Origin of the sequence: Pantoea deleyi, from assembly GCF_022647325.1 — a bacterium.
Classification (GTDB): domain Bacteria; phylum Pseudomonadota; class Gammaproteobacteria; order Enterobacterales; family Enterobacteriaceae; genus Pantoea; species Pantoea deleyi.
This window is the reverse complement of record NZ_CP071405.1, coordinates 1,027,740-1,489,112: the sequence shown is the minus strand read 5'-3', so window position 1 is coordinate 1,489,112 and position 461,373 is coordinate 1,027,740. Positions and strand designations below refer to the sequence as shown.

The following is a 461,373-nucleotide window of genomic DNA, read 5'->3' as shown; positions in this document are numbered from 1 at the left end:
GTGGCGAATCTGCTGATGGAGGCGAGTCAGTGCCGGGTGATCCATACGGGCGGAACCGTATGTCGCGAGAACCGCTCCTGCGTCGGGGAGTCGGCGGCGCGCAGCCTGCGGCATCTGGCCATCGATATTGCGTTTATCTCCGCCTCCTGCTGGGGGCCGCGCGGCCTGTTTACGCCGGATGAAGATAAAGTGATGGTCAAGCAGGCCGTCAGCGACGTCAGCAGTAAGCGGGTGCTGCTGAGTGACAGTTCGAAGTACAACAGGATTGCGACGTTTCTGGCGCTGCCGATGGAGACGTTTGATCAGGTGGTGACCGATAAAAAACTGGGCGAGGCGGCGCTGGCGCAGTTGAGTGCGGGAAGCTGGGAGCTGGTGCTGGCGGGTTAGATTTGCTGCCGGCGTGGCACGCGGCAGAAAGCCGGTGCGGCGGTGAGACTGTCGCCGCCCTCCCGGCATCAGGAAGGCGGCAACGTTAACGCAATCAGACTTCTTCGCTGAACTGCGGCACCGGATTACGGAAGCTGCGGGTGACGAAGGCCAGATAGATCACGCCGATGGCGGCCCAGATCAGGCCCAGTTCCATGGAGCTCTCTTCCAGATTCACCCACAGTGCACCCACCGTCAGCGCGCCCAGCAGAGGCAGCAGCAGATACTGAACGTGATCTTTCAGCGTGCGGTTACGCTTCTCACGGATCCAGAACTGCGCAATGACGGACAGGTTAACAAAGGTAAACGCGACCAGTGCACCAAAGTTAATCAGCGCCGTGGCGGTTACCAGGTCGAAATTGATCGCCATCAGGGCAATCGCGCCGACCAGCAGGACATTGAGCGACGGGGTCCGCCATTTCGGATGAACATAACCGAAGAAACGCTCCGGGAATACACCATCGCGGCCCATCACATACATCAGACGCGATACGCCCGCGTGCGCCGCCATACCGGATGCCAGTACCGTGACCACCGAGAAGATCAGGATACCGACCTGCAGCGCTTTACCGGCCACAAACAGCATGATTTCAGGCTGTGAGGAGTCCGGATGCTGGAAGCGGGTGATGTCCGGGAAATAGAGCTGCAGGAAATAGGATGCCGCGATAAAGATCACACCGCCAATCAGCGCCGTCAGGAAAATGGCGCGTGGAATGGTGCGTTCTGCATCTTTCGTCTCTTCCGACAGCGAGCTGATGCCATCAAAGCCGAGGAACGAGAAGCAGAGTATTGTCGCACCGGTAATCATCGGCACCACATGGGCATTCTCAGACCAGAACGGACGGCTGCTCACCAGCGTGCCGGAACCTACGCCGCTTGCCACACCGTAGATCACCATGCCGGTGATCCCGACCATGACGACGACCTGCAGCACCACAATCACACTGTTAAAGTTGGCGACGGTTTTGATGCCCCTGAGGTTAGAGAGCGTCATGAAGCCCACCAGCAGCACCACAAAAATCCACGACGGAATACCCGGCACCAGCGATTCGAAATAGTTTTTCGCCAGCAGGATGTTGATCATCGGCATGAACAGGTAGTCCAGCAGGGATGACCAGCCAACCATAAAGCCGACGTGCGGACTGATCGCCTTCTGGGCATAGGTATAAGCGGAGCCCGCAGAGGGGAAGCGGCGTACCAGCTTACCGTAACTCACAGCAGTGAACAGAATCGCAATCAGCGCGAAAGCATAGGCGGTGGCGACGTGACCATCGGTCAGCCCGGACACGATACCAAAGGTATCGAACAGGGTCATAGGCTGCATGTAGGCTAAGCCCATCATGACGACCGGAAGTAACGTAAGGGTTTTTTTGAGTTGCGCACGCTGTGGTGCGGCGGAGGTATTAAGCGACATGCTTCAGTCCCCCATGTGCGACAACCTGGCTGGGCTGGGTCACAGGGCAACTGCGCATTAAGCGACAGGGAGTCAGGCTGGTGGTTGACACGGCGCCGTAGTCATCACGAAAACGCGTGCCAGCATTGGCTGGCAGAGTGTAAAACATCCCCATCTTTGTAATCCTCAATCTCACGCGTATGCGTGTTTTCAGTGTTTATCTATCCGGGTGCGTGCCCGGCCTCGGTTAAGTCAGCAAAAACGCTCTGTTAAAACTGGATGCAAAAAAAATAACCGGCGCTGAGAGCGACGGTTATCATCTGATTTTGCAGGCCGCGTATTCTGCCCTAACCCGAGGCAGGAATTCAAGCCGTCGGGGCATCTTATGCAAAAAAATTACGCCAGTTTGCACATAAAAGGTGCATCAGGCGTTTTTCAGCATCCAGTCGATTTCTGTCGCCGTTACCAGCCGCTCAAACTGCATCAGTTCATAGTTCTTGCAGCTGTGCCAGACGCTGGCAAAACGTTCGCCCAGCAGCTTCTGTAAAGGATAGCTGCTGTCGAACTCATACAGGGCATCGCTCTGACGAATCGGCAGCGCCAGCCCTTCGGCCTGGTGACCGTTGCCGGTGACCGGATGCGGCAACGGCAGCTGGGTATCCAGCCCGTGCAGCATCCCGGCAAGAATGGCCGAGACCACCAGATAGGGATTCGCATCCGCTCCCGCCACCCGGTACTCAATACGATGATTGTCGATGTCGCCACAGGGCACCCGCAGCGCAACGGTCCGGTTGTTGTGCCCCCACGATGCCTGTAACGGTACATAGGCATCGGGTACAAAGCGCCGGTAGGCGTTGACGTTGGGTGCCAGCAGCGCCATCGAGGCGGGCATCAGATCGATCATCCCGGCCAGCGCACGCTTCATCAGCGGGGAATCACTGCCGTCGTCGCAGGCGAAGGCGTTATGGTCGGCCGCATCCAGCATACTGATATGCACATGCATCCCGCTGCCCGCATACTCCTCATAAGGCTTCGCCATGAAGGTGGCGGTCATGCCGTGATTCTCCGCCACCTGACGAATCAGGCGCTTGAGCTGCACCGCATGGTCGCAGGCGCGCAGCACGTCGCGGGTGTGATGCAGGTTGATCTCAAACTGACCGGGCGACGCTTCCGCCAGCGCGCCATCGGCCGGAATTCCCTGCAGACGCGCCAGGTCGTCGATATCGCGCAGGACATCGGCAAAGTGGTCGAGGTTATCAACCGAGTAGACCTGGCTCTGCATATTGCGTTCATCACTGCCCGGCGAGCACGGCGGCTGAATAAAGCCTTCCGCATCGCGCTTTTTGTCCACCAGATAGAACTCCAGCTCTACCGCTACCACCGGAAACAGTCCGCGGTTACGCAGCTGTAGCCACAGCCGGTTCAGGACATTTCGGGGTTCAACGTCAAAGGGAGTGCCATCTTGGTTACACATGGTCAGCAGTAGTTGAGCAATGTGCTGAGGGTCTGATGCGGAGGGAACTAAGGTACCGGAAACGGGCAGGCAGAGGTTATCAGGTTCGCCCAGAGACTGGCCGAGGCCCGCTTCTTCCACCGTGTTGCCGAGGATATCCATCGCAAACACCGAAGCAGGGAAATAACACCCTTTTTCCAGTTTGGGCAGCGCAGAGACCGGAATGCGCTTGCCGCGGAACACACCATTCAAATCATTTAACAGGATATCGACATACTGCGTGTCAGGATGGCGCTCCAGCCAGGTTTTCACCTCAAGCTGGAACGCGCTGGTTCGTTTCTCTTCACTGTGAAGCGTGAAGTCTTCCACTTCTACCAGGTTAGTCATGATCTCACCCGCCCCTATAAGGTTTGCGTAATGCTCAAAATAACGGCCACAACACTAACATAGCGCCAACATAAAAAGTGTGCAAATGTAACAAATCTGTTTGAAGAACAAACAGCAGATTGCTAGATTGAAAAAATATTGCACACTTAACCGCCAGACGTGCCCTTTCGGTAGATATTTCGAACAGCGATGCGAGGACGTGAGATGGGCATTATTTTTGACAAGCCGTTGATTGGCGTAGTGATGTGTCAGAAAGATCTGGGCGGCCACGCCACTCAGACGGTTCATAACAAATATATCGATGCGCTCGTCCAGGCGGGCGGCGTCCCCCTCGCTTTGCCTCACAGCCTGCTCGCAGCGCCTCATCTATCAGAAAACGCTATGGCTGTACTGGATGGTCTGCTGCTGACCGGCAGTCCCAGCAATATCGAACCCTGGCAGTATGGCGAGGCCGGCGAGGAGCCGCACGCCGATCCCGGCCGCGACCGTCTCGCCTTTCAGCTGATTACCTGGGCCACCAGCCACAAAATGCCGATGTTTGGGATCTGCCGCGGGATGCAGGAGCTGGTGGTGGCAAACGGCGGCGCGCTCTGGCGGGATCTCACTGAACAGCCGGGCCTGCAGGGGCATCACGAAGATGAGACGCAGCCGCTCGATCGGCAGTACGCGCCTGCGCATCCGGTCGTCATCGAGCCGGATGGCCTGCTGGCGACGCTGCTCGGCAGTCACCCGCCGCTGCAGGTTAACTCACTCCATCATCAGGGTATCCGCGAGCCGGGTCCGCAGCTGCGCGTTGAAGCGCGCGCACCGGACGGGCTGATTGAGGCGGTGAGCCTGCGCCATCATCCCTTTGCCCTGGCGGTGCAGTGGCATCCTGAATGGCAGCCGGAACAGACGGCAGGATCTCAGGCGCTGTTCAGCGGCTTTATACAGGCCGCCCTTCACTATCACAGAGGAAAAGAGGATGAGTGACGCCACGCTGGCGCCGGGACGCCGACTGGCACAGATCCGGCAGACGCTGGGCCTGTCGCAGCGGCGTGTGGCGGAACTGGCCGGACTGACCCACAGCGCCATCAGCACCATCGAACAGGATAAGGTCAGCCCGGCCGTCAGTACCCTGCAGAAGCTGCTGAAAGTATACGGGCTGTCGCTGTCAGAGTTCTTTTCGGAACCGAAACCGGACGCTGCGCCCAGGGTGATTGTCCGCGCCAGCGAGCTGCTGGAGATTGGCAGCCAGGGCGTTTCGCTTAAGCTGATCGACAACGGCAAGACACAGCGCACGCTGGGGATGCTGCTGGAGACCTATCAGCCCGGCGCCAGCACGGGCGAGAAGCTGCGGCATCCGGGTGAAGAGACCGGGACGCTGCTGGAAGGCGAAATCACACTGGTTATTAACGGTCAGCAGTTTCATCTCACGGCCGGAGAGAGTTACGTCATCGATACCGGCCTGCCACACAGCTTTACGAATCGGGCTGAAATTCCCTGCCGCATTGTCAGTGCCCACACGCCAGCCAATTTTTAGGCGCTTCCTGGAGGTTGTTATGAATTACGTGGAGAGTTATTACGCAGCGACCGCCAATCCCCATGCGCCGTGGCCGACATTACAGGAGAGCATTCAGTGTGACGTCTGCATTATCGGCGGCGGTTTTACCGGCCTGTCGGCGGCGCTTCATCTGACCGAGGTGGGTTACGATGTGGTGGTGCTGGAGGCGGCGCGGGTCGGCTTCGGAGCCAGCGGACGAAACGGCGGTCAGGTAGTGAACTCCTACAGTCGCGATGTGGATGTGATTGAGCAGCGTTACGGGAAAGAGAGCGCCCGAATGCTGGGCAATATGATGTTCGAAGGGGCGGCGATCATCCGCGATCGCATCGATCGTTACGCCATTAACTGTGATTACCGGCCTGGCGGCATCTTTGCGGCCCTGAATGCGCGCCAGATGGCGCATCTGGAGAAGCAGAAAGCGCTGTGGCAGCAGTATGGCAACCAGGATCTGGAGCTGCTGGATGAGCGCGCCATTCGCCGCGAAGTCGCGACCGAACGTTATGCCGGGGGTCTGCTGGACCGGCGCGGCGGCCATCTGCATCCGCTGAACCTGGCGCTGGGCGAAGCCGAGGCGATTCGGCGGCATGGCGGGCGCATCTATGAACAGTCGGCCGCCACAAAGGTGGTTTATGGCTCTCCCAATCGGGTGAAAACAGCCCAGGGTGAGGTCAGCGCGACCTTTGTGATCTTCGCCGGTAACGCCTATCTGGCTCCCCAGCTGGAACCGCGACTGAGCCGGAAAAGTATGCCGTGCGGATCGCAGATTGTCGCGACCGAGCCGCTGTCGCCGGATCAGGCCCTGTCGCTGCTGCCGAACAACTACTGCGTCGAAGATTGTAACTACCTGCTGGACTATTTCCGTCTGACCGCCGACAACCGCCTGCTCTATGGCGGCGGCGTCGTCTATGGCGCACGCGAACCCGCAGATATCGAAGCCCTGATCCGGCCTAAGCTGCGGCGCACTTTTCCCCAGTTGCAGAACGTGAAGCTGGACTTTGGCTGGAGTGGTAATTTCCTGCTGACGCTGTCGCGCATGCCACAGTTTGGCCAGCTGGAGAACAACGTCTATTTTATGCAGGGCGACAGCGGTCACGGCGTGACCAGCACCCATCTCTCCGGCAGGCTGATCAGCGAACTGCTGCGCGGCAACGCCGAGCGGTTCAATGCCTTTGCCCGCCTGCCCCACCTGCCCTTTCCCGGCGGCCGGCGCTTCAGCGTGCCGCTGACCGCGATGGGCGCGGTGTGGTATGCGTTGCGGGATCGGCTGGGGGTGTGAGATTAAACTCTGTTAGTAGCCATAACTAAATTTGTTATGGCTACTATGGATTCGCAGAAAATATTTTTTAGACCATTCTCAACATCGTTTTTTGTAAAGAAAATATCGACTCGAAATATAATTCGCCATCATCCCAGCTATGCTACCTAAAGCAACTGCTATCACAGGCCATTCTCTGATCTGATCCACATAACTAACCAGTAGGTAAAAAGAACCAAGATTAATGGCGCCTCCTACGACCATCAATGATAGATAATGCAGAAATTCAGAAATCAGACTTTTATCAATACTTTTATCTTTAAAGGTGATATTTCGATTAAACAGCCATGTAACAATCACAGCTAATAAAAAAGAAATTAGCCGACCAAAATATATCCCAACATAGGGCTTAAGAAAATACAAAGCCCCTGAATCGATCAAAAAACCGCACACTCCAGCAACACCAAAAAAGAACAAATCTCTGATCGCTTTCATATTATTCTTTAGGAGTAGTCTGTGGTATTGAAAGATATACAAGTCGCTTTGTCTCATTCCTGCCTAATGTTACTGTACTTAATACCAAACCACTAAAGAAAGATATTATTGCTGATAACATCAATCCGACAGAAAGAATTGCAGTTGGGAGACGAGGTACTAATCCAGTGTCAATATAATCCACAAGAATGCCGCTAAAAAAAGTTAGCGAGAGAGCAGCTAAAAATAGTGCAACTAAGCTAAAGAAAATAAATGGTCTTTCACTTACATATAAATTTATGATTGTGCGAAGGATCTTAATTCCATCTTTATAGGTTGATAGCTTGCTGGTTGAGCCCTCTGGCCGTGAACCATAAGGTGTAGAAACTTCACCGTATGGCATGCGCAGTTCAAGCGCATGAACCGTCAACTCGGTTTCTGTTTCAAACCCTTTTGCCAGTGCTGGAAAAGATTTAGCGTATCGACGAGAAAACACTCTGTAGCCCGATAACATATCAGTAAATTTTCCACCGAAAATGCTCATTACTGCCCCAGTAAGCATTCGATTTCCCCACCTATGTCCCTGACGATATGTGGCAGCCGTTTTCTCTCCGACTTCTTCTCGCTTGCCAACGACCATGTCTAGCTTATCGTCCAGCAACTTATCGATTAATTTTCTAGCTGAAGGTGCGTGGTAGGTATCGTCACCATCTGCCATAACATAAATATCGGCCTCAACATCAGCAAACATACGCCTTACAACATTACCTTTGCCTTTGTTTTTTACAGAGTGAACAATTGCGCCAGCTTGTTCAGCCAGTGTAATCGTATTATCGGTAGAATTATTATCAAAAACATGAACCACTGCTTCTGGCAAGGCCTCTTCAAAATGCTTTACCACCTTTTCAACAGCAAGCGCTTCGTTGTAGCAAGGAAGAATAACAGCAATTGTGTTACCGCGATAAGTCCGTTTAACCATATTATAATTAATCATTTATTCATCACCTGCATAATTAACTTTAATTTTCGCACCTAAATTTTTCAGCTGACCCATATCATTCACTGAAATACTAACCTCATCACTGCCATGATTGGAATATATAGCAACAGGTCTGGTTGCATTTAGCAATGAATAGCTATATTCAATTGTATCTCCTTTATTAACTAATATCGGAGTGGTCAACTGAACCTCTGCATATTGATTATCGAGGCTATCCTCAACAAAGATACTGCCTGTTTCACAAACATTTTTAACACATACCTTTAAATTCAAAACTCCATCTGAAAGACCATTGTATGTGCCAATCAATACAGAGAATGAATTAACTTTACCTGAAATACGTGAGTTAATTTTCCCTTCTAATTTTTCATTATTATTTAATCTTAAGACTTTCAAGTCAGCATTTGAGTCGTCAGGATAAAACTCTACTTTTTTAAATAAAGAAATAGGTACTAAAACAACATCTGGTTGCGGTGAATAGGGCTCACTAATATTAGCCAATCTAATGTGAGAATAGCGATTAAAGATCTTTTCAAATTGATCATGCGGCATTTCTGGGAACTTGCCTCTCCACATATTTAGATCTGGTACTGCTGTTACATGACTAACAGATCTATAACCTAAGCCATTTAATGTAGATCCATGATACCCTTCGATTGCCAATACACCTGTTTTTCTATCGACTGAAGAATCCAATATTTTCTTAGCTTTTGAATGCGCTGAAAAAATGGCATCCGTTGACTGTATTGGATTGAAGTTAAAAAATGCAAAAAAAGATGCTGACAATGATGTAAGTAAAAATATTTCAATTGGTTTGCATTTGAAAAAATTTATTAAGAAATAGGATATAATGATAGCTACAATTAAATAAAAATCGGCGTAATTATGAGCAAAACCACCAAACCCTTTCATATCCTGAGTCAATGGACGGTATTTCATAAAATACCACACGATAATAACAAGTGTTATATATGCAATAAATCTTAATGGGCTAATTTTAAATTTAAGATTTTGAAAAAACAGCATTGATGTAATCGCCGTCAAAATACCGGCTGCATATACCATTCGATTAGGACTAACATTATTCCAGAGAAAAATTTTACCAGCCCAGCTAGGTATTGGTGCAATGAGCCATAGATTGCTTAGAATAACGCCCACTGCAAGAATCAATGTTTTATTGTAGTGAGTGTTTTTGAAGAAATTTGTTTTTACTGAATTGTAGTCAAGGTGAATAAGTAACAGCAATATGAAAGAGAATCCAGTCACTCCAACTTCGCATATGTTGCTATTATATATTGTCTCAAAATGTGTATTAAAAGTTGAAAAAGGGAAAAATTGTGATAACCACTCTCCCCATCCAACACTGCCTCCGCTAAAAGAGCGATGACCGGGATATACCGTATTAGAGGTTTTTATTAAATAGTCTTTAAGATAAAAGAGAGCAGTTATGATTATAGCTAAGGAAGAAAAAACCAATAAAATAACAGATTTAACATTCCTCCAACTTTTTAAGTCCGAAACAAATAGCATTGCACCAATGAATGCAAGTGATATAACTAGTGGTGGATAAAAGTTTGTAATTAACCACGAAGCCCCCACCCAATAAAATAACATCATTCTAAGATAGATGTTATTTTTAGATATTAAGAAATAAACTACCCATGGAAAAAACGCATAAACAGGTCCCTTTTCATCCCACCAAAACTGAGTACCCCCAGTAAAAAAAAGAGAGAAACTTAATAAAATCGATATTTTTTTATTTAAACCTATCTCTTTGAATAATTTAAAATACCCAATAATAAAAATGCAAAATGTAAGGTACCACTGCAATGAATAGGCTTTAGCAGGGGACAAAAACAAATATCCCCACATAGTAGGCTTGAACAGTAATCCCCAGTCAAATATAGGAAGCCCATAATTTATTCTTAAGTCTTCTCCGTAAAAAGATGTTTTATTATAGCGTTTAAACCCATTATTTATGGTGGCTTGAGTTAGCGGTGTAACTACTGCCCATTCATCGGAGCGTATAGCTCTTGGTTCCCCCCATAAAACGCCTGAATTTTGAGGGTCAATTTTCTTTAAAAAGAAGCCGTATGATGATGGGCTCCAGGAGTTGAAAATGTATAACGCACCTAAGAGAAAAAGGATTACATATAGAATTTTTTCAAACGACTTCGAAAAATTTGGTAACATTTAAAAAACATTGCCTAGCAAATAAGTTTTGCCGATAGTATCAGGATTGCAAATTTTTGTAAAGCTATTGAAAAACTGGAAATGTGAAGTTCATCATCATTAAAGACGATGTCAACTATTACTTTTTTTCACTTGCCAATAGCCAAAAACCTGTAGCTAAATGAAAAAACGCAACATCTACAATATAGTCACGTTTTCCTAACCCTGATTTGAGCTTTCTACTACCTTAAATAAAAATATAAAACAAACTGTAATATTAATATTATCACTGACAAGATTTATAATTTACTCCAGCGGCATTTTCACCGGATCGTCATAGCGATATTCAAAGCCAAGTTCGCTGCAAATGCGGGATCCATCTATCAGCTTGCCGCTGTCTTTAACGGCCTCTGGCGCAAACTGCGGCGGCTGCAACCCCAGTTGTCGCGTAACTGAGGGATAGAAAGTATCGCGCGACGGATGCGCTGGTGCGCAGAGGTTGTAAACCCGACCCCCTTTCGGCGATTGCAGCAGCAGCGTGATCGCTTCCACCACATCATCCAGATGCACCAGATTCACGCCCTGGGAACCGTTCGCCACATCCTGCTTACCTGCCAGGAACCGTCCGGGATGACGCTTAGGCCCGACCAGACCGGCCAGACGCACAATATCCACGCTGGTGCCCGGCAGATCGTGCAGCCAGTTTTCCAGCCTGACCAGGGTTTTCCCGGCGACCGTTTCGGCGTCCAGCGGACTGTTCTCCCGCTTAGGCCCCGACCGGCTGCCATAGACGGAGGTTGAGCTGGTAAAGATGATGCGCGGCACTTTATAGACCAGCGCAGTGTCGACCACGTTCTGCACCGCCTGCAGATAGGCTTCGCCCCCTTCGGCGGTCCGGCTCGCTGGCAGCGTGACGATAAGCGCATCCACGTTGAACAGCGGCTCGATATCCGCAGCATCACACAGCAGTTCCGGCGTCAGCTCCAGCTGAAACGCCTCAATGCCGCAGCGGCGCGCCGCATCCACCCCGTCCGGCGTTGTTTTGCTGCCGGTGACCTGCCAGCCCCTGGCTGTTAACGCGGTGGCCAGCGGCATGCCTAACCAGCCCAGCCCCACAATCGCGACCTTTTTCATGTTCACTCCTGACGTAAAACATCCACCCTGACTTCACCGTAGTTTGCGCCCGGATTGCAAACCGGAACAACCTGTTTCAGCGCTTTCCGAACGTCATGTTTAAAAAAGTGTTGCCAAGCGCAGCCATCTTCGCTAGGTTAAACCCCACAAATGAATACTCATTCATCGACGAGATTAATATGACACGCGTTCAGTTCAACCATCATCACCACCATCATCCTGACTAGTCTTTCAGGCGATTGGTGCTGGGAGACTTTCAAGATCTTCCAGTGGTGTGAACGCAAGAGAACCCCCGGAAGATCGTCTTCCGGGGGTTTTTTTATGGGCTGACGTAACCATCGATTCAGGACAGGATTAAGAGGACAGGAACCATGTTAGATAACACCCGTTTACGCATAGCTATGCAGAAATCCGGCCGTTTAAGTGATGATTCACGCGAACTGCTGGCGCGCTGCGGCGTTAAAATCAACCTTCAGCAACAGCGCCTGATTGCGTTTGCGGAGAATATGCCCATCGACATCCTGCGCGTGCGCGATGACGATATTCCTGGCCTGGTAATGGATGGTGTGGTCGATTTAGGCATCATCGGCGAGAACGTGCTGGAAGAAGAGTTACTCTCGCGCCGTGCTCAGGGTGAAGACCCCCGCTACTTTACGCTGCGTCGCCTGGACTTCGGCGGTTGCCGCCTGTCACTGGCGATGGCAACCGACGCCGAGTACACCGGCCCGGAGTGCCTGGATAAATCCCGCATCGCCACCTCCTACCCGCACCTGCTGAAACAGTACCTCGATAAGAAGGGCGTCAGCTTCAAAACCTGTATGCTGAATGGTTCTGTGGAAGTCGCGACCCGCGCCGGGCTGGCTGACGCCATCTGCGACCTGGTCTCTACCGGTGCGACGCTGGAAGCCAACGGCCTGCGTGAAGTGGAAGTGATCTACCGCTCGAAAGCGGTCCTGATCCAGCGTGACGGCGAGATGCCTGCCGCCAAGCAGGAGCTGATCGACAAGATGATGACCCGTATTCAGGGCGTGATTAAAGCGCGTGAATCGAAGTACATCATGCTGCACGCGCCGAGTGAGCGTCTGGAAGAGGTGATCAGCCTGCTGCCTGGCGCAGAGCGTCCGACCGTGCTGCCGCTGGCAGGCGATGTCAGCCGCGTGGCGATGCACATGGTCAGCAGCGAAACCCTGTTCTGGGAAACCATGGAAAAACTGAAAGCGCTGGGTGCCAGTTCGATTCTGGTGCTGCCTATTGAGAAGATGATGGAGTAAGCCATGGCCTTTTCTACCCCTATCGAGTGGCAGGCGTGCACTGCCGAACAGCAGCAGGCGCTGCTGTTACGTCCGGCCATCGCTGCGTCGGAGAACGTCACGCTGACGGTGCGTAACGTGCTGGAACAGGTCAGGCTGAACGGTGACGAGGCCCTGCGCGAATTCAGCGCCCGTTTTGATAAAGCCCAGGTGGAGACGCTGCGCGTGACCCCGCAGCAGATTGCGGAAGCCAGCGCGCGTCTGAGCGAGGAGCTGAAGCAGGCGATGGCCGTAGCCGTGGGAAATATTGAGACGTTCCACAACGCGCAGATCCTGCCGCCGGTGGATGTAGAAACCCAGCCCGGCGTACGCTGCCAGCAAATTACCCGCCCGGTGAAGTCCGTTGGTCTCTATATTCCGGGTGGCTCCGCCCCCCTCTTCTCAACGGTGCTGATGCTGGCCACCCCGGCGCGTATCGCGGGCTGCAGCCGCGTCGTGCTCTGTTCGCCACCGCCGATTGCGGATGAGATCCTCTATGCCGCCCAGCTCTGCGGCGTCGAAGAGGTGTTCCAGGTGGGCGGCGCACAGGCCATCGCCGCGCTGGCGTTTGGTACGGAAACCGTGCCGCGCGTGGACAAAATTTTCGGCCCGGGCAACGCCTGGGTGACCGAGGCGAAACGTCAGGTCAGCCAGCGTCTGGATGGGGCGGCCATCGACATGCCGGCCGGCCCCTCCGAAGTGCTGGTGATTGCAGATGAAGGCGCGACGCCCGCGTTTGTCGCCTCCGATTTACTCTCGCAGGCCGAGCACGGCCCGGATTCACAGGTGATTCTGCTGACCCCCTCACTGTCGCTGGCAGAGGCCGTGGCGGATGCGGTGGCGCAGCAGCTGGCGCAGCTGTCACGCGCCAGCACTGCACGTCAGGCGCTGGAGAGCAGCCGCCTGATCGTGGCGCGGGATCTGGAGCAGTGTGTTGAGATCTCAAACCTCTACGGTCCGGAGCACCTGATCCTGCAGACCCGTCAGCCACGCGATCTGGTGGATGCGATCACCAGCGCCGGTTCGGTGTTCCTGGGCGACTGGTCACCGGAATCGGCAGGCGACTACGCATCCGGCACCAACCACGTTTTACCGACCTACGGTTATACCTCGACATGTTCCAGCCTGGGACTGGCCGATTTTCAGAAGCGCATGACCGTTCAGGAACTGACCCCGCAGGGCTTCCTGAACCTGGCCGCGACTATCGAAACCCTGGCCGCCGCCGAGCAGCTGGATGCCCATAAAAATGCCGTTACCCTGCGCGTTGCCGCACTCAAGGAGCAAGCATGAGTCAGGATATTGAGCAGCTGGCACGCGCCAATGTGCGCGCCCTGACCCCCTATATGTCGGCACGCCGCCTGGGCGGCAACGGCGACGTGTGGCTGAATGCCAACGAGTTTCCACTGCCGGTACCCTTTGAGCTGTCGCAGCAGACGCTGAACCGCTATCCGGAGTGCCAGCCTAAGGTGGTGATTGAGCGCTACGCTGCTTACGCAGGCTTAACACCGGAGCAGGTGCTGGTCAGCCGCGGCGCGGATGAGGCGATCGAACTGATCATGCGCGCCTTTTGTGAGCCGGGTCAGGACGCAATCCTGTTCTGTCCGCCGACCTACGGCATGTACAGCGTCAGCGCCGAAACCATCGGCATCGACTATCGCACCGTTCCGGCGCTCAGCGACTGGCAGCTGAACCTGCCGGCTATTGCGGAACAGCTGGATGGCGTTAAGGTCGTTTACCTCTGCAGCCCGAACAATCCGACCGGCAACCTGATTAATCAGGACGACATCCGTCAGTTGCTGGCGATGACCGCCGGTAAAGCCCTGGTCGTGGCAGATGAGGCTTATATCGAGTTCTGCCCGCAGGCGACGCTGACCGGCTGGCTGAAGGCGTATCCGCACCTGGTGATCCTGCGCACGCTCTCCAAAGCCTTTGCGCTGGCAGGGCTGCGCTGCGGCTTTGCGCTGGCGAACAAACCGGTGATCGATCTGCTGATGAAGGTGATCGCGCCCTATCCGCTGGCGACGCCGGTGGCGGATGTGGCGGGTCAGGCCCTGAGCGAACAGGGCATCGCCCTGATGCGTGAGCATGTGGCCCAGCTGAATGACAATCGCGGCTGGCTGCTGGCTGAACTGGCGAAGCTGGCCTGCGTCGTGCAGGTTTTCCCCAGTGAAACCAACTATGTGCTGGCACGCTTTACCGATTCACCAAAAGTCTTCAAAACCTTATGGGATCAGGGCATTATCCTGCGTGATCAGAACAAAAATCCGGGCCTGTCGGGATGCCTGCGCATCTCCATCGGCACGCGTGAAGAGTGCGGGCGAGTGATCGCCGCGCTGCAAGCCTTTTCTGTGGAGCAAGCATGAGCCAGAAGACCCTTTTTATCGACCGCGACGGTACGTTAATCTCTGAGCCACCTGAAGATTTTCAGGTGGACCGTATGGATAAGCTGGCGTTTGAGCCAGACGTTATCCCGGCGCTGCTGGCGCTGCAGGCCGCCGGTTATCGCCTGGTGATGATCACCAACCAGGATGGGCTTGGCACCTCCCGATTCCCGCAGGCCGATTTCGATGGCCCGCACAATCTGATGATGCAGATTCTGACGTCGCAGGGCATCGCCTTTGACGATGTGCTGATCTGTCCGCATATGCCGGACGATCACTGCGACTGCCGCAAGCCGAAGACGAAGATGGTGGAGGCCTGGCTGGCCGAGGGCGCACTGGACACCCGCAACAGCTACGTTATCGGCGATCGCCTGACCGACGTCCAGCTGGCGGAGAACATGGGTATCCCGTCCATTCGCTACGGCGCAGAGGGCCAGACCTGGCAGACCATTCAGCAGCGCCTGACCCAGCGTGACCGCCATGCGCTGGTGCAGCGCAACACCAAAGAGACGCAGGTCCGTGTCGAACTCTGGCTGGACCGCGAAGGTGGCAGCAAAATTAATACCGGCGTCGGTTTCTTCGATCACATGCTGGATCAGATCGCCGTTCACGGCGGATTCCGCATGCACATCGACGTCAAAGGCGATCTCTACATCGACGATCACCACACGGTGGAAGATACCGGTCTGGCCCTCGGCGAAGCGCTGCTGAAGGCGCTCGGTGACAAACGCGGTATCGGCCGCTTTGGCTTTGTGCTGCCGATGGACGAATGTCTGGCCCGCTGCGCGCTGGATATCTCCGGTCGCCCGCACATCGAATTTAAGGCCGAGTTCAACTATCAGCGCGTCGGCGATCTCAGCACCGAGATGGTCGAGCACTTCTTCAGCTCGCTCTCCTACGCCATGATGAGCACCCTGCACCTGAAAACCAAAGGCAAAAACGACCATCACCGTGTCGAGAGCCTGTTTAAAGCCTTTGGCCGTACGCTGCGTCAGGCGATCCGCGTTGAGGGGAATACCCTGCCGAGCTCGAAAGGAGTGCTGTGATGAACGTGGTGATCATGGATACCGGTTGCGCCAACCTCTCGTCGGTGAAATGGGCGATTGAACGTCTGGGCTACACCCCGGAAGTGAGCCGCGATTCCGATGTGGTGCTGCGCGCCGATAAGCTCTTCCTGCCCGGTGTGGGCACCGCGCAGGCGGCAATGAATCAGCTGCAGGAGCGCGACCTGATCGATCTGGTCAAAGCCTGTACTCAGCCGGTGCTGGGGATCTGTCTGGGGATGCAGCTGCTGGGACGCGGCAGTGATGAGAATGGCGGCGTTCCGACGCTGGGCATCATTGATGAGCCGGTCTCGCTGATGGAGACGCACGGCCTGCCCCTGCCGCATATGGGCTGGAACCAGATCACCGCCCAGGCGGGCAATCATCTGTTCCGTGGCATCGATGAAGGCAGCTATTTCTACTTTGTTCACAGCTACGCGATGCCGGTCAACGCCAGCACCATCGCGCAGTGCCATTACGGTGAAGCCTTCACCGCCGCGGTACAGAAAGATAACTTCTTTGGCGTCCAGTTCCATCCGGAACGTTCGGGTAAAGCCGGTGCGCAGCTGCTGAAAAACTTCCTGGAGATGTAATGATTATCCCCGCGTTAGATTTAATTGATGGCAAAGTGGTGCGTCTGCATCAGGGCGACTATGGCCAGCAGCGCGACTACGGCAGCGATCCGCTGCCCCGTCTGCAGGATTATGTGAGCCAGGGCGCGACCCTGCTTCATCTGGTGGATTTGACCGGTGCGAAAGATCCGGCGAAACGACAGATTGCGCTGCTGAAAACGCTGCTGGACGGCGTTGATGTGACGGTGCAGGTCGGCGGCGGCATCCGCAGCCGTGACGATGTTCAGGCGCTGTTGGCGGCCGGTGCGAGCCGGGTGGTGGTGGGTTCTACCGCCGTAAAACAGCCTGACGAGGTTAAGCGCTGGTTTGCCGAGTTTGGGGCAGAGGCGATTGTGCTGGCGCTGGATGTGCGTATTGACGCCAGCAACCGCAAAGAGGTGGCGATCAGTGGCTGGCAGGAAGCGGCGGGCGTTACGCTGGAAGAGGTGATCACCGATTTCCAGCAGGTGGGCTTAAGGCATGTGCTCTGCACCGATATTTCCCGCGATGGCACCCTCAGCGGTTCCAACGTGGCGCTCTATCAGGAAGTGACGGCGCGCTTCCCGGCCATTGCGTTCCAGTCCTCGGGCGGCATTGGCGACCTCAACGATATTGCTGCCCTTCGCGGCTGCGGCGTACAGGGCGTGATTGTCGGACGCGCGCTGCTGGAAGATAAATTTACGGTTTCGGAGGCGATCGCATGCTGGCAAAACGGATAATCCCCTGTCTCGACGTTCGTGACGGTCAGGTGGTCAAAGGCGTACAGTTCCGCAATCACGAGATCATCGGTGACATTGTTCCCCTGGCGCAGCGCTATGCGGCCGAAGGCGCCGACGAGCTGGTCTTTTATGACATCACCGCCTCCTCTGATGGCCGGGTCGTCGATAAGAGCTGGGTGTCGCGGGTCGCAGAAGTCATCGATATCCCCTTCTGCGTAGCGGGCGGCATTAAAACACCGGAAGACGCGGCGCGTATCCTTGAGTTTGGCGCAGATAAGATTTCGATTAACTCACCGGCGCTGGCGGATCCCTCGCTGATTACCCGGCTCGCCGACCGCTTTGGCGTGCAGTGTATCGTGGTCGGGATCGATACCTGGTTCGATGAAGCCAGCGGCAAATATCAGGTCAATCAGTACACCGGTGACGAAGCGCGTACCCGCGTAACCCAGTGGGAAACGCTGGATTGGGTGCAGGAAGTGCAGAAGCTGGGCGCAGGCGAAATCGTGCTGAACATGATGAATCAGGATGGCGTGCGTAACGGCTATGACCTGGTGCAGCTGAAAAAGATGCGCGACGTCTGCAAGGTGCCGCTGATCGCCTCGGGCGGCGCAGGCACGATGCAGCACTTCCTCGACGCCTTTACCGAGGCAAACGTGGATGGCGCGTTAGCCGCGTCAGTGTTCCATAAACAGATTATTAATATTGGTGAGCTGAAGAGCTTTCTGATCGACAACGGAGTGGAGATTCGCGCGTGCTAACCGAACAACAACTGGCCCTTCTCGACTGGGATAAAACCGGGGGCATGATGCCGGTCATCGTGCAGCACAACGTCTCCGGCGAAGTGCTGATGCATGGCTACATGAACCCGGCGGCGCTGGAGAAAACCCTGGCTGAAGGCAATGTCACCTTTTTCTCCCGCACCAAAAACCGTTTATGGACCAAGGGCGAAACCTCAGGCCACTTTCTGCAGGTCGTGAGCATCACGCCTGACTGTGATAACGACACTCTGCTGGTGCTGGCGAATCCGATTGGCCCGACCTGCCATCTCGGCACCACCAGCTGCTTCTCGCCCGCTGCACCGGAGTGGACCTTCCTCTATCAGCTGGAGCAGCTGCTGGCATCGCGTAAAACGGCCGATCCAGAGAGCTCCTATACCGCGCGGTTGTACGCCAGCGGCACCAAGCGTATCGCCCAGAAAGTGGGGGAAGAAGGCGTCGAAACCGCACTGGCGGCGACGGTCAACGATCGTCACGAGCTGACGAACGAAGCCTCTGATCTGGTCTATCACCTGATGGTGCTGTTGCAGGATCAGGATCTCGACTTCAGTGCCGTCATCAATAACCTGCGCGCCCGTCATAACTGATTGTGTAATAAGCTGCTCAGAATGTCGTGTGTCTGCAGGTTCTGAGCAGAATCCTTCTCCAGAATTAAACGCTGTTGTTGAGCATAATATTGCTCAACAGGTGTTGCCACGCTCACACCTCAGCCTTTTATTAAAGGCCGCGGGTATGATGCCACCCGACTCAGGATTCAGCCTCCCCTCCGGGAGCGTGAACGCGCCGCCTTACCTGCCTGCGACTTTGACTACGCTGTCGATTATCCTGAGCGTAATGAAGCCAGCTGCAGTCTCAATTATCCGGTCATGCTTATTGGCAGTTATGCCGCACTGGCAGGCATCAGCCGCCGGACAGGTTCAGACTTCGGGCAGGACAGGGAGACTACCCCGCAGGCTCCCCTCAGCCAGGCGCTTAACCCCCAGGGGCTGAACACCGGCATAGTGCCGCACCAATCGCCTACGCTGGAGAGACTGATGCTGCAACTGACACCAGGAGAGAACCGTGACGACTCATGAGAAACTCATCGCCCTGCTCGACCAGCATCAGGCCCGCTATCGCCTGATGGAGCATGAGGCCACCGGAAAATGTGAAGCGGTCGCGGCGATACGCGGCACCGAAATCGGCCAGGGCGCGAAAGCACTGGTCTGCCATGTAAAGGGCAACGGCGTGAAACAGCATGTGCTGGCGGTGTTACCGGCCGACCGGCAGGCCGATCCTGGCAAAGTTGCTGCCGCCGTGGGCGGAAGCCGGGTTTCACTCGCCAGCCCGGCAGAGACCGCCCGGCTGACCGGCTGCGTCTTCGGTGCGATCCCGCCCTTTAGTTTTCATCCCGACCTCAGAGTGATCGTTGACCCGGCGCTGTTTGAACGTTATCCGGAAATCGCCTTTAACGCCGGTCTGCTGGAACGCTCGGTGATCCTGAACACCGAAGATTACCGGGCGCTGTGCGCGGCGGAAGTGGTGCCGATCACACAGTAATTGCCATCCCGCCAGCCCGGCGATACTCTGCACAGACACTCATCACGACAGAATAAGAGCAAAATCATGAACATTTTCACTCAACGCCTGCGCCAGACGCTGGCTGTAGCGGTTTTGGCAGGCTGCGCGTTCGGCGCCCAGGCGAAAATCGACCAGGTTCGTTTCGCAGTCGATCCGACCTATCCGCCGTTTGAATCGAAGACGCCGCAGGGCAAGCTGGTCGGCTTTGATATCGACCTGGGCAACGCGCTCTGTACCCAGATGCAGGCGAAGTGTGTGTGGGTTGAAAGCCAGTTTGACGGCATGATCCCGGCCCTGAAAGCGCGTAAGTTTGATGCCATCCTCTCCGATATGGGCATTACTGAAGAGCGCCTGAAGCAGATCGATTTCACCGTCCCGCTGTACGACACCCATACCCAGCTTATCGCCCGTAAAGGCGCCAATATCCTCCCTACGGCAGACTCTCTGAAAGGCAAAACTGTCGGCGTGGAACAGGGAACGGTGCAGGAGCGCTATGCACTGGCGAAGTGGCAGCCTTATGGCGTGACCGTGGTGCCCTATGGCGATCAGGCGCAGGTGGAAAGCGATCTGGTCTCGGGCAGGCTGGATGCCGTCTTTACCGATGCGGCGCAGGCGGCTATTGGCTTCCTGAAGCATCCGCAGGGCAAAGATTTTGAGCTGGCCGGTCCGATTATTCAGGATCCGATTATCGGCCCCGGCACCGCTATTGGCCTGCGTAAAGGGGACAGTGAACTGAAAAGTGCGCTGGATAACGCCTTTGCTGAGATCAAAAAGAACGGCACCTTTGATCAGATTCAGAAACGCTACTTTGCCACGGATATCTCCATCCAGCAGTAAGGTCCGGTCGCCCCCGTTCGTCCTCACCGCGATCCGACACTATACTGTTACTTTTTCGGGACGGCGCGCTGTCGTCCTTTGCCGATTAAAGGACATTAACACGGTATGCATCAACAACATCATCCACTGTTAAGCGCCTCTTTAGGCACCCAGCGTGAAATCATCAGTTTCCACTTTGCCGGGGATCACGAACGTCAGGTTTATATTCAGGCTGCGCTGCATGGCGATGAACTGCCCGGGATGGCGGTGGCCTGGTTTTTAAAGCAGCGTCTGCAGGCGCTGGAGTCCGCCGGACAGCTTAAAGCCGGCTTTACCCTCGTACCGGTTGCCAATCCTCTGGCGCTGGGACAGCACTGGCACGGCACCCATCTCGGCCGATACCATACGCTCTCTGGTCAGGACTTTAACCGCCGCTTTCCCTCTCTGGGCGCGACCCTGGCGACCACTCTGGCTGACAGCCTGACACAGAGCGAGTCACAGAACCGAAGCCTGATCCGCGAGGCGATCGATCGCCACTATCGCGACACCGTGCCAAAAACCGAACTGGATGCGCAGCGCTATACGCTGATGCGGATGGCCAGCCAGGCGGATCTGATGATTGATCTGCACTGCGACTGGGAAGCCGTGCCACATCTCTACACCACGCCGCATGCCTGGCCGGAGATTGAGCCGCTGGCGCGCTGGCTGGGCAGCGAGGTGCAGCTGCTGGCGCAGATCTCCGGCGGTGAGCCGTTCGATGAAGCCTGCTGTGAGCCCTGGCTGACGCTGGCGGAACGTTTTGGCGCGGCCTATCCGATGCCGCGCGGTTTACTGCCGGTGACGCTGGAGCTGCGTGGCGTGCGGGATGTTTCGCCTGAGCAGGCGGAGAAAGATGCCGATGCAATTATTTCGGCACTGCAGGAAGGCGGCTATATCGCCTATAGCGAACCGGCCATTTCCGTGGAGGTAGCTGCGCCGGTGATTGGCGGGGATGAGCTGGTGCCGGCGAATGCGGCGGGCGATGATGTGGTGGCGATCAATGATGGCCCCATCGGTCTGACCGTGCCTGAGGCAGCGGAAGCGCCGGGCGAGACGGGCGTGATTAAGGAGCGTCACAGCGAAGGCACGTCGGCCTCCTCCCCTGCCCTGAAAAATCCGCCGACGCCGTTAGCGGGCTGTGAATATATTCACTCGCCGGTGTCGGGGCTGATCCTGCATCGTAAGCCGCTGGGCGCGCTGATCCGGCCTGGTGAAGTGGTTGCTGAGATTGTCGATCCCGTGACCGATCACATTACGCCGCTGGTCGCCGAGTATGGCGGTATTCTCTATGCGAGACACTGGGTACGCTTTGCAACGGCGGGCATGCTGGTGGTGAGGCTGGCGGGTGAGCGGGAGATTCGGAGCGGGGATTTGCTGGTAGGATAATGTTAAAGCGCCTGAACATCATTTATTCAGGCGCTTTAGAGCAGTGACAACTTAGTGATTAACCCTATTAATCACTGTGCAGATCGTAGAGTTTTTGTGCCAGCGTTCGGGCTGTTTCTAGCTTAGGGTGATTTTGCATAGTTGAAACAGAGCGCTGAATCCTGTGAACAGAATATTTACGAACGAGAGCTTTCATACCTTCATCCATCAAACGCACACGTTCATCACTGGCATAGCTTTTTGATTTGGCATGATAAATATAAGTATTTGTCAGTACGGCTAAATCGAAGCCTGCATCCGCAACACGGAAACAAAAGTCGTTTTCTTCCCCATAACCGTGCGGGAAGCTTTGTTCATCGAATAAACCCACCTGCTCGAATATAGCTCGCTTAACCATAAAACAGAAACCGTGCACCAACGGAACTCTGACAAGCTCATGATCCCAATTTTTTTCAAAGTAGGAATCTAACTCGGCGGGAGATAATTTCTCAGGTAACGCATTAATTGCAGTTTGTCCTGCAGTCCCTTTTATTGATGGAACTGATTGAGTACTTGCTGCATTAGATAATGGTCCAACTACGCCTAAGTTGGGTTGATTATTTAGTGCTGTACAAAGCTTACTCAATGAATCTGGCGGAACAATAGTGTCACTGTTAAGCAGAAGAACATTTTCACTGTATCCAGCGCGAATCCCATTGTTTGACGTTTTAGTATAGCCAAGACGCTCATTCTGACGCAATAACGTTACAGGGTTATGCTCTGCATACTTTTCCAAAAATATTTTGGTTTCATCATCAGAAGCGTCGTCCACCAAAATAATATTTGCTGTTGATAAAACGCCATCAAGCGAATCAAGGCAGGCACGAACGTCCTCTAAAGCGTTATGAATACAAATTACAATATCAAGATTAAGCTGCATTGCAGCTGAGTCATCAGATATCACGGGATTGATATCATGCGTCTGTTTTGTGCAAGGTTTGTACCATGAAGAATAGATGTGTGGCTTAGGCCCCCAGTCATTGATTCCATGACGAAATAATGCAAATTCATGCGAATCTCGTGTTGACTGCTGTTCCTCTAAAAGAGGTTGCCACGTTACACCCGCTTCTTTCAAAGCGTAGCCGATGCTGAGCTGATCCCGCCGGCTATAATTATTTATCTCATTCCACCAGATACGCATGAAATTATGGATTCTTTCATCACGCGCATCCATAACCAAGACATTACTCTCAATTAATGGTTCAGAGCGAAGATTATGTATGTACTCATATCGGGCTATTTGCTCTTTTACAACACTTACGTCATCAAGATCCCATGCGAGAATTTCCTCGGCCTCTTGGAATAAATTATCTCTGACTGGATGCTGAATGGCTCCCAGAGAATGGGATGAATCTGACACTCTCAGAACAAGCTCAGAGACTTTGACATTTATTTCAACATTTGCATCGATCCAGACAACATAATCGTAGTCATGAAAATATTTCATGAGATTAGTTTTTATATAACGTGCTGTTCGACGCGGATCGGCATCAATATATGGAGGCTTAAAAATATCAAAGACACCATAGCCATCTGATAATGTATCAGAGAAACAGTAATAGTCGACATCACCTTCAAGATGTTTTGGTATAAAAAGCGCATCGAAATTACCGATAATAGCGGTAACGAGAGCAATGCTAGCCTTTTTATGTACTCTCTCACTTTTTTCTTTTTGGTAAGCCGCAATATCAGCCGTACGATCTTGTTCGAAATGAGCTAAGGTTTTCTTTTCAGAAGTAGCAAACCTTTCTTTATCAAAGTAGTTTAAAAGTCGATAATCTCGATCAACAAAACTTATCTTCGTTTTATATTCTTGCACCAGAGGCAAGACACCGAATAATCGCTCAAATCCATGAGCCAGGGTGCCATCAAACTGACCTTTTTCTTCGTCAAAATCACTAAGTTGATATTTTCCGTCTAATACGGGCCTGTAAACCTCAGGTCTTGCCCAAAAGAATGAGCCGGCTGGATAATCCGGGCAATGAGTCATGTTATATTCAAAACCCAGTTTTTCCAGTTCCCTTTCAACTATAGCGCTGTTCCCACCCCATAACGGTTGGCGGGTAGTTGCATGGAAATAAGCTGGGAAATAAGCACCCAGGCGTTTTTCTTCATCAAACGCGTTCAGAATCTGCGTAACGATAGCTTTGCTACCAAGAGTATAGTGAAGGAGGAATCTACGCCATCCTCTTGTTTTAGATTGCGGTGATTTTTTTGAATGTATATGAAGAACTAAATCGTAAGCAAGCAGATCGCGCCCAAACACAACAATAAATGGATAAATGTCTCTGCCAACATTTTTGGTTTCTTTAACAGTTATCGCATTCAGGTTTCGCAATGAAGAAGCGAAAATCTTTTCGCAATCTTCAATTTGATATTTTCCTTCAGGTATTGAAATAAACAGATCAAATTTAGCAGGTATGTTATTAAGATAACTGACAAACTCTTCAGCCAGATCGATATAATAAAGATGTAAATGAACAGCAACCTTTTGCTTAAAATTATTATTTAAACTTACATCAGCGTCTATCATCAGTGGCGCATCTTTAGCACCATATTCTGAAGGTCCGTATCGAAAATAGGGCGCTTCCAGCATACGTGGCATCGCGCAAGGCTTGCGACCTTCGGCATAGCCGTATAAAAGGAAATGTTCTAATGGCTCAATACCAGCAGCTGCTACATCAGGATACTCTTCAACATACCATTTCTCATCAAAGTCCTGAGCGAATAGCTTAGCCAATGAAGAGAATCGTCCCTCTACACGGCCATAGTTTATATAATGATGTAGTGCGCTAAGACCTGCGCTTCTGACATCAGAATAGGTTGTAAGATACCATTCTTCATCTAAATCGGGAGCTACGGCATTTTTCAGCGCATCTTTAGATGGATAGCGTCCTTCATGACGACCGTGTTCCAGATAATGTTCGTAAGGATCAACCCCAGAATCGGCAATATCAGAATAGGTCGTGAGATACCATTGGCTGTCAAAATGGATAACCTGTTCATCTACTGGCAACGGATGTCCACTGACTTTTTCCGGGTTCTCTGAAGATTTGAAACGCGCTTTTCTGATTAGAAAATTTACGACACGTTTGAAAAATCTGAGCGGCTTAGTTACATGCCATGATGTGGAATTCAAAATTGCATGTATCTCTTCATCTCTAATGGTAAGTTGACCATTAACTAATAAATTATTTTCCTGAAGTTTTACCAATTCCTGTTTCAAAGTGTCCATTTCATCCAGTCTGACGTCAAGACTCTGACGAAGTTCTGAGAGAACGGCTTCTAGATCAGTATTTTGATCTTTTAGATCGTTTAATTTTTCCAATCCATCTTTTATCTTAGCTGAAGCATCTTTAAGCTCTGCTTTTTGACGTTCATGATCGATGCTATTTATTTTTACTTTGTATTCATCGGCACAAGCTTTGCCTAGCCTTGAGAAAATTGTCTGGATATGCCTGACTTTGACTGCATCACTATCGGCAGCAAAAAGTTGAAGCATCGCGGCATCTTGATCTGTACCTACTCCGACAATCGTCAAACCATGACCATGTGAGAATTCGAAACAGGGATATTTCTCTCGCAGTTCAGCCACAAACTTGTAAACACCAAAATCAGCTTTGCGTACATTGCTATCGTGGATTATTACAACACCGCGGTTGGATAATTTAGGAAGCCATACGTTGAAATCGTTTTTCACTGCTTCGTAAGTGTGATAGCCATCAATATGCAGCAGATCTATTTCGCCGTCAGTAAAGTGCTCTGAAGCTTCATCAAAAGATGTGCGCATAAGTGTAGAAAATCGAGAATACAAATGATTATTGTGCGACAGCACTGAATTATAAACATTCTCTCCATAAAAACCTGCGTGCTCGTCCCCTTTCCACATATCGACAGCATAGGTTTTTGTGGATAGATTCAACTGATTTATAGCCTGACAGAAAGCAAAATATGAAGAGCCATAGTGTGTACCAAGTTCAACTAACACACGAGGTTTATGAGCATTAATCAACCAAAATGCAAAAGGAATATGCTCCAGCCATGCAGAGAGAGTGAGTTCAATGGGACTCATGAATGATATTGTATTCATTGAGTAATTAGGATAATGATTTGTATTTTCAGAGGTTATTTGCAGATCATTAAATACATCAAACGATGGAGAAATACTTTTTTTTGGTGAGTTCATTTCTATCCTTAAAATCCAAAACTTAGCATACAAATAATTGAGACTTAGGTAGCCTATATTATTTATTGCTTAAATTGCTCATACTTAAAAAAGTCGAAGGTTGGGAGTTAAAGTAGCGAAAATGTTACTTAAATGAAAATAGTTGAAAAATATTTTAGTTCAACAAAAAATAAGGCTTCATAACGAAGCCTTATAAAGTAGAAATTTAGTCTAACCACTCGGTGTGGAACACACCTTCTTTATCAATGCGCTTATAGGTATGCGCACCAAAGTAGTCACGCTGGGCCTGAATCAGGTTGGCCGGCAGAACTTCTGAACGATAGCTGTCATAGTAAGCGATCGCTGCAGAGAAGGTTGGCGTCGGGATACCGTTCTGGATAGCGTAGGAGACCACATCACGCAGCGCCTGCTGATACTGGTCTGCGATATCCTTGAAGTACGGTGCCAGCAGCAGGTTAGCAATGCCAGCATCCGCTTCATACGCATCGGTGATCTTCTGCAGGAACTGGGCGCGGATGATGCAGCCAGCACGGAAAATCTTTGCGATTTCGCCGTAGTGCAGATCCCAGTTGTTCTCTTCTGACGCCGCGCGCAGCTGTGAGAAGCCCTGCGCATAAGAGACGATTTTACCCAGATAGAGCGCACGACGAACTTTCTCGATAAACTCCGCTTTGTCGCCGGTAAAGGCCTGTGCCTGAGGGCCGCTCAGTACTTTAGAGGCGGCAACACGCTGGGTTTTCAGCGAAGAGAGGTAACGGGCGAAAACGGATTCGGTAATCAGGGAGAGGGGCTCGCCGAGGTCCAGAGAACTCTGGCTGGTCCATTTACCGGTACCTTTGTTTGCCGCTTCATCCAGGATCACATCAACCAGGTATTTACCTTCTTCATCTTTCTTGGTGAAGATATCTTTGGTGATGTCGATCAGGTAGCTGCTCAGCTCGCCGTTGTTCCAGTCGGTGAAGGTTTCAGCCAGCTCTTCGTTGTTCAGACCCAGCGCGCCTTTCAGCAGAGCATAAGCTTCTGCAATCAGCTGCATGTCGCCATACTCGATGCCGTTGTGCACCATCTTCACGTAGTGACCCGCACCGTTCGGGCCGATGTAAGCGACACAGGCTTCGCCATCTTCCGCACGTGCAGCAATCTTGTCCAGAATCGGCGCAACCAGCTCGTAAGCTTCTTTCTGACCGCCAGGCATGATAGATGGGCCTTTCAGTGCGCCCTCTTCGCCGCCAGAGACGCCGGTGCCGATGAAGTTGAAGCCCTGATCAGACAGCTCTTTGTTACGACGGATGGTGTCTTTATAGAAGGTGTTACCGCCATCGATCAGGATGTCGCCTTTATCCAGATGAGGGGTCAGTGAGGCGATAGTCTTATCGGTCGCTTCACCCGCCTGAACCATCAGCAGGATACGACGAGGTTTTTCCAGCGAGTCGACAAACTCTTCAACGGTGTAAAAAGGAGCAAGTTTCTTGCCCTGGTTTTCGGCGATGACTTCGTCAGTCTTTTCGCGTGAACGGTTGAAGATAGAAACAGTGTAACCGCGGCTCTCAATGTTAAGAGCCAGATTGCGGCCCATCACTGCCATACCTACAACGCCGATCTGTTGCTTGGACATCATCTACTCCTGTCTGAAGTTACCATCACAAACTAAGATTTGTGACTGAAGTGGCAAATATGTTAACCCATCTATCTGCATTTTAGGTAGTGAATGGTGCGATGATCAAATACCAAAATGCGCAAGACTAGGCATTGGCTAATAAATCGCCTCTTTTTATATTTGATTTAAAATAGAGTGGCAGCACTTCATCAGGTGTACCATCCATTTTAACAGTACCATGTTCCAGCCATAAAATTCTGGTGCAGGTCTTTCTCAATAACTCGTTACTGTGACTGGCTAAAATCAAAATTTTAGTTGAGTTTATAATGTTTGTTAAACGCGTCTCTGCTTTCTCTTTAAAACCTTCATCTCCAACAGATAACCATTCATCCATCAGCAAAATTTCTGGAGTAAAAATTGTACTAACACTGAAGCCGAGTCGCATTTGCATACCTGATGAGTATGTTCTGACCGGCATGTCTATAAAATCGCCTAAATCAGTAAAATCAATGATTTCATCAATTCGTGCATCAATTTCTTTCTTTTTCAGGCCCAAGAGTGCACCACGAATGTATATATTTTCTCTACCAGTAAACTCCTGATTGATGCCTAATGAAATTGAAATTAATGAACCAATATCACCTTTAATAGTAGCCTGACCACTTGTTGGATGATATACCTTGCTAAACATACGCAACAACGTGGTTTTACCCGCACCATTATGACCAATTAAACCAACCCGCTCCCCATCTTTAATCTCAAAATTAAGATTATTCAGAGCAGAAACAACTACTTTACCATCATGCTGGCCAACCTTTCCGCCTGTAGCAAAATTAATAAAGTTCTTTTTGATAGATCTTGCCCTTGCATCGAATATAGGAAAATCGATACCTACATTTTCAAATTTGATAGTTGCCATCGAATTACACCCAATAAGGAACGCGATATTTAAATTTACTGGTCATTGCAATCGAAAAAGCCAAACCCAATATTGCCATTACAACTGCTGTGATATAACTGCTCGTCATCGGCACTTGGCCTAATAATGGGCTGCGCACTAAATCGATAAGATGGTAAAGTGGATTGAAATTTAACAAGATAGCAGCCGAACTATGCGACAGCAACTTAGGCATCCAGATTACTGGAGTCAGATAAAATATGACCTGCATAATACTCATTACGATTTGTGTCATGTCACGAAAGCGCGCACAAATCATAGAAAGTACCATTAGTATCCAAGTGAGATTTAATACAAGCAGAAAGAACCCAGGTATTGCTAACAATACAGTCCAGCTCACGCTTTTTTGCACTGCAAGCAGCACCAGAGGAAAAATAACAATATTATGGAGGAATATTAATAAATTTTTCCACACTACTCGCATTACGTGAACATGCAAAGGCACAGGCAGTTGCTTGATAATACCCTCAGACGAAATGAGAGCATCACAGCCTTCAGATATGCAGCTTTGAATAAATGTCCATGTAATCAAGCCTAAAGTCAGATAGGGTAGAAATTCCTTAACATTGGTTTTAAACAAGTTGCCGAATACTAACCCCATGGTGGTGATCATCACCGCCATACTGATGGTAATCCAAAACGGCCCCATTTTAGAGCGTTTATACCGCATGCGGATGTCCTGCCCACCCATGACTTTCACGACATGAAAATTCTTTAATGCGGAGGTGAAATCATCCCACCCAACCGACTTTTGTTTATTTGACATCACAAAATCCCAAACTGATATGCAAGACGATTTAAACCGACAAGGAATCTATCACCACACAGGCGAGCAAGCATCAACGTCATAAATTCCTCCTGTTGAGATTCATCAAGTTGATCTCGAAGCTTAATAATATCGTTCATGCTACACACGCAACGGAACATCAAATCCAATTTTATAATCGGCAGGCCCACATGATGCAGTGCGAGACAGTTGATATGGATTTGAGAACCCATCGTAAATTCATCAAGGTAGAGGGCGACTACACGTTGTTTGAATTGACTATCCAGGAAAGTTTCGTCATTACTATAAGTCCTGAAAAAATTCACAACATTAAGGTAATCAACATTTTCATCTTTCGATGTCTCTGCATCATTAACCAGAATCTTCGAAGAGGGATGAATTTCACCGGGGACGAGCAATTTCGAATAATTTCTGTTTTGTATTAAATATTGATTGTAATATGAAGACAATACCTCGTCATTAACAAGCATACCGGTTATTGAACGGTTAGCCCATCCCCTGACACCTTCGCGGCGGTAGTAGTAATAGTTTTTATAAAACTCAAGATCTTCTCTAAGTTTACGCTCCATAAAAGAAATATTAAAGAGTGACTTAAATTCCTGTTCAGAGCTGACAAGGGATTTGAGAAGTTTACTTAAACCAAACTCACCGCGCTTGATGACTAATGGTCTGACATTTGATGCTTTATATTCGTACCAGAAATTTTTAAACTTGCCATTCCTGATTATTTTTTCACCAACAGAAATGCAAAAAGAGCCTAAATGATGTGAGTGCTGACTATTCTCTGTTGCACCCAACACTTCAACTTTAGTCTCAAACAGATTTTTGACAAATTCAGACAGCCCCAACTTTGAAAAGAATACACTGTCGTTAATAATTAGAAGCCTTCCACATTTCGTCTGAAAGTTATTTTCGAAGAAGTATGTCATCCCAGCTTTATAACTACCGAAATCCCGGCCATAGTTATCGCGTTCAATGTAAACATCAGTTAAATCATTTGGAAAATTGACTTCCTCAAGCTTTAATGTGTTGACCGCAATAACAAAGACATTGTTTCGTTTAGCTTCTTTCAACAATTCAAGGGTATCAGTCCTTAACGAGGATTTTTCATAAAGAGCAAGGAGCATAACCTTGCCACCGTTAAAGTCAGTCTTGATCTTTACATCTGTATATTTTTTTGTTTTGATGTCATCACGAATCGATAAAACACCATAATAACAGTATATAGCAATTTTCAGAAAAAACCTGACAATCATATAAATAATTCGTTTCATATTTACACCATCAATGGTTAAATCAATTTTTTAAATACATTCATGACAAAAAAAGCACATGTCTCAACGAAGCTTTGCCGATAGAACTTACCTTTTAAGAAACTAATAGTTCTTTTTGACAAGCCATCTCGCAGTGAACAAAACCTTTGATATGTGATTTGATTATCATAGGGCATTTTATCTTTGATGCTATCTATTGCCTCGCAATTCATTTCGCTCCAGGCTTTAAATTCTCCAGAAAAGAGCCTGTTAAATCTGGTGAACTTTGATAATAGACCTGTATTGCTCCCAACCAGGTTTTTTTCATGTTGCCTGTAGAGGATTTTTGGTTCCCGATCATAAATGACATTACCATTCATGGCGCTACATATAACGTAAAGAATCCAATCATGAGAAACGATCTTTAAATCTGCAGGCAGCTTTTCAAATAGCTCCTTCAACCCTCGACTGAATACCATTGTATTTCCACCAGCATAGCTCTGCAAAAGCGCATTATTAAAATTAAAAGCTTTTGTAAAGCATGGCGAATGGCCAATGAATTCTCCATTTGAGTCAATCAGCTGGGTACGCGATCCATATAATCTATATTCACTTTGAGATATTGAATTTAACTTAAAAACAGCGACTTCAAGTTTATCTTCCAGCCAGATATCATCCTGATCGCAGAAAGCGTAAAATTCAGAATCTATGTCTTTGCGTTGAAGCATGCAGAGAAAATTGGCTGCAAACCCCTTCCCTGGACCTTTTTGAATTACGACTTTGTCCGGATATTTTAACGAAAACTCTTCAATGATCTCACAGGTTCTATCTGTCGATCCGTCATCGGAAATAATCAGATTCCAGTTAGTGTATGTTTGTGAAGCAATTGACTGAAGTTGCTCGGTTAAGTATCTTTCTCCATTATAAGTACCCATCAGAATACTTACTTTACCATTATTGCTCATCATCATTAGCTATATAAAAAAGGATGAGTAAAAAACTCATCCTTAGTTTTAGGAATCAATCAAATGTTACTGCATGTGATAGTGTTGTTCCGTCCATGTCTTTTGCGGACAGAACAGGACTATCACCTTCAGAAATCGGCCAATTGATATTCAGTTCTGAATCATTCCAAAGCAAAGAATGCTCATGTTGTGGATTGTAGTAATCAGTGCATTTATAGACAAACTCGGCACTTTCAGATGTCACATAAAAACCATGAGCAAACCCTTCTGGTACCCATAGCTGTCGCTTATTTTCAGCAGAAAGATACACGCCTACCCACTGCCCAAAAGTCGGTGACGACCTCCTCATATCAACTGCCACATCGTAGACTTCCCCTGCAACAACACGTACTAGCTTGCCTTGGGTGTTCATAGTCTGATAGTGCAAACCACGTAAAATACCTTTTGAAGATTTCGAGTGGTTATCCTGAACAAAAGTCCTTGGTGAAACTTGTTCTTCAAATTTCTGCTGATTCCACGTTTCCAGAAAAAAACCGCGCTCGTCGCCAAACACTTTAGGCTCAATAATTTTTACATCAGCAATCTTAGTATCAATAATCTTCATTATAAACGCCCTTCCACCAGCGCCATTAAGTATTTGCCATACTCATTTTTCAAATAAGGCTTGGCCAGTTCCTGTAATTGCTCTTTATTAATGAAACCCATTCTGAAGGCAATTTCTTCCGGGCAGGCCACTTTTAAACCCTGGCGTGATTCGATAGTCTGAATAAAGTTGTTGGCTTCCATCAGGCTCTGATGCGTACCGGTATCCAGCCAGGCATGACCACGTCCCATAATAGAAACAGAAAGTTTGCCCTGCTCCATATAGATCCGATTAATGTCCGTAATCTCCAGCTCACCGCGCGGTGATGGCTTGAGATTTTTTGCCATCTCAACGACGCGATTGTCGTAGAAATAGAGTCCGGTTACTGCATAGTTGCTGCGTGGATGCTCAGGTTTTTCAACCAGTGAGATCGCTTTGCCTTCGCTGTCAAACTCCACCACGCCATAGCGCTCGGGGTCAGTGACATGGTAGGCGAAAACCGTTGCGCCATCATCTTTTACGGATGCCGTCTCCAGCTGCTTATAGAGATCGTGCCCATAGAAAATATTATCGCCCAGAATAAGTGCGACTGAATCGTCACCAATAAACTCTTCACCAATGATGAACGCCTGCGCCAGGCCATCCGGGCTCGGCTGCACTTTATACTGAATGGAGATACCCCACTGTGAGCCATCACCTAACAGACTTTCGAAGCGTGGCGTATCCTGCGGCGTACTGATAATCAGAATATCGTTAATGCCCGCCAGCATCAGAGTGCTTAACGGATAGTAGATCATGGGTTTATCGTAAACCGGGAGTAACTGCTTGCTCACTGCCATTGTTACAGGGTAGAGGCGGGTTCCGGAGCCACCCGCCAGAATAATACCTTTATTCTTTTTCACAATTTAGCCTTACGTGGTCAGGTCACTATCGCAGCCTGTTTAATTATATAAGAGTCTCAATCAACATGCGTTCAACACCCAATTGCCAGTCAGGCAAGGTCAAACCAAAGGTGCGCTGAAACTTAGCAGTATTGAGCCGGGAGTTACCAGGCCGTCTGGCTGGCGTAGGAAATGCACTGGTCGGTACAGGATTGATTGCCTGAACATTAAGTTCAACGCCTTGCTGTTTAGCGAACGCAATAACCTTAGAAGCGTAAGCATGCCAGGTCGTTTCGCCAGCGGCAATGAGATGATAAATGCCTGCAACGCCACTATTGTTAATGGCCACTCTGATGGCGTGCGCCGTACTGTCTGCGATCAACTCAGCGCCCGTGGGCGCACCAAACTGATCGTCAATGACTGACAGCGTCTCCCGGTCTTTCGCCAGTTTCAGCATGGTTTTAGCAAAGTTATTACCTTTTGCGGCATACACCCAGCTGGTCCGAAAAATGAGGTATTTCGTCATACTGCGGACGATGGCCTGCTCACCTTCCAGCTTTGTCTGGCCGTAGATATTCAAAGGAGCCGTCGGATCCTCTTCAGACCAGGGCTCTGCGCCTGAACCATCAAATACGTAATCAGTTGAGTAATGGATCAACCATGCGCCGGTTTCTTCAGCGGCCTCAGCCAGCGCTTTGATGGACGTTGCATTGATCAGACGTGCTTTGTCCTCTTCGGATTCGGCTTTATCGACAGCGGTATAAGCTGTCGCATTTACAATCACTGCAGGCTTAATTCTGCGAACCGTCTCAGCCACACCCTGTGGATTTTCAAAATCACCACAGTATTCAATGGAATGGCGATCAACAACAGTCAGATTGCCTAAGGGTGCCAGTGCACGCTGAAGTTCCCAGCCCACCTGTCCATTTTTACCAAAAAGCAGAATATTCATTAGCTACGCTTCTCGTAGTTTTGTTCGATCCAGTTCTGGTAAGCCCCACTCTTCACATGCTCAACCCACTGTGAGTTGTTCAGGTACCATTCAACGGTTTTCTTCAGGCCAGTTTCAAAGGTCTCTTCCGGTTTCCAGCCCAACTCTTTTTCAATCTTAGCGGCATCGATTGCGTAACGGCGGTCGTGGCCCGGGCGATCCTGAACGTAGGTAATCTGGTCGCGGTAGGAGGTCGCTTTAGGGCGCAGCTGGTCCAGCAGTTCACATACTTTCATTACGACATCGATGTTTTTCTTTTCATTATGTCCACCGATGTTGTAAGTGGTGCCGGTTTTAGCATGCTTAACAACGGTATAAAGCGCACGCGCATGATCTTCGACATAGAGCCAGTCTCGAATCTGATCGCCTTTGCCATAGATAGGCAATGGCTTACCTTCCAGGGCATTGCTGATAATCAGAGGAATCAGTTTTTCCGGGAAGTGATAAGGACCGTAGTTATTCGAGCAGTTCGTCACGATAACTGGCAGTTTATAGGTGCGGCCCCATGCGCGGACCAGATGGTCACTGGCAGCTTTGGTTGACGAGTATGGGCTGCTCGGGGCATACGGCGTCTCTTCGGTAAACAGTGGCAACTCGCCGTCCATTTCGTCCGGATGTGGCAGGTCGCCGTAGACTTCGTCCGTGGAAATATGATGAAAACGGAATGCAGCTTTACGCGCTTCTGGCAGTGCGCTCCAGTACTGGCGACTGGCTTCCAGTAAAGCGTATGTACCTACCACGTTGGTCTGCACGAATTCCGCCGGACCGGTGATGGAACGGTCTACATGGCTTTCTGCTGCCAGATGCATGATGGCGTCTGGCTGGAACTCGTTGAGTGCAGCAGAGATAGCCTGACCGTCGCAGATATCGATTTGCCTGAAGGTGTAACGTGGGTTGCTGCTCACCTCTTTCAGAGACTCAAGATTGCCAGCATAGGTGAGTTTATCAACGTTTATCACTTCATCGTTGGTATTGTTGATAACGTGACGCACAACCGCTGAACCGATAAAACCTGCACCACCAGTGATAAGTATTTTCATAACGTGTTATTCCTGACAAGCTATCTGAGGCATAGGCGCCTGAATAAAAAGCAGACAATCATAAGCGTTTTCAGAGCACGCTACCGCCCCTGGGTTACAGCTCCCACGATGCTGATTATCTTTGGCCGAATGAATATGCTGATGACGGGAATCCGTTACATAACCAGCATTTCGTTGATTGATATCACTTTATTGATGAAATTGTTTAAGTGGGTTTATCATTCAACAATCGCAAATTCTATCACTCAGATATAGCTATTACGAATAAAATGCGATTGTAATGCGGGTGTTAGTTCAACTAATGAGCGCTTTCATGGCGTAGAAGATGGTTGCTGATGCGCCAAGTCGACGCAATCAGAATATTGATAAATCGCGATTAAGAAAAATTAAATCAAATATAAAAAAGGCGAACCGCAGTTCGCCTTTTTTTCAATTACTTAAACCCGTCCGGGTTCTTGCTCTGCCAGTTCCAGGTATCGCGCATCATCTCATCGATGCCGCGCGTCACCCGCCAGTCGAGCTTCGTGTTCGCGAGCGAGGCATCGGCCCAGAACGCCGGCAGGTCGCCGTCACGACGTGGCTTGATCTCGAAAGGAATCGCTTTGCCGGATGCGTTCTCAAACGCCTTGATCATCTCCAGCACGGAGAAGCCTTTGCCGCCGCCCAGGTTAAAGGCAGTGTAACCTTCAACCTGACTCAGATGATCCAGCGCTTTCAGATGCCCTTCTGCCAGGTCGACCACATGAATGTAGTCGCGCAGACAGGTCCCGTCTGGCGTATCGTAATCGCCACCAAAGACACCGAGCTTCTCCAGGCGACCAATTGCCACCTGAGCAATATAGGGCAGCAGATTGTTCGGGATACCGGTTGGGTCTTCACCGATTTCACCTGACTCATGCGCGCCGACCGGGTTGAAGTAACGCAGCGCAATCGCCCTGAACTTCGGTTCCGATTTTGCGAAGTCACGCATAACGAATTCGATCATGAGCTTGGAGGTGCCATAAGGGCTGGTCGTACCGCCAATCGGGGTTGTTTCCACATACGGAACCGGCGCATCGGCGCCGTAGACCGTGGCTGATGAACTGAAGATAAAGTTCCAGACACCGGCATTACGCATCTCTTCCAGCAGAACTACAGTACCTGCAACGTTGTTCTCGTAATACTCCAGCGGCATACGGGTCGATTCACCTACCGCTTTGAGTGCTGCAAAATGGATGACCGCAGAAATGCTGTTGGCTGCAAACAGGTCACGCAGACAGGCACGGTCGCGGATATCGCCTTCGACGAAGGTCGCTTTCTTACCCGCCAGCTTCTCCACGCGATTGATCGCTTCGCGCGAAGCGTTGCAGAGGTTATCCAGCACCACAACATCATCACCGCGCTGCAGCAGCGCCAGTACCGTATGGGAGCCGATATACCCTGCTCCACCCGTGACTAAAATGGCCATGTGAACTCCTTTCAATCGGCCGCGCCATGCGCGGCAAATTCATTACTTTTGTTTGGCGAGAATGGTCTGAATCGCTTCGCGGAAATCGCGACCCTGCGCGTTGTTGCGCAGTCCATAAGAGACAAACGCCTGCATGTAACCGAGCTTGCGACCGCAGTCGAAACTGTGCCCGGTCAGCAGTGAAACATCAACGGTTTTATGTTTGCTCAGGCTGGCAATCGCATCGGTCAGCTGAATACGGCCCCATGCACCTGGCTCGGTGCGCTCGAGTTCGGCCCAGATATCGGCAGAGAGCACGTAACGCCCTACAGCGGCCAGATCGGAGTTCAGTTCAGCCGGATGCTCTGGCTTCTCAACGAAGCCGGTGATGGTGCTGATATCGCCCGGGTGATCGATCGGCTCTTCTGTGGTAATCACGGAGTATTCGGAGAGGTCAGACGCGGGCATATGCTGCGCCAGAACCTGGCTGTGGCCGGTTTCTTCGAAACGGGCCACCATCGCTGCGAGGTTATAGCGCATATGGTCTGCGGTCGAGTCATCCAGCAGGACATCCGGCAGCACCACCACGAACGGATTATCACCGATCATCGGACGGGCGCAGAGAATGGAGTGGCCCAGACCCAGGGGCTGTGCCTGACGCACGTTCATGATGGTCACGCCCGGCGGGCAGATTGACTGCACTTCGCTCAGCAGCTGACGCTTCACGCGCGCTTCCAGCAGCGCTTCCAGCTCATAGGTGGTGTCGAAGTGGTTTTCGACCGCATTTTTTGAGGCATGCGTGACCAGCACAATTTCTTTAATACCCGCGGCAACACATTCGTCAACGATGTACTGGATCATCGGTTTGTCGACGACGGGCAGCATCTCTTTCGGAATGGCTTTAGTCGCAGGGAGCATATGCATACCGAGGCCCGCAACCGGGATTACTGCTTTAAGCTTGGTCATATTTATTCCGTTTAATAAAATGAAGATGTGGGTCGATTATGCAGGATCGGCCGGAAGTCCAAGTATAATCTTTATCTGAAAAGCGGACAGTAACTCTCTGTCATAACTTAGAAATTCGGCATTTTGCCCATTGCCAGCGGCAGCATAAACTGAATAAAGACAATCAGTAATCGACGATGACCTCTGCGCTTTTTGCAGGGGTGCGCTGCCCGGCTGAGGCCACTCATAAATGAAAACGGGCGACCCTGAGGCCGCCCGTGTATATTACGCACTGGTCATTAAAGCCAGCCTTCAAACCACTCTGGCATCACAAACAGATTGAAGTGATTTACCAGCAGCATCACGCCGACAAACACCACCGATACCGCGACCCACTGGCGGGCATAGGGGATAAACCGAATGCCAATCACCGGCCTGATAAAGAACGGATGCGCCAGGGCAGAAATCAGGATCTGCGAGATGGAGAGCGTGAGTGCGACATAGAGCACGTTCGGCCAGATGAAGGTGGTTGCCAGAACGGCCAGCACCACGATACTCGCCACGATGTTCCAGTAGAACTCTACGTTGGTACGCCCGTTGGCCTGCGAAATCGCCCCGGTAAGCCCGCCCATTGGCCGCAGCATCCCGAACAGCAGCATCAGCGGAATCAGGTGATAGACCTGTTCATGTGCTGGGCCGTAAAGCAGACGCACGATGACCGGTGAGAGGATACCAATCGCCAGATACATGGCGCTGCTGAAGAGCATGATCCCCAGCGTCCCCTTCAGGAACAGCTGCTTAAGCTGCTCCGGATCGTGCTGCTTTTCCGCAAAGCGCGGCAGCGCCAGACGGTTGATCACCGGCGTCACCAGCTTCAGCGGTTGCAGTACCAGCTCTTTCGCCAGCGAGTAGACGCCCAGCATCTCGGCTCCCATCACCTTGCCCACCACCAGCGCATCCGCCTGGGTGCGCAGCTGATTAATGGTCTGCGAGCCAAGCTGGTAGCTGCCGTAGCGAATCGCGCCGAAGAAGGTCGCCTTGTCGAACTCCCAGGTCGGGCGCCACGACTTCTCACCCAGCGCAATCATGCAGAGGATACGGGTAAAGGCGTTGATAAACAGACCGAGAATCGCCGCGGCCACCGTCAGCGAGGTGAACTCCAGCATCGCCACCACACAGAGGAAGGCAAAGAGCTTGGTGCCCATCTCGATCTTCGCCAGCGAGACCATCCGCTTGGTTTTGATGTAGTGCGCCTGATACTGCGACAGATGCCCCAGCACCAGGAAGTTCAGGCTGGTCAGCATGATCAGCCCTGTCAGCTCCGGCAGATGATAGAACCAGGAGACCGGGAAGGCGATCAGCAGCATGATCAGGCCGGTACACAAGCTGAGCGAGACGTTCACCCAGTAGATAGTGCTCTGCTCGCGACGGGTAATGTTCTGGCGATGAACCAGATAACTGCTCATCCCCATATCCTGCAGCACCCCCGCCACCGCCAGGATGGCGTTGATGATGGCCAGCAGCCCCAGCTCGTGGGTTTCCAGTTTGCGGGCGAGAAAGCTCAGCTGCGCCACCTGCAGCACCGCCGAGAAGCAGGTGCTGCCAAACAGCCAAATCGCCTGTGACTTAAATCCACTCACACCAGTCGCTCCAGAATCTGCGCCAGTTCGCCGTAGGCGATATGCTGATTAAATTCAGTCTCAACTTTGTGGCGTGCCGCCGCAACCACCGGCGCCACATCCACTTCACCCTGAGAGAGCCTGAGCAGCGTCTCCGCAAGCGCCTCGGGATCGTCCTCATCCACCAGCCAGCCGGAGACGTTGTTCTCGATCAGCTCGGGGATACCGCTGTGGAAGGTTGAAACGACCGGCAGACCGACCGCCATCGCCTCCATCAGCGCGACCGGAATACCCTCCATATCGCCATCTGCGGCGGTTTTGGAGGGCAGCAGGAAGATGTCCGCCTCGCTCAGCGCACGACGGATCTCCTCCTGTGGCTTAAAGCCCGGCATGCTGACGCAATCTTCCATTCCCTCGCGGGCGATGAAGTCACGCATCATCTCATCCTGGTCGCCGTTGCCGATAATCGTGTAGTGAAACTGACCACCACGCTGCTTGAGGATGGCGCTGGCTTTAACGGCCACATCCAGCCCTTTTTTCTCGGTCAGACGCGCCACCGAAACGATGCGCAGCGGTTTCTGAAACGCCTGGCGGGGCTGGAAATTAAACTTCTCCGGCTCGATGCCCATGCGCGTTACGTGAATTTTTTCCGGCGGGCAGCCCATCCCGATGAGCTTGTTCTCCCACAGGTGGCTGATCGGCAGCATCAGTTCGCTCTGGCGGAACAGATTCACGTAGTCGAGCTTGTGCTCTTCCAGAATGTGACGGCGGGAGATGTCGGCACCGTGAAACACGGTAGCCTGTTTGCCCCGGAGTACGCCCAGCTCACGCAGTTTGTTCGCCAGCGCACCGGCATAGCCGAAATGCACCAGGAACACATCCGCGGTAAAGGTCTGCTTCGCATTAGCCACAATCGACGGCAGCAGCAGTTTGCTGGACTGCGCACCGTAGCGGCGCACGTTCAGTGAACGCAGCAGCGAGGGCCGGGTCACTTTCGGCAGCACCAGCTTGATGCGCTGATTCAGCTTATCGACAAGCGAGATTTTCTCTTCCGGCAGCAGATAGTGCGTTTTGGCCGCCAGGCCATACTCATCAAACGCGGCATGCCGGTTCACTAAATCGCCGGGAAAGACTGAAATGATCTCCACCTCGTAACCGGCATCAATAAAGTGGGTTACCTGATTTAAAACGAATGTCTCAGAGGCAACCGGGAAACGCATGGTGAAAAAAGTCAGTTTCATCACATTACCCTAATACTTTAAGAATCTCTTCAGTGATCCGGTTGCCAATTTCCCTTTCATTCGCAACGGCCGTGTCGACCTTCGCCTTGATGTTGTCGTAGTCGGCAAGGACAGTTTTGACCTTGTCGATCAGCGAGCCATCCATCAGGCTTTTTACATCGGTTGCCATCTGTGGCAGACCAAGCTGGTTCATGACGCCCATCGACTTGTGCTCGTAGTTGATCGCCACGGCCGGGGTGCCAAAGTTCATGGAGATAATCGCCGAGTGCAGGCGCGTGCCAATGGTCAGATGGCAGTGGCTCAGCAGGATGCCCAGCTCAAGGTCATTAAACTCATCCATGATGACATGATAATGTTCAGGCTGTGTCACGTGGTCGCGCAGCGTCAGGGCGACCATGCGGTCATCCTTGGCGTAGCTGTCGATACCGGTGCAGGTCGAGAACGCCACGACCTGATAGCCTTCGGCGATCATCGCGTTGATCACCCGACCAAATGCCGCCTCATACTCTTTCTGCGTCACGCCCAGACGTTTATCAAACGGTGCCAGCTCACGCACGGTGATGGCGATGGTTTTACGTCCGTCGATAATGCCCTGCCAGTGCAGCAGGTTATGGCTCGGATTTTCAACCTCGCGCGCCCGCACCAGGAAGGCCGTATCAACGCCAGGCGCCACTTTCGAGCTGGTCACGCCATCGCGCTTCATCAGATCGAGGCTGACGGATTCACGCAGCACCAGGCTGTCAACGCGGTCAAACACAAAGTTTGCCAGCGCATTGACGCGCGGGTTCTGGAAAGGTCCGACCGAGTGCCCGATCAGGTAGATCGGTTTTTTCGCCATCAGTGCACAGAGCGCGTGGTCAAACTGGGTCACGCCATAGAGATCGACGAAGAACGAACCGCCCACCTGAATGATCGCATCATATTTTTCCAGGCTTTCGGTAAAGGCTTTCAGGTGCGGTGGCACGGCAAACGACTTAAAGACGCCGCCTTTGCCCAGATGCGCCATCATGATGTCGGGCATCAGACGGTTGGCAACCTTACGCTTAAATGAACCGACCAGGCCTTTGCCTGACTTACTGTTGTGCAGGTAGAGCGCATCCTGCTGAATATCCTGCTGGAGCAGATAACCGGAGCTGGTTGGATAACGGCTGATCACATCAATGTCTAAATCACTGCGTGCGGACCGCATCGAATCGATCAGTCCACGCAGAATCGCGCCATCCCCGCGATTCCCACACGTATGGTTACCCACCAATAAAATTTTCATAACAACTCCGAATGAATTTTTTTAATTCTCTAAACCGCCCGGATCCGAAATGGGCAAAATGGACTCTGATTAAAGTAATGCTTTACGGGATAACGCACCCAAAGGTAGTGCTCCTGTCTGACCCGGCCGCCTCCGTTGTGGCGGCCGTCCTGCAAAGTGTTAAGACTTAATGGCGAAATAAGGCAGTGCGACCTGTCTGCCGTTGATCACGACCGAAACAAAGCCTTCCGGTTTACTGGTATCGACCTGATCGGCGGAGAGTGGCCGGGATGCCATCAGCAGATCGCCCTGCTCGTTCGCGCCCACGCCTGCTTTGCCGTTGTGCAGGCTGAAGCGCTGCGGCGCGCGTTTAGTGGCGTCGCCCGCAGGCGGATTAGCCTTTTCCATGCGGGCGTTAATCCGCGCGCAGCGGCCGGTGACGAAGCGATCTTTACCGTTGGTTTTCACCAGCACGCCGGCCGAAGGTGTCCAGCCCGCCAGTTTGACGAAGATCCGCACATCGGTGTCATGCTCAGCCACATAGCGGACATCGATCACCGGCGAGCTGCCCTCTGCTGACCAGCTCGCTTCCGAGCGATCTTTCTTGCGCTGTACATGGATAACCGCGCGACCGCCGGTGGTCTTGTCCCCGATCAGATTCATCAGTGGCTTGTCGCCGCTGCCGTTGCTGAACTGCGACTGACCGAAGATTTCGATCTCCCATGAATCCCCCACCGTCGGAGAATAGAGCGAGCCGAGATCGAACCAGGTCTCCTGATTGGTGTTGTTCTCCAGCCGCCAGCGCGACGTGAGGTAGTTATATTTCAGGCTGCCATCCAGCGCGACGCCCCAGGATTCCACGCGGGTCGAGCCCATCTCCCAGATGCTGAGCAGACGGTCGCCCTGCATGGAGTTGTCGATCCAGCTGCCTGACTGCAGGCTGGTCTGACGCATATTCAGCCGGGTGTTGTGGGCGATAAGCGGATTCTTACAATCCTCCAGGCTCAGGGCATCGACGATCCACTGTCCGTTGGAGAGATCGCCCGGATTATCACAGTGCTCGATCCAGCCGTTGTGAATGATTGACTGGCCGCAGCGCGGCAGGTTCAGGACCATGCCGCCACGGCAGTACTGCGCATTGAAGTTCGACAGCTCGATCGCGGTACTGTGGTCCCATTTGCCCTGCTTCTGACCTGACCAGCCCGATTTGATGACATCGCCGCTGCAGCGAGAGGCGTACCACTGGTCGATCTTACAGTCGAGGGTATCCTGCAGGCTGATGGCGGTGCCGCCGACGGCGTTGAAGCGCAGGCAGGCCCCACGGAAATATTGTCCGCCCGGGCAGATGTTATGGAAAAAGCCCTGCTGGTTCGGATGCTTATCGCTGTTGCCGTTAAAAATCAGGTTGGACAGCTCGACACGACGGGCATTCATCTGGAAGACGAAATCGGACTTGCCATCGGAGACGATGGCGGTCGCCGGGAAGTAGCCGAAGTTAACCATCGCACCGGACATGCGGAAGAAGTTGAGATACTTGTCGCCCAGGTGACAGGCGGAGACCATAAAGGTACCGGCCGGGAACTGGACACAGATCTGCTGGTTAGCCTGCTGTGACCACTGGAACATCGCCATGATCGCGGGTGCGCAGTCGGTTTTGCCGTCGGCAATCGCACCGAAATCGAACAGCGTCAGGCGGTTGAAATCGTCGACCACGCGACGCCAGTAGAAGCCTTCACCGGCAAAGTTCACGCCGCCATCGTTCTGCGCGGTCTGGAAACTGCCAACGAACTCGCCGCCGCCGACTTCCCGCCCTTCATGCCAGCTTTTCAGCTTCACCTTGGCGCCTTCAAACAGCGGACGGGTCTTGCGCAGCTCCGCCACGGAGGGGATCTCGCCAATCAGCTGGTAGCCCGCAGGCTGTGCCAGGCGCTGGCTGAAATCGGCCGCGCCCGGACGGCTGACGTCGGTGATATTGAACAGCGTCTGGCCGGTGCTGTCCTCGACCGCCATGGAGTGCGCGGGGTCGGCAATCAGCGCAGCGTTGTCCTGGATAAACTGGTCGAAATTGCCTTTATTCAGCGCGATAGGCTGGGCGATCTGCGACACTTTGCCGCTGGCGTCCCGCAGGTAAACCGGGATCTGATTGCCTGGCTTGCTGGCATCCGCACCGGCTTTGCCGATCCAGAGTTTTCCTTCAAAGCTCTGCCAGAACTGGGGCGGCATGGCGTAGACGTTTTCCGGCGTCAGGATCGGGACGTCGCCTTTAGGCACATCCGTGGCGTCAACCGGCTTCAGGGCAATACCGTTACTTTTAGCAGCATAGCTGGAAAAGGTGCTCACGGAGAGAGCCCCCACCAGGGCGGAGGCGGCGGTCTGTAAAACTTCTCTTCTTTTCATGCATCAATTCCCGTAGTCAATAAGGCCAGTGGCCATGGCGGTGTCCCTGAGGCACGTCGCAAGTGAGCTTTTCCAGCTCCGGTTAAACCAGTGACAGCCAGCTTTGCCTGATCTGATTACCGTCGAATTTCAGCGCGGTTTGTTTGGTTTTTTCGCTCATGGCATAGAACAGCGCGTCATCGCTGGCGAGCTGCTCCATTCGGGCCAGGAAGGTCGCTTTGTCATTCATCGGCACCAGGAAGCCATCTTCACCGTGGTTGATGATCTCCTGCGGGCCGGTCGGGCAGTCATACGCCACAACCGGCAGTGACCAGGATTTGGCCTCCAGCAGCACCAGCGGCAGGCCTTCATAGCGCGAGGTCATCAGCGCCATGTCGCTGTCACGGTAGTAGTCATTGATGTTGCTGACCTTGCCGACAAACTTCACGCTGTCGGTGATGCCCAGCACGGCCGCCTGGTCGTGCAGCTGCTGACGCAGTTCGCCGTCACCGGCGATGACCAGCGTCCAGTCCGGATGGTTGCGGGCGAAGTCGCGCCAGATATCCAGCAGCAGATCAAAGCCCTTCTGGTTATCCAGACGGCCTACCGCCAGCGCCTGGCGATGACGGGTCTGACGCGGATAGTTTTTGTAAACCACCGGGTTGGGGATTGGCATGCTCGGAATGCGCCAGCGGCTGAACACCTGATGATCTTTTTCGGTCAGCACGATCACGCGGTCGTAGTAGCGCAGCAGCAGAAACTTAAGAAACCTGATCGGTTTGCTGAAGGAGTTAATGGCGATGTGTTCGCAGGCGTAGGCTTTGCCCCGCTTCTTTTTCATCGCCAGCAGGTTCCAGAAGGCGAACATCACGCTCAGGCGACCCATGCTGATCAGAAAGACGGTATCAAACCCCTCTTCGTTGATCCGGGTGACCGCGCTCTTAATCGGGTTGCTCTGCCCTTCGAAGCTCACAATCTCTCTGACATGTTCAAACGGATAGAAGGTTTTTCCGCTGCCTTCCAGCGAGTAGATGGTGACATCGTGCGTTTCGCCGAGACACTCTGACATGAAGTTACAGATGTTCTCGGTGCCCGCATACGAATAAGCATCTTTGATCACCAGGACAATTTTTTTCATGAAACGCTATCCACCTCAAATTTTAAAGACAATCCTGCCGACGGGCTTAACGATGCTTAAGGGTAAACAGCACACCATTCACCATATACCAGGCGTAATAGTAATAGATTTTTAAAGGATTGTTTTTATAGATAATTCTTAATAATTCAAGGTGCCACTGGGCCGCTTTATTCTTATTGCGCGAAAGGGAATCGCCTAATTCGTAATAGTTGACCAGAATCGTCTGAATTACGCGCGCCTGCTTATAGCGGGTGAATAATTCATACAGAAACAGGAAATCTTCGTGGCCTTTGCGCTGGAAGAACAGCCCCTGCGGCGGACGGCGGAAACAGACCGAAGAGAAACAGACGCGATACTGTTTCTTCACAAAGTTTTCCTGCTGCAGATAGGGTTTGCCGTAGGTAATGTCGTGCTCGGCCTTGCGGGTTTTGTAGTGATACTCGGTGATCACGAAATCGTCGCCGGCAGCGATGGCGGCAACCTGCTGCGTCAGCTTGTCCGCATGCCACTCATCGTCGCTGTCCAGAAAGGCGATAATCTCTTCTGTGGCGGCACGCAGCCCGACGTTGCGGGTCTCGGCGGCGCCCATATTGACCGCGTTATCGAGGATAGTAATGCGCGGGTCCTGACAGTGTTCACGCACAAACTCCAGCGAATCATCGGTCGATTTATCGTTCACCAGATAGAGGTGCCAGTCGGTATAGTGCTGATTTATCACCGACTGCACAGCGCGTAACACCGTCTGACGGGCATTATACATCGGCATGACAATGCCAACGGTTCCAACAGAAGTATTCATCTTCAACCCTGAATGTAATGAAAGAGAGAGGGGCTCCTGGCTTCAGGAGCGAGGCGAGGCGCGCTGCGCGTCAGGAGATCGCTTTCTCACCGCCAAAACGCGCTTTGACCTTGTCTTTGACCCGGTTCATGAAATATGCGCGGTTGTCTTTGTTGGTGAGGAAGAAGTAGCGAGCAAAGCTCAGGCTCGCCATCAGCGACTGGCCATCCATTTTGTAGCGCAGCGGCAGCTTAAAGGCTTTATAGGTGTGGATATCACGCGGGGTAAGATGCGGCTTCATGGTGTCGAGCCAGAACATCGAATACTTCACCGATTCGCCTTTGTGTTTCGAGCCAAATTTAGTGATGAGATGGTAGTTCGCCAGCGGCGCGGCGATCATCACAAAGTCGTAGCCCATGCGGTCGGCACGAATGCAGAAGTCATAATCCTGATGGCGGATATAACGGGTATCGAACTGAATCTTCGCCGCGTCTTCCCGCTTCAGCACAATGGTGCTGGTCTGGATAAAGCCGTAGCAGCCAAACAGATACTCGGCGACGGTCTCATTTTTGCCCGGTGGCTGCATCGGCATCACCTTCAGGAAGGCGCCATCCTGATAGATATTGACCTGGCTGAAAATGATGAAGTTCTGTTTGCCCTGCGCCTCCAGCTGGGCAATTTTTTCACTGACCTGCTGCAGTTTATCGGCAGCCCACTCATCGTCGGCGTCAAGGAAGCTGACATAATCCCCGGTGGCCAGCTCAATGCCTTTGTTACGCGCGCCTGCGCCGTTGAGTTTAACCTCAGAGAGCACCAGGTTGATGTCGAGATCCTGATAGCGTTCGCTGCGAACCACCTCTGCCAGCGCCGCAGCATCCGCCGATTTGTCATCCACGATGATGACGTCGAAATTGCGATACGTCTGTGCTTTAACGCAATCCAGCGTCGTGACAATCGATTCTGACGCGTTATAAGCCGGAATTACGATGGAGAAACGAATGTCCTTCATGGCCAGCACCTCATTAAAATAGTTCAAAAATAAAACCGTTCATCCGACAAGGGTCGATGAAAAACCGGTGTTCTGACCGGCCACCGGCCCGGCGTGACGCTTTCACACCGGGCCGGTAGCCGGATTAACTAATGGATCAACCAAAACTCACGCGCCACTTCATAACCGGTTACCGCCTGCTTAGTCGAAATGGTGTTGTAGTAGAGGTAATAGAGCAGGAAGAAGACCAGCATGCCAAACAGCACGGGCTTCCAGGATCGTCTGGCCTGATAGATCAGCGAGGTCAGGATGATCGGCTCCACCTGCTGCAGGTAGTTAGACAGACGCGAACCTGACGGGAAGTTGTAGAGGAAGATCCTGATCGCGCCGCCGATAGCAAAACTCAGAATCAGCAGGTAGTTAAGGCGATACTGCGCGTAGTTTTCCCGCTTCAGCTCATCGGTCAGCATGAAGTAGAAGAAGACAAACACCAGCATGATGTTTTTCAGGTTCGACACGGCCAGGATGCTGCCACCCATGGCGTAGGAGGGGTCGTTGTTATAGCCCGACGCCCTCTCCCCCAGCGAACCCAGATGCCCGGCGATCAGGGCAATAAAGCTGGAGCCCCCCACGACAGACAGCGGCAGACTGGCAACGATGATAATCACCGGCCACCAGCGCCAGTCACGAATAAACAGGAACGGGATCAGCGTGACGACCATGACACCGGTGTTGTGGCTGGTGAACGACAGAATAAAGAAGACAAAGGCCCACCAGTAGTGCCTGAGATAGATCGACCAGAGCACGCCGAGGAACAGCGCAGAGCTCAGGCCAAAGCGAATCTGGTTAATGTCTTTGTTGATGAAGATGTGCGCCGAATAGAGCACCAGTGCCAGCACCGGATAGGGTGACATCTTCCTGAAAAAGTAAGTATTGATGAAAACCGCGATAGCGCAGAAGACAAACAGGAAGATGCTGGCGTTATGCGAAATCAGGCTGGTCAGCCAGGCGGTCACAAAAATCAGGGGTTCGTAGCGGAAAAACGCCACGGTCTTGAAAAAGCCATTGATCTCGATACGACGGACAAAGTCTTCGAAGAAACTGCGGTACTGGAAGTCATCCATGCCGGTGCCAAGACCGCGGATGCCCCCGAAAATAATCAAAACAACGGCGGCAAAACAGAGCAGCCAGGTCAGAACATGATTTGTGCGTTCGTCTTTTTTAAGTGCGAGTTCAAACAGTGAAAGCAGCAGTAAAAAACCTGATACATACCAATATGGAGCCATGGTGTGATTCCTTAATTCCACAAGTGCTCATGCCAGCAATCATCCCGCTTCGCCTTCCCGGCTGGCTTCTCAGCAAGCCTGTCAGCACGGTGACAACCAGTGTGCAGGCGATGCCATGCTGGTAATGAATTCTGTTGAGTGACGTTCGCCATGCGATGTATAGATTCATCGCTTATCTGGGTTGGACAGAATAACCTGTGTAAATTGTTGCGTGTCGTCATTCAGAGAGACGATAAAAAGGGGCGGTCAGACCGCCCCCTGTTTATTGCTCAGTAATCAGCTTTTATCTGTCTTACCGTAGTCGTAGGCGTAGTAGTCGTAACCGTAGCCATACGCATTCGCGGCTTTACGCACCACGGCGTTGAGGATCACACCTTTAATCTCAATACCGTTCTGGGCGAAGCGTTTGAAGCTGACATCCACTTCTTTGGTGGTGTTGGCTTCGAAGCGCGCCACCATCAGCGAGGTGCCCGCCAGTTTACCGATGATAGAGGCGTCGGTGACGGCCAGAATCGGTGGCGTATCGATTAACACCAGATCGTAGTTCTTGCTCGCCCAGTCCAGCAGCTCGCCCATGCGACGGTGCATCAGCAGCTCAGACGGGTTCGGTGGCACCTGACCGCGTGGCAGGAAATCAAAGCCGTAGACACCCTGCTGAATCAGCGCCGGGCTGAACTCGGTTTTGCCGGACAGGACGTTCGACAGACCCGCTTTGTTCTCTGCGCCCAGCAGTTCGTGGGTGTAACCACGACGCATGTCGCCATCGATGAACAGGACGCGCTGACCGGCTTTCGCAATCAGGGTCGCCAGGTTGGCACAGATAAAGGTTTTACCAATACCCGGGCTGGCACCGGTGATCATCAGGATATTGTTTTTAGCTTCCATCATCGCGAAGTGCAGGCTGGTACGCAGGCTACGAATCGCTTCGATGGAGAGGTCGGTCGGGTTACCCAGCGCCAGCAGTGTTTCATGCGGGTCGGTTTTGACCTTCGACTTGCTGGCACGACGCGCCAGAGCCTCAGTATCTTTCTTACGCTGCCAGTCCGAGAGCGGCACGCTGGCATAGACGTTCATGCCCAGCTCTTCCAGCTGATCCGGGTTTTCGATACCGTGATGCAGCAGCGCTTTCAGCAGCACCAGGCCCACTGACACGAACAGACCTGCAATCAGGCTTGCTGCGATGATCAGCAGTTTCTTCGGTGCAACCGGCGCATTCGCAGTCTGCGCGCTGTCGATGATGCGGACATCACCCACGGTGCTCGCCTTGCTGATGCCCAGCTCCTGCTGACGGTTCAGCAGCTGCATGTAGATCTCCTGACCGGACTGAACGTCACGGGTCAGACGCAGAATTTCCTGCTGAGTCTGTGGCATTGCGGAAATTTTCTTGTTCAGCTGTGCCTGCTCACCTTCCAGCGTTTTGCGTTTTTCCAGCAGCGCGCGGTACGTCGGGTGATCTTTGGTAAACAGCTGAGAAACTTCGGCTTCACGGAAGGTCAGCTCGTTCAGCTGGCTCTGGACGCTGACAGACGAGTCCAGTGCAGATTTCGCTTCCAGTGACAGGTCAACCGATTCGTTCTGACGACGGAAGGTGTTCAGCTTATCTTCCGCTTCATCCAGCTTGCTGCGCACGGCAGGCAGCTGAGTGCGTAAGAACTGCAGACTCTTCTCTGCCTGCTCAGATTTACGCTCAACGTTCTGCAGCAGGTAGTTGTTGACGATCTGGTTCAGGACTTTGCTGATCTGATCCGGATCTTCACCCAGATATTCCAGACCCAGAACGCCGGTATCTTTACCTTTGTCTGCGACGGTCAGGTTAGAGAGCACGGAGCGGATAGCCTGCAGGTCGTTCAGCTTGGTCACAGTGAAGCTGGTGCCTTCGTCGGCCTTGATGTCGCTGACCAGCATGCTGACGTCGCCATGCGACTCCAGCTGGCCCACTTTACCTTTGAACAGCTCATCACCATCTTTAGAGACGGTGTAGCTGTCCGGGCCGGTCACTTCCAGTTCAACGTTACGTTTGTCGATAGTGCGTGGGATTTCCAGGCGCGAAATCGCAATCGTGGCGGGCTTGTTACCCATCAGGCGGGAGAGACCCTTACCGATCACCGGGAAGTAGTTCTGCTCCACCACGGTATCCAGACCCAGATCGTCAACGGTTTTACCGATGACCATACGGGATTCCAGAATCTCGATCTCCGTATCTGACGCAGGCGTCGGTGGCAGAATGCTGTCAATTTCGTTCAGAACGGTACTGGCATTTTTCTGCTCAACCTGAACCAGCGCATCGGCGCTATAAATCGGTGTTGCAAACAGTGTGTAGAGTGTTCCCGCCAGCATGAAAAATGCGGTAACGGCAACAATGATCCAGCGATGATCAATTAGCTGTCCCACAAGATGCGCCAGATCCCATCCATTCGAATCCTCTCCCGGCGCGGTACTGACCTTATTTTTTATATTCATGGATAATCCCAACTATCGGCTTAATACGTTGACCCATTTCTGGGTAGCGTTTTCCAGTAACCCGTAAATCTCTTCAAAGGCCTCACGGCTTTTTCTGTACGGATCCGCAATTTCTTTTTGATTCAGCCAGTGTCCAAGCAGCATGGTTTTGCCCCGTGCTGCCGGGTCGATGCGGTTCACCTGATCGATGTGCCGCTTCTCCATCACCAGAATCAGGTCAACGTTGCGGCACATTTCTGCCGTCAACTGTTGCGCCTGATGCCCTTCCAGCGACAGACCCTGCGCCGCAGCGACCTCAGACGCCATTTTGTCGGCCGGATGGCCAACCAGCGCCCCCAGGCCGGCAGAGCGGACATCTAAATCAGGCAACGCGCGTTTAAACAACCGCTCTCCGGTAGGAGAGCGACAGATGTTGCCGACGCAAACGACGAGCACGGACGTAATCATGGACGGACCTTATCTTCCCCAGGTACGGATACGCGATGCGGCCTGCGTCGCATCGTTGATACCGGCGATGGTTGGTATCAGCTGCGAAATCACACGGTTCCAGCGCGTCAGCGGCGTTGAGGTGACATAGACGATGTCATAAGGCTGAAGCTGGAAATCGGTTCCCATCACCATGGATGCCGCATCTTTGGTGTTCAACTGATAGATGTTGGCAATCTTGTTGCGATCGGTACCGTGCAGTGGACGAATCACGAAGACACCGGTCGCGTCAGAGGTGGTCTGATCCATCCCCGCCGCATTGCCCAGCGCTTCCGCCAGCGTCATACCGCTGCGGTCCATTTTCAGGGTGGTCTGCTGCTTCACTTCACCCATCACGAAGATTTTCAGGTCATCGTTACGCGGAACGTAGAGGATATCGCCCGGGTAGAGGAGGTGGTTCTGGCTCAGGTCGCCGTTCTGCATCAGGGCCTGCAGCGAGATACGCTGTTCGCGACCGTTGTGCGTCAGTACGACGTTACGCCAGTCCGCATCGGCCGCCAGGCCGCCCGCGGCGTTGATCGCATCCAGCACCGTCAACGGCACGTTGGTGATCGGCTGCTGACCTGAGGTCGTGACCGAACCGGTGACGTAGGTTTTCTGCGATTTAAAGGAGGCGATGCTCACATCGACCTGTGGGCTCTCAATGTACTGCGCCAGGCGACGCGCGACTTCGTTACGCACTTCGCTGACGGTACGGCCCGCTACACGCACACGGCCAATGTAGGGATAGAAGATGGTGCCATCAGAGTGCACCCAGTTACCGGTGTCGCTGGCGCTACGGTACTGACCCGCCGGGGTCGTCAGTTCCGGGTGATCCCAGACGGTTACGGTCAGGACGTCGCCCACACCGATACGGTATTCGTAGTTCTGGATTTCGTTCTGCAGAGAAGGGTTGGTCTGGGCCACCAGCGGCTTCGGACGCATCTTCTCAACCAGCGAAGGGGTTAACGGAAAGACGTTGACATATTTATCGATGTCAAAGTTGCTATCCTGCTGTTCAACAACATTTTTTCCCGATGTAGAAAGATGCTGACCGGGTTCGATCGTACACCCGCTGAGGATTGTGGCGGATACCAGCAAGGGTATCAATTTCATTTTGATTGTAATCATTTAGATCTTCGCTATCAGTTATTTATTGATAGAGGCGAAACCGCCGCTGTGTAAGCGTCCAACAAAAAGTAAATCCTGGCTGACTTAAGCTCTGAACCTGTCGTTCATTATCCTTGCTCCACTTGTTATAGGTCATGACCATCTGTCAGGGTCTACCCGAAACGCTACGCATCATAGCGGATGCAGGATGCGAGACGATATCCCTGATGATGGCCACAAACAACGACACGCCTGACAACGGCATAACCCCTCTGAGCGTGCGTTAACACGCTCCCGACTCACGATTAATAAGCACCGTCGCGTTTCAGTACCACGCCCACTGTTTTGAACAGAATGGCGATGTCATTCCACAGCGACCAGTTTTTAACGTACCACGAGTCGAAATAGACGCGGGTTTCATAGTCAACGTCATTACGACCGCTGACCTGCCACAATCCCGTCATGCCTGGCTTTGCCATCAGGTAATAATCAACATCGCCTGCATAACGACAGAGTTCATCTTCAATGACCGGACGAGGACCGACCAGACTCATATCACCGCGCACCACGTTCCAGAGCTGAGGTAACTCATCGAGACTGGTTTTACGGATGAAGTGGCCCACTTTAGTAATACGTGGATCATTTTTGAGTTTAAAATCTTTATCCCATTCTGCCCGGGCAACCGGGTCGGTGCGCAGCACCTCTTCCAGTACCTCTTTGGAATTAATAACCATCGAGCGGAATTTCAGACATTTAAATTTACGGCCATTCATACCAACACGTTCGTGACCATAAATCGGCGGTCCGCCATCACGGCCCACCAGGAAGCCCAGTACCAGCAGCGCCGGCATCAGCATCAGGATAATTGACAGTGCGCCCACGATATCGAACGTCCGCTTCAGGAAGCGCGAAGTACGTTTCGCCAGGTTGTTCTGAACCCGCAGGATCATCACTTCGTGGCTGAAGATATAGGCCATGTCGGTGCCGTAGAGCGGCACGCCGCGCAGGGTCGGGATCACAGAAACAGAACGGCAGTTGTGCATCGCCAGCGACTTAAGCCACATGTCGCGATACTGGCTCTGCTCATACTCAACGGCCACGATAAACTGGGTTTCGCTGCTGGTCAGGCTCCAGAGCTCCTGCTCATCGCGCAGCACCGGCACGCCGTTCATGATCTCCTGCGGACAGGTTCCGTCGACATCGTAGAAGGCGATAACGTCGAAACCCATCACCTCTTCGCTCTGCAGCGCCTGCCAGGCTTCGTGCGCGTTTTTGCTGCTGCCGATAATGATGGTCTGCTTTTTCCACAGGCCATTTTTATTCAGCAGGCGTTTGGCCAGCGCGCGGCAGGTCGGAATTAAAATCAGTGCCAGTACCCAGGTCAGCAACCAGACGAAGCGCGACATCTGCCACTGGGACAGCGCGGTAATCGACAGGTCGATGACGGAAAATATCAGAATGGTACGAAAAACTTCTTTTAATTCGAACCAGAAAGGTTTGCGGTAAGTATAGTGACGAAGCCTTACCCAGAACCAGCCAATACAAATTACTGACAGACAAATGTGTGTAGCAATTTTTAAATGCAGTTCTTTTTCAGAAATATCTGCCAGAGGCGAATCTGACTGAACATTAATTAGCATCATCGCTATAAATAACGCTGCGTTGAAACAAATTAAATCTGAACAGGCCAGCATTAATTTGGTAATAAGACTTTTAAACGTAAATTCTGTATCGCGCATATTTAACTCTTTATTTTATTTCCTTTAACCCGCAACGGCTATCGCCTGTTTAATCGTTGAGCGATGTAACCTCTCAAGACTGAGCCGTTTCTGAGGGGAGCTCCTGCGGCGTTTACGCCAATGATCTTAACCATAAAACCAATAATATTGTGATGAATACCAACAGATTACTCTGACTTTAATCATCGCCAGCGCTGCTCATTTTATCAACGAAAAACGCGATTCAGGCACGCTACCGCCCTTGGCTGTCGCTGCCAATATCGCTGTCATCATTCATATTGCTCCCCAAAATGCGTCAGCGTTTCGGTAACGCATCATACAGACGTTCAATGATGAATTACGTATTCGTGACATTACGGATAATGTCGAATCGGTACGCAAATTACGACTCTGGGGCAGAGTTTGCTAACTTGTTGCTATACTAGTTATTACTGGCTTGTTTACAAGCAGGTCCCGCCATCCCTGGACTATTTTAGGAAAAAGACTACCAGCAATTAGTATTGATGCCGGACAGGCAGTGCAATCCTTTCCGCACAATTCGGATTAATGCCATACCCGCGATAAGATAAATCGCATAAGCCCGGCAGGTGAATATCCTCTTTCTGCTACACATCGGGTCAGAATTATCTCTGTCCGCCTCTGCGGAATTAATCAAACCGTCACACGCCTGTGTTCACATTTCGCACAATCGCGTGGTCCGGCCCGGCCCCCTCTCCCCTGCCCTGCCATTTGTGCCTGGCCTGGCACTCCACTATCATCAGAGAAAACGCAATTTAAGACATTCAGGTGAATAAGAGATGCTGGAGGTAATTGCCGATCCCTCGCTATGGGCGGGATTAGTAACGCTAATCGTTCTGGAACTGGTTTTAGGCATCGACAATCTGATTTTCATTGCCATCCTGGTGGAGAAGCTGCCGGGGCCGCTTCGCGACCGCGCGCGCGTTATCGGCCTGCTGCTGGCGCTGGCGTGCCGGATTCTGCTTCTCGCTTCGCTTTCGTGGCTGGTGACGCTCAAGGAACCCTGGATAACGCTGGCGGATCACCCCTTCAGTGCACGCGATCTTCTGCTGCTGTCAGGCGGGATTTTCCTGCTGTTTAAAGCCACGACAGAGTTAAATGCGCGCCTTGAGGGCCATGATGAGGCGTCCGGTCAACAAAAAGGCGGCGCTAAATTCTGGCCGGTGGTGGCGCAAATTGTGGTGCTGGATGCCATCTTCTCGCTGGATGCGGTCATCACCGCCGTGGGAATGGTGAACGATTTACCGGTCATGATGCTGGCGGTGACGATCGCGATCCTGCTGATGCTGCTCGCCAGCAAACCCCTGACCCGCTTTGTGAACAGCCATCCTACGATTGTGATCCTCTGCCTGAGCTTCCTGCTGATGATTGGTTTCAGCCTGGTGGCGGAAGGGTTTGGCTTCGTGATCCCCAAAGGGTATCTCTACGCCGCGATCGGTTTCTCGGTGATCATTGAGGCGCTGAACCAGCTGGCGCACTTTAATCGCCGCCGGGTCCTGTCGGCGGGTCGCCCGCTCCGGCAGCGGACGGCGGAAGCGGTGCTGCGGATGCTGCGGGGCGCGGCGGAACCGGCCGAGCTGGATGCGAAAACCTCGTCACTGATTGCGGACAGCGATGCCAGCATGCTGTTTAACCGCCAGGAGCGGGTGATGATTGCCCGGGTGCTGGGCATGGCTCAGCGCCACGTCAACAGCATCATGACCTCCCGTCACGACGTAGAGCATATCGACCTCAGTGACGATCCGGCTGAAATCATGGCCCGGCTGGACCGCAACCAGCATACGCGCATCCTGATCACCGATAACTCCAGCGAACCGCTGGGCGTGGTCCACGTTATCGATCTGCTGCATCAGTCACTGCATCACCATTCGCTCGACCTGCGCGCCCTTATCCGCCAGCCGCTGGTCTTTCCTGAGCGGCTGACGCTGCTGCAGGCGCTGGAACAGTTTCGCCAGGCGCATACGCACTTTGCGTTTGTGGTCGATGAGTTTGGTTCTGTGGAAGGCGTCGTGACCCTGAGCGATGTGATGGAGACCATCGCCGGCAATCTGCCAAATGAGGCGGGTGAAATTGATGCCCGTTACGATATTCAGATTCAGGGGGAAGGCCACTGGATTGCCAACGGCCATATGCCGCTGGAGGATCTGGCGCTCTATGTGAAGTTACCGCTGGATGAACAGCGCGACTATCACACGCTGGCCGGGTTACTGATGGACAGGCTGCAGCATATTCCACAGGAAGGCGAAGTGCTGCAGCTGGAGGGCTATCAGCTGCGCACCCTGCAGGTCGAGAACCACCGGGTGCAGAAGGTTGAGATCCTTCTGCAGCCCGATATGGAGTACGAGGTCTAGCGCGCGCGTCCGTTTCGGGCGCCGCTATTTCTTCCTGTCCGGCTTGTTGCTCTCTTCTTTCTGACGATCGATCCACTGGTTCAGCCGTGTTCTGGCCTCGCTCTGCAGACGTTCGCGCAGCACGTCATCCACAGGCAGCGAATACTGCAGGCTGTTCCAGTCGCCGTAGATGCGCAGCGGAACCGGCTGATCGGCGAGTGCTTTCACCAGCGTCTCCGCGCCACGCCAGCCGCTGAGTTTCAGCCCCAGCGTCACATCCAGCTGCTGCTGCGCCATGTCCACTTTGCCGGCACCCTGCAGACCGAGATTGCGACCGTTGCCGTTGATATCGCTGAAGCTGAGTACGCCTTTGTTCAGCGTCACCTGGCCGCTGATCGACTCAATGCCCTCATCGGCCGCATCATCAGCTTCTTCGCGGCTGACCTTATCGCTGACCCGCGCCACGGCACGCTGCACCATCTGCTGCAGATTAAGCTGCGCCAGTTTCAGGTTGCTGGCACTCAGGGTCGCCCTGCCCTGCCAGCGCCGCTTCGCCGCCTCGACGCTCAGCGTGTCGCCCGCCAGCTCGCCGTCGAGACTCAGGTTGCCCTGCAGACTCTCCGGCAGGTTAAAGGCTTTCAGCAGGGGCTGGATCGCAATCAGCCGGAGCTGCGGCTTCAGCGACACCTGCGTCTCAGGCTGACGGATATCGATGCGGCCGGGAACCGAGAAGCTGCCATTGCCCAGCTTACCGCTGAGGGTGTTAAGCGTCATCAGACCCTGCTGATTGCTGGCATCGAGCGTCAGGCCGGTCAGCGAGAGGCCGCGCCACACCACGCTGTCCGCCTGAAGCTTCAGCGCCAGATCCAGGTCGTTCAGCGGAGAGTCGGCGTTGGTGCGTTCGCGCGGCGCCGCGATCACCGGTGAACGGGCCACGGTGGCGTGCTGAGCGCCAGGCGTTTCAGAGGCGGGCGCACTGGTCAGTAAATTATCGAGATTGAGCGAGCTGGCTTTCAGATCCAGCGCCAGCTGCTGCGGTGGCATAAGGTGGCCGCTGCCCTGCCCGGTCAGCGTGCTGTCGTTGGCGGTGAGCTGCAGATTGCTGAACGCGAAGCGCTGGCGGTCGCCATTCCACTCGCCCTGCAGGCTCAGCGAACCTTTGATGCCCTGCGCCGGAATATCCGCGCCGGACAGGGTGTAATCCAGCTGCTGCAGCTGGCCGCTGAGACGATGAGGATACTGTGAGGCGTCGAGCTGCCCCTTGAGCGACAGCGTGGCGTTGCGCTGGTTACGCATCAGGCTGGTGCTCAGCGCCAGCGTCGCCAGGTTGCTGGCGTCCTGATCCATGCTGATGTTGAGGTCACGGAAATTGTATTCATCGCCGCCCGGCTGCTGCCAGATGAGCAGGCTGTCGGCGACCCGCAGTTTCGCGATGTCAAAAGACCAGCCGCTGGCGGGTGATGCAGGCTCCGCATCACGCGGTCCCTGCGGCGCGTTTTTCGCGGGCTGCGGGCTGCTGTCGGGGGTGACGCGCACCACGGCGTTTTTCAGCATCACCTGACTGACGCTGAGCTGATGGGAGAGCAGCGGCCAGAGGTTGACATCCAGCCGCATATTTTCGGCCGACACCAGCGGCTGACTGGCCCCCGGCGCGGTCAGGCTCATCCGGCCCGCGAGGATGCTGAGCTGAGGCCAGACGTGCCAGCGCAGATCGCTGCTGACCGCCAGCCGATAACCACTGCGTTGTTCAACCTGTTGTACCATATAGGCACGAAAGTCGTTGGGATTGACCAGCAGCACCAGCGCGCTCATTCCCGATACGACCACCACTAACAGGATGGCCAGCGTGGTTATCACTCTTTTCATTACATCCTCAGATTAATCTTTGTCGATACGGCTGGCATCAGCACCCTGCTGACCGCGATATTTTGCATCTTCACGGCGGTTGTAGGGACGCGCAGCCGGGCCGGAAAGCGGTTCAAAACTCAGCGCACCGATTAACATGCCAGGACGCAGTGCCAGCGGCAGTTTACCGGAATTATAGAACTCCAGCACGATACGGCCCTGCCAGCCCGGATCGATGCGGTGAGCCGTGACGTGCACCATCAGGCCCAGACGCGCCAGCGACGAGCGGCCATCCAGCCAGCCGACCAAATCATCGGGCAGCGTGACCGACTCCAGCGTCACCGCCAGCGCCAGTTCGCCCGGATGCAGGAAGAAGGCTTCGCCATCGGCCAGCACGATCTCATCGCTCATCACCCGATCCAGGGCGGCACTCACTTCCTGCTTCGGGCCGCTCAGATCGATAAAGGCGGCGGTATGCCCGCTGAAGGTACGAAACTGATTCCCCAGCCGCACATCGACCGTGGCACCATTAATGCGTTCGACCGGCGGGCGCGGCTCGATGGCCAGTTTGCCACTATCCAGCCAGGCTTCAATATCGCGATCGCATAATCTCATTGCGGAAACTCCATGACATAAGTGTAGCGAACCGACTTCAGCCTGCCTGTCGTCGGTCTGCTCCACGTCCGGCCGGACGTGGATTATTCAAAAAACTGGTTAATTTTCGCCTTGAGGATATCGATGGCGATACGGTTTTTTCCGCCGCGCGGCACGATGATATCGGCGTACTGCTTGGAGGGCTCGATGAACTGCAGGAACATCGGACGGACCGTCTTCTGATACTGACTCATCACCGAATCCATCGAACGTCCGCGCTCATTGACGTCGCGTTTCATACGGCGCATCAGACAGATATCGAGCGGCGTGTCCACGAAGATAGAGAAGTTGAGTTCCTGACGCAGCCGGGCGTCGGTGAGCAGCAGAATGCCCTCCAGGATAATTACCTTTTTGGCTTTCAGATGCTGGGTCTGCTGCGTGCGGGTGTGTTCAACGTAGCTGTAGACCGGCAGTTCGATATCCTGACCGGCTTTCACCGCCTGCAGGTGCTGCAGCAGTAAATCATGATCCATCGCGCTGGGATGGTCATAATTGGTTTTAACCCTCTCTTCCATGGTGAGGTGACTTTGATCTTTGTAATAAGCATCTTCCGGGATGACCCCGATGTGCTCGTCACCTACCTGATCACGGATTTCACGATAGAGCGTGCTGGCAATTAAACTTTTACCGGATGCGGAAGCGCCGGCAATGCCTACAATCACGCACTGATGAGACTTGTCAGTCATACTTTTTTAAGACCTGATAACTGGAGCCTGCCACTGGACACACATTACGCGGGCAGCGGACGGGCCGAAATGGAGAGGGTGTGTTCGCGCTAAGTATAGGGATTTCGGTCTTTTGATGCCAGAGAAATGGCGTCGGCGACTTTTCAGACTTTCCCCTTTGGACGCCACTCATTTCACCGATAAACTGTTGTCACAGCCAATTATAACTAAAATGGCCCCTTCAGCGTGCCGGCTAGCCCGTGCGCGAAGCTCTCATCACGCCCCGAGAAGGCATCAGGAGTTGTATGCACTGGAAGACTTTGACCTATTTTGGCGACAGCATGCTGTTGATTCCGACAGCCGTGATTATTGCCCTGATTTTACCGTGGAAGAGTGACAACCGTCTTACCGTCTTCTACTGGATTGTGGCGTTTGGCCTGGCCGGCCTGACGGTGAGCATTTCGAAGATTCTGTTTCTGGGATTCGGCATCGGCAGCGCGCGCTTTAATTTTACCGGTTTCAGCGGTCACAGCGCGATGTCCGCTACGCTGTGGCCGGTGATGCTCTGGCTGATCTCGGGGCGCTGGTCGCTGCCGGGTCGCGTCGTGGCGATCGCCGTCGGCTATCTGATCCCGTTGATGGTGGGCTTCTCCCGCCTGGTGATCCATGCGCACTCCAGGAGCGAGGTCGCCACCGGTCTGCTGCTGGGCTTCACGCTGAGCACCGCGTTTCTGATCTCGCAGCGGCGCACCACGCTTAAAGGCTTTAGCTGGCCGCAGGTCGGTGCTGCGCTGGTCGTACCATTTATTCTGATGAGTCACGGGCGCGTCGCCACCACGCAGCAGTTTCTGGAGCGCTTCTCTGCCAGCCTCGCGGGGATGGAAAAACCCTATACCCGCGCCGATCTTTTTCGTCAGTAATCAATAAGCTGGACCGCCACCACCGCCTGCCCGTCAATTCGCCGAATAACGGGCAATTTTGATTTCCCCCCTTTTTTCTTTGCCGAATGTGCTAGCATGCAGTCAGAGAATGACTGGTGCCTGATTCGCCGTTGCGGAGCCCTGCACCCTGCCGGAAGCCCGCATGACTGAGATTTTATCCCCGCAAAATAACATCCCCAATCGCTGGCTCCAGGCGCTGGTTCTGGGCGGGGTCCTCTTTTTCCTGACGCTGTTCTGTCTTGAACTGATCGTGGTCAGCGGGAAAATCTCCCCGCTCTGGTTTCCGACCACGCTGATGACCGTGGTGGTCTTCCGCTGTCCGACGCGCCAGCTGCCGCTGCTGCTGGCGGCCTGCGTACTGGGCACCGCCAGCGCGAACGCCCTGGTCATCGGGCCCGCCTTTTCCAACCTTAAATTTACGCTGCTCAACCTGATTCAGGCCGGGGTCGGCGGTATGCTGCTGCGCGCCCTGCTGAACCGGCGCGCACCGCTGGATTCGCTGAGTGACTGGGCACGCCTGGTGCTGTCGGTCGGCATTATGACGCCGCTCCTCGGCGGCCTGCTGGCGATCTGGACGCTTCAGGTCAGCGGCGAGGCGTTGTTTCCCTTCTTTTATACCTGGGTGATCTCCGAGATCATCGGCATGCTGGTGCTCGGCCCGATGCTGCTGCTGCTGCCCTGGCCGCTGCGGCGTGCGCAGTTCAGCGATCTGCGCCTGGCCGAACTCGCCCTGACGCTGCTGCTCACCCTCGGCGCCAGTTACCTGTCACTGCGCTTTCTGCCGTGGCCCTTTACCTTTATCGTGGTGATTCTGTTCTGGTGCGCCGTTCGCCTGCCCAAGCTGCAGGCGTTTATTCTGTTCTTCCTGAACGCCAGTTTTATCTCGATGCTGCTGGCATTAGATCTGGTCAGCGTCGTCAACAACAACAGTTCGCTGGGCCCGGTTTCCAGCTGGCTGCCGTTTCTGCTGGTGCTGATCCCCAGCCATATCATGTCGCTGGTGATGGACGCCTCCCGGCGCGAAAAACTGCATATCTCCGACAGTGAAACCCGCTTCCGTCACGCCATGGAGTATTCGGCGATCGGAATGGCGCTGGTCGCCCCGCAGGGCAACTGGCTGCAGGTGAACCGCTCACTCTGCCAGATCCTCGGCTATCCGGCCGACGAGCTGAAGCGGCTGACCTTCCAGCAGATCACCCATCCCGACGATCTCTCCCTGAACATGCAGCATGTCAGGCGACTGCTGGAAGGCGACATCGACACCTATACCCTGGAAAAGCGCTATTTCCGCAAAGATGGCGAAATCGTCTGGGCGCGTCTGACCGTGTCGCTGGTGCGCGACAGCAGCCATGCCCCGCTCTACTTCATTGCGCAGATCATCGATATCTCGGAGCTGAAACAGAGCGAACAGGTGAACCGGCGGCTGATGGAACGCATCACGCTGGCCAACGAAGCGGGCGGCATCGGCGTCTGGGAGTGGAACCTGCTGACCGGTGAGATGCTGTGGGATAAGCGCATGTACGACCTGTTTGGCCTGGCTCCGCATGAGTCGCCCAGCTATGACCTCTGGATCCATCTGCTGCACGCCACCGACCGCGAGTATGCGGCGCTGACGGTGCAGCAGGCCATTGAGACGCGCAGCGCCTTCCATATGGAGTATCGCGTGGTCGACAGGCAGGGCCAGCGCTGGGTGCGCACCCAGGCTAACCGGCTGCTGAGCAAAGAGGGACGCATCGAGCGGATGCTGGGTATCTGTCAGGACATCACGCCGCTGCGCAATCTGAATGAGGCGCTGTTTCAGGAGAAAGAGCGCATGGCGATCACCCTGGATTCGATCGGCGAAGCGGTGATCAGCACCGATAAAGAGATGTGCGTGGCCTTTATGAATCCGGTGGCCGAGAAGATGAGCGGCTGGTCGCAGGCGCAGGCCACCGGTCAGCCCCTGAGCAAGGTGCTGCACATCACCCAGGGCCGCAACGGGCCCGAAGTGGAAAATCTGCTGCTGTGCCAGCTGCCGCCGGAGAAGGTTGCGCCAGATTTCGCGGAAGATCTGGTGCTGCATGCGCCGGATGGGGGTCATATCGACATTCACTACAGCATCACCCCGCTGCGTTCGGAAGCCGGGCTGGAACAGGGTGCCGTGATGATTATTCAGGATGTCAGTGAGTCTCGTAAGCTGATGAAGCGTCTGAGCTACAGCGCGCTGCATGACACCCTGACCAGCCTGCCCAACCGCGCCAGCTTTGAACTGCAGCTTAAGCGCCTGCTGTTTGATGCCGCGGAACATCGTCATCACCATGTGCTGGTCTTTATCGATCTGGACAAGTTTAAGGCCGTGAACGACAGCGCCGGACACGCCGCCGGGGATGCGCTGCTGCGCGAACTCTCCGCGCTGATGCAGCACCATCTGCGCAGCAGCGATTTCCTGGCCCGTCTGGGTGGCGATGAGTTCGCCCTGCTGATGCCCGACTGCGAAGTCGCGCAGGCGCATGACGTGGTGCAGCGTATCGTCGCCGCGGTCAATGACTACCGCTTCCAGTGGCTGGGTCGTCTCTATCAGGTCGGCGCCAGCGCCGGGGTAACGCAGATCTCCGCCGAAAACTGCCAGAGCAGTGACGTCCTGTCCCAGGCGGATATCGCCTGTTACAACGCCAAACGCAGCGGACGCGGACGGCTGATGATCTATGAACAGCATCGCCTGCCGTTGCCGGGAAATCATCAGGGGCTGGATGCCGGGATGATCGATGCCCTGCAGATCGAACTGCCCGCCTGGGCCGTTGCGCCGCCGAAAACGCCGCAGGCGGCCTTTGTCTGGCTGCTGGATGTCCAGCTGCTAACCGCTGACGGGCTGCTGATGGATGAGACGCTGCTGCGCAGTAATCTTGCCGATGAGACGCTGCGCCGCCGGCTGGATAACAACATTCTTGACGCGTTTTTCCGCCACACTGTGCAGGTACTGAATCAGAAAGGCATACCGGTGATCCTGCCGCTGAATGCGCAGGTCCTGAACGATGCTGCCTTTATGCAGCAGCTCTGTCAGCGCGTTGTCGCCGCAGGGATGGCCGACAGCCGCGGCGGTTTTGCTTTCCCGGCGGCGAGCGTCATCGGTAAAGGCGACCAGGTGTATGCAGCGCTGCGGCAGCTGCGGCAGTGTGGCTGCCGTATCGTCCTGCAGCAGTTTGGCCGTAATCTGGATGCCTTTCATCTGCTGAGCGATGACGTGGTCGATTATCTGGTGCTGGCGCCCGATCTGGTGGCGAACGTCCATACCAACCTGATGGATGAGATGCTGCTGACCATTATTCAGGGCCAGGCATCGCAGCGTCATATTTCGGTGCTGGCCGGTCCGGTGTCCGTGCCGGCCATGCTCAACACCCTGGCGACGCTGGACGTGGATGGCGTCTGGGGCAGTGCTGTCGCCGAGCGTCAGCCGCTGCGTTCGCTGGCCGAGGATCGCATCTTCGCTATCCGTTAATTCCCGCGCGGGCCGCTTGCCACCCCGCTGAAGCTGCGCTAAAGTCGCCCCCTTTTTTCCGGCATGGGGGCGAAAATGTTCATAGGATTCGATTACGGTACGGCTAACTGCTCCATTGCAGTCAGCGAAAATGGCGCGCCACGCCTGTTAACGCTGGAGAACGATCAGCGCCTGCTGCCGTCAATGATCTGTGCGCCTACCCGCGAGTCGGTCAGCGAATGGCTCTATCGTCATCATCAGGTGGCGACGCCGGACAGCGAAACCACGGCGCTGCTGCAGCGAGCGCTGCGCTTCAACCGCGAAGAAGATATTGAGGTACAGCCCAATAGCGTGCAGTTTGGCCTGACCGCGCTGCAGCACTACATGGTTGATCCGGAAGATGTCTGGTTCGTTAAATCCCCTAAATCGTTCCTCGGTGCCAGCGGCCTGAAGCCTCAGCAGATTGCCCTGTTTGAAGATCTGGTCTGCGCCATGATGCTGCACATCCGTCAGCAGGGCGAAAGCCAGATCGGGCAGACCATTGAGCAGGCGGTTATCGGGCGACCGGTCAACTTCCAGGGGCTGGGCAGCGAAGAGTCTAACCAGCAGGCCGAAGGTATTCTGCTGCGCGCCGCGCACCGTGCCGGTTTCCGCGACGTCGAGTTTCAGTTCGAGCCGGTGGCGGCCGGACTGGATTTCGAGGCGACGCTGCAGCAGGAGACGCGCGTGCTGGTCGTCGATATCGGCGGCGGAACCACCGACTGCTCGATGTTGCTGATGGGGCCAACGTGGCGCGACAAAGCGGACCGCCGTGAAAGCCTGCTGGGCCACAGCGGCTGCCGCGTCGGCGGCAACGACCTGGACATCATGCTGGCGTTTAAGACCCTGATGCCCCTGCTGGGCCTCGGCGGCAATACCCAGAAAGGCACCGCCCTGCCCGCCCTGCCGTGGTGGAACGCAATCGCCATCAATGACGTTCCGGCCCAGAGCGACTTTTACAGTGCCGCCTGCGGAAAATGGCTGCGGGATCTGGTGCGCGATGCCGAACAGGGTGACGTCGTGGCGCGCCTGCTGAAGGTGTGGCAGCAGAAACTGAGCTATCGTCTGGTGCGGGCGGCCGAAGAGAGCAAGATCGCCCTGTCAGCCAGCCCGGCGCATACCGCTTCGCTCGACTTTGTCGCCGCGGCGTTAGAGACGGAGATTGCGGTGAACCAGCTGCAGGAGGCGATCAGCCAGCCGCTGGAGAAGATTCTGGAGCAGGTGCAGCTGGCGCTGGCCACCAGCCAGATCAAACCTGATGTGATCTACCTGACCGGCGGCAGCGCGCGTTCGCCGCTGCTGCGCGCGGCGCTGCAGCAGACGCTGCCGGATACGCCGATTGCGGGCGGCGACGACTTCGCCTCGGTTACCGCCGGACTGGCCCGCTGGGCAGAAGTAATGTTCCGCTAATCCTGCGCGGCAACAATAAAAACGGCACCCGAGGGTGCCGTTTTTATTTGCGGACAACGCCAGGCTGAAGCTGGCGGCCTGTGCCTTTCACACATCCCGCCCTCCCTGCGCGTTGTACTTTGCAACCGGCGCAGGCAGCGGTCGCTCAGTACTGCTGCGCCGCCTGCCCGGTTCCCTGACCGTCTGGCCGTTATCAGAAAGCGATATTGGCGCTGATGCCGCCGATAAACGCATCTTTCACTTCGCTGACCGCACCCGGTGCCACGACATACTGCAGGTTAGGTCGCAGCGACATCCAGTTAGTCACTTTGGCGTTGTAGTAGATTTCATAGTCATATTCCGACCCGTCCTGAACCGGCAGCCAGGTCGGGCTGTCGAAGCGGCTCTCACCGTTCGCCTGATTCTGCTGACGCAGCGAGCGGGTATAGTCGCTGTTCACATGAATACGTGACGCGCCCACGCCAATCTCATCCTGCGGACGGGCGTCGAACGGCCCGGTCCAGGTGAAAGCGAGCGACTGATAGTTGTCGGTCTTCGACGTTTTGTGATCGTTCATCACCGCCTGCACGCGAACGCCCAGACCACGGTATGCATCACCACCCTGCGCAGTCAGCTGCTGCTGCAGTAACAGATAGCCGCCGTAGGCACGCGCCTGATCCTGATAGCCGCCGTTGCGCCAGCTGCTGTAGACATCGCCATCCACCGACGAGGTGTAGTAACCGATGCGGTAGTTACCCGGCAGTTTTTCCGGCCCGAAGGTGGGTTTCCAGCCCAGCTCGATCGGCACCAGATTGCCTTCAGAATGGCGGGTGTCCAGACGGAAGCCGTCGCCGCGATCGTAGTTGGCGCGGTTCTGATTATAGAAACCGACCTGGAAGAAAAGCTCAGGAGTAAGATTGAACTTAATGCGGCCGCCCCACTGCGACACCGGCCAGTTGAACCAGCGATCGCCGCGCCAGTTCCCCGCCTGGCCGCTGCCCAGCGCCAGGTTCTGGAACAGATTGCCATCGAAATTATCGAAGTCTTCACCTACCGTTACCCGACCGGCTTTCACATCGACCACATCGTCAAACAGCCCTTTGCGCAGCCAGAACTGCGTCAGGCGCCAGGTCTGGCCGCGACCGTAGACCTCCTGAACCGAAGAGAGCATCCCGGCGCGTCGGTCCCCTACCTGATCCGACAGGTTCTGACCGTCGCGATTGGTCACGGTCATCTGGAACTCGGCATCCTGCCAGTTCAGCAGTTTTTCCAGGTCAAAATTGGTGCCAAACGTCCACTGGTCGCTGTAGCGCATGGTGGTGTTGCTGTCCGCACCGCCGCCCAGGTTGGCCGCACTTTCCATGGTGTAGTTGACGTCAAACTTAATGCCGTCATCCTGTAACTGCGTCCGGTAGCCGCCCCAGTCACCGAACATCCATTCAGAGTCGGGACTCAACGCATCTGCGGCCAGAGCGGGCGTGGAGAGCATCGCCATAAGCAGGGTACCGGTTGCCACACCGGCAGAGGGAAAGCGGGCTTTTCTGTTTTTCATCGGGCGGATTCTTATGTAAGTGACTGAAAGTGACGCGCAGAGGATAGTGCCGGGCAGGGGGCGGTTTTTGTAAATACGTGCGCATCATTTCCGGAAGCGGCAGGTTATGCGCGTAACTGTGATCGGGATCGCTTAGCGGTGAAGATTCCGCCAGAAATCACCTTTTCTGCCAGATCAGCGATAAGCGGGGGCACGCTGGCCCCCTGCGATTACCGGCTCGCCTCATCCAGCTGCGTAATCTGCTCTGGCGAGAGCGTGAGCTGCAGCGCGCCAGTCAGATCGTCGAGCTGTTTCAGCGAGGTGGCGCTGACGATCGGCGCGGTGATGCCGGGACGGGCAATCTGCCACGCCAGCGCCACCTGCGTCGGCGTCACCTGCTGCGCCTCGCTGATGGCATCCAGCGCGTCCAGGATCCGCAGCCCGCGCGGATTGAGGTATTTTTCGACCACGCTCTGGCCGCGCGCGCTTTTCGCCGCATCCGCCGCTTCCCGGTATTTGCCGCTGAGGAAACCGCTGGCCAGGGAGTAGTAGTTAATCACGCCCAGACCGTGCGCGCGGACCACCGGCTCCAGCGCCGATTCATAGGGCTGGCGGTCATACAGGTTATATTCCGGCTGCAGGGTTTCGTAGCGTGCCAGCCCCTGTGCCTCACTGATCTCCAGCGCCTCCTGCAGCCGGTCGGCACTGTAGTTTGAGGCGCCGATAGCCCGCACTTTGCCTTCGCGGATCAGGCCGTCGAAGGCGCTCAGGGTCTCCGCCAGAGGCGTGTCCGCATCGTCACGGTGTGCCTGATAGAGGTCGATATAGTCGGTCTGTAAACGGCGCAGCGACGCATCAACCGCCTGACGGATATACTGCGGTTTCAGCCCGGTTTTCTCCGGCGTCAGCGCCATCCCCACTTTGGTTGCCAGAACGATCTGGTCGCGTTTGCCGCTTTTTTGCAGCCACTCGCCGATAATCGTTTCCGATTCTCCGCCTTTGTTGCCCGGCACCCAGCGCGAATAGACGTCCGCCGTATCAATAAACCAGAGCCCCCGCTCCACCAGCGCATCCAGCAAGGAAAATGCGGTGGCGCGATCCACCGTCCAGCCAAATACGTTGCCGCCAAACGTCAGTCGCGGAACGGCGATACCACTGTCACCTAACTGTCGGGTCTGATTCTGATGCATCTCTGGCTCCTTATTGACCTGAAAAACTGCCTGTTTCTCAGCATAGCAAAGGGATTTCACCCCTTTATGACGATTGTGCTGCGATTAATGAAAGAACAGGCATAATGAGGCCGCCCTGACAGAGATTCCTTATTTCCTTCAACTTTTGCCCGTCAGAGGCGACTACACTCTGTCGTTTGCAGGCTAACCTTTTGATGCCTGCGCCTGGGACTACGTCACTGCTGGAGAGCATCAAAACCATGAGCACCCGACACCCTGTTATGAAGAAAACCCTGATTGTGCTGGCCCTGATCGCCGTCGCGGCGGGTGGCTACTCTGTCTGGCAGCACCGCGCGGCGCCGCAAAGCAGCAGCCAGCCTGATGCGTCTGCACCAGGCGGCAAAGGCAGCGGTGAGGGCGCGCGTCGTCCACTGGCGCCGGTTCAGGCCGCCACCGCCACCCGCGAGAGTGTGCCGCAATACCTCAGCGGACTGGGTACGGTCACCGCCGCCAATACGGCCACCGTGCGCAGCCGGGTCAATGGCGATCTGCTGGCCATCCACTTTACCGAAGGCGATCAGGTCAACGCAGGCGATCTGCTGGCGGAGGTCGATCCGCGCCCTTATCAGGTTGCGCTGGCGCAGGCGCAGGGTCAGGTGGTCAAAGATCAGGCGACGCTGGCCAATGCCCGTCGCGACCTGGCGCGCTACGAGAAGCTGGCGAAAACGTCGCTGGTGTCACAGCAGGATCTCGATACCCAGCGTTCGCTGGTGGCCGAAACGCTCGGCACGCTGAAAGCGGATGAGGGCAGTGTCGCCAGCGCCCAGCTCAACCTGACCTACAGCCGGATTACCGCGCCGATCGCCGGCCGGGTCGGCCTGAAGCAGGTGGACGTGGGTAACTACGTCACCAGCGGCGACAGCACCGGCATCGTGGTCATCACCCAGACCCACCCAATCGATGTGATCTTCACCCTGGCGGAAAACAGCATCAGCCCTATTCTCAAAGCGCAGAAAAGCGGCCAGCCGCTGCTGGTGGAGGCCTGGGATCGCAGTAACAAAAACCTGATCGCCAGCGGCAAACTGCTGAGCCTCGACAACCAGATCGATGTCACCACCGGCACCATCAAAATCAAGGCGCGGTTCGATAATCAGGATGACGCACTGTTTCCTAATCAGTTCGTCAATGTGCGCCTGAAGGTCAACACCCTGCAGGATGCGATTGTGATCCCGCCTGCGGGACTGCAGATGGGCAACGAGGGGAACTTTGTCTGGGTGGTTAACAGCGACAACAAAGTGAGTAAGAAAAGCGTCGTGGCCGGTCTGCAGGATAGCCAGAAGGTGGTGATCACGGCCGGTCTGGAGGCGGGTGAGCGCGTGGTCACGGATGGTCTGGACCGCCTGACGGAGGGGGCAAAAGTTGAGGTCGTGGCGCCGCAGAGCAGCGCGCCGCGCAGCAGCCGCGCAACGCTGCCGTCAAAAGGAGAGCGTGAGTAATGCAGGTCATGCCTCCCGATCAGCATGGCGGACCGTCTCGCCAGTTTATTCTGCGCCCGGTCGCCACCACGCTGCTGATGATTGCGATTCTGCTGGCTGGCGTGCTGGGCTACCGCTTTCTGCCGGTTTCGGCGCTGCCGGAAGTGGATTATCCCACCATTCAGGTCGTAACCCTCTATCCGGGTGCCAGCCCGGATGTGGTCACCTCCTCCATCACCGCCCCGCTGGAGCATCAGTTTGGTCAGATGTCCGGCCTGAAACAGATGTCGTCGCAAAGCTCCGGCGGCGCCTCGGTGGTGACGCTGCAGTTTCAGCTGACGCTGCCGCTGGATGTGGCAGAGCAGGAAGTGCAGGCGGCGATCAACTCCGCCACTAACCTGCTGCCCAACGACCTGCCTAATCCGCCGGTCTATAACAAAGTGAATCCCGCCGATCCGCCCATCATGACGCTGGCCGTGACCACCCGCAGCATGCCGCTGACGCAGGTGCAGGATATGGTCGAAACCCGGATAGCGCAGAAAATTTCACAGGTCAGTGGCGTCGGCATGGTGACCCTGTCGGGCGGTCAGCGTCCGGCCGTGCGGGTTAAGCTCAACGTGCAGGCGCTGTCGGCGCTCGGCCTGACCAGTGAAACGGTGCGGACCGCCATCAGCAACGCCAACGTCAACTCCGCCAAAGGCAGCCTGGATGGCCCGACCCGCTCTGTCACGCTGTCGGCCAATGACCAGATGAAGTCCGCGGAAGATTACCGCCAGCTGATTATCAGCTATAAAAACAACGCCCCGGTACGGCTCGGCGACGTGGCGACGATCGAACAGGGCGCAGAAAACAGCTGGCTCGGCGCCTGGGCCAACCGCGACGCGGCAATCGTGCTCAACGTCCAGCGTCAGCCCGGCGCCAATATCATCGCCACGGCAGATAATATCCGCGCCATGCTGCCTGCCCTGACCGCGACCCTGCCGAAGTCCGTGGACGTGACCCTGCTCACCGACCGCACCACCAACATCCGCGCGTCGGTCAGCGACACCCAGTTTGAGCTGGTGCTGGCGATGGCGCTGGTGGTGATGATTATCTATCTCTTTCTGCGTAACGTGCCTGCCACGCTGATCCCGGCGGTGGCGGTTCCCCTGTCGCTGATCGGCACCTTCGCCGCCATGTATTTCCTGGGCTTTTCGATCAACAACCTGACGCTGATGGCGCTGACCATCGCCACCGGGTTCGTGGTCGATGATGCCATCGTGGTGATCGAGAACATCTCACGCTATATCGAAAAGGGTGAGAAACCGCTGACCGCGGCGCTGAAAGGGGCCGGTGAGATCGGCTTTACCATTATCTCGCTGACCTTCTCGCTGATTGCGGTGCTGATCCCGCTGCTGTTCATGGGGGATGTGATTGGCCGCCTGTTCCGCGAGTTTGCCGTGACGCTGGCGGTCGCCATCCTGATCTCGGCGGTGGTCTCGCTGACCCTGACGCCGATGATGTGCGCCCGGATGCTGAGCGCGGAGTCATTGCGTAAACAGAACCGTTTTTCGCGCGCCTGCGAAGCCCTGTTTGACCGCATCGTGGCCTTCTATGGCCGCTGCCTGCGCCGGGTGCTCAATCACCCCTGGCTGACGCTGTCAGTGGCGCTCGGCACCCTGATGCTGACGCTGATGCTGTGGGTGATGATCCCGAAAGGCTTCTTCCCCCAGCAGGACAACAGCATTATTCAGGGCACGCTGCAGGCACCGCAGTCGGTCTCCTACGCCAGCATGGCGCAGCGCACCCGCGATGTCGCCTCTATCATCATGAAAGATCCGGCGGTGCAGAGCCTGACCTCCTTTGTCGGAGTGGATGGCACCAATGCCGCGCTCAACAGCGCCCGGCTGCAGATCAATCTCAAACCGCTGGACGAGCGCGACGACCGCATTCCGGCGATTCAGCAGCGTCTGCAGACGGCGGTGAGTCAGGTACCGGGAGTGCAGCTCTGGCTGCAGGCCGTGCAGGATCTCACCATCGATACCCAGGCGAGCCGCACCCCTTATCAGTTTACGCTGCAGTCCGGTTCGCTCACCTCGCTCAGCACCTGGGTTCCGGCCCTGCTGACCCGGCTGAATACGCTGCCACAACTGCGCGATGTCAGCAGCGACTGGCAGGATCAGGGGCTGGAGGCGTTTGTTAACGTCGATCGCGACAGCGCCAGCCGTCTGGGCATCAGCATGGCGGACGTGGACAATGCGCTCTACAACGCCTTTGGTCAGCGGCTTATCTCCACCATCTATACCCAGGCTAATCAGTATCGCGTGGTGCTGGAGCAGGACAATCACGCCACGCCGGGGCTGGAGAGCCTTGAGGCGATCCGCCTCAACAGCAGCGACGGCGGCAGCGTGCCGCTCAGCGCCATCGCCCGCATAGAACAGCGTTTCGCGCCGCTGACGATTAACCATCTCGACCAGTTCCCGTCGGCGACCTTCTCGTTCAACGTGGCGGAGGGTTACTCTCTGGAAGATGCGGTGAAAGCGGTGTCGCAGGCGGAAGCTGCGCTGGGCATGCCTGCGGAGATGATGACCCAGTTCCAGGGCAGCACGCTGGCGTTCGAAGCGGCCCTGAGCAGCACCGTCTGGCTGATCGTGGCGGCCATCGTCGCGATGTACATCGTGCTGGGCGTGCTCTATGAGAGCTTTATTCATCCGATTACCATTCTCTCCACGCTGCCGACCGCCGGGGTCGGCGCGCTGCTGGCGCTGATGCTCAGCGGCAATGAGCTGGATATCGTCGCCATCATCGGCATCATCCTGCTGATCGGCATCGTGAAAAAGAACGCCATCATGATGATCGACTTTGCGCTGGCGGCCGAGCGGGAACAGGGGATGACCCCCTATGACGCTATCTATCAGGCCTGCCTGCTGCGTTTCCGTCCGATTCTGATGACCACGCTGGCGGCCCTGCTCGGCGCGCTGCCGCTGATGCTCAGCACGGGCGTCGGGGCCGAGCTGCGTCATCCGCTGGGGATTGCGATGGTTGGCGGACTGATCCTGAGCCAGGTGTTAACCCTCTTCACGACGCCGGTCATCTACCTGCTGTTCGATCGGCTGGCGCACGCGACGCGCCGCCGCTTCCGCCGCACGGAGGCCGCAGAGTGAAGTTCTTTGCCCTGTTTATCCATCGGCCCGTAGCGACCACCCTGCTGACGCTGGCCATCGCGCTGGCCGGGGTGCTGGGTTTCCGCCTGCTGCCGGTGGCCCCGCTGCCCCAGGTCGATTTTCCGGTGATCGTGATCTCCGCCTCGCTGCCGGGTGCCGCGCCGGAGATCATGGCGTCGTCGGTGGCCACGCCGCTGGAGCGATCGCTGGGCCGGATCTCGGGCGTCAGCGAAATGACCTCCACCAGCTCGCTGGGTAACACCCGCATCATCCTGGTGTTCGATTTCGATCGTGACATCAACGGGGCCGCGCGCGACGTACAGGCCGCGATTAACGCGGCGCAGAGCCTGCTGCCGACCGGGATGCCGTCGCGGCCGACCTGGCGCAAGGTTAACCCTTCCGACGCGCCGATCATGATCATGACGCTGACGTCCGATACCTATAATCCGGGTCAGCTCTACGACTACGCCTCAACCCAGCTGGCGCAGAAACTGTCGCAGATCGAGGGCGTGGGTGATGTGACCGTGGGCGGCAGTTCGCTGCCTGCGGTTCGCGTCGCGCTGAACCCTCAGGCGCTGTTTAATCAGGGCGTCTCGCTGGATGATGTGCGCACCGCCATCTCCAGTGCCAACCAGCGCCGCCCGCAGGGCGCACTGGATGATGCCCAGCAGCGCTGGCAGCTCCGGACTAACGATGCGCTGCAGACCGCCCGCGAATATCAGCCGCTGATCGTTCACTATCACAACGGCGCGGCCGTCAGGCTGTCGGATGTGGCGACGGTGGAGGATTCAGTTCAGGATGTGCGCAACGCCGGGATGTCGCGCGGAAAGCCGGCGGTGCTGCTGCTGATCCGCAAAACGCCGGATGCGAACGTGATCGATACCGTGGACCGGATCCGGGCCGAAATGCCCCGGCTGCATGAGGTGATCCCGGCCGCTATCGACCTGCAGATTGCGCAGGATCGCTCACCGACGATTCGCGCGTCGCTGCATGAGGTCGAGCAGTCGCTGGTGATCGCCGTGGTGCTGGTGATCATGGTGGTGTTTCTCTTCCTGCGTTCGGGCCGGGCCACGCTGATCCCCGCCGTCGCCGTGCCGGTTTCGCTGATCGGCACCTTCGCCGCCATGTACCTCTGCGGCTTCAGCCTGAATAACCTGTCGCTGATGGCGCTGACCATCGCCACCGGCTTTGTGGTGGATGATGCGATCGTGGTGCTGGAGAACATCGCCCGCCACGTCGAAGCGGGCATGAAACCGCTGGCGGCCGCGCTGAAAGGGGTGCAGGAAGTCGGATTCACGGTACTGTCGATGAGCCTGTCGCTGGTAGCGGTATTCCTGCCGCTGCTGATGATCGGCGGGCTGATTGGCCGCTTCTTCTCGGAATTTGCCATTACCCTGTCGGTTTCTATCGTCATCTCCCTGTTCATCTCGATCACCCTGACGCCGATGATGTGCGCCTATCTGCTGAAGCCGCACGCACCGCGCAGCCAGCCACGCCGTCGCGGGGCGGGCCGTCTGCTGATGGCGATCCAGCAGGGCTATGGCCGTTCGCTCAGGGTGGTGCTGAACCATGCGCGCTGGGTCATGCTGCTGTTTGTCGCCACCATCATCCTGACCGGCTGGCTGTTCGTGCATGTGCCGAAAACCTTTATGCCGGAGCAGGATACCGGACGGCTCTCCGGCTTTATCTCCGCCGACCAGAGCATTTCGTTTCAGGCGATGCGCAGCAAGCTGCAGGATTTTATGGAGATTGTGGGGGCCGACCCGGCGGTGGATAGCGTGGTGGGCTTTACCGGCGGTATGCGCACCAACAGCGGCTCGATGTTCATCTCGCTGAAACCGCTGTCAGAACGTAAAGAGAGCGCGCAGGCGATTATCGCCCGGCTGCGCGGCAAGCTGGCGAAAGAGCCGGGTGCCAGTCTCTATCTGAATGCGGTGCAGGATCTGCGTGCCGGTGGACGGGAGTCGAACGCCAGCTATCAGTATTCGCTGCTGTCGGACGATCTGGGCGCACTGCGGACGTGGGAGCCGAAAATCCGTGAGGCGTTCTCTGCCCTGCCGCAGCTGGCAGATGTGAACTCCGATCAGCAGGATAAGGGCAGTGAGATGGCGCTGACTTATGACCGTGAGAGCATGGCGCGGCTGGGTATCGACGTCTCCCAGGCCAACGATCTGCTGAACAACGCCTTTGGCCAGCGGCTTATCTCCACCATCTACCAGCCGCTGAACCAGTACAAGGTGGTAATGGAGGTCGATCCACGCTACACCCAGGATATCAGCGCCCTGTCGCAGATGTTCGTGATCAACGACGCGGGCAAAGCGATTCCGCTGTCATGGTTCGCGCACTGGCAGCCGGCCAACGCGCCGCTGTCGGTGAACCACGAAGGCCTGTCGGCCGCCTCGACCATCTCGTTCAACCTGCCGGAAGGGGTGTCGCTGTCGCAGGCGTCGGAGGCGATCGATCGCACCATGACCGCGATTGGCGTGCCCTCCAGCGTGCGCGGCAGCTTTGCCGGAACCGCACAGGTGTTTGAGCAGTCGCAAAGCAGCCAGCTCTGGCTGATGCTGGCGGCGATCGGGGCGGTCTATATCGTGCTGGGGATCCTCTACGAGAGCTATGTGCATCCGCTGACCATTCTCTCTACCCTGCCCTCGGCGGGCGTGGGGGCGCTGCTGGCGCTGGAACTCTTCGATACGCCTTTCAGCCTGATTGCGCTGATTGGCATTCTGCTGCTTATCGGCATCGTGAAAAAGAACGCTATCATGATGGTCGATTTTGCACTGGAGGCGGAGCGCAACGGCCAGCTCAGCGCGCGCGAGGCGATCTACCAGGCCTGCCTGTTGCGCTTCCGGCCGATTATGATGACCACGCTGGCCGCCCTGTTCGGTGCGCTGCCGCTGGTGCTGAGCAGCGGCGACGGCGCGGAGCTGCGCCAGCCGCTGGGGATTACCATCGCGGGCGGCCTGGTGATGAGCCAGCTGCTGACGCTCTACACGACGCCGGTGGTCTATCTGATGATGGATAAACTGCGGCGCAAAAAACGTCCGCTGGTCGCCACGCCGCAGCCGTGACAGAGGCGATGGCTGCCGCGATCGGGGAACAGGCCGTTATCGGGGGATCGATGAGTACGCAAAGCACTAACGTCCGCTGGCAGTTATGGATTGTTGCCATCGGCTTCTTTATGCAGACGCTGGACACCACCATCGTGAATACCGCGATCCCCTCTATGGCGCACGATCTGGGTGTCAGCCCGCTGCACATGCACGCGGTGATCGTCTATTACGTGCTGACGGTGGCGGTGATGCTGCCGGTCAGCGGCTGGCTGGCGGACCGCTTTGGCGTGCGTAACATCTTTTTCAGCGCGATTGTGCTGTTCAGCCTGGGATCGCTGCTGTGCGCCCTCTCCGCCACGCTGGATCAGCTGGTACTCTCGCGGGTGGTGCAGGGGATTGGCGGCGCGATGATGGTGCCGGTAGGGCGTCTGACGGTGATGAAGATCGTGCCGCGTGAGCAGTACATGTCCGCGATGACCTTTGTCACCCTGCCCGGCCAGATTGGCCCGCTGCTCGGCCCGGCGCTGGGCGGCGTGCTGGTAGAGTACGCCAGCTGGCACTGGATCTTCCTGATTAATATACCGGTCGGCATCGCGGGCGCTATCGCGACCCTGATGCTGATGCCTAACTACCGTATGCAGACGCGGCGCTTTGACTTTGCCGGTTTTATGCTGCTGGCCGCCGGGATGGCGACCCTCACCCTGGCGCTGGATGGCCAGCGCAGCAGCGGCGGCTCTCCGCTGTTGCTGGGTGGCATGATTCTGGCAGGCACCTTCTCGCTGCTCTTCTATCTGCTGCATGCGCGCGGCAATGAAAACGCGCTGTTCAGCCTGAAGCTGTTCGATAACCGGATTTACGCGATTGGCCTGCTCGGCAGCTTCACCGGCCGCATCGGCAGTGGCATGCTGCCCTTTATGACGCCGATTTTCCTCCAGCTCGGCATGGGCTACAGCCCGTTCCACGCCGGTCTGATGATGATTCCGATGGTGCTGGGCAATATGGGGATGAAGCGCATCGTGGTGCGCATCGTTAATCTTTTTGGCTATCGCCGGGTGCTGGTGATGTCGACCGTGGCACTGGCGCTGGTGGTGCTGCTCTTCCCGCTGGTGGCGATGCTGGGCTGGGTCTGGCTGCTGCCGCTGGTGCTGTTTCTGCAGGGGATGGTTAACGCCATTCGCTTCTCATCGATGAATACCCTGACGCTGAAGGAGCTGCCCGATGAACTGGCCTCCAGCGGCAACAGCCTGCTGTCGATGATCATGCAGCTGTCGATGAGTATTGGCGTCACCGTGGCCGGGCTGCTGCTGGGGGCGTTTGCGCAGGAGAGCGTGGCGGGCAGCGCCGCAGAGCACCAGATGTTTATTTATACCTACCTGTGTATGTCGCTGATTATCATCCTGCCCGCGCTGGTGTTCTGGCGCGTTCCTTCCCAGGTGAGTACCAACGTCGATCTGCGACGCCGGAGAAAAAAATGAGAGTTAACCTGCGCCTGGGTATCGGGGCGAAACTGTTTATGGCGATCTTCGCCACCTGCATGCTGGTGCTGATCACCATGCACTGGGGCGTACGGCTCAGCTTCGAGCATGGCTTCGTCGATTACATCAAGCGCGGCAATCAGCAGCGCCTGAACCTGCTCAGCGATGCGCTGGCCGACCAGTATGAGCAGCACGGCAACTGGGATTTTTTGCGTCACAACGATCGGCTGATCTTCACTATGCTGCGTTCGCTGGAGCAGAACCCGGACAGCAGCAGTCAGCTGCCGCCCCACGGCTGGCGTACACAGTTCTGGGTGCTTGATCAGCAGTATAAGGTAATGGTCGGCCCGCCGGGGCCGGTGCCGCCGGAAGGCACGCGGCGCAATATCACCACCAGCACGGGCAAGATTGTTGGCTGGGTGATCGGCTCTCCCCCGGAGCGACTGACGCGCAGTACCGACATCAACTTTGATCTTCAGCAGCGGCGTACCAGCTGGATTATCGTCGGCCTCTCGACCCTGCTGGCAGCGCTGGCGACCTGGCTGATGGCGCGCGGTCTGCTGGCCCCGGTTAAGCGGCTGGTCGACGGCACTCATCATCTGGCGGCCGGTAACTTCGCCACCCGCGTCGAGGTCAGCAGCCGGGATGAACTGGGCCAGCTGGCGGGCGACTTCAACCTGCTTGCCCGCTCGCTGGAGAAAAACGAGAGCATGCGTCGCGCCTTTATGGCCGATATCTCCCACGAGCTGCGCACCCCGCTGGCGATTCTGCGGGGTGAGCTGGAAGCGATGCAGGATGGGGTACGCAAACTGACGCCGGAAGCGATCGCCTCGCTGCAGAGTGAAGTGGTGGTGCTGACCAAGCTGGTTGACGACCTGCACCAGCTGTCGCTGTCCGACGTGGGAGCCCTCGCCTACCGCAAACAGGCGACCGACCTGGTGCAGCTGCTGGAGGTAACGGCGGGCAGCTTTGCCGAACGCTATCGCGCGCACCAGCTGACGCTGAAACTGAATCTGCCCGATCAGGCGCCCTTCTTTGGCGATCCCGACCGCCTGATGCAACTCTTCACCAACCTGCTGGAGAACAGCCTGCGCTACACCGACAGCGGAGGCCGGGTGGAGGTGACGCTCCGCTATGAGGCTCCCGACTGGCATATCGAATTTGATGACAGTGCACCCGGCGTGGACAAGGCGTATCAGGCGCAGATTTTTGAGCGTTTCTTCCGCACCGAGGGGTCGCGCAACCGTGCCAGCGGCGGCTCAGGCCTCGGCCTCGCCATCTGTAAAAACATTGCGGCAGCGCATGGCGGCGACCTTCATGCGGCGCACTCTGATTTAGGTGGACTGAAAATCGCGCTACACTTGCGCTATGTTCCCCCTGTGTAGACGCTTATGAACCCGGAAACCCCCGATCCGCTGATTCTGGTGGTCGAAGATGAGCCGAAACTGGCGCAGCTGATGATCGACTATCTGCTTGCCTCAAATTACCGCACCCATCACATCGCCGACGGCAGTGCGGTGCTGGAATATGTTCGCCAGACGCCACCCGACCTGATGCTGCTGGATTTGATGCTGCCCGGCACAGACGGCCTGACGCTGTGCCGCGAAATCCGCCGCCATTCTGACCTGCCGATTATTATGGTGACGGCGCGCACCGAAGAGATCGACCGGCTGCTGGGGCTGGAGCTGGGCGCAGATGACTACATCTGCAAACCCTTCAGCCCGCGCGAAGTGGTGGCGCGGGTCAAAACCATTCTGCGCCGCGTCAGACGTTCGGCGGAAGAGCCGCAGAGCGCCTCGCTGCTGCGGGTCGATGAGAGCCGCTTCTACGCCAGCTGGCGCGACAAACCGCTCGACCTCACGCCCGCCGAGTTCCGCCTGCTGAAAACGCTGTCGCTGGAGCCGGGCAAGGTCTTTTCACGCGAACAGCTGCTCAACCATCTCTATGATGACTACCGGGTGGTGACGGATCGCACAATCGACAGCCACATCAAGAATCTGCGCCGTAAGCTGGAGACGCTCGACAGCGAGCAGCCCTTTATCCGCGCCGTCTACGGCATGGGCTATCGCTGGGAGGCCGATGCCTGTCATTTGATCTAGTTTGATCCCGATCAATTTACTTCCCTTTTCTCACTGCCTACAATTCCGCACCTTTTGCAGGGCTTAAGGCCCTGCACCTGCCGCCTTCGGCGGCATGCTGACCTGACATCAGTGAGACAAACATGAAACCCGAGCTTCTCTCCCCCGCCGGCACGCTGAAGAATATGCGTTACGCCTTTGCCTACGGCGCCGATGCCGTCTATGCCGGCCAGCCGCGCTACAGCCTGCGGGTGCGCAACAACGAATTTACCCACGAGAATCTTGCGCTGGGCATCAGCGAGGCCCACGCGCTGGGCAAAAAGTTCTATGTGGTCGTCAACATTGCGCCGCACAACGCCAAGCTGAAAACCTTTATCCGCGACCTGACGCCGGTGGTGGCCATGCAGCCCGACGCGCTGATCATGTCCGATCCCGGCCTGATTATGCTGGTGCGGGAGGCCTTTCCGTCGATGCCGATTCACCTGTCGGTGCAGGCCAACGCGGTCAACTGGGCGACGGTGAAATTCTGGCAGCAGAGGGGGCTGAGCCGGGTGATCCTGTCTCGCGAGCTGTCGCTGGAGGAGATCGCCGAGATCCGCCAGCAGGTGCCGGAGATGGAGCTGGAAGTCTTTGTTCACGGCGCGCTCTGCATGGCCTATTCCGGTCGCTGCCTGCTGTCGGGCTACATGAACAAGCGTGACCCGAATCAGGGCACCTGCACGAACGCCTGCCGCTGGGAGTACAAAGTGGCCGAAGGTCAGCAGGATGAGGTGGGCAATATCGTGGGTATCCATGAACCCATCGCGGTGCAGGATGTGACCCCCACGCTGGGCGTGGGCCAGCCGACCGACAAGGTGTTTCTGCTGGAAGAGAAGATGAAACCGGGCGAGGTCATGAGCGCATTCGAAGATGAGCACGGCACCTACATCATGAATTCGCGCGATCTGCGCGCCGTCGCCCATGTGGAGCGGCTCAGCGGGATGGGCGTGCATTCGCTGAAAATCGAGGGCCGCACCAAATCCTACTACTACTGCGCCCGCACCGCGCAGGTCTATCGCCGGGCGATTGATGATGCCGCCGAGGGTAAACCCTTTGATCCTTCACTGCTGCAGACCCTGGAAGGCCTGGCCCATCGCGGCTACACCGAAGGCTTCCTGCGCCGCCACACGCATGACAGCTACCAGAACTATCAGCAGGGCTTTTCGGTTTCCGATCGCCAGCAGTTTGTCGGCGAATTTACCGGCGAGCGTCGCGGTGAATGGGCGGAAGTGGCGGTGAAGAACAAGTTTATGCTGCACGACAGCGTGGAGATCATGACGCCTGCGGGAAACCTGCAGTGCCGGATCGATGCCCTGCAGAATGCCCGCGGTGAGTCCACAGAGATTGCGCCGGGCGATGGTCATCGCGTCTGGCTGCAGGTGCCTGAAGAGGTGGACCTGCAGTTTGCCCTGCTGCTGCGTAACTTCGATCACGGTGAAGATACCCGCGATCCGCATAACCGTTTACCAACGGAAACAATTTGTTGAAATCAGAACAGGATCACAGACCCTCAGGCCGGGCTGCTTTATAGTCCCGCCTGCTGCTAACGAGTAACAACAAACGGCAGATTTATCAGGAACCACCTCATTTACCCGCCCGGCTCCCCCGTGCGGGTTTTCTTTTTTCTCTCTTTCTCCAATAATTTGCTGCTGGCAGCTATGTTATAAACTCCTTTCTTACTCTGTAGATCCTCAAGGAACGCAAAATGGATAATAAACCGCTGACGCTGCTCATCCTGAACGGGAAAGGCGCGGGTAATGAAGATCTGCGCGACGCGATTACTGCCCTGCGTGAACAAGGTTTCGACATTGCGGTGCGTGTCACGTTTGAAAAAGGCGACGGCGACCGTTACGTCAAAGAGGCGATCGCGCTGCAGGCGGAAACCGTAGTGGCAGGCGGTGGCGATGGCACCATCAATGAAATCGCGACGGCGCTGGCCGCGTCCGATGCGGCGCATCGCCCGGTGCTGGGCATTCTGCCGCTGGGCACCGCCAATGACTTCGCCACCAGCGTCGGGATTCCGGAAGAGATGGAGCCCGCTTTGCGGCTGGCTATTCAGGGTAAAGCACACGCTATCGATCTGGCCCGGGTCAATCAGAGCCACTACTTCATCAACATGGCGACTGGCGGATTCGGCACCCGCATCACCACCGAAACGCCGGAAAAGCTGAAGTCAGCGCTGGGCGGCGTCTCTTACTTTATTCACGGCCTGATGCGCATGGATACGCTGAAACCTGACACCTGTGAAATCAGCGGCCCCGATTTCGCCTGGCAGGGCGACGCGCTGGTGATCGGTATCGGCAATGGGCGTCAGGCGGGCGGCGGTCAGCGGTTATGCCCGTCTGCCCTGATCAACGATGGCCGGCTGGATGTGAGTATCGTCACTGCTCAGGAGTTGCTGCCGACGCTGCTGCACTCCCTGACCGGCGACGACGACAATCCGGGTATCGTCACCACGCAGCTGGAATCCCTGACCATCCGTTCTCCGCATGAGATGACCTTCAATCTGGACGGTGAGCCACTTTCCGGCCGCGAGTTTGTCATCGAGGTGATGGCAGGCGCGCTGAGCTGCCGCCTGCCGCCGCAGTGCGCCCTGCTTTCCTGACACCTTAACGGGGGTAATCGCCCCCGTTCACTGCCCGTCCTCCCGCTGTTCTGAGCCCGCATACGCTACTACGCCCACCCCTTTCTGCCCTGTGATTTTCCCGGCTCTATACTCTGTGATTCCCTTCACAACTCTGCCAGCCTTACTTGTATGGTAGTATTAATGCGCGTATTTTTTCGTCATTCAACACTGACGTAAGGTACCCGGAATGAAAATTGTTAAGGCGGAAGTCTTTGTCACCTGTGCAGGCAGGAACTTTGTCACGCTGAAGATCACCACGGATCAGGGCCTGACCGGCGTGGGTGATGCCACCCTCAACGGTCGCGAGCTGCCGGTCGCTTCCTATCTGAAAGATCATGTCTGTCCGCAGCTGATCGGCCGCGATGCCCATCAGATCGAGGACATCTGGCAATACTTCTACAAGGGCGCTTACTGGCGTCGCGGTCCGGTCACGATGTCCGCCATCTCTGCCGTGGATATGGCGCTGTGGGATATCAAAGGCAAAGCCGCAAATATGCCGGTTTACCAGCTGCTGGGCGGCGCTTCCCGCTCCGGCGTGATGGTCTATTGCCACACCACCGGCCACTCCATTGATGAAGTCATGGATGATTACGCAAAGCACAAAGCGCTGGGCTTTAAAGCGATTCGCGTGCAGTGCGGCGTGCCGGGAATGAAAACCACCTATGGCATGGCGAAAGGCAAAGGGCTGGCGTATGAGCCTGCGACTAAAGGCAACTGGCCGGAAGAGCAGCTCTGGTCAACCGAGAAGTATCTCGATTTCACCCCAAAACTGTTCGCCGCGATCCGCGATAAATTCGGTTTCGATGAGCATCTGCTGCATGACATGCACCATCGCCTGACGCCGATTGAAGCGGCCCGCTTCGGCAAGAGCGTGGAAGCGTATCGCCTGTTCTGGATGGAGGATCCGACGCCTGCCGAGAATCAGGCGTGCTTCCGCCTGATCCGCCAGCACACCGTAACGCCGATTGCGGTGGGAGAAGTGTTCAACAGCATCTGGGATTGTAAGCAGCTGATTGAAGAGCAGCTGATCGACTATATCCGCACCACCATCACCCACGCGGGTGGCATTACCGGCATGCGGCGCATCGCGGATTTTGCCTCGCTTTATCAGGTGCGCACCGGCTCGCACGGCCCTTCCGATCTCTCGCCCGTCTGCATGGCGGCGGCGCTGCACTTTGACCTCTGGGTGCCGAATTTCGGCGTGCAGGAGTACATGGGCTTCTCCGAACAGATGATGGAGCTGTTTGATGCCAGCTGGCGCTTTGATCAGGGCTATATGCATCCCGGCGACAAGCCCGGCCTCGGCATCGATTTCAACGAAAAACTGGCGGCGAAATATCCCTACGAGCCTGCTTATCTGCCGGTCGCCCGTCTTGAAGATGGCACCCTCTGGAACTGGTAAGGAGAGCTGGATGAAAAGCGTCGTAATTGAACAGCCGGGAAAACTGACGATCGCCGAGCGCCCCCTGCCCCAGCCGGCGGCAGGCGAGGTGCGGGTAAAAGTGACCGGTGCCAGCATCTGCGGCTCGGATGTCCATATCTGGCACGGCCACAACCCGTTCGCCCGCTATCCGCGCGTCATCGGCCATGAGTTTTTTGGCGTGATCGATGCGGTGGGCGACGGCGTTGACGCGGCCCGCCTGGGTCAGCGCGTTGCGGTCGATCCGGTCATCAGCTGCGGCAGCTGCTATCCCTGCTCCGTCGGCCGGCCCAACGTCTGCGCCACACTGCAGGTGATCGGCGTGCACCGCGACGGCGGCTTCAGCGACTATGCGCTGGCACCCGCCCGCAATGCCTGGCCGCTGCCGGACACGATCCCCGATCGGCTCGCCAGCCTGATCGAGCCTTTTACTATCGCCGCCAACATCACGGCGTTTCTTCAGCCGCGTCCCGACGATATCGCCCTGATCTACGGTGCTGGCCCGATGGGGCTCACTGCCGTGCAGGTGCTGAAAGGGGTCTATGGCGTGAAGAGCGTAATGGTGGTGGATCGGCTGCCGGAACGGCTGGCACTGGCCGCGCAGAGCGGTGCGGACCAGTGCTTCGATAACGGTGAGATCCCGCTGGCGGAGCAGCTCAGCGGCGTGCAGCCGACCTTGATCATTGATGCCGCCTGCCATCCCGCCATTCTGACTGAGGCGGCGGCGCTCGCCTCACCGGCTGGCCGCATCGGCCTGCTGGGCTTCTCCGGCGAACCCTGCACCATCACGCAGCAAAGCCTGACCAGTAAAGAGCTGTCGCTGTTTACCTCCCGCCTGAACAGCAACCGTTTTCCGCAGGTCATTGACTGGCTGGAACAGGGTTTACTCCAGCCCGAAAAACTGGTCACACACGCCTTTCCGCTCAGGGACGTGGAACGCGCGATGACCCTGTTTGAAAAAGATCCTCGCACCTGCTGCAAAGTGATCCTGCAAATGGATTAACACCTGCTCTGCCCAGACGGTGCCAGTGCATGTTCGCGGGCACCCTTAAAACGATAAAACAGACCCTGGAGTTTGTATGTTCAAGAACCTGCGCTGGACCCTCGTTTTACTGCTGTTCCTGGTTTACATGATTAACTATCTGGACCGCGTCGCCCTGTCGCTGACGGTGCCGCTGGTTGAAAAAGATCTGGCGATTAATGCGGAACAGTTCGGCATCATCTTCGGCAGCTTCTTCTTTGGTTATGCCCTCTTTAACTTTGTCGGCGGTCTGGCCACCGATCGCTTCGGCCCCAAAATCGTTCTGGCCGTGGCGGTAGGCGCCTGGTCCATTTTCTGCGGTATGACCGCCCTGGCCACCGGCTTCTGGTCGTTGCTGATCCTGCGCATATTGTTCGGCATGGCGGAGGGGCCGATCTGCTCGTCGGCGAACAAAGCGATCAACGGCTGGTTTCCCCGCAAACAGGCCGCGACGGCCATGGGCCTGCTGAGTGCCGGTTCACCGCTGGGAGGCGCAGTTGCAGGCCCGATCATTGGCTATCTGGCGCTGGCCTTCGGCTGGCGGCCGGCATTCGTCATCGTCTGCTGCATCGGTCTGGTCTGGATGGCGTTCTGGCTCTTTTTTGCCGCAGACAATCCGGCCAAAAGCCCGCGGGTGACGGATGAGGAGCGTCAGCTCATCGCACGCCTCAAAAGTACCAGCCCGAACGATGAGGTCGATCTCGCCGAGACACCGCACCCTTTTGGCTACTACCTGCGTCAGCCGATTATCCTGGTCACCGCCTTTGCCTTCTTTTGCTACAACTACATCCTGTTCTTCTTTCTGAGCTGGTTCCCGGCCTACCTGGTGCAGGCGCACGGGCTGGATATCAAATCGATGAGCATCACCACGATGATTCCGTGGATCGTGGGCTTCGTCGGTCTGGCGCTGGGCGGCTGGATCTCCGATAAAATCTTTAACCTCACCAGCAAGCTGTTGTTGTCGCGTAAAATTGTGCTGGTGGTCTCACTGCTGGCAGCCGCAATTTGTGTGGCACTGGCGGGTACGATAAAAGAGGTGGTTCCCGCCGTAATGATGATGTCGGTGTCGATCTTCTTTCTCTATATCACCGGCGCGATCTACTGGGCCATTATTCAGGATGTGGTCCACAAGAGCCGCATCGGCAGCATCAGCGGTTTTATCCATCTGACAGGGAGTCTCTCCGGCATTATCGGGCCTGTTGTCACGGGCTTTATTGTTCAGCACACCGGCAAATTTGACAGCGCCTTTGTCCTGGCCGGGTGTGTTGCTGCGCTGGGTGCTTTCCTGGTGCTGTTTGTCATTCGCAGTCCGAAAACCCGCGATAAACCGGTTTCGGTCTGAGTGTTGTTTCTGACAGAACCATGATTTGGGGCGCTTTTCGCCCCGTTAGCCAAAAGGACGGATTATGTTACAGATCGATCGCCTGCCCGCAGAAATCAGGCGCCCCGCTTATGACCGCAGTCAGTTAAAAACCCGCATGGTGCACATCGGTTTCGGTGCCTTTCATCGTGCTCATCAGGCTCTGTGCAGCGATAAACTGGCTGAACAGGGCAGCGACTGGGGATACTGTGAAGTTAACCTCAATAGCGGTGCCCTGATTCAGGCGCTGCGCGAGCAGCATCTGCTCTATACCCTGACGGAGAGGGCCGATGACGCACAGCAGACCCGCGTGATTGGCGTCATTACCCAGGCGCTGCACGGTAAAAGTGACGGGATTGAGGCGGTCATTGAGGCGATGTCTCAACCCGATGTGGCGATCGTCTCCATGACCGTGACCGAGAAAGGCTACTGCCACCAGCCAGCCAGTGGACACATAAACCCGGACCATCCCGATATCGTGCATGACCTGCAGCATCCGGACGCACCGCGATCGCTGCCGGGGCTGATTCTGGCTGCGATTCGCCGCCGCCGGGATCGGAATCTGCCGCCCTTCAGCGTGATGTCCTGCGACAACATGCCGGAGAATGGCCATGTCACCCGCAACGTCATCGTGCAGCTGGCCCGGCTGCAGGATCCGGCGCTGGCCGATTATATTCAGCAGCAGATCACCTTCCCGTCCACGATGGTGGATCGCATCGTGCCAGCCATGACCGACGATGCGTTCAGCGCGCTCAGCGCGCGCCTGGGCTCCCGCGACCCGGTAGCGGTCGAAGCGGAACCTTTCTTTCAGTGGGTCATTGAAGATAACTTCGTCAATGGCCGTCCGGCGTGGGAGAAGGCGGGCGCAGAGCTGGTCAGCGATGTCCTGCCTTATGAAGAGATGAAACTGCGCATGCTGAATGGCAGCCACTCTTTCCTGGCCTATCTCGGCTTCCTGGCGGGCTATGAACACATCAGCGACTGCATGGCCGACCCCCACTTCCGTGCCGCCGCCCGTTCACTGATGGTAGATGAGCAGGCACCGACCCTGCGCACCCAGGGTGTCGACCTTAACGCCTATGCTGATTCGCTGATCGCCCGTTATGAGAACCGCGCCATTAAACACCGCACCGGGCAAATCGCCACCGATGGCAGCCAGAAACTGCCTCAGCGCCTGCTCGACAGCCTGCGCTGGCATCTGCAGCACGGCAGTGACTGCGACCTGCTGCTGCTGGGGGTGGCGGGCTGGATGCGCTACGTCGGCGGCGTCGACGAACAGGGCCAGCCGATTACCCTCCGCGATCCGATGCAGAAACAGCTGGCGGAATGTGTGGCCGCCAGCGAAGAGGGCGAGGCGCGCGTACGGGCCCTTCTCTCGCTGCGCGAAGTGTTTGGCGAGGATCTGCTGCAGAACGCCGATGTGGTCGCCCGGCTGACCGGCTGGTATCAGCAACTTTCAGAAAAGGGGGCGCGCGCGACGGTGCATCACTGCCTCGAACGCCGCCAGCAGCAGGCCAATAAAGGGCTGGCGCAGACGCAGCGTGCTGATTAGACTGACACTTTCCCATCGCGCTGGCTCCGGCCAGCCGTAATATGGATATTGCTGCATGTCGATCGCCTATACCATTACAACCAGCGAACCGGTGAATCAGCAGATTTACCGGTATCTCCGCAAAGATATCGTCACCTGCGCGATTCAGCCGGGTTCGCTGCTGTCGGAAAAAGAGGTCTCTGCGCGCTTTAACGTCTCGCGCCAGCCGGTGCGGGAAGCGTTTATCAAGCTGGCCGAAGCGGGACTGGTACAGGTATTGCCGCAGCGCGGCACCTTCGTGCGCAAAATTTCCGCCAAACGGGTGGCGGATGGCCGCTTTATCCGTGAGGCGGTGGAAATCTCGGTCGTGCGTCGTGCGGCGCAGGAGATCACAGCGCCAGCGCTGATGGCGCTGGAGCATAACCTGCAGCTGCAACGCATGGCCGCAGCGCGCCATGACAGCCAGGCGTTTCTCAGCCTGGACGATGAGTTTCATCGTCTGATTGCAGAAAGCATTGACTGCAGGCTCGCCTGGGAAACGGTGGAGAACATCAAAGCCGCCATGGACCGGGTCCGGTTCCTGACGCTGAGTGAAGTCTCCCCGCCGGAAAAGCTGATTGAGCAGCATGAAGAGATTTTTGCCGCGCTGACGTCTCACGATGCGGAGGCGGCCGAAACGGCCATGCGTCTGCACCTGCAGGAGATGATCTTCTCTATCACTCCGATTGCCGAGCGCAACAGCGCCTGGTTCGAAACGCCCTGAGTCACGCCCTCATCGCCTGCCAGGACGATGAGGGGCTGCATCACTACCACCATTGATGAAAATGGTGAACCGGCCCGATGCCCTTGCCGACCTCCAGTGAATCCGCCTGCAGCAGCGCCTGCTGCAGCCAGCTTTTCGCCTCTGCAAGGGTGTCTGCCCAGTCAGCATGGCGCGGACGCAGAGCCGCTAACGCCGCCGACAGGGTACACCCCGTGCCGTGCGTATGCCGGGTGTTGACGCGCGGGGTGCTGAATCGCTGCTCTGCGCCGGGGGCGATCAGCCAGTCCGGGCTTTCGCCCGTCGCCAGATGACCGCCCTTCATCAGCACGGCCTGACAGCCCAGCGCGAGCAGTGCCCGCCCCTGCTCGCGCATCTCCGCTTCGTCGGTGGCGAGAGCACAATCCAGCAAGGCCGCCGCTTCCGGCAGATTAGGGGTGATCAGCGAGACCTGTGGCAATAACAGCTCACGGACACTGGCCACGGCGTCCGGGGAAAGCAGCGCATCCCCGCTTTTCGCCACCATCACCGTATCCAGCACCACAAAGGGGATCGCCGCCTGCTTCAGGCGGGCGGCCACCTGTTCCACGATAGCCGTTTCCGACAGCATGCCAATTTTCGCACTGTCGATGCGGATATCACTCAGCACCGAGTCGAGCTGAGCGGTGACGAAGTCCGGATCGATACGGCAGACCGACTGCACGCCGCAGGTATTCTGTGCCACCAGCGCGGTAATAACACTGGTGCCATAGGCACCCAGCGCGGAGAACGTTTTGAGATCGGCCTGGATCCCGGCGCCACCGCTGGGATCGGTCCCGGCAATCGTCAGGGCATTAATGCGTTTCATGCTGTGCCTCCAGCGTCCAGAGTGCATCAACAAACGCCGTGGCAAAACTGCCCGGCGCGGCGGCCTGTGACGCCGCCCTCTCCCCCGCTGACGACATGACCTGACAGGCGGCGGCCACGTTTAACAGCCGGTCGCCGGGCAGGCTGCTGAACCCCGCCACGACCGCTGAGAGCGCGCAGCCGGTGCCGACTACCCGCGTCATCAGGGGCGAGCCGCCGCGAAGCGCAACGATCCGCGTACCGTCGGTAGCGTAATCCACCTCCCCACTGACGATGACCAGCGTGCGCCAGGTGGTGGCGAGCTGCCGGGCGGCATCGAGCGCCGCATCCGCCTGATGCAGCGTATCCACGCCGCGTCCGCCACTGGCCTGCTTTGCCAGCGCCAGAATCTCTGAGGCGTTACCGCGGATCACGGCCGGTTCCTGACTCAATAACTGCTGGCAGAAGTCACTGCGCAGCGTCAGTGCGCCGACCGCCACCGGGTCGAGCGTCCAGGGGGTGCCTGCCTCCCGGGCGGCAGTGACGGCGGCCTGCATCGCCTGCTGACGCTCGCGGGTCAGAGTGCCGACATTGATGAGGAGCGCATCGGCAAAGCGGCTGAACTCAGCGGCTTCGCCAGCATCGATAACCATCGCCGGAGAGGCGTTCAGAGCCAGCAGCACGTTGGCGGTAAAGTTCTGTACCACCTCATTGGTCATACAGTGCACCAGCGGTGAGTGACGGCGAAAAGCGTGCAGAAAAGGCGCGAAGTGCGCGGCGGAAAGGTGTTGAGATGGCTGTGACATCATAGCTCCCAACCGGCGAACAAGAAGGCGAATGCGGTCAGGCATCAGACTTCCCTACGCTGGCATTATCCAGATCAGGTAATACGGGTATTTCTCAGCCTTCACAAAGAAGGGCACCCCGAGTCGTTTAACTAAATTCAGTCAGTCAGGATAGTAATGTCAGCAGGCGGTCCTGTAAACGCATACCGCACGATTACGGCATCACTCCCGGACTCCGTTGGCGTCCTCACTCACCGGCAGAAACCGCTCGGGCAGTCTGCGCTGCCCCGCTTCTGCCACATCCGGATTCGCGAAGAAACCCGTAACACTTTACCAGGCGATCCCGTTTATTTCGCGCAACTTTCACCTGTCGCGTTCCAGATTACCTATACAGGTTAACTGTCTGATCAATCTGGGCATTTATCTTTTTCACACACTGCACGTGTTGCCGCACTGGACTTTTTTCACGCAACGCAGAAAAAGAGTGCGCCAGCTTACAGGACAAACACAAAACGGTTAAAGAAAGCACCGACCTGTGCTATTCACAGTGCAGGATAAACCTGCCAGGGAGGCTGACGGAATGGAGAAGACCTTTCATATCGCGCTCTTATTTAATGCGAATAAGGCGTATGACCGCCAGATAATCGAGGGCGTGGGTAAATACCTGCAGCGTTCCCGTGCCCTGTGGGATGTTTACATCGCAGACGATTTCCGCAGTAACATTGACAGCATCAATGGCTGGAACGTGGATGGTGTCATTGCTGACTGCGATGTGCTGGCGGTTGAACAGGAACTCAATAAGCTGACCATGCCTGTTGTCGGTATTGGTGGCTCCTACTCCTCCGGAAAGGCTTTTCCGAATCTGCACTATGTGGCTACTGATAACTACAGCCTGGTCGCGACTGCGCTGGAGCATCTGATTAACAAGGGTATGGAACATTTTGCCCTGTACAGCTTCCCTGCCTGTCCGGATAAACGCTGGGCAACCGAACGTGAGAACGCATTTGCTGCGATCCTGCAGCAAAAGGACCGGACCGGATTAATTTATCGCGGCCATGATATCACTATCGATAACTGGCAGACGGCGCAGAACCAGTTGGCTGACTGGGTAACGTCTCTGCCAGAGGGCACCGGCATCGTCGCGGTGACAGATTCCCGCGCCAGACATTTACTGCAGATTTGTGAAAATATAGGGATCCCGGTGCCGGAAAAGTTAGCCATTATTGGCATCGACAATGAAGAGTTAACGCAACATCTGTCGGGCATCAGTCTCTCCTCCGTGGTTCATGGCGCAATAAAAATGGGTTCCTGCGCGGCTGAAATTCTTCATAAACTCTTAAAGGGAGAGTCCTTGCCGTTGCAGCGCGTGGTGGTTCCCCCGCTGAAACTGGTGGAACGCCGTTCGAGCAATTATCGTTCTATTGTCGATCCCTATGTTATCCGGGCAATGAACTTTATCCGCGATAATGCCTGTAAGGGTATCAAGGCTGAACAGGTCATCAGTTTTACCGGTATTTCACGAACCAGTCTGGAAATCCGTTTTAAAGCGCATCTGGGTGCGACCATTCACACCGTCATTCATAATGAAAAAATCGAACATGCCCGCAACTTACTCATCACCACAGATCTCCCGATGAAAGAGATCTCACTGATTGCGGGTTATCCCTCTGTTCAGTATTTCTATCTGGTCTTCAGGAAAACTTATAATCTGACCCCGAAAGCCTACCGCAGCCGTTATCAGGAGCAGAATCGTGCCAGTTAACTGGCTGAATCTATCCGTCAGCGAAACCGTATTTTCTGGCGGGAAGGCACGTTTAAAATCTACGCCGACCCGCCAGAGAGAATGCTTCAGAACAGATATTTCAGGCCGATACGCATCCGGTACTCTTTATCACCGTTTCCTGCCCGACCCAGATCGGAAATATCACCAAAAGGTTTCCAGTGTGAGTCATACTGGTAGCTAAGATAGAGCGTATGCTGCCACATATCTTTTTTGTTATTTCCGAAGTGAAAATCGTTCTGCTTCTGCAGATAGACCGGGTTATAGTTAACAAATAACTTATCCGTGACCTGCCAGTTCAGCCATAGATCATATTCGTGCGAGCTGTTTCGTTGCAGACTGTCATCCAGGCAGGGTGTTTTATAGTTGTAGTGATAGTAGCGATACCCGGCCATCACGCCGAACTGAGGGCTGAGTTGATAATTAAACTTCAGGTAGGGATCGATGTGACTGCCCTTGTGCCCCCAGCTGAAGACCATGTCGGGAATAAACGAAAACCGGTCTGTCAGCGGAATCGCGTAGGTGACTTCTACCTCTGAGTAGTTGTTCTTAAATTCAGTGTAATTACTGCCGTTGTTGATCGTGTTCTGATATGAGAAAGAAACACTGTCATTAATCACGGTTGAAATCTGCAGTCGGGTCTGGAACATTTTACTGCCGGTGGTATAGGCTTCACGAATATCCACGCCCGTGGATGAGAAATCTAACGCAAAGGCAGAAAGTGGCATAGCAGAAATCATTACTGCACTGGCTAACGCCTGTTTTTTCATCATCGCTTTCATCGTCTTTTCCCTTTATGGTAGTAATCCTTTTTATGGTCATAGAATAACCGAAAGCGCATGAATATAATTTTATCATTTTTTACTGGCTAATTATTAAATATAGCAACTGTGACTGTGTGCAAAATATAAAAAACAAAAGAGCCATTAACGTTAAAGGTTTAATTAAAAAACCGCTCCGGAGAGCGGTGAATAGAAAACAGAAGCAGGATAAATCTGGCTGGAATAATTAAATTGTGGGCGGTAAGCGATAACTGATGGTGGCATGACTCTCCATTGACCAGCGCTCATCCAGAATGCGCAGCGGCCCTGCCAGCGTAATCGTCTGCTGAAGCACAATATTGTCTGAGGCTTCACCAATCATTAAAATAAAGTCTCCCGGCTCTACCCTGCGCCGGCCCTGATTATCCGTAAAGTTAAGCATATCTGCCGGAAGCGTGAAGCTGATGTCCGCCGACTGCGCCGGAGCTAACCGGATGCGCTGAAATGCTTTTAACTCCTGAACCGGGCGCACCAGCGAAGCCTGAATATCGCGGACATAAACCTGAACTACGGTGTCGGCCTCCCGCTCTCCGCTGTTTTCCACCGTCAGGGTGAAGGTCACCGCCTCATCCATAGCGAAAACCCGCTTTGGTAAAGAGAGAGCAGAGAGTCTGAACGTCGAGTAGCTCAGGCCATAACCAAAGGCGTAGCGTGGCGGAAAGTGAAAGGCGACCGGTGTGCCGCTGCTCTTCATTTTATGGTTATAGAAATAGGGCATCGCACCCACGTCTTGCGGCACAGAGACGACCAGCCTGCCACCCGGACTCTGCCTGCCCGTCAGAACGTCTGCAATGGCGTAGCCCCCCTCCTGCCCGGCCTGCCACGCCATCAGGAAACCCGCCAGCCGATCCTCCAGCCCCTGCAGGCTATAGGGGCGACCGCTGGTCATGACCACAATCGTCGGAACGCCCGTCTCGACCACCGCTGCCAGCAGCTGCTGCTGTACGCCGGGCAGGTTCAGAGTATCGGTGTCCGACCCCTCGCCGACCGTGCCGCTCTGGAACAGCCCGGCCAGATCGCCGACAAAGCAGATCGCCAGCTCCGACTCACGTGCGGCCTGAACCGCGTCGGCGATCAGAGAGACATCGCACGACACCGGTGAAGCGGCCAGCGCCCTGCCGACATCACCCGGAAATACCGGCGTCCCTGCGGCGCGCTGCGTCAGAATATGGCACCCTTTCCGGTAGGTGATCCGGCATTCCGGCAGCGCCTCCTGCAGAGCGGCTAATGGCGTGGTGACCTGGCTGGTGTTCGCCTCGGTATCACTCAGAATCAGGTGTACGGGAAAACTGTACCCCGATAGCAGCGCCAGTGGATCGTCCGCCGTCGGGCCGATGACCGCCACCGATTTTAGCGCTGACGCCCGTAGCGGTAAGGTGCCGTCATTCTCCAGCAGGGTCATGGATTCCCGTGCCACCTGCAGGGCAACCTCACGCGCCCGCGCCGACTGAAAATCGGGCCGGGCTTCCGGGATAAAGGGATTATCGAAGAGTCCGGTTCTGAATTTCTCCGTCAGGACTCTGACGACGATCTGATCGATTTTCGCCTCTGCGATCAGCCCTCGTGCCAGCGCCTCTTTCAGGGCCGCCGCGCAGTCATCTTTCGGCAGTTCCACATCCAGCCCGGCATTGAAGGCGCTGGCCGCCGATTCAGCGCGATCGGCGGTAACGCCATGATGCTGATGCAGCAGGCTGACGCCGCCATAATCGGCCACGATCAGCCCGTCGAATCCCCAGCGGTCGCGTAATATTTCGGTCAGCAGGAAAGCATCGTTATGGCAGGGCTGATTATCGATATCATGGTAAGCGGGCATCACCGATCCCGCATCCGCCAGCTTGACCGCCATCTCAAAAGGCAGCAGAAAGATATCGTTCAGTTCTTTGAAGCCCAGATGAACCGGCGCGTGATTACGCGCGCCCTCGCTGAACGAGTGCGCGACGTAGTGTTTCAGCGTCGCCAGCAGATCGCGCTTCTCTCCCTGCAGGCCCCTCACATATTCTGTCGCCATGATCCCGACCAGATAGGGATCTTCGCCAAAGGTCTCTTCTGTCCGGCCCCAGCGCAGATCGCGCGAGACATCCAGAACCGGAGCCAGCGCCTGACGACAGCCGATGCTACGCGCCTCACGGCCGATGCAGTCCGCCATAGCCTTTATCAGCCCCGGATGCCAGGTGGAGGCCATATTCAGGGAGGAGGGAAACAGGGTCGCCCCCATGCACATCAGCCCTGCCAGACACTCCTCATGAAACAGCGCCGGAATACCGAAACGACTCGCCGAGATAATGCGCTTCTGCAGTGCATTAAATAGCGCGATGCCGGTTTCCCCCTCCAGCATCCCGGAACCAAAAGGCCGCGTAATCTGCCCCACCCCCAGCGCGATCTTCTGCTCAAACGATGCCTGTGCGTCCCGGTGGCTGAACTGGTCACTGGCATCCTGCCGTTCGGTGACCACGCCCTCATCTGAAACAATCAGCCAGTAGCCATGCATCTGCGCGATCTTCTCGTCCAGTGTCATCTGGCTGAGCAGCGCGCGGGCGCGCGCCTCTGCAGGCAATGAGGGGTCCTGATAATGACGATCCATGAATAACCTCTGTGTGATAGAAACTTTTCGATCTGACGTGGCTGGCTCTGCGCCGTCTGATTAGCCCTTCCCGGCCGGCTGGGGGGTGACGTGGGCATGTTCGCGGGTTTCGCCCTGCCAGATTTTTTCATATTTAATTCCGGTCAGGCTCTCAATCACCACGCGCGTTTCCGGCGTGCTGCCTGTCAGGTCGCCATCGGTCTCTTTCAGGCGCGCCACCTCATCGAGCAGAATCTGATGCGTGCGGCGATCTAATTTAAAGCGGGTGGAGACAATAAAGGCGAAGAAGAGTAATGCCAGGGTGCCCAGGCAGACGATGCCCACCACCGTATCCGTTGCTAACCGGGTCTGTGTGGTGGCGCCTGAGACGAAGCCATTCATCTCAAGAAGTGCGCCCACCACCAGTGCCGAGATCCCCAGCGTACTTTTCCGCACAAAGGTCATCATGCCGGCAAAGATGCCTTCACGGCGTTTTCGGGTCATGACCTCATCCACATCGGGAATAAAGGGGTAGATGTTCCAGGTCAGGTAGACATAGCCGCCCTTGAACAACTGATAGATGAAGGCGATGCCATAGAGCGCCATTACCATCCATGAGGGCTGATAAAAATAGAATGCGGTAAACGCCAGCATGCAAAGCATCACCACCAGATAACAGAGCTGCAGTAATCTGGCCGGTTTACAGCGTATAAAAGCCCAGGCAAACACCGCCGTTCCCCAGCCAAAACAGAAAATCCCCACCGACATCAGATTCGCGGCCAGGGTCGCATCCTGATTCAGGGCAAAGATGATGAAGAAGGCGAAGACGGAGCTCAGCAGATCCAGCGCGGTAAAAGAGAGGATATACATCAGCAGAAGCTGTCTGAACGCTTTCACCTTCAGGCTGGTCAGCATCTCATGGATGATGGAGGAAAAGAGTGTATTCCAGGGCTTGCGGGGCGCTGACTGAGGTTCAGGGGTGGCGGTTTCGCGCTCCCAGGTGCTGAAATAGGTAATAATTAGCGCCATCATGGTGAGCACCGTAAAGATGATAGCGTTAATCAGAAATGCCTGCGGCGATTGATTACCAAATATTTTAAACAGCTGGCCCGGAATAAAGGTGGCCAGAGACGCGGCCAGGCCGGCGAAAATAATTCTGGCGGCTGAGAGACGGGTTCTCTCTTTATAGTCACTGGTCATCTCCGACGCGATCGCCTCATAAGGGATGATGACCATGGCCGCGATGATTTCCATTAACAGATAGGTGGTGAGGTAATAAAAATAGTGCATACCCTCCACCCACATCAGGCTGAAAATAACCAGCAGCGGGCAGCAGAAGAGCAGGAAGGAGCGTCGGCGGCCAAAGCGACGGCCGATACGGGTATTACCGATATTATCCGTGGCGTAGCCCACCAGCGGACTGATAATCGTATCCAGGATCCTGGCAATAAAGAGGATAGAACCGGCTTGCATCGGGCTCAGGCCGCAATAGGTGACATAGAAAAACATCAGCCAGGCGCCCATTACGGCAAAAGCGCCACTGCCCAGTATATCGGTGACGCCATAACCCATATAATTTTTTAAGGTTATCTTACGAGGTTCTTTCATAATCAGCTCCATGCAGTAGGGTGGGCACGATTGCCCACCGTCCTCAAACGTTATTTATATATTTTTCGTCCCTTGTTATCGTCGATACCTGACTTGCGGTAAAAATAGGTATTAATCCTGTCACGCCATTCGCTGGCATTCTTTTTCTGTTTCTCAAGACGCTCGGCGACGTTTCTGTGAATATCCGAGGGAATTAACGTCGCCAGTTTTTGCCAGCGCTGAATAAAGCCTTCTACCGCCTCAACGCCGGAAAAATGGGTGTCGTAAATATGCTGAATGACGCTCTTACCATTTTTCAGGCGGTGGTCGTACCGCAAAAAATGGAAAAAGAGGAGTAACTCATCAGGGCAACGCTGCAGATCGTTATAAAGCTGGCAATTTTCCGGCGCATATAATGCGACGTAGCCCGTGCCGCTTTCGAGGGTGCGATCCACGCCCAGACCATTGCGATCGGCATAGTGATAGGTTCCCCATACGTCATATTCATAGCCATCGATATTTGGCCCGTAGTGATGATGGGGATTGACCATCCAGCCCACGCCCAGCGGCGCAGTGTAATCTTCGTAGACCTGCCCGCTGGAGAGCAGCATCTCACTGACCGTCCGGGTAACCTCCGCGTCTGTCCCGAAGGTTAACTGGCTCCACTCCCTGGCGAGCACTCCGGCTTCGATGGCAGGATTCCAGAGGAGTCGGCCATAGCCATAGAGATTGGCCTGCGCCAGCACATGTCCGGTCCAGAAGCGGTCGTCGCCGGTGTTGACGACCGCGGTTACCCCCGCATGCGGCATCGCGTTCGCCCGGCCACAGACCAGATCTTCGATGGTGGAGGGGCCTGATGAGAGTCGGGTATCGAACGCCAGAATCGTTTTCCACTGCGGCACCAGCCAGAACAGGTCGATCTGCTGCCCGGTATACTCCTGGGTGATTTGCAGTTCGAGCACCTGATTGGTGGCAGGCATCGCCCCCAGCAGCGGCGAAACCGGTTCACGCACCTGAAAATCCATCGGGCCGTTTTTGATCTGCAGAATCACGTTTTCGCGGAACTGCCCATCCAGCGGCGCGAAATGTTCATAGGCGGCGCGCGCCCGGTCGGTCTGACGATCGCGCCAGTCCTGCTGGCAGTTGTAGACAAAGCAGCGCCAGAAAACCAGTCCGCCGTGGGGAGCCAGCGCCTCGCCGAGCATGTTGGCCCCGTCCGCATGGGTGCGGTGATAGGTAAAGGGGCCGGGACGATGCTCTGAGTCCGCTTTCACCACCACGCCACCGAAATCGGGAATGTCACGATAAAGCGCATCAAAGCAGTGACGCCACCAGGCTTTGACCTGCGCATCGAGTGGATCGGCTGTCGTTAAATCCCCCAGCTCTATCGGACTGGCGTAATTCACGGATAAAAAGAGCTGAATCCCCCATCCGCGAAAGAGGTCACACAGCTCAATCAGCGCCTGCCGGTATTCCTGCGTAATCAGCCGTGTCTCGACCTGATGAACGTTAACGTTATTGATGGTCAGCGCATTGATGCCCGCGCTGGCCAGCAGGCGGGCATAGCGGCCTGTTTTCTCGTGATCGCCAATGAATCTGTTCTCTGTAAAGAACAGCGACCGGCCGGCATAGCCGCGCTCGATGGTGCCATCCATGTTATCCCAGTGATTCAGCATCCGGATGGTGATGGCGGGAGAGTCAGAGAGGTATGTGCCGCAGGAGAAATCTTTCAGCTGCAGACGTTTCATCAGTTCAAACCAGCCATAGAGCAAGCCGGTCATTTCACTGGCCGAGACTTCAATAACGTCTTCATCATGACGCAGAGTAAAACTTCCGGCCCTGCGTCCGTCGCTGTCTAAACTGAACAGTAAACTCTTACCCTTTTCTGCCGTCGTCGGCGAAAAAGCGGAAAACTCTTTTTTCAGATTATCCAGCACCGGCGACGCCGTTTCCGGGAAAAGGATGGCGTTAATATGCAGCGCGTTGTCACTGAATAAAGCTGAAATATTATTTCGATCGACCAACCAGCAGGATGACGCTTTTTCTTTTACCTGTTCCATTAATTTCACCTCAGACGTTCCATGCCTGATTTATGCGGTATCGCCGCTGACTCCCGCAATTACTTTTTTTAAAACCCCTGTTCTGTTTCTTAGCAACTGTGAATCAGATCACCCGGATTAACGTTATTCCGGCCGTGAGACAGCCCGGACGGCGAATAAAACCCTGTATTGTCGGACGACGAAAACGAAAAACGCGGCAGGCATTACTCCTCACCGTTGCGGGTAGGTTGCGGAAGTTTATCAGGGCCGCAGGCAGAGAAAACCGGGGCTGCATCCCCCTCTTCCTATGATCCGGATCAACACTGTGCGGTGCAAAAAGAGGCTTAATGCTGCGGGTCAGCGAAATACCTCTTAAGTGTTACAGGCTATATAAACGAGGCTCAGGCCGATATTTCCCGGCACTTGTCGTCGATAAAAGCCGGCTCAATTTTACCTGTTTTCTCATCTGACCCGATTAATTCAGAAACCGGACTTCATACTATTTGGGATGTATGATGCGATTATCAGCGCTTATTCCACACTATCACCGATGGCAGAACATTATTATCGAACGGCACGGTGCTATCGCCCCCAGCGGCAGATATTACCTCTCCACCTCGCTTACCGCCTGTTGTTCAGGCTGTGGTAAAACCATTCATCGTATTTATTACCGGGATATCAGCGATCGGCAGGCGCGACGCTGGCTGGGATGAAATGAGATTAGCACCGGCTGTGGGTGTGCCCTGCAGGCCAGCGCGTTCAGGCCGGGTCAATCGGGGCTGATTTCGGGTGCGGTGATGCGGTGCAACGTGGCGGTCTGATAATGGGATGCTGGCGGGCAAAAAAAAACCTCCCGGACGCGAGGCCGGGAGGTTTTCAGTCTGCGGCAGATTACTCTGCCGACTGAGTACGGATCAGATAGTCAAACGCACTCAGCGAGGCTTTGGCACCTTCACCGCTGGCGATAATAATCTGCTTGTACGGCACGGTGGTACAGTCACCCGCAGCAAACACGCCTTTCAGGCTGGTTTCGCATTTCGCATCGATGATGATCTCGCCCATCTTATTGCGCTCAACCGCCCCTTCCAGCCACGGGGTGTTCGGCAGCAGACCAATCTGGACGAAGATACCGGAGAGCGCCAGCTCACGGGTCGTCTGCGTGGTACGGTCGATGTAGTGCAGACCGGTGACTTTGCTGCCGTCGCCTTTCACTTCGGTCGTCTGAGCATTGAGGATCACGTCGACGTTTTTCAGGCTGCGCAGTTTATCCTGCAGCACCTTGTCGGCGCGCATCTCACCGGCAAACTCCAGCAGCGTAACGTGTTCAACGATACCCGCCAGGTCGATAGCCGCTTCCACACCCGAGTTACCGCCACCGATAACCGCCGTGCGCTTGCCTTTGAACAGCGGGCCGTCGCAGTGCGGGCAATACGTCACGCCCTTCGTGCGGTACGCTTCTTCACCCGGCACGCCCATGTTACGCCAGCGTGCGCCTGTCGCCAGGATGATGCTGCGCGACTTCAGTACAGCACCGGAGGCCGTTTCGATAGCGTGCATGCCACCCTCTTTTACGGCCGGGATCAGCTTAATCGCGCTCTGGCTCTCAATCACATCCACGTTGTAATCATCAACGTGGGCGCGCAGTGAACCTGCCAGTTTTGCCCCTTCAGTTTTCGGCACGGAGATATAGTTTTCGATATCAACCGTGTCCAGCACCTGGCCGCCGAAACGTTCGCCCAGCAGACCGGTCCGGATCCCTTTACGTGCTGAATAGATGGCGGCGGCGGCGCCCGCCGGGCCGCTGCCGACGATCAGCACGTCATAAGCGTCACGCTTGTTCAGCTCTTCAGCCGCGCGTTTATCGGCATTCGTATCAATTTTGCTGACGATCTCCGCCAGGCTCATGCGGCCCTGGCCGAAGGCTTTGCCGTTAAGGTAAACGGCCGGCACGCCCATCACATTGCGTTCCTGAATCTCGTTCTGGAACAGGCCGCCGTCAATAGCGGTGTGGCTGATGCGCGGGTTAATCACCGCCATCAGGTTCAGCGCCTGTACCACGTCAGGGCAGTTGTGGCAGGAGAGTGAATAGTAGGTTTCGAAATGGAAGTCGCTGTCCAGGGCCGCGATCTGATCCAGCAGGCTCTGTGCTTCCTTCGAAGGATGCCCACCGGTCTGCAGCAAGGCCAGCACCAGTGAGGTAAATTCGTGACCCAGTGGCGAACCGGCAAAACGCGGGCCGCTGTTCGAACCTGGGTTCGTGATCAGGAAAGAGGGCTTGCGCACCTGACGATCGTTCTCTTCGCGGAAACTGACTTTCTCAGACAGCTCAGCGATATCAACCAACAGTTCACGGATCTCGGTTGATTTTGCGCCCTCATCCAGGGTGGCAATCAACTCAACAGGTTTTGTTAATTTCTCAAGGTAAGCCCTGAGCTGCGTTTTCAGATTAGTGTCGAGCATAGTGATATCCTGGTCAAAAAATCGGGTGCCGCAGCACCCGATTGGAGAATGGTCGAAAGGCCGAAGCGGAATTAGATTTTACCAACCAGGTCCAGAGATGGCGCCAGGGTAGCATCACCTTCTTTCCATTTTGCCGGGCACACTTCACCTGGGTGAGAAGCCACGTACTGAGCAGCTTTCACTTTGCGCAGCAGGTCAGAAGCGTCACGGCCAATGCCTTCAGCGGTGATTTCGATCGCCTGGATTACGCCTTCCGGGTCAACGATGAACGTACCACGGTCAGCCAGACCTTCGTCTTCACGCATGATTTCGAAGTTACGGGTCAGCGCGCCAGTCGGGTCACCGATCATCGCATATTTGATTTTTGCGATGGTGTCAGAAGAACCGTGCCAGGCTTTGTGGGTAAAGTGGGTGTCGGTCGAAACGGAGTAGATATCTACGCCCAGTTTCTGGAACTCTTCGTAGTGATCAGCCACGTCGCCCAGTTCGGTCGGGCAGACGAAGGTGAAGTCAGCAGGATAGAAGAAGAACACACTCCATTTACCTTCAACGTCTTTCTCGGTTACGTCGATGAATTCGCCGTTTTTAAATGCTGCGTTTTTGAACGGCTTGATTTTGGTATTGATAATAGACATCTGGTGGCCTCCGTTAAAATATGTGATGCAGGTTACATAATTTTCGGGCCAACATCTAATATGCAGACGTTATCAATCTGATTAACGAAAGCTATCAAATGCTGAAAGCCTTATGCTTTCTGGCCCGGCAGGCAGTGTACAGCGATTTTCCTAACATGAAACCCGCTTTATCCTCCTCAGCCATTTCCGCGAATCGCTGCTAATTTTGTAAGACCCGATGATAAAGGAGCTGACTTGTGGAGATTCGCCCGTTTACTGAAGCCGATCGTCCCTTTTTGCGTACCCTCTTTCTGGCGGCTCGCCGGCATAACTGGGACTGGCTGGACGGCAGCGAGTGGCAGCTGGAGGATTTTGATGAGGTGATTTTGGGGGAAACCGTGCTGGTCGCCGAAGCGGACGGACGACGAGCAGGTTTTGCCGGTCTGCTGGAGAACGATAACTTCCTGCACAGCCTCTATGTGGATCCGGACTGGCAGGGGCACGGCATCGGCAGCGCCCTGCTCAGGGCGGTCGAGGCGCGTTTTACCTCCACCGGCGCGCTGAAGTGCCTGCTGAAGAACACCGCAGCGCAGGCTTTCTACCTGAAACATGGCTGGAAGAAGATTTCGCAGGGGGAAGGCGAGCATGGCGGCTACGTCTTAATGCACTACCCGCTGGCCTCGCACTATGCCAGCGGGTCGGGTCGGGCTTAGAGCGCGCGGAACGCGATATCGCCAGGGATGACCTCGCCCTGCCAGTAGAGCTGGGCGGCGACCCGCCCGGCCAGCTGGCGATAGAGCGTGGTGAATTCGCTCTCCGGTCGGCGGATCACCGTCGGCTGCCCCTCATCGAGATCTTCACGCAGATCGATGTGCAGCGGCAGCTGCGCCAGAAGCTGCGTCTGATAATCCCTGACCAGTTTTTCAGCGCCGCCGGTGCCGAAAATCGGCTCGTGGAAACCGCACTGGCTGCAGATATGCATGCTCATATTTTCCACCACGCCCAGCACCGGCACGTTGACCTTTTCAAACATCACCAGCCCTTTGCGGGCATCGATCAGCGCGATGTCCTGCGGCGTCGTCACCACCAGCGCGCCGGTGACCGGGACATTCTGCGCCAGCGTCAGCTGAATATCGCCGGTGCCCGGCGGCATATCCAGGACCAGATAATCCAGCTCCGGCCACAGGGTTTCATTCAGCAGCTGCATCAGGGCTTTGCTGGCCATCGGCCCGCGCCACACCATCGCATTGTCATCCGTGACCAGATAGCCGATCGAGTTGGTCGCCAGCCCATGCGCCATAATCGGGGCCATATGGGTGCCGTCCGGCGAGGTAGGACGCTGGTCCTGAGTGCCAAGCATGTCCGGCACCGACGGGCCATAGATATCGGCATCAAGAATCCCGACCCGCGCGCCTTCTGCAGCCAGCGCCAGCGCCATGTTGACGGCGGTGCTGGATTTGCCGACGCCGCCTTTGCCGGAGCTGACCGCGATGATGTTTTTGACGCCGTTCACGCCAGGCTGATTTTTGACCCGCTTCAGGGTCGCAATCTCGTGGCTGAGCCGCCAGTCGATGGCGCGTGCGCCCGTCTGACGCAGCAGCTCGGCGCTGACCTGCTCTTTCAGCGCGTCAAAGCCGCTGGCCCAGGCAAACGGCATCAGCAGTTCCACATGCAGCGTTCCGTCGAGCTGCGCCACATGGTGCAGCGCCTTCAGGGCGGTAAGATTCTGTTTAAGGGTCGGATGCTCAAAGCTTCTTAATACGCCCGCTACGATGGCGCGCAGCCCTTCTGGCGTATGCGTTTCCCGGGATTGTGCTGTCATCCCCTGCTCCTTATTTCTGCTGTGCTTACGCTGTGTCTCAGCGATGTAATCTCAATGATATCAGATGCTCGTCGGTTCGCGGCGACGGGCAGGGGTGAATCCCTTGTGTTTACGCAGGAGAAGCCTTCAGTTACCATCTAAGCCCGTTTTTTCAATCAACAGAAAGCTACGCAAACTATGACTCAAGTCGCTAAAAAAATTCTGGTAACGTGCGCACTGCCTTACGCGAACGGATCAATCCATCTCGGCCACATGCTCGAGCATATCCAGGCAGACATTTGGGTGCGTTATCAGCGAATGCGTGGCAATCAGGTCTTTTTCATCTGCGCCGATGATGCGCACGGTACGCCTATCATGCTGAAAGCCCAGCAGATGGGAATTGCGCCGGAGCAGATGATCGCCGAAATGAAAAGCGAGCATGAAGCGGACTTTGCCGGTTTCGACATCAGCTACGATAACTATCACTCGACCCACGGCGACGAGAACCGTGAGCTGGCCGGGCTGATTTACGGTCGTCTGAAAGAGAACGGCTTCATTAAAAACCGCACCATTTCCCAGCTCTACGATCCGGAAAAAGGGATGTTCCTGCCGGACCGTTTCGTAAAAGGCACCTGCCCGAAATGTAAAGCGGCCGATCAGTATGGCGACAACTGCGAAGTGTGCGGCGCAACCTACAGCCCGACCGAACTGATCGAGCCGAAATCGGTGGTGTCCGGCGCGACGCCGGAGCTGCGCGATTCCGAGCACTTCTTCTTTGACCTGCCGTCGTTCAGCGCGATGCTGCAGGCCTGGACCCGTTCCGGCGCACTGCAGGATCAGGTGGCGAACAAGATGCAGGAGTGGTTCGAATCGGGTCTGCAGCAGTGGGATATCTCCCGCGATGCGCCTTATTTCGGCTTTGAAATCCCGGACGCGCCAGGCAAATATTTCTACGTCTGGCTGGATGCGCCTATCGGTTACATGGGCTCGTTCAAGAACCTGTGCGACAAGCGCGGCGACATCGACTTCGACGAATTCTGGCGTAAAGACTCCACTACCGAGCTTTATCACTTTATCGGTAAAGATATCGTCTATTTCCACAGCCTGTTCTGGCCTGCGATGCTGGAAGGCAGCAACTTCCGCAAGCCGAACAACCTGTTTGTCCACGGCTATGTCACCGTTAACGGTGCCAAAATGTCTAAGTCGCGCGGCACCTTCATCAAAGCCAGCACCTGGCTGCAGCATCTGGATGCCGACAGCCTGCGTTACTACTACGCGGCGAAGCTCTCATCCCGTATCGACGACATCGACCTTAACCTGGAAGATTTCGTGCAGCGCGTGAATGCCGACATCGTCAATAAAGTGGTTAACCTGGCGTCACGTAACGCCGGTTTCATCACCAAACGCTTCGACGGCAAACTGGCGGCTGAGCTGGCCGACCCGGCGCTCTACCAGATCTTTGTTGAGGCCTCGGAGAAGATTGGCGAAGCCTGGGCAAGCCGTGAGTACAGCCGCGCCATCCGCGAGATTATGACGCTGGCCGATCTGGCAAACCGTTATGTTGATGAGCAGGCTCCGTGGGTGGTAGCGAAGCAGGAAGGCCGCGATGCCGATCTGCAGGCGATCTGCTCAATGGGCATCAACCTGTTCCGCATTCTGATGACCTGGCTGAAGCCGGTGCTGCCTTCGCTGAGCGCCCGCGCTGAGGGCTTCCTGAACACCGAACTGCGCTGGGATGCGATTGCACAGCCACTGCTGAATCATCAGGTTGCGCCGTTTAAAGCGCTCTACAGCCGCATTGAGATGGCGAAGGTAGAAGGGCTGATCGAGGCCTCGAAAGAGGATGCCGCGGCCGCGTCGGCACCAGCCGTGACCGGCCCGCTCGCAGACGCCCCGATTGGTGACACCATCACCATCGATGACTTTGCCAAAGTGGATATGCGCGTTGCCCTGATTGAGCAGGCGGAAACGGTTGAAGGGTCGGACAAGCTACTGCGTCTGCAGCTCGACCTGGGCGGTGAAAAGCGTCAGATTTTCTCCGGCATCCGCGCGGCCTACCCGGACCCGTCCGTGCTGGTCGGTAAGATGACCATCATCGTGGCTAACCTTGCGCCGCGTAAAATGCGCTTCGGTGTCTCTGAAGGCATGGTGCTTTCTGCCGGACCCGGTGGCAAAGATCTGTTTGTGCTCTCCGTAGACAGCGGGGCCGTGCCGGGCATGCCCGTTAAGTAAGGCTCTGCACGCCGTCGCGTAAACCGCAGTGATGTGCTGTCCTGACCCTTTGCGTCTGCCTGCAGGCGTAAAGGGTCCTTCTCTTTTGCTGAACACGCCCCGTCCTTCTGCCCTTCCCGCCCTGTAAATGTGATCGCTAGCACGCTAAGCGGTTAATGCGTATGATGATACGCAGTAAAAACAGGAGCCTGCCATGCGCACCCTACTCTCTGTCTGCGGCCGTTATCTTCGCGCCTTTATCATTATCTATCTCTGCCTGTATGCCGGCATCGGCCTCGCCGCGCTGCTGCCGATTAAACTGCCCGGCAGTATTCTGGGCATGCTGATCCTGTTCGCGCTGCTGGCCTCACAGATCCTGCCGGTAAACTGGGTTAAGCCGGGCTGCCATCTGCTGATTCGCTATATGGCGCTGCTGTTTGTGCCGATCAGCGTCGGGGTGATGAGCTACACCGATATTCTGACCGCGCAGTTCGGGCCTATCGTCATCTCCTGCGTCGTCAGCACGTTTCTGGTGCTGTCGATTGTCGGTGTCAGCGCCCAGCATCTGCACAGCCGCCGTCCGGCAGGAGACACCGATGATGAGTGAAATATGGTGGTCGCTGCCGCTGACGCTGGCCGCCTTTTTCCTGGCGCGCAGGCTGGCAATACGGCTGAAAATATCGCTGCTTAACCCGCTGCTGGTCGCGATGGCGATCATTATCCCGATCCTGCTGCTGCTGCATCTGCCCTATTCGCGCTATTTCGCGGGCAGCCAGATTCTCAATACACTCCTTCAGCCCGCTGTGGTGGCGCTGGCGCTGCCGCTGTATGAGCAGATGCATCAGATTCGCGCCCGCTGGAAATCGATTATCGGCGTCTGCTTTATCGGCAGCCTGACCGCCATGACCTCCGGCACCGCCATTGCCCTGTGGCTCGGCGCGACGCCCGAAATTGCCGCCACCATCGTCCCCAAATCGGTGACCACGCCTATCGCGATGGCCGTTTCCGGATCGCTGCACGGCATTCCCGCCATCAGTGCGATCTGCGTGCTGATTGCCGGAGTGCTGGGCGCAGTTTTTGGTCATATGGTGCTGAATCTGCTCGGCGTGAAATCGAAAGCAGCGCGAGGACTGGCGATCGGCAACGCCTCGCATGCACTGGGTACGGCACGGGCCGCCGAACTGGACTTTCAGGAGGGGGCCTTCAGCTCTCTGGCGCTGGTGATCTGCGGCATTATCACCTCGCTGCTTGCGCCGTTTATTTTTCCGCTGCTGCTGCACGGCTTAAGCTGAAAGTTTGCGAGAGATCTCGCAAAGTTGAAACATGCAACACAGGTTACATTGTCAGAGCGATGTAGATCACATATAAACCGTTGACTGGCACATCGCCCTGCTGACTTTAATGAGGCTCACATGCAATCCCGTTTCCTCTCTGCGTTTGAGGCATTGCCGTCAACGCTGCAGACCGCACTCGCTCCCCTGCTGAACGATCCCGATTTTCAGGCGGTGCTCAGCGCCGACCAGGTCGCGCTGCTGCAGCAACAGACCCGGATGGAAGCCGATGCCCTGGCGCTGGCGCTGCTGCCGCTGGCGGCGGCCTGTGCGGTTGCCACCGTCTCCCATTTCAACGTCGGCGCGATCGCCCGTGGCGTGAGCGGCAACTGGTACTTCGGCGCCAATATGGAGTTTGTCGGCACCCCCATGCAGCAGACGGTGCACGCCGAGCAGAGCGCCATTACGCACGCATGGCTGCGTGGTGAACGCCAGATAGAGACCATCACGGTGAATTACACGCCATGTGGCCACTGCCGTCAGTTTATGAATGAGCTGAACAGCGGCACCGCCATTCGGATCAGCCTGCCGCAACGCGCGGTCAGCACGCTGGCCGACTATCTGCCGGATGCGTTTGGCCCGCGCGATCTCGATATCACCACCTTCCTGATGGATGAGGTGGATCATGGGTATAACGCCGCAGGCGACGAGCTGGTGCAGGCGGCGGTGGCGGCGGCCAATGCCAGCCATGCGCCCTACAGTCAGTCCCATGCGGGCGTGGCGCTGCTCACTGAAAACGGCACGATCGTCGCCGGTCGCTATGCCGAAAACGCGGCGTTTAACCCGAGCTTCCCCCCGCTTCAGGCGGCGCTGGTGCTGCTGAATATGCAGGGTGGCGATGTGCATCAGATAAAAAAAGCGGTACTCGCAGAAGCAGAAAATGCCACGTTAAGCCAGTTCGCCGCCACGCAGGCGACGCTTCAGACATTTGGCTGCCGTGAGCTGCTACAGGTAACGCTGAACAAAGCATAACCCGCTGTCTGCGCGGCCACACTTTTGTGAGCTTTTATGAAAAAACGCTGTATTTCTGTGGGAAATTTCATAGGATCTGGCGCCAGAATTCACGTCATTACTCATTACTCTGAATAATTCAGGTTGCAGGATGGCAGCACGGTCGTGAATTTTTCGGCAGCAGTACGCTGCCGTTGCCAGGCCTGTAGTCTGAGCTATGAGGGGTAAAAAAACTGGCGCTACCTGTCCGGCGTGACGCCAGAAAACATTGCAACCGGAGCATCACTGCATGGAACTCGAATACGAAAGTAAACGCCCGCTGTATATCCCTTATGCTGGCCCGATTTTGCTGGAATTTCCCCTGCTGAACAAAGGCAGCGCCTTTACCCTCGAAGAACGTAACGAATTCAACCTCAACGGTCTGCTGCCAGAAGCGGTGGAATCGATCGAAGAGCAGGCGAAGCGCGCCTGGCGTCAGTTCCAGGACTTCAAAAACAATAACGATAAGCACGTCTACCTGCGAAACATTCAGGACACCAACGAAACGCTGTTCTACCGCCTGCTGGATAACCATCTCGAAGAGATGATGCCGATTATCTACACCCCGACCGTCGGCGCTGCCTGCGAACACTTCTCTGAAATCTACCGTCGTGCGCGTGGGGTCTTCATCTCCTACCCTAACCGCGACCGCATCGAAGACATGCTGCAGAACGCCACCAAACAGAACGTGAAGGTGATTGTGGTCACCGACGGTGAGCGTATCCTGGGCCTGGGCGACCAGGGCATCGGTGGTATGGGTATTCCGATCGGTAAGCTCTCGCTCTATACCGCCTGTGGCGGTATCAGCCCGGCGTACACCCTGCCGGTGGTGCTGGATGTCGGCACCAATAACCAGCAGCTGCTGAACGATCCACTCTATATGGGATGGCGTCATCCGCGCATCACCGGCGAAGAGTATGATGCGTTCGTGAACGAGTTTATCCAGGCCGTTAAACGCCGCTGGCCGAAAGTGCTGCTGCAGTTTGAAGATTTCGCCCAGAAGAACGCCATGCCGCTGCTGAACCGCTATCGCGATGAAGTCTGCTGCTTTAACGATGACATTCAGGGCACCGCCGCCGTGACCGTGGGCACGCTGATCGCCGCCAGTCGCGCCGCCGGAAGCCGCCTGTGTGAGCAGAAAGTGGTGTTCCTGGGTGCCGGTTCCGCCGGTTGCGGCATCGCGGAGCAGATCATCGCGCAGATGAAGTCAGAAGGTCTGAGTGATGATGAAGCGCGCAGCCGCGTTCTGATGGTGGACCGCTTCGGTCTGCTCACGGACAAGCTGCCGAACCTGCTCGATTTCCAGAGCAAGCTGGTGCAGAAAAGCGAAAGCCTGCAGGGCTGGGATGTCACTAATGACGCTATCTCACTGCTGGATGTGGTACGCAACGCCAGACCGGATATCCTGATTGGTGTTTCCGGCCAGCCTGGCCTGTTCACCGAAGAGATCATCCGCGAGATGCGCAAGCACTGTAGCCGCCCTATCGTGATGCCGTTGTCGAACCCGACCTCGCGCGTGGAAGCAACGCCCGCCGATATCATCGCCTGGACCGATGGTGCTGCACTGGTGGCGACCGGCAGCCCGTTCTCACCGGTGAGCTGGAATGGTAAAACCTATCCGATTGCCCAGTGCAACAACTCCTACATCTTCCCGGGCATCGGTCTGGGCGTGATTGCCTCGGGCGCCAGCCGTGTGACCGATACCATGCTGATGACCGCCAGCCGTGCGCTCGCCGACTGCTCTCCGCTGGTTAACGAAGGTGAAGGCCCGGTTCTGCCGGAGATCAAAGATATTCAGGGCGTATCGAAGATAATCGCGATGGAAGTGGGTAAAGCCGCCCAGCTGGCCGGTGTTGCCGTGGTGACCTCTGAAGATGTGTTGTCGCAGGCTATCGCCAACAACTTCTGGCTGCCGCAGTATCGTCATTATCGCCGTACCTCGATTTAATCCGCTGACTGCCGGATCGGTTTTCGATCCGGCAGTGTTCAAAAAGAGCACAGCCAGCCGGCTCTAACTTGCTTCGCTGCGACACCTCAAGTAGCCTTGTCCCATCTCAAAATTCTGACATCGAGTCTCCAGGCGCATGCTGAAACGCGTTCTCATTGGTCTGCTTTTCATCATCTTATTGATGATGGCGACGGCGCTCGGCCTTGATCGCTGGATCAGCTGGAAAACTGCGCCCTTTATCTACGAGAATGTCGCCTCTTTACCTCATCGTCAGGTGGGCGTGGTGCTGGGAACGGCGAAATATTACCGGACCGGCGTTATCAATCAGTACTACCTCTATCGCATACAGGGCGCCCTGAATGCCTATAACAGCGGCAGGGTAAACTATCTGCTGCTGAGTGGTGATAACGCGCAGCAGAGCTACAACGAGCCGATGACCATGCGCCGCGATTTAATCAAGGCAGGCGTTGATCCGGCCGATATCGTGCTCGATTACGCTGGTTTCCGCACGCTCGATTCGATAGTGCGTACCCGTAAAGTATTCGATACTAACGACTTCATTATTATCACGCAGCGCTTCCACTGTGAGCGGGCTCTGTTTATCGCCCTGCAACTCGGTATTCAGGCGCAGTGCTATGCCGTGCCATCGCCCAAAAACATGCTTAGCGTACGCTTCCGCGAGGTGGGTGCCCGGCTGGGTGCGCTGGCGGATCTTTTCCTGCTGAAACGCGAACCCCGCTTCCTGGGTCCGCTGGTGCCGATTCCTGCCGTCCGCGATCTGCCCGAGGATACGCAGAGTTACCCGGCAGTGACGCCGGAGCAACTGCTGGAATTAGAGCAGAAGCTGCGCAAATAGCGGCTAAAAGCCGATGCGGCCCTGATGTGCAGGGCCCGGTAAATCTCCCCACAATGCGTAAGCTCGCGCGAACGGCCCGGCAATACTCACCGCAATGAGTAAGCTCGCGCGAAAGGCGCGGTAATTCTCACCGCGATGAGTAATCTCATCTCGACCAGTCCGGTAATACTCACCGCAATGAGTAAGCTGAACGCGCAGGGAACAGGGTCAGAAGAGGAAAGCGTCCCGCGTCAGGGACGACGCGGGCCGAGCGTGTCATGGATGACAGGTTTTGCGTCTTTCCGATCTGACCCTGTTCCCTGCGCCTGCTCCGTCTGACAGCCTCTCCACCAGGCGCGCCCTCTGAAACGATAAGACCCGCCATCTCATGGACAGGATTAACACCGTCCGATCTGTCCCGATTCCCTGCGCCTGCTCCGTCTGACGGCATCCTCCCCACCAGGCGCGCCCTCTGTAACGATAAGACCCGCCATCTCATGAACGGGATTAACACCGTCCGATCTGCCCCGGTTCCCTCCCCCTGCTCCGTCTGACAGCCTCTCCCGTATCTGACCCATAAAAAAAGCGACCCGAAGGTCGCTTTTCTGCTGCTGAATCAGGCTTACTTCTTGCGCGAATACTTCAGTGAATCCAGCGCCACGGCGAAGATAATAATGCCGCCTTTGATAATGTACTGCCAGTATGGGTTGACGCCGATATAGGTCAGACCGTAGTTGATCACGGTGAAAATCAACACACCGGTAACCACACCTGCCACGCTTCCCACACCACCCGCGAAGGAGACGCCGCCGACCACACAGGCAGCAATCGCATCCAGCTCATACATAAAGCCCAGGTTATTGGTCGCCGAACCGATACGCCCCGCTTCCAGCATCCCGCCAAAGGCATAGAACACACCTGACAGCGCATAGATCATGATCAGGTTCAACGGCACGTTCACACCTGACACTTTCGCCGCTTCCGGGTTACCGCCGATAGCAAAAATGTTTTTGCCGAAGCGGGTTTTGTTCCACAGCACCCAGACGAAAACAATCGCGATCACGGCGTAGAAGGTGATGAACGACAGTTTAAAATCACCGAAGCGCAGGAAGCCCTGCGTGAATTTAGAGAACCCTGCATCAAAACCGGCAATCGGTGATGCACCCACAAAGTCGTAATAGAGGGAGTTGATACCGTAAACGATGATCATGGTGCCCAGGGTGGTGATGAATGGCGTCACCTTCAGGTACGCAATGATCACACCGTTGACCAGACCAATCACCCCGCCGATGATGCACACGGTCAGGATAACCAGTGGGATCGGCACCGTATCCAGCGTCGGGAACACCTTGTTGGCGTTATCCATCGCCTGCAACAGCGTTGCGGCAACCACTGCCGCCAGGCCCACCTGACGACCGGCTGACAGGTCAGTACCCTGGGTCACAATCAGACCCGCCACACCCAGTGCAATAATAATACGCACTGACGACTGGGTCAGGATGTTACTCAGGTTCATTAAACTTAAGAACGAGGGATCCTGGAAAATAATAATAGCCAGCAATACCAGCAGAACGACATAAATGCCGCCCTCTTTTAACCAGGTTAGCGCATTCTTTTTTGTAGTCGCTTTCATGTTAACAGCCCTTGCTTCATTAAAGGTGTAATGACGCTAAACGCAATATTTCGTTCTGCGTGGTCGTTTTGGTATCAACTATGCCTGCTACCAGACCGTTACTCATTACCAGAATACGATCGGTAATGCCCAACAGCTCCGGCATTTCGGATGAGATAATAATGATGCCCTTCTCTTTTTTCGCCAGCTCCGCAATCAGCTGGTAAATTTCGAATTTTGCCCCTACGTCAATACCGCGCGTAGGTTCATCAAGCATCAGGATTTCAGGCTGGGTCAATAACCAGCGTCCAATAATTACTTTTTGCTGGTTACCGCCCGAAAGCGAACCAATCTGCGTATGGTGGCCAGGCGTTTTTACCCGCATTGAATCGATTACCCACTGGGTATCACTCTTCATGCGTTTATTATCCAGCAGCCCCATACTGTTTTTATATTTTTTGATATTGGAAATAAGCGAGTTAAATCCAATGTCGAGGTAAGCATAAATACCGGTCGAACGACGCTCTTCCGTCACCAGCGCAAAGCCGTGGTTAATGGCTTCATTGGCGCTGTGGTTATTAATCGGTTTGCCATGCAGTTTTATGGTGCCGCCCGATTTTTCGCGAATGCCAAACAGCGTTTCGACGATATCGGTACGTTTGGCGCCCACCAGCCCGGCAATGCCGAGGATCTCCCCTTTACGCAGATCAAACGAGATGTCGCGAATCGAAGGCTGACGCAGAGAGGTCAGATTGCGCACCTCAAGAATCGTTTCGCCCGGTACGTTGGTCCGATCGGGAAAACGCTGATTCAGTGAACGGCCGACCATCATGGCGATGATCTTATCCATATCCAGCCCTTCCAGCGGCTGAGAGGTAATCCACTGACCATCACGCAGAATCGTGATCTCATCACACAGCTGGAAAATCTCTTCCATCTTGTGCGAAATATAAACAATGCCGCAGCCGCGATCTTTCAGCTTACGGATAATGGTGAACAGATGATTTACCTCTTTCTCGGTTAACGAGGAGGTCGGCTCATCCATAATCACAATTTTCGCGTCATAGGAGAACGCTTTGGCGATTTCAATCATCTGCATCTGCGAGACAGAAAGATTGGCCACTTTGTCGCGCGGATCGATATCGATATCCAGCTCGTCAAAAATCGCTTTGGTGTCCTGGTACATTTTATCCTGATCGACAAAGAAGCCTTTGCGCGGATAACGTCCCAGCCACATGTTATCCATGACCGTACGCTGCAGAACCAGGTTTAATTCCTGATGCACCATCGACACGCCATTTTCCAGCGCCTCTTTGGAACTCTTATAATCGATCTCATTACCCTGGAACAGGATACTGCCGGTATCTTTTTTATAAATACCAAACAGGCATTTTAATAAGGTGGATTTCCCGGCACCGTTCTCGCCCATTAATGCATGAACAGAGTGAGGCCGCACTTTTAAATTCACATTATCTAACGCTTTAACACCGGGAAATGATTTAGAGACATTCGTCATTTCCAGCAGATATTCTCGCTGCGCGGTCGTGTTATCACTGGCCATAATTTACCTGGCTAAAAAACGGTGGTGACATAAAAAAGGCGCGACAGCGGTCGCGCCCGTAATCGATCTTATTTCTGGAACTGAGACAGGTTTTCTTTATCAACCGGTACGTAAGGAACGCGGACGATCTTATCAACCATCTTGAAGTTGGTTCCGTCGGTTGCCCCTTTGCCGTTCGCCAGGTTGTTGGCGATGTCCAGCGTTGCTTTCGCCTGGTTCTCAGCATCGTTCAGCACGGTACCGGCCAGCGCACCGGATTTCACCAGCGCCAGCGCTTCTGGCAGGGCATCGACGCCGAAGACCGGAATAGAGGTCATGTTGTGCGCTTTCAGCGCTTCAACCGCACCCATTGCCATGGCGTCGTTGTTCGCAATCACCACTTCGATTTTCTTCGCGTTCGGGCCAGACAGCCACGCATCCATCTTATCTTTAGCCTGAGCGGTGTCCCACATCGCCGTGTCCATCGCTAACTGCTGGGTTTTCAGGCCATCTTTGTTCAGGGTATCGATCACATATTTGGTACGGGCTTCCGCATCCGGATGGCCTGGCTCGCCTTTCAGCAGCACAAACTGGATGGTACCATCTTTGTTCAGATCCCAGGCCGGCGTCGCTTTCCAGTGCTTCTCAATCAGCTTGCCCTGAATGATGCCGGACTCTTTAGAGTCGGTTCCCACGTAATAGGCTTTGTCGTAACCGGCCAGCACTTTGGCATTCGGCTCTTTGTTGAAGAAGACTACCGGCACGTCGTTGGCACGCGCTTTATCCACCACAACCGCTGCAGCGGCCGGGTCAACCAGGTTAATCGCCAGCGCTTTCACGCCTTTTGCCATCAGCACGTCAATCTGATCGTTCTGTTTGGACTGGTCGTTCTGCGAGTCGTTCATCAGCAACTGCACGCCACCGATGGCTTTCGCTTCTTTCTCGATATCTTTGCGCACCATCGACATGAAGTTGTCATCATATTTGTAAATGGTCACGCCGATGCGGGTATCAGCTGCGTGAGCGGTTGCGCCAAACATCATGCTGGCAACCAGTGCGGTAAGCGTGAAAACCTTCTTATTCATGGTATCTCCGGTTTTATTATGCAGGGTCTTTTTAGCGCTGCCGCGCAACCAGGCGGCAGGACAATCGGTAAAACAGACTGGCGCGTCGGCTAACGTAATAAGGGTGTTAAGCCATTGAACGCCATCTCAAACCTGACTTCCCTGTGCCAGAACGCTTCCTTGAGGCGGGTGTAAACCCGATAACCGGCTACTGAGACCACAACTGATGCCGTTACACTGGCGTTACATAATGTTTCAGTCCGGTAAGACGCTGCCATCATAGTGAGGGCAATGTTAATTAACTGTGAATGTAATCACAGATTGAAAACGGTTACATGCCTGAATCGCCTGAATTAGTGACGGACTCCACAGTTTGCCGCAGCGCCACCGAATGACGCCGCACCAGCGTCGGCATAAAGATGTGGGTTGCGGTGTCATCCAGCAGTCCGGCCGCGCCCTGTAACGCCAGCTCAGTGGCGATTTTTGCCATAGAAATAATGGGATAGCGGACGGTGGTTAACTGTGGATCGGTGTAACGTGAGATAGGAATGTCATCGAAACCAATGACAGAAAAATGCTGTGGCACCTGAATGCCGTTGTCTTTCAGCGCAGTGAGCGCACCCGCCGCCATGCCGTCGTTGTAGGCAAACACCGCAGTGAGATTCAGATTCCGTCCCAGCAGCTCTACCATCGCGGCTTCGCCCCCCTGCATATCGGGCTCGGCGCTGGCGATCCAGCTCTCCTGAGGCCGGATACCCTGCTCGGCCATCGCCTGCATCCAGCCTTCGCGGCGCTGTGCCACATCTTCGATAGGATGGCTGGAGCAGAGATAACCGATGCGGCTGTGCCCCTGCTGTAACAGCGTGCGTGATGCCATCAATGCCCCGGTAACGTTATCCAGGCTGACGCTGCGATGCTCAAAGCCGGGAACGATGCGATTAATGACCACCATGCCTGGCACATGCTGCATAAACTCCGCCAGCTCTGCGTCCGGCAGGGTCTTGGCATGCACCACCAGGGCGCTGCAGCGCTGCCGGATCAGCACTTCGATCGCATGACGCTCCTTCTCTTCCTGATGCCAGGAGTTGCTGATTAACACATGCTTATGGACGCGCTGCGCCACGGTATCGACCGCTTTCACCAGCGCCCCGAAGAAGGGGTCGGAAACATCCATCACCACCACCCCGATCGTGTCGCTGACCTGCGTCGCCAGCGCCTGAGCGTTGGCATTAGGGCGATAGCCCAGCGCTTCGACTGCCTGTAACACGGCGTCGCGGGTGTCAGAGGTCACGGCGTTGCTCTGATTGAGGACGCGCGACACGGTCGCTACGGATACGCCAGCCTGACGGGCAACATCACGGATTGTTATCATGCAGCAGTTCCAGAAAGGAAAAATAGGCATCACGCCGGGTTGTACACCGGCGCTATTTTGTCAGGGGCAGGCAACGTGCAGCGTGAATTGCGTCACATCAATGAAAACGGTTACATACAATTCTGTAACCTTTGTGATGGCGGTCATTATCCTGCGCGATCGGTGAGATGTGATTGACCGGCGGAAAGCAGCGTCAGCCGTCGCCACAGCCACTCCAGCGGCCCCTGCGCGAAGAAATGTAACCAGATGAGTGAAAACAGGATATTGATGAGCCAGATCAGCGGCACCATCAGCACCAGTTCCAGCCGGGTGAAGTGCATATAGAGGTCAAGGCGATAAAAGAGCGTGGTGCAGATCAGAGACTGCAGCAGATAGTTGGTCAGCGCCATACGGCCAACGCAGCGGATGGCATGAGTGATACGCCAGCGTGCAATCTGCGGCCAGTAAGCCAGACAGAGCGCGGCATAGCCCAGGCTGATCAGCGGGCTGGCGAGGTCGCGCGGCGTCTGCAGATAGAAGCCGCTCCAGCGGAATTCCCAGTGCAACAGCCACTGCGCGGCCACTCCGGCCACCGCAATCGTGAAGCCAATGGACAGCAGCACGACCGCCGCCTGCCGATAGTGCTGCGCGGAAAACTGGCCGGTCAGCCAGCCGCTGCGCAGCAGTGCGCCGCCAATCATCATCAGGCCCGCCAGCTGCCAGCCATACTGCGCCGCCAGCGCCATCAGCCCGGAAGCCAGGTGATCCAGCCGGTTCTGTACGGCTTCCCAGCCGCCAGTGAGCTTCCAGTACTGTTCATATTGCAGATCGGCTGCGCCTGGCAGCCAGGAGCGGGTTGGTTCGGGATCGGAGATCGACCCAAACACCAGCAGCACGCCGCAGCCGACCAGATAGAGCAGAATGCCAGTATGCATCAGGCTGCGGGTAGAGGGAACGTCGCGCAACACCCGCCAGACCACCAGCCCGATCACCCCGTAATCCAGCAGGATGTCCCCTTCCCACAAAAACACCGCATGCAGAAAACCGATTACCACCAGCAGGGAGAGCCTGGCCGTCAGCCAGCGGCTGCCGCGCGGCAGCTGCATCTGCAGACCGGCGCCGAACAGCAGTGCAAACAGGGTGAGGAATTTGAGCTGGGCGAAGGTGTCAGAGATAGCCCAGGTCCAGGCGTCGGCTGAACTGACGCTGCCCTGCCAGGCGGGATTGAGATAGGCGGCCGAAGGCAGGCCAAAGCCGACGATATTGAGCAGCAGAATGCCGAGAATGGCACAGCCACGAATGAAATCCAGCGCGTGATAGCGTTGCATGCGGCACCCTGCCCCAATGAGGCGGGCAGCGTTATGCGCCCGCCGTAAACTCAACTATGGCGCACCGCGCGCAAAAATTCCTGGCGGGTATTCTGGCTGGACTTGAACAGGCCGCCCAGCGAGGTCGTGGTAGTGGCGCTGGTGGCATCTTTCACGCCACGCGCTTTCACACAGTAGTGCACCGCATCAATGGACACCGCGACATTATTGGTGCCCAGCAGCGTCTGCAGCGCGACCAGAACCTGCTGCGTCAGTCGCTCCTGCACCTGCGGACGCTGGGCAAAGAACTGAACGATGCGGTTGATTTTCGACAGGCCAATCACCTTGTCTTTCGGAATGTAGGCAACGGTAGCCTTTCCGTCGATGATCACGAAGTGGTGCTCACAGGTGCTGGTCAGCGTGATGTCACGCACGGTCACCATCTCATCGACCTTCATCTTGTTTTCGATGACGGTGATTTTCGGGAAGTTGGCGTAGTCGAGACCGGAAAAGACCTCATCCACATACATTTTGGCGATGCGATGTGGCGTTTCCATCAGGCTGTCATCTTCCAGATCCAGATTCAGCAGCTGCATGATCTCCGTCATGTGCCCGGCAATCAGGCTCTTACGCGTTTCGTCATCAATGTCGCGCGTCGGTGCACGTAACGGCGTTTCCAGTCCTCGCGCCAGCAGCGCTTCATGAACCAGGGCAGCTTCCTGACTTAGGGTGCTCATCGTACTCTTCTCCGGCTGGTGTTGCGCCCGTCGGCATATGCCAGCGGGCCCTGTAATCAGGCGCGTATTGTGAAACTTTCTTTGCGGGGAATCCAGCAATCAATCAGATTGGTGAAGAAAGCTTTTTATGTGGTTCGCCGCCAGACCAGCAGCCCCGCCCAGACCAGGCTGGCCCCGGCGACCCACAATGCAGGCTCCAGACGGTGCCACAGCATGGCCGACATAAATGAGAGCAGCGGCCCCGCCAGCTGGCCGATCGCATAGCCGGTGGTCAGCAGACCCGCCATGTAGCGCAGATGGTGGGGTGCCAGCTCACGGGCGCAGAGCATCGAGAGCTGCACCACGCTGAGAAAGCCGCCGCCCACCAGCAGCGCTCCGGCCAGCAGGCCGCTGAAGCCCGGCAGCAGCGCCGCGGCAAAGACGCCCAGCGCCTGTGCCCAGAGCACCAGCGCCAGCCGGACGTGGCTGTGCCCCCGGCGGCGCGTCAGGATCCCCAGGCCGATGCCGATCACCGCTGCGCCCCCGAAAACGGGCCAGACAAACTGAGCGAAGATGCCGTCAGGAAAGCGCGTGGCCGCCATCTGCGACAAAAAGGTGGCGGGCAGAATGTAGCCGAAGCCTGCCAGACTGTAACTCGCGACCAGACGTTTGAGGTTGCGATCCAGCACCAGCGGCGCAGGCGCCTGGTCGGGGCGATGCAGTTCACCCTGACGCGGCAGATGCCGGGTGATGAGCGCAATCAGCAGCAGCGCCAGCGCACCGTAGGCGGCCCAGGCGACCCCGGCTGAAACCTGCAGCGTATGCAGCAGCACGCCCAGCAGCCCGCTGACCAGGATGCCGCAGCCCGGCCCCGCAAACACGGCCGCCGAGAGGCCCGCCCGCCCGTGACGATGCAGCTGTTCATTGCTCCAGGCCGCGACCAGCACCATCGCCCAGCCGCTGGCCCAGCCAATCAGAAAGCGGATCGCGCCGTGCAGCCACGGCCCGCTGGCGAAGGCGGAAAGCAGGGTCAGGATCACCGCACCCCACACGCCCGCCTGCAGCCGCAGCTCGACCCGTTTGTGCGCCCGCATCGCATCAAACGAGCCACACAGATAGCCCAGATAGTTGAACGCGGCGACCAGGCTGGCGCTGGTGAGCGTCAGCTGGTGCGCCTGAATCATCAGCGGCACCTGGGGCGTAAAGGCAAAGCGGCCAATCCCCATTGCCACAAATAAGGTTAAAAACGCGCTGAGCGCGACGCGTAATGCCATTGCTGAACTCCTGCTGTTCTGCCCTGCGATCTCATCTGACTTGCTAACAGCATGCAGGATGACTAAACTCACGGAAAGTGAATATTATTAACCAACTTGTTTACAGGAAGAGAAGATATGGATCTGGTTCAGCTGCGTATGTTCTGTTCCGTCGCCGAAACGGGTTCACTGGCTCGTGCGGCAGAGCAGTTGCATCGCGTTCCCTCTAATCTCACCACGCGGCTGCGCCAGCTGGAAGAAGAATTAGGGGTGGATCTCTTTATTCGTGAGAAGCAGCGCATTCGCCTGTCGCCGATGGGCCATAATTTTCTCAACTATGCGCAGCGCATCCTGACACTGAGCGAAGAAGCGATGAGCATGACCCGCACCGGCAAACCGGCGGGCAACTTCGCGCTTGGTTCCATGGAGAGCACGGCAGCGACCCGTCTGCCCGGCCTGCTCGCCGCCTATCACCAGCGTTTTCCGGCGGTGGCGCTGTCGCTGATCACCGGCACCTCGGGCGAAATCATCGATCGGGTGCGGGAAGGCACTCTGGCCGCCGCGCTGGTGGATGGCCCGGTCGCCCACGACGACCTGAATGGCTGCATCGCATTTCGTGAGGAGATGGTGCTGATCACCGGTCTCGATCACGCCCCGATTACCACGGCGCGCGACGTCCAGGGCGATACCCTGTTCGCCTTCCGCAACAGCTGCTCTTACCGGGTCAAGCTGGAGAGCTGGTATCGCGACAGTCAGACCGCGCCCGACAATGTGATGGAGATTCAGTCCTATCACGCCATGCTGGCCTGCGTGGCAGGCGGTGCCGGTGTCGCGATGATCCCGGCGTCGGTGCTGAAGCAGATGGCGGATCGGTCGCGCGTGCAGGCGCACACGCTGCCTCCCGCTTACCGCGACACGGCCACCTGGCTGATGTGGCGACGCGACGCCTTTACGCCGAATGTTGAGGCGCTGAAGTACCTGATTATCGAACAATTTGACGATCGTCCGCTCAATGATGAGCTGATGCATCCATTACAGGCGGCGGAATAAGCGTTCCGCGCTATGTTTAAGAGTCTGGCCCATCCGGCCCTGAATCATCACGACCACCCGGCGCGCCTGCGCGCCACAATCTGACTGGAAGAGGGATTGCATGAACATGATCAAAACCCGTGCCGCTGTTGCCTGGGCTGCTGGCGAACCGCTGAAAATCGAAGAAGTGGATTTGATGCCGCCGCAGAAAGGCGAAGTGCTGGTGCGCATTGTCGCGACCGGCGTCTGCCATACCGATGCCTACACCCTCTCCGGCACCGATCCGGAAGGCGTTTTCCCGGCGATCCTGGGCCATGAAGGTGGCGGCATCGTGGAAGCCGTAGGCGAAGGCGTGACCAGCGTGGAAGTGGGCGACCATGTGATCCCGCTCTACACGCCGGAGTGCGGCAAATGTAAGTTCTGCCTGTCCGGCAAAACCAACCTCTGCCAGGCAATCCGCGCCACCCAGGGCAAAGGGCTGATGCCGGATGGCACCACCCGCTTCTTCAAAGATGGCAAGCCGATTTTCCACTACATGGGCACCTCAACCTTCTCTGAATACACCGTCATCCCGGAGATCGCGCTGGCCAAAATCAGCAAAGAAGCACCGCTGGAAGAGGTCTGTCTGTTGGGCTGCGGCGTCACCACCGGCATGGGCGCGGTAATGAACACGGCTAAGGTCAAAGAGGGTGACACCGTGGCGATCTTCGGTCTCGGCGGCATCGGTCTTTCCGCCGTGATCGGGGCGAAGATGGCGAAGGCGGGCCGCATCATCGCCATCGACCTCAACACCAGCAAATTCGATCTGGCGCGCAAGCTGGGTGCCACCGATCTGATCAACCCGAAAGATTACGATAAGCCGATTCAGGATGTGATTGTCGAATTGACCGACGGCGGCGTGGACTTCTCGTTTGAATGTATCGGAAACGTCAACGTAATGCGTTCCGCGCTGGAGTGCTGCCATAAGGGCTGGGGCGAGTCGGTGATTATCGGCGTCGCCGGTGCCGGTGAAGAGATCTCCACCCGTCCTTTCCAGCTGGTGACCGGTCGCGTCTGGCGCGGATCCGCGTTTGGCGGCGTCAAGGGCCGTTCGCAGCTGCCGGGCATCGTGCAGGATTATCTCGACGGCAAGTTTGCGCTGAACGACTTCATCACCCACACCATGCCGCTGGAAGAGATCAATGACGCCTTTGATTTGATGCATGAAGGAAAATCGATTCGCTCGGTCGTGCATTTTAATAAGTAATCAGGAGGCGTTATGGCATCCACTCTGGAGCTACTGGAAGAACACCGTATCTTTGGCGGCTGGCAGCAGCGCTGGCGGCATCCGTCAGCGGTGCTGAACTGCCCGATGACCTTCAGCATCTATCTGCCCGATCCGCACGGTGACGCGCCGCCGCCGGTGGTCTGGTTTCTGGCCGGGCTGACCTGCAACGATGAGAACTTCACCACCAAAGCGGGCGCGCAGCGGGTGGCGGCGGAACTGGGTCTGGTGCTGATTATGCCGGACACCAGCCCGCGCGGCGAAGGGGTCGCAAATGACGAGGCTTACGATCTGGGTCAGGGCGCGGGATTCTATCTCAACGCCACTCAGCAGCCCTGGGCCAGCCATTTCCGCATGTTCGACTATCTGAGCAGCGAGTTGCCCGCCCTGATTGCGGACAACTTCAAGGTCAGCGAACGTCAGTCGATCATGGGTCACTCCATGGGCGGCCACGGCGCGCTGATGCTGGCGCTGCGTCTGGGCAACCGTTTTGCCTCGGCTTCCGCCTTTGCACCGATCGTCAATCCGATGCAGGTGCCCTGGGGGCAGAAAGCGTTTACGGCCTATCTGGGTGAGGATCGTGCGGCGTGGCGGGAGTATGACAGTTGCCAGCTGATGGCGGAGGTGGCGCACCGGCTGCCGATGCTGATTGATCAGGGCGACAGCGATCAGTTCCTGGCCGACCAGCTGCAACCGGAGCGGTTAGACGCGGTCGCCCGCGACGTGGGCTTCCCGCTGACCCTGCGCATTCAGCCGGGTTATGACCATAGCTACTTCTTTATTGCCAGCTTCGTGGAAGATCACCTGCGCTTCCATGCCCAGCATCTGCTGGTGTAGCTGACACTCAGGGCCGCATATGCGGCCCTGAATTTTTATTGCGGAGGCGAATCAGCGCGACTGTCGCTCGCCTTCTCTTCCCGGCATTCAGCCCTGTCAGACCAGCGCCGGGCCGGTCAGCCCATCGATCATCACCTGCGGAATCCCGCGGGAGCAGTGTTCGATCCGCCCATCAACCCCGTAGACCTTCGCCAGCGTGTCGGGCGTGATCACCTTGTCCGGCTGCCCTTCCGCCACCAGCGCGCCCTGCTTCAGCATCAGGGCATGCTGCGCATGCCGCAGCGCGATATTGATATCGTGTACCACCACTACCGTGACGATGTTGCGCATGGCCGTTTCGCGCCGGACCAGATCCATGACGTGGAACTGATAGTTAAGGTCCAGCGCGCTCAGCGGCTCATCCAGCAGCAGCAGCGCCGGACGACGGATCAGCGACTGCGCCAGCCCGACCAGCTGCTTCTGGCCGCCGGAGAGCTGATCGAGGTAGCGCATCGCCAGATGCGCGATGCCAAGCTGCTCCAGCAGATGCATGATTTCCGCTTCGCTGCCCGCGCTGTGCAGTCCGCCCGAGGCGCGCTGCGCCACGATGATGGACTCCAGTACATGCAGATGCACACCCGCAGGCAGCGACTGCGGCAGATAGACCACATTCTTTGCACGGCGGGCAAACGGCTGAGTCATCAGATCCTCGCCGTTCAGCCACATCTCGCCCTGCCCTTTGTTCAGCCCCGCCAGCGCACGCAGCAGCGTCGATTTACCGCAGCCATTCGGCCCCAGCAGCACCGTGATCTCGCCGCGCGGCAGCGGCGCGACATTCAGATTCTCAATCACTTTATGTTTGGGATACCCGGCGCTGAAGCCGCGTAAAGTCAGACCCTGTTCCATCATACGGTCCCCCGATGACGCAGAATAATACTCAGGAAGAACGGCACGCCGATCAGGGAGGTCACGATGCCGACCGGGATGATTACGCCAGGGATCAGGTTTTTCGAGGCGACCGACGCCAGCGACAGCACCAGCGCGCCGACCAGCGCACTGGCGGGCAGATAGAAGCGGTGATCTTCACCAAACATCATGCGGGCAATGTGCGGCGCGACCAGGCCGATAAAGCCGATCGGCCCGACAAAAGCTACGGCCAGCGCGGAGAGCACGCTGATGCGCAGCAGCGTGGTCAGGCGCAGACGACGCACGTCGATGCCAAAGCTCACCGCACGATCTTCGCCCAGACGCAGCGCCGTAAGTTTCCAGCTGCTCATCATCGAAAACGGCACCAGGATCACCAGCGCCAGACTCAGCACGCCCAGCTTCTCCCAGGAGGCGCGCGCCAGGCTGCCCATGGTCCAGAAGACTAGGCCCTGCAGGGTATCTTCGCTGGCGATGAACTGCATCATGGAGACCAGCGCGTTGAAGGTGAAGACCAGCGCAATGCCGAACAGCACCACACCCGCCGAGGAGACCTGCGTCCAGCGGGTGACGGCATCGAGCATCAGCGCGGCCAGCAGCGCAAATACAAAGGCGTTGGCCGAGATTAACCACTGATCGGGAATGCCGGGGATCCCGATGCCAAGGATGATGGCCAGCGCCGCACCAAAGGCCGCCGCCGAGGAAACCCCCAGGGTAAACGGACTCGCCAGCGGGTTATTGAGGATGGTCTGCATTTCCGCGCCCGCCAGGCCCAGCGACAGCCCCACCACCAGCGCCATCAGCGCATACGGCAGGCGAATGTCCCAGACGATAACGCGGGTGCCGGCATCGACATTGTCAGGATTGAGCAGCGTATTCCACAGCGTTTCCAGCGAGAGCCCGGCCGGGCCCAGCGTGAAATCGAGGATCAGTGAGGCGACGATCGCCAGCAGCAGCACGCCAATCCAGACAAGGCGGCGGCGCAGCACCTGATGATAGTTTTGCATGGTGTGGTGAAGCGTTTCTTCCCCCGCCAGCAGCGAAGTTTCGGTAGTCATGTTTTAACCCTGTGTGGCTATCACGTCAGAAAACGCAGCCACAATAGTCCAGGTGATAATAATTATCAATTCGTTAGCACAAGCGAGACGCGAAAAAACAGTAAAAAAGGGTGTTATTTCGGACGGGAGAGAGGCAGAGAGAGCGTACTGAGGGAGCAGATTGGGCAGTTGCTCAGGGTGGGTATCTCTTTTGCAAAGAGGTCATCCCCGGGATGTTTACGGCGGGCGATGATGCACCTCATCCCTGAGGTGCATCCGTTGCCGGATCAACGCGTTCGGCCTGCCATCGCGCTAAAGCCGGTCAGCCTTAGCGCGCGGTATCAGGCATCTGGCCGGATTACTCTTTGTGAACCGGGAACTCCATCTCGCTGTACTTCACCAGTCGGCTGCCGCGCGCCAGCTTGTAGCCGAACCAGATAATCAGGAACAGCGGAATGCCGATGTAGGTTGCCGCCACGCCGTACCAGTCGATGCTCTCGTTAAGAAACGCCTGATAGTTCTGACCCAGCGTGATGATCAGGCAGAGCACGAAGGCGAAAATCGGCCCCAGCGGGAAGAAGCCGGAACGGTATGGCAGATCGTTCAGGTCATATCCCTGGGCGATGTAGCCCCGGCGAAAACGATAGTGGCTGATGGCAATGCCCAGCCAGGCGATGAAACCGGTCATGCCGGACGTGTTCAGCAGCCACAGGTAGACCTCCTGATTCCCGAACTTCGAGGTCAGGAAACAGAGCCCTGCCACGACGGTGGTCGCCCAGAGTGCATTGCGCGGCACGCCGCCTTTTGAGAGCGTCGCGAAAATGCGTGGCGCTTTGCCTTCACAGGCCAGGTTGTAGAGCATGCGCGTGGAGGCGTACATGCCGGAGTTACCCGCCGACAGCACCGCCGTCAGGATCACCGCGTTCATCACCGCCGCCGCGGAGAGCAGACCGGCATTGCGGAAGACCAGCGTGAACGGGCTGACGCTGATATCGTCGATATCGTTGTGCAGCAGTTGCGGATCGGTATAAGGCAGAATCAGGCTGATAATCAGGATAGCGAAGACATAGAACAGCAGGATTCGCCAGAACACCTGCCGGACCGCACGCGGAATGTTTTTCGCCGGATCTTCAGATTCGCCCGCCGCGATACCGATCAGTTCGGTGCCCTGGAAGGAGAATCCGACAATCATCGCCACGCCAATCATCGCGGCAAAGCCTCCCGCAAACGGCGCATCGCCGACCTGCCAGTTATGCCAGCCTGCGTGCTCCGCGCCGCGCATAATGCCGGTGATCATCAGTACGCCGACCACGATAAAGATAATCACGGTGGCCACTTTGATCAGCGAGAACCAGTATTCCGCCTCGCCAAAGCCTTTTACCGAGATGTAGTTGAGCAGGAACATCAGCCCCAGGAACAGGGCGCTCCAGATCCAGCCGGGCGTATCGGGGAACCAGTAGTTCATCACCAGCTGAGAGGCCACCAGATCAACCGCGATGGTCACCGCCCAGTTGTACCAGTAGTTCCAGCCGAGCGCGAAACCAAAGCCCTCTTCGACATATTTTGCGCCATAGGTGGCGAAGGAGCCTGATACGGGCATAAAGGCGGCCAGTTCGCCCAGGCTGGTCATCAGGAAGTAGACCATCAGGCCGATGAGGATATAGGAGAGGAGTGCCCCGCCGGGGCCGGCCTGGGCAATGGTGGCACCGGAGGCCACAAAGAGGCCGGTACCGATGGAGCCGCCGATGGCAATCATCGTCAGATGACGGGCTTTTAACGCACGTCGTAATGCAGGTTGTTGTGTTGTTTTTGAGTCATTATGCATGTGTTAACGCTACGCTGGGTAAAAATGAGGCGCGATTGTAGCAGCCAGACCGCCTCTGTATAGCGATGCCATGCTGTTATTAGTTAAGTTCATGATCGCGCCCGGATTATTAGCAGTCACTCACGGCAGTAGGAGAGAAAGCGCGTCAGGGCTTTGGAAATATGCTTCTGCCGGTGATGAATACGGTAGAGCGTGCGGGTCAGCCGCGGCAGCGGGATCGCCAGCTCAGTCAGCGTGCCCGCCTCCAGCAGATCGGCTATCACCCGGCGAGACAGGCAGCTGATCCCCATGCCGTGCCGCACCGCATGTTTAATGGCTTCGGAATTGCCCAGCTCCATTCCCAGCTGAAAGCTCGGCAGATGTGACAACAGCAGATAATCGACGATCTCCCGGGTGCCGGAGCCGCGTTCGCGCAGGATCCACGGCGCCTCCGCCAGGGTTTTCAGCGTCACCGGCTGCTGCAGAATCGGCGCATCGGGCGCGGCAAACACCACCAGTTCATCCTCCAGCCAGGGTTCGCTGACCAGTTCGGTCATGTGGCACGGCCCTTCAATCAGCCCCACATCCACGCGGAAATCGGACACCGCCTGAATCACATCCTGGCTGTTGCCGACGCTCAGCTCCAGCGGCAGGCCGGGAAAGTCGCGACGGTAGGCTGCCATCATGCCGGGCAGCAGATAGTTACCGATGGTGCTGCTGGCGAAGATGCGGATCGCGCCGTTGTCCTCTTTAAACAGCTGTTCGATCTCGCCTGCCTGCTCCAGCAGCCCCACCGCGCGCGGATAGAGCAGCCGTCCATGCTCATTCAGCACCAGCCGTTTGCCGACCCGGTCAAACAGCTGCACCCCGAGCTGACTCTCCAGATCGGCCAGCGCCGCACTGACCGCCGACTGCGACAGGGCCAGCAGCTGAGAGGCCTGCGTGGTGGAGCCACTCTTGAGCACTTCGGTAAACACTTCAATCTGTCGCAGCGTAATGTGCATCGTTGCCTCTTAACTCAGTGAGTGCCTGACGAGCCAGACGATCAGCGCCAGCCAGATCAGTCCAATCGCCACCAGCCAGCCGGCGATCTTTTTGCCGCGGCTGCGCTGCGCCTCTGCCCGTACGAGGCTGCGGATGCGCACCTCTTTCGGCAGTAACCGCAACAGCAGCATGACGCCCGTCGGGATAATGACCGCGTCATCCAGCAGCCCCACAAAGGGGATGACATCCGGAATAAGATCGATCGGGCTGATGCCGTACGCAACCAGCCCCAGCATCCCCAGCTTGTTCCACCAGGGCGTGCGCGGATCGCGGAAGGCGAACGCCAGCACAAATACATCTCGTTTGATCAGCGTCGCCCATCGGCGCAGACGTGACACTATCATGAAGGCAGCCTTATCGTAAATTCTGGTCAATTATAAATATATTATCAATTTCACTTTTAAGCCAGTCGCCGTCATGATCGTGACTCAACCACGAGGAGTGACCACCATGACCGAACTGAGCCTTGCTAAAACGCACTCTCCCCTTTCGCTCTGGTTCCCCGGCCTGCTGCTGACCGCCGCCATTGCCGCAGCGGCCAGCTGGCTGGCGCAGCAGCCCCTGATCGCCTCGCTGGGGCTGGGCTCGCTGACCCTGGCGATTATGCTGGGCATCGTGGTCGGCAACAGCCTCTATCACCCGCTGGCTTCCCGTTGCGACAGCGGCGTGGTGCTGGCGAAACAGAAGCTGCTGCGGCTGGGCATTATCCTGTTTGGCTTTCGTATCACCCTACAACAGATCGCGGATGTCGGTTTCAGCGGCATCCTGATCGATGCGCTGACGCTGAGCAGCACGTTCTTTGTGACCTGCCTGCTGGGCATCCGGCTGCTGAAGCTGGACCGCGATACCGTCTGGCTGATTGGCGCGGGCAGCAGTATCTGCGGGGCTGCGGCCGTGCTGGCGACCGAACCGGTGGTCAAAGCCGCGCCGTCGAAAGTCGCGGTGGCGATCGCGACCGTGGTGCTGTTCGGCACCCTGGCGATCTTCGTCTATCCGCTGCTGTGGCCGCTGGCTCATCATCTCTTTCCGGGGCTGGGTGCGGCCCGGTTCGGGGTCTTCACCGGTTCCACTATCCATGAAGTCGCGCAGGTGGTGGCCGCCGGGCACAGCATCAGCCCGGAGGCGGAAAGCAGCGCGGTGATCGCGAAAATGCTGCGGGTGATGATGCTGGCCCCGTTCCTGCTCTGCCTGAGTGCAGTCATCCGCGGCAAACGCCACACGGGTAGCGCCCGTCAGCCGGTAACCTTCCCCTGGTTCGCGCTGCTGTTTATTGCCGTTGCCCTGTTTAACTCACTCCAGCTGCTGCCTGCGGCGCTGGTGGCCGCGCTGAATGCGCTGGCGGGGCTGCTGCTGGCGATGGCGATGGCCGCGCTGGGACTGACCACCCGTTTTGGCGCGCTGCGCGAGGCGGGCATCAGGCCGCTGCTGCTGGGTGCGCTGGTCTTTGGCTGGCTGATCGCCGGCGGCGGCACCATCAATCTGCTGGTGCAACATTTCATGGGCTGACGCCATCAGGTATCATGCCGTTTCATCCGTGCATAGCCCCAGGAGAAAGGCATGAAATATATCGGCGCACATGTGAGTGCGGCAGGGGGCGTGGATCAGGCAGTGATTCGCGCCCATGAACTGGAAGCCACCGCCTTCGCGCTCTTTACCAAGAATCAGCGTCAGTGGAAGGCCGCCCCGCTCTCCACAGAGATGATTGATGCTTTTCGCGCCGCCTGCGAGACCTATAAATACAGCCCGCAGCAAATCCTGCCGCACGACAGCTTCCTGATTAATCTCGGCCATCCGGTGGAGGAGGCGCTGGAGAAATCCCGTGCGGCCTTTATCGACGAACTGCGCCGGGCCGATCAGCTGGGCCTGACGCTGCTGAATTTCCATCCCGGCAGCCATCTGCATCAGATTGAGGAAGAAGCCTGCCTGAAGCGGATCGCTGAGTCGATCAACGTCGCGCTCGACCAGACCCAGAACGTCACCGCCGTGATTGAAAACACCGCAGGCCAGGGCAGTAACCTGGGCTTCCGCTTCGAACACCTCGCGACCATCATTGAGCACGTCGAAGATAAGTCGCGCGTCGGCGTCTGCATTGACACCTGCCATGCGTTTGCCGGCGGTTATGACCTTCGCACCGAAGCCGACTGCGAAGCGACGTTCAGAGAGTTTGAGCGCGTCGTCGGTTTCAATTATCTGCGCGGTATGCACCTCAACGATGCCAAAAGCGCCTTTGACAGCCGCGTTGACCGCCACCACAGCCTGGGGGAAGGCAACATCGGCCGGACGGTGTTCAGCTGGCTGATGAAAGATCCCCGGTTTGACGGGATCCCGCTGATTCTGGAGACCATCAATCCTGATATCTGGAAAGATGAGATCGCCTGGCTGAAAGCCGAGCAGCAGGGATAAACAAAGGGAGCCATCCGGCTCCCTTTTCGCTGGCATCAATTGCTGCGTCAGCGAGCCAGCGACTTACCTTTCCCTGCCCCGCCATGCTTCTGCCTGCGCCCGCTGCAAAAACAAACAGGGAGCCTTTCCGGCTCCCTGTTATATTCACTTCCGCACTGTTAATCAGGCTTTCGCCAGCTGCTCTTCCGGACGTTTCAGAACTGCATAGCTCAGACCGGCAATCGCGGTGCCGATGACAATCGCCATCAGATAACCGATCACCGGTGTAATTGCGCCAGGGATCAGCAGCACAAAGAGTCCGCCGTGCGGGGCCATCAGTTTGGCACCAATCGCCATTGAGATCGCACCGGTCACGGCGCCACCAATAATACAGCATGGCAGAACGCGCATCGGGTCACGGGCAGCAAACGGAATCGCACCTTCAGAGATGAAGCAGAGACCCAGTACCAGTGCCGCTTTACCGCCTTCCTGCTGACCTTTGTTGAATTTACGACGGGCAACCAGGGTGGCCAGACCCATCGCCAGCGGCGGCACCATACCGGCTGCCATGATGGCGGCCATCGGTGCATAGGTCTGCGAACTCAGTAAGCCGACACCAAACGCGTAGGCCACTTTGTTTACCGGGCCACCCATATCGGTACACATCATGCCACCCAGAATCGCGCCCAGCAGGACCGCATTCGCCGTCCCCATGTTTGCCAGCCAGTGCGTCAGGCCGCTCATGATACCCGCCACCGGTTTACCGACCACATAGATCATCAGCAGGCCGGTGATCAGGCTGGCGAACAGCGGAATAATCAGTATCGGTTTCAGCGCTTCCATACTCTGCGGCAGTTTCACTTTGCCGCTGATCAGCTTCGCCGCATAACCGGCAATGAAGCCCGCGATAATCCCGCCTAAGAAGCCTGCGTTAATGCTGGTGGCGATCATGCCGCCAATCAGACCTGGCGTCAGACCCGGACGATCCGCGATGGAGAAGGCGATAAAGCCTGCCAGCACCGGTACCATCAGGGCAAAGGCGCTACCGCCACCGATCTGCATCAGCGCGGCAGCCAGCGTGCCCGGCTCTTTAAAGGCGGTGATACCAAAAGCGAACGACAGAGCGATACTCAGACCACCCGCCACCACCATCGGCAGCATGTAGGACACCCCGGTCAGCAGGTGACGATAGGCGCCCGCGCCGCCCTGCTTCTTCTCTTCTTCGCTGTTTGCCGTGCTCTGGCCGCTGGCCGCCACTTTATAAGGCTTCGCTTCTGCGACCGCTTTATCCAGCTCCTGCGCGGTTTTCTTCAGCGCCAGGCCGGTGGAGGTGCGGTACATCGGCTTACCGGCAAATTTCGCCAGATCCACTTCGATATCCGCCGCCACGATCACCAGATCGGCCGCCGCCACTTCTTCCGGTGTAATCGCATTACCGGCACCCACGGAACCGCGGGTTTCAACCTTGACCCACCAGCCGCGACGGGTCGCTTCGGCCTGGATCGCCTCGGCCGCCATAAAGGTGTGCGCGACACCGGTCGGACAGGCTGTCACGGCGACCACACGTTTCGGTGCACCGGCCTGCGCCGGGGTCGCGGCTGACGCCGCCGCCGGGGTTGCCGCCGCCGGAGCCTGCCAGGTTCTGGCTTCTGCTTTCGCCCGGTTCAGGAAGTTTTCCGGCTCGCGAACCGCCAGCTGGAGGTCGCCCAGCCAGACCGGCTTGCCGTTCAGGGCCGCATCGTCCGGCACCTTTTTGCCCAGCACAATCGCCAGTTCCGCGTCGGCAGGGTTTTCAGTTAGAGTCAGGCCTGCCGCCGCCGCAGCGGCAGCCAGACGTTGTTGCGCCATATAGGCGGAGGCCAGTCCCAGTGTAGGGTCTTTAATCAGCAGCGTTTTCATTATCGCTCTCCTGCTGTCAGTTAACGGGTTGTAAGTCGACGCGCGCCATCATTGCGGCCAACTGAGTACGATCAGACACACCAACGTTGCTCTGGCTGACGGCCATGGCCGCCACCGCCGTCGCAAGACGCAGCGTGTGCTCGCTGGATTCACGCATCAGCAGGCCATAGATCAGCCCGCCAACCATTGAGTCACCGGCACCGACGGTGCTGACGACTTCACACACCGGCGGTTTCGCAATCCATTCGCCAGACGCGTTGACCCACAGCGCGCCTTCTGCGCCCAGCGAGATCACCACATGGGCGATGCCCTGCTCACGCAGCTCGTGCGCCGCGCCAATCACATCCTGCAACGTTGGCAGCTTACGACCGGCCCAGATCTCCAGCTCACGGCGGTTTGGTTTTACCAGCCACGGCGCAGCTTTGAGTCCTGCTACCAGCGCCTCGCGGCTGCTGTCGAAGATGATGCAGGGGCAATGGGTACGCAGTTCGGTCATCCAGCGGGTGAAGGCTTCGTGATCCACGCCTTCTGGCAGGCTGCCGCTGACGCAGACCATATCGAACTGGCCCAGCCAGGTCAGCGAATCGCTGGTAAAACGATCCCAGTCCTGCGCCGTGACCTGGAAACCGGAGAAGTTCAGATCGGTGACATCACCGGTCTGTTCGGTCAGTTTGACGTTGATACGGGTCCGGCCCGGCACCACCTGGAAACGGTTGGCAATGCCCAGCTCGCTGAAGAGCTGCTGAAAGCCATCCTGATTCTCTTTGCCCAGGAAGCCACCGACGGTGACATCAATACCCAGATCCTTCAGGACTCTGGCGACGTTGATCCCCTTGCCCGCCGCGTGCAGTCCGGTGGTTTTCACCAGATTGACTTCGCCGCGTTCAATTTCAGGGGTATATCCCACCAGGTCATACGCCGGATTCAGCGTAATGGTGGCGACACGTCTGCTCATGCTGCCCCCTCACCCAGACCGCTGGTGATCGCTTCTTCAATCGCGTTCAGCGCCTGCTGTGCATCTTCACCGCTGGCGGTAAAGCGCAGGCGGTGGCCTTTCTTCACGCCCAGCGCCACGACTTTCATCAGGCTGCGACCGTTAGCCGGTTTACCGCTGCCGTCGAGGTTGGTCACGGTGATGTCGCTGTTGAACTGCTTGATCACACTGACCAGCGCCGTGCCCGGACGGGCATGCAGGCCATGTTCGTTGCGGATGGTAAATTCGGCGGTCAGCACGTCGGCCTGCTCATCGACTTCGCTGGTCAGCAGGGCGTAAACACCCGCCGCATCGGCTTTCAGCAGACGATCAGCTTTGCCCTGCTGCAGCAGCGCGCTGAGGTAACCCAGTACTTCCAGCGGACGTTCATCGGTGGCTGACACGCTGATGAGCATCGACGCCGGTTCGCCCTGATGTTCAAAGGCGTGTTCGGTACGGCTGACGGCCACGCCGCTGCGCAGATTGCCCAGGCTGCTGTCGCTGAGCCAGATGCCCTGCCCCAGGCTCAGCGGCGGGGTTGAGACGACATCGGCGACGTAGCTGGCATCAACCACGCCCGCGGCTTGCAGCCGGCCGGCGTTCATCGCCTGCAGGGTAATCAGATCGCTGGCCGCGACGTTAAGCGTCACCAGTGAGGTGTCGAAGCTGAATTCGGCGGCTTGTTTCTCGCCCATCAGCAGCGCACGAAGATCTTCAGCAGAGGCGGTTTTGAGCTGTTCGGCAATGGAGTCATCGCTGAGCACATGCGTCAGCTGACGCAGCAGCGCCAGATGTTCATCTGACTTCGCGGCAATCCCGATCGCGACATAGGCGGTCTGATCGTCACCCCAGGCAATACCCTGCGGAAACTGAAACACCTGGACGCCGGTTTTCAGCACCAGGTCGCGGGTGTCGGTGGTGCCGTGCGGGATTGCGATGCCGTTGCCAAGAAAGGTGGAGGTCTGCTGTTCGCGCGCCAGCATACCGTTGATATAGCCTTCAGCCACATTGCCCGCCGCGGTTAACGCGGCAGCAACCTGACGAATGGCCTCTTCTTTATTCTGGGCGCTGGCTCCGGTATGGATGGCCTGCAATTCGAGCTGGAACATAATTCTCCTCGCTTGCTGAGATTGAATCGTTTCAGCTTGTGGGCAGGTTTTCACGCCAGGCTGTCTAAACCAGCTGGCCCCGTCACCGCTGAAACGTTTCAGGAATTGTGATTCAGGCGCTTTCTTCAGGCAAGAAAATACGCAAACGGCGTAGCAGTTTTATGACGTTACGCACATTTCGGGGGCAGGAAGAGGGCCAGCGGAGAGTCAGGCTGACGCGGTTGCTGTCACACCCGGCCAGGCGGACAAAAAGCGTCAGCTGCGTCAGCTTTTCAGGGGGCGGTGTCGGCTTCGAGTTTCAGCAGATAGGTCATCGCCTGCTGGCGCGACTGGCCGCACATGCTGAATGCGGGTTGCAGACCGGCGCAGACGGCAGGCCGCAGCGGCGAACCAAACAGTTTGCAGCGCAGATCGTCGTCCAGCTGAACGCAGGGCGTGTTGGCGGGCTTGCCGTCAGGCATACCGGGGATAGGCGATGAGATAGAGGGTGCTGTGCAGCAGGCACCGCATTGGCTACGGCATTGCATGCTGTGCTCCGGCAGAAAAAGAGGCGGTGACAATAGCAGTCCGGGGCGGCAATTACCATGAAAGCCGCGGGCTGACACAAAATTTCGCACCCGCGATATTGCCAGTTTTCACTGGCGCGAGTAACGTTGCGCGCACTTCACTCTCATGATAGCGAGAACAGCAATGCCAAAAGCCAATGAAATCAAAAAAGGGATGGCCGTCACGCACAACGGCAAACTGCTGCTGGTTAAAGATATTGATGTCCAGAGCCCCAGCGCACGCGGTGCGGCGACCCTGTACAAAATGCGTTTTACCGATGTCCGCACCGGTTTAAAAGTGGAAGAGCGCTTCAAGGGCGACGAGATTATCGATGCGATTTCGCTCAGCCGTCGCAGCGTCACCTTCTCCTATATAGATGGCGACGAATATATCTTCATGGATGATGAGGATTACACCCCCTACTCCTTTAAGCAGGATCAGATCGAAGAAGAGCTGCTGTTTATCCCTGAAGGCGGCATTCCTGGCATTCACGTACTGACGATGGATGGCCAGGTGCTGGCGCTGGAGCTGCCACAGACGGTGGATATGGAGATCGTCGATACCTCGCCTGGCATTAAAGGCGCTTCCGCCAGCGCCCGCACCAAACCCGCCGGAATGAGTACCGGTCTCTCCATTCAGGTTCCGGAATACCTCAGCAACGGTGACCGCATCCGTATTCATATCGCTGAACGCCGCTATATGGGTCGTGCTGATTAACTGGCGCAGGCTGGAGCCTGGTAGTGTTATAATATAACATTATCAGCATTCCAGGCAGGAGCCCGCACCATGACACGCGTTAATCTGATCACCGGTTTTCTGGGCAGCGGAAAAACCACGCTGCTCTGCCATCTTCTGGCCGCCCGGCCGCAGAACGAAAAGTGGGCGGTGCTGGTCAACGAATTTGGCGAGATCGGAATCGATGGTGCGCTGCTGGCCGATCGCGGCGCAACCGTTAAAGAGATCCCCGGCGGCTGCCTGTGCTGCGTGAATGGTCTGCCGCTGCAGGTCGGGCTGAATCTGCTGCTGAAAGATAAGCCCGACCGGCTGCTGATCGAGCCTACCGGCCTTGGTCATCCGCGCCGGGTGCTGGAAATACTGAAGTCGCCGGTCTATCAGACCTGGCTGCAGCTCAATGCCACCCTGACGCTGCTCGATCCCCGTCAGCTCGCCGATCCGCGTATCGCAGCCAATGAAAACTTTCGCGATCAGCTGGCGGCCGCCGATATCATCATCGCCAGCAAGCGCGATAGCTGGGACACGCAGGATCGCCAGCGGCTGACTGAGTGGCTGCAGCAGAGCCAGCCGCCACGTCCCGTGAGAGAAACAGAATTTGGCCGCATCCCCCTTCATCTGCTGGATGCGCCCCATCAGCCTCGCGCGCTTCCCCTTCCGCACCATCATCATCCGGACGTGCCCGCCAGCGGCGTAGCGGCGCTGCGGCTGACGGGTGGCGCGCGCTGGCGCCGGTCGCTGAATCAGGGCCAGGGCTACAGCGCCTGCGGCTGGCTGTTCGATGGCGAGACCCGGTTCGACAGCGCCGCCCTGCTGGCGTGGGCGCAGCAGGCGCAGGTTGATCGGATAAAAGGGGTGATGCGCACGGCCGAAGGCACAATGCGTATTAACGGCGAGGCAAAAGCGCTGCACAGTGAAACCTCTGCTGTGTCGCCACCCGATAGCCGTATTGAAGTCATTCATTCTCAGCAGGCTGACTGGAATCGACTACAATCGGCGTTGTTGAAGTGCCGTTTACGCTAGTAAAGGTATTGTCGGCGGTTATTTTTTTGAAATGAGTTTACTTATGCGCGCAACCCGCCTCGTTACCATCCTGCTGCTGAATGCACTGGGTGTAGTACTGTTTCTGTCCTGGTATCTGCCACCACAACATGGTTTCTGGTTCGGCATCGATAAAGCGATCTTTTATGGCTTCAATAACCAGATGGTGACTCATCCCCTGTTTGCCCTGATCGTCGCGATCACCAACTTCCGGGGTTTTGATGTGGTATCACTGCTGGCGATGGGCCTGCTCTATCTGTCGATCTGGCGTCAGGAGACACCGCCCGCGCGGCGCCGGATGCTGGCGATCGGCATCACCATGCTGCTGACGGCCGTTATCCTCAATCAGCTGGGCCACCTGCTGCCGGTGAAGCATTCCAGCCCGACGCTGTTCTTTGAGAATGTGCATCGTGTCAGCGAACTCACCGGTATCCCGGCGAAGGATGCGTCGAAAGATAGCTTCCCTGGCGACCACGGTATGATGCTGATTATTTTTGCCTGCTTTATATGGCGGTATTTTGGCTTCAGCCGTTTTTTAATTGCCGCCGCAATTGTGGTGCTATTTTCCCTGCCGCGCGTCATGGCCGGTGCGCACTGGTTTACTGATATTGCCGTCGGATCGCTGTCGGTGATATTAGTGGGTCTGAGCTGGTGGTTATTAACGCCAGCCAGCGACGTGCTGGTTAACTGGTTTAATCGCAAATTACCGGGTAAATATAAGCCCGTGATGTAAATGATAAGCGCGGTCGGTTTAATCATCCGCCACTGAACCGTCCGCGCTTATAAAAAACAGCCCCTCACTATTAGCCTGCTAATTAATATGACGAAAAGAAAAGGTTATCTTTTCCGCAGACTGACTCAATCGTGGCCCTTCTCCGTTATTCCTCTGGAAAATTGTGAAAACTGGGCTATGCCCTGAATTGACGCCCGTTTCGCCGCCTGTTCTCACCATCATTCGCTCACAATTGTCGCTAAATTAGTCATTGTGTTACGTTTTGATTCTCATCAAAAAAACCTATGTGAAATTGATTAAAAGCACTCGCCACGGCGTCTGTAATCAGTTAACCTCAGTCGCAGTGAGGCCACAGCGTCAGAAAAATCAGATTTTTTTACATTAAAATGTGTCCATTAACACATTTTAGTGATTAAGGATTTGTCTTAGTCTGTTTCGCTTATTAATCTCCCTGCTTTGTCATCTGGCTGGCGACAATTGTGTCGTAAGGAACCCGAAGGAAAACCCGAATAATGGTCAAGTCTCAACCAATACTGAGATATATCTTGCGGATCGTGCCCGCACTGGCGCTGGCAACACTCCTCTCAGCATGTAGCAGTACCCATAGCAGTCAAAACGCGAATAACGAGAATCATGAAGTTAACAACCAGAATGGTTTTTTACTTCAGGCGTCTCAGGATGAGTTTGAAGAAATGGTGCGTAATGTCGACGTGAAGTCGCGCATCATGGAACAATACGCCGTCTGGAAAGGTGTGCGCTATCGCCTCGGTGGCGATACCAAACGCGGGATCGACTGTTCCGCCTTTGTTCAGCGCACCTTCCGCGATCAGTTTGGCTTAGAATTACCGCGCTCCACCTCTGAGCAGCAGGACACCGGCAGAGAGATCACCCGCAGTAAACTGCGTCCCGGCGATCTGGTGATGTTCCGTGCTGGCTCCACCGGCCGCCATGTCGGCATCTATCTGGGCAATGACAACTTCGTTCATGCCTCCACCAGCAGTGGTGTGATGATCTCCAGTCTCAATGATGACTACTGGAAAAAGCGTTACCGTGAAGGACGCCGTGTGTTAAGCCGTAACCCGAGCTGACAATCACCTTCGATCTTCTCTCAGCCAGAGAACAGGAAACGCTGCCGATGCAGCGTTTTTTTTTTGCCCGTTCTGAGTACCCGTCGTGACATAAGATAAAAGCATTGCATTTCAGATTAATAACGAGACATTACGGACGATCTCGTTATATTCTCGGTCGCTTAAACCGAAGCAGTCGTGCGCAATAACATAATAATAATTTGATCAGGGGAAGCTCCTCATGCCACTGTCGGGGGCGCTGCGGCGCCACACCAACTATCCTCGCCGTATCGCATGGAGTAGCGCGATGGCGGGCGGCTTATTTTTTCTGTTGTTTGCCGCACTGACGCTTCATCAGACCTGGCAAAAGCGCGAACGGCAGCATCAGCAGCTGCTGGAAAAAAGCCGTACGGCCTTACAGCAGACGCTCTCTTCGCTGCTCAACAGTACCCTCAGCCCCCTGCTTCCGTTTACCCAGACCGCCTGCCATACCATTAATCGTGAACTCACCTCACGCGCCGCCTTCGCCGGGAATCTTCGCGCCATCCTGCTGGTCAATAATGGCAACGCTTTCTGCTCCTCGGCGACCGGCAGCTTCAGTCTGCCGCTCAATGTGATTGCGCCGCAGAGTGATATTTCGCGCGATCTCGATCTGCGGCTGATGCCCGGCACGCCGCTGCAGCCCAATAAACCGGCGCTCGCACTGTGGATTAAAAATCCCGGCAATCTGCAATCCGGCGTCTTCGCCACGCTGAATATCACGCTGGCGCCCTATCAGCTGATGGCGTCGATGCGGCCGGAGATCACCGGGGTGGCGCTGATCGACCCGTACAGCGCCCTGACCAGCTGGCAGCCCGGCATCATTGAACGTCAGAATCTGCCGGTGCCGCTGGATCAGCAGGGGCTGGCAGGCTATCCACTGCGGCTGGCGCTCTACGGCGCCACGCTGGCGTTCAGCGATTATCAGGCCATCCTGCTGAGCAGTCTGCTGCTGTCGCTGCTGGTCGCCGGGGCCTGCTGGCTGCTGCTGTCGATCTATCTGCGTCCGGGTAAAGAGCTGATTCAGGGCATGAAGCGCGGCGAGTTTCATGTTGAATACCAGCCGCTGGTGACCTCCCGCGATGGTCAGCCCTACGGGATGGAAGCGTTGCTGCGCTGGACTCATCCAACCAGGGGCCCGATTCCGCCCGATATGTTTATTCACTATGCCGAGACACACGACCTGATTATTCCCCTGACGCGGCACCTGTTTCAGCTGGTATCGCGTGATGCGCATCTGCTGTGCCATACCATTCCCCGCCACGCATGTCTGAGCCTCAACATTTCGCCTCTGCATCTGGCAGACAGCAGTTTCCGTCAGGATGTCCTGCGCTGGCTGGATACCATGCCTGCGGATCACTTTAATTACGTGTTTGAGATCACCGAACGCGCCATGGTGCGCGACGAAAACGTCGGCGAGCAGTTCGACTGGCTCCATCAGCAGCAGATCCATATCGCGATTGACGATTTCGGCACCGGTCACAGCGCGCTGATCTACCTGGAGCGTTATGCGTTTGATTACCTGAAAATCGATCGCGGCTTTGTTCAGAGCATCGGCACAGAGACGCTGACCTCGCCGGTGCTGGATACCGTGCTGCAGCTGGCGAAAAAACTAAATCTGAAGAGCGTGGCCGAAGGCGTCGAAACCGGCGAGCAGGCGGCCTGGCTGATCAATCGCGGCGTGACGCACCTGCAGGGGTATATCTTCAGCCGTCCGCTGCGGCCGGAAACGCTGATAGACTATTTCCGGCGTTATAACGCCTGATCGCTGACAGGAGAAGAGACCGCTATGCTGCTTCGTTCCGGACTTCTGCTGCTGTGCACCCTGCTCAGCGGTTCGCTACAGGCAGTGACCGTACTGCAGAGCTACGCCTTCACCCAGATCGGCGAGGCGAAATATCCCCCCGGCTTCCGCCATTACGACTATGCCAATCCCGATGCGCCCAAAGGCGGCAGCATCACCCTGGCGGTGGCAGGCACCTACGATAACTTTAACCGCTACGCCTCACGCGGCAATCCGGGCATAAACACCGGCGCGCTGTATGACGGACTCTACACCAGCTCCGACGACGAACCGGGCAGCTATTATCCGCTGATCGCCGAATCTGCACGCTACGCCAGCGATTTCAGCTGGATTGAGGTTCGCCTGAATCCCCGCGCCCGCTTTCAGGATGGCACCCCGATTACCGCCCGCGACGTGGCGTTCACCTTTCAGAAATTTATGACTGAAGGCGTGCCGCCGTTCCGCGTCGCCTACCGTGGCGTGAGCCTGAACGCCCTCGACGCGCGGACGGTCCGCATCGAGGCCACCAAACCGGACAGAGATCTGCTGCTGGGATTACTGATCCTGCCGGTTATCCCGGAAACGTTCTGGCACGATAAGAAGTTTAATGAGCCGCTCACCGCCCCCCCGCTCTCCAGCGGACCGTATCGCATTACGCGCTGGAAGCTGGGCCAGTTTATTGAGTTCAGCCGGGTAACGGATTACTGGGCCGCCGATCTGCCGGTCAATCGCGGACGTTTTAATTTCGATCGGATGCGCTATGACTACTATCTGGATGACAACGTGGCCTTTGAAGCCTTTAAGGCGGGCGCTTACGACTGGCGCGAAGAGACCTCGGCAAAGAACTGGGCAACCCGCTATCGCGGCGGCAATTTCGCCAGAGGCAGCATCGTCAAAGAGACGACGCCCTTTCACGCCGCCACCGATACCCGCTGGCTGGCGTTTAACAATGAAAACCCGCTGTTTCAGGATCGCCGCGTTCGTCAGGCCATCTCACAGATGTTCGATTTTGAATGGATGAACCGGGCGCTCTATTATGGTGCCTGGCAGCGCGCCAGCAGCTATTTTCAGAACACGGCGTACGCCGCCCGCGGGCTGCCCGACGCAGAACAGCAGGCTCTGCTTGCGCCCTGGCGCGCGCAGCTCCCGCCTGAGCTGTTCAGCCAGCCCTATCAGCCGCCCGTTAACGATGGCAGCGGCTACGATCGTGCCAGTCTGTTAAAGGCCTATGACCTGCTGCAACAGGCGGGCTGGCAGATAAAAGATCGTCGTCTGGTGAATGCGAAAACCGGTCAGCCTTTTACCGTGGAGCTGCTGCTGCGCAGTGGCAGCAACATCGACTGGGCGCTGCCGCTGCAGCACAATCTTTCGCGGCTCGGCATTACGCTGAACCTGCGGCAGGTCGACAGCTCACAATATCTGCGGCGCCTGCGCAAAGGGGACTACGACATGATAGCCACCGTGTATGGCGCGATGCCGATCCCGACCTCCAGCCTGGAGATATTGTGGCAGTCGGGCTATATCGCCTCGTCGTGGAACACCGCGCGGGTGCAGGATCCGCTGGTCGATCACCTGGTGAAGCAGATTGTCGCGCATCAGGGCGATCCCGTTGCGCTGCGGCCGCTGGCTCAGGCGCTGGATCGCGTGCTGCTGTGGAATGCCTATATGATCCCGATGTGGTACAGCGCCGAGCAGCGACTGGCGTACTGGGATAAATTTTCGCATCCCGCCATCAGGCCTGCCTACAGCAGCGGGCTGGACAGCTGGTGGTATGACACGCACAAAGCCGGGCGTCTGCCGGCCAGCAAACGCTGAGGAGAGAACCGTTGGCCGCCTATTTTCTGCGCCGGATACTGCTGATTATCCCGACCCTGTGGGCGATCATCACGCTCAACTTCTTCATCGTCCAGATCGCACCGGGCGGTCCGGTCGATCAGGCGCTGGCGAATATTCAGTTCGGACAGACCACGGGCCTGCCGGGCGGTACGGCGGCAAGCGCCGGTGCACGCACCAGCGGCGCGCAGCTGAATCTGGCCGAAAACGCCTATCGCGGCGCGCGCGGGATGGATCCTGAAGTCATTGCGGAGATCACAAAGCGCTACGGCTTCGATAAGCCGATCTGGCAGCGCTACGGGGAGATGCTGTGGAATTATCTGCGGCTCGATTTTGGCGACAGCCTGTTTCGCAGCGCCTCGGTGATCGGGCTGATTAAGGAGAGCCTGCCGGTTTCGATCAGCCTGGGGCTCTGGAGCACGCTGATTATCTACCTGGTGTCGATTCCGCTTGGGATCCGCAAAGCGGTGCGCAACGGCAGCGCCTTTGATGTCTGGAGCAGCGCCTTTATTATCCTCGGCTACTCCATCCCTGCGTTTCTGTTCGGGATCATGCTGATTGTGCTGTTTGCCGGCGGCAGCTACCTGGACTGGTTTCCGCTGCGCGGGCTGACCTCCGCGCAGTTCGACACCCTGCCATGGTATGGCAAGGTGCTGGACTATTTCTGGCACATCGCCCTGCCGGTGCTGGCAACCGTGATCGGCGGTTTCGCCACACTGACCATGCTGACGAAGAACGCCTTTCTGGATGAGATCCGCAAGCTCTATGTGGTCACCGCGCGCGCGAAGGGGGTGCCGGAGCGGCGTATCCTCTATCACCATGTGTTTCGCAATGCGATGCTGCTGGTGATCGCCAGCTTTCCCGCCACCTTTATCAGCATGTTCTTTACCAGTTCGGTGCTGATCGAGGTGATGTTCTCGCTTAACGGGCTGGGGCTGCTGGGCTACGACGCCACCCTGCAGCGCGACTATCCGGTGATGTTTGGCACACTCTATATTTTCACGCTGACAGGTCTGCTGGTGAATATCCTCAGCGATCTGACCTATATGCTGGTCGATCCCCGCATTGATTTTGGACGCCGCTGATGCCGATCTCTCCTCTTAACCAGCAGCGCTGGCAGCGCTTTCGCCATCACCGGCGCGGCTACTGGTCGCTGTGGATCTTTCTGATCATTTTTCTGCTGTCGCTGGGCGCCGATCTGATCGCCAATGAGAAGCCGCTGCTGGTGCACTATCAGGCACGCTGGATGGTGCCGCTGCTGTCTGACTACAGCGAGGCCGACTATGGCGGCGTGCTGGCGACCCCGGCGGATTATCAGGATCCCTGGCTGCGGCAGCGCATTCGTGAGCACGGCTGGGCGCTGTGGGCACCGATCCGCTTCAGCGACAGCACCATCAATTTTGCCACTCAGGTTCCCTTCCCCTCTCCGCCGTCGGCGCAGAACTGGCTGGGCACGGATGCCAACGGCGGCGACGTGATGGCCCGGCTGCTCTATGGCACCCGCATCTCCCTGCTGTTCGGCGTGCTGCTGACGCTCATCTCCAGCGTTATCGGGATTGTCATCGGTGCGCTGCAGGGCTATTTCGGCGGGCGGATTGACCTGATCGGGCAGCGGCTGATCGAGGTCTGGTCCGGCATGCCTGCGCTGTTCCTGCTGATTCTGCTCTCCAGCGTGATCCAGCCGGGCTTCTGGTGGCTGCTGCTGGTCACCGTCGCGTTTGGCTGGATGAGCCTGGTGAGCGTGGTGCGGGCGGAATTTCTGCGGACCCGCAACTTTGACTATATCCGTGCGGCGCAGGCGCTGGGCGTCAGCGATGGCCGGATTATGCTGCGCCACATGCTGCCTAACGCGATGGTCGCCACCCTGACCTTTCTGCCCTTCATTCTGTGCGGTTCGATTACGACCCTGACCTCGCTCGACTTCCTGGGTTTTGGTCTGCCGCTGGGTTCGCCCTCACTGGGTGAGCTGCTGCTGCAGGGCAAAAATAACCTGCAGGCTCCCTGGCTGGGCCTGGCGAGCTTCTTCACTCTGGCGATCCTGCTGTCTCTGCTGATTTTTATTGGCGAAGCGGTGCGCGACGCCTTTGATCCGGGCAAAGGAGCCTAGATGACGACCCCTCTGCTTGCCATTAACCATCTCTCCGTCGCCTTTCGTCAGGGTGAGACGCTTCGCCAGGTGGTGGAGGATGTCTCCCTGGATATCGCGGCAGGCGAAACGCTGGCGCTGGTCGGGGAGTCGGGCTCCGGCAAGAGCGTGACGGCGCTGTCCGTGATGCGGCTGCTGCATGAAACGGCGGTGGCCTATCCCGGCGGCGAGATCCTCTTTAACGGTGAGGATCTGCTGCGCGCGCGGGAGTCGCGGCTGCGTGCCCTCCGTGGCAACCAGATCGCGATGATTTTTCAGGAACCGATGGTGTCGCTTAATCCGCTGCACACCGTAGAGAAACAGCTCTGTGAAGTGCTGTCGCTGCATCGCGGCCTGCGGCCGGCCGCCGCGCGGGCTGAGATCCTCAGCGTGCTCGATCGGGTCGGTATCCGTCAGCCCGCCACACGGCTCGGCGATTTTCCCCACCAGCTGTCGGGCGGAGAGCGTCAGCGGGTGATGATCGCGATGGCGCTGCTGACGGAGCCCCGGTTGCTGATTGCCGATGAGCCGACCACCGCGCTGGATGTGACGGTACAGGCGCAGATCCTGACGCTGCTGCGCGACCTGCAGCGCGAGCGCAACATGGCGATGCTCTTTATCACCCACAACCTGCGCATCGTGCGCCAGCTGGCAGACAACATCAGCGTCATGCGCAACGGGCGCATCGTGGAGCAGAACCGCAGTGCGATTCTGCTGAGTCAGCCGCAGCATCCCTACAGCCAGCAGCTGCTGGCCGCCGAACCCGAAGGACGCGCGCTGCCGCTGCCCGCCGACGCGCCGGTGATCCTGCAGGTCGACGGGCTTCAGGTGAGCTTTCCGCAGCAGCGCGGCCTGTTCCGGCGACAGAGCGAAGAGAAGCCGGTGCTGAATGGTCTGAGCTTCCGCCTGCGCCGGGGCGAAAGTCTGGGGCTGGTGGGAGAATCGGGCTCCGGGAAAAGCACGACCGGACTGGCGCTGCTGCGGCTGATTGCCTCTCGCGGTGACGTCTGGTTTGAGGGTCAGCCCCTGCATCAGCTGTCGCGCAAGGCGCTGCTGCCGCTGCGTCAGCGCATCCAGGTGGTCTTTCAGGACCCGAACTCTTCGCTCAATCCGCGTATGACGGTTCAGCAGATTATCGCTGAGGGGCTGGCGGTGCATCAGCCCGATCTCAGCCGGGAGCAGCAGCAGCAGCGGGTGATGGCGGTGATGGCAGAGACAGGACTGGATGCTGAGAGTCGTCATCGCTATCCGGCCGAATTTTCCGGCGGTCAACGGCAACGTATCGCCATCGCCCGGGCGCTGATTCTGGAACCGGAGTTGCTGATTCTGGATGAACCGACCTCGTCGCTGGACCGCACGGTGCAGAAGCAGATCCTGACGCTGTTGCGCCGTTTGCAGCAGCAGCGACAGCTCAGTTATCTGTTTATCAGTCACGATCTCGACGTGGTGCGCGCCCTGTGTCACCAGCTTATTGTGCTGCGTCAGGGGGAAGTGGTGGAACAGGGCGACTGCGAGAGGCTGTTTACGTCACCTGCGACAGCGTATACCCGGGCGCTGCTTCAGGCGTCGCCACTTAGCCTGCGATAAAGGTTTCGGCGATCGCCACGCCCTGATTCTTCAGGCAGCAGTTGGTCGCGCTTTCGTCACGACGACGAATGAACAGGCAGGGCTGCCCTTCGCACTCGGCCACGTTGCACTCGACCTGGATGCCGGCCAGCACCTCTTTCAGCTGCTGCAGGATCTCCCATGCCGGTACACCGTCATGGCTGATCAGCCGCAGCGCCACGAACTCCTGATCGTCCAGCACAGCGTCATCGGATTCGATGGCACTGTGGTGATCGCTGGCCCAGCGAAAACGCTGCGGCAGGCGATGCACGATTGAAAGTTGCAGCATGGTTTACTCTCCCCGGATGAGTGTATGTCGCAACGCACAGGCACCGACGCGAAAACGGCCGGTGACGGCGGAATCCGGACAGGATCTCTTCGCCGTGCGAACTGCATAAGCGCACTTTTGCGACTCACGTCGCACTTCAGGCTATATTTACCGCGTTCACACGCTGTTAACAATCATTTTAGACGCAATATGGTTACTTTTTTAACTAAAAATCTTCACATTAAATAAACATAGTGGCTGGCGCACCGCCCGCCGGGCCTGGCGGGCAGGAAAAGGCACCGAATCAGCGGGAGGCCGTGCGGGGCCGGGAAGCGTAAAAGAAGAGCAGCAGGGAGAGAGAGGCGCAGAGCGCGATAGTACCCACCATCGGCCAGGCACTGTTGAAACTCAGCAGGGAGAGCAGCGCACCAACGAACGCACCGACGCCAAAACGCAGCGTGCCCGCCAGCGATGACGCGGTTCCTGCCATATGCGGAAACGCATCCAGGATCACCGCCATCGCGTTAGAAGAGACCATCGACACGCAGCCGATGAACATCGCGATGCCCATCACCAGCGGCAGAAAGCCCAGGTCAAACGCGCTGACCAGCAGCAGCCAGATCCCCATGCAGAACTGAATCAGCAGTCCCAGCCGGAACATCGCTACCGGACCAAAGCGGCGCACGGCACGGCTGTTAATCAGCGTCAGCACAAACAGAAACACCACGTTAAGCCCAAAGTAGTAGCCGAAGTTTTGCGGTGAGACGTGATTCAGTTCGATGTACACAAACGGCCCGGCATTCAGGAAGGTAAACAGCCCGGCAAAGGAGAAGCCGCTCGACAGCATGTAACTGAAGGCGCGCTTATGACGAAACAGCGTGACAAAATTGCCCAGCGTGGTGCGCAGATGAAAGCGCTGCCGCTGCTCCGGCTTCAGGGTCTCACGGATCTGGGTCGTCACCAGCACGGTGGTCACTAACGCGGCTCCGGCCAGTGCCCAGAAAATGGCGTGCCAGCTCCAGAGCACCAGCAGCCAGCCGCCGATAATCGGGGCCAGCAGCGGCGCAATGGTGGTAATCAGCATCACAAAGGACATCATGCGCGAGAAGTCCTCTTTCGAGTAACTGTCCCGCATCAGCGCATTGATCACCACGCTGGCGGCGGCGGCCGACAGGCCATGCAGGAAGCGCATCAGGATGAGCTGGTCGATCGATTGCGACAGCGCACAGGCTGCGGCGGCACAGGCAAAGATCAGGGTGCCGAGCGCGATCACCGGCTTGCGGCCATAGCTGTCGGCCAGCGGCCCGTAGATAAGCTGGCCGATCGCAAAGCCCAGGATGTAGAGATTGAGCGACATCTGCACGCTGCCGGCGGAGACGCCAAACTCACGGGCAATCTGCGGCATGGCCGGCAGATACATGTCGATCGATAACGGCATCAGCATGGCTAACAGCCCCAGGATAATCACCAATCCCGTTGGCGAATTTTTTTCCTTACGCACGCCTTCTCCTCTCCTTATCATCCTGACGCAGGCCTTATTTTGCCTGCAGCTCTTTTGGCAGACCGATGCTGGCGATCTCATCGTCGGTCAGCGGACGGTATTCACCCGGTTCCAGATCTTCGTCCAGCACGATCTCGCCGATGCGCTCGCGATGCAGCTCCACGACCCGGTTGCCCACGGCCGCAAACATCCGTTTCACCTGATGGTAGCGCCCTTCGCTCAACGTCAGGCGCACGTCTGTCGGCGTGATCACCTCCAGCTGGGCCGGTCTGGTCAGGCTCTTCTCGTTGTGCAGCTGCACGCCCGCCATAAACTGTGCGGCGGTGTCGTCCGCGACCGGTGACTCCAGCGTGACGCGATAGGTTTTCTCGCAGTGGTGACGCGGCGAGGTAATACGGTGTGACCACTGGCCATCATCGGTCAGCAGCACCAGCCCGGTGGTATCGATATCGAGGCGCCCTGCCGCATGCAGCTTAAAGGCCATCGGCTCTTCGATGAAATAGAGGATGGTCGGATGATCGGGATCGTCGGTGGAGCAGACGTAGCCCTGAGGCTTGTTCAGCATAAAGTAGCGTGGGCCGGTCAGCATCTGCAGGAGGTTACCGTCATACATCACTTCGTGATCGGGCAGCAGTTTAAACGCGGTATCGCGCACCACTTCACCGTTCACGGTGACACGCTGACCACGGATCTCGCGATGGGCGATGGCGCGGCTGATTTCCAGTTGCTGAGAGATGAATTTGTCGAGTCGCATGAATTCGTTTTGCCTGTTACTGCGGAGGGAATCTGAAACGGCCTGGTTAACCGTTGAAAATGTGCGGGAAGTATAACGTGATCCACGCCAGCCTGACAGCGCGTTTACCGCCCTTTCGTGGCATAATTGCCACCAGTTTTGCAAAAGTGAGCAACATGTCCTTTACCTTACGCCCCTATCAACAGGATGCGGTGAATGCCACCGTGTCGCATTTCCGTCGTCATCACCAGCCTGCGGTGATTGTGCTGCCGACCGGTGCCGGAAAGAGTCTGGTCATCGCTGAGCTGGCCCGGCTGGCGCGTGGCCGGGTGCTGGTGCTCGCGCACGTCAAAGAGCTGGTGGCGCAGAACCACAGCAAATATCAGGCTTATGGTCTGGAAGCCGATATCTTTGCGGCGGGCCTTCAGCGCAAAGAGAGCCAGCGCAAGGTGGTGTTCGGCAGCGTGCAGTCCGTCGCGCGCAACCTTGACCAGTTCGACAGCGCCTTCTCGCTGGTGATCGTGGATGAGTGTCACCGCATTGGCGATGACAAAGAGAGCCAGTATCAGCAGATCTTTAATCATCTGCGGCAACACAATCCGCAACTGCGTCTGCTGGGCCTGACCGCCACACCGTTCCGGCTGGGCAAAGGCTGGATCTATCAGTTCCACTATCACGGCATGGTGCGCGGCGACGAAAAATCACTGTTCCGCGACTGTATCTATGAACTGCCGCTGCGCTACATGATCAAACATCAGTTTCTGGTGCCCCCGGAGCGGCTGGATATGCCGGTGGTACAGTATGACTTCAGCCGGCTGACGGCGCAGGCCAGTGGCCTGTTCAGCGAGGCCGATCTCAATCGTGAACTGAAACAGCAGCAGCGCGTTACGCCGCATATCATCCGTCAGATTGTGGAGTTTGCGGAGGAGCGGCTCGGGGTGATGATTTTCGCCTCCACGGTGGATCATGCGCATGAAATCCTGCGGCTGCTGCCCGACAACAGCGCGCTGATCTCCGCCGAAACGCCCGCCCGCGAGCGCGACGCCCTGATTCTGGCCTTTAAGGCGCAGGCGCTGAAGTTCCTGGTCAACGTCGCGGTCCTGACCACCGGCTTTGATGCGCCGCACGTTGACCTGATCGCCATCCTGCGGCCCACCGAGTCGGTCAGTCTCTATCAGCAGATCGTCGGGCGTGGCCTGCGGCTTTCGCCCGGTAAAACCAGCTGTCTGATCCTCGATTATGCCGGTAATCCGCACGATCTCTTCACGCCGGAAGTCGGCGCACCCAAAGGTGCCAGCGACAATCAGCCAGTACAGGTCTTCTGCCCGGCCTGCGGTTTCGCCAATACCTTCTGGGGCAAAGCGACGGAAGATGGCATGGTGATCGAGCATTTTGGCCGCCGCTGCCAGGGCGTGCTGGAAGATGATGAGGGCGAACGCGAGCAGTGTGACTTCCGCTTCCGCTTTAAGAGCTGCCCGGACTGCGGCGCAGAGAACGATATCGCCGCCCGGCGCTGCCACCAGTGCGACAAAATCCTGGTCGATCCGGACGATATGCTTAAGGCAGCGCTGAAACTCAAAGATGCGCTGGTGCTGCGCTGTGGCGGTATGACGCTGGAACAGGGGGCGGATGCCAAAGGCGAATGGCTGAAGGCGACCTATTTTGACGAGGATGGCACCAGCGTCAGCGAGCGGTTTCGTCTGCAGACGCCAGCCCAGCGCAAAGCCTTTGAGCAGCTGTTTATGCGTCCGCACCAGCGTGCGCCCGGCGTGCCGCTGGGCTGGCAGACCGCCGCCGACGTCGTGGCGCTGCAGCCGCTGCTGCGCCATCCCGACTTTGTGGTGGCGCGCGCCAAAGGCCAGTACTGGCAGATCCGCGAGAAAATGTTCGACTATCAGGGGCGCTATCGCCGGGCCAATGAGCTGCGCTGACCGCCCGGCCCCGGACGGGTGGGTATATCGTTTGCTACCGCCAGGCATTACGGCTATAATGCCGCCCGCTTTTGCATGTGCATCAGCAGTGTTGAATAACCTGCCTGTTACTGGGTCGCCTGTAGCAGGAATTATATAAAGAGACGTATTAATGTTCACTATCAATGCAGTAGAACGTAAAGAGCAGGGTAAGGGTGCGAGCCGCCGCCTGCGTACAGCTAACCGTTTCCCGGCTATCGTTTACGGTGGTTCTGAAGCGGCTGTTGCCATCGACCTGGATCACGACTCCGTAATGAACCTGCAGGCTAAGCCAGGTTTCTACGAAGAAGTGCTGACTCTGGTTGTTGACGGTAAAGAAACCAAAGTGAAAGTTCAGGCTGTTCAGCGTCACCCGTTCAAGCCAAAACTGTTCCATATCGACTTCGTTCGCGCTTAATCGCTGACAGAGTTGAAAAGCAGAAGGGCCGGTTGCGAAACCGGCCCTTTTGTTTTGTTGCCTCCCGGTGAAGACGATCGCCGTGAGGGGGAAAGAAAAGAAAAGCCGGGCTGAGCCCGGCTTTTTTATTTGCCGCTGGTCCGGCGCTGCAGCTGGTCGCGCAGATTCGGTGGCGTTCCCTTGATCGTCAGGGTGTCCGTGGCCGGATCCCAGAAAATACGTTCACCCAGCAACATCGCATCAAAGTTCAGGGTCAGTCCCCCGCCGCTGCCGGCGAATTTGGTCAGCTGACGCAGCGTCGAGCGGTCGGCCGGGAAACTCTCTTCCAGCTCATAGCCCTGCTCCTGCGTAAACGCCTGGAAGCTTTTTTCGCCCAGCGGAGGCAGCTCGCTCGACAGATCTTCCAGCGCAATCTCCTCGCCCGCCTGCAACTGCTCATTACAGTAGCTGTAGACCTGCTGGCGATAGTTCTGCCGCTCCTGCTTATCCAGCGCCGACTCGTTGCAGTAATCATCCACCGCCTGCAGCAGTCCACGGTTCTGCGCCTTGGTGTCCAGCCCGACTTCGGCGCCGAGGAAGTCCATAAAGAAGTCTGCGACTTTCCGTCCGACGCGGCCGCGCAGGAAGGTCAGATAGCGGGTCGACTCGGGATTGGTTTCCCACTCGGTTAAATCGATGCGCGCGACGATATCGGCATGATTGATGTCGAGATAGTGAGTGCTGCTGATATCCAGCTGCTCGTTCACCCGCATACTGGACTGGCTGTTCAGCACTGCAATCAGCAGATACTCCACGGCCAGATAGCGATAGTGGATAAACAGCACCACGCCGCCTTCGGCGAACGGATATTTTGACAGTTCGTCGCGCAGGCGACCCGTAGCGGCACGGCTAAAAGCAAGAAAATCATCGTTGCCCTTACGGCAATTACGCAGGGCTTCTGCCAGTTCACTTTCCGCATTAAACAGGCCGTAGGCTTTGCTCTTTGCGCTGTAAACCCGGTGTAACTCCTCCACCATCGCGTTGACGGTTTGGGTCGCAGGCAGCAGCGAATCGCGCAGCGCCACGTCAAGCTGGTTTTCATCGCGTCTGATTAACTGATGCAGGGCAATCTGGTCGATATCCAGACTCATGGTAGACTCTCCTTTTAGCACAGGCGCGTATTCAAACACCGCCAGCATCGGCTTTCAACTCCATGCGTAAAGTGAACGCGCTGCTTTCGATAAAATTGCGGTAAAAAGTGCGTTGTTCCGGTAATATATCGCCTTTTGAAATGAGCTTAGACGACGATATGGCACAATCATCCCGTTACAGTGACGAACGCGTGGAACAACTCCTCGCGGATCTGGCCCAAATCCTGCACAAGGACAAAGCCCCCACCGACCTCTCCCTGATGGTGCTGGGAAACATGGTGACTAACTTAATTAACAGCGATGTCGCGCCGGCGCAGCGTCGCTCCCTGGCCCGCTCTTTCGCCGATGCCCTGCAGGCATCCGTGCGTGATGACAACGCCCATTAATTAGCTGATTTGATTTTATAATATGGTAACCAACCGGCAGCGCTACCGCGAAAAAGTCTCCCAGATGATTAGCTGGGGGCACTGGTTTGCTCTGTTTAATATCTTATTCGCGCTGATTTTAGGCAGTCGCTACCTGTTGGTCGCCGACTGGCCTTCTTCTCTGGCGGGGCGTATCTACGCCTATACCAGCTGGGCAGGCCACTTCAGTTTTATCGTTTTTGCCGCTTACCTGCTGATTATCTTCCCGCTGACCTTTGTGGTGATGTCGCAACGGCTGATGCGGGTGTTATCGGCCGTCGTCGCCACCGCCGGGCTGACGCTGGTGATGGTCGACAGTGCGGTCTTCAGCCGCTTCCACCTGCACCTGAATCCGGTGGTCTGGGAGCTGGTCATTAACCCCGATCAGAGCGAGATGGCGCGCGACTGGCAACTGATGTTTATCAGCGTGCCGCTGATTTTCCTGGTCGAGATGCTGTTTGCGACCTGGAGCTGGCAGAAACTGCGCAGCCTGAACCGCCGCTCGTTTGGTAAGCCGCTGGCCGCCCTGTTTATCAGTGCCTTCTTTGCCAGCCATCTGATGTATATCTGGGCCGATGCGAACTTCTATCGTCCGATTACGATGCAGCGCGCCAACCTGCCGCTCTCCTACCCGATGACCGCCCGTCGCTTCCTTGAGCGTCATGGTCTGCTGGATGCGCAGGAGTATCAGCGCCGGCTGGTGCAGCAGGGTGATCCGGAAGCGCTGGCGGTGGAGTATCCGCTCAGTGATATTACGTTCCGCGATGGCGGCACACGCAACAACCTGCTGGTGCTGACGGTCGATGGTCTGAACAACGCCACGCTGCCTAAGGCGCTGCCGGCACTTGATCAGTTCGCCAGCGAAAACGTGCGCTTCACGCAGCACTACAGCGCGGGCGATACCCCGGAGAAAGGGCTGTTTGGCCTGTTCTACGGCATCTCCTCCAGCTATATGAACGGCATTCTGGCCTCCCGGACGCCGTCTGCCCTGCTCGGTGCGCTGAGCACGCAGGGTTATCAGTTTGGCCTCTTCTCATCAGAAGGCTTTAATCCGCCGCTCTACCGACAGGCGCTGCTGACAGATTATTCACTGCCTGCCACCGCCAGCCAGCCTAACGCCAGTACCGTGGCGCAATGGCAGAACTGGCTGGACAAGCAGAAGGGATCGCAGGCGCCGTGGTTCTCGTGGATAGCCCTGAACGGCCCTGATGTAACGGGTGAAGGTGCGAAGGCGCGTCAGCGCAGCTATCTGCGTCAGGCACCTGCGGTGGACGATCAGATTCGCGCCGTGCTTAACGAACTGCAGGCGCGTGATTTGCTGAAGAACACCGTGGTGGTGATTACCGCACAGCGCGGTCTGGCGCTGGATGGCAATCCTGACAGCGCCGGTAATCGCCAGACGCTGCAGGTGCCGCTCGTGATTCACTGGCCCGACACGCCTGCGCAGACTGTCGATCGGCTCTCCGATCATCAGGATGTGATGACCACGCTGATGCAGCGACTGCTGCATGTGCGGACCAATCCGGTGAACTACTCGCAGGGTGAGGATCTGTTCGCGGCACGTCGTCGCCACGACTGGGTTGCCAGTAGCGAAGAGAATAAGCTGGTGATCACCACGCCGCAGGTGACGCTGGTGCTCAACAATAACGGCAGCTATCGCGCGTATGATGCACAGGGCAATGCGCTGAAAGATCACAAGCCGGAACTGACGCTGTTGTTGCAGGTGTTAACGGAGGAGAAGCGATTTATCGCTAACTGATTAATTATCAGGCAAATAGTCAACAGGTATCTTGCATTCATGACGATAACCAGTAGACTAATCCTCCAGTGTTCGGCACGTAGCGCAGCCTGGTAGCGCACGGTCATGGGGTGTCCGGGGTCGGAGGTTCAAATCCTCTCGTGCCGACCAAATTCTCCCGAAAAGCAGCCCAAAAGGCTGCTTTTTTCGTTTCTGCCTGCTGCTGTCAGTGCAAACCCTCTGAACATCTGCTTCTCACGACCTGCTGATTTCTGATCAAAAAATCTGCCTGATGCCGTTTGCCAGGCATATATCCGGGTATTGGTTCTGGGTGTGGAATCACAGGTCACTGCCGGAGTTACACAGCTCTGAAGATGTCGTGACTACCGACCCCGGACGCCTGAATGCACCACGACCAGCTTTGGTTTATCCCCTTCCCTTCGCTTTCAAGAGTTCGCCAGCATGGTGTGTCTGCCCGCGATTTTCAGCAAAGCGATCGCCCCTGAAGGTACGGAAAGACAGAACAGCATTGTCAGCAGAATCTGCATGTAAGGACATTTGAAAAAGTTGCAGCTGAGTGGTTTAAGAATAAAAAAAATATGTGTTCCCACATATTGGCTCTATGCCTATTTCCACTATTACAGCCCAACAGTCCATCGTAAGTTCCCTTGGATCGGCTTTCGCCACAAGTGTTGAAATACTGCTTACATTCAGGGTCCTGCTCGGGCTGGCCGTCGGTATTGCTTCCTACACAGCCCCACTCTGCCTGTCAGAGATGGCAACAGAGAATGTTCGCGGAAAAATGATCAGCCTTTATCAGCTCATGATCACCTTCGGTATGGTCGTCGCTTTCCTGTTGGTTACTGCATTCGGTTACAGTGGCAATGGCGGGCAATGCTGAGTGTTCTCGCTATACCAGCAGTTGTTCTTTTAGTCATGGTCATTTTCCTTTTAAACAGCCCACACTGGCTGGCTTCCAGGGACCTGCACGTTAAGGCAGAAGGCGTTCTGCGAATGCTCCGTGATACCTCAGAGAGCAAACCGTAGCTGAATTCAAATTTACGAAGAGTGAGGGACACTGGAAAGTATCACCTTAGTTGAATCCAATAATTAACAAGCTCATCTTTCACTGGAATTTCAAAGCATATGTTTCATACACAAGTGTTAGCACCGGGGAACCCTTTCTAAAAAAAGAGGGGGCTTTCAAAGGCCTGTCAGGTTTGTATGAGGCTTAAGTAATGAGTTACAATCTTACTATCGTAAGACAAATGAATGACGATCATTATGAACAAAATGCAAATCGAAGAAATGCTTGTAAAAGAAGGGTTTACCCCAAAAGAAGTCTCTGTAATACGTCAGCACGCTGAGAAAGACGGTTATCCTTATCCCTGGCTCCTGGCCCAATTAAAGAAAAGATTTATAGTTGCAATGATATTAATAACAATCCTTCTCGCAGGACTTATTTATACCATTCGCAGTGGTACCCAGGAAAACCTTGTTTCGTATTCAATCACGCTTGTAGCAGGTTTCGTTATTTTATATATATTCGTACCTTTGAAACCTGCATTTAAAGCCTACAGATTCATGAAAAAGCATGGTCACTCTTTGTAAGTGTCAGAGATTGACTTTATGGCTGAAGCGTCATTATAGACTTCAATGAATAGCTCTTTTCTGCTCATTTCCTTAATCCCGCGAACATAGTCGGTATTAAGAAAATAATAGAGACGCCAGGCCTCAGGTTTTTGTACCAGACGCACGATACCATAGAGAGACAGTGCCAGGTCCATTGAACTGTATGCTAACTGCCCAACCCTCTGATCGAACCCTAAAAACTCAGCTGTTGCTACATAACCCTGTTTGAGTAATCCCACACTATCCGTTTTGCCATACACCAGGTTCTCAACAGACTCCTGAAAACCGTTGAGTCCATGCAGAACCAACATTCCCCCAAAGGCTGAACCTATGATTGTCCCTGACGCCAGGGAAGCACCGATCACTGATACACCGGCTATTACCTGCATACCGCTCAGCACTACCCCAACGCCATTGATCACATAGCCCCAAAAATCGCCATTCCTGACCAACTGCACCGATGCATGAACGGCAGCTGTTCCTGCTCTGAGCATTCTGTCCTGAATTGTAAGGTACTCATTTTCCTTTTTGAGATTTTGAATGCATTCCTGGCATTGATCATCAGTAGAGCCAGAACGGATAATGTTAAGCTGAGCGTTAACGAAAGCTTTAACATTGTCCTGGAACTGTAACCGATTAAATCCGTCTTTAAGATAGATGTGAGAGAGGTGATTAGCATTGCTAAGTAGCTGATTTGCCTCAGCATGAGCCATAGTCAGAAAGTAATCCCTGAATCGGTCTGGTTTCCAGTAGTCCATCACTGTACCTTTGTGTCATCATATATATCATTAATATTATTTAATCATATTGCTCTTATCAGGGAAAGAAAAAGGACCAGTCATGAGTACAGATCTCTTTTTGAAAATTGACGGCATCACAGGTGAATCTCAGGACAGTAATCACAAAGGCTGGATTGCTATCGAATCTTTTACATGGGGCGCAAGTCAGCCAGGCAATATGTCAGTGGGAGGCGGAGGAGGTGCAGGAAAAGTTCAGTACCGCGATCTTTCGGTTCAGGCTCTTATGGACAAAGCAACGCCGGCAATCATGCGCTATGTATCAAACGGCAAGCATATCAATAAGGTAGAGCTTTCAGTATGTAAGGCCGGGGGGAGTCAGATTGAGTACTGCCGCATCACGCTTGAAGACGTCCTCATTACGCACTTGATTTTTAATGGCACTACACAGCGTGATCTACTCGGGGTTTCATATCAGTTCCAGGCATCAAAAGTGCAGACTCAATACTGGGAACAATCAGCGAGCGGTGGCAAAGGCGCAGAGACACAGTCTGGTTGGGACATTAAAGCAAACAGAGAATTGTAATTTATACGTTTATGAACAGAGATTCGTGTCTCTCAGTTTTCCTATAAGTCCGGATTTAAGAGGCACCCTGCGTAATCCGTTCTATACTTAAACGTCCGTGGGTAAGCAGAGGAGAGTTTATGACCTTTATCGAAAAAGACGATCCAACTGAAGCACCGGAATCTGGCGACAAGCAACCTTCCCCGCCAGACCAGAAGTAACCCACAGGGCCGCGTCCGACGCGGCCTTTCTGTTTCCGCTCCGGCTTTATGACAGATTCAGAGTTTTCCCATTTAACCGTTATTTCCTTCCTGAACAGCAGGTTAGCCTGCATTTCATAACCTGATCCGCCTCACAAAACTCGCCACGTTCAGCGCTTTTTCATCAAACTGAAACAAAAATGTCACAGAAAATACTTACTCTGGACTCCCCAGAAACTGATGGATAATTATCATGCCGATCAAAGCGAAAAGCCTGAAAGATGCAGAAGCGTTACTGCACTCGGGCATCAGCAAAGTGGAACTGGCGTATGACATTGGCAGCGACGACTTCTTTCGTCTCGCAAGCCACTGGTGCGACAGGGGCGCGCGCATCAGCAGAGGTCATCACCATTTCGTCGTTTCCCTGAAAAGTTTTGCCATCCCGCCTAACGACTGATCGCCGCGGGCGCCTTGCCCTGCTCTGCTGCGCCTGATTTAATGGCTTTTTAGCCCTTGTCACGGTTTCGCATGCACTTTCCCGATCAGCCGCTGCCGCCTGTTTCAGGCGGCTTTATTCTTTCCCGTCTTCTCCACCGCGGTGATCCGTTACTGGCGGTTTGCTACTTTGATCCGCAGCACTATCATGACGCGCTGGCTGAGGAGTGGGGTCTTCCGCTTCCTGAGCGGCTGCAGCGCGCCGTGGTCAAACGGCGGGCCGAATATCTGGCCAGCCGCCTGCTGGTCCGCGCCGTGATGGCGGAGTTTGGCATTCAGGATTTTATTCTCAGTAACGCGCCCGACCGATCGCCCTGCTGGCCCGCCGGTATTCAGGCGTCGCTGTCGCATACAACCGGCACTCTCATCGTTGCCGCTACCCGGCAGAATCTGGCTATTGGTGTCGATGTTGAGCAGTGGATGTCAGAGACGACCGCGCGTGAAACGGCGGCGTATCTGATGAATGCGCAGGAGCAGCAGCTGTTAGACACCCTGCCCGTGCCATTCCACGCGGCTGCGACCCTGCTTTTTTCGCTGAAAGAGAGTCTGTACAAGGCGTTGTGGCCACAGCTGCATCAGCTGATGGACTTCACGGATGCGGCGCTGGAGGCGGTCGACTGGGCGCAGCGACGCGCCACGCTGCGACTGACGCAGACGTTCAGCACAGGCTTTCCGGCGGGAACGTTACTGCAGGCCACCTTCCTGTGGCAGGCAGATCAGGTGATGACACAGGTGACCCATCCGCTGTAAAAAAACCGGCTAAACAATACGCTGATAGGCGTGTGCGGTTTAGCCGGGTTAACACAGATAAAAGAAGATATTCAGGATGGCAGAAACCGGCGCGTCTGCCGCTGGCTAACGTAGCCTGATTCGCGGCAGCGGCGCCAGTGCGCATTTCTGCTAAGTTATGCCAGCCGCGTTCAAAGGCCGGTGTCGGTGCGTTTCACCGCGTCGAGCGTGGCAAGATCGCGCTCTCCGCCCGTCAGCTCCGTCAGCTGGCCTTCGCGCATCTCCAGCAGCCGGTCGGCATGCACAAAATAGTGGTCGTCATGGCTGATAGCCAGCACCGTTTTCCCCGCCTGCTGCAGCCACGGCAGCAGTTCGCGATAGAAGATGCGACGGAAATGGGGATCCTGATCCGCCGCCCACTCGTCCAGCAGCAGCACGTCGCGCTCCTCTGCGACGGCCAGCAGCAGCGCCAGCCGTTTGCTCTGCCCTTTGGAGAGCCGCAGATTCAGCACCCTGTTGCCTTCAATCTTCAGCTTATCCTGCATCTTCAGCCGCTCCAGCCATTGCTGAACCAGGGCGGGATTCGCCGCGACGCCTTCGCGTCCGAGGAGCCGATCAAACAGATGCAAATCAGTAAAGACCGCCGAGAAGTGGCTGCGCCAGCGGTCGAGCTCGTCCGCCGTGATCGGTTTGCCATCCAGCAGCAGCGTACCCGACTGAGGCCGGTAAAGTCCGGTCAGCAGCATCGCCAGCGTCGATTTCCCGCTGCCGTTGCCGCCGATCAGGAATACCAGCTCTCCCCGGCGCAGCGTCAGGTTAACCGGCCCGACCTGAAAACCGTTGTCACCATAGTGGAAAGCCACATCGCGCAGCTCCAGCGTCTGCCACTCAGCGGTGGCGGAGGGCGTGTGGAATCCCGGCTGATAGGGGGCGAGATCAAAGGCGTTGAGCTTACGGAAGGCAACCTGAGCGCTGAGCAGCGTAGGCAAAGCGCCAACCGCCGAGAGCAGTGGCGTGCGCAGAAAAAGCAGCGTCAGGGAAAAGGTCGCGGCGACGGCGGTATTGGCCCAGCCCAGGCTGTTAGCCATAAAGAAGACCATGCCGATAGCGCCCAGCGTCATAATGTTCGACCAGTTAACGGCGCTGAGATGATACGTGTCGGCGCGCACGATATGGTGACGCCAGGCGCGGGCATCCTCCTGATAGACGGTGTCATAGACCTGCTGCGCGCGTGAACGATTGAGCTGCAGCTCTTTACGCCCTTCGATCACCGTCTGGTAATCGCGATAGAGGTTATCTTCGATTTCGCGCAGCTTCGCCATGTGCCGGTAGACCCGCGACACCAGCATCCAGCCCCCCACCAGCATCACGCCCAGCCAGAGGCTGGTGACCAGTAACATCGCGGGTGAGAGCCAGGCCAGATAGATTGCCGAGCCGAGCGTAATAATGACGCCCTGAAACAGCTCCGGCAGACGCACAAAGGCCAGCGTAATGGCCCGCACGTCGCTGGTCAGCCCCGCCAGCAGCTGGGCGCTGCCGAGCTGCTCAATGCGTTCGATCCGGGTATCGAGGATTCGCTTGATAAATTCGCCGCGCAGACGCCAGACAAACTGATGGCCGAGCATCGTCAGCGCCAGCTGTGACGCCAGCGTCACCGCCATCAGCAGCACCAGCTGCAGCAGAAACTGCGGCAGAACGGCAAAGGAGGTGTTTATCGCGACGATCATCTCGCGGTTGATAAAGGCGATCATGCCAATCCCCAGCACGGCGCTGAGCAGCGTCAGCGCAATCACCCCGATAAAAGGCCAGCGGAACTGGCGAAAAACAACGCTTAACAACGTCATGCAGGCAATCCATCAGCAAAAAACTGCCTGCAGTGTAATAGGATGCCAAATGATAGCAATAGTTATTCGCATCATGCCGCCGCGGGCATGGCGGATTAAAAGGCGCGGCGAAACGTCAGGTTATAACGCCAGGCACCGACCAGCGGATGAACGCCCGGCTTCAGCGGCAGGATGCCGTGATAGCGCAGGCGCGACGGCCCGCCCCACACCACGATATCACCATGTTCCAGCAACACGCGCTGGGTCGCATCGCCCCGCTCGAAGCCGCCGAACTGAAAGACCGCCGGTAAGCCCAGCGACACCGACACGATAGGCTGGCGCATATCTTTCTCATCTTTATCCTGATGCAGTGTCAGCTTTGCGCCGGGTTCATAACGGTTAAGCAGGCAGGCATCCGGATTAAACCCGGCGAAGCCCGCCTCTGAAGCAGCCTCCTGTGCCAGCGTCCGGAACAGCGGCGGCATGGCCGGCCAGCGACGTCCGTTCAGGTTGTCCTCCTGCTGATAGCGATAGCCGCGCGAATCCACCGACCAGCCAAAATCGCCGCAGTTGGTCATGGCGACCGACATGCGATGCCCGCCAGGCGTGATGCGATGGGCAAAGGGGTTCTGTTCGGCAATCGCCAGCAGTTGCTGATAAAGCGCCTCTGCGTCAGCGCGCGCCCGGCGCCGCAGGATGACCGCACCCTCAGCCAGCGTCTCCTGCCAGGGTTGCTCTTCACTGAAAAGATCTAACATCAGTTTTCTCCGGATTCGGCGGGGATCAGGAAAGCAGCAAACTGTGGCGACATCCAGCTGACAAACTTATCGCCCTGTTTGCTGATCAGATAGACCGCCAGATGCTGTTGGGTCGCCAGCGCTTTGGCTTTCTCGGTGCCAAGCACCATCAGCCCGGTGTCCCAGCCGTCGGCTTCCAGCGCCGTAGTGGCGATCACCGTGGCCGACACCAGTTTATGCTCAATCGGTCGTCCGGTAACGGGATCGATGACATGAGAAATGCGGTGGCCGTCCAGTTCATAATAGTTGCGATAGCTGCCGGAAGTGCTGATCCCATGCCCCTGCAGATCCACACGCGCCTGCACCGCGTTTTCCTGGTCAGTGGGTTTCTGAATCGCCACCCGCCACGGCTGCTGCTGCGCATTGAGGCCGCGGCTCAGCACGGCGCCCCCCACCGACACCAGATAGTTATTTATCCCCAGCTGCTCCATCAGTCGCGCCAGGTGATCGGTGGCAAACCCTTCACCCACCGTGGAGAGATCGACATAGAGGCCCGGCAGATCTTTCTGCAGCCACTGTCCGTTCGCGCCCTGCAGCACCCGCAGATGCTGTAATCCGGTCTCTGCCCGGGCGGCCGCGATCTGTGCCGCATCCGGGGTATGCAGAGGCTGTTTCGTCGGGCCAAAGCCCCATAAATTGACCAGCGGGCCGACCGTGATATCCATCGCGCCACCGGTTTTGCGGCCGATCCGCAGGGAGGTGGTGACGATATCGGCCATGTTTTCACTGACTGGCTGGGGTGAGAGATCGCGGCTCTGGTTAAAGCGCGACAGCACGGAGTCCGGCTTCCAGGTGGAAAGCTCGGCATCGTCGGCGTCCAGCCGCTGCTGGATACGCTGCTGCAGCTCCGCTTTGCGTTCGCTGTCCACGCCAGCCAGACTTACCCGCCAGACGGTGCCCATGGTTTTACCTTCCAGCACCAGCGCGGAGGTCGCCGCAGGTTTATCGCAACCGGTCAGCATCAGCGCCAGCAGCGGCACAAACAGCAGATTAATCTTATAACGCATCATTCCTCGCATGTAACACTTTATTAATAGCCACTACAAAGCATAAACTTCGGGTAAATTAGCTTAAAGCGCGTTGAATCTTCCTCCGAACCACGAGAACATTCACCCGTCATCTATCCTGAGCCCGCCTGCCGACAGGCGATCCCTCTGAATCACATAAAGGAGCAGCAGATGATCTATATGATTCTCGCCATCGCCCTCGGCCTGTTTGTTTTTGGCAGTTATAAAGCCATCGAACAGCGCCGTCATCGCCACATGGCCCCGTCACGTCCGCGCCATTAACAGGCTTTACTGCACCTGTTTGGGGCAACGCAGCCGTGACCAGCGCGGCAAGTGTACCAAAACGGGCGAAATGTCTGTGGCTGTGAGAGCGGTAGAGCTGGCATGAATTCTGCATTGTTGAAACAGTGTTTATCCCTGAGAGGTGCAGAATGAAAAATTCACAGAAGTGGCAGTCGGTCTGGCAGCACTGGCTGAGCTTTTCAGCCTTCACCCTGGCAGGCGTGGCGTTTGAAGGCGCACGTTTCGGCTGCGTCGTGCCGTCGGCGACCGTGGCGGCAAAAGCCACGACATGGCGAAAGGCAGATGCCCCTCGCCAGCAGGATCAGGCGGGCGCGCAGCCGTAACGCGCGCCCTGACAACTCAGAACTGGTAAACCAGGCCCAGCGCCACTACGTCGTCGGTATTGATACCGGCGGCGTCAGTGAACGCGTTGTCGTCCAGCAGGTTGATCTGGTAGTCCACGTAGGTAGACATGTTTTTGTTGAAGTAGTAGGTCGCGCCAACGTCGATATATTTTTTCAGATTCTGTTTGCCCCAGTTCTGAACGTCGGTGCCGCGCTGAGTGACATAGGCCAGAGACGGACGCAGGCCGAAGTCGAACTGATACTGTGCCACCACTTCCCAGTTATCCGCTTTATCCGCGTAACCAAAGGCTGAGGAGTTGCTGCTGTCGCCGAAGCGGGTTGCGTTGAGTGAGCGCGAGTACATCGCCGCCAGGTAGACGTTGTTCGCGTCATATTTCAGACCGCCGGTGTAGACCTGGGCTTTGTCGCCACGGCCCAGGATGCCGGAGGTGGCGCTGTTCTGGTCGTTGGTACGGTCGGACTGGAAGGTCGCCGCACCAATGCCAAAGCCTGAACCCAGATCATAAGTGGTGCTCAGGCCCCAGCCGTCGCCATTCTGCCCCAGCACGTCACGACCGTTTGGTGACTCTCTGCTGTTGCCATTTTTGCCCTGATACTGCACGGCAAAGTTCCAGCCATCCACCAGGCCGAAGAAGTTGTTGTTGCGGTAGGTCGCCATGCCGTTACCGCGCTGATACATGAAGTTATCCGCGCCATAGGTGTCGCCGCCGAACTCAGGCAGCACGTCGGTCCATGCGCCGATATCATAGGCTACGCCGTAATTACGACCGTAGTCGAACGAGCCTGCATCACCAAATTTCACCCCGGCAAAGCCGACACGGGTGAAGCTGTTGGCGGTGCCTTCATCTTCAGAGTTGTTCAGAGCCGCCTGGTATTCCCACTGGCCATAGCCGGTCAGCTGATCGCTGATTTCGGTTTCGCCTTTAAAGCCAAAGCGCACGTAGGACTGGTCGCCATCGGCGCTGCTGTTGTCAGAGAAGTAGTGCAGGCCATCTACCTTCCCGAACAGGTCCAGTTTATTGCCATCTTTATTATAAATTTCAGCTGCGTTTGCTGATCCTGCTGCCACCAGCAATGCAGGGATCATCAGGGAGAGAACGCGACGTTTCATTTTATTACCCTCTGTTATGTGCCTTTTATTATTTGCCACTGCGAGCTGAACGCTTAAAAATTCAGCCGGCAGGCCATTGTTGTTTTATAGCGGGTAATAATCCACCAGGAAAATGCTACGAAATTTCCAAAACTGTTTCATAATGCGAAACAGTTATTTCCGGATGTAATTTTTGGGGAACTTATCATCAGCACGGATCGATAAAAAATGGCGCACAAATCGCTAATCCGGATCCGCAATTATGATTATCAAGGGGTTACATCAGACCATTCCGAAGCACTGAATGATAAAACTTATGTCTCATCCGGGAATAGAATAGTCCCCGCTATCATCATTTATTCCATTATTACCTTCATTCTCCCCGAATGAGATGTACAACTTAATATTTCCCGCCGGACAATTTGTCCGGCTTTTTTTTGCCTGCTCTCCGCCGTTTCGCTATATCTCTGTCAACTTTCTTCACCGGATTAAAATAACCCCACCCTCTTTCCGCACAGATTGATAAATTCCGGCGCTGTCGGGTCGCGTGGTGGTGAAATATCCGCCATGTTAATTTCCCTGCGTAATTAAGCAGGCGGCGATTTCGGGTGCGCCGGATGATCAGCGCTCACGCAGCGATTCTTTGACTTTATTCAGTGGTTTAATCAGATAATCCATGACCGATTTCTGTCCGGTTTTGATCTCCACATTGGCCACCATGCCGGGCACAATCGGGAATTTTCGCCCTGCGCGGTTGGTCAGCTCCGCTTTCTGGGTCCGGACGTAGACGCGATAGTAGTACTGGTCGCGTTTCACCTCATCCTGCAGGGTATCTGGCGAGACTGTTTCCACCTCGCCAGGCAGGTCGCCATAGATAGAGGAGTCATAGGCGGTCACTTTGACAATCGCTGCCAGACCCGGCCGGATAAAGGCGATATCGCGCGGATTGATGCGCGTCTCGATCAGCAGCTGATCCTCCAGCGGCACAATTTCCATGAGTTTGCCGCCCGGCTCCAGAACGCCACCGACCGTCGTCACCTGAATATCTTTTACGATGCCACGAACGGGCGAGTAGAGCGTGGCGCGCGTCAGCTGATCCTCTTTACCGGCGGCCACCTGCAGCTGCGCATCCAGTTCCGCATTGTTTTTTACCTGCTCTTCGTGGGCGCGCACCAGATAGTCGTTGCGCGCCTCATCGATTTTGCCGCGCAGATCGCTGACCTGACGGCGCAGACGGATCACCTCCACCTGCCCTGCCGCCCCTTTCGCCACCAGCGGCTCGGTAAGCCGCAGCTCATCCTGCACCAGCCGCAGCGACTGCTGCAGGTTGCTGATGGTTTCCGTGAGGTTACGACGCCGGGACTCATAGAGCTGACGTTCACGCTGCACCAGCTGCGGCTCCTTCAGCGTCTCGGCGCTGAAGGTCAGCGGCGTGCCCGCCAGCTCCGCCTCCAGCCGCTCCGAGGAGGCGCGCAGCGTGCGCACTTTCGCCTGCGCCTCGCCGAAGTTTGACTGAAAGCGGGTCGGATCGAGTGTCGCCAGCACCTGCCCCTTCTCGACAATATCGCCTTCGTGTACGTTAAGCTGCTTGACGATGCCGCCATCCAGGCTGTCGATCACCTGCGCACGGCTGGAGGGCGTGACTTTGCCGCTGCCGACCGTCACCTCATCCAGGATCGCAAAGTGCGCCCAGATAAGGAAAATCGCCAGCGCGGCGGTGCAGAGCCAGATAATCGCCGAGGTGCGGCGTTCATGACGGGCCAGATCTTTATCCACGATAACCAGACTCATACGCCCTCTCCTTTACCCGTTGATGGCGAGGTCGCGGGCACCGTCGCGCGGCGCAGGATCTCGTCGCGCGGCCCGTCGGCCACGATCCGGCCGTTATCCATCACCACAATACGATCGACCATCTTCAGCAGCGCCGGACGGTGCGTGACCAGCAGCAGAGTCCGCCCGCTGATCCAGCCCTGCAGCTGACGGATCACATGCTCCTCAAGCTGCTCATCCATCGCTGCGGTAGGCTCATCGAGCAGCACCACCTGCGGCTGGCGCAGGATCATCCGGCTCAGCATTACCATCTGCCGCTGCCCCCCTGAGAGGCCGCGTCCGCCTTCATTGATAATCCGATCCAGGCTGGCGGCATCCTGCTGGATCAGCGACAGCGCGCCACTGATGCGCAGCGCCTGCAGCATCTCCTGTTCGCTGGCGTGGGGGTTGCCGAGCATCAGGTTCTGCCGCAGCGTGCCAAAGAAGAGGCGGGAGTCGTGCGAGAGCCAGCCAAGCTGACGGCGCAAATCGGTGGGATCGATACGCTCAATGTCAACGCCATCGACAATCACCTTGCCCTGGGTCGCCTGCGCCTGACCGGCCAGAATCTTCAGCAGCGTCGATTTGCCCGCCCCGACTTTACCCAGAATGGCGATCTTCTCGCCGGGCTGAATCTGCAGCTGCTGCACATTCAGCACGTTCTTTTCGTTCTCTTCGTCGTAGCTGTAATGCACATTGCGCAGATCGTACTGCCCGGTAAGCGTCGGACAGTGGGCCAGCGTCGCCGTGTCCGGCTGATCGAGCGGCTTTTTCAGCAGCTCATCCAGCCCTTTCATCGCCATTTTGGCGTGCTGCCAGCGTGAGAAGACCATGGTGAGCTGCATCAGCGGCGCGATGGTGCGCGAGGAGAGCAGGCTACAGGCGACCAGCGTCCCGGTGGTAATCTGCGAGTCGAGCACCAGATAGACGCCAAACACCAGCATCCCGGCGTAGGTCAGCTGCTGCACGGTCGAGGCCCAGCCGGTGAGGCGCGCGCCCCACAGCCGCTGCTGATTACTGATGGCGGCGCTGACCTCGTGCGTCTGCTCCCACTGACGCTGAAAGTAGGGTTCGGCCTGCAGCGCCTTGATATCCTCGATGCCTTCGATGGTCTCGACCAGTACCGCATTGCGCAGCGCCCCTTCCCGCAGCCCCTCTTTCGCCAGCCGCGCCATCGGGATCTGCACCAGCAGGCCGGGAATGACGATCAACGGGATCGCCGCCAGTGGGATCAGAACCAGCCAGCCGCCGACAAACGACATGATAAACAGGAACAGGATGACAAACGGCAGATCGGCAGCCGCGCCGACGGTGGTCGAGGTCAGCAGCTCACGCACCTGGTCAATCTCGCGCAGCTGCGAGATAAAGGAGCCGGTCGATTTTGGCCGCGCCTCATTGCGGATGCTCATCGCCCGGGCAAACAGCATCGACGAGACTTTCAGATCGATACGTTTCCCCATCAGGTCGGAAACCTGGGTGCGCATCAGCCGGATAAGGTACTCGATGGCCGCCGCGATCAGCACCCCGACAAACAGCACCCATAACGTGGATTCCGACTGCGCCGGGATCACCCGGTCATAGACCTGCATTGAAAAGAGGATCCCGGCCAGCGCCAGCACGTTGCTGACCACCGAGGCCAGAGAAATCTCGGTGATCCGGCGTCCCATGCCGCGAAAATTTTTCCAGAACCAGTGTGGTTCATAGGGCTGAACGAACTCGTCGATGCGCGCATCCCGGCCACGCGCCGCGACGCCAACGACACCGACGTTGCCCTGGGCGCGCGCCAGCAGCTCTGACAGGGGGCTTTCACGCACCACGTCGCCGCCTTCACTCAGCCAGTAGCGCGCCCCCTCATCGGCATCGATCTCTTCCAGCACCGCTACGCTGGCATTCTCCAGCACCAGCACTATCGGGGTGATCTCCTGACGCCAGCGCAGCGTATGCTGCGGTACCATGGTCAGATGCAGCCCCAGCAGCCCGGCAAGCCGCTCCAGCTGCTGTGCCACCGGCAGATGTTCGAACCAGCGCATCTGCTGGCGCAGGGTTTTACCCTCGGCAGGTTTGCCGAATCGCGCGGCCACGCGCAGCATGGCGGCGATCCAGTTGTCCGTATTCATACTCATGATTAATGCCTTATCCCTATTGCAGCGAAGGAAGGAGATCGCCGCTGCTTTGCTGGCGATCGATGCCCATGATGTCGAGCAGATTGTCTACCGCAGCGGCATAACGCACGGTGGCGTCCCAGCCATCGTAGAGCGCGGTAATGCGTGAGCTGTCCGCCTGAAACACATCCTGCTCAACGCTGAGCAGATCGTTGAGGCTGCGCTTGCTCAGGCGATACTCGTCGGCGTAGACATTTCGGGTATGGTCGGCGCTGGCCAGCTGCACCTCCCCGGCCGCCTGGCGCTGCTGTGCGCCAATCATATCGGCATAGGCCGTGGAGGCGTTCTGATTGATGGCGAGCTTGGCCTGCTGAACCGCCGCCTGGGCCGCTTCGCGATCCCCCTCGGCTGACTGGGTTCGGGCGTTCACCATCCCCCCCTGATAAAGCGGCGCTTCCACCTGCAGCTGCACTTCATCATCCCAGTAGGACTGGCGATCGTTTTCATAGCGGGTGCGGCCCGCCTGCACCTTAATGGTTGGCCAGTGGCCCGATTCGGCCTGACGCACCCGCTCGCGGGCCGCCTCCTGCTTCGCCTGGGCGCTGCGTACGGCGGCGCTGCTTTCATAGGCGATTCGATCGAGAGTGATCTGCTGTTTCAGCAGCGCCTGCGGCAGTTCCGGCAGCGTGGCGGGGACAACGCCGGTCAGCACGGTCAGCTGCGCGGTGGCGGAGCGCAGCTGGGCGCGATACTGCTCTACCGTCGCCTGCATGGCGGCGATACGGGTCTCCGCCTGCAGGACATCTGACTGTGAGTTGAGCCCGGCATCGGCGCGCAGTTTTGCGATATCGCGCACCCGCTGCAGCGAGGCGATATTGGTGCGCGCCGTGTCGGCCAGCGCCTGATAGCGTTTGACTTCGAGATAGGCCTGCAGCGTGTCTTCCGCCACGGTGGTCATGGCGTCGAACAGGCCATAGCGATAGGCATCGGAGAGCGCATGCTGCTCATCGATGGCGCTGCCGGTGCGACCAAAGTCATAGAGGAGCTGGCTGAGCGTAATCCCGCCGGAACCGTTGTTGTTCAGGCTGCCGGCGGAGTCGGTCTGATGAGAGCGCCCCGCCGCACCCTGCAGAGAAATCTGCGGATACCAGGCGCTGCGGGCGGCATCCAGGTCGCCCTGCCCCACATGGATCTGGGCCGCCGCTTCCGAGATTTTCGGGTTGCGGGCGAAGGCGCGGAGAATGGCCTCCCGCAGCGTTAAGCGGGCAACCTGCTCTTCGCTGGGCGCCGCACGCCAGTTAAATTCGGCTTTAGGTAAGGGTGCGGCCAGGGCCGCGGGAGTGACAACGCCACTCAGGGCGCACAGCAAAAAAGTTAATCGCGCTTTGTTCATTTTCCATACCAACAGGGGTTCTTATCATCATGGTGTTTTTCCCGGTGAACAAAGCGTGCAAAAGGGGTGCTGCTCAGAGGCTGAGGGTACTTTTTCAATATTTTATTTATGGTTCGCGAACCAGACGCTACGCGACCTTTAACATTATTAGATCATTTCACCCGCAGATTCCTGCTAAAAACAGATGAAATCGTTGATATTTCTGTCGGGTGACGAAAAAACAGTCACCGGGCAGCCTCATCTCCCTTCGGAATGATGCAGCAGAACTGTGCAGAAGGCAGTGATTTTATTAATGTGTCGGCACAGACCGTGCCGCAGGCTGGATCAGCCGCATTGGCCGGCATGCGCCACCCGAAACAGGTAACGGCGGCAACCGTCGGACTTATCCGGCAACCTCTGCCCTGTCCGCGCAAGCCGCTGAAGCTGGCGGATAATAGCGTCAGCGCGGCACAGTGCGCGCGATGCCATTTGCTGCGCTTACCCTAATCTTTCAGGCTGTTAATGGATAGTGGCGATAGTCTGGAAAGTGTCAGGATTCCGTTATGAAAAAAAGCGGGTGCTTTCGCACCCGCTTCGCCTGTCGCGCTGACAGCATCCGTGGTCTTTACACGACGTGAACCTGCAGATTCTGCTGCACCAGCACATCCCCCAGCGTGTTATCGCTGCTCAGTGCCGAGTTGTGGTAGATCTCAAAGACTCTGCCCTCCACAGTGCGCTCGCCGCTGACTTCCCAGATCCCGCCGTTGCTGTTAGCCAGCGTCACCTGGCTGCCATCCGCCCCTTTGATCAGCAGATCGTCACTCTGTTTATCCGTGATGTTGAGTGCCTCATTGAGGTCGAGCTTCACGGCGTTGGTGCCGGTTCTGCCCAGGTCGAGTACCTCAATGTGTTCGACCTTCAGGCCCAGCGCGGTGAGATCCAGCGTGAGATTCTCACCGTTGAGCACCAGGGTATCGGTGCCTGCACCGCCGTCGATGTGGGTAAAGTTAAGGTCGCTGACCGTCACGATATCCGCACCGCTGCTGCCGACCACCGAGGCGCCTTCCGCCGTGCTGCCATCTGCCAGCGTGATCACCACGCCGCCGATGGTGTAGACCCCCTCATCTGCCGGGGCCGCCACCACCGCCGCCACGGTCTCACTGACCGGCGCGGTTTCGCTGCTGCTGACCGGCGTCACGCTATCCGCCTCCGTGACCAGCGTGGAGGCTACCGCCACCGTGGCGCTGCTCTCCTCGCCGCTGGTGCTGGCCGTGTGCTGCGTCTCAGAGCCGACACTGGCGAGCGTGGCGCTGTCATCCACCAGCGAGAACAGGGCAACCGACTCGGTTGCCGCCAGCGTCACCGGCAGCAGCGAGCCCAGGATCAGGGTGTTGGTAGTGGTGTAGCTGTTTCCGGCCGCATCGACAATCGAGACTTTGGCCAGGGTATTCAGTGACAGCAGCAGACCGCCAACCGACAGCAGCGACGGTGAGAAGTTAACGGCGTAACGTCCCAGCGCATCGGTCGTGGTCGTCAGCGTCGGCCCGTTGCTGCCGTTGGAGAGCAGCAGCGTCACGCTGACCTTCGTGCCCTGGGCCGCGTTCAGCGAACCGCCCTGCACCACCAGGCCATAGAGCGCAGAACCGACCAGGCTGAGCACCGGATCGACCCCGACCAGCGGCTGGTTATGCGACAGCGCGGTAAAGGTGCTGTTGCTGGTCGCGGTGTTGCCACCGATATCCGCCACCGTCACGGTCAGCGGATGACTGCCGTCCGCGATCCCTTTCAGCGTCGCTGACGGCACGCTGACGCTCCATGTGCCATCCGCCCCGACCGTGGTGGTGAGAACCGCGCCCGCCACGTTAACCGTGACCCTGCCGCCCACCGCGTTGGTGCTGCTTCCCCGGATGATTTCACCGCTGTTTGCTTCCGCAATGTTGAGGTAACCATCACCGCCAAAGAAGCTGTTCACGCTCACCGTCGGCAGCGTGTGGCTCACCACCGCCAGCGACGACGACACCGTACCGGTGCTGCCTGCGCCGTTGACCACGCTGGCGGTCACGGTCTGCAGGCCATCCGCGATGGCGGCGAGGTTAGCCGCCGGCACGGAGAGGCTCCAGTTGCCGTTGCTGCTGACCGTAGTGCTGTAGGTCTGGCCGCCCAGCGTCACCCGCACCACCGATCCCTCGGCGTTGCTGGCGGTGCCGCTGATGGTCTGGGCCGTTTTCACATCCACGGCGCTCAGGGCACTGTCGCCAAACAGTGAGGTAATGGCGACCACCGGCGTCGACTGACTGATGACGCTGAGTGTACCGCTGCTGTTGACCACGTTGCCGTAGGCGTCCGTACCGGTCACCGTGACGGTCTTCGTGCCATCGGTGATCGCCGTCAGATCCGCCTTCGGTACGCTGATGCTCCAGTTTCCGCCGCTGACCACTTTGGTGGTGTAGGTCAGGCCATTCAGCGTGGCGCTGACCACAGAGCCTGCAGAGAGGCTGGAGGTGCCGCTCAGCGTCTGGTTAGAGGCCAGATCCGCCGCGCTCAGCACGCCATCGCCAAACACCGTATTGACGGAGAGCGTGGGCTGAACCAGCCCCAGCGAAACGCCCGCGCTGGTGCTGCTGACGTTGCCGACCAGGTCGGTCACCGACGCGCTGACGGTGAAATTACCGTTCAGCAGCGTCGAGAGCACCGCTGGCGACACCGTCGTTGAGAAGCTGCCGTCTGCGTTGACCAGCGCCGTGGCGGTGGTATTGCCAATCGCCAGCGTGACGCGGCTGCCTGCTGCGACCCCGGAAACGGTGCCGCTGATGGTCTGCGTCACCAGCGATTCCGCCAGGTTCAGCACGCCATCCCCGAACAGCGGATTCAGCGTGACTTTTGGCAGAGTGTGGATGCCGACCAGGGCGGTGGCATTCGCGCTGCTGGTGTTACCGGCGCTGTCGGTTACGCTGACGCCGACCGTCAGCGTGCCATCCGCCAGCCCCTGCAGCAGGGCTGGCGACAGCGGAACATTGAAGTTGCCGTTCACATCGGTCGACGTGACAAACTGCTGCGCGCCGACAGAAACCACCACGCGCGATCCCGCTTCCGCGCCGCCAATCACCCCACCCACCGTCTGTGCGAGCAGCGCGTCTGCCACATTCAGCAGACCGTCACCAAACAGCGGATTAATGGTGATGGTCGGCAGCAGCGTATCGACCCGGAACCCGGCGCTGGTTGACGCGGTGTTGCCCGCCGCGTCCGTCACCGACGCGCCGACGGTCAGGTTGCCCTGCGCCAGTGTGCCCAGAATATCCGGCGTGACCGTGGCACTGAACGCCCCGCCCGCACCCACCGTCGCGGTGACCTGGCTGTTGCCGACCGTGAGCGTCACCGTGGCGCCCTGGGCAACGTTGGTCACCACGCCGCTGATCACCTGGCTGGTGGCGATGTCGGCCAGGTTCAGCACGCCATCACCAAACAGCGACGTCAGCGAAACCGACGGCGCCTGGGTAAAGACACCGATGGTTGTGCTGCCGGAGGCCACGTTGCCGGCCGCATCCCGGACGCTGACGCCCAGCGTCAGATTGCCATCGAGCAGTGCGGTCAGATCGCTGGCCGGCAGGTTAACGCTCCAGGCCCCGCCCGCCTGCACCGTGGTGGTGTAGCTCTTGCTGCCAAAGGTAACCGTCACCTGCGAACCGGCCGCCGCATTCTGGATCACGCCGCCGACCAGCTGCCCGGCCGCGGCTTCCGCGATGTTCAGCAGGTTATCGCCGCCAAACAGCCCGGTAAGCTCACCCACCACCGGCACCGCATTGACAATCGACGTCACGGATTCCCCCACGGTACGGGTGTTGCCCGCGCCATCCGTCAGGGTCACGTTAAACGCCAGATTGCCATCGCCCAGCAGACCCAGCACCGACGGCGGCACCACGATGGCCCATTTTCCATCCTGACCCACGCTGGCGGAGAGCGTGGTTCCGCCCAGCAGCACCGACACGGTGGCGCCCACGCCCGCCGAGGTCGCCACCCCGGAAATCGTCTGTGCCACGGTGGCGTCCAGCGCGCTGAGCGTGCCGTCGCCAAACACCGAATCGACCACCAGCGTCAGCGCGCTGTTGACCACTTTGTTGACCGTCAGCGTGGCGTCCGTCTGGTTTCCGGCGCCGTCACTGACCCGCACGCCAAACACCAGCACACCTTCCGTCAGGCCCGCCAGCACCTCTGGCGTCAGGTTAAAACTCCAGCGTCCATCCGCACCGACGGTCGCGGTGGCGAGAGGCGCCGCATCGCCCAGGTAGAGAGCGATCGTCTGGCCCTCGGCCCCCTGCGCACTGCCGGTCAGCACCTGACTGGTCACCAGGTCAGCGGCGTTGATCAGGTTGTCGCCCAGGAATGCATCCACCTGCACCAGCGGCGCAGAGGTATTCACCGTGACCGGCTGGCTGGCTGTGCCCACGTTGCCCGCCAGATCGGTGAGCTGCGCGGTGATCACCAGCGTCGAGCCGTCGGTCAGCGCCTGCATAGCGCTGGCGGGTACGGTGGTGGACCAGCTGCCGTCGCTCTGCACAACGGCGCTGTAGGTCTGATTATCGAAGGTGACAGTGACCTGGCGGCCCGCTTCGCTGGCGTCGGTGGTGCCGCTGATGACCTGGCTGACACCGCTTTCACTGCTGTTCACCTGGTTATCGTCGGCAAAGTTATTGATAAACAGCGCCGGTGGCGTCAGGTCGATCAGAATATCTCCGCTGGTGCTGACCGGCGTGGTGCCGTCAGTGGCATTCACCGTGATCGTCACGCTGCCGTCCGCCTCCCCAAAGGCGCTGACCGGCAGGGCCGCCGTTGACCAGTTGCCCTGCGCATCCAGCGTGGTGCTGTACTCCAGATTATTGATTACCACCGTGACCACGCCCCCGGCATCCAGCCCGGATGAGGTGCCGCTTACGACCACCCCGCCCGCGAGATCCTGGGTGCTGATGATGTTGTCACCCGAGATGGTGCCCAGCGTCACTAACGGGCCTGCCGGTGGCGTCAGATCGACCGCCAGGCTGACCGAGCCCGTGCCGGTATTGCCGGCCAGATCGGTCACCGCCAGATTCAGGGTTGTGGCGGTGCCAAAGGTCGCCATCTGCTCTGGCGTCAGCGTCACGCTCCAGCTGCCGTTGGCCGCCACAATCGCGGTGCCAAGCAGCGTGTCATTCAGCGAGACCGTCACCACAGTTCCCGGTTCGGCACCGGTCGCCGTGCCGCTGAGCAGCTGCGGCTGAATGCTCTCGCCGTAATTCAGCACGTTGTCGCCGGTAAAGTCCGTGATGCTGAGCACCGGCGGCGTGGTGTCGAGCACCAGCGAGCTGTTAATCGTTGCGCTGTTACCCGCGCCATCGGTGACCGTGATGGTGACCGGATAGGTACCATCCGTCAGCGCCGAAAGCTGGTCCGCTGTCAGCGGCACCGCCCAGTTACCGCTGCTATCGGCCGTGGTGGTGTAGCGTTCGCCCCCCAGCGTCAGCTCGACGCGCTGATTCGGCTCCGCCTTGCCGGTCGTGCCGCTCAGGTTAATCCCGGCGGCAGCCTCATCAGCATTCACATAGCTGCCCAGGAAATCCGGGCTGACCACCGGTTTCGGTGCGATGAAGCTGGCGAAGAACGGCAGCTGCGCTGATGCGCTGTTGCCCGCCGCATCCACGACGTTAACCGTCAGCGTCTGCGCGCCATTCGTCAGCGAATTCAGGGCATTGGCCGGAATGTCCACCGTCCAGTTGCCGTCCGTATCCACCGTACCGGAATAGCGGCTGCCGTTGAGGTCAACGGTAATGCTGACCGCCTGATTTGCCCCAGTGCTGCCGGTAGTACCGGTCAGGGTGACCCCGGCCGCGGCTTCGCTGATGTTCAGCTGGTTATCGCCGCCAAAGGTGTCCGGCCTGAAGGTCGGTACCGGCAGGGTAACCGCCGTCACCACGTTCAGCGCGGTGCTGTCGCTGTTACCGGCGATGTCTGTCGCGGTCACGGTGATGGTGTGGCTGCCGGTGGTAAAGGTCGCTAACTGATCTGGCGAGAGCGTCAGCGACCAGCTGCCATCGTTCTGTACCGTGGCGGCCAGTGGCTCATTGTCGTTGAAACCTGAGATCAGCACCGCCACCGTCTGTCCGGCACCGGTAATACCGGTGGATCCCGTCAGAACCTGCGGATTGAGCGCCTCGGCCACGTTGAGCGCCCCGTCGCCAAACGGCAGATTCAGTGTGACATCCGGCAGCGTGTTGATGGCCACCAGTACCGTGCCGTTGATGCTGGCGCTGTTGCCGTTAGCGGCGGTGACGGTTACGCTGACCGGCCAGTTACCGTCCGGCAGGGTCTGCAGTAAATCCGGGGACAGGTCGAGCGACCAGCGCGTTTTCTCCGTATTCAGATCCGCCGTGTAGCGCGTGCCATTGATGGTCACCGTCACGCTCGCGGCATTCTGGCTGTTTACGTCTCCGGTCAGGCTACCGCCTGCGGCCGCCTCTGCGGCATTGATACGGCCATCGGTGAAGGGCGTATCCAGCGTCGGCTCCGCCAGTGGCGTCAGTGCCGAGGTGAAGGTTTTGCTCAGCTGGCTGGTGTTGCCTGCGCGGTCGGTCGTCACCAGGGTCAGCGTGTGCACACCGGCGCCCAGGCTGGCGATCACCTCCGGCGTCAGGCTGGCGCTCCAGTTCCCGCTGGCGTCAACCGTGACCGCCAGCGGGATGTTCTGATCGCCCACCGTGACGCTCAGGGTCTGACCGGCCACCACCGTTGAGGTGCCGGTGACCTGCTGAACCACACCCGCTTCCGTGATGTTGATGATGTTGTCACCAAACAGAATATCGGTGAAAACGGCGGAAACCGGTGGTGTCCTCAGGACCTCCACGTCTGCGGTTACCTGCGCCGGATTGCCGGCCGCATCTGTGGCGGTGACCACCACCTGCGTCACCCCATCGACCAGCGCGTCCAGCGCGTCCGGATCCAGCGTAAGCGTCCAGTTGCCGCTGGCATCGGTAGTGGTGCTGAACGGCTGCGAACCGACAGTGATGCTCAGTACGGTGCCTTCCGCCAGGTTGGTGCTGCCGCCACTCAGCGTCAGCGACCCTGCAATATCGGCGTCACTGACCAGCGCATCGCCAAACGGCGTCTGCAGGGTCAGGGCGGGCGGCGCATTAATCGCCACGTCGATCGACAGATCGCTGTTCGTCGTGACATTGCCCGCGGCGTCGGTGACCGACACGCTGATGCCGTTCGTGCCATCCGCCAGCTGCTGCAGATCGGCGGTGGGTATCGTGACCGACCAGCTGCCGTCCTCCGCGGCCGTGGTGGTGTAGCTGACGTTATTGAGCGTCACCGTGACCGGCAGGCCGCCGGTGGTGGTGCCCCCGATGGTGAGATCCTGGAGCGATTCCGCCACGTCCAGGATATCACCTGCGCTGACCGTGATGCCGGTCAGTGCAGGTGGGGTGGTAATGAAGCTGACCTCCTGGCTGACGGTGGCCGGATTACCGGCCGCGTCGCTGGCCGTGACGGTAAAGGTTTGCGTGCTGCCGGACGCCAGGCCGGTAAAGGCGCCGGACGGCACCGTTACGCTCCAGTTGCCGTCAGCGTCGAGGGTGGTGGTGTAATCATTGCCGTTAAACGACACCGTGACCTGCGTGCCGGCGGCCAGCCGGGTACTGGCCCCGCTGACCACCACATCCGCGGCGGCCTCAATCGCATTGATCACATCATCCCCGGCCACCACATCGAGTGTCAGCGTCGGCTGAACCTGATCACTGGCCAGCACCACCAGAGAGGCGCTGCTGCTGGCCGGATTGCCCGACGCATCGGCGGAGACCACCACCAGCAGCTGGTCGCCATCCGGCAGATTAGCGAGATCGGCGGCAGGAACGGTCACCGTCCAGAGTCCCTCTCCGTCGACCGTGCCGCTGTACTGGATCCCGTTCAGCGTAACCGTCACCAGCTGGCCTGTCGCCAGGTTGGTGCTGCCGCCGCTGATAGCCAGATCCTGCTGCGCCTCCGCCTGATTCAGGAAGTTATCGCCACTGATGGGATCGAGGGTCAGGGTGGGCAGATTCGCGCTGTCCGCATCGCGCGTCAGGATCTGCGGCACCGTGGTCGGGTTGCCCGCCGCATCCGTCAGCGTCACCTCAACGGTATAGTCACCGTCTGTCAGCCCCTGAAGCACGCTGGCGGGCAGCGTGACCTGCCAGCTCCCGTCAGAGAGCACCAGGGTGCTGTAATCCACATCCTGGAAGCTCACGGTCACGGTCTGTCCGGCCTCCCCGACCGATGCGCTGCCGCTGATGATGACGGGTTCCAGCACCTCCAGTGAGTTGATGATGTTGTCGCCACCGATCGGGTTCAGGGTCAGCGTCGGGGGTGTCAGATCCACCGTCACCGCGCGGGTCAGCGAACCGCTATTGCCGGCGGCATCGCTGGCCGTGATCACCAGATCATTGACGCCCGGCGCCAGTAACTGCAGCTGCTCCGGCGTTAAGGTCAGCGTCCAGTTGCCCTGCGCATCCACCGTGGCAGGGTACGTCTCTCCGCCCAGCGTCACCGTTACCGACTGGCCGCTGGCCGCGACGCCGGTTGTGCCGCTCAGCGTCTGACTGAGCGCCGACTCCGCCAGGTTGAGATAGCCGTCGCCGAACGGGGTGTTAAGGCTGATCGCGAGGTCGCCGGTCGCCACGCTGATCTCGCGCGTTTCGGTCACCGGATTGCCCGCCGCATCGCTGACCGTTACCGTCAGGATATAGGCCCCGGCCGGAATGCCCGCCAGCGCCCCGGCAGGCAGCGTCAGGCTCCAGTCGCCATCCTGGCCCACGGTGGTGGTCCAGATCTGATTGTTCAGGGTCACGGTGACCCGCTGTCCGGCCTCCGCACTGCTGCTGCCACTCAGTTCAATCGGCGCAAGGCTTTCAGCGATATTGACGATGTTGTCATCCGCGACGGCATTCAGGGTCAGGGTCGGTGGCGTCAGATCGACCGTCACGCTGCCCTGGCTGCTGCCGCTGTTCCCGGCGGCATCCTGAACCGTCACGGTGTAGTCCACCACCGCTTCCGGCAGATCGGCCAGCGCCGTGGCGGGCACGCTGACCTGCCAGTTGCCGTTGCTGTCGACCGTGCCGGTGTAGGTGAGGCCATTCAGCAGCACGCTGACCGTCTGACCGTCGCCTGTGATGCCCGTGGTGCCGCTCAGCGTCTGGGCGGTGGCGATCTCGCTGCTGTTGAGCGTGCCGTCACCGAAGGCTGACACAATCTGGGGTGCCGGTGGCGTGGTCAGCACGCTGAGCGAGGCTTCGCTGCTCAGGGCCGCCCCCCCGCTGTCCGTCGCCGTGACCGTCAGCGTGTAAGGGCCGTCAGCCAGCGTCGTCAGCGCCTCAGCCGGAACGATAACGCTCCAGCGGCCGTCGGCCGACACCTGGGCGGTGTAGCTGACACTGTTGAACAGCAGCGTAACCAGACCGCCCTGCGGCACGTTGACGGCGCTGCCGGTGACGATCAGCGGCTGACCCAGCTCCAGCGCATTGAGGTAGTTGTCACCGCTGATGGCGTCAAGCGACAGGCCAGAGGCGTTGCTGTTAACGTCAAAGGTCAGATCACGGGTGGTGGTGTTGCCCGCCGCATCGCAGACGGCCACGGTGAAGGTGGCGCTGCCATCGGCAAGGGCGGCCAGCGCACCGGCTGGCACGATCAGGCTCCATGCCCCGCTGGCCTGCACGACGCCGCTGTAAACGGTACCCTCGAACGCCAGCGTGACCAGCTGGCCCGCTTCGACGTTGGTGGTGGTGCCGGTCAGACGCTGATCGGTCAGGCGTTCCGCGCCATCCACCACGTTGTCACCGGCAAAGGCATCCAGCGTCAGGGTGGGCAGCGTGCCCGCCTCCACTTTCAGCGTCAGATCGCGGCTGCTGGTGGTGCTGTTTCCGGCTTCATCGGTGGCGGTGACCGTCAGCGGATAGCTGCCGTTGCCCAGCCCGCTGTAAACGGTGGCGGGCAGCGCCAGCGACCAGTTGCCGTTGATGTCAGCGGTAGTGCTCAGGGTGGTGCCATTGAAGCTGGCCACGATCAGCGCATTGCCGTCGCTGCTGCCGCTCAGCGTCAGCGGCTGCTGACTCTCCACCGCGTTGATGATGCCATCGGACGGGGTGATAAAGTTCAGCGCTGGCGGCAGCGTATCGACCTGCAGCGTCCCCCCGGCCTGACTGCTGTTGCCCGCGACATCGCTGACCACCACGGTGTAAGGGGTGCTGCCCTGGGGCAGCGCAGCCAGCGCCTGTGGCGGAAGCGCCACCTGCCAGTTTCCTGCGGCATCGACCGTGCCGCTGTAGCTGATCCCGCCCAGGGTGATGCTGACGGTCTGGCCGTCGCCCGTCACGCCGGTGTTGCCGGTGATCGCGCCACCGGCTGCGGCTTCCTCAGCGTTGAGAATGCCATCCGTAAAGGCCACGCCCGGTGTAGCGACCGGCAGGGCGCTGGCCACGACGGTCAGGGTAGCGTCGCCGGTTGCCAGCGTCACTCCGTTAACGTCGCTGGCGGTCGCGGTGATCGTCTGCGGGCCATCGGCCGCCGTGCTGAAGGTCTCCGGCGGCAGCGTCAGGCTCCAGCTGCCATCGGCATTTACCGTCGTGCTGGCCGTGGCGCCGCTGGCGACCACGGTGATTAGCGTGCCCGCAGGCAGGCCGCTGGTGCTGCCGCTGACCGCGACAGGCTCACCCCGCTCCAGCGCGCTGAGGTAGTTGTCGCCGCTGATCGGCGCCAGCGCCAGCGACGGCAGGGTAGTGTCGACCGTGAAATCAAGCTGGCTGCTGGTGCTGTTCCCCACGGCGTTGATCACGCTGACGCTCAGGCTCTGACTGCCCTCGCCCAGCTCCGCCAGCGCACCCGCAGGCAGAATAATACGCCAGTTGCCGCTGGCTTCGACGACCCCGCTGTAGTCGGTGCCGTTCAGGGAGAGGATGACCTGCTGCCCCGGCTCGACGTTACTGCTGCTGCCGCTGACCGTAATCGGCTGCAGCTGCTCGGCCGCCGTGACGATGCCGTCGCCGGCAAAGGTGCTGCTGTCGACACGCAGCACCGGCTGTATCTCCGGCGCGGTAGCGACGTTCAGATCCACCACCTGGCTGCTCTGGTTGCCGTTAGCGCTGGTTTCGGTCACGGTGACAGGCACCGTACCCGGCGGCAGCGCGGCCAGCGCCTCAGGCGCAATCTGCAGCGACCACTGACCATTCACGCCGACGGTGGTGCTGTATAGCTGGTCATTAAGCTGAACGGTAACAATGTCGCCATTCTGACCGCTGCCGCTTACCTGCAGCGGCTCCAGAACTTCGCTGCTGTTCAGGGCATTGTCGCCACCGATCGGGGCGACGGCCAGCGGCGGCAACGTGGTGTCCACCGTCAGCTCACCGATCTGGCTGTTGCTGTTCCCGATGGCATCGGTCACGGTTACCACCACCTGATAGCTGCTGCCATTGGTCAGTCCGGCCAGCGCCGCAGGCGGCACCGGCAGTGACCAGTTCCCCGTCTCATCAACCGTGCCGGTATAGGTCACGCCATTCAGCGTCACGCTGACGCGGTCGCCCGCGCTTCCCGACCCGCTGAAGCTGAAGCCGGCGGCCTGCTCGGCGTTATTCAGGATGCCATCCCCGGCAGGCGTATTCAGGCTGAAGTCCGGGGCGGCGGTGTCGACGGTCACCGGGAATGGCGTGGTAGCCACATTGCCGTTCGCCGTGGTCACGGTCACGTTAAGATCGTAACGTCCATCGTTCAGCGACTGCAGGTCGGCAGAGGGCAGCGTAGCGGTCCAGCGGCCAGTGGCGTCCACCACCGCGTCATAGGACGCTCCGTTCAGCGTCAGGCTGACGCTGCTGCCCGGCGTCACGGTGCCGCTGATGGTCAGATCGGCTGCCGCTTCCGCCGCGCTGATGATGCCATCGACGGCGATCGGATCGACGGTCAGCACCGGCAGTCCGGTATCGACCGTCAGCGGTACGCTGATGCTGTTGCTGTTGCCCGCGACATCCGTGACCGTCACGGTAATCGGGTTGCTGCCCTGCGCCAGCGCCTGAAGTACGGACGGCGGCAGCGTCACGCTCCAGTTGCCGTTCGCCTCAACCGTGGCCGGATAGCTGATACCGCCCAGGGTCACGCTGACCGCCTGCCCCGGTTCGACAGAGCCGGTCAGCGTCTGCGCCACGCTGGCTTCCGCCGTATCGAGAATGCCATCGGTAAAGGGCGTATTCACCTGCGGTTCACCTGGCGGTGTAGTCGCCACCAGCAGGGACTGGCTGGCCTGCACCCCACCTGACGACGCGGTGACGGTGAGAGTGCCCTGCGGCAGATTCGCCAGATCGGCGGCCGGTATGCTCAGCGTCCAGCCACCGTTTTCATCGGTCAGGGTGGTATAGAGGGTGCCGCCCGGCACCAGAGTCACGCTGATCGGGCTGCCTGCGGGCAGGTTCGCCGACGCACCGTTGAGGATAAGCGCGCTCGCCGCTTCCAGCGCATTCAGCGTGCCATCATCGCTGATCGGCGCAATCGAGAGCAGCGGTTCTGCGGAGACGACGACAGTGAGCTGTCCGCCGGAAGGCTGCGCCGGGTTACCGGCCAGGTCCGAAATCGCCACGGTAAAGGGTTTATCCCCCGCCGCACCCAGCGATCCGGCGGGCAGCGTGACAACCCAGCTGCCGTCGGCCCGGACGACGCCATCGTAAGACTGACCGTTAATGGTCAGCAGCACCGGCTGGCCGGCCGGAATGTTAGTGACACTGCCCGTCACCAGAATGTCCGTCAGCTGTTCGGCGCTGTCGATCTGGTTATCGCCGGTCACGGCATCGATGGTCAGCACCGGCGGGTTGTCCACCAGCACGGTGACGCTGGAGATCAGGGTGCTGCTGTTGCCATAGGCGTCGCTGAGCACCACGTTAATCGGGTAGTTCGCATCACCCAGCTGGTTGACGATCGCAGCAGGCACCGTCACGCTCCACAGGCCGTCGCTGCCCACGGTCGCCGTGTAGGTTTCGTTGTTAAAGGTGACGCTGACCTGATTCCCCTGCGCGCCGCCGCGTCCGTCAATCACCAGATCCTGGGTGTGTTCCACGATGTTGATATAGCCATCGCTGGCTGGCACAGAAAGCTCCAGCAGCGGCGCCGTGGTCGCAAAGATCAGCGAACTGCCGGTCTGCGTGCTGTTGCCATCGGCGTCCGTCGCCACGACCAGAATCTGCTGCGTGCCGTCAGGCACACGGGTCAGGTCGGCGGCCGGAACGGTCACGCTCCAGCTGCCATCCTGCGCCACAACAGCGGAATAGGTCAGGTTGTTCAGGGTGACGCGAACGATATCGCCTTCATCGCCGGTTCCGCTGACAGTCAGCGGCTGCTGGGCATCCGCGACGTTAATCACCCCATCCGGAGCAGGATCGTTCAGCGTCAGCGACGGCAGCGCCGTCGACACCCGCAGCGCGGTGCTCTGGGTGCTGCTGTTCCCGGCCGGATCGGTCACCGTGACCGTCACCGGCAGAGTCTGATTCGGCAGCGCAGTCAGATCGGCTACCGGTACGGCGGCACTCCAGTTGCCGTCATCGCCGACCAGGGCGCTGTAGGTTTTGTTATTGAGCGTCACCGACACGCTGTCGCCTGGCTGACCGGTGCCGCTGATCTGCAGTGGCGCCGTCAGTTCATTGTTTGTCAGGACACCATCGCCGCCCGGCGCATTAACGGTCGCCACCGGAAGCTGCGTGCTGACCGTCAGGGTTTCGGTCTGCGAAGCCGTGTTACCGCTGGCGTCGGTCAGCGTTATGGTCAGCGGATAGCTGCTGCCATCGGCCAGCGCCTGCAGCGCGTCCGCAGGCAGATCCACGCGCCAGCTGCCTTCCCCATCCACAGTAGCGGTGTAGGTCTGGTTGTTCAGCGAAACAGAAACCACCTCGCCCGGCCGGGCACCTGAACCGCTGATCGGCACACCTGCCGCCACTTCAAGGCTGTTGAGGATGCCATCGCCGCCCGCGATCTCCCCCACATTCAGCACAGGCGGCAGCGTGTTGACGCTGAAGTTCAGCGTGTCCTCTGCGCGGTTGCCTGCTTCATCGATCGCGGTGACCGTCAGGCTGTTGGCGCCCTGCGGCAACAGCGCCAGATCGCCCGCTGGCAGCGACAGGCTCCAGCTTCCATCGTCATTGACGGGGGTGCTGTAGGTCTTGCCGTTAAGCTGCAGTTCGACCCGCTGGCCCGCCACGGCTTTCCCGGTGCTGCCGCCGATCAGCAGATCGCTGCCCGCCTCCAGCTGGTTAAGAATGCCATCGCTGATGGCGCTCTCCGCCAGCGTAATCTGTGGCAGCGTGTTTACCACCACGTTCAGCTGGGCGGAGTCGGTCAGCAGCGCGCCGGTGGCGTCGGTCGTGGTCGCCGAAATCACTTTAATGCCGTCGGTGATCCCCGCCAGATCGCCCGCCGGAACGGTGAGGGTCCAGAAACCACTGCTGTTCACCACCGCGCTGTAGGTGTTGTTGTTGAAATCGACCAGTACCGCCTGCCCCGGATTGACCCCGACCGCGGAGCCATTGATGACCAGATCGCTGCTCAGCTCCTGCAGGTTGAGGAAGCCATCCAGGCTGACAGGTTCGGTGATGGTAATAACACCCGGCTGACCGGGCGCTGGCTCAACATTGATGTCGCGGCTGTCGGTAGCCTGGACCCCTGCCGCCGTCGAAACGCTGACCGCGATGGTGGCGCTCCCCGCCGCCAGGGCGCTGAGTGCCGCAGACGGAATCGACACGCTCCAGCTGCCGTCGGCGTTGACCGTGCTGCTGTAGTTCTGGCCGCCGAGCGTAATCAGGACCGTCTGGCCCGCCTCCACATTGCTGGTGCTGCCGGAGAGGGTCTGATCCAGCGCTTTCTCGCTGTTATCGAGCAGGTCATCACCCGCAAAGATGGCGATCGCGATCGCCGGTGTGCCCGGTTGTGACGGGGTCTCTACCACAATCGCCCGATCTTCATTCGCTACGATCCCGGCCTGGGTGGTGACGCTGGCACTGATGGTCACACTTCCCGCCGCCAGAGCGGCCAGTGCGCTGGGGGGAACGTTCAGGCTCCAGCTGCCATCCCCGTTGACCGTGGCGCTGTAGGTCTGGTCGCCCAGCGTGACCGTCACGATCTGACCGGCCTCGACATTCGAGGTGGTGCCGCTGAGCAGCTGTTCGCTGTTCTTCTCATCGTTGTTCAGCACATCATCACCGGCAAACGGATTGATGGTGATCACGGGCTCGCCCGGCTGGGTCACCGGCGCTTCAACGGTGATCGGCAGGCTATCGCTGACGGCGGTTCCCGCCGCGTTGCTGACCGTGGCCACCAGAGTGGCCGTTCCGGCGGCCAGGGCGGCAAGCGCATCCGCCGGGATGGCGATATTCCAGCTGCCGTCGGCGTTGACCGTGCCGCTGTAGCTCTGACCGCCCAGCGTCACCGTGACAAGCTGGCCCGCCTCGACGTTGGTCGTGCTGCCGGAGACCGCCTGCGCCTCCAGCTTCTCATCGTTGTCGAGAATGTTGTCACCGGCAAAAACGTTGATGACCAGGGTCGGCGCGCCGGGCGCGGTGCCGGATGCCTCGACCAGGAAGTCACGCGTTTCGCTGACCGCCGTGCCGTTCTGATCGCTGACCGTGGCGCTCAGGGTTGCGCTGCCAGCGTTCAGCGCCGCCAGCGAGCTGGCCGGGATCGTGACGCTCCAGCGGCCATCCGCGCCAACCGTGGCCGTGAAGAGTTCTCCGTTCAGGGTGATGGAGACCTGCTGGCCTTCGCCGATGTTGGTCGTGCCACCGCTCAGCAGCTGATCGCTGGCTTTTTCGCTGTTGCTGAGGATGTCATCCACGGCAAAGGCGTCGATGGTGAGGGTAGCGGCGCCCGGCTGCGTTGCCGGGGCCTCGACGGTGATCGGCAGTGTGGCGGTAACGCTGTCGCCCGCCGCATTCGCGACCGAGACGGTGAGCGTGGTGCTGCCTGCCGCCAGCGCGTTGAGGGCCTCGGAAGGCACCGTAACGCTCCAGCGGCCATCGCCATCTACGCTGGCGCTGTAGGTCTGCCCGCCCAGGGTGACCGTGACAATCTGGCCGGGTTCGACATTGGTGGTCGTGCCGCTGACCACCTGCCCGGCCGCTTTTTCATCGTTGCTCAGCAGATTATCGCCCGCGAAGTTATCCAGGATGAGGCCCGGTTCACCCGGCTGCGTCGCCGGGGCTTCCACCGCAATGTCACGGGTTTCCGTGGCGCTGACGCCTGCGACGTTACTGACCGATACGCTGATGGCACTGGAGCCCGCAGGCAGATCCCCCAGCGCGGCGGCCGGGATGCTCACACGCCAGTTTCCATCGCCGTCCACGGTGCCCAGGTAAGTCTGGCCGCCCAGGGTAACGGTCACCGTCTGGCCCGCCTCGACGTTGGTGGTGGTGCCGGAGAGCGTCTGGGTGGTGCCTTTTTCGTCATTGCTCAGGATGTCATCCCCGGCAAACTGACCGATGGTGATCACAGGATCGCCCGCCGGGGTCACCGGGGCCTCGACATTCAGCGGCAGGCTGTTGGTCGCGGTGTTACCGGCCGCATTGCTGACCGACACCGTCAGGGTGGTCGTGCCCGCCGCCAGTGCGCTCAGGGCTGCTGACGGCAGCGTGATGCTCCAGTTGCCCTGCGCATCCACGGTGCCGCTGTAAGTCTGTCCGCCGAGGGTCACCGTCACCAACTGACCCGGCTCGACGTTGCTGGTGCTGCCGGTCACGGTCTGGTCGGTGGTTTTCTCGGCATTGCTCAGCTGGTTATCGCCGGTAAAGTCATCCAGCGTGATCGCTGGCGGGCCGGTCACTACCGGCGTATCGACGCTGATGGTGCGGTTTTCGCTGGCCTCGGTGCCCGCCTGGTTAGTCACGACGGCGGAGATTGCGATCGATCCGGCGGCCAGGGTATTCAGCGCCGCAGACGAGAGCGTGACGCTCCAGTTGCCCTGCGCATCCACCACCGCGCTGTAGGTCTGATCGCCCAGCGTGATGGTCACAACCTGCCCCGCCTCCACATTGGCGGTGCTGCCGCTCAGCAGCTGGTCGCTGTTTTTCTCGCTGTTGCTGAGGATGTCATCCCCCGCAAACTGATCGATGGTGATAACCGGCGTGCCCGGCTGCGTCACCGGTGCCTCGACGGTAAAGGTCAGGCTGCCGCTGGCGACGCTGCCCGCCTGGCTGGTGACGGTGGCCGTGGCGGTGGTGGTGCCGGAGGCGAGTGCCGCCAGCGCATCGGCAGGCACGGTGATGCTCCAGCTGCCGTCGGCCGCGACGCTGCCGCTGTAGCTCTGCCCGCCCAGAGTGACCGTCACGACCTGGCCGGCCTCGACGTTGCTGGTGCTGCCGGAGAGCGTCTGCGGCGTAGTTTTTTCGGCGTTGCTCAGCACGTCATCGCCGGTAAACGGTGCGATGGTCAGGGCTGGCACACCAGGCGTGGTATCAGGGGCCTGCACCTGAATGCCCAGGCTGGCGGATGCCGTGGTGCCGGCGGCGCTGGTGACGCTGACGTTGATGGTGCTGCTGCCTGCGGCCAGCGCGGAGAGGGCGGCGGCCGGAATGGAGACACTCCAGCTGCCATCTGCGCCCACGGTGGCGTTATAGGTCTGACCGCCCAGGGTGACCGTCACGATCTGCCCGGCCTCGACGTTACTGGTGCTGCCGGAGAGGGTCTGCGGTGAGGTTTTCTCGTTGTTATCCAGCAGATTGTCGCCGGCAAACGGATTGAGGCTGATAGCGGGTGTGGCGGGCGTGCCGGGATCCGGTGCGGCCACGGTGACGGGCAGGCTGCCGTTCGCCGTCGTGCCTGCGCCGTTGGTGACGCTGACATCGATGGTGGTGGAGCCCGCCGGGAGGGCCGCCAGCGCGGCGGCCGGAATAGTGACGCTCCAGCTGCCGTCCGCGCCGACGGGAGTGGTGTAGGTCTGGCCGCCCAGCGTCACGGTGACAATCTGGCCCGCTTCGACATTGCTGGTGGTTCCGCTCACCACCTGATCGCTGGTTTTTTCGGCGTTATCCAGTACGCCATCGCCGGCAAAGGCGTTCAGGGTGATGGCGGGGGTGCCTGGCGTGACCGGGGTTCCGGGATCGCTGCCGCCACCGTTCCCCCCGCCACCGCCGCCACCACCACCGCCTAAGCCCACGGCCAGTCCGGCTAAGCCCAGCACACCCAGACCGCCCGCCGTGATCACGCCCATCGAAGTGTTGGTGTTATCGGCCAGCAGCAGCGGCTCTACGCTGTCCAGGGATTCATAGGTTGGCGTAACCGAACTGGAGGCCAGTTCAGCGCTCTCGGCGGTCTGCGGAAAAAGCGCATGTTCCGGCGGATTGACGCCATCGTCGAACACCAGCTCGCTGTGCTGGCCATCAGCGTCGTCCAGAAAGAATTTCTGATAGCGAACGGTGCTGCCATCGCGCATGTGCAGCACCAGGTCGTTGCCCTGCCGCTCATACTGGGTGACCAGAGCGCGCGTGCCGTTGATACGCACGACGCTGGGCTCGGTGAGGTTAATGGATTGGGATGAACCGCCAACAGATTGCGAGATGAGCGTGCCATTTTCGCGCGAGATAATGTCTACACGGCCTTGCGTGAGTTCTGCCATTTTTAACCTCTATTCCACCAGACTGGCTAATATACTGAATCCATAAACATAAATTATTTTTATGCTTATGAAATTCACATGTAGGTTGTCCTCCCGGAAACGGAAGGCATATCCACCTGGTGGCCGGAGAAACGGCGCAGCAAAACTACGGCAAAGACCCGAATCATTACGGGAAGTGTCGCTATTTTTTTGTTGGAGTTTTCGTACAGACTCGCGGGTAACGTAACGGTTCTGACTGATTGATTTTTAGCGTAGCCCGATGAAAAATCAATTTCAATGTGCAGATTTCATTATGATTTAATACTTTTTACATAAGCGAAATGTGGAAAAACGTTTTCTGAAAATGCGCTTCCCTCTTGTTTTTTCATGTCAATTTATTGCTGACTGTTTCCATAAATGATGTAAAAAGGTGAACAAACCCGCGTTTCAGAAACTTTATAGCGCGTTAAAAAATTTGTTAAATATGCGAGTCGGCCAGCATTTATTGGTGGCCCTTTTTTCGCTGGCCGCCGTTAACCCGTTCAAAGCGAGCAGGAAATTTGCGTTAAGTCGACAGGCGCACCGCCGACTGATGCCAGGAAAGTTCTGGAAAAAATTCGCGGCGCAATAAAAGTCGGTAAACTCCCGGCTTTATGATTTATACGATGTTGCTGCACGACTTCTGATAAGAGGTGCAAGGGCCGCTCACTCACGGCCAGTGCTACACTTTTCCGCTTTACCTTTGATGAATCTGACCTATGACCGCACTGGACGCTGCACAACAACATAAACAGCAGAGCCGCCTGAACTGGGGCACGCGCACCATCTTTTTGATCAACGGTTTAGGGATGTCCGCCTGGGCACCGCTGGTTCCGTTTGCCCGCGATCGCCTGCAGCTCAGCGGCGCGTCTCTGGGGGCATTGCTGCTCTGTCTGGGGATCGGATCCCTGGCCGCCATGCCCGTCACCGGCACGCTGGTGGCACGGTTCGGCTGCCGCCGGGTGATGGCCTTTTCGACGCTGTTAGTGCTGCTGATGATGCCGCTGCTGGCAACCGCTGACTCGCATCTGGTGATGGCGGCGGCGCTGATGCTGTTTGGTGCCGGGCTGGGCATGCTGGATGTGGCGATGAACTATCAGGCGGTGCAGGTCGAACAGGCGGCGGAAAAGCCGATGATGTCCGGCTTTCACGGCTTCTTTAGCCTGGGCGGCATTCTGGGCGCGGGCACGGTCAGCCTGCTGCTGAGCCAGTCCTTTACCCCGCTGGCCGCTACGCTGGTGGTGATGGCGGTCATGCTGATCCTGCTGCTGTGGCGACTGCCGGTATTAATGAACGAGCGCCTGCACCAGCCCGATCAGCCCTGGCTGGTGGTCCCGCGCGGCTGGGTCGCGTTTCTTGGCCTGCTCTGCTTTATCCTGTTTCTGGCGGAGGGCGCCGTACTGGACTGGGGCGCACTGCTGCTGCTGCAGAATCCGGCGATGACGCCGGCTTACGCCGGACTGGGCTATGCGATCTTCTCGGTGGCGATGACGCTGGGTCGTTTCAGCGGCGATAAGGTCATCGCACGCTTTGGCCGCTATCCGGTGATGCTGACGGGTGCGCTGACCGCCGCGGCGGGCATGACCCTGGCCGTCTGGCTGCCGTGGCCGGAGATCGCCCTTCTCGCCTTCCTGCTGGTCGGCTTTGGTTTGTCTAATACGGTGCCGATGTTGTTCAATGCTGCCGGGAATCAACAGGATATGCCTGCAAACCTGGCGATTTCTGCCATGACAACGCTGGGATATGCGGGTATTCTCTCAGGTCCGGCTTTAATCGGATTCATTTCGCAATGGATCAGCCTCAGTGGTGCATTTTTAGTTATCGCCCTGTTGCTGTTAGCGGTAGCCGCCAGTGCGCGAAAAGTTGCGCGATAATTCAGGTACCTGACACGCTATGTTGTATAAGTTTCCACTGACCTCCGGCAACGTCACCCGCTTTTTTGTGGTTTTCAATCTGGTGCTCCTGCTGGCGCTGGGCTTTATGGTGCATAACTCGGTGAATGCCTGGCTGACCGGGAAACGGTATGCCATGGACGATCTGGCGCGTGACGTGCAGAAGCGCATCGACGCCTATCGCTTTGCGACGTGGCAGATCTATGAAAATCTCTCCACCAGCGCGGCGGGCGCCACACCCGGCAGCAATCTGCAGGAGACGCGGCTGCGTCCTGATGTCTACTACCTGGAAAAAACCCGGCGTAAAACCGAAGCGCTGATTTTCGGCTCGCATGACAGCAGCACGCTGGATATGACGATGCGCATGTCGAACTATCTCGACACCCTGTGGGGCGCAGAAAACCCCACCTGGTCGATGTACTTTCTCAACGGTCAGGATAACAGCCTGATCATGATCTCGACCCTGCCGCTGAAAGATATGGCAACGCGCTACAAAGAGAGCGCCATCAGCTCCATGGTCGACGGACGCCGCGCGGAGATGCTGCAGCAGGCCAACGCGCTGGATGAGCGGGAAAGCTTCTCGCCGCTGCGCCATCTCGCCTTCCAGAACGACCACTACTTCACGCTGCGCACGACCTTTAACCAGCCGGGTCACCTGGCGACGGTGGTCGCTTTCGATCTGCCGGTCAACGACCTGATTCCGCAGAACATGCCGCTGGAGAATTTCCAGCTGCGCCAGGACAGCAGCCTGCCTGCCAGCAGCAGCGATCAGCAGGAAGTGGAGAATACCCGCATCTCGCTGGTTAACCCGAACATCGAAATCACAGCCACCCTGCCCAGCACCTCGCTGCAGCTGGTCTATCAGGTGCCGATTATCCGCCTGATTCTGGACAGCCTCTATAATCTGCTCTGGCCGCTCCTGATCAATCTGCTGCTGTTCCTGCTGTCACTGGCCGGGATCGTGCTGCTGCGTCAGCAGTCGCTGCGCCCCAGCGAAAACCAGAGCGCGGAACTCGATTCGCTGCGGGTGCTGAATGAAGAGATCGTGGCCAGCCTGCCGGTCGGCCTGCTGGTCTATGACTTCGCCAGCAACCGTACCCTGCTGAGCAACAAAATTGCCGAACATCTTCTGCCGCATCTCAACCTGCAGAAGATTATTAATATGTCCGACCAGCATCAGGGCGTGCTCCAGGCCACCATCAACAACGAAGTGTATGAGATCCGTCACGCCCGCAGCGTGCTGTCGCCACATACGCAGCTGTTTATGATGCGCGATCAGGATCGCGAGCTGCTGGTGAACAAAAAACTGCAGAAGGCGCAGCAGGTGCTGGATCGCAACCATCAGATGCGGCAGCAGCTGCTGCACAATCTGGGCCATGCGCTGAATCAGCCGCTGGATAAGATCGTGGCGCAGCTGGTGCAGCTGAGTCAGCGCGACGCCGATGAAACCGTGCTGGACCTGCTCGATGAGAGTCAGGGGCTGGCGCGGCTGGTGGATGATATCGTCCTGCTCAACCGGCTGGAGGCGCACGACTGGTCACCGGATGCGACCCTCTTCAACCTGCAGGATCTGCTGGATGAGATCGCGCTGGAGAGCCTGCCGCTGATGCGCCGCAAAGGGCTGTCGCTGGTGGTGAATAACCATCTGGCGAACGATGAGATACGCTTCGGCGATCGTCGCGCCCTGCGTAAGGTGCTTACCACGCTGATGCACTATGCTCTGACAACCACCCGCTGGGGAAAAATCACCCTGGAAGTGAAGACGACAGAAAAGCAGCCCGACCGACTGATCATCGAACTGGTCGATACCGGTGCCGGACTGACGGTGGATGAGCTGGCTAACGTTGACTTCCCGTTCCTGGGCGACACCAGTCAGGATCGCTACGGGCAGGCGTCGGGCATGGCGTTCTTCCTGTGTAAGCAGCTCTGCAAACAGATGGGTGGCAGCCTTGATATCGTGGCAAAAGCGGATATCGGCACGCGCTACAACATGCAGCTGCCGCTGGCCCGGGAGCAGAAGCAGGAAGAAGAAGAGGAAAAAATTCTGGATGGCGTGACCGCGCTGGTGGAGATCACCGTGGAGGACGTGCATAAGATCGTCTGCCGCCATCTGGAAAACTGGGGAGCGCGCTGTCTGACGCCCGACGAGCGTATCTCCGGTCAGGATCACGATGTGCTGGTTACCGACGATCCCGCGAAGCTCAGCGGCTGGGCACTGCTGCTGGCCGAGGATGAGCTGGGTCATCACGCCCTGAACGACCAGCAGTATCGGGTGAATTTCAATCTCAGCAATGCGCTGCTTGATGCATTACTGGCCCTGATTGAGAAGCAACTGTCGCATGATGTGATGGATAACGACACGGAAGACGACGCAGCCACGCCATTGATGAGCGGCGGCTATTTCCAGCTGTTTACGGAGACAGTACCGGATGATGTGAAGAGACTGTATACTGAGTCGGCGGAAAAGGACTACGCTTCGCTTGCTCAGACAGCGCATCGCCTGAAGGGCGTGTTTGCCATGCTCAATCTGACTCCCGGCAAACAGCTTTGTGAAGAGTTAGAACACCACATTAAAGCGTGTGACGATTCAAACATTACAAATACCACCAGTGATATTGACGCTTACGTCAATCAACTGCTGCAGCAAGGTAACCAATAAGATGAATAACTTAAACGTAATTATTGCCGATGACCATCCAATTGTCCTTTTCGGTATCCGAAAATCTCTGGAACAAATTGAGTGGGTCAACGTTGTAGGTGAGTTCGAAGACTCAACAGCACTGATCAACAATCTGTCCAAGCTTGACGCCAACGTCCTGATCACCGACCTCTCTATGCCAGGTGAGAAGTATGGCGATGGCATCACGCTGATCAAATACATCAAACGTCACTACCCTGATCTCTCGATTATCGTTCTGACCATGAACAATAACCCGGCGATCCTCAGCTCCGTGCTGGATCTCGATATCGAAGGGATCGTGCTGAAGCAGGGCGCGCCGACGGATCTGCCAAAAGCGCTGGCTGCCCTGCAGAAAGGCAAGAAATATACGCCGGAAAGCGTGGCAAAACTGCTGGAGAAGATCAGCGCGGGCGGTTATGGCGACAAACGCCTGTCACCGAAAGAGAGCGAAGTACTGCGTCTGTTTGCCGAAGGCTTCCTGGTGACCGAAATCGCCAAGAAACTGAACCGCAGTATCAAAACCATCAGTAGCCAGAAGAAATCAGCGATGATGAAGCTGGGTGTGGATAACGATATCGCACTGCTCAACTACCTGTCGTCTGTCAGCCAGACGCAGGTCGAAAGAGACTAACGTGTTTCTGAGGCGGTACAGCCCGTACCGCCTCCCTCTCCTGCCCTATCCTGCCCGCGTTTTACGAACCCGCTCCGCATAGATCGCCAGCGTTCCCTTCAGCACATCCAGCGTCACCGGTTTCGACAGGCAGTTATCCATCCCCGCATCCATACAACGCTGTTTCTCTTCCGCCAGCGCATTCGCCGTGACACCGATCACCGGGAAGAGATGGCCCAGCTGACGTAACCGCTGTGTCAGACGATAGCCATCCATGTTTGGCATGTTGACGTCGGTGAGCACGATGTCGATCTCATTGCGGCTCAGGACATTCAGCGCATCGACGCCATCCTGGGCGGTCTTCACCTGGTAGCCCAGCGTGCCAAGCTGCTCCGACAGCAGCATACGGTTAATCGGATGGTCATCGACAATCAGCACCATGATGTCATCGTTGTGCACCTTCTCTTCGACCGGCGCGGCCAGCAGCAGTGCATCCGCCGCATCCTGCCCCAGCGCGATCCGGTAAATGCGCGCCAGCAGCGCCGGAACCTCATGCAGCGTGGCGGTAGAGTGAACCCAGTGTCCGGGCTGACGTTCACGCGGCATATCCACATGCGATCCGTCGAAGGTCACCAGCGCACGCAGCGGCAGGTCGGTTTCGAAATCGTAGTCGGTCATCACCACATCGTCGGGGCCGGGCTTACCGTTGTACTCCGCCACCTGGATGCCCTGCTGCTGGATCTGCCGCGTGATAAACGCGGCAAGATAGTCGTTGCGCATGGCCAGCCAGATCTTCTTATCCTGCAAATCTTCCAGCAGCAGCAGTGACGGCTTCTGCCCTTTGTAGATCGGAATACGCACGATGAACTGGCTGCCCATGCCCGGCTCGGAGTCAACCTCGATATCGCCATCCATCATGTTGATCAGTTTTTCACAGATCGCCAGCCCCAGCCCGGTGCCCTGGAAATTGCGCTGCACGCCATTTCCCACCTGGAAGAAGGGGTCAAACAGGCGCGGCAGCTCTTTGGCCGGGATCCCCACGCCGGTGTCACGTACGCGAAACGCCAGATAGCCCTCCTGCACATAGGCGTGCAGGATAATACAGCCGGTGTGGGTGAACTTGATGGCGTTGTTCAGCAGGTTCGAAATCACCTGCTGCAGACGCAGCGGATCGCCATCCAGCACCTGCGGAACATCATGTTCAATAAAGCAGTAGAGCGTCAGCCGCTTCTTCACCACCAGCGACAGGTAGTTGCCAACGATGTGGGTGACAATTTCGCGCGGGGCGAACGGACGTGGCTCAATCTTCAGCTGCTCCGACTCAATTTTCGAGAAGTCGAGAATGTCGCTGATGATCTTCAGCAGCAGGCTGGAGGAGTTGTTCATCGCCGTCACCAGCGAATCGATCCCGCTGGGCAGCTCTTTGGTCTGCAGCAGATCGAGGTTACCGATAATGCCGTAGAGCGGCGTGCGCAGCTCATGACTGACCGTGGCAAGGAACATCGATTTTGACTGGCTGGCCTGCTCTGCCGCGTGGGCCATCTCCTGCAGAGACTGCTCCATCCGCACACGCGCCGAGACATCGACCAGCACGCAGATCGCCACGTTCTCGTTACGATAGCGCGAATGCACAAAACTGATTTGCAGGTTGGTATTGCTGCCGGTCAGCACATCGACAAAGTTAACCTGCTGCCCGCCGATAATCTCATTCAGCCGCAGGCGGTCTTCCTGGGTCAGCAGCGTCAGATAGTTGTGCGCCAGCTCGTTACTCAGAATATTGGTGCCGTCGCTGGTGCGTAAGATACAGATCCCGACCGGCGCCGAGGCGACAATCTTGCGGTTAAACTGCTCGTGCTCCTCCAGCCGATGGGCATTCTCTTCCGCCGGCAGGAACATCCGGCGCTCAAATATCCAGGCGAGCGTAATCAGGATCACGGCGCTGAAAATATTGAGCAGCAGCGCGTTGATAATCATCAGCTTAAGCTGATCCACCATCACGTCGGTCGGTATCGACCAGACCACATTGAGATCTGAAGGCGGCAGCGGCTTTTTCAGCACCAGCTGGCGATAGCCATTCAGGTAGCCGAACCAGGTTTTATCGTCGGGCAGATTATCGAGCGAGAAGCCCAGCCCGCCGCGCCGCGAGTTCAGCAGCGGACGATAATTTTCATCGGTAATGGAGGCGATAATCGGCAGGCTGCCCGGCTGGATAAACTCATCCAGCCGGATATTCTGCTCCACGCCCAGCAGCGCCTGCAGCTTATTCGCGACATACACCGGCACCACCATGTAGAAGGTGCCTACGCCTGGCTGCGCGCTGCTGTTAATCCAGTACATCGGATTACGACGCTCTTCCTCGCTGCTGTTGCGGTAGCGCAGCACATTTTCACGCAGCGATTTAAGACTGCGCTCCCGGTCAGCATTGCTGCTGCCGATGGTGAACTCGGCCAGACACTGGCTCTCGCCACCGATAAAGAACACCCGGTTCAGCTCATAGGACGAGGCGAAATTGCTTTTCCAGTAATTGATGTAGTAACTCAGGGAATCGAGCGAATTGCGCCAGGTGTTGCTCATCGCGGTACAGTCGCCATCGGAAAACAGCGGCGTAAACTGCGGCTGGGTGGTCTTGCCCGGCATCATGCCCGTCAGGACATCCAGCCCGCTGCTGGCGTTGGTCAGGCGATTCTCGGTGATATATTTCAGCTCACGCATCATGTCCGCCGAATGGCGCACATACCACTGGATCGTGCCGTAGTTGCTGGCAAACTCCTGACGAACCTGCGTCTCTTTATTGTGCAGCACGCTGATGATGTAAAACGCCGTCAGAACGGCGCCCAGCGTCCAGATTAGCAGCGCCAGCGCGCGGAAAAGATAACGCGAGATGCGAAGCGTGGTGCGGAAAGAGACAGGATATTTCAAAGGTAACTCGCAGTTGGCAAGGTTAGTCGCATCGTCGATTTTTAATGCTCATACACTAGCTTTATCGGGCGTAAAAAGCCAGCCAGCCGCAGGCTTAGCGGGTGGTTTGAGACGCTTTTAGGACAGCGTAACAAGGTCGTTAACGCCTGCATCAGAGCGTCGCTCCTGCCCCCTGAACAAACACGCGTTCACAACAAGATTAAGCGGCACCGCATTTCATCGAGAAACACCCGCCCTGCTCCCCAACCCAGCCCCCCTGAAGCAACACAGAAGCCCAGCGGGAAAGACCCGGCTCACCGCGTCCCGAACATCTGTCTACCGACCTCTTCACTGCACCAGCCCTCCCGAAGCAATACCATAGCCCCAACGAGAAAGACCCGCTATGCCCGAAGAGCAAAGCGTCCACGCCAGGGAGGGCGTGGCCGATCCGCAGGGATGCGGGCTTTCTTTGCGATCGGGCATGGCGGGCCTTTCGGCAGCACCCCACTCAAAGCGCCCGGCTCACTGCTCCCCAAATCCCCCCTGAAGCAACACCAGAGCCCCAACGAGAAAGACCCGCCATGCCCGAAGAGCAAAGCGTCCACGCCAGGGAGGGCGTGGCCGATCCGCAGGGATGCGGACCTCCTTTGCGATCGGGCATGGCGGGCCTTTCGGCAGCACCCGGCTCAAAGCGCCCGGCTCACTGCCCCCCAAATCCCCCCTGAAGCAACACCAGAGCCTCAACGAGAAAGACCCGCTGTGCCCGAAGAGCAAAGCGTCCACGCCAGGGAGGGCGTGGCCGATCCGCAGGGATGCGGGCCTCCTTTGCGATCGGGCATCGCGTGCCTTTCGGCAGCACCCCACTCAAAGCGTCCGGCTCACTGCCCCCCAAATCCCCCCTGAAGCAACACCAGAGCCTCAGCAAGAAAGACCCGGCCTGCCCGAAGAGCAAAGCGTCCACGCCAGGGAGGGCGTGGCCGATCCGCAGGGATGCGGGCCTCCTTTGCGATCGGGCGTGGCGGGCCTTTCGGCAGCACCCCACTCAAAGCGCCCGGCTCACTGCCCCCCAAATCCCCCCTGAAGCAACACCAGAGCCTCAGCAAGAAAGACCCGCCGTGCCCGAAGAGCAAAGCGTCCACGCCAGGGAGGGCGTGGCCGATCCGCAGGGATGCGGGCCTCCTTTGCGATCGGGCATGGCGGGCCTTTCGGCAGCACCCGGCTCAAAGCGATCACCCCGTCCCCCAACGTTCAGGCAAAAAAAACGGCAGGCCGGGTTTCCCCTGACCTGCCGTTTCTGCAACGACCTTAGCTTATTCCAGACAAATTACTCTTCGTCTTCCGCCGCGTCGTCTTCACCGTCCGCATCCTCTTCCGGTGCAATCTCTTCATCATCGATCTCAGCTTCCGGCGCAATATCATCTTCGCCTTCCGCTACGCTGCCGTCGATGGAATCCAGCTCTTCTTCTTCAACCGGCTCAGCAACACGCTGCAGACCCACGACATTCTCATCCTCTGCCGTACGAATCAGAATCACGCCCTGGGTATTACGACCTACAACGCTCACTTCTGACACGCGGGTACGCACCAGCGTACCGGCATCGGTGATCATCATAATCTGATCGCTATCGACAACCTGAACCGCGCCAATCACCGGACCGTTACGCTCGGTCACTTTGATGGAAATAACACCCTGAGTCGCACGCGACTTGGTCGGGTATTCGCTGTTGGCCGTACGCTTACCGTAACCATTCTGCGTTACGGTCATGATGGCACCCTCTTCACGCGGCACAATCAACGACACGACGCGATCGCCTTCCGCCAGCTTGATACCACGCACGCCCGAAGCGGTACGCCCCATCGCACGGACGGCAGTTTCAGCAAAGCGCACCACTTTACCGGCTGCAGAGAACAGCATCGCTTCATCGTTACCGTTGGTCAGCGACACGCCGATCAGCTCATCGTCGTCACGCAGGTTCACGGCAATAATGCCCGCGCTGCGTGGACGGCTGAACTCTTTCAGCGCGGTCTTCTTCACGGTACCCAGCGCGGTCGCCATAAAGATATTGAAGCCTTCGGTGTACTCACGTACCGGCAGAATCGCCGTAATACGCTCGTTGGCTTCCAGCGGCAGCAGGTTGACGATAGGACGTCCACGCGCGCCACGGCTGGCTTCCGGCAACTGATACACCTTCATCCAGTAGAGACGGCCACGACTGGAGAAGCACAGAATCGTATCGTGGGTATTGGCCACCAGCAGACGATCAATGAAGTCCTCTTCTTTGATACGTGCGGCCGACTTGCCTTTACCACCACGACGCTGCGCTTCATAGTCGCTCAGCGGCTGATACTTCACGTAGCCCTGATGCGACAGCGTCACGACCACGTCTTCCTGATTGATCAGGTCTTCGATATTGATATCGGCGGAGTTCGCGGTGATCTCGGTACGACGATCGTCGCCAAACTGGTCGCGCATCAGCTCCAGCTCTTCGCGGATCACTTCCATCAGACGCTCGGCGCTCGACAGAATGTGCAGCAGCTCAGCAATCTGCTCCAGCAGCGCTTTGTACTCGTCCAGCAGCTTCTCATGCTCAAGGCCGGTCAGTTTCTGCAGACGCAGATCCAGAATCGCCTGAGCCTGCTGCTCGGTCAGATAGTAGCGACCGTCGCGAATACCGAACTGCGCATCAAGCCACTCCGGACGCGCCGCGTCATCGCCTGCACGCTCCAGCATCGCGGACACATTACCGAGATCCCACGCCTGCGCGATCAGACCCGCTTTCGCTTCGGCCGGCGTCGGCGCACGACGAATCAGCTCGATGATCGGATCGATATTCGCCAGCGCAATTGCCAGACCTTCCAGGATATGGGCACGGTCACGGGCTTTGCGCAGTTCATAAATAGTACGACGCGTCACCACTTCACGACGATGGCGAACGAAGGCGTCCAGAATCTCCTTCAGCGCCATGATCTTTGGCTGACCCTGATGCAGGGCAACCATGTTGATGCCAAACGACGTCTGCAGCTGCGTCAGCGAGTAGAGATTATTCAGCACCACTTCGCCGACTGCATCACGCTTGATCTCAATCACGATGCGCATGCCGTCTTTGTCAGACTCATCGCGCAGTGCGCTGATGCCTTCGACACGCTTCTCTTTCACCAGCTCCGCAATCTTCTCAATCAGGCGGGCTTTGTTCACCTGATAGGGCAGCTCGTGAATGATGATGGTTTCGCGGCCGGTTTTTGCATCGGCCTCGACTTCGCCACGCGCACGAATATAAATTTTACCGCGTCCGGTGCGGTACGCCTCTTCGATACCACGGCGTCCATTGATGATGGCGGCGGTCGGGAAATCAGGCCCCGGAATGTGCTCCATCAGCGCTTCAACGCTGATGTTCTCATCTTCAATGTAAGCCAGGCAGCCGTTAATCACTTCACGCAGGTTGTGCGGCGGAATATTGGTTGCCATACCGACGGCGATACCGGAAGCGCCGTTCACCAGCAGGTTCGGGATTTTAGTCGGCAGAACATCAGGGATCTGCTCAGTGCCGTCGTAGTTCGGCACGAAATCGACGGTCTCTTTTTCCAGGTCAGCTAACAGGTCGTGGGCGATTTTCGACATGCGAATTTCGGTATAACGCATCGCCGCGGCGGAGTCGCCGTCGATGGAACCGAAGTTGCCTTGTCCGTCCACCAGCATGTAACGCAGGGAGAAAGGCTGGGCCATACGTACGATGGTGTCGTACACGGCGGAATCACCATGCGGGTGATATTTACCGATAACGTCACCGACGACGCGGGCAGATTTTTTATAGGGTTTGTTCCAGTCGTTACCCAGTACGCTCATCGCATAAAGCACGCGACGGTGAACCGGCTTCAGGCCATCACGCACATCGGGTAAAGCTCGGCCAACGATGACCGACATGGCGTAACCGAGGTAAGAATTTTTTAATTCTTCTTCGATGTTGACCGGTGTAATTTCTCTCGCAAGGTCGCTCATGGAGCCGCTATCCCTCTACTTAATCCCGGATTTTAAAGGTGCGAAAGTATATCACACTGCAATCCTCTGGTGAACGTTAACCACCGATATCGCCCGCTTTTCCTTCCGCCTGAAAGGTGTGCCATCTGCGGTTAAGCGTTTATACTGTGGGCACATTTTGTCAGGAGTTACGATTCAATGAATGCACAACCGCAGAATCATCAGCAGAACGTCGATGCGCAGGAAATTGCCAAGTTTGAGGCCGTTGCCTCGCGCTGGTGGGATCTGGAGGGTGAATTTAAACCGTTGCACCGTATCAACCCCCTGCGCCTGGGCTATATCGCCGAGCACAGCAACGGCCTGTTTGGTAAAACCGTGCTCGACGTCGGCTGCGGCGGCGGCATTTTAGCCGAAAGCATGGCGCGTGAAGGCGCGGTCGTCACCGGCCTGGACATGGGCGCGGAACCGCTGGCCGTGGCGCGCCTGCATGCGCAGGAGAGCGGCGTGACGCTGGACTACGTGCAGCAGACCGTGGAAGCGCACGCGGAAGAGCATGCCGGAAAATATGATGTGGTGACCTGCATGGAGATGCTGGAGCATGTCCCGGACCCGCGCTCGGTGGTACACGCCTGTGCGAAGCTGGTCAAACCGGGCGGCGAAGTCTTTTTCTCTACGCTGAACCGCAACCCGAAAGCCTGGCTGCTGGCGGTATTTGGCGCCGAATATGTGCTGCGCATGGTGCCGTGCGGAACGCATGACGTGAAAAAGTTTATCCGCCCTTCCGAGCTGCTGGGCTGGGTCGATGAAACCGCGCTGCGTGAACGCCACATCATAGGCCTGCACTACAACCCGGTGACCAACCGTTTTAAACTGGCACCCGGCACCGACGTCAATTACATGGTCCATACCCACCGCGCCGTGTAAGCGAACTGCCCGTCCGAATCCGGGCGGGCCTCATCCTCTCCCGCCCCGCTTTTCGTCCCGCACTATTCCCAGCGTTACCAGCAGGTTACGGCGATGAGGCCGCCGTTACGACCGCCGGATTTCAGGCTGCCATCGACCCTGCTAGCGGCTTTTGACTATTTTTCCTCCCTTTTGGTGAAGAATCGGAAGGATTGAATAAGAAATACGCGCCCGATCAAAGTTAGAAAAAAAAGTGTGATCTGGTTGACATGATGGCAGGCCTTACAAGGCGTGGCCTAAGAATTTTCGGCAGAAATACAACCCCTCCAGCCATCATTTTTTGCTCTTGTTAACCCGCCGCAAAATACTAAAATATGCCCCCATGTAGTTATGGCTTTTCCCATCACCCCCTAGATGTAGTGTTTATCCACATATTATTCACAATGAATAGGCTGTGTATAAACCGGGATTTCTTTTAATTTTTGGATACTCACGCAAAGGTAAAAACGCGACATGAACCAGAGTCTGCTCGTTACTAAACGCGATGGCCGCCAGGAGCGCATTGACCTCGACAAAATTCACCGTGTGCTGGACTGGGCTGCCGAAGGGCTGAACAACGTCTCTGTCTCACAGGTGGAACTGCGCTCTCACATTCAGTTCTATGATGGCATCAGGACCTCTGACATTCATGAGACCATCATCAAGGCCGCAGCAGACCTTATCTCTCGCGATGCCCCTGACTATCAGTACCTGGCTGCCCGCCTGGCCATCTTCCACCTGCGCAAAAAAGCGTATGGTCAGTTTGAGCCGCCGAAGCTCTACGACCAGGTGGTTAAAATGGTTGATCTGGGCAAATACGATCGCCACCTGCTGGAAGATTACAGCAAGGAAGAGTTTGCACAGATGGACGAGTTCCTCGACCACTGGCGCGACATGAACTTCTCCTATGCCGCCGTGAAGCAGCTGGAAGGCAAATATCTGGTGCAGAACCGCGTCTCCGGCGAAATCTACGAGAGCGCGCAGTTCCTCTACATTCTGGTCGCGGCCTGCCTCTTCTCCGGCTATCCGCGCGATACCCGTATGGATTACATCAAGCGTTTCTATGATGCGATCTCGACGTTTAAAATCTCGCTGCCGACCCCGATCATGTCCGGCGTACGTACCCCGACGCGTCAGTTCAGCTCCTGCGTGCTGATCGAGTGCGGCGACAGCCTCGACTCCATCAACGCCACCTCCAGCGCCATCGTGAAATATGTTTCTCAGCGTGCCGGTATCGGCATCAACGCGGGTCGTATCCGTGCGCTGGGCAGCCCGATCCGGGGCGGTGAAGCGTTCCACACCGGCTGTATCCCGTTCTACAAACATTTCCAGACCGCGGTGAAGTCCTGTTCTCAGGGCGGCGTGCGTGGCGGTGCGGCTACGCTGTTCTACCCGATGTGGCATCTGGAAATTGAAAGCCTGCTGGTGCTGAAAAACAATCGTGGTGTTGAAGGCAACCGCGTGCGTCACATGGACTATGGCGTCCAGCTCAACAAGATGATGTATCAGCGCCTGCTGAAAGGCGAAGATATCACGCTGTTCAGCCCGTCTGACGTGCCTGGCCTGTATGACGCCTTCTTCGCCGATCAGGATGAATTTGAGCGCCTCTACACCAAATATGAGCAGGATCAGAGCATCCGTAAGCAGCGCGTCAAAGCGGTCGATCTCTTCTCGCTGATGATGCAGGAACGCGCCTCAACCGGCCGTATCTACATCCAGAACGTTGACCACTGCAACACGCACAGCCCGTTTGATCCGAGCATCGCGCCGGTTCGCCAGTCTAACCTCTGCCTGGAAATCGCCCTGCCGACCAAACCGCTGGAAGACGTGAACGACGAAAACGGTGAGATCGCCCTCTGTACGCTCTCCGCGTTCAACCTTGGCGCGATCGAAAGCCTCGATGACCTGGAAGAGCTGGCGACCCTGGCCGTCCGCGCCCTTGATGCCCTGCTCGATTATCAGGATTACCCGATCCCGGCCGCTCAGCGTGGGGCGATGGGTCGTCGTACCTTGGGTATCGGCGTCATCAACTACGCCTACTACCTGGCGAAACATGGCGTGCGCTACTCCGACGGCAGCGCAAATGGCCTGACGCACAAAACCTTTGAAGCCATTCAGTACTACCTGCTGAAAGCCTCAAACGAACTGGCGAAAGAGCAAGGTGCCTGCCCGTGGTTCAACGAAACCACCTATGCGCAGGGCATTCTGCCAATCGACACCTACAAGAAAGACCTGGATGCAATCAGCAACGAACCGCTGCATCTCGACTGGGAAGCGCTGCGTGAAGCGATCAAAACGCACGGCCTGCGTAACTCCACGCTGTCGGCGCTGATGCCGTCTGAAACCTCGTCGCAGATCTCCAATGCCACCAACGGCATTGAGCCGCCACGCGGCCATATCAGCATCAAAGCTTCCAAAGATGGCATCCTGCGCCAGGTGGTGCCGGAGTATGACCGTCTGAAGGATCAGTATGAGCTGCTGTGGGAAATGCCAAACAACGACGGCTACCTGCAGCTGGTGGGTCTGATGCAGAAATTCATCGACCAGGCGATCTCCTCCAACACCAACTACGATCCTTCACGCTTTGCCAACGGCAAGGTGCCGATGAAGCAGCTGCTGAAAGATCTGCTGACCGCGTATAAGTTCGGCGTGAAAACGCTCTACTATCAGAACACCCGTGACGGTGCGGAAGATGCGCAGGATGACCTGGCACCTTCTATCCAGGATGATGGCTGCGAGAGCGGCGCCTGTAAGATCTAATGGTCAGGCGGGAGATCGCTCCCGCCTCATTCATTTCACGAGGCCTGGCTTCGTCTACTTTTTGGACAACATTTATGGCTTACTCCACTTTCTCACAGAACAAAAATGATCAGCTGAAAGAGCCGATGTTTTTCGGTCAGTCGGTAAACGTGGCGCGCTTCGACCAGCAAAAATATGACATCTTTGAAAAGCTGATCGAAAAGCAGCTCTCCTTCTTCTGGCGTCCGGAAGAAGTGGACGTTTCCCGCGACCGCATCGATTATCAGGCGCTGCCTGAGCATGAAAAGCATATTTTCATCAGCAACCTGAAATATCAGACGCTGCTGGATTCGATCCAGGGCCGCAGCCCGAACGTGGCACTGCTGCCGCTGATCTCGATTCCTGAACTGGAAACCTGGATCGAAACCTGGGCGTTCTCCGAGACGATCCACTCCCGTTCTTACACCCATATCATCCGTAACATCGTCAACGATCCGGCGCTGGTGTTCGACGATATCGTCACCAACGAGCAGATCCTGGCGCGTGCGCAGGATATCTCCCGCTATTACGACGATCTGATCGAGATGACCAACTACTGGCATCAGCTGGGCGAAGGCACGCATCAGGTCAACGGCAAACAGGTTGTCGTCAGCCTGCGCGCGCTGAAGAAGCAGCTCTACATCTGCCTGATGAGCGTCAATGCGCTGGAGGCGATCCGCTTCTACGTCAGCTTCGCCTGCTCGTTCGCTTTCGCTGAGCGTGAGCTGATGGAAGGCAATGCCAAAATCATCAAACTGATCGCCCGCGACGAAGCCCTGCACCTGACCGGTACGCAGCACATGCTGAACCTGCTGCGCAGCGGTGAAGACGATCCGGAGATGAAAGAGATCGCCGCCGAGTGCCGGGAAGAGTGCTTCGAGCTGTTTAAGAAAGCCGCGCTGCAGGAGAAAGAGTGGGCGGACTATCTGTTCAGTGGCGGCTCAATGATCGGCCTGAACAAAGATATTCTCTGCCAGTACATCGAGTACATCACCAACATCCGTATGCAGGCGGTGGGCCTGGATCTGCCGTTCCAGACCCGCTCAAACCCGATCCCGTGGATCAACTCCTGGCTGGTCTCTGACAACGTGCAGGTTGCTCCGCAGGAAGTGGAAGTGAGCTCCTATCTGGTGGGTCAGATCGATTCTGAAGTGGGCGCTAACGACTTCGACGACTTCCAGCTGTAATCATGAGCCGCGACGTTGTTATTCTGCGCAGTTCCGGCACCCGGCTGGAATGCACGGACGAGCACACCAATCTGCTGACGCTGCTGGAGGCGAACAACCTCTGCGTCGAGTTTCAGTGCCGCGAAGGCTACTGCGGCTCCTGCCGGATGCGGCTGCTGAAAGGGGAAGTCCACTACCCACAGCAGCCACTGGCCTTTGTGCAGCAGGATGAGATCCTGCCCTGCTGCTGCAAAGCCAAAGGCGAGATTGAGCTTGAGTTATAAGGCTGGCCATCAGGCCTGGCTCTGCGTGATGTGACGTCAGATCAGGAAAAGGTCAGAAGCAGAACGGGCGCCTCAGGCGCCCGTTCTCTTTTGCGGAGATTACTGCCGGACAGTTTCCACCACCTCAATCCAGCCGTGACCGGTACTCACCTCACTGCCATGAAGCCAGCGGCGCAGCATGTTCATCGCCATCATCGCCACCACCTTCTGCCGCGTCTCCAGATTATGGCGACCGGTGCTGAACTTTACGCGCTGCCCCACGCTGCCGTCCGGCGTATGCAGCGCGATCGAAATCGCCTCCTGATCCAGACTACCGACCGAGAGCGCCAGGGCCGCCTGCTGCTGCGCCGCAAGCTGACGGGTGCGGGCGACCTGATGCTCCAGCGTCTCCGGCTGCGGCGTCAGAATATCCGCACCGCGCAGCGGTACGCTGGCAGACGCCAGCTGCCAGTAGAGCAGCCCGGCGGTGTATTGCTCGCTGACCGCCAGCTGCGCACCCCGCTGCTCCAGCTCGCGGGCCAGCAGCGCCGGTAACCCTTCCGTGCCTTCGAAGATCGTGCATTCTGCCAGTTGCAGACGAACCTGCTGCCACGCCTGCTCCATCGCCACCCGCTGGCTCGCCGGGCCGGTAAGCTTGATCTCGATGATCGGCATAGAGGAGCGATAGCCCATCACCACCCCTTCCGGCAGCGGCAGCGGCTCCAGCCCGGCGGCGATATCGCTTTCACCGCGCCCAAAGGTCGTCAGCCGCAGGCAGATCGGCGGCTCAGGCGGTGAAAATTTCGCTTTCAGCCGCGGGATGATCTGCTGCTCCACCATCACTTTAAACTCCGACGGTACGCCGGGCGTAAAGAAGATCCAGCAGCGATTCAGTTGCAGGGCAAAGCCGCAGGCGGTGCCGACCGGATTATCGATCAATTCTGCGCCGGCCGGGATCTCAGCCTGCTTGCGGTTGCTGGCCGCCATGACGCGTCCCCGGCTGGCGAACCACGCTTCCATCTGCGCCAGCCACGCGTGCTGCATCTCCAGCTCTACCCCGCAGGCTCTGGCGGCGGCCAGCGCGCTGAGATCGTCGCTGGTCGGCCCCAGGCCGCCATTCACAATCAGCACATCCGCCTCATGGCTGCGCGCCTGCAGCGTGGCAATCAGCGACTCAAGGGAGTCGCCCACCGTGGTGCGGCTGGTCATAGGCAGACCCTGCTGAAACAACACATCCGCCAGCCAGGCGGCGTTGGTATCGACGATTTGGCCATGCAGCACCTCATCCCCGGTCGATAGCATCTCTACTCTCATCACGTCGGGTTCTCCTTTTCACGTTTGCTTAACTGTAGGAAGTCCGCCAGCGAAACACAATTGGTCATGTCAGCGAATGTGACGGTGACGTGCGGAGCCGCACGTGGCGTATAAGCGAAGGGGATGGCGCAGGAGAAAGAAACAAAAACGGCGGGACTGGCCCGCCGTTTATTCAGGTGAGTGTCAGCCAGTTGCGATTAGCGACTTGCCAGCAGCAGACCCAGCACCAGGCCAGCCGTTGCGCCGATACCGACGCCCTGCCACGGTTTTTCGTGCACATAGTCGTCAGCACGGTAGGCAGCCTGTTTCGCGCGATAGTAGTAGCTGTCGGACGCCTGGCTGACGCGGGATTTCACGTCGTTCAGCGCCTGTTCGGCTTTGCTTTTAAGCTCAATGTACTTCTGGTCAGCCGGGTCGCCTGATGATTTAAGCACTTCTTCCAGCGTTTCAGTCAGTAACGCAATATCGTCATCGAGGCCCGTTTCGAATTGATTTGTCTGATTTACCATCGTTTCCTCCGTGTGAATTGCAAAGCAGTTCATTAACTATAGTCACAATCTGGCGAACTGCCGTTTTCCTGCGCCAGGAATCCCCTGATTTTTCATCTGCTAAAAACAGAGGATCCCGGTGGCCTGCCGCTTCGCTGCGCAAAGAAGTGTAAGACGCAGCGGCGGCCCCTGAATTTCGCTTCGCTTCTTTGATTAATCTGATAAATTTTAGCGTGACTGAATTTTCCAGTAACCCTGCTGTCGTACCCCTCTGTTGCCTGTGATTATCGGGCCATGAAAGTGCACTCTGCACGACAGTCACGACACACTCGAACAGCTAAGGAATGATCTCTGGCATGAATCGAAGAATGTTTATGAAAGCGTCAATGGCCTTCTCGGCCGTCAGCGGCATGACCGGCCTCTCCACGCTGTTTGCGCAATCCGCATGGGCAGAAGATGGCATTGCTGACGGAAACGCCGTGCGCTTCGATTTCGACGTACTGAAGAAAAACGCGGCAGCACTGGCGAAAAAGCCCTGGGGCGGCGCGCCTGGCGCACTGCCGGAGACCCTGGCTACGCTGACACCGCAGGCGTACAACGAAATTCAGTATGATGCGAATCACTCGCTGTGGAACAACCTGCCGGATCGTCAGCTGGATGTGCAGTTCTTCCATGTGGGAATGGGCTTTAAGCGGCGCATCCGCATGTTCTCTGTGGATGGCGAGAGCCGTGAGGCGCGGGAAATTCACTTCCGCCCGGAGCTGTTCAACTACAACAACGCCAGCGTCGACACGAAGCAGTTGGAGGGCAAAACTGACCTCGGCTTCGCCGGTTTCCGCGCCTTTAAAAAGCCAGAGCTGGCACGACGCGATATCGTCTCCTTCCTCGGTGCCAGCTATTTCCGCGCGGTTGACGAAACCTTCCAGTACGGCCTCTCCGCACGCGGCGTTGCCATCAATACCTTCAGCAACGGACAGGAAGAGTTCCCCGATTTCACCGCCTTCTGGTTTGAAACGCCAAAAGCGGAGGACACCACCTTCACCTGTTACGCCCTGCTGGATGGTGCCAGCCTCACCGGCGCCTACAAGTTCATTATCCACTGCGAAGAGAAGCGCGTGGTGATGGAGGTGGAAAACCACCTGTTCGCCCGTAAAGAGATCCGCCAGATTGGTATCTCGCCGATGACCAGTATGTTCAGCTGCGGCACCAACGAGCGCCGCATGTGCAACACCTATCATCCGCAGATCCACGACTCCGATCGCCTGGCGATGTGGACGGGGAAAGGTGAATGGATTGCCCGTCCGCTGAACAATCCGCAGCGCCTGCAGTTCAACGCCTACGAAGATGAGAATCCCCGTGGCTTTGGCCTGCTGCAGCTCAATCACGACTTCAAAGATTATCAGGATGTGATCGGCTGGTATGACAAACGGCCGAGCCTGTGGGTGGAGCCGGTCGGCAAGTGGGGCAAAGGGGCGATCAACCTGATGGAGATCCCGACCACCGGTGAGACCCTGGATAACATCGTCTGCTTCTGGCAGCCGTCTGAGCCGGTTAAAGCGGGCAGCGAGCTGAGCTTCGCCTATAAACTCTACTGGAGTGGTCTGCCGCCGGTGCGCAGCGGTCTGGCGCGCGTTGACGCCACCCGTACCGGTATCGGTGGCTTCCCGGAAGGCTGGGCGCCAGGCGAACACTTCCCGGACACCTGGTGCCGCCGCTTCGCCATCGATTTTATTGGTGGTGACCTGCAGGCCGCCGCGCCGAAAGGTATCGAGCCGGTGATCACCGTCTCATCCGGCAGCGTGAAGCAGGTTGAGATCCTCTATGTCGATCCGCTGAAAGGCTACCGCATCCTGTTTGACTGGTATCCAGACAGCGACTCCACGCAGCCGGTGGAGATGCGCCTGTTCCTGCGCAGCAAAGAGGAGACGCTGAGCGAAACCTGGCTCTATCAGTACCACCCGCCCGCGCCGGATCAGCGTAAATATGTCGACGACCGCCAGATGACGGTAGGTTGATGAAAAAAGGCGAGACTCCGGTCTCGCCTTTTCTTATGGTGCGTTCTTCCGCATATCGACGTGCGGGATACCATCCTCCAGATAGCGCTCCCCCACCGCGATGAACCCGTGCCGCTGATAGAAATTTTCCAGATGGGCCTGCGCGGAAAGAAAGAGGTCACGCCCCGGCCAGTGCTGCTGACAGCGGCCGATAGCCTGCTCCATCAGCCGGTTACCCAGCCGCGCGCCCCGCACCCGATCTGAAACGATGACCCGTCCGATCTTCACCGGGCTGCTCTCATCCTCCGGCGAGAGAAGGCGCGCATAGGCCACCAGCTGCCCCGCGGCCATGCCCAGCAGATGGCGGTTGTCCGCCCGCAGATCGTTGCCATCCACATCCAGATAGGCGCACTGCTGCTCCACCACGAACACGGCGCTGCGTAACGCCAGCAGCGCATAGAGCTCATGCGGCGTGAGTTCACTGTGATGTCTGTCCTGCCAGTCAATATTCATCGTCTCTCCCTGCGGAATGAAAGGGATACATTACCTCAGCGCGCGCCGGCCCGCATCTGCCGGTTAGCCGATCTTCAGACAAAAAAAATCAGGCCCGGAGGCCTGATTGATTCGTCGCAGAGCGCGGTTTACATCAGTGGCTGCGCCATCTGCACCAGCCTGATGAGCGGCTGCGGGTAAACCCCTAACAGCAACACCAGAATGGCGGAGATCAGTACCACCACACCACCGGCCGTAAACGCCCAGTTCGCCGGGGTATCGCGGGTATGCAGTTCCGGCGGGCTGAGGTAGAGGCTCACGGTCACGCGCAGGTAGTAGTAGAGGCCAATCGCACTGCCCGCTACCACGGCACCGGTCAGCCACCAGAGGTGGGCGCTGACGCCTGACGCGATCACGTAGAACTTACCGATAAAGCCCAGCGTCATCGGGATACCGGCCAGCGACAGCATCATCACGGTCATGACCGCAGACAGGATTGGACGATGCCAGAACAGACCACGGTAAGAGTAGAGCGAGTCGGCATCCGGGCCACGATACGGGCTGGACATCAGGCTCACCACGCCAAAGGCGCCCAGGCTGCTGAAGAGATAACCCGCCAGATAGACGCCGGAGGTTTCCAGCGACAGCTGATGATCTTTCACCGCAATCAGCGCCACCAGCAGATAGCCGAGGTGCGCGATCGAGGAGTAACCCAGCAGACGCTTGATGTTGCTCTGCGAAATCGCCATCAGGTTACCGAACAGAATCGATACGAAGGCGATCACCGCCAGCACGGTGCGGACGGCTTCGCTGTCGGTCACCGGCGCATACATGAACAGGCGCATGATGACACCGAAGATCGCAATCTTACTAGCGGTAGCCAGGAAGGTGGAGACCGGCGCAGGCGCACCCTGATAGACATCCGGCGTCCAGAGGTGGAATGGCACCAGCGAGAGCTTAAAGCCCAGGCCGATGATCATCATACCCAGCCCCACCAGCAGCAGCGGTTCGTGGATCATGCTGTCCGTCAGACTCTTGCCCAGCGCCACGAAGCTCAGGTTGCCCGAATCTGCGTAGATCAGCGCGATGCCAAACAGCAGGAATGAAGAGGCCGCCGCCGACAGAATGGTGTATTTCAGCGCCGCTTCCAGCGAACGTTTCTGGCGGAAGGCGTAGCCAATCAGACCAAACAGCGGCAGTGACAGCAGTTCAATCCCGATGAACAGCGCGGCCAGATGGTTAGCGCTGGCCAGCACGATGCCGCCCAGGGCCGCAATCAGGACCAGCAGATAGAACTCATCTTTGTTGTCCGGGAAACCGGCCAGCCACGGATAGGCAAAGGTACAGGTCGCCAGGCTGGCCAGCATCACCAGCGCGGTATAGAACATCGCGTAGCCATCGATACGCAGCAGCGGCGTCACATCCATCGCGCCAACCTGCCCGACAAAGTAGAGCGAGAGCAGCGCCAGGTTCAGGCCAACCACCGTTAGCGTGGCGTTAACGAAGTGGTTGCGTCGCCAGGCAATGGACAGCATCACAACCACCACCGTCAATCCGACGATTAACAGCGGCAGCAACGCAATCAATTGTTGAGGAGTTATTGTCATGGCGAATTACGGCCTTGTAGTTGAAATTGAAGCGGTAAACCACTGCTGAATATTGCTCATGGCAGCGTGCGAAGTATCCAGAATCGGCTGTGGATAGACGCCCAGCAGCACCAGCAGCACCACCAGAACACCGATGGTCATAAACTCACGCGGGGACATGCCCGGCAGCGGATCTTTCGATTTCGCTTCGCCGTAGTAAGCGCGCTGCATCATCACCAGCGAGTAAACCGAGGCGAACACCAGACCAAAGGTCGCGATGACGATAATCGTCGGCACCACCTGGAAACTGCCTGTCAGGATCATAAATTCGCCGACGAAGTTACCGGTGCCCGGCATACCGAGGTTGGCGACCGCGAAGAACAGCGACAGGCCCGGGATCCATTTGATGCGCGACCAGAGGCCCCCCATCTGACGCATATCACGGGTATGCAGACGCTCATAGAGCTGACCACACAGGATGAAGAGTGCCGCAGCGGAGAGACCGTGCGCAATCATCTGAATCACCGCACCCTGCAGCGCCAGCTGGCTGCCGGTGTAGATGGCAATCAGCACAAAGCCCATGTGCGAAATCGAGGTGTAAGCGATCAGGCGTTTGATATCGGTCTGCGAGAAGGCCATCCAGGCGCCGTAGAAGATACCGATGATGCCTAACCAGTTGGCAATCGGCGCAAACTCGGCGGAGGCGTTCGGGAACAGCGGCAGACTGAAGCGCAGTAAACCGTATGCTGCGGTTTTCAGCAGAATACCGGCCAGGTCGACGGAGCCTGCGGTCGGTGCCTGACTGTGCGCATCCGGCAGCCAGCCGTGTAAAGGCACGACCGGCATCTTCACGGCAAAGGCGATGAAGAAGCCCAGCATCAGCAGGTATTCCACGCCGCTCGACATCGGGGTCTGCAGCAGCTGCTCATAGCTGAATGTCCAGACGCCGGTTGCGTTGTAGTGAACAAACACCAGGCCCAGAATCGCAATCAGCATCACCAGGCCCGACGCCTGGGTATAGATGAAGAATTTGGTCGCCGCGGAGATACGGGTTTTACCGTCTGACGCTTTATGACCCCAGAGCGCGATGAGGAAGTACATCGGCACCAGCATCATTTCCCAGAAGAAGAAGAACAGGAACAGGTCGATGGAGAGGAACACACCGATCACGCCGCCCAGGATCCACATCAGGTTCAGGTGGAAAAAGCCCTGATACTTCGAGATCTCGTTCCAGGAACAGAGCACCGCCATCAGACCCAGCAGGCCGGTCAGCACCACCATCAGCAGCGACAGCCCATCAATGGCTAAATGGAAGCTGATGCCGAAGCGTGGGATCCAGGGAACGGAGAAACTTGACTGCCACTGCGGAATGCCCGCTGCCTGCGTCAGTGAATAGCCTCCCTGCAACCAGAGTTGCAGCGAAAGCGCCAACGTCAGCCCCATGGTGATCAGCGCGATCCAGCGTGGCACCTTCGCGCCGAGGCGCTCAGTGAGCCAGCAGATCAGACCGCCGACGAAGGGTATGATAATTAGCCAAGGTAATAACACGGCACACTTCCCTTATATTTCCTTTTCTGAGCTATCCTACTCGCCATTTTCACCCCCGGCTGTGCTGGCAACCCTCACATACCTCGGTATGCTCCGGTCGCTGTGCGCTGGCGGTGATGAAACTGGCTGCGTCGATAACGCTCATTACTCAGGTTATTTTGACATTCTTCATTGGGGTGAGCGAACTCACCCCGCTCATCAATCTTTAAATCACCAGCAGCAGAGCCAGCACCAGCACGGCACCGACGCTCATTGACGCCACGTACCAGCGCAGGTAGCCGTTTTCACTGACGACGAGGCCTTTGTTAGCTACACGTGACAGCAGTGCAGGCAGGTTCATCACGCCATTCAGTGGGTCGCGCTTCAGCAGCCACGCAATGCCCAGATAGGGTTTGATGAACACTTTGTCGTAGAGCCAGTCGAAGCCCCAGGCCGCAAACCACCAGGTGCCGAAGAAACGGCCCGGTGCGCTGTTTGCGATACGGGTAACCAGCTCACGTTTGCCCAGCCACAGCGCCGCTGCAATCAGAATGCCGACGATTGCGACAACGCCTGAGGTGATTTCCAGTCCCACTTTGCCCGCTTCACCAAATTCATTGGCTGGCAGAACGCCCGCCAGCGGTGGCGTGATCAGCGCACCAATGAAGGTGGAGAGCAGCAGCAGCACGATCAGCGGCAGATGGTGAGTGATGCCTTTGCCAGCATGCGCGTGGATTTTCTCTTCACCGTGGAACACGATAAAGATCATGCGGAAGGTGTAGATAGAGGTCAGGAACGCCCCGACCAGACCCGCCACCATCAGATTGATGTGCCCGTTAGCCAGTGCGCCAAACAGGATCTCATCTTTACTGTAGAAGCCCGCCGTAATCAGCGGCAGGGCCGCCAGCGCCGCGCCACCGACCAGGAAGCAGGTGTAGACCAGCGGAATGCTCTTACGCAGGCCACCCATTTTGAAAATGTTCTGCTCGTGATGGCAGGCCAGAATCACGGAACCCGACGAGAGGAACAGCAGCGCTTTGAAGAAGGCGTGCGTCATCAGATGGAAAATCGCCGCGTCCCAGGCCTGAACACCCAGCGCCAGGAACATGTAGCCGATCTGACTCATGGTGGAGTACGCGAGAACACGTTTGATGTCGGTCTGCACCAGCGCCGCGAAACCGGCCAGCACCAGCGTAATGGCCCCGATAATCCCCACCAGATGCAGCACTTCCGGCGTCAGCAGGAAGAGGCCGTGGCTGCGGGCGATCAGATAGACGCCCGCCGTCACCATGGTCGCGGCGTGGATCAGCGCCGAAACCGGTGTCGGACCGGCCATCGCATCCGCCAGCCAGGTCTGTAATGGCAGCTGCGCCGATTTACCGACCGCGCCACCCAGCAGCATCAGTGTCGCCCACTGCAGCATATGGTTGTCGGCGGCGAAATGCGCCGGCGCCAGTTCCATCATCTCGCGGAAGTTCAGCGTGCCCAGTTCGTTGTAGAGGATGAACAGGCCGAAAGCCAGGAAGACGTCGCCGACGCGGGTGATGATGAACGCTTTCATCGCCGCTTTGCCATTTTCCGGATTGCTGTAGTAGAAGCCGATCAGCAGATAGGAGCAGAGCCCTACCCCTTCCCAGCCCAGATACATCAGCATCAGGTTATCGGCCAGCACCAGAACCACCATGCTGGCGATAAACAGGTTGGTGTAGGCGAAGAAGCGGGAATAGCCCTCTTCTCCACGCATATACCAGGAGGCGAACATGTGAATAAAGAAGCCGACGCCGGTCACGACCGACAGCATGGTCAGCGACAGGCCATCCAGCGTCAGGTTGACCTTCATGTCAAAGTTGCCGACATGCATCCAGGTCCAGAGTGACTGGGTGTAAGCCTGCTGGCCGTTAGCGAAGAAGTCGAAACCGATCATCGCCGTGGTCAGGGCCGCCAGCCCCACCGATCCCATACCCACCGTGGCCGACAGGTTCTCAGACCAGCGACCGCGCGAAAACGCTAACAGCAGAAAGCCGATTAGCGGAAACAAGACAGTTAAATAGAGAAGATTCATCCGCGCATCTCGCTCACAGTATCAATGTTCAGCGTCTGACGACGACGATAGAGCTGAAGCAGCAGTGCCAGACCGATACTGGCTTCCGCTGCCGCCAGGCTGATCGCCAGGATATACATCACCTGTCCATCGGCCTGACCCCAGTAGCTTCCGGCAACCACCAGAGCTAAAGCGGCGGCGTTGATCATGATTTCAAGGCCGATCAGCATAAACAGCAGATTGCGGCGTATCACCAGCGATGTCAGTCCGAGGACAAACAGCACGGCGGCAAGAATCAATCCATGTTGTAACGGGATCATGCGCTCTCCTTTTTCACCTGGGCGGCGTCAGCAGGACGGTTGCTCAGGACTTCACCCTGACGCTCTTCACGACCAATGTGGAACGCCACGACCAGACCCGCCAGCAGCAGCATTGAAGCCAGCTCAACCGCCAGAACATAAGGACCAAACAGGCTGATACCGACCGCTTTCGCGTCGATAACGGTGCCATCGATGCCCTGATCGTTGGCCGTCAGAATGGCATAGACCATCACCACCAGCAGCAGCAATGACACCAGACCCGGACCAATCCACAGTGACGGGCTGAGCCACTCGCGCTCCTGCTTCTCGGTCTGTTTGCCCAGGTTCAGCATCATGACCACGAAGACGAACAGCACCATGATGGCCCCGGCGTAAACGATGATCTCCAGCGCACCGGCAAAGTAGGCGCCCATCGAGAAGAAGACACCCGCGATCGATAACAGCGACACGATCAGGTACAGCAACGCATGTACCGGATTAGTGTGGGTGATGACGCGCAACGTCGTCAGCACCGCCACCAGTCCGCAAAGATAAAACGCAAATTCCATGCCTTGCTCCTTAAGGTAATAAGCCTTTGACGTCGACAGGCTTCGCTTCGTTTTCCGCGTCGCCCTTATCTTTACCGTCAATCGCCATACCCGCCATGCGGTAGAAGTTGTACTCCGGATATTTACCCGGTCCCGAAATCAGCAGATCGTCCTTCTCGTAAACCAGATCCTGACGCTTGAACTCACCCAGTTCGAAATCGGGGGTCAGCTGAATCGCCGTGGTCGGACAGGCCTCTTCACACATACCGCAGAAGATGCAGCGTGAGAAGTTGATGCGGAAGAACTCCGGATACCAGCGGCCATCTTTGGTTTCTGCTTTCTGCAGCGAGATACAGCCAACCGGGCAGGCTACCGCACAGAGGTTACAGGCGACGCAGCGCTCTGCGCCATCCGGGTCGCGGGTTAACACGATACGACCACGGTAGCGTGGCGGCAGATAGACCGGCTCTTCCGGGTACATCTGAGTTTCACGTTTGGCGAAGGCGTGCAGGCCGATCAGCCAGATACTGCGAACTGTCGTGCCAAAGCCTACGACAATATCTTTCAAAGTCATTTGTTAACCCCTTACGACGCTGTGTAGAGAATCACTGCGGCCGTAGCCAGCAGGTTCAGCAGCGTCAACGGCAGACACACTTTCCAGCCGAATGACAGCACCTGGTCGTAACGCGGACGCGGAAGCGCAGCACGGATCAGGATGAACATCATCATAAAGAACGCCGTTTTCAGGGCGAACCAGATGAACGGCGGCAGGAATGGGCCGTGCCAGCCACCGAAGAACAGCGTGACGATCAGCGCTGAAACGGTGGTAATCGCCACATATTCGCCGACAAAGAACAGACCGAATTTCATACCGGCATATTCGATGTGATAACCATCTGCCAGCTCCTGTTCCGCTTCCGGCTGGTCAAACGGGTGACGGTGACACACCGCCACGCCCGCAATACAGAAGGTCACAAAACCAAAGAACTGCGGGATGATGTTCCACAGATGCGTCTGGCTGTTGACGATATCGTTCATGTTGAACGAGCCCGCCTGCGCCACCACCCCCATCAGCGACAGACCCAGGAACACTTCGTAGCTCAGGGTCTGCGCCGAGGCGCGCATAGCACCCAGCAGCGAGTATTTGTTGTTACTCGACCAGCCCGCAAACAGCACGGCATAGACGGCCAGGCCCGCCATCATCAGGAAGAAGAGCAGACCGATGTTCAGGTCTGTCACCATCCAGGTCGGCGACACCGGCACGATAGCAAAGGCCAGCAGCAGCGAAACAAAGGCGATAACCGGTGCCAGGGTAAAGATAAAGCGATCGGTAAACGGCGGGACCCAGTCCTCTTTAAAGAACATTTTGATCATGTCCGCAACCAGCTGCAGCGAGCCGCCCCAGCCTACGCGGTTAGGCCCGTAACGGTTCTGGAACAGGCCGAGCAGACGACGCTCGGCGAAGCTCATGAACGCGCCACAGGCCACCACCACCAGCAGAATAACGATGGCTTTTACAATGGCCAGCAGAATGTCGATAACGTCCGGTGTTAACCAGCTCATTGCGCCGCCTCCTGCAGAGTGTCAATTTTACCGTTCGCCAGGAATGGCGGAACGCCCGGCATGCCCAGTGGCAGACCAATCTGTCCCGCCTGCAGTGACGCCGAGAAGCGGACCGGCAGACGCACGGTTTCACCGGCACAACTGAACTCTGCCGCCGCGCCCTGGTTCAGGCCCAGTTTCGCCGCATCTTCCGGGTTAATCACCAGCGCAGGCTCGGCCATACGCTGCTGGAACACCGGTGAGCGCTGTGACATCTCTTCGCTGCCGAACAGGCGATGAAGAGGAGCCACGCGCCACTGTGCATCGCGGCTGAAGGCTGACGGAACGGTGGTGAACCACGGCAGCTGAGCGCTGCTGGCGTCAAACAGGCGTACGCCCGGATCGCCATGACGCAGTTTACCGCCCACTTCGGCCTGAAACTTGTTCCACGCCTGCGGTGAGTTCCAGCCTGGCGCCCAGGCGAACGGAATCTGCGAACGCGGTGCTGAAGGCTGGTTGTTCCCTTCCATTGAGAAGGCAAACATGGTGTCCTGATCCTGCGGCTGACGCGGTTCATGCACGCTGATATTGGCGCGAGCCGCCGTGCGTCCGCTGTTACGGATAGGCGAACGCGACAGTTTCTGACCGCGAATACGGAAGCTGGCATCCGGTGCCGCCTCTTTGATCCCGGCCAGCTGCGGCAGACGTGCGACCACGGCATCGATGACGTGATCGAGCTGAGTCCAGTCCACATGGCGGCTTTCCAGGGTGCTGTGCAGCGAATGCAGCCAGCGCCAGCTCTCCAGCATCACCACGCTGTTGTCGTAGTACGCCGGATCGTAAACCTGGAAGAAACGCTGAGCGCGGCCTTCGTGGTTGATCGAGGTGCCATCGCTCTCCGCGAAGCTGGCGGTTGATAACACCAGACCGGCTTTTTCCAGCGTCGCCGTGCGCTGATGGTCAACCACGATAACGTTAGTGGTCTGGGCCAGTGCGGCGTCCACCAGTGCTTTCGGTGCATGACGATAGAGATCGTTCTCCAGCACCACCAGCGCATCGGCTTCACCGTTGCTCAGCTGCGCCAGCGCCTGCTCCAGCGGGTTACCGCCGATCATGCCCAGGCCCATGCTGTTGGCGTGGTCGGCCAGCAGGGTAATGCCGACATCCGCGCCGCGTGCTTTCAGCGCTCTGGCCACGTTCGCCGCGGCTTCAATTACCGCCGTGCTGCCCGCGTGGGTGCCGGAGATGATTAACGGTTTTTTCGCTCCGGCCAGCGCCTGAACGACCACATCCATTTTTCCGCTGAGCGCGCGGTCGAAATCGGCAACCGCAGGCGCAGATTCATCCAGCGCGCTGGCGATTGCGAAGCCGAGACGCGCCTGATCTTCAACCGGCGCGCGATAGCTCCACGCGGCAATATCATCCAGACGGGTTTCATCGACGTGCGTGACAAACAGCGGATGCTTCGCGTTCTGACCGATGTTCAGGATCGCGGCGATCTGCCAGTCGGCAACTTTCTGCGCCGCCGCCATATCGCGGGCTTTGCCTTTCACCGCCTGACGCACCGAGAGCGCGACACGAGCGCCGACCTGCGTCAGATCTTCACCCAGCACCAGCACCGCATCGTAGCTTTCGATTTCGCGCAGCGATGGCGTATAAATCCCGCCTTCACGCAGCACTTTCAGCATCAGTTCCAGACGTGCCTGCTCATCGGCGGGCATCCCGGTAGAGAAGTTTTCTGCACCGACCAGCTCACGCAGCGCGAAGTTGCTTTCGATGCTGGCGCGCGGCGAGCCGATACCAATCACTTTTTTCGCCTGACGCAGCAAATCGGCACCGGCGTTGACCGCCTGTTCGGCGTTCAGCGTAACCCAGTCGTTGCCACGCAGCAGCATCGGCTGACGCGGACGATCTTTGCGGTTCACGTAGCCATAGCCGAAGCGGCCACGGTCGCAGAGGAAGTAGTGGTTGACGCTGCCGTTGTAACGGTTTTCGATACGGCGCAGTTCGCCATAGCGCTCACCCGGGCTGGTGTTACAGCCAACGCTGCACTGCTGGCAGATGCTCGGCGCAAACTGCATGTCCCATTTACGGTTATAGCGTTCGGAGTGGGTCTTGTCGGTGAAGACCCCGGTCGGGCAGATCTCAACCAGGTTGCCAGAGAATTCGCTCTCCAGCGTGCCATCTTCCGGGCGACCGAAGTAGACGTTGTCGTGCGCGCCGTAGACACCCAGATCTTTGCCATCGGCATAGTCTTTGTAGTAACGCACGCAGCGGTAACAGGCGATACAGCGGTTCATCTCATGGGAGATAAACGGACCGAGATCCTGATTGCGGTGGGTACGTTTGGTGAAGCGATAGCGGCGGAAGCTGTGGCCGGTCATCACTGTCATATCCTGCAGGTGACAGTTACCGCCCTCTTCGCACACCGGGCAGTCGTGTGGGTGGTTGGTCATCAGCCACTCCACCACGCTTTCGCGGAACTCTTTCGCTTCGCCATCATCGATGGAGATGAATGTGCCGTCAGAGGCCGGCGTCATGCAGGACATGACGAGACGACCACGGGTATCTTCGGCATTCTGGAATTGCTTTACCGCACACTGGCGGCAGGCCCCAACGCTTCCCAGCGCCGGATGCCAGCAAAAGTAAGGAATATCAAGGCCCAGAGAGAGACATGCCTGTAGCAGGTTGTCCGCTCCGTTCACATCATACTCTTTACCGTCTACATGAATTGTAGCCATAGTGACATGCTTCCGTCAGGCTCGTCAGAGACGAGCGTTAATCATATTCTTGCCCCGACACACGACATTGTCGGGGCGGCGGCACCAGGCCTGTTCCGTGTTCTGCGGCGGATTACCAGCGGGCTTTCAGCAGGTTAGGCTGAATACCGCCAATCGCGCGGGTGTTACCAAACACCTGCGGTGCCATGCCGGCTTCAAACTCTTCACGGAAATATTTGATGGCACTCTGCAGCGGCTCAACCGCACCCGGCGCATGCGCACAGAAGGTTTTACCCGGGCCGAGCTGACGGCAGAGTTGCAGCAGGGTTTCGATATCCCCGGGCTGACCCTGCTTCTGCTCCAGCGCACGCAGGATTTTCACGCTCCACGGCAGGCCGTCACGGCACGGCGTACACCAGCCGCACGATTCACGCGCAAAGAACTCTTCCAGATTGCGCACCAGCGAAACCATGTTGATCTCGTGGTCCACCGCCATCGCCAGCGCGGTGCCCAGACGGCTTCCGGCTTTACCGATGCTGGCGAACTCCATCGGCAGATCCAGATGCTGATCGGTCAGGAAGTCGGTACCGGCGCCACCGGGCTGCCAGGCTTTAAACTTCAGTCCATCGCGCATGCCACCGGCGTAATCCTCGAGGATCTCGCGCGCGGTGATGCCAAACGGCAGTTCCCAGACGCCGGGATTTTTCACCCGTCCGGAGAAGCCCATCATCTTGGTGCCGGCATCTTCGCTTTTCGAGATACCTTTGTACCACTCCACGCCGTTAGCCAGGATCGCCGGGACGTTAGAGAGGGTTTCGACGTTGTTCACGCAGGTCGGTTTGCCCCACGCGCCCGCACTCGCCGGGAATGGCGGCTTGGAACGTGGGTTCGCACGACGGCCTTCCAGCGAGTTAATCAGCGCCGTCTCTTCGCCGCAGATATAACGGCCTGCGCCGGTGTGGACGATCAGCTCAAAGTCGAAACCGGTGCCGAGAATATTTTTACCCAGATAGCCCGCTTCGGTCGCTTCGGCAATCGCACGACGCAGATGCACCGCAGCTTCGATATATTCACCGCGCAGGAAGATGTAGCCGCGATACGCTTTCAGGGCAAAGGCGCTGATCAGCATGCCTTCCACCAGCTGGTGCGGCATCTGTTCCATCAGCAGACGGTCTTTATAGGTGCCCGGCTCCATCTCATCCGCGTTACACAGCAGGTAACGGATGTTCATCGACTCATCTTTCGGCATCAGGCTCCACTTGAGTCCGGTAGAGAAGCCTGCACCGCCACGCCCTTTCAGGCCGGAATCTTTAACGGCTGCGACGATTTCATCCTGCGACATGGTCTTCAGCGCTTTATCCGCACCGGCATAGCCGTTCTTGCTGCGGTATTCGTCAAACCAGACAGGTTGTTTGTCGTCACGCATCCGCCAGGTCAGCGGATGGGTTTCAGCAGTACGAATGATCGTTTTGATTGTCATTGATACTGCTCCAGCAAAGTCGGGATGCCTTCCGGCGTCAGATGAACATGGGTATCTTCATCCACCATCATCGTTGGCCCCTTGTCACAGTTGCCCAGACAGCAGGTTGGCAGCAGTGTAAAGCGGCCATCGGCCGTGGTCTGGCCCGGTTTAATGTTAAGCTGCTGCTCCAGCGCCGCCTGAATGCCCTGATAACCCGTGATATGACAGACCACGCTGTCACAGTAGCGAATCACATGACGGCCAACCGGCTGACGGAAGATCTGGCTGTAAAATGTCGCCACGCCTTCCACGTCACTCGCCGGAATGCCCAGCACCTCGGCAATCGCGTTGATGGCGCCATCCGGCACCCAGCCGCGCTGCTTCTGCACGATCTTCAGCGCTTCGATGGAGGCTGCACGCGCATCTTCGTAGTGGTGTTTTTCGTGCTCAATGGCGTGATGTTCTTCCGCGCTCAGCACGAAGACCTCGTTAGGGTCGATCGTTTTAATGGCAATGTGTTGATCGTGCATAATTAGCGGTCCACGTCTGACATAACAAAATCGATACTACCCAGATATACGATCAGGTCGGATACCAGGCTGCCACGGATTACCGATGGAATCTGCTGCAGATGCGGGAAGCTCGGCGTACGCACGCGGGTGCGGTAGCTCATGGTGCTGCCGTCGCTGGTCAGGTAGTAGCTGTTGATCCCTTTGGTCGCCTCAATCATCTGGAAGGATTCATTGGCGGGCATGACCGGTCCCCACGAAACCTGCAGGAAGTGCGTGATCAGGGTTTCGATGTGCTGCAGCGTGCGCTCTTTCGGCGGCGGCGTGGTCAGTGGGTGGTCCGCCTTGAACGGCCCTTCTGGCATGTTGTTCAGGCACTGCTCAAGAATACGCAGCGACTGCCACATCTCTTCCATTTTCAGCTGAACACGGCTATAGGCATCGCTGACGCCCGATCCGACCGGGATTTCAAAATCGAAGTTTTCGTAGCCTGAATAAGGACGCCATTTACGCACGTCGAAGTCCAGACCGGTGGCGCGCAGACCGGCTCCGGTGGTCCCCCACGCCAGCGCCTCTTCCATATTGTAAGCGGCAACACCTCTGGAACGGCCAATCAGCACCGAGTTACGCAGTGCGGCCTTGTCATACTCTTTCAGGCGCTTCGGCATCCAGTCCAGGAAGTCACGCAGCAGACGTTCCCAGCCGCGCGGCAGGTCGTGCGCCACGCCACCGATACGGAACCAGGCCGGGTGCATACGGAAACCGGTAATGGCTTCGACCACGTCGTAGATTTTCTGACGGTCGGTAAAGGCAAAGAACACCGGCGTCATGGCGCCGACGTCCTGAATAAAGGTGGAGATATAGAGCAGATGGCTGTTGATGCGGAACAGCTCAGAGAGCATCACGCGGATCACGTTAACGCGATCGGGCACCACGATACCGGCCAGCTTTTCCACCGCCAGAACGTAAGGCATCTCGTTGACGCAGCCACCGAGGTATTCGATACGGTCGGTGTAAGGAATGTAGCTGTGCCAGGACTGGCGCTCGCCCATCTTCTCGGCACCACGGTGGTGATAACCGATGTCGGGAACGCAGTCGACGATCTCTTCGCCATCCAGCTGCAGAATGATGCGGAACGCACCGTGCGCTGACGGGTGGTTAGGCCCCAGGTTCAGGAACATGAAGTCTTCGTTGGTGGTGCTGCGCTTCATGCCCCAGTCTTCAGGCTTGAAGGTCAGCGCCTCCATCTCTAAATCTTCTTTCTGCTTCGTGAGCGTAAAGGGATCGAATTCGGTGGCGCGCGCCGGGTAATCTTTACGCAGCGGATGCCCTTCCCACGTCGACGGCATCATGATGCGCGTCAGGTGCGGGTGACCGTCGAAGGTAATCCCGAACATCTCCCAGGTTTCACGCTCATACCAGTTGGCATTCGGGAACAGGCGGGTAAGAGTTGGCAGGTGCATGTCATTTTCAGACAGCGCCACCTTGAGCATGATGTCGCGATTGCGTTCAATCGACAGCAGGTGATAGAAAACGGAAAAATCCGCAGCAGGCAGGCCTGCGCGGTGGGTACGTAAACGCTCATCGACGCCATGCAGGTCATACAGCATGACGTAAGGCTTGGGTAATTTACGCAGGAATTCGGTGATTTCCAGTATCTGTTCACGCTTTACCCACACCACCGGAATACCGGTACGGGTTGGCTGAACGGTAAAGGCATCCGGCCCAAAACGGTTACGCAACTCGCCGATCACCGGGTCATCGAGGTGATCACGGGTTTGCCATGATGGCTGAGCGAGATCTTGCGTGGTCAAATCTGTCATACGTTACTCACCATTCCGGCCTGGTCTCAGGCACTCAAATGAAGGCGTCAGGATGGGGCCATGCATTAAATTGTGATGTTCTGCTGCAGGCGCGATTGTCCATCCATACGGTGTTAAACTTCGTCCGGGCTGCGCAGGTTTGTGACCGCGATGCGCTCGCCGCGTTTTCTCTCACGCTCCGATTGCATATTGGCGCGATACACGCCCTGATCGCCTACCACCCACGAGAGCGGACGGCGCTCTTTGCCGATCGACTCCTGCAGCAGCAGCAGCGCCTGCATGTACGCTTCCGGACGTGGCGGGCAGCCGGGAATATACACATCAACCGGCAGGAATTTATCGACGCCCTGCACAACCGAATAGATGTCATACATGCCGCCTGAGTTCGCACAGGCCCCCATAGAGATGACCCATTTGGGTTCCAGCATCTGATCGTAGAGACGCTGAATCACCGGTGCCATTTTGGTGAATGGCGTACCGGCGATGACCATAAAGTCAGCCTGACGTGGCGAGGCACGCATAACTTCCGCACCGAAACGGGCGACGTCGTGAACCGCGGTGAACGAGGTCGTCATTTCCACGTAACAACAGGACAGGCCGAAGTTATAAGGCCAGAGGGAGTTTTTACGTCCCCAGTTCACCATGTCATGCAGGGCATTTTCGAGTTTGCCCATGTAAACGCTGCGATGAACGTGCTGCTCCAGCGGATCGCTGACGATTTCCTGCTTTTGCAGAGGATAACGGTCGTTCTCACCACCGTTCGGGTCTATGCGGGTGAGCGTATAGTCCATCTTATTGCCTCTCTTTTACTGCTTATGAGGATTGGTGTGGCTGACCGTAGTCGTTTTCACCACTACGCGACGGCGAGCTGGCGCCCAGTCCAGTGCGCCGATGCGTACCAGATAGACCAGACCTGCCAGGAGCACCAAAATGAAAATTGCGGCTTCCACAAAGCCGACCCATCCGCTTTCACGGATCGAGGTCGCCCATGCGTATAAAAAGAGGGCTTCGACGTCGAAAATGACGAAAAACATCGCAACCAGATAAAATTTCGCCGACAGGCGGATATGGGTATCACCAACGGATTCGATGCCCGATTCGAATGGCGTCTCCTTGTAGCGAGCGCGCGCTCTGCCGCCAAGCAGCCATCCTCCGGTCAGCATGAAAGCACACAGGCCAAAGGCAATAACGATAAAGACGATAAACGCCCAGTGCTGAGCGATGATTTCGGTGGTAGTTGACATACTCATTGCTTACTCATCAAAAGTGGCGCTGGCATCCTGCACGCGTTTCCCGCAGCAAACTGACCACATCGATTCAAGGGAAGGGGTAAAAACCTTTTAAAGGTTGCTGTTATTCTTTAATAAACAGCAATTTTATGGGGTTTTTTACTCCTTTCTATAACCTTTTGTCAACTTTGACAAAAGTATCCAAACATTATTTCACACCTGCATCATATTATTAACAAATGATGCCCCGCTTTCCAGCTAAATCGCTTCAGTCTGTAGGGTTAATTTTAGTGTAGCGGGTATTCGTATGCATGGATCGTGCATTTAACAATCATATTTTGACAGGTATCACTCTGTTTTCCTTCCCCTTACCAGGGGTATTTTCTTGATCCAGAACACAGTTTTGCCCTTTTTGCGTGAAAATTCTCCACCTCAAATGACGATACGAAACAAGGCGTTCATTTTTCCGGCTGATAAGTTTCACTTCGGGCTTAGGTGGAATTTATAGACGCGCTGAGCGCGGGGGCGTTAACGGTAAAGGGAGAAACAGAGAGATTCAGGCATAAAAAAAGCCTCTCGTTCTGTTCAGGGAATGAGAGGCTTATTTATAAGCGTTTATTAAGACAGTCTGGCTGATGGTGAGGAGAACACGTTAACGAAATTACTCTTCGTCATCCAGCAGCAGAGCACCGTCCGGATTGTTGCTCAGATTGTAGGGATCGTTGGTGGACTGCATGGCATTGAAGATAGCCAGCGCCAGCTCATTGTCGCTGTCAGGATTGCGGCACAGCAGATACTGCGTATCCGGCAGAACCGGCAGACCTTCAGCCGCACCCATCACACGCAGTTCCGGGCTCATCATCTCAACCGGACGTGCGGTAACGCCCAGGCCGGCCTTCACCGCCGCGCGCACAGCCGCCAGGGTTGAAGCCACATAGGAGATACGCCATGGGATGCCCGCCTCGTTGAGGTGGTCAATCGCCATATCGCGATAAGGGCTTGGCTCATCCAGCAGCACCAGTGGAATGGCTTCGCCGCGCTGGAAGATATAGTCGGCCGCGCAGTACCACAGTGTGGGTGAAGTACGCAGTACCTGATAGGTAAAGTTACCCGGGCTGGAGGTGGTCACAACCAGGTCCACTTCACCCTGATTCAGCATCTCCATCATGAAGGGGTTGCGCTTGACCCGCACATCGATTGCCAGCTTCGGATAAACCGAGGTCACCCGGTTCAGCAGGAACGGCAGAATCGTGTCTGAGGTGTCATCAGAGGCACCGATGGTCAGAACGCCCTGAATGTTGCTGTACATCAGAGAGGTACAGGCTTCGTCGTTGAAACGAAGAATTTTTCTGGCATAGCCTAAAAGCTGGATCCCGTGCTCTGTTAGCAGCTTATTACGTCCATGTCTGGCAAACAGCTCTTTACCTACCAATTGTTCCAGACGCTGCATCTGCTGACTGACTGCTGACTGCGTTCTGCAGACCGCTGCAGCGGCAGCTGCAAAGGTATTCAAATCCGCAACGGCAACGAAAGTTCTCAGCAGATCGAGGTCGAGATTCAGTATCGGACGATTTGCATTAGTCATGTTTTTTCTTCACTTATAAGTTTTTTACGAACTACTACCCTGGTGTTATTACAGGTTTATCAAAGTGATAAGCCGTAATGGTGCTCAATGACAGTCCTGTGTGAAGACTGACACAAAGAAATTTTCATGGTGGAACCCGCACTGATGACGCCCCTGACGGAGTCACAATGCGCCTCAAGACAGAGACAACTTCTGAACCGATGGCACTGGGTGCGGAAATACAGGAAGCTGCGTAATTGTCTCAATTCCCGCCGGACATACCGGGCGGGAGAAAATTAGCGCTTTGCTCGCTGGCTGGGCGACGCGGCAAAGTGCATTAAATAATAAATTATACTTAATCATTTTTGACTTCAAAATGGAAATGATTTTGTGAAAAGCGCTGTAAATTTTGTGCCAAAGGCATTTACTGACCCTTATGCCACATAATTGAACACTTTTTAACCCTTCTGCATTCTGAAATTTAGTGAGGAAGTGTTAAGTGCGGCTCACAATGCTGCGAGCCAGGTCTCATATGAACCTCTTCTTAAGGCACTTTTTCCGCGCTTCCGTGGCCTTAAAATGGCGACTCTTAAGCCGTATTAAGGCGTCGTCCTGACGGGAAGCCAGAAATCGCCTGAAAATTGTTCATTTATAAAATATCGTTTAACTATTTCACTAAGTGGGTATTTCCGCCAGTGGCTAAACGTGCGTGATGATTCCCTCTCTGCAGCGCCTCCGCTCGCAAGGCAATATGTGGGCTGCCCCCCACTTTATCCAGATTAAAATATCGAAGTTGTAATGAATAGTAGGCTTATTAACCAGTGAGCTTCTTACTCCCTCATTTTTACGCTGCGCACCGGGTGAAAAGGTGTCGAACCCGCCAAAACGGGGAAGCACCCTTCTTTTGTGTCCGTGAGGAGAGTACATTGTGCTGGTTCGATTTCTGTGGCAGCCGAAAGGATGCTGCCCGTTAAGGCGGTAACAATGACTTTTCAAATTGATAAATCCGGAAAACTGGATAACGTCTGCTATGACATCCGTGGTCCGGTACTGAAAGAGGCTAAGCGTCTCGAAGAAGAAGGCAACAAGGTTCTTAAGCTGAACATCGGTAACCCCGCGCCGTTTGGTTTCGAAGCGCCCGACGAGATTCTGGTGGATGTGATTCGTAACCTGCCCAGCGCACAGGGCTATTGCGACTCCAAGGGGCTCTATTCCGCCCGTAAAGCGATCATGCAGCACTACCAGGCGCGCGAGATGCGCGATGTCACGGTAGAAGATATCTACATTGGCAACGGCGTTTCAGAGCTGATCGTGCAGGCGATGCAGGCGCTGCTGAACAGCGGCGATGAAATGCTGGTGCCCGCCCCGGACTATCCGCTATGGACCGCCGCCGTTTCGCTCTCCAGCGGTAAAGCGGTGCACTATCTGTGTGACGAGTCAGCAGGCTGGTTCCCGGACCTGGATGATATCCGCAGCAAAATCACTCCCCGCACGCGCGGGATCGTCATCATCAACCCCAACAACCCGACCGGCGCGGTCTACAGCAAAGAGTTGCTGTCAGAGGTGGTGGAGATTGCGCGTCAGCATAACCTGATCATCTTCGCCGATGAGATCTACGACAAGATCCTCTATGACGAGGCCCAGCATCACTCCATCGCGGCGCTGGCCCCCGATCTGCTGACGGTGACGTTTAATGGCCTTTCCAAAACCTACCGCGTTGCCGGTTTCCGTCAGGGCTGGATGGTGCTGAACGGACCGAAAAAACATGCCAGAGGATACATTGAAGGGCTTGAGATGCTCGCCTCTATGCGACTCTGCGCCAACGTACCGGCGCAGCATGCCATTCAGACGGCACTGGGCGGCTACCAGAGCATCAGCGAATTTATCATGCCCGGCGGGCGTCTCTATGAGCAGCGCCAGCGCGCGTGGGAACTGATCAACGATATCCCGGGTGTCAGCTGCGTGAAGCCGCAGGGTGCGCTCTATATGTTCCCGAAAATTGATGCTAAAAAATTCAATATCTTCGACGATCAGAAGATGGTGCTGGATTTCCTGTTACAGGAGAAGGTGCTGCTGGTTCAGGGCAGTGCCTTTAACTGGCCATGGCCCGACCATCTGCGCATCGTGACGCTGCCGCGCGTGGACGATCTGGAGATGGCGATCAATAAATTTGGCCGTTTTCTGCAAGGCTATCGTCAGTAATTGCGCCCGCGTATACTGAGGCTATTTGGGGAGGGCTTGTCTCTCCCCTGCCGGCCAACAGGAACGCGCATGACTCAAAGCCATTTCTTCGCTCACCTCTCCCGTCTTAAGCTGATCAACCGCTGGCCCCTGATGCGCAACGTGCGCACCGAAAACGTGTCTGAGCACAGCCTGCAGGTCGCCATGGTGGCGCACGCGCTGGCCGTGATCAAAAACCTCAAATTCAGCGGAGCGCTTAATGCCGACCGCATCGCGATGCTGGCGCTCTATCACGACGCCAGTGAGGTGCTCACCGGGGATTTACCGACGCCGGTGAAGTATTACAACGCGCAGATCGCCCACGAATATAAGAAGATCGAGAAGATTGCCCAGCAGAAGCTGATTGCGATGCTGCCCGACGAATTTCAGGCGGTCTATGCGCCGCTCATTGATGAGCATCTGCACAGCGAAGAGGAGCAGGCCGTGGTGAAACAGGCGGATGCGCTCTGTGCCTATGTAAAGTGCCTTGAGGAGCTCTCTGCCGGCAACAACGAGTTCTTGCTGGCCAAAGCGCGGCTGGAAAAGACGCTGGCGCAGCGCCGCTCACCGGAGATGGATTACTTCGTTGAGGTCTTTATTCCGAGTTTCAGCCTGTCGCTGGATGAGATCTCGCAGGACACGCCGCTGTAACCCGACGGCCTGGCCGCCGGGCCAGGCTTATGGGATCGGCGCGAAGCTGAAGCTGCCGTCAGACTCGCGGGTTATCGCCAGCTGCGCCAGCGAGTCGAGCTGAAGCGCGACCTCATTCAGGCGTGGCGTGTGCGCGGAGGGCTTGATCGCGACCACCGCACAGCCGGCGCTCAGGCCGGAGACGATGCCTGCAGGAGCATCTTCGGCCACCACACAGGATGCTGCCGCCAGGCCGAGCTTTTCCGCGCCCAGCAGATAGGGATCGGGCTCGGGTTTCCCTTTTGCCACCTGCTCCGCCGTAATGAACACCTCAGGCATCGGTAAGCCCGCCGCCCGATGACGTGCCTGCGCCACCGGCATCGATCCGGAGGTGACGATCGCCCAGGGGATCTGCAGCGCATTGAGCCGGTTGAGCAGCGACACTGCGCCCGGCAGCGCCTGTACACCCTCGGTATCCGCCGCTTCCGCCTGTTCCAGCGCGACAAATTCAGCCTGAATCGCGGCTTCCGGCTGGCCTGCCATAAAATGACGCAAAGAGGTAATCGCCTGTTTGCCATGAATGAAATCCAGGATCTCATCCGCCGCGATGCCATGACGGGCACCCCACTGGCTCCAGGCTCGTTCAACGGCTGGCAGGGAATCCACCAGCGTGCCGTCTAAATCAAAAAGAAAACCTCTGTAGGTCACGCGCTCCTCCTCAGGCATTAATCACTTGCGCAATTTCATTTGCACTCAAATGGTACTGACGCGGACAAGTCTGCCATAAAGCCAGCATGCGTTGATACTTTTCCCACATCGGGGTCTGGGCATTAAACCCGTGCGTGCCGGAGTCGAAGTGGGTGTAACGCCCTTCTGTGTTGACCATAAAGCGCACATAACCCAGCAGGCGGGCTTCCGTAGCGGCATCGAAGCCCAGGAAAGCGAGCCGCCGTTCATCCAGCTGCGGGCGCGCTTTGAGATTTGACCAGGAGACGTGAAGCGCGTGATGCATCTCCATAATGTCGATAACCGTCCGGCAGACCGCCTCGCTGAGTTCGCCAAACTCCTTGTCCAGCTCCCGCATCTGCAGCGCGTAACCGCGTTCGATAATGGTCTGGTAGCGCCGAAAGCGCTCGGCATTCTCCGGCTCAAGCATGGCCATGATTTTATACTGGTTGGTGAGTATCAGACGCTGTGCATGGGTCATTTCCATCATTCGCTCCCGGTCAGAGACCGCGCAGTTAATCGGCAATAGCGTGATGATTGCACAGCGTCAGCGGCACGGAAATCGCCGTATCGCCTTTCATTGATTTGGCCGCAGGTCAGCGGTAAATATTTTACCGCCAGCCCGGGAAAGATCAGAGATCGTCGAGGAAAGTGCGGTCGAGCTGTTTAAACGCGCGCTTTAACAGATCGGCCAGCGCCTGATAGGTTGGCTTGCCCTCTACCGGTGCGATAGCCTGCCCCGCGTCTTCCAGACGGGCACGCACTTCATGAAACCAGTTCAGCAGCGTCGGCGGCAGTGGCGTGATAGAGCGTTTACCCAGCCACCATAACCCCTGCATCGGCAGGCTGCAGGCAAACAGCGCTGTCGCCACGGCCGGGCCTAACTGCCCGCCCATCGCAACCTGCCAGGTCAGCGTGAAGATCGCCAGAGGGGGCATAAAACGAATGGCAAAACGGGTCGCCGTTGAAACGCGATTTTCCGGAAACACGGGTGCCAGGCGCTTATCAGCAGGCCAGGTTTTCATATAGTGCTGGCCGCGCTGAAACATCCGAAACCAACTGGTACTGCCAGATTCATTCGCCATGGCTTACCTCAACTAATACTGCAAAGATTAAAAAATAGTTACAACTACACAACTTTACGTGACATCCTTCAATTATTTTTGTCTTTAAAGTGGACTCCGGCTATCCTGACGCCGCACCGATACCCTTCGGAAGCGGAATGCGCCTTTGGGAAGAGGCCTGAGCCCTATTTTCGACAAGGCAATTTTCAAATTTTCACGTAAGATTAACGAAATTTTTTGCGGGAATGCAGAATTCTGTCTACCGCATGATGTTTGTCATTAATCTACCAGCTTTCATGGGCTACGCTGTTAGTCTGATTGCGTTTTATTTAGCCACTCTCAAAAAATAGGTACTTCCATGTCGAGTAAGTTAGTTCTGGTCCTGAACTGTGGCAGCTCTTCCCTTAAGTTTGCCATCCTCAACCCTGCAAGCGGTGAAGAATTCCTGTCGGGCCTGGCAGAATGTTTCCACCTTCCTGAAGCCCGCATCAAATGGAAGCTGGAAGGCGAAAAACAGGAAGCGCCTCTGGGTGCTGGCGCAGCGCATAGCGAAGCGCTGAACTTTATCGTTAAAACCATTCTGGCACAAAAACCTGAGCTTTCGGCACAAATTGCTGCAATCGGTCATCGCATCGTTCACGGCGGCGAGAAGCTGACGCAATCCGTCATCATTACCGAAGAGGTGGTTCAGGGCATTAAAGACGCCGCCTCTTTTGCACCGCTGCATAACCCGGCGCACCTGATCGGGATTGATGAAGCCATGAAAAACTTCCCTCATCTGTCAGATAAGAATGTGGCGGTATTCGACACCGCTTTCCATCAGACAATGCCGGAAGAGTCCTATCTCTACGCGCTGCCGTACAAACTGTATAAAGAGCATGGCGTCCGTCGCTATGGTGCGCATGGCACCAGCCACTTCTATGTGACCCACGAAGCCGCCAGAATGCTGAACAAGCCGCTGGCGTCGCTGAACATCATTACCTGCCACCTCGGTAACGGCGGTTCCGTCTCGGCGATTCGCAACGGCGAGTGCGTCGACACCTCTATGGGTCTGACCCCGCTGGAAGGTCTGGTCATGGGCACGCGCAGCGGTGACATCGACCCGGCCATCGTCTTCTTCCTGCACGACACCCTGGGCATGAGCGTCGACGCCATCAATAAACTGCTGACCAAAGAGTCTGGCCTGCTGGGCCTGACCGAAGTCACCAGCGACTGCCGTTACGTGGAAGACAACTACGCCACCAAAGAAGATGCGAAGCGTGCGATGGATGTCTTCTGCCATCGCCTGGCGAAATATATCGGCAGCTACACAGCGCTGATGGATGGCCGTCTTGACGCCGTGGTCTTCACCGGCGGCATCGGCGAGAACGCCGCGATGGTGCGTGAACTTTCCCTGAAAAAGCTCGCGCTGCTTGGCTTTGACGTCGACCACGATCGCAACCTGGCAGCCCGTTTCGGCAAGTCAGGCTACATCAATAAAGAAGGCACCCGCCCGGCACTGGTGATCCCGACCAACGAAGAGCTGGTCATCGCCCAGGACGCCGCGCGTCTGACCGCCTGAGTCCTTTTCTCCGTCAGCCCAGGCTGACGGAGTTGTTTTTGACACCCTGCCATGACTGAGAGGTTCAAACGTGTCACGTACAATTATGCTCATTCCGACCGGCACCAGCGTCGGCCTGACCAGCGTCAGTCTCGGTGTGATCCGCGCGATGGAGCGCAAAGGCGTCCGCCTCAGCGTGTTCAAGCCGATTGCCCAGCCACGCTCCGGAGGCGACAACCCGGATCAGACCACCACCATCATCCGTAAAAACTCCTCCATTCCTGCTGCCGAACCGCTGCTGATGTCACGCGTCGAGTCGCTGCTGGGGTCAAACCAGCAGGATGCGCTGATGGAAGAGATCATCTCCCGTTACCATGCCAGCAGCCAGAATGCGGAGGTGGTGCTGGTGGAAGGTCTGGTGCCGACCCGTAAGCATCAGTTCGCCAACGCGCTGAACTATGAAATCGCCAAAACCCTGAACGCGGAAATCGTCTTCGTGATGGCGCTGGGCAATGACTCGCCGGCACAGCTCAAAGAGCGTATCGAGCTGACCCAGAGCAGCTTCGGCGGCCAGAAGAACAAAAATATCACCGGCGTCATCATCAACAAACTCAACGCGCCGGTCGACGATCAGGGCCGTACCCGCCCTGACCTGTCAGAGATTTTCGATGATTCGTCCAAAGCCAGCATCGCCAATATCGATCCTAAACAGCTCTTCTCCGACAGCCCGCTGCCGGTGCTGGGCTGCGTGCCGTGGAGTTTCGATCTGATCGCGACCCGTGCGATCGATATGTGCCGCCATCTGGATGCCCGCATCATCAACGAAGGGGAGATTCAGACCCGCCGCGTGAAATCGGTCACCTTCTGTGCGCGCAGCATCCCGCACATGCTGGAGCATTTCCGTCCCGGCTCGCTGCTGGTGACCTCAGCCGACCGCCCGGATGTGCTGGTCGCCGCCTGCCTGGCCGCCATGAACGGCATTGAGATCGGTGCCATCCTGCTGACCGGTAACTACGAGATTGACGACCGCATCGCCCGTCTCTGCGACCGCGCCTTCCAGACCGGCCTGCCGGTGTTTATGGTGAAAACCAATACCTGGCAGACCTCACTGAGCCTGCAGAGCTTCAACCTGGAAGTCCCGGCTGACGATACGCAGCGCATCGAGAAAGTACAGGAGTATGTTGCCGGTTACATCAACGCGGACTGGATTGAGTCCCTGACCGCCACCTCCGAGCGCAGCCGTCGCCTCTCACCACCGGCCTTCCGCTATCAGCTCACCGAGCTGGCGCGTAAAGCGGGCAAACGCGTGGTGCTGCCAGAGGGCGATGAGCCGCGTACGGTGAAAGCCGCCGCCATCTGTGCCGAGCGCGGTATCGCGACCTGCGTCCTGCTGGGCAACCCGGATGAGATCCAGCGCGTCGCTGCGGCGCAGGGCGTGGAGCTGGGCAAAGGCGTAGAGATTGTCGATCCGGAAGTGGTGCGTGAAAACTACGTGCCGCGCCTGGTCGAACTGCGTAAGAACAAAGGCATGACCGAAGTGGTCGCTCAGGAGCAGCTGGAAGATAATGTGGTGCTGGGCACCATGATGCTGGAGAGCGGCGAAGTCGATGGTCTGGTGTCCGGTGCAGTACACACCACCGCCAACACCATTCGTCCGCCACTGCAGCTGATCAAAACCGCCCCGAACAGCTCACTGGTCTCTTCCGTGTTCTTTATGCTGCTGCCGGAGCAGGTGCTGGTCTACGGCGACTGCGCCATTAACCCCGATCCGACGGCTGAGCAGCTGGCTGAGATCGCGATCCAGTCGGCCGATTCTGCCAAAGCCTTTGGTATCGATCCGCGCGTGGCGATGATCTCCTACTCTACCGGCACGTCCGGCGCAGGCAGCGACGTGGAGAAAGTCCGCGAAGCCACCCGCATCGCTCAGGAGAAACGTCCGGATCTGGTGATTGACGGTCCGCTGCAGTATGACGCCGCGATCATGGAAGATGTGGCGAAATCGAAAGCGCCAGACTCGCAGGTTGCCGGTCGCGCGACGGTGTTCATCTTCCCGGATCTCAACACCGGTAACACCACCTATAAAGCGGTACAGCGTTCAGCCGACCTGATCTCGATCGGGCCGATGCTGCAGGGTATGCGCAAGCCGGTCAACGACCTGTCGCGCGGCGCGCTGGTGGATGACATCGTCTACACCATCGCCCTGACGGCTATCCAGTCTCAGCAGGCGGAAGGCTAAGCCTTCGGCACTCACGAAAAAGGCATGCCCCAGGGCATGCCTTTTTTTTACAGGTGACTCTGCAACCCGCCCGGTCACCCGACCGGGAGCGTTCACTCAGGCGCGGTTTTCGCCGTTGCGGCTCATCCAGAGTGACAGCGCTTTCAGCGAGTCGTCGGTGAACTCGTCACAGCGGGCGGTGATCTCATCGGGCGTCATCCAGATAATCTCATCCACTTCCGACTCCTGCATGGCGAAAGGTCCGTGCGAAACACAGCTGAACAGACCGCCCCAGACGCGGCAGTGCTGATCTTCGAAGTAGAATTTGCCATGCTCGGCAAACGGCACCGCGGCGATCCCCAGCTCCTCTTCCGCTTCACGGCGCGCAGATTCCAGCATATCTTCACCGCTCTGCACCACGCCGCCTGCGGTCGCATCCAGCTTGCCCGGCATAAAATCTTTTATCTCTGTGCGGCGCTGCACCAGAATCTTGCCCATACCGTCATGAACCACGATATAGGTGGCGCGATGACGCAGACACTGAGCACGCATCTGCGCTCGTGACGCCTGAGCAACGACTTCATTCTCTTCGTTTACGATATCGACCCACTCGATGCCGTCACCCGCCGTTTCATCCACCATCAGTAACCCTTTCCAGTTTGGCGTACACCTGGGTACGCAGTTTGCCACGTCGTTATTTTTATGTGGCGTAAGGTAATCACTTCCGCCAGCCTGAGCAAGCCCTGGCGCTTACCGATTTTTACCACTTTCTGCTAACCACAGCTGTACCGAGGCTCGCTGCCACTGAAACTCAGCATAATGCCGAAGACGATCGGGCAAGGGATCCCCATGCAGGACCAGCCGGTTGAGCATCACCGCCAGATCGGTATCGGCAATTGACCACTCACCGAACAGGTTCTGCTGTCCGTCCGGCAGCAGGCGCCCGACCGCCGTAACCAGTTTATCCACCGCCTGCTGCGCTGAGGCCGTCAGCGGCGCAAAGCGCTCTCCGGCAAACAGCACCTCGGTCGGGCGCTCCTGACGGATCCAGAGGAAGTCACTGCGCAGCCAGGCCTGGATTTCCCGGGCGCGGGCGCGCTTCTCACGATCGCGGGGATAGAGGCGCTCAAACTCGGGTGCCGGAAAGCGCTCTTCAAGGTATTCGGTAATCGCCGAGGATTCGCTTAACAGAAAGGTGTCGATCTGCAGCGTCGGAACCCGGCAGGTCAGCGACAGCGCGCGATACGCCTCGGCATATTGCTGATTCTGAGACAAATCGACGCGTTTAAGCTGAAAGGGGATCCCTTTCTCGGAGAGGGCAACATAGGCCGACATGGCATAAGGACTGAAAAATGATGAATCTGACCACAGGGTGATGGGCGGATAATTCATCGGTTACCTCAATTGGCTGTCAGGGTTGCATCATGTTTACCGATTTTTTTTTGGGAAGGCAACGCCGGGCTCATCCGATCTCTGCCGCCGGAATGAAGAAAGCGCGACGCGACGCACGATAGAGTGGCACGACTCTTCTATGCTGAAAGGTGCAAATAACAAAAACATCAAGGGAGCCGCAACATGCACATTCTCATTACCGGTGGCACGGGACTGATTGGCCGCCACCTGATTCCGCGCCTGCAGCAGCTGGGGCATCAGATCAGCGTGGTGACGCGGGATGTGGTCAGCGCGCGGGAGAAACTGGGCGATCAGGTCGCGCTCTGGTCCGGTCTGGCACAACAGCCGAACCTGGATAATATCGATGCAGTAATTAATCTGGCGGGCGAACCGATCGCCGACAAACGCTGGACGGAGCCGCACAAGCAGCAGCTGTGCGAGAGCCGCTGGCAGATCACCGAGCAGATCGTTTCCCTGATCAACGCCAGCACTACGCCGCCCGCCGTGCTGATCTCAGGATCGGCGACCGGCTATTATGGCAATACCGGCGATCTGGTGCTGACGGAGGAGGATCAGGGACACGACGAGTTTACCCATCAGCTCTGCGCCCGCTGGGAGCAGCTTGCGCTGGCGGCGGAGAGCGAACGCACCCGCGTCTGCCTGCTGCGCACCGGCGTGGTGCTGGCCCGTGAAGGCGGCGCGCTCAGCAGAATGAAACTGCCCTTTAAGCTGGGGATCGGCGGCCCGCTCGGCAGCGGCAAGCAGTATATGCCGTGGATCCATCTGGACGACATGGTCAACGCCATTCTCTGGCTGCTGGATCATGAGGATCTGCGCGGCCCGTTCAACATGGTCGCGCCCTACGCGGTGCGCAATGAGCAGTTCGCCGCCACGCTGGGCCGGGTAATGCATCGTCCGGCCTTTATGCGCACGCCGGCCAGCGCCATTAAGCTGATGATGGGAGAGTCGTCGGTTCTGGTGCTGGGCGGACAGCATGTGCTGCCAAAGCGGCTGGAAGCCTCTGGTTTTGGCTTCCGCTGGTACGATCTGCAGGAGGCGCTACAGGATGTCGCAGGCTAAATGCGGGCGGCGCTGAGCCGCCCGCATTTCATCAGCTGCGCTGCTCCGCGACCGGTGACTTGATGGCCTTTTCGTCACGCGTGTGCCCCGGTTGGGGCACACGAATGATAAAGGTCAGCACGCCCGCAAACACATACAGCGCCGTATAGGCCCAGACCACACCGACAATGTCGAAGAACGGCAGGATAACCGAGGCGATAGCCGGAGCCACAAAGTTACTCAGCCCGGCAGAAAGGTTGTAAATCGAGACCGCGGCGCCCTTGTGATGCGGCTCCAGCGTCGGAAACACGGCGGTCATCGGGACAAAGGCGGCGACAAAGATCCCCAGCATGACCGCAGGGATTAACGCGACCCAGAAGTTATGCCCTGCATAGAGCGGCAGGTAATAAAAGGTCAGGCTGGAAATCGCCATCCCCAGGCAACCGAACCAGCGCACCTGACGGATCCAGCCCAGCTTCTCGCCCGTGAGACCCCAGAAAATATTCGTGAAGATGGTGACAAAGAAGAACACCGCCCAGATCTGCAGCCATTCGGAAATGGAGAAGCCAAGCCGATCCACAAACAGCAGCGGCATGACAATCGCGAAACCAAACAGCGACAGCGTATTGATGATGCGGATCAGGCAGGCATAAAACACATGCTGATTGGTGAACAGGATCGTCACGGCGCGCCCCATCTCTGTCATCTTGTCACGCATCGGCAGATTCACACGGGAGCGATCCACGGGCACACTGCGCAGGCTGAACCAGGCGAGGATCCCGCCACAGGCCACCCAGATGATCGCCAGCCAGAGCGTTCCGGTTTCCCCCAGCATCGGGATGGTGAGGCTGGGCAGGTAGCTGCCCACCACGCCGATGCCGACAGAATACATCGCCCAGAACCAGCCGGTCGCCGCCGCCAGTTTTTCGCGCGGCAGCACCTGCACCAGCATCATCATAAACGAGTAGATAAACAGCGGATAAGCCAGTCCGCGAATGCCGTAGAACAGCACCATCAGCGGATAGTTACGCAGACCCAGCCCCAGCGACATAAACAGCGCGTGCATCACAATCCAGAGCACAAAGCCAATCATCATCGCACGCAGCGGCGTGATCAGCTCGGCGACCACGCCCGAGGCCCAGGCCGCCACCGCAGCCGCTAAGCCATAGAAGGTGAAAACGACCGCCGACTGCGCGGGCGTAAAGCCCATATCGGTGATATGACGCGACAGAAACGCCATTTCAAAGCCGTCGCCCGCCATGAAGATGGCGATAGCGAGGAAGCCCCAGAACATCTTTTTCGGTAAGCCAAACCAGTATTCGTTCGATTGCATCACAATTACCTTCTGTCTGGTTAGTCGTTATACAGGCAGCAAGCTGCGCACCTGCTGTTGCTGGATATAGAGTTCCCGGAACAGACGCAGCCGCTGTTGCAGCCAGGCGCCCCGCGTCTCGTCCGGCTGATAGCGGGCCTGTACAGGCGGCTTCAGGCAGACCTCATGCTCAGCGCCGCCGTCGGCCAACCACGCTAAACGTGCCGCACCCAGCGCGCCCGACGCGCTGGCCGGATGGGTCACAATCGGCAGTTGCAGCACATCGGCGATCAGCTGTGCCCATAGTGTGCTGCGTGCTCCACCCCCGGTCAGGCTGCATTGCTGAATGCGAGGCGTGGTATCGCCGAGCACCTTCAGGCCATCGGCCAGGCCGAACGCCACGCCTTCTGCTACCGCATAGCCCAGCAGAGCGCGCGGCGTCTCATGGCGCAGATTGAAGAAAGAACCGGCGGCGTCAGGATCGTTGTGCGGCGTGCGTTCACCCGACAGATAGGGCAGGAAAACCGGCGCGCTGCGCAGTTGCGCCTCGCTGAGCTGCGCCATCTCCTCCATCAGCTGGCTTTCGCTGACGGAGAGCAGGTTGCACAGCCAGCGCAGGCAACTGGCGGCGCTGAGCATCACGCTCATCTGATGCCAGCGGCCCGGTAACGCATGGCAAAAGGCGTGCACTCCGCGTTCAGGATCGGCCTGCAGGCGATCGTTGACGACAAAGATCACCCCGGAGGTCCCCAGTGAGATAAAGGCATCACCCGGATTCACCGCCCCTACGCCGACCGCAGAGGCGGCATTGTCGCCGCCGCCGCCCGCCACGGTGACCGCAGCAGGCAGGCCCCACTCGCTCGCCAGTGTCGGATCCAGCCGTGCGCTGATGGCGCTGCCCTCCACCAGTTCAGGCATCCGGTCGCGCGTCAGTCCGCTGATGGCCAGTAGTTCGTCCGACCAGTCACGCCGGGCGACATCGAGCCACAGCGTGCCGGCAGCATCCGAAGGCTCACTGAAAAAGTGCCCGGTAAGCCGCCAGCGCAGGTAATCTTTCGGCAGCAGAACCTTGTCAATGCGGCTGAAAATATCCGGCTCATGTTCCGCGACCCAGTGCAGTTTTGGCAGCGTGAAGCCGGGCATGATCATGTTGCCGCTGATGTCGGTGATCCGGGGATGGCTCGTCTGCAGTCTTTCACACTGCGGGGCACTGCGCGTGTCGTTCCAGAGGATACAGGGGCGCAGCACCTTCCCTGCATCATCCAGCAGCACGGCCCCGTGCATCTGTCCCGAGAGCCCAATCGCACGGATCTCAGCCCACGCCTGAGGAAACTGATGCCGTAATGCAGCCAGAACCTCGCTGCACGCCTGCCACCAGCGTTCAGGATCCTGCTCTGCCCAGTGAGGATGAGGACGCTGCACGCTCAGCGTCGCGTGCTGCGAGGCGACAATCTCACCCTGCGTATCAATCATCAGCGCTTTAAGCTCTGAGGTGCCGATATCTATGCCGAGATACATGATTACACCGCCGCCAGTTCAGGCTGTTTCAGCCACTGCTGCAACCGCACAACCGTGCGGGTCACCAGTGCGTGGAAAGCCTTATCAGAGGCCAGCTCCGCAAACAGCGCACGATCGCTCAGGAATGCAGCGAGCGGATCGGCGCTGGCGAACTGCCTGCGCAGCGTATCGGCCTGAAGCGCACCGTCCTGATAGGCATAGGGCAGATCGTCACTGGCCCATCGCTGCATAAACAGGAAGAACAGCGCCGGGATCACCGCCGTGGCGGCAGGCTGCGTGCCACGCTGGTAGCATGCCTGCAGAGTGGGCGTCACCATGCCGGGAATTTTGGACAAGCCGTCGGCACCGACGCGCTGATTGGTGTCTTTGATGTAAGCATTACTGAAGCGGGCCAGCACCACGTCGCGATACTCCGCTAAATCCAGCGGGCTGGGCGACAGGCAGGGAATGACATCCTGAGTTACATAGTCGTGAGCCAGTTGATAAATCGCCGGATGGCGTGTGCTCTCATCGATATAGTTCAGACCAATCAGCGTACCGGCCCAGGCGATTGCGGCGTGTGTCGCGTTGAGAATGCGAATTTTCGCCTCTTCCCACGGCAGCACCGATTCCACTAGTTCAGCTCCAACCATCTCCAGCGCCGGACGTCCGGCAATAAAATCATCCTCAATGACCCACTGAATGAAGGATTCGGCCATCACGGCGGCGCCATCCTGTTTACCGGTCGCCGCCTGCACGCGTTCGGCCACGTCCGGGGTCGGACGCGGGGTAATGCGATCGACCATGGTATTCGGTGAGCGGGTTCGGGAGCGCACCCAGTCGGCCAGTCCGCTATCGCCTTTGGCCATCAGAAACGTCAGGAAAGCCTCGCGGAAGCGCTCGCCGTTGTGGCGCAGATTGTCACAGTTCAGCAGCGTCACCGGCGCACCGCCCTGCGCCACGCGCTGCGTCAGAATCCGGCTGAGCGCGCCGTAAAGCGTGCGGGTATCGCCACCCAGATCGGCCTGCACATCCGCATGTGCGAGATCCAGGGTAAAGGCGGGGGTCAGGTAGTAACCCGCTTCGGTGACGGTAAAGCTGATGACACGCGTTTCCTCGCGCGCGCCCTGCTCACTCAGCGCATGCAGCTCACTGTCCCAGGGCAGAATCCTGCGCAGCGAGGTGATGGTTTCGTAGTCGCGCCTGCCGTCAGGCGTCACGGTTTCCAGCACATACTCGCCCTGCTGCGCCGTGAGCTGATTAAGCAGCGGCACCGCGTCATTGCGGATATTGCCGAGTGCGATGCCCCAGCTTTCGTCACCCTGCTCACGCAGCTTGTGCAGATACCACGCCTGATGTGCCCGATGAAAAGATCCCGCGCCGATGTGCATCCACACTGATTGGTCGTTCATATTCGCCTCATTTAAACATTTGCCACAACGAAGGGCATTTGCCCGATGGCGTTAAGCATAGTGCCCATGACGCCGATCCATCTGCGAGCCATGTCACAAATAATACATTTGCTCTTTTATAGGGCTTTTGCTCAGTTGGTGCTTTTCCTCCCGCGTGGCGGTAAGATGTTCTCCCGAATTCGACGGAACAGCGTGATGAGCAGAGAAGAAAAAAAGCAGGAGCTGGCCGCACGTGCCGCATGGATGTATTACGTCGCGGGCGTGACGCAGCAGGAGATCGCGCAGGCACTGGGACTGTCGCGCCAGGTCGCGCAGCGTCTGGTTTCCAGCGCACGCGAAATGGGTATGGTGAACGTGAAGATCGATCATCCCGTCACACACTGCCTTCAGCTGGCGCGTGAGGTGCAGGCGAAGTTTGGTCTGGATTTATGCCGCGTCGTGCCATCGGCCAGCCTGAATGATGAGGCTATCCAGCAGATGCTGGCCGTCGAAGGCGCGGCCGTGATGACGCAGTTCATCAATGAGGAAACGCCGCAGGTGTTTGGAATTGGCTCCGGCAAAACCCTCAGGTCCATGATCGATGCGCTGCCCTGGGTTGAACGCCCGCAGCATCATTGCGTTTCCATGATTGGCGCCATCGCGCGGGATGATTCCGGCACACGCTATGACGTGCCGCTGAAGATGGCCGAAAAGATGCAGGGCAAGTATTTCTTTATCCCTGCGCCGCTCTACGCCGATACGCCGCAGGACAAAGCGATGTGGGTGCAGCATAAGGTCTATCAGCGCGTCATCGATCGCGCCTTACAGGCGGACGTGGCCTTTGTGGGTATCGGAGAAGTGATGCCGGGCTGTCCGTTAAACGCCGAGGGATTTATTACCGATGCGCAGGTTGCGGCGCTGAACGGGCGCGGCGTGGTGGGCGAAATGCTCGGACACTTTTTCAATCAGCAGGGTGAACGGGTGTGGGGAGAAACGGATGCGCTGCTGACCAGCGTGCAGCTGGAAAGTCAGACGCAGCGCAAAATCATCGGCTTCGCAGGCAGCGAGCGTAAGTATCCGGCCATCCGTGCCGCTTTGCAGGGCGGCTGGATATCGGGACTGGTGACGGATGAGGATACGGCGCTGAAGCTGCTGCAGACGTGATCGCCCGGCGTCGGGGCAGCCCGGGACGCATAAATCCTGCCACCGCCCGGACGCGGCGCGCAGGGCACATCACGCCCGTGCCCTGCTGCCCTCACCGTCACGCTCTGCCAGCGGTTACTTCAGCGACCCTTTCAGGAACTGCTGCAGACGCGGGCTTTTCGGGTTACCGAACACCTCCGCAGGCGGTCCCTGCTCTTCGATTTTGCCCTGATGCAGGAAAATGACATGGCTGGAGACGTGACGGGCGAACTCCATCTCATGGGTAACAACCACCATGGTTTTGCCCTCTTCTGCCAGCTTCTGCATGATGCGCAGCACCTCTCCGACCAGTTCCGGGTCCAGCGCGGAGGTCGGTTCGTCGAACAGGAGCACTTCCGGCTCCATCGCCAGCGCGCGCGCAATCGACACACGCTGCTGCTGCCCCCCCGACAAGTGCACCGGATACTTCGCCTGCGCGCGCGCATCGATGCCCACCTTATCCAGATAGCGAATGGCGCGTTCACGGGCGTCCGCTTTGCTCAGCCCCAGCACCTGAATCGGCGCTTCCATCACGTTCTCCAGCACCGTCATGTGGCTCCAGAGATTGAAGTGCTGGAACACCATGGTCAGGCTGGTGCGTAGCGCCCGCAGTTGCTCTTTGTCAGCCACTTTGAGCTGACCATCTTTGTCGCGAACCAGCGTAATCTGCTGGTTGTTGACCACAATCGTGCCCTCACTCGGTTTTTCGAGGAAGTTGATGCAGCGTAAAAAGGTACTTTTCCCTGAACCGGACGAGCCAATGATACTGATCACATCGCCCGCCTGAGCCGTCAACGAGACCCCTTTCAGCACTTCATGTTCACCGTAACGCTTATGCAGTTCGGTGACGCTTAATTTATTATCAGCCATAGTTCTACTCAATGCGATGAAGAGGGTTTCACGTGGGCCAGCCAGCGGCGCTCCGCCAGGCGGAACAGGCTGATCAACACGTAAGAGATAATCAGATAGAGCACAGCCGCCAGCCCGAAGGCGGTAAACGGCTGATAGGTCGCGGAGTTAATATCCCGCGCGATTTTCAGCAGATCCGGCACCGTGGCGGTAAAGGCCAGCGCCGTGGAGTGCAGCATCAGGATCACTTCGTTGCTGTAAACCGGCAGCGCCGTCCGCAGCGCCGAGGGCAGGATAATGCAGCGATAGAGTTTAAAGGTGGAGAAGCCATAGGCCCGCGCCGCTTCGATCTCGCCGTGGGGCACCGAACGAATCGCTCCGGCAAAGATTTCCGTGGTGTAGGCGCAGGTGTTGAGCGTAAACGCGAGCAGCGTGCAGTTCAGTCCGCTGCGGAAAAAGGCGTTCAGCAGCTCCGTGCCTTTGACAATTTCCAGCGTATACATGCCGGAGTAGAAGACCAGCAGCTGCACATAGAGCGGCGTACCGCGAAACACGTAGGTAAACAGCCAGACCGGAAAACTGATAAAGCGGTTAGGTGAAACCCGCGCTATCGCCAGCAGAATCGCCAGACATCCGCCCAGCGTCACCGACAGGATCAGCAGCCACAGGGTGATGGCGACGCCGGTAAACCGGTAGCCGTCGGTCCAGAGCAGCGATTTCCAGTATTCCTGAATGATATCAATCATAACTTGCCCTCTTCACGCCGACGGTATAGCGCCGGTTCAGCCACCACAACACGCCGTTGGAGAGAGTGGTAAACACCAGATAGATCACACCGGCCACAATGGCGAAGTAGAACGGCTGCCAGGTGCTTTTGCCCGCCAGCTGGGTCGCCTTCACCACATCCTCCAGCCCCAGCAGCGAGACCAGTGCGGTGGCTTTCAGAATGACCTGCCAGTTGTTGCCGATCCCCGGCAGCGCGTAGCGCATCATGGCCGGGAACAGAATGCGGCGGAACACCTGCGCGCCGGTGAAGCCGAACGCGGTGGCCGCTTCGATCTGCCCTTTCGGCACCGCCATAAAGGCTCCACGGAAGGTTTCGGTAAAGTAGGCACCGTAGATAAAGCCGAGCGTGATGATACCGGCGACCATCGGGTCGATATCAAACTGCGCCATGCCCAGCGCATCGGTAACCTGGTTGAGGACAATCTGCAGACCGTAGAAGATCAGCAGCATCAGTACGAGGTCCGGCACACCGCGAATCAGCGTGGTGTAGCCTTCAAAGACGAACGCCAGTGGCCGGTTGCGTGACAGTTTTGCGCCAGCGCCTATCAGGCCCAGCAGCACTGCCAGCAGCACAGAGGTCAGCGCCAGCTCCAGCGTCACCAGGGTGCCCCGAAGAATTACATCAGAATAGCCATACAGCATCGAGAGGGTCCTGTCGTGGGGTGAAAACGAAACGCTGCCCGCCAGCGTTCGACGGGCAGTTTAGCTCTATCTCGTGGTTGCAGATACCCTCTGCCCCGACCGAAGCGGCTCAGGCGGGCAGAACGGCGCACTGCACAGCGGATAAAGCGACAGGATGGTTAGTCGCCGTACACATTAAAGTCGAAGTATTTCTTCGCAATCTTGTCGTAGGTGCCATCTTTGCGCATCTCGGTAAACGCTTTATCGATGGCCGCTTTCAGTTCGCTGTCATCTTTACGCAGTCCCATGCCGGTGCCGACGCCAAAGATCTTGTCATCTTTCACCGCCGGGCCCGCGAACGCATAGTTCTTACCGACCGGCTGCTTCAGGAAACCTTCACTGGCCTGCACTTCATCCTGGAAGGCCGCATCGATACGCCCGGCATTCAGATCCTGATAGACCAGATCCTGGTTCGCATAAGGCGTGATGGTCACGCCTTTTGGCCGCCAGTTCTCGTTGGCATAGGTTTCCTGGGTGGTGCCCTGCAGCAGACCGATATTTTTCCCTTTCAGCGACTCGATGGTCGGCTCGATCTTAGAGCCTTTCGGTGCCACTAAACGCGCATTTGCCGCGTAGAGTTTCTCTGAGAAGGCGATCTCTTCCTGACGTTTGGCGGTGATGGAGAGTGAGGAGATGATGGCGTCAATTTTCTTCGCTTTCAGCGACGGGATCAGCGCATCGAAGTCACTTTCCACGTAGGTACACTGGGTATGAATGCGTTTACAGATTTCGTTAGCGAGGTCGATGTCGAAGCCCACTAACTTGCCTTGCGCGTTTTTCGACTCAAACGGTGGGTAAGTTGGATCGGTACCGATACGGATGGAACCCGGCACCGCCGCAAAAACGCTGGCAGCACTGGATAAGCCCAGCATCAGGGAAAGAGCCAGAACACGCTTTTTCATAGATTACCCTCAAGTAAAGTGCTTTTTGTTATGTGGTTCGTGATGTGTTTGCGCAAATTAATCTGCATGTTTCATGCCAGTTCTGCAAGCAATCCACGCAGTTAGCGTGACGTCAGACCGGGGAAAACGCTGTGTTTGTGAGGGGAATATAGCAGCGAAGTAAAAGAGAAAAAGCGACGTTGTTAACTTTTGGTGCATCAAATGCACGAAGAGTGATCCGTGGCGCGCTTATGCACTAAATAAGTGCGCCAGCGGAACTTTATGCACCCTGCCAGCGCGTGAAAAGATCTTCCGGCAATTCAATATCGAACTGGTCGATGACCCGGTTCACGGTCTGATCGATCAGCTGGTCGATGGTCTCAGGGCGATGATAAAACGCCGGCACGGGCGGCATGATAATCGCGCCCAGCTCTGCCGCGGTCGTCATCATCCGCAGGTGTCCCACGTGCAGCGGAGTTTCCCGCACGCACAGCACCAGCTTGCGCTGCTCTTTCAGTACCACATCAGCGGCGCGGGTCAGCAGCGAATCGCTGTAGCTGTGTACGATGCCCGACAGCGTTTTCATCGAGCAGGGTAAGATCGCCATGCCCAGGGTTTTAAACGAGCCGGACGAGATGTTTGCTGCAATATCGCGCACGTCATGCACCACATCGGCCAGTGCCTGCACATCGCGCACCGAATAGTCGCTCTCCAGCCCCAGGGTCTGACGCGCCGCGTTGCTCATGACCAGATGCGTTTCCACCCCTTCCACCTGCTGCAGCACCTGCAGCATGCGCACGCCGTAGATCACCCCGCTTGCGCCAGAGATGCCAATGATGAGTCGTTTCATAGTCCAACCTTATGTCTGCCAGTGCGCCATCATACGCGGCCAGCGGGATTCTGAAAACAAACAGGGCGGGATTGCTCCCGCCCTGCTCTATGCGACCCGGCTCAGTACCGCATCAGCCTTCGTTGTGCAGCTCAAGGTTCTCGACCTCGTTCTGACGCTGCAGCGCTTTGGCATCATCGTTACGCAGCGATTCGAGATACTCCAGATACTGCTGATCGACATCTTTGGTGACGTAGACGCCGTTAAACACGGAGCACTCGAACTGTGCAATCTCCGGGTTCTCTTCACGCACCGCCTCGATCAGATCGTCCAGGTCCTGGAAAATCAGCGCATCGGCTTTGATCAGCTGACGAATCTCTTCCACTTCACGACCGTGTGCGATCAGTTCGGTGGCGCTCGGCATATCGATACCGTAGACGTTCGGGAAACGGATCTCCGGGGCCGCAGAGGCCAGATAGACCCGTTTCGCGCCCGCTTCACGCGCCATCTCGATAATCTGCTCGGAGGTGGTGCCGCGTACGATCGAGTCATCCACCAGCAGCACGTTTTTATCACGGAATTCGGCGCGGTTCGCGTTGAGCTTGCGGCGCACCGCGCTGCGGCGTAACTGCTGGCCTGGCATGATAAAGGTCCGGCCCACGTAGCGGTTCTTCACAAAGCCCTGACGATAGGGTTTGTCGAGGATACGGGCAATTTCCAGCGCGATATCGGTTGAGGTCTCCGGAATCGGGATCACCACATCGATATCAAGATCTTCCCATTCGCGGGCAATCTTCTCGCCCAGCTTGGTCCCCATGCGGACACGGGCGCTGTAGACCGAGATTTTGTCCAGGAAGGAGTCTGGACGGGCAAAATAGACATATTCGAACAGGCACGGATTGCTCTTCGGGTTTTCCGCACACTGGCGGGTCGAGAGCTGGCCCTGCTCGGTGACATAGACCGCTTCGCCGGGTGCCACGTCACGAATGAACTCAAAGCCCAGCGTATCCAGCGCCACGCTCTCGGAGGCGACCATATATTCGGTGCGGCCATCCGCGATGACGCGCTTACCCAGCACCAGCGGACGGATGCCGTTCGGATCGCGGAAGGCGACCATACCGTGACCGATAATCATTGCGACGACGGCGTAGGCGCCACGCACCTGCTGATGCAGGGCGGCGACCGCCGCAAAAATGTTGTCGGCTTCCAGCGGGTCGTTCTGGAAACGGTCTAACTCCTGCGCAAAGATATTCAGCAGGATTTCAGAATCTGATGTGGTGTTAACGTGACGACGGCCCTTTTCGAACAGGTGCTTACGCAGCACATGGGCGTTAGTCAGGTTACCGTTGTGCGCCAGGGTAATACCATACGGCGAGTTTACGTAGAAAGGTTGCGCTTCAGAGGCACTGGAGCTTCCCGCTGTGGGATACCGCGCGTGACCAATCCCCATGTTGCCCTGCAGACGCTGCATGTGGCGTGCTTCGAAAACGTCGCTGACGAGGCCGTTTGCCTTTCGCAGGCGAAAACATTTCAGCGCATCGATAGTACAAATGCCTGCGGCATCCTGCCCGCGGTGCTGGAGCACCGTTAACGCGTCATAGATCGACTGGTTGACCGGCATGAAACCGGTGATACCGACAATACCGCACATGTTGTCATTTCCTCATTAAGCCGCACTCCCGGTCACATCACCGGGGTAAAAAACTCGACGTGCTTTTCAGGTAATCAAAAAACCACCTGATGATATAACTGAACTCGGGAATGAGTTGGGACTGCTGCCAGTCCGGACTTCTGGAAAAGCCAGTGAATGTATCAAGGAAGAACAGCAAAGCGGCTACGATCAGCACACCCCGCAACGCCCCGAAACAGACGCCCAACACCCGGTCGGTTCCCGACAGGCCGGTTTTTTCCACCAGCGAGCCGATAACGTAGTTCACGATGGCTCCCACAATCAGGGTCGCCACAAACAGCACACCGATGGCGATACCGTTACGAACCAGTTCGTCGTCAAAACCTGTAAACCAGACTGCAAGGTAGGCGTAGTAATGACTGGCGACAAAAAACGCGCATCCCCAGGTAACGAGAGATAAGGCTTCCCGGACAAACCCGCGAACGAGGCTGACCAGAGCCGAAAAACCAACTACCGCAATAATGACGTAATCAATCCAGATCATGAACTTTTCCAGCGCCAGTGCAATTGCACCCCTGCATCCAGTTCGGGGCGCATTCTAACAGAAAAAGAAAACGTTTGCGTAGCGGTTTTCTTTTTCTGCATCCATAAAAAGGGCGATGAAAAAAAAGACCATCGCCCGGTTGATTTTCAGCCAGACAGTCCGTTGAAAATCTTCATATTTTCAGACCAGAGACCGGCTTAACCGGTGAATCTGGCGGCGCAAAGACGCGGCCTGTTATTGCTATCGGCAGCGTCGATGAACGCGTTAACGAGCGCTGTAAGGCTTCACGACGCCGCCCAGCCCTGAGATGCTTTTCAGCTCGCCCACCGCACTCTGCATTTTGGCTTTCGAGGCATCCGGTCCCACATAAATGCGGGTGATCTGACCCTGTACCGGCGTGGAAGGCACGGTAAAGGCGCGGTAGCCCGACAGCCGCAGCTGCGCAACGATCTCATTGACTTTGCTCGCGTTCTTCAGCGCCCCCAGCTGTACAACGTAAGCCTGCCCTGCCGGGGCGGTGCTCTCGGCGGCTTTCGGCGGCTCTTCCTGCTTCGGCTGTTCCACCACTTTCGGCTGCTCGACCGGCTTCGGTTTAGGCTGCTCCACCGTTTTTGGCTTCTGCTGCTCAACCGTTTTCGGTTTCGTCTGCTCGGTCACTTTCGGCTTGCGCGTCTCTTCCGTTTTCGGCTTCGTTACCGTCTGGGCAGGCACAGACTGATGCACCGGCGGCGGCGACACAACGGCCGGCTCGCTCTCTTCCTCAGGCTGCGTCCGTCCCTGCTCCGCCGTGGCGCTGGCCATGCCGCCGTTGCTGCTGCTGACGGCACTGCCCGCGCCTTCCGGCGGCTGAGCCGGCAGGGACTGCGTGACCGGCGGCACCATCTCGCTGTCCTGCTGATCGTCGGGTTTCGGCACCAGCGGAATGGCGGCGAACTCCTCTTTGTAATGCTTCTTCTGACCATCCAGCAGCCCGGGCAGCACAATCACGCCCACGGCAACCAGAATAACGGTACCGACTAAACGGTTCTGAAACTTACTTGCCACGTCCTTTCTCCGTTTCAATCGATTCCATGACCTGTGCCACGGTGTGGAATGAGCCACAGACCAGCACAATATCCTGCGGCACGGCGCGCTGGCGCGCCTGCTGCCAGGCAAGCTCAACCGAGCCAAACGCCTCGCCCTGCGGCAGCGCGTCCAGCAGCTGCTCAGCCGTGGCGCCGCGTGGCCCCTCCAGCGGCGCGCAGTACCAGGCATCGACGACCGGTGCCAGCGCCGCCAGCGTTCCGGCGATATCTTTATCATGCAGCATACCCACGACGGCGTGCACATTGCCGCGTTTCGGCAGGGCCGCCAGCCGCGAGGCCAGATAGGTCGCCGCGTGCGGATTGTGAGCGACATCCAGAATCACGCGCGGTGACTCGCTGAAGGTCTGAAAACGCCCCGGCAGCATCGCCAGCGGCAGGCTGGCGCGGATCTGCGCCTCGCTGACCGTCAGCCCGGAAACCCGCAGCGCCGCCAGCGCGGTCGCCGCATTTGGCAGCGGCACCTGCGGCAGCGGCAGATCGTTCAGTTCACCGATCGCATCGCGCAGCGACCAGCTCCCGGCCTGCGCATGCCAGGACCAGTCAGTGTTGCGCTGGAGCAGCTGCGCGCCCTTTTCCTGCGCGACGCGGGCAATGCTCTGCGGCATATCGGCTTCGCCGACGACGGCAGGCTTTCCGGCCCGGAAGACACCAGCCTTCTCGCGCCCGATGCTTTCGCGATCCGGGCCAAGCCAGTCGGTGTGATCCAGCGCGATGCTGGTGATAACGGCGACATCGGCATCCACGATATTGGTGGCATCCAGCCGTCCGCCCAGCCCCACTTCCAGGATCACCACATCGAGCTGCGCCTGACGGAACAGGTTCAGCGCCGAGAGCGTGCCAAATTCAAAGTAGGTCAGTGAGATATCGCCACGCCCGGCCTCGATCTCCGCGAAGCTGGCGCAGTGCTGCGCCTCGCTCAGCTCCTCACCCTGCACCCGGACACGTTCGGTGTAGCGCACCAGATGTGGCGAACTGTAGACGCCCACGCGATAGCCTGCGGCGATCAGCAGCGTTTCCAGTGTGCGACAGGTGGTGCCTTTGCCGTTGGTGCCGGCCACGGTGAAGACGAAAGGGGCGGGTTTCAGCAGGTCGAGACGGTGTGCAACCTGACGAATACGGTCCAGACCCAGTTCGATGGCCTGAGTATGCAGGTGCTCAAGATAATAAAGCCACGTGGCCAAAGGCGACGTGGCTTGAGGAAGGTGAAGATTGTCCATATGTCCCGTTTTGCTTATTGATACCCGTCAGACTGATGCTGCGGTATACGGTGCATTGGTAAGAGGCACGACGGGCGTGCCTCTCTATCTCCTGTCAGGCCTCGTTGCTTTCCGATTCAGTCGTCGCAGGAACGGACTGTTCACCGTCATGCAGCGGTGCCGGCAGGTTCATCATTTTTGCCAGCAGGCTCGCCAGTTTGTAGCGCATTTCCGGGCGGCGAATGATCATGTCGATCGCGCCCTTCTCAATCAGGAACTCACTGCGCTGGAAGCCCGGCGGCAGTTTTTCACGGACGGTCTGCTCGATAACGCGTGGACCGGCAAAGCCGATCAGCGCTTTCGGTTCCGCCACGTTGAGGTCGCCCAGCATAGCAAAACTGGCTGAAACGCCGCCCATGGTCGGGTCGGTCAGCACAGAAATGTAAGGCAGACCGCGCTCCTGCATTTTTGCCAGCGCCGCACTGGTTTTCGCCATCTGCATCAGCGACATCAGCGCTTCCTGCATACGGGCGCCACCACTGGCGGAGAAGCAGATCAGCGGGCAGTTATCTTCCAGCGCCTGCTCAACGGCACGGACGAAACGGGCGCCGACCACAGAGCCCATTGAACCGCCCATAAAGGCAAATTCAAAGGCGGCCGTCACAACCGGCATGCCGTGCAGCTGACCTTTCATCACGATCAGCGCATCTTTCTCGTCGGTCGCTTTCTGCGCCGCAACCAGACGATCTTTATACTTTTTCGAGTCACGGAACTTCAGCAGATCTTTAGGTTCAAGTTCACTGCCAAGCTCAACCATGGTGCCCTGATCGAGGAAACTGCCGAGGCGTTCACGGGCATGCATACGCATGTGGTGGTCACACTTCGGGCAGACCTCAAGATTGCGCTCCAGTTCAGCGCGGTAAAGCACCTGACCACAGCTGTCACACTTCGTCCACACCCCTTCCGGGATGCTAGCTTTGCGCGCAGGCGTCGTGGTGCTTTTATTAAGAATGCGTTCAATCCAGCTCATTGATGACCTTTCTGTTTAAAACTGACCTGGTCCAGTCGTCTTGATACTGCTGAAAACCGCTTCAGCAGACGGTAAATGTCGCTCATTAAACCACAACCTGTTCAGACTGTGGATAAAAATCTGGTCTTACCCCTGAGCGATTCGTTATGGCAGCTTCTGCTGCTTAGCCTGACGGCGATGACGCCAGACTTCGATCACACCGGGCAGAATCGAGACCAGGATAATGCCCACAATCAGCAGCTTCAGGTTTTCCTGTACCACCGGCAGATCGCCAAACAGGTAGCCGGCATAGGAGAACAGCAGCACCCACAGCAGCGCACCCGTAACGTTGAAGAGCGCGAAGTGGCGATAGGACATATGGCCCATGCCGGCTACAAACGGCGCAAAGGTCCGGACGATCGGCACAAAACGCGCCAGGATAATGGTTTTTCCGCCGTGACGGGCGTAGAACGCATGGGTTTTATCCAGATAGCTGCGACGGAATATCTTCGAGTCCGGGTTACTGAACAGCCGCTCGCCGAAAAGACGGCCAATGGTGTAGTTCACCGCATCACCCAGCACCGCCGCCACCACCAGCAATGTCACCATCAGGTGCACATTGAGGTCGTTACCCGGCAGCGCCGCCAGCGCGCCCGCCACAAACAGCAGCGAGTCACCCGGCAGGAACGGTGTGACCACCAGTCCGGTTTCGCAGAACAGAATCAGGAACAAAATAGCGTAAATCCAGACACCGTACTGCGCAACCAGTTCGGCAAGATGCACATCAATGTGCAAAATAAAATCAACCAGAAAATGGAGAAACTCCATAGCGCGCCCTTTAAAGTCCTGAAAGTGAATTAATCCGCGAGGAACAACGGTCCCATCGGCGGCTGTGGTAACGCAAAGTGCGACGGATAATCCACCGCCACCAGGTACAACCCTTCTGCCCGGGCGGTGGCGGCGGCTAATGTCCGATCCTTCGCCGCCAGCAGCGTTGCCATCCATGACTCCGGCTGATTGCCGCAGCCTATCTCCATCAGGCTGCCCACGATATTGCGCACCATGTGATGCACAAAGGCGTTGGCTTTGATATCCACAATCACGTAAGCGCCCTGGCGCGTCACGTTGAGGTGAATCACGTTGCGCCACGGCGTGCGCGACTGACACTGCACCGCGCGGAATGAGGTGAAATCATTCTCGCCCAGCAGGCACTGCCCGGCGCGATGCATCTTCTCCGCATCCAGAGGATGGTAGAAGTGCGTCACTCCCTTCGCCAGCACCGCCGGACGCAGACGCTGATTGTAGATCAGGTAGCGATAGCGTCGCGCTGTGGCGCTGAAGCGGGCATGAAACGCGTCCGGCACCGCCTTTACCCAGCGAACCGCAATGTCCGGCGGCAGATTGGCATTAACGCCCAGCGTCCACGCCCCATCCGGCCGCTGCGAGGTGGTTTCGAAATGCACCACCTGCCCGGTTCCGTGCACGCCCGCATCGGTCCGGCCCGCGCAGAAAATGCTGACCGGATGATCGGCCACTTTCGACAGCGCGCGTTCCACCTTCTCCTGCACGCTGCGGACTTCATTCTGACGCTGCCAGCCATAGTAGTGGCTGCCGTCATACTCGATGCCGAGCGCCAGTTTGTGCGTCTGACCTTCTGACATGGTTACAGGTACTCCTGAACCAGTTTCTCAGCGGTTTTCACCGCCATCAGCGCGCCACCAAAGCGAATATTGTCCGCCACAGACCAGAACTGCAGCAGCTCCGGGATACCGTAGTCGTTGCGCACGGAGCCGATGCTCAGCTCACCATTGCCCGAGGCATCCGTTACCGGTGTCGGCACTTCATCCTCTTCGCTCAGACGAATATCTGACGCCAGCGCCAGTTCGGCGCGCGCTTCCTCCGCCGAGAGCGGACGCAGGTTTTCGATGTGAACAATCTGCGCATTACCGTAGAACACCGGGGCCTGCACGCTGCTGACCGCAATCGGTAAGCCTTCGTCCTGCAACACCTTACGCACCTGATCGATCAGACGGCGTTCACTCTCTACGCTGCCTTCGGCATCGGCCTGCTGGGGCATCAGGTTAAAGGCCAGCTGGCGCCCAAAATGGTGCTCATCAGTCGGAATGCCGTTCAGCAGACGGGCACTTTCACCCGCCAGCGCATCCACGGCCACTTTGCCGTAGCTGGAGACGGAAAGCAGGTTCGTCACCTGCAGACGCCCCAGACCCGCCGCATCCACCAGCGGTTTAATGGCGGTCAGCAGCTGGCTCACCAGATTATCGGCCACGCTGATGATGTTGCGATTGCGATAGTCCGCCAGCACGTGCGGGTTCACATCCGGCACCACCAGTGGCACATCCGGCTCCAGCGCAAACAGCTCACTGCTGTCGATCACCAGACAGCCCGCGTTGGCGGCGTCATCGGCATAGCGCGCCGAAGCCTCACGTCCCGCCACGAAAAAGGCCAGCTGCGCCTGTGACCAGTCGAATGACCCGGTATTTTCGACCCGCAGCGTGCGGCCTTCGAAGCGCTTCGTTTCGCCTGCGCTGTTCTCGCTGGCCAGTAAATATAATTCACCAACCGGGAACTGGCGTTCCGCCAGCAGTTCCAGTACAGCGTTCCCTACTGCGCCTGTCGCGCCAAGTAGCGCAATATTCCAGCCGTCAGACATGTTGGTTTACTCCAGACAATGACATAAAAACAGAAGGCGGTGATATTCACCGCCCGGGGATTCAGATTTATCCCCCCTTTAACCCGCCGCCCGATCGGGCGTCAGCTCGGCGCACCGCAGCCTTTCCAGCTGATTCCGTATGGAAACGGTCAACCGGGCACGCAGCAGGCGTTATTCAGGGGAGAAGAGTGCGTTAAAGCCCAACTGGTTCAGCATTCCGGCCGTGGCGGCATCATCACAGTTTACCTGCAGCGATGACCACTCGCGGCGCTCCTGATACTGCTTGCGCAGGCGATCAAACTCACCGGGTTTTGCCGCCACTTTACGCAAGGGGGCATCATCGCGGCGCACATCATACACCAGATGCGCCAGGCGTTTCAGCGTTGGCTGATCCAGCGGGCCATTCAGGGTGACCTCACTGAACTCCGGCACTGGCAGTAAAGTGCTGAGCGGCACCTGCTGCGGCTGACCGATAAAGTCGCACCAGGCTTCGAACACCTGGGTCGTGCCACGCGCCTTGCCTTCCAGCGTGTAGCCCGCGATATGGGGCGTGGCGATATCGACCTTGTCCAGCAGCGCCAGCGAGAGATCCGGCTCCGGCTCCCAGACATCGAGCACCACGCTCAGATCGTGGCGCATGTTCAGCACCTCCAGCAGGGCGGCGTTGTCCACCACTGCGCCGCGGCAGGCGTTGATCAGGATGGTATTGGGTTTCAGCCCCATCAGCAGCGCCGCATTGGCCAGATGCCAGCTCCGGTAAGGGCCCTCTTTGAACAGCGGCGTGTGGAACGTCAGGATATCAGCCTGCGCGGCCACGGCGTCCAGCGACAGGAACTCGCCTTCATCACCGCGGTCGGCGCGCGGGGGATCGCACAGCAGCGTCCGGATGCCCCAGGCTTCGAGCCGCTTTTGCAGCCGCCCGCCGACGTTACCGACGCCGACAATGCCGACGGTACGGTCGCGCAGCTGGAAGCCGTCGCGTTCTGCCAGCAGCAGCAGCGCGGAGAAGACATACTCCACCACCGCAATGGCGTTACAGCCGGGCGCGGCGGAGAACGCTACGCCTGCCCGCTGCAGCCCGGCCTCGTCGACATGATCGGTGCCTGCCGTGGCGGTGCCGACAAACTTCACCGGCGTGCCCGACAGCAGCGCCTCATTGACCTGGGTGACGGAGCGCACCATCAGCCCCTGGGCGTCGGCCAGCTCTGCCACCGGCAGCGGACGCCCCGGTACCGCGACCACCTCGCCGGTCCGGCTGAACAGCTCACGGGCATACGGCATATTTTCATCGACCAGAATTTTCACCACGGCTTTTCCTGTCAGTTACATATGAGGGGGATTATTCTGGCACAAAGCGGCCCGTTAGCCTAACCGCGAACGGTAGCGATCCGGCGTGGTGCCCGCCTGCTGCTGGAACATCACGATCAGCGCCGAAGCGGAGCTGTAGCCCAGTTCCCAGGCGATACTCTGCACGCTTTCGCCCTGCTCCAGCAGCCCGATGGCACGCAGAAAGCGCAGCCGCTGCCGCCACTCGCCAAACGTCATATTCAGGTGCTGCTGACAGCGCCGGGCCAGCGTCCGCTCGGTGGTGAAGACCCGCGCCGCCCAGCCCGCCAGCGTGGTGTTATCGCCCGGACAGGCCTCCAGCGCATGTAACACCGGCGCGAGGAACTTATCCGTGGAGGTGGGCAGATAGCTCTCCTGCACCTGCGCCAGCTGCAGCCGGTCGCGCAGCACCTCGCACAGTCGCCACTGCGCGTCGGTTTCGGGCTGTTCAAGATGCTGTTCCGCGAAGGTATCCATGATGGCGTGCGCGATCGGATCGACCAGCATCAGGCAGGCGCGCGTCGGCAGTTCGCGACACAGCGAAGCGGCCAGATTAAAGGTCCGGAACTGGGCCTGACGGTGGTTATAGCTGCTGTGCTGCTGACCCGGCGGGATCCAGACCGGAATATCTGCCGGTGTCAGCAGCCGCTCCCCTTCGACCTGCATCTCCAGCACATGACTCTTCACCATGATCAGCTGGCCCCAGGCATGCGCATGCGGCAGATACTCGGTGCGGGCGTTGGCCTGCTCATAACGCATAAAGTAGCGTAGCTGCGGCGCATCCGCCGGCGGCTGATAGGTGACTTTCTGGCTCATTCTGTCCGCCCGGTGATTTATTTTGTCCGATATTAACTATCTGGATAAATCCGGACAAGCGTACACTGCGCATCTTTACCGTGTCCGGAGCGTCAGCATGTTTTTCCTTTATCCGCTTGTGGCGGTAGTGATCTGGTCGATCAACTCGATTGTCAGCAAACTTTCGGCCAGCGCGATCGATCCCTCGGCGATCTCATTCTATCGCTGGCTGCTGGCACTGCTGGTGCTGACGCCGTTTGTGCTGCCCGGCGTCTGGCGCACGCGTCAGGCGATTAAGCCGCACCTGTGGCGGCTGGCCATGCTCGGCCTGCTGGGCATGGCGCTCTATCAGAGCCTGGCCTATTACGCCGCACACAGCGTCAGCGCGCTCTTTATGGGGATCATTGGTGCGCTGATCCCGCTGCTTACCGTGCTGCTGAGCGTGGTGATCCTGCGGATTGCGCCGACGCTCGGGATCCTGCTCGGCAGCGTGATCTCCTTTACCGGTCTGGTGTGGCTGGTGAGCGAGGGTAACGTCACGCAGTTGCTGAGTCAGGGGCTGGGCAAGGGAGAACTGATGATGCTGGCCGCCTCGGCCGCCTATGCGCTCTATGGCGTGCTGACCCGCCGCTGGGCGCTGCCGCTGCCGATCTGGCACAGCCTCTACGTGCAGATTTTCTTTGGTGTGCTGCTGTTACTGCCCGGCTTCCTGCTGGCGCCGACGGTCGCCCTGAACCTGCACAACCTGCCGCTGGTGCTGTTTGCCGGCCTGTTTGCCTCGATCATCGCACCCTTTTTGTGGATCCACGGTGTTCAGCGTCTGGGTGCCAGCACCACCAGCATCTTTATGAACCTGATCCCGCTGTTTACCGCCCTGATCGCCGTGCTGTTTCTGCATGAGCATCTGCACAGCTACCACTGGATCGGCGGCGGTCTGACGCTTGCCGGGGTGATCCTGGCGCAGCGGCTGCGCACGCCCCTCACCCGGCGAAAGGCGGTCAGCCTGAATCAGCTGTAAACCGTACCGTAACCCGCAGCCCGCCCAGCTGCGGGCTGCGATCCAGCTGCATGGTTGCGCCGTGCCAGGCACAGATATCCTGCACCAGCGCCAGGCCGATACCGGCTCCCGGCTGCATGCCCGCATTGTCCAGCCGCTGAAAAGGCTGTAGCGCCTTCAGATGCTCTGCTCCCTCAATGCCCGGCCCGCTGTCCTCGATTTCCAGCCCGCCCGCCACCACCCGTGCAGTGACGATGCCGTGACAGGGGGTATATTTAATCGCGTTGTCCAGCAGGTTGGCGCACAGTTCGCCCAACAGTACCCCGTCGCCCCTGACCAGGCTGCTCTCTTCCCCTTCATAGCCCAGATCAATCTGCCGGGTGCGGGCCGCCGTATAGCGGCTGAAGCAGGCGTCGCGCACAATGGCCGCCAGATCCACCTGCGCCATCGGTTTGTCCTCGCCGTGACGCGCTTTGATACGGGCCAGCTGCAACAGCCGATCGGTCAGGATAATGGTCTCATCCAGCGTATGCCGCATGCCGAGCAGGCTCTCCTGCCAGGCTTCGGGCCGTTCACTGCTGAGCGCGACGCTGACCTGGGTTTTAAGGATGGTCAGCGGCGTGCGCAGCTGGTGCGCGGCGTCAGCACTGAAACGATCCTGGCGCGCCAGCAGCCCCCGCAGCCGGGCAAGATAGCGGTTAAAGGCGATGATCAGCGGCTGCAGTTCCGACCAAGGCAGCGAGGGAAGTGGCGTTAACTCGCCACCGTCGCGCTGCAATACGATGCGCGACAGCCGCCGCAGCGGGCGCAACACCCGGCGCAGCATCAGGCCCGCCAGCAGCAGCGTCATCAGCACCAGACCGCTCTGGCTGATCAGCGCGGTGCGCATCAGCCCGCGGGCAAACTCCTGCCGGGAGTGAACGGTTTCGGCCACCAGCACCAGCGCCATGCCATCCACCCCTGACTCGCTTACCGGCTGCCAGAGCGCCGCAACCCGGATACGTTGCTGGTGATAGCGGCCGTCATAGAAGTGCACCAGCGCCGGATAGGCGGCCGACATTTTGCTGGTGATGGGAATCGGCGGCAGATCGTTGTAGCCGGATAAGGTTTTGCCTTCCGGGGAGATCACCTGGTAGAAGAGCTGGTCGTTCATGTTGCGCTCGAAACTGTCGAGCACGACCCAGGGCACGTCCACCTCCAGATGCTGCCGCCGCACCACCAGCCGCTCCGCCACCGTCCGCGCGGACGCCAGCAGCGAGCGATCGTAGGCCTGATTCGCGGCCGCCAGCCCGCTCTGATAGTGGGTATAGACCGAAAGCGCCCAGAGCAACAGCAGCGGCAGGCCAAACCAGGCCAGCAGCTCACCCCGCAGCGAATGCGTCAGCCGCATGGCAGCGTTTCCAGGCTGTAACCCAGCCCGCGCAGCGTCACAATCGCCACATCGCTGCCCGCCAGTTTTTTTCTGACCCGGTGCACGTAAAGCTCGATACTCTCCGGGCTGGCTTCATCCGCCAGGCTGAAGGTCTGCTCATAGAGAAACTGCCGGGAGACCGGCCGGCCATGACGCTGCATCAGCGTCGTCAGGACGCTCGATTCGCGCGGGGTCAGCGCCAGCGGCCTGTCGGCCAGCAGGAAATAGCCCTCGCTGTCCAGCCTCAGCTGGCCCAGCGACTGATTCTGCGTGGTCTGGCTCTGGCTGCGCCGCAGCAGCGCCCGTAGCCGCGCTTCCAGCTCATCCAGCTCAAAGGGTTTGGTCAGGTAGTCATCCGCGCCCAGGTTCAGGCCACGCACCCGGTCATCCAGCGCGCTGCGCGCGGTCAGCAACAGCACCGGCACGCTCTGGCCCCGCCGCCGCAGCCGGGTCAGCACCTCCAGGCCATCGATCCGTGGCAGAGAGACATCCAGCACGACCAGCGCATAGGCTTCACATTGCAGGGCGTGATCGGCCGCCACGCCATCCGCCACCCAGTCAACCGCAAACCCTTTTTGCGTCAGCGCCTTCTGCAGCCAGCGCGCCAGGTCAGCCGTATCTTCCACCAGTAAGAGACGCATATCACATCCTGTCATTAAATCCGGTCCCTGAAAGGTAAATGAAAGGTGGCTGTTTTAACAATTCGATAACGCTGATGTTTCAGCAGCAATCACACTCTGGATGAATGAATGGAGCCTGCAATGAAAAAATTAATGCCTGCCGCCCTCGCCACCACCCTGCTGACGCTGATGGCGACGCATGCCATCGCCGAAGAGGGGCCGGGCCGCACCGAATGTATCGCGCCCGCGAAACCCGGCGGCGGTTTTGATCTGACCTGCAAACTGTTGCAGGTCTCACTGCAGGAAACCGGCCAGATTAAGACGCCGATGCGCGTCACCTACATGCCCGGCGGCGTCGGCGCGGTCGCCTATAACGCCATCATCGCCCAGCGTCCGGCCGAGGCGGGCACCGTTGTCGCCTTCTCCGGCGGCTCGCTGCTCAACCTCTCTCAGGGCAAGTTTGGCCGCTATACCGTTGACGACGTGAAGTGGCTGGCGGCCGTCGGCACCGATTACGGCATGGTGGCGGTGCGTGAAGATGCGCCGTGGAAAACCCTGGGTGAGCTGATGGCGGCCATGAAAGAAGATCCTACCAAAGTGGTGGTGGGTGCCGGGGCGTCAATCGGCAGCCAGGACTGGATGAAGACCGCGCTGCTGGCACGCGAAGCCGGTATCGATCCCCGCAAGATGCGCTATGTCGCCTTTGAGGGCGGCGGTGAGCCGGTGACGGCGCTGCTCGGCAACCATATTCAGGTGGTCTCCGGTGACATGAGTGAGATGGTGCCGCACCTGCAGGGCGGCAAAATGCGGGTGCTGGCCGTGATGTCCGATCAGCGTCTGCCGGGCCAGCTGGCGGAAGTACCGACCGCCAAAGAGCAGGGTTTTAACATCGTCTGGCCGGTGATCCGCGGCTACTACCTCGGTCCGAAGGTCAGCGATGCCGATTATCAGTGGTGGGATGAGGCGTTCAAAAAGATGGTCGGGACGCCGGAGTTCAAAAAGCAGCGCGACATGCGCGGACTGTTCGAATTTAACCTGACCGGTCAGGCGCTCGACAGCTACGTGAAGAAGCAGGTGGCGGATTACCGTGAGCAGGCTAAATCCTTTGGCCTGGCCAAATAACGGGAGCAGATGATGAGCGATCGTATTTTTGCTGCCCTGTGGCTGGCGCTGTGCCTCGGCGGCATGGTAGTGGCCTGGCAGATCCAGAGTGAATACAGTTACGAACCGGTGGGGCCGCGCCCGTTCCCGATGGCGATCCTGGGCCTGATGGCTATCTGCGCCGTGCTGATGCTCTTTCGTAAACCGGACGCTATTCAGTGGCCCGCCAGCGGCACCCTGAAACGGCTGGCGGCGCTGGCCGTGATGATGATGCTCTATGGCTGGCTGTTCGAGACGCTGGGCTTCGCCATCTGCACGACGCTGCTGACCTTTGGCATCGGCCTGCTGTTCGGGGCGCGCTGGTGGGCCGCCGCGCTGGCCGGGCTGGTGATGGGCACCGCGCTGTTTTACGCATTTGATCGTCTGCTGGAAGTCACCCTTCCGGTCGGCAGCTGGCTGAGTTAAGGAGAGCATCATGGATACCTGGTCCTTTTTAATGCAGGGCTTTGCCGTCGCCATGACGCCAGAGAATCTGCTGATCGCCCTGATCGGCTGCTTTATCGGCACCATCGTCGGCCTGCTGCCTGGCCTCGGCCCGATTAACGGCGTGGCAATTCTGATGCCGCTGGCGTTTGCGCTGCACCTGCCGGCTGAATCGGCGCTGATCCTGCTGGCGACGGTTTATATCGGCTGTGAGTATGGCGGACGTATCTCCTCGATTCTGCTCAACGTGCCGGGCGATGCCGGTGCCATCATGACCGCGCTGGATGGCTACCCCATGGCGCAGCAGGGTAAAGCGGGCGTCGCCCTCTCCATTTCGGCGGTCAGCTCGTTTATCGGCTCCACCATCGCTATCGTGGGGATCATTCTGTTCGCCCCGCTGCTGGCCAGCTGGTCGCTGGCGTTCGGACCGGCTGAATATTTTGCCCTGATGGTCTTCGCCATCGCCTGCCTGGGCAGCATGATGAGCCACAACCCGCTGAAATCGTTCCTTGCCGCCTTAATCGGTCTGGGCATGGCGACGGTCGGGGTGGATGCGAATACCGGCGTCTACCGGTTTACCTTCGAAAGCGTCCACCTTTCCGACGGCATTCAGTTTGTGGTTGTCGTGATTGGCCTGTTCTCGGTCAGTGAAATTCTGCTGATGCTGGAATCAACCAGCAGCGGTCAGAAGGCGGTGCGGGCGAGCGGCCGCATGATGTTCAACATGAAAGAGGCGGCGATGGCAACCGGTGCAACGCTACGCTCCTCCTTCCTGGGCTTCTTTGTCGGCGTTCTGCCGGGTGCCGGTGCGACCATCGCCAGCGCCATCGCCTACATGACGGAGAAAAAAATCAGCGGCAGTGACCAGTTCGGTAAAGGCGATATCCGCGGCGTGGCCGCCCCGGAAGCGGCAAACAACGCCTCCGCCTGTGGCTCCTTTATCCCGATGCTGACGCTGGGTATCCCTGGTTCCGGCACCACGGCGGTGATGGTCGGCGCCCTGACGCTCTATAACATCACGCCAGGCCCGGCGATGTTTGTCGAGCAGCCGGATATCGTCTGGGGTCTGATCGCGGCACTGCTGATTGGCAACGTCATGCTGCTGGTGATGAACATCCCGATGATCAACGTTTTTGCCCGTATGCTGAGCATTCCGCTCTGGATCCTGGTGCCGGCCATCGCCGCGATTTCCGCCGTGGGCGTTTACGCCGTGCACAGCACCACCTTCGATCTGCTGCTGATGGTCGGTCTGGGGATTTTCGGCTATATCCTGCGCAAAATGGACTTCCCGATGTCGCCCCTGATTCTGGGCTTCGTGCTGGGTGAAATGCTCGAACAGAACCTGCGCCGCGCCCTGTCGATCAGTAACGGCAATCTGGTGATCCTGTGGGAAAGCCTGATTTGCAAAGTGCTGCTGGTGCTGGCGATTGTGGTCCTGCTTGTCCCGCCACTCTGGAAACGCTGGCGTCGTCATCGCCTGAAGCTGGCGGAAGAGTAAATCTCGCATCAAACAGATGTCCCCCGTGGGATTTCACGGGGGCTTTTGCTATCATGGCCTATTCTTGTTCCGGCGCACCCCACGCTGTTCTGTTTTTCCAAGGAATCCGCCATGCAACCTCTCAGCGGCCCCGGTGTGCCGGTCGGCGATCGTTCATCTGTCAATCCGCAAACCGGCGTTTCGCGTCACGGTTCGGTGGCCGGTGAGCAGCCGCTCTCCCCTGCGCAGCGCACCACCTTAGAACGTCTGATCGTGCGTATCTCTTCGCTCAGCAATCTCAAAGCGCCTGAACTCTGGGCGGGCGTTCGCCATGAGGTCGGCGTGAAGAGCGAGGCTGAGTTGCAGTCGCGCCACTTTCCGTTAGCGGAACAGTACCTTAACAGCCGCCTGACCCAGGCGCAGAACGGCCACGCCACGCGTCAGCTGATGACCCAGCTCACCGAGCTGCTGCCTAAGGGCAATAACCGTCAGGCGGTCAGCGACTTCATTCGCCAGCAGTTTGGTCAGACCGTGCTGAGCGCGCTGAGTCAGGATCAGCTGCACCAGGTGCTGACCATGCTGCAGAACGGGCAGATGACGATCCCGCAGCCGCAACAGATCCGCGTCAGCGATCGCACCCTGCTGCCTGCCGAGCACCATACGCTGAATCAGCAGGTGATCCGTCTGGCGGCCGCGACCGGTGAATCGACCGGGAAGCTCTGGACGGCGGCCCTGAAGCTGGTGAATCTGACCAGCGGCGATCCGATCCCGTCGCGCCACTTCCCGCTGCTGACCCAGTATCTGCAGGTGCGCCAGACGCTGAGCCAGCACAGCGCGCCGACGCTGCAATTGCTGGAGGCGTCCCTGAAACAGCCGCTGGATAAGCAGGAACAGAGCCAGCTGGAGGAGTACAGCCAGCAGCGTTTCCAGGCGACGCCGCAGACCGTGCTCACCGCGACCCAGACGCAGGATCTGCTTAACTTCCTGTTCAGCCGTCGCGCCGAGCGGGCAGAGAAACTTCACGAGCAGCCGCTGGCGCCCAGCGAGATCAAGCCGCAGCCGATCTGGTCGCCGTTTGTCGCCTCGCTGCCCGCGGGTCTGCAACCTCTGGCTCAGCGTCCCCTGCTGGGTCTGTTTGTCGCGCTGTTAGTTATCTTCCTGCTCTGGCTGGTGTTCTGAGTCAGCAGCCACAGGATGCCGCCGGCCCGGAAACGGGCCATTCACCCGCCGCCTCCCCCCACGTCAGCGGATGACCGTCCCGTTTCCAGAAATCCAGCCCGCCAGTCAGCTCTTTGACCTGAAACCCCAGCGAAGCCAGCTTCAGAGCCGCTTTCGTCGAGCCGTTGCAGCCGATGCCGTCACAATAGGTGACATAGACTTTGCTGCGGTCGAGCCGGGCCGTGCTCTCCGCGTTCATGCCGCGATGCGGAAAGTTAATCGCGCTGCAGATATGTCCGGCGCGATACGCGTCCGGGGCGCGCGCATCAATCACGACAATATCCGTGAGCTGCTGCCCTAAATCTTCCGCCAGATCCCAGGCGTCAGTGTAGTAAGCGAGTTTAGCCTGCAGATACTCCAGACTGTGCTGCGGCGTGGCGGCCGGAATGCGTAAAACCGATGACATCGCGATTCTCCTGTTGTGGTGAGCAGGCAGTTTACGGCAAATTGGACTGCTTACTGATACCCATTCCTCATCAGGGATAAGACCCATATGAGCTCTCCGCTGTTACAACTTTTCCAGCATCAGGCGAGCGGCGGCGTGCGTGAGCGGCTCTGCGCCACTCTGCGGCTGGCAATCCACCGTCATCATCTGCACGCCGGGCAGCAGCTGCCCTCCAGCCGACAGCTGGCGCAGGACCTGCGGCTGTCCCGCGTCACGGTGGAGGCGGCTTACGGACAGCTGGAGAGTGAAGGCTATCTGCGACGCGAGACCGGGCGCGGTACCTTTGTTGCCATTACCGTTCCCGTCAGCCCGCAGTCGCCAGCGAGCCGCCCTCAGCCTGCCCGGTTCTCGGCGCGGGGCCAGCAGGTGCTGGCGACCGGAGGCTGTCAGGATCCCCCTTTTCCCCATGCATTTGCCGCCGGTTCACCGGAGTTACGTGCATTTCCTCACGATCTCTGGCGACGATTAACCGGCAACGTGCAGCGCACCCTGGGCAGCGCGGCGATGGGGTATGGCGATCCATGCGGCTATCTGCCACTGCGCGGCGCCCTCGCCGATTATCTGTCGCTCGCCAGGGGCGTAGTCTGCCAGCCGGAGCAGGTCATCATTCTGACCAGTTCGCAACAGGCGCTGCAGCTGCTGGCTATGATGCTGGTCGATCCTGGCGACACGGTGTGGATGGAGGAGCCCGGTTATCCCGGCGCCCGCAACGCGTTTCTGGCCGCTGGCGCACAGGTGCGCGGCATCGGGGTGGACGCCGAAGGCGCGCTGCCCGCCAGCGGCAGCGCGAAGCTGATGTATCTGACCCCCTCGCACCATTATCCCACCGGCGCCACGCTGAGCCTGCCACGGCGTCTGGCGTGGCTGGCGTGGGCGCAGCGCCACCAGAGCTGGCTGATCGAGGACGATTATGACAGCGAGTTTCATTACGACGAGCGTCCTGTTCCGGCCCTGCAGGGCCTGGATCGCTATCAGCGGGTGATTACGCTGGGCACCTTTTCTAAATCGCTGTTCCCCTCGCTGCGGCTGGCCTGGATGGTTGTTCCGCCCGCGCTGATCACGCCCCTCGGCCAGGCGCGCAGCGTGCTGGACGGTCACAGTGCCCTGTTGCCGCAGGCGATAACCGCCGCCTTTCTGCAGCAGGGCCATTTCGCCAGCCATCTGCGGCTGATGCGTCAGCTCTATCACAGCCGTCGGGATCTGTTGCGGACGCAGATTACGCAGCGGCTGTCGCCCTGGCTCACGCCGATGGCCAGCGGCGGCGGCCTGCAGGTCACGGTGAAACTCAACCAGCAAGAGCCACAACGGGAAGCGCGACTGACCGCGCTGGCAGCACAGCGGGGTCTGCTGCTGCCGCGCCTGAGTCCGCTCTATGCCGGGTCCACGCCGCAGCAGGGCTGGATGCTGGGCTTTGCGGCGCTGACGCCGGAGGAGATCGTAACAGGGTGCGATAAGCTGCGAGCGCTGCTGCAGGCGGATTAAGGCGGAGCGTTAAACAGGCGCAGGGAGGGAGACTTCAGACGGATGCGCCTTTACGTCAGGGGGAAACGTCAAGGTGAAAAAGACGCGCACTGCGCCGGGCAAAGAAAAAGGGCCGGCAAGCCGGCCCTTCAGCATCCTGACGTAATGATTACGCCTGATATTTACGCATGGTCAGCGTGGCGTTGGTGCCGCCGAAGCCGAAGCTGTTGGACATCACCGTGGTCAGCTCTTTTTCCATCGGCTGGGTGACAATGTTCATGCCTTCCGCTGCCGCATCGAGTGAACTGATGTTGATGCTAGGCGCGATAAAGCCATGTTCCAGCATCAGCAGTGAGTAGATCGCTTCCTGCACGCCCGCCGCACCCAGGGAGTGACCGGTCATGGCTTTGGTCGCAGAGATGTACGGCGTGTTGTCGCCAAACACTTCGCGGATCGCACCCAGCTCTTTCACGTCGCCCACCGGGGTGGAAGTACCGTGGCTGTTCAGGTAGTCGATTGGGGTATCCACACCGTTCATCGCCATCTTCATGCAGCGCACTGCGCCTTCGCCTGACGGCGCAACCATGTCGGCACCATCGGAGGTCGCACCGTAACCGACGATTTCGGCATAGATGTGCGCACCACGGGCCAGCGCATGCTCCAGCTCTTCAACCACGACCATGCCACCGCCACCGGCGATAACGAAGCCGTCGCGCTCGTTGTCATAGGTGCGTGACGCTTTTTCTGGCGTGTCGTTGTAGCGGGTAGAGAGCGCGCCCATTGCGTCGAACTCACAGGCCATCTCCCAGCACAGCTCTTCGCCGCCACCGGCAAAAACGATATCCTGTTTGCCCAGCTGAATCTGCTCAACCGCGTTACCGATACAGTGCGCAGAGGTGGCACAGGCGGAGCTGATCGAGTAGTTTACGCCATGAATTTTAAATGGCGTGGCGAGGCAGGCAGATACACCGGATGCCATCGCCTTGGTCACGACATAGGGACCCACGGCTTTCAGACCACGCGGGCTGCGCATGGCGTCCGCACCGAACACCTGAAAACGTGGCGAACCGCCGCCTGAACCGGCAATCAGACCCACACGCGGGTTGCTCTGATACATTTCAGCGCTGAGGCCGGAATCTTTAATCGCTTCTTCCATGGAGAGATAAGCATAGATGGACGCATCACTCATAAAACGCACAACTTTGCGATCGATGAGGCCGGTGGTATCTAATTTAACGTTACCCCAGACGTGACTACGCATGCCGGAATCTTTCATCTCTTCAGAAAAGGTGATGCCAGAGCGTCCTTCACGCAGAGATGACAGCACTTCCTGCTGGTTATTACCAATACTGGAAACGATCCCTAAGCCAGTAATCACAGCACGTTTCATTCAATCTTCCTCATCCACTTCTTCTTAATTGGGATGCACTCTAGCGTACACTTGTACGCCGAACAAGTCCGATCAGCTATTTCCTTTTGTAAATTTGCGTCATGTCACGTGGGTCGTTAAAATCGCGCCACTGCCTGAAAAATGAGCCTTTGCCGTGAAATTAACATCGGTTGAACATGCACAGCTAAACTGGAATGAACAGGGTACACCTGTTTCCCGAGCGTTTGATGACGTCTATTTCTCTAATGACAACGGTCTGGAAGAGACGCGCTACGTATTCCTTGGCGGGAACGGTTTTCCCCAGCGTTTTGCTGCGCATCCGCGCGATCTCCTGGTCGTGGCGGAGAGCGGTTTTGGCACCGGTCTCAATTTCCTGACGCTGTGGCAGGCGTTCGACGCCTTTCAGCGTGAACAGCCGGATGCCCCTCTCAGACGACTGCACTTCATCAGTTTCGAAAAATTCCCCCTGACCCGCGAAGATCTGGCGGCGGCCCATCAGCACTGGCCTGAACTGGCACACTGGGCCGGGGCGCTGCAGGCGCAGTGGCCTGCTGCCCTGCCCGGCTGTCAGCGGCTGCTGTTTGATGGCGGTCGCATCACGCTGGATCTCTGGCTGGGGGATATTAACGCGCTGATGAGTCAGCTGGATGAAAGTCTGCATCGCCAGGTGGATGCCTGGTTCCTGGACGGGTTTGCCCCGTCGAAGAACCCCGACATGTGGACGCCGGAGCTGTTCGGCATGATGGCAAGGCTGGCGCGGCCGGAGGCGACCTTCGCCACCTTCACCGCCGCCGGTTTTGTGCGGCGCGGGCTGCAGCAGGCGGGCTTTGACGTCATCCGCCGCAAAGGATTTGGTCCGAAACGCGAGATGCTGTGCGGCACATTGCAGGATGCGCCTGCACTGCCCAGCCCGCAGCCGTGGTATCACCGCCGCGCCGCTGAAGAGCGCGAAGTAGCCCTGATCGGCGGTGGCGTTGCCAGTGCGACCCTGGCGCTGGCGCTGCTGCGTCGCGGCTGGCGGGTAACGCTCTACTGTGCCGATGAAGCGCCCGCGCTGAACGCCTCCGGTAACCGTCAGGGGGCGCTCTACCCGCTTCTCAACCAGCACGATCCGGCCCTGGCGACCTTTTTCCCGGCGGCCTTTGGCTTCGCCCGCAGGCTCTACGACCAGCTAAACGTCAGCTATGAACATGCCTGGAGTGGCGTGCTGCAACTGGGCTGGGATGAGAAGAGCCGTAAAAAGATCGGGAAGATGCTGGCGATGGGGCTGCCAGAGACGATCGCCCATCACGTCGATGTCGCCGAGGCAGAAAGGCTGGCGAATGTTAAACATGGCCATGACGGTATTTTCTATCCGCAGGGCGGCTGGCTTTCACCGGTCGAACTGACGACGGCGATCCTGGCCTATGGCGAAACTCAGGGCCTGCGCATTCACTGGCTGCACCGCGTCGAGACGCTGTCGCGCGAGGATGAGCAGTGGACGCTCACTTTCCGCGATCGTCCGGCGGTTCGCCACACCAGCGTGGTGCTGACGAACGGTCACACCATTGCTGACTTTATCCAGAGCGCCCCCCTGCCAGCCTATGCGGTGGCCGGTCAGGTCAGTCACGTTCCCTCCACGCCCGGCCTGGATGCGCTGCAGACGGTGCTCTGTTACGACGGCTATCTGACGCCTGTCAGCCCGCAGTTTGGCACCCACTGCATTGGCGCCAGCTACCGCCGGGGCGAGACCACCACCGATTATCGCGAGACGGATCAGCAGGAGAACCGCAGTCGGCTGGTGCACTGCCTGCCGGACGGCGAGTGGGCCAGAGGCGTCGATGTCAGTGGCGGCGAAGCGAGAATGGGTGTGCGCTGTGCGTCGCGCGATCACCTGCCGATGGTCGGCAGCGTGCCCGATTATGCGGCAACGCTGGCGCAGTATGCCGATCTGCCGGCCACGCTGGCCCGCGGCGGTGAGGTCGCTGAAGCGCCCGATCTGCCGGGCTTGTTTATTGCTGGTGCGCTGGGATCGCGCGGCCTGTGCAGTGCACCGCTGGTGGCCGAAGTGCTGGCCGCCCAGCTGGCGGGTGAACCGCAGCCGCTGGATGCTGCGACGCTGGCGGCGCTCAATCCGAATCGTTACTGGGTCAGGAAATTACTGAAGGGAAAAGCGGTCTAGCGGACGCAACGGGCGGCACGCCGCCCGGCACGATTACGCGGAGAGCTGGCGGGCCTGAACGAACAGGTTATCCCACATGCCGACGACCAGGGCCTGGTCGCGCGGTGAAAGTTCACCGGCGGCAATGGCATTTTGCAGGCTGCGTGAGACCTGAACCTGCAGCGCTTCCGGGGTGTGTTCATCCAGCTGCTCGACTTCCGCGACCGCCAGAGTCAGGTGCCCGCGCAGATAACCGCTGGCGAACAGCTCATCGTCGCTGGCGTGATCAACCATGTCGTCAATCAGGGCCAGAATACGCGCTTCAAATTCTGCGATCATCTCAATTCCTCTTTTAATCATGCCTTGCTGCATCACAGATCGTCCGGCCAGGGAAACTGCGACGCGGTTAATGGCGGTCTGCCATAAAATTCCGCCAGAGCGGTAATAAAACGCGCGGGACGGTCGGGAATACCCGACGTCAGATAACGCATCACCTGAGCATGCACCTTACGCTGAAACGCAATGCGATCCGGCTCACAATCTCCATCGAGATTGTCACAACTCACGTTGAAGGGAAAGCCTGCCGCGGTACAAAACATCCACTCCAGCGCCTGCGGCTTCACTTCTACCGCTTCAAACTGGCTCTGCGTCTGGGCATCGCGGCCATCCGGGCAATACCAGTAGCCAAAATCGACCAGCTTACGACGGGCTTCGCCGGCGATGCACCAGTGAGAGATTTCATGCAGGGCGCTGGCGTAAAAGCCGTGGGCGAAGACCACCCGGTTCCACGGCGACGTTTCGTCGGCAGGAAGATAGATCGGTTCATCGTCGCCTTTAATTAGACGGGTCTGAAATTCATCGCTGAAGCAGCGATCGAACAGCGCGATCAGCTGTTCGTAATGATGGGTCGGGTTCATGACAGGTTCACGTGAAAAGTTACGATTGCAGCGCGGCAAGCCAGGCCATAATGGCGCTGCCGTGGCTGTCCCACAATAATTTAATGCTCATGACGGCGGAGACAATCACCACCATCGGGCGGATCAGTTTCTGTCCGCGGCTCAGCACCAGGCGCGCGCCCATGCGGGCACCGCAGAAAGCCCCGAGCATCATGATCAGACCGGTTCCCCAGACGACTTTACCGCCAAACATAAAGAACAGCAGGCTGCCCACGTTCGAGGTGAAGTTCAGTACCTTGGCATGGGCGGTCGCTTTGGCGAGGTTGTAGCCGCAGAGCGTGACAAACGCCAGCGCATAGAAAGAGCCAGCGCCGGGGCCGAAGAATCCGTCGTAGAATCCTATCGCTCCGCCGCCGACCAGCGCGTAGGCGAGGCCATGCAGGCGGCGCGTCTGGTCCACTTCCCCCAGACGCGGCATCAGCAGGAACCACAGGCCGATAGCGATCAGGAACAGCGGCAGCATCTGACGCAGAAAATCCGCCTGCAGGCGCTGGATCAGGATGGCGCCCAGTACCGAACCGAGCAGCGTCATGGCGATGTTCAGCCTCTGCTCTTTCAGACTGACCGCGCCGCGCCGGACAAAATAGAGGCTGGCGGAAAACGATCCGCCGACCGACTGCAGCTTATTGGTCGCCAGCGCCTGGGCCGGAGAGAGGCCCGCAGCCAGCAGCGAAGGCACGGTCAGTAACCCGCCGCCGCCCGCGATGGAATCGATAAAACCGGCGAGCATGGCGATTAAGAACAGCAGCCCGACCAGCAGCGGGCTGACCACAAACCAATCCATGGAATCCCTTACAGTAGATGTTTATCCAGCAGGGCCTGACAGGCAGGCGGAAGCGGTGGCGGCTCGCGTTTCACCGGCGCGCCTGAACCCGGCTGCTTCGGCAGGAACCAGCTCTGCAGCTCGGCGCCACAGCCGTCACCCGCAGGCGGTTCAGGCTGCTCTTCGCACCCGGGACTGCCCGCCGGGCAGCGCAGCCGCACATGCATATGAGCGCGATGAGCGAACCACGGACGCACTTTGCGCAGCCACGCCCGGTCGCTTCCCGCATCGGCACATAGCTGCTTTTTAATCGCCGGATTGACGAAGATACGCGTAACTTCATCATCTTTCGCCGCCAGTTTAATCAGGCTGTCAATTTCGGGCTGCCAGTGACGGGCAATCACATTGCGATCGCCCGGCCCCACCAGATCCAGCGGTTGCGGCTTCAGCAGCTGCTGCGCGCTCCAGCGGGTTTTGGGCAGCTGCAGCCAGATATCGACGTCGAGTCCGGTCTGGTGACTGGCGTGACCGCTGCTGAAGCGGCCGCCTGCTGCCATGCCCATATCGCCGATCAGCACATTGCCCAGCTGCAGGTTGTGCACCTGGTTACTGAGTCGCTGAATAAACTGAATCAGATCGGGATGACCGAAATAGCGACGCTGATCCTGACGCATCACCTGATAGTGAGGTGAATTCAGCGGCAGCGCCTCAGCACCAACGATACAGCCGTTGGCGAAGCCCCCGATGGATTGGGGCGCACCGCTGATGGGCTGCTGAATACGCTGCCACGGCGTCGCCGCCAGGCTGGATGCGCTGACCAGCAGCGCGCTGAGGATAAGCAGGAGTCTCTTCATCCTGTCACCAGCGTGGCACGGAGCTGTTAACGTCACCGTTCTGCGCACGCTGGCGCAGCAGATGATCCATCAGGACGATCGCCATCATCGCCTCGGCGATCGGCACGGCGCGGATCCCGACGCAGGGATCGTGGCGGCCTTTAGTGATCATCTCCACCTCTTCGCCGTCGCGGGTAATGGTTTTGCCCGGGACGGTGATGCTGGAGGTCGGTTTCATCGCCAGGTTGGCGCTGATGGTCTGGCCGCTGCTGATGCCGCCCAGAATGCCGCCCGCGTGGTTGCTCTGGAAACCGTCGTGACGGATTTCGTCGCGATGCTGGCTGCCGCGCTGGTTCACCACGGCAAAACCGTCACCGATTTCGACGCCTTTTACCGCGTTGATGCTCATCAGCGCATGCGCCAGATCGGCATCCAGACGGTCAAAGACCGGCTCGCCCAGGCCTGGCGGCACGTTATCCGCCATGACCGTCACTTTCGCGCCAATGGAGTCGCCCTCTTTTTTCAGGCCACGCATCAGTTCATCCAGCGCTTCCAGCTTGTCGGCATCCGGGCAGAAGAACGGGTTCTGTTCAACGATGCTCCAGTCTTTCAGCTCACAGGCGACGTCACCGATCTGCGCCAGATAACCGCGCACCACCACGCCATGCTTCATCTGCAGATACTTTTTGGCAATCGCGCCCGCCGCGACGCGCATCGCGGTTTCGCGCGCCGACGAGCGGCCGCCGCCGCGATAGTCGCGCTGACCATATTTCTGCTCGTAGGTGTAATCAGCATGGCCGGGACGGAAGAGATCCTTGATGGCGCCATAATCCTGGGAGCGCTGATCGGTATTCTCAATCAGCAGACCGATAGAGGTGCCGGTGGTGACCCCTTCAAAAACACCCGACAAAATTTTCACCTGATCCGGCTCGCGACGCTGTGTGGTGTAGCGCGAGGTGCCGGGACGACGGCGATCGAGATCGTGCTGAATGTCGGCCTCCGTCAGCGGAATGCCCGGCGGCACGCCATCAACGATACAGCCCAGCGCCAGACCGTGGGATTCGCCAAAGGTGGTTACTCGAAAAAATTGCCCGATGCTGTTTCCGGCCATGCTGTTTCCTTGTCAGAGTTCGGCGGGCGAGGCTTCGCCCCACTTTTAGTCTTTGTAAAAAGAGAAATGGTGTTGTGCGTCGACGATCTGCTGGCGCGTCAGGGTAAAGACACCGTCCCCGCCGTTGTCGAATTCCAGCCAGGTGAACGGCACATCAGGATACTGCTCGATCATGTGCACCATGCTGTTGCCCACTTCGCAGACCAGAACGCCCTGCTCGCTGAGATAGTCAGGCGCGCAGGCCAGTATGCGGCGCACCAGCTTGAGGCCGTCGCTGCCGGCTGCCAGGCCAAGCTCCGGCTCATGGCGATATTCATTCGGCAGGTCGTCCATATCTTCCGCATCCACATAAGGCGGATTGGTGACGATCAGATCGTATTTCAGCGGCGGCAGTTCGCGGAACAGATCGGCACGGATCGGCGTAACCTGATGGATCAGGCCATGCTCTTCGATGTTCTGCTCGGCCACCGCCAGCGCACCGGTCGAAATATCGACCGCATCGACTTCCGCTTCCGGGAAGGCGTAGGCGCAGGCAATCGCGATACAGCCGCTGCCGGTGCACATATCGAGAATATGACGCGGCGGGGCACTGACCAGACCGGCAAAGCGGTTCTCGATCAGTTCGCCGATCGGTGAACGCGGCACCAGCACGCGCTCATCCACAAAGAATTCGTGGCCGCAGAACCAGGCTTTATTGGTCAGATAGGCGACCGGAATACGCTCGTTGACGCGACGGATCACGCGCTCGACGATTAAGAGACGCTCGCTGGCGGTCAGACGCGCATTGCGCATATCTTCCGGAATATCCAGCGGCAGCCAGAGTGACGGCAGGACCAGTTGAACGGCTTCGTCCCAGGGATTATCTGTGCCATGCCCGTACCAGATTCCGGCAGCGGAAAAGCGGCTCACCGCCCAGCGCAGCATGTCCTGAATAGTGTGCAGTTCGTTCACTGCCTCATCGACGAAAATTTTGTCCACGTAGCCCTCCGCAGGCCTTTTGCTAAATCGGCCAGTAGTGTGCCATGAAGCCGGAGAGAATTCAGCGCAGCGAGGTGAAAAAGCTGACAATTATTCGTACTTAACGGTAAGGTATCGGCTCTGCTGTGTGACAGCCTTTTCTGATATGACTGACCTGCCATGAGTAAAAAAACGCCCTTAAGCCCGGATGATCAGGCGCTGTTTCGCCAGTTAATGACTGGCACGCGTCAGTTAAAACAGGACACATTTGTCCACAAAGCGCCGGTAAAAACGCGCCAGGTGCCGATAAAACGTCTGCTTTCAGAGCAGGCGGACAACAGCCACTACTTCTCGGATGAGTTTCAGCCGCTGCTCTCTACCGAAGGCGCAACCCGCTACGTGCGCGCCGACGTCAGCCACTTTGAGCTGAAAAAACTGCGTCGCGGCGACTATACGCCGGAGATTTTCCTCGACCTGCACGGCCTGACCCAGCAGCAGGCCAAGCAGGAGCTGGGCGCACTGATCGCCGCCTGCCGCCGTGAACATCTGTTCTGCGCCAGCGTCATGACCGGACATGGAAAACATATTCTGAAGCAGCAGACGCCGCTGTGGCTGGCCCAGCATCCGTGGGTGATGGCCTTTCATCAGGCACCGAAACTGTTCGGCGGTGACGCCGCGCTGCTGGTGCTGATTGAAATTGAGGAGTGGCAACCGCCCGAGTTGCCGTGAGGACGGGGCCGGTGTAATCGGCCCGCCAGAAGTCAGATGGCTTTCGCCAGCTTTTTCGGGCTGACCTGCCAGAGCAGTTTGCCGGCATGTTCAGCAGGGTCGAACTCAACGCAGGCGATGGCGGATGTGGCAAACATCGGCGGCGCCTCCTGCGGGCAGAGCTCAGAGACTAAATACCCTACCAGCGGCAGGTGCGAGATCACCAGAGCCGATTTCACCCCTTCGTTCGCCAGCATCTGCAGATAGCAGCCGACGCGCTCCGGATCGCCACCCGGCGTTAACTCCGGCAGCACATCCTGATTTTCAGGCAGGGAAAAGGCTTCACGCACGGTAGCGAGCGTTTGCTGCGCGCGTAAATAGGGACTCACCAGGACACGCTCAATTTCCGGCGTCTGGCTGTTCAGCCAGTGAGCCATCTGGCGGGATTCGTCGCAGCCACATAAGGTTAAAGGCCTGACTGAATCACTGGCTGCTTCCAGAGCCGCATCGCCGTGACGCATGATAAAAACTTGCATAAAGCACCGCTGTTGTTTGTCGATATCGCCCGGCGCGACGCGCCTGACTCTTCACTCTGCGAATGAACGCTGTGTTTTACCCTAATGACTTCAGTATAGTCAACCGGTTGTTTATTAAATAAGCACTTCTCAGAATCATGCTGCGCCGCACACTCTGGCGGCGCATTTCTAACCCGCTGAATTGGGTTGGTTATTCCACTTTCAGCAGAAATGTAAAATTTCGTCTATTTTCTGGCCGCCTGAATCAGCGCGTCACAGGGGGTAAACCGATCCCCATAACGCTGCGCAAGCCGGGTTAATCTGTTGACGACGTCCGCCGCCCCCAGTCGCGCCATGTAGTGGAACGGGCCGCCCAGGAAAGGCGGAAAACCGATGCCAAACACCGCGCCAATATCCCCGTCGCGGGCGCAGCGAATCACCTGTTCATCGAGACAGCGGGCCGCCTCGTTGAGCATCATCATCATGCAGCGTTCCGCTATCTCCGCGTCGCTCTGCCGGACCTGCGGCGTCACCTTCAGCAGTGCATAGAGCGAGGCGTCGGGTTTTTTACGCTGCCAGCGAGGCTGGTCGTAGCGATAGAAGCCTTTCCGGTTTTTACGGCCTTTGCGCCCCGCTTTCAGCACCGCGTCAAACGCGGCAGGCGCGGCAAAGCGTTCGCCATAAGCCTGCTCCAGAATCGGGCTGATTTTGCTGCCGACGTCGATACCGACCTCATCCAGCAACTGCAGCGGCCCCACCGGGAAACCGGCCTTCACCAGCGCGCGATCGATATGGTCGATCGGCTCCCCTTCCAGCAGACAGCGCATCGCCTCATTGATGTAGGGCGTCAGGATGCGGTTAACATAAAAGCCGGGTTTGTCCGCCACCACAATCGGGGTTTTGCCCTGGCTGCGCGCCAGCGCTACCGTGGTCACCAGCGTCGCGGTGGACGTATTCAGATGGGGGATCACCTCCACCAGCGGCATCTTCCCGACCGGACTGAAGTAGTGCAGCCCGATGACATTTTCCGGACGCTGCGCGCCCGCGGCGATCTCCGCAATCGGCAGCGAGGAGGTGTTGGAGGCGAACAGCGTATGGGGCTGACAGTGCGCCTCCACGTCGCGGACCATCTGCTGCTTCAGCGCCAGATCCTCAAAGACGGCTTCAATCACCACATCGCGCCGGGCAAAGCCCTGGTAATCGATGCCGCCGGTAATGCGGGCCATCTGCTGCTGCCGCTGTGCCGGGGTGATCTGACGTCGCCTGACCTTTTTGCTCAGCAGTTCCCAGCTGCTTTTCAGCGCGTGGTTAACCCCTTCCAGGCTGATATCTTTGATGCGCACCGGCAAGCCGGCATGGATAGCGGTGACGCTGGCGATACCGCCGCCCATCAGACCGCCACCAAGAACAGCGACGCGCCTGATGCTGGCGGGTTCGGCGTCTCCGCCCCGCTCCTTTTTCATGGCGGTCGTGGCGAAGAAGATGCCGCGCAGCGCGACCGATTCGGGCGTCATCGCCAGTTCACCGAAGGCACGCGCTTCCGCGTCGTGACCGGCCCGGCTGCCCTGCGCCAGCCCGGTGCGCACCACGTCGATGATGCGTTGCGCCGCCGGATAGTTACCCTGGGTTTTCGCGGCCGTCTGACGGGCCGCCAGCGTAAACAGGGCCTGGCGACCGCCTGGCCCCTGCAGCAGTCGATCGCGCAGCGGCAGTGTGCGTCCGCTGACCTTGCCTTTCTTTACCCTGGCGATGGCGGTTTCCAGCAGAATCGACCGCGGCACGGCGTCGTCAACGATCCCCAGCTTGCGCGCCTGTTTCGCCCGCACGCTTTTGCCGGTCAGGATCAGCGGCAGCGCCTGCCGGACGCCGATCAATCGCGGCAATCGCTGCGTACCGCCCGACCCCGGCAACAGGCCGAGCTGTACTTCCGGCAGCCCGAGCCGGGTTTTGTCATCCAGCGAGCAGATGCGCGCATCGCACGCCAGCGCCAGCTCCAGACCGCCACCGAGACAGGCACCGTGAATCGCCGCGACCACCGGAAACGGCAGCGCATCCAGCGCGGCCATCACCTCCTGGCCCTGCTTTGCCAGCGCTTCGGCTTCCTGCGCACTCTGGCAGCGGTCAATCATGCTGATGTCTGCGCCAGCGATAAAATTGTCCGTTTTACCGGAGATCAGCACCAGACCCGCCAGCTGCGGATCGCGCCGCGCCTCTGCGATAATGGCCGTTATCTCTCCGGCAAATTCCGCTTTCAGGGTGTTCATCTTCTCGCCGGGAACATCAATAGTGATGATGCCGACGTGATCTCCGCGCATCGTCAGATGAAACGCTTTCTGCTCCATTATTCGGCCTCCAGAACCATTGCCGCACCCAGACCGCCCGCTGCGCAGGCCGTGACCAGCCCCAGCCCGCCACCGCGTCGCCGGAGTTCATTCAGTGTCTGCGTGATCATACGTGCGCCCGTGGCGGCAAAGGGATGACCATAGGCGATCGATCCGCCCAGCACGTTGAAGCGCTCTTCATTCACTTCGCCCAGCGCATGCGGACGATTCAGGATATCGCGGGCAAACCGCTCGTCGCGGAACAGCTGCAGGTTACTCAGCGTCTGGGCCGCAAAGGCTTCGTGCATATCAATAAGCGTAAGATCGTCCAGCGTGACCCCGGCCCGATCCAGCGCCAGCGGCGAGGCATACGCGGGGCCCAGCAGCATATCCTGCTGCACATCGATTGCCGTAAAGGCGTAGCTGCGCAGATAGCCCAGCGGGCTGATACCCAGTTCGCGGGCGCGGCCTTCGCGCATCAGAATCACGGCCGCCGCGCCATCGGTCAGCGGCGTGCTGTTGGCGGCGGTGACGCTGCCGTGCTGACGGTCAAACGCCGGACGCAGCCGGGCGTAATCTTCTGCCTTCGCGTTCATGCGCACATTGTTGTCCTGATCGATGGCGCTTTTCCACGGCGGCACAAAGGCTGCCATCACTTCCTGCTGCAGAACGCCGGACTGCCAGGCTCTGGCGGCTCGCTGATGAGACCGCAGCGCCAGCGCATCCTGCGCTTCACGCGTTATGCCGTGACTCTTCGCCATCTGCTCGGCCGTGTCACCCATCCGCAGCCCGGTGGAATACTCCGCCACGGCAGGCGGCACCGGCAGCAGATCGCGCGGGCGCAGACGGCGCAGGATCTGCAGTTTTTGTCCGACGCTGCGGGCTTTATTGAGATCCACCAGCGCACGCGCCAGGGTTTTGGTAACGCCGATCGGCAGCACCGACGAGGAGTCTGCGCCACCGGCGATTCCCGCCGAGATGGTGCCCGCCATCAGGCTCTCCGCCACGTTGGCGACCGCCTGAAAACTGGTGGCGCAGGCGCGGCTGACACTGTAAGCATCGGTCTGCACGCCGAGCCCGCTGCTCAGGACAATCTCGCGCGCAATGTTTGGCGCTTCCGGCATCTGAACCACCTGACCAAAGACCAGCTGTTCGATAACCTCCGGCGGCAGCTCACTGCGCGCCAGTAATTCGCTGACCACCATTCGTCCCAGTTCAATGGCGGGGATGCCATGAAAGCCGGTCGCCTGGCGCAGGAAAGGGGTGCGTAACCCGTGGGTTATTGCGATGCGTTCACCATCGCGCGTCAGCAGCGGCTGCGCTTTGCTCATTGTTCTCACCTGTGACTGGGACTGTGGCATCATTGCCTGAAGAGGTCTGACCTGATCAGTGTTAACCACAAGCGGGTGAGCCGCCAATACCGGAAAGGAAAAAGTGCGAAGAGAAACACGAAAATGAAAAACGCCGCACTGACGCGGCGTCGGGGGAGTCAGCGCAAACCGAGCTGGAAAATCAGGGTTTCCGCCTGGCAGCTGAAAGTGAAGTCGATGTCGAGCTGCACGCCCTGATTTATGTCGCTGAAGCGGGCTTCAATCACGCAGGGTTCCGATTCCACCTCGCGGGCACGCCGCGTGAGCTGCGCTAACTTCGCGTCCGCTTCCGCGCGGCTGGCAAACCACTCCGACCAGCTGGCGGTGCAATCGGTGTTATCCATCACCGTACCCACATCGACACAACAGCAGGCGGCGGTTTCATTCGCACTGCATTTTTTAATGGCATCAGTCATTTCATTCTCCTGACCCGCAATCGGGTGGTTGAGCGATTTTATGGCCGAAATTTTACCCGCTTGCCTGAGGATGTGCCACGCGCCTGGCGCTAAGTGACGAATATCACAATAAAAATTGATCCAGAACAAACTGGAATCGGTATGCTGTGCAGAATCAGGTCAGTTTTGTTATGCAGATCGAATTTTAAACGATCAAACCTGAAATATTTTAAAAACAATATTGCAACTTGCACACAGGTCGGACCTATACTCTCCGCACTGGTCTGATATGTGCGCTTTACGTCAGTCCCTACAATCCGCCGTCCTTTGTTACGCGACGTTATAGCGTTAAATAATAATTCACATGAGGTTGTGGTCATGAACCATAAAAACCTGTTTGCAAAGTCAGCCGTGGCGGCTGCAGTGGCGCTTGTCTCTTCACACGTTTACGCAGCTGGGTTTCAGTTAAATGAGTTCTCTTCGATTGGTTTAGGTCGCGCATATTCAGGCGAAGGGGCAATGGGTGATACGGCAGCCTCCGCCAGCCGTAACCCGGCAACCATGGCGTTAATGGATCGCCCCGAGTTTTCTATCGGTGCGGTGTATATTGCGCCGGACGTCAATATCAGTGGTCGCAGTCCCAGCGGACGCAGCCTGGATGCGAATAATATTGCCCCGAATCAGTGGGTGCCGAATATTCATTACGTTCAGCCTATTAACGATCAGTGGTGGATCGGGGCGTCAGCCACCTCTAACTACGGCTTAGCAACAGAGTTTAATAATGGGTATACCGCAGGCGGCTATGGCGGTAAGACCGACCTGGTCACCGGCAACTTCAATCTGAGCACCGCCTACCGGTTAAATGAACATTTCAGCGTGGGCGTCGGTTTTGATGCGGTCTATGCGAAAGCTAAAATTGAACGTTATGCGGGTGAATCCGGCGCGAGACTGGGCGTACCGGCAGACACGCAGGTGGCCCATCTGAAAGGCGACGAGTGGGGCTACGGCTGGAACGCCGGTGTCCTGTATGAAGTGGATGAGAATAACCGCTTCGGCTTTACCTACCGTTCAGAAGTCAAAGTCGATTTCGATGGCGATTATAAGAGCAGCCTCTCATCGCGCCTGAATGCGGTGAACAATCCGACCGTGACCGGCATCCCTTATGGCACCAGCGGCACCACCGTTCCGGGTGCGTTGACCCTGAATCTGCCGGAGATGTGGGAAGTGTCGGGCTGGCATAAAGTGGCACCGCAGTGGGCAGTGCACTACAGCATGGCGTACACCAGCTGGAGTCAGTTCCAGGAGCTGAAAGCAACCGGATCGAATGGCCAGACGCTGTTCTATAAAGATGAGAGCTTCCACGATGCCTACCGCATCGCGCTGGGCACCACCTACTCCTACGACAAAAACTGGACTTTCCGCACCGGTATCGCGTTTGACGACAGTCCGGTGCCCGCCGACAAGCGTTCCATCTCCATTCCGGACCAGGATCGTCTGTGGCTGAGCGCCGGGACCTCCTATGCCTTTAACGATGATGCCTCGGTGGATGTAGGCATCTCTTATATGCATGGACAGAAAGTGACGGTGAAAGAAGGCCCGTATACCTTTACCTCTGAAGGTAAGGCGTGGCTCTACGGTGCGAACTTTAACTATAAGTTCTGACAGACGGCATGAAAAAAAGGGCGACCCGGATGAGTCGCCCTTTTTTTTATGGCTGCGGATCGCATACCGGATCCGCAGCCTGCTCGCCTGCCACTACGGCGCGTCGATATCCTTCAGGTCATCCTGAATCGCCGCCGCGTTAGGATTATCTTCCGGCTTCAGCTTACCGCCGCGCGCCAGGAAGTCGTGACGCTGGAAGTAGGCGTTGCGGATAAAGGCATAAGGGTCGCGCTGCTGTTTCAGGATGCCATCGGAATCCAGCAGCTGCGCACGGGACTCAATCCCTTCAAGCGTCCACTTACCGATCGACATCGGCCAGGTGAGCCAGCCAAGGATCGGATAGAGCGTATCCACGTAGTCGCCGCCATCCTGACGGACCGTGAAGCTGCCGTACGCAGGCAGTTCGACGTAGGGGCCATAGCCGACGCCATAGTGGCCGAGCGTGGTCCCGAAACGGTGCGGCTCTTCACGCGCCAGCGCCGGGTTCGCTTTACCGGCAACGTCGATGAAACCGCCCAGGCCCAGCACGCTGTTCAGGAAGAAACGGGTAAAGTGAATGCCCGCATCGCGTCCATCCCCCACCAGAATGGCGTTGACCATGCTGGCTGGCTCCTCAAGGTTGCCCAGAAAGTTGCTCAGGCCGGTACGCGCCGGGACCGGCACATAATCACGCCAGGCCACCGCCACCGGACGCAGCAGATAGGGGTCCAGCACGTTGTAGTTAAAGTTAAACATCGTGCGGTTAAAGCCCTCGAACGGATCGCTGCGTTCAGCAGGATCGCTATTCGCCGGCTTTGAACTGGCACAACCCACCAGAAGGACGCTGGCAACAGCCAGGCTGGTCAGGCGAAAATTCATTCCAATCTCCCTGTGCGGATGAAAAAGGTCTACCCATCATTCAGGTTACGGCCGGGTATCGAAGCGGCTTACCCGATGAGCATAGCTGACTTTGTGCCAGTGGCAGCAGGCAATGGCACCTGTGGTTATTAATGTTGTCGCAGAGCCTCATCAGGGAGTCTGCTGATTAATCTCTACCGCTATCGGCTGCTGCCCGTCCCAGGGCGTTACCGCGCTCTGGCCCTGCCAGTCGCCCGGCTGAGGAGTGGCGCTGCCGTCGCGGGAGATCCGCACCCGGACCGCCACCTGATGCTGCGCCGAAAGCAGACGATCCGGCATCATGGCGTTGCTGTCATCCAGCGTCAGCGCCAGCGGGAAGTGACTGAGCGGCAGGCGTTTGACCGCCACCGGCACCGGTGACACCCCGTCAGAAACCGAAATATACAACACTCCGTCCTGCGGTAACATTTTTTCTGCCTGCGGCGTCAGCGTCACGTTAAGCGCCAGCTGACGCCCCTGCTGTCCGGCAGCACTCCGGGCCTTTTCGATACTGCGGGCGATCATCGCATGGCGCGCATCGCCCGCCGGCAGCAGCCCCTGCAGCGTCTGCCAGGCGTCGATAGCCTGATCGTACTGCTGCTGCCCGTAGGCGTTAAACGCCAGCAGGCTCAGGGTGCGCAGGTTCTGCGGATCCGCTTTGCGCAGCGACTTCAGCAGCAGGGTCGCCTGACGGTTATCCTGCGGATCGGAAGATCGCGTCAGTACCTCTGCATAATCCTGCTTCAGCGCCAGATCGTTGGGAGCGAGCTGCAATGCGCGCTCAAATGCCTGGCTGGCGATCTCCGCATTGTTGAGCACCATGCCGAGCCGTCCCAGCATCGTCCAGTCGGCCAGATTATCCGGTTCCTGCTGCAGTGCGGTACGCAATCCGAGCTGCAGACGCGCCAGCTCCTCCATGCTCAGCGGTTTCGCACCGGGGTCCATCAGCCGGGCGCGCAGTTCAGGATACGCCTGCCGGACCTGCATCCAGCCGGTGAATTGCGCCAGGCCGCCGGTTTTCAGATAAGTGCCCAGCGAGACCACAACCAGCACAATGACGCCCGGCAGCAGAATCCAGCGGCTGCTGCGGTGTGACGCCTGGGCTTCTGCTGGCGGAATATCGGCCAGCAGCGTCTGCTGCAGCTCCCGCTCCATCAGCGGTCGCTCAGCGACAACGCCCTGCGCTTCATCCTGCGCCAGCTCTTCGACCCGCTGATGGTAAAAACGCTGGTTAAGACGGTCGCGGTCGCCCGTGCTGGCCTGACGCTGCCGCCAGCCTGCGGCCAGAAACAGCGTACAGGCCGCCAGCAGTAACAGAAAAAGGGTGATCCAGAATGCACTCATGAGGGCTTCCTGTCAGATTTCAGTAGCGCATCAAGACGCTGTTGTTCATCGTCACTCAGCTCACTGCGGGTTTTGCGCTGACGGCTGCGCAGGATAATCACCGCGCCGCCCAGCAGTACAAACAGCGCAGGCCCCACCCACAGAATCAGCGTTGAGGGAGTAACCGGCGGCGAATAGCTGACGAAATTGCCGTAACGCGCCACCATATAGTCGATGATCTGCTGGCGGCTCTGGCCCTGCTTCATCAGCTGATAGACCTTCAGGCGCATATCGGCAGCAATCATCGCATTGGAATCGGCGATGCTGTTGTTCTGACACTTCGGGCAGCGCAGCGAGGCGGTCAGATCGCGGTACTGCTCCTCCTGCGCGACCGAGTCAAACTGCAACGTGTCAATGGCGGCCCAGAGTGAGAAGCTGAACAGCAGGCCGCAGATCACTATCAGCGCTCTCATGATCCCGCCTCCGCGCTGTATTTCATCCACAGCGGTTTCACTTCCTGCTCCCAGACGCGTGGATTGAGATCGCCCGCGTGGCGATAACGGATAATGCCTTTGCCGTCGATCAGGAAGGTCTCCGGCGCGCCATAGACGCCAAGATCCAGCCCTAGCATGCCGTTGCCATCATAGAGACTCAGCGCATAGGGATTCCCCAGCGTGTTCAGCCAGTTCACCGCTTTCTGACGATCGTCTTTGTAATTCAGTCCCACCACCCGAATCCCCTGCTCCGCCAGGCTGTTCAGGTAGTGATGTTCGGCGCGGCAGGTCGGGCACCAGGTTGCCCAGACGTTCAGCAGGATCGGTTTACCCTCCGTCAGCACGCGCTGATCGTAGGTCTGGCCAGGCTGATCCAGCGCTTCCAGACGGAACAGCGGCACCGGCTTGCCAATCAGGGCAGATTCGAGACGGGTCGGATCGTCGCCCTCTGCGTTGCGTGTCAGCTGCCACAGCAGCGCCGCCGCCAGCAGCAGAAACAGCATCAGGGGAATAAACAGGATTTTTTTGTTCACGTCCGCTCCTCACGTCCGGCTTTTTTGCGCGAACGATAACGGGGGTCAAACAGGCAGAACAGGCCGCCCAGCGCCATCAGCACGCCACCGGCCCAGATCCAGCGCACAAAGGGTTTGTAGTAGATGCGCACGGCCCAGCCGCCATCATCCAGCTCCTCACCCAGCGCCGCATAGAGATCGCGGCTGACGCCGCCATCAATTGCCGCTTCGGTCATCATGGTGCGGGCCGCGGTGTAAAAGCGTTTTTCTGCCTGCAGTGTCGCTTCCGGTTTGCCGTCGCGGGTAACATCAATGATGCCCATGCCGCCGCTGTAGTTCGGGCCCTGCAGATTCTGCACGCCGCGGAAGACGAAGTGATAACGATGGATATCAATGCTGTCGCCCGCCCTCATGCGCACATCGCGCTCCACGCTGTACTGGGTGCTGAACGCGATGCCGATGACCGTGACGCCCACACCCAGATGCCCCAGCACCATCCCCCAGTGACTGCGCGACAGGTGCCGTAAACCGGTAAAGAAGCGATGGCGATGCGTGGCGCGCTCATGCAGTTCGAGCAGCGTCAGGATGATAATCCACAGGGACATCAGCAGCCCCACCACGCTCATCGCCGCGATGCGATCCTGCAGCCACCACGGAATGATGACGGAACAGGCCAGGGTCACCACCAGCGCCAGCGCAAGGCGCTTTGCCAGCTTCTGCGGCTCATCGCGCCGCCAGCGCACCAGCGGGCCGATCCCCATCAGCAGCGCAAAGGGCGCCATCAGCCAGCTGAACAGGGTGTTAAAGAACGGCTCGCCGACCGAAATGCTGCCCAGGCCCAGCTGTTTGTGCACCAGCGGCAGCAGCGTGCCGAGCAGTACCACCAGCATGGCAGCAATCAGCAGCACGTTGTTCCCCAGCAGGAACGATTCGCGCGACCAGGTTTCATTCTGCACCCGGCCACGCACCTGGCCGCCTTTAATGGCATAGAGCAGCAGCGAACTGCCGATCACAATCACCAGAAACGCGAGGATAAACATCCCGCGCGCCGGATCGGAGGCAAAAGAGTGTACCGACACCAGCACGCCGGAGCGCACCAGGAAGGTGCCCAGCAGGCTGAGTGAAAAGGCGGTGATGGCCAGCAGCACGGTCCAGGCCTTGAAGGTGCCACGCTTTTCGGTAACCGCCAGCGAATGTATCAGGGCCGTTCCCGCCAGCCACGGCATAAAGGAGGCGTTCTCTACCGGGTCCCAGAACCACCAGCCGCCCCAGCCCAGCTCGTAATAGGCCCACGCGGAGCCGAGCACAATCCCGATGGTCAGAAAGACCCAGGCCGCCGTGGTCCAGGGACGCGACCAGCGCGCCCAGGCAGTGTCCAGCCGTCCGGCCATCAGCGAGGCGATGGCAAAGGCAAACGCCACGGAAAAGCCAACGTAGCCCATGTAGAGCAGCGGCGGATGGAAGATCAGGCCGATATCCTGCAACATCGGGTTCAGGTCATGCCCGTCAATCGGGAAGTCCGGCAGCGTACGGGCAAACGGATTGGAGGTCAGCAGGATAAACAGCAGGAAACCGAGATTGATCATTCCCATCACCGCCAGCACCCGCGCCAGCGCATCCTGCGGCATCCCGCGACTGAAGAGCGCCACCGCCAGTGTCCAGGTACTGAGCAGCAGCACCCACAGCAGCAGCGAACCCTCATGCGCGCCCCAGGTGGCGGCGATACGGTAGTAGACCGGCAGCAGGCTGTTAGAGTTGGTGACGACGTAGGCAACGGTAAAATCGTTGCAGATAAAGGCCCAGACCAGCAGGGCAAACGCCGCTGCGATGCAGACAAACAGGCCCCCGGCCAGCGGGCGCGCCATCGCCATCAGGCGGGCGTCCTGGCGTAGGGCGCCCCACAGTGGATAGCTGCTCAGCAGCAGGGCGAGGCCCAGCGCCAGGCAGAGCAGAAAGGTTCCGATCTCTGGCATCATGATGATTTACGTCCTGCCTGATAAGAGGACTGCTGACCAGCCGGGTTGCTCTTCATCGCGTCTTCGATCTCCGGCGGTGTATATTTCTCATCATGTTTCGCCAGCACTTCTTTGGCGACAATGTGGTTGCCCGCTGTGAGAACGCCCTGCGCCACCACGCCCTGCCCTTCCCGGAACAGATCCGGCAGGATGCCCTCAAAACTGACGCTGACCACGCCGCGGGCGTCGTAGAGTTTAAAGGAAACGGCCAGCGTTTTCGGATCGCGCCGGACGCTGCCCGGCATCACCATGCCACCGACGCGCAGTCGCTGGCCCGTCCCGGGCTTCTCGTGTGCCTCGCCTTTGCCGTAGAGGATCTCACCCGGCGTATAAAAGAGATCGATATTAGAGCGCAGCGCATACATCACCAGCGCGGTGGCCAGGCTGAGGCCGAGCAGAATCGCCACCGCCGCATAGAGGCGGTTGCGTCGACGGGTATTCACAATGTCTCTCCTGCCGCTTCAGCCGCGGCTTTTTTAGATTTTGCTGCCCGGATACGACGTTCACGCGCCTCACGCTGGCGAATCTCAGCCAGCAGGCGGCGGCGCAGCAGCAGCGTGTGCAGCGTCAGACCGATCAGCGGAAGCAGCGTAAAGGCCACCGCCAGCCAAACGTAGAAGGCGTAGCCCCCCATCGCAAAGAAGGCGTGCCAGGAGGAAAAGGCGGGTGTCATCTCTGCTCTCCCCGTTTTGCCACCGTCAGCGCCCAGGGACGATGGCGTTCCGTTAACAGAATCAGGTTACGCAGTCGCATCAGGGTCAGCGTCACGAACAGCAGCAGGTAACCGATGATGGCCCAGCGCAGCGGCGTGCGCATCACCGGCGCGATCGCCTGCTGGAGAATCCCCGACGACCCCTGGTGCAGGGTATTCCACCACTGCACGGAGAAGTGAATGATGGGCAGATTCACCACGCCAACCAGAATCAGGACGCCCGCGGCCCGGCCTGCGGTGCGGCGATCGTCAAACGCGTGATAGAGCGCAATCACGCCCATATAGAGGAACAGCAGCACCAGCTCCGAAGTCAGCCGTGCATCCCAGATCCACCAGGTGCCCCACATCGGCTTACCCCAGGCGGCTCCGGTGACCAGCGCAATAAAGGTAAAGACCGCGCCCACCGGTGCCATCGCGGCAGAGACCAGATCGGCCATTTTCAGCTGCCACACCAGCCCGATAAAAGCGGCGATGGCCATAGAAGCGTAGATGCCCATCGACCACATCGCGGCGGGCACATGAATGTACATAATGCGAAAACTGTCGCCCTGCTGATAGTCAGCGGGTGCAAATCCAAATCCCCAGACCCAGCCCAGCAGCAACGCCGCCAGCCCGGAAATGGCGAACCAGGGCACCAGTCGCCCCGACAACTGATAGAGGCGTTCGGGCCTGCCCAGCTGATGTAACGCTTTCCACATATCAAGTGCTCACATTAACGATAAAAAAGGGGTTGCCGCGTCTTTCGCGCGCGTGACCGCAACACCGGTTATTGCAAAGTAATGCGTAACGCCGCCGCCGTGGCAAACGGCGAGAGTGTGGCGCTGCCCAGCAGCATCGCGCCGAGAATCGCCAGATAACCGCCGAGGGGCAATCCCTGACTGGCCGCCTCCATCGCCGCGCTGGCGAAGATCAGAACCGGAATCGCCAGCGGCAGTACCAGCAGGCTCAGCAGCACGCCGCCGCGCCGTAAGCCTACGGTCAGCCCTACCCCAATCGCCCCGAGAAAACTGAGCGTCGGTGTACCAAGCAGCAGCGTTAATGCCATCGCCCACCAGCCGTTCATATCCAGCGACAGCAGCAGCGCGGCCAGCGGCGACAGGACGATCAGCGGTACGCCGGTCACCAGCCAGTGCGCCACTACCTTACCGATGACGATGACCGGCAGCGGCGTCGGCAGCAGCGCCAGTTGCTCCAGCGAACCGTCGCTGAAGTCGTCACGAAACAGCCGTTCCAGCGCCAGCAGCGACGCCAGCAGGGCGGCCACCCAGGCGACGCCCGGTGCGATGCGCGCCAGCTGCTGCGGATCGGGGCCAATGCCCAGCGGAAACAGCGTGATCACAATCAGGAAAAACCAGAGCGGATTTATCACATCCGCTCCGCCGCGAAAGGCGATGCGCAGCTCACGCTGGATCAGGCGAAACAGCATCAGTCAGCCTCCTCATCGCCAGGACGTATTTTGCGCACCCGCGCCGCCATTGCGGGCAGATCCTGATGGGTGGTCAGGATCACGGCGCCCCCGTTATCGGCATGGCGGGTAAATTGCGCTATTAATGTCTCAACACCCGCCTTGTCGATGGCGGTGAGCGGCTCGTCGAGGATCCAGATGCGCGCGCGGCTGAGCCAGAGTCTCGCCAGCGCCACGCGACGCTGCTGCCCCGCCGATAAACGGCTGACCGGCACCTCTTCCTCCCCCGTGAGATCTACCGCCTCCAGCGCCGCGAAGATCTGCGCGTCACTGCAGTCGGGATGATAGAAGCGCAGATTTTCCAGCGGCGTGAGCACGCCTTTGATGCCCGGATGATGACCCAGGTAGAGCATCGCCTGATGCCAGGTTTCACGCTGCCGCAGAATCGGCTGCTGCTGCCAGCGTATTTCACCCGCTTCGGGCCGGCTCAGGCCCGCCAGCAGGCGCAGCAGCGACGTCTTGCCCGCGCCGTTAGGCCCTTCAATCTGCACAATGTCACCTGCGGAGACGCGGAATGAGAGCCGCCGGAACAGCGAACGTTCGTCGTAAGCACAAGTGAGCGTAATGATTTCCAACATTGAGGGGGGAATCGCACCAGCTAAAAAGTGGCCGGGATATTACCACAATGTTGCTGTGGGCCGAAGTGTGAGCTACCGCTCAGTTTTGCTCTCAGCGGCTTATTCGTGCGGTATCGTCGGGCCTCTGAATAAAAATGCAGTTCCGAAAAAGGTTGTTACGCTTATTCGCATCAGCCGTAACCTTATCGGCAAATAAAAAAGGGCTACGCTTATAACGCGACAGCACTATCACCAGGAGAAAATATGAAGCCTTCATCAGGTAATGAACAGGGTCCTAACGACGTAGACAGTGAAGAGAAGGAACAGGGCACTGACATCGAAGTCGATGAGGAGGCGCTCCCCTCGCGAGCCGCAGCGATCCATGAAGAGATCCGCCAGGATGGGGAAAAAGAGCTGGAGCGCGACGGCATGGCGCTGCTCTGGTCCGCGATTGCGGCGGGCCTCTCGATGAGCGCTTCGTTAATGGCGAAAGGCATATTTCAGGTGCACCTCGAGGGCGTGCCGGGTGCCTTTCTGCTGGAGAACCTCGGCTATACCTTTGGTTTTGTCATCGTCATCATGGCCCGTCAGCAGCTCTTTACCGAAAATACCGTAACCGCCGTGTTACCGGTGATGCACAAGCCAACCTGGGGTAATGGCGGCCTGCTGTTGCGTTTGTGGGGGATTGTGCTGCTGGGTAACCTGATTGGCACAGCGCTGGGTGCGCTGGCCTTCAATGAAATGCCGATATTCGACGAGGCGACCCGACAGGCATTTACGGAGATCAGTAAGAAGGTGATGGAGAACACGCCTGGCGAGATGTTTGCCAATGCGGTGATCTCCGGCTGGATTATCGCCACCATGGTCTGGATGTTTCCGTCTGCGGGCGGGGCCAAACTGCTGGTGATTGTGATGATGACCTGGCTGGTTGCGCTGGGCGATCTGGCGCATATCGTCGTGGGATCGGTGGAAGTGCTCTACCTGGTGTTCAGTGGCAGCATCAGCTGGCATGAGTTCCTCTGGCCGTTTGCCCTGCCGACCCTGCTCGGCAACATCACCGGCGGCACGCTGATTTTTGCCCTGATCAGTCACGCGCAGATCCGCAATGATATGAGTGAAGCTGCCGTGGCGAAGGCGAAGGCGGAGAAGCGTAAGCAGGAGAAGCGCCGTCAGCGCGAAGAGCAGGAAAACGCAGAGTAACAATCTGGCAGACAGGCGACTTTAGCGGGCCTGTCTGCTTTTCCGATGATGCACCAGCCAGATCGTTCAGGCTGGTGCTGGGAATTTAACGGCGCGGCAAAGCCTGACGCCGTTATGGCGTGAGTTCCCGCCTCCGTAACCCGCGACGCACCGTCATCTTAACAGGACGATTCCCGCCACAACGTGCGTTGTCATGCTCAGGCTAACGGCCCGATTGCTGGCGGAATGAGCAAACGCACACCGATATAGTGAATCTCCCGGCCTGTTTGCGCTATACTGCGCGCCGCGGTCCTCTTAGTTAAATGGATATAACGAGCCCCTCCTAAGGGCTAGTTGCAGGTTCGATTCCTGCAGGGGACACCATCCTGATCGGACCTTCACCGCCCTTCTCTCTTTCATATCTCTGCAAAGCATCAACTTCCCAGGTAACTGCTTACCGGCATAGCGAAAACGATCTCCGGACTTGCCCGCGCGCTTCTGAAAAACAGTGCGGATTATTCTGCAGATACGCAGCATGGCCTGGCTCATGCAGAGCGGTGGCGGCGCTCACCGGCCCGCGACGAACGCTCGCGCTCTATTTCGCTGCCCGCTGCTTAATTTCAGCGTAGCGAGCGTTCAGTTGCTTCAGATGCATCTCCAGCCGGGCGCTGGCCGCTGCGGGTAAAGGCTCCCCCGCTGGCGTTTGCGACAGTATCCGCAATTGCTCTTCGGCCGGTAGCGACTGATTGAATGCCTGCACAGTGGAAAAAACTACCGATTTCAGCTCGCTGACCGTCATATATTTTCCCTTCTGCTCGTCGAGGCCGTTAAGTCTGTCACTGAGCTTCTGTAACGATGACATCCCCTGATGCCAGCCGTTGAGCTGCGCTGTCGGCAGGGCAGCCGCGCTGCGTTGCCGCTGCCACTGTTGCATCAGCGGTTTTGCCTGTTCCGGCCAGAGTTTCTGTGCCTGTTCTGCCAGTTGCCGGCTGTAGCTCATCGTCCAGTCAGGCGGCAGCCGCTCCAGCCGGTCAAGCTGCTCCGCAGTCTGCACGGTCATATCCTGCAGTCGCGCGTTGCGATGCTGTAAGACCTCCAGCTGTTCGGGCGTGAGCGCGACGGGTATCCCCACCGGCGTTCAGGGCGACATTCTTCGTGGCCGCCAGCTGCAGATGCTCTGCGCTGGTAAACGCCATCCCCTCGGGTGCGGAGAAATGGATCATCTCATTGATAGTTTTCAGCCGTGTGGCGAACATCGCCTGCTGACTGGCAATGTCAGCTTCCAGGGCTTTCGCCTGGCGGGTGGCGCTGGCAAGCCCCTCGATTTGGGCGCGGACAGCCTCAATCTCCCGGAGTGCCACATCCCTATCCAGCACATCGCCTTCGCCGTTCACTTTGCCATCGGCGGTGACCAGCAGCCCTTTTGCCACACGTATGACCCCGAACTCATCGGTGCGCAGCTCAAAGCCGGTACCCCGTGGCTCGTTCTCTGCATCAACGATATGTCCCTGATTCAGCGCCGTAGTCCCGAACGGGGTACTGAGCGCAATATGCTCGCTCTGGCGCAGGTCTTCCATCCGCAGTTCGTTCTGGCCCGCGGTGCGCAGGATATTCTGGCTGCGGTTGTCCCGGGTGACCACGTCCGGATGTTCAGAGTCATGGAACGCATAGGCGATGTAGGGTCGGTCCGGGTCACCGCCGTCAAAAGCAATGCCCACTTCCGTACCGTCAATCAGCGGCGTGTGCCAACCGTACGTTTCCCCGGCGTACGGTTTGGCCTGACGTATCCACAGATAGTTGTAGCCCTGCTCTGCGTCTTCGCGGCTGAAGTCCAGCTTCACCCGGTAACGGCCCGTTTCATCGAGATGCGCATACGGCGCATTCTTCTCGTCGCTCTCGACACGGGCGGTCAGCGTGCCGGCAATAAGCGGGCGCGGCGCAGGTTCTGGTCTGAAGCAGAACTGCTCGCTGTAGGGCATGCCCCACACGGAAACGTGCAGACGGGTATCCCGGGCCGCGCGGAAGGTGGTGAGTGTAATCACCATTCCCTCTTTCAGCTCCGGCACGTCACTGTCACTGGTTTCCAGCACCATGCCCGGCGTCAGGTCACTGGCATTGCTGAAGAGATGCAGGCGTATCGCGTTGTTGAGGGCGTGTTCATGCTGAATGCGTGCGTAAAAGGCGCCGCTTTCGGTTTCCGGCTCAGAGGTGGTCTCATCGCCCGCTTCATGATAAGGGGCAAGATAGCGATAACATTCTCCGGTAGTAGCCACCTCGTTTCTGACGCTGACCTGTGCATCCATCGGCGTACTGGCGGTGCGGTAGTTGTAATCCCGGGTGGCCACGCGGCCGGTCACCGTGTGGTGCCACACTCTGGCATCCCACACCGCGTCCACCGCGCCGTCATAAAGCGCCGACGGTTCCCGGTAAGGCAGGCGTACATCAAACTGATACTGCAACTGGCTGTCGGCGAAGGTCACCGTATCCAGCCCGGTGGTCGTGTTGACCCCGGTACGGAACCAGATACCGACCTCAGCAAGGATCCGCTGCATAAACTGCAGGTCCGTTTCCCGCCACTGGGTGATCAGTTCGCGGACCGGGTAAGTCCGTTCCAGCCGGAATTCAAAATCTGCTCCTTCCAGCCCGTGGCTGCGCAGGACCTGCGCCACCAGTTCCGGTACCGAAACATTCTGCCAGACCGCGCAGCGGCGGGTATGGGCAAGCAGTGCCAGGCGCGAGGAAAGCGTTACGGCGAAATGCGTCTGGTCCACGGTTTCGTTGAGGACCTCAAAGCCGGTAATGATACCCTGCACGACTCTGCCACTGAGCATGCTGAGGGTGGCATACTTCAGCATCGCATCCTGACGACTGATGCCTTTCTGCGGCGTGGTGAACTCAATGCGCCATTTGAACGGTGCATTCAGCGCTTCCCGACCGTGGAGGTTCAGCACATCCGGCTTCAGGATGCTGTCGTTTATCTCAAAGCGGTAGCGGGTCTGCCCGTCAAACAGCGCCAGCCAGTTATCGAGGGTGGTGTCCATGAGTTTACTCCTTCACTGGAACCAGGGTCAGCCCGGTGCTGTTAAGCTGGATGGTGCGCGGCTTGTCCGGGTCGAGGTCGTCGCGGCTCAGTACCAGCTTCCAGGTGTTGTTTTTGATATCCGGCCGATTAAACAGCCCCACCACCGCCACAAATTTCGCTTCTTCGTTCATCGGCATATTGAGCGTCACGCTGCCTCTGGGCATCACCAGCAGAGACTTGCTGACGACAATATCCTCTTTAAGGGTGTTATCCGCATCGCGCAGCAGTTTCTGGTAGTCGGCCGCATCCACCTTCTGGCGGTCCCGGAGCTGGTAAACCTGCACCATGGTGGCCAGTGGTGTCTGCCCTTCATCGGCATTGGCATCCAGCAGGTTGGCCTTGAGATCACGCAGCAGATTGCGCATGGAGAGCATCGCCTTCAGCTGGGGTATCTGCCGGGAGATCTGTTCCGGAGAAAAATCCCTGATGCTGCGGAATGTCAGACTGATGTTTTCTTCGCTGCCGTCGCCTGCCAGCGTATTTTTAACGGTGAGGTTAACTTTTGGGGAATATTCGGAAAGAACAGAGTCAAAATTATTTTTATCTACATTAACCTTTTTCCGATCCGATAATTGCGACGCGTCCTGACCATTACTGAAATCACCTGCAACCAGTAATTTAAGTGGTAGTTCAGTTTTTTTCCCTGCGCCGCCAGTATGGAGATCGAGTTTTAAATTAATACGTGCCTTTGGCACTTCATTCTGGAAACTTTCAGCCATTTCATCATCCCTTTCTTATCGCCACAGATATGTTTCAGACCCGATTTATCTGCCCGCGATAATAGAACAATGATCGACAAAAGATCAAACAAACAGATCATTAAACTTCAATGAGAACATTCTTAGATTTTTATACTAAAAAAATCAGGGAGGATAATGCTGCCATACCAGCTAACTGGACCACTAAAGGTTTAACAGACAAACGTTTGTATCGTCACAATAGAATTAAATAGCAGATACATCATAAAGTCCGATTAAATTGATTAAGGTTAATATTTTAAAATCAGAAACCGCAGCACCTGTAAATTTTTAACACTTAGATTACGGACAATCCGAAATGAGAATGAAATTACATCGTTTATTACTGATAGCGTCTAAGGCGAAAAAAAGCCAGCAGAGATGATCCTCAGATAATAAGAAAATTTTTCTGACCGAGGTAAACGGTTATTTTGCACTCCCGGCTTTTATGCGCCCGATCAGGTCTGAGCCTGTCCGCAGAAGCGAAAAAACGTTGCGCAGAACAGGATGTTTAGCGGAGTGCCCGGCGACAGGCAGAGGGTGTGGTTCCGTATACCTGGCGGAAACGGTGGCTGAAGTGGGCTGAGGAGTGAAAACCACACTGCAGGGCGATGGCGGTCAGGGTCAGTTCGGGCCGTTCAAGCAGCACCCGCGCACGATCCATACGGCGTCGCATCACAAACTGGTGCGGCGCTTCACCAGTGGTGTGACGGAACATACGGGCAAAATGAAACTCACTCAGCGCCGCTTCGTGTGCCAGCACGGCGAGCGTTAAAGGCTGGTCAAGATGGGCATCGATAAAATCGATGACGCGGCGTAATACGGCCGGTGCCAGCCCTCCCCGCACCTGAGGCAGCTGCCAGTTAACTTCGCTGTAGTGCTGTAACAGATGGGTCAGCAGCAGCGTGGAGGCGCTGCTCAGCATTAACTGACTGGCAGGCTGTTGCCAGTCACTGCTCAGGAGAAAGTGGCGATAGAGTTGAGTGATGCGGTCATCCGTGGAAAAGATTTTCTCATCCAGCGTTAACTGCGCCGGACTGCGATCCCAGACCCGTTCGGCCAGCTGCCGCAGATGCGCCTCACTGCAATAGAGGTGCACAAAGGCGAGATCGGCGCGCAGATCCCAGGTGGACTCTGTACCGGCGGGCATCAGACAGAAACGATCCGGCGCGCCGCCGTTGCGCCAGCCATGAGGCGTTTTATGCCAGGTGTCGTAACCGCCCGCCACATAGAGGCTCAGCGTATGGTGATCGCTGTGGTTGGTCACGCGATCGCCGCTGTTGAACCAGGCTGCCAGCTGAATGCCGCTCTGAAGCTGCACCTGATCACGCAGTTGGGCTTTGTGGCGCTGCAGCATGTCAAAGGTCTGGTATAGGCTCATCGGCGTGTCAGTTCAGATCAAACAGAGTGCCAGTTTACGGTGTGCGCCCGTCAGAAAACAGACCGTAGCGGAACAGAGGGTAAAAATGCGCAAGATTTTGCAAACCCGGCGCAACCCGTTGCAAGCGCAGAGGCGGTTTTCCGCGCAGACTCAGCGTTTTATGGAGGAGAACCCGGCGATGAATCTGTTTTTGTATCTCTCTGTCGTGCTGATCTGGGGAACGACCTGGATTGCGATCTACGCGCAACAGTCTGCGGGCATGAGCGCCGTAACCGTCGCGGTATTCTGGCGTTTTTTGCTGGCTTCGCTGGTGATGTTACTGCTGCTTAAACTGATAAAGCGCCTTCACAGGCTGACGCTGCGGGACCACCTCTTTTGTCTGCTACAGGGCTGCTGCGTCTTTGGCTTTAATTTTGTCTGCTTTTATTCTGCGTCCGCCTATATCAGCAGCGGTCTGGAATCGGTCATTTTCTCGATGGCCGTGATGTATAACGCCATCAACGGCTGGCTGTTCTTCCGTCAGCGCCCTTCCGTACGCCTGATCCCGGCCATCGTACTGGGGATGACCGGAATCGTTGCGCTGTTCTGGCACGATTTGCGCAGCACGGAAGCCTCGGCCGGACTGATGTGGGGCATCGGTCTGAGTGCGCTGGGCACGCTGGGCTTCTCCTTCGGCAATATGATCAGCCAGCGGCATCAGCGGTTACAACGCGATGTGCTGACCACCAACAGTTACGGCATGTTGTACGGCGCGCTGATGATGGCACTGGTTTCGCTGCTGCAGGGTGTTTCGCTGCAACCGACCTGGAATATGCAGTGGCTGGGGGCATTAACCTATCTGGCTATCGTGGGTTCGGTGGTGGGCTTCGGTGCTTACTTTACGCTGGTGGGACGGATTGGTGCCAGTCGGGCGGCCTATACGACGGTTCTCTTTCCGCTGGTGGCGCTGGCACTCTCTACCCGTTACGAAGGGTATGAATGGCATGCCAGCGCCATCCCTGGCCTTGTCATGATTCTGCTGGGCAATGTCGTGATGTTTGCCCGCTGGCCGGCAAGCCGTCGCCGGATCACTGCCTGACAGGGAAGCGGGAGACAGCCCGCATCTGATGGGGCGTTATGCCCACTGCTGCTGAAGGAGTTGTTGTGGCTGATTGATCGCCTTACGGGCGATCCAGTAGAGCAGAACACGCTCGTCGTCACTGTCACGATCGGCCATCGACAGCAGTTTCAGTGCCAGCGTCGATTTGGTCACAGGCTGTTGTTCTGTACTCAGTTCAATCACGGCCTGACCGATGATGCAGCAAACGTCATCCTCACTGGTGTTGGATTCATATGTCCGGTCTTTCATATTTCCTCCTGATAGGTGAACTCTCAGTCTGGCAAATAATCCGCAAACCTGCTCAGATAACCGACGCGCTGAAACATTATCTTACGGGTGGTTACGCTTCCTGATTAAGCTGCCTCTTTGGTTACTTTTCACGCAACACCGCCCCGCCGCTTTCCAACGCAATGCCGTTCATACCGCCTGAATGGCATTTCATTCCCCAATCCGTTCCGTTCATACCTTTACCGCTCATGCGCGCGAGCCACTGCTTTATGCTGACTGCAGTTTCCAGATTCCCGGATGGGAGAGATAAATGATGAACCAGACTCAGCAGGCTTCTTATCAGCGTTCACGCTGGCTTACATTGTTCGGCACCGTCATCACTCAGTTTGCACTGGGGTCCGTTTATACGTGGAGTTTGTTCAACGGCCAGCTGTCGCAGAAGCTGGATGCCCCCATCAGTGAGGTCGCTTTCTCGTTTGGCCTGCTGAGTTTAGGGCTGGCCATCGCCTCCTCACTGGCCGGTAAACTGCAGGAGCGGTTTGGGGTACGCCGTGTGACGATGGGCGCCGGAGTGCTGATGGCGCTGGGATTCTGGCTGACCTCCCAGGCAGATAACCTGATGATGCTCTATTTCAGCGCTGGCCTGCTGGTCGGTCTGGCCGATGGTGCAGGCTATCTGATGACGCTCTCCAACTGCGTGAAGTGGTTCCCGGAGCGCAAAGGGATGATCTCCGCCTGTGCCATCGGTGCATATGGTCTGGGCAGCCTGGGCTTCAAATTTATCTGCGGGGCGCTGCTGGCGACGGTCGGTCTGGAGCAGACCTTTATGATCTGGGGCGTGATAGCGATGTCGATGATCATCCTCGGGGCACTGCTGATGCGTGACGCGCCGGTGCAGGAGAAAAGCCCGCGTCAGCAGGGACAGCAGCCTGCGCGGGATTATACGCTGGCCCAGTCCGTCCGTATGCCGCAGTACTGGATGCTGGCGCTGATGTTTCTGACCGCCTGCATGAGCGGACTCTATGTCATCGGCGTCGCCAAAGATATCGGCGAAGGTCTGGTGCACCTCTCCACGCAGAGTGCGGCCAGCGCCGTCACCGTGATCGCCATCGCTAACCTGAGCGGCCGTCTGGTGCTGGGGGTACTGTCTGACAAAATGCTGCGTATCCGGGTAATCTCGCTGGCGCAGATCGTCTCACTGATCGGCATGAGCGTGCTGCTCTTTACCCGGATGAACGAAGTGACCTTCTTCCTCTCACTCGCCTGTGTCGCCTTCAGCTTTGGCGGAACCATCACGGTGTTCCCGTCGCTGGTGAGTGACTTCTTTGGTCTCAATAACCTGACCAAAAATTACGGTCTGCTCTATCTGGGATTTGGTATCGGCAGCGTGCTGGGTTCCCTGGTCGCCTCGCTGTTTGGCGGTTTCACCGTGACCTTCAGCCTGATCATGACGCTGCTGGTTATCTCCCTGTTCCTGTCACTCACCATCCGCTTACCACAGCGTTCAGTAACGGCGGCGCCGGTTCTGCAACGTCATTAATCAGAACGGGCCGCCTCACGCGGCCCGCGTCTCTAGCCGCGGAACAGCGGCTCTGCCATGCCAGCGACCGCGACTTCCACCGCAAAGATATTGCCGGAGTGCGGATAGCGCGCCAGCTCCTCTTCCGTGCGATCTTCCCGCGAACTGGTGATAAACAGCGTTTTGAGATCGGCACCGCCGAACGCCACCATCGTCGGCCACTTCACCGGCAGCAGGATCTCATCGACAATCTCCCCGCTCTGAGGATCGATACGAACCACACGTCCGCCATCGAACTGTGCTGACCAGTAGAAACCTTCGCTATCCACCGCCGCGCCATCCGGTAAGCCGCCGCTGGCGTCGAAGCGGCGGAACAGCGTACGTTCGCCCGGTTCGCCCTGCTCATCTAACGGATAGCGGTAGAGCGACGCATTTGGCGTGTCGCTGTGATACATCCAGCGCCGGTCAGGCGAAAAGGCCAGTCCGTTGGAGATTTTGATATCGCGCGCTCTGACCTCCAGCTTCAGATCCGGCGTGACGCGACACAGCAGCCCGCCATTTTTATCCTGCGGTTCCCACAGGCTGCCACACCAGAAATTTCCCCAGGGATCGACGCGGCCATCGTTAAAGCGGCTCCGCGCGGCCTCGCCGGGGTTGTCGGCAATCTTTTTTTCCGGTTTACCCTGCGCATCCAGCAGCCAGACACCACCACGCAGGGCGGCGATAAGGCCGCCCTGCTCGCGCAGACCGATGCAGCCTACGTGCTCCGCCTGCGGAAAGGTCTGCAGATCGCCGCTGACCGGATCGAACCGGTGAATCGCCGGTGCCAGAATATCGACACACCACAGCACCTGTTCCCTGACCGACCAGAGCGGACACTCACCCAGCTCCGCCTGCAAAGCCAGTATATGTTTTACGTCGTGCGCCATGTTTCTCTCCCGTTGAACTGACATGCTAATAATGTAGTTGTAAAAACTTTCCGCGGAAGATTATTTTCGCTTGATTTTGAGACTATTCTCTCTGATAGTATTTATTATTCAGCCCATTCTGATTCTCTTATTTCAATCTTCTGCAAAATTCCGCACCCTGAAATATTTCGTCATATCTGATGAAATAACTCTACAAAGCCTGCATCTTCACTCCACTTTTTCAGCGTAGTGTCATCCTCATGGGAAAAGAGGAGAAGAGTTCCTATGAAGAGATTAATTAAAGTCGCTTCGGTCGTGGCGCTCATGACGTTATTAAGCGGGTGTATTATCACTCCCCGGCATGACAACGGCTGGCACCGCGGAGGGGGCGGCGGGTATCACGGAGGCTACTATGGAGGCTATCATGGTGGGTATCATGGCGGTCACCATCGCCACTGACGGGCAAAGATGTCACACAGCATAAAATAAAAGAAACACACTTTAAGGGCGGGATAATTATCCCGCCCGTTTTATTTAGCTTTTCAGCGCGTAATTACACTGGAACCACGCTTTCTGCAGGCCCGGAATATGACTCTCCTGCGCAGGCAGCGCCTCGACTTTATCAAATCCTTTATTGCTGCAGTAATTCGCCAGATCGAGATCCATCGCATCGCGATTGACCTTCAGCGGGTCAAAACGATACTGCACGGTATTTGAGGTCGGATCTTCATCAACACGTTCAAATGCCCCGGGTTTGCTGGCAGTACAGCCTGCCAGCAATAACAGCGCTACCGCGCCGGTAAGTAGTTTTTTCATCAGATTGTCCTCACGTTGCCGCGCAGTTTAAGACGCAGCCTGCCACGCATCCATAGGATAAATGCGCGAAAAACCAGAAATTACGAAGCTTTTACCGATTAATTCAATATGATTAAATGGCTGTTACTATCGTGCCAGACATGACAGGATAAATTCAGACGTAACGAAACCTGCACCACACCAGGAAATGCCAATAATAAGAGTCTGCCTCTCTCTCTTCCCTGCCCGCGCTTAGCGGGCTTTTTTTCGCCCGCTGTTCCCGCCCGTTACTGGCCAGTCAGGGCAATCATTCTACGTAACAGGTTGGCGGCGCGCTTGTCAGGTAATGCCAGAATCGCACTGTAGAGATCGATTGACATGGCACACAGCGAGGAGCGATCTACGGCCGTGTCAGCCGGCATATTCAGCTGCTGCAGCCTGTCGCCCCACTTCCGGTAGAGCTGGCCTACGATCTGTTGCAGATCGTCCTGTGCCTGGGTCTTATCCAGAGGCTGTTCAGGCGGCGGGCTGTTCAGCAGCAGCTGCTCCATCGCTTCCGCCTCCTTGCGGTTCAGCGCCGGTGACAGCGTGTTCTGCAGATTGATGCCTCCGCTCACCTGTGGATAGAGATAACGGAAGCAGAGGCCCGGATCGATCTGGTTCAGCGCCTGCATCTCTTCGACCGAGACGCTGATGTAGTGGACGACAGCCGCATCCGTGCCGCGCATCAGCCGCTGATTGATCACCTCAATCAGCCAGCCCCGCAGTTCGCCCGTTGCCTTCTCCGCCGGTTCTCCGGCGCGGATACGTCGCGTCAGCTCCTGGGTCAGCAGCAGCCAGAGCGCCGGTTCCTGCGTCTGCAGCACCCGGAAGCCGGGCATCTTAGTCAGCTGACTGACCGCCTGCTCCCGCTGAGCGGCCTGCCGCTGTTGCGGCGCAACCCAGCTGAACCAGAGCAGGTTCGCCACGATCAGCGGCAGCAGGAAGATGAGCAGCCCCTGCCAGAGACGCAGCCGGGTGGTTTTGATCAGCACAATGACAATCAGCGCCAGCAGCGCAAACGCCGCCAGCGTTATAACAGGCAGTAAATTCATGCTGCGGAGTTAATCCTTACGCACGTCAATCAGCACGGGACAGTTAGCGCGTTCGATAACCGATGCACTGACCGAGCCTTTTAACAGCCGGTTGAACGAAGAGAGATGGCGCCGGCCCATGATGATCATACTGGCCTTGAGCTGTTGCGACTGGGCGACGATGGTATCGGCCGCCTCGCCCGCCAGAATCATGCCTCGCGCATCGATACCCGCGCGCAGCAGCGGTGCCAGCGCATGGCGTACCGTCATCTCGGCCGTATTCTGCTCATCCTGCGCCGCCACAAAATCGGCCGGGTCTTCACCCGCGTCGATCTCCATCGGCTGATTGCAGGAGGAGTAGGCAGGATCGACACAGCAGAGCACCACCACCCCGGCGCGATGCGCCAGCGCTTCTTCAATCGTTAACGCAACCACTTTTTCCGCGACCGGAGAGTGGTCGATGGCCATCAGCAGGGTTTTCATCAGGGGCTTATCCTTCAATCGCGGCGACTTTGCCGATTTCACGCACCAGCGCCTCTTTGCACTTCAGCATCTCGTCGCGGAAACGCGCTTCGTGACGCAGAAAACGGGCAGAGGGCACCAGCAAAGAGACAGAAAAGCGACCAAACAGCGTATCGAGCGCAAACGCCATGGTCGAGATACCTTCCAGCGTTTCTCCGCGATCCACGGCGATGCCGGTTTCGCGCACCTCCCGGATCAACGCCAGCAGCTGCGGCAGCGTTTTCACCGTCATATCGGTTAACTCCTGCCAGGCGTCGCCAACGATCGTCCGCACATCCTTTTCGCACTCCAGCGCCAGCAGTGCCCGGCCTCCGGAAGTGCTGTAGAGCGGCAGATTGAGGCCCATATGGGGCACCACCCGCAGCTCACGCGACGCCACCACATGATGAATAATCGCCAGCTGGCTGCCGCTGGCTCGCGCCAGGGAGACGGTTTCATTGGTGTCAGAGGAGAGTTTTTCCAGCAGCGGGCTGACCAGATCAACCACATCGGTATGGACGCTGGAGATCAGTTTCAGCAGCGCCGGTCCCAGACGCAGGCCGCCCGCGCCGGTGCTGCGCACCAGTTCTGCGCTGTCGAGCGCGGCGACAATACGCTGAACCGTTGAGCGGGGCAGCGCGACCGCCTGCGCGATCTCGCCCAGGCTCATGCCGCCCGGCTGTTCGCCCAGGGCATTAAGAATTTTTGCCGCGCGGGCAATGACCTGAATACCGCCCGATTTTTCATCCTCGCGGCTGGAGGGTTGATGTGCCATAGCGTCGTCCTGTTTGAGCTGCCTTACTGTAGCGCGAATGGCGCACGTTTTACACCCTGTACCGCATTGCAATACAGCATACCGGGATGTAATATTACGCCCTGTATCACATCGCAGTACACTGCATCACAATAACGAGATCGCCTGCAATGACTACCCAGCCTGCGCCTGCGCCGGCCCCCCACCCTTTTACACTGCGACTGGCCCTGGGCCTGGTCGGTGTACTGATTGCCGCGCTGACCTCCGGGCTGAACGATCGCGTCAGTGATATCGCGCTGGCCGATATCCGTGCCGCAATCGGCATCGGTTACGATCAGGGTAGCTGGATTATTTCCGGTTATCAGGCCGCCGAAGTGGCTGCGATGATGATTGCGCCCTGGTTCGCCGTCACCCTGTCGCTGCGGCGTTTTACGCTCGGCGTCTCGGCGGGCTTTATGCTGACCGGATTCCTGCTGCCGCTGGTGTCGGACCCCACGCTGTTTATCAGCCTGCGCGTCCTGCAGGGGCTGTTTGGCGGCGCTCTGCCGCCGATGCTGATGACCGTCGCCCTGCGCTTTCTGCCGCCGCCGTTTAAACTGTTTGGTCTGGCGGGCTATGCCCTCACCGCCACGTTCGGCCCCAACATGGCGGCTTCGCTGGCGTCGCTGTGGACCGATCATGTCAGCTGGATGATGGTGTTCTGGCAGGTCGTGCCCGGCATGCTGATTGCGATGCTGCTGATTGGCTGGGGACTGCCTCAGGATCCACTGCGGCCGGAACGCTTTCAGCAGATCGACCTGTTTGGCATGGTCACCGGCTGCAGCAGCGTGGCGCTGCTGGTTCTGGTGCTGACGCAGGGCGAACGCCTCGACTGGCTGAATTCGCCGCTGATTACCGGCATGCTGCTGACCGCGCTGCCGCTGCTGCTGGTGTTCCTGATCAATGAGTGGTTTCACCCGCTGCCGCTGTTCAGACTGCAGATGCTCCGGCGACCCAATCTGGCGCACGGCCTGCTGGGGCTGGCCTGCGTGCTGATTCTGGGGCTCTCCGGCTCCGCGCTGCCGTCGGTCTATTTGGCGCAGGTCAGCGGTTTCCGCCCGCTTGAGTTTGCTCCGCTGGCGCTGACGGTCGGCCTGCCGCAGTTGATCATCGCCCCGCTGATTGCCGCCCTGCTCAATATCCGCTGGATTGACTGCCGCTGGGTGCTGACGGCGGGCGTCGGCCTGCTGGTGATCGCCTGCCTGCTCGGCACACAGATCACCAGTGACTGGGCGCGACAGAATTTCTGGCTGTTGCAGATTCTGCAGGCGTTCGGCCAGCCGATGATCATTCTGCCGATACTGATGAGCGCCACCAGCGTGGTCGCGCCGCCTGAAGGCCCCTTTGCTTCGGCGATGTTTAATACCGTGCGCGGTTTTTCCAGCATCGCCGCCTCCACGCTGGTTGAGGTCTTTCTCTCCCACCGTGAGCAGTTTCACTCCAGCGTCCTGATCAACCAGGCGGCCGACCGCAGCTGGCTGATGACCGCACCGGTGGCCGGTCAGGCCAGCCGCAGCCTGCCGCTGCTGCCGGATGGCAGCGCCAGCGAAAATCTCAGCGGCTTTGCCACTCTGGTCAGACACCAGGCCACGGTGCTCGGCCTGAGCGACAGCTTTCTGATGCTGACCGGCTTCGCCGCCTGCCTGTTGGTGCTGACCGCCCTCCTGCCAACGCGGGTCTGGCCGCCGCAGACTTTGATTCAACCCCCTCTCCGGAATAAATGAATATGCGTGCTTTCGAAATGAGAAGAACCCTGCTGCTGAGCCTGATGCTGCTGGTGTTACTGGCCCTGGCCTTTGTGGTCTGGTCACTGATGAGCGGCAACGATCATCGAACCAACGACGCTTACGTCAACGCCGACTACACGCTGGTTGCGCCCAGGGTATCAGGGTATGTCAGCCGCGTTGAGGTGCAGGATAACCAGCCGGTCAGGGCGGGCCAGCTGCTGGCGACGCTGGACGATCGCGATTACCGGGTGGCGCTGGAGAGTGCAGAAGCCGATCTGCAGGTGAGTCAGGCGAAGCTGCTGAGCAGCCAGGCGCAGCTGGAACAGCAGCAGTCGGTTATCAATCAGCAGAAAGCCAGCGTGGCGGCGAGCCAGGCGTCCGCGCAGTATGCCGGACAGAGCGCCGATCGCTATAACCGTCTCTATAAGAGCGGCACGGTGGCCGCCGACGATCAGCAGAAAGCCAGCTCAAACCAGCGTTCCGCCCTGGCGGCCGTGCATCAGAGTCAGGCGGCGCTGGCGTCGGCCGTGAAACAGGTGGGCGTGCTCCAGGCTGCGGTGCGTTCCGCTGAGGCGGATGTCGCGGCAGCGCAGGCCAGCGTCGATCAGGCCAGGCTGAATCTCTCCTATACCCGGATCACCGCGCCGGTAGATGGGATGGTGGGTCAGCGCGCGGTGCGCACCGGCGCCTATGTTTCAGCCGGCACCCGTCTGCTGGCGGTTGTGCCGCTGCAGCAGACCTACATTACGGCGAACTATCTTGAAACTCAGCTCAGCGACGTGCGTCCGGGCCAGCGGGTCAGCGTGCGGGTGGATGCCCTGCCGGGCCTGACTTTTACCGGCCATGTGGACAGCATCGCTCCGGCGACGGGAGCGACTTTTTCTGCCATCGCGCCCGATAACGCCACAGGCAACTACACTAAAGTCGTTCAGCGTCTGCCGGTGAAAATTGTGCTGGATAGCGACCAACCGCATCTGGCCCAGTTACGTGTCGGCATGTCGGCGATTCCCGAAATTGACGTGAAATAAAATTGTGAGCAATATCTCAGAACGGACCTATTTCATTTGGCCGGGATTCCGCGTAAATTAGCGCTCGATCCTGTTCTGAGTTATTCAGATCAACCCGGAAGCGAGCCAGCCAGACAGTGTAATGGTGACCTCGATTCCCTGTCTGTTCGCGTTGCACTGGTCTGGGATCGCCATCATCGTAACCGCTCAGAGGAGTTGCTTTGTGAAATATGCCTTGATGGGAATATCATTTTTCGCGTTACTTTGGTTCGGAACCTTCGTTCTGCTGCTGAAGTAATGGCGCGACAGTGCCGCTACGGGGCGACCTCTGAGTCGCCCCTGCGGGCCGTTACTCCGCTTCGTCCGTTTTCAGACTGCCTGGCAGGACACCGTCGGCACGAAACATCGCCTTAATCCCCCGCACCGCCTGACGAATACGATCGCTGTTTTCGATCAGCGCAAATCGCACGTGTGTATCGCCATAGTCGCCAAAGCCAATGCCGGGTGAAACGCAGACTTTCGCCTCCTGCAGCAGATGTTTGGCAAACTCCAGCGATCCCAGATGTGCATAGTGGTCGGGAATTCTGGCCCAGACGTACATGGACGCTTTCGGGTTATCCACCCTCCAGCCCGCCTCATGCAGGCCTTTCACCAGCACATCACGCCGCCGTTTATACTGCTCTGCGATATCGCGCACGCACTGCTGATCCCCCTCCAGCGCCGCAATCGCCGCCACCTGCAGCGGCGTGAAGGTGCCGTAGTCGTGATAACTTTTGATCCGCGCCAGCGCGGCGACCAGCTCCTTGTTGCCAACCATGAAGCCGATGCGCCAGCCCGCCATGTTGTAGCTTTTTGACAGCGTGAAGAACTCGACGGCGACGTCGCGTGCGCCTGGCACCTGCATAATCGACGGCGCTTTCCAGCCATCGTAGACGATATCGGCGTAGGCCAGATCGTGGATCACCAGCACGTTATATTGTTTCGCCAGCGCAATGACCCGTTCGAAAAAGTCCAGCTCCACGCACTGCGCCGTGGGGTTAGAGGGGAAGCCCAGGATCATCATTTTTGGCTTGGGATAGCTCTCGCGAATGGCGCGTTCCAGCTCGTTAAAGAAGTCGACGCCCGCCACCAGCGGCACCGAGCGCACCTGCGCCCCGGCGATCACCGCACCGTAGATATGAATCGGATAGCTGGGATTCGGTACCAGCACGGTATCCCCGTGATCCAGCGTGGCCAGCATCAGGTGCGCCAGCCCCTCTTTGGAGCCAATCGTGACAATCGCCTCTGATTCAGGGTCAATCTCTACCTGGTAGCGTTCGGCGTACCAGCGCGATATCGCCCGGCGCAGGCGCGGAATGCCGCGTGAGGTGGAGTAGCCGTGCGTGTCGTCACGCTGTGCGACCTGGCATAACTTTTCGACGATGTGCGGCGGTGTCGCCCCATCCGGGTTACCCATCGAAAAATCGATAATATCTTCGCCGCGCCGGCGCGCAGCCATCTTCAGTTCAGCGGTGATGTTGAAAACGTAAGGGGGTAAACGTTCAATACGCGAGAAACGACGGGGTGTGCTGTTATCAGCCATGAGGACCTCTGGATTACGTAAGCGCCCGGACCGTCCGAGCGACGCGGGTCACGGTGGTGACCCGTTACGAACATAACGTGCTGAGGATCATTTTGTCGAGCGTGGCGGAAAATATTTTTATTGTTGCGGATTCAGCCGTCCCAGCAGCCAATCGTTCACCCAGCCGCCGTTCAGCAGATAATTATCCCGTAGCGTTCCCTCAAGCCGGAAGCCGTTTTTCTCCAGAATACGGCGCGAAGCCCAGTTCCCCTCGATGACCATCGCCCTGAGCTTGTGGAAATCCGCGTCGAACAAAAACTGGCACAGCGCGGCCAGCGCCTCACTGCCATACCCCTGGCCGCAGTGGCGATGCAGCAGCATGTAGCCGACCTCCGCCTGGCGATGCGGCACCCATTCGGGGCTGCAGCCAAACAGGCCAATCGGCTCGTCGTTGTCGCGACGACGCGCCACCAGGCAGAGCATATGAAAACTGCCTGGCTGCCAGGGGGCCAGACGTTCGGTGAAACGCTGCCGGATATCGGCCTCGTCCGGGATCTCGCTGACCCAGGTCATGGTGTCGCGATCTTCATGCACGGCGCGGAACAGTTGCCAGTCTTCCGGCTGCAGTTTACTCAGGGTGAGTCTGGGGGTGACAAGTTGCATGTACGGCTCCCGATGGACGCGATTTTCCAGCGGTCGCTGAAGTGCGTTATCGCGCAACCGCAACATAGCAAAACGCGATCTCAGCGACCAGTCCCGGGCATGAAAAACCGTTCCCCTTATACTGACTCAACTTTTCCCCTTTTTGTGCAGAGGGCGCCAAAATTGATCTGGAACACTCTCTCGCGGCATGAGTCATCTGGACGCTAGCGGTTCCCGATCACATTTTTTATCATAGAGAGACTTTCCATTGCCGACGAGTCGCCCGTGTCCTCCCACTTTACGATGTTACTGGCAGTGTTTGATCGCGCCGCCCTGATGCTGATCTGCCTGTTCTTTCTGACGCGCACCCGCCCGTTTCGTCAGCTCCTGCAGAAAGATGAGCATACCCGTGCAGAGAAGATCGCGGTGACCGCCATCTTTTCGCTGTTCGCGCTGTTCAGTACCTGGTCGGGGGTGAATGTCGACGGCTCGCTGCTGAATGTGCGGGTGATCGCGGTGATGGCGGGCGGCATCCTGTTTGGTCCCTGGGTCGGCATCGCGACCGGCATCATTGCCGGCGTTCACCGTTTTCTGATCGACATTCACGGCGTCACTTCTGTGCCCTGCCTGATCACCAGCGTCATTGCCGGGATCGTGGCGGGCGGCATTAACCGCCGGGTGTTAAAAGAGCATCGCTGGCGCGCCGGTATCTTCGGCGGCATGCTGTGCGAAGCCCTGACGATGGTGCTGATCGTGCTGTGGGCGCGCCCCACCTCACTCGGGCTGGCGATCGTGTCGGAGATCGCCCTGCCGATGATCCTCGGTGCCTCCAGCATCGGCATTATCGTGCTGCTGGTGCAGAGCGTGGAGGGCGAAAAAGAGGCGATCGCCGCCCGTCAGGCTAAGCTGGCGCTGGAGATCGCCAACAAAACCCTGCCGCTGTTCCGGCAGGTCAACAGCGACTCGCTGCGCAACGTCTGTGACATTATCCGGCGGGAGATCAAGGCCGATGCCGTCGCGATGACCGATAAAAAGCAGATTCTGGCCTATGTCGGCTATGGCGAGCACAACTACCAGCACGGGGATGATGGCATCAGCCCCACCACCGCGCAGTCGATCGCCAGCGGAAAAATCATTATCAAAAACAACGATGAAGCGCACCGCACCAAAGATATCCATTCGATGATCGTGATCCCGCTCTGGGAGAAAGGCAAGGTGACCGGCACGCTGAAAATCTACTATCGCCGCGCTCACCGGATCACCGGTTCGCTGAAGGAGATGGCGATCGGCCTGTCGCAAATCATCTCCACCCAGCTTGAGGTGTCCCGCGCGGAGCAGCTGCGCGAAATGGCCAATAAAGCGGAACTGCGCGCGCTGCAAAGCAAAATAAATCCCCATTTTCTGTTTAACGCACTGAATGCGATCTCCTCCTCCATCCGGCTTAATCCCGATACCGCCCGCCAGCTGGTGATTAACCTGTCGCGCTATCTGCGTTACAACCTGGAGCTGAATGACGACGAGCTGATCGACATCCGCAAGGAGCTCTGGCAGGTCAAAGATTACATCGCCATCGAGCAGGCACGGTTTGGTGACAAGCTGACGATGATCTATGACGTCGATGAGGATCTGCATTTTCTGCTGCCGAGCCTGCTGATCCAGCCGCTGGTGGAGAACGCCATCGTGCATGGCATCCAGCCCTGCAAGGGTAAGGGCGTGGTGACGCTGAGCGTGCGGGATCTGGGCGATCGGGTGCGGATCGCGGTGCGGGATACCGGCCAGGGCATCAGCGATGATGTGATGGCGCGGGTGGCGCGCAACGAGATGCCCGGCAATAAAATCGGCCTGCTCAACGTACACCATCGGGTTAAGCTACTGTCGGGCCAGGGATTACAGATCGTGCGGCATCAGCCAGGCACCGAGATAGCCTTCACACTCAGCAAGAACGGCCAGCGCCTGGCGGAGAATCTGTTATGAAAGCCATCATTGTGGAAGATGAATTTCTGGCGCAGCAGGAGCTGAGCTGGATGATCCAGCATCACAGCAAAATTGAGATTGAGGCCTGCTTCGACGATGGCCTCGACGTGCTGAAGTATCTGCAGCAGCATCGGGTTGATGTGATTTTCCTCGACATCAATATCCCCTCACTGGATGGCATGCTGCTGGCGAAGCATATTCATCAGTTTGCGCATAAACCGCTGATTGTGTTTATTACCGCATGGAAAGAGCATGCCGTAGAGGCGTTCGAGCTGGAGGCGTTTGATTACATCCTCAAGCCCTATCAGGAGTCGCGGATCGTTACCATGCTGAACAAGCTGGAGGCCACGGCCCAGACGCAGCAGGCGGTTAATCCGCTTCATGCCGCCTCCGCGCCGCAGACGGTGAACCTGATCAAGGATGAGCGGATTATCGTCACAGACGTGAATGATATCTACTACGTGGAAGCGCATGAGAAGCTGACGTTTGTCTATACCCGCCGCGAATCTTACGTGATGTCGATGAACATCACCGAGTTCTGCTCGCGCCTGCCGGAGCAGCAGTTTTTCCGCTGCCACCGCTCCTACTGCGTCAGCCTCAGCAAAATTCGCGAAATCGAGCCGTGGTTTAACAATACCTATCTGCTGAAGCTGCGCGATCTGGAGTTTCAGGTGCCCGTCAGCCGCAGTAAGGTGAAGCAGTTCAGACAGCTGATGCGTCTGTAGGCAACCTGCTCAGGCCGAGAAGAGAAATATAAGGATGCTGAGTTTCCGGTCCGGCGTCGGCAGACTTTGCGGACCGGAAACTCAGGCGGGATAAGGCAGAATCAGAGGATGCGACCCAGCGTCTGGCGCAGATGCGCGCCCGCGCCCAGCAGACCAGGCTGATCGTGCGTGATCATGTAGACCGGGATGCTGGCCACATAGTCACGGAAGCGCCCTTTATCTTCAAAGGCGGCGCGGAAGCCGGAAGCCTTAAAGAACTCCAGGAAGCGAGGCACAATGCCGCCCGCGATATAGACGCCGCCAAAGGTGCCGAGATTCAGCGCCAGATTGCCACCGAAACGCCCCATGATGACGCAGAACATCGACAGGGCACGACGGCAGTCGATGCAGCTGTCATCCAGCGCACGCTGGCTCACGTCTTTCGGCTTCAGGTTTTCCGGCACGCGATTATCGACCTTCACAATCGCCCGGTAGAGGTTAACCAGACCCGCGCCTGACAGCACGCGTTCGGCTGAAACATGGCCCAGCTCTTCGCGCAGCACTTCCAGAATCTGATCTTCTTCTTCACTGTTCGCCGCGAGATCGACATGGCCGCCCTCGCCCGGCAGACTCACCCAGCGCTTGTCGACGTGCACCAGATGGCTGACGCCCAGTCCGGTTCCGGCACCGTAAATCGCAATAGGTTTATCTTTAACCGGCTCGGTGCCGCCAAACTGAATCACGTTATCGGCGGTCAGCATCGGAATCGCCATGGATACCGCAGTGAAGTCGTTAATGATTTCCAGGTGTTCAAAACCGATGTTCTCTTTGAGCTTGCGCGTGGAAAACGCCCAGTCATGGTTGGTCATTTCAACCCAGTCATCGGTAATCGGGCAGGCAATGGCAATACAGCCATCTTTAACATCCTGCTGTTGTTCATCAAGATAGTGGCGGATGACGGCTTCGAGGCTGTCATATTCTGATGTTGAGAATGTTTTGGCCTGGGTGATGCTGCCGCTTTCCACCTCACAAAGGGCGAGGCGCGCGTTAGTACCGCCGACATCGCCGACCAAGGCATAGGTTGTCATTCTTCTGTTGCTCCGCTTGGGGTCTTAAGAGTTGGAGGACACTATAAATTTCTGCCCATAAAACAACAACGCTCACCGGTGCGATTGGTGAGCGTCTTACTCAGGTGCGCTACAGCCTAACCGCGATAGGCCACCCTGCACAGCGGCAACTATCTGAATCTTAGCCGCCGTTGCGTTGATTCAGGCAGGCGGTGACTTTTCGAAGCAGGGGCGGCAGATCTGCTTTCTGCATGATCACTTCAACCAGCGACAGCGTCTGAGGTTCAGCCAGCCGCGCCATCACCTCATCCAGCTGCACCGTTTCACTGATGCGCCAGCTCTGCGCCTGCTTCTGCAGGCTAAAGGCGTGCGGCAGGGCCGTCCAGTTCCACTGCGCGATATCATTGTAGCGCTGCGTGGCGCCATGAATCGCGCGTTCGACAGTATACCCTTCATTGTTCAGTAAAAAGAGTATCAGCGGTTGCCGATCGCGCAGCATCGACCCCAGTTCCTGGATAGTCAGCTGCGCCGAACCGTCGCCGATAATCAGGATCACCCGGCGATCGGGTTGGGCGGTCTGTGCGCCAAACGCTGCCGGAAGAGTATAGCCGATTGAGCCCCACAATGGCTGGACCAGCAGTTCCGCCTGCGAAGGCAGTCTCAGCGCCGCAGCGCCAAAGGCGGCGGTGCCCTGATCGGCCACGATCAGATCGCCCGGCTGCAGGAAGCGCTGCATCGCCTGCCAGAAGGCGTGCTGGCTGATCACGGCCGCCGGTTCAGCCGACGGCCATTCAGACAGCGCGGCGGCGGGCTGCCACTGCGCGCCATAGCGCTCAAACAGCGGCTGCAGTTCAGCGAGCGCGTCGGCCATCGACAGCGGCGCAAACTCTTCGCCCGCCACCGTGGCGCTGAACGGCTGCAGATCGATCAGTCGTGCCGCATCAAACTGCTGCGTAAAGCCTGCCGTCAGGGTGTCGGTAAAGCGCACCCCGACGCAGATCGCCACATCCACCTGCTCTATCTGCTCACGAACCTGGCCAGCACTCGCCTCCCCGGCATAGGTGCCGACAAAACCGGGCTGCTGTTCATCCACCACGCCCTTGCCCATCAGCAGCGAGGCACAGGGAATGGCGCGCCCTCTGCGCAGCGCGGCCAGGGCGGACTGCTGCTGCCAGCGCAGCGCCAGAAAGTCGGCCAGCAGGGAAACCCGCGCGGCCGGAGCCAGCAGACGTTCCGCCGCTTCGCGGAACGCATGACGAACCGCCGCCGATGCGGGCTGCGTGGTCTGCAACGGCTGCGTCGGCGGAGCAACTTCATGGGCCGCAACATCGACGGCGATCGAAAGATAGCCGGGGCGGCGGGCCTGCAGCGCACTGACGATCACCCGGTCTATTTCGGCCGTGGCGTTATCGGTGGTGAGCTGTGCCGTGGCCGCACTTACCTCCCCGGCCATGCGAATGAAATGCTGAAAATCGCCGTCGCCCAGCGAATGATGCACACAGTCACCCTGACGCTGCGCCTGAGTCGCCGGTGCGCCCACGATATGGATCACTGGCAGATACTCTGCATAACTGCCCGCGATGCCGTTAATCGCACTGAGCTCGCCGACGCCGAAGGTGGTCAGCAGCGCCCCTGCGCCGTTGCAGCGGGCATAGCCATCCGCCGCGTAAGCGGCATTCAGCTCGTTGGCACAGCCCACCCAGCTGATGAGTGGATGCGCGATAACCCGATCGAGAAATTGCAGGTTATAGTCGCCCGGCACGCCAAACAGATGCCTGATACCGATCTCCTGCAGACGGGTCAGCAGGTAATCTCCAACAGTGAACGTGGACATTGCGCATTCCTTTCAGGGAAGAGTTGGGTTAAGTATCTGACAGACGATTAAATTAGCGAGGCGAACGGCGCTTTTTGCCAGCCACAATGCCTGGAAAGCGGGCGTTACGCTGGCGGAATATTCTGTAAAAACGCGATCTGTAGCGCGCTGTCACTGAGTGTAACCGTATACACTGAGAGCGTTCTGGCACATTTTCTCGTTTTTAACCTGGAGCGCTGAATGTCCTCTTTTCCCAATCCCGACCGCTATCACCAGATGGAATATCGTCGCAGCGGTCGCAGCGGTATTAAACTGCCCGCCGTTTCGCTGGGGCTCTGGCATAACTTTGGTGACGCAACCCGGGTCGATAACAGCCGTGCCCTGCTGCGTCATGCCTTTGACCAGGGGATTACGCACTTCGACTTAGCCAATAACTACGGCCCGCCACCGGGTTCCGCCGAGGAGAACTTTGGCCGGATCCTGCGGGAAGATTTTCGTGCTCACCGTGATGAGCTGATTATCTCCACCAAAGCGGGCTATACCATGTGGCAGGGGCCGTATGGCGACTGGGGCTCGCGCAAATATCTCGTCGCCAGTCTGGATCAGAGCCTGAAGCGCATGGGGCTGGAGTATGTCGATATTTTCTATCATCACCGTCCCGATCCCGACACGCCGCTGGAAGAGACAATGCGCGCGCTGGACCATGTTGTGCGTCAGGGCAAAGCGCTCTATGTGGCCCTGTCTAACTATCCGGCGGATCGGGCTGCGCAGGCGATCGCGATCCTGCGCGACCTCGGCACGCCCTGCCTGATTCACCAGCCGCGCTATTCGATGTTTGAGCGCACGCCCGAACAGGGATTGCTTCAGACGCTGGGTGAGGCGGGCGTCGGCTGTATCGCCTTCTCGCCGCTGGCGGGCGGCGTGCTCACCGATCGCTATCTGCAGGGCATCCCGGAAGATTCACGCGCGGCCAGCGGCAGCAAATTCCTGAATGAGAGTCAGCTGACTGAAGAGAAGATGGAGAAGGTGCGTAAGCTGAACCTGATCGCGCAGCAGCGCGGACAGAAGCTGGCGCAGATGGCGCTGGCGTGGGTGCTGCGCGATGAGCGTGTCACCTCGGTGCTGATTGGTGCCAGTAAAACGGCGCAGATCGATGACGCGGTGGCGATGCTCACCCGCCGTCAGTTCAGCGACAGCGAGCTGGCGGCGATTGACGCGGCCCTGCTGTAACGCGTTTCCCGCCCGGCGCAGGCCGGGCATTTTCCCGCCAGAATAGTCTCAATCCCCCGCGTCTCCCCAATTTCCTCACAATTTTCCGACACAATAGTGCGGTAACGACAGCAATCCGCAGGCATAATCACTGCGCCGCAACAGCATCAGACTGTTGATGAGGAGAATATAATGAAAAGAGCTCTTATTTTTGCTGCCCTGGTCGCGGTGTTGTCGCCGCTGGCACATCACACAGCCCAGGCCACCAGCGCCTCTATTACTCTGGCCCCCGGCGTCACCCTGAATCTTGGCGATCGCGATCGCCGGGGTTACTACTGGGATGGGGGACGCTGGCGTGAACCACGCTGGTGGAATGACCGCTACACCTACAACGAACGCCGCTGGTGGCGTCATGAAGAGTGGCGCCGTCGCCAGCAGTGGGAGCGTGAGCGACGCTGGCACGAGCGCGACCGTGAACGCCGCTGGGAACATCAGCATCGCCGCGATCGTGACTGGGATCGTCATGACCGTCGCGGCCCCGGCCCGCACGGTTTTGGGCCTCACGGCCCCGGCGGTCCTGGCCCACACGGCCACGATCGTCACTGACAAAAACGCCCGGCAACACCGGGCGTTTTTTCTTTTGCGGACTCCTTACAGCCCCAGCGCCTCACCCACCAGCAGGTAGAGGTTCAGGGCGATCACCAGCACGACGATCAGTCGTCCGGTGTTCTGCATCAGGCGGGAGTTAACCATATCGTCCCCCATCAGCTCGCGGTTGCCGGTAAAGGCGAGCAGCGGGATCAGCGCCAGCGCAATCCCGAAGCTCAGCAGCACCTGACTCATCACCAGCACCCGGGTCGGATCCCAGCCTGCCCAGATCACAATAAAGGAGGGCAGCATGGTGACGGTACGCCGGACCCAGAGCGGGATATGGAAGCGGATAAAGCCCTGCATCACCACCTGGCCCGCCAGGGTGCCCACCACCGTGGAGGAGAGGCCCGCGGCGACAAGGCTGAGACCAAATACCGTCGCCGCCGCCTGACCCAGCAGCGGCTGCAGCGTCAGGTAGGCCTGGTCAAGTTCAGCGATTTTGCTGTGGCCACTGAAGTGAAAGGCCGCCGCCGCAGTCGCCATCATCGCCAGATTGACGAAGCCGGCGATGGTCATCGCGATAGCCACATCCAGCTTGGTGGAGGAGTATCGCTGCCCTTTGCTCTCCTCGCTCTTGCCCTGCGTCAGCGCGGAGTGCAGATAGATCACATGCGGCATAATGGTCGCGCCCAGCACCCCCGCCGCCAGCAGGACGGCATCGGAGGTCGGCAGGGCAGGCACGGCCATGCCGGCGACCAGCTCCCGGACATCAGGCTGGGAGAAGAAGAGTTCGACGATATAGGCTGCCGCCACAAACAGCAGCAGGCCGCCAATCACCAGCTCCAGCGGCTTCTGCCCACGGCTCTGCAGCATCAGGATCAGAAAGGTGGCGATCCCGGTCAGCACCGCGCCCTGCATCAGTGAGATGCCGAGCAGCAGTTTGAACCCCAGCGCGGCCCCGATAAACTCCGCCAGGTCTGTCGCCATCGCGATGATCTCCGCCTGCACCCAGTAGAACCAGACGGCAGGACGCGGAAAGCGGTCGCGGATGTGTTCGGCGAGGTTTTTACCGGTGGCGATACCCAGCTTGGCAGACATCAGCTGAATAAGCATCGCCATGATGTTGGCCCAGACCACCACCCACAGCAGCTTATAGCCATAGGCCGCGCCCGCCTGAATGTTGGTCGCAAAGTTGCCCGGATCGATATAGCCGATAGCGGCAATAAAGGCGGGGCCCAGCAGTGCGAGTTTGACTTTTCTGACTCCGCGAGCGGCACGCTCGGCGGTACGACTCTCAAACATATCCGGTACCCTGTCGACGATTAGCCTGCCCCGGCAGCTTAGGGGTTAGCCTGTGCAAGTGAAATTCGTTTATTGTTATCGGTGTAATAGATGCTGCTATAAAGTATAGCCATTGCTATACCTTACAGTAAAGGACGTGATTGCTAAAAATGTGAGCAATGGTGTCACTCTACGCCCGGTGTAAAATATAGACAATCATTATGTGGATATTTGAGGTGAATGATTTGTAAACGAGACGTGATCTCCGGAACTTTTCTGGAAAATATAGCGATAGCGAATACTTATATTGTGGTTCAGATCTCGTTTTTAAGTAACGCGTTACATAGAATACGCAGCAAAATACAATCCTCCTCAAATTTGGAGCAATCATGTCCCATATTTTGCAGTTTCTTCTCGCACTGGTGGTGGTCGGGATACTCTCCCTGCTGGTCAGTCACGATCGTAAATGCATTCGCGTTCGCTACATTATACAGCTTCTGGTGATTGAGATTGTGCTCGCCTGGTTCTTCCTGAACTCCGAAGCGGGACTGGGCTTCGTCAAAGGTTTCGCCGGCTTCTTCGACCATCTGCTGAAGTATGCCGCACAGGGAACCAACTTTGTCTTCGGTAACATGAGCGACAAAGGTCTGGCCTTCTTTTTCCTGAACGTACTCTGCCCTATCGTCTTTATCTCTGCCCTGATCGGTATTCTGCAGCATTTCCGTATCCTGCCGTGGGTTATCCGCGCCATCGGTACGGTGCTGTCGAAAGTGAATGGCATGGGAAAACTGGAATCTTTCAACGCCGTGAGTTCGCTGATACTGGGACAGTCAGAAAACTTCATCGCCTATAAAGATATCCTGGGCAAGATGTCACAGCGCCGCATGTACACCATGGCCGCAACCGCGATGTCGACCGTTTCGATGTCTATCGTCGGTGCCTACATGACCATGCTGCAGCCGAAGTATGTGGTCGCCGCGCTGGTACTCAACATGTTCAGTACCTTTATCGTGCTGTCGCTGATCAACCCTTACCGCGTCGAGAACGAAGAAGATCTGCAGCTGCAGGATCTGCACAAAGGTCAGAGCTTCTTTGAGATGCTGGGTGAATATATCCTGGCCGGTTTCCGCGTTGCGATTATCGTAGCCGCGATGCTGATCGGTTTTATCGCGCTGATCTCCGGTCTGAATGCGCTGTTTGACCTGATCTTCGGCATCAGCTTCCAGGGCGTGCTCGGCTTTGTCTTCTATCCGTTTGCCTGGATGATGGGCGTGCCGTCTGGCGAAGCGTTGCAGGTCGGCAGTATTATGGCGACCAAGCTGGTCTCGAATGAGTTTGTGGCCATGATGGATCTGCAGAAAATCGCCGGTCAGTTGTCGCCGACCTCAGAAGGGATTCTGTCCGTGTTCCTGGTGTCGTTCGCTAACTTCTCGTCTATCGGGATTGTGGCCGGTGCGATCAAAGGCCTGAACGAAGAACAGGGCAACGTGGTCTCCCGCTTTGGTCTGAAGCTGCTCTACGGCTCAACCCTGGTCAGCGTGCTCTCTGCCGCTATCGCCGGTCTGGTTCTGGCCTTCTAAGCACGCTTCCAGCGATAAAAGGGCGAGCCGGTCTCGCCCTTCTCTTCCGTTCTCTTCTCTGCCCGCCTGAATCCCCTTCTGCCCTCTCTCGCCTGCACTTCACGCCCGCGTCTTACCGCCATGCCACAGACAGCACAACGCCCTGTCAGATACGACAGTAAAGGATTGAAGACGACAAATAGCCTGCAGCAGAGTACGCGACAGCGATTGAGATTCACGCGAAACGGTGAGTGATGACTGATAAGCAGAACGTTGACAGCAACGTGTCAGAAAATGGTGGAGATAAGCGGGATCGAACCGCTGACCTCTTGCATGCCATGCAAGCGCTCTCCCAGCTGAGCTATACCCCCACATCTGGAATCGTTTTTCAGTGCCAAACTTTTGGGAAGAAGTTTGGTGGAGCTAAGCGGGATCGAACCGCTGACCTCCTGCATGCCATGCAGGCGCTCTCCCAGCTGAGCTATAGCCCCGAACCGAAAAACTATCGCGTTAAGCGACGGACGGCATAATATGAAACCGCCCCCTGGGTGTCAACGGCAAAATCACATTCTGTGTCCGATCGCTGAAAAAGACGGCAACCTGCCAGATTTCAGTAGCATGCCGCAGGGGAAAATCGTGCCACTTCAACAGATAGCGGGCCTGAACTGTTATTCAGACTGCCCTCAGGTTAATTCCCGGTTAAATATGTTATAGGAATTTTCTTGTCTTCGGCTTTTTCGCATGCAAAACTTAGCCCGCTAATTTAGTGGCAGCCGGGATCCTCTCCCGCGTGCCGCGCGTCCACCAGGCGTTAACGTCCCCTTAATCATAAAAAATTACTGAGATACTATGTCGCTGCATACACCTAAAGAAATCGCGCAACTGGCGATCCAGTCAGGCGTGGCTAAAAGCCGTTCGCCTGTCAGCACCCTTCTGATTCTTGGCTTTATGGCGGGCGCATTTATTGCGACCGGCTTCCTGCTGGATCTGCATGTGATTAACTCCCTGCCTGCCGAATGGGGCTCATTTGGCGGCCTGTTAGGCGCGGCGGTGTTCCCGGTGGGGATCATCATGACCGTGCTGGCCGGCGGTGAACTGCTGACCGGCAACATGATGACCTTACCGGTCGCCTGGTTCGCCCGTCGCATCCGTTTTACGAGCGTGGCGCGTAACTGGTTCTGGGTCACCCTGGCTAACTTCGTCGGCAGCGTAGCCGTGGCCTGGTTCTTTGGTCACATGCTGGGCATGACCGAAGGTGACTACCTGAAGAAAACCGTGGCAATTGCCTCTGCCAAGGTCCATGCCGATTTCCTGCACGCCTTTATTTCCGGTATCGGCTGTAACTGGCTGGTCTGCCTGGCGGTGTGGCTGGCCTTTGCCAGTAAAGATATGGTCGGCAAGATCTTCGGTATGTGGTTCCCGGTTATGGCGTTCGTCGCGATCGGCTTCCAGCACGTCGTTGCCAACATGTTTATCATCCCTGCCGCCATTTTTGCCGGCCAGATGAGCTGGGCAGAATACCTGCCTAACTTTGTTGCCGTCTTCCTGGGTAATGCCGTGGGTGGTGCCGTCTTCGTTGGTCTGGCCTACTTCCTGGCCTTCCGTCCTGCCGCTGAACCTGTCAGCAATCCGCAGTAATGCCTCTGTTGCCTTTTGTCCGGTGACAAAAGGCAATTTCATCCTCAGTTACTTTCTCCCGTTACGTTTTGCTGTAATATGTACCGCTAATGTATTTAACAGGGACAGCATCGTGAAAAAGGAATGGCTTACCCCCGAAGAGCTGGCTGCAGAAACGGGTTACAGTCGGCAAACGGTCAATAAATGGATTAAGCGTGAGAACTGGACAACCACGCCGAAGCCCGGTGTACAGGGCGGTAAAGCGCGGCTGATCCATATTGATGAACGTGTAAAAAGTTTTATTCAGTCAACCCGCAATCTCAACGAACCCGCCGCGACCTATGGTGCCGTCACCAATTCGTTACCTGCGTTATTGATAAGTTCTGTCCAGCAAATGAGTCAGGATGAGCAGGATCAGTTCACCGCATTAATCTTACGTGAAGGGATTAAAGGCGTGTTACAGCGACTGGGGATTGGTGAAGAATAAAGAAACCGGAAGCGTGATGCTTCCGGCTGTACAAATTAAGCCTGCGCTTCCCGCTCACTGATAAACGCCAGCGCCTGTTCGATACGGGCCACGCTGCGGGTGCGACCGATCGCCTCGACGGTGACATCCAGAGCAGGTGACTGACCGGCACCGGTCACCGCAACACGCAGTGGCATGCCGACTTTGCCCATCCCGACTTCCAGCTCATCTGCCGTGCTCTGAATCGCCTGATGAACGTTCTCTGCCGTCCACGTCGTAATGGCAGCCAGCTTATCACGTACCACTTCCAGCGGCTGACGCGCCACCGGGCGAAGATGTTTCTTCGCTGCATCGGCGTCAAACTCAGCAAAGTCCTCATAGAAGTAGCGGCAGGACTCCGCCATCTCTTTCAGCGTCTTGCAGCGCTCGCCCAGCAGGCTTACCAGCTTAGCCAGTTCCGGGCCGGTGCGGGTATCGATATTCTGCTGCTCGATATGCCATTGCAGATGGGTGGCCACATATTCCGGCGGCAGCGCATTAATATAGTGGTGGTTCAGCCACTGCAGTTTTTCGGTGTTGAACGCACTGGCGGATTTGCTGACGGCATCCAGGGTAAACAGCTCTGCCATTTCGGCGACGCTGAAGATCTCCTGATCGCCATGTGACCAGCCTAGACGCACCAGGTAGTTGAGCAGCGCTTCTGGCAGATAGCCATCATCACGATACTGCATCACCCCGACCGCACCATGACGTTTAGAGAGTTTTTTGCCGTCATCGCCCAGAATCATTGAAACGTGGGCATAAACCGGAACCTGCGCACCAATCGCTTTCAGGATGTTGATCTGACGTGGCGTGTTGTTGATATGGTCTTCACCGCGAATAACGTGGGTGATGCCCATATCCCAGTCATCGACCACGACACAGAAGTTGTAGGTTGGCGAACCATCGGTGCGGCGGATAATCAGGTCATCCAGCTCCTGGTTGCTGAACTCAATCGGGCCACGGATCTGATCGTCGAAGATCACCGACCCTTCCTGCGGATTGCGGAAGCGCACGACGCACGGTTCATCATCGGCATGATGTTCGTGACTGTCACGGCAGCGGCCGTCATAACGCGGCTTTTCATTATTCGCCATCTGCTCTTCACGCAGCGCGTCCAGACGCTCCCTGGAGCAGTAACATTTATAGGCAGTACCCGCTTCCAGCATTTCGTCGATGACCGCGTTATAGCGATCGAAACGTTTAGTCTGGTAGTAAGGGCCTTCATTCCAGTCGAGACTCAGCCAGTTCATGCCATCCATGATGGCTTCGATGGCTTCCGGCGTGGAGCGTTCCAGGTCGGTGTCTTCGATGCGCAGTACGAACTCACCCTGGTTATGACGGGCAAAGAGCCAGGAGTAAAGTGCGGTACGAGCGCCACCGACATGCAGATAGCCCGTCGGGCTGGGCGCGAAGCGTGTTTTGATTTTCATTGAATAGTGCCTTAGATGCGCGGGTTCTCTGTCTGGATGACAAAAAACAGGTTAGACGCGAAAAACAGTGGGCACATTCTAGCATCTGATGGTGAATCCTCAATGCGTGCCCGCCAGTTGGCCGCCGGGAAAAGGGGCTTTTCTGCCAGTAAAACCAGCATATTGGCTAAAAGCGCGACAGGATGTTTAAAAATAAACCGAACGCACATTTATGTTTTAAAAAGCGTTGACTCAAAATCAACTATCCCTATAATGCGACTCCACACAGCGGGGGTGATTAGCTCAGTTGGTAGAGCATCTCCCTTACAAGGAGGGGGTCGGCGGTTCGAGCCCGTCATCACCCACCACTCTTAACAGGGTGCCCGCAGTGAACAGGTATGAAGATATGGGTGATTAGCTCAGTTGGTAGAGCATCTCCCTTACAAGGAGGGGGTCGGCGGTTCGAGCCCGTCATCACCCACCATATCTTATCTGTTAAAGCAGTACTGAAGTACGAAGTGGGTGATTAGCTCAGTTGGTAGAGCATCTCCCTTACAAGGAGGGGGTCGGCGGTTCGAGCCCGTCATCACCCACCACTTCGGGTCGTTAGCTCAGTTGGTAGAGCAGTTGACTTTTAATCAATTGGTCGCAGGTTCGAATCCTGCACGACCCACCAATTCAGAAGAAAGCGCCTTTATGGCGCTTTTTTCGTTTCTGACGCACAGTGATAACCGTGCAGGATGAGAACCTGCAGCAGGTCCGACTGAATCGCCTGCGATTCAGGCTGAGGCGAAAGCCTCACCCGCAGGGCGAGGCCCGGCGGGCCGATGGCCATCCTGCACGACCCACCCATTCAGAAGAAAGCGCCTTTATGGCGCTTTTTTCGTTTCTGACGCACAGCGATAACCGTGCAGGATGGGAGCAGCCCTTTTTTTGCCCTTCTCTTTCACGCCCGCGCGGCACCATCCTCCTGCCCTGCCAGCACCTGCTGATCCGCCTGAATCCTGCTATTGCCGGTCGCCGACGCTCAGGCTGAGTACCAGAGCAGAGCGACAAGCGTCGTCGCTACAGAGGCCAGCCGCTCTGGCCGGGCCCCTCTTTACGCCATCTTAACACCCTCACGACTCAAGTCGTTTCGCAGCGTGCCGATAACGTAGGTGACGACTTACAGGGAGAAAATGATGTCTTCAATTTCCGGAATTTTAAGCAGTGCCGTCAGTGGCGGTGACAGCGGCGGCGGCAGCATCGCCTCGCAAATCTCTGCGCTGAACAAACAGATTCAGAACGTCTTAGCCCAGGTTAAGGAGCTGGCCGACAACAAAGAGCTGACTGACGAACAGAAAGCGGAAATGCAGCAGATGTATCAGTCACAAATCACCATGATTCAGGCTCAGATTGCGCAGCTTGAGCAGTCGCAGGCCGAAAAGGATCAGCCGAAAAGTGACCCGATGACCGTCAGTGAAACCAAGGCGGACGGCATTAACCGGCCAACCGACAGCAATAAAGTCAACGTTTATATCTGACCCTAAAACGCCGGCCTGGCCGTGCGTTGTTGCGCCAGCAGCGCCGCCTGCTGGCGCACCTCCTGCCAGATCGCTTCGGCAGCGGGCGTCAGCGAACGGTTTTTCCGTTTTATCAGCGTCAGGCTGCGATTGATTTCCGGGTAGATCCGCCGCACCGTTAATGCGCGATCGGCCGGTAAGGGCAACGCCAGCGCGGGCAGAATACTGATGCCAATCCCCACTTCCACCATCGGGAACAGCGTCGCGGGATGGCCGATCTCCTGAACCACTTCGGCCCTGACATTCTGCTGCTGCATCGCCGCATCGATCAGTATCCGGCTACCGGAGGCGTAATCCTGCAGCACCATCGTCCGCCCTTCCAGCATCGGCCATTCCGCCCTCTCCACCGTCGCCAGCGGATCGTCTTCGCGGCATAGCAGCAGGAAAGGCTCATCCAGAATCGCGATGCTGTCGAAGTCGCTGTCGCTGAGCGGCCCGATCACGATCCCGAAATCCACCTCCGCATTACGCACGCTCTGCAGCACCCATTGCTGAGCGCGATCGTTGAGGATCACTTTGATATCGGGAAAATGATGCTGGCTGGCGGCCAGACACTGGGGCATCAGATGGGCCGAAATGGTCTGGCTCGCCGCGACTCTGACCGTGCCGCTGCGCTGCTCACCAAAACTGCGGATATCCAGCAGCGTGGTGTGGATCTCCTCCAGCAGCCGCTCCATGCGTGACGCCAGCTGCTTACCGGCTTCGGTCAGCATCACTTCGCGGGTGGTGCGATCCAGCAGACGGACGCCGGTTTCCGCCTCCAGCTCTTTGATACTGTGGCTCACCGCCGACTGGCTCAGACCGATCGCCTGCCCGGCCTGACTGAAACCGCCGTAATGCGCGACAGCGATAAAAGTGCGAAGCTGGCGAAGGGTGTAATTCATCGATTATGCTCATAGATTAATTTAATAAATCAATTTTATTTCTAAACACGTTTCGCGCACAATCGCCCTATTGAAAAATTTACCGGAATTTAACAATGGGATTTTTAAAGCTCGATCCGATGATGGTGAAACTCATCATCACCGTGTTGCTGGCCACCTTTTTGCCCGCAAAAGGGATTTATGTTGATATCTTCAGCTACCTCGCGACAGCCGCAATAGCCCTGCTGTTCTTTATGCATGGTGCCAAACTGTCACGTGAAAAGATCATCGCCGGCAGCAGTCACTGGCAGCTCCACCTCTGGATTATGTTCAGCACCTTCGTGCTTTTCCCGGCGCTGGGCCTGCTGCTGGTCTGGTGGCATCCGGTCAATGTTGGTCCGGAAATTTACACCGGCTTTATCTATCTCTGCATCCTCCCTGCCACGGTACAGTCCGCCATTGCGTTCACCTCCATGGCCGGGGGTAACGTTGCGGCCGCCGTCTGCAGCGCCTCGGCATCCAGTCTGCTGGGCGTCTTTATTTCGCCGTTACTGGTCAATCTGGTGATGGATATTCACAGCAGCGCGCCGAGCGATGGTCTGGAGCAGATCGGCAAGATCATGCTGCAACTGATGGTGCCGTTCGTGCTGGGTCACCTCTCACGTCGCTGGATTGGCGGCTGGATTGAGAAACACCGCAGCCTGATTGGTAAAACCGACCAGACCTCGATTCTGCTGGTGGTTTACTCCGCCTTCAGCGAAGCGGTAGTGAACGGTATCTGGCACCGCGTGGGGCTGACGACACTGATGTGGATCGTGGCGGGTTCTGTCCTGCTGCTGGCCGCCGTGCTGATTATCAATCTGCTGGCGTCGCGCCTGTTCCGCTTTAAACGCGCCGATGAGATCGTGGTGCTGTTTTGTGGCTCGAAGAAGAGCCTGGCGAATGGCGTGCCGATGGCGAACATCCTGTTCCCGGCCAGTACGGTGGGAATTATCGTGCTGCCACTGATGATCTTCCATCAGGTGCAGCTGATGGTCTGTTCGTTTATTGCCGGACGCTACAAGAAGAGCAACGAGAAGCATCAGGCGCTGCAGGTGAAAGGTTCGGTGATGGAATCACAGAAGTAACCGGGCCCGCCTGCGCGGGCACGATTTAGCTGCGGGTCTGGAGCGGTCTGACTAACCCCTCCAGGCCCTCTGTTTTGATAACCAGCGTCAGCTGCATCAGATCGCCCAGCTGACCGGATGGAAAATCGCCACTGCGGGCGAACCAGAGCAGATAAGGCTCCGGCAGGTCGATCAGCATCCGCCCCTTGTATTTGCCAAACGGCATCGGCGTGTTGGCTATCGCCACCAGCTGGTGCTCATCCATCTCAGGCTCCCAGCAGACGGATCATTTCGGCTTCATCAATCACCTCAATGCCCAGTTCCTGCGCTTTCGCCAGCTTTGACCCGGCCGCTTCACCGGCGATCAGCAGATCGGTCTTCTTCGAAACGCTGCCACTGACTTTAGCCCCCAGCGCGACCAGCTGCGCTTTGGCATCATCGCGGTTCATCTGCGACAGTGAGCCGGTCAGCACAATGGTTTTACCGGCGAACGGACTGTCGATCTCGTCGGCCTTCACCACCACTACCTGCGGCCAGTGTACGCCAATCTCTTCCGTCAGCTGACGGATAACCTCGCGGTTGCTCTCCTCTTCCATGAAGTTGCGTACGTGGGTAGCGACGACTTTGCCGACATCCTGCACCGCGATCAGCGCATCAAGATCGGCATCCATAACCTTCTGCAGCTCGCCAAAATGGTTGGCCAGATTCGCCGCGGTCGCTTCGCCCACTTCGCGGATCCCCAGCGCATAGAGGAAGCGCGCTAAGGTGGTTGATTTCGCTTTTTCCAGCGCGTCGACCACGTTCTGTGCCGATTTCGGCCCCATGCGATCCAGCCCGGTCAGCTTACCCGCCGTCAGCCGGAACAGATCGGCTGGCGTACTGACATACTCTTTCTCAACCAGCTGGTCGATAATCTTATCGCCCATGCCGTCCACATCCAGCGCCCGGCGCGAGACAAAGTGCTTCAGCGCCTCTTTACGCTGAGCGCCACAGATCAGGCCGCCGGTGCAGCGCGTAACCGATTCGCCTTCCACCCGCTCCACTTCCGAGCCGCAGACCGGACAATGCGCCGGGAACACCACTTCACGCGTCTCTTCGGGGCGCTCGGCGGTGACGACGTTGACCACCTGCGGGATCACATCTCCCGCGCGGCGAATCACGACCCGATCGCCGATGCGTAAGCCCAGACGTGCTATCTCATCCGCATTGTGCAGGGTGGCATTGCTGACGATTACGCCCGCTACCTGCACCGGCTCAAGACGCGCGACCGGCGTAATCGCCCCCGTGCGCCCTACCTGGAATTCGACATCCCGCACCCAGGTCAGCTGCTCCTGCGCCGGGAATTTAAAGGCGATTGCCCAGCGTGGAGCGCGCGCCACAAAGCCCAGCTGCTCCTGCAGCGCCTGCGAATCGACCTTGATCACCACGCCGTCGATGTCGAATCCCAGCGTCGGCCGCTGCTGCTCAATATCGCGGTAGAACGCCAGAGCCTCTTCCGCGTTATGCACCAGCTTAATGCGATCGCTGACCGGCAGGCCCCAGGCTTTGAACTGCTGCAGACGCCCCATATGGCTGGATGGCATTTCCCCGCCTTCGAGCAGGCCGAAACCGTAGCAGAAAAAGGTCAGCGGACGTCTGGCGGTGATGCGGGGATCCAGCTGACGCAGCGAACCGGCCGCTGCGTTACGTGGATTCGCAAAGACTTTGCCGTCGGTGCGGCGCGCTTCCTCGTTCAGTTTTTCAAAGCCGCGCTGCGTCATAAAGACTTCACCGCGCACTTCCAGCCGGGCCGGGATGTTGTCCCCTTTCAGCCGCAGCGGAATCGCGCGAATTGTACGGACGTTGGCGGTGATGTTCTCACCGGTGGTGCCGTCGCCGCGCGTGGCAGCACGAACCAGCAGGCCATTCTCATACATCAGGCTGACCGCCGCGCCATCGAGCTTGAGTTCACAGCAGTAGGTCAGGTCATCACTGCTTTTCAGCCGATCCTGCACGCGCTTGTTGAAGGCCATAAACGTGGCTTCATCAAAGGCGTTGTCCAGCGACAGCATCGGCACCTCATGCCGCACCTGTTCAAACACCGTCAGCGGTGCCGCCCCGACGCGCTGGGTGGGTGAGTCCGGGGTAATCAGCTCAGGATGATCCTCTTCCAGCTGGCGCAGTTCGCGCATCAGCCGATCATATTCAGCATCCGGCACTTCCGGCGCATCCATGACGTGATAGAGATATTCGTGATGGCGCAACGTGGTGCGCAGTTCGGTGATGTGATCCTGGACGGATTTCATAAAGCCCCATCAGATAAAAAACCCCCGACAGGCGGGGGTTTGTTTTAACAGTTCAGACAGTGATTAGCGCAATGATCAGGCGCCAGTCACATCGCGGATTCGCGCTTTGTAGGTTTCCAGCTTCTGCGGCGTCATCATACGACGCTCATCATCCAGCACAACGCCACCGACATCATCAGCGATACGCTGCGCCGACTGCAGCATCAGCTTAAAGTTCTGATTCGCGTCGCCATAGGAAGGCACCATCATAAAGATAGAGATGCCCGGCGTACTGAAATCGGTCATCAGGTCCGGGTTGAACGAGCCCGGCTTAACCATATTCGCCAGACTGAACAGCACGGGACCGCTGCCTGCCGGGCTGAGATGACGATGGAAAATGTTCATTTCGCCAAACTGGAAACCCGCCTGCAGAATCCCCTGCAGCAACGCTTCACCGTTCAGTTCGCCACCCGAATGGGCAGCAACATGCAGCACCAGCACCGCTTCTTTGGGTTTTTCCGGCGCGGCGTTTGGCGCAGGGGTCGGAGCCGGTTCAGGCTGCACAGGCTGCGGCTCAGGTTCTGCCTGGTACTGCGGTGCAGGCTGTACCGGTTCCAGCGGGTCAAGATCCAGCAGCGGATCGGCCTGGACAGGCGGCGCGACAAAAGTCGGCGCAGGCTGCTGACGAACCGGTTCAGGACGCGGCTGCGGAGCAGGCTGCGGTGCTGAGCTGAAAAGCGGATCGCTTTCAGGTTCGGGCTGCGGTGCGGGACGTGGCGCAGGCTGACGCACAGGCTCAGCAGGCGCTTGCTTACGCGGCGCTTCTGGCTGAGGGTCGCGGATCTCATCGAAACGCGGTTCCTGGTGTACGCTGCGCTCAGAACGAACACGAACCTCGCCGACGCCGTCATCTTCGTCGTCTGTCAGGTCCTGCTCATCATGGTCATCACGTTGTTTCAGACGTTTGTGCGGGCGATCGCGAAACACTGACGAACGCTCTTTACGGCTGGTCCACAGTCCGTGAAGAAGGAGCGCTATAATGGCGATCGCGCCAACAACGATTAATATCAGACGCAAATCCTGCATCATTGTATTCTCTGTTGTTCCAATACCTTGCCACCGCGGCAAACTTTATCCTCTAACTGTATTTGCCCTGCTACACAAGTGCAAGTCTGTGCACTATTTTCTGACAAATAAGATAGGCAACCCACGCTTTTTCGCTGTTTTTTTACCCAAACGGCACCTGGCCTGGAGAAAAAGCCAGGTTATAGTGAGCGCGCCTTCACACCTTCAGGAGAAATGGCTTTATGGCCCGTGAGAATTCCGTCTCAGATTTTAACGGCATGCACTATTTTAACCAGGGCTGGAAACTGGTTCGCCTGCCTGGCCTGCGCCGCTTTGTTGTGATGCCGCTGCTGATCAACATCATCATGCTGGGCGGCGCTTTCATCTGGCTCTTCTATCGGCTGGGCGACTGGATCCCGCGCCTGATGGCCCATATTCCCGACTGGCTGCAGTGGCTGAGTTATCTGCTGTGGCCGCTGTCGGTCATCGCGATCGTACTGGTCTTCAGCTACTTCTTCTCGACGCTGGCCAATCTGATTGCCGCCCCGTTCTGCGGCCTGCTGGCAGAACAGCTCGAAGGGCGTCTGACCGGTAAGCCGCTGCCCGACAGCGGCTGGGCGGCGATGGTGAAAGATGTGCCGCGCATCATGAAGCGGGAACTGCAGAAGCTGGGCTACTACCTGCCCCGCGCGCTGGGCCTGCTGCTGCTCTACTTTATCCCCGGCTTTGGTCAGACCATTGCGCCGGTACTCTGGTTCTTGTTCAGCGCATGGATGCTCTCTATCCAGTATTGTGACTATCCGTTCGACAACCACAAAGTGCCGTTCCGGCAGATGCGTAACGCGCTGCGCCAGCACAAAACGGCCAATATGCAGTTTGGCGCACTGACCAGCCTGTTCACCATGATTCCGGTGCTGAACCTGGTCATCATGCCGGTCGCGGTCTGCGGTGCGACGGCCATGTGGGTGGATCGCTATCGCGGGCAGCTGGCTCGCTACGACGTGCGCTGAAACCTTCAGTGCGCCTTATGCTCTTTTCAGTGAGGCTTATTGCCGGGTGACATATAGATATACGATTTCTTTCCTTCCGCCCCCAGGCAGAACAGGTATGCTCATAGGGTTCCCAATATTTCATACAGTTAAGGACAGGCTATGAGTAAGATCTATGAAGACAACTCTTTGACAATTGGTCATACGCCATTGGTTCGACTGAACCGCATCGGTAACGGCCGCATCCTTGCGAAAGTTGAATCCCGTAACCCGAGCTTCAGCGTAAAATGCCGTATCGGTGCCAATATGATTTGGGACGCAGAAAAGCGCGGTATTCTGAAACCGGGTGTGGAACTGGTGGAGCCGACCAGCGGCAATACCGGTATCGCGCTGGCCTATGTGGCGGCCGCACGCGGTTATAAACTGACGCTGACCATGCCGGAAACCATGTCGGTGGAGCGTCGTAAGCTGCTGAAGGCGCTGGGCGCGAAGCTGGTGCTGACCGAGGGTGCCAAAGGCATGAAAGGCGCCATCGGCAAAGCGGAAGAGATTGTCGCCAGCGATCCGGACAGATATGTCCTGCTGCAGCAGTTCAGCAACCCGGCTAACCCGGAAATCCATGAAAAGACTACCGGCCCGGAGATCTGGGAAGATACCGATGGCGAAGTGGATGTCTTTATCGCCGGTGTCGGCACCGGCGGTACGCTGACCGGCGTGAGCCGCTACATCAAAAACACCAAAGGTAAAAAAGATCTGATTACCGTTGCGGTCGAGCCGACTGACTCCCCGGTGATTGCCCAGGCGATGGCCGGTGATGAGATCAAACCAGGCCCGCACAAGATTCAGGGCATCGGTGCTGGCTTTATTCCGGGTAACCTGGAGCTGAACCTGGTGGATCGCGTCGTCGCGATTACCAACGAAGAAGCGATCAGCACGGCGCGTCGCCTGATGGAAGAGGAAGGTATTCTGGCCGGTATCTCTTCCGGTGCTGCGGTTGCCGCTGCGCTGAAGCTGCAGGAAGATGAGACGTTCGCCAACAAAAATATCGTTGTCATTCTCCCCTCTTCCGGCGAACGCTACCTGAGCACCGCCCTGTTTGCCGATCTTTTCACCGAAAAAGAGCTGCAGCCGTAGTCGCGGCGAAAGTCTTAAAATGGATAAAAAAGCACCCGCATGGGTGCTTTTTTGTGGCGCAGATCTCACTTTCATCACCCGGCAGATTGATTTCAGTGATGCCGCTCTGGTATTTAGACTGCCAATTATTTCGATGCCTGAAATTAATCCGCGTTTGAAGTGGATCAAGCTGAATCGATTTACGGATTCAGTGAAACGGCGAATCACGGCATAATTAACCGGTGACGTGTAGAATCGGTTTTGAGACGCAACGGATTGTCGTATTGACGCATCTGCGTCTTTGGTCAGCAGGATGCTATACCCGCGCACCGACACAGGCTAAAGTAGAGGCTCCAGGCTAGACTTTAGATCCATAAAACTCATTCTGATAACGTTGGGGAAATAGAATGTTCCAGCAAGAAGTTACCATTACTGCACCAAACGGCCTGCATACTCGCCCAGCTGCGCAATTCGTTAAAGAAGCCAAAGCTTTCCAGTCAGAAATTACCGTGACCTCTAACGGTAAGTCAGCGAGTGCGAAAAGCCTGTTCAAACTGCAGACGCTGGGTCTGACTCAGGGCACCGTCGTGACACTTTCTGCAGAAGGTGAAGATGAGCAGAAGGCCGTTGAACATCTGGTCAAACTGATGGCTGAACTGGAGTAATCTCCGCTCAGCTCTCCAGCAAATCGACTCCTCTGCGCCATTGAGTGCAAACATCTTGATCGCGGACAACCTGTCCGCGTTATTGCTTTCGTAGAGTACGTGTCCCGCGACAATGGCACCGCAAAGAGTCCCATCAGCCATCGTGATTAAAAGGTAGCGTTATGATTTCAGGCATTTTAGCATCACCAGGTATCGCTTTCGGCAAAGCACTGCTGCTGAAAGAAGACGAGATCGTCATCAATCGCAAGAAAATTTCTGATGACCAGGTTGAGCAGGAAGTTCAGCGCTTCCTGGATGGCCGTAGCAAAGCGGCCACACAACTGGAAGCGATTCGCGTCAAAGCGGGTGAAACCCTGGGTGAAGAGAAAGCAGCGATCTTCGAAGGCCACATCATGTTGCTGGAAGATGAAGAGCTGGAGCAGGAAATCATCGACCTGATCAAGAAAGATCACGCGTCTGCCGATGCCGCTGCCTACTCGGTCATTGATGGTCAGGCGAAAGCACTGGAAGAGTTAGATGACGAATACCTGAAAGAGCGTGCGGCTGACGTGCGCGACATCGGTAAGCGTCTGCTGCAAAACATCCTCGGTCTGCACATCGTTGACCTGAGCGCGATTCAGGAAGAGTCCATTCTGGTGGCTAAAGACTTAACGCCGTCAGAAACCGCACAGCTGAACCTGAAAAAGGTGCTGGGCTTTATCACCGACCTGGGTGGCCGGACTTCACACACCTCTATCATGGCGCGTTCGCTGGAGATTCCGGCCATTGTCGGCACCGGCAACGTCACCGCCACGATCAAAAACGGCGATTTCCTGATTCTGGATGGCGTCAACAACACGATTCACGTCAATCCTTCAGAAGCGATTCAGGAAGAGCTGAAAGCCGTACAGAACCAGTACCTGTCTGAAAAACATGAATTAGCCAAGCTGAAAGATCTGCCCGCGGTTACGCTGGATGGTCATCAGGTTGAAGTCTGTGCCAACATCGGCACCGTCCGCGATATCGCCGGTGCAGAGCGCAATGGCGCAGAAGGCGTGGGCCTCTACCGCACCGAATTCCTGTTCATGGACCGCGACTCGCTGCCAAGCGAAGAAGAGCAGTTCCAGGCGTACAAAGCCGTCGCTGAGGCGATGGGCTCACAGGCCGTTATCGTGCGTACCATGGATATCGGCGGTGACAAAGATCTGCCTTACATGAACCTGCCGAAAGAAGAGAACCCGTTCCTCGGCTGGCGCGCGATCCGTATCGCCATGGACCGCAAAGAGATTCTGCATGCTCAGCTGCGTGCTATCCTGCGCGCCTCCTCGTTCGGTAAACTGCGCATCATGTTCCCGATGATCATCTCGGTTGAAGAAGTCCGCAGCCTGAAAGCCGAACTGGAACTGCTGAAAGCGCAGCTGCGCGAAGAAGGCAAAGCCTTTGATGAAAGCATCGAAGTCGGCATCATGGTGGAAACCCCGGCGTCAGCCGTAATCGCTCACCACCTGGCGAAAGAAGTCGATTTCTTCAGTATCGGCACAAACGATCTGACGCAGTATACTCTGGCGGTCGATCGTGGTAATGATTTGATCTCGCACCTGTACAACCCAATGACGCCGTCTGTGCTTAACTTAATTAAGCAAGTCATTGATGCATCTCACGCTGAAGGTAAATGGACCGGCATGTGTGGTGAGCTGGCAGGTGATGAACGTGCTACACTACTGTTACTGGGAATGGGGCTGGACGAGTTCAGCATGAGTGCCATTTCTATCCCTGGCATCAAGAAAATCATTCGTAATACTAACTTTGAAGATGCGAAGGCATTGGCAGAGCAGGCACTGGCTCAACCGACCGCGGAAGATTTAATGAACCTGGTTAACAGATTCATTAAGGAAAAAACGCTCTGCTAATCTGCATGATGCTGGCCCCAAATTACTGCTTAGGAGAAGATCATGGGTTTGTTTTCTAAACTTTTTGGCGAAAAAACGGATAGCGCTGGGACTATTGATATCGTAGCGCCTCTGTCAGGCGAAATCGTGAATATTGAAGACGTACCAGATGTAGTGTTTGCAGAAAAAATCGTGGGCGACGGTATTGCCATCAAGCCAAGCGGCAACAAAATGGTTGCCCCGGTTGACGGGACTATCGGCAAGATTTTTGAAACCAATCACGCTTTTTCGATCGAATCTGACAACGGCATCGAGCTGTTCGTACACTTCGGTATCGACACCGTTGAACTGAAAGGCGAAGGCTTTAAGCGTATCGCTGAAGAAGGCCAGAAGGTCAAAAAAGGCGACGTGGTTATCGAGTTCGATCTGCCGCTGCTGGAAGAGAAAGCAAAATCAACCCTGACACCGGTTGTCATCTCCAACATGGATGAGATCAAGGAACTGATTAAGCTGTCTGGCCAGGTTACCGTGGGTGAAACCCCGGTGATTCGCATCAGAAAGTAAGCGTTTCTCTGTCACATAACGGCACCTGCGGGTGCCGTTATTGTTTCTGCTCTCTTTTCGCTTAAGGCTGCCAGCGTGGCAGACGCAGCGTCAGCTCCAGTCCGCCTTCAGGACGATTCCGGGCCTCGACTTCGCCATGATGTGCCAGCACCACCTTGCGCACGATCGCCAGACCCAGACCATACCCCTTCCCCATCAGCGGAGAGTTCACCCGGACAAACGGATCAAAGATGCTGGAGAGCTTCTCTTCGTCAACGCCCGGCCCCTGATCGCGTACCTGAATCGCCAGCCACTGCTGATCCGTGCGCAGATGTACCTCAATTTGCTGACCCGGCAGAGAGAAGCGCAGCGCGTTGCGTAGCACGTTCTCGGTAGCGCGCCGTATCAGCTCCGCGTTGCCGCGCACGGTGTAATCCGCCCGGTCGTCAGCCTGCAGGACCACCTGCACACCGGGGATCTGCGCTTCATAGCGGACATCGGCGATCACGGCCTCCAGCAGGCCGGTGAGATCAAAATATTGCTCATCCGGAATGCTTTCATGCCCGGCCCGCGACAGCGTCAGCAGCTCACCGATCATCTTATCCAGCCGACGCGCCTCTTCGTCGATGCGATCCAGCGAACTGCTGACGTTTTCGGGCGTCTGGCGCGCCAGTCCGGTCGCCAGCTGCAGCCGGGCCAGCGGTGAACGCAGCTCATGGGAGATATCGTGCAGCAGCTCTTCACGGGCGCGCACCAGAGTGTCCAGCCGCTCGACCATGGCATCAAAGGCTTGTGCAACGGTAGAGAGTTCGTCACGGCGCCTGCGCATGGCCGGAAAGAGCCGGACGCGCAAATCCCCCTCCGCGACCCGGGAAAAACCTTCCCGCAGCTGACGCAGGGGGCGCGTCAGGTTCCAGGCCAGCAGCAGACTGAAGAGCAATCCCACTGAACCGGCAAAGACAAACATCGGCTCAGGAATGTTCAGAAACCGGCGCGGCATCCTGTCCATGGAACTGTCTTTGCGCATGCCATCCAGGTCATAGCGCAGCTGATAGGATTTGCCATCTGCGCCCTGCACCCAGCGCACCACCTCTTCAGGGAAGCGCCCGTGGGTATCCTGCTTCACGCGATTCTCAGTGGATGGCGGCTTAGCCTGTTGGGTGACGTGGAAGAACTGCCGGTCGCTTTCGCGCCAGTCCGACAGCATGGCCCTGAGCGCTTCAGGCCCGCTGCGCTCCAGCACCGACGCGGCAGAGGTCATCTGCAGATCCACGATGCGCCGAATCGCCTCGATTTCAGGTGGCTCATGCCGTTTACCGGAAAGCGCAAAACCGAGCCAGATAAGCTGGCTCATGATGACGAACACGATCCAGAAGCCGATGAAAATCTTCCAGAACATGCGTCCCCGGTAGCTCTGCCTCATCGAATGCGGTAACCGATGCTGCGAACGGTTTCGATAGTGATGCTGTCGGCGGTTAACGCACTGAGCTTCTGCCGGATATTGCTGATATGCACATCGACACTGCGATCATAGGCTTCGCGCGGGCGACCCAGCCCCTTCTCTGACAGCTCATCTTTTGAGACCACTCTGTCCGGCGCGCGCAGCAGCAGGTCGAGCAGGTTAAATTCTGAGGCGGTCAGGTCAAATGGCTTACCCTGCCACTCACTGATGCGGGTCGCGGGGTTAAGCGAAAGCTCGCCCCAGCGCAGCGGCTCTTTCGACTCCGGCGGCGGCGGCTGTTCCTCGAAACGGCGTAATACCGCGCGCAGACGCGCCACCAGTTCGCGTGGATAACAGGGCTTAGGCATATAGTCATCCGCCCCCATCTCCAGACCGATGACCCGATCGATATTGTCGCCCTTCGCGGTCAGCATGATCACCGGTATCCGGCTTTTCTGACGCACCTGACGCAGCACGTCGATGCCGCTCATATCGGGCAGCATGATATCCAGAATCAGCGCGGTGAAGGCGCCCGACAGCGCCCCCTCTATTCCGGCGCTGCCGGTCAGAACCAGCTGGGCATCGAACCCTTCTGCAATCAGGTACTGGCTTAACATCGTGCCTAATTCAACATCGTCATCAACAAGCAAAATTTTCATGGTTATCTCTCAGCAGAACTGGCGCTATTTTGTCCTGTAGCCGGCGTTCACGCAGCCTGTTTTACGCGATCCTTACAGATTCATTATCCCCGCTGCGGGCGATTCTGGCCAAAAAAAAGACCTGTGGGCGATGCACGCGCGCACAGGTCTGATGCCGTCTCAGTGAAGATTACTGATGATAAAGCCCGGTAGAGAGATAACGATCGCCGCGATCGCAGGCGATCGCCACCACCACACTGCCCGGATTGGCCTGCGCAATACGCAGCGCCCCCGCGACCGCACCGCCTGAACTGACGCCGCAGAAAATCCCCTCGCGTCGTGCCAGCTCCCGCATCGTCTCTTCCGCTTCTTTCTGCGTCATATCCATCACATCATCCACCAGATCGGGCCGGTAGATCCCCGGCAGATAGGCCAGCGGCCAGCGCCGGATGCCGGGAATGCTGCTGCCTTCACTGGGCTGCAGACCGATCACCTGCACACCGCTGTTCTGCTCTTTGAGATAGCGTCCGACGCCGGTGATGGTGCCGGTGGTGCCCATGCTGGAGACAAAATGGGTCATGCGCTGGTTCGACTGCTGCCACAACTCCGGGCCGGTAGTCTGATAGTGGCCCAGCGGGTTGTCGGGATTGTTGAACTGATCCAGCACCCGGCCTTCACCGCGTGCGGCCATCGCCTGCGCCAGATCGCGGGCGCCTTCCATGCCCTGCTCCCGTGGCACCAGAATCAGCTCTGCGCCGTAGGCCCGCATCGCATCCTGCCGCTCCTGACTCATGTTGTCCGGCATCAGCAGACGCAGACGGTAGCCTTTCATGGCCGCGATCATCGCCAGCGCGATGCCGGTGTTACCACTGGTGGCTTCGATCAGCTGATCGCCGGGTGAAATCTCCCCGCGCAGTTCCGCCTGATGGATCATCGACCAGGCCGCGCGATCTTTCACCGAACCGGCCGGATTATTGCCCTCCAGCTTGAGCCAGACCTCACTGCCGTTGGCGGGCGTCAGGCGCTGCAATTTGATCAGCGGCGTATTGCCGATGGTGTTCTCAAGAGTCGTCACGGTGTGGTTCCTGGCCTGTTACAAACAAGAGGCGAAAAAAAGGCGGGAGTGAGACTCCCGCCCGCTGTTGAGGTGAAAATATCAGGCGCTCTGCGCAAAGGCAACTGCGCGCAGCGGCTTATCGCCCTTGTAGAGGCGCGCCTGCTGTAATCCCACAAACAGACGCTCACCGCGAATCGGGGCCGTCTGCTCGCCTTCAAACACCAGCGAGAACGGCTCGCTCTGCCAGCCCGCAGGCTGAACCACCAGCTGCCAGAAGTGGCCGCGCGGGCTGACTTCCAGCACCTGAACCGGCAGTGGCGTTTCCAGGCTGCTGCGGCGCGACACGTCGATCTCCCACGGACGCAGGAACAGCTCCACCGCGCCCTGATGGGCAGAGGTGTAGCCCAGCGGCCAGTGGTGCGCGCCGACGTGGAACTGCGATCCCTGGATCTCGCCATCAAAGCGATTCACTTCGCCCAGGAACTCCAGCACAAAACGGGTCGCCGGTTCACGCCACACATCGTCTGGCGTACCGACCTGCTCGATGTTGCCCTGGCTCATCACCACCACGCGATCGGCGACTTCCATCGCCTCTTCCTGGTCGTGGGTCACGAACACGCTGGTAAATTTCAGCTCTTCGTGCAGCTCGCGCAGCCAGCGGCGCAGCTCTTTTCGCACCTGCGCATCCAGCGCACCGAAAGGTTCATCCAGCAGCAGGATCTGCGGCTCCACCGCTAACGCACGCGCCAGCGCCACTCGCTGTTTCTGACCGCCCGAGAGCTGCGCCGGAAAACGGTTCGCCAGATGGCCCAGCTGCACCATCTCCAGCAGACGGGTGACACGCTGCCGGATCTCCGCCGTGGAAGGGCGCTCACGGCGGGGCAGAACGGTCAGACCAAATGCGATGTTGTCGAAGACGGTCATATGACGGAACAGCGCATAGTGCTGAAACACAAAGCCGACCTGACGATCGCGCGCATGCAGGCGGCTGACATCGTTACCGTGGAAGCGGATCTGGCCGCTGTTCTGATGCTCCAGCCCGGCAATAATGCGCAGCAGCGTGGTTTTACCCGAGCCTGATGGACCAAGCAGCGCCACCATTTCACCCGAGGCAATATCCAGAGAGATATCGTTCAGCACCGAGGTGCGACCAAAGGATTTGTTGATCTTGTTAATCTCAATGCTCATGATTTCCCTCCTGTTGCAGACGTTTGTGCTGCTGCTCTAAGCGCCACTGCAGAATGCTTTTCAGAAACAGCGTCACAATTGCCATCAGGGTCAGCAGCGCGGCCGCGGTAAAGGCGCCCACCGTGTTGTAGTCCTGATGCAATAATTCAACCTGAAGCGGTAACGTATAGGTCTCACCGCGAATCGATCCCGAGACCACCGAGACCGCACCAAATTCACCAATCGCACGGGCGTTGGTCAGCACGATGCCGTACAGCAGCGCCCAGCGAATGTTCGGCAGCGTCACACGACGGAACATCTGCCAGCCGGAAGCGCCCAACAGCACCGCCGCTTCATCTTCATGACTGCCCTGGCTCAGCATCACCGGCACCAGCTCGCGGACGACGAACGGACAGGTCACAAACACCGTCGCCAGGACCATGCCCGGCCAGGCAAACATAATCTGAATATTGTGGGCATCCAGCCAGCCGCCCGCCGGGCCGTTGACGCCCCAGAACAGCAGATACATCAGACCGGCCACCACCGGCGACACGGCAAAAGGAATATCGAACAGGGTCAGCAGCAGCTGGCGTCCCGGGAAGGTAAAGCGCGTCACCAGCCAGGCCAGCAGCGTGCCGAACACCAGGTTAACCGGCACGGTAATCAGCGCCACCATTACCGTCAGCCAGATCGCGTGCAGCATGTCCGGGTCGGAGAGATTGCTCAGGGCCGCAATCAGCCCGTGATTCAGCGCTTCCCAGAAGATGGAGATCATCGGCACCACCAGCAGCAGAATCGAGACCAGCGCCCCGATGCCAATCAGCAGCCATTTGCTCCAGTTCACCGGCTGACGCGCCGCGTGATTGAGTTGCGAAACCTCAGCCATTAGTGACCTCCCAGACGACGGCCAAAGCGGCTCTGTAATGTGTTTATGGCGAACAACAGAATCAGCGAGGCCAGCAGGATAACCGACGCGATGGCGCTGGCCGCCGGATAGTCAAACTCCTGCAGACGGACAAAAATCATCAGCGAGGTCACTTCCGTTTTCCAGGCAATGTTGCCCGCAATAAAGATGACCGCACCGAACTCCCCCAGGCTGCGGGTAAACGAGAGCGCCGTGCCCGCCAGCAGCGCCGGCGCCACTTCCGGCAGCACCACGCGGCGGAAACTCTGCCACGGCGTCGCGCCCAGGGTTTCGGCCGCCTCTTCATACTCCGGGCCTAACTCTTCCAGCACCGGCTGTACGGTACGCACCACAAACGGGATGCTGGTAAAGGCCATCGCAATGGCGATACCGATCCAGGTGTAGGAGATTTTGATGTCGAAATGGGCGAACCACTGTCCGTACCAGCCGCTGACGGAGAAGAGGCCGGCCAGCGTCAGACCCGCGACTGCGGTCGGCAGCGCAAACGGCAGATCCATCAGGCCATCCAGCAGCGCGCGGCCCGGGAAGCGATAACGGGTCAGGATCCACGCCATCAGCATGCCGAACACCGCATTAAACAGAGAGGCGACGCCAGCCGAGAGCAGCGTCACTTTATAGGCCGCTACCAGCTGCGGATTGGTCACCACATCCCAGTACTGCTGCAGCGTCATCTGCGACAGCTGCATGATGACGGCGCTGATCGGCAGCAGCAGAATCAGACAGGTAAAGAGCAAACTGGTGCCAAGGCTGAGGCCAAAACCAGGCAGAACACGTTTATGGCTGGCTGCAAACATTATCCGCGCCCCGCCGCTAAGAGTTGATCAAGCTCGCCACCGCTGGCGAAATGGGTCTTCATCACGTTATCCCAGCCGCCAAACGCCTCTTCTACCCGGAACAGCGTCGTCTGCGGAAAGCGATCTTTCTGCGCCGACATCAGCTGAGGGTTGTTCACGCGGTAGTAATACCGGGTGATGATATTCTGCGCTTCAGGCGTGTAGAGGTAGTTCAGATAGGCACTGGCGGCGTCTTTGGTGTTATTAAGGGCAACGTTCTTGTCCACCCAGGCAACCGGAAACTCCGCCAGAATATCGGTTTTCGGCACGATGACTTCATACTCATCTTTGCCGTACTGGTTGCGGATGTTGTTCACTTCTGACTCAAAGCTAATCAGCACGTCGCCCAGTCCGCGCTCGGCAAAGGTCGTGGTCGCGCCGCGGCCGCCGGTGTCGAACACTTCCACGTTCTTCAGGAACTGCGTCATAAAGGCCCGGGTCTTAGCCTTGTCGCCACCGTCCGCCTTATCCGCTGCGCCCCAGGCGGCCAGATAGGTATAGCGGCCATTGCCGGATGTTTTCGGATTGGGGAAAATCAGCTTCACATCGCTGCGGGTTAAATCGGACCAGTCGTGAATCTGTTTAGGATTTCCCTTGCGCACCAGAAACGCCATGGTGGAGTAAAAAGGCGAGCTGTTGTTCGGCAGACGGCTTTTCCAGTCTGCGGCGATCAGGTTGCCTTTATCGTGCAGCACCTGCACGTCAGTGACCTGATTATAGGTCACTACATCCGCACGCAGTCCCTGCAGAATCGCCAGCGCCTGCTTCGATGAACCGGCATGTGACATCTTAATGGTCAGCGGATCGGCCGGATGCGCGGCATCCCACTGTTTAACGAAGGGGGTATTCAGGGCAACAAACAGCTCCCGCGACACATCGTAAGAGCTGTTAAGGAGTTCAGTGGCGTTGACTGCGCCAGCCAGGCTCAGCGACAACGCGATACCGCTCACGATTTTATTCATCGCTTGTAATGTCATTTGGCACCCTGAAAAAGTTTGATGCGGATCTCGCCCGCTGATGCATCAGTTTATTTATAACTCCGTGAAAACGAGTAACGGTTTTATATATCGTTTGATGATTTCAAAGTCGAAAAAAGCATAAGACGGCGGCAGAGTTTATGCTGAATTCAGCAAAAGCCGATGGGGATGATAAGCGGTGTGCGGAGCGGGATGGGGCGTGCGTCAGCGGCCGCCTCGCGGGCGGCACGCTGACAGGGCGGGCACTTAACGCTGCCAGATAATCTTGCTGATTTTCCAGCTTTTCAGCGTATCGTCAGAAGGCATCAGTCCCTCAGGGCCATGCCAGTCGCCGTGATAAAGATAGGTCAGATGCTGACTGCCCGGCGCACGACAGGCCACGTCACGCGCATCGGCGCCGCTGGCCAGGGTGCAGTTGTTGAAGGCTTTCGTGAACCTGTCGCTGAAGGCGTCACCCACTTTGCTGCCGTCGTGGCTGACAATCGCGCTGTCCATCACCTCAATGCGCTCGACCTGCGACTGCCCTTCTATCACCAGCCTGACCTTGCCATCACGGAGCGCCTGCCAGAAAGAGACCACCTGGCCATTCTGGCTGCGCATCCCCTGACGCAGCGTATAGTCACCGTTCAGCCCGGCGTTAATCGCGTCCTCTTTCATGGCGGTCGAGGCCGTGAGGCCGCCCACACCCTGTTCAGTCGCGGTTAACGTGCCACCAAACCAGTTCCACGGCAGCGCCGAGGACCAGTGATAACTGAGCGGATTCCACCAGCTTACCTGCTGGCTGCTGTCTGTGCCGGAACCCGAACTGGCACAGCCGCTCAACACCACAGCGGCGAGCAGTAACGTGGAACGAACAGCTTTCATGAAAACTCCTGTTAATACGAGGCCGGAAAGGCGGAACTGATTGGAGTCGCAAAGCGCCAAAAAGTTTAATTAAGATGATGTTCGGGCAGAAAGCAGTCGCGGCAGCGCTGGCTGAAATGCAGCCAGAGCAGCGCCAGCAGGTCGAACAGCGTCAGCATCAGGGGCAGCGGTGAACTCAGCAGGTCGCCCTGAACAAACTGCATGGTCTGCCAGATCAGGTTCACCAGCAGCGACAGCGAGAGCACGCTGCGCCAGTGCTGCCAGAGCCGCGGCAGGCGCAGACGATAGCCGGTCAGCAGCAGCCCGGCCAGCGCCGGCAGGCCCAGCGCCAGGCCAATCCAGAACGCCTGGCGATCCGGATAAAAGAGCGCCAGCAGATCGTTGCCCTGCTGACGCGAGGCACCAGCCATCACCAGCAGCAGCCATGTCCGCGCCTGAAGCAACAGGATCAGCCAGAAAAGAAACGGCAGCCGCAGCTGCCCTCTCGCATCATATTCGTCCGGCAGATAGCGCGGCGACGGTTTAGTACTCACGATCTTCGATCAGGCGTTTGCCGAACAGCAGCGCATCCACCGGTTCGTAATCGAGCTTCTCATAGAACGCCACCACCTGATCGTTCTCTTCGCGGATCATCAGGTGCAGTTTCGGACAGCCGCGCGCAATCAGCTTCTTCTCCAGCCGGTTCATCAGGGCATTGGCAAAGCCACGTCCCTGATAGTCAGGATGCACCGCCAGGTAGTATGCCGCGCCGCGATGACCATCGTAACCGCCCATCAGCGTGCCCACGACCACCCCGCCCACTTCCGCGACCAGGAAGAGATCGGGGTCATGCTGCATTTTACGTTCGATGTCCAGCTCCGGATCGTTCCATGGCCGTAACAAATCGCAACGTTCCCACAAGGTGATCACTTCTTCAAAATCTTCCTGGCGGAAGGCGCGGATTTCCATCTTCTTTACCTGTAAATAAGCACAATTTGCTGATTATCACGCATTCTCTGCTGCACGCAACCCCGGTCTGACGGGCGGCAAATAAAAAAGCGCACATTTTCTGTTTGCGGCCTGCAATACAAAGTAATGCCCTGAAATGGTTCTGTGATCGCAGGCAGCGGAGCCTTAGGCTATAACACCGGCAGGATTTTTGTTACCGGACCCGCACATGCATCTGCTTAAACGTTTGATTCACCGTCGTCAGTTACTGCTTTCCGGGCTGGCTCTGGCCATTTTATCGCCGCGCGCGGTTCAGGCCAGAGAGCAGTCGGCTCTTTCAGAGAAACCGCGTCATCCACGCCCGGCTCCCCCGTCTGAAAAGGGTAAACGCATCGTGATGATCGATCCCGGTCATGGCGGCATCGATTCAGGTGCCGTTGGCGAAGAGGGATCCGAAGAGAAACACATCGTGCTGGAGATTGCCGGTAACGTGAAGCGTCAGCTTCAGAGTCATCCGCGGATCGAAGTGCGTCTGACCCGCGACAGCGACCACTTTATTCCGCTCTATCAGCGGGTGGAGATCGCCCATCAGCACGGCGCGCATCTGTTTATGTCCATCCACGCCGACGGTTTTACCAGTCCCGAGGCCAGCGGCGCCTCCGTGTTTGCGCTCTCCAATCGCGGGGCCAGCAGCTCAATGGCGCGCTATCTCTCCCAGCGCGAGAATGATGCGGATAAAGTGGGCGGCGTGAAAGCGCAGCAGCAGGATCACTATCTGCAGCAGATTCTGTTCGATCTGGTGCAGACCGACACCATCAGGAACAGCCTGACGCTGGGCAAGCATGTGCTGGATCAGATCCGTCCGGTGCATCATCTTCACAGCCAGCATACAGAGCAGGCGGCTTTCGCGGTGCTGAAGTCACCGTCGATTCCGTCGGTCCTGGTTGAAACCTCCTTTATTACCAATCCGCACGAAGAGCAACTGCTCGGCACCACCGCGTTTCGTCAGAAAATCGCCTCTGCGATTGCCAGCGGCATCGTTAACTACTTTGATGAGTTTGACCGGCGCAACGTCTAATGCGGGTAGTCATAAAGAGCTTAAATAAAATAACGGGGGCCTGAGTCACTCGTCGCCCGACTCATCGCAGAGAAGGGGCGATCAGCGGAGTGATTATCCTGAATTATTTTATAAAAGAGGCCGTATCAACGGCCTTCTTTCTCGCGGGTCTTTCTCGCGACAGAGGATCAACGGCGGTCAGACTTATCCGCGATCAGATAAGTCAGCCCATAAACGACCAGCCCGGCAACCAGTACCAGCAACGGGCCAACGACGCGCATCACTCCTTCATTCAGTGTCGCGGTCAGAAATATGCCTGTCACTATCGCCATGATGACGAGTCCGCCTGACACCTCGGCTATCAGCTTACGAATCAACCTGATAATTTTCGATAGCATTAATCAATTCCTCAGCGGCCAGTGGATTGTTGCGCAGCGCTTCGCCCATTTTTATAAACGTCTGCAAGGGTTCTTCAGACATGAAATAGAGCATATCGTAATCATTTAACCGCAGCTTTTGCCACAGCGGTGGGTTCTGTAACTGTAATCGTATGGCGTCATCCGTCACAGCCTTAACATGTTATTCAAATTCCAACCTTCATATCAGACAACGCCGTGCTTACGCGGTAGTCCCAGCCAGCGTTTCAGCGCGGCTGATTCGTGCCTTTAAGTGGTCAGGATTTCGCCTCACCGGATAGCCGCACTCATGCAAGCGGCGCGGTTTGGCGTATAATCCGCTCAGACTAAACCGACGATAAGCGAAAAGATGGCTGATATTTCCCGCGTAAAAGCGTTCCTGCTCGCCCTGCAGGATGAGATTTGTAACCAGCTGGCGGCTGAAGATGGCGGTGCGCAGTTTGCCGAGGATAGCTGGCAGCGTCCCGGCGGCGGCGGCGGCCAGAGCCGCGTCCTGCGCAACGGTGCCGTGTTTGAACAGGCGGGCGTAAACTTCTCCCATGTACATGGCGATCAGATGCCCGCCTCGGCGACGGCTCACCGCCCCGAGCTGGCGGGTCGCAGCTTTGAAGCGATGGGCGTGTCGCTGGTCATCCACCCGAACAACCCCTACGTGCCCACCAGCCACGCCAACGTGCGCTTTTTTATCGCCGAGAAACCGGGAGCCGATCCGGTGTGGTGGTTTGGCGGCGGCTTTGACCTGACGCCCTTCTACGGCTTTGAAGAAGATGCGCTGCACTGGCATCAGACGGCCGCCGATCTCTGTCAGCCGTTTGGCGAGGATGTCTATCCGCGCTATAAAAAATGGTGCGATGACTACTTCTATCTGAAGCACCGGGATGAGCAGCGCGGCATCGGCGGCCTGTTCTTTGACGATCTCAATACGCCCGACTTTGAGCAGAGCTTCCGCTTTATGCAGGCGGTGGGCCGTGGTTTCATCGATGCCTACCGGCCGATTGTGGCGCGCCGTAAAGATCACCCGTTTGGCGAACGCGAACGCCAGTTCCAGCTCTATCGCCGTGGCCGCTATGTCGAGTTCAATCTGGTCTGGGACCGGGGCACGCTGTTTGGTCTGCAGACCGGCGGCCGCACGGAGTCGATCCTGATGTCGATGCCGCCGCTGGTGCGCTGGGAATATGATTATCAGCCCGAGGCGGACTCGCCGGAAGCCGCCCTCTATCGCGATTTCCTGCCGGTGAAAAACTGGCTCAACCTGCCTCTCTGATTGCCTCTTTTGCCGCAGCGCGGGCCTGACCCCGCGCTGCGCTTATCGTTCTCCCCTTCTGCATCCCCCGAATCACAGGACACGGATTGCTACAGTGTTGCCTGCGTCATTTGTCCTGACTGCTATGCTTAAGGATGGAATATGGCGCACCCCACGGTTTACACCGCATGACGGCTTCTTCGCACCGCCTCGCAGCGCAACAATCAGAGAAACCGCATTTTCATCAGAAACGCGCTGTTGCAATGTTATGGGTTCACGTTACCGGTAGCAGATTCCGCCACAGACCGGCTGCGAGGCCTGAGGTGCTCCCTGTTCGCTGTCACTTTTCTTTTCAAGGAGTTTAGAGATGAACCAGCTAGAAGCCCTAAAACAGTTCACCACCGTGGTGGCTGACAGTGGCGATATCGAATCGATTCGTCATTATCATCCCGAAGATGCCACCACCAACCCGTCACTCATTCTGAAAGCGTCCGGCCTGGAAGGGTACAAGCACCTGATGGACGACGCGATTGAGTACGCGAAAAAGCAGGGCGGCAGCAAAGAGACGCAGATCATTAACGCCAGCGATAAAGTGGCGATCAACCTTGGTATGGAAATCCTGAAAAGCATACCGGGCCGTGTTTCGACCGAAGTGGATGCGCGCCTCTCCTTCGATCGTGGCATGTGTGTGACCAAGGCAGAAAAACTGATCCGGATGTATGAGGAGCACGGCATCGACCGCTCCCGCGTGCTGATCAAGCTGGCCTCCACCTGGGAAGGCATCCGCGCGGCGGAAGAGCTGGAGAAGAACGGTATCCAGTGTAACCTGACTCTGCTCTTCTCCTTTGCCCAGGCGCGTGCCTGTGCCGAAGCGGGCGTCTACCTGATCTCCCCGTTCGTGGGCCGCATCTATGACTGGTATAACTCGCGTAAGCCGATGGAACCCTACGTAGCGGATGAAGATCCGGGCGTGAAATCGGTGCGTCGCATCTATGATTACTACAAAAAGCACCGTTACAGCACCATCATCATGGGTGCCAGCTTCCGTAAAGTGGAGCAGATCGTGGCGCTGGCCGGCTGCGACCGCCTGACCCTTTCGCCGAATCTGCTGGAAGAGCTGCAGAATAGCGATGCGCCGCTGGAGCGCAAGCTGGAGCCCTCTACGGAAGGCTTCCATCAGCCGTCGCCGCTCTCCGAAGCCGAGTTCCGCTGGGAACATAACCAGGATCCGATGGCGGTGGAAAAACTCTCTGACGGCATCCGTCAGTTCGCCGTTGACCAGCAGAAGCTGGAAGATGTGCTTGCCGCACGCCTGTAGTCTTCATTTTAGTCGGGCGGGACTTTCCCGCCCTGATGCTTAATAAGGGAGAACTTTATGTCCTCACGCAGAGAACTGGCAAACGCGATCCGTGCACTCAGTATGGATGCGGTACAGAAGGCAAACTCAGGCCATCCCGGCGCCCCGATGGGCATGGCCGACATCGCCGAAGTGTTATGGCGCGACTTCCTTCAGCACAATCCGACCAACCCCGCCTGGCTTGATCGCGACCGCTTTATCCTCTCCAACGGCCACGGCTCAATGCTGCTCTACAGCCTGCTGCACCTGAGCGGTTACGATCTGCCGATTGAAGAGCTGAAAAATTTCCGTCAACTGCACTCTAAAACGCCAGGTCACCCGGAGATCGGCTACACCCCTGGCGTGGAAACCACCACCGGTCCGCTGGGCCAGGGGCTGGCCAACGCCGTAGGCTTAGCGATTGCGGAACGCACCCTGGCGGCGCAGTTTAACCGTCCGGATCATGAGATCGTCGACCACCACACCTACGTGTTTATGGGCGATGGCTGTCTGATGGAGGGGATCTCGCACGAGGTCTGCTCACTGGCGGGCACCCTGGGTCTGGGCAAACTGATCGGCTTCTACGACCACAACGGCATTTCGATCGACGGAGAAACAGAAGGCTGGTTCACCGACGATACCCACAAACGCTTCGAGTCCTACAACTGGCATGTCATCGGCGACATCGATGGTCATGACGCCGACGCTATCCGTGCGGCGATCGAGGAAGCGCAGAGCGTGACTGATAAGCCGTCGCTGATTATCTGTCGCACCATTATTGGCTTCGGTTCACCGAACAAGGCCGGTAAAGAGGAGTCGCACGGCGCGGCGCTGGGTGAGGCTGAAGTCGCCCTGACCCGTAAGCAGCTGGGCTGGAACTATCCGGCGTTTGAGATCCCCGCTGAAATCTATCAGCAGTGGGATGCCAGGGCCGCCGGTGCCGAGCGCGAAAAAGCCTGGAATGAGAAATTTGCAGCCTATAAAGCGGCCCATCCTGAGCTGGCGAAAGAGTATGAACGCCGTATGAATGGCGGGATGCCCGCCAGCTGGGAAACCGAAGCGACCCGCTTCATCCAGGAGCTGCAGGCGAATCCGCAGAAGATCGCCAGCCGTAAAGCCTCGCAGAACTCGCTGGAAGCCTACGGTAAGTTACTGCCGGAATTCCTGGGCGGTTCCGCTGACCTCGCGCCGAGTAACCTCACCATCTGGTCAGGCTCTAAATCGATCAAAGAGGATCCGGCCGGTAACTATATCCACTACGGCGTCCGTGAATTCGGGATGACGGCGATTGGTAACGGCATCGCCCATCACGGCGGCTTCGTTCCGTACACCGCGACCTTCCTGATGTTCGTGGAGTATGCGCGTAACGCCGCGCGTATGGCGGCGCTGATGAAGGCCCGCCAGATTCTGGTCTACACTCATGACTCCATCGGTCTGGGCGAGGATGGCCCGACGCACCAGCCGGTTGAGCAGATCGCCAGCCTGCGCCTGACGCCGAACATGAGCGTCTGGCGTCCGTGCGATCAGGTGGAAACGGCGGTGGCGTGGAAAGCGGCAATCGAACGCCATCATGGCCCGACCGCGCTGATCCTCTCCCGTCAGAACCTGCTGCAGCCGGAACGCACCGCAGAGCAGATCGACAACATCAAACGCGGTGGCTATGTGCTGAAGGATTGCGACGGCACGCCTGACGTGATCCTGATCGCCACCGGTTCAGAGGTGGAGATCACCCTGGGCGCGGCGGAGAAGCTCACCTCGGGCGGTCACAAAGTCCGTGTCGTGTCACTGCCATCGACCGACCTGTTTGATGCGCAGGATGCTGCCTACCGCGAATCCGTTCTGCCTTCGGGCGTGAAAGCGCGCGTGGCGGTCGAAGCGGGCATTGCCGATTACTGGTACAAGTATGTCGGCCTGGAGGGCGCGATCGTGGGTATGACCACCTTCGGCGAATCCGCACCGGCGAGCGATCTCTTCGCGGAGTTTGGCTTCACGGTAGAGAACATCGTCAGTCACGCAGAAGCCTTACTGAAACCAGCGTAATACGCTGGCCCTTCCCGTCTCACGGGAAGGGCATTTTCATCTGGTTCTCCGCAACAGAAAAAAATCTCCCTGCCCCTCTTCACGCCTCACGCAAACGGATTACTATAGAGCACCTGTTTAATGCTGCCTCTGCACGGCTGTGCGTCTGATCCTGCGTTTGTTTCGCCGGGCTGACCGGGTCTGTTTCCGTCAGGTTCAGGCAGATTTCCACTGATTTTTATAGCGAAGCCACCTCCGTTGAACATGCGCACTCCCTATTTACTGGCCCTCATGGTTTCACTGCTTCCCCTGAAAAGCATGGCGCAGGTCGCGCCCGATCCGCTGCTGGCTTCACAGATTGTCGATCGCTATGCCGAGCATATCTTCTACGGCAGCGGCGCGACCGGTATGGCGCTGGTGGCGATCGATGGCAATCAGCGGGTCTTCGCCAGCTTCGGTGAAACCCGTCCCGGCAACAATGTCCGCCCGCAGAAAGATTCGCTGATTCGCATCGCCTCACTGAGTAAGCTGATGACCAGCGAAGTGATGGTGAAGCTGGCGGAGCGCGGACAGATCCGCCTCGACGATCCCCTGAGTAAATATGCGCCGCCGGGCACCCGCGTGCCTGCCTGGAACGGCCAGCCGATTCGCCTGATTAACCTTTCGACCCACACCAGCGGACTGCCGCGTGAGCAGCCTGGCGGCAAAGCACAGCGTCCGGTCTTTGTCTGGCCGACACGCAGCGAACGCTGGAGCTGGCTGTCGCACGCGAACCTCAAAGCGGCACCGGGCAGCAGCGCTGCTTACTCTAACCTGGGCTACGATCTGCTGGGCGATGCGCTGGCACGCGCCAGCGGCACCCCCTACCCGGCGCTGTTTCAGCAGTTAATCACCCGTCCGCTCGGCATGAAAGACACCACCTTCACGCCGTCGCCAGAGCAGTGCGGCCGCCTGATGGTGGCGGAAAAAGGGGCGAGCCCCTGCAATAACACCCTGGCGGCGATTGGCAGCGGCGGCGTCTACTCCACGCCGGATGACATGGGCCGCTGGATGCAGCAGTTCCTGAACTCTTCGGTCAACCACCGCACGCCGCAGATCGACCGGCTGCAGACGCTGATCTATCGTCGCGATCAGCTGAACAAAGTGGAAGGCATGGATGTACCGGGCAAGGCGGATGCGTTGGGTATGGGCTGGGTCTATATGGGGCCGAAAAGCGGTCGTCCTGGCATTATCCAGAAAACCGGCGGTGGCGGTGGATTCATCACCTATATGGCGATGGTGCCGCAGCATAATGTGGGCGTCTTTGTGGTGGTGACCCGCTCGCCGCTGACCCGCTTTACGCCGATGAGCGACGGCGTGAACAACATGCTGGCCGAACTGGTCGGTAATCAGTCTGGCTCACCGATGATGGTGCAGGCGATCCGCTAACGCTGCTGTACGCCGCCATCAGGCTGGCTGACCCACAGGGTTGGCCAGTCGTCACTGCTGTGCCAGGCGTCACAGGTAGACTCTTCCGCATACTCCGCTAAGACAAAGCGGGTGCCGTCGAACTGCCAGCGTGTGGCACTGCCGCAATCCCCCAGTCCCCGTCCCTTGCCAAACGTATACAGCTGGCCGCTGGCCGCATCGTAGTCGGCGTTGATCAGCTCAAGCTGCCGGTCACTGGCGCCGGGTGGCGTAAACGGCAGCGTCAGGGTAAGGCCGCGCGCCACAAAGGGCGGGCTGCGCGTCACTTCAAACGCCAGATCGATCACGTTATAGGCCCCCATCTCACAGCTCACCAGCAGCAGCGCGCGCTGATCGGTCAGCGGTGCCACGCTGACCTCGCGGCGCAGCGGGTCCAGCGAACAGGCGTCGGTATTCACCCGCCAGGTGCCGTAATCGATCAAGCCGCTGGTCTCCTCGCGCGTCAGTGCCGCAGGCGGCATCACGGCGGGCGGCAGAGGCGGCAGTGCGGGCGGCGGCGGAACGTCCCAGCTGGCGCGGTCCCCGCGCCGGATCCAGGCACTCATGCTGTTGACCCGCCCCTGTATATCATCCATCAGCAGCAGAGCCGCTTTCATCCCCCGCAGGGAGATCAGCGCATTCGGGTCGTAGGTGAGCTGCAGGGTTTTCGCCTCCATCACCAGATCGAGAAATTCGTCGATGGCGATGGCGTTGCTGGTCGCAAGATGATGGGGTTCAACCGTCCAGTGCTTGAGGTCGGGTTTCAGACGGCGCTGGTCGAGCAGCAGGTTATCTTTGAGCGGGCCGCCAGGCAGCGCCCCGCTGTAGGCGCTGCCGTAGTCGATTCGCAGCAACGGGCGATCGTTGACGCCCGCATGACGCGAGATCGTCATCACCAGCCCTTTATCGCCCGGAATATTGCGCGCCACGCAAAAGGCTTCGTTGTTACAGGTGATTTGCCAGTCGTTGAATGACTTTTGCAACGGTTCCGCCTGAACAGAGGCAACCCACAAAGACGGCAACAGCCACAGCGATTTCATCCAGTACGACATCAAGAAAATCGATCTCCGAATAGCCAGAGAGAAGAGGATAGCGCATCAATGGGCCTGACAGCGTTCGCATTCTGTGAACCGGTGCAAAAAGCGCAGTTAACTGCCTAAAAAGCGTACATAAAAGGATTAGATTCTGTTTCCGCCCTGCTCTGCACGATCACCGGTCCGGTCAGGGCGTCAGCCAGCCCGCGATCAGCGCATGCTGTAACAGCATCACCGTTTTGCCGTCGCAGATACGACCATCGGCGACCATCGCCAGCGCATCGGGAAAGCGCAGCTCCAGCACTTCAATCGCCTCATCGTCGACGCCTCCGCCGGCGTTTTTACGCAGCGATTCGTGATACTCGGCGGCAAAAAAATGGATCAGTTCCGTCACGCCGCCCGGCGACATATAGCAGGCATAGAGCTTCTCCACCTCGCCCACCGCATAGCCGGTCTCTTCGATCGCCTCTTTGCGGATGCAATCTTCCGGGGAGTCATCATCCAGCAAACCGGCACAGGCTTCGATCAGCATGCCGCCTTCGTTTCCGTTGACGTAGGTGGCGATGCGGAACTGGCGCGTCAGCACCACACTGTTCTTTTCACGGTTATAGAGCAGAATGGTCGCCCCGTTTCCGCGATCGTAAACCTCGCGTTTATGGCGAATCGGCTCACCCCGGCGATCGGTGATCTCGTAGGTGTAGTTGCGCAGCACAAACCAGTTTTCAGACAGGAGTTTGTCTTTGATGATGGTGATCTTAAACGACACGATGACTCCGCTACCGCATAAAGGGAGCCTGTCATCATAGGGGCTGGCTGACGGGAAAACCAGCCTGTTTTCGCCCGCCGCGCGGTGGATAGCGCCCATAAAAAAGGCCAGCCCGAAGGCTGGCCCGATGACGGCAGGGTCGATCAGCGTGAGGTGTCGTCAGCCAGCTGTGCGGGCTTCGCATCCTCTTCGTGGTGATCGTGTTCTGTCGCGGCAATCGCGTTTACGCGCTTACGTACGCCAAACCATCCCAGCACCAGTACCACGGCAATCAGCGGAATAGAGGCGATGGTGTAGGTGCCGTTCGGGTAGTCAAACGCCATCAGCACCAGCACGCTGAACAGGAACAGCAGCGTCAGCCATGAGGTAAACGGCGCGCCCGGCAGCTTGAAGCTGACATCGTCCGCCTTGCCCTCTTTGATCGCTTTGCGCAGACGGAGCTGGCAAACCACGATAAAGGCCCAGGAGGAGATAATGCCCAGCGAGGCGATGTTCAGTACGATCTCAAACACCTGAGAAGGCACATAGTAGTTCAGGACCACACCGATCACATAGACGCAGATGGTGACCAGAATACCGGCGTAAGGCACCTGCTGACCGTTCATCTTTGACATGAATTTCGGGGCAGAACCGCCCATCGACATAGAGCGCAGGATACGTCCGGTCGAATAGAGGCCGGAGTTAAGGCTGGAGAGCGCCGCGCTCAGCACCACGATGTTCATGATGCTGCCGATGTAAGGCACGCCGAGCTTCGAGAAGAAGGTCACAAACGGACTCTGCCCCGCCTGGTAGGCGTTCCACGGCAGCAGCAGTACCAGCAGAACCACAGAACCCACGTAGAACAGGCCGATACGCCAGATCACGCTGTTAATCGCCTTCGGCAGCATGGTCTTGGGATCTTTACACTCTCCCGCAGCCGTGCCCACCAGCTCGATAGAGGCAAAGGCGAACACCACGCCCTGAATCAGCACCAGCGCAGGCAGCAGGCCGTGCGGGAACAGACCGCCATTATCGGTGATCAGATGGAAGCCGGTGCTGTTGCCATCCAGCGGTTTGCCGGTGCCCAGGAACACGACACCCACCACCAGGAAGACCACAATCGCCAGCACTTTGACCAGCGCGAACCAGAACTCCATCTCGGCGAACCACTTCACGCCGATCATGTTCATGGTGCCGACAATCGCCAGCGCGCCCAGCGCGAAGACCCACTGCGGCACATCGCCAAACGCGCCCCAGTAGTGCATGTAGAGCGCCACCGCGGTGATGTCGACGATGCCGGTCATCGCCCAGTTGACGAAGTACATCCAGCCCGCCACATAGGAGGCCTTCTCACCCAGGAACTCACGGGCATAAGAAACGAAGCTGCCACTGCTCGGACGGTGTAACACCAGTTCGCCCAGCGCACGCAGAATAAAGAAGGAGAAGATGCCACAGACCAGATAGATAATGGCTAACGCAGGGCCGGCAGCCTGTAAACGGCCCCCTGCGCCCAGGAACAAACCGGTACCGATGGCACCGCCGATCGCAATCATCTGTACGTGACGGTTACCCATCGCCTTCTGGTAACCGGCGTCATGAGAGTTGAGCCAGCGTCGTTTCGCAGCGCGCATCTCGCTTGGGGTTTTCTTTTTAGATTTCATAGCATTCCTGTTTGTCCGAACCATCAGTCGTTGCTACCCCAGTGCAGGCGTCATGCGCTGTGAAATGGGGTATTTTCCTCTATGCGTTGGCCAGTGAGTGAGTGCCAGGCAACGCGGGAATTTACGGCGATGAATCCTACCCGTTCTGCAAGAACGAAGCAAAATATACCGGGCGGATGCACAGGCTGATTTGTAAGAATCCATCCTGATGCACAAAAACAAAAAAACCGGCCAATTCAGGCCGGTAAACGCTACAGGGATGGAAACAGGAGGGTAAGGTTAGCGGTAAATCTCTGCGGTGCCGCTCCAGAGGCTGGAGTCGCCGGGGTTATCCACACCGATCACGCGGTAGTGGCTGGCGCCCATCTCTTCCGCTTTCTGCGACAGCTGGCGGCTGGCATCATCCAGCGAACCACGAACACCGGAAACCGACACGCTGCCGATGCTCTGCATGTTCTGCGCCTGAGCAGGATCGACCGGCGCGGCGGCAAATGTACCAAATGAGGTGGCAGCCAAAAGTGCGCCCGCCAGTGCAACAGTCAGTTTTTTCATGGGATGCTCCTTAATCTGCATTCGGGGATTCGGGTACTCAGTGATGACTGGAGAAATTATTGGCGCTGCAATGAAAAGCAACATCGGGCCGATGTAAACCTGTTCTTTTTTTAACCGCTGAACCGCAGCCATTCCTGGGAACTGTCAGTTGCGGTCATTTTATGTGCGATGTGTAACGCGCTGTGCGATAAACAGGGCATGGATCATTGGCGTGACGTGACAGCACTCTTATAATTCCCGCACTTTAAACAGGGCTATTGATGTGATTGTTAAACGTTCCGTAACTCAGAGCATCGCTCAGGCGCTCAGCGCCATCGTTCTGCTGTCGCTCCTGACGACCGGCCTGGCCCTTGTCACGCTGCTCAGCAGCCAGCGTGATGCAGAGGCGATTAACCTGGCGGGTTCACTGCGTATGCAGAGCTATCGCATGGCCTGGGATGCCAGCCGTCAGCCGCAGAACCTGCCTGACCATCTGGCGCGCTATCAGGAGACGCTCGATGCCCCGGTGCTGCAGAAACTGAACCGGCCCTGGGTGCCTCGTGAAGTAAGGCTTCGCTATCAACGGCTGCGCGCCGCGTGGCCCGCGCTGCAGCAGCAGTTACTGCAGGACAACATCGCGGCTTACCAGCAGCAGATCCCGATCTACGTCGGCGAGATCGACCGCTTTGTGCTGGGCCTGCAGCGCTATACCGAACTGAAGATGCATCTGGTGGCTGCCAGCAGCCTGGTGGGGGTGATTGCGATTGTGGCGCTGGCGCTGATGACGATTCGCTTTACCCGCCAGCAGGTGGTGCGTCCTCTGAACGCGCTGGTCACGGCCAGCCGGTACGTCGAAAGCGGCAATTTCGCCTTTCCGCCGCTGCAGGTCGAGCAGCAGAACGAGCTGCGGGTGCTCTCTCACGCCTTCAGCGGCATGGCGGCACGTCTGCATTCGCACTATCAGCTGCTGGAAAGCACGGTACGCGAGAAAACGGAAGATCTGACGGAGGCCAATCGCACTCTGTCGCTGCTCTATGAAAGCTCGCAGATGCTGACCGCCAGCCCGCTGCATCCGGCGCTGTTTGAAACGGTGTTAACCACGGTGCTGAAGCGCGAGAAGCTGACGGCCATCCGGATCGACAGCGAGCAGTTTTCGTTCTGCGCCGGGGATGCGCAGGCCGCCGGTCAGTGGCACACCCTGCCGCTACAGCAGGCCGAGCAGCCGATTGGCGAACTGCGCTGGCAGATCGCCGATCTTTCTCCGCCGGACGCGCTGATGCGCAGCCTGGCGGGGATGCTGGGGCGGACACTCTGGATCTGGCAGGCGCAGCAGCAGTATCAGCAGATGCTGCTGATTGAAGAGCGCACGACCATCGCCCGGGAGCTGCATGACTCACTGGCGCAGTCTCTCTCCTTTTTACGCATCCAGCTGACGCTGCTGCGCCGCACCGTGAATAAAGAGGACAGCGCCGCGCACGCCATAATCGCGGACTTCGACCGGGCGCTGGCCGACGCCTACCGCCAGTTGCGTGAGCTGCTGACCACCTTCCGCCTCACCATCGAACAGGCGGATCTGGTGGCGGCGATGGAGGCGATGATCGCCTCGCTGCAGGAGAAGAGCGCCGCAGCGATCGAGTTTAACTATCAGCGCGGCCTTCAGACGCTGGAGGCGCAGCAGCAGGTGCATCTCCTGCAGATTGCCCGCGAAGCGTTACTGAATGCCATCCGGCACGCCAGCGCCAGGGTGATCCGGGTGGATTATCAGCACAGCGAAAAGGGTGAGCACTTACTGACGATTACGGATGACGGCACGGGGATCGGCAGCACGGATGAGCCGCCCGGCCACTATGGACTGACGATTATGGCGGAACGCGCCCAGCGCCTCGGGGGCGAGCTGACCATCCTCGCCCGGGAGTGCGGCACCCAGGTTGCGCTGCGCTTTCCACCGCAGCCCGCACGCGCGCTGGACTAGCGCGCCAGATCCGACCTTACTGAAACAATCCATCGGTTTGACAGCAGACGTGCCGGAAGAGAACCCCAGCCCTGCTCCGGCATCGTCTGAACCGATAAAAGGAGAAACTATGCAACAGCCCGCTTTAACCCTGATGATTGTGGATGACCATCCACTGATGCGCCGCGGTGTGCGTCAGCTGCTGGCACTGGAACCCCGTTTATCGGTGATCGCCGAAGCCAGCAACGGCACCGAGGCGCTGGCAGAGGCGCGCCGTCAGGAGCCCGACATCATTCTGCTCGATCTGAACATGAAAGGCCTGTCCGGGCTGGATACGCTTAAGGCGCTGCGTCACGATGGCATCCATTCACGCATTCTGGTGCTCACGGTGTCCGACGCCCGCAGCGATATTTTTGCCATGGTGGATGCCGGTGCCGATGGCTACCTGCTCAAGGACAGCGAACCCGATATCCTGCTGGGCCATATCCTGCAGGCCTCGCGCGGTGAAAAGGTGTTCAGCGAAGGCGTCGCCAGCTATCTGGCTAATCGTCAGCACAGCGCCGATCCGCTGCGTCAGCTCACCGAACGCGAGCGGGATGTCCTGCAGGAGGTGGCGCGCGGCCTGTCGAACAAGGAGATTGCCGCCATACTGCATATCTCGGAAGAGACCGTCAAAGTGCATATCCGCAACCTGCTGCGCAAGCTGGATGTCCGCTCACGGGTGGCGGCCACGGTGATGTGGCTGGAAAGCCGCAAATAGCCAACGAATTTACACTTTCTCCTCAATTTCTCCACGATTTCCCCCGCCGCCGCACGTAGAGTAAATGGCGGAGGAGAATCGTGGCAAAGACCATCCGATTGTCTGCCAGTGCGCCCGTGGCTGGTGGGGCTGACCGAGTATAATAAGTACTGAGGAGTGTCGATTTAATGTCGAATTTCTTTATCGACCGCCCCATCTTTGCCTGGGTGCTGGCGATTCTGCTCTGTCTGTGCGGAGCCCTGTCGATCATGTCGCTGCCTGTGGAACAGTATCCCGACCTGGCGCCGCCCAACGTGCGGATCACCGCCAACTATCCGGGCGCATCAGCTCAGACGCTGGAGAATACCGTCACCCAGGTCATCGAGCAGAACATGACCGGCATCGATAATCTGATGTATATGTCTTCCAACAGCAGCAACACCGGCCAGGCGCAAATCACCCTCACCTTCCGCGCCGGCACCAATCCCGATGAAGCCCGTCAGCAGGTGCAGAATCAGCTGCAGTCGGCGCTGCGTAAACTGCCGCAGGCGGTGCAGTCGCAGGGCGTTACGGTCAACAAAACCGGCGACAGCAACATTCTGATGGTGGCCTTTGTTTCCACCGATGGCAGCATGGATAAGCAGGATATTTCCGACTATGTGGCCAGTAATATTCAGGATCCGCTGAGCCGCATCGACGGCGTGGGCCAGGTTGACGCCTACGGCTCGCAGTATGCGATGCGCATCTGGCTCGATCCCAACAAACTGATCGCCTACGCGCTGACCACCAACGACGTGGTCAGCGCCATCCAGTCACAGAACAGTCAGGTGGCCGTGGGTCAGGTCGGTGGCCTGCCGTCGGTGGAGAAGCAGGCGCTGAACGCCACGGTCAACGCCCAGTCGATGCTGCAGACGCCCGAGCAGTTCCGGGCGATTACCCTCAAAAACAATCCCGACGGTTCCGTGGTGACGCTGGGGGATGTCGCCAGCGTGGCGCTGGGTGCCGAAAAGTATGACTATCTGAGCCGCTACAACGGTCAGCCCGCCTCCGGTCTGGGGGTGAAGCTCGCCTCCGGTGCCAACGAGATGAACACCGACAAGCTGGTGCGGGCGCGCATCGAGGAGTTATCGCACTATTTCCCGCACGGGCTGGAAGCAAAGATTGCCTATGAAACTTCGCCGTTCGTTAAGGCGTCGATTACGGACGTGGTGAAGACGCTGCTGGAGGCGATCGTCCTGGTGTTTGGCGTAATGTACCTGTTTATGCAGAACTTCCGCGCCACCCTGATCCCGACAATCGCGGTGCCGGTGGTGCTGTTCGGCACCTTCAGCGTGCTCTACGCCTGCGGGTTCAGCATCAATACCCTGACCATGTTTGCGATGGTGCTGGCGATCGGGCTGCTGGTGGATGACGCCATCGTGGTGGTGGAGAACGTGGAACGTCTCATGCAGGAAGAGGGACTTTCGCCCCGCGCCGCCACGCGAAAATCGATGGGCCAGATTCAGGGCGCGCTGGTCGGCATCGCGCTGGTGCTCTCTGCGGTGTTTGTGCCGATGGCATTTTTCGGCGGCACCGTCGGTGCCATCTATCGTCAGTTCTCTATTACCATTGTCTCGGCGATGGTGCTGTCCGTGCTGGTGGCGATGATCCTGACCCCGGCGCTGTGCGCCACGCTGCTGAAACCGGTCGCCCAGGGCGAGCCGCACGCGCGGCGCGGCTTCTTCGGCTGGTTTAACCGTCACTTCAATCGCAATGCAGACCGCTATGAGCGCGGCGTGGCGGCGCTGCTGCGCCGGGGCGGGCGCTGGCTGCTGCTCTATCTCGCCCTTATCGGCCTGATGGCCTTCCTGTTTCTGCGTCTGCCCACCTCATTTCTGCCGCTGGAGGATCGCGGGGTCTTCCTGACGCAGGTTCAGCTTCCGGCAGGAGCCACGCTTGAGCAGACGGCCAGCGTGGTGGCGAAGGTCGAGCACTACTACCTGACCGAGGAGAAGGCCAACGTGCTGTCGGTCTTCGCCACCATCGGGGCCGGTCCGGGTGGCAATGGACAGAACGTGGCGCGCCTGTTTGTGCGGCTGAAGGACTGGGAAGCGCGGCCTGGCGCCGATCGCACCTCTTTCGCGATTATCGAACGCGCGACCCGCGCGTTTCAGAAGATCACCGAGGCGCGGGTGATTGCCAGCAGCCCGCCCGCGATCACCGGCATGGGCAGCAGCTCCGGCTTCGATCTGCAACTGCAGGATCATGCAGGCATCGGCCACACTCAGCTGATGGCGATGCGCGATCGGCTGCTGGAGATGGCCGGTAACGACAAGGCGCTGTCGCGGGTGCGTCACAATGGCCTTGATGACAGCCCGCAGCTGCAGATTGATGTGGATGCCCGTAAAGCGCAGGCGCTGGGCGTGTCGCTGGATACCATCAACGACACCCTGACCACCGCCTGGGGCTCCAGTTACGTCAACGACTTCCTGGATCGCGGCCGGGTGAAGAAGGTCTATGTGCAGGCCGCCGCCGAATTCCGCATGCTGCCGGATGACATCAACAAATGGTATGTGCGCAACAGCAGCGGCGGAATGGTGCCCTTCTCCGCCTTCGCCACCAGCCGCTGGGAGACCGGCTCACCGCGGCTTGAACGCTACAACGGCTACTCCTCGCTGGAGATCGTCGGTGAAGCGGCCAGCGGCGTCAGCAGCGGCACGGCGATGGATGAGATGGAGAAGCTGGTGAATGCCCTGCCGCTGGGCGTCGGGTTCCAGTGGACCGGTGCCTCCTATCAGGAGCGGCTCTCCGGCTCCCAGGCGCCGGCACTCTATGCGATCTCACTGCTGGTGGTGTTCCTCTGCCTGGCCGCACTGTATGAGAGCTGGTCGATCCCCTTCTCGGTGATGCTGGTGGTGCCGCTGGGAGTCGTCGGCGCGCTGATTGCCACCTGGCTGCGCGGGCTGGAGAACGATGTCTACTTCCAGGTTGGCCTGCTGACGGTGGTGGGCCTCTCCGCCAAAAACGCCATCCTGATCGTGGAATTTGCCAACGAAATTAACAGCAAAGGCCGGGAGCTGGTGGACGCGACGCTGGAGGCATCGCGTCAGCGCCTGCGGCCGATTCTGATGACCTCACTGGCCTTTATCTTCGGGGTGCTGCCGATGGCCATCAGCAGCGGTGCAGGCTCCGGCAGTCAGCATGCCGTGGGAACCGGGGTAATGGGCGGGATGATCTCAGCCACCCTGCTGGCGATCTTCTTTGTGCCGCTGTTCTTTGTACTGGTCCGTCGGCGTTTCCCGCTGAAAGAGAAGCCGCACGACTAGCATCCAATAAAAAGCGGCCACTGACATCAGTGACCGCCTTGTTTCTGTGTGTGGTAAGAATTCCAGCAAGCGGGATGATCCTGCTTTTACGAGGCGGATTACCTGTTACGTAACATCGCTTCGATAAATTCTTTCCAGGTTCCCATTTCGGTGTCAATCATAATGCCCTCTCTTATTGTGATGGCAATGTTACGCCTTTTTTTTAAACAGGTGAATACGGTTACACCTGTTAAAACTATCGGCAGCGGGTCGAAAAACATGAATATTGCTGATTCTGTAAGCTGACGCACAGTTCAGCAACCGACTGAGCAGGCTCAGGTTAATTTTTTTTAAGCCCAGCGGTAGACGATTTTATCAGCATAGCGAAATTCTTAATCCGGCAATGATGAGCAGCATAATGATTACAGATAAAATTGATAGCGTTTACCTGCGGAGAAATGGCGCGTGGTCGCCGGTTGATTCAGGGCCGTTTCCCGCGCCCGCGCAGATGCCGCAACGGATCACACTATGCTAAACTCGCGCTCTGGCTGCTTTTTTCAGCTTAACGCTCAACATGACAATAAGGATCAGGCGATGTGCACGCAGTGGGTGATGTTCGGGATTAAAAATTGCGACACCATAAAAAAAGCCCGGCGTTTTTTAACGGCGGCGGGTATCGACTATCACTTTCACGATTACCGTGCCGATGGCCTGAGCGAAGCCCTGCTGCAGGAATTTATCGATGCGCTGGGCTATGAGGCGCTGCTCAACACCCGCGGCACCACCTGGCGCAAACTGCCTGAGGCTGAGCGTGAAGCCGTCACCGACGCCAGCAGCGCCCGCACGCTGATGCTGGCCCATCCCGCCATGATTAAGCGTCCACTGTTGCGCGCTCCGGATGGCACCCTGCTCGCCGGTTTCAGCGAAGCCACCTATCAGAATGCTATCCAGGAGAAGTCATAATATGTTTTGCCCGGTCATTGAGCTGACGCAGCAGCTTATTCGTCGCCCCTCTCTCAGCCCCGATGATGCCGGCTGTCAGGCTCTGCTGATCGCCCGTCTTGAAGCCATTGGCTTTAAGATCGAAACCATGAACATCGACGACACCCTGAACTTCTGGGCCACCCGTGGCGAAGGGGAAACGCTGGCATTTGCCGGTCACACCGATGTGGTGCCGCCGGGCGATGCCAGCCGCTGGATCAATCCTCCGTTTGAACCCACCATCCGCGACGGCATGCTGTTTGGTCGCGGCGCGGCCGACATGAAAGGGTCGCTGGCGGCGATGGTCGTTGCGGCCGAACGCTTTGTGGCGGCGCGTCCGCATCACAGAGGACGCCTTGCCTTTATGATCACCTCGGATGAAGAGGCCAGCGGAGCCAACGGCACGGTGAAGGTGGTGGAACGGCTGATGGCGCGCCGGGAACGGCTCGACTACTGCCTGGTCGGTGAGCCTTCCAGCACCGAGGTCGTCGGTGATGTGGTGAAGAATGGCCGTCGCGGCTCCATCACCGCCAACCTGACCCTGCACGGCGTGCAGGGTCACGTCGCCTATCCGCACCTGGCGGATAACCCGGTGCACCGCGCAATGCCTGCGCTGAATGAGCTGGTGGCGACCGAGTGGGATCAGGGGAATGAGTTCTTCCCGGCGACCAGCATGCAGATTGCCAACGTACAGGCGGGCACCGGCAGCAATAACGTGATCCCCGGCGAGCTGTTTGTGCAGTTTAACTTCCGCTTCAGCACCGAACTGACCGATGAACTGATCCGTCAGCGGGTCGCAGAGCTGCTGGATCGTCACCAGCTGCGTTACACCATTGAGTGGAAACTCTCCGGTCAGCCCTTCCTGACCGCACGCGGTAAGCTGGTTGATGCCGTCGTGAAAGCCGTAGCACACTATAATGAAATTAAGCCGCAGCTGCTGACCACGGGCGGCACCTCCGATGGCCGCTTTATCGCCCGGATGGGTGCGCAGGTGGTGGAGCTGGGGCCGGTGAATGCCACCATTCATAAAATCAATGAGTGTGTGAAAGCCTCCGACCTGCAGATGCTGAGCCGGATGTACCAGCGCATCATGGAACAACTGATCGCCTGACGGCGGTGTAAAGGAGCAGCAAATGGAATTTATTAAAGATTACTGGTGGATCCTGGTGATCCTGCTGATGGTTGGCGTGCTGATGAACGTCTATAAAGATCTGAAACGCATCGACCACAAAAAGTTTATGGACAACAAACCGGATCTGCCGCCGCATCGTGATTTCAACGATAAGTGGGATGACGAAGACGACTGGCCGAAGAAGAAGTAAATGAAAAAAGCCCCTGTCATGCAGGGGCTTTTTTTACATCATCGCGATCACGTCATCTTCGCCGGGTTTTGCGCCGCTCAGCGCCTCATCGAAGTAGCGTTTCGGCACCGTATAACGCAGATGGTTAAGCGCCAGTTCCATGCTGCGATGGTCGATAGCGTGGCCCAGATCCTCAACGATATCCAGCGTCACATCGCCGCCGCGGGCGATCAGGCGCTGCTCCGCCTGCTGTGCATGATGTGGCGGGATCTGCTCATCGTAATCCCCGTGGATCAGATGGACGGTGGTGCGGGTGCTGGCCTTTTCCGGCAGCGTAATGAACCGCCCGTTAAAGATCACCGCGCGACTCGCCAGATCGGCATGCGCCTTGACCCCTTCCAGCACCATCGTGCCGCCCTGCGAAAAGCCGATTAAGGCGGTCGCCTCCGGCCTTACGCCACTCTTTTTCTGCCAGTGACGCACCGACTCGACGAATTGCGGCATCGCCGCATCCACCCGCTGCTGGACGGTCTGATCGTGCAGGTCCGTTTCGCCAAACCACTGACGCACTGCGCCCGGCGAGCCGACGGAGACCACCAGCGCATCCGGAAAAGTCCGGGCAAACCAGCTGCCGATTTCACCCATTGAGTCGGGGTTATCGCCGACGCCGTGGTAGAGCAGAAACAGCTGAGCGGTGGTGGCTGGCTGTTGAACGATTACATATTTCAGTGTCATGTTGACCTCCTGAAGCCACTCTACGCCGCCTGACGCAAAATGATATGGGGAATATTTGAACCCGCTGGTCGAATTATTTCAACGGCAGGCAGAGCCGCTCCGCCGTTACGCCCAGGGCATGGAGTCCGGCTGCAGCGCGCTGGCGCAGCACTGCTGTCAGCGCTTTGCGTCCGCTGACGCCCGCCTGCTGAGCCAGCGGGCTGAGCGCGTCGGGAGTGTATACCGCCGCCGCCAGCAGCGGGTCAGGCGCGGCTGCAGCCTCCACCAGACGCTGCAGCGCCGGCAGGCTCGCCTCCAGTGGCCGCTGCGCCCAGGCAAAACCGGCGGCCAGCTGAATATCCTGGTCGCTCAGGCCGTCGTCCGCGACCGCGTCCAGCGCCAGTTCCAGATCAATATAGTGCCGCATCCGTGGCCAGTCGCGTGCCAGCTGCGCGGCTGCGCGGCGCTGCAACGCCTCACCCGCTGCCGAGCAGGGCCGCATCGCCATCGCGGCATAGCAGCCGCTGCTGGCTTCGCGCTGGGTACCTATCCGCACCAGCGTAAAACCACAGGCACGCCAGAAGGCCCAGAGTGATTGAGTGTAGCCGAAGCTGACGGAAAGATAGTCATGCCCGGCGGCCGCGCTGGCGGCAGCGGCCACCAGCTGCTGTCCGATGCCCTGACGACGGCTCTCCGCCGCCACGGCAATGCGGCTGATCCGCAGCGACCGCAGGGTCGCCGCCTCCGTCAGTCCCGCGTGCGCCGCCAGCGACTGCGCCACCAGATTGCCACGGGGTCGCCGGGTACCCGCCCAGACGGCCTGCGCCAGATCCGGCTTAAGTCCGCCCTCCTCCACCAGCCAGAGCGCGCCCTGCAGGGCTGACAGCGCGCCAGCACACCACAACTGCATACCGGGCGCATCCAGCAGGCGACGCAGATCGAGCGGCGAGGTGCGATAGTGAGCGCTGGTGAGCAGACGGTAAGCGGCCTCCAGCGCGCTGAAATCCTCCTGTGCGACCCGCTGCGGCGCGACCGGCGCGGCGGATGTGGGTTCGATCGCCGCCGCATCCTCAAACAGCAGCGCCTGGTTCAGCCACTGCTCCAGCGGGTCGGCACGCGACCAGCGCAGAGGCTCATCCAGCGTGAAAGAGTGCAGGTTCTCGAGCCCGGCGCAGAATTTCAGGATGAAGCCGCGCCCGCTGCCTTCGTAACCCTGGACAGTGGTCGTCAGCAGAACGCGGGGATAGCGGCTCACCAGCGCCTGCAGCAGCGGCGCCGGGATGGCCGCGGCCTCATCCACAATCAGCCACGCCGCTGAGGGCGGCGTTTCCAGCGCCAGCAGCGCATCCGGTGCCATGAAATGAAACGCCTCCGCCGCAAAGGCCGCCAGCACCGTGACAGAGGCTCTGGCGGGCGCCGTGACCAGACAGGTGCCCGCCTGACGCGCCAGCATCCCCGCCAGCGCCGATTTGCCGCGGCCCCGCGCCGCGGTCAGTACCGCCACACCCGAGGGCATCGCCATTAGCTGATCGAGTATCGCCCGCTGCTGCTGCGGTGCCTGGCAGTGCCATTGCGGCCACGCGGTTCGGGGCGGAAACCGGCAGGGCTGATGCTGACGCACCAGCACGACCTGGTCATCCGCTGTGATGCACTGTTGCAGATGGTGAACGAAATGTGGCGTGGCGATAGGGTCGGCGACATCCGCCCAGCGCAGGCTGTCATCATCGGGCTGTTGCGCCCAGCGATCCCAGGGCGGCACCATGAGCAGGAGCCAGCTCCCGGCGGTGAGTGTACCGGCCAGCGCTGCAAACGCCTCGGCGTGAAAACCGTGGCGGGCGTCGAACAGGGCATGACGAAACTCACGGCCAAGCAGCGTGCGAACCGCCGCAGGCGGTATGTGCAGAGCCGGTGCGTCAGTCATATCCGTAAACGGCGGTGCCGGACTGACGGTCGGCCAGTCACCCGCGAGCGTGTTACGCCACCCGGCCGCCTGTGATAAACACCAGGCCGGGTCGCCGCTGATCACCGCCAGACGACGCACACCGGCCTGTTCCATCTCCTGCGTCAGATGCTGCAGAGGCATCAGTTGCTGGCGAAGGTGTCGCACTGTCCCGGATTGCCACCGTCAAATCCGCGCTTGAACCAGGTGTAGCGCTGCTCTGAGGTGCCGTGGGTGAAGCTGTCCGGCACGACGCGGCCCTGACCTTTCTGCTGCAGACGGTCATCACCAATCGCCTCGGCGGCATTCAGTGCTTCCTGCAGGTCGCCCGCTTCAAGAATATTCTGCTGCTGCATGTAGTGTCCCCAGACACCGGCAAAACAGTCTGCCTGCAGCTCCATCTTCACAGAGAGCTGGTTCACCTGTTTCTGACTGGCGCCCTGCTGCATCTCACGCACTTTCGGTTCGATACCCAGCAGCTTCTGAACATGATGGCCCACCTCATGCGCGATGACATAGCCCTGCGCAAAGTCGCCGCCCGCGCCGAGTTTGGTTTTCATCTCGTCATAGAAAGAGAGGTCGATGTAGACGGTCTGATCGGCAGGACAGTAGAACGGCCCCATCACCGACTGCCCGGTGCCGCAGCCGGTACGGGTTGCGCCGCGGTACATCACCAGCTTCGGCGCGACATACTGCCTGTTCATCTGCTGGAACAGTTTGTCCCAGGTATCTTCGGTGGTCGCCAGAATCACTTTGGTGAATTTTGCGGCCTCTTCATCATTGGCGCTGACGTTGCGCGTCTGCTGCTGGCTGGTCGGTGCCACGTCGCCCCCCGTCAGCAGCGCGGTCAGGTCGTAGCCATAATAACCGGCGACGGCCACCACAATCAGCAGCACAATGCCGCCCTTGCCACGCGGCAGACGGATCTGGCGGCCTCCGCCTCCAAAACCGGACGACTGACCACGACGGTCCTCTACATTGTCGCTTTCGCGACGCCCTTGCCAGCGCATGCTGTATTCCCTCAGACATTTTCAGATGGCATGATTTTAGTTGTGTGACGACGCAATCACCAGCTTTACGCCAAAATGAAAAAAGGAGAGCCGTGGCTCTCCTTATGCTGCGCGGCGGCGGACAGACTCAGTCGAGTGTGACGCCCAGTCGCTGCGCGACCGCTTCATAAGCTTCCACCACGCCACCGAGGCTCTGACGGAAACGGTCTTTGTCCATCTTGTCGAGCGTCTCTTTGTCCCACAGGCGGGCGCCGTCTGGCGAGAACTCATCGCCCAGCGTTACTTCGCCGTTGAACAGGCCGAACTCCAGCTTAAAGTCGACCAGAATCAGACCCGCATCGTCGAACAGTTTGCTCAGCACATCGTTAGCTTTAAAGGTCAGCTCCTGCATACGCGCCAGGTTCTGTTTGCTGACCCAGCCAAAGGTTTCGCAGTAGGATTCGTTGACCATCGGGTCGTGCTTTGCATCATCCTTCAGGAAAAGATCAAACAGCGGCGGATTAAGCACCATCCCCTCTTCCACGCCCAGACGTTTTACCAGCGAGCCTGCGGCGCGGTTGCGGACCACGCACTCCACCGGCACCATCTCCAGCTTCTTCACCAGCGCTTCGTTATCCGACAGCAGCGCTTCCATCTGGGTCGGGATCCCCGCTTCCTGCAATTTGGTCATGATGAAGTGGTTAAACTTGTTGTTAACCATTCCCTTGCGATCAAACTGCTCGATTCGGGCGCCATCACCTGCTGACGTATCGTTGCGGAATTCGAGTATCAGCAGATCCGGGTTATCGGTGCTGTATACGGTTTTCGCTTTACCGCGATACAACTCAGCTCGCTTTTGCATCTTGTTCACTCCAGACTTGAAATAACGGGTGGTCAGCGGCCAGTGCCGCTGCGGCGATTGCCTTGACGCAATCGTTTACTTCGCCGCGCGCTATTATGCCAAAAACAAAAAAAAAAGGCCGGAGAATCTCCGGCCTGAGGCAACTTTATTTGTTCAGCGCCGCCTGGAACACGGCCACCAGCGCATCATTCTGCGACTGGGTCAGCACATGCCCTTTCGGGTCGATGAATTGCAGGCTGGTGCGGTTGTCGAGATCGCCGACCTGTACCTTGTAATCGCCATTGGGCAATTCCGGATCTTTCGCGCCAATCGCATCCCAGTCGCTGCTGCTCAGTGACTTATAGGTCACCTTCATGCTGCCGGTTGAGCGGGTGGTATCCGTCACCTCCATACCGACACGCTTCATCGCGTCCGGCAGACGCTGCCAGGCCACGTTGTACGGCGTGCGCAGGATCAGCATCGGCAGGCCGGTATCATCGGCACCGCTCTGCACGTCAATCGATCCGGTCACGCGGCCGGAGGCGGCGTTTTCGCTGGCCGTTTCGATCTTATCCATACCGGTACTGATGTCGTTCAGCATCTGCGCGGTGTAACGCTGGATCTGCACCGGTGAGGTAACCGTTTTACCCGCCTGCTGCAGCTCCAGCAGACGCACGGTCACCTGCTGCTGATAGCTCTGCGACTGCACGCTGATCTGGTAACGCCCCCGGTACTGCTGATCTTCATCGGCGCGGTTCCACTGCACCCAGTCGGTTGTCAGCTGCTGGCCGGCGTCATTGCGTGAAGCGATAGGGAACTTGTAAGACTGCACGACGTTAACCAGCTGAGGCCAGACTGAACCACGGCTGTTTTCAATCATCAGGGCGCCGCTGTTGTTGCTGAACTGTGCGCGGGTGCCGTTCATCAGCGCCAGCGGCTGGGCGGGCGGACGAATGTCGAGCTGTTTGCCGACGGGCGCCTGGCTGGCAGTGCGCGGCACGTCGTAGTCACCGCGCTGCACCGGCAGGATCATACCGGCAGGCGCTTTGAGTTCACTCAACTGGCTGGCTTCAAGATAAGATTCGTCGCCGCTGACCTGGCGCTTATAACGCTGATCGCTGGAACAGGCCGACAACAGCATCAGAGTAGAAAGCCCCACTACTGTGGCTACTGTTGACCGCTTTACTGAGTAATTCATTCAAACTCCCTAAATTATCGCAAACCCGCTTTCACCAGCGCCTGCTCCACTTTCGGCTGGCCGGCTGCAGTCAGTGGCGTCATAGGCAGACGCAGCGTGTCGTTAGCGATTAATCCTAGCTGTTTCGCAGCCCATTTCACCGGGATAGGATTGGGTTCACAGAAAAGCATCTGGTGCAGGTGCATCAGACGCTGATTCAGGCGGCGAGCCTCGACGAAATTGCCCTGCTGTGCGAGTTGACACAGTTCAGCCATTTCGCGCGCAGCCACGTTTGCCGTCACCGAAATGACGCCTTTGCCGCCCAGTTGCATAAAGTCCAGTGCAGTCGCGTCATCGCCACTGACCAGAATGAAATCGTCATCAACCAGCTCTTGGATCTGACTAACCCGCGATAAGTTCCCGGTCGCCTCTTTGATTCCGATAATATTTTTGATTTCGGCCAGGCGGGCGACGGTTTCCGGCAGCATGTCACACCCGGTGCGCGAAGGCACGTTGTAGAGCATCTGCGGCAGGCTGGTGCTGTTGGCAATGGCTTTAAAGTGCTGGAACAACCCTTCCTGAGTCGGACGGTTATAATAGGGCGTGACGGTCAGGCAGCCCACCACACCGGAATTTTCAAAACGCTTCGTCAGAGAGATGCCTTCGGCAGTAGCGTTAGCGCCGGTTCCGGCAATGACCGGAATACGGCCATCGGCCAGCTCCAGGGTCAGCATCACCACGTCACCATGTTCTTCATGGCTCAGAGTAGCAGATTCGCCTGTGGTGCCCACGGAAACGATCGCCGCGGTGCCGCTGGCGACATGATAATCAATCAGTTTTTTCAGACTCGACCGGCAGACATTACCGCTGTCATCCATTGGCGTAACGAGTGCAACAATACTTCCCGTAAACATTGGCGATCCCCTCGACAAACAAGTGCTTCATGGTACGTTTTACACTTAGGGAAAAGCAAGCCAGCCACGCTATTCCCGCGCTTGTCAGCAGTTTTTTTTATGTTTACCTTATGGTTATTAGCGAAAGCAGAGGAAAAGCCATTTTGTCGCCATCTCAGCCCCATCATCTGGTGATCACCGCCCTTGGTGTTGACCGTCCGGGTATCGTCAACACCATTACCCGACACGTCAGCAGCTGCGGTTGCAATATCGAAGATAGCCGTCTTGCCATGCTTGGGGATGAGTTCACCTTTATTATGCTGCTGTCGGGCAGCTGGAACGCCATTACGCTGATCGAGTCGACGCTGCCGCTGAAAGGCGCCGAGCTGGAGCTGCTGATCGTGATGAAGCGCACCAATGCCCGGCTGCGTCCGCCGATGCCGGACACGGCGTTTATTCAGGTTGAGGTTGCCGATTCACCGCATACCATTGAACGCTTTACCGATCTGATCGATAAACATCAGATGAATGTGGCGGAGCTGGTGTCGCGCATTACGCCTGCGCAGCAGGATTTGCCGCCGACGCTCTATATTCAAATGACAGCCCACAGTCCGACGCGGACCAGCGGCACAACGTTCGAGCAGGCGTTTAATGCGCTCTGTCAGGAGCTGAATGCCAGGGGGTCACTGCGCCTCTATAGCGCCTCCGACGCCGACAACAGCGAATCGGTCAGCGCGGTACGCTAAGCCTGGGTCTGTAAGCCGGAGTTATTTCTCCACATTACTGGCGGCTGAGCACGCGGCTATGTGGTGAAATACCCCCTGAAGGTTATTTTGCCTCTGGCCGTTTCTGGCCGGATAGTGTATTACCCACAGCCTGAATAAAAAAATGGAGAGATGTGATGAATCCACTGAAAGCCGGAGATACCGCACCCGCATTTAGCCTGCCCGATCAGGATGGCGAACACGTGAATCTGACCGACTTCCAGGGACAGCGCGTTCTGGTCTACTTCTACCCGAAGGCGATGACACCGGGCTGCACCGTGCAGGCGTGCGGTCTGCGTGACAATATGGATGAGTTGAAGAAAGCGGGCGTGGAAGTGCTGGGTATCAGCACTGACAAACCAGAAAAACTGTCACGCTTTGCTGAGAAAGAGCTGCTGAACTTTACCCTGCTCTCAGATGAAAATCATGAAGTCTGCCAGGCGTTTGGCGTCTGGGGTGAAAAAACCTTTATGGGCAAAACCTATGACGGTATTCATCGCATCAGCTTCCTGGTTGACGCTGAAGGCAAGGTTGAAAAAGTCTTTGATAACTTTAAAACCTCGAATCATCACGACATGGTGCTGGAGTACGTTAAGTCAGCCTGATGTTCAGGGGCGCGGTCGCTCTGTCGCCGCGCCCTGCCTGCCTCACGTGCTGCCCCTCTCATCACAGCCCGACGTTTATGACGCTGCAACAATCACACAGTTGCGTCCGGCATTTTTTGCCTGATAGAGCGCCGCATCCGCCTGTTTCAGGCTGCCTTCCAGCCCGCCTTCCGCAGACCCGTTCCAGGCCGCCACGCCGATAGAGAGGGTGATCCTGCCGACATCGGTGAGCCACGCTTCAGCGATGCCGAGCCGCACGCGCTCTGCGATAATCTGCGCCTCGTCCAGTGACGTTCCCGGCAGCAGCATCAGGAACTCCTCTCCGCCGTTGCGACACACCACATCCGACTGACGGGCGCTGGCACGCAGCGTGCTCGCCACCTGCTGAATGACTCTATCGCCCACGTCGTGACCCCAGCTGTCATTCACGTTCTTGAAGTGATCGATATCCAGCGCCAGCACCGCAAACGGCTGACGCAGCGTGCGATAGTACTCCAGCACGGCGTTAAGCCCCCGGCGATTCAGCAGCTGGGTCAGCGGATCGGTCTGCGCTTCTGAGTTAAGACGGCCGATTTTATCCTGCACCAGCCCGATGCCGGTGAGCAGTGCCCGCTTAACCTGCGCCGCCTCGAAATACCATGCGGTGATGCCGCCAATCTCTTTAGAAACCCCCTGCGCATCCATCCGGCTGGCTTTGCGGGCCAGCTGGAAAAGCGGACGGGCAATCAGCCGTGCCAGCACCACGGCGACCAGCAGGGTCAGCAGTGCAAAGGGCACCGAGTTTTTCAGGACTTTCATTAACAGCCCCGAAAGCGGATTCAGCGTGATGTTGATGGGCTTCAGCGCCACCACCGTCCAGCCGGTGGTCGGCACCACTGCAAAGCCAGCCAGCTGCATGGCGTCCCCGGACCCGTCGATTATCAGCGAACCGTTGGTCTGCTCGTCACGCGGGCTGACGATGGCGGGCAGAATTTTGCCAATCAGCTGACGATTCTGGTGATAGAGCACCTCGTTATTGCTGTCGAGCACATACACCGTGGTGCCATCCCGATAGAACTGCTCACCCAGCAGCGCGTTCAGAATGCTTTTTTTCTTCAGATAGATCGTACCGCCGACATAGCCGAGGTAGTCGCCCTCGGCACTCCAGATGGGCCAGGAGACAAACACCAGCAGATTATTAGCGGCAGAAAGCGTCGGTTTACTGATGATGGGCTGCCGCAGGGTCAGCGCCTCACGCGAGGCGTCGCTGGTCAGGTGCATGCCCTGCAACGTCAGGGACTCCGGCGAAATCGCTTTGACTATCCCCTGCGCATCCACCACCGCCACCGAGTTGAAACTGGCGGTCTGTTCGCGCAGGCGGTTAACCTCGCTCTTCAGCAGCGCATCATTGTTAAAGTCGCGGCTCAGCTGATTGGCGCTGTAGTGGAGCTGGGACTGTGCCAGCTGAAAGAAGATTTCGCTGGTCGAGGCCAGCTTGGCGGCATAGGCGCGGTTCGCTTCGAGCGTGGTATCGATGAGCACCTGCCGCTGGACCCGCCAGGTGGCGTAGAGCGTGTTTGCCAGCGTGATGACAATGCTGACAATCACCAGCAGGGCGATCAGATTGCGCAAATCGGCTTTGAGCCGAAAGAGCTTTAGCATGGCGTCGCCGCCCTGAAGAAGAGTGTCATGTCCTGAATGCCTGATTATTTTATTGTGTCATAAGCCCTGAGATCCGGGCTTAAGTTTACACGGTGTCACCCTTTTTGAGCAGCATTAAGACAAATTTACCCCCTGTGAATGCAGATCTGGCTGGCCCTAATCAATTAATCCCTGGCTGTCGTAAAAGGGCCAGGGGCCGGAAAAGTTCCCAATCGCGCACTGATGCGTGACCATGCCCTGACCGGGCTGCCAGCAGTGCAGTAAGAAGCCAGGCGGCTCCAGAATAAAGTGAGCCGGTCCGTCGGGATGCAGATCCAGCGCCACCTGATGCGACACGCCAGGCGCGACACAGGCCAGAGTGCCGCCAAAACGGGTCTGCAGACTGCGGTGCAGATGACCGCAGAGCACCCGCTCAACATGGGGATGGCGGGCGACGATCGCCTCAAGGGCGTCGGGGTGACGTAATCGCTGTCGATCCATATGCGCGATGCCGCAGGCAAACGGCGGATGATGCAGCATCACCAGCGTCGGCTCATCCGCGGCCGCGCTCAGGGCGTGATCCAGCCACTCCAGTTGCTGCGCATCCAGCTCCCCCCACGGCTGCTGCGGCACGCTGGAGTCCAGCGCCAGCAGCCTGACGCCGCCGACGCGAAGCTGCCAGTTCAGGGTCGGCCCCGACTGCAGATAGGGGTGATCCGGGAAGGCGGCACGCAGCGCCTCGCGGTCGTCGTGATTGCCCGCCATCAGATAAACGGGCAGCTGCAGGCGCTGCAGCGCGGCGCGCAGCGTCTGATACTCTTCCGGCCGGCCAAAATCGACAAGATCGCCGGTGACCACCACCACATCGGGGCGCGGTCGCAGCGCATTAAGCGTGTCGATCACCTGCAGTAAGGCCGTATGCGTATCGACCTGTCGGTAAGAGAGACGGCCATTGGCCTTGATATGCAGATCGCTGATTTGCGCGATCACGGTGGGCTGATGTGACACAACGGACTCCTTAACAGCTGAATTCCAGCGCGGCCTGACGGGTCAGCGACCAGCTGATGCGCTGCCCCGCCTGCCAGATTTCGCGGGCATGACGTTCTACCTGGATAGGCTTATCCAGACCGATATCGATCATCAGGCGCTGCGAAGCGCCGAGAAACGTGCTGCCGACAATCACGCCGCGCTGCGGATAGCGGCTCTCGTCGGCCAGCAGGATCTCTTCCGGGCGACAGAAACGCAGCGGCTGCCCCTGGGGATCGTGTGCGATGCAGTTAATGGCCCCCACAAAGTCGGCCACAAAGCGGGAGGCCGGGCGCTGATAGATCGCCTGCGGGGTATCGAGCTGCACCAGACGGCCCTGCTCCATGACCGCGATGCGATCGCCCAGCGCCATCGCCTCCTGCTGATCGTGCGTGACGTAGACGGCGGTGATGGCCAGCCGCTTGAGCAGCGCGCCGATCTCCAGCCGCAGCCGATCGCGCAGCCTGGCGTCAAGCGCCGCCAGCGGCTCATCAAACAGCAGCACTTTAGGCCGGGCGGCCAGCGCACGGGCCAGCGCCACCCGCTGCTTCTGTCCGCCGGACAATTTATCGATAGCCCGATGTGACAGATGGGTCAGATCCACCAGCGCCAGCATCTCTGCGACCCGCGCCTCACGCTCAGCACGCGGCACACCCTGCACCTTCAGGCCATAGGCGACGTTCTGCGCCACATTGAGCGTCGGGAAGAGCGCGTAGTTCTGGAACACCATGCCGACATTGCGTTTCTCGATCGGCAGCGCCGTGACGTTTCGCTGATCAAACCAGATCTCACCCGGCGGATCGCTGCTTTCCAGGCCGCTGATGATACGCAGCAGCGTGGTCTTGCCGCAGCCCGACGGTCCCAGCAGCACCAGGGTTTCGCCAGCCTGAACCTGCAGATCGAGCGGGTGCAGCGCGACCTGCTGATTAAAACGACGCGAGCAGTGGCGCAGCGTCACGTTAACGGCCTCTTTCATAGGGTCTCCTCTCTCTGCTGCCGCGACGCCTGCCGTTCCAGCCAGTGATTACAGGTGTTGAGCAACAGCAGCAGCGGTAAAATCATCATGATAAAGATCAGGGTGTAGGCGGAACCGACCTCCAGCCGCATCGAGGTGTAGCTGTCGGCCAGCCCGACCGGCAGGGTTTTGGTCAGTGGCGTGTGCAGCATCCAGGTAATGTTGAACTCTCCGACCGACAGCGTGATCACCATGAACGCCCCCGCCAGGATGCCGTTGCGGCAGTTCGGGATAACCACGGTAAAGAAGCGGAACCAGAACCCCGCGCCCAGACTGGCGGCGGCCTCTTCCAGGCGCGGCAGGTCAATCGCCTGCATTACCGACAGCACCGGTCGGATCATAAAGGGCAGCGTAAAGAGCACATGGCCAATCAGAATAAAGAGCCAGCTGTCGCGCAAACCGCTGAACTGACCATAGAGCAGGATGATGCCCAGCGCGGTGGCCAGCCCGGGCAGCGCCACCGGCAGCATCAGGCACTCCTCAATGCGGGCGGCCCAGCGTGACGGCGACTTCAGTAACCCCCAGGCGGCGGGCACGCCCACGATGACCGTCACCGCCAGACAGCTCAGGGCGATCAGCAGCGACAGCCAGAACGTGTCGCCATACATCTGCCACACCTGCGCCACCCACTTCAGCGTCAGGCCGCTGCGCAGACCCACGAAATAGTTCTGCGTGACGCCCGCCAGCATGGAGAGCACGACCGGCACGATCATAAACAGCGCGGTCAGGCTGGTGATTGTCACCTGCAGATAAAAGAGTCCCCGGCGTTTCATGATGACCTCGCATTCCGGCGGGTCGCCAGTCCATTCGCCAGCATCAGCGCCAGCCAGGCGACCGCGCCCATGATGACCGAGAGTGCCGCCGCGGTGGCAAAGTTGGCGTAATTGGTGAATTCGCCGTAAATGGTCAGCGGCAGCACCGCCAGCTCAGTGCCCAGCGTAAACGCCGTGCCAAACGCCCCCATGCTGGTCGCGAAACAGAGTGCGCCACAGGAGAGCAGCGCCGGTTTCAGCCCCGGAATAATAACGTCCATGACGATGCGCCACTGGCTGGCACCCAGCGAACGCGCCGCCTCTTCCAGCGATCGATCCAGCTTCTCGCTGGCCGCCGTCAGCGTCACGATGGCGCGCGGCAGCGAAAAATAGAGATAGCCGATGAATAGGCCGCTGAGCGAATAGGCCAGGACCCAGCGCTCATGGAACATGCTGAGACTGAACTGCGCCAGCACCCCCTGTCGTCCCGCCAGCATCACCATCAGAAACCCCACCACCACGCCCGGAAAAGCCAGTGGAAAGGTCAGCAGCGCCAGCAGCGTGCCCCGGCCGGAGAAGCGGTGCCGCGCCAGAAAGCAGCCCACCACCGCCGCAATCAGCAGCGTCACCAGCGTGACCGCCGCCGAGAGCAGCACGGTGTTCAGCAGGCTGTGCAGATATTGCGGCTGGCCGATCGCCGTCCAGTAGCCGCTGCGGTGCGTGGTGCGATCTTCGGTCATCCCGATCTGCAACAGACGCGCAAACGGCAGCAGCCAGAAGGCCGCGAAGAAGATCAGCGCAGGCAGCAGCATCCACGGCCAGTTTGCCCCCAGCGGACGACGCCGGCGGCGAACCGGCCCGTCAGCGGCGGGCACGTTAAGTGCCGGCAGCGACATCAGCGGATCTCGCTCAGATAACGCGCGGAGAAGCCCTTTTGTGCCTCCGCCATCTGCTGATAATCGACCGTGTGCGCACGCGCATAGTCGCTGTCAGGCAGAAAATATTTTTTCGCCTCGGGTGACATCGCCGACGCCCGCACCGGACGCAGCCAGGCATTGGCCCAGATCGCCTGACCGGCATCGGAGAGCACGAAATCGATCACTTTTTTGCCGTTGGCCGGGTGCGGCGCGTTCTTCACCAGGCTGATGACATAGGGCACCGTAACCGTGCCTTCGCGGGGGATCACAAATGCCACATTGGCGTGATCTTTGTAGCGGGCACGATAGGCGTTGAAGTCGTAGTCGATCAGAATCGGGATTTCACCCGAAATCAGCCGCGCATAGGCCGTCTGCTTAGGCACAATCGGCTGGTTGCGCTGCAGCGCCTTGAACCAGTTAATCGCCGGTGTAAAGTCCTGCAGGCTGCCGCCCTTAGCCTGATTCACCGCGACCGCTGCGACATAGCCCACAAAGGCACTGGCCGGATCGAGGTAGCCCACCATTCCTTTATATTCGGGCTTCAGCAGATCGTCCCAGGAACGTGGCACCGGTGCGCCTCCCAGCGCATCCACATTGACCATAAAGCCCATGGTGCCGGAGTGCAGCGCCACCCATTTGCCCGCGGGATCTTTCATGCCTGCCGGGATCTCATCCCAGTTAGCGGGTTTGTAAGCGCTGACCACGTCGGCGTTAGTGGCCTGAATGCCGAAACTGACGCCGTAATAGACCACGTCAGCCACCGGATGATTTTTCTCCGCCACCAGCTGGGCCAGCGCCTGACCCGAATTTTTATTGTCCTGCGGCACCTGAATGCCGGTCGCTTTTTCGATCGCCCTGAGCTGCGTGGCCCAGTCGGCCCATTCTGGCGGGCAGTTGTAACAGATGGCGTTTTCCGCCGCCTGGGTCCAGCCACTGGCGAGCGTGCATCCGGCCAGTAGCGCAGCGCGGGCGAGATGTCGGAGATTAGCGGTGAATGTCATGTTGTTTCCCTGAAGAAGAACGATGAAATGCCGGGGCGATACTCTCCCCGAGCCGTAAATGGTGGGCCAGCCGCGCGCTCTGGCCGCCCGGATGCAGAAGCAGGTCGATGGCACGGGTGCCCATCAGCGCAATCGGCTGCACCACGCTGGCCAGTGAAGGGGTAAGCTGTTCGCCCAGCGCAATCCCGTCGAAGCCGATGACTGATAGCTGAGCCGGTACGCTGACCCCGGCACGCGCAGCCGCGCCCAGCAGGCTGATCGCCAGCAGATCGTTACTGCAGATCACCGCCGTCAGCGGCGACGGGGCGTTCATCAGCGGTTGCAGGGGCCGGAAGTCGGAGTGAATATGGCTGGGCATCTCAATCATCGCCTGCGGTGTCAGACCGGCCTGCTGCATGGCGTCGCAGTAGCCCAGATAGCGCAGGCGTGCACGGTCAGACTGCTGCATCGGGCCTGCAGCCATTACGATATGGCGGTGGCCCAGCGAGATCAGACAGGCGGTCGCCTCCGCAATCGCTTTGCGGTTATCGACGCACAGCGTGAGCCAGTCATGCTGCTGCGGCACGTTGTGGGTCAGGACAAAGGGCATTTTCGCTGCCGCCAGCGTGGGCAGCAGCGTGCTGCTATCGGCGTCTGCCACCGTCAGAACCAGACCGGCGACGCGCTGGTGCAGCATATGTTCGACGATAGCGGCTTCACGCTCGGGCTGATAATCACTGGTCGCCACCAGCAGCGCATACCCGGCCTGGCGTGCCTGCTGCTCCATCGCCTGCAGCTGCAGGGCAAAAACCGGATTGAGCAGCGAAGGCAGCAGGACGCCAAGCGTGGTGGAGTGTTGTGTACGGAGTTGACGGGCAATATGGTTCGGGCGAAAGCCGATCTCTTCTGAGACGGCCAGGACCTTCTGCAGCGTGTCGGCTTTGAGCAGGTGCGGGTCGGAAAAGGCGCGCGCAGCGGTAGCGCGGGAGACGCCTGCCAGTCGGGCTACGCGGAGTAAATCTGTCATCACTGCCTCGTTTATCGTCGATGAGATCGATCTCATTGCGACGTAAACTAGCGGCGTTTTATGACAGGGGCATCACCGTAACGTGACCGGCAGGTGACAGCGGCAGTGACGCCGCTGTCAGACGTTTACAGCATCAGGAAGGCGTAGCCGCTGTTTTCCAGCGTCGCCACGGTGGTGCCGCTGGAGATGGTGTGCGTGACCATCGGGTCGATCCAGTTGCGCTCGAGCTGATGAAACGCCACGGACTGGTCGCAGATAGTGACCTGAACGCCCGCTTTTTTCAGTTCGCTAATCAGCTTCAGGTTCGGGTTATCCACCCCGTAAGCTTTGCTGAACTGGGCATTATTCAGAGCCGAAGAGACCGCATCGCCATTAATTGAGACCACAAATTTCAGCTGGTCGAGTGGCACACCCGCCGCATAATAGAGGTTGGTGACGCGCGCCACGCGCTCCAGGCCCAGATTCGGCTTGCGGATATCCCCTTCATTATGGTTGATCTGGAAAACAATTTTATTACTCAGCCCTGCGGTGGTGCCGGGTTTAAACGCGGGCGTGTCGACATAATGTATTTTGCCGTAACCCTCAATCGCTGGCGTACTCCAGAAATCAGCGGGCTCAGTTTTATTCTCCGCCACTTTGCCGCTGACTTTGTCAAATAACGCTGGCAACTGTAAAACGTTGCCTCCGATAAATCCGGCCACGGCCGCCATCACCACTAACGCTGCTGGACGCATTCACTCTTCTCCCGGTTATTGAAAATATTCATTACATTGCCAGCCACGCGTAACCCTGATTCTGCAGGGTGGATACGGTGGTCGGACTGGAAAGCGCATGGATGACCGATTTATCAATCCAGTTATTGGGGTAGTGATGGAAGGCCACGGACTGATCGCACACCGAGACTTTCACCCCAGCCTGATTCAGCTCATTAATCAGCTTCAGGTTTGGATTTTCGATGCCGTAAAACTGTTTGAAATGGGCGTTATCCAGCATGGCCGGGGTCGCATCACCGGTGACCGAAACCACAAACTTCAGCTGATCCGCTGGCACCCCCGAGGCGATATATAAGTTCACTACACGCGCCACGCGCTCCAGCCCCAGATTAGGGGCCGTCATGGCGCCGTCGCTGCGGGTGATCTGGAAAACGATCTTATTGCTGAGGCCCGCGACCGGTTTAAACGCAGCATCAGGCTCGTAGTGAATTTTGCCGTACCCTTCAATGGCGGGTGTGCTCCAGAATCCTTCGGCTTCCTGCGGCTCGGTTGCAAAATGGCGTGAGACTTTGTCATAAATATCGCCACTCTGAGTGACAGCCGCGCCAACGACGCCGCCAGTAATGGCGATTAACGCGTATGAAACCACTGAACGCATATTACTTCTCTCCGGCAAATCAAATAATGGCTGGCAGATTCAGGACTGAATCAGGTCGGCTATCTATATCACAGCACCGGTATAATTCACGCCTGTGTAAATTCAGGTCAGCCCGCCAGTGATAACCTGCGAAAATGATTCACCGGCAGAATTAATCGAAAAGTTTCATACAAAGGAAATAAGGCTCTTGTCAGACGTGGATCTGCGCATTCAGCCTGTTATCTTACGTAGCGGCTTTCGTCATAAATAAATCGCAGCCAGGCGTAGCTGGAATTAAAAACAGGATGATGAATGAACGATTTAATCTGTTGATGGCAAAACGGGAAATTGCTGACGGGTTACCCTGTTTTTTTCAGAGTAGACCTGGAAAAAACCGTGCCACATTCAGTTTTTTTGAGTGAATTTACATAACTTTAAAAAAAGCAGCGTTTATCTTTTTATTCTCTCTCAGCAGATTCTGCTTTATTTCGTCCGGCGATGAAGGTATTCATTGAATAACACGCCATTTTCCCGCTCAGCCATGCAGCAATGCCTTACGGAATAAAGCCGTTTAACTCCCGTTTAGGTATTGCGGATATTCAATTTTTTTCGCCAAAAATCCCCATTTTGCACAAATCAGCTCGGGCAGTCGGCTGAAAACGCCATTCCTTTCTGTTAGTGCTCTGGTTAAGATAGGGCCGGACCGCAGTGATCGGCGAAAAAGGGAACGTTTCCGCTGCGCACCTGTCCATTCTCAGGGCCTCTCTACAGGATTAAGGCATGTTGAACCGGTTAAAGAAAACGCTGATCGCCGCGCTCCTTCCGACACTCATTTTTACGACGCTGTCTCCGGCTTACGCCGACATCAGTGATTCGCTCCCCGATATCGGCACCACGGCCGGTTCGACGCTGTCGATTAATCAGGAGCTGCAGATGGGCGACTTCTATGTGCGCCAGCTGCGCGCCAGTGCCCCGCTGATTAACGATCCGCTGCTGAATCAGTACATCAATCAGCTGGGTCAGCGCCTGGTTTCGCACGCCGACGCCGTGAAAACGCCCTTCCACTTCTTCCTGATCCAGAACGATGAGCTTAACGCCTTTGCCTTCTTTGGCGGCAACGTGGTGCTGCACTCGGCGCTGTTCCGTTTTACCGAGAATGAAAGCCAGCTGGCGTCCGTGATGGCGCACGAGATCTCACACGTCACCCAGCGCCACCTGGCACGCGCGATGGAAGATCAGAAGCGCAATGCGCCGCTGACCTGGGTCGGCGCGCTGGGCTCGATTCTGCTGGCGATGGCCAGCCCGCAGGCGGGCATGGCCGCCCTGACCGGCACCCTGGCAGGCACGCAGCAGGGCATCATCAGCTTTACCCAGGGCAATGAGCAGGAGGCTGACCGTATCGGGATTCAGGTTCTGCAGCGTGCCGGATTCGATCCACAGGCGATGCCGAACTTCCTGCAGAAGCTGGCCGATCAGAGCCGCTTCTCCTCCAAACCGCCTGAGATCCTGCTGACGCACCCGCTGCCCGACAGCCGTCTGGCGGATGCCCGCAACCGGGCGAACCAGATGCGGCCCGTGGTAGTGCAGTCGACGGAGGATTTCTATCTGGCGAAGGTGCGTGCGCTGGGGATGTACCCGACCGGACGCAATCAGCTGACCGACGAACTGCTGAGTCAGTATGCGAACGGCAATGCCCGTGAGCAGATGGCGTCACAATATGGCAAAGCCATACAGTTTCTGCAGGCGAAAAGCTTTGCCGATGCGAAGCGCATCATGACGCCGTTACTGGCGAAGCAGCCCGCCAATATCTGGTTCCTGGATATAATGTCGGACATCGACATCGGCCTGAATCAGCCGCAGCAGGCCATCGCGCTGCTGAGTGCCGCCAGCGGAGCCAAAAACAGCCCGGTGATCCAGCTTAACCTCGCCAATGCCTACGTCGAAGCGAAGCAGTACGCCAGCGCCAGCCGGATTCTGAATCGCTACACCTGGTCTAACAAAGACGATCCTAACGGCTGGGACCTGCTGGCTCAGGCCTCCGCCCGGCAGGGTCTGAACGATGAAGAACTTTCTGCGCGGGCGGAGAGCCTGGCGCTGAATGGTCAGCTCGACCAGGCGATCACCACTCTCAGCAGCGCCAGCGCCCAGGTGCCGCTCGGTAGCCTGAAGCAGGCGCGCTACGACGCCCGTATCGACCAGCTGCGTCAGTTGCAGCAGCGCTTTAAGCAGTATCAGAAAGGGTAAACGCCACCGCCCTGAAAGGAGAATCAGAATGGTAACGATCTATCACAACCCGCGCTGCAGCAAGAGCCGCGAAACGCTGGCGCTGCTTACCGCTCGCGGGATCGAGCCGGAGGTGGTGCTCTATCTGCAGACGCCGCCCGATCGCGAAACGCTGCAAATCCTGTTGCAGAAGCTGGGGATGCAGAGCGCACGGGAGTTGATGCGGACCAAAGAGGCGATCTATCGCGAGCTGGGACTCAGCGAGAAAAGCGAGAGTGCGCTGCTGGATGCACTGGTGGACAATCCGGTTCTGATTGAAAGACCGATTGTGATCAGCGGTGACAACGCGCGAATCGGCCGTCCGCCGGAAGCGGTGCTCGACATCCTTTAAAGGCCGAGCGTCTCTTTCACGAACGGAATGGTGAGTTTACGCTGGGCGCTGATAGAGGCGCGGTCGAGCCGATCCAGCGTATCGAACAGGGTGCGCATTTCCCGATCCAGCCGTTTCAGCAGGAAACGGCCCACATCTTCCGGCAATTCAAAACCGCGTAATCCGGCGCGCAGCTGCAGCGCCTGGAGTTTATCTTCATCAGAGAGCGGCTGCAGGCGATAGATCTGCCCCCAGTCCAGCCGTGAGGCGAGATCGGGCAGTTGCAGATTAAGCTGACGCGGCGGACGATCGCCGGTGATAAACAGGCGCGTGTTACCGGTTTCCAGAATGCGGTTGTAGAGATCAAAGATCGCCATCTCCCACTCCGGCTCGCCGGCAATGCATTCGATGTTATCGATGCAGACCAGCGACAGCTGCTCCATCCCTTCCAGCACTTCCGGCACAAACCAGGTGCGTTTATCGAGCGGCACATAGCCGACCGCCTCGTTACGCGCGGACATCTCTGCGCAGGCGGCGTGCAGCAGATGGCTTCGCCCTCCCCCTTCGCGTGACCAGAAGTAGAGATAGCTGCCGTGTTGCTGGTTAAGAGCGCCTTTCAGTGCGGCAATCAGCGACGGGTTTTCCCCCGGCCAGAAGCTGGAGAAGGTTTCGTCGTCTGGTAAATAGAGTGGCAATGACAATTGTGCCGGCGTGTTCAGAAGCACCTCAGCAAGAGAACAAGCAAAAAATCGGGGGAATTCTAACACAGTTTTCAGAAAGAGATGAATGGGGCGTCCCTGCCCCGATCCCGTGACTCAGGCCGGGATCACGGTTCGCGCGGTTCGTCGGCTTCCAGTACCACTTCTTCCGGACGCAGCAGCGAGATCACGCGGAAGATCAGCGCCAGGCCGACACCCACGATCGTCGCCAGCGCCATGCCTTTCAGCTCCGCCGCGCCGATATGTACCTTCGCGCCGCTGACGCCGATGATCAGGATCACCGAGGTGAGGATCAGGTTCTGTGCCTTGTTGTAGTCGACCTTAGATTCGATCAGCACGCGGATACCGGATGCGCCGATCACCCCGTACAGCAGCAGCGAGACGCCGCCCATGACCGGCACCGGGATCGCCTGGATCACGGCCGCCAGCTTGCCGACGCAGGAGAGCAGGATCGCCAGAATCGCCGCGCCACCGATGACCCAGGTACTGTAGACGCGGGTGATCGCCATCACACCGATATTCTCGCCGTAAGTGGTGTTTGGCGTGGAACCAAAGAAGCCGGAGATCACCGTCGATAAGCCGTTGGCAAACATCGAACGATGCAGGCCCGGATCGCGGATCAGATCTTTCTTCACGATGTTCGCGGTCACCACCAGATGACCGATATGCTCGGCGATGACCACCAGCGCCGCCGGCAGAATCGTCAGCATCGCCACCCACTCAAAGCGCGGCGTGTAGAACGTTGGCAGGGCGAACCATGGCGCACGCTCGACGCCGCTCCAGTCCACGATGCCCATCACGGCGGAGAGCAGATACCCCACGACCACGCCAACCAGAATCGGAATGATCGCCAGGAAACCGCGGAACAGCACCGATCCGAATACCGTCACCGCCAGCGTCACCAGCGAGATCAACACCGTTTTACTGTCTGGCGTACTGCCTTCAGCGGGCAGCAGGCCCGCCATGTTGGCGGCCACGCCAGCCAGCTCCAGGCCGATGACGGCAACAATCGCCCCCATCGCCGCAGGCGGGAACATGACGTCGAGCCAGCCGGTTCCGGCGCGTTTAACGATCAGCGCCACAATGCAGAACAGCACGCCGCACAGAATAAATCCGCCCAGCGCCACCTCATAGCCCAGCGGCAGCAACAGCAGCACCGGCGAGATAAACGCAAAGCTCGAGCCCAGATAGGCGGGAATTTTGCCTTTACAGATAAAGAGATAAATCAGTGTGCCCACCCCGTTGAACAGCAGCACGGTGGCCGGGTTGATATGGAACAGAATCGGCACCAGCACGGTGGCACCAAACATGGCGAACAGGTGTTGCAGGCTGAGTGGAATGGTCTGCAGTAACGGCGGTCGTTCACTGACGCCAATGGCGCGACGAGTCATCATTTATCCCCTTAGGTTATCTCTCCCGCAGGTCCGCACCGCTGCCACAGCAGCAGGCGCGCCGGTCAGCCTCACGGCAGACCCGACCCGTTCCGGGAACTTTTTTTTGCCAAAAAAAAGCCGACTCTCTGGTCGGCTATGCGATTTATTTGGTTCCGAAAATTTTGTCCCCGGCATCGCCGAGTCCGGGAATGATATAACCCTTGTCGTTCAGCCCCTGATCCACTGACGCGGTGTACAGCTCAACGTCCGGATGCGCTTTCTCCAGCGCCGCGATCCCTTCCGGCGCAGCCACCAGTACCAGCACCTTGATGCTGGAGCAGCCCGCTTTCTTCAGGAGGTCGATGGTGGCGATCATGGAGCCACCGGTGGCCAGCATGGGATCGACAACCAGCGCCAGGCGCTCTTCGATGTTAGAGACCAGCTTCTGGAAGTAAGGCACCGGCTCCAGCGTCTCTTCATCGCGGTAGACGCCCACCACGCTGATACGGGCGCTGGGAACGTGCTCCAGCACCCCTTCCATCATGCCAAGACCGGCACGCAGAATCGGCACCACCGTGATTTTTTTGCCTTTGATCTGGTCGATCTCTACCGGGCCGTTCCAGCCCTCAATGGTTACGCGCTCTGTTTCCAGATCGGCGGTCGCTTCATAGGTCAGCAGGCTGCCCACTTCCGACGCCAGCTCGCGAAAACGCTTTGTACTGATATCATGCTCACGCATCAGGCCCAGTTTATGTTTGACCAGCGGGTGTCTGACTTCCACGATCTTCATTGGTGTTCTCCCGGAATGAGTTGAGCTAAAAAAAAATCGCGGGATTATACCGCCTTTTGGACGGCGCGCCACCTCTCCTTGCGCAATACCGCGGCTTTTACGGGGATAAACAGAGGATTGATGAAATTCGGCCGATGCGCAATCCCGGACTCGCAAACGTTTGCCTGCACTGATAGAATTGCCGCGCTTTATTTTAAACCACCAACCGCAACTCGCGTGGGGACCTCGCAGTGACCGACAAAACCTCTCTCAGTTACAAAGACGCCGGTGTTGATATTGATGCTGGTAACGCTCTGGTTGACCGTATTAAAGGCGTAGTGAAAAAGACGCGTCGCCCGGAAGTGATGGGTGGACTGGGCGGTTTTGGTGCGCTTTGCGCGCTGCCGCAGAAATACCGTGAACCCGTGCTGGTTTCCGGCACCGATGGCGTGGGCACCAAGCTGCGTCTGGCGATGGATCTCAAACGTCACGATGCCATCGGCGTTGACCTGGTCGCGATGTGCGTCAACGATCTGGTGGTTCAGGGCGCCGAGCCGCTCTTCTTCCTCGACTATTACGCTACCGGAAAACTGGATGTGGAAACGGCCTCTGCGGTGATCACCGGTATCGCGGAAGGGTGTCTGCAGTCAGGTTGTGCGCTGGTGGGCGGTGAAACCGCCGAGATGCCAGGCATGTATCACGGCGAAGATTATGACGTGGCCGGGTTCTGCGTCGGCGTGGTGGAAAAGTCCGAAATCATTGATGGCAGCAAGGTGCAGGATGGCGACGTACTGATCGCCCTCGGCTCCAGCGGCCCGCACTCCAACGGCTACTCGCTGGTGCGCAAAATTCTGGAAGTCAGCAACACCGATCCGCTGTCTGAACAGCTGGAAGGCAAACCGCTGGCCGACCATCTGCTGGAACCCACCCGCATCTATGTGAAGAACATCCTGAGCCTGATTGAGCAGGTCGATGTGCACGCGATTGCGCACCTGACCGGCGGCGGCTTCTGGGAAAATATTCCGCGCGTGCTGCCTGACAACACGCAGGCGGTCATCGACGAGACGAGCTGGCAGTGGCCGGCCGTCTTCAGCTGGCTGCAGCAGGCGGGCAACGTCAGCCGTTTCGAGATGTATCGCACCTTTAACTGCGGGGTCGGCATGGTTATCGCTCTGAGTCCGGCCGATGCGGATAAGGCGATTGCGCTGATGCAGGCGGCAGGCGAGAAAGCCTGGAAGCTGGGCGTGATCAAAGCCTCCGATGCGGAAGAGCGTGTGGTTATTAACGGATGAAAAAGCTGGTTGTACTGATTTCCGGCAACGGAAGTAACCTTCAGTCCATCCTTGACGCCTGCGCAAGCGGGCGGATTCACGGCAGCGTGGCTGCCGTGTTCAGCAACCGTGCCGCCGCGTATGGCCTGACGCGGGCGCAGGAGGCGGGTGTCCCCGCTCATGCGCTTGCCGCCAGCGACTTCGCTGACCGTGAAGCCTTTGACCGCCAGCTCATCGCGGCGATCGAAGCATACTCGCCCGATCTGATTGTGCTGGCGGGCTATATGCGGATCCTCAGCCCCGCGTTCGTCGCCCATTTTCACGATCGCCTGCTGAATGTCCACCCTTCTCTGCTGCCGAAATATCCGGGCCTGCATACGCACCGTCAGGCGCTGGAGAATGGCGACAGCGAACATGGCACCTCCGTGCATTTTGTCACCGAAGAGCTGGATGGTGGCCCGGTGATCCTGCAGGCGAAAGTCCCGGTTTTTCCCGGCGACAGCGAAGCGGAAATTACCGAGCGGGTTCAGCATCAGGAGCACGCGATCTATCCGCTGGTGATCGGCTGGTTTGTCGAGGGACGGCTGAGGATGCGCGACGGCAAAGCCTGGCTGGATGGCGAACCGCTGCCGCCACAGGGTTATGCTAACGACTGATGTGCCGGAAGCCGTCAGGAGTTTCCCACAGACGGCTGACAAACGTAAAGCGATGGGGGCCTGTGTCCGGAGTAAAGCATCGCGGGCCATGGAGGGCATCTTTTGCGTCTTTACGCAGGACACAGGCCCCCTGAGCCGGTGTGATCTCCCTGCAGGTCGCCCCTTTCCCGATGCTGACTCAGCCGTAGCGCCCCGTAATATAATCTTCGGTCCGGCGCTGTTTCGGTGCGGTGAAGATGCGATCGGTCTCGTCAAACTCCACTAACGTGCCCTGATGCATAAACGCGGTGTAATCGGAGACGCGCGACGCCTGCTGCATGTTATGCGTCACCAGCACCAGCGTGAAATGCTGCCTGAGCGTGGTCATCAGCTCTTCAATCACCAGCGTGGAGATAGGGTCCAGCGCGGAGGTCGGCTCATCCAGCAGCAGCACTTCCGGCTCAATGGCGATGGCGCGGGCGATCACCAGACGCTGCTGCTGACCGGTAGAGAGCGTCAGCGCATTCTGCGACAGCTGATCTTTCACCTCACTCCAGAGCGCCGCCGCCCGCAGCGCCCGCTCGCAGGCTTCGTTCAGCACCCGCCGATCGCGCACGCCCTGCAGACGCAGCCCGTAGACCACATTTTCGTAGATCGATTTAGGAAAGGGATTGGGCCGCTGAAACACCATGCCGACCCGTCGGCGCAGCGCCGAGAGATCCTGTTCGGGACGCAGGATCGACTGCGAGCCCAGCAGCACGTCACCCCCGACCCGGCAGTGATCGATCACATCGTTCATGCGGTTAAAGCAGCGCAGCAGCGTCGATTTACCACAGCCTGACGGCCCGATCAGCGCGGTAATCCTGTTTTTTGGCACCTGCAGCGAAATATCCTGCAGCGCCTGGCGCTCGCCATACCACAGCGACAGCTGGTTAACGGTCAGCGCGATATCCGTGTCGGATGTCATAGTCATAGCCTGTTATTGAGTCATAAGACGATAGCGTTCACGCAGACGGTGACGCAGACCCATCGCCAGCAGATTCAGTGAGAGAATAATCAGCACCAGCAGCAGCGCGGTCGCGAAGACCAGCGGCCGGTCAGCCTCAATATTCGGACTCTGAAACGCCAGATCGTAAATCTGGAAGCCCAGATGCATAAACTTGCGGTCCAGATGCAGATAAGGGAACACCGCATCCACCGGCAGCTCCGGCACCATCTTGACCACGCCCACCAGCATCAGCGGCGCGGTTTCCCCGGCGGCACGCGCGACGGCCAGAATCAGGCCGGTCAGCATGGCCGGCACCGCCATCGGCAGGACCACATTCCACAGCGTTTCCGCCTGAGTGGCCCCCAGCGCCAGCGACCCCTGACGCAGGCTGTTGGGAATGCGGGATAGCCCCTCTTCGGTCGCCACAATCACCACGGGCAGCGTCAGCAGGGCCAGCGTCAGCGATGCCCAGAGCAAGCCAGGCGTGCCAAACGTAGGGTTCGGCAGCGCGCTGCTGAAGAACAGCCGATCGATCGTGCCGCCCGCCAGCCAGACAAAGAATCCCAGGCCAAAGACGCCGTAGACGATGGAGGGCACACCAGCCAGATTGACCACCGCAATACGCACCAGCCTCGTCAGCGCGTGACGTCCGGCATATTCATGCAGCCAGATGGCGGCGATAACGCCCAGCGGCATCACCACCACCGACATCAGCAGCACCATCAGCACGGTGCCGAAAATCGCCGGAAACGCCCCGGACTCGCTTTCGCCTTCGGCAGGCGTGTCGCTGACAAAACGCCACAGCTGATGCAGAAAATGCACCGTTTTGCCGCTCAGCGTCATGGCGTTCGGCTGCCAGCTGTCGACGATTTCGGTCAGGGGAATCGCATGTTCGGTGCCCTGGACGTCACGCAGGATAAGCAAATCGCGCTGACTCTGCTGTTGCAGGGCCGCGAGCGTCTCGCTCAGCTGATTAAAGCGGCGCTGCAGGGCGGCCTGATTGGCCTGATATTCCGATTCAGCCTGCAGATCGAAGCGCCCGGCCGCGCGGTTTCTGGCCGCCTGCTCATCCAGATCTTCACGCTGGTTGTTGAGGCGCGCCATATCGACCCGCCGGATCTGATTTGCCTGCCGCACCAGCGTCTGCACCTGCCCCAGCCGCTGATGCAGCAGCGCATCGGGATGCCGGGCGGTTAACTCTTCATTGTCTTCCCGCAAGCCGACAAACCAGCCATAGGCCAGGCCGTGGCTGCGCCGCTGCAGCACCATGATATCCGCTGGCTGGCTGACCTGCGCGGCGGTACGGCTGTAGATGACCCGGAAATCAGGCGCATCCCAGTCGCGGTTACCGGTTTTCACCAGATAGCGATGAACCTGTCCGCCGCGGTTGCCCTGCTCATCTGCCGGCGCCGGAAAGTGACGCTGATGTTCCAGGGTTTCGCCCAGCAGGCGTGTCTCGCCGCCTTCCGGCTGACTGAACGTATAGAGATCCACGCGCTGCGGCCAGAAAGCCCGAACGCCCTGCCAGGCCAGCAGCCCGATGAGCAGCGTAAACGCCAGCAGGCAGACCGTGACGGCCCCGGCGGTTAACCAGCGCCAGCGGTCGTTCTGTCGCATCGCCTTCATGCCTGCTCCTCCTGCTGACTGTAGCGCTGACGCAGCCGCTGACGAATCAGTTCGGCCACGGTGTTAATCACCAGCGTAAAGATCAGCAGCATCAGGGCGCTGAGAAACAGCACGCGATAATGGGCACTGCCCGCCACCGCTTCGGGCATCTCAATGGCGATATTCGCCGACAGCGCACGCAGGCCGCTGAACAGCCCGCCTTCACTCTGCGGCGTGTTACCGGTGGCCATCAGCAGAATCATGGTTTCGCCCACGGCCCGCCCCAGCCCAATCATCAGCGCGGCAAAGATACCGGCCGAGGCGCCGGGCAGCACGACGCGGGTCAGGGTCTGCCACGGCGTGGCCCCCAGCGCCAGCGATCCCTGCCCCAGGGCGGCCGGTACGCTGAACAGGGCATCTTCGGAAAGCGTAAAAATCAGGGGCACCAGCGCAAAGCCCATCGCCAGCGCCGCGACCAGCAGATTGCGCTGCTCATAATGGGGCAGCCAGTCGCCCGCATCCGGAATAAACAGCGTGGGCAGCCACAGCGTCAGCAGCGTGACCAGCAACAGCAGCGGCAGCAGAATCAGCACCTCACGGCCCGGCTGCCGCCAGCGCGGCGGTAAGCGGGCGCTGAACACGCCGCACAGCAGTAACGAGCCCGCCAGCGTCAGCGGCAGCAGCAGGACGCCCACCAGCGCCTGTCCGATATGCGGTGCCAGCCAGATCCCGGCAATCAGCCCGACCACCACGCTCGGCAGCGCGCCCATCATCTCGATGGCCGGCTTCACCCAGCGCCGTAATCCGGGTGACATGAACCAGGCGGTGTACATCGCCGCGGCCAGCGCCAGCGGGGTGGCAAACAGCAGCGCTAGGCTGGCCGCCTTTAACGTTCCTGTGACCATCGGCATCAGGCTGAACTTGGCCTGATAGCTGTCGCCCGCCGCGGTGGACTGCCAGACCCAGTCGGGTGCGGGATAGTTTTCATACCAGATTTTTTGCCAGAAGCTGCGCCAGGTGACGTCCGGCCAGGGATTGTCGAGCCGCAGGCGCTGCCAGTTTCCCGCCCGCTCAATCAGCAGGCTGTCGCCCTGCGGTGAAAACTGCGCCTGCACGATGCCGGGCGCCAGCTGACGCTGCAGAATCGGGCCGGGCTGCTTGCTGGCGAAGAGGCGTAACAGCCCCTGCGGGTCGATCGTCGCAAACACCCGCCGTTGTGATTCCGTCACCAGCAGCGTGTTGTCATCGCTCTGGCTGTCGGCAAATGTCCGGATACGCTGCAGGCGCGGCCCCTGCTCGCTGGCGATAGCGAACCACTGCGTGATACCGCTACGATCCTGAATCAGCAGCGTTCTGCCGCCCACCAGCAGGTGCAGGCTTTGCGGGCGCTGCGGCAGCGTGTGGGTTTCTCGCAGCTGAGCCTGGTCGTCATCCAGTTGCCAGACGCGCAGCAGGCTGCCCTCCGTGGTATAGAGCAGATCGCCTGAGGGAGAGAGAGCCAGCAGATCCAGCCGATCCTGCGGCAGGGAGAACACCGAGGCCTGGCGATCGGTGCCGAGCGTCAGCACCCGCAGCCCGGCTCCCGTGAGCGCCGCAATGCGCCACTGACCGGCATGGCGCGTCGCCAGCGCCATCTTCGTCACCGCGCCGTCGGGCAGATGAAAGGGTTTGTCGCCCAGCGGAAAATGCCACTGCCCGTCAGCGGTGGGCTGCATCAGCGTCAGCGCGCCCTGCATATTCAGCAGCAGCGTCTGTTCATCACTGCTCCGCACTACCTCATCAGGCGGCGGCGTCAGCGCCAGCGCCGGTTCAGCAGGCTGGCCATCCAGCGGAATAAACCGGGCGGCGCCCTGACTGCTGATCCGCCAGCCGACCCGGCCCAGGTTGCCGGTGGCGACAGCGGGCGCACGATCCCAGAGCTGCTGGCTCGGCATCATCTGCACGCCCGGCGCACTGAACAGCGGAAGCACCACGCCAATCAGCCAGCAAAACAGCAGCAGCATCAACAGCAGGATCGCCACGCCACAGCATGTGATCAGCCGCCGCGTCAGCCGATCAACGGCACGACGCTTACGATCGCTGAATTGGACAGGAATGTGGTTTACGCTCATGCGGTTCCGGTAGCAGGCCAAAATAAGCCGCTATGTTGCCCGTAGCCGATTGATAAGACAACTGCTGGCGTTGGACAACGCTGCCATACTCTCGCCATAATGTTTGTGGATACTGGATCTTCAGTCCTGCAACCGCTAAATGGAGTGAGAATGGGTCAGGTAAAGCTTTACATTGAAAAAGAATTAAGCTGGTTATCTTTTAATGAACGGGTTTTGCAGGAAGCCGCAGACAAAAGCAATCCACTGATTGAGCGGATGCGCTTTCTGGGCATCTACTCCAACAATCTCGACGAATTCTATAAAGTGCGGTTTGCCGATCTGAAACGCCGCATTCTGATTGGCGAAGAGCAGGGTTCTGCCACTACGCCACGCCATCTGTTCAAAAAAATCCAGCAGCGGGTGATGAAGTCCGATCAGGAGTTTGATGCGCTCTATAACGAGCTGCTGCTGGAGATGGCGCGTAATCAGATCTTCCTGATCAACGAACGCCAGCTCTCTCTTAACCAGCAGGCGTGGCTGCGCCACTATTTCAAGCATGAACTGCGTCAGCATATCTCGCCAATTCTGATCACCCATGAAACCGACCTGACCGAATTCCTTAAAGACGATTACACCTATCTGGCGGTAGAGATTATCCGCGGTGACGACATCCGCTATGCGCTGCTGGAGATCCCGTCCGATAAGGTGCCGCGCTTTATTAACCTGCCGGCTGAGCCGCCGCGCCGCCGCAAACCGATGATCCTGCTGGATAACATCCTGCGTTACTGCCTGGATGACATTTTTAAAGGCTTCTATGACTACGACGCGCTCAACGCCTATTCGATGAAAATGACGCGTGACGCGGAGTACGATCTGGTAACGGAGATGGAGTCCAGCCTGCTGGAGCTGATGTCCTCCAGCCTGAAGCAGCGCCTGACCGCAGAGCCGGTGCGCTTCGTCTATCAGCGTGACATGCCGGAGGCGATGGTCGCGTTACTGTGCCACAAACTTTCCATCTCGAACTTTGACTCCATCCTGCCGGGCGGCCGCTACCACAACTTTAAAGACTTCATCGGCTTCCCGAACGTCGGCAAAAATAACCTGATTAACCGCCCACTGCCGCAGATCCGTCACATCGGCTTTGATGGCTTTCGCAATGGCTTTGATGCCATCCGCAACCGCGACGTGCTGCTCTACTACCCCTATCACACGTTTGAGCATGTGCTGGAGCTGCTGCGTCAGGCGTCATTTGACCCCAGCGTGCTGGCGATCAAGATCAACATCTACCGCGTCGCGAAACACTCGCGCATCATGGATGCGATGATCCACGCCGCCTACAACGGCAAAAAGGTTACGGTGGTGGTAGAACTGCAGGCACGCTTCGATGAAGAGGCCAATATCTACTGGGCCAAGCGTCTGACCGAAGCGGGCGTGCATGTCATCTTCTCCGCGCCGGGTCTGAAGATCCACGCCAAGCTGTTCCTCATCTCGCGTCGCGAAGGCGAAGAGATTGTGCGCTATGCGCATATCGGCACCGGCAACTTTAACGAGAAAACCGCGCGACTCTACACGGACTACTCCCTGCTGACGGCCGACGCGCGCATCACGAATGAGGTGCGCCGGGTCTTCAACTTTATCGAGAACCCCTACCGGCCGGTGACCTTCGATCACCTGATGGTGTCACCGCAGAACTCGCGCCGGATGCTCTATGAACTGATCGACACCGAAATCGCCAACGCCCAGCAGAATAAGCCCAGCGGCATTACTCTGAAAATCAACAATCTGGTGGACAAAGGGCTGGTTGATCGGCTTTATACAGCCTCCAGCGTGGGAGTGAAGGTGAATCTCCTGGTGCGCGGGATGTGCTCGCTGATCCCGGATCTGCCCGGGATCAGCGAAAATATTCGCGTCATCAGTATCGTTGACCGTTATCTGGAACACGATCGCGTCTATATTTTTGAGAATGGCGGCGATAAAAAGGTGTTCCTCTCCTCCGCTGACTGGATGACGCGTAACATCGATTACCGCATCGAAGTGGCCGTGGCGATCCTCGATCCCCATATCCGGCAGCGCATACTCGACATTATTGCCATTCAGTTGAGTGATACGGTGAAAGCCCGCATCGTCGATAAAGAGCTGAGTAATCACTACGTCCAGCGCGGCAATCGTCGTAAAGTGCGCTCGCAGCTGGCGATTTATGATTACATCAAGAACCTGGAACAACCTGAATAAATCCTATGCCAATTTCTCATAAAAGTACGCCAAAACCCCAGGAGTTTGCGGCGATTGACCTGGGCTCGAACAGTTTCCATATGGTGATTGCGCGGGTTGTCGATGGTGCGATGCAGGTACTGGGTCGCCTTAAGCAGCGCGTTCATCTGGCTGACGGGCTGGATGCGCAGCATAACCTCAGCGAGGAGGCGATGGAGCGCGGGCTGGCCTGCCTGGCCCTGTTCGCCGAGCGTTTGCAGGGATTCAGTCCCAGCAACGTGACGATCGTCGGCACCCATACGCTGCGTGAAGCGGTCAACGCCGAAACCTTCCTGCAGCGTGCGGCCGAGGTGATCCCCTACCCTATCGAGGTGATTTCGGGCCATGAAGAGGCGCGTCTGATCTTTATGGGCGTGGAGCATACGCAGCCGGAGAAAGGCCGTAAGCTGGTCATCGATATCGGCGGCGGCTCTACCGAACTGGTGATTGGCGAGGATTTTGAACCGCAGCTGGTCGAGAGCCGCCGTATGGGTTGCGTCAGCTTCGCTCAGCTCTACTTCCCGAAAGGCGAAATCAGCCGTGAAAACTTCCGTCGCGCCCGTTTAGCGGCGGCGCAGAAGCTGGAAACGCTGGCGTGGCAGTACCGTCTGCATGGCTGGCAGTATGCGCTGGGCGCCTCCGGAACCATCAAAGCCGCCTGCGAAGTGCTGCAGGCGATGGATGAGAAAGAGAAGCTGATTACGCCGGAGCGCCTCGATAAACTCTATGACGAGGTGATGAAACATAAATCCTTTGCGGCCCTGAGCCTGCCGGGCCTCTCCGAAGAGCGCAAAGGGGTGTTTGTGCCGGGACTGGCGATCCTGTGTGGTGTGTTTGATGCGCTGGCGATTCGTGAGCTGCGCCTCTCTGACGGCGCGCTGCGTGAAGGCGTGCTGTATGAGATGGAAGGCCGTTTCCGCCATCAGGATATCCGCAGCCGGACGGCGCAGAGCCTGGCGAACCACTACGCTATCGACAGCGATCAGGCGCGTCGCGTGCTGGACACCACCGAGCAGCTCTATCTGCAGTGGAGCGAGCAGAACCCGAAACTGGCGAACCCGCAGCTGGCAGCCCTGCTGAAGTGGGCGGCGATGCTGCATGAGGTGGGCCTGACCATCAATCACAGCGGCCTGCAACGCCACTCGGCCTATATCCTGCAAAATACTAACCTGCCGGGCTTCAATCAGGATCAGCAGATGCTGCTGGCGGCGCTGGTAAGATTCCACCGTAAAGCGGTGAAGCTGGATGAGCTGCCGCGCGTCACGCTGTTCAAGAAAAAGCAGTTTGTGCCGCTGATTTTCCTGCTGCGCCTGGGTACGCTGCTGAATAATCAGCGCCAGGCCACCACCCGTCCTGACTCCTTAACCCTGAAGTGCGATGACGGCCACTGGACGCTGGTTTTCCCGGCGGGCTACTTCAGCCAGAACAACCTGGTCCAGCTCGACCTTGAGCGTGAGCAGGTGTACTGGAATGACGTCACGGGATGGAAACTGATCCTCGAAGAAGAAGCCTGATGAACCGGGCGCCTGGCGCCCTTTTAACTGAACTGAAGATGATGACACAACCAACCGCACCGATTTCAGGCGATAACTATTTCGCCGAAACCTATGGCCTGACGCCGCCCCACTCCGAAGTGGTGGCCGCGCTGCCTAAGCTGACCGTCGGCAAGGCACTTGACCTGGGCTGCGGCGTGGGCCGCAATACGCTGTTTCTGAATCAGCACGGTTTTGACGTCACGGCGTGGGATCACAACCCACAGAGCCTGGCGCGCCTGCAGGCCATTATTGAGCAGGAGGCGCTCAGCGGCATCCACACCGGGCAGCGTGACCTGAATAATACGCGCTTCAACGGCGGCTTCGACTTTGTGCTGTCGACCGTGGTGATGATGTTTCTGCAGCCGCAGACCATTCCTCAGCTGATTGCCGATATGCAGGCCTGCACCGTCAGAAACGGCTATAACCTGATTGTTGCGGCGATGAACACGCCGGATATGCCCTGCCCGTCGGATTTCGCCTTTGCGTTTAAGTCGGGTGAACTCAGCCACTACTACCGCAACTGGCACATCGTAAAATACAACGAGCACCCCGGTCAGCTGCATCGCACCGACGAAAACGGCAACCGCATTACCTGCCGTTTCGCTACGCTGCTGGCGCAGAAGGCGAGCTACTGATTTTTATCTGCTGTTTTTTTCTACAGCGATTGATTTCATCAGGCGACTGTGACTAAATATTGCAGTCGCCCTGCATGGGTCATTACAGGAACCACCCCGCGTGAACAGCGCTATTTCTCCCCGAAGACGTCAGAAAACCGGCACCATGACCCGTATTGTGTTGCTGATCAGTTTTATCATTCTTGTTAGTCGCCTGATTTTTATCCTGCCTGCTGCCTTCGAGCATCATCAGCAACAGAAAACGAGCCCCGAGCCGGTTGTCATCACAACAGGTGATACGCGCTAACGCATCGTAATTTTTTCGCCTGAAACCTGAACATAATCCAGACAACCGGACGCTTTTTTGCATCCCTTTTTCAGGCGAAACGCTACACTTCGTGCTGGTGCTTTCAGACTAAAGGGATCAATTGTGTCTGCCTCTCACTCTCAACGTTTAAGTGAAATACGTCATCGCATTCTGACGCTGCTGCTCAACGAGCACGATCTGGTTGATGCGCTGCTGGAGAAATCCGGCGATCTCAGCCCTGAGCAGCAACGTGAAAATGCGGTCCGGCGCGATGCGCTGGAACAGGACATTCTGCAACTGCACGCCGCTGACCTCGCGGATATTCTCGAAGCCTTGCCCGAGGAGGAGCGTCAGGCGCTGTGGCGGCTGGTGCCGAATGAACGGCGCGGCCATGTGCTGGTGGAAGCCTCTGAAACGGTCTGGGCCAGTCTGACCGAAGAGATGAGCGACCGCGATATCCTGCGCGCCATCCAGCCACTGGATATCGATGACCAGGTCTGGCTGGCGCGTTATCTGCCTCGCGACCTGACCGGACGCCTGCTGGCGACCGTCGAGCCTGCGCTGCGTGCCCGTATGCTGAGTATGGTGCAGCTTGACCGTGACCGCGTGGGCCGCGTAATGGATTTCAATATCCTGACGGTGCGCGAAGATGTCACGCTGGCGACCGTGCAGCGTTTTCTGCGCAAGCGCAAAAGCATGCCTGGCGGTACCGATAAACTCTTTATCACCAATAAACAGAATCAGCTGCTGGGTGAGCTGATGCTGACCGATATCCTGCTTAATAAACCGACCACGCGGGTCAGCGACGTGATGAACCCGCGGCCAACCACCTTTCAGCTCAACGACAAAGCCGAAGATGCGGCCAGCGCCTTTGAACGTTATAACCTGATCTCTGCCGCCGTCACTGATGCAAAGGGCAAACTGATTGGCCGCGTCACCATCGAAGACATCATCGACCTGGTGAATGCCGAAAACGAAAGCAACATCCGTAAAATGGGGGGTATCAGTCAGGAAGAGGACGTGTTCGCGCCGGTTCGCAAATCGGTGCGCAAACGCTGGGCCTGGCTGGCTATCAACCTCTGCACCGCCTTTGTCGCCTCCCGGGTTATCGGCCTGTTTGAAGGCACCATTTCCCAGATCGTGGCGCTGGCGACGCTGATGCCGATCGTCGCCGGTATCGGCGGCAATACCGGCAACCAGACCATCACCATGATTGTGCGGGCGCTGGCCTTACATCAGGTTGAACCGGGTAACTTCTCGTTTCTGATCGTTCGTGAACTCGGCGTTGCGCTGATCAACGGTCTGTTCTGGGGCGGCATCATGGGCGCCATTACCTGGCTGATGTATGACAATATGGCGCTCGGCGGCGTGATGATGCTGGCGATGGCGCTGAATCTGCTGCTGGCCGCACTGATGGGCGTTCTGGTGCCGCTGGTCATGACCAAAATGAAGCGTGATCCGGCGGTGGGCTCCAGCGTCCTGATCACTGCGCTGACCGATACCGGCGGCTTCTTTATCTTCCTGGGGCTGGCGACGCTCTTCCTGCTGCCGCACTGATCAGGCCTGCACGCCATAGCGTTGCAGCGACCCGTTGAGATTGCGCTGCCGGGTGACCCGGGCCAGCTCGCGGGTCGCGGCAGGCAGCGCATAGTCACCGCGCTGGCTCAGCCACTCCAGCACATCCGACAGATGCCAGATAGCGGTTTTGCCGTCATGCACGGGCAGCGGAAAGGGAGGACGATGGCTGAGCATCAGCTTGCGCATATTCTGCCGGGTCATGCCGACGATCTCTGCCACATCCGTTAAGCCGACAAAATCGGGGGCGGCCTCCACCAGCGTGGCGCCCGGAATGGCACGCTGCACATCCGCTTCCGCCTGAATCAGCGCCGCCGTTGCCGAGTCCGCTTCCCGGATAAACTCCAGGGCGATCCGGCCTGGCATCCCCAGCCCGATCAGCGCATCATGACAGCCTGACGCGGCCAGCGTTTCCAGCATCGCATCCGCCGGCTCATGCCCTTCCGGCAGGCTGAACCGCAGTGTAAAACAATATTCCATATGCCTCTCCTTGTGCTGCATCAGGACTTCAGATAGTGACAGTGATCGACCACCCGCCGCAGTGCGCAGGCATGCTGATGGGCATTTCCGGGTGTGCTCCAGATACAGGTCAGACAAAATTCCCCGCACCGGCACGTCAGCAGATTTTTCGGGCAGCACATCTTTCCCCAGGCGTGATGACCGCTGGTGACCACCAGCCAGCCATGAGATTCGGCGTAACGCAATGCCGTCTCGATCTCTTTGTTGGGATGCCGTTTCCTTGCCATATTTTTCCCTATCCTGACGCTGAACCGAGCGGTTGTCAACTGACAACTCAGCGAAAATATCTTCGTGCGACGTAGCATGCGCAGACTTTTTCTCGCAGTAAAACAGCCAGGGTATAAACTGGAAAACGGTACGCAAAAAATCATCAGCGCCACTTTTCACATGGCGTCATTAACAGCAAACAGCGGAGGCAGGATGTTTAAAGCAGAGGATTTTGTTCAGTCGAAAACCGGCGGCCCAAAAATGCAGGTGCTTCGGGTCGAAGGCGACACCCTGTGGTGCGCGCGGGTGGATGATGCAACGAAGAAGGAGATTGAAGTCAACGCAGAGAGCGTCAACCTCTATCACGAAGAGGGTGACTTTGGGGTCTGCTGAGATGAAATGGCCCCGGTCGGGGCCTGACTGTCAGGGCTTATCCTGCTGAAGATTATCATTGCCCAGCCCGCCGATGAACGGCAGCCGCAGCCGGAACGGCATAAAATCGAGTCCCATATTCAGCCCCAGCAGATTCACCTCAAACCCCTCTTCCGCGCCCAGTGTCACGCCCGCCACACCCAGAATCGACACCTGCACGCCGCGCCCGGAAGGGGGCAGCCCGACTGGACGCCACAGTGGCCGGTAATCTTTACCCAGCGCGTTCGCGGGCAGATCAAGCTTCAGGGCTGGCACTTCCCGGCCGATATGCGCCAGGAAGGTGTTGCTGTTCGGCCCAGGCCAGGCACGGTAAGTGGTCGGCCACGGATAAGATTGAATCGCGGCTTCAATCTGCGGGATCATCGCCTGCGCTTCCGGCCCACGGTGCTCCACCAGCAGCCTGGGTTTTGCGCCATACCAGTAGCCATCGGGGAGGCTGGAATTGCGGCGGACTTTATCGCCGCTGCCCCAGCTGATCACTTCATAGCGCGTGTAGCGCGTTTCACCGGCACGCTTGAAGATGATCCAGGGATGCACCGCTACCCGCCCTTTCCAGCCATAGGTCGGCGCGGCGTAGACCTGAACGATAGCCAGGCTGTACAGCGCGCGCGGATCGGGCGCGATACCGGCTGAATCGCGGCGGGCCGTTGCCCAGCCGCCCCGCTCTGCGGTTTCACCGTGACGCGTCGCCTGCGCGATGCTGGCACCCAGCGACAGCAGCAGTACGGCAACAAAAAACAGGCTGAACACTTTCAGTGAGAGCATGACAACATTCCTGATGGCGTAAGGATCACGACGTGCCCGATTAGCAGGCATTTCAGTAAGCGGCTTGAGGATACGGATTATCGAAGCGGCGGATAAAAGCAGGACACAACGAGCAGCAGGTGCAGGCTTTTACTGCAGGGAGAATAGCGTAATTTCTGGCAAAGTGAACAGAAAATCGCCAGCGATGCGTGTGGATGTGCTGAAAAGTTAAAACAGGCCTTGCGGGGGATTAAGCCGGTAAAAAAGCCCGCGGGTCAGCGGGCTTCAGAAGGGTCAGGCGTTAATCCGCCGGAGAGGGGTTATTCCCACTCAATCGTTGCCGGTGGCTTACCGCTGATGTCATAGACTACGCGGGAGATGCCGTCGACTTCGTTGATGATGCGGTTAGAGACGCGGCCCAGGAAATCATAGGGCAGGTGCGCCCAGTGAGCGGTCATGAAGTCGATGGTTTCCACTGCACGCAGCGAGACAACCCAGTCATATTTGCGGCCATCGCCCATCACACCGACCGAACGGACCGGCAGGAAGACGGTAAATGCCTGGCTGACTTTGTTGTAGAGATCCGCTTTGTGCAGCTCTTCGATGAAGATGGCATCGGCACGACGCAGCAGGTCGCAGTACTCTTTCTTCACTTCGCCCAGCACGCGCACGCCCAGACCCGGACCCGGGAAGGGATGGCGGAACAGCATGTCATACGGCAGGCCCAGCTCCAGACCAATCTTACGCACTTCGTCTTTGAACAGCTCTTTCAGCGGCTCAACCAGGCCCATCTTCATCTCTTTCGGCAGGCCACCGACGTTGTGGTGCGATTTGATGACGTGTGCTTTACCGGTGGCCGACGCCGCCGACTCAATCACGTCAGGATAGATGGTGCCCTGCGCCAGCCACTTCACGTCCTGCAGCTTCAGCGCCTCTTCGTCGAACACTTCCACAAAGACGCGGCCGATGGTTTTACGCTTCGCTTCCGGATCGTCGATGCCAGCCAGCGCATCCAGGAAGCGCATTTCGGCCGGGACATGGATGATGTTCAGACCAAAGTGGTCACCGAACATATCCATCACCTGCTGTGCTTCGTTCAGGCGCAGCAGGCCGTTGTCCACAAACACGCATGTCAGACGGTCGCCAATCGCACGATGCAGCAGCATCGCCGTCACGGAGGAGTCCACACCGCCTGACAGACCAAGGATCACTTTGTCGTTGCCAACCTGCTCGCGCAGGCGCTCAACCGCATCTTCGATGATTTTGGCTGGCGTCCACAGGGCTTCACATTCACAGATGTCGATGATGAAGCGCTCCAGCATCCGCAGACCCTGGCGGGTATGGGTAACTTCCGGGTGGAACTGCACGCCGTAGAAACGCTTCTCTTCGTTGGCCATGATGGCAAACGGACAGGTTTCTGTGCTGGCAACGGTCACGAAGTCCGCCGGGATGGCCGTGACTTTGTCGCCGTGGCTCATCCAGACATCCAGCAGCGGTTTACCGGCGGCGCTGATCGCATCTTCGATATCGCGAACCAGGGCGCTTGGCGTGGTGACTTCAACCTGCGCATAACCAAACTCACGCTCGGTTGAGCCCGCCACTTTGCCGCCCAGCTGCATCGCCATGGTCTGCATACCGTAGCAGACGCCCAGCACCGGCACGCCCGCGTTGAAAACATATTCAGGCGCGCGCGGGCTGTTCAGCTCAGTGGTGCTTTCCGGGCCACCGGAAAGGATGATGCCGCTTGGGTTGAACGCGCGGATCTGCTCTTCAGTGACATCCCATGCCCAGAGTTCACAATAGACGCCGAGTTCGCGCACGCGGCGTGCGACCAGCTGAGTATATTGTGAGCCGAAATCGAGAATCAGAATGCGGTGCTTATGGATATTTTCCGTCGTCATTGAGGGTTTTCCAGAACGGTGACTTGAACAATAAAAGCGCCCGGCTAAAGCCGGGCGGGAAATCGGGATTATGAACCCATGCGGTAGTTCGGTGACTCTTTGGTGATGGTCACGTCATGTACGTGGCTCTCGTTGATGCCCGCGCCGCTGATGCGGACAAACTCCGCTTTGGTACGCAGGTCATCAATGGTCGGGCAGCCGGTCAGGCCCATGCACGAACGCAGTCCGCCCATCTGCTGGTGAACGATCTCTTTCAGACGGCCTTTATAGGCTACGCGGCCTTCGATACCTTCCGGCACCAGTTTGTCTGCGGCGTTATCGGTCTGGAAGTAGCGGTCTGAGGAGCCTTTGGACATCGCGCCCAGGGAACCCATACCGCGATAGGATTTGAATGAACGGCCCTGATAGAGTTCGATCTCACCCGGAGACTCTTCGGTTCCTGCCAGCATCGAACCAACCATCACACAGGATGCACCGGCCGCGATCGCTTTCGCGATGTCACCCGAGAAGCGGATACCGCCATCGGCAATCACCGGAATCCCGGTGCCTTCCAGCGCAGCGACGGCGTCTGAAACGGCAGTGATCTGCGGTACACCCACGCCGGTCACGATACGGGTCGTACAGATAGAGCCAGGGCCGATACCTACTTTCACCGCGCTCACGCCCGCGTCAACCAGCGCCAGTGCGCCCGCACCGGTCGCCACGTTACCGCCGACGATCTCCAGGTCCGGATATTTTGCACGGGTTTCGCGGATGCGTGACAGCACACCTTCAGAGTGGCCGTGAGAAGAGTCAATCAGCAGCACGTCAACGCCCGCCGCGACCAGCGCATCGATACGCTCTTCGTTGCCGGCACCGGCACCCACCGCCGCACCGACGCGCAGACGACCCTGCGCATCTTTACAGGCGTTAGGTTTACGTTCGGCTTTCTGGAAGTCTTTAACGGTGATCATGCCCAGCAGATGGAAGCTGTCATCCACCACCAGCGCTTTCTCGACGCGTTTTTCATGCATTTTGTGCAGGACAACGTCGCGCGCCTCGCCCTCTTTTACCGTAACCAGACGATCTTTCGGGGTCATGACGGCAGAAACAGGCTGAGAGAGGTCGGTGACAAAGCGCACGTCACGACCGGTGATGATCCCCACCAGTTCGTTGTCGCCGTTCACCACCGGATAGCCTGCAAAACCGTTACGCTCGGTGAGCGCTTTGACATCAGACAGCGGCGTGGTCGGCAGAACGGTCTGCGGTTCGGTAACGACGCCGCTCTCGTGCTTCTTCACCTTACGCACTTCATCCGCCTGGCGTTCGATCGACATGTTTTTGTGGATGAAGCCCAGACCGCCTTCCTGTGCCAGCGCAATCGCCAGGCCCGCTTCGGTGACGGTATCCATCGCGGCGGAGAGCATCGGAATATTCAAACGGATATTTTTGGTCAGCTGCGTGCTGAGGTCGGCCGTGTTTGGCAGGACGGTGGAGTGAGCAGGAACGAGCAGAACGTCGTCAAAAGTGAGTGCTTCTTTAGCGATTCTTAACATGGCAATACTCCACCTCGGGTGATTGAGATTAGATAAAATATTGCCGCGGCATTATACAGGCCGTAATCGATTGCCTCCACTATTTTTTACGAAAAACTCTTGATCCGCTCTGGCAGGACTGTAGTATCGATGAATTAACCTCCTGATTTGGAATTTGATCTTCGTCACATGTCGCTGCCACCGATCGCCAATATTTTTACCGTCAGCCGCCTCAATACGACAGTGCGTCAGCTGCTGGAGAAAGAGATGGGCCTGGTCTGGATCAGCGCCGAGATCTCCAATTTCACACAGCCGGCATCCGGTCACTGGTACTTTACGCTGAAGGATGATGGCGCGCAGGTTCGCTGTGCCATGTTCCGCAACAGCAACCGCCGCGTGACCTTCCGGCCTCAGCACGGTCAGCAGGTGCTGGTCCGCGCCAATATCACACTCTATGAGCCGCGCGGCGACTATCAGCTGATTGCCGAAAGCATGCATCCGGCGGGCGAAGGTCTGCTGCAGCAGCAGTTTGAACTGCTGAAGGCAAAGCTGGCAACCGAAGGCCTGTTCGAGCCGCAGCACAAGCAACCGCTGCCGGACCCGGCGCATCAGGTCGGGGTGATCACCTCCTCTACCGGCGCGGCGCTGCATGATGTGTTGCGCGTGCTGCATCGTCGCGACCCCTCCCTGCCCGTTGTGATCTATCCCACCGTGGTTCAGGGCGTTGATGCCCCGGCGGCTATCGTCCGGGCGATCGAAATCGCGAACCTGCGCAATGAATGCGACGTGTTAATTGTCGGTCGCGGCGGCGGATCGCTGGAAGATTTGTGGAGCTTTAACGACGAACGCGTCGCGCGCGCCATCTTTGCCAGCCGCATTCCCATCGTCAGCGCGGTCGGCCATGAAACGGACGTGACCATTGCCGACTTTGTGGCGGATCTGCGTGCGCCCACCCCCTCCGCCGCGGCCGAGCTGGTCAGCCGGAATCAGGTTGAGCTGCTGCGTCAGTTACAGTCGCAGCAGCAGCGGCTGGAGATGGCGATGGATTACTATCTGGCCCGCCAGCAGCGGCTCTACAGTCGTCTGGAGCATCGCCTGCAACAGCAGCATCCTCAGCTGCGCCTGGCCCGCCAGCAGACGGCCCTGTTCCGTCTGCAGCAGCGTCTGGGTGAGGCGATGGAAAATCGTCTGCGCCACGCCACGCGCCAGCAGGATCGTCTGCTCCATCGCCTCAGCGCGCAGCAGCCGCAGCAGCGTCTGTTTGAGGCGCAGAAACAGCTGCAGAGCTGGCACTATCGCCTGCAGCAGAGCATGGAAAAACAGCTGAACAGCCGCAAACAGATCTTTGGTCAGCGGGTCGCTCAGCTGGAAGGCGTCAGTCCGCTGGCCACGCTGGCGCGAGGGTTCAGCGTGACCACCGACACCGCCGGTCAGGTGGTGAAAAACACCGGACAGCTTCAGAGCGGCGATCTGCTGCGCACCCGTCTTGATGATGGCTGGGTGGAAAGCCAGGTCACGCAGTTAGTGCCCGAGAAAAAACGCCGCCGCAAAAACCTCGCCTGATTCCGCCGCCCTGCCCGTTTCTCTGATTAACGCTGGCCTCACTGATGAGGCCTCTCCAGCCTGAGGGTCTATACTTTCTGGACCATTCCTGATGCCAAGGAGTCTCATATGGCTTACTGCGTTATTCCTCCCTATATCCTTCGTAAGATCATCGCTCACGGTTCCGGCCACCAGCAGGAGCAGGCGCGCCGTACTCTGACCCACGTTCAGCACCTGATGGCCGAGCACTGGCAGAAGCCAGCGGTGGCAAAAACGGCCGCAGGCGGCCATGTGGATCGTGAAATTTATGATGCGCAACGCCAGCAGACCCTGCCGGGTAAGCTGATTCGCCAGGAGGGCCAGCCGGGCAATGGCGATGTGGCGGCGGACGAAGCCTGGGACTACCTGGGCGTGACCTACGATTTCTTCTGGCAGGCGTATCAGCGTAACTCGCTGGATGGTCAGGGCCTGAAGCTGCCGGGTACCATCCACTACGGTGATAAGTATCAGAACGCCTTCTGGAACGGTCAGCAGATGGTCTTTGGCGATGGTGACGGCGAGATCTTCAATCGCTTCACGATTGCGATCGACGTGGTGGCACATGAGCTGGCCCACGGCGTCACGGAAAATGAAGCCGGGCTGATCTATTTCGAGCAGGCGGGCGCGCTGAACGAATCGCTGTCGGATGTCTTCGGCTCGCTGGTGAAGCAGTTCAGTCAGAAACAGCCTGCCGATGAGGCGGACTGGATCATCGGCGAAGGGCTGCTGGCAAAAGGCATTAACGGGCGTGGCCTGCGATCCATGTCTGAACCGGGCACCGCCTATGATGACCCGATGCTGGGCAAAGACCCACAGCCTGCGCATATGGATCACTATGTGAAGACGCGTGAGGATAATGGCGGCGTGCATATCAACTCCGGCATTCCTAATCGCGCGTTTTATCTGGCGGCCACAGCGCTGGGCGGCTATGCGTGGGAACAGGCGGGTTACGCCTGGTATGACACCCTGTGCGACGATGAACTCCCGCAGGATGCGGACTTCAAAACCTTTGCCCGCTTCACGGTTCAGCACGGCGAAAAACGGTTTAATCAGTCGGTCAGCAGGGCTATCGAACAGGCGTGGAAGGAGGTTGGCGTGCTATGAGTGACCTGCCCGAACTTACCGATGATGCTACCGTCGTCGTCGCACGGGAAGGCGGCATGGCTTTTCTTCCGGGGCTGCGCGCCGAGCGGCGCTTTATGCTGGGCGAACTGCCTCCGCCTGAAAAACAGCGGGTCTGTCACGCGCTGGAGCAGGCCATGCCGCTGGGCGAACCCGAGGAGAAAGCCGCACAGGTGGGCAGCGGCGACCAGCGCTATTTCCGCATTCAGATTCAGTATGCGACGCGGCGGGAGTCCGGCACCATTGTGCTGCTGATTCCGGAACAGGTGGCGCCGCCTGAACTGCAGGCGCTCTGGCGCGACGGGAAATAAAAAAAGGGCCGACAGTGTCGGCCCTTTTGTTTGCTGGTCGTTACTTGCTGTCTGGCAGCGCGTAAGCAATCACATAGTCACCGCGATCCGGTGACTGACGTGCGCCACCCGCCGAGATCAGAATGTACTGCTTGCCATCTTTTGGTGAGACGTAGCTCATCGGGCCGCCCTGGCTGCCGACCGGCAGGCGTGCTTTCCACACCTCTTTACCGGTTGAGGCATCAAAGGCGCGCAGATAGTAATCCTGCGTACCGGCGATGAACACCAGGCCACCCTGCGTGGCCAGCGTACCGCCCAGCGTTGGCATGCCGATTGGCATTTTCATGCGCATCTTGATGCCAAACGGACCGGTATCCTGCACCGTACCGACCGGAACCTGCCAGACGATTTTCTGGGTTTTCATATCGATCGCTGACAGCGTACCGAATGGCGGTTTCTGACAGGGGATGCCCAGCGGCGACATGAAGCGGTTTTTGTTTACGGCATAAGGCGTGCCTTTCAGCGGAACCGCACCCATACCGGTGTTGATCGCTTCACCGCCGTTGCTGCCGCGCGCCGTGTTGTGGGTATCCGCCGGGATCATCTGCACCCACAGGCCCAGACGCATGTCATTGACGAACAGCAGATGGTTGTTCGGATCCATCGACATGCTGCCCCAGTTCATTCCCCCCAGCGAACCCGGGAAGCTCAGAGACTTGTCGGTATCCGGCACGGTGAACAGGCCGTTGTAGCGCATTGATTTGAAACCAATGCGGCACGCCAGCTGATCAAACGGCGTCGCGCCCCACATGTCAGACTCTTTCAGCGTCTGGTTGCCAATCTGCGGCATGCCGGTGGAGTGTGGCTGAGTTTTGGTGTACTGCTCGTTCGGGATATGACCCTGCGGCATCGGCAGCTCTTCGACTTTGGTCAGCGGCTTGCCGGTCATACGGTCAAGCACGAAGATCATGCCGGTTTTACCGCCAATCACCACCGCTGGCGTGGTGCTGCCATCCTTCTGCGGGAAGTCGATCAGGCTTGGCTGCATCGGCAGGTCGAAGTCCCACAGATCGTTGTGAACGGTCTGATAGACCCACTTCTCTTTGCCGGTGGTGGCATCCAGCGCCAGAACCGACGCCCCATATTTGTGATCCAGTTCGGTACGGTTCGCGCCCCAGAGGTCAACTGACGAGCTGCCCATCGGAATAAACACGGTGTTCATTTCCGGGTCGTAGGACATCGGTGCCCAGGAGTTCGGCGTACTGCGGGTGTACTCTTTGCCCGGCATCAGGATCGCATTCGGATCCGCATTGCCCGGGTCAAACGCCCAGCGCATCTGGCCGGTGATGACGTCGAAGCCACGCAGTACCCCACCCGGCATGTCTGTCTGCACGTTGTCGGCAACGCGACCGCCGACCACCACAGTGGTGCCCGCCAGGGTTGGCGCGGACGTCAGCTGATACTGCGGATCCGGCGCCTGACCCAGGCCGGCTTTGAGATCGACAATGCCGTGATTACCGAAGTTTTCACAGAACTCACCGTTGTCGGCGTTGATAGCAATCAGACGCGCATCGATGGTGTTCATCAGGATACGGCGCTGACAGCTGTCGCCAGCGGGCAGCACAGCGGCAGGCACCGGCGTGGAGCCTGGCTTGTCTGGCTGCTGCAGCGGTTTGGTCGCATCAAAGTAGGCCAGACCACGGCAGCGTGGCCAGACTTCCGCCTGTGCATTGATTTCGCGTTTCCAGATCTGCTTACCGGTATTGGCTTCAACGGCGATGACGTTGTTGTGCGGTGTGCAGAGGTAAAGCGTGTTGCCGACCTGCAGAGGGGTCTGCTGATCTTCTGCGCCGTTACCGGTCGGGCTGACCGGGGTATCGCCGGTGCGGAAGGTCCAGGCCACCTGCAGATCTTTTACGTTGTCGCGGGTGATCTGATCCAGCGCGACGAAGCGGCTGCCCTGAGGGGTATTACCGTAGTTATCCCAGTCTTTCTGCTGTTTTGCCTTATCCACCGGGATCAGCGGCAGCTCTTCGCCTGTTCCTGCCACGGTCGGATGCGGCTGGAACATCTGCACCAGGGTCGCCACCATGCCGGCCGCCAGCAGCGCAGAGAAGAGATAAGCGGGTTTCGCCAGTGAGTGCTTACCTTCACGCTTGCGCAGTGAAGGCCAGATCAGGAAGGCCAGCAGCGTCAGTCCGGCAGGCACCATCAGACGGGAAACCAGCGGCCAGAACTCCAGACCCGCGTCGAACAGCGACCAGATCAGGGTGCCGACGAAGACCAGCAGGAACAGAACCGCTGCCGACGATTTGCGGCGGAAGAACTGAACGGCGGAGAGGATCGTGACGATACCCGCAATTAAAAAGTACCAGCTGCCGCCAAGGGCGACCAGTTTGCCGCCGCCGATGGCAAAAAACAGACCGGTGGCAAGCAGCACCAGCCCGAGCAGCACGGATGCAATTCCCAGCCCCTTTCCGGAGCGGGAGGATGTTTCAGCCATAACACTTACTCTCCTGAATAAACAGAGCGACCGGACAGGACGCATCCGGACTCCGTTCCACAATGAGTGCGGCACAGAGCGTCGCTCAGTTTCAAATCGAATATAAACAGACCCGCGTCCGTGAGTTTCTGTGGGCCGGAAGAGCATGAATTGCGCTGCCTCTCCCACGACGCGGCAGGATTGTACCACCTGGTACGTTACAGAGTGAACATATACAACGCATTTGTTACGACGCAATAGCATTTTTGCTACAAAAAAAGGGCCAGGGTAACCCGGCCCTGGCAGAGAGTGGCAAGCAGGTTCAGTGCGCCGGTAAGCGGAAAAGCAGGCGCGCCCGGGCGATCAGGCCATGCCCGTTGCGGCAGAAATAGTCCGTTGCGCCGCAGGCTCTGAGTACCTCAAGAGGCGCCTGGCACGTCGGGCAGCAGGGCTGCGCGGGGAAATGGGCTCCACAGCCAGGACAGATAAATTGGCCGTCGCGGAGCGACAGCGGTTGCTGACAGGATTCACAACGTTCACACATTCTGCACCTCCGGTCGCCGGTTTCGGGCGAAAAAAAAGAGGGCCTGCTGGCCCTCTCCGTTTAACGCTTGTTCTTTTTCATGTGCGCCATGAGACGCTTACGCTTACGCTGCTGGGTCGGTGTCAGCAGGTTACGCTTGCCTTCATAAGGGTTTTCACCCTCTTTGAACTGAATGCGGATAGGCGTGCCCATCACGTTCAGCGATTTACGGAAGTAGTTCATCAGGTAGCGTTTGTAAGAGTCCGGCAGATCCTTAACCTGATTACCGTGGATCACCACGATAGGCGGGTTATAACCACCGGCGTGTGCATATTTCAGCTTCACGCGACGGCCGCGCACCAGCGGTGGCTGATGGTCGTCTGCCGCCATGTTCATGATACGGGTCAGCAGCGAGGTGTTTACGCGACGGGTCGAGCAGTCATAGGCTTCGGTGATCGACTCGAACAGATTACCCACACCGCTGCCGTGCAGCGCAGAGATAAAGTGGATACGTGCGAAATCGATAAAGCCCAGACGGAAGTCCAGCGTCTCTTTGACTTCGTCACGCACTTCCTGCGACAGACCATCCCATTTGTTGACCACGATCACCAGCGAACGACCGCTGTTGAGGATAAAGCCCAGCAGCGAGAGGTCCTGATCGGAAATACCGGCGTGGGCGTCGATAACCAGCATGACCACGTTGGCATCTTCGATCGCCTGCAGCGTCTTGATGACCGAAAATTTCTCTACGGTGTCCGAGATTTTGGCACGCTTACGCACGCCTGCGGTGTCGATCAGAACGTATTCACGTTCGTCGCGCTCCATCGGAATATAGATGCTGTCGCGGGTGGTGCCCGGCATGTCATAGACCACGACGCGGTCTTCACCGAGGATACGGTTAGTAAGCGTTGACTTACCTACGTTCGGGCGGCCGACAATCGCCAGTTTGATCGGCAGACCGGTCGGGTCGAAGTTCTCTTCTTCCTCTGCAGCCTGCTGTTCCGCCGACTCTTCGGCGTCCAGCGCCGCCCAGTAAGCCTGGTTCTCTTCTTCTTCGGTGAGTTCGACCTGCTCAACCGTTTCCATCCACGGCAGCAGCGCCGTTTCGATCAGGCTGGTAACGCCACGACCGTGGGAGGCAGCAATCGCGTGGATTTCGCCCAGGCCCAGGGAGTAGAAGTCGATCACCGCCTGATCCGGGTCCAGTCCGTCCGTTTTGTTCGCCACCAGGAAGGTCGCTTTCTGACGGGAACGGAGGTGTTTCGCGATTTGCTGATCGGCCGCCATCATGCCGGCACGCGCGTCGACCATAAACAGCACGACGTCCGCTTCTTCAATCGCCAGCAGTGACTGCTCCGCCATCCGCGTTTCGACACCCTCTTCGGTGCCGTCGATACCGCCGGTATCGATAACAATAAATTCGCGCCCTTCCACTTCGGCGCGACCATATTTGCGATCGCGAGTCAGTCCAGGAAAATCCGCTACCAGCGCATCACGAGTGCGGGTTAAGCGGTTAAATAGCGTAGATTTTCCCACATTGGGACGCCCAACCAGCGCGACCACAGGTACCATAACAAAATGCCTCAATAGAAAATGAATCGCCCGAATGGCGTGATTATAACGGCTCTGGCCGTCAAGTTCAGGCTTAAGGCGCAAAGAATACCATGCCTGACTAAAAACGAAACGGCCCCTGATTAAATCAGGAGCCGTCGGAACGGAGGATTTTACCTGCCGGACGTTTACCCGTTAGCGGGTAATCGCGTAAACCTCACCATCTTTCGACTGGATCAGCAGCTTATCGCTGGCGACCACCGGTTCGGTCTGGAAGCCTGAGCTGTCCAGTTTCTGCTGCGCGACAAAACGACCATCGGTGGTGTTCAGCCAGTGCAGATAGCCTTCGCTGTCGCCGACCACCAGATAACCGTTGTAGAGCACCGGCGCGGTCAGGTTGCGATGCAGCAGATCGCTCTGACGCCAGATCGCCACGCCGCCATCCGCGTTCAGTGCAATCACGCGGTCATCCTGATCCACCAGGTAGATACGGCCCGCGTCGACAATCAGATCCTTCACGCCGCCAATTTCGCGTTTCCACAAAATCTGACCGGAGCGCAGATCCAGCGCCGTCAGGTTGCCGTTGTAAGCCAGCGCATACACTACCCCGTTGACGATCACCGGCGTCGTATCAACATCATTCAGACGGTCGATCTCCGTGGCGCCGCTCACCTGGGAAATACGCTGCTGCCAGATCAGCTGACCCTGGTTCATCACGACCGCGCTGACGCGTCCGTTGTCGCCACCGACAATGGCGCCGCCGAAGGCGACCGCAGGGGCAGATTCACCGCGCAGAGACAACGCAGGCATATCCAGGTTGACGCTCCACTTCACGGCACCGCTGCTCTGGTCCAGCCCCTGCAGCATACCGTTGCTGGTGTGAATCAGCACCAGGCCATCGCTGACCACCGGACGCGACAGCGCTTCACCGGCGACTTTGGTCTGCCAGGCCAGGCTGCCATCACTGCTGTTCAGCGCATAAACCTGACCGCGTTCGCTGCCGACATAGATGCGGTCGCCATCTGCCGTCAGGCCGCCCGACAACAGGGCGGAACGATTTTTCGAGAAGAAGCCGGTTTTCTCAGAGAGATCGACTTTCCATTTTTCTTTACCGTCTGCAGCATCCAGCGCTTTGACGATACCAAAGCGGTCAGCAGCGTAAACCGTGCTGTCCTGCCAGGCAGGATGCAGGTTGGAGTAGAAATCACCGACGCCATCGCCTACCGAGGTGCTCCACACTTTCTCTGGCGTGAACTGATTTTCCACCTGAGGCAACGGGGCCATTTTCACTACATCTTCTTCGCCGCTAAACAGCGAACAACCGCTGAGCAAAGTGACTGAAATCAGTCCCGGCAGCAGGTATTTACGTAATTCCATGCGCTCTCTCTTGACTGGCTTAGCTTAAGTTATTCATCTTCATCTGCATCATTTGCTTCAGTGCCGGAGAGGCGTCAGATTCCACCCCTTTACTCCAGGCATCGCGCGCGCCCTGCTTGTCGCCTTTGGCCAGCAGCGCTTCGCCGCGGATATCGGCCACGATGGCTGTCCAGCCATCACCCTTCACACCGTCAAGGGTCTTAAGCGCCGCGTCCGCCTGATTCTGTTGCAGTTGAATGCGTGCCAGGCGCAGGTTAATCACCGCCTGCAGATTGGCATCTTTGGTATCTTTCAGTCCGTTTTGCAGCAGCGTTGCGGCCTTATCGAGCTGACCGGCATCAACATACTGCTTCGCCAGATCCATCGCCGCCAGCGCACCGTAGGTGTTGCTGTTTTCGCTGGCAAAACGGTTAACCGCTTCCAGCGTCTCAGGTTTGCCCGCCTGCATGGCGGTGGTGAGCTGCTGATACTCTGCGGAGACTGTCTTCGCCGTATCGTCCTGATGACTGCTCCAGTATCGCCAGCCCCCCAGCGCAGCAATGCCGATTACCACGCCAATGGCTAACGCTTTACCATTGTTGGCAAAAAAGTTGCGCAGCGCTTCGGTCTGCTCGTTTTCATTGCTATACACTTCCACGCAATCCTTCTCCTTTCTATGGTTGGTGCTGCGTCACGCTGACTGTAACAGTGTACGTAATACAGCAGCAGCCTCTGCCTGATCCCGCGTTTGCTGCTCGCCACGGCGCAGATCTTTAATCACGACCTGACCCGCTTTGACTTCATCCTCGCCTAACACCAGCGCGACGCGCGCGCCCCACTTGTCAGCACGGGCAAACTGTTTCTTGAAGTTGCCGCCGCCGAAGTTTGTCATCAGCCGCAGTTCCGGCGCTTCGTCGCGCAGTTTCTCCGCCAGCTGCATCGCAGCAGACTGCACGCCCTGACCGGAAGCGATTACATAGACATCCACATTGCTCGTCGGTTCAAATTCCGGGTTAACGGCCTGAACCAGCAGCACCAGACGCTCCATTCCCATCGCGAAACCTACGGCTGGCGTGGCGCGACCGCCGAGCTGCTCGACCAGGCCATCATAGCGACCGCCGCCGCAGACCGTGCCCTGAGACCCCAGGCTGTCGGTGACCCACTCAATCACGGTGCGATTGTAGTAGTCCAGACCGCGCACCAGACGCTGATTGACGGTGTAGCCGATACCGGCATCGTCCAGCAGGGCACACAGGCCGCTGAAGTGTTCGCGGGATTCGTCATCCAGATAGTCGCCAAGCTGCGGCGCATCGTTCAGCAGCTGCTGAATCTCAGGATTCTTGCTGTCGAGCACGCGCATCGGATTGCTGTACATGCGACGTTTGCAATCCTCATCCAGCGAGGCTTTATGCTGTTCGAGGAACGCGACCAGCGCGTCACGGTAGTGCGCGCGCGCTTCCAGTGAACCGATCGAGTTCAGTTCCAGACGGACATGATCGGCGATCCCGAGGGCTTTCCACCAGCGGGCATTCAGCATGATCAGTTCCGCATCGATGTCCGGTCCCTGCAGACCAAAGACTTCCACGCCGATCTGATAGAACTGGCGATAGCGGCCTTTCTGCGGACGCTCATAGCGGAACATCGGCCCCATATACCAGAGACGCTGCTCCTGGTTATAGAGTAAACCGTGTTCGATACCGGCACGCACACAGCCTGCGGTGCCTTCCGGACGCAGCGTCAGGCTTTCGCCGTTGCGGTCCTCGAAGGTGTACATCTCTTTTTCAACCACATCGGTGACTTCACCGATGGCGCGTTTAAACAGTGGGGTTTGCTCCACCAGCGGTAAGCGAATTTCGCTGTAACCGTAGCTCGCCAGCGTCTGCTTGAGCACGCCTTCAATCCGTTGCCAGAGGGCCGTATCCGCAGGCAGGTAGTCGTTCATCCCGCGAATCGCCTGAATATTCTTCGCCACGTTAGAATCTCTTAATGCAAAAAAACCTGTCCGGCATCATACCTTATGAGGATGAAACCGCACAGGTTCAGTCAAAAAAGTCACGCACGCAGGCCGCGCACGCCATTATTTTTCCAGATGCTGCACGTCGATACGGCGGCTGGCATCCAGCATCGACGCTTTGGCACGAATACGCGCTTCCAGCTGGTCGATCATATCGTCGTTGTCGAGACGATCGCGCTGACGCACGCCATCCTCGTAGAAGCCGCTCTTCTTACTGCCGCCGGTCACGCCCAGCGTCGAGAGCGTCGCTTCGCCCGGTCCGTTAACCACGCAGCCGATGATAGAGACATCCATCGGGGTGATCAGATCTTCCAGACGCTGCTCCAGCGCGTTGACCGTGCCGATAACGTCGAACTCCTGACGTGAACAGGTCGGACAGGCGATGAAGTTAATCCCACGGGAACGGATGCGCAGTGACTTCAGAATGTCGAAGCCGACTTTGACCTCTTCTACCGGATCGGCCGCCAGCGAGATACGCAGCGTATCGCCGATGCCCTCGGAAAGCAGCAGGCCGAGTCCGATCGCGGATTTCACCGCACCGGCACGCGCGCCGCCCGCTTCGGTGATGCCGAGATGCAGCGGCTGTTCAATCTGCTTTGCCAGCAGACGATAGGATTCGACGGCCAGGAAGACGTCAGACGCTTTTACGCTGACTTTAAACTGGTCGAAGTTAAGGCGGTCAAGATGGTCGACGTGGCGCATGGCGGATTCCAGCAGCGCCTGCGGGGTCGGTTCGCCATACTTTTCCTGCAGATCTTTTTCCAGCGAACCGGCGTTAACGCCAATCCGGATAGGAATATTTTTGTCGCGTGCGCAGTCGACGACCATGCGGATGCGCTCATTGTTCCCGATATTACCGGGGTTAATGCGCAGACAGTCGACGCCATACTCAGCCACTTTCAGGGCGATGCGGTAGTCAAAATGGATATCTGCAACCAGCGGCACGTTTACCTGCTGCTTGATCAGCCTGAATGCTTCTGCGGCATCCATGGTAGGCACCGAGACACGGACGATGTCGACACCGACACGTTCAAGGGCTTTGATCTGATTTACCGTCGCTTCCACGTCCGTGGTGCGGGTGTTGGTCATCGACTGAACAGCGATTGGGGCGCCGTCACCGACCGGCACCTTGCCGACGTAAATGCGCTTAGATTTACGACGGATAATGGGTGCTTCGTTATGCATATATTTCTTCTCCACAATTGCCCGGTACAGAATACGCTGTTATTGCGCACCCAATGTCAGGCGAGCAACCTGGTTATTACGGATAAAACGACTTAAATCAACGGGCTGATTCTGATATTGCACCTGAACCGCCGATGGCGCGCCAATTTTCAGACGATACGGAGGTGTTCCCGCCAGGCTGAGTTTACCACCACTGCGCTGCGTGCCGCTGAACAGTTTTTTGCCGGTGGCGTCGCTGACTTCCAGCCAGCAGTCCGCACTGAAGGTCATGACGACCGCATTCGGGTCAGCCGCCGGTTCGCTGACCGCGGCCGCGCCGACGGGCATCTGAGAGGCGGTGCCGGTGCTGCTGGTCGCAGCAGGCGCCGCCGCCGTGTTCTCTGCCGGTGCCTGGCTCGGCGACACGACGGTGTTGCTGGCCGCGTCCGGCTGGGTAGTGGCGGTGCTGTTGCTGGCGCTGGCAGCCGGTGCCGCCGTAGCAGGCGTGCTGGCCGCGCTGTTGTCGCTGGCGGCGTTGTTGCTTTCATCAGGCGCCGCCGGGGTCGCGCTGTCACCGCTGGTTTCACCCAGCGGAATAGACTGGCTGTTGTCTCCGCTGCCGTTCTGGTCGGTCACCGACACCAGATCGTCCTGTGACGCCTTGTGATTCTGCCACCACCAGGCGCCAGTCAGCCCTACGACCACAAACAGCACCAGCCAGGTGAAAATCATCAGCCAGCCATCGCGTTTCTTGCGGCGCTTGCCCAGGGAGAAACTTTGCATCGGCGCAATTTTGGCTGCCCGGACCGGCGTCTGTTTCGCCATCATCGGCAGCAGTTCCTCTTCAGGAATGTGCACCAGACGCGCATAGGAGCGGATGTAACCGCGCAAAAACGTGGAGGCGAGATCGACGGGCGATTTATCTTCCTCGATGTCACGCACGGTGGTCAGTTTCAGGCACAGGCGTTCAGCAACGTTCTGCTGCGTCAGCCCCATCTGCTCACGAGCCAGACGCAGGCGTTCACCTGTTGAATGTAATGCAGAGTTTTCTTGAGTGGCTTCAGTATTCATTAGCTAAATAACGCTGGTACTGTATCGATTGCGGAAAACGTCGCGCTAACCGGTCGCCATAACGTAAAACGTCAGCGGCATCTCCCTGTAGCGCGGCGAAACGTAAGTGTAACGCCAGACTTCGTGCCGTTTCGGGCAGTAAGTGCTGGTAAACGTCGAGCAAAATCGGCACTGCCGTCAGATGGTTATCTGCCAGCTGCTTTTCAGCTTCTGCCAGCAGCGCGTCCGCTTTACGACGGTCTGCCGCGATGGCCAGCCGGAGCGTCCTGCGGGCTGCGGCATGGTCGCCAGCCTGAAGATAACAAAATCCTGCCAGTTCAAGCGCGTCATTGCGTGCATCAGACTGCTGTGCTGCTCTTGCCCGACTAAACTGTTGATGCGCTTCGTCATACTGCCTTAAAGCGCAGAGAAACGCACCGTAATTGTTAGCAACGAAACCATTATCCGGCGCCTGCTGCTGTGCCAGTATAAAGCGTGCCTGCGCCGCTGTCTGATTACCCTGCGCCTGCGCCAGTCGTGCCAGCGCAAGCGAGACCCGGTAATCCCCGGGGGCGGCGGCCTGCGCGCGCAGGAAATTGCGCTCCGCCGCCGTGTAGTCGCCTCCTGCCAGATAGTGCATACCGAGTTGCAGACGCACCCCGGCAGCACCAGGCTGATGAGGCTGGCTGACACACCCGCTTACAACTAACAGCGCCAGCAGTAATCCGTTACGCATCGACGTTTCCCTCCGGTTCACGTTAACAGGCCGCAGCCTGCCACGCGTTATCCCGTCAGGAAACGTCTGCGATCACACTTCTAGAGTGCCTTCACAGAGATGGCTTCACCCGCCATCTTTTTGCGCATCGTCCGCTTGGTACGGTCGATGACCTCTCCGGCTAACTGCCCGCAGGCCGCGTCGATGTCGTCACCACGGGTTTTACGCACGATGGTGGTAAAACCATAGTCCATCAGGACCTTGGAGAAACGGTCGATACGGCTGTTGGAGCTACGGCCATACGGCGCGCCCGGGAAGGGGTTCCAGGGAATGAGGTTGATTTTACACGGTGTTTCTTTCAGTAATGCGGCAAGCTCATGCGCATCGTCTGTGCTGTCGTTGACGTGATCCAGCAGGACGTACTCGATCGTCACGCGACCCTGATTGGCGTTGGATTTGCCGATGTAGCGTTTTACCGCCGCCAGGAAGGTTTCGATATTGTACTTTTTGTTGATCGGCACAATATCATCGCGCAGTTTGTCGTTGGGTGCGTGCAGGGAGATCGCCAGCGCGACATCGATCATATCGCCCAGTTTATCCAGCGCTGGCACCACGCCCGAGGTGGACAGGGTCACACGACGCTTCGACAGACCAAAACCGAAGTCATCCAGCATGATCTCCATCGCCGGAACCACGTTGTTGAGGTTGAGCAGCGGCTCGCCCATGCCCATCATCACGACGTTGGTGATAGGACGCTGGCCGGTGATTTTGGCTGCGCCGACAATCTTCGCCGCACGCCACACCTGACCAATAATTTCTGACACCCGCAGGTTACGGTTAAAGCCCTGCTGTGCGGTCGAACAGAATTTACACTCCAGTGCACATCCTACCTGGGAAGAGACGCAGAGCGTGGCGCGATCCCCTTCCGGGATGTAGACCGTTTCCACCAGCTGGTCGCCGACGCGAATCGCCCATTTAATGGTGCCGTCAGTGGAGCGCATCTCTTCCGCCACTTCTGGCGCGCGGATCTCCGTCAGTTCCATCAGCCGGTTACGCAGCTTTTTGTTGATGTCGGTCATCTGCTCGAAATCGTCGCAGCAGTAGTGATAGATCCACTTCATGACCTGGTCAGCGCGGAACGGCTTTTCGCCCAGCGACTGGAAGAATTCGCGCATCTGCTGACGGTTGAGATCGAGCAGGTTGATTTTCTGGCTTTTCGGGGAAACGACAATAGGGGATGCGGACGCGGACGTCACAATCTGTTCGGACATAATATTCTCTGGCCTCGTTGTTACACGTTATGGCGCTGTTCAGGGATAGGTGAAAAAATTGCGCCTTCATTAAGCGGAGTCAATGAAGGCGCAATATTGTACAACATCTGCGGCCTGATAACAGGCGGGAGTCACCTCCCCCGGGCAGATTTTTGTAAAGCCGCTGTAACGTTTATCGCCAGGCGATTAACGGGTACGTGGGCAGATTTCGTTTTCGCCGAAGAAGTAGGCGATTTCGCGGGCGGCGGATTCAGCAGAATCTGAACCGTGGGTCGCGTTTTCGGTGAAGCTGTCAGCGTAGTCAGCACGCAGTGTGCCAGCCAGTGCGTTTGCCGGGTTAGTCGCACCCATCAGGTCGCGGTGACGCTGAACGGCATTTTCGCCTTCCAGCACGGAAACAACAACCGGGCCAGAGGTCATGAATTCAACCAGGCCATCGAAGAATGGCTTGCCCTGGTGCTCAGCGTAAAAGCCTTCAGCCTGCTCTTTGCTCAGCTGCAGCATTTTTGCGCCAACGATTTTGAAGCCTGCGCTTTCAAAACGGTTGTAGATAGCACCAATCACGTTTTTAGCGACGGCGTTTGGCTTGATGATAGAAAAAGTACGTTCGATTGCCATGATGACCTCTGTCTTGACGTTCTGAAGAAACCGGTGGCGTCCGCCCCGGTTAAGAAACGGCGCCGATTATAGGGGCTGATTCCGGCATTGCCTATCAGAGATCCCTAATTTGATGAAAATTCTTGATCCACGTCGAAGCAGAGCGGTCTAAGTTATGATTTAGCGCAAAAAAACGTCAATCGCGGCGAAAAGTGACCGAGGCCACGCCCGCCTCTTCATCCATCACTACCAGCTGGTATTCACCGGGCCGATCGAGCGGCAGCGACAGCTGGGTTGCGGCCTCCTGCGTCACCAGCGGTTCGCCATTCAGAAACCACCAGCGCTGTGTGCCCTGCCCGCCCTGCACCGCGACCGGAAGGGTCAGCGAGCCTCTGCCCGGTAGCGGCCTGACAATCTGCCCCTCCGTTACGCCGGTGACGATCAGCGGCGCGCCACTGCCCTGCTGCAATGGCGGACAGCGCGCATCCACCGGCGGCAAACGCTGTGCGCGCCGCTCCTGAGGCGGAAGCCACGCCTCCAGCGGCAGCGGCCAGACCAGCAGTTCGCGGCGGGTGGCATCCGGGCAATCGGCGGCCACCCGCAGCCCCTGCGGATTCTGCCAGTAGCTCAGGTGCAGTCCGCTCAGGCTCTCCTGCCCCGCCGCCAGCAGCGTGGGCGGCAGCGTTCCGGCGGCGACCCAGCTTTGCCGGCGCTGCCGGCAGTTCTCATCCCCGCCGGGCAGCGGCTGACCGCCAGGCCAGCAGATCGTCGCTACCGTTACCGACGCCGGACGCGGGTCGACGGGAACATCACGCCGGTTAAGGCGGCTCATCAGCAGGCTGTTGATCTGGTTCATGACGGGCACGGCAGAGGCAAACCCGAACTGTCCGGCGACGGGCGTGGCATCCGGTCGCCCGACCCAGACGCCGATCAGATAGCGGGGATTGATGCCGACCGACCATGCATCGCGATAGCCATAACTGGTGCCGGTTTTCCAGGCCAGTGGCACCACATCGGGGACGCTGCCACTGGCCGCAGGCTGGGCTTCGCCAGCCAGAATACGCCGGACAATCCACGCCGACTCCGGCGACAGCAGCGGCCGCTGCTGCAACGGTTGATCGGGTGTCCAGCGCAGCTGAGCGGCGTTGCCGTGGCGGGCAAAGGCGCTGTAGGCCGCCACAATCTCATCCATGCGCGCGCCGGTGCCGCCCAGAATCAGCGAAAGGTTAGGCTCGGCACCGGGTGGAAAGCGTAGCGGCAGCCCCACGTTGCGCAGGCGCGCCGCGACATTCTTCGGGCCCAGCGCCTCCAGCAGCTGAACGGCGGGCAGGTTCAGGGATCGGACCAGCGCGTCACTGGCGCTGACCGGGCCGTGAAAGCCGGTGTCGAAGTTGCCGGGCCGGTAATCGCCGAAGCGGCGCGGCACATCCTGCAGCAGCGATTCGGCATGAATCAGCCCCTCATCCAGCGCCATGCCGTAAACAAAGGGTTTCAGCACCGAGCCGGGCGACCGTACGCTGGCGATCATATCGACATGACCAAACCGGCTGTCATCGCTGAAATCAGCCGAGCCCACGTAGCCGCGCACGGCCATCGTGGTGTGATCGACCACCAGCATCGCCAGCGAGGTGCGTGGCGGGAGCTGATTTTTAACATTCAGCGCCAGGTTTTCCAGTTCACGCTGCAGGGCGGGATCGAGCGTAGAGACAATCTTGTCGCGGCGACTGACGGACAGCAGTCGCCGGGCCAGCAGCGGCGCCATCTGCGGCATCTGGCGCGGCGGCAACCAGACCGGCTCCTGACGGATTTCGGCGACCTGTCCGGCAGACCAGATGTGATACTCCGCCAGCCGATCCAGCACTTTGTTGCGGGCGGCCTCTGCCCTGTCGGGCCAGCGGTCGGGGCGCAGGCGGCTGGGCGCCTGAGGCAGGACGGCCAGCAGCGCCGCCTCGCCCGGCGTCAGCTGCGACGGCGCTTTTCCGAGCCAGCTCCAGCTGGCCGCCCCCACACCCTCCAGCGTGCCACCAAAGGGGGCGCGGTTCAGGTAGAGCGTCAGGATGTCACGTTTCGAAAGATGCCACTCCAGCTGCAGCGCCCGCCACGCCTGGATCAGCTTGCCGCGCAGCGTACGGGGTTGCGGATCGATCAGGCGCGCCACCTGCATCGTCAGCGTACTGCCGCCGGAAATGACGCTCTGATGGCGCAGATCCTGCCAGGCGGCGCGGACCAGCGCCAGCGGATTGATGCCGGGGTGATACCAGAACCAGCGATCTTCATAGGTGAGCAGCGCCTGCAGATAGGCCGGTGCGACCTCTTCCGGCGTCACCGGATAACGCCAGATCCCGTTGCCGTCGGCAAAGCGCCACAGCGGCGTGCCGTCGCTGGCCACCACCACCCGCGCAGGCTGCACCTGCTTAAGCGGCAGCGGGAACAGCCGATCCAGCCCCCGGACCGCCAGCCACAGCGCCAGGAAAAAAAGCGGCAGCGCGAGCCACCGCCTGTTGAGGCTACGGAGTGTGATCACACGTCACGTCACTTACTGAATGTGCAGCTGCGACGGTGTGCTGCCGGTCGCGCGCCACGCCGGCACATACATCGATTCAACCTGCGGGGGCGGCATCAGGAAACGGCCCGGCGTCACCGCCCGCGCCAGATAGACCAGCGTCGCGGGACGATAGGTGTCGATCGCCAGCGCGGCGACAAAGCGGTCGTCGCGGAACTCAATGTGCCTGATGTCCACCTGCTGCATATCCCCCATGCTCTCTTTGAGCGCATCCGCGCTGTCGCCGAGGCTGGCGCTGCTGTCTGCCAGGTTCTGGTTCTCCAGCTCCAGCCCGGCAGGCAGCAAATCCACCACCAGCGCATCGCTGATACTACGCTTTGAGGAGACGGTCAGACGGACCACCAGCAGTTCACCGCTGCGCAGATTACTGAGATCGGCGGCTTTGCCATCCAGGGTGAAGTATTCACGTTTTATCCCGAGCAGGTTGCTTTCCGGCGGCGGCGCGGTCAGCGGATAGCCCGTGACATCCAGACGCCCATAGAGCGGCGCACTGCCCGGGTTGCGCACCTCAACGCCCTGCAACAGCCGCTCCGCCCCCAGCCCTCTGTTCAGCGGGGCATTGCCCTGCAGAGGCTGTGGAGAGCCCGCCAGCAGCGCCTGCCAGCCCTGATCCTGCGCCTGCTGCAGCGTGCGGGCCGCCAGCCAGAGCGCGTTATTTTCCTGGGTCGAGAACCAGCGTTTACCGCTGACCTCTTTCGACAGCGCCAGCAGCAGGCTGTTCTGCAACGCAGGCTGCAGCTTATACTCCGCTAACAGGGCGATCATCATCCCCTCATCGCGCACCGTGCTGCCGTAATCGCCATACCAGGTCTTTTCCGGGCGCGTCAGCGTGGCGCCCTGCATAATCGCCTGCTGCGCGCGCGGTCCGTCGCCCATCAGCTTCAGCGCGACACCCAGCTGCATCAGCGCCAGACCGGAACGGGCATGTTCACGCTGTTCATAGATCGCGCGCAGCGCCCCCAGCGGCGCGCGCTGCTGACGCGCCAGCACCAGTCCGGCGTAAGCCTGAACGCTGAACCGCAGGGCGGCGTTGCTGTCACTGCCGCCGCCGCTAATCTGCGCCGGATCCTGCAAATAGCGCAGCAGACGGGCATTCGCGCGATCTACCACGTTGTCCGGCAGCGCATAGCCCGCCTCGCTGGCACGCAGCAGGAAGTCCGTCACGTAAGGCGTCAGCCAGAACTCCTCTTCACTCTGCTTATCCCACAGTCCGAAACTGCCGTTGGCCCGCTGCATCCCGGCCAGCCGGGCTATACCGGTGTCGATGGCGGCCCGACGCGCCTCGTCGCTGCTGGTTTTTATCCCCATCGCGCTGAGTTCTGCGTGGCGGGTGTAGAGCGACGGCCAGAGCCCGCTGGTGGTCTGCTCCAGGCAGCCGTACGGGTAGGCGTACAGCGCGCTGATATAGTGGGCGATATTGAGCGGCGGGCGATTGCTCAGCGTCAGCTGTCCGCTCAGGGTCTGAGGATCCAGCCCGGTAAAGGCCGCGGCCGCGACCTGCCAGGGCTGATCGGGACTGATGACCGCATCAAAGCTCAGCGTGCTGGCCGGATAAGGCGGCCTGACACCGATTTTCCACTGCTGTTTCATGGGCCGCAGCGTCTCGCCGGGCAGATTCAGCCCGGAGATAGCGACCGACACCTCACCATCACCAAAACCGGTTTTCGCCGTTATCGGAATCTGCAGGGTCGTGCGTGCCCCTCTGGCCAGCGTCACGCGCTGGCTGGCCGCACCGGCCAGATCCACCAGCCCGGCGCTACTCAGATCCACGCTCAGCGTCTGCGGCAGATCCGTCAGGTTGGTGATGTCCAGCGCCAGCGTTGCCGAGTCGCCGCTGGCAAGGAAGCGCGGGGTCGCCAGCTCACTGATGAGCGGCGCCGCCACCGTCAGCCTGCGCTCTGCCGCGCCGAAGCTGTCGTCGCTCCAGGCCTGGGTCATCAGCCGCAGTTCCCCGTTAAAAGCCGGCACCGGCAGCGTAATCACCCCGTTGCCTTCTTTATCCAGCGTCACCGCCTGAAGCTGCTGCGCCACGATATTGACGTGCGTGACCGGCTTTTTACCGCCGCGTGTCATCGAATCGTCATCCCCGTCGCCGCCAAAGCGCAGCGCCGCCAGCCTGCCTCCGCCTTCGATAAGTTGCCCGAAGACGTCATACTGATCGGCGTTGTAGCGTTTACGGCCAAAGAAAGCCTGCCACGGATCGGGCGTCCTGAAATCCGTCACGCTCAGCACACCGCTGTCCACCGCAGAGAGCAGCACGTTAATTTTTTCAGGCAGCGGGCCGCCGTCACGACTGGCGTGAACCCTGACCGTCAGCGTCTGTTCGGGCCGGATTTTGTCGGGCGCATCCAGCGTCAGAGCCAGACGCCGCGCCTCCGTCGCCATTGGCAGATGCAGCAGCCCCACCGCACGTTTCGGCGTAGCGCCGCTGGCCTTATCGCCATCGCGCACCACGATGGCGCTGAAGTAGAGATCGTGACGCCGCCAGCTCTCCGCCACCGGCACATCGACCCTGACGCCACCCTGCGGCACTGTCAGCGGCTGCCACCAGAGCGTGCCGCTGGCCGACTCCACCATCAGATAGCCTTTACCGGCGGCCGGAGATTCAACCTGCAGATGCACCGTGTCACCGGGCTGATAGGCCGCTTTATCCAGCTTCAGCCTGACCTGATCGGGCCGCAGCGCGCCCGTGCCGTTGGTATTGTCCTGCCAGTCATATCCCGCCTGGAACCGCACGCTGCTGACGATCTTTTCGCCCGCCTGCACTTCCAGCCGGTAGTGGCCCCACTCGACCGGGAAACTGACCCGGGTGCTGCCGTCTGCGGGCACCGCGATAATCCGCTCATCCTCCTGCAGATCTTTATTGCTGTACTGCGACTGCCAGCCTCCGCTGTCTGAGAAGCTCCAGTAGTCATCACGGCGCTCCTGAATCAGTCGCACCGTCAGTTTATCCGCCGCCCGTTTTTGGCCCTGACTGCTGGCATAGACGATGTCGAATTCAGCCTGGCCGCCTTCCGGCACGGTAGGCTCATCGTGATAGCGGTCAGTGCGGTAGTCATAGACCGCTTTGTTGCCGAACAGCGGCCGGATGCCGGGCAGCGCCTCGGCGGGCCAGATAGCCTGCGTGATCCGGCGCGTCACCGGACGGCCACCGGTCTCCAGCAGGCTGGCCTGCAGGATCAGGTTCAGCGGTGAGTGCAGCTGATCCCACTGATTTTCGACCGCCAGCGTTGCTTTACCGCTGGCGTCGAGCTTCAGCTCCACCTCATCCAGCGTGCGCTTCAGGCCCTCCTCGGTGATATCGCCAAACTGGTAGCCCGGCAGGGCCGCCACTGCTTCGCGCGCGGGCCGGAGATAGAGCTGCCCCTGCAGCGTGTTGCCCGCCGCTGGCGCACCATAGAGGTAGCGCCCCTCAATACCGAACGCCACGCTGGCATCGGCAGGCTGCGGCTGCGGATCGCTTTTCAGGGTTAAAGCCATGCGCTCCGGCAGAAAATCCTCGACGTGGAACCGCCATTCGCGCTTAAGGTTATCGCCGGTATTGAGTCGCAGCATCCAGTCGCCGGTCATGGCGGCGTCAGGGATCGGCAGACGCTGCTGATAGAGCCCGGCCTCCGGCTGCCAGACAAATGTCCGCATCACCTGACCATCGGGCTGAACCAGCTCGGCTTTAATCGGCTGGGCGGGCAACGGCTTGCCATCGGCATCGCGAAGCAGCGCATTGACGATGACCGTTTCACCGGGCCGATAGATGTCGCGCGGCCCGAACACAAACAGCTGCTTCTCGTAGCCCTGCGGCCCGGCCACCGGAAACTCCGCCAGATCCAGCGCCGGACGCGCCAGGTCGATCAGCGAGGTCTGCTCGCCCTGCACGGCCAGCAGCAGCTTGCCTTTTTCATCGGCTCTGAGACGAAGATGGCCGCTCCCGTCACTGGTGCCGCTCTGCAGTACCTGCCCTTTCTCATCCAGCAAGCGCACGCTGACGCCAGACAGAGGCTGGCCGTTTGCCAGACTCTGGGCGAACAGTTCGAGCTGCGTCGGGAAGCGATGCAGCGAAAGGCCGATATCACTGAGGGTGAAGAGCGTGGCGGGCTGGCTGTAGCGATAGGTTCCGGCCTGCTTCATGACGGCCAGATAGACGCCCGGCTGCTGCAGCGCGGCGATGTCACTCATCGGCAGCTGCAGTTTTTCGCGGGTGTTGTGCGCGGGATTGAGCGCAAAGCGCCCGGAATAGACCAGCTGGCTGCTTTTCAGCAGATCTTCAGACTGCCAGCTGGAGAGAGTGTTGCCGTAGTTCCACTGCGCGAGAAATTCCGCCAGGCCCGCATTCTTTATCCGGAAGAAATCGACATCGACCTGATCCACGTTGAGCGCCAGCACCGGCAGCCCCTGGGTGATACGCAGCGGCAGCAGAGCGCCCCGGCTGGCAAAGCCCACCATCGGCTGGATGTCGCGGGTAACGATTTTCTGGCTGTAATCGGCGGCCAGCGTCTCACCGCTGGCGGCGCGCAGGCCCGCCGCGACCGTCACGGTAAAGTGACGCGAGGGTTCGGGATGGCGGAAGCGCAGTGTTTTGCGATTGCCGGAAAGCTCCCAGCCGCCATCCACCCGCCCCTGTTTATCGTCGGTCAGCCTGACGTTCTGCGCGAAATCCTGTTTCTCATCGAGCGGCTGACTGAAGGTCAGCACCAGCGCGGCTGCACCGTCGATCTGCAGTTCTGAAAGATCGATAATCGTCAGCGGTTTGCTGACCTGGGCTGCCGCCGGGGCCTCAGCCGCCTGGAGCGGCAGAACGGGAGTCAGGGCTGCCGCCAGCAGCGCCCCTCCGAACAACATGCTGAACAGCAGTCGGTTAGTGCGTTTTTTCATGGTAGTTCCTTCACCGGGACGCAGAGAGTGTCAGTGGATGACGCCGGGCAATTTCATATCAATGCTCGCATTTAATCAACGCTTCTCTTGAGATGGGGCGCACATTCCCCGACACTGGTGCGACAGATTGCTGAGATGAGGTTGTTATGACGACTCCCCTGTTTGTGTCCGCCGACTGGCTGCATGAGCATTACGATGATGAGGGGCTTCAGGTGCTGGATGCCCGACTGCTGCCGCCCGGCATGGAGGCGGTGCGCAATGTTCAGGCTGAATATCTGGCGGAGCATCTGCCCGATGCGCCCTACTTCGATATCGAAGCCCTTTCCGATCACACCAGCCCCTATCCGCATATGCTGCCGCGCGCCGAGGCTTTCGCCGTGGCGATGCGCGAGCTGGGCATCAGCAGCGATAAGCATCTGATCGTCTATGATGAGGGGACTCTCTTTTCCGCCCCGCGCGCCTGGTGGATGCTGCACACCTTTGGTGTGGCGCGGGTGTCGATCCTGGCGGGTGGATTACAGGGCTGGAAAGCGGCGGGGTATGCGCTGGCAACCGGCCCGGTGACGCTGCCGGAAGGTGAGTTTGAAGCGCACGCGGATGAAAGCCGGGTGAAGCGCCTGACGGATGTGCTGCTGATCAGCCATGAAGGCGGCGCACAGATCGTGGATGCGCGTGCCGCTAACCGCTTTAACGCGGAGGTGGATGAGCCGCGTCCCGGCCTGCATCGCGGGCATATTCCCAACAGCCTGAACGTGCCGTGGAATACGCTGGTCGGGCAGGGAAAACTGAAACCGGATGCGGAACTGCGCCACCTGTTTGCCGACGCGGGCGTGGATATCAGCCGCCCGGTGGTCGCCAGCTGCGGCTCCGGCGTTACGGCGGTGGTGCTGATTCTGGCGCTGACCGCGCTGGGCGTTCGGGATGCCACGCTGTATGACGGCTCCTGGGGCGAATGGGGCAGTCGCGACGACTTACCGATCGCGAAATAAAAAAGAGGCGGCCCCTGAGCCGCCTCTTTTTTTGCCTGTCAGATAATCCGTTCGCTGCCCTTAAAGTCACGCAGGAAACTGCCCCAGCGACGTTCATAAAAGGGCGTGATGTGGGCGGTGAAGAAGTGGCTGATGCCACGTTCCTCGGCCCTCACCTCACAGATATCGATCGGCGCGTCGTCCGGCAGCGTGTCGGTTGCCACGCTGCCCGCGGCCTGAATAATCGCCTCGATGTTGCTGTCCGCTTCGATCCCAATCAACAGATTGGGTGTCTCGTCGGCCTGCTCACGAAGGGTGGCGATAAACGCGCGACGCACCTGCTTGTGTTTGCTGAACAGCTGCGTCAGCGAGTCGATCATCTGCGCAGGCGGTTCGGCCACGTCAGAAAGCAGCAGCGAGGTGCCGCCCTCCAGCACGGTTTGCTGGGTCAGCGCACTGCCCTCTTCCGCCAGCAGATGCGTGATCTCCGACGCGGTAAACTCCTTACCGGAAGGGAGTCGGGGATTGAGAAACAGCGTCTCGCCGCGTGTCATCTCAAACAGCGTCCGCACCGGCAGACGCAGCCAGGCCTGTTCACCTTTGACCGCTTCGCTCATCGCCTCTTCCGAGGTGAAAAAAGGAATGACGCTGCTGCCATCCTCTTTTTCCCAGTGCTGCAGATCGACGGGCGTGCTGGCATCAAACTGCTGCCGGGTGCTTTCGCCGGGTACCCAGACATCCGATTCCAGCAGCAGTTGAAAAAACTCAGGCCGATGGGCGGGCTCGGTCGCCGCCAGCTTCAGCACCTCTTCAAGACGGTTCATACTTTCCCTCTGAACCGCGGTGACCCTGGCCACCGCGGCGTTCGGCTTATTTCAGTAACAGATTGGCAATCGTGCGCACGCCCAGACCGGTGGCCCCCGCCGCCCATTGATCGACCGCGCCTTTGCGATAGGTTGCCGAGCAGTCGATATGCAGCCAGCCCTGCTGATAATTGCTGACGAAGTAGGAGAGGAAGGCCGCCGCACTGCTGGCACCCGCCGCATGGGAGGGGCTGGCGATGTTATTAAGATCGGCGAAGTTAGACGGCAGATGGCTGCGATGGAACTCGGCCAGCGGCAGACGCCAGAAGGGTTCGTTCTCACTCACCGCGCTGCCCATCAGCGACTGCGCCATCACCTCATCAAAGGTAAACAGCGCGTGGTAGTCGTTGCCCAGCGCGGTTTTGGCAGCCCCGGTCAGCGTAGCGGCGTCGATAATCATCGTCGGATTCTGCTCGCTGGCGTCGATCAATCCATCGGCCAGCACCAGACGCCCTTCCGCGTCGGTGTTCATCACTTCCACCGATTTGCCGTTGCGATAGCGAATGATATCACCCAGCTTAAAGGCGTTACTGCTGACCATGTTGTCGGCACAGCAGAGATAGAGTTTCACGCGCTTGTTCAGGCCGCGTGAGATCGCCATCGCCAGCGCGCCGGTGACGGTTGCCGCTCCGCCCATGTCCGACTTCATCGAATCCATGAAGCTGCTCTGCTTCAGGCTGTAGCCGCCGGTGTCAAAGGTGATGCCTTTACCGACCAGACAGGCGTAGACCGGGGCGTTGTCGTCGCCGGTCGGGTTGTAGTCGAGCGCCAGGAAGACCGGCGGACGGTTTGAACCGCGGCCGACGGTGTGCAGGCCCATATAGCCCTGCTCACGCAGATCCTCGCCCTTGGTGATGCGGTAGCTGACCGCGCTGCCGCCCACGTCGCTGATCAGGTCGATGGCGTTGTGCGCCAGCTGCTCCGGCCCCAGGTCTTCGGCGGGCAGGTTAATGACATTGCGCACCCAGTCGACGATTTTCAGGCGACGATCAAACTCGGCCTGCTCGTGCTCGCCCAGCGCAGGCCATTCAACCTGACGCTGGCCTTTCGGGCCACGGAAACCCTGCCAGAAGGCCCAGCACTGCTCAAGGTGCCAGCCTTCGCCGGTCAGCGCCACATGGCGGATCCCCTGGCTGTCGATTTTGTGCGCCGCACGCTGAATGGTATTCAGCGCATCCGCGCCGGTCAGGTGCAGCGTCATGCCGCTATCGTTGCTGCTGAGAATCGCTTTCTCGCCCCAGCGCGCATCGGCGGGCTGGCTGCTAAGCGTAATGTTCATCGGTTGTGTGGTCATCGAAAAGCTCCATAATCGTTATCTGTTTCATCCAGCCTGATTGTTATAACGGCTTTAATAAGATGTTAAATGTAACTCACAGAGACCTGATAACAGATTCCGTCAGCGGTTGCCAGCGAACGGCATCACAGGGCGCTGTTTCCGGATTATGACCGGGTGTCAGGATTTCATGACGGCGCGCAGGCGGGTCACCGATTTCTGCACCAGGGCAATGGCGTAGTCGATCTCTTCTTCTGTGGTGAAGCGCCCCAGCGAGAAGCGCAGCGAACTGTGCGCCAGCTCCTCATCCAGCCCCATCGCCCGCAGGACATAAGAAGGCTCCAGGCTGGCGGAAGTACAGGCGGAGCCGGAAGAGAGTGCCAGATCTTTCAGCGCCATAATCAGGGACTCCCCCTCAACGTCAGCAAAACTGAGGTTGAGAATGTTCGGCGCGCCCTGCTGAAGACTGCCATTGAGAGAGACGCCGGGCAGCATGCTGATCCCTTCCCACAGGCGCAGGCGCAGCCCCTGCAGTCGCGCCATCTCGGTTTCGCGCTCTTCGGCGGCGATACGATAGGCTTCGCCCATTCCGGCAATCTGATGCACCGGCAGCGTACCGGAGCGCATACCGCGCTCGTGGCCGCCGCCGTGGATCTGCGCAGCGATCTGCACGCGCGGTTTGCGCCGCACATAGAGCGCGCCGATCCCTTTCGGACCGTAAAGTTTGTGGGCAGAGAAGGACATCAGGTCCACCGGCAGCACGCTGAGATCGATCGGCAGTTTGCCGACGCTCTGGGTCGCGTCCACATGAAACAGAATCCCCCGTTCGCGGCAGAGTTCGCCAAAGGCGGCAATATCCTGAATCACGCCGGTTTCATTATTCACCTGCATCAGGGTGACCAGAATGGTGTCATCACGCAGCGCCGCACGCAGCTGGTCGGGGGAAATAATGCCATCTGCAGCCGGGGTCAGGTAGGTGACCGTAAAGCCTTCGCGCTCAAGCTGCTGGCAGCTGTCGAGCACCGCTTTATGTTCTGTCTGGCTGGTGATGATGTGTCTGCCGCGCGCCTGATGGGCATGGGCTGCCCCTTTGATCGCGAGGTTGTCCGATTCGGTGGCGCCGGACGTGAAGACGATTTCGCGCGGATCGGCATTGACCAGTTCGGCGATCTGATTGCGGGCGACATCCACCGCCTCTTCAGACTGCCAGCCAAAACGGTGCGATCGCGAGGCCGGATTACCGAACGTGCCATCCAGCGTCAGAAACTGCATCATTTTGCTGGCCACACGCGGATCGGCCGGCGTGGTGGCGGCATAATCCAGGTAAATCGGTAATTTCATTGCGCTACAGCTCCGTATTAAAAATCATACGTCTTTATAGCAGATTCGGCCCTGACCGCGTTAGCAGTTAGGGCCGGAACAGCGGGGATCAGGAGGCGCGCTGGTTGACGTTAATTTCCTGAGCGCGCGGGCTCTGGAAGCGACGATTGTCGATCGCATTCTGACGGTCGGCCACATCCAGGATCTCCTGATTGTTCACCAGCTCCGCCAGCGTAATGTTGTTCAGGAAATCGCTAATGCGCACGCTCAGGTCACGCCACAGGACGTGGGTCAGGCAACGCTCGCCCCCCTGGCAGCCCTCTTTGCCCTGACATTTCGTGGCATCGACGGACTCATCCACCGCGGTGATCACTTCCCCGACAGAGATGGTGTTTGAGGCTTTGCCCAGCAGATAACCGCCGCCCGGACCACGGACGCTGGAGACGAGATCGTTTTTACGCAGCCGCGAGAATAACTGCTCCAGATAGGAGAGCGAAATGCCCTGACGTTCAGAAATATCAGCCAGCGGAACGGGGCCTTCATGAGAGTGAAGGGCAACGTCCAGCATGGCAGTAACGGCATAACGTCCTTTGGATGTCAGTCTCATAGCATACGACCTCAATAGCGTCCGGTTATCGGAGGATTAGCAACAGATGCGCTGAAGTCTGACATTCCTGAGTAAATTGGTCAACTATTTAACCTGGTAAATCAGTCAGGTATTTAACCAGGTAATTTACTCAACTATTATCTGCTTATTTTTTCTCGATTTTCGGCTTTTCAAACGACGACAGCATCCCGCGCAGGATATTCAGTTCGTCGCGTTCCGGACGCGCACGGGTGTAGAGACGACGCAGTTTGCTCATCACCTGGCCCGGCGTCGCTTCACGGATAAAGCCGCTGTTCAGCATCATCTGTTCCATATGCTGATAGAAGCGTTCGAGGTCATCGACCAGCGGATAGGGAGACGCTTCATACGTCGGTTGCGGGGTCGCCTGCTCCTGCGACTGCAGCCAGGCCATACGCACTTCATAGGCGATGATCTGCACGGCCATCGCCAGATTCAGCGAGCTGTATTCCGGGTTCGCCTGAATGGCGACATGATAGTGGCACTTCTGCAGCTCTTCGTTGGTCAGGCCAACACGTTCGCGACCAAATACCAGCGCAACCGGTGCCTGCTGGGCCTCTTCCACACTTTTCACGCCACATTCGCGTCCATCCAGCATCGGCCAGGGCAGCGAACGGGAACGGGCGCTGGTGCCCACCACCAGACTGCATCCGGCAATTGCCTCATCCAGCGAGTCGACGATTTTAGCGTCGCCGATCACATCGCTGGCACCGGCCGCCAGGGAGATCGCCTGGGAGTCAGGCTTGACCAGCGGATTCACCAGATAGAGGTTGGTTAACCCCATGGTTTTCATGGCGCGGGCCACGGAACCCATGTTACCGGTATGGGAAGTTTCGACCAGCACGATACGGATATTTTGCAACATGATTAGGGATACTCAGAAACGGGTCAGTAAAATCAGTGGAGAGAATCCTAACATAAAGCAGGACATTTACCGAACACACTGCTATACTCCGCGCCGTTTTCCCCGTTCTTTAACATCCAGCGAGAGATACCGATGCATCCAATGCTCAACATTGCCGTGCGCGCAGCGCGCAAGGCCGGAAATTTAATTGCCAAATATTATGAAACCCCGGACGCCGTCGAAGCCAGCCAGAAAGGCAGCAACGACTTCGTAACCAATGTTGACCGCGAAGCAGAACGCCTGATTATCGAAATTATTCGTAAATCCTATCCAAAACACACCATCATCACCGAAGAAAGCGGTGAACTGGCGGGTGAAGATCAGGACGTTCAATGGGTTATCGATCCGCTGGATGGCACCTCCAACTTTATCAAACGTTTACCCCACTTTGCCGTCTCTATCGCAGTGCGCATCAAAGGCCGCACTGAAGTCGCGGTGGTGTACGACCCGATGCGCAATGAGCTTTTCACCTCTTCACGCGGTCAGGGCGCGCAGCTGAACGGCTACCGTCTGCGCGGCAGCATTGCCCGCGATCTGGATGGCACCGTTCTGGCGACCGGTTTCCCGTTCAAAATGAAGCAGCATGCGCCTGCTTACATGAACATCCTGACTAAGCTCTTTACGCAGTGCGCCGATTTCCGCCGCACCGGTTCTGCTGCGCTGGATCTGGCTTATGTCGCGGCCGGTCGCGTGGATGGCTACTTCGAGATTGGCCTGAAGCCGTGGGATTTCGCTGCGGGCGAACTGCTGGTGCGTGAAGCGGGCGGTCTGGTCACCGACTTCACCGGTAACCACGGCTATCTGCTGTCAGGAAACCTGGTGGCAGGTAACCCGCGCGTGGTGAAAGCGATGCTGTCAGGCATGCGCGATGAGCTGAGCGAAGCGTTAAAACGCTAAGTTGCAGACGCAAAAAAGGCGGCCTCCTGGCCGCCTTTTTTATTGCCTGTTAAGGCCGATTAACGACGTTCGTGTGACAGCACCTGACGAGGCTGAGTACGACGACCCACCATCCCCATCACGCCAGCCAGTACGGCTTCGATAACCAGCAGAATCAGGGCATACCAGCTCGCTTTGGCGGTGGCGGCAGCGGCTTTCTCACCGGCTTCACGCGCTTTCTGTTCTGCCTGCTGTTTCAGTTCCTGATATTTCTGCATCGCCTGCTGATAGTTCTGCTCGGCTTTGGCCACGATCTGATCCACTTCTTCATCGCTTTTACCGGTGCGGGCTTTGATAATATTCTTCAGCGCATCGCGGTCGGCAGCCTGCAGCGTATCAGAATGACGATCCATCACGCCTTTTAACCAGTTAGTCAGATCAGTATCTGCTGTCTCAGGATGATTGGCGGTATTACTTGCCTGGTTCTCAGCGTTCTGCGCTTCGTTATTCGCGTCCTGCTTCAGGTTCTCTGGCTGTAATTCCGGCTTACCGGTCTGACGCAGAGTGGTTTCCAGTTCATTCTGCAGGCTGTCGAGATTAATGTTATTTTCCTGCAGCTTCTCTTTCGCCATCTGCGTAACGGATGGCGCGGCGGCGGAAATACCGCTGCCCAGTGCCTGGAAACCGGAGCCCACAATATTCATCGCGCCGCCTAATACACTGGTCGCCAGCGCAATAGCCAGGTAAATAGTGAAAATTGTGCTAACGCCGAACATCAGTAATCCGTGCATGGCGCCTTCACGCTGAGCCAGACGGCCTGCGACATAACTACCCGCCGCCATCGCGACCAGCATCTCAATAGCCGTCCAGACCAGCGCGCCGGTGCCAATGCCATCGAGAGGATTCTGTTCTTTCATCGGATCAATGGTGGTGGCACCGATGGCCGTACCCAGCAGCGTCAGAATGATATGAACGATTAACGCGCAAATAACACCGGCAAAGACGGCGCTCCAGGAAATACGCTTCAGCGGTAATCCAGCGGGCCCGGTCGCCAGTGTTTCCGTGTAACCATTATTAAAACGGGTATCAGCCATGAAATATACTCCTCACAATAAACAGAAAGCAGATCTGAACTTTTATCATCCTGACGGCGGAATGCCGTTTTGGTATTAACAGCGTAGACAGGGAATAGTTTTTTCTCCACTAAAGCGGATAGAGAAAAATTAACGAGGTGAATTTAAAGATAATTAACGGGGGAAAACCGGAGAGCGGGAATTTAATTCCCGCTGCGTTTCAGTCAGAAAGGACGAATGCCACCGGCTGGCGTCAGCCGGGCGGCCTGCCATAATGCCACTCCGGCTACGATTAAAATCAGGCTGCCGGTCAGCGTCAGCAGCGGCATAATCAGTCGGGACGTTCCGGCCGCTTCGCGCGGCTGCGCCAGCCGCTGTGCCACCGTACGCGCCTGCTGAACCAGCAGACCAATGGCCGAAATCGTCAGCGCCGTGCCCAGCGCCATCACCGCCGCAGAGAGAACGCCCCAGAGATAGACCCCGATCACTTTGGCAAACAGCAGCATCATAATCGCGCCGGAACAGGGGCGCAGCCCCATCGACACCACCACCAGCAGCTGAGTTTTCACGCTGACATTGCCGCTCATCTGCTGCGGAGTCGGCAGGTGTGCATGCCCGCACCCGCACTGATCACCGTGCTCGTGGTGAGGAGAATGTGGCGCCAGCGGCTGGAACGCGCGAAACGGCGAGGCCGCTGGCGGACGCAGCGCCCGCCACAGCGCCCGCAGCGCCCGATACCCCATCACGATCCCCAGGCCTGTCACCAGCAGGTAACTGCCCTTCTCCAGCCAGAAACTGCTGAGATGCAGCTGGCGCGACGAGGTTTTCAGCAGCACCAGCATCACCGTCACCAGGGCGATCGCCACCGAGCCCTGCAGCAGGGAGGCGAGCAGCGTGAGTCTGATACTGGTTTTTACGCGACTCGGATGGGTTGCCAGAAAGGTGGTGATCACCACTTTACCGTGGCCCGGCCCCAGCGCGTGCAGTACGCCATAGAGCAGGCTGAAGATCACCAGTGAAAGACCGGCCTGATGGGGCTGCTCCGCCACCTGCTGGAGCAGCCAGGTCATCTGCCGGTGCAGATCTTTCTGCCACAGCACGCTCTGCAGCAGAATCTGCGGCCAGCTGAGCCAGACCAGCCCCGCCGCGCTGATAAACAGTGCCGCCATCAGCCAGAGTGGCCAGCGCCGGGCCACCTGGCGCGACGGGGAGATCACTGACATGTCAGCACCACCGTCTGCGCAAACTGACGACCCAGATCGAGTTCTTCAGCCGGTGCGTCCGCCTTGTCCAGTGACAGCGCATACTGCTTCAGCGAGTCGTCAGGCTTTGGCGTATTCAGCGTAAACCGGCAGCGCGTCTGCAGCGCTGCTGGCAGGGTCAGCGCGCCCGCATTGTCATAGAACATATCGACAAAATAGGTGGGATCGAAGGTCAGGATCTCAAAGCGCTGTCCGGTCAGCGTCGGCGGTTCCGCCAGCGGCAGAATGAACTCCAGCACCGCCTTGTGGCCGCTGCGCGACAGGTTGTATTCCGTTGGCAGATTCAAAAACTTTACCCGCTGTTGGTTGTGCCAGATTTCCGAAAAGTAGTGCTGTCCCAGCACGTTGGCCATCACCTCCGCCGCCAGCTTCTTCCACACCACGCTACCAGGCTTCGCCTCGCCCGCGTCATACAGCAGGTCGGCAGAGGTAATCTCATCCATGGTCCAGATCATTTTCAGGCCGGTAAAGGTATCATCCTTCGCCACCAGCTCGGTTTTCATGTCGATGAAGCTGTGTGGATGGGCCAGCAGAGCCGGACTCACGGTCATCAGCAAAAGAAAAAATGCACGTTTCATAATGTTATAAAGTAACGTTCCCGATGAAAAGGATCCACAGGTAACAAAATTTTGTGACCCGCCTTAAACCTCCGGCAAATAAACCGCGTAAACCGCGCAACGGCTAACGGGGTTGACTATTCTTAGCTCAAAATAGCCTGCTGGAAATCTGATTGATGAGTTCTGCTACCCCTTTGGCACCACTCTTCACCCGTTCACAGCGTCAGTGCCATCTTTTATTACTGCTATTTCTGCCATCACCCGCGCTTACACTTGAGAAAGTCTGCCAGCTGAATGGCGTCGATCCTGCTGTTGCCCGACAGGATATCGCGGATGTGGGCCTTGAGATACAGCGATATCACCAGCTGGAATTGCACCAGATGGTCGATGGCAGCTTTCGCCTTCATGGTACAGAGTTGGATCGACGCCTTTGTCTTCTGCACAACCTGCGACGCAGTCTGCGTCTGTCGCCGGATTTCGTCTGCGAGCAGTTTGCCGCGCCTTTGCGTCAGCGTCTTAGAGTGATGAAGATTGAGAAAGCGCTGTGGGATGAGACCAATCTGCAGGCACTTATCCAGCACTGCAGCCTGCGCATGAAGCGTGATTTCAGCGATCGCGATCGGCTGTTTTTGCAGATCTATATGAAGTATGGCCTGTGTCAGCGTCAGCCGGTGCTGTTCAGTGAAACCCAGCGCGCATGGCTGCAGCATAAAGCGGAACGACAGGCCGCGGAGGATGTCATTCATCACTGGCGAAAACGCTGCCATCCTGCGCCGCCCGTCAGTGAGACGGATTTCTGGACGCTGCTGTTCAGCCAGATCCATACGCCTGGCGTGGAGACGGTTGCCCATCCTGCGGAAGAGCAGCTCATGCAGGCGACTCAGCAGCTGATCGATGACTTTGAGCAGTGCGCCGGGGTCACCTTTGCCAACCGTGATGAACTGCTTCATCAACTCTACCCTCATCTGACCCAGGCGCTGGACCGCACCCATTTCACTATCGGTATCGATAATAGCGTGGCCCTGGATGTCAGCCGCCTCTATCCCCGGCTGCTGCGCACCACGCAGCAGGCGCTGCAGCGGTTTGAGCAGCACTATCAGGTGACGTTTTCTCAGGAAGAGGTCAGCCTCGTCACCGTTATCTTTGGTGCCTGGCTGATGCAGGGCAGCGCGCTGCAGGAGAAGCAGGTGCTGCTGCTGACCGGCGACGATGCCGAACTGGAACAGGATGTTGAGCAGCAGATCCGCGAGATTACCCTGCTGCCCGTCAACATCACCTATCAGGATGTGAAACTGTTTCAGCGGGAGGGCGCACCGCGGGACGTGGACATCATCATCTCACCCTACCCGACCTCCCTGCCGCTGTTCTCTCCGCCGCTGGTGCATGCTGAACTGCCGCTGACGCTGCATCATCAGCAGCGGATTCGCTATTTGCTGGAATCGTAACCCGGACGCAGAAACAGCGCAGGCAGCGCGACCAGTGCCATCACCCAGAAGAGATGCCCCTGCAGATGGGCAAACAGAACCCCACAGATCATGGTCATGATCGCAATCCCACCGCCCATCGCCAGCGCCGAATAGAGCGACTGCAGCCGGATCACCTCTGCGCCCTGCCGCGCCGCGATAAAGCGCATCGCCGCCAGATGACAGACGGTGAAGCTGCCGCAGTGGAGAATCTGCGCCACAACCAGCAGCGGCAGCGCAGTGCTGGCTCCCAGCAGGCTCCAGCGGATCAGCGCACAGACGCCCGAGAGCAGCAGCAGATCGCGCGCGCTCCAGCGGCGGAACAGACGGTTGCTCAGGGCGAAAACGATGATTTCCGCCACCACGCCCAGCGACCAGAGATAGCCCACCATCGAGGCAGAATAGCCGCTCTCCTGCCACCAGATTGCACTGAAGCCGTAATAGGCGGCATGTGCGCCCTGCAGCAGCGTCACGCAGAGCATGAATCGCCAGACCGCATTTTCCCGCAGCAGGTCGCGCCAGACCGCCCAGCCGCCGCCTGCGGCGCTCTGCCGTTCGCTGCCCTGCGGCTGCGTGACGGGGTTCAGCATCATGCCGCCCAGCATGGCGATGACGCCAGCGGACAGCAGCTGCAGGATCGCCTGAGAGGAGTAAGCGCTGACCAGCATGCCGGTTAACGCCGAGCTGACGACAAAGGCCAGCGATCCCCACAACCTGACCGGCCCGTACGCCAGGCCAATCTGCTGCGTCCAGGTGGCGGCCAGCGCATCGCTGAGCGGCACCAGTGGCGAAAAGAAGAGGTTAAAGCCGATCATCACGGTCAGCAGCCACATCCACTGCTCCCCTGCCCAGAAACCGGCGGCAGACAGGCAGGTCATCAGCGCCAGCAGGCGCAGTGCGGTGATCAGCCGCCCAGGGTTGCGGACCTGAGAGGCGATCAGCAGGCTGCCGACAAAACGCGCCACCATGCCGCAGCCCAATAGCAGGCCGATCTTTTCCGCATCCAGCCCGGTGCCTTTCAGCCAGACGCCCCAGAATGGCAGGTAGATGCCGTAACAGAAGAAGTATGTGAAGTAGCCCAGTCCGAGCCATCTGGCAGACGCGATTGCCATATTCCCTCCAGCAGGTGTGCCGCATGGCAGCATAAGTGGGCGCTACTCTGGCAGAGCGCCGCGGGACAGGCAATAAAAAAGGATGGCAGATGCCATCCTTTTTATACGGTGTCACAACGGGTTATCGATCAGGCGTAGACCGGCAGACGGCTGCAGATATCCAGCACTTTCTGTTTGGTGCGCTCAATGGTCGCTTCGTCATTGATGTTGTCCAGCACGTCGGCGATCCAGCCCGCCAGCTCACGCACGTCGGCTTCTTTAAAGCCGCGACGGGTCACTGCCGGCGTACCGATACGGATACCGGAGGTGACAAACGGGCTTTTCGGATCGTTTGGCACGCTGTTTTTGTTCACGGTGATGTTGGCACGGCCCAGCGCCGCATCCGCCTCTTTACCGGTCAGGTTTTTGCTCACCAGATCGATCAGGAACAGATGGTTGTGCGTGCCGCCCGAAACGATGTCGTAGCCGCGCGCGATCAGCACCTCCACCATCGCTTTGGCGTTTTTTGCCACCTGCTGCTGGTAGGTTTTGAATTCCGGCTCCATCGCCTCTTTGAAGGCAACGGCTTTACCGGCGATAACGTGCATCAGAGGACCACCCTGCCCGCCAGGGAAGACCGCCGAGTTCAGTTTCTTGTAGAAATCTTCGTCGCCGTTTTTTGCCAGGATGATGCCGCCGCGCGGACCCGCCAGGGTTTTGTGGGTGGTGGAGGTCACGATATGCGCATGCGGGATCGGGCTTGGGTAGACCTCAGCGGCCACCAGACCGGCAACGTGAGCCATATCGACGAACAGCCATGCGCCGACGCTGTCCGCGATCTCGCGCATTTTCGCCCAGTCGCAGACGCCGGAGTAAGCCGAGAAGCCGCCCACGATCATTTTTGGCTTGTGGGTTTTCGCCAGTTCAGCCAGCTCATCGTAGTCAATCTTACCGGCTTCATCGATACCGTAAGCCACGACGTTATAAAGTTTGCCTGACAGGTTAACCGGTGAGCCGTGGGTCAGGTGTCCACCGTGCGCCAGGTTCATGCCAAGAATGGTATCGCCCGGCTGCAGCAGCGCCGTGTAAACCGCGAAGTTAGCCTGGGAACCGGAGTGTGGCTGCACGTTAGCGTAATCGGCACCAAACAGCGCTTTAGCGCGGTCGATAGCCAGTTGCTCAACGATATCAACGTATTCACAACCGCCGTAGTAGCGTTTGCCCGGATAACCTTCAGCGTATTTGTTGGTGAGCTGAGAACCCTGCGCCTGCATAACACGCGGGCTGGTGTAGTTTTCAGAAGCAATCAGTTCAATGTGCTCTTCCTGACGCACTGTCTCCTGCTCCATTGCCTGCCATAACTCGGCATCGTAATCGGCAATGTTCATATCACGCTTTAACATCCGGATCTCCTGACTCAGCTAACTTTCTGACGGTATTTACCCCTCTTCAGGGGCGAAGGCCCACAGTGTAAACCGTTTTAACAGGTGAAGGTAGGGTGAACCGCCTCTTTTTACGCAAACGATTGGCTGGCGACTGGCACCGCTTTTTTACACCTTTTCCCCCGCCTGCCGCCCGGCGTTTAACGCCAGCCAGTGCGCGCCCTTTTAGTTAAATGCACATAAAAGTTGCCACTCTGTTGGCCGGAAAAACGATCTTCATATTTACAGGATGGGCCGTGCCGCCATAAGATGCATTTAAAATACATCTTTTACTGTGAGGCTCTTTTTATGCTTGATGCACAGACTATCGCCACCGTTAAATCGACCCTGCCAGCCATTGCCGCCTGCGGCCCGGCGCTGACGGCACACTTTTATGACCGCATGCTGTCGCGCCATCCGGAACTCAAAAATGTCTTTAACATGAACAACCAGCGTAACGGCGATCAGCGTGAAGCGCTGTTCAATGCGATCTGCGCCTACGGCGCCAATCTGGAGAGTCTGGCCGTGCTGCGGCCTGCGGTGGAGAAGATCGCCCAGAAGCACACCAGCCTGAATATTCAGCCTGAGCAGTACGCCATCGTTGGCGAGAACCTGCTGGCGACCATTGAGGCGCTGCTGAATCCGGGCGATGAGGTGCTGGCGGCATGGGGACGGGCCTATGGCGTGCTGGCGGATCTGTTTATCAGGCGGGAAGCGGAGATCTATCAGGCGACGGAACAGCAGCCTGGCGGCTGGCGCGGCACCCGCGCCTTTCGCATCAGCGCCATCGAGCCGCAGAGCGAAGCGATCAAGAGTTTTACCTTTGCGCCGGTCGGTGGCGGCCCGGTTGCCGCCTTTAAACCGGGCCAGTATCTGACGGTGCATCTGCAGCCCGCCAGCTTCGATCATCACCAGATTCGTCAGTATTCACTGACGCACCTCAGCAACGGCCAGGATTATCGTATCGCGGTAAAACGCGAGCCGCAGGGTACGGTCTCCGGCTGGCTGCATGAGCACGGCAGGGTGGGCGATGTGCTGCAGCTGGCCGCGCCGCACGGCGACTTCTTCCTGGATATCGAGCCGCTCACCCCGGTGGCGCTGATCTCTGCGGGCGTCGGGCAGACGCCGATGCTGGCGATGCTGCATGCGCTGGCGGCCGCTCACCATGCGGCGTCTGTCAGCTGGCTGCACGCGGCGGAGAATGGCAAACAGCACGCCTTTGCAGAAGAAGTGCGCGACACGGGCGCCCCGCTCAGCGATTTCGTCAGCCGGGTCTGGTATCGCCATCCCACGGCGGAGGATGCCGGTCGCTATGATGCGCAGGGCGTGATGGATATCAGCCAGCTCTCCGGGCGGCTCGCCTCACCCGAAACGCACTTTTACCTCTGTGGCCCGCTGCCCTTTATGCAGCATGTGGTGGCGCAGCTGCGTGATGCCGGTGTCGCCGCGCCGCGTATCCACTACGAACTCTTTGGCCCGCACAAAGGGATGTGATGACCCCATAAAAAAAGCCCGCAGCGCGGGCTTTTTTTGTTCTGCCGAAGAGGAAATCAGATCGCCTCTTCGTCCTCCTCGCCGGTACGGATACGCACAACGCGCGCCACGTCGAAGACAAAGATCTTACCGTCACCGATTTTGCCGGTCTGCGCAGTGCGCATAATGGTCTCGACGCAGGTATCAACGATATCGTCGCCAACCACCATCTCGATTTTCACTTTCGGTAAAAAATCGACCATATATTCTGCGCCGCGATACAGCTCGGTGTGCCCTTTCTGACGGCCAAAGCCTTTCACTTCGCTCACGGTCATCCCGGTGATGCCCACTTCCGCTAAGGCTTCACGAACATCATCGAGTTTGAATGGTTTAATAATCGCATCAATCTTTTTCATGTCAGACCCTTTTTCACTCCCTCCATGGTCAGAGGGTATATCAAGTATAAATGTTGCTGGCGCTGTCGGGCGGTAATATCCGGGATTCTTCGGGCGGCCGCAAGCGCTGTCAGACTACGCCGGGTACCGCAATCCCATCCGGGCACCCCGCCCGCGTGCGGAGTTTGGCCAGGCTACTCTTTGAAATCACTGGCATCCAGTTCATGGCGGGACAGCAGCTTATAGAACTCGGTGCGATTGCGTCCGGCCAGGCGTGCGGCGTTGGTGACATTGCCTTTGGTCATCTGCAGCAGTTTTCGCAGATAGTTCAGCTCGAACTGATTGCGGGCCTCCGCGAAGGTCGGCAAGGCGCTGTTTTCGCCACTTAACGCCTGCTCCACCAGCGCATCGCTGATCACCGGCGATGAGCTGAGCGCAACGCACTGCTCAATCACGTTTACCAGCTGGCGAACGTTGCCCGGCCAGCTGGCGGCCATCAGGCGCTTCATCGCGTCGACCGAAAAGCTGCGCACCTGCGGTTTATGGCGCTCCGCGGCCTGGCGCAGCAGATGATTCGCCAGCAGCGGGATATCTTCCGTTCGCTGATGCAGCGCCGGGATTTTCAGGTTCACCACGTTGAGGCGGTAGAAGAGATCTTCGCGGAACTCTTTTTTCTCCATCGCCCTGGGCAGATCGCGGTGCGTCGCGGAGATAATGCGCACATCGATGTCGATGTCGTGGTCGCTGCCCAGCGGCCTCACCTTGCGCTCCTGCAACACCCGCAGAAGCTTCACCTGCAGCGGCTGGGGCATGTCGCCGATCTCATCCAGAAACAGCGTGCCGCCGCCTGCGGTTTTAAACAGGCCGTCACGGGCGCTGACCGCCCCGGTAAAGGCCCCTTTCGCATGTCCGAACAGCTCGGACTCCAGCAGCTGCTCCGGCAGCGCGCCGCAGTTGATCGCCACAAAGGGTTTACCGTTGCGCGGGCTGGCGGCGTGGATCGCCTGTGCCAGCATCTCTTTACCGGTGCCGCTCTGGCCGTTGATCAGCACGCTGACGTCTGACTGCGCCACCATATGCGCCTGCTCCAGCAGCCGCAGCATCAGCGGGCTGCGGGTGACGATCGCCTCGCGCCAGCGGTCGTCGCTGACCGGCGCCTGCTGTGCCAGCGCCTCATCGATCGCTTTGTAGAGCGCATCCCGATCCACCGGTTTGGTCAGGAAGCTGAAGACGCCCTGCTGGGTAGCAGAAACAGCGTCCGGAATGGAGCCGTGCGCGGTCAGGATAATCACCGGCAGACCGGTATGGCGTTTCTGGATCTCGCCAAACAGCGCCAGACCATCCATTTCATCCATCCGCAGATCGCTGATCACCAGTTCGATTTTCTCTTTCTGCAGCAGACGTAACGCTTCGGGCCCGCTGGCCGCCGTGGTGACCTGATAACCTTCGCTGCGCAGACGCATTCCCAGCAGCTTGAGCAGGCTGGGATCGTCATCCACCAGCAGCAGTTTTGCCGCCTGTCTGACCATTACTGTTCCTCATCCTGCGGCAGTGCCGTGCCGTGACCGTTGTCAGAGACATCCGGCGCTTTGCGTGAAGAGAGCTGACGCTCAATGTCAGTCAGCCGCTCCAGCTTATGCTGTGTGTCGCTGAGTTGCTGTTGCTGTTTCACCATCTGCTGGCGCGTCGCCTCCAGCTGGGCATCGCTGCTCTGCTGAAGATGCGCATAGCGGGTGCGCGCCTCGCTGAGGTCGAGCTGCGCCGTCTGGTTGCTGCGCCAGAGCTGAATCAGCGGGCGCAAAGAGGAGGGGAAGTCGCTGCTATAGCGATCCAGGGTTTCCACATAGCGACGGCGCTCGACGGGCGTCACGTTGCCGTTGGACATCAGCACGCCCTGCTTAAAGGCGCGCGACCAGTTCTCTGCCGGCCAGCGGTGGGCTTCTGCCCGGGCTTCCGCGGGCGAAAGATGCTCCGCGCAGTCGATCGCCCGCATCCAGTAGAGGGGATTGTCCAGCGCCTCGCCCTTCTCCACCGGCCACAGGTCGCTGCAGCGGATCGCCAGATAATCAGCGACTCTGACCTCGGGTTCCGCCACCTGATGGCCTGACGGCAGAGAGGAGGTGGCCGGGGAGGTCGTACAGCCGCAGAGCAGCAGCGTGCTCAGCAGCAAAGCGGGTAAATATTTCATCGGTCAGACATTCCCGGCTGTGGTGTTCAGTTCAATTCGAAAACAGACGTCAGCCTGCTCGCAGGGGACCAGCGTCAGGTCGCCGTGCATCCGGCGCAGGCAATCTTTGGCAATACTCAGTCCCAGCCCGCTGCCTTTGACCGGCCCTTTGCGCTGCTGGCTGCCCTGGAAGAAGGGCTCGAAAATCATCGCCTGCTCTTCCGGCGGAATCGGCGCTCCGCTGTTTGCGACCTCAATCCATATCCGATCGCCCTGCTGCTGACTGCGCAGCCAGATGGTACCGGATTCGCTGCCGTAGTTCACGGCGTTCGAATAGAGGTTATCGATGACCCGCATCAGTAACGTCGGTTCGGCAAGGCAGTGGGCGACCCGGAGATCGACCACCGTCTGCATCAGTTTGGCACGCGCTGAGAGCGCGTGGGCGTTTACCACGCTCTCCACGATCTCCGTCACGCTGACGGGTTCCAGCTGAATCGGGCCATCCGCCAGCTTGCGGTTGTAATCCAGCAGCTGCTCGATCAGGCGCTGCAGGTGGCGGCTGCTGCCGTCGAGGATGGTCACCACCTCTTTCTGGTCGGCGTTCAGCGCGCCGGCGACTTCATCCGCCAGCAGCTCGGTGCCTTCACGCAGGCTGGCCAGCGGCGTTTTCAGCTCGTGAGAGAGATGGCGCAGAAACTCGTGACGCTGCGACTCCAGCCACTGCAGTCGTTCGCTCAGCCAGACGATGCGCTGCCCCAGCGAGCGCAGCTCACGCGGGCCGCGGAATTTCACGCTGTTGCCTAGCTCCCGTCCCTCTCCCAGCCGGTTAATCATCCGTTCGATGCGCTTAACCGGGCCGATGATCATGCCGGTAAACAGCAGCATCAGCGCCAGACTGATGATAAACAGGATCAGCGCCTGCCAGCCGAAGAACTGGCCGCGATCGGCGATTTCGCGCTGTAGTTGCAGGCCGCGCGAAAAGACCACCTCGCGCGTATCCTGCACCATCTGCGCGTTGGTGGCGGAGAAGCGGTCCAGCGCCTCTGCGGCCCGCGGCACCGGGTTACCGTTATCACATTGCAGCGGTGTCAGCAGCGGCAGGGTCGCCTGCAGAATCCGGAACACCGGCAGTTCGGGCAGGCTGGCGCTGTGCGAGTTCAGCATTTGACTGTAGCGGGTGTGCTGAGTCTGATAGAGACGCGCCAGCGAGGCGTCATCCAGCACGCAATACTGGCGGTAGCTGCGCTCCAGCTCAACAGCCGTTCGTGCCATCGCCTCACTTCTGCGCACGTCAGTGAAGGTGTTGCGGTTAGTGTCCGCAGCCTGTTCGCTTAACGCCGAGAGACTCTCCCACGCCTGCCAGGCCAGCACCAGCAAGGGCAGCAGCACGAGCACAAACGCCATCAGCACCAGCTGACGCAGCGAACGGGGAAATAAACGCCATTTTTTCACGCAGCCGTTTCCTCAGAAATTTGCTGTCTGGATGCTAGCGGACTCTGTCGGCGGAAGAAAGGGGAAGAAAAGAAAACGGCAGGCTCAATGGCCTGCCGCTGGCGCGACGCGTGAGGCATCGCGTAAAAATGGGTGGAGCCTTACTCAACGTGACGTCCGGTGGTTGATAACGCAAGCGATTATCGGTCAGGTGGACGGCAGGCTCCGTTTGGTGCGTCATTCGGGCTTTATGAGCTCTTTTCCGCCAGGCGGGGCAATCATAAACAGGTGAATGAGCAGTGACAGAATTATAGCAAGTTCCGTGCCAGAAAATAAATCATTATATTTTTCAGCAGATTGAATCAGCCTGCCCTGCGGGCATTGCGAAAATTCTCATGGCAGTCGTCCGATCTGTCTCCGTCAGGCGACATAAACTGGCACGCCTGGCACCGGCATTGAAAATCAAGGGGATAGATGTCGCCATACAGCGACAGTGACCCTGGCCTGCTGTCGCCATTTGCCAACAGCATCACAAAAAAACAGGAGGCACTGCGGCCTCCTGTTTTTTTCAGCGGGTGAGATTACCCCAGCTGCCTGCGCGCATTGCGGAAGATGCGCATCCACGGACCATCCTCGCCCCACTCTGCCGGATGCCAGGAGTTGCTGACGGTACGGAACACGCGCTCCGGATGCGGCATCATGATGGTGACGCGACCACTTTCGTTGGTCACGGCGGTGATGCCGTTCGGTGAGCCATTCGGGTTGGCCGGATAGGTTTCAGTCACCTTGCCGAAGTTATCGACGAAGCGCAGGGCTACCAGGCCTTTCGACTCCAGCGCCGCCAGATGCGCAGCGTCACGAACCTCTACAAAGCCTTCGCCGTGCGAAACGGCAATCGGCATGTGTGAACCGGCCATGCCATCCAGCAGCAGCGACGGACTGGCGGCCACTTCGACCAGGCTGAAGCGCGCTTCAAAGCGCTCTGACTGGTTGCGAACGAAGCGCGGCCAGAGGTCGCTGCCCGGGATCAGCTCACGCAGATTCGACATCATCTGGCAGCCGTTACAGACGCCCAGCGCCAGCGTCTGCGGACGGTGGAAGAAGGTTTCGAAGGTATCACGCACGCGCGGGTTAAACAGAATCGATTTCGCCCAGCCTTCACCGGCACCCAGCACGTCGCCGTAAGAGAAGCCGCCGCAGGCAACCAGCGCCTGGAAGCCATCCAGATCGCGGCGTCCGGCCAGCAGATCGCTCATGTGCACGTCAATCGCGGTGAAACCGGCCCGATCAAAGGCGGCCGCCATCTCCACATGTGAGTTAACGCCCTGCTCACGCAGCACCGCCACTTTTGGCCGTGCGCCCGTGGCGATCATCGGCGCCGCCACATCTTCCTGCGGATTAAAGGTCAGATGAACGTTCAGGCCAGGATCGCTGTCGTTTTTCTTCGCTTCGTGCTCCTGATCGGCACACGCCGGGTTGTCGCGCAGGCGCTGCATCTGCCAGGTGGTTTCGGCCCACCAGGTGCGCAGCGTGGTCCGGCTTTCGCTGTACACCGCGCTCTCTCCGGCACGGATCACGAAGCGATCGCCCGGCTGTGCGCTGCCCAGCAGATGAGTGCAGGCCGCCAGACCGTGATCCGCCAGGATCTGCTCAACCACTGCGCGATCGGCGGCGTTGATCTGGATCACCGCGCCCAGCTCTTCGGTGAACAGCGCGGCCAGGGCATCGCTGCCCAGCGAAGCGATATCCACGTCGACGCCGCAGTGACCCGCAAAGGCCATCTCCGCCAGCGTCACCAGCAGACCACCGTCGGAACGGTCGTGATAGGCCAGCAGTTTCTGCTCCGCAACCAGCGCCTGAATCGCATTGAAGAAACCGGCCAGCTGCGTGGCATCGCGCACGTCGGCCGGTTTGTCGCCGAGCTGACGATAGACCTGCGACAGCGCGGTTGCGCCCAGCGTGTTCGCGCCGTTGCCGAGATCGATCAGCAGCAGCAGGTTATCCTGATCGGCCTGCAGCTGTGGCGTAACCGTGCGGCGGACATCTTCGACACGCGCAAAGGCGGTGATGACCAGCGACAGCGGTGAGGTCATCTCACGCTGCTCGGTGCCTTCCTGCCAGCGGGTTTTCATCGACATTGAATCTTTGCCGACCGGGATGGTGATCCCCAGCGCCGGGCAAAGCTCTTCGCCGACCGCTTTCACCGCTGCATATAACCCGGCATCTTCCCCCGGATGACCGGCTGCGGACATCCAGTTGGCCGAGAGCTTCACGCGCTTCAGTGAACCAATCTGCGTAGCCGCCAGGTTGGTCAGGGCTTCACCGACCGCCAGACGTCCCGATGCCGCAAAGTCCAGCAGCGCCACCGGCGAACGTTCGCCCAGCGCAAAGGCTTCGCCGTGGTAGCTGTCGAGGCTGGCGGTGGTGACCGCGCAGTTGGCCACCGGGATCTGCCACGGACCGACCATCTGGTCGCGCGCCACCATGCCGGTCACGCTGCGGTCACCGATGGTGATCAGGAAGGTTTTCTCTGCCACAGCGGGCAGATGCAGGACGCGGTTCACCGCGTCGACCAGCGTGATCCCGTCGCGCTGCAGGGCCACGCCCTGAGCCTGCTGAGTGACCACATCGCGCGTCATCTTCGGCGTTTTGCCCAGCAGGACATCGAGCGGCATATCGATCGGCTTATTGCCGAAATGGCTGTCTTCCAGGCTCAGGTGCAGCTCTTCGGTTGCTTCACCGATGACCGCAAACGGTGCGCGCTCGCGCTGGCAGATCGCCTCAAACTGCGCCAGCTGCTCAGGGGCCACGGCCATCACATAACGTTCCTGCGATTCGTTGCACCAGACTTCCAGCGGGCTCATGCCTGGCTCATCGCTCAGGATGTCGCGCAGGTTGAAGCGGCCGCCACGACCGCCGTCGCTGACCAGCTCCGGCATGGCGTTGGAGAGACCGCCTGCACCCACGTCGTGGATAAACAGAATCGGGTTTTTGTCACCCAGCTGCCAGCAGCGGTCGATCACTTCCTGACAGCGGCGTTCCATCTCCGGGTTGTCACGCTGCACCGAGGCGAAGTCGAGATCGGCATCCGACTGACCCGAGGCCATTGATGACGCCGCGCCGCCGCCCAGGCCGATATTCATGGCCGGACCGCCCAGTACCACCAGCTTCGCGCCGACGACGATCTCCCCTTTCTGGACGTGGTCGGCACGGATGTTACCGATGCCGCCCGCCAGCATGATCGGCTTGTGATAGCCGCGCAGTTCGGTGCCGTTGTGGCTGGTCACCTGCTCTTCATAGGTACGGAAGTAACCGTTCAGGGCAGGACGACCAAATTCGTTGTTAAACGCCGCGCCACCCAGAGGGCCTTCGGTCATGATCTCCAGCGCGCTGACGATGCGGGCCGGTTTGCCGAAGTCCTCTTCCCACGGCTGTTCGAAGCCCGGGATACGCAGGTCAGAGACCGAGAAGCCGACCAGGCCCGCTTTTGGCTTGGAGCCGCGTCCGGTGGCCCCCTCATCACGGATTTCCCCCCCGGAACCGGTCGCCGCACCCGGCCACGGTGAGATCGCCGTTGGGTGGTTGTGCGTTTCGACCTTCATCAGGATATGCGCCGCTTCCTGATGCCAGCGATACTGATCTTCGCCGGCGTCCGCAAAGAAGCGGCCCACTTCGGAGCCTTCCATGACGGCGGCGTTATCTTTATAAGCCGAGAGCACGTAGTCCGGCGTCTGCTCCATCGTATTCTTGATCATCTTAAACAGCGACTTCGGCTGCTTCTCGCCGTCGATCACCCAGTCGGCGTTGAAGATCTTGTGACGACAGTGCTCCGAGTTCGCCTGAGCAAACATATAGAGTTCGATGTCGTTTGGATTGCGGCCCAGGGCAGTAAACGCCGCCACCAGGTAGTCGATTTCATCGTCGGCCAGCGCCAGACCCAGCGCGGTGTTTGCCTGAACCAGCGCCTCACGGCCCTCGCCCAGCAGATCCACACTTTTCACCGGCTGCGGCGTATGGTGCGCGAAGAGCTGCTCCGCCTGCGCCAGATCGCTGAAGACCGTTTCCATCATGCGATCGTGAAGCAGTGTACCCAGCGTCTGCCACTGCGCTTCTGTCAGCTGCGGTGCCTGCACATAAAAGGCCAGACCGCGCTCCAGACGGCGCACCTGCGGCAGGCCGCAGTTATGGGCAATGTCGGTGGCTTTGGAGGACCAGGGGGAGATGGTACCGGGACGTGGCGTCACCAGCAGCAGACGCCCCTGCGGGGCATGTTCAGCCAGAGAGGGACCATATTTCAGCAGGCGCTGCAGACGGCTCTGTTCGTCGGCGCTTAAGGGCGTGCTGACATCAGCGAAATGGATGTACTCAGCGTAAATATCACTCACCGGCAGATGAGCGTCCTGAAAGCGGGTCAGCAGTTTGTTTACACGAAATGCCGACAGGGCGGGCGAACCACGCAGAATTTCCATTAATAAGTCTCTCGTCAGGGCGCCGGGCGACGCAAATTGGGCGCAACAGGGAAAACGGGGCGTATTATAGAGAAAGCGACCTCGCGACGAAACCGTTTGCGCAGAATTTTTGGCGACCCGGATTTGCCTGAATTTTGCGCAAAAGCTGCTATAAAAGTTGCTCAGCGTCATTTTGTTGCGCAGAATGCCCCTCGCTCTGGGAGTTCAAAGAAGATAAATACTGCCTTTAAAAGACAGAGGCCTTAGAGCCAGCGAGAGATAACTATTTGAAACGCCTAAAATTTAATTATCTGTTTATCGGTCTGGTTGCCGTGCTGCTCGCGTTGGCGCTGTGGCCATCCGTTCCCTGGTACGGGGGCGGTCAGGACGCGATTTCACAGATCAAATCACGGGGAGTGCTGCGTGTCAGTACCATCAATTCCCCGTTAACTTACTACACAGTGAACCACTCTCCGGCCGGTATGGATTATGAGCTGGCAAAACGCTTCGCCGATTATCTGGGCGTTAAACTGAAGGTAACGGTTCGTCCTAACCTGAGCGACCTGTTTGACGATCTGGATGATGGCAAAGCCGATGTGCTGGCTGCGGGCCTGAACTACAACCGCGAGCGCCTGACCCGCTATCAGACCGGGCCGGGTTACTACAACGTTTCGCAGCAGCTGGTCTATCGTGTGGATAAGCCACGCCCTAAAAACCTCGGTGATCTGAAGGGGCGGCTCACGGTCGCATCCGGTTCGGCCTACCTCTCCACGCTGAAGAGCGCGCGTTCCAGCCAGTTCCCCGATCTGGACTGGGCGATCGCCACCGATCAGAGTCCTAAAGCCCTGCTGGAAGCGGTGGCCGACGGCAAGCTGGATTATACGATTGGCGACTCCGTGACGATCGCCCTGCTGCAGCGCATCTATCCGCAACTGGCGGTGGCGTTCGACGTGACCGATGAAGAGCCGGTCACCTGGTATGTGCGGCACAGCGACGATGACAGCCTGAATGCCGCGATGCTCGACTTCTTTAATGGCATGGGTGAAGAAGGGGCGATGGCGCGACTGGAGGAGAAATATCTTGGCCATGTCGGCACCTTCGATTATGTGGATACCCGCACCTTCCTGCGCGCCATCGACAATACGCTGCCCGACATCAAACCGCTGTTTGAGAAGTATGCCACCAGCATCGACTGGCGACTGCTGGCGGCGATCGCCTATCAGGAGTCGCACTGGAATCCGCAGGCCACCTCACCGACCGGCGTGCGCGGCATGATGATGCTGACCCGCAACACCGCCGACAGTCTGGATGTGGGCGACCGGACCGATCCGGAACAGAGCATTCGCGGCGGCAGTCAGTACCTGCAGGATATGATGGCGAAGGTGCCGCAGACCATCCCGGAAGATGAGCGCATCTGGTTCGCGCTGGCGGCTTATAACATGGGCTATGCCCATATGCTCGATGTGCGCAAGCTGACGGCCCGCCAGGGCGGTAATCCCGATAGCTGGGCGGATGTGAAGCTGCGCCTGCCGATGCTGAGCCAGAAGCGCTACTACGCGCAGACGACCTATGGCTACGCGCGCGGGCATGAAGCCTATAACTATGTGGAGAATATCCGCAAGTATCAGATAAGCCTGGTGGGCTACCTGCAGGAGCAGGAGAAGCGCCTGGCGCGGCAGGCCGAAGCGCAGGCGGAGCTGGCCAGAGGCTATCCGGCGGTCGAACCGACGATCGCCATGAACTAACCCTGGCGTTGCGCCTGGCGCAGCGCTTTTTTCTGCTCGCGACGCATACGGAAGAAGTCGCTCAGCATGGCGGCACACTCCTCCGCCAGCACGCCACTGTGAAGCTCAACCTGATGGTTCATGCCAGGATGGCCAAGCACATCCAGCAGCGACCCCGCCGCCCCGCTTTTGATATCGTGCGCGCCATAGACCAGCCGGGTGATGCGGCTGTGCACCATCGCACCGGCGCACATCACGCACGGCTCCAGCGTGACGTAGAGCGTGGTATCCAGCAGACGATAATTCTCCAGCACCTTGCCGCCCTGCCGCAGCGCCATGATCTCCGCATGCGCCGTAGGATCGTGCTGACCGATGGGCCGGTTCCACCCTTCGCCAATCACCTGGTCGTTCTGCACCAGCACGGCGCCGACCGGCACCTCGCCCTGCGCCCAGGCGCGACGCGCCAGGTCGAGCGCATGGCGCATCCAGTATTCATCTTGTTGTTTCATGCAGACCACTCCGGGCGACTGAAAAGCGGCGCATTATAGCGAGCTCCTCCTGCGTGTCGAAACTTATTCCAGCTGCTGCAGCTCACCCGCGGGCGTCACGCGCCAGCGATGCTGGCAGAAAAACAGCAGCGGGTTGTCCTGCTTGCTGTCGCTGTAGCCGCTGTAGAGCTGCAATGGCGTGCCGATTTTCTCTTCGAGCTGCGCCACCTTTTCATGCCCCAGGCAGCGCATCGACAGCACCCGGCCGCCCCAGCCGCGCTGCATCTGGCTGGCGATCAGTTTTACCCGTGGCAGAAACGCCGAGTCGTAATAGACCTGCTCCACCAGCGACTGCGGCGATCCGGTGATCAGCCAGACATCCGCATCATCACTGCCCAGATATTCGGTCAGGCGCTGCTGCACCACCGGAAAGGCCCTGACGCGCAGGCGGAACCACTGCGCAAATTCCGCTTCCAGCCGCAGCAGGGTCTGTTCTGAGCGGCCGAAGGTAATCGACCAGAGCAACAGGCTCATGGGCCAGCGGGCGGCCCGCCCTTTCAGCAGCAGGCCGATCCCCACCACCGGCAGCAGTGGCACCACCAGCAGCAGGTTAAGCGGGCGGCGACGCAGCAGATAGCGCATAAAGGTGCCAAACATATCCTGCTGGTGCAATGTGCCATCCAGGTCAAAAAATACGATGCGACGATGTGTTCCCCTGGTCAAACAGCTCTCCTTCAGACAGATTCCGGGATGATAAAGAGTAGTGTAGCCATCATCAGGCGGCTCGGCGATGCGTGTCATTTTTAATTCCGATGACTACAATGCCTGATGAATAGTTTATTCTTCTCCGATTATTCCTGAACGATGAGGATTGGGCATGAGTTCACTGCTGCGCATTCGCCAGCTTTATCCACGTCTGGCCTTGAACGAGCGTCGGCTGGCGGATTTTTTACTGTCGCAACCCGATCGGGCGCGCCACCTGAGTTCGCAGAAGCTGGCGGAAGAGTCCGGCGTCAGCCAGTCGAGCGTCGTCAAGTTTGCCCAGAAACTGGGATACAAAGGCTTTCCGGCGCTGAAGCTGGCCCTGAGTGAGTCACTGGCGGACAAGGATGCCATTACCGTGCACAACCATATTCTCAGCGACGACCCGCTCAAGATGGTGGGCGAGAAGCTGCTGACCGAAAAGCTCTCGGCGATCCGCGCCACGCTGGATATCAACAGCGAAGAGAAGCTTAACGACGTGCTGCAATTACTGAAGAATGCCCGGCGCATTCTGCTGGTGGGTATCGGCGCCTCGGGCCTGGTGGCAAAGGATTTCTCCTGGAAGCTGATGAAGATTGGGATTAATGCGGTCGCGGAGCAGGACATGCACGCGCTGCTGGCCAGCGTTCAGGCGATGGGGCCCGGCGATGTGCTGCTTGCCATCTCCTACACCGGGGAGCGGCGCGAGATCAATCTGGCGGCGCAGGAAGCCGCGCAGGTGGGCGCTGATGTGGTGGCCTTCACCGGCTTTACCCCCAACACGCTGCAGCAGAGCGCCAGCTACTGCCTCTATACGGTGGCCGAAGAGCAGAGCACACGCAGCGCGGCGATCTCCTCCACCACCGCGCAGCTGGCCCTGACCGACCTGCTGTTTATGGCGCTGGTGCAGAACGATCCGGAACGCGCCTCCAGCCATATCCGCCACAGCGAGGCGCTGGTGAAAAAGCTGGTCTGATCAGCGGCAGCGCGTATAATACCCGCGCTTTTTCTGTTGTTATCAGGTGGGAAAGATGGCGCTGTTGATTACGTCCAGATGCATTAACTGCGATATGTGTGAACCGGAGTGCCCGAACCAGGCCATTTCGCTGGGCGATGCGATCTATGAAATCGATGTCAGTCGCTGTACCGAATGCGTCGGTCACTATGAGGTGCCGACCTGCCAGCAGGTCTGCCCTATCGACAACACCATTATCACAAACCCACAGCACATCGAATCACGCGATGCGCTGTGGGAGAAGTTTGTGCTGCTGCACGGCTAGCTCTCGATAATCACCGTGGCACAGGCGTAGTGACGCTCATCGGCCAGCGTCACATGAACCCGGTTAACCCCCAGGTTCTGCGCCACTTCCGCCGCATGCTGAAAGAAACGTAATCCCGGTTTACCCAGCTCATCGTTGTAAACTTCGAACTGATTAAACGCCAGCCCGCCGCGAATGCCGGTGCCAAAGGCTTTGGCGGCCGCCTCTTTGACCGCAAACCGCTTGGCGAGAAAGCGCACCGGCTGATGATGGGCCTGATACTGCTGCCATTCCGCTTCGCTCAGGACCCGACGCGCCAGCCTGTCACCGGCGCGTTCGATCACCCCGGCGATGCGTTCAATCTCCACGATGTCGGTGCCCAGTCCCAGAATAGCCATCAGCGACGCGCTTCACGCAGCAGCTGTTTCATCTCTTTCACGGCATCCGGCAGGCCACTCATCACGGCACGGCCGATAATGGCATGGCCGATGTTGAGCTCGTGCATTTCCGGCAGCGCCGCAATCGGCAGCACGTTGTGGTAGGTCAGGCCGTGGCCGGCATTCACCTTCAGCCCCAGGCTGGCGGCAAAGGTCGCGGCGTGACGGATCCGCGCCAGCTCGGCGTCGCGCGCCAGTCCCTCCGGAGCTTCGGCGTAGGCGCCGGTGTGAATCTCGATGTAGGGCGCGCCGCTGGCCACCGCCGCCTCGATCTGGCGATGATCGGCATCGATAAACAGCGACACCAGAATGCCCGCGTCACTCAGCAGACGCACGGCCGCGTTCATCTTCTCCTGCTGCCCCGCCACATCCAGACCGCCTTCGGTCGTCACTTCCTGACGCTTTTCCGGCACCAGACAGCAGAAATGGGGACGGATATCGCAGGCGATGCCGATCATCTCGTCGGTAACCGCCATCTCCAGATTCATGCGCGTCTGGATGGTGTCACGCAGGATGCGCACATCGCGGTCGGTGATGTGACGACGATCTTCGCGCAGGTGAACGGTAATGCCATCCGCGCCCGCCTGCTCGGCGATAAACGCCGCCTGCACCGGATCGGGATAGTTTGTGCCACGGGCGTTTCGCACCGTGGCAATGTGATCGATATTGACGCCTAACAGCAACTCAGCCATGACCATCCTCACTTCTTTTCCATCGTGATGTTGAGTGTACCGCGCAGACCCCGCAGGCGGTACAACCCGCGCTATTCATCTGCCTGTTCAGGCTTTTTCTTCGGGACAAACTGGCGGAACAGCTCCTGACTTTTCAGCGGCTTGCCACCCAGATAGGGCTTCAGGGCGATGCGGGTAAATCGCTTGGCGGCGCGCAGTGTGGCGGCATCCGGAAAGTCCCGCTCATAGAGGGCGCGCAGTTCGCGGCCGGTAAAGCTGCGCTGACCCACCACCAGGCTGGCGATAAACCCGCGCTCTTCACGGTAGCTGTAGGTCATCTCATCGCTGACCGCCTCGCCACTGCCAGCGCAGTGCAGGAAATCGACGCCGTAGCCCAGATGACCGAGCAGCGCCAGCTCGAAGCGGCGCAGCGCCGGTTCCGGCTGACCGTGGGTCGAGGCTAACGCCTGGAGGCAGTTGAGATAATCGAAGAAGAGTTCGGAGAAGGGAAACTCCTGCTGCAACACGCGGGAGACCAGCTCATTGACATAAAGACCGCAGTAGAGCGTGATGCCGCTGAGCGGTAAGGCCAGCGACACCGCTTCGGCATTGCGCAGGGTTTTAACTTCGCCGCGCCCGCTCCAGCGTACCAGCAGCGGGGTAAAAGGCTGTAACGCGCCTTTCAGCTGCGAGCGCCGCGACCGGGCGCCCTTGGCCAGCACCCGCACCCGCCCTTCACTTTCGCTGAACAGGTCGAGCAGCAGACTGGTTTCGCTGTAGGGACGACTATGCAGCACAAAGGCGCGTTGCCAGCCTTCCATTGAATCAGAGATCGTCTGTATAACCCAGGCTGCGCAGCGCACGTTCGTCGTCTGCCCAACCGGATTTCACTTTCACCCACAGTTCGAGATGCACTTTGGCTTCAAACATCTCTTCCATATCCCTGCGCGCTTCGGTTCCGATAACTTTGATTTTGGCCCCTTTGTTGCCAATCACCATCTTCTTCTGGCCTTCGCGCTCAACCAGAATCAGGCCGTGGATGTCGTAACCGCCACGTTCGTTCGTCACGAAACGCTCGATCTCTACGGTGACCGAGTAAGGCAGTTCCGCGCCCAGGAAGCGCATCAGTTTTTCGCGGATCATCTCCGACGCCATGAAACGCTGAGAGCGGTCGGTGATGTAATCTTCCGGGAAGTGATGATCGGCCTGCGGCAGATGCTTGCGGGTAATCGCCGCAATGGTATCGACGTTCTTGCCGCTTTCCGCCGAGATCGGCACGATATCCAGGAAGTTCATCTGCTGGCTCAGGAACTGCAGATGCGGCAGCAGAATGGTTTTGTCCTGGATGTTGTCGACCTTGTTGACCGCCAGTACCACCGGCACTTTGTTGTCGCGCAGTTTGTTCAACACCATCTCGTCATCGGGCGTCCAGCGCGTACCTTCAACCACGAAGATCACCAGCTCGACGTCACCGATTGAACTGCTGGCTGCGCGGTTCATCAGACGGTTAATGGCGCGCTTCTCTTCCATGTGCAGGCCCGGGGTATCGACGTAGATCGCCTGATAGTCACCCTCGGTGTGAATGCCCATGATGCGGTGGCGCGTGGTTTGCGGCTTGCGCGAGGTGATCGACACCTTCTGCCCCAGTAACTGGTTCAGTAAGGTGGATTTACCGACGTTGGGTCGGCCAACAATCGCGACAAAGCCGCAATAAGTAACGTTTTCGCTCATTCGAGTCCTGAATTGTTCAGCGCCTGAGAAGGCGCCGAAAGAGTGCTATTTGAATCGTGTGTCATTCAGCGTCTGCTGACGCCGGGACAGCTCTGTGTCCGGTGTTATCGCGCCACTGCGGACGCCGTGACGCCGGCAGAGCTATTCGAGACCTAATTTTATCAGCGCCTGTTCCGCTGCTGCCTGCTCAGCTTTACGGCGGCTGGAGCCGACACCGACAACCGGCTCGGCCATGCCACTCACCTGACAGTGAATGGTAAATTCCTGATCGTGGGCTTCGCCACGGACCTGCACCACCAGATAACTGGGCAGCGGCAGATGACGTCCCTGCAGATACTCCTGCAGTCGCGTTTTCGGATCTTTTTGCTTATCGCCCGGACTGATTTCGTCGAGGCGGGTCTGATACCAGTCGAGGATCAGCTGCTCGACCCGTTCGATACTGCTGTCGAGGAAGATGCCGCCAATCAGCGCTTCCACCGTATCGGCCAGAATCGATTCGCGACGGAAACCGCCGCTTTTCAGCTCGCCCGGCCCTAAACGCAGGCACTCGCCGAGATCAAATTCGCGCGCCATCTCCGCCAGCGTATTGCCGCGCACCAGCGTGGCACGCATGCGGCTCATGTCACCTTCGTCAACCCGCGGGAAGCGGTGATAAAGGGCATTCGCAATCACATAGCTAAGAATAGAGTCGCCAAGAAATTCCAGGCGTTCATTGTGCTTACTGCTGGCGCTGCGGTGCGTCAGGGCCTGCTGTAACAGTTCCGAATGAGTAAAAGTGTAGCCCAGTTTGCGCTGAAGCTTGTTAATCAGGATGGGGTTCATGCGATTCCAGTTCTTTGTTGCGTCTGTGACTCTGCATACCAAACGGGGCTGGCAGTCCAGCACGTTCCGTTTGGTGTGCAGTGGCCTCCCTGAGGAGGCCACCCGATTTGCCTGTTAAACAGACAATGATTTAGTGGATACCGCCGATGCGACTGAATCGCACGCCGGTTGGCCACTGCCCTTCTTGTTTCTCAAAGCTCATCCAGATAGCGACCGCTTTACCCACCAGATTGCGCTCCGGGACAAAGCCCCAGTAGCGGCTGTCGGCGCTGTTATCGCGGTTGTCGCCCATCATGAAGTATTGCCCTTTCGGCACTACCCAGGTCGCCTGCGGCTGACCCGGCTGCTGATAATACATGCCCGCCTGACTCTGCGCTTCGTTAACCAGCAGGATGTCATGCGTGACGTTGCCGATCGTCTCTTTGCGGGTGCCCAGGCGCAGTCCGCCACGCAGCGTGTCGCCCTGCGGCACCTGGTAGAAGCCGTTGCCGGTTTCGTTGCCATCAAAGCCGCTGAAGGTCTGAATGAAATTGCTCGGCTCAACGTCAGTGTAGGTCACCGGTAACGCCGACACGCAGGCTTTTTCATCGGCACACGCCGGTTTCACCGTCAGCGTTTTGCTGTAAGGATCATAGATGACTTTGTCGCCCGGCAGGCCAATTACGCGCTTGATGTAGTCCAGACTCGGATCTTTCGGGTATTTGAATACCGCGATATCTCCGCGTTTTGGCTGACCGGTCGGGATCAGCGTGGTCTGGGTAATCGGATCCTTGATGCCGTAGGCGAACTTCTCCACCAGGATGAAGTCGCCGATCAGCAGGGTCGGCATCATCGAACCCGACGGGATCTGGAACGGTTCGTAGATAAACGAACGCACGATGAAGACCACGGCCAGCACCGGGAACACGGAGGCGGTGGTTTCCACCCAGCCTGGCTGAGAAGAGACCTTCGCCAGCGTTTTGCTGTCGAGCGCATTACCGGTCTGCGCCTGGGCCGCCGCCTGTTTCGCACGACGCTCAGGCGCCCATTTAAACCGATCAATAACCCAGACGATGCCAGTAATCAGCGTCGCTATCGCCAGAATCAGGGCGAACATATTAGCCATCAGAAATCCTTATTTGCTGTCCTTACCGACATGCAGAATGGCGAGGAACGCTTCCTGTGGCAGCTCAACGTTACCTACCTGCTTCATGCGTTTCTTACCATCTTTCTGTTTCTGCAACAGTTTCTTCTTACGACTCACGTCGCCGCCATAACATTTGGCCAGCACGTTTTTACGCAGCTGTTTCACCGTCGAACGCGCGATGATGTGGTTGCCGATGGCAGCCTGAATCGCGATATCGAACTGCTGACGCGGGATAAGATCTTTCATCTTCTCCACCAGATCGCGTCCGCGATAAGGGGCGTTGTCGCGGTGCGTGATCAGCGCCAGCGCATCCACACGTTCACTGTTAATCAGAACGTCAACGCGCACCATGTCAGACGGCTGGAAGCGTTTGAAGTTGTAATCCAGCGAGGCGTAACCGCGTGAGGTCGATTTCAGACGGTCGAAGAAGTCGAGCACCACTTCCGCCATCGGAATTTCGTAGGTCAGCGCAACCTGCTTGCCGTGATAAACCATGTTGGTCTGCACGCCACGCTTCTCGATACAGAGCGTGATGACGTTGCCCAGATACTCCTGCGGCAGCAGCATGTGACATTCGGCAATCGGCTCACGCAGCTCTTCGATGTTGTTCAGCGGCGGCAGCTTGGACGGGCTGTCGACATACACCACGTCACCACTGGTGGTCACAACTTCATACACGACCGTCGGGGCAGTGGTGATCAGATCGAGATCATATTCGCGCTCCAGACGCTCCTGAATGATCTCCATGTGCAGCAGACCCAGGAAGCCGCAGCGGAAACCAAAGCCCAGCGCCGTTGAGCTTTCCGGCTCATAGAACAGGGAGGCGTCGTTCAGGCTCAGTTTGCCGAGCGCGTCGCGGAAGGCTTCATAGTCATCAGAGCTGATCGGGAACAGACCGGCATAAACCTGCGGCTTCACTTTCTTAAAGCCCGGCAGTGCTTTGTCCGCCGGGTTACGCGCGGTGGTCAGCGTATCGCCCACGGGCGCGCCGAGAATGTCTTTGATCGCGCAGACCAGCCAGCCCACTTCACCGCAGTTCAGTTCAGTGCGGTCGACCTGTTTCGGCGTGAAGATCCCCAGGCGGTCAGCATTGTAGGTCTGACCGGTACTCAGGACTTTGATCTTGTCGCCCTTGCGCATGGTGCCGTTTTTCACACGCACCAGCGAGACAACGCCCAGGTAGTTATCGAACCAGGAGTCGATGATCAGCGCCTGCAGCGGGCCATCCGGATCGCCTTCCGGCGGCGGAATATCACGCACCAGGCGTTCCAGCACGTCCGGTACGCCAACGCCGGTCTTGGCGGAACAGCGCACCGCATCGGCAGCGTCGATACCGACGATATCTTCAATTTCCTGCGCGGCGCGCTCGGGATCGGCGGCGGGCAGGTCAATCTTGTTCAGAACCGGCACCACTTCCAGATCCATCTCCATCGCGGTGTAGCAGTTCGCCAGTGTCTGCGCTTCAACACCCTGACCGGCGTCCACCACCAGCAGTGCACCTTCACAGGCGGCCAGTGAGCGGGAAACTTCGTAAGAGAAGTCAACGTGGCCCGGGGTATCGATGAAATTGAGCTGGTAAGTTTCGCCGTCTTTCGCGTGGTAATCGAGCGTCACGCTCTGGGCTTTGATGGTAATGCCACGCTCGCGCTCCAGATCCATTGAATCGAGAACCTGCGCAGCCATCTCACGGTCAGTGAGGCCACCACAGATCTGAATAAGGCGGTCAGAGAGCGTAGATTTACCATGGTCGATGTGAGCGATGATGGAGAAATTTCTTATGTGCTTCATTTATTGGGATATCTTCGCTTAAAATTCAGTTGAAAATCTGAGCACAGACACATTCAGGAAGATCGCTCTTTACCCACAATCCTGTCAGCCTCATTAATGACGACGCATATTACACTGTTAACGCCGCGCATAAAAGAATGGAACGTGGTGGAAGCGAAACAGATATCTGCGCAGGGCAGAACAGACAAAGGCCGCGGAGTGCGCGGCCTGGACGTGCGTTACGCTTCGCTTTCAACACGCAGCGCATCGGGCGGTAAGGCGATGTTGAGAATGACGGGCTGAAAGGCTTCGCGATCGCCAAATTTCATTGAAACGCCTTTGGCGACGATGAATCCACCGATGCCGCCCAGCAGCGCACCACAGGCGGCCGCCAGGTCGCTGCCGAAGAGCGATTGAAACAGCCCCGCCACCAGAAACAGGCCAAAGAGCGGCGTCATGTAGACCAGCAGCGCCGATCCAAGCAGGCTGCTCTCTTTGATGCCCAGCTCAATGCGCTGACCCGGCTGCAGCGGCTTGCTGCTGGCAATCTGCATCACATGTGCATTCTTCGGGCCGAGCTTGTTGAGCATATGGCTGCCGCAGCCTTTGCGCGCCTGGCAGCTGTTGCAGGAGGTTTTTGCTTCAGTGTGCAGCGTGGCGATGCCATCCTGCCATGCCACCACGGTGGCCCATTCTCTCATCATTTTTGTGACCCCAGGTCGATGCTGTCCGCAATACGTTTCGCAGTAGACGGCGGCAGTTCGCCGATTACCGCAATTTCGCTATTATTGCGCACAACGGTCTGGACCGTACGACGCCCAGTGCGCAATGTCTGCGTATTACTGGTTTTATCGGCTGGCGTCACGTTAATCGCAAAGCTAAACAGACCATCGCTGTAGAGCTTTGACTCCATATTTTTATTCAGGCCCGGCAGCGTACGGCGGTTCTGCGACACCAGCGTCATCCCGGCGGGTATCCAGCCAGGCTGCCAGCTGAGCGTCACCGCATCGCCTTTCGGCACGGAGAGCGACGGTGGCAGATTCGCCTTTTCCAGCCCCTGCATCAGGTTACGCACGCCCTCATCCACTGCAAAGCTGATGACGCGGAACTGCTCCAGCGTTTCGCCATCGCGATCGAGCAGGTCGATGCGCAGCGGCAGCTTGGTGTCCACATCCAGCCAGACCACATAACTGTAGCGGGTGCCATCACGCGACACGATGCGCAGCACATCGCACATCTGATCGGCGATGCGCGAGCGGCCAACCGTGATGAAATCGTAGGCGGAGGAGAGCTTGGTGAAATCCGCAAAAATCACCGAAGGCAGTGCATCGATGATGTGCGTGCCAGGCAGGGAAAAGGGATCGAGCCCCGGTTCGAAGTAGCTGATATCGTTGCCACGCTGGATCACTTCCCGGCGCGGCCCGTCCATCTGCAGCAGCTGCGCAAAAATCCGGTTATCGATCACCGCGTGACGATAACGCAGCGATTCGATGCCGATGCGTGAGACGTTGATATAGGCGAATTCGTAGTTGAGATTCTGGCTTGCCTGCTCCATCTGCTGTAATAGCGCCCCGGACGCAGAGGTTTGCGCCGGGGCCGCAGATGACCATAACAGGCTGCCTGCCAGCAGGCTAACAGCATACCAAAGCGGCTTCATTACTGCTGTTGCTGTCCTAAAGATTGGTTTCCGGGAACATCAACCTGTGCCTGTTTTGGCGCACTGGTTTCAAACTGCAGCTGATCCGCATGCAGGCGACGCTGGAGTTCATAATCCTGCAGCATCGCATTCACGCGACGACGCTGGTCCTGAACCTGCTGATTGGCGCTGTTAGTGTCAAACGCATCAGACGGCACGCCCAGGCTGACCGGAGAGGCTTTGCCCATCATCGGCAGCGTGTTGAAGACCGGCGAGTCAGACGTCTGTGTGGCGCTGCCCTGCGGCTGGTTGTAGTGCTGAACGCCCACGATCACCGCCAGAGAAACACAGGCCGCCACGCCAACCTGGGTCAGCTGCGCCGCCCACGGACGCGCTTTTTTCCAGAATGGCATTTTTTCCCAGCGGGAAGGTTCTGGCTGAGCTTCAGGGATCAGCGTAGTCACGGTGCGCAGAGGCTCTTTTTCAATGGCCGCCGCGACGCGCGCAGAGATATCAAAATGCAGATGTTCACCGACATCGCCGCGCATCGTATCGCGAATCAGATGATAGCTCGCCCAGCTTTTCTGTAATTCTGCGTCCTTCGACAAGGCGGAAAACAGCTCGTTGTCTAAGGTCTCACCATCCATTAAAGCGGAAAGTTTTTCTTTCTGCATGCCTATGTACCCTTCCAGTAGCCGTTATCACTAACGTTGGATAAGCGGTTGAACTTTGTTATCAATGGCCTCTCGCGCACGAAAGATACGTGATCGAACAGTGCCTACCGGGCAATCCATAATGACGGCGATCTCTTCATAACTCAGACCGTCCAGTTCCCTGAGGGTGATTGCCATACGCAAGTCCTCGGGTAGCGCCTCGATGGTACGAAAGACAATTTGTTTCAATTCGTCAGACAACATTAAGTTCTCAGGGTTCGAAATTTCTTTTAATGCACTCGCACTTTCGAAATTTTCCGCATCAATCGCATCCACATCGCTGGATGGCGGACGACGCCCCTGAGCAACCAGGTAATTTTTCGCTGTGTTAACCGCAATGCGGTACAGCCAGGTATAAAACGCGCTATCGCCCCGGAATGAGTCCAGTGCGCGATACGCTTTAATAAAGGATTCCTGTACTACGTCTGGCACGTCGCCCGAAGGAACATAGCGTGAAACCAAACTCGCCACTTTGTGCTGGTAACGAATCACCAGTAAGTTAAACGCTTTTTGATCTCCCTTCTGTACCCGCTCGACAAGGACCTGATCCGTTA

386 protein-coding genes, 8 tRNA genes, 1 other RNA gene, 2 pseudogenes, 1 riboswitch and 1 other annotated feature (2 of these 399 running past the window's edge) are annotated in these 461,373 nt (G+C 58.1%); of the genes and pseudogenes, 152 read left to right on the top strand and 245 right to left on the bottom strand.

Annotated features, from left to right (window positions below; genetic code table 11):
• Positions 1 to 387, top strand: the 3' portion of a protein-coding gene (ygbI, locus tag J1C59_RS06955; protein ID WP_128084208.1) for a DNA-binding transcriptional repressor YgbI. The gene continues 375 nt to the left of window position 1, outside the view; the window shows 387 of its 762 coding nt (coding positions 376–762); its start codon lies beyond the left edge, outside the window; it ends in the stop codon at positions 385 to 387.
• 94 nt (positions 388 to 481) lie between these two features.
• Here the strand turns inward: ygbI and J1C59_RS06950 are convergent, their stop codons facing one another.
• Together J1C59_RS06950 and J1C59_RS06945 are read right to left on the bottom strand one after the other, a co-directional pair.
• Complete coding sequence (locus tag J1C59_RS06950; protein ID WP_128084207.1) at positions 482 to 1,840, bottom strand: APC family permease; 1,359 nt, start codon at positions 1,838 to 1,840, stop codon at positions 482 to 484.
• A 403-nt stretch (positions 1,841 to 2,243) separates the two neighbouring features.
• Positions 2,244 to 3,659 carry a glutamine synthetase family protein gene (locus tag J1C59_RS06945; protein WP_128084206.1) on the bottom strand — a complete coding sequence of 472 codons (1,416 nt, stop codon included), beginning with the start codon at positions 3,657 to 3,659 and terminating at the stop codon, positions 2,244 to 2,246.
• Positions 3,660 to 3,863: 204 nt separating this feature from the next.
• On the opposite strand from J1C59_RS06945, the gene puuD reads away from it, so the two are divergent.
• Genes puuD through J1C59_RS06930 form a run of 3 tightly spaced genes read left to right on the top strand, consistent with a single transcriptional unit; the run spans position 3,864 to position 6,478 of the window.
• On the top strand, positions 3,864 to 4,631 hold the full coding sequence (puuD, locus tag J1C59_RS06940; RefSeq protein ID WP_128084205.1) for a gamma-glutamyl-gamma-aminobutyrate hydrolase: 768 nt from the start codon (positions 3,864 to 3,866) through the stop codon (positions 4,629 to 4,631).
• Positions 4,624 to 5,181: an HTH-type transcriptional regulator PuuR gene (puuR, locus tag J1C59_RS06935; protein ID WP_128084204.1), complete on the top strand. Its 558-nt coding sequence runs from the start codon at positions 4,624 to 4,626 to the stop codon at positions 5,179 to 5,181. The genes puuD and puuR overlap by 8 nt, the downstream gene beginning before the upstream one ends.
• Positions 5,182 to 5,200: 19 nt before the next feature.
• Positions 5,201 to 6,478 carry an NAD(P)/FAD-dependent oxidoreductase gene (locus tag J1C59_RS06930; protein ID WP_140916871.1) on the top strand — a complete coding sequence of 426 codons (1,278 nt, stop codon included), beginning with the start codon at positions 5,201 to 5,203 and terminating at the stop codon, positions 6,476 to 6,478.
• 78 nt (positions 6,479 to 6,556) lie between these two features.
• Here J1C59_RS06930 and J1C59_RS06925 read toward each other — a convergent pair whose 3' ends face one another.
• The 4 genes from J1C59_RS06925 to J1C59_RS06910 all read right to left on the bottom strand — a co-directional run bounded on the left by J1C59_RS06925 (position 6,557) and on the right by J1C59_RS06910 (position 11,237).
• The gene (locus tag J1C59_RS06925) at positions 6,557 to 6,952 is read right to left on the bottom strand and encodes a GtrA family protein (RefSeq protein ID WP_128084203.1); all 396 of its coding nucleotides are present in this window, start codon (positions 6,950 to 6,952) and stop codon (positions 6,557 to 6,559) included.
• Position 6,953: 1 nt separating this feature from the next.
• Positions 6,954 to 7,925: a glycosyltransferase family 2 protein gene (locus J1C59_RS06920; RefSeq protein WP_242281370.1), complete on the bottom strand. Its 972-nt coding sequence runs from the start codon at positions 7,923 to 7,925 to the stop codon at positions 6,954 to 6,956.
• Complete coding sequence (locus J1C59_RS06915; RefSeq protein ID WP_242281369.1) at positions 7,926 to 10,124, bottom strand: DUF7657 domain-containing protein; 2,199 nt, start codon at positions 10,122 to 10,124, stop codon at positions 7,926 to 7,928.
• A gap of 285 nt (positions 10,125 to 10,409) precedes the next feature.
• Positions 10,410 to 11,237 (bottom strand): SDR family oxidoreductase, encoded by an 828-nt coding sequence (locus tag J1C59_RS06910; protein WP_128084199.1) that lies wholly within the window; start codon positions 11,235 to 11,237, stop codon positions 10,410 to 10,412.
• A gap of 179 nt (positions 11,238 to 11,416) precedes the next feature.
• Here J1C59_RS06910 and hisL point away from each other — a divergent pair, with 179 nt between their 5' ends.
• From hisL to J1C59_RS06850, 12 genes are all read left to right on the top strand, one after another.
• Positions 11,417 to 11,464 carry a his operon leader peptide gene (hisL, locus tag J1C59_RS06905; protein ID WP_100396937.1) on the top strand — a complete coding sequence of 16 codons (48 nt, stop codon included), beginning with the start codon at positions 11,417 to 11,419 and terminating at the stop codon, positions 11,462 to 11,464.
• Positions 11,440 to 11,560: a sequence feature (His leader region), on the top strand. (Overlaps the previous gene by 25 nt.)
• A gap of 48 nt (positions 11,561 to 11,608) precedes the next feature.
• The gene (gene hisG, locus J1C59_RS06900; protein WP_061062857.1) at positions 11,609 to 12,508 is read left to right on the top strand and encodes an ATP phosphoribosyltransferase; all 900 of its coding nucleotides are present in this window, start codon (positions 11,609 to 11,611) and stop codon (positions 12,506 to 12,508) included.
• A 3-nt stretch (positions 12,509 to 12,511) separates the two neighbouring features.
• Positions 12,512 to 13,816 carry a histidinol dehydrogenase gene (hisD, locus tag J1C59_RS06895; protein ID WP_128084198.1) on the top strand — a complete coding sequence of 435 codons (1,305 nt, stop codon included), beginning with the start codon at positions 12,512 to 12,514 and terminating at the stop codon, positions 13,814 to 13,816.
• Positions 13,813 to 14,889: a histidinol-phosphate transaminase gene (gene hisC, locus J1C59_RS06890; protein ID WP_128084197.1), complete on the top strand. Its 1,077-nt coding sequence runs from the start codon at positions 13,813 to 13,815 to the stop codon at positions 14,887 to 14,889. Before hisD ends, hisC begins: the two co-directional genes overlap by 4 nt.
• Positions 14,886 to 15,953 carry a bifunctional histidinol-phosphatase/imidazoleglycerol-phosphate dehydratase HisB gene (gene hisB, locus J1C59_RS06885; protein ID WP_140916794.1) on the top strand — a complete coding sequence of 356 codons (1,068 nt, stop codon included), beginning with the start codon at positions 14,886 to 14,888 and terminating at the stop codon, positions 15,951 to 15,953. Before hisC ends, hisB begins: the two co-directional genes overlap by 4 nt.
• Positions 15,953 to 16,543, top strand: coding sequence for an imidazole glycerol phosphate synthase subunit HisH (gene hisH, locus J1C59_RS06880; protein ID WP_128084196.1), 591 nt, complete (start codon positions 15,953 to 15,955; stop codon positions 16,541 to 16,543). Before hisB ends, hisH begins: the two co-directional genes overlap by 1 nt.
• Positions 16,543 to 17,280, top strand: a complete 738-nt coding sequence (gene hisA / locus J1C59_RS06875; protein ID WP_128084195.1) for a 1-(5-phosphoribosyl)-5-[(5-phosphoribosylamino)methylideneamino]imidazole-4-carboxamide isomerase — start codon at positions 16,543 to 16,545, stop codon at positions 17,278 to 17,280. Before hisH ends, hisA begins: the two co-directional genes overlap by 1 nt.
• A complete protein-coding gene (hisF, locus tag J1C59_RS06870; RefSeq protein WP_128084194.1) occupies positions 17,262 to 18,038 on the top strand; it encodes an imidazole glycerol phosphate synthase subunit HisF in 777 nt (258 codons plus the stop codon). Before hisA ends, hisF begins: the two co-directional genes overlap by 19 nt.
• Complete coding sequence (hisIE, locus tag J1C59_RS06865; protein ID WP_128084193.1) at positions 18,032 to 18,643, top strand: bifunctional phosphoribosyl-AMP cyclohydrolase/phosphoribosyl-ATP diphosphatase HisIE; 612 nt, start codon at positions 18,032 to 18,034, stop codon at positions 18,641 to 18,643. The genes hisF and hisIE overlap by 7 nt, the downstream gene beginning before the upstream one ends.
• A 475-nt stretch (positions 18,644 to 19,118) precedes the next feature.
• Positions 19,119 to 19,595, top strand: a complete 477-nt coding sequence (locus tag J1C59_RS06860) for a YbaK/prolyl-tRNA synthetase associated domain-containing protein (RefSeq protein ID WP_128084192.1) — start codon at positions 19,119 to 19,121, stop codon at positions 19,593 to 19,595.
• Positions 19,596 to 19,661: 66 nt separating this feature from the next.
• Positions 19,662 to 20,453, top strand: coding sequence for an ABC transporter substrate-binding protein (locus J1C59_RS06855; protein ID WP_128084191.1), 792 nt, complete (start codon positions 19,662 to 19,664; stop codon positions 20,451 to 20,453).
• Positions 20,454 to 20,558: 105 nt separating this feature from the next.
• Positions 20,559 to 21,857: a succinylglutamate desuccinylase/aspartoacylase family protein gene (locus J1C59_RS06850; protein WP_128084190.1), complete on the top strand. Its 1,299-nt coding sequence runs from the start codon at positions 20,559 to 20,561 to the stop codon at positions 21,855 to 21,857.
• A 67-nt stretch (positions 21,858 to 21,924) separates the two neighbouring features.
• Here the strand turns inward: J1C59_RS06850 and J1C59_RS06845 are convergent, their stop codons facing one another.
• The 24 genes from J1C59_RS06845 to wbaP all read right to left on the bottom strand — a co-directional run bounded on the left by J1C59_RS06845 (position 21,925) and on the right by wbaP (position 53,954).
• Entirely contained in the window at positions 21,925 to 26,082 is a 4,158-nt protein-coding gene (locus J1C59_RS06845; protein ID WP_242281368.1) for a rhamnan synthesis F family protein, read from the bottom strand.
• A 205-nt stretch (positions 26,083 to 26,287) separates the two neighbouring features.
• Entirely contained in the window at positions 26,288 to 27,697 is a 1,410-nt protein-coding gene (gene gndA / locus J1C59_RS06840; protein ID WP_128084188.1) for an NADP-dependent phosphogluconate dehydrogenase, read from the bottom strand.
• Positions 27,698 to 27,824: 127 nt separating this feature from the next.
• Positions 27,825 to 28,598 (bottom strand): ABC transporter ATP-binding protein, encoded by a 774-nt coding sequence (locus J1C59_RS06835; RefSeq protein WP_128084187.1) that lies wholly within the window; start codon positions 28,596 to 28,598, stop codon positions 27,825 to 27,827.
• Positions 28,599 to 28,602: 4 nt separating this feature from the next.
• Positions 28,603 to 29,403, bottom strand: a complete 801-nt coding sequence (locus J1C59_RS06830; protein ID WP_128084186.1) for an ABC transporter permease — start codon at positions 29,401 to 29,403, stop codon at positions 28,603 to 28,605.
• The gene (locus tag J1C59_RS06825) at positions 29,403 to 30,698 is read right to left on the bottom strand and encodes a rhamnan synthesis F family protein (protein ID WP_128084185.1); all 1,296 of its coding nucleotides are present in this window, start codon (positions 30,696 to 30,698) and stop codon (positions 29,403 to 29,405) included. Before J1C59_RS06825 ends, J1C59_RS06830 begins: the two co-directional genes overlap by 1 nt.
• 17 nt (positions 30,699 to 30,715) lie before the next feature.
• Positions 30,716 to 31,612: a glycosyltransferase family 2 protein gene (locus tag J1C59_RS06820; RefSeq protein ID WP_158086859.1), complete on the bottom strand. Its 897-nt coding sequence runs from the start codon at positions 31,610 to 31,612 to the stop codon at positions 30,716 to 30,718.
• A gap of 85 nt (positions 31,613 to 31,697) precedes the next feature.
• Positions 31,698 to 32,246, bottom strand: a complete 549-nt coding sequence (rfbC, locus tag J1C59_RS06815; protein WP_140917215.1) for a dTDP-4-dehydrorhamnose 3,5-epimerase — start codon at positions 32,244 to 32,246, stop codon at positions 31,698 to 31,700.
• The gene (rfbA, locus tag J1C59_RS06810) at positions 32,246 to 33,127 is read right to left on the bottom strand and encodes a glucose-1-phosphate thymidylyltransferase RfbA (protein ID WP_128084183.1); all 882 of its coding nucleotides are present in this window, start codon (positions 33,125 to 33,127) and stop codon (positions 32,246 to 32,248) included. Before rfbA ends, rfbC begins: the two co-directional genes overlap by 1 nt.
• Positions 33,128 to 33,170: 43 nt before the next feature.
• Entirely contained in the window at positions 33,171 to 34,058 is an 888-nt protein-coding gene (gene rfbD, locus J1C59_RS06805) for a dTDP-4-dehydrorhamnose reductase (protein WP_128084182.1), read from the bottom strand.
• Complete coding sequence (gene rfbB, locus J1C59_RS06800) at positions 34,058 to 35,137, bottom strand: dTDP-glucose 4,6-dehydratase (protein WP_128084181.1); 1,080 nt, start codon at positions 35,135 to 35,137, stop codon at positions 34,058 to 34,060. Before rfbB ends, rfbD begins: the two co-directional genes overlap by 1 nt.
• 433 nt (positions 35,138 to 35,570) lie before the next feature.
• On the bottom strand, positions 35,571 to 36,584 hold the full coding sequence (gene galE, locus J1C59_RS06795) for a UDP-glucose 4-epimerase GalE (protein ID WP_128084180.1): 1,014 nt from the start codon (positions 36,582 to 36,584) through the stop codon (positions 35,571 to 35,573).
• A gap of 42 nt (positions 36,585 to 36,626) precedes the next feature.
• A complete protein-coding gene (gene galF, locus J1C59_RS06790) occupies positions 36,627 to 37,529 on the bottom strand; it encodes a UTP--glucose-1-phosphate uridylyltransferase GalF (protein WP_128084179.1) in 903 nt (300 codons plus the stop codon).
• Between the two features lie 278 nt (positions 37,530 to 37,807).
• Positions 37,808 to 39,148 (bottom strand): lipopolysaccharide biosynthesis protein, encoded by a 1,341-nt coding sequence (locus J1C59_RS06785; protein WP_128084178.1) that lies wholly within the window; start codon positions 39,146 to 39,148, stop codon positions 37,808 to 37,810.
• The gene (locus J1C59_RS06780) at positions 39,145 to 40,368 is read right to left on the bottom strand and encodes a glycosyltransferase (RefSeq protein ID WP_128084177.1); all 1,224 of its coding nucleotides are present in this window, start codon (positions 40,366 to 40,368) and stop codon (positions 39,145 to 39,147) included. The genes J1C59_RS06785 and J1C59_RS06780 overlap by 4 nt, the downstream gene beginning before the upstream one ends.
• 4 nt (positions 40,369 to 40,372) lie before the next feature.
• Entirely contained in the window at positions 40,373 to 41,635 is a 1,263-nt protein-coding gene (wcaK, locus tag J1C59_RS06775; RefSeq protein ID WP_128084176.1) for a colanic acid biosynthesis pyruvyl transferase WcaK, read from the bottom strand.
• A 159-nt stretch (positions 41,636 to 41,794) separates the two neighbouring features.
• Positions 41,795 to 44,011: a phage tailspike protein gene (locus J1C59_RS06770; RefSeq protein WP_140917214.1), complete on the bottom strand. Its 2,217-nt coding sequence runs from the start codon at positions 44,009 to 44,011 to the stop codon at positions 41,795 to 41,797.
• Between the two features lie 82 nt (positions 44,012 to 44,093).
• Positions 44,094 to 45,128 carry a glycosyltransferase family 4 protein gene (locus J1C59_RS06765; protein ID WP_111139197.1) on the bottom strand — a complete coding sequence of 345 codons (1,035 nt, stop codon included), beginning with the start codon at positions 45,126 to 45,128 and terminating at the stop codon, positions 44,094 to 44,096.
• 46 nt (positions 45,129 to 45,174) lie between these two features.
• Positions 45,175 to 45,927, bottom strand: a complete 753-nt coding sequence (locus tag J1C59_RS06760) for a glycosyltransferase family 2 protein (protein ID WP_010670978.1) — start codon at positions 45,925 to 45,927, stop codon at positions 45,175 to 45,177.
• A 70-nt stretch (positions 45,928 to 45,997) separates the two neighbouring features.
• A complete protein-coding gene (locus tag J1C59_RS06755; RefSeq protein ID WP_128084175.1) occupies positions 45,998 to 46,915 on the bottom strand; it encodes a glycosyltransferase family 2 protein in 918 nt (305 codons plus the stop codon).
• A gap of 128 nt (positions 46,916 to 47,043) precedes the next feature.
• On the bottom strand, positions 47,044 to 48,180 hold the full coding sequence (locus tag J1C59_RS06750; protein WP_128084174.1) for an EpsG family protein: 1,137 nt from the start codon (positions 48,178 to 48,180) through the stop codon (positions 47,044 to 47,046).
• Positions 48,181 to 48,456: 276 nt separating this feature from the next.
• Entirely contained in the window at positions 48,457 to 50,640 is a 2,184-nt protein-coding gene (gene wzc / locus J1C59_RS06745) for a tyrosine-protein kinase Wzc (protein ID WP_128084173.1), read from the bottom strand.
• A 12-nt stretch (positions 50,641 to 50,652) separates the two neighbouring features.
• Complete coding sequence (locus tag J1C59_RS06740; RefSeq protein ID WP_128084172.1) at positions 50,653 to 51,087, bottom strand: arsenate reductase/protein-tyrosine-phosphatase family protein; 435 nt, start codon at positions 51,085 to 51,087, stop codon at positions 50,653 to 50,655.
• 9 nt (positions 51,088 to 51,096) lie between these two features.
• Positions 51,097 to 52,236: a polysaccharide export protein gene (locus J1C59_RS06735; RefSeq protein WP_128084171.1), complete on the bottom strand. Its 1,140-nt coding sequence runs from the start codon at positions 52,234 to 52,236 to the stop codon at positions 51,097 to 51,099.
• Between the two features lie 284 nt (positions 52,237 to 52,520).
• Positions 52,521 to 53,954, bottom strand: coding sequence for an undecaprenyl-phosphate galactose phosphotransferase WbaP (gene wbaP / locus J1C59_RS06730; RefSeq protein ID WP_111139193.1), 1,434 nt, complete (start codon positions 53,952 to 53,954; stop codon positions 52,521 to 52,523).
• Between the two features lie 797 nt (positions 53,955 to 54,751).
• On the opposite strand from wbaP, the gene J1C59_RS06725 reads away from it, so the two are divergent.
• A complete protein-coding gene (locus J1C59_RS06725) occupies positions 54,752 to 56,323 on the top strand; it encodes a TerC family protein (protein WP_128084170.1) in 1,572 nt (523 codons plus the stop codon).
• Between the two features lie 24 nt (positions 56,324 to 56,347).
• On the opposite strand, the gene asmA is transcribed toward J1C59_RS06725, so the two are convergent.
• The 3 genes from asmA to udk all read right to left on the bottom strand — a co-directional run bounded on the left by asmA (position 56,348) and on the right by udk (position 59,487).
• Positions 56,348 to 58,168 (bottom strand): outer membrane assembly protein AsmA, encoded by a 1,821-nt coding sequence (gene asmA / locus J1C59_RS06720; RefSeq protein ID WP_128084169.1) that lies wholly within the window; start codon positions 58,166 to 58,168, stop codon positions 56,348 to 56,350.
• Positions 58,169 to 58,180: 12 nt separating this feature from the next.
• Positions 58,181 to 58,762: a dCTP deaminase gene (dcd, locus tag J1C59_RS06715; protein WP_009089244.1), complete on the bottom strand. Its 582-nt coding sequence runs from the start codon at positions 58,760 to 58,762 to the stop codon at positions 58,181 to 58,183.
• 83 nt (positions 58,763 to 58,845) lie between these two features.
• Entirely contained in the window at positions 58,846 to 59,487 is a 642-nt protein-coding gene (udk, locus tag J1C59_RS06710; protein ID WP_004571279.1) for a uridine kinase, read from the bottom strand.
• A gap of 284 nt (positions 59,488 to 59,771) precedes the next feature.
• Between udk and J1C59_RS06705 the strand changes: the two genes are divergently transcribed.
• The 3 genes from J1C59_RS06705 (at position 59,772) to yegD (ending at position 65,310) form a co-directional block, all read left to right on the top strand.
• Positions 59,772 to 60,386 carry a phosphatase PAP2 family protein gene (locus J1C59_RS06705; RefSeq protein WP_128084168.1) on the top strand — a complete coding sequence of 205 codons (615 nt, stop codon included), beginning with the start codon at positions 59,772 to 59,774 and terminating at the stop codon, positions 60,384 to 60,386.
• Positions 60,387 to 60,549: 163 nt separating this feature from the next.
• The gene (locus tag J1C59_RS06700) at positions 60,550 to 63,882 is read left to right on the top strand and encodes a diguanylate cyclase (RefSeq protein WP_140917213.1); all 3,333 of its coding nucleotides are present in this window, start codon (positions 60,550 to 60,552) and stop codon (positions 63,880 to 63,882) included.
• Positions 63,883 to 63,957: 75 nt separating this feature from the next.
• Positions 63,958 to 65,310 (top strand): molecular chaperone, encoded by a 1,353-nt coding sequence (gene yegD, locus J1C59_RS06695; protein WP_140917212.1) that lies wholly within the window; start codon positions 63,958 to 63,960, stop codon positions 65,308 to 65,310.
• Between the two features lie 193 nt (positions 65,311 to 65,503).
• On the opposite strand, the gene J1C59_RS06690 is transcribed toward yegD, so the two are convergent.
• Both J1C59_RS06690 and J1C59_RS06685 read right to left on the bottom strand, forming a co-directional pair.
• Complete coding sequence (locus J1C59_RS06690; protein ID WP_128086672.1) at positions 65,504 to 66,841, bottom strand: carbohydrate porin; 1,338 nt, start codon at positions 66,839 to 66,841, stop codon at positions 65,504 to 65,506.
• 209 nt (positions 66,842 to 67,050) lie between these two features.
• On the bottom strand, positions 67,051 to 68,010 hold the full coding sequence (locus J1C59_RS06685; RefSeq protein ID WP_140917211.1) for an aldo/keto reductase: 960 nt from the start codon (positions 68,008 to 68,010) through the stop codon (positions 67,051 to 67,053).
• Positions 68,011 to 68,249: 239 nt separating this feature from the next.
• Between J1C59_RS06685 and J1C59_RS06680 the strand changes: the two genes are divergently transcribed.
• The 13 genes from J1C59_RS06680 to J1C59_RS06620 all read left to right on the top strand — a co-directional run bounded on the left by J1C59_RS06680 (position 68,250) and on the right by J1C59_RS06620 (position 87,973).
• Positions 68,250 to 69,485 (top strand): MdtA/MuxA family multidrug efflux RND transporter periplasmic adaptor subunit, encoded by a 1,236-nt coding sequence (locus J1C59_RS06680; protein ID WP_128086673.1) that lies wholly within the window; start codon positions 68,250 to 68,252, stop codon positions 69,483 to 69,485.
• Positions 69,485 to 72,607 (top strand): MdtB/MuxB family multidrug efflux RND transporter permease subunit, encoded by a 3,123-nt coding sequence (locus J1C59_RS06675; protein ID WP_128086671.1) that lies wholly within the window; start codon positions 69,485 to 69,487, stop codon positions 72,605 to 72,607. Before J1C59_RS06680 ends, J1C59_RS06675 begins: the two co-directional genes overlap by 1 nt.
• A complete protein-coding gene (mdtC, locus tag J1C59_RS06670) occupies positions 72,604 to 75,678 on the top strand; it encodes a multidrug efflux RND transporter permease subunit MdtC (RefSeq protein ID WP_140917210.1) in 3,075 nt (1,024 codons plus the stop codon). Before J1C59_RS06675 ends, mdtC begins: the two co-directional genes overlap by 4 nt.
• A 50-nt stretch (positions 75,679 to 75,728) precedes the next feature.
• A complete protein-coding gene (mdtD, locus tag J1C59_RS06665) occupies positions 75,729 to 77,135 on the top strand; it encodes an MFS transporter (protein ID WP_128086441.1) in 1,407 nt (468 codons plus the stop codon).
• Entirely contained in the window at positions 77,132 to 78,520 is a 1,389-nt protein-coding gene (gene baeS, locus J1C59_RS06660; RefSeq protein WP_128086440.1) for an envelope stress sensor histidine kinase BaeS, read from the top strand. Before mdtD ends, baeS begins: the two co-directional genes overlap by 4 nt.
• Before the next feature lie 6 nt (positions 78,521 to 78,526).
• Positions 78,527 to 79,234: an envelope stress response regulator BaeR gene (gene baeR, locus J1C59_RS06655; protein ID WP_128086439.1), complete on the top strand. Its 708-nt coding sequence runs from the start codon at positions 78,527 to 78,529 to the stop codon at positions 79,232 to 79,234.
• A 122-nt stretch (positions 79,235 to 79,356) separates the two neighbouring features.
• The gene (trhP, locus tag J1C59_RS06650) at positions 79,357 to 80,739 is read left to right on the top strand and encodes a prephenate-dependent tRNA uridine(34) hydroxylase TrhP (protein ID WP_128086438.1); all 1,383 of its coding nucleotides are present in this window, start codon (positions 79,357 to 79,359) and stop codon (positions 80,737 to 80,739) included.
• A gap of 218 nt (positions 80,740 to 80,957) precedes the next feature.
• Positions 80,958 to 81,857 (top strand): lipid kinase YegS, encoded by a 900-nt coding sequence (gene yegS, locus J1C59_RS06645; RefSeq protein ID WP_128086437.1) that lies wholly within the window; start codon positions 80,958 to 80,960, stop codon positions 81,855 to 81,857.
• Positions 81,858 to 82,065: 208 nt separating this feature from the next.
• The gene (manD, locus tag J1C59_RS06640) at positions 82,066 to 83,280 is read left to right on the top strand and encodes a D-mannonate dehydratase ManD (RefSeq protein ID WP_128086436.1); all 1,215 of its coding nucleotides are present in this window, start codon (positions 82,066 to 82,068) and stop codon (positions 83,278 to 83,280) included.
• A gap of 10 nt (positions 83,281 to 83,290) precedes the next feature.
• The gene (locus J1C59_RS06635) at positions 83,291 to 84,301 is read left to right on the top strand and encodes a Zn-dependent oxidoreductase (RefSeq protein ID WP_140917209.1); all 1,011 of its coding nucleotides are present in this window, start codon (positions 83,291 to 83,293) and stop codon (positions 84,299 to 84,301) included.
• A 76-nt stretch (positions 84,302 to 84,377) separates the two neighbouring features.
• Complete coding sequence (locus J1C59_RS06630; RefSeq protein WP_128085249.1) at positions 84,378 to 85,661, top strand: MFS transporter; 1,284 nt, start codon at positions 84,378 to 84,380, stop codon at positions 85,659 to 85,661.
• 64 nt (positions 85,662 to 85,725) lie between these two features.
• Positions 85,726 to 87,231 carry a mannitol dehydrogenase family protein gene (locus J1C59_RS06625; RefSeq protein WP_128085248.1) on the top strand — a complete coding sequence of 502 codons (1,506 nt, stop codon included), beginning with the start codon at positions 85,726 to 85,728 and terminating at the stop codon, positions 87,229 to 87,231.
• Positions 87,232 to 87,286: 55 nt separating this feature from the next.
• A complete protein-coding gene (locus tag J1C59_RS06620) occupies positions 87,287 to 87,973 on the top strand; it encodes a GntR family transcriptional regulator (protein ID WP_128085247.1) in 687 nt (228 codons plus the stop codon).
• Positions 87,974 to 88,016: 43 nt separating this feature from the next.
• Here J1C59_RS06620 and thiD read toward each other — a convergent pair whose 3' ends face one another.
• Both thiD and thiM read right to left on the bottom strand, forming a co-directional pair.
• Positions 88,017 to 88,817, bottom strand: coding sequence for a bifunctional hydroxymethylpyrimidine kinase/phosphomethylpyrimidine kinase (thiD, locus tag J1C59_RS06615; protein ID WP_128085246.1), 801 nt, complete (start codon positions 88,815 to 88,817; stop codon positions 88,017 to 88,019).
• On the bottom strand, positions 88,804 to 89,601 hold the full coding sequence (gene thiM / locus J1C59_RS06610) for a hydroxyethylthiazole kinase (RefSeq protein ID WP_128085253.1): 798 nt from the start codon (positions 89,599 to 89,601) through the stop codon (positions 88,804 to 88,806). Before thiM ends, thiD begins: the two co-directional genes overlap by 14 nt.
• A 34-nt stretch (positions 89,602 to 89,635) precedes the next feature.
• A riboswitch (TPP riboswitch) is annotated at positions 89,636 to 89,732 on the bottom strand.
• Positions 89,733 to 90,160: 428 nt separating this feature from the next.
• Between thiM and J1C59_RS06605 the strand changes: the two genes are divergently transcribed.
• Entirely contained in the window at positions 90,161 to 91,342 is a 1,182-nt protein-coding gene (locus J1C59_RS06605; RefSeq protein ID WP_128085245.1) for a XylR family transcriptional regulator, read from the top strand.
• Positions 91,343 to 91,428: 86 nt separating this feature from the next.
• On the opposite strand, the gene J1C59_RS06600 is transcribed toward J1C59_RS06605, so the two are convergent.
• The 4 genes from J1C59_RS06600 to J1C59_RS06585 all read right to left on the bottom strand — a co-directional run bounded on the left by J1C59_RS06600 (position 91,429) and on the right by J1C59_RS06585 (position 98,388).
• On the bottom strand, positions 91,429 to 92,142 hold the full coding sequence (locus J1C59_RS06600) for an oligogalacturonate-specific porin KdgM family protein (protein ID WP_128085244.1): 714 nt from the start codon (positions 92,140 to 92,142) through the stop codon (positions 91,429 to 91,431).
• A 226-nt stretch (positions 92,143 to 92,368) separates the two neighbouring features.
• Entirely contained in the window at positions 92,369 to 94,762 is a 2,394-nt protein-coding gene (locus tag J1C59_RS06595; protein WP_128085243.1) for a glycoside hydrolase family 3 N-terminal domain-containing protein, read from the bottom strand.
• Positions 94,763 to 94,822: 60 nt separating this feature from the next.
• Positions 94,823 to 96,349 carry an MFS transporter gene (locus tag J1C59_RS06590; RefSeq protein WP_167498273.1) on the bottom strand — a complete coding sequence of 509 codons (1,527 nt, stop codon included), beginning with the start codon at positions 96,347 to 96,349 and terminating at the stop codon, positions 94,823 to 94,825.
• Between the two features lie 50 nt (positions 96,350 to 96,399).
• Positions 96,400 to 98,388 (bottom strand): alpha-glucuronidase, encoded by a 1,989-nt coding sequence (locus tag J1C59_RS06585; RefSeq protein WP_128085240.1) that lies wholly within the window; start codon positions 98,386 to 98,388, stop codon positions 96,400 to 96,402.
• A gap of 494 nt (positions 98,389 to 98,882) precedes the next feature.
• On the opposite strand from J1C59_RS06585, the gene J1C59_RS06580 reads away from it, so the two are divergent.
• Positions 98,883 to 99,080: a hypothetical protein gene (locus J1C59_RS06580; RefSeq protein WP_128085252.1), complete on the top strand. Its 198-nt coding sequence runs from the start codon at positions 98,883 to 98,885 to the stop codon at positions 99,078 to 99,080.
• Positions 99,081 to 99,258: 178 nt separating this feature from the next.
• Here the strand turns inward: J1C59_RS06580 and ahpF are convergent, their stop codons facing one another.
• Both ahpF and ahpC read right to left on the bottom strand, forming a co-directional pair.
• Positions 99,259 to 100,827: an alkyl hydroperoxide reductase subunit F gene (gene ahpF / locus J1C59_RS06575; RefSeq protein WP_128085239.1), complete on the bottom strand. Its 1,569-nt coding sequence runs from the start codon at positions 100,825 to 100,827 to the stop codon at positions 99,259 to 99,261.
• A 71-nt stretch (positions 100,828 to 100,898) separates the two neighbouring features.
• Complete coding sequence (gene ahpC / locus J1C59_RS06570) at positions 100,899 to 101,462, bottom strand: alkyl hydroperoxide reductase subunit C (RefSeq protein WP_111138776.1); 564 nt, start codon at positions 101,460 to 101,462, stop codon at positions 100,899 to 100,901.
• Positions 101,463 to 101,698: 236 nt separating this feature from the next.
• Here ahpC and J1C59_RS06565 point away from each other — a divergent pair, with 236 nt between their 5' ends.
• Entirely contained in the window at positions 101,699 to 102,154 is a 456-nt protein-coding gene (locus J1C59_RS06565; protein ID WP_128085238.1) for a GNAT family N-acetyltransferase, read from the top strand.
• Here the strand turns inward: J1C59_RS06565 and apbC are convergent.
• Positions 102,151 to 103,263 (bottom strand): iron-sulfur cluster carrier protein ApbC, encoded by a 1,113-nt coding sequence (gene apbC / locus J1C59_RS06560; protein WP_111138774.1) that lies wholly within the window; start codon positions 103,261 to 103,263, stop codon positions 102,151 to 102,153. The two genes, J1C59_RS06565 and apbC, sit on opposite strands and share 4 nt — an antisense overlap.
• Before the next feature lie 177 nt (positions 103,264 to 103,440).
• On the opposite strand from apbC, the gene metG reads away from it, so the two are divergent.
• From metG to sanA, 6 genes are all read left to right on the top strand, one after another.
• On the top strand, positions 103,441 to 105,474 hold the full coding sequence (gene metG / locus J1C59_RS06555; RefSeq protein ID WP_128085237.1) for a methionine--tRNA ligase: 2,034 nt from the start codon (positions 103,441 to 103,443) through the stop codon (positions 105,472 to 105,474).
• A 193-nt stretch (positions 105,475 to 105,667) separates the two neighbouring features.
• Positions 105,668 to 106,060 (top strand): CidA/LrgA family protein, encoded by a 393-nt coding sequence (locus J1C59_RS06550; RefSeq protein WP_128085236.1) that lies wholly within the window; start codon positions 105,668 to 105,670, stop codon positions 106,058 to 106,060.
• A complete protein-coding gene (locus J1C59_RS06545; RefSeq protein WP_128085251.1) occupies positions 106,053 to 106,745 on the top strand; it encodes a CidB/LrgB family autolysis modulator in 693 nt (230 codons plus the stop codon). Before J1C59_RS06550 ends, J1C59_RS06545 begins: the two co-directional genes overlap by 8 nt.
• Before the next feature lie 120 nt (positions 106,746 to 106,865).
• Positions 106,866 to 107,756, top strand: a complete 891-nt coding sequence (gene cdd / locus J1C59_RS06540) for a cytidine deaminase (RefSeq protein ID WP_128085235.1) — start codon at positions 106,866 to 106,868, stop codon at positions 107,754 to 107,756.
• A 268-nt stretch (positions 107,757 to 108,024) separates the two neighbouring features.
• Positions 108,025 to 109,722 carry an NAD-dependent malic enzyme gene (locus J1C59_RS06535; RefSeq protein ID WP_128085234.1) on the top strand — a complete coding sequence of 566 codons (1,698 nt, stop codon included), beginning with the start codon at positions 108,025 to 108,027 and terminating at the stop codon, positions 109,720 to 109,722.
• 136 nt (positions 109,723 to 109,858) lie between these two features.
• A complete protein-coding gene (gene sanA / locus J1C59_RS06530; RefSeq protein ID WP_128085233.1) occupies positions 109,859 to 110,578 on the top strand; it encodes an outer membrane permeability protein SanA in 720 nt (239 codons plus the stop codon).
• A 601-nt stretch (positions 110,579 to 111,179) separates the two neighbouring features.
• On the opposite strand, the gene mglC is transcribed toward sanA, so the two are convergent.
• The 7 genes from mglC to J1C59_RS06495 all read right to left on the bottom strand — a co-directional run bounded on the left by mglC (position 111,180) and on the right by J1C59_RS06495 (position 119,421).
• Positions 111,180 to 112,190, bottom strand: coding sequence for a galactose/methyl galactoside ABC transporter permease MglC (gene mglC / locus J1C59_RS06525; RefSeq protein WP_111138767.1), 1,011 nt, complete (start codon positions 112,188 to 112,190; stop codon positions 111,180 to 111,182).
• Between the two features lie 19 nt (positions 112,191 to 112,209).
• Positions 112,210 to 113,730 carry a galactose/methyl galactoside ABC transporter ATP-binding protein MglA gene (gene mglA / locus J1C59_RS06520; RefSeq protein ID WP_003854115.1) on the bottom strand — a complete coding sequence of 507 codons (1,521 nt, stop codon included), beginning with the start codon at positions 113,728 to 113,730 and terminating at the stop codon, positions 112,210 to 112,212.
• A 68-nt stretch (positions 113,731 to 113,798) separates the two neighbouring features.
• The gene (gene mglB, locus J1C59_RS06515) at positions 113,799 to 114,794 is read right to left on the bottom strand and encodes a galactose/glucose ABC transporter substrate-binding protein MglB (protein WP_128085232.1); all 996 of its coding nucleotides are present in this window, start codon (positions 114,792 to 114,794) and stop codon (positions 113,799 to 113,801) included.
• A 310-nt stretch (positions 114,795 to 115,104) separates the two neighbouring features.
• The gene (galS, locus tag J1C59_RS06510) at positions 115,105 to 116,145 is read right to left on the bottom strand and encodes an HTH-type transcriptional regulator GalS (protein WP_128085231.1); all 1,041 of its coding nucleotides are present in this window, start codon (positions 116,143 to 116,145) and stop codon (positions 115,105 to 115,107) included.
• Between the two features lie 146 nt (positions 116,146 to 116,291).
• Positions 116,292 to 117,452, bottom strand: coding sequence for a DUF418 domain-containing protein YeiB (gene yeiB / locus J1C59_RS06505; protein WP_128085230.1), 1,161 nt, complete (start codon positions 117,450 to 117,452; stop codon positions 116,292 to 116,294).
• Between the two features lie 50 nt (positions 117,453 to 117,502).
• Positions 117,503 to 118,168, bottom strand: a complete 666-nt coding sequence (folE, locus tag J1C59_RS06500) for a GTP cyclohydrolase I FolE (protein ID WP_111138762.1) — start codon at positions 118,166 to 118,168, stop codon at positions 117,503 to 117,505.
• Between the two features lie 125 nt (positions 118,169 to 118,293).
• The gene (locus J1C59_RS06495) at positions 118,294 to 119,421 is read right to left on the bottom strand and encodes a YbfB/YjiJ family MFS transporter (protein WP_140917205.1); all 1,128 of its coding nucleotides are present in this window, start codon (positions 119,419 to 119,421) and stop codon (positions 118,294 to 118,296) included.
• Between the two features lie 117 nt (positions 119,422 to 119,538).
• Between J1C59_RS06495 and ptrR the strand changes: the two genes are divergently transcribed.
• The 3 genes from ptrR (at position 119,539) to fghA (ending at position 122,530) form a co-directional block, all read left to right on the top strand.
• Entirely contained in the window at positions 119,539 to 120,450 is a 912-nt protein-coding gene (ptrR, locus tag J1C59_RS06490) for a putrescine utilization regulator PtrR (protein ID WP_140917204.1), read from the top strand.
• Positions 120,451 to 120,550: 100 nt separating this feature from the next.
• Positions 120,551 to 121,675: an S-(hydroxymethyl)glutathione dehydrogenase/class III alcohol dehydrogenase gene (locus J1C59_RS06485; RefSeq protein ID WP_128086516.1), complete on the top strand. Its 1,125-nt coding sequence runs from the start codon at positions 120,551 to 120,553 to the stop codon at positions 121,673 to 121,675.
• Between the two features lie 12 nt (positions 121,676 to 121,687).
• Positions 121,688 to 122,530 (top strand): S-formylglutathione hydrolase, encoded by an 843-nt coding sequence (gene fghA / locus J1C59_RS06480; RefSeq protein ID WP_128086515.1) that lies wholly within the window; start codon positions 121,688 to 121,690, stop codon positions 122,528 to 122,530.
• Between the two features lie 96 nt (positions 122,531 to 122,626).
• On the opposite strand, the gene J1C59_RS06475 is transcribed toward fghA, so the two are convergent.
• From J1C59_RS06475 to J1C59_RS06455, 5 genes are all read right to left on the bottom strand, one after another.
• The gene (locus J1C59_RS06475; RefSeq protein WP_128086518.1) at positions 122,627 to 123,415 is read right to left on the bottom strand and encodes an ABC transporter ATP-binding protein; all 789 of its coding nucleotides are present in this window, start codon (positions 123,413 to 123,415) and stop codon (positions 122,627 to 122,629) included.
• Positions 123,415 to 124,491, bottom strand: coding sequence for a FecCD family ABC transporter permease (locus tag J1C59_RS06470; protein WP_128086514.1), 1,077 nt, complete (start codon positions 124,489 to 124,491; stop codon positions 123,415 to 123,417). The genes J1C59_RS06475 and J1C59_RS06470 overlap by 1 nt, the downstream gene beginning before the upstream one ends.
• A 337-nt stretch (positions 124,492 to 124,828) precedes the next feature.
• Complete coding sequence (locus tag J1C59_RS06465) at positions 124,829 to 126,295, bottom strand: amino acid permease (protein WP_128086513.1); 1,467 nt, start codon at positions 126,293 to 126,295, stop codon at positions 124,829 to 124,831.
• 116 nt (positions 126,296 to 126,411) lie between these two features.
• The gene (gene yieE / locus J1C59_RS06460; RefSeq protein ID WP_128086512.1) at positions 126,412 to 127,278 is read right to left on the bottom strand and encodes a DNA-binding transcriptional regulator YeiE; all 867 of its coding nucleotides are present in this window, start codon (positions 127,276 to 127,278) and stop codon (positions 126,412 to 126,414) included.
• Positions 127,279 to 127,287: 9 nt separating this feature from the next.
• Positions 127,288 to 127,662: a YkvA family protein gene (locus tag J1C59_RS06455; protein WP_128086511.1), complete on the bottom strand. Its 375-nt coding sequence runs from the start codon at positions 127,660 to 127,662 to the stop codon at positions 127,288 to 127,290.
• Between the two features lie 106 nt (positions 127,663 to 127,768).
• Here J1C59_RS06455 and J1C59_RS06450 point away from each other — a divergent pair, with 106 nt between their 5' ends.
• Both J1C59_RS06450 and nfo read left to right on the top strand, forming a co-directional pair.
• Positions 127,769 to 128,824, top strand: a complete 1,056-nt coding sequence (locus J1C59_RS06450) for a YeiH family protein (RefSeq protein WP_140917203.1) — start codon at positions 127,769 to 127,771, stop codon at positions 128,822 to 128,824.
• Positions 128,825 to 128,875: 51 nt separating this feature from the next.
• Positions 128,876 to 129,721, top strand: coding sequence for a deoxyribonuclease IV (gene nfo / locus J1C59_RS06445; RefSeq protein ID WP_111138752.1), 846 nt, complete (start codon positions 128,876 to 128,878; stop codon positions 129,719 to 129,721).
• 162 nt (positions 129,722 to 129,883) lie between these two features.
• Here the strand turns inward: nfo and fruA are convergent, their stop codons facing one another.
• The 4 genes from fruA to J1C59_RS06425 all read right to left on the bottom strand — a co-directional run bounded on the left by fruA (position 129,884) and on the right by J1C59_RS06425 (position 134,208).
• Positions 129,884 to 131,599, bottom strand: coding sequence for a PTS fructose transporter subunit IIBC (gene fruA, locus J1C59_RS06440; RefSeq protein ID WP_140917202.1), 1,716 nt, complete (start codon positions 131,597 to 131,599; stop codon positions 129,884 to 129,886).
• Positions 131,600 to 131,615: 16 nt separating this feature from the next.
• The gene (gene fruK / locus J1C59_RS06435; RefSeq protein WP_111138750.1) at positions 131,616 to 132,554 is read right to left on the bottom strand and encodes a 1-phosphofructokinase; all 939 of its coding nucleotides are present in this window, start codon (positions 132,552 to 132,554) and stop codon (positions 131,616 to 131,618) included.
• A complete protein-coding gene (fruB, locus tag J1C59_RS06430) occupies positions 132,551 to 133,681 on the bottom strand; it encodes a fused PTS fructose transporter subunit IIA/HPr protein (protein WP_128086853.1) in 1,131 nt (376 codons plus the stop codon). The genes fruK and fruB overlap by 4 nt, the downstream gene beginning before the upstream one ends.
• Positions 133,682 to 133,953: 272 nt before the next feature.
• Positions 133,954 to 134,208 (bottom strand): YkgJ family cysteine cluster protein, encoded by a 255-nt coding sequence (locus J1C59_RS06425; RefSeq protein ID WP_128086852.1) that lies wholly within the window; start codon positions 134,206 to 134,208, stop codon positions 133,954 to 133,956.
• Positions 134,209 to 134,371: 163 nt separating this feature from the next.
• Between J1C59_RS06425 and yeiP the strand changes: the two genes are divergently transcribed.
• From yeiP to yejF, 9 genes are all read left to right on the top strand, one after another.
• On the top strand, positions 134,372 to 134,944 hold the full coding sequence (yeiP, locus tag J1C59_RS06420) for an elongation factor P-like protein YeiP (protein WP_128086851.1): 573 nt from the start codon (positions 134,372 to 134,374) through the stop codon (positions 134,942 to 134,944).
• 69 nt (positions 134,945 to 135,013) lie between these two features.
• The gene (locus J1C59_RS06415; RefSeq protein ID WP_140917201.1) at positions 135,014 to 135,982 is read left to right on the top strand and encodes a CobW family GTP-binding protein; all 969 of its coding nucleotides are present in this window, start codon (positions 135,014 to 135,016) and stop codon (positions 135,980 to 135,982) included.
• 43 nt (positions 135,983 to 136,025) lie between these two features.
• Positions 136,026 to 136,733 carry a phosphatase PAP2 family protein gene (locus tag J1C59_RS06410; RefSeq protein ID WP_128085540.1) on the top strand — a complete coding sequence of 236 codons (708 nt, stop codon included), beginning with the start codon at positions 136,026 to 136,028 and terminating at the stop codon, positions 136,731 to 136,733.
• 512 nt (positions 136,734 to 137,245) lie between these two features.
• Positions 137,246 to 137,821 (top strand): bifunctional murein DD-endopeptidase/murein LD-carboxypeptidase, encoded by a 576-nt coding sequence (mepS, locus tag J1C59_RS06405; protein WP_046102239.1) that lies wholly within the window; start codon positions 137,246 to 137,248, stop codon positions 137,819 to 137,821.
• A 220-nt stretch (positions 137,822 to 138,041) separates the two neighbouring features.
• Positions 138,042 to 139,604 carry a cyclic di-GMP phosphodiesterase gene (locus J1C59_RS06400; RefSeq protein ID WP_128085539.1) on the top strand — a complete coding sequence of 521 codons (1,563 nt, stop codon included), beginning with the start codon at positions 138,042 to 138,044 and terminating at the stop codon, positions 139,602 to 139,604.
• A 24-nt stretch (positions 139,605 to 139,628) separates the two neighbouring features.
• Positions 139,629 to 141,437, top strand: a complete 1,809-nt coding sequence (locus tag J1C59_RS06395) for an extracellular solute-binding protein (protein WP_128085538.1) — start codon at positions 139,629 to 139,631, stop codon at positions 141,435 to 141,437.
• 11 nt (positions 141,438 to 141,448) lie between these two features.
• A complete protein-coding gene (gene yejB, locus J1C59_RS06390) occupies positions 141,449 to 142,540 on the top strand; it encodes a microcin C ABC transporter permease YejB (protein WP_128085537.1) in 1,092 nt (363 codons plus the stop codon).
• Positions 142,540 to 143,562, top strand: a complete 1,023-nt coding sequence (locus J1C59_RS06385) for an ABC transporter permease (protein ID WP_128085536.1) — start codon at positions 142,540 to 142,542, stop codon at positions 143,560 to 143,562. The genes yejB and J1C59_RS06385 overlap by 1 nt, the downstream gene beginning before the upstream one ends.
• Positions 143,563 to 145,167, top strand: a complete 1,605-nt coding sequence (gene yejF, locus J1C59_RS06380; protein ID WP_140917200.1) for a microcin C ABC transporter ATP-binding protein YejF — start codon at positions 143,563 to 143,565, stop codon at positions 145,165 to 145,167.
• Here the strand turns inward: yejF and J1C59_RS06375 are convergent.
• The 3 genes from J1C59_RS06375 to rsuA form a co-directional block, all read right to left on the bottom strand.
• Positions 145,154 to 145,474: a YejG family protein gene (locus J1C59_RS06375; protein WP_128085535.1), complete on the bottom strand. Its 321-nt coding sequence runs from the start codon at positions 145,472 to 145,474 to the stop codon at positions 145,154 to 145,156. The genes yejF and J1C59_RS06375 overlap by 14 nt on opposite strands.
• A 283-nt stretch (positions 145,475 to 145,757) precedes the next feature.
• On the bottom strand, positions 145,758 to 146,954 hold the full coding sequence (locus J1C59_RS06370) for a Bcr/CflA family multidrug efflux MFS transporter (protein ID WP_128085534.1): 1,197 nt from the start codon (positions 146,952 to 146,954) through the stop codon (positions 145,758 to 145,760).
• A 34-nt stretch (positions 146,955 to 146,988) separates the two neighbouring features.
• Positions 146,989 to 147,708 carry a 16S rRNA pseudouridine(516) synthase RsuA gene (rsuA, locus tag J1C59_RS06365; protein ID WP_128085533.1) on the bottom strand — a complete coding sequence of 240 codons (720 nt, stop codon included), beginning with the start codon at positions 147,706 to 147,708 and terminating at the stop codon, positions 146,989 to 146,991.
• A 155-nt stretch (positions 147,709 to 147,863) separates the two neighbouring features.
• On the opposite strand from rsuA, the gene radD reads away from it, so the two are divergent.
• Positions 147,864 to 149,618, top strand: coding sequence for a DNA repair helicase RadD (gene radD, locus J1C59_RS06360; RefSeq protein WP_140917199.1), 1,755 nt, complete (start codon positions 147,864 to 147,866; stop codon positions 149,616 to 149,618).
• A 151-nt stretch (positions 149,619 to 149,769) separates the two neighbouring features.
• Positions 149,770 to 150,054, top strand: coding sequence for a 50S ribosomal protein L25 (rplY, locus tag J1C59_RS06355; RefSeq protein WP_128085532.1), 285 nt, complete (start codon positions 149,770 to 149,772; stop codon positions 150,052 to 150,054).
• Positions 150,055 to 150,179: 125 nt separating this feature from the next.
• Here rplY and yejK read toward each other — a convergent pair whose 3' ends face one another.
• Entirely contained in the window at positions 150,180 to 151,184 is a 1,005-nt protein-coding gene (gene yejK / locus J1C59_RS06350) for a nucleoid-associated protein YejK (RefSeq protein ID WP_128085531.1), read from the bottom strand.
• 158 nt (positions 151,185 to 151,342) lie between these two features.
• Between yejK and J1C59_RS06345 the strand changes: the two genes are divergently transcribed.
• The 5 genes and pseudogenes from J1C59_RS06345 (at position 151,343) to J1C59_RS06325 (ending at position 154,937) form a co-directional block, all read left to right on the top strand.
• Positions 151,343 to 151,570: a YejL family protein gene (locus J1C59_RS06345; protein ID WP_111138780.1), complete on the top strand. Its 228-nt coding sequence runs from the start codon at positions 151,343 to 151,345 to the stop codon at positions 151,568 to 151,570.
• 22 nt (positions 151,571 to 151,592) lie between these two features.
• Positions 151,593 to 153,347: an LPS biosynthesis-modulating metalloenzyme YejM gene (yejM, locus tag J1C59_RS06340; protein ID WP_128085530.1), complete on the top strand. Its 1,755-nt coding sequence runs from the start codon at positions 151,593 to 151,595 to the stop codon at positions 153,345 to 153,347.
• A gap of 73 nt (positions 153,348 to 153,420) precedes the next feature.
• A tRNA-Pro gene (locus J1C59_RS06335) sits at positions 153,421 to 153,497 on the top strand.
• 484 nt (positions 153,498 to 153,981) lie between these two features.
• Positions 153,982 to 154,361 (top strand): annotated as a pseudogene (locus tag J1C59_RS06330) (MFS transporter); the annotation flags it as partial.
• A 249-nt stretch (positions 154,362 to 154,610) separates the two neighbouring features.
• Complete coding sequence (locus J1C59_RS06325) at positions 154,611 to 154,937, top strand: hypothetical protein (protein WP_128085529.1); 327 nt, start codon at positions 154,611 to 154,613, stop codon at positions 154,935 to 154,937.
• Here J1C59_RS06325 and J1C59_RS06320 read toward each other — a convergent pair.
• Positions 154,925 to 155,716 carry a DUF4225 domain-containing protein gene (locus J1C59_RS06320; RefSeq protein WP_128085528.1) on the bottom strand — a complete coding sequence of 264 codons (792 nt, stop codon included), beginning with the start codon at positions 155,714 to 155,716 and terminating at the stop codon, positions 154,925 to 154,927. The two genes, J1C59_RS06325 and J1C59_RS06320, sit on opposite strands and share 13 nt — an antisense overlap.
• Before the next feature lie 82 nt (positions 155,717 to 155,798).
• Between J1C59_RS06320 and J1C59_RS06315 the strand changes: the two genes are divergently transcribed.
• The 3 genes from J1C59_RS06315 to J1C59_RS06300 all read left to right on the top strand — a co-directional run bounded on the left by J1C59_RS06315 (position 155,799) and on the right by J1C59_RS06300 (position 157,705).
• On the top strand, positions 155,799 to 156,281 hold the full coding sequence (locus tag J1C59_RS06315) for an Hcp family type VI secretion system effector (RefSeq protein WP_128085527.1): 483 nt from the start codon (positions 155,799 to 155,801) through the stop codon (positions 156,279 to 156,281).
• A gap of 432 nt (positions 156,282 to 156,713) precedes the next feature.
• On the top strand, positions 156,714 to 156,917 hold the full coding sequence (locus J1C59_RS06305) for a hypothetical protein (RefSeq protein ID WP_111138729.1): 204 nt from the start codon (positions 156,714 to 156,716) through the stop codon (positions 156,915 to 156,917).
• A gap of 71 nt (positions 156,918 to 156,988) precedes the next feature.
• Positions 156,989 to 157,705, top strand: coding sequence for a 4'-phosphopantetheinyl transferase family protein (locus J1C59_RS06300; RefSeq protein WP_128085526.1), 717 nt, complete (start codon positions 156,989 to 156,991; stop codon positions 157,703 to 157,705).
• 170 nt (positions 157,706 to 157,875) lie between these two features.
• Here J1C59_RS06300 and J1C59_RS06295 read toward each other — a convergent pair whose 3' ends face one another.
• From J1C59_RS06295 to apbE, 3 genes are all read right to left on the bottom strand, one after another.
• The gene (locus J1C59_RS06295) at positions 157,876 to 159,528 is read right to left on the bottom strand and encodes a multidrug ABC transporter permease/ATP-binding protein (protein WP_128085525.1); all 1,653 of its coding nucleotides are present in this window, start codon (positions 159,526 to 159,528) and stop codon (positions 157,876 to 157,878) included.
• Between the two features lie 95 nt (positions 159,529 to 159,623).
• Entirely contained in the window at positions 159,624 to 160,265 is a 642-nt protein-coding gene (gene alkB, locus J1C59_RS06290; RefSeq protein WP_111138726.1) for a DNA oxidative demethylase AlkB, read from the bottom strand.
• Positions 160,265 to 161,314 carry an FAD:protein FMN transferase ApbE gene (gene apbE, locus J1C59_RS06285; RefSeq protein WP_140917198.1) on the bottom strand — a complete coding sequence of 350 codons (1,050 nt, stop codon included), beginning with the start codon at positions 161,312 to 161,314 and terminating at the stop codon, positions 160,265 to 160,267. Before apbE ends, alkB begins: the two co-directional genes overlap by 1 nt.
• 168 nt (positions 161,315 to 161,482) lie before the next feature.
• Between apbE and J1C59_RS06280 the strand changes: the two genes are divergently transcribed.
• Positions 161,483 to 161,593 (top strand): response regulator, encoded by a 111-nt coding sequence (locus J1C59_RS06280; RefSeq protein WP_199559966.1) that lies wholly within the window; start codon positions 161,483 to 161,485, stop codon positions 161,591 to 161,593.
• A gap of 149 nt (positions 161,594 to 161,742) precedes the next feature.
• Positions 161,743 to 161,937 carry a hypothetical protein gene (locus tag J1C59_RS06275; protein WP_111138724.1) on the top strand — a complete coding sequence of 65 codons (195 nt, stop codon included), beginning with the start codon at positions 161,743 to 161,745 and terminating at the stop codon, positions 161,935 to 161,937.
• A gap of 16 nt (positions 161,938 to 161,953) precedes the next feature.
• On the opposite strand, the gene ompC is transcribed toward J1C59_RS06275, so the two are convergent.
• From ompC to J1C59_RS06250, 5 genes are all read right to left on the bottom strand, one after another.
• Positions 161,954 to 163,069, bottom strand: a complete 1,116-nt coding sequence (gene ompC, locus J1C59_RS06270) for a porin OmpC (RefSeq protein WP_128085524.1) — start codon at positions 163,067 to 163,069, stop codon at positions 161,954 to 161,956.
• Between the two features lie 600 nt (positions 163,070 to 163,669).
• Positions 163,670 to 164,839, bottom strand: a complete 1,170-nt coding sequence (locus tag J1C59_RS06265) for a beta-barrel domain-containing protein (RefSeq protein WP_140917197.1) — start codon at positions 164,837 to 164,839, stop codon at positions 163,670 to 163,672.
• Positions 164,836 to 166,980 carry a type I secretion system permease/ATPase gene (locus J1C59_RS06260; RefSeq protein ID WP_128086705.1) on the bottom strand — a complete coding sequence of 715 codons (2,145 nt, stop codon included), beginning with the start codon at positions 166,978 to 166,980 and terminating at the stop codon, positions 164,836 to 164,838. Before J1C59_RS06260 ends, J1C59_RS06265 begins: the two co-directional genes overlap by 4 nt.
• Before the next feature lie 16 nt (positions 166,981 to 166,996).
• The gene (locus J1C59_RS06255) at positions 166,997 to 168,352 is read right to left on the bottom strand and encodes a TolC family outer membrane protein (RefSeq protein WP_140917196.1); all 1,356 of its coding nucleotides are present in this window, start codon (positions 168,350 to 168,352) and stop codon (positions 166,997 to 166,999) included.
• Between the two features lie 604 nt (positions 168,353 to 168,956).
• Positions 168,957 to 186,962 (bottom strand): Ig-like domain-containing protein, encoded by an 18,006-nt coding sequence (locus tag J1C59_RS06250; RefSeq protein ID WP_140917195.1) that lies wholly within the window; start codon positions 186,960 to 186,962, stop codon positions 168,957 to 168,959.
• 409 nt (positions 186,963 to 187,371) lie between these two features.
• Between J1C59_RS06250 and J1C59_RS06245 the strand changes: the two genes are divergently transcribed.
• From J1C59_RS06245 to rcsB, 4 genes are all read left to right on the top strand, one after another.
• The gene (locus J1C59_RS06245) at positions 187,372 to 187,572 is read left to right on the top strand and encodes a hypothetical protein (protein ID WP_128086569.1); all 201 of its coding nucleotides are present in this window, start codon (positions 187,372 to 187,374) and stop codon (positions 187,570 to 187,572) included.
• Between the two features lie 127 nt (positions 187,573 to 187,699).
• Positions 187,700 to 188,854 carry an MFS transporter gene (locus J1C59_RS06240; RefSeq protein WP_128086568.1) on the top strand — a complete coding sequence of 385 codons (1,155 nt, stop codon included), beginning with the start codon at positions 187,700 to 187,702 and terminating at the stop codon, positions 188,852 to 188,854.
• A 19-nt stretch (positions 188,855 to 188,873) separates the two neighbouring features.
• Entirely contained in the window at positions 188,874 to 191,531 is a 2,658-nt protein-coding gene (gene rcsD, locus J1C59_RS06235; RefSeq protein ID WP_128086567.1) for a phosphotransferase RcsD, read from the top strand.
• Position 191,532: 1 nt separating this feature from the next.
• Positions 191,533 to 192,183 carry a response regulator transcription factor RcsB gene (rcsB, locus tag J1C59_RS06230; RefSeq protein WP_009089068.1) on the top strand — a complete coding sequence of 217 codons (651 nt, stop codon included), beginning with the start codon at positions 191,533 to 191,535 and terminating at the stop codon, positions 192,181 to 192,183.
• 45 nt (positions 192,184 to 192,228) lie between these two features.
• Here rcsB and rcsC read toward each other — a convergent pair whose 3' ends face one another.
• Together rcsC and gyrA are read right to left on the bottom strand one after the other, a co-directional pair.
• Positions 192,229 to 195,081: a two-component system sensor histidine kinase RcsC gene (gene rcsC / locus J1C59_RS06225; protein WP_128086566.1), complete on the bottom strand. Its 2,853-nt coding sequence runs from the start codon at positions 195,079 to 195,081 to the stop codon at positions 192,229 to 192,231.
• 1,303 nt (positions 195,082 to 196,384) lie between these two features.
• Entirely contained in the window at positions 196,385 to 199,057 is a 2,673-nt protein-coding gene (gene gyrA / locus J1C59_RS06220) for a DNA topoisomerase (ATP-hydrolyzing) subunit A (protein ID WP_128084675.1), read from the bottom strand.
• A gap of 177 nt (positions 199,058 to 199,234) precedes the next feature.
• On the opposite strand from gyrA, the gene ubiG reads away from it, so the two are divergent.
• From ubiG to yfaE, 4 genes are all read left to right on the top strand, one after another.
• A complete protein-coding gene (ubiG, locus tag J1C59_RS06215) occupies positions 199,235 to 199,960 on the top strand; it encodes a bifunctional 2-polyprenyl-6-hydroxyphenol methylase/3-demethylubiquinol 3-O-methyltransferase UbiG (RefSeq protein ID WP_128084676.1) in 726 nt (241 codons plus the stop codon).
• A 492-nt stretch (positions 199,961 to 200,452) separates the two neighbouring features.
• Complete coding sequence (gene nrdA, locus J1C59_RS06210) at positions 200,453 to 202,738, top strand: class 1a ribonucleoside-diphosphate reductase subunit alpha (protein WP_128084677.1); 2,286 nt, start codon at positions 200,453 to 200,455, stop codon at positions 202,736 to 202,738.
• 74 nt (positions 202,739 to 202,812) lie between these two features.
• A complete protein-coding gene (gene nrdB / locus J1C59_RS06205; protein ID WP_128084678.1) occupies positions 202,813 to 203,943 on the top strand; it encodes a class Ia ribonucleoside-diphosphate reductase subunit beta in 1,131 nt (376 codons plus the stop codon).
• A 2-nt stretch (positions 203,944 to 203,945) separates the two neighbouring features.
• Complete coding sequence (gene yfaE, locus J1C59_RS06200) at positions 203,946 to 204,206, top strand: class I ribonucleotide reductase maintenance protein YfaE (RefSeq protein ID WP_128084679.1); 261 nt, start codon at positions 203,946 to 203,948, stop codon at positions 204,204 to 204,206.
• Between the two features lie 99 nt (positions 204,207 to 204,305).
• On the opposite strand, the gene J1C59_RS06195 is transcribed toward yfaE, so the two are convergent.
• Both J1C59_RS06195 and elaB read right to left on the bottom strand, forming a co-directional pair.
• Positions 204,306 to 205,502, bottom strand: a complete 1,197-nt coding sequence (locus J1C59_RS06195; protein ID WP_128084680.1) for a nicotinamide mononucleotide deamidase-related protein YfaY — start codon at positions 205,500 to 205,502, stop codon at positions 204,306 to 204,308.
• A gap of 194 nt (positions 205,503 to 205,696) precedes the next feature.
• Entirely contained in the window at positions 205,697 to 206,008 is a 312-nt protein-coding gene (gene elaB, locus J1C59_RS06190) for a stress response protein ElaB (protein WP_111140114.1), read from the bottom strand.
• A gap of 335 nt (positions 206,009 to 206,343) precedes the next feature.
• Between elaB and J1C59_RS06185 the strand changes: the two genes are divergently transcribed.
• The gene (locus tag J1C59_RS06185; RefSeq protein ID WP_140916968.1) at positions 206,344 to 208,002 is read left to right on the top strand and encodes a glucan biosynthesis protein D; all 1,659 of its coding nucleotides are present in this window, start codon (positions 206,344 to 206,346) and stop codon (positions 208,000 to 208,002) included.
• 33 nt (positions 208,003 to 208,035) lie between these two features.
• Here J1C59_RS06185 and J1C59_RS06180 read toward each other — a convergent pair whose 3' ends face one another.
• From J1C59_RS06180 to lrhA, 15 genes are all read right to left on the bottom strand, one after another.
• Positions 208,036 to 208,494, bottom strand: a complete 459-nt coding sequence (locus J1C59_RS06180) for a GNAT family N-acetyltransferase (protein WP_128084681.1) — start codon at positions 208,492 to 208,494, stop codon at positions 208,036 to 208,038.
• 128 nt (positions 208,495 to 208,622) lie between these two features.
• Entirely contained in the window at positions 208,623 to 210,080 is a 1,458-nt protein-coding gene (gene nuoN / locus J1C59_RS06175) for an NADH-quinone oxidoreductase subunit NuoN (RefSeq protein WP_128084682.1), read from the bottom strand.
• Positions 210,081 to 210,086: 6 nt separating this feature from the next.
• Entirely contained in the window at positions 210,087 to 211,607 is a 1,521-nt protein-coding gene (gene nuoM / locus J1C59_RS06170) for an NADH-quinone oxidoreductase subunit M (RefSeq protein ID WP_128084683.1), read from the bottom strand.
• Positions 211,608 to 211,812: 205 nt separating this feature from the next.
• On the bottom strand, positions 211,813 to 213,648 hold the full coding sequence (gene nuoL, locus J1C59_RS06165) for an NADH-quinone oxidoreductase subunit L (protein ID WP_128084684.1): 1,836 nt from the start codon (positions 213,646 to 213,648) through the stop codon (positions 211,813 to 211,815).
• Positions 213,645 to 213,947: an NADH-quinone oxidoreductase subunit NuoK gene (nuoK, locus tag J1C59_RS06160; RefSeq protein ID WP_003854236.1), complete on the bottom strand. Its 303-nt coding sequence runs from the start codon at positions 213,945 to 213,947 to the stop codon at positions 213,645 to 213,647. Before nuoK ends, nuoL begins: the two co-directional genes overlap by 4 nt.
• Positions 213,944 to 214,495 (bottom strand): NADH-quinone oxidoreductase subunit J, encoded by a 552-nt coding sequence (gene nuoJ, locus J1C59_RS06155; protein ID WP_128084685.1) that lies wholly within the window; start codon positions 214,493 to 214,495, stop codon positions 213,944 to 213,946. Before nuoJ ends, nuoK begins: the two co-directional genes overlap by 4 nt.
• Before the next feature lie 10 nt (positions 214,496 to 214,505).
• Positions 214,506 to 215,048, bottom strand: coding sequence for an NADH-quinone oxidoreductase subunit NuoI (gene nuoI, locus J1C59_RS06150; protein WP_111140108.1), 543 nt, complete (start codon positions 215,046 to 215,048; stop codon positions 214,506 to 214,508).
• Between the two features lie 11 nt (positions 215,049 to 215,059).
• Complete coding sequence (gene nuoH, locus J1C59_RS06145) at positions 215,060 to 216,037, bottom strand: NADH-quinone oxidoreductase subunit NuoH (RefSeq protein ID WP_009089020.1); 978 nt, start codon at positions 216,035 to 216,037, stop codon at positions 215,060 to 215,062.
• The gene (nuoG, locus tag J1C59_RS06140; RefSeq protein WP_140916969.1) at positions 216,034 to 218,757 is read right to left on the bottom strand and encodes an NADH-quinone oxidoreductase subunit NuoG; all 2,724 of its coding nucleotides are present in this window, start codon (positions 218,755 to 218,757) and stop codon (positions 216,034 to 216,036) included. The genes nuoH and nuoG overlap by 4 nt, the downstream gene beginning before the upstream one ends.
• A 112-nt stretch (positions 218,758 to 218,869) precedes the next feature.
• Positions 218,870 to 220,210 (bottom strand): NADH-quinone oxidoreductase subunit NuoF, encoded by a 1,341-nt coding sequence (nuoF, locus tag J1C59_RS06135; RefSeq protein ID WP_208721853.1) that lies wholly within the window; start codon positions 220,208 to 220,210, stop codon positions 218,870 to 218,872.
• Between the two features lie 2 nt (positions 220,211 to 220,212).
• A complete protein-coding gene (nuoE, locus tag J1C59_RS06130; RefSeq protein WP_111140112.1) occupies positions 220,213 to 220,728 on the bottom strand; it encodes an NADH-quinone oxidoreductase subunit NuoE in 516 nt (171 codons plus the stop codon).
• 2 nt (positions 220,729 to 220,730) lie between these two features.
• Positions 220,731 to 222,530 carry an NADH-quinone oxidoreductase subunit C/D gene (nuoC, locus tag J1C59_RS06125; RefSeq protein ID WP_128084687.1) on the bottom strand — a complete coding sequence of 600 codons (1,800 nt, stop codon included), beginning with the start codon at positions 222,528 to 222,530 and terminating at the stop codon, positions 220,731 to 220,733.
• A gap of 113 nt (positions 222,531 to 222,643) precedes the next feature.
• Positions 222,644 to 223,321 (bottom strand): NuoB/complex I 20 kDa subunit family protein, encoded by a 678-nt coding sequence (locus J1C59_RS06120; protein WP_009089012.1) that lies wholly within the window; start codon positions 223,319 to 223,321, stop codon positions 222,644 to 222,646.
• A 15-nt stretch (positions 223,322 to 223,336) separates the two neighbouring features.
• Positions 223,337 to 223,780 (bottom strand): NADH-quinone oxidoreductase subunit A, encoded by a 444-nt coding sequence (locus tag J1C59_RS06115; RefSeq protein ID WP_128084688.1) that lies wholly within the window; start codon positions 223,778 to 223,780, stop codon positions 223,337 to 223,339.
• Between the two features lie 640 nt (positions 223,781 to 224,420).
• Positions 224,421 to 225,344, bottom strand: a complete 924-nt coding sequence (gene lrhA / locus J1C59_RS06110) for a transcriptional regulator LrhA (protein ID WP_003854247.1) — start codon at positions 225,342 to 225,344, stop codon at positions 224,421 to 224,423.
• Between the two features lie 963 nt (positions 225,345 to 226,307).
• Here lrhA and J1C59_RS06105 point away from each other — a divergent pair.
• The gene (locus tag J1C59_RS06105) at positions 226,308 to 227,525 is read left to right on the top strand and encodes a pyridoxal phosphate-dependent aminotransferase (RefSeq protein ID WP_128084689.1); all 1,218 of its coding nucleotides are present in this window, start codon (positions 226,308 to 226,310) and stop codon (positions 227,523 to 227,525) included.
• Between the two features lie 69 nt (positions 227,526 to 227,594).
• On the top strand, positions 227,595 to 228,194 hold the full coding sequence (yfbR, locus tag J1C59_RS06100; protein ID WP_128084690.1) for a 5'-deoxynucleotidase: 600 nt from the start codon (positions 227,595 to 227,597) through the stop codon (positions 228,192 to 228,194).
• Between the two features lie 27 nt (positions 228,195 to 228,221).
• On the opposite strand, the gene J1C59_RS06095 is transcribed toward yfbR, so the two are convergent.
• From J1C59_RS06095 to yfbV, 3 genes are all read right to left on the bottom strand, one after another.
• A complete protein-coding gene (locus J1C59_RS06095; protein WP_128084691.1) occupies positions 228,222 to 228,881 on the bottom strand; it encodes a sugar phosphatase in 660 nt (219 codons plus the stop codon).
• 10 nt (positions 228,882 to 228,891) lie between these two features.
• Complete coding sequence (locus tag J1C59_RS06090) at positions 228,892 to 229,386, bottom strand: YfbU family protein (RefSeq protein ID WP_128084705.1); 495 nt, start codon at positions 229,384 to 229,386, stop codon at positions 228,892 to 228,894.
• Positions 229,387 to 229,531: 145 nt separating this feature from the next.
• Positions 229,532 to 229,984, bottom strand: coding sequence for a terminus macrodomain insulation protein YfbV (gene yfbV / locus J1C59_RS06085; protein WP_128084692.1), 453 nt, complete (start codon positions 229,982 to 229,984; stop codon positions 229,532 to 229,534).
• 337 nt (positions 229,985 to 230,321) lie between these two features.
• On the opposite strand from yfbV, the gene ackA reads away from it, so the two are divergent.
• Positions 230,322 to 231,524 (top strand): acetate kinase, encoded by a 1,203-nt coding sequence (ackA, locus tag J1C59_RS06080; RefSeq protein WP_128084693.1) that lies wholly within the window; start codon positions 230,322 to 230,324, stop codon positions 231,522 to 231,524.
• Positions 231,525 to 231,609: 85 nt separating this feature from the next.
• Positions 231,610 to 233,739, top strand: coding sequence for a phosphate acetyltransferase (gene pta, locus J1C59_RS06075; RefSeq protein ID WP_128084706.1), 2,130 nt, complete (start codon positions 231,610 to 231,612; stop codon positions 233,737 to 233,739).
• Positions 233,740 to 233,835: 96 nt separating this feature from the next.
• Here the strand turns inward: pta and yfcD are convergent, their stop codons facing one another.
• The gene (gene yfcD / locus J1C59_RS06070; RefSeq protein WP_128084694.1) at positions 233,836 to 234,360 is read right to left on the bottom strand and encodes an NUDIX hydrolase YfcD; all 525 of its coding nucleotides are present in this window, start codon (positions 234,358 to 234,360) and stop codon (positions 233,836 to 233,838) included.
• Between the two features lie 108 nt (positions 234,361 to 234,468).
• Positions 234,469 to 235,110: a glutathione transferase gene (gene yfcF / locus J1C59_RS06065; protein WP_140916970.1), complete on the bottom strand. Its 642-nt coding sequence runs from the start codon at positions 235,108 to 235,110 to the stop codon at positions 234,469 to 234,471.
• Positions 235,111 to 235,293: 183 nt separating this feature from the next.
• On the opposite strand from yfcF, the gene J1C59_RS06060 reads away from it, so the two are divergent.
• Positions 235,294 to 236,190: a TIGR01777 family oxidoreductase gene (locus J1C59_RS06060; RefSeq protein WP_128084695.1), complete on the top strand. Its 897-nt coding sequence runs from the start codon at positions 235,294 to 235,296 to the stop codon at positions 236,188 to 236,190.
• Between the two features lie 31 nt (positions 236,191 to 236,221).
• On the opposite strand, the gene J1C59_RS06055 is transcribed toward J1C59_RS06060, so the two are convergent.
• Genes J1C59_RS06055 through dalD form a run of 3 tightly spaced genes read right to left on the bottom strand, consistent with a single transcriptional unit; the run spans position 236,222 to position 240,390 of the window.
• Positions 236,222 to 237,502, bottom strand: coding sequence for an MFS transporter (locus J1C59_RS06055; RefSeq protein ID WP_128084696.1), 1,281 nt, complete (start codon positions 237,500 to 237,502; stop codon positions 236,222 to 236,224).
• A gap of 27 nt (positions 237,503 to 237,529) precedes the next feature.
• Positions 237,530 to 238,999, bottom strand: a complete 1,470-nt coding sequence (gene xylB / locus J1C59_RS06050; RefSeq protein WP_128084697.1) for a xylulokinase — start codon at positions 238,997 to 238,999, stop codon at positions 237,530 to 237,532.
• Between the two features lie 2 nt (positions 239,000 to 239,001).
• On the bottom strand, positions 239,002 to 240,390 hold the full coding sequence (dalD, locus tag J1C59_RS06045; RefSeq protein WP_128084698.1) for a D-arabinitol 4-dehydrogenase: 1,389 nt from the start codon (positions 240,388 to 240,390) through the stop codon (positions 239,002 to 239,004).
• 195 nt (positions 240,391 to 240,585) lie between these two features.
• Here dalD and J1C59_RS06040 point away from each other — a divergent pair, with 195 nt between their 5' ends.
• Positions 240,586 to 241,533 carry a sugar-binding transcriptional regulator gene (locus J1C59_RS06040; RefSeq protein WP_128084699.1) on the top strand — a complete coding sequence of 316 codons (948 nt, stop codon included), beginning with the start codon at positions 240,586 to 240,588 and terminating at the stop codon, positions 241,531 to 241,533.
• A 114-nt stretch (positions 241,534 to 241,647) separates the two neighbouring features.
• On the opposite strand, the gene hisP is transcribed toward J1C59_RS06040, so the two are convergent.
• From hisP to J1C59_RS05965, 15 genes are all read right to left on the bottom strand, one after another.
• Entirely contained in the window at positions 241,648 to 242,421 is a 774-nt protein-coding gene (gene hisP / locus J1C59_RS06035; RefSeq protein WP_128084700.1) for a histidine ABC transporter ATP-binding protein HisP, read from the bottom strand.
• An 8-nt stretch (positions 242,422 to 242,429) separates the two neighbouring features.
• A complete protein-coding gene (locus J1C59_RS06030) occupies positions 242,430 to 243,146 on the bottom strand; it encodes an ABC transporter permease (protein WP_128084701.1) in 717 nt (238 codons plus the stop codon).
• Entirely contained in the window at positions 243,139 to 243,828 is a 690-nt protein-coding gene (locus tag J1C59_RS06025) for a histidine ABC transporter permease HisQ (RefSeq protein WP_128084702.1), read from the bottom strand. Before J1C59_RS06025 ends, J1C59_RS06030 begins: the two co-directional genes overlap by 8 nt.
• 158 nt (positions 243,829 to 243,986) lie before the next feature.
• Positions 243,987 to 244,769: a lysine/arginine/ornithine ABC transporter substrate-binding protein ArgT gene (gene argT, locus J1C59_RS06020; RefSeq protein ID WP_111140458.1), complete on the bottom strand. Its 783-nt coding sequence runs from the start codon at positions 244,767 to 244,769 to the stop codon at positions 243,987 to 243,989.
• Between the two features lie 259 nt (positions 244,770 to 245,028).
• A complete protein-coding gene (locus tag J1C59_RS06015) occupies positions 245,029 to 245,598 on the bottom strand; it encodes a UbiX family flavin prenyltransferase (protein ID WP_128084703.1) in 570 nt (189 codons plus the stop codon).
• Between the two features lie 112 nt (positions 245,599 to 245,710).
• Positions 245,711 to 247,228 carry an amidophosphoribosyltransferase gene (purF, locus tag J1C59_RS06010; RefSeq protein ID WP_111140456.1) on the bottom strand — a complete coding sequence of 506 codons (1,518 nt, stop codon included), beginning with the start codon at positions 247,226 to 247,228 and terminating at the stop codon, positions 245,711 to 245,713.
• A 37-nt stretch (positions 247,229 to 247,265) separates the two neighbouring features.
• Positions 247,266 to 247,751, bottom strand: a complete 486-nt coding sequence (gene cvpA, locus J1C59_RS06005; protein ID WP_111140455.1) for a colicin V production protein — start codon at positions 247,749 to 247,751, stop codon at positions 247,266 to 247,268.
• A 264-nt stretch (positions 247,752 to 248,015) separates the two neighbouring features.
• Complete coding sequence (gene dedD, locus J1C59_RS06000) at positions 248,016 to 248,795, bottom strand: cell division protein DedD (RefSeq protein WP_140916971.1); 780 nt, start codon at positions 248,793 to 248,795, stop codon at positions 248,016 to 248,018.
• Positions 248,785 to 250,053, bottom strand: a complete 1,269-nt coding sequence (gene folC, locus J1C59_RS05995; RefSeq protein WP_140916972.1) for a bifunctional tetrahydrofolate synthase/dihydrofolate synthase — start codon at positions 250,051 to 250,053, stop codon at positions 248,785 to 248,787. The genes dedD and folC overlap by 11 nt, the downstream gene beginning before the upstream one ends.
• A 94-nt stretch (positions 250,054 to 250,147) precedes the next feature.
• The gene (gene accD, locus J1C59_RS05990; protein WP_111140452.1) at positions 250,148 to 251,062 is read right to left on the bottom strand and encodes an acetyl-CoA carboxylase, carboxyltransferase subunit beta; all 915 of its coding nucleotides are present in this window, start codon (positions 251,060 to 251,062) and stop codon (positions 250,148 to 250,150) included.
• A 144-nt stretch (positions 251,063 to 251,206) separates the two neighbouring features.
• Entirely contained in the window at positions 251,207 to 251,869 is a 663-nt protein-coding gene (locus J1C59_RS05985) for a DedA family protein (RefSeq protein WP_128086017.1), read from the bottom strand.
• A gap of 29 nt (positions 251,870 to 251,898) precedes the next feature.
• Positions 251,899 to 252,702: a tRNA pseudouridine(38-40) synthase TruA gene (gene truA / locus J1C59_RS05980; RefSeq protein WP_128086016.1), complete on the bottom strand. Its 804-nt coding sequence runs from the start codon at positions 252,700 to 252,702 to the stop codon at positions 251,899 to 251,901.
• A gap of 2 nt (positions 252,703 to 252,704) precedes the next feature.
• Complete coding sequence (locus tag J1C59_RS05975) at positions 252,705 to 253,712, bottom strand: aspartate-semialdehyde dehydrogenase (RefSeq protein ID WP_128086015.1); 1,008 nt, start codon at positions 253,710 to 253,712, stop codon at positions 252,705 to 252,707.
• 171 nt (positions 253,713 to 253,883) lie between these two features.
• Complete coding sequence (pdxB, locus tag J1C59_RS05970; protein WP_128086018.1) at positions 253,884 to 255,017, bottom strand: 4-phosphoerythronate dehydrogenase PdxB; 1,134 nt, start codon at positions 255,015 to 255,017, stop codon at positions 253,884 to 253,886.
• 57 nt (positions 255,018 to 255,074) lie between these two features.
• The gene (locus J1C59_RS05965; protein ID WP_128086014.1) at positions 255,075 to 255,854 is read right to left on the bottom strand and encodes an AraC family transcriptional regulator; all 780 of its coding nucleotides are present in this window, start codon (positions 255,852 to 255,854) and stop codon (positions 255,075 to 255,077) included.
• A 97-nt stretch (positions 255,855 to 255,951) separates the two neighbouring features.
• Between J1C59_RS05965 and J1C59_RS05960 the strand changes: the two genes are divergently transcribed.
• A complete protein-coding gene (locus J1C59_RS05960; protein WP_128086013.1) occupies positions 255,952 to 256,851 on the top strand; it encodes a DMT family transporter in 900 nt (299 codons plus the stop codon).
• On the opposite strand, the gene J1C59_RS05955 is transcribed toward J1C59_RS05960, so the two are convergent.
• Entirely contained in the window at positions 256,832 to 258,220 is a 1,389-nt protein-coding gene (locus tag J1C59_RS05955) for a sensor histidine kinase (RefSeq protein ID WP_128086012.1), read from the bottom strand. The genes J1C59_RS05960 and J1C59_RS05955 overlap by 20 nt on opposite strands.
• A complete protein-coding gene (gene tctD / locus J1C59_RS05950; protein ID WP_128086011.1) occupies positions 258,211 to 258,882 on the bottom strand; it encodes a transcriptional regulator TctD in 672 nt (223 codons plus the stop codon). The genes J1C59_RS05955 and tctD overlap by 10 nt, the downstream gene beginning before the upstream one ends.
• 120 nt (positions 258,883 to 259,002) lie before the next feature.
• On the opposite strand from tctD, the gene J1C59_RS05945 reads away from it, so the two are divergent.
• The 4 genes from J1C59_RS05945 to flk all read left to right on the top strand — a co-directional run bounded on the left by J1C59_RS05945 (position 259,003) and on the right by flk (position 263,101).
• Positions 259,003 to 259,983, top strand: a complete 981-nt coding sequence (locus J1C59_RS05945) for a tripartite tricarboxylate transporter substrate binding protein (RefSeq protein WP_128086010.1) — start codon at positions 259,003 to 259,005, stop codon at positions 259,981 to 259,983.
• Positions 259,984 to 259,995: 12 nt separating this feature from the next.
• A complete protein-coding gene (locus tag J1C59_RS05940; RefSeq protein ID WP_128086009.1) occupies positions 259,996 to 260,427 on the top strand; it encodes a tripartite tricarboxylate transporter TctB family protein in 432 nt (143 codons plus the stop codon).
• A gap of 10 nt (positions 260,428 to 260,437) precedes the next feature.
• Positions 260,438 to 261,943, top strand: coding sequence for a tripartite tricarboxylate transporter permease (locus J1C59_RS05935; RefSeq protein ID WP_128086008.1), 1,506 nt, complete (start codon positions 260,438 to 260,440; stop codon positions 261,941 to 261,943).
• 111 nt (positions 261,944 to 262,054) lie between these two features.
• Positions 262,055 to 263,101 carry a flagella biosynthesis regulator Flk gene (gene flk / locus J1C59_RS05930; RefSeq protein ID WP_128086007.1) on the top strand — a complete coding sequence of 349 codons (1,047 nt, stop codon included), beginning with the start codon at positions 262,055 to 262,057 and terminating at the stop codon, positions 263,099 to 263,101.
• A 1-nt stretch (position 263,102) separates the two neighbouring features.
• Here the strand turns inward: flk and J1C59_RS05925 are convergent, their stop codons facing one another.
• The gene (locus tag J1C59_RS05925; RefSeq protein ID WP_128086006.1) at positions 263,103 to 263,546 is read right to left on the bottom strand and encodes a rhodanese-like domain-containing protein; all 444 of its coding nucleotides are present in this window, start codon (positions 263,544 to 263,546) and stop codon (positions 263,103 to 263,105) included.
• Positions 263,547 to 263,633: 87 nt separating this feature from the next.
• Here J1C59_RS05925 and pdxR point away from each other — a divergent pair, with 87 nt between their 5' ends.
• On the top strand, positions 263,634 to 265,067 hold the full coding sequence (pdxR, locus tag J1C59_RS05920; protein ID WP_128086005.1) for a MocR-like pyridoxine biosynthesis transcription factor PdxR: 1,434 nt from the start codon (positions 263,634 to 263,636) through the stop codon (positions 265,065 to 265,067).
• A 148-nt stretch (positions 265,068 to 265,215) separates the two neighbouring features.
• Here the strand turns inward: pdxR and fabB are convergent, their stop codons facing one another.
• The gene (fabB, locus tag J1C59_RS05915) at positions 265,216 to 266,436 is read right to left on the bottom strand and encodes a beta-ketoacyl-ACP synthase I (protein ID WP_111140438.1); all 1,221 of its coding nucleotides are present in this window, start codon (positions 266,434 to 266,436) and stop codon (positions 265,216 to 265,218) included.
• A gap of 154 nt (positions 266,437 to 266,590) precedes the next feature.
• Between fabB and mnmC the strand changes: the two genes are divergently transcribed.
• A complete protein-coding gene (gene mnmC, locus J1C59_RS05910) occupies positions 266,591 to 268,597 on the top strand; it encodes a bifunctional tRNA (5-methylaminomethyl-2-thiouridine)(34)-methyltransferase MnmC2/FAD-dependent 5-carboxymethylaminomethyl-2-thiouridine(34) oxidoreductase MnmC1 (RefSeq protein ID WP_140916973.1) in 2,007 nt (668 codons plus the stop codon).
• Positions 268,598 to 268,630: 33 nt separating this feature from the next.
• On the opposite strand, the gene J1C59_RS05905 is transcribed toward mnmC, so the two are convergent.
• The 6 genes from J1C59_RS05905 to prmB are packed head-to-tail and all read right to left on the bottom strand — an operon-like array spanning position 268,631 to position 273,217.
• The gene (locus J1C59_RS05905) at positions 268,631 to 268,915 is read right to left on the bottom strand and encodes a YfcL family protein (protein WP_128086956.1); all 285 of its coding nucleotides are present in this window, start codon (positions 268,913 to 268,915) and stop codon (positions 268,631 to 268,633) included.
• Between the two features lie 32 nt (positions 268,916 to 268,947).
• Positions 268,948 to 269,493 carry an elongation factor P hydroxylase gene (locus J1C59_RS05900; RefSeq protein ID WP_128086955.1) on the bottom strand — a complete coding sequence of 182 codons (546 nt, stop codon included), beginning with the start codon at positions 269,491 to 269,493 and terminating at the stop codon, positions 268,948 to 268,950.
• Between the two features lie 19 nt (positions 269,494 to 269,512).
• Positions 269,513 to 270,316, bottom strand: a complete 804-nt coding sequence (locus J1C59_RS05895) for a sulfite exporter TauE/SafE family protein (protein ID WP_128086954.1) — start codon at positions 270,314 to 270,316, stop codon at positions 269,513 to 269,515.
• Between the two features lie 8 nt (positions 270,317 to 270,324).
• Complete coding sequence (mepA, locus tag J1C59_RS05890; RefSeq protein WP_140916974.1) at positions 270,325 to 271,149, bottom strand: penicillin-insensitive murein endopeptidase; 825 nt, start codon at positions 271,147 to 271,149, stop codon at positions 270,325 to 270,327.
• Between the two features lie 4 nt (positions 271,150 to 271,153).
• Positions 271,154 to 272,239 carry a chorismate synthase gene (aroC, locus tag J1C59_RS05885; RefSeq protein WP_140916975.1) on the bottom strand — a complete coding sequence of 362 codons (1,086 nt, stop codon included), beginning with the start codon at positions 272,237 to 272,239 and terminating at the stop codon, positions 271,154 to 271,156.
• Positions 272,240 to 272,284: 45 nt separating this feature from the next.
• The gene (gene prmB, locus J1C59_RS05880) at positions 272,285 to 273,217 is read right to left on the bottom strand and encodes a 50S ribosomal protein L3 N(5)-glutamine methyltransferase (protein ID WP_128085457.1); all 933 of its coding nucleotides are present in this window, start codon (positions 273,215 to 273,217) and stop codon (positions 272,285 to 272,287) included.
• Between the two features lie 159 nt (positions 273,218 to 273,376).
• On the opposite strand from prmB, the gene smrB reads away from it, so the two are divergent.
• Positions 273,377 to 273,925, top strand: a complete 549-nt coding sequence (gene smrB, locus J1C59_RS05875; protein ID WP_128085456.1) for an endonuclease SmrB — start codon at positions 273,377 to 273,379, stop codon at positions 273,923 to 273,925.
• Between the two features lie 32 nt (positions 273,926 to 273,957).
• On the opposite strand, the gene sixA is transcribed toward smrB, so the two are convergent.
• The 4 genes from sixA to J1C59_RS05855 all read right to left on the bottom strand — a co-directional run bounded on the left by sixA (position 273,958) and on the right by J1C59_RS05855 (position 278,526).
• Complete coding sequence (gene sixA, locus J1C59_RS05870) at positions 273,958 to 274,440, bottom strand: phosphohistidine phosphatase SixA (RefSeq protein ID WP_111141414.1); 483 nt, start codon at positions 274,438 to 274,440, stop codon at positions 273,958 to 273,960.
• Positions 274,441 to 274,664: 224 nt separating this feature from the next.
• Entirely contained in the window at positions 274,665 to 276,761 is a 2,097-nt protein-coding gene (fadJ, locus tag J1C59_RS05865; RefSeq protein WP_128085455.1) for a fatty acid oxidation complex subunit alpha FadJ, read from the bottom strand.
• Positions 276,761 to 278,071, bottom strand: a complete 1,311-nt coding sequence (gene fadI / locus J1C59_RS05860; protein ID WP_128085454.1) for an acetyl-CoA C-acyltransferase FadI — start codon at positions 278,069 to 278,071, stop codon at positions 276,761 to 276,763. The genes fadJ and fadI overlap by 1 nt, the downstream gene beginning before the upstream one ends.
• A 158-nt stretch (positions 278,072 to 278,229) precedes the next feature.
• Entirely contained in the window at positions 278,230 to 278,526 is a 297-nt protein-coding gene (locus tag J1C59_RS05855; protein ID WP_128085453.1) for a YfcZ/YiiS family protein, read from the bottom strand.
• A 357-nt stretch (positions 278,527 to 278,883) separates the two neighbouring features.
• Between J1C59_RS05855 and fadL the strand changes: the two genes are divergently transcribed.
• Positions 278,884 to 280,167: a long-chain fatty acid transporter FadL gene (fadL, locus tag J1C59_RS05850; protein WP_111141418.1), complete on the top strand. Its 1,284-nt coding sequence runs from the start codon at positions 278,884 to 278,886 to the stop codon at positions 280,165 to 280,167.
• Between the two features lie 93 nt (positions 280,168 to 280,260).
• On the opposite strand, the gene mlaA is transcribed toward fadL, so the two are convergent.
• The 10 genes from mlaA to ccmA all read right to left on the bottom strand — a co-directional run bounded on the left by mlaA (position 280,261) and on the right by ccmA (position 288,142).
• The gene (mlaA, locus tag J1C59_RS05845) at positions 280,261 to 281,025 is read right to left on the bottom strand and encodes a phospholipid-binding lipoprotein MlaA (protein WP_111141419.1); all 765 of its coding nucleotides are present in this window, start codon (positions 281,023 to 281,025) and stop codon (positions 280,261 to 280,263) included.
• A gap of 150 nt (positions 281,026 to 281,175) precedes the next feature.
• Complete coding sequence (gene ccmI / locus J1C59_RS05840) at positions 281,176 to 282,387, bottom strand: c-type cytochrome biogenesis protein CcmI (protein ID WP_128085452.1); 1,212 nt, start codon at positions 282,385 to 282,387, stop codon at positions 281,176 to 281,178.
• Positions 282,384 to 282,839, bottom strand: a complete 456-nt coding sequence (locus J1C59_RS05835; protein WP_208721851.1) for a cytochrome c-type biogenesis protein — start codon at positions 282,837 to 282,839, stop codon at positions 282,384 to 282,386. Before J1C59_RS05835 ends, ccmI begins: the two co-directional genes overlap by 4 nt.
• Entirely contained in the window at positions 282,836 to 283,393 is a 558-nt protein-coding gene (locus tag J1C59_RS05830; RefSeq protein ID WP_128085451.1) for a DsbE family thiol:disulfide interchange protein, read from the bottom strand. The genes J1C59_RS05835 and J1C59_RS05830 overlap by 4 nt, the downstream gene beginning before the upstream one ends.
• On the bottom strand, positions 283,390 to 285,348 hold the full coding sequence (locus J1C59_RS05825) for a heme lyase CcmF/NrfE family subunit (RefSeq protein WP_128085450.1): 1,959 nt from the start codon (positions 285,346 to 285,348) through the stop codon (positions 283,390 to 283,392). Before J1C59_RS05825 ends, J1C59_RS05830 begins: the two co-directional genes overlap by 4 nt.
• Positions 285,345 to 285,830 carry a cytochrome c maturation protein CcmE gene (ccmE, locus tag J1C59_RS05820; RefSeq protein WP_128085449.1) on the bottom strand — a complete coding sequence of 162 codons (486 nt, stop codon included), beginning with the start codon at positions 285,828 to 285,830 and terminating at the stop codon, positions 285,345 to 285,347. The genes J1C59_RS05825 and ccmE overlap by 4 nt, the downstream gene beginning before the upstream one ends.
• On the bottom strand, positions 285,827 to 286,060 hold the full coding sequence (gene ccmD, locus J1C59_RS05815) for a heme exporter protein CcmD (protein ID WP_128085448.1): 234 nt from the start codon (positions 286,058 to 286,060) through the stop codon (positions 285,827 to 285,829). The genes ccmE and ccmD overlap by 4 nt, the downstream gene beginning before the upstream one ends.
• Complete coding sequence (locus tag J1C59_RS05810; protein WP_128085447.1) at positions 286,057 to 286,797, bottom strand: heme ABC transporter permease; 741 nt, start codon at positions 286,795 to 286,797, stop codon at positions 286,057 to 286,059. Before J1C59_RS05810 ends, ccmD begins: the two co-directional genes overlap by 4 nt.
• Before the next feature lie 68 nt (positions 286,798 to 286,865).
• On the bottom strand, positions 286,866 to 287,525 hold the full coding sequence (ccmB, locus tag J1C59_RS05805; RefSeq protein WP_140916976.1) for a heme exporter protein CcmB: 660 nt from the start codon (positions 287,523 to 287,525) through the stop codon (positions 286,866 to 286,868).
• Positions 287,525 to 288,142, bottom strand: a complete 618-nt coding sequence (ccmA, locus tag J1C59_RS05800) for a cytochrome c biogenesis heme-transporting ATPase CcmA (protein WP_128085446.1) — start codon at positions 288,140 to 288,142, stop codon at positions 287,525 to 287,527. The genes ccmB and ccmA overlap by 1 nt, the downstream gene beginning before the upstream one ends.
• A gap of 243 nt (positions 288,143 to 288,385) precedes the next feature.
• Here ccmA and J1C59_RS05795 point away from each other — a divergent pair, with 243 nt between their 5' ends.
• The gene (locus tag J1C59_RS05795; RefSeq protein WP_128085445.1) at positions 288,386 to 289,321 is read left to right on the top strand and encodes a formate/nitrite transporter family protein; all 936 of its coding nucleotides are present in this window, start codon (positions 288,386 to 288,388) and stop codon (positions 289,319 to 289,321) included.
• 288 nt (positions 289,322 to 289,609) lie between these two features.
• A tRNA-Arg gene (locus J1C59_RS05790) sits at positions 289,610 to 289,684 on the top strand.
• A gap of 211 nt (positions 289,685 to 289,895) precedes the next feature.
• Here the strand turns inward: J1C59_RS05790 and J1C59_RS05785 are convergent.
• From J1C59_RS05785 to J1C59_RS05765, 4 genes and pseudogenes are all read right to left on the bottom strand, one after another.
• Positions 289,896 to 290,426 (bottom strand): annotated as a pseudogene (locus tag J1C59_RS05785) (VasL domain-containing protein); the annotation flags it as partial.
• Positions 290,332 to 292,341 (bottom strand): type VI secretion system Vgr family protein, encoded by a 2,010-nt coding sequence (locus J1C59_RS05780; RefSeq protein WP_242281367.1) that lies wholly within the window; start codon positions 292,339 to 292,341, stop codon positions 290,332 to 290,334. The pseudogene J1C59_RS05785 and the gene J1C59_RS05780, both read right to left, overlap by 95 nt.
• A gap of 4 nt (positions 292,342 to 292,345) precedes the next feature.
• Positions 292,346 to 293,101 (bottom strand): type VI secretion system contractile sheath small subunit, encoded by a 756-nt coding sequence (gene tssB, locus J1C59_RS21870; RefSeq protein WP_128085443.1) that lies wholly within the window; start codon positions 293,099 to 293,101, stop codon positions 292,346 to 292,348.
• Positions 293,102 to 293,630: 529 nt separating this feature from the next.
• Complete coding sequence (locus tag J1C59_RS05765; protein WP_128085442.1) at positions 293,631 to 294,500, bottom strand: helix-turn-helix domain-containing protein; 870 nt, start codon at positions 294,498 to 294,500, stop codon at positions 293,631 to 293,633.
• Positions 294,501 to 294,678: 178 nt separating this feature from the next.
• Here J1C59_RS05765 and J1C59_RS05760 point away from each other — a divergent pair, with 178 nt between their 5' ends.
• Positions 294,679 to 295,578 (top strand): DMT family transporter, encoded by a 900-nt coding sequence (locus J1C59_RS05760; protein ID WP_128085441.1) that lies wholly within the window; start codon positions 294,679 to 294,681, stop codon positions 295,576 to 295,578.
• Between the two features lie 36 nt (positions 295,579 to 295,614).
• Here the strand turns inward: J1C59_RS05760 and J1C59_RS05755 are convergent, their stop codons facing one another.
• Positions 295,615 to 295,848 carry a hypothetical protein gene (locus tag J1C59_RS05755; RefSeq protein ID WP_128085440.1) on the bottom strand — a complete coding sequence of 78 codons (234 nt, stop codon included), beginning with the start codon at positions 295,846 to 295,848 and terminating at the stop codon, positions 295,615 to 295,617.
• 292 nt (positions 295,849 to 296,140) lie between these two features.
• On the opposite strand from J1C59_RS05755, the gene J1C59_RS05750 reads away from it, so the two are divergent.
• Complete coding sequence (locus J1C59_RS05750) at positions 296,141 to 297,367, top strand: L-lactate MFS transporter (RefSeq protein ID WP_128085459.1); 1,227 nt, start codon at positions 296,141 to 296,143, stop codon at positions 297,365 to 297,367.
• A gap of 32 nt (positions 297,368 to 297,399) precedes the next feature.
• On the opposite strand, the gene J1C59_RS05745 is transcribed toward J1C59_RS05750, so the two are convergent.
• The 5 genes from J1C59_RS05745 to J1C59_RS05725 all read right to left on the bottom strand — a co-directional run bounded on the left by J1C59_RS05745 (position 297,400) and on the right by J1C59_RS05725 (position 301,398).
• Complete coding sequence (locus tag J1C59_RS05745) at positions 297,400 to 298,275, bottom strand: SMP-30/gluconolactonase/LRE family protein (protein WP_128085439.1); 876 nt, start codon at positions 298,273 to 298,275, stop codon at positions 297,400 to 297,402.
• Between the two features lie 513 nt (positions 298,276 to 298,788).
• On the bottom strand, positions 298,789 to 299,070 hold the full coding sequence (locus J1C59_RS05740) for a lipoprotein (RefSeq protein ID WP_128085438.1): 282 nt from the start codon (positions 299,068 to 299,070) through the stop codon (positions 298,789 to 298,791).
• A gap of 266 nt (positions 299,071 to 299,336) precedes the next feature.
• A complete protein-coding gene (locus J1C59_RS05735) occupies positions 299,337 to 300,143 on the bottom strand; it encodes a hypothetical protein (RefSeq protein ID WP_128085437.1) in 807 nt (268 codons plus the stop codon).
• A 9-nt stretch (positions 300,144 to 300,152) separates the two neighbouring features.
• Positions 300,153 to 300,605, bottom strand: a complete 453-nt coding sequence (locus J1C59_RS05730; RefSeq protein WP_128085436.1) for a universal stress protein — start codon at positions 300,603 to 300,605, stop codon at positions 300,153 to 300,155.
• Between the two features lie 7 nt (positions 300,606 to 300,612).
• The gene (locus tag J1C59_RS05725; RefSeq protein ID WP_140916977.1) at positions 300,613 to 301,398 is read right to left on the bottom strand and encodes an IclR family transcriptional regulator; all 786 of its coding nucleotides are present in this window, start codon (positions 301,396 to 301,398) and stop codon (positions 300,613 to 300,615) included.
• Positions 301,399 to 301,547: 149 nt separating this feature from the next.
• Here J1C59_RS05725 and J1C59_RS05720 point away from each other — a divergent pair, with 149 nt between their 5' ends.
• From J1C59_RS05720 to ypdK, 3 genes are all read left to right on the top strand, one after another.
• The gene (locus J1C59_RS05720) at positions 301,548 to 303,140 is read left to right on the top strand and encodes an MFS transporter (RefSeq protein WP_128086520.1); all 1,593 of its coding nucleotides are present in this window, start codon (positions 301,548 to 301,550) and stop codon (positions 303,138 to 303,140) included.
• Between the two features lie 2 nt (positions 303,141 to 303,142).
• Complete coding sequence (locus tag J1C59_RS05715; RefSeq protein ID WP_128086521.1) at positions 303,143 to 304,171, top strand: HlyD family secretion protein; 1,029 nt, start codon at positions 303,143 to 303,145, stop codon at positions 304,169 to 304,171.
• Between the two features lie 202 nt (positions 304,172 to 304,373).
• Positions 304,374 to 304,448 carry a membrane protein YpdK gene (ypdK, locus tag J1C59_RS05710; RefSeq protein WP_099257831.1) on the top strand — a complete coding sequence of 25 codons (75 nt, stop codon included), beginning with the start codon at positions 304,374 to 304,376 and terminating at the stop codon, positions 304,446 to 304,448.
• Positions 304,449 to 304,499: 51 nt separating this feature from the next.
• Here ypdK and alaC read toward each other — a convergent pair whose 3' ends face one another.
• Together alaC and J1C59_RS05700 are read right to left on the bottom strand one after the other, a co-directional pair.
• Entirely contained in the window at positions 304,500 to 305,732 is a 1,233-nt protein-coding gene (gene alaC, locus J1C59_RS05705; protein WP_128086522.1) for an alanine transaminase, read from the bottom strand.
• 117 nt (positions 305,733 to 305,849) lie between these two features.
• A complete protein-coding gene (locus J1C59_RS05700) occupies positions 305,850 to 306,374 on the bottom strand; it encodes a GNAT family N-acetyltransferase (RefSeq protein WP_128086523.1) in 525 nt (174 codons plus the stop codon).
• A gap of 282 nt (positions 306,375 to 306,656) precedes the next feature.
• Here J1C59_RS05700 and J1C59_RS05695 point away from each other — a divergent pair, with 282 nt between their 5' ends.
• The gene (locus J1C59_RS05695) at positions 306,657 to 308,327 is read left to right on the top strand and encodes a sensor histidine kinase (RefSeq protein ID WP_128086526.1); all 1,671 of its coding nucleotides are present in this window, start codon (positions 306,657 to 306,659) and stop codon (positions 308,325 to 308,327) included.
• Positions 308,324 to 309,052, top strand: coding sequence for a LytR/AlgR family response regulator transcription factor (locus J1C59_RS05690; RefSeq protein WP_128086524.1), 729 nt, complete (start codon positions 308,324 to 308,326; stop codon positions 309,050 to 309,052). The genes J1C59_RS05695 and J1C59_RS05690 overlap by 4 nt, the downstream gene beginning before the upstream one ends.
• 101 nt (positions 309,053 to 309,153) lie before the next feature.
• Here J1C59_RS05690 and glk read toward each other — a convergent pair whose 3' ends face one another.
• Together glk and ipdC are read right to left on the bottom strand one after the other, a co-directional pair.
• Positions 309,154 to 310,119, bottom strand: a complete 966-nt coding sequence (gene glk, locus J1C59_RS05685) for a glucokinase (protein ID WP_128086525.1) — start codon at positions 310,117 to 310,119, stop codon at positions 309,154 to 309,156.
• A 160-nt stretch (positions 310,120 to 310,279) separates the two neighbouring features.
• Positions 310,280 to 311,932, bottom strand: coding sequence for an indolepyruvate decarboxylase (gene ipdC / locus J1C59_RS05680; protein ID WP_140916978.1), 1,653 nt, complete (start codon positions 311,930 to 311,932; stop codon positions 310,280 to 310,282).
• Between the two features lie 219 nt (positions 311,933 to 312,151).
• Here ipdC and mgrA point away from each other — a divergent pair, with 219 nt between their 5' ends.
• Together mgrA and J1C59_RS05670 are read left to right on the top strand one after the other, a co-directional pair.
• Positions 312,152 to 313,141 carry an L-glyceraldehyde 3-phosphate reductase gene (gene mgrA / locus J1C59_RS05675; RefSeq protein ID WP_128086541.1) on the top strand — a complete coding sequence of 330 codons (990 nt, stop codon included), beginning with the start codon at positions 312,152 to 312,154 and terminating at the stop codon, positions 313,139 to 313,141.
• 171 nt (positions 313,142 to 313,312) lie between these two features.
• On the top strand, positions 313,313 to 313,726 hold the full coding sequence (locus J1C59_RS05670) for a DUF2502 domain-containing protein (RefSeq protein ID WP_140916979.1): 414 nt from the start codon (positions 313,313 to 313,315) through the stop codon (positions 313,724 to 313,726).
• Positions 313,727 to 313,771: 45 nt separating this feature from the next.
• On the opposite strand, the gene J1C59_RS05665 is transcribed toward J1C59_RS05670, so the two are convergent.
• The gene (locus J1C59_RS05665; RefSeq protein WP_140916980.1) at positions 313,772 to 315,013 is read right to left on the bottom strand and encodes an Nramp family divalent metal transporter; all 1,242 of its coding nucleotides are present in this window, start codon (positions 315,011 to 315,013) and stop codon (positions 313,772 to 313,774) included.
• Between the two features lie 368 nt (positions 315,014 to 315,381).
• Between J1C59_RS05665 and J1C59_RS05660 the strand changes: the two genes are divergently transcribed.
• Complete coding sequence (locus J1C59_RS05660) at positions 315,382 to 316,572, top strand: NupC/NupG family nucleoside CNT transporter (RefSeq protein WP_128086542.1); 1,191 nt, start codon at positions 315,382 to 315,384, stop codon at positions 316,570 to 316,572.
• Between the two features lie 274 nt (positions 316,573 to 316,846).
• On the opposite strand, the gene J1C59_RS05655 is transcribed toward J1C59_RS05660, so the two are convergent.
• Positions 316,847 to 316,922, bottom strand: a tRNA-Ala gene (locus J1C59_RS05655).
• A 44-nt stretch (positions 316,923 to 316,966) separates the two neighbouring features.
• Positions 316,967 to 317,042, bottom strand: a tRNA-Ala gene (locus J1C59_RS05650).
• Between the two features lie 358 nt (positions 317,043 to 317,400).
• Between J1C59_RS05650 and J1C59_RS05645 the strand changes: the two genes are divergently transcribed.
• Together J1C59_RS05645 and J1C59_RS05640 are read left to right on the top strand one after the other, a co-directional pair.
• Positions 317,401 to 318,189 (top strand): formate/nitrite transporter family protein, encoded by a 789-nt coding sequence (locus J1C59_RS05645; RefSeq protein WP_128086543.1) that lies wholly within the window; start codon positions 317,401 to 317,403, stop codon positions 318,187 to 318,189.
• A gap of 112 nt (positions 318,190 to 318,301) precedes the next feature.
• Complete coding sequence (locus J1C59_RS05640) at positions 318,302 to 318,655, top strand: YfeC-like transcriptional regulator (protein WP_128086544.1); 354 nt, start codon at positions 318,302 to 318,304, stop codon at positions 318,653 to 318,655.
• 35 nt (positions 318,656 to 318,690) lie between these two features.
• Here the strand turns inward: J1C59_RS05640 and gltX are convergent, their stop codons facing one another.
• Positions 318,691 to 320,106 carry a glutamate--tRNA ligase gene (gltX, locus tag J1C59_RS05635; RefSeq protein WP_128086545.1) on the bottom strand — a complete coding sequence of 472 codons (1,416 nt, stop codon included), beginning with the start codon at positions 320,104 to 320,106 and terminating at the stop codon, positions 318,691 to 318,693.
• Positions 320,107 to 320,377: 271 nt separating this feature from the next.
• On the opposite strand from gltX, the gene J1C59_RS05630 reads away from it, so the two are divergent.
• From J1C59_RS05630 to J1C59_RS05605, 6 genes are all read left to right on the top strand, one after another.
• A tRNA-Val gene (locus tag J1C59_RS05630) sits at positions 320,378 to 320,453 on the top strand.
• Between the two features lie 40 nt (positions 320,454 to 320,493).
• A tRNA-Val gene (locus J1C59_RS05625) sits at positions 320,494 to 320,569 on the top strand.
• 36 nt (positions 320,570 to 320,605) lie between these two features.
• Positions 320,606 to 320,681: transfer RNA gene (locus J1C59_RS05620), tRNA-Val, on the top strand.
• Between the two features lie 4 nt (positions 320,682 to 320,685).
• Positions 320,686 to 320,761 (top strand) — tRNA-Lys (locus tag J1C59_RS05615).
• Positions 320,762 to 320,804: 43 nt separating this feature from the next.
• Positions 320,805 to 320,936: non-coding RNA, RtT sRNA (locus J1C59_RS05610), on the top strand.
• A gap of 330 nt (positions 320,937 to 321,266) precedes the next feature.
• Positions 321,267 to 321,608 carry a FlxA-like family protein gene (locus J1C59_RS05605; RefSeq protein ID WP_128085989.1) on the top strand — a complete coding sequence of 114 codons (342 nt, stop codon included), beginning with the start codon at positions 321,267 to 321,269 and terminating at the stop codon, positions 321,606 to 321,608.
• A 2-nt stretch (positions 321,609 to 321,610) separates the two neighbouring features.
• On the opposite strand, the gene J1C59_RS05600 is transcribed toward J1C59_RS05605, so the two are convergent.
• The gene (locus J1C59_RS05600) at positions 321,611 to 322,531 is read right to left on the bottom strand and encodes a LysR family transcriptional regulator (protein ID WP_128085988.1); all 921 of its coding nucleotides are present in this window, start codon (positions 322,529 to 322,531) and stop codon (positions 321,611 to 321,613) included.
• Between the two features lie 95 nt (positions 322,532 to 322,626).
• On the opposite strand from J1C59_RS05600, the gene J1C59_RS05595 reads away from it, so the two are divergent.
• Positions 322,627 to 323,637, top strand: coding sequence for a bile acid:sodium symporter family protein (locus J1C59_RS05595; RefSeq protein WP_128085987.1), 1,011 nt, complete (start codon positions 322,627 to 322,629; stop codon positions 323,635 to 323,637).
• 25 nt (positions 323,638 to 323,662) lie between these two features.
• Here the strand turns inward: J1C59_RS05595 and J1C59_RS05590 are convergent, their stop codons facing one another.
• From J1C59_RS05590 to zipA, 3 genes are all read right to left on the bottom strand, one after another.
• Positions 323,663 to 323,881, bottom strand: coding sequence for a DUF3820 family protein (locus J1C59_RS05590; protein WP_128085986.1), 219 nt, complete (start codon positions 323,879 to 323,881; stop codon positions 323,663 to 323,665).
• Position 323,882: 1 nt separating this feature from the next.
• Positions 323,883 to 325,901: an NAD-dependent DNA ligase LigA gene (gene ligA / locus J1C59_RS05585; protein WP_128085985.1), complete on the bottom strand. Its 2,019-nt coding sequence runs from the start codon at positions 325,899 to 325,901 to the stop codon at positions 323,883 to 323,885.
• Positions 325,902 to 325,976: 75 nt separating this feature from the next.
• Complete coding sequence (gene zipA, locus J1C59_RS05580) at positions 325,977 to 326,969, bottom strand: cell division protein ZipA (RefSeq protein WP_128085984.1); 993 nt, start codon at positions 326,967 to 326,969, stop codon at positions 325,977 to 325,979.
• 218 nt (positions 326,970 to 327,187) lie between these two features.
• Between zipA and cysZ the strand changes: the two genes are divergently transcribed.
• The 6 genes from cysZ to crr all read left to right on the top strand — a co-directional run bounded on the left by cysZ (position 327,188) and on the right by crr (position 332,144).
• On the top strand, positions 327,188 to 327,955 hold the full coding sequence (gene cysZ / locus J1C59_RS05575; RefSeq protein ID WP_128085983.1) for a sulfate transporter CysZ: 768 nt from the start codon (positions 327,188 to 327,190) through the stop codon (positions 327,953 to 327,955).
• A gap of 141 nt (positions 327,956 to 328,096) precedes the next feature.
• Entirely contained in the window at positions 328,097 to 329,068 is a 972-nt protein-coding gene (gene cysK, locus J1C59_RS05570; RefSeq protein WP_128085982.1) for a cysteine synthase A, read from the top strand.
• A 19-nt stretch (positions 329,069 to 329,087) separates the two neighbouring features.
• On the top strand, positions 329,088 to 329,282 hold the full coding sequence (locus J1C59_RS05565) for a hypothetical protein (protein ID WP_128085981.1): 195 nt from the start codon (positions 329,088 to 329,090) through the stop codon (positions 329,280 to 329,282).
• Between the two features lie 172 nt (positions 329,283 to 329,454).
• A complete protein-coding gene (gene ptsH, locus J1C59_RS05560; RefSeq protein WP_003848868.1) occupies positions 329,455 to 329,712 on the top strand; it encodes a phosphocarrier protein Hpr in 258 nt (85 codons plus the stop codon).
• Positions 329,713 to 329,873: 161 nt separating this feature from the next.
• Complete coding sequence (gene ptsI / locus J1C59_RS05555; RefSeq protein ID WP_140916981.1) at positions 329,874 to 331,601, top strand: phosphoenolpyruvate-protein phosphotransferase PtsI; 1,728 nt, start codon at positions 329,874 to 329,876, stop codon at positions 331,599 to 331,601.
• Between the two features lie 42 nt (positions 331,602 to 331,643).
• Positions 331,644 to 332,144, top strand: a complete 501-nt coding sequence (crr, locus tag J1C59_RS05550; protein ID WP_008926530.1) for a PTS glucose transporter subunit IIA — start codon at positions 331,644 to 331,646, stop codon at positions 332,142 to 332,144.
• 61 nt (positions 332,145 to 332,205) lie between these two features.
• Here the strand turns inward: crr and J1C59_RS05545 are convergent, their stop codons facing one another.
• From J1C59_RS05545 to J1C59_RS05500, 10 genes are all read right to left on the bottom strand, one after another.
• Positions 332,206 to 333,546 carry an ATP-binding protein gene (locus tag J1C59_RS05545; RefSeq protein WP_128085980.1) on the bottom strand — a complete coding sequence of 447 codons (1,341 nt, stop codon included), beginning with the start codon at positions 333,544 to 333,546 and terminating at the stop codon, positions 332,206 to 332,208.
• Complete coding sequence (locus tag J1C59_RS05540; protein WP_128085979.1) at positions 333,543 to 334,223, bottom strand: response regulator transcription factor; 681 nt, start codon at positions 334,221 to 334,223, stop codon at positions 333,543 to 333,545. The genes J1C59_RS05545 and J1C59_RS05540 overlap by 4 nt, the downstream gene beginning before the upstream one ends.
• 169 nt (positions 334,224 to 334,392) lie before the next feature.
• Entirely contained in the window at positions 334,393 to 335,277 is an 885-nt protein-coding gene (cysM, locus tag J1C59_RS05535) for a cysteine synthase CysM (RefSeq protein WP_111139359.1), read from the bottom strand.
• Between the two features lie 81 nt (positions 335,278 to 335,358).
• Positions 335,359 to 336,447 carry a sulfate/thiosulfate ABC transporter ATP-binding protein CysA gene (gene cysA / locus J1C59_RS05530; protein ID WP_111139358.1) on the bottom strand — a complete coding sequence of 363 codons (1,089 nt, stop codon included), beginning with the start codon at positions 336,445 to 336,447 and terminating at the stop codon, positions 335,359 to 335,361.
• Positions 336,437 to 337,312 carry a sulfate/thiosulfate ABC transporter permease CysW gene (gene cysW, locus J1C59_RS05525; RefSeq protein WP_111139357.1) on the bottom strand — a complete coding sequence of 292 codons (876 nt, stop codon included), beginning with the start codon at positions 337,310 to 337,312 and terminating at the stop codon, positions 336,437 to 336,439. The genes cysA and cysW overlap by 11 nt, the downstream gene beginning before the upstream one ends.
• Complete coding sequence (gene cysT, locus J1C59_RS05520; protein ID WP_111139356.1) at positions 337,312 to 338,145, bottom strand: sulfate/thiosulfate ABC transporter permease CysT; 834 nt, start codon at positions 338,143 to 338,145, stop codon at positions 337,312 to 337,314. The genes cysW and cysT overlap by 1 nt, the downstream gene beginning before the upstream one ends.
• The gene (locus tag J1C59_RS05515) at positions 338,145 to 339,146 is read right to left on the bottom strand and encodes a sulfate ABC transporter substrate-binding protein (protein WP_422615485.1); all 1,002 of its coding nucleotides are present in this window, start codon (positions 339,144 to 339,146) and stop codon (positions 338,145 to 338,147) included. Before J1C59_RS05515 ends, cysT begins: the two co-directional genes overlap by 1 nt.
• 261 nt (positions 339,147 to 339,407) lie before the next feature.
• Complete coding sequence (locus tag J1C59_RS05510; protein ID WP_128085977.1) at positions 339,408 to 340,025, bottom strand: RpoE-regulated lipoprotein; 618 nt, start codon at positions 340,023 to 340,025, stop codon at positions 339,408 to 339,410.
• Positions 340,026 to 340,090: 65 nt separating this feature from the next.
• On the bottom strand, positions 340,091 to 340,558 hold the full coding sequence (locus J1C59_RS05505) for a DUF2919 family protein (RefSeq protein WP_140916982.1): 468 nt from the start codon (positions 340,556 to 340,558) through the stop codon (positions 340,091 to 340,093).
• Positions 340,548 to 340,973: a GNAT family acetyltransferase gene (locus J1C59_RS05500; protein WP_111139352.1), complete on the bottom strand. Its 426-nt coding sequence runs from the start codon at positions 340,971 to 340,973 to the stop codon at positions 340,548 to 340,550. The genes J1C59_RS05505 and J1C59_RS05500 overlap by 11 nt, the downstream gene beginning before the upstream one ends.
• Positions 340,974 to 341,181: 208 nt before the next feature.
• Between J1C59_RS05500 and amiA the strand changes: the two genes are divergently transcribed.
• On the top strand, positions 341,182 to 342,030 hold the full coding sequence (gene amiA / locus J1C59_RS05495; protein ID WP_128086604.1) for an N-acetylmuramoyl-L-alanine amidase AmiA: 849 nt from the start codon (positions 341,182 to 341,184) through the stop codon (positions 342,028 to 342,030).
• Positions 342,031 to 342,197: 167 nt separating this feature from the next.
• Here amiA and J1C59_RS05490 read toward each other — a convergent pair whose 3' ends face one another.
• Both J1C59_RS05490 and J1C59_RS05485 read right to left on the bottom strand, forming a co-directional pair.
• The gene (locus tag J1C59_RS05490; RefSeq protein ID WP_242281366.1) at positions 342,198 to 342,341 is read right to left on the bottom strand and encodes a hypothetical protein; all 144 of its coding nucleotides are present in this window, start codon (positions 342,339 to 342,341) and stop codon (positions 342,198 to 342,200) included.
• Between the two features lie 34 nt (positions 342,342 to 342,375).
• Positions 342,376 to 342,576 (bottom strand): hypothetical protein, encoded by a 201-nt coding sequence (locus J1C59_RS05485; protein ID WP_242281365.1) that lies wholly within the window; start codon positions 342,574 to 342,576, stop codon positions 342,376 to 342,378.
• Positions 342,577 to 342,774: 198 nt separating this feature from the next.
• On the opposite strand from J1C59_RS05485, the gene hemF reads away from it, so the two are divergent.
• From hemF to ampH, 4 genes are all read left to right on the top strand, one after another.
• On the top strand, positions 342,775 to 343,689 hold the full coding sequence (gene hemF / locus J1C59_RS05480; protein ID WP_140916983.1) for an oxygen-dependent coproporphyrinogen oxidase: 915 nt from the start codon (positions 342,775 to 342,777) through the stop codon (positions 343,687 to 343,689).
• Positions 343,690 to 344,035: 346 nt separating this feature from the next.
• Positions 344,036 to 344,986 (top strand): transaldolase, encoded by a 951-nt coding sequence (tal, locus tag J1C59_RS05475; protein WP_128086606.1) that lies wholly within the window; start codon positions 344,036 to 344,038, stop codon positions 344,984 to 344,986.
• 57 nt (positions 344,987 to 345,043) lie between these two features.
• Positions 345,044 to 347,044, top strand: coding sequence for a transketolase (gene tkt / locus J1C59_RS05470; RefSeq protein ID WP_128086607.1), 2,001 nt, complete (start codon positions 345,044 to 345,046; stop codon positions 347,042 to 347,044).
• 243 nt (positions 347,045 to 347,287) lie between these two features.
• Positions 347,288 to 348,451 carry a D-alanyl-D-alanine-carboxypeptidase/endopeptidase AmpH gene (gene ampH / locus J1C59_RS05465; RefSeq protein ID WP_208721854.1) on the top strand — a complete coding sequence of 388 codons (1,164 nt, stop codon included), beginning with the start codon at positions 347,288 to 347,290 and terminating at the stop codon, positions 348,449 to 348,451.
• Here ampH and J1C59_RS05460 read toward each other — a convergent pair.
• The 5 genes from J1C59_RS05460 to J1C59_RS05440 all read right to left on the bottom strand — a co-directional run bounded on the left by J1C59_RS05460 (position 348,448) and on the right by J1C59_RS05440 (position 352,461).
• Positions 348,448 to 349,452: a DUF1176 domain-containing protein gene (locus J1C59_RS05460; RefSeq protein WP_242281364.1), complete on the bottom strand. Its 1,005-nt coding sequence runs from the start codon at positions 349,450 to 349,452 to the stop codon at positions 348,448 to 348,450. The two genes, ampH and J1C59_RS05460, sit on opposite strands and share 4 nt — an antisense overlap.
• Positions 349,415 to 349,567: a hypothetical protein gene (locus tag J1C59_RS05455; RefSeq protein WP_242281363.1), complete on the bottom strand. Its 153-nt coding sequence runs from the start codon at positions 349,565 to 349,567 to the stop codon at positions 349,415 to 349,417. Before J1C59_RS05455 ends, J1C59_RS05460 begins: the two co-directional genes overlap by 38 nt.
• Positions 349,568 to 349,690: 123 nt before the next feature.
• Positions 349,691 to 350,269, bottom strand: a complete 579-nt coding sequence (nudK, locus tag J1C59_RS05450; protein ID WP_140916985.1) for a GDP-mannose pyrophosphatase NudK — start codon at positions 350,267 to 350,269, stop codon at positions 349,691 to 349,693.
• A 143-nt stretch (positions 350,270 to 350,412) separates the two neighbouring features.
• Entirely contained in the window at positions 350,413 to 351,909 is a 1,497-nt protein-coding gene (ansP, locus tag J1C59_RS05445; RefSeq protein WP_128086342.1) for an L-asparagine permease, read from the bottom strand.
• A 279-nt stretch (positions 351,910 to 352,188) separates the two neighbouring features.
• Entirely contained in the window at positions 352,189 to 352,461 is a 273-nt protein-coding gene (locus J1C59_RS05440) for a YdgH/BhsA/McbA-like domain containing protein (RefSeq protein ID WP_128086341.1), read from the bottom strand.
• A 262-nt stretch (positions 352,462 to 352,723) separates the two neighbouring features.
• On the opposite strand from J1C59_RS05440, the gene narQ reads away from it, so the two are divergent.
• The 6 genes from narQ to J1C59_RS05410 all read left to right on the top strand — a co-directional run bounded on the left by narQ (position 352,724) and on the right by J1C59_RS05410 (position 360,717).
• Positions 352,724 to 354,412, top strand: coding sequence for a nitrate/nitrite two-component system sensor histidine kinase NarQ (gene narQ / locus J1C59_RS05435; protein ID WP_128086340.1), 1,689 nt, complete (start codon positions 352,724 to 352,726; stop codon positions 354,410 to 354,412).
• A 109-nt stretch (positions 354,413 to 354,521) separates the two neighbouring features.
• A complete protein-coding gene (locus J1C59_RS05430) occupies positions 354,522 to 355,151 on the top strand; it encodes a response regulator (protein WP_128086339.1) in 630 nt (209 codons plus the stop codon).
• A 167-nt stretch (positions 355,152 to 355,318) separates the two neighbouring features.
• The gene (gene acrD / locus J1C59_RS05425) at positions 355,319 to 358,435 is read left to right on the top strand and encodes a multidrug efflux RND transporter permease AcrD (protein WP_128086338.1); all 3,117 of its coding nucleotides are present in this window, start codon (positions 355,319 to 355,321) and stop codon (positions 358,433 to 358,435) included.
• A 573-nt stretch (positions 358,436 to 359,008) separates the two neighbouring features.
• Positions 359,009 to 359,377, top strand: a complete 369-nt coding sequence (locus J1C59_RS05420) for an ArsC family reductase (RefSeq protein WP_128086337.1) — start codon at positions 359,009 to 359,011, stop codon at positions 359,375 to 359,377.
• Position 359,378: 1 nt separating this feature from the next.
• Positions 359,379 to 360,506, top strand: coding sequence for a succinyl-diaminopimelate desuccinylase (gene dapE, locus J1C59_RS05415; RefSeq protein WP_128086336.1), 1,128 nt, complete (start codon positions 359,379 to 359,381; stop codon positions 360,504 to 360,506).
• 22 nt (positions 360,507 to 360,528) lie between these two features.
• Positions 360,529 to 360,717 carry a YpfN family protein gene (locus tag J1C59_RS05410; protein WP_009088805.1) on the top strand — a complete coding sequence of 63 codons (189 nt, stop codon included), beginning with the start codon at positions 360,529 to 360,531 and terminating at the stop codon, positions 360,715 to 360,717.
• 33 nt (positions 360,718 to 360,750) lie between these two features.
• Here the strand turns inward: J1C59_RS05410 and ypfH are convergent, their stop codons facing one another.
• The 6 genes from ypfH to dapA all read right to left on the bottom strand — a co-directional run bounded on the left by ypfH (position 360,751) and on the right by dapA (position 367,270).
• Positions 360,751 to 361,431 (bottom strand): esterase, encoded by a 681-nt coding sequence (gene ypfH, locus J1C59_RS05405; RefSeq protein WP_128086335.1) that lies wholly within the window; start codon positions 361,429 to 361,431, stop codon positions 360,751 to 360,753.
• Positions 361,432 to 361,504: 73 nt separating this feature from the next.
• Positions 361,505 to 363,493, bottom strand: a complete 1,989-nt coding sequence (locus J1C59_RS05400) for a tRNA(Met) cytidine acetyltransferase TmcA (RefSeq protein ID WP_140916986.1) — start codon at positions 363,491 to 363,493, stop codon at positions 361,505 to 361,507.
• Entirely contained in the window at positions 363,493 to 364,359 is an 867-nt protein-coding gene (gene ypfJ / locus J1C59_RS05395) for a KPN_02809 family neutral zinc metallopeptidase (protein WP_128086594.1), read from the bottom strand. The genes J1C59_RS05400 and ypfJ overlap by 1 nt, the downstream gene beginning before the upstream one ends.
• 127 nt (positions 364,360 to 364,486) lie before the next feature.
• Positions 364,487 to 365,200 (bottom strand): phosphoribosylaminoimidazolesuccinocarboxamide synthase, encoded by a 714-nt coding sequence (gene purC, locus J1C59_RS05390; RefSeq protein WP_128086593.1) that lies wholly within the window; start codon positions 365,198 to 365,200, stop codon positions 364,487 to 364,489.
• Positions 365,201 to 365,345: 145 nt separating this feature from the next.
• Positions 365,346 to 366,377: an outer membrane protein assembly factor BamC gene (gene bamC / locus J1C59_RS05385; RefSeq protein WP_140916987.1), complete on the bottom strand. Its 1,032-nt coding sequence runs from the start codon at positions 366,375 to 366,377 to the stop codon at positions 365,346 to 365,348.
• A gap of 14 nt (positions 366,378 to 366,391) precedes the next feature.
• Positions 366,392 to 367,270, bottom strand: a complete 879-nt coding sequence (dapA, locus tag J1C59_RS05380) for a 4-hydroxy-tetrahydrodipicolinate synthase (RefSeq protein WP_128086592.1) — start codon at positions 367,268 to 367,270, stop codon at positions 366,392 to 366,394.
• Between the two features lie 143 nt (positions 367,271 to 367,413).
• Here dapA and J1C59_RS05375 point away from each other — a divergent pair, with 143 nt between their 5' ends.
• Together J1C59_RS05375 and bcp are read left to right on the top strand one after the other, a co-directional pair.
• Complete coding sequence (locus tag J1C59_RS05375) at positions 367,414 to 367,995, top strand: glycine cleavage system transcriptional repressor (RefSeq protein WP_128086591.1); 582 nt, start codon at positions 367,414 to 367,416, stop codon at positions 367,993 to 367,995.
• Positions 367,996 to 368,150: 155 nt separating this feature from the next.
• Entirely contained in the window at positions 368,151 to 368,618 is a 468-nt protein-coding gene (gene bcp, locus J1C59_RS05370; protein WP_111139330.1) for a thioredoxin-dependent thiol peroxidase, read from the top strand.
• A gap of 75 nt (positions 368,619 to 368,693) precedes the next feature.
• Here bcp and J1C59_RS05365 read toward each other — a convergent pair whose 3' ends face one another.
• The 9 genes from J1C59_RS05365 to J1C59_RS05325 all read right to left on the bottom strand — a co-directional run bounded on the left by J1C59_RS05365 (position 368,694) and on the right by J1C59_RS05325 (position 377,326).
• Positions 368,694 to 370,259 carry a sensor domain-containing diguanylate cyclase gene (locus tag J1C59_RS05365; RefSeq protein ID WP_140916988.1) on the bottom strand — a complete coding sequence of 522 codons (1,566 nt, stop codon included), beginning with the start codon at positions 370,257 to 370,259 and terminating at the stop codon, positions 368,694 to 368,696.
• 156 nt (positions 370,260 to 370,415) lie between these two features.
• Complete coding sequence (locus J1C59_RS05360) at positions 370,416 to 371,246, bottom strand: phosphodiesterase (RefSeq protein WP_128086590.1); 831 nt, start codon at positions 371,244 to 371,246, stop codon at positions 370,416 to 370,418.
• Positions 371,247 to 371,256: 10 nt separating this feature from the next.
• Positions 371,257 to 372,240, bottom strand: coding sequence for an ABC transporter ATP-binding protein (locus J1C59_RS05355; protein ID WP_140916989.1), 984 nt, complete (start codon positions 372,238 to 372,240; stop codon positions 371,257 to 371,259).
• Positions 372,237 to 373,052, bottom strand: a complete 816-nt coding sequence (locus tag J1C59_RS05350; RefSeq protein ID WP_128086167.1) for an ABC transporter permease — start codon at positions 373,050 to 373,052, stop codon at positions 372,237 to 372,239. The genes J1C59_RS05355 and J1C59_RS05350 overlap by 4 nt, the downstream gene beginning before the upstream one ends.
• Entirely contained in the window at positions 373,049 to 373,927 is an 879-nt protein-coding gene (locus tag J1C59_RS05345) for an ABC transporter permease (RefSeq protein WP_128086168.1), read from the bottom strand. The genes J1C59_RS05350 and J1C59_RS05345 overlap by 4 nt, the downstream gene beginning before the upstream one ends.
• On the bottom strand, positions 373,927 to 374,949 hold the full coding sequence (locus J1C59_RS05340; RefSeq protein WP_128086169.1) for an ABC transporter substrate-binding protein: 1,023 nt from the start codon (positions 374,947 to 374,949) through the stop codon (positions 373,927 to 373,929). The genes J1C59_RS05345 and J1C59_RS05340 overlap by 1 nt, the downstream gene beginning before the upstream one ends.
• A complete protein-coding gene (locus J1C59_RS05335) occupies positions 374,933 to 375,955 on the bottom strand; it encodes a substrate-binding domain-containing protein (protein WP_128086170.1) in 1,023 nt (340 codons plus the stop codon). Before J1C59_RS05335 ends, J1C59_RS05340 begins: the two co-directional genes overlap by 17 nt.
• A 125-nt stretch (positions 375,956 to 376,080) precedes the next feature.
• Entirely contained in the window at positions 376,081 to 376,689 is a 609-nt protein-coding gene (locus J1C59_RS05330) for a DsrE family protein (RefSeq protein ID WP_128086171.1), read from the bottom strand.
• Positions 376,690 to 376,720: 31 nt separating this feature from the next.
• Positions 376,721 to 377,326 (bottom strand): DsrE family protein, encoded by a 606-nt coding sequence (locus tag J1C59_RS05325; protein ID WP_128086172.1) that lies wholly within the window; start codon positions 377,324 to 377,326, stop codon positions 376,721 to 376,723.
• A 759-nt stretch (positions 377,327 to 378,085) separates the two neighbouring features.
• Between J1C59_RS05325 and bepA the strand changes: the two genes are divergently transcribed.
• Together bepA and arsC are read left to right on the top strand one after the other, a co-directional pair.
• Positions 378,086 to 379,549, top strand: coding sequence for a beta-barrel assembly-enhancing protease (gene bepA, locus J1C59_RS05320; protein WP_128086173.1), 1,464 nt, complete (start codon positions 378,086 to 378,088; stop codon positions 379,547 to 379,549).
• 28 nt (positions 379,550 to 379,577) lie between these two features.
• Positions 379,578 to 379,919, top strand: a complete 342-nt coding sequence (gene arsC, locus J1C59_RS05315) for an arsenate reductase (glutaredoxin) (RefSeq protein WP_128086174.1) — start codon at positions 379,578 to 379,580, stop codon at positions 379,917 to 379,919.
• Here the strand turns inward: arsC and hda are convergent.
• The 3 genes from hda to upp all read right to left on the bottom strand — a co-directional run bounded on the left by hda (position 379,916) and on the right by upp (position 382,780).
• Positions 379,916 to 380,617, bottom strand: coding sequence for a DnaA inactivator Hda (hda, locus tag J1C59_RS05310; RefSeq protein WP_233498975.1), 702 nt, complete (start codon positions 380,615 to 380,617; stop codon positions 379,916 to 379,918). The genes arsC and hda overlap by 4 nt on opposite strands.
• 107 nt (positions 380,618 to 380,724) lie before the next feature.
• On the bottom strand, positions 380,725 to 382,008 hold the full coding sequence (gene uraA / locus J1C59_RS05305; RefSeq protein WP_128086181.1) for a uracil permease: 1,284 nt from the start codon (positions 382,006 to 382,008) through the stop codon (positions 380,725 to 380,727).
• Positions 382,009 to 382,153: 145 nt separating this feature from the next.
• On the bottom strand, positions 382,154 to 382,780 hold the full coding sequence (gene upp, locus J1C59_RS05300) for a uracil phosphoribosyltransferase (protein ID WP_128086175.1): 627 nt from the start codon (positions 382,778 to 382,780) through the stop codon (positions 382,154 to 382,156).
• Between the two features lie 230 nt (positions 382,781 to 383,010).
• Here upp and purM point away from each other — a divergent pair, with 230 nt between their 5' ends.
• Together purM and purN are read left to right on the top strand one after the other, a co-directional pair.
• Positions 383,011 to 384,051, top strand: a complete 1,041-nt coding sequence (gene purM, locus J1C59_RS05295; RefSeq protein ID WP_128086176.1) for a phosphoribosylformylglycinamidine cyclo-ligase — start codon at positions 383,011 to 383,013, stop codon at positions 384,049 to 384,051.
• Positions 384,048 to 384,686, top strand: coding sequence for a phosphoribosylglycinamide formyltransferase (gene purN, locus J1C59_RS05290; RefSeq protein WP_128086177.1), 639 nt, complete (start codon positions 384,048 to 384,050; stop codon positions 384,684 to 384,686). Before purM ends, purN begins: the two co-directional genes overlap by 4 nt.
• 178 nt (positions 384,687 to 384,864) lie before the next feature.
• Here purN and pstB read toward each other — a convergent pair whose 3' ends face one another.
• The 3 genes from pstB to J1C59_RS05275 are packed head-to-tail and all read right to left on the bottom strand — an operon-like array spanning position 384,865 to position 389,369.
• Positions 384,865 to 385,632 carry a phosphate ABC transporter ATP-binding protein PstB gene (gene pstB, locus J1C59_RS05285; RefSeq protein WP_128086178.1) on the bottom strand — a complete coding sequence of 256 codons (768 nt, stop codon included), beginning with the start codon at positions 385,630 to 385,632 and terminating at the stop codon, positions 384,865 to 384,867.
• Between the two features lie 12 nt (positions 385,633 to 385,644).
• Positions 385,645 to 387,279: a phosphate ABC transporter permease PstA gene (gene pstA, locus J1C59_RS05280; RefSeq protein ID WP_128086179.1), complete on the bottom strand. Its 1,635-nt coding sequence runs from the start codon at positions 387,277 to 387,279 to the stop codon at positions 385,645 to 385,647.
• Positions 387,276 to 389,369, bottom strand: a complete 2,094-nt coding sequence (locus tag J1C59_RS05275; RefSeq protein WP_140916990.1) for an ABC transporter permease subunit — start codon at positions 389,367 to 389,369, stop codon at positions 387,276 to 387,278. The genes pstA and J1C59_RS05275 overlap by 4 nt, the downstream gene beginning before the upstream one ends.
• Before the next feature lie 150 nt (positions 389,370 to 389,519).
• Here J1C59_RS05275 and ppk1 point away from each other — a divergent pair, with 150 nt between their 5' ends.
• From ppk1 to mgtE, 5 genes are all read left to right on the top strand, one after another.
• On the top strand, positions 389,520 to 391,580 hold the full coding sequence (gene ppk1 / locus J1C59_RS05270; RefSeq protein ID WP_128085706.1) for a polyphosphate kinase 1: 2,061 nt from the start codon (positions 389,520 to 389,522) through the stop codon (positions 391,578 to 391,580).
• Positions 391,581 to 391,585: 5 nt separating this feature from the next.
• The gene (gene ppx, locus J1C59_RS05265; RefSeq protein WP_140916991.1) at positions 391,586 to 393,112 is read left to right on the top strand and encodes an exopolyphosphatase; all 1,527 of its coding nucleotides are present in this window, start codon (positions 391,586 to 391,588) and stop codon (positions 393,110 to 393,112) included.
• A 41-nt stretch (positions 393,113 to 393,153) separates the two neighbouring features.
• Positions 393,154 to 393,768 carry a tellurite resistance methyltransferase TehB gene (tehB, locus tag J1C59_RS05260; protein ID WP_128085709.1) on the top strand — a complete coding sequence of 205 codons (615 nt, stop codon included), beginning with the start codon at positions 393,154 to 393,156 and terminating at the stop codon, positions 393,766 to 393,768.
• A 100-nt stretch (positions 393,769 to 393,868) separates the two neighbouring features.
• Positions 393,869 to 394,054 (top strand): YfgG family protein, encoded by a 186-nt coding sequence (locus J1C59_RS05255; protein ID WP_128085705.1) that lies wholly within the window; start codon positions 393,869 to 393,871, stop codon positions 394,052 to 394,054.
• A gap of 123 nt (positions 394,055 to 394,177) precedes the next feature.
• Complete coding sequence (gene mgtE / locus J1C59_RS05250) at positions 394,178 to 395,611, top strand: magnesium transporter (RefSeq protein ID WP_140916992.1); 1,434 nt, start codon at positions 394,178 to 394,180, stop codon at positions 395,609 to 395,611.
• Here the strand turns inward: mgtE and J1C59_RS05245 are convergent, their stop codons facing one another.
• A complete protein-coding gene (locus J1C59_RS05245) occupies positions 395,612 to 396,109 on the bottom strand; it encodes a helix-turn-helix transcriptional regulator (RefSeq protein ID WP_128085704.1) in 498 nt (165 codons plus the stop codon).
• A 20-nt stretch (positions 396,110 to 396,129) separates the two neighbouring features.
• Positions 396,130 to 396,375, bottom strand: a complete 246-nt coding sequence (locus J1C59_RS05240; RefSeq protein WP_128085703.1) for a hypothetical protein — start codon at positions 396,373 to 396,375, stop codon at positions 396,130 to 396,132.
• A 193-nt stretch (positions 396,376 to 396,568) separates the two neighbouring features.
• Here J1C59_RS05240 and J1C59_RS05235 point away from each other — a divergent pair, with 193 nt between their 5' ends.
• On the top strand, positions 396,569 to 396,748 hold the full coding sequence (locus J1C59_RS05235; protein WP_128085702.1) for a DUF2158 domain-containing protein: 180 nt from the start codon (positions 396,569 to 396,571) through the stop codon (positions 396,746 to 396,748).
• A gap of 30 nt (positions 396,749 to 396,778) precedes the next feature.
• On the opposite strand, the gene J1C59_RS05230 is transcribed toward J1C59_RS05235, so the two are convergent.
• The 3 genes from J1C59_RS05230 to guaB form a co-directional block, all read right to left on the bottom strand.
• On the bottom strand, positions 396,779 to 397,552 hold the full coding sequence (locus J1C59_RS05230) for a DUF3750 domain-containing protein (protein ID WP_128085701.1): 774 nt from the start codon (positions 397,550 to 397,552) through the stop codon (positions 396,779 to 396,781).
• Between the two features lie 299 nt (positions 397,553 to 397,851).
• Positions 397,852 to 399,432, bottom strand: coding sequence for a glutamine-hydrolyzing GMP synthase (gene guaA / locus J1C59_RS05225; protein ID WP_128085700.1), 1,581 nt, complete (start codon positions 399,430 to 399,432; stop codon positions 397,852 to 397,854).
• 68 nt (positions 399,433 to 399,500) lie between these two features.
• Complete coding sequence (guaB, locus tag J1C59_RS05220) at positions 399,501 to 400,967, bottom strand: IMP dehydrogenase (protein ID WP_128085699.1); 1,467 nt, start codon at positions 400,965 to 400,967, stop codon at positions 399,501 to 399,503.
• Between the two features lie 168 nt (positions 400,968 to 401,135).
• On the opposite strand from guaB, the gene xseA reads away from it, so the two are divergent.
• The 3 genes from xseA (at position 401,136) to J1C59_RS05205 (ending at position 403,960) form a co-directional block, all read left to right on the top strand.
• Entirely contained in the window at positions 401,136 to 402,509 is a 1,374-nt protein-coding gene (gene xseA / locus J1C59_RS05215; protein ID WP_128085708.1) for an exodeoxyribonuclease VII large subunit, read from the top strand.
• Positions 402,510 to 402,617: 108 nt separating this feature from the next.
• On the top strand, positions 402,618 to 403,631 hold the full coding sequence (locus J1C59_RS05210) for a M4 family metallopeptidase (protein WP_128085698.1): 1,014 nt from the start codon (positions 402,618 to 402,620) through the stop codon (positions 403,629 to 403,631).
• Complete coding sequence (locus J1C59_RS05205; RefSeq protein ID WP_128085697.1) at positions 403,628 to 403,960, top strand: protealysin inhibitor emfourin; 333 nt, start codon at positions 403,628 to 403,630, stop codon at positions 403,958 to 403,960. Before J1C59_RS05210 ends, J1C59_RS05205 begins: the two co-directional genes overlap by 4 nt.
• Before the next feature lie 40 nt (positions 403,961 to 404,000).
• On the opposite strand, the gene J1C59_RS05200 is transcribed toward J1C59_RS05205, so the two are convergent.
• From J1C59_RS05200 to J1C59_RS05140, 13 genes are all read right to left on the bottom strand, one after another.
• Positions 404,001 to 406,442, bottom strand: coding sequence for a glucose/quinate/shikimate family membrane-bound PQQ-dependent dehydrogenase (locus J1C59_RS05200; protein WP_140916993.1), 2,442 nt, complete (start codon positions 406,440 to 406,442; stop codon positions 404,001 to 404,003).
• Positions 406,443 to 406,743: 301 nt separating this feature from the next.
• The gene (locus J1C59_RS05195) at positions 406,744 to 406,965 is read right to left on the bottom strand and encodes a zinc ribbon domain-containing protein (protein WP_128085696.1); all 222 of its coding nucleotides are present in this window, start codon (positions 406,963 to 406,965) and stop codon (positions 406,744 to 406,746) included.
• Positions 406,966 to 407,025: 60 nt separating this feature from the next.
• Positions 407,026 to 408,516 carry a ribosome biogenesis GTPase Der gene (gene der / locus J1C59_RS05190; RefSeq protein WP_128085695.1) on the bottom strand — a complete coding sequence of 497 codons (1,491 nt, stop codon included), beginning with the start codon at positions 408,514 to 408,516 and terminating at the stop codon, positions 407,026 to 407,028.
• 174 nt (positions 408,517 to 408,690) lie between these two features.
• A complete protein-coding gene (bamB, locus tag J1C59_RS05185) occupies positions 408,691 to 409,872 on the bottom strand; it encodes an outer membrane protein assembly factor BamB (RefSeq protein ID WP_128085694.1) in 1,182 nt (393 codons plus the stop codon).
• A gap of 19 nt (positions 409,873 to 409,891) precedes the next feature.
• Complete coding sequence (locus J1C59_RS05180; protein WP_128085693.1) at positions 409,892 to 410,509, bottom strand: YfgM family protein; 618 nt, start codon at positions 410,507 to 410,509, stop codon at positions 409,892 to 409,894.
• Between the two features lie 33 nt (positions 410,510 to 410,542).
• Entirely contained in the window at positions 410,543 to 411,823 is a 1,281-nt protein-coding gene (hisS, locus tag J1C59_RS05175; RefSeq protein WP_128085692.1) for a histidine--tRNA ligase, read from the bottom strand.
• A 105-nt stretch (positions 411,824 to 411,928) separates the two neighbouring features.
• Entirely contained in the window at positions 411,929 to 413,050 is a 1,122-nt protein-coding gene (gene ispG / locus J1C59_RS05170) for a flavodoxin-dependent (E)-4-hydroxy-3-methylbut-2-enyl-diphosphate synthase (protein ID WP_128085691.1), read from the bottom strand.
• Positions 413,051 to 413,089: 39 nt separating this feature from the next.
• Positions 413,090 to 414,100, bottom strand: coding sequence for a cytoskeleton protein RodZ (gene rodZ / locus J1C59_RS05165; RefSeq protein WP_140916994.1), 1,011 nt, complete (start codon positions 414,098 to 414,100; stop codon positions 413,090 to 413,092).
• Complete coding sequence (gene pilW, locus J1C59_RS05160) at positions 414,090 to 414,815, bottom strand: type IV pilus biogenesis/stability protein PilW (protein ID WP_128086890.1); 726 nt, start codon at positions 414,813 to 414,815, stop codon at positions 414,090 to 414,092. The genes rodZ and pilW overlap by 11 nt, the downstream gene beginning before the upstream one ends.
• Before the next feature lie 80 nt (positions 414,816 to 414,895).
• The gene (gene rlmN, locus J1C59_RS05155; protein WP_111139148.1) at positions 414,896 to 416,065 is read right to left on the bottom strand and encodes a dual-specificity RNA methyltransferase RlmN; all 1,170 of its coding nucleotides are present in this window, start codon (positions 416,063 to 416,065) and stop codon (positions 414,896 to 414,898) included.
• A gap of 186 nt (positions 416,066 to 416,251) precedes the next feature.
• Positions 416,252 to 416,683, bottom strand: coding sequence for a nucleoside-diphosphate kinase (gene ndk, locus J1C59_RS05150; protein ID WP_003848684.1), 432 nt, complete (start codon positions 416,681 to 416,683; stop codon positions 416,252 to 416,254).
• A 175-nt stretch (positions 416,684 to 416,858) separates the two neighbouring features.
• Positions 416,859 to 419,186, bottom strand: a complete 2,328-nt coding sequence (gene pbpC, locus J1C59_RS05145) for a peptidoglycan glycosyltransferase PbpC (protein WP_140916995.1) — start codon at positions 419,184 to 419,186, stop codon at positions 416,859 to 416,861.
• 12 nt (positions 419,187 to 419,198) lie between these two features.
• Positions 419,199 to 424,094, bottom strand: coding sequence for an alpha-2-macroglobulin family protein (locus tag J1C59_RS05140; protein WP_140916996.1), 4,896 nt, complete (start codon positions 424,092 to 424,094; stop codon positions 419,199 to 419,201).
• 146 nt (positions 424,095 to 424,240) lie between these two features.
• Between J1C59_RS05140 and sseA the strand changes: the two genes are divergently transcribed.
• Entirely contained in the window at positions 424,241 to 425,083 is an 843-nt protein-coding gene (gene sseA, locus J1C59_RS05135; RefSeq protein WP_128086361.1) for a 3-mercaptopyruvate sulfurtransferase, read from the top strand.
• A 38-nt stretch (positions 425,084 to 425,121) separates the two neighbouring features.
• On the opposite strand, the gene sseB is transcribed toward sseA, so the two are convergent.
• The 5 genes from sseB to trmJ form a co-directional block, all read right to left on the bottom strand.
• Positions 425,122 to 425,886 (bottom strand): enhanced serine sensitivity protein SseB, encoded by a 765-nt coding sequence (gene sseB / locus J1C59_RS05130; protein WP_128086362.1) that lies wholly within the window; start codon positions 425,884 to 425,886, stop codon positions 425,122 to 425,124.
• A gap of 46 nt (positions 425,887 to 425,932) precedes the next feature.
• The gene (gene pepB, locus J1C59_RS05125; RefSeq protein WP_128086363.1) at positions 425,933 to 427,219 is read right to left on the bottom strand and encodes an aminopeptidase PepB; all 1,287 of its coding nucleotides are present in this window, start codon (positions 427,217 to 427,219) and stop codon (positions 425,933 to 425,935) included.
• A gap of 159 nt (positions 427,220 to 427,378) precedes the next feature.
• A complete protein-coding gene (locus J1C59_RS05120) occupies positions 427,379 to 428,539 on the bottom strand; it encodes an IscS subfamily cysteine desulfurase (protein ID WP_128086364.1) in 1,161 nt (386 codons plus the stop codon).
• An 88-nt stretch (positions 428,540 to 428,627) separates the two neighbouring features.
• A complete protein-coding gene (gene iscR / locus J1C59_RS05115; RefSeq protein ID WP_128086365.1) occupies positions 428,628 to 429,125 on the bottom strand; it encodes a Fe-S cluster assembly transcriptional regulator IscR in 498 nt (165 codons plus the stop codon).
• Positions 429,126 to 429,270: 145 nt separating this feature from the next.
• On the bottom strand, positions 429,271 to 430,008 hold the full coding sequence (gene trmJ, locus J1C59_RS05110; RefSeq protein ID WP_128086366.1) for a tRNA (cytosine(32)/uridine(32)-2'-O)-methyltransferase TrmJ: 738 nt from the start codon (positions 430,006 to 430,008) through the stop codon (positions 429,271 to 429,273).
• A 132-nt stretch (positions 430,009 to 430,140) separates the two neighbouring features.
• Between trmJ and suhB the strand changes: the two genes are divergently transcribed.
• Positions 430,141 to 430,944, top strand: coding sequence for an inositol-1-monophosphatase (gene suhB, locus J1C59_RS05105; RefSeq protein ID WP_111139139.1), 804 nt, complete (start codon positions 430,141 to 430,143; stop codon positions 430,942 to 430,944).
• A gap of 59 nt (positions 430,945 to 431,003) precedes the next feature.
• Here suhB and J1C59_RS05100 read toward each other — a convergent pair whose 3' ends face one another.
• The 3 genes from J1C59_RS05100 to J1C59_RS05090 all read right to left on the bottom strand — a co-directional run bounded on the left by J1C59_RS05100 (position 431,004) and on the right by J1C59_RS05090 (position 433,836).
• Positions 431,004 to 432,017 carry a TIGR04086 family membrane protein gene (locus J1C59_RS05100; protein WP_128086367.1) on the bottom strand — a complete coding sequence of 338 codons (1,014 nt, stop codon included), beginning with the start codon at positions 432,015 to 432,017 and terminating at the stop codon, positions 431,004 to 431,006.
• Between the two features lie 203 nt (positions 432,018 to 432,220).
• Positions 432,221 to 433,219 (bottom strand): nickel/cobalt transporter, encoded by a 999-nt coding sequence (locus J1C59_RS05095; protein ID WP_140916997.1) that lies wholly within the window; start codon positions 433,217 to 433,219, stop codon positions 432,221 to 432,223.
• Complete coding sequence (locus tag J1C59_RS05090; protein ID WP_128086919.1) at positions 433,210 to 433,836, bottom strand: DUF1007 family protein; 627 nt, start codon at positions 433,834 to 433,836, stop codon at positions 433,210 to 433,212. The genes J1C59_RS05095 and J1C59_RS05090 overlap by 10 nt, the downstream gene beginning before the upstream one ends.
• A 155-nt stretch (positions 433,837 to 433,991) precedes the next feature.
• Between J1C59_RS05090 and csiE the strand changes: the two genes are divergently transcribed.
• Positions 433,992 to 435,260 (top strand): stationary phase inducible protein CsiE, encoded by a 1,269-nt coding sequence (gene csiE, locus J1C59_RS05085; RefSeq protein WP_128086918.1) that lies wholly within the window; start codon positions 433,992 to 433,994, stop codon positions 435,258 to 435,260.
• On the opposite strand, the gene J1C59_RS05080 is transcribed toward csiE, so the two are convergent.
• Both J1C59_RS05080 and glyA read right to left on the bottom strand, forming a co-directional pair.
• Positions 435,242 to 436,390, bottom strand: a complete 1,149-nt coding sequence (locus J1C59_RS05080) for a 3-phenylpropionate MFS transporter (protein WP_140916998.1) — start codon at positions 436,388 to 436,390, stop codon at positions 435,242 to 435,244. The two genes, csiE and J1C59_RS05080, sit on opposite strands and share 19 nt — an antisense overlap.
• Before the next feature lie 128 nt (positions 436,391 to 436,518).
• A complete protein-coding gene (glyA, locus tag J1C59_RS05075) occupies positions 436,519 to 437,772 on the bottom strand; it encodes a serine hydroxymethyltransferase (RefSeq protein ID WP_128084409.1) in 1,254 nt (417 codons plus the stop codon).
• Between the two features lie 327 nt (positions 437,773 to 438,099).
• Between glyA and hmpA the strand changes: the two genes are divergently transcribed.
• Positions 438,100 to 439,284, top strand: coding sequence for an NO-inducible flavohemoprotein (gene hmpA / locus J1C59_RS05070; protein WP_128084408.1), 1,185 nt, complete (start codon positions 438,100 to 438,102; stop codon positions 439,282 to 439,284).
• 56 nt (positions 439,285 to 439,340) lie between these two features.
• Here the strand turns inward: hmpA and glnB are convergent, their stop codons facing one another.
• The 5 genes from glnB to purL all read right to left on the bottom strand — a co-directional run bounded on the left by glnB (position 439,341) and on the right by purL (position 447,725).
• Positions 439,341 to 439,679: a nitrogen regulatory protein P-II gene (gene glnB, locus J1C59_RS05065; protein ID WP_003848647.1), complete on the bottom strand. Its 339-nt coding sequence runs from the start codon at positions 439,677 to 439,679 to the stop codon at positions 439,341 to 439,343.
• A 173-nt stretch (positions 439,680 to 439,852) separates the two neighbouring features.
• The gene (gene glrR / locus J1C59_RS05060) at positions 439,853 to 441,187 is read right to left on the bottom strand and encodes a two-component system response regulator GlrR (RefSeq protein WP_128084407.1); all 1,335 of its coding nucleotides are present in this window, start codon (positions 441,185 to 441,187) and stop codon (positions 439,853 to 439,855) included.
• Positions 441,187 to 441,846, bottom strand: coding sequence for a two-component system QseEF-associated lipoprotein QseG (qseG, locus tag J1C59_RS05055; RefSeq protein ID WP_128084406.1), 660 nt, complete (start codon positions 441,844 to 441,846; stop codon positions 441,187 to 441,189). Before qseG ends, glrR begins: the two co-directional genes overlap by 1 nt.
• 3 nt (positions 441,847 to 441,849) lie before the next feature.
• Complete coding sequence (locus J1C59_RS05050; protein ID WP_128084405.1) at positions 441,850 to 443,277, bottom strand: sensor histidine kinase; 1,428 nt, start codon at positions 443,275 to 443,277, stop codon at positions 441,850 to 441,852.
• 560 nt (positions 443,278 to 443,837) lie between these two features.
• Positions 443,838 to 447,725, bottom strand: coding sequence for a phosphoribosylformylglycinamidine synthase (purL, locus tag J1C59_RS05045; protein ID WP_128084403.1), 3,888 nt, complete (start codon positions 447,723 to 447,725; stop codon positions 443,838 to 443,840).
• 266 nt (positions 447,726 to 447,991) lie between these two features.
• Here purL and mltF point away from each other — a divergent pair, with 266 nt between their 5' ends.
• Positions 447,992 to 449,449: a membrane-bound lytic murein transglycosylase MltF gene (gene mltF, locus J1C59_RS05040; RefSeq protein WP_128084402.1), complete on the top strand. Its 1,458-nt coding sequence runs from the start codon at positions 447,992 to 447,994 to the stop codon at positions 449,447 to 449,449.
• On the opposite strand, the gene tadA is transcribed toward mltF, so the two are convergent.
• Positions 449,446 to 449,937 (bottom strand): tRNA adenosine(34) deaminase TadA, encoded by a 492-nt coding sequence (tadA, locus tag J1C59_RS05035; RefSeq protein WP_128084401.1) that lies wholly within the window; start codon positions 449,935 to 449,937, stop codon positions 449,446 to 449,448. The two genes, mltF and tadA, sit on opposite strands and share 4 nt — an antisense overlap.
• 63 nt (positions 449,938 to 450,000) lie before the next feature.
• Positions 450,001 to 450,639 (bottom strand): phosphatidylglycerophosphatase C, encoded by a 639-nt coding sequence (yfhb, locus tag J1C59_RS05030; protein WP_111139124.1) that lies wholly within the window; start codon positions 450,637 to 450,639, stop codon positions 450,001 to 450,003.
• Between the two features lie 154 nt (positions 450,640 to 450,793).
• Here yfhb and J1C59_RS05025 point away from each other — a divergent pair, with 154 nt between their 5' ends.
• Together J1C59_RS05025 and J1C59_RS05020 are read left to right on the top strand one after the other, a co-directional pair.
• Positions 450,794 to 451,633 (top strand): MurR/RpiR family transcriptional regulator, encoded by an 840-nt coding sequence (locus J1C59_RS05025; protein ID WP_111139123.1) that lies wholly within the window; start codon positions 450,794 to 450,796, stop codon positions 451,631 to 451,633.
• A 55-nt stretch (positions 451,634 to 451,688) separates the two neighbouring features.
• Positions 451,689 to 451,937 carry a YfhL family 4Fe-4S dicluster ferredoxin gene (locus J1C59_RS05020; protein ID WP_111139122.1) on the top strand — a complete coding sequence of 83 codons (249 nt, stop codon included), beginning with the start codon at positions 451,689 to 451,691 and terminating at the stop codon, positions 451,935 to 451,937.
• Here the strand turns inward: J1C59_RS05020 and acpS are convergent.
• From acpS to rpoE, 11 genes are all read right to left on the bottom strand, one after another.
• On the bottom strand, positions 451,934 to 452,314 hold the full coding sequence (gene acpS / locus J1C59_RS05015) for a holo-ACP synthase (RefSeq protein ID WP_111139121.1): 381 nt from the start codon (positions 452,312 to 452,314) through the stop codon (positions 451,934 to 451,936). The two genes, J1C59_RS05020 and acpS, sit on opposite strands and share 4 nt — an antisense overlap.
• Complete coding sequence (pdxJ, locus tag J1C59_RS05010; RefSeq protein WP_111139167.1) at positions 452,314 to 453,045, bottom strand: pyridoxine 5'-phosphate synthase; 732 nt, start codon at positions 453,043 to 453,045, stop codon at positions 452,314 to 452,316. Before pdxJ ends, acpS begins: the two co-directional genes overlap by 1 nt.
• A gap of 71 nt (positions 453,046 to 453,116) precedes the next feature.
• The gene (gene recO, locus J1C59_RS05005; protein WP_128084400.1) at positions 453,117 to 453,845 is read right to left on the bottom strand and encodes a DNA repair protein RecO; all 729 of its coding nucleotides are present in this window, start codon (positions 453,843 to 453,845) and stop codon (positions 453,117 to 453,119) included.
• A gap of 4 nt (positions 453,846 to 453,849) precedes the next feature.
• Positions 453,850 to 454,755, bottom strand: coding sequence for a GTPase Era (gene era / locus J1C59_RS05000; protein WP_128084399.1), 906 nt, complete (start codon positions 454,753 to 454,755; stop codon positions 453,850 to 453,852).
• Between the two features lie 141 nt (positions 454,756 to 454,896).
• On the bottom strand, positions 454,897 to 455,577 hold the full coding sequence (gene rnc, locus J1C59_RS04995) for a ribonuclease III (RefSeq protein WP_010257656.1): 681 nt from the start codon (positions 455,575 to 455,577) through the stop codon (positions 454,897 to 454,899).
• Between the two features lie 130 nt (positions 455,578 to 455,707).
• The gene (gene lepB, locus J1C59_RS04990) at positions 455,708 to 456,682 is read right to left on the bottom strand and encodes a signal peptidase I (protein WP_128084398.1); all 975 of its coding nucleotides are present in this window, start codon (positions 456,680 to 456,682) and stop codon (positions 455,708 to 455,710) included.
• A 9-nt stretch (positions 456,683 to 456,691) separates the two neighbouring features.
• Positions 456,692 to 458,491 carry a translation elongation factor 4 gene (gene lepA, locus J1C59_RS04985; protein WP_128084397.1) on the bottom strand — a complete coding sequence of 600 codons (1,800 nt, stop codon included), beginning with the start codon at positions 458,489 to 458,491 and terminating at the stop codon, positions 456,692 to 456,694.
• Positions 458,492 to 458,709: 218 nt separating this feature from the next.
• Positions 458,710 to 459,174, bottom strand: coding sequence for a SoxR-reducing system protein RseC (rseC, locus tag J1C59_RS04980; protein ID WP_128084396.1), 465 nt, complete (start codon positions 459,172 to 459,174; stop codon positions 458,710 to 458,712).
• A complete protein-coding gene (gene rseB / locus J1C59_RS04975; protein ID WP_140916999.1) occupies positions 459,171 to 460,127 on the bottom strand; it encodes a sigma-E factor regulatory protein RseB in 957 nt (318 codons plus the stop codon). Before rseB ends, rseC begins: the two co-directional genes overlap by 4 nt.
• The gene (rseA, locus tag J1C59_RS04970) at positions 460,127 to 460,780 is read right to left on the bottom strand and encodes an anti-sigma-E factor RseA (protein WP_111139114.1); all 654 of its coding nucleotides are present in this window, start codon (positions 460,778 to 460,780) and stop codon (positions 460,127 to 460,129) included. The genes rseB and rseA overlap by 1 nt, the downstream gene beginning before the upstream one ends.
• 30 nt (positions 460,781 to 460,810) lie before the next feature.
• A protein-coding gene (gene rpoE / locus J1C59_RS04965; RefSeq protein WP_111139166.1) for an RNA polymerase sigma factor RpoE crosses the window boundary here: on the bottom strand, positions 460,811 to 461,373 show its 3' portion. The gene runs 13 nt beyond the window's last position; only the last 563 of its 576 coding nucleotides appear in the window; its start codon lies beyond the right edge, outside the window — the gene reads right to left on this strand; the stop codon is at positions 460,811 to 460,813.

What these genes read in the sequence shown, in the direction of transcription:
- J1C59_RS06950 (WP_128084207.1), bottom strand. Translation starts at nt 1,840, where the DNA reads ATGTCGCTTAATACCTCCGCCGCACCACAGCGTGCGCAACTCAAAAAA.
- J1C59_RS06945 (WP_128084206.1), bottom strand. Translation starts at nt 3,659, where the DNA reads ATGACTAACCTGGTAGAAGTGGAAGACTTCACGCTTCACAGTGAAGAG.
- puuD (WP_128084205.1), top strand. Translation starts at nt 3,864, where the DNA reads ATGGGCATTATTTTTGACAAGCCGTTGATTGGCGTAGTGATGTGTCAG.
- puuR (WP_128084204.1), top strand. Translation starts at nt 4,624, where the DNA reads ATGAGTGACGCCACGCTGGCGCCGGGACGCCGACTGGCACAGATCCGG.
- J1C59_RS06930 (WP_140916871.1), top strand. Translation starts at nt 5,201, where the DNA reads ATGAATTACGTGGAGAGTTATTACGCAGCGACCGCCAATCCCCATGCG.
- J1C59_RS06925 (WP_128084203.1), bottom strand. Translation starts at nt 6,952, where the DNA reads ATGAAAGCGATCAGAGATTTGTTCTTTTTTGGTGTTGCTGGAGTGTGC.
- J1C59_RS06920 (WP_242281370.1), bottom strand. Translation starts at nt 7,925, where the DNA reads ATGATTAATTATAATATGGTTAAACGGACTTATCGCGGTAACACAATT.
- J1C59_RS06915 (WP_242281369.1), bottom strand. Translation starts at nt 10,124, where the DNA reads ATGTTACCAAATTTTTCGAAGTCGTTTGAAAAAATTCTATATGTAATC.
- J1C59_RS06910 (WP_128084199.1), bottom strand. Translation starts at nt 11,237, where the DNA reads ATGAAAAAGGTCGCGATTGTGGGGCTGGGCTGGTTAGGCATGCCGCTG.
- hisG (WP_061062857.1), top strand. Translation starts at nt 11,609, where the DNA reads ATGTTAGATAACACCCGTTTACGCATAGCTATGCAGAAATCCGGCCGT.
- hisD (WP_128084198.1), top strand. Translation starts at nt 12,512, where the DNA reads ATGGCCTTTTCTACCCCTATCGAGTGGCAGGCGTGCACTGCCGAACAG.
- hisC (WP_128084197.1), top strand. Translation starts at nt 13,813, where the DNA reads ATGAGTCAGGATATTGAGCAGCTGGCACGCGCCAATGTGCGCGCCCTG.
- hisB (WP_140916794.1), top strand. Translation starts at nt 14,886, where the DNA reads ATGAGCCAGAAGACCCTTTTTATCGACCGCGACGGTACGTTAATCTCT.
- hisH (WP_128084196.1), top strand. Translation starts at nt 15,953, where the DNA reads ATGAACGTGGTGATCATGGATACCGGTTGCGCCAACCTCTCGTCGGTG.
- hisA (WP_128084195.1), top strand. Translation starts at nt 16,543, where the DNA reads ATGATTATCCCCGCGTTAGATTTAATTGATGGCAAAGTGGTGCGTCTG.
- hisF (WP_128084194.1), top strand. Translation starts at nt 17,262, where the DNA reads ATGCTGGCAAAACGGATAATCCCCTGTCTCGACGTTCGTGACGGTCAG.
- J1C59_RS06855 (WP_128084191.1), top strand. Translation starts at nt 19,662, where the DNA reads ATGAACATTTTCACTCAACGCCTGCGCCAGACGCTGGCTGTAGCGGTT.
- J1C59_RS06850 (WP_128084190.1), top strand. Translation starts at nt 20,559, where the DNA reads ATGCATCAACAACATCATCCACTGTTAAGCGCCTCTTTAGGCACCCAG.
- J1C59_RS06845 (WP_242281368.1), bottom strand. Translation starts at nt 26,082, where the DNA reads ATGAACTCACCAAAAAAAAGTATTTCTCCATCGTTTGATGTATTTAAT.
- gndA (WP_128084188.1), bottom strand. Translation starts at nt 27,697, where the DNA reads ATGTCCAAGCAACAGATCGGCGTTGTAGGTATGGCAGTGATGGGCCGC.
- J1C59_RS06835 (WP_128084187.1), bottom strand. Translation starts at nt 28,598, where the DNA reads ATGGCAACTATCAAATTTGAAAATGTAGGTATCGATTTTCCTATATTC.
- J1C59_RS06830 (WP_128084186.1), bottom strand. Translation starts at nt 29,403, where the DNA reads ATGTCAAATAAACAAAAGTCGGTTGGGTGGGATGATTTCACCTCCGCA.
- J1C59_RS06825 (WP_128084185.1), bottom strand. Translation starts at nt 30,698, where the DNA reads ATGAAACGAATTATTTATATGATTGTCAGGTTTTTTCTGAAAATTGCT.
- J1C59_RS06820 (WP_158086859.1), bottom strand. Translation starts at nt 31,612, where the DNA reads ATGGGTACTTATAATGGAGAAAGATACTTAACCGAGCAACTTCAGTCA.
- rfbC (WP_140917215.1), bottom strand. Translation starts at nt 32,246, where the DNA reads ATGAAGATTATTGATACTAAGATTGCTGATGTAAAAATTATTGAGCCT.
- rfbD (WP_128084182.1), bottom strand. Translation starts at nt 34,058, where the DNA reads ATGAATATTCTGCTTTTTGGTAAAAATGGACAGGTGGGCTGGGAACTT.
- rfbB (WP_128084181.1), bottom strand. Translation starts at nt 35,137, where the DNA reads ATGAAAATACTTATCACTGGTGGTGCAGGTTTTATCGGTTCAGCGGTT.
- galE (WP_128084180.1), bottom strand. Translation starts at nt 36,584, where the DNA reads ATGGCCATTTTAGTCACGGGTGGAGCAGGGTATATCGGCTCCCATACG.
- galF (WP_128084179.1), bottom strand. Translation starts at nt 37,529, where the DNA reads ATGACCAAGCTTAAAGCAGTAATCCCGGTTGCGGGCCTCGGTATGCAT.
- J1C59_RS06780 (WP_128084177.1), bottom strand. Translation starts at nt 40,368, where the DNA reads ATGAAACTGACTTTTTTCACCATGCGTTTCCCGGTTGCCTCTGAGACA.
- wcaK (WP_128084176.1), bottom strand. Translation starts at nt 41,635, where the DNA reads ATGAAAATTTTATTGGTGGGTAACCATACGTGTGGGAATCGCGGGGAT.
- J1C59_RS06770 (WP_140917214.1), bottom strand. Translation starts at nt 44,011, where the DNA reads ATGAAAAGAAGAGAAGTTTTACAGACCGCCGCCTCCGCCCTGGTGGGG.
- J1C59_RS06765 (WP_111139197.1), bottom strand. Translation starts at nt 45,128, where the DNA reads ATGAAAAAAATTGTCCTGGTGATCAAAGATGCTTATTCGTATGCGGGC.
- J1C59_RS06760 (WP_010670978.1), bottom strand. Translation starts at nt 45,927, where the DNA reads ATGAATACTTCTGTTGGAACCGTTGGCATTGTCATGCCGATGTATAAT.
- J1C59_RS06755 (WP_128084175.1), bottom strand. Translation starts at nt 46,915, where the DNA reads ATGAAGGACATTCGTTTCTCCATCGTAATTCCGGCTTATAACGCGTCA.
- J1C59_RS06750 (WP_128084174.1), bottom strand. Translation starts at nt 48,180, where the DNA reads ATGGCTCCATATTGGTATGTATCAGGTTTTTTACTGCTGCTTTCACTG.
- wzc (WP_128084173.1), bottom strand. Translation starts at nt 50,640, where the DNA reads ATGAATATAAAAAATAAGGTCAGTACCGCGCCGGGAGAGGATTCGAAT.
- J1C59_RS06740 (WP_128084172.1), bottom strand. Translation starts at nt 51,087, where the DNA reads ATGATTACGTCCGTGCTCGTCGTTTGCGTCGGCAACATCTGTCGCTCT.
- J1C59_RS06735 (WP_128084171.1), bottom strand. Translation starts at nt 52,236, where the DNA reads ATGATTACAATCAAAATGAAATTGATACCCTTGCTGGTATCCGCCACA.
- wbaP (WP_111139193.1), bottom strand. Translation starts at nt 53,954, where the DNA reads ATGCGCGATACAGAATTTACGTTTAAAAGTCTTATTACCAAATTAATG.
- J1C59_RS06725 (WP_128084170.1), top strand. Translation starts at nt 54,752, where the DNA reads ATGCTGGAGGTAATTGCCGATCCCTCGCTATGGGCGGGATTAGTAACG.
- asmA (WP_128084169.1), bottom strand. Translation starts at nt 58,168, where the DNA reads ATGAAAAGAGTGATAACCACGCTGGCCATCCTGTTAGTGGTGGTCGTA.
- dcd (WP_009089244.1), bottom strand. Translation starts at nt 58,762, where the DNA reads ATGAGATTATGCGATCGCGATATTGAAGCCTGGCTGGATAGTGGCAAA.
- udk (WP_004571279.1), bottom strand. Translation starts at nt 59,487, where the DNA reads ATGACTGACAAGTCTCATCAGTGCGTGATTGTAGGCATTGCCGGCGCT.
- J1C59_RS06705 (WP_128084168.1), top strand. Translation starts at nt 59,772, where the DNA reads ATGCACTGGAAGACTTTGACCTATTTTGGCGACAGCATGCTGTTGATT.
- J1C59_RS06700 (WP_140917213.1), top strand. Translation starts at nt 60,550, where the DNA reads ATGACTGAGATTTTATCCCCGCAAAATAACATCCCCAATCGCTGGCTC.
- yegD (WP_140917212.1), top strand. Translation starts at nt 63,958, where the DNA reads ATGTTCATAGGATTCGATTACGGTACGGCTAACTGCTCCATTGCAGTC.
- J1C59_RS06690 (WP_128086672.1), bottom strand. Translation starts at nt 66,841, where the DNA reads ATGAAAAACAGAAAAGCCCGCTTTCCCTCTGCCGGTGTGGCAACCGGT.
- J1C59_RS06685 (WP_140917211.1), bottom strand. Translation starts at nt 68,010, where the DNA reads ATGCATCAGAATCAGACCCGACAGTTAGGTGACAGTGGTATCGCCGTT.
- J1C59_RS06680 (WP_128086673.1), top strand. Translation starts at nt 68,250, where the DNA reads ATGAGCACCCGACACCCTGTTATGAAGAAAACCCTGATTGTGCTGGCC.
- J1C59_RS06675 (WP_128086671.1), top strand. Translation starts at nt 69,485, where the DNA reads ATGCAGGTCATGCCTCCCGATCAGCATGGCGGACCGTCTCGCCAGTTT.
- mdtD (WP_128086441.1), top strand. Translation starts at nt 75,729, where the DNA reads ATGAGTACGCAAAGCACTAACGTCCGCTGGCAGTTATGGATTGTTGCC.
- baeS (WP_128086440.1), top strand. Translation starts at nt 77,132, where the DNA reads ATGAGAGTTAACCTGCGCCTGGGTATCGGGGCGAAACTGTTTATGGCG.
- baeR (WP_128086439.1), top strand. Translation starts at nt 78,527, where the DNA reads ATGAACCCGGAAACCCCCGATCCGCTGATTCTGGTGGTCGAAGATGAG.
- trhP (WP_128086438.1), top strand. Translation starts at nt 79,357, where the DNA reads ATGAAACCCGAGCTTCTCTCCCCCGCCGGCACGCTGAAGAATATGCGT.
- yegS (WP_128086437.1), top strand. Translation starts at nt 80,958, where the DNA reads ATGGATAATAAACCGCTGACGCTGCTCATCCTGAACGGGAAAGGCGCG.
- manD (WP_128086436.1), top strand. Translation starts at nt 82,066, where the DNA reads ATGAAAATTGTTAAGGCGGAAGTCTTTGTCACCTGTGCAGGCAGGAAC.
- J1C59_RS06635 (WP_140917209.1), top strand. Translation starts at nt 83,291, where the DNA reads ATGAAAAGCGTCGTAATTGAACAGCCGGGAAAACTGACGATCGCCGAG.
- J1C59_RS06630 (WP_128085249.1), top strand. Translation starts at nt 84,378, where the DNA reads ATGTTCAAGAACCTGCGCTGGACCCTCGTTTTACTGCTGTTCCTGGTT.
- J1C59_RS06625 (WP_128085248.1), top strand. Translation starts at nt 85,726, where the DNA reads ATGTTACAGATCGATCGCCTGCCCGCAGAAATCAGGCGCCCCGCTTAT.
- J1C59_RS06620 (WP_128085247.1), top strand. Translation starts at nt 87,287, where the DNA reads ATGTCGATCGCCTATACCATTACAACCAGCGAACCGGTGAATCAGCAG.
- thiD (WP_128085246.1), bottom strand. Translation starts at nt 88,817, where the DNA reads ATGAAACGCATTAATGCCCTGACGATTGCCGGGACCGATCCCAGCGGT.
- thiM (WP_128085253.1), bottom strand. Translation starts at nt 89,601, where the DNA reads ATGTCACAGCCATCTCAACACCTTTCCGCCGCGCACTTCGCGCCTTTT.
- J1C59_RS06605 (WP_128085245.1), top strand. Translation starts at nt 90,161, where the DNA reads ATGGAGAAGACCTTTCATATCGCGCTCTTATTTAATGCGAATAAGGCG.
- J1C59_RS06600 (WP_128085244.1), bottom strand. Translation starts at nt 92,142, where the DNA reads ATGAAAGCGATGATGAAAAAACAGGCGTTAGCCAGTGCAGTAATGATT.
- J1C59_RS06595 (WP_128085243.1), bottom strand. Translation starts at nt 94,762, where the DNA reads ATGGATCGTCATTATCAGGACCCCTCATTGCCTGCAGAGGCGCGCGCC.
- J1C59_RS06590 (WP_167498273.1), bottom strand. Translation starts at nt 96,349, where the DNA reads ATGAAAGAACCTCGTAAGATAACCTTAAAAAATTATATGGGTTATGGC.
- J1C59_RS06585 (WP_128085240.1), bottom strand. Translation starts at nt 98,388, where the DNA reads ATGGAACAGGTAAAAGAAAAAGCGTCATCCTGCTGGTTGGTCGATCGA.
- J1C59_RS06580 (WP_128085252.1), top strand. Translation starts at nt 98,883, where the DNA reads ATGCGATTATCAGCGCTTATTCCACACTATCACCGATGGCAGAACATT.
- ahpF (WP_128085239.1), bottom strand. Translation starts at nt 100,827, where the DNA reads ATGCTCGACACTAATCTGAAAACGCAGCTCAGGGCTTACCTTGAGAAA.
- ahpC (WP_111138776.1), bottom strand. Translation starts at nt 101,462, where the DNA reads ATGTCTATTATCAATACCAAAATCAAGCCGTTCAAAAACGCAGCATTT.
- apbC (WP_111138774.1), bottom strand. Translation starts at nt 103,263, where the DNA reads ATGACAGCACAATCCCGGGAAACGCATACGCCAGAAGGGCTGCGCGCC.
- metG (WP_128085237.1), top strand. Translation starts at nt 103,441, where the DNA reads ATGACTCAAGTCGCTAAAAAAATTCTGGTAACGTGCGCACTGCCTTAC.
- J1C59_RS06550 (WP_128085236.1), top strand. Translation starts at nt 105,668, where the DNA reads ATGCGCACCCTACTCTCTGTCTGCGGCCGTTATCTTCGCGCCTTTATC.
- J1C59_RS06545 (WP_128085251.1), top strand. Translation starts at nt 106,053, where the DNA reads ATGAGTGAAATATGGTGGTCGCTGCCGCTGACGCTGGCCGCCTTTTTC.
- cdd (WP_128085235.1), top strand. Translation starts at nt 106,866, where the DNA reads ATGCAATCCCGTTTCCTCTCTGCGTTTGAGGCATTGCCGTCAACGCTG.
- J1C59_RS06535 (WP_128085234.1), top strand. Translation starts at nt 108,025, where the DNA reads ATGGAACTCGAATACGAAAGTAAACGCCCGCTGTATATCCCTTATGCT.
- sanA (WP_128085233.1), top strand. Translation starts at nt 109,859, where the DNA reads ATGCTGAAACGCGTTCTCATTGGTCTGCTTTTCATCATCTTATTGATG.
- mglC (WP_111138767.1), bottom strand. Translation starts at nt 112,190, where the DNA reads ATGAAAGCGACTACAAAAAAGAATGCGCTAACCTGGTTAAAAGAGGGC.
- mglA (WP_003854115.1), bottom strand. Translation starts at nt 113,730, where the DNA reads ATGGCCAGTGATAACACGACCGCGCAGCGAGAATATCTGCTGGAAATG.
- mglB (WP_128085232.1), bottom strand. Translation starts at nt 114,794, where the DNA reads ATGAATAAGAAGGTTTTCACGCTTACCGCACTGGTTGCCAGCATGATG.
- galS (WP_128085231.1), bottom strand. Translation starts at nt 116,145, where the DNA reads ATGATAACAATCCGTGATGTTGCCCGTCAGGCTGGCGTATCCGTAGCG.
- yeiB (WP_128085230.1), bottom strand. Translation starts at nt 117,452, where the DNA reads ATGCAACGCTATCACGCGCTGGATTTCATTCGTGGCTGTGCCATTCTC.
- folE (WP_111138762.1), bottom strand. Translation starts at nt 118,168, where the DNA reads ATGAGCACCCTAAGTCAGGAAGCTGCCCTGGTTCATGAAGCGCTGCTG.
- J1C59_RS06495 (WP_140917205.1), bottom strand. Translation starts at nt 119,421, where the DNA reads ATGGCATTACGCGTCGCGCTCAGCGCGTTTTTAACCTTATTTGTGGCA.
- ptrR (WP_140917204.1), top strand. Translation starts at nt 119,539, where the DNA reads ATGGATCTGGTTCAGCTGCGTATGTTCTGTTCCGTCGCCGAAACGGGT.
- J1C59_RS06485 (WP_128086516.1), top strand. Translation starts at nt 120,551, where the DNA reads ATGAACATGATCAAAACCCGTGCCGCTGTTGCCTGGGCTGCTGGCGAA.
- fghA (WP_128086515.1), top strand. Translation starts at nt 121,688, where the DNA reads ATGGCATCCACTCTGGAGCTACTGGAAGAACACCGTATCTTTGGCGGC.
- J1C59_RS06475 (WP_128086518.1), bottom strand. Translation starts at nt 123,415, where the DNA reads ATGGAACAGGGTCTGACTTTACGCGGCTTCAGCGCCGGGTATCCCAAA.
- J1C59_RS06470 (WP_128086514.1), bottom strand. Translation starts at nt 124,491, where the DNA reads ATGACTACCGAAACTTCGCTGCTGGCGGGGGAAGAAACGCTTCACCAC.
- J1C59_RS06465 (WP_128086513.1), bottom strand. Translation starts at nt 126,295, where the DNA reads ATGCATAATGACTCAAAAACAACACAACAACCTGCATTACGACGTGCG.
- yieE (WP_128086512.1), bottom strand. Translation starts at nt 127,278, where the DNA reads ATGCACATTACGCTGCGACAGATTGAAGTGTTTACCGAAGTGCTCAAG.
- J1C59_RS06455 (WP_128086511.1), bottom strand. Translation starts at nt 127,662, where the DNA reads ATGATAGTGTCACGTCTGCGCCGATGGGCGACGCTGATCAAACGAGAT.
- J1C59_RS06450 (WP_140917203.1), top strand. Translation starts at nt 127,769, where the DNA reads ATGACCGAACTGAGCCTTGCTAAAACGCACTCTCCCCTTTCGCTCTGG.
- nfo (WP_111138752.1), top strand. Translation starts at nt 128,876, where the DNA reads ATGAAATATATCGGCGCACATGTGAGTGCGGCAGGGGGCGTGGATCAG.
- fruA (WP_140917202.1), bottom strand. Translation starts at nt 131,599, where the DNA reads ATGAAAACGCTGCTGATTAAAGACCCTACACTGGGACTGGCCTCCGCC.
- fruK (WP_111138750.1), bottom strand. Translation starts at nt 132,554, where the DNA reads ATGAGCAGACGTGTCGCCACCATTACGCTGAATCCGGCGTATGACCTG.
- fruB (WP_128086853.1), bottom strand. Translation starts at nt 133,681, where the DNA reads ATGTTCCAGCTCGAATTGCAGGCCATCCATACCGGAGCCAGCGCCCAG.
- J1C59_RS06425 (WP_128086852.1), bottom strand. Translation starts at nt 134,208, where the DNA reads ATGCAATGCCGTAGCCAATGCGGTGCCTGCTGCACAGCACCCTCTATC.
- yeiP (WP_128086851.1), top strand. Translation starts at nt 134,372, where the DNA reads ATGCCAAAAGCCAATGAAATCAAAAAAGGGATGGCCGTCACGCACAAC.
- J1C59_RS06415 (WP_140917201.1), top strand. Translation starts at nt 135,014, where the DNA reads ATGACACGCGTTAATCTGATCACCGGTTTTCTGGGCAGCGGAAAAACC.
- J1C59_RS06410 (WP_128085540.1), top strand. Translation starts at nt 136,026, where the DNA reads ATGCGCGCAACCCGCCTCGTTACCATCCTGCTGCTGAATGCACTGGGT.
- mepS (WP_046102239.1), top strand. Translation starts at nt 137,246, where the DNA reads ATGGTCAAGTCTCAACCAATACTGAGATATATCTTGCGGATCGTGCCC.
- J1C59_RS06400 (WP_128085539.1), top strand. Translation starts at nt 138,042, where the DNA reads ATGCCACTGTCGGGGGCGCTGCGGCGCCACACCAACTATCCTCGCCGT.
- J1C59_RS06395 (WP_128085538.1), top strand. Translation starts at nt 139,629, where the DNA reads ATGCTGCTTCGTTCCGGACTTCTGCTGCTGTGCACCCTGCTCAGCGGT.
- J1C59_RS06385 (WP_128085536.1), top strand. Translation starts at nt 142,540, where the DNA reads ATGCCGATCTCTCCTCTTAACCAGCAGCGCTGGCAGCGCTTTCGCCAT.
- yejF (WP_140917200.1), top strand. Translation starts at nt 143,563, where the DNA reads ATGACGACCCCTCTGCTTGCCATTAACCATCTCTCCGTCGCCTTTCGT.
- J1C59_RS06375 (WP_128085535.1), bottom strand. Translation starts at nt 145,474, where the DNA reads ATGCTGCAACTTTCAATCGTGCATCGCCTGCCGCAGCGTTTTCGCTGG.
- rsuA (WP_128085533.1), bottom strand. Translation starts at nt 147,708, where the DNA reads ATGCGACTCGACAAATTCATCTCTCAGCAACTGGAAATCAGCCGCGCC.
- radD (WP_140917199.1), top strand. Translation starts at nt 147,864, where the DNA reads ATGTCCTTTACCTTACGCCCCTATCAACAGGATGCGGTGAATGCCACC.
- rplY (WP_128085532.1), top strand. Translation starts at nt 149,770, where the DNA reads ATGTTCACTATCAATGCAGTAGAACGTAAAGAGCAGGGTAAGGGTGCG.
- yejK (WP_128085531.1), bottom strand. Translation starts at nt 151,184, where the DNA reads ATGAGTCTGGATATCGACCAGATTGCCCTGCATCAGTTAATCAGACGC.
- J1C59_RS06345 (WP_111138780.1), top strand. Translation starts at nt 151,343, where the DNA reads ATGGCACAATCATCCCGTTACAGTGACGAACGCGTGGAACAACTCCTC.
- yejM (WP_128085530.1), top strand. Translation starts at nt 151,593, where the DNA reads ATGGTAACCAACCGGCAGCGCTACCGCGAAAAAGTCTCCCAGATGATT.
- J1C59_RS06325 (WP_128085529.1), top strand. Translation starts at nt 154,611, where the DNA reads ATGAACAAAATGCAAATCGAAGAAATGCTTGTAAAAGAAGGGTTTACC.
- J1C59_RS06320 (WP_128085528.1), bottom strand. Translation starts at nt 155,716, where the DNA reads ATGGACTACTGGAAACCAGACCGATTCAGGGATTACTTTCTGACTATG.
- J1C59_RS06315 (WP_128085527.1), top strand. Translation starts at nt 155,799, where the DNA reads ATGAGTACAGATCTCTTTTTGAAAATTGACGGCATCACAGGTGAATCT.
- J1C59_RS06305 (WP_111138729.1), top strand. Translation starts at nt 156,714, where the DNA reads ATGCCGATCAAAGCGAAAAGCCTGAAAGATGCAGAAGCGTTACTGCAC.
- J1C59_RS06300 (WP_128085526.1), top strand. Translation starts at nt 156,989, where the DNA reads ATGCACTTTCCCGATCAGCCGCTGCCGCCTGTTTCAGGCGGCTTTATT.
- J1C59_RS06295 (WP_128085525.1), bottom strand. Translation starts at nt 159,528, where the DNA reads ATGACGTTGTTAAGCGTTGTTTTTCGCCAGTTCCGCTGGCCTTTTATC.
- alkB (WP_111138726.1), bottom strand. Translation starts at nt 160,265, where the DNA reads ATGTTAGATCTTTTCAGTGAAGAGCAACCCTGGCAGGAGACGCTGGCT.
- apbE (WP_140917198.1), bottom strand. Translation starts at nt 161,314, where the DNA reads ATGATGCGTTATAAGATTAATCTGCTGTTTGTGCCGCTGCTGGCGCTG.
- J1C59_RS06280 (WP_199559966.1), top strand. Translation starts at nt 161,483, where the DNA reads ATGATCTATATGATTCTCGCCATCGCCCTCGGCCTGTTTGTTTTTGGC.
- J1C59_RS06275 (WP_111138724.1), top strand. Translation starts at nt 161,743, where the DNA reads ATGAAAAATTCACAGAAGTGGCAGTCGGTCTGGCAGCACTGGCTGAGC.
- ompC (WP_128085524.1), bottom strand. Translation starts at nt 163,069, where the DNA reads ATGAAACGTCGCGTTCTCTCCCTGATGATCCCTGCATTGCTGGTGGCA.
- J1C59_RS06265 (WP_140917197.1), bottom strand. Translation starts at nt 164,839, where the DNA reads ATGAGTCTGGTTATCGTGGATAAAGATCTGGCCCGTCATGAACGCCGC.
- J1C59_RS06260 (WP_128086705.1), bottom strand. Translation starts at nt 166,980, where the DNA reads ATGAGTATGAATACGGACAACTGGATCGCCGCCATGCTGCGCGTGGCC.
- J1C59_RS06255 (WP_140917196.1), bottom strand. Translation starts at nt 168,352, where the DNA reads ATGAACAAAGCGCGATTAACTTTTTTGCTGTGCGCCCTGAGTGGCGTT.
- J1C59_RS06250 (WP_140917195.1), bottom strand. Translation starts at nt 186,962, where the DNA reads ATGGCAGAACTCACGCAAGGCCGTGTAGACATTATCTCGCGCGAAAAT.
- J1C59_RS06240 (WP_128086568.1), top strand. Translation starts at nt 187,700, where the DNA reads ATGACCGCACTGGACGCTGCACAACAACATAAACAGCAGAGCCGCCTG.
- rcsD (WP_128086567.1), top strand. Translation starts at nt 188,874, where the DNA reads ATGTTGTATAAGTTTCCACTGACCTCCGGCAACGTCACCCGCTTTTTT.
- rcsB (WP_009089068.1), top strand. Translation starts at nt 191,533, where the DNA reads ATGAATAACTTAAACGTAATTATTGCCGATGACCATCCAATTGTCCTT.
- gyrA (WP_128084675.1), bottom strand. Translation starts at nt 199,057, where the DNA reads ATGAGCGACCTTGCGAGAGAAATTACACCGGTCAACATCGAAGAAGAA.
- ubiG (WP_128084676.1), top strand. Translation starts at nt 199,235, where the DNA reads ATGAATGCACAACCGCAGAATCATCAGCAGAACGTCGATGCGCAGGAA.
- nrdA (WP_128084677.1), top strand. Translation starts at nt 200,453, where the DNA reads ATGAACCAGAGTCTGCTCGTTACTAAACGCGATGGCCGCCAGGAGCGC.
- nrdB (WP_128084678.1), top strand. Translation starts at nt 202,813, where the DNA reads ATGGCTTACTCCACTTTCTCACAGAACAAAAATGATCAGCTGAAAGAG.
- yfaE (WP_128084679.1), top strand. Translation starts at nt 203,946, where the DNA reads ATGAGCCGCGACGTTGTTATTCTGCGCAGTTCCGGCACCCGGCTGGAA.
- elaB (WP_111140114.1), bottom strand. Translation starts at nt 206,008, where the DNA reads ATGGTAAATCAGACAAATCAATTCGAAACGGGCCTCGATGACGATATT.
- J1C59_RS06185 (WP_140916968.1), top strand. Translation starts at nt 206,344, where the DNA reads ATGAATCGAAGAATGTTTATGAAAGCGTCAATGGCCTTCTCGGCCGTC.
- J1C59_RS06180 (WP_128084681.1), bottom strand. Translation starts at nt 208,494, where the DNA reads ATGAATATTGACTGGCAGGACAGACATCACAGTGAACTCACGCCGCAT.
- nuoN (WP_128084682.1), bottom strand. Translation starts at nt 210,080, where the DNA reads ATGACAATAACTCCTCAACAATTGATTGCGTTGCTGCCGCTGTTAATC.
- nuoL (WP_128084684.1), bottom strand. Translation starts at nt 213,648, where the DNA reads ATGAATCTTCTCTATTTAACTGTCTTGTTTCCGCTAATCGGCTTTCTG.
- nuoK (WP_003854236.1), bottom strand. Translation starts at nt 213,947, where the DNA reads ATGATCCCGTTACAACATGGATTGATTCTTGCCGCCGTGCTGTTTGTC.
- nuoJ (WP_128084685.1), bottom strand. Translation starts at nt 214,495, where the DNA reads ATGGAATTTGCGTTTTATCTTTGCGGACTGGTGGCGGTGCTGACGACG.
- nuoI (WP_111140108.1), bottom strand. Translation starts at nt 215,048, where the DNA reads ATGACTTTGAAAGATATTGTCGTAGGCTTTGGCACGACAGTTCGCAGT.
- nuoH (WP_009089020.1), bottom strand. Translation starts at nt 216,037, where the DNA reads ATGAGCTGGTTAACACCGGACGTTATCGACATTCTGCTGGCCATTGTA.
- nuoG (WP_140916969.1), bottom strand. Translation starts at nt 218,757, where the DNA reads ATGGCTACAATTCATGTAGACGGTAAAGAGTATGATGTGAACGGAGCG.
- nuoE (WP_111140112.1), bottom strand. Translation starts at nt 220,728, where the DNA reads ATGCACGATCAACACATTGCCATTAAAACGATCGACCCTAACGAGGTC.
- nuoC (WP_128084687.1), bottom strand. Translation starts at nt 222,530, where the DNA reads ATGACAGATTTGACCACGCAAGATCTCGCTCAGCCATCATGGCAAACC.
- J1C59_RS06120 (WP_009089012.1), bottom strand. Translation starts at nt 223,321, where the DNA reads ATGGACTATACGCTCACCCGCATAGACCCGAACGGTGGTGAGAACGAC.
- J1C59_RS06115 (WP_128084688.1), bottom strand. Translation starts at nt 223,780, where the DNA reads ATGAGTATGTCAACTACCACCGAAATCATCGCTCAGCACTGGGCGTTT.
- lrhA (WP_003854247.1), bottom strand. Translation starts at nt 225,344, where the DNA reads ATGACTAATGCAAATCGTCCGATACTGAATCTCGACCTCGATCTGCTG.
- J1C59_RS06105 (WP_128084689.1), top strand. Translation starts at nt 226,308, where the DNA reads ATGACTTTTCAAATTGATAAATCCGGAAAACTGGATAACGTCTGCTAT.
- yfbR (WP_128084690.1), top strand. Translation starts at nt 227,595, where the DNA reads ATGACTCAAAGCCATTTCTTCGCTCACCTCTCCCGTCTTAAGCTGATC.
- J1C59_RS06090 (WP_128084705.1), bottom strand. Translation starts at nt 229,386, where the DNA reads ATGGAAATGACCCATGCACAGCGTCTGATACTCACCAACCAGTATAAA.
- yfbV (WP_128084692.1), bottom strand. Translation starts at nt 229,984, where the DNA reads ATGGCGAATGAATCTGGCAGTACCAGTTGGTTTCGGATGTTTCAGCGC.
- ackA (WP_128084693.1), top strand. Translation starts at nt 230,322, where the DNA reads ATGTCGAGTAAGTTAGTTCTGGTCCTGAACTGTGGCAGCTCTTCCCTT.
- pta (WP_128084706.1), top strand. Translation starts at nt 231,610, where the DNA reads ATGCTCATTCCGACCGGCACCAGCGTCGGCCTGACCAGCGTCAGTCTC.
- yfcD (WP_128084694.1), bottom strand. Translation starts at nt 234,360, where the DNA reads ATGGTGGATGAAACGGCGGGTGACGGCATCGAGTGGGTCGATATCGTA.
- yfcF (WP_140916970.1), bottom strand. Translation starts at nt 235,110, where the DNA reads ATGAATTATCCGCCCATCACCCTGTGGTCAGATTCATCATTTTTCAGT.
- J1C59_RS06060 (WP_128084695.1), top strand. Translation starts at nt 235,294, where the DNA reads ATGCACATTCTCATTACCGGTGGCACGGGACTGATTGGCCGCCACCTG.
- J1C59_RS06055 (WP_128084696.1), bottom strand. Translation starts at nt 237,502, where the DNA reads ATGCAATCGAACGAATACTGGTTTGGCTTACCGAAAAAGATGTTCTGG.
- xylB (WP_128084697.1), bottom strand. Translation starts at nt 238,999, where the DNA reads ATGTATCTCGGCATAGATATCGGCACCTCAGAGCTTAAAGCGCTGATG.
- dalD (WP_128084698.1), bottom strand. Translation starts at nt 240,390, where the DNA reads ATGAACGACCAATCAGTGTGGATGCACATCGGCGCGGGATCTTTTCAT.
- J1C59_RS06040 (WP_128084699.1), top strand. Translation starts at nt 240,586, where the DNA reads ATGAGCAGAGAAGAAAAAAAGCAGGAGCTGGCCGCACGTGCCGCATGG.
- hisP (WP_128084700.1), bottom strand. Translation starts at nt 242,421, where the DNA reads ATGGCTGATAATAAATTAAGCGTCACCGAACTGCATAAGCGTTACGGT.
- J1C59_RS06030 (WP_128084701.1), bottom strand. Translation starts at nt 243,146, where the DNA reads ATGATTGATATCATTCAGGAATACTGGAAATCGCTGCTCTGGACCGAC.
- J1C59_RS06025 (WP_128084702.1), bottom strand. Translation starts at nt 243,828, where the DNA reads ATGCTGTATGGCTATTCTGATGTAATTCTTCGGGGCACCCTGGTGACG.
- argT (WP_111140458.1), bottom strand. Translation starts at nt 244,769, where the DNA reads ATGAAAAAGCGTGTTCTGGCTCTTTCCCTGATGCTGGGCTTATCCAGT.
- J1C59_RS06015 (WP_128084703.1), bottom strand. Translation starts at nt 245,598, where the DNA reads ATGAAACGACTCATCATTGGCATCTCTGGCGCAAGCGGGGTGATCTAC.
- purF (WP_111140456.1), bottom strand. Translation starts at nt 247,228, where the DNA reads ATGTGCGGTATTGTCGGTATCACCGGTTTCATGCCGGTCAACCAGTCG.
- cvpA (WP_111140455.1), bottom strand. Translation starts at nt 247,751, where the DNA reads ATGATCTGGATTGATTACGTCATTATTGCGGTAGTTGGTTTTTCGGCT.
- folC (WP_140916972.1), bottom strand. Translation starts at nt 250,053, where the DNA reads ATGGACAATCTTCACCTTCCTCAAGCCACGTCGCCTTTGGCCACGTGG.
- accD (WP_111140452.1), bottom strand. Translation starts at nt 251,062, where the DNA reads ATGAGCTGGATTGAACGCATTCTTAATAAAAGCACCACGACGCCTGCG.
- J1C59_RS05985 (WP_128086017.1), bottom strand. Translation starts at nt 251,869, where the DNA reads ATGGAGTTTCTCCATTTTCTGGTTGATTTTATTTTGCACATTGATGTG.
- truA (WP_128086016.1), bottom strand. Translation starts at nt 252,702, where the DNA reads ATGTCAGAAGGTCAGACGCACAAACTGGCGCTCGGCATCGAGTATGAC.
- J1C59_RS05975 (WP_128086015.1), bottom strand. Translation starts at nt 253,712, where the DNA reads ATGTCTGACGGCTGGAATATTGCGCTACTTGGCGCGACAGGCGCAGTA.
- J1C59_RS05965 (WP_128086014.1), bottom strand. Translation starts at nt 255,854, where the DNA reads ATGAGCCAGAAAGTCACCTATCAGCCGCCGGCGGATGCGCCGCAGCTA.
- J1C59_RS05960 (WP_128086013.1), top strand. Translation starts at nt 255,952, where the DNA reads ATGTTTTTCCTTTATCCGCTTGTGGCGGTAGTGATCTGGTCGATCAAC.
- J1C59_RS05955 (WP_128086012.1), bottom strand. Translation starts at nt 258,220, where the DNA reads ATGCGGCTGACGCATTCGCTGCGGGGTGAGCTGCTGGCCTGGTTTGGC.
- tctD (WP_128086011.1), bottom strand. Translation starts at nt 258,882, where the DNA reads ATGCGTCTCTTACTGGTGGAAGATACGGCTGACCTGGCGCGCTGGCTG.
- J1C59_RS05945 (WP_128086010.1), top strand. Translation starts at nt 259,003, where the DNA reads ATGAAAAAATTAATGCCTGCCGCCCTCGCCACCACCCTGCTGACGCTG.
- J1C59_RS05940 (WP_128086009.1), top strand. Translation starts at nt 259,996, where the DNA reads ATGAGCGATCGTATTTTTGCTGCCCTGTGGCTGGCGCTGTGCCTCGGC.
- J1C59_RS05935 (WP_128086008.1), top strand. Translation starts at nt 260,438, where the DNA reads ATGGATACCTGGTCCTTTTTAATGCAGGGCTTTGCCGTCGCCATGACG.
- flk (WP_128086007.1), top strand. Translation starts at nt 262,055, where the DNA reads ATGCAACCTCTCAGCGGCCCCGGTGTGCCGGTCGGCGATCGTTCATCT.
- J1C59_RS05925 (WP_128086006.1), bottom strand. Translation starts at nt 263,546, where the DNA reads ATGTCATCGGTTTTACGCATTCCGGCCGCCACGCCGCAGCACAGTCTG.
- pdxR (WP_128086005.1), top strand. Translation starts at nt 263,634, where the DNA reads ATGAGCTCTCCGCTGTTACAACTTTTCCAGCATCAGGCGAGCGGCGGC.
- fabB (WP_111140438.1), bottom strand. Translation starts at nt 266,436, where the DNA reads ATGAAACGTGCTGTGATTACTGGCTTAGGGATCGTTTCCAGTATTGGT.
- J1C59_RS05905 (WP_128086956.1), bottom strand. Translation starts at nt 268,915, where the DNA reads ATGATCGCAGAATTTGAAGCGCGTATTCTGGCCCTGATTGACGACATG.
- J1C59_RS05900 (WP_128086955.1), bottom strand. Translation starts at nt 269,493, where the DNA reads ATGAACCCGACCCATCATTACGAACAGCTGATCGCGCTGTTCGATCGC.
- J1C59_RS05895 (WP_128086954.1), bottom strand. Translation starts at nt 270,316, where the DNA reads ATGGATTGGTTTGTGGTCAGCCCGCTGCTGGTCGGGCTGCTGTTCTTA.
- mepA (WP_140916974.1), bottom strand. Translation starts at nt 271,149, where the DNA reads ATGAAGAGACTCCTGCTTATCCTCAGCGCGCTGCTGGTCAGCGCATCC.
- aroC (WP_140916975.1), bottom strand. Translation starts at nt 272,239, where the DNA reads ATGGCCGGAAACAGCATCGGGCAATTTTTTCGAGTAACCACCTTTGGC.
- smrB (WP_128085456.1), top strand. Translation starts at nt 273,377, where the DNA reads ATGAGTAAAAAAACGCCCTTAAGCCCGGATGATCAGGCGCTGTTTCGC.
- sixA (WP_111141414.1), bottom strand. Translation starts at nt 274,440, where the DNA reads ATGCAAGTTTTTATCATGCGTCACGGCGATGCGGCTCTGGAAGCAGCC.
- fadJ (WP_128085455.1), bottom strand. Translation starts at nt 276,761, where the DNA reads ATGGAGCAGAAAGCGTTTCATCTGACGATGCGCGGAGATCACGTCGGC.
- fadI (WP_128085454.1), bottom strand. Translation starts at nt 278,071, where the DNA reads ATGAGCAAAGCGCAGCCGCTGCTGACGCGCGATGGTGAACGCATCGCA.
- J1C59_RS05855 (WP_128085453.1), bottom strand. Translation starts at nt 278,526, where the DNA reads ATGACTGATGCCATTAAAAAATGCAGTGCGAATGAAACCGCCGCCTGC.
- fadL (WP_111141418.1), top strand. Translation starts at nt 278,884, where the DNA reads ATGAACCATAAAAACCTGTTTGCAAAGTCAGCCGTGGCGGCTGCAGTG.
- mlaA (WP_111141419.1), bottom strand. Translation starts at nt 281,025, where the DNA reads ATGAATTTTCGCCTGACCAGCCTGGCTGTTGCCAGCGTCCTTCTGGTG.
- ccmI (WP_128085452.1), bottom strand. Translation starts at nt 282,387, where the DNA reads ATGAGTGCATTCTGGATCACCCTTTTTCTGTTACTGCTGGCGGCCTGT.
- J1C59_RS05835 (WP_208721851.1), bottom strand. Translation starts at nt 282,839, where the DNA reads ATGAGAGCGCTGATAGTGATCTGCGGCCTGCTGTTCAGCTTCTCACTC.
- J1C59_RS05825 (WP_128085450.1), bottom strand. Translation starts at nt 285,348, where the DNA reads ATGATGCCAGAGATCGGAACCTTTCTGCTCTGCCTGGCGCTGGGCCTC.
- ccmD (WP_128085448.1), bottom strand. Translation starts at nt 286,060, where the DNA reads ATGACACCCGCCTTTTCCTCCTGGCACGCCTTCTTTGCGATGGGGGGC.
- J1C59_RS05810 (WP_128085447.1), bottom strand. Translation starts at nt 286,797, where the DNA reads ATGTGGAAAGCGTTACATCAGCTGGGCAGGCCCGAACGCCTCTATCAG.
- ccmB (WP_140916976.1), bottom strand. Translation starts at nt 287,525, where the DNA reads ATGCTGTTTCGCCTGATCCAGCGTGAGCTGCGCATCGCCTTTCGCGGC.
- ccmA (WP_128085446.1), bottom strand. Translation starts at nt 288,142, where the DNA reads ATGTTGGAAATCATTACGCTCACTTGTGCTTACGACGAACGTTCGCTG.
- J1C59_RS05795 (WP_128085445.1), top strand. Translation starts at nt 288,386, where the DNA reads ATGAAGCCTTCATCAGGTAATGAACAGGGTCCTAACGACGTAGACAGT.
- J1C59_RS05780 (WP_242281367.1), bottom strand. Translation starts at nt 292,341, where the DNA reads ATGGACACCACCCTCGATAACTGGCTGGCGCTGTTTGACGGGCAGACC.
- tssB (WP_128085443.1), bottom strand. Translation starts at nt 293,101, where the DNA reads ATGGCTGAAAGTTTCCAGAATGAAGTGCCAAAGGCACGTATTAATTTA.
- J1C59_RS05765 (WP_128085442.1), bottom strand. Translation starts at nt 294,500, where the DNA reads ATGAGCCTATACCAGACCTTTGACATGCTGCAGCGCCACAAAGCCCAA.
- J1C59_RS05760 (WP_128085441.1), top strand. Translation starts at nt 294,679, where the DNA reads ATGAATCTGTTTTTGTATCTCTCTGTCGTGCTGATCTGGGGAACGACC.
- J1C59_RS05755 (WP_128085440.1), bottom strand. Translation starts at nt 295,848, where the DNA reads ATGAAAGACCGGACATATGAATCCAACACCAGTGAGGATGACGTTTGC.
- J1C59_RS05750 (WP_128085459.1), top strand. Translation starts at nt 296,141, where the DNA reads ATGAACCAGACTCAGCAGGCTTCTTATCAGCGTTCACGCTGGCTTACA.
- J1C59_RS05745 (WP_128085439.1), bottom strand. Translation starts at nt 298,275, where the DNA reads ATGGCGCACGACGTAAAACATATACTGGCTTTGCAGGCGGAGCTGGGT.
- J1C59_RS05740 (WP_128085438.1), bottom strand. Translation starts at nt 299,070, where the DNA reads ATGAAAAAACTACTTACCGGCGCGGTAGCGCTGTTATTGCTGGCAGGC.
- J1C59_RS05735 (WP_128085437.1), bottom strand. Translation starts at nt 300,143, where the DNA reads ATGAATTTACTGCCTGTTATAACGCTGGCGGCGTTTGCGCTGCTGGCG.
- J1C59_RS05730 (WP_128085436.1), bottom strand. Translation starts at nt 300,605, where the DNA reads ATGAAAACCCTGCTGATGGCCATCGACCACTCTCCGGTCGCGGAAAAA.
- J1C59_RS05725 (WP_140916977.1), bottom strand. Translation starts at nt 301,398, where the DNA reads ATGGCACATCAACCCTCCAGCCGCGAGGATGAAAAATCGGGCGGTATT.
- J1C59_RS05720 (WP_128086520.1), top strand. Translation starts at nt 301,548, where the DNA reads ATGACTACCCAGCCTGCGCCTGCGCCGGCCCCCCACCCTTTTACACTG.
- J1C59_RS05715 (WP_128086521.1), top strand. Translation starts at nt 303,143, where the DNA reads ATGCGTGCTTTCGAAATGAGAAGAACCCTGCTGCTGAGCCTGATGCTG.
- alaC (WP_128086522.1), bottom strand. Translation starts at nt 305,732, where the DNA reads ATGGCTGATAACAGCACACCCCGTCGTTTCTCGCGTATTGAACGTTTA.
- J1C59_RS05700 (WP_128086523.1), bottom strand. Translation starts at nt 306,374, where the DNA reads ATGCAACTTGTCACCCCCAGACTCACCCTGAGTAAACTGCAGCCGGAA.
- J1C59_RS05695 (WP_128086526.1), top strand. Translation starts at nt 306,657, where the DNA reads ATGTTACTGGCAGTGTTTGATCGCGCCGCCCTGATGCTGATCTGCCTG.
- J1C59_RS05690 (WP_128086524.1), top strand. Translation starts at nt 308,324, where the DNA reads ATGAAAGCCATCATTGTGGAAGATGAATTTCTGGCGCAGCAGGAGCTG.
- glk (WP_128086525.1), bottom strand. Translation starts at nt 310,119, where the DNA reads ATGACAACCTATGCCTTGGTCGGCGATGTCGGCGGTACTAACGCGCGC.
- ipdC (WP_140916978.1), bottom strand. Translation starts at nt 311,932, where the DNA reads ATGTCCACGTTCACTGTTGGAGATTACCTGCTGACCCGTCTGCAGGAG.
- mgrA (WP_128086541.1), top strand. Translation starts at nt 312,152, where the DNA reads ATGTCCTCTTTTCCCAATCCCGACCGCTATCACCAGATGGAATATCGT.
- J1C59_RS05670 (WP_140916979.1), top strand. Translation starts at nt 313,313, where the DNA reads ATGAAAAGAGCTCTTATTTTTGCTGCCCTGGTCGCGGTGTTGTCGCCG.
- J1C59_RS05665 (WP_140916980.1), bottom strand. Translation starts at nt 315,013, where the DNA reads ATGTTTGAGAGTCGTACCGCCGAGCGTGCCGCTCGCGGAGTCAGAAAA.
- J1C59_RS05660 (WP_128086542.1), top strand. Translation starts at nt 315,382, where the DNA reads ATGTCCCATATTTTGCAGTTTCTTCTCGCACTGGTGGTGGTCGGGATA.
- J1C59_RS05645 (WP_128086543.1), top strand. Translation starts at nt 317,401, where the DNA reads ATGTCGCTGCATACACCTAAAGAAATCGCGCAACTGGCGATCCAGTCA.
- gltX (WP_128086545.1), bottom strand. Translation starts at nt 320,106, where the DNA reads ATGAAAATCAAAACACGCTTCGCGCCCAGCCCGACGGGCTATCTGCAT.
- J1C59_RS05605 (WP_128085989.1), top strand. Translation starts at nt 321,267, where the DNA reads ATGTCTTCAATTTCCGGAATTTTAAGCAGTGCCGTCAGTGGCGGTGAC.
- J1C59_RS05600 (WP_128085988.1), bottom strand. Translation starts at nt 322,531, where the DNA reads ATGAATTACACCCTTCGCCAGCTTCGCACTTTTATCGCTGTCGCGCAT.
- J1C59_RS05595 (WP_128085987.1), top strand. Translation starts at nt 322,627, where the DNA reads ATGGGATTTTTAAAGCTCGATCCGATGATGGTGAAACTCATCATCACC.
- J1C59_RS05590 (WP_128085986.1), bottom strand. Translation starts at nt 323,881, where the DNA reads ATGGATGAGCACCAGCTGGTGGCGATAGCCAACACGCCGATGCCGTTT.
- ligA (WP_128085985.1), bottom strand. Translation starts at nt 325,901, where the DNA reads ATGAAATCCGTCCAGGATCACATCACCGAACTGCGCACCACGTTGCGC.
- zipA (WP_128085984.1), bottom strand. Translation starts at nt 326,969, where the DNA reads ATGATGCAGGATTTGCGTCTGATATTAATCGTTGTTGGCGCGATCGCC.
- cysZ (WP_128085983.1), top strand. Translation starts at nt 327,188, where the DNA reads ATGGCCCGTGAGAATTCCGTCTCAGATTTTAACGGCATGCACTATTTT.
- cysK (WP_128085982.1), top strand. Translation starts at nt 328,097, where the DNA reads ATGAGTAAGATCTATGAAGACAACTCTTTGACAATTGGTCATACGCCA.
- J1C59_RS05565 (WP_128085981.1), top strand. Translation starts at nt 329,088, where the DNA reads ATGGATAAAAAAGCACCCGCATGGGTGCTTTTTTGTGGCGCAGATCTC.
- ptsH (WP_003848868.1), top strand. Translation starts at nt 329,455, where the DNA reads ATGTTCCAGCAAGAAGTTACCATTACTGCACCAAACGGCCTGCATACT.
- ptsI (WP_140916981.1), top strand. Translation starts at nt 329,874, where the DNA reads ATGATTTCAGGCATTTTAGCATCACCAGGTATCGCTTTCGGCAAAGCA.
- crr (WP_008926530.1), top strand. Translation starts at nt 331,644, where the DNA reads ATGGGTTTGTTTTCTAAACTTTTTGGCGAAAAAACGGATAGCGCTGGG.
- J1C59_RS05545 (WP_128085980.1), bottom strand. Translation starts at nt 333,546, where the DNA reads ATGAGGCAGAGCTACCGGGGACGCATGTTCTGGAAGATTTTCATCGGC.
- J1C59_RS05540 (WP_128085979.1), bottom strand. Translation starts at nt 334,223, where the DNA reads ATGAAAATTTTGCTTGTTGATGACGATGTTGAATTAGGCACGATGTTA.
- cysA (WP_111139358.1), bottom strand. Translation starts at nt 336,447, where the DNA reads ATGAGCATTGAGATTAACAAGATCAACAAATCCTTTGGTCGCACCTCG.
- cysW (WP_111139357.1), bottom strand. Translation starts at nt 337,312, where the DNA reads ATGGCTGAGGTTTCGCAACTCAATCACGCGGCGCGTCAGCCGGTGAAC.
- cysT (WP_111139356.1), bottom strand. Translation starts at nt 338,145, where the DNA reads ATGTTTGCAGCCAGCCATAAACGTGTTCTGCCTGGTTTTGGCCTCAGC.
- J1C59_RS05515 (WP_422615485.1), bottom strand. Translation starts at nt 339,146, where the DNA reads ATGAATAAAATCGTGAGCGGTATCGCGTTGTCGCTGAGCCTGGCTGGC.
- J1C59_RS05510 (WP_128085977.1), bottom strand. Translation starts at nt 340,025, where the DNA reads ATGAAAGCTGTTCGTTCCACGTTACTGCTCGCCGCTGTGGTGTTGAGC.
- J1C59_RS05500 (WP_111139352.1), bottom strand. Translation starts at nt 340,973, where the DNA reads ATGGAAATCCGCGCCTTCCGCCAGGAAGATTTTGAAGAAGTGATCACC.
- amiA (WP_128086604.1), top strand. Translation starts at nt 341,182, where the DNA reads ATGCATCTGCTTAAACGTTTGATTCACCGTCGTCAGTTACTGCTTTCC.
- J1C59_RS05490 (WP_242281366.1), bottom strand. Translation starts at nt 342,341, where the DNA reads ATGGCGATAGTGACAGGCATATTTCTGACCGCGACACTGAATGAAGGA.
- hemF (WP_140916983.1), top strand. Translation starts at nt 342,775, where the DNA reads ATGGCTGATATTTCCCGCGTAAAAGCGTTCCTGCTCGCCCTGCAGGAT.
- tal (WP_128086606.1), top strand. Translation starts at nt 344,036, where the DNA reads ATGAACCAGCTAGAAGCCCTAAAACAGTTCACCACCGTGGTGGCTGAC.
- tkt (WP_128086607.1), top strand. Translation starts at nt 345,044, where the DNA reads ATGTCCTCACGCAGAGAACTGGCAAACGCGATCCGTGCACTCAGTATG.
- ampH (WP_208721854.1), top strand. Translation starts at nt 347,288, where the DNA reads ATGCGCACTCCCTATTTACTGGCCCTCATGGTTTCACTGCTTCCCCTG.
- J1C59_RS05455 (WP_242281363.1), bottom strand. Translation starts at nt 349,567, where the DNA reads ATGCGCTATCCTCTTCTCTCTGGCTATTCGGAGATCGATTTTCTTGAT.
- ansP (WP_128086342.1), bottom strand. Translation starts at nt 351,909, where the DNA reads ATGAAATCTAAAAAGAAAACCCCAAGCGAGATGCGCGCTGCGAAACGA.
- J1C59_RS05440 (WP_128086341.1), bottom strand. Translation starts at nt 352,461, where the DNA reads ATGAAAAAACTGACTGTTGCACTGGCGGGCGCACTTTTGGCTGCCACC.
- J1C59_RS05430 (WP_128086339.1), top strand. Translation starts at nt 354,522, where the DNA reads ATGCAACAGCCCGCTTTAACCCTGATGATTGTGGATGACCATCCACTG.
- acrD (WP_128086338.1), top strand. Translation starts at nt 355,319, where the DNA reads ATGTCGAATTTCTTTATCGACCGCCCCATCTTTGCCTGGGTGCTGGCG.
- J1C59_RS05420 (WP_128086337.1), top strand. Translation starts at nt 359,009, where the DNA reads ATGTGCACGCAGTGGGTGATGTTCGGGATTAAAAATTGCGACACCATA.
- dapE (WP_128086336.1), top strand. Translation starts at nt 359,379, where the DNA reads ATGTTTTGCCCGGTCATTGAGCTGACGCAGCAGCTTATTCGTCGCCCC.
- J1C59_RS05410 (WP_009088805.1), top strand. Translation starts at nt 360,529, where the DNA reads ATGGAATTTATTAAAGATTACTGGTGGATCCTGGTGATCCTGCTGATG.
- ypfH (WP_128086335.1), bottom strand. Translation starts at nt 361,431, where the DNA reads ATGACACTGAAATATGTAATCGTTCAACAGCCAGCCACCACCGCTCAG.
- J1C59_RS05400 (WP_140916986.1), bottom strand. Translation starts at nt 363,493, where the DNA reads ATGCCTCTGCAGCATCTGACGCAGGAGATGGAACAGGCCGGTGTGCGT.
- ypfJ (WP_128086594.1), bottom strand. Translation starts at nt 364,359, where the DNA reads ATGCGCTGGCAAGGGCGTCGCGAAAGCGACAATGTAGAGGACCGTCGT.
- purC (WP_128086593.1), bottom strand. Translation starts at nt 365,200, where the DNA reads ATGCAAAAGCGAGCTGAGTTGTATCGCGGTAAAGCGAAAACCGTATAC.
- bamC (WP_140916987.1), bottom strand. Translation starts at nt 366,377, where the DNA reads ATGAATTACTCAGTAAAGCGGTCAACAGTAGCCACAGTAGTGGGGCTT.
- dapA (WP_128086592.1), bottom strand. Translation starts at nt 367,270, where the DNA reads ATGTTTACGGGAAGTATTGTTGCACTCGTTACGCCAATGGATGACAGC.
- bcp (WP_111139330.1), top strand. Translation starts at nt 368,151, where the DNA reads ATGAATCCACTGAAAGCCGGAGATACCGCACCCGCATTTAGCCTGCCC.
- J1C59_RS05365 (WP_140916988.1), bottom strand. Translation starts at nt 370,259, where the DNA reads ATGCTAAAGCTCTTTCGGCTCAAAGCCGATTTGCGCAATCTGATCGCC.
- J1C59_RS05355 (WP_140916989.1), bottom strand. Translation starts at nt 372,240, where the DNA reads ATGAAAGAGGCCGTTAACGTGACGCTGCGCCACTGCTCGCGTCGTTTT.
- J1C59_RS05350 (WP_128086167.1), bottom strand. Translation starts at nt 373,052, where the DNA reads ATGAAACGCCGGGGACTCTTTTATCTGCAGGTGACAATCACCAGCCTG.
- J1C59_RS05345 (WP_128086168.1), bottom strand. Translation starts at nt 373,927, where the DNA reads ATGTCGCTGCCGGCACTTAACGTGCCCGCCGCTGACGGGCCGGTTCGC.
- J1C59_RS05340 (WP_128086169.1), bottom strand. Translation starts at nt 374,949, where the DNA reads ATGACATTCACCGCTAATCTCCGACATCTCGCCCGCGCTGCGCTACTG.
- J1C59_RS05335 (WP_128086170.1), bottom strand. Translation starts at nt 375,955, where the DNA reads ATGACAGATTTACTCCGCGTAGCCCGACTGGCAGGCGTCTCCCGCGCT.
- J1C59_RS05330 (WP_128086171.1), bottom strand. Translation starts at nt 376,689, where the DNA reads ATGCGTCCAGCAGCGTTAGTGGTGATGGCGGCCGTGGCCGGATTTATC.
- J1C59_RS05325 (WP_128086172.1), bottom strand. Translation starts at nt 377,326, where the DNA reads ATGCGTTCAGTGGTTTCATACGCGTTAATCGCCATTACTGGCGGCGTC.
- bepA (WP_128086173.1), top strand. Translation starts at nt 378,086, where the DNA reads ATGTTGAACCGGTTAAAGAAAACGCTGATCGCCGCGCTCCTTCCGACA.
- arsC (WP_128086174.1), top strand. Translation starts at nt 379,578, where the DNA reads ATGGTAACGATCTATCACAACCCGCGCTGCAGCAAGAGCCGCGAAACG.
- uraA (WP_128086181.1), bottom strand. Translation starts at nt 382,008, where the DNA reads ATGACTCGTCGCGCCATTGGCGTCAGTGAACGACCGCCGTTACTGCAG.
- upp (WP_128086175.1), bottom strand. Translation starts at nt 382,780, where the DNA reads ATGAAGATCGTGGAAGTCAGACACCCGCTGGTCAAACATAAACTGGGC.
- purN (WP_128086177.1), top strand. Translation starts at nt 384,048, where the DNA reads ATGAAAAAGCTGGTTGTACTGATTTCCGGCAACGGAAGTAACCTTCAG.
- pstB (WP_128086178.1), bottom strand. Translation starts at nt 385,632, where the DNA reads ATGACATCCGACACGGATATCGCGCTGACCGTTAACCAGCTGTCGCTG.
- pstA (WP_128086179.1), bottom strand. Translation starts at nt 387,279, where the DNA reads ATGAAGGCGATGCGACAGAACGACCGCTGGCGCTGGTTAACCGCCGGG.
- J1C59_RS05275 (WP_140916990.1), bottom strand. Translation starts at nt 389,369, where the DNA reads ATGAGCGTAAACCACATTCCTGTCCAATTCAGCGATCGTAAGCGTCGT.
- ppk1 (WP_128085706.1), top strand. Translation starts at nt 389,520, where the DNA reads ATGGGTCAGGTAAAGCTTTACATTGAAAAAGAATTAAGCTGGTTATCT.
- ppx (WP_140916991.1), top strand. Translation starts at nt 391,586, where the DNA reads ATGCCAATTTCTCATAAAAGTACGCCAAAACCCCAGGAGTTTGCGGCG.
- tehB (WP_128085709.1), top strand. Translation starts at nt 393,154, where the DNA reads ATGACACAACCAACCGCACCGATTTCAGGCGATAACTATTTCGCCGAA.
- J1C59_RS05245 (WP_128085704.1), bottom strand. Translation starts at nt 396,109, where the DNA reads ATGGAATATTGTTTTACACTGCGGTTCAGCCTGCCGGAAGGGCATGAG.
- J1C59_RS05240 (WP_128085703.1), bottom strand. Translation starts at nt 396,375, where the DNA reads ATGGCAAGGAAACGGCATCCCAACAAAGAGATCGAGACGGCATTGCGT.
- J1C59_RS05235 (WP_128085702.1), top strand. Translation starts at nt 396,569, where the DNA reads ATGTTTAAAGCAGAGGATTTTGTTCAGTCGAAAACCGGCGGCCCAAAA.
- J1C59_RS05230 (WP_128085701.1), bottom strand. Translation starts at nt 397,552, where the DNA reads ATGCTCTCACTGAAAGTGTTCAGCCTGTTTTTTGTTGCCGTACTGCTG.
- guaA (WP_128085700.1), bottom strand. Translation starts at nt 399,432, where the DNA reads ATGACGACGGAAAATATCCATAAGCACCGCATTCTGATTCTCGATTTC.
- guaB (WP_128085699.1), bottom strand. Translation starts at nt 400,967, where the DNA reads ATGTTAAGAATCGCTAAAGAAGCACTCACTTTTGACGACGTTCTGCTC.
- xseA (WP_128085708.1), top strand. Translation starts at nt 401,136, where the DNA reads ATGTCGCTGCCACCGATCGCCAATATTTTTACCGTCAGCCGCCTCAAT.
- J1C59_RS05210 (WP_128085698.1), top strand. Translation starts at nt 402,618, where the DNA reads ATGGCTTACTGCGTTATTCCTCCCTATATCCTTCGTAAGATCATCGCT.
- J1C59_RS05205 (WP_128085697.1), top strand. Translation starts at nt 403,628, where the DNA reads ATGAGTGACCTGCCCGAACTTACCGATGATGCTACCGTCGTCGTCGCA.
- J1C59_RS05200 (WP_140916993.1), bottom strand. Translation starts at nt 406,442, where the DNA reads ATGGCTGAAACATCCTCCCGCTCCGGAAAGGGGCTGGGAATTGCATCC.
- J1C59_RS05195 (WP_128085696.1), bottom strand. Translation starts at nt 406,965, where the DNA reads ATGTGTGAACGTTGTGAATCCTGTCAGCAACCGCTGTCGCTCCGCGAC.
- der (WP_128085695.1), bottom strand. Translation starts at nt 408,516, where the DNA reads ATGGTACCTGTGGTCGCGCTGGTTGGGCGTCCCAATGTGGGAAAATCT.
- bamB (WP_128085694.1), bottom strand. Translation starts at nt 409,872, where the DNA reads ATGGAATTACGTAAATACCTGCTGCCGGGACTGATTTCAGTCACTTTG.
- ispG (WP_128085691.1), bottom strand. Translation starts at nt 413,050, where the DNA reads ATGCATAACGAAGCACCCATTATCCGTCGTAAATCTAAGCGCATTTAC.
- rodZ (WP_140916994.1), bottom strand. Translation starts at nt 414,100, where the DNA reads ATGAATACTGAAGCCACTCAAGAAAACTCTGCATTACATTCAACAGGT.
- pilW (WP_128086890.1), bottom strand. Translation starts at nt 414,815, where the DNA reads ATGCGTAACGGATTACTGCTGGCGCTGTTAGTTGTAAGCGGGTGTGTC.
- rlmN (WP_111139148.1), bottom strand. Translation starts at nt 416,065, where the DNA reads ATGTCCGAACAGATTGTGACGTCCGCGTCCGCATCCCCTATTGTCGTT.
- ndk (WP_003848684.1), bottom strand. Translation starts at nt 416,683, where the DNA reads ATGGCAATCGAACGTACTTTTTCTATCATCAAGCCAAACGCCGTCGCT.
- J1C59_RS05140 (WP_140916996.1), bottom strand. Translation starts at nt 424,094, where the DNA reads ATGAAAAAACGCACTAACCGACTGCTGTTCAGCATGTTGTTCGGAGGG.
- sseA (WP_128086361.1), top strand. Translation starts at nt 424,241, where the DNA reads ATGACGACTCCCCTGTTTGTGTCCGCCGACTGGCTGCATGAGCATTAC.
- sseB (WP_128086362.1), bottom strand. Translation starts at nt 425,886, where the DNA reads ATGAACCGTCTTGAAGAGGTGCTGAAGCTGGCGGCGACCGAGCCCGCC.
- pepB (WP_128086363.1), bottom strand. Translation starts at nt 427,219, where the DNA reads ATGACCACACAACCGATGAACATTACGCTTAGCAGCCAGCCCGCCGAT.
- J1C59_RS05120 (WP_128086364.1), bottom strand. Translation starts at nt 428,539, where the DNA reads ATGAAATTACCGATTTACCTGGATTATGCCGCCACCACGCCGGCCGAT.
- iscR (WP_128086365.1), bottom strand. Translation starts at nt 429,125, where the DNA reads ATGAGACTGACATCCAAAGGACGTTATGCCGTTACTGCCATGCTGGAC.
- trmJ (WP_128086366.1), bottom strand. Translation starts at nt 430,008, where the DNA reads ATGTTGCAAAATATCCGTATCGTGCTGGTCGAAACTTCCCATACCGGT.
- suhB (WP_111139139.1), top strand. Translation starts at nt 430,141, where the DNA reads ATGCATCCAATGCTCAACATTGCCGTGCGCGCAGCGCGCAAGGCCGGA.
- J1C59_RS05100 (WP_128086367.1), bottom strand. Translation starts at nt 432,017, where the DNA reads ATGGCTGATACCCGTTTTAATAATGGTTACACGGAAACACTGGCGACC.
- J1C59_RS05095 (WP_140916997.1), bottom strand. Translation starts at nt 433,219, where the DNA reads ATGTCAGTGATCTCCCCGTCGCGCCAGGTGGCCCGGCGCTGGCCACTC.
- J1C59_RS05090 (WP_128086919.1), bottom strand. Translation starts at nt 433,836, where the DNA reads ATGAAACGTGCATTTTTTCTTTTGCTGATGACCGTGAGTCCGGCTCTG.
- csiE (WP_128086918.1), top strand. Translation starts at nt 433,992, where the DNA reads ATGAGTTCTGCTACCCCTTTGGCACCACTCTTCACCCGTTCACAGCGT.
- J1C59_RS05080 (WP_140916998.1), bottom strand. Translation starts at nt 436,390, where the DNA reads ATGGCAATCGCGTCTGCCAGATGGCTCGGACTGGGCTACTTCACATAC.
- glyA (WP_128084409.1), bottom strand. Translation starts at nt 437,772, where the DNA reads ATGTTAAAGCGTGATATGAACATTGCCGATTACGATGCCGAGTTATGG.
- hmpA (WP_128084408.1), top strand. Translation starts at nt 438,100, where the DNA reads ATGCTTGATGCACAGACTATCGCCACCGTTAAATCGACCCTGCCAGCC.
- glnB (WP_003848647.1), bottom strand. Translation starts at nt 439,679, where the DNA reads ATGAAAAAGATTGATGCGATTATTAAACCATTCAAACTCGATGATGTT.
- glrR (WP_128084407.1), bottom strand. Translation starts at nt 441,187, where the DNA reads ATGGTCAGACAGGCGGCAAAACTGCTGCTGGTGGATGACGATCCCAGC.
- qseG (WP_128084406.1), bottom strand. Translation starts at nt 441,846, where the DNA reads ATGAAATATTTACCCGCTTTGCTGCTGAGCACGCTGCTGCTCTGCGGC.
- purL (WP_128084403.1), bottom strand. Translation starts at nt 447,725, where the DNA reads ATGGAAATTCTGCGTGGTTCGCCCGCCCTGTCGGCATTTCGTGTAAAC.
- tadA (WP_128084401.1), bottom strand. Translation starts at nt 449,937, where the DNA reads ATGAAACAACAAGATGAATACTGGATGCGCCATGCGCTCGACCTGGCG.
- J1C59_RS05025 (WP_111139123.1), top strand. Translation starts at nt 450,794, where the DNA reads ATGAGTTCACTGCTGCGCATTCGCCAGCTTTATCCACGTCTGGCCTTG.
- J1C59_RS05020 (WP_111139122.1), top strand. Translation starts at nt 451,689, where the DNA reads ATGGCGCTGTTGATTACGTCCAGATGCATTAACTGCGATATGTGTGAA.
- acpS (WP_111139121.1), bottom strand. Translation starts at nt 452,314, where the DNA reads ATGGCTATTCTGGGACTGGGCACCGACATCGTGGAGATTGAACGCATC.
- pdxJ (WP_111139167.1), bottom strand. Translation starts at nt 453,045, where the DNA reads ATGGCTGAGTTGCTGTTAGGCGTCAATATCGATCACATTGCCACGGTG.
- recO (WP_128084400.1), bottom strand. Translation starts at nt 453,845, where the DNA reads ATGGAAGGCTGGCAACGCGCCTTTGTGCTGCATAGTCGTCCCTACAGC.
- era (WP_128084399.1), bottom strand. Translation starts at nt 454,755, where the DNA reads ATGAGCGAAAACGTTACTTATTGCGGCTTTGTCGCGATTGTTGGCCGA.
- rnc (WP_010257656.1), bottom strand. Translation starts at nt 455,577, where the DNA reads ATGAACCCCATCCTGATTAACAAGCTTCAGCGCAAACTGGGCTACACT.
- lepB (WP_128084398.1), bottom strand. Translation starts at nt 456,682, where the DNA reads ATGGCTAATATGTTCGCCCTGATTCTGGCGATAGCGACGCTGATTACT.
- lepA (WP_128084397.1), bottom strand. Translation starts at nt 458,491, where the DNA reads ATGAAGCACATAAGAAATTTCTCCATCATCGCTCACATCGACCATGGT.
- rseC (WP_128084396.1), bottom strand. Translation starts at nt 459,174, where the DNA reads ATGATGAGAGAATGGGCCACCGTGGTGGCATGGCAGGATGGCATCGCC.
- rseB (WP_140916999.1), bottom strand. Translation starts at nt 460,127, where the DNA reads ATGAAGCCGCTTTGGTATGCTGTTAGCCTGCTGGCAGGCAGCCTGTTA.
- rseA (WP_111139114.1), bottom strand. Translation starts at nt 460,780, where the DNA reads ATGCAGAAAGAAAAACTTTCCGCTTTAATGGATGGTGAGACCTTAGAC.